Origin of the sequence: Sporosarcina sp. resist, from assembly GCF_014302295.1 — a bacterium.
GTDB lineage: Bacteria > Bacillota > Bacilli > Bacillales_A > Planococcaceae > Sporosarcina > Sporosarcina psychrophila.
Map to the genome: position 1 here is coordinate 4,064,376 of NZ_CP060287.1, position 461,373 is coordinate 4,525,748.

Below are 461,373 nucleotides of genomic sequence, written 5' to 3' on the forward strand. Positions count from 1 at the left end.
GAACGGACAAGCCACCTACAGGACTGTATGCATTATCGTGACGTCGAATGACTTCATCATTGAGAATATGAGAATCTTTTACGTTTTCATAAAGCGATTTACCAGTAATCGTCATCCGGTTTGGACTGACGGCTCCTTCGATTTCACAGAGCTCTTTAATAATTGCACTGACACCGCCAGCAAGATGAACATCATGCATTGTGTAGTCAGAAGATGGACTAATTTTGGATAAATAAGGAATACGTTCAGCAACTTTGTTGATATCACGAACATCGTATTCGATTTCTGCTTCGTGTGCGATTGCCAGTGTATGGAGGACTGTGTTTGTAGAACCGCCCATTGCCATATCAAGTGCAAATGCATCATCGATTGTTTCTTTCGTTATAATGTCACGCGGTTTAACATCTTCTTTCACCATGCGAACAAGATGTTCCGCTGCTTCTTTAATGAGTCTATGTCTTTCATCCGAAGTGGCAACGATCGTTCCGTTACCCGGAACTGTCACTCCCAGCATTTCCATTAACGAGTTCATGGAATTCGCTGTGAACATTCCTGAACAAGATCCGCATGTAGGACATGCACTCTGTTCAATGTCTAGCAGCTCTTCAGCTGTCATCGTACCTTGTTTGTAAGCTCCAACACCCTCGAATACCGAAACGAGTGATAAAGGCTTACCAGTCGATGATACACCGCCTTCCATCGGTCCGCCTGAGACGAATACGGATGGGACGTTCGTTCGAACTGCTGCCATCAACATGCCTGGCGTAATTTTGTCGCAGTTTGGAATGTAGAATACGCCGTCGAACCAGTGAGCGTTGATAACCGTTTCTGCAGAGTCTGCGATGAGTTCACGGCTTGGTAATGAATAACGCATACCAATATGTCCCATTGCAATCCCATCATCAACACCGATTGTGTTGAACTCGAACGGGATACCGCCTGCTTCACGAATCGCCTCTTTGACGACTTCCGCGAATTTATTCAAATGCATATGACCTGGAATAATATCAATATATGAGTTACATACACCGATGAAAGGTTTGTGCATATCTTTCATTCTAACGCCCGTTGCGTACAGCAGACTTCTATGCGGTGCACGGTCTACACCTTTTTTAATCATGTCACTTCTCATTGGTTTTTCCATTGTACTCACCCCTAATCAAATCACTTACATGTTTACATCTGTTTATCTAGTTGTCTAGGTTATGTAGTTTGTGAATTGAATCACGAACTGAATTGGATTGATGTCATCATATCTTGGATACCCACTGGAGTCAACAGTGTTTTTAAAATTGTTAGCCAATTATGAATAGTAGATTTAAATGTATCCGCTTACACGTCAGTTATACAGCGATATATCACATATAGCACATTTAAAAAACTTTTAAATTTATTTTTCATGAATTCAATTTTCAATGATTTTTTCCGATATGAGTACTTTTCTAAAAGCTTAAAAAGCACAATCGCCTGCTCAGCACGATGGGGTTGTTCATTAGTGAGAGAGTCCGGGTCGGAGTGAAGATTGTAGATCGCTTGACGCTTTGGGGATGCCTCTCGCCATGCCCTCGCTGGTGTGTTCATTATCGAGGGTGTGTGATTCGGAGTGTATATGCCGAGATTATAATGTGATTATATTTTGATAGTGATTTAATTCAAGAAAGACGCACTAGAGATTACAGGTCTCATTCCGATAACGAAATGCTCTTTCTCACATAGTCCATCCAGCGAAGGCGCGACTTCGTGGTAGCCGGAGCGATAAGATGGAAAGCGGTCTTCTTTCTGGCTTATCGCGGGAGGCATCCACAAAGCGCAGAAGCGGTATTAGCAGGATTTCTGATTCGTTCCCTAAATTGCGACTGTTGATAAATGCATTACCATTTTTGAAGCAAACTGTATTTCTAGATGTCATACCGATACCGAAATGCACTTTCTACATAGTCCATCCAGCGAAGGCGCGACTTCGTGGTAGCCGGAGCGATAAGACCGAAAGTGGTCTCCTTTCTGACTTATCGCGGGAGGCATCCACAAAGCGCAGAAGCGATATTAGCAGGATTTCTGATTCGTTCCAGATATTGCGACTGTTGTTAAATGCATTCGCATGTTTGAAGCAATCCGTATTTCTAGATGTCATACCGATACCGAAATGCACTTTCTACATAGACCATCCAGCGAAGGCGCGACTTCGTGGTAGCCGAAGCGATAAGACGGAAAGCGGTTTTCTTTCTGGCTTATCGCTTCGGCTACCACAAAGCGCAGAAGCGATATTAGCGGTATCCCCCATTTTCACCATATATTGAGACTTTTTCAACGGCCCAGGGGCTAGCGGCTGGAGTCTAGACAATAAAAAACCACTCCAGAGGCGTTTACTGGAGTGGTTACTTATAAGGACGACAGTCACCTACGTGAGTCAAATCCCTATTGGAATGATGTACATACCTGTTTCTTTATCGTTTTTCACAACAACATCAACCCCGTAAATTTCTTTTACAGTTTGAACGGTGATAACTTCACTAGGTGTACCTTTGGCAACGATTTTTCCATCTTTCATCGCAATAATGATGTCACTATAACGTATCGCCTGATTAATATCGTGTAAAACCATGACGATTGACATACCATGTGTGCGATTTAAACCCTTGATCAGTTCCAACAATTCATATTGGTAATAAATATCAAGATAAGTCGTCGGTTCATCTAATAGCAGGAAGGGTGTTTTTTGCGCTAGCGCCATCGCAATCCAAACGCGCTGCATTTGACCTCCAGACAATTCGTCAATTGGTACTGTTCGCTTATCTGTCAGATTGGTACACGCGAGCGCCCACTCAATTGCCTGTTGGTCGTCATCTGTCGCTGAAGTGAACAAACTCTTATATGGAATCCGGCCATAACCCGTTAGTTTTTCGACGGTCATATCGGATGGGGCATTATTTTGCTGATGCACAACGGCTAATTTTTTCGCCAGTTCCTTCGGTTTAAAATCAGAGAGTGCTTTGCCCTCTAATAGAACTTGTCCACTTTGCGGATGATTATTATTGGCCATCACGCTAAGTAGTGTCGATTTCCCACAACCATTTGGCCCGATAATCGTCGTCACTTTCCCACTATCAATCGTACTGTTGACGCCATGCAACGTATTTACTTTTTTATCGTAGGAGAAAGTAATAGCCTTAATGTCCATAAATACGATCACTCTTTCTCAGCAAGAATATGAGGAAAGGTCCCCCGATGACAGCCATAATGATAGATGCCGGGATTTCATTGGGTGCTATAATCGTTCGGCCTAACGTATCCGCCGTTAAGATCAGCAAGGCCCCTGCCAGTGCTGAAAACGGAATTAGCACTTTGTGGTCCGTTCCCACCAATGACCGTCCAATATGAGGTATAAGCAAGCCAACAAAAGCAAATAGACCTGCAACTGCAGTTGCAACTGAAGCAAGCAGAACAGCCACTAACGAAATCACTAATCTCGCTAGATTTACATTAACCCCTAAATTTTTCGCAGTCTTATCATCTAACGCCAAGTAATTGCACCACGAATAAACGACAAACGACAACACGAGGCCAATCGTTCCATATAAAATAAGTACATCGACATCACTCCACTTTTTCATCGTAAGCGTTGAGGTCATCACTTGACTCATCGATTGTGTAAGTGCACTTCCGCTAAAACCAAGTCCTTGGCTCAGCCCTGTGAATAAGGCATTCACCGCTATTCCGATTAAAATCATGCGCAGTGGATCAAGCCCGGATCTCCAGGACAGTGAGTACACGAGGAAAAATGCCAAAGCTCCGCCCAAGAAAGCAAAAAGAGGAACGAAAAAGTACAGTGTCGGAAAAAAAGCGACTACAACTATGGACATAAACCCGGCACCCGCAGAAACACCAATTATTCCTGGGTCTGCTAATGGGTTACGCATTACTGCTTGCAATAGTACACCCGCCACGGATAAAGCTGCTCCTGCAAATAGAGCGATTAGAATTCGTGGAAGCCGTAAATCCTTAATGATAGCAACCTGATCATTTGTCCCCGTTATTAGTCCATGAATCAGTTCGTACGGCGTGACTTTAATACTTCCCATTAGTGCAGATTGAATGCTAACTAGTATGAGTAGAATAATGACGCTGATAAAACTGAGCGCCTTTTTATTTTTCCGTAACATTATTATCCCTGCCTTTAGTTTGGATACAACATTTTTTGCAGTTCGCCCAATGCTTCGACTGCTGCTAAACTGCCTGTTGTTCCAAATAGAAGTTCGTCTAAATCATAGACACGGTCATTTTTAACAGCTTCGAAATGTTGCCAAACGTCATTCGATTTGAACTCATCGTCAAACATTTGAATGACCTGTTCTGGCATACCATGTGAAGCTCTTAAAATGATATCCGGTTTTGCTTGCTGTAAGTATTCTGTATTAGAAGAAAGAAACTCTACTTTTTCTCCTGTAATGACATTTTTACCGCCGCTTCGCTTAACGAGGTCTCCGATATAGGAATGTTCTGTTGCAACTAGATAACTCCCTGGAATACCAAGTAATATGAGCACAGTAGGCTGGGCTTTACCTTCTGATAGTTTATCAATTTCGGCAACTTTCTCTTCGAATTGATCGACAATCGCTTTCGCTTGTTTTTCGCGATCATACTTCTCACCTAAATGTAAGATTTCGCTGTGCATTGCGTCTATGCTTTCCAAATTTACATAAGTCATATCGATGTCACGTTCGTCAAACATCTCTTGCAAATCATATTTCAACGTTGTCACAGATAATATTTCTGTCGGTTTCAGTGACAAAAGCATTTCCATGTCTGGGCTCATCGGATTCCCGACCTCTTGTACATCGGTGTAGCGTTTTGGCAAGTCTTTGTAACTTGATGGTATCCCGACTAAATCGATTTCTAGGGCATCCATAATTTCCGTCAACGCAACCGTTGTAGCAACGATCCGCTCACCCGCTGGTTCGATATTTTCTTCATTGGATGAAGTGCCTTTTTGGGACAAACAACCAGCTAGAACTACAGTAGCTAGAAGTATATAGAAAAGATTACGTGCTTTTCGCATGTTCATTAACAACTCCTTGTAGCTTATGTAAAAAAGGGTCTCGCTTTCGTTCTCAAGACCCGACTACCATGTACCTCTTACTTTTCAGTCCGTGTGCGCTGTCTCATAGCAAAGACAATAACTCCACCAAGAATAAGTATCGAGAAAATGACGATATACCATATAGATTTCGAATTCGACTCAGATATTGAATCTGCTTCAACTTCAGCCTCGTTTGCTTCATTCGTTACTTCAGATGACTCTTCTTCTTTTTCTGCCGCTGCTTGATCTTCGGCAACGATTTCTTCTTCACTCGCCACAGACTCAGCTTCTTCTTTCGATTGCTCAGTCTCAACAGTCGCTTTTTCTTCTGCTGTTGTAGCTGACTTTTCACTCGCAACTTCTTTAGATTCTACTGGTTTCGCTTCGTTTTTTTCTTCAGTTTTCGTTTCTACTTTTGTTACAGCCTGTTTGTTTTCAACTGGTTTAGGTGTTGCAGTCGCCTTTTCCGTTACTGAAGGTTTGGGCGTTGGTTTCGATGTTGGTTGTACTGGTTTAGGTGTTGGTTTAGACGCTGGAGGTGTTGCGGGCTGCCCGGCGACAGGCGCTAAAGGGATATTGGAACTGTTAAATTTGAAGCGGATATCGTATTTGTTGTCATATGTAAAACCGGGTATGCCCGTTACAATGACATGAATTTTGGCATTTACCAATTGCTCAATGTCTGTCACTTCAAATTTCACAACGCGTTTATCATTTGCCGTATCATTACTTACTACTTGTACATCGGCAAATCCACCGCCTGCTTGCACTTTAAAGTATTGCCACCAAGAACTGTTTTTCAATGTAACAACGGCATACGTTTTACCGTTTTGAACGATTACTTTCGCCGGACTAACCATATAGTCAGCTGTCGTCGATTGCTCATTACCTGTATCTTTTAACACTGTAAACGGAACCGTGTACTCGCCATCGGCATATTTGGAAGCCGCAGCTGCTTTGTCAGGTGCAAGTGTGGGAAGTATCGTAAATAAAGCGAATAATACTGTCATCATAAATACGGATTTTTTTTTCAAATCATTATCTCCTTTACCGAAAACATTTTAATCAGTACAACGCCGGCTGTCACAAATGGTGCAGTGACGCCGGCATTGATTGATTGTATAAAATTATTTTTGAAGTGTTTCGAGTAAGTAATAAACCATTTTAGAAGCATGTGCGCGTGTCGCGTTTGCTTTTGGTTCGAATAGTTGTTTACCTTTTACTTCTTTACCGCCAATGATACCAAGACCAGCTGCCAAGTCGACAGATGTTTTTGCATATGCAGTAATGTCTTTCGCATCTGCAAACGCAACATCATTTTTCACGCCTTCTAGTACACTTGCATCTTTGTATTCAATTGCACGGATAATCATAGTAGCCATTTGTTGACGTGTGATTGCTTCATTCGGACGGAATTTTCCATCAGTTACGCTGATGATACCTGCACGGCTTGCCGCTTCAGCTTCGTAAACGATCCAGTCCATGTTTTTTGTTACGTCAGAGAATGTTCCTTTATAATCTTGTTTCGGAAGTTCAAGTGCACGTGACAATAGGATTGCAAATTGCGCTCTTGTAATTTGATCATTTGGAGCAAACGTTGTTGCCGTTTTGCCTTTAACGATTTGTTTTGATGCAAGTGACTCGATGTAAGGTTTTGCCCATGTTTTGTCGATATCTTTAAATGTTACGGGTACTACTTCAACAGGCGTTTCTACTTCTTCACCAGGTACTTCTTCTATTACAACTGGTTTAATAGTTGCTTTGTCAAAAGCAAGACGTACAGAATAGTTCCCTGTGTGGTTCGCTGCTGCTACAAATACTGTGAATTTAGCATTGATAATTGTTGATAAATCAGCTACTTCAAATTCAACAACTCTTGTGTTTGCTTCTACATCTGTTTTTACAACAGTTGTATCTACGAATTTACCAGCTTGTTCTACTTGGAAAGCTGTAATTTGTTCATTGTTCGTAAGTGTCATTGTAACAAGGTTTTTACCGTCTTTCACAGAAAGTGCTGCTGGTGTTTCAAGGTATCTAGTCATTGATGAATCTTTATCTTCTTCTTCATGCAATGCTTTGTAATCGATTGTATATGCACCGTCTTTAATTACTTCTGGTGCTGGTGTTACGGGTACTTCGGGAGTTTCCGGTTTTTCAGGAGTTACTTCCGGTACTTCTGGTACTACCGGAGTTTTGCTGTCATCGAATTTCAAACGGATATCATAGCTGTGGTCATACTCTCCTAAGCCTGGTACACCCGTTACGATAATATGGATTTTAGCATTCAATTCTTTACTAAGATCTTGAACTTCAAATTTAACAAGTCTAGTATCCGCTGCCTTATCTTCACTGATTACTTCTGCATCTGCGAAGTTTGTTTCTTTAAATGTACCTGGTTGTTTTGTTTGGACTTTCAGTGACTGCCACCACTTACTGCTTAATAATGTTACGTATGCGTAAGTTTTACCGTCTTCAACAACAATTTTCGCAGGACTTTTCACATATTGTGCTGTTGCTGATTTATCATCATTTTCAACTTGCAATATATCAAGTGGTAGTTCAAATTCTTGTTTCGCCGGTGTAGTTACTTCAGCTGCTTCGAATTGGCTAGCAGGTAGTACAGTAAATAGAACGAGTAGTGCTGAAAATAACATCATTAGTTGCTTTTTCATTCGTTAATCCCCTTTTAATGGTTTATTTTTTTACTTTCTTCGCGGAACTGAACTTGCGCACAAAAATAATCGCAATGATAGCGATTATTGCGAGCAATACATAAATAAGTGCTGTACTACTTGTTGGCTCATCTTTCTTTTCAATCGTGTCAACAGATTTTGATTCGGCAACAGGTGTATTAACAACAACCGCAGGAGCGTCTGTCAATTCCATCGTTTCTACATCTAGATTCAAACGGACCGAGTACTTGTGATCATACGACGGCTCCATCTCTTCAATGACAACATGCATTTGTAACAGCAACGGCTCTGTACTATCTCCGTCTACTTTAAATGCAATGACGCGCTTATCATTCTCAAGATCTTCACTGACCATATTCACGTCAGCAAATGATTCACCATTTGCCGATTTTATGAATTTAATCCATTTAGCATGGTTCACTGTGAATTGTAAATACTGCCCGTCTTTATCAATCGTCAGCGTTGCCGGTTTTTCAAAATAATCATTTGCAATCGATACGGAATCATTCTCAGCTTGCAACATTTCGTAGTCGACAACATATGTACCATCCGAGAGTTCGGCTGCGTGAGCATTAGGTGTATAAGAACCAAAAACAACACTAAAAAAAATGAGAAATGAAAGTGGTATGGCTAATCGATGTTTCAAAACACAATACCTCCTCCCTCCACACGGGAAGAATCCATAGTGAGAACAATTATCATCTATTACTCTTCCTATAATAGCTTATAGATTTGTGTTGTCAAACAACTTGCAAAGGCTTTCACAAACTGTTCACATGTGTGGTGACAGTCATCACAACAATCCTGACACAATTCAAAGAAAAACCCCCTCATTGTCAACTATGTGACATTAAGGGGGTTACTGATTTCTAAGGTTCGTTATGGTGTCACCGCATCCACTCTCTTCGCTTGGACTACAAGTCTATATTTGTTCGAGTTCGCAGGATAGCACGTAATTAGCGAGAGCAGCGCGACACCTTTTTTTCGGTCAAGGACATTCACTTCATTCGGCTTGACCACTTTCACATCAAACACTTCGAATTCCATGGATTCTTCAACTGTTTCATAAATGAAGCGAGTACCAACTTCAACTTCATGAAGACGATTAAAGAACGCACCAAACACATGGGCTTGGTGACCTGCGATAGCATAACTGCCATCTAACTCACCTGGCTTATCCATATCCGCTACAGCACCCAACGCTCTACTTAGGCTAACTGGATCGGCTCCATACAGCACTGGAGACTCAAGATTGATGACGGGAATGGACAATACCCCTTCAATTCTACTGGATTCTTGTTTTTCCCCACCAGAAGGTCCTTGTTCATCAGTTGGTATAGTCCTATCAAAATCGGCTTCCGCTTTGACCGAATCGAAAGCATCTAAAAGGTGGTTTTGCTGCTGTTTGCTAGTCATATTTCCCGCAATCAACCACACCAGCAAAAAAATGCTCGTCATAATCATAATGTTTCCTAGCCATTTCATTGTTTTTTTCATCTACGCATCCGCTCCCTTGCTCTTGAAATCACTTGGATTAATGAGCAAATCGACGGATACCCAGTCCAGTTGCAAGAAGAAACAAGGCTAGTAAAGAAAGGATTATACTATCGAAAAACCCTCCCGTTTTCGGCAATACTTGTCCCATTCCATTGCTGGATGGAGGATTTTGTTTCATGCCAATTGTATCCATTGCAATAGCTTCTGACATTGCATTAGAATCAGTTGCGGCCCATACTATACCATCAGTTTCCTCCTCTGATGCTGAACTGGCACTGTCTTCACTGTGTGTTATTCCGACTGTATCGTCACTTACGCCTTCCGCATTTTCATTCAGTGGAATTCCCTCGGTCACAGTACTCGGCGTTTGCTCCTCTATATTTACATTGGGTGACACACCACCTGCGTCAGAGCCTGGTTTTAAACCGGTCACATCTTCAGTCTTTGGTGGTGAAACTGTTTCTTCATTTGGGGTTGCGACGTCTCCACCTTCATCTGGCGTTAAGCCAGTTGCATCATCTATAGGTGGAGTGAGTTCAGTATCTCCTTCGGTTAAACCGGGCTGCATAGTTTCAATTGTTAGGATATCGACGTTGATATTTCCAATTGTATCGTTCCCAACAATTAATGAAACACCGCTATGTTTAGTAGATGTCATATTTCCATCTGTGTTCCTGTCTAGCGTAAGAACATCAACTGAAGTTTTATCTAATAACCCATCATCTAAATCGGCTTGTAGCAAACCGGATGACAATGATGTAGTTTTCTCAGCGTTTTTATAGTGACTATCCAAAACGCCTGCATGTACTTCTCCGAGTACTGGCAGATCTTCTGCATTCAACTCTACTAATCCACCATCATACGATGAGGTTTCATCGCCTGACTGTGCATCTGGAAGAAGAACATCCAACTCGACTTCGTTTGTGATCGGCGTCGATAAGTCGATCGATGCGAGTGAGCTTTTGCTTGCAGCAGAGTTCTCATCTTGCATGCTGCTTTGCTCCACGACGGAGACATTCAGATCGTCGATTAGTCCACCAAGTGAATCGTCATCTGCTTTGACAGATGCTAAAGCCTTTGATTGTTGACTACTTTCCTCATTCATGGATTTATCCACAGAGAGGACATCAACTGAAGTTTCATCCAATAACCCATCATCTAAATCGGCTTGGATCAAACCAGATGACAATGATGTACTTTCCCCAGCGTTTTTATAGTGACTATCCAAAACGCCTGCATGTACTTCTCCGAGTACTGGCAGATCTTCTGCATTCAACTCCACTAATCCACCATCATACGATGAGGTTTCATCGCCTGACTGTGCATCTGAAAGAAGAACATCTAACTCGACTTCGTTTGTGATCGGTGTCGATAAGTTGACCGATGCGAGCGAGCTTTTGCTTTCCGCCGAGTTCTCGTCTTGCATACTGCTCTGTTCCACGACGGAGACATCCAGATCGTCGATTACCCCATTAGGATTGGTCAATTCTACAGTTGCAAGGGCAGATTTCTGTTGATTATCCTCTCCTACATCGCTGGTATTCGCAGAGACTGGACTTTTTGCTGGAATCTGTGCTTTCAGGTCTCCTAAAATTGGAACATTATCTGCTTGAATATCCACAATTGTTGCCTTATCTTCCTTGTCATTCAGTAGGTTAATATCCAAATTCAACGAGTTATCTTCTCCTGGTTCATCCGCATTCACAAATGAGGGGGAGAAGCTCAGTGTCAAGCACATCCCTAAAGTGACCCCAGTATACTTCATCCAATTGTTTTTCATTATTATTCCTCTCCTTTTTTATTATGTTTGTTTCACATTTAAAAAAGGAGTTTGTTGCGGCGGTAGCCCTGGAGGAGCATGTGTCCATTGAATCATCGCATGGTCATCTGATGGCATCCATTGCCTACCATTTGAAATAAGTAATAAAAATACATCAACTACTACCCCAAAACCTAAATCATTGTGTCCACTTATTTGTAATGGAGAAGTTGCTATTGAGGACATGGACGATGTTATGGTAGCTACCGAAAGATCTTTCCATTTTTGTCGGGGCTCGGTTGGCAGAGTAGACTTTTGATCCACCTCTTTTTGGAAGTTAACAGAGTCACCACCCGTATAATTTGTTAGTTGAGGCGCTACTATTTTCATAGAAACGAGATTTAAAGGATCTTTTGAAATAGGAAGAGCACTAACTATTTCCGATTCATCAGGAAGTCTATTCGGTCTATCACTAAGGCCTGTCTGTTCTTCCATTACAGGGTCCTCCTGTTTAATCAAATCAGTTGTTTCTTCCACTAGAATTATACGTGTTGCGTTTATTTGTCTTTGGTAGGATTTATCGCTCTCCATACTCATTGTTCCGCTATCATTTTGTGGTTCTTTACTTACCGTCTCGTTAGTCTCTACAACTGCATCTATTGGAGTACTGTCCGGATTTTTTTCTGTTTCATCTGCAACTGGTTTTACCTGAATTGGTAGAACCGAAGAAACCGTCTCCTTAACCGTATCTCCAACTTCCTTTACAACCGGGGTAACAACAGGGACAGTCGGCAATTCAGCTACAACAGAATCCACTGTCAGATTGACCGTTTTCAGCACTTCAGTCGTTGTTTGCTTCCCTAATTCTTTTACTCCTTCAACAACTGGAGTGACCACAGGCATTTCCGGTAATTCATTTACGATAGAATCTACAGTATTCGTTACTTCAGTTGACGTAGTTCTAATCGTTTCAGTTACTGCTTCAGTCGTTTTTTCCACAACAGGTAAAGTGTTGCCAACCGTGTTTTCTAGTAAACTTTTTGTATTTTTTAGTAGTGAAATTTCAGCTTCACTTTTCGCTGGCTCAGACAAACTCTTAACAGTCTGTTCTGCAAAAACAACTGTGTCTTTAACCGTTTCTCCAGCGCCATGCACCGACTCCTCTACTACCATTCCAATTGACTCTGTTGTGGTTTTTAACTCTGCACCGACATTCTTCAAAGTACCAGCCAATAAGCCATCAGACTTTTCTATCGGCATTTTTTCACCATGAACAAAAGTTGGTGATACGAGAAAGAATGTTATACAAGTCACACAAACAATAAATATTCTCTTCACTCAATTCACCACCTTTCCAGAAACGACTTAGAGTTTTTTAATAATTCATTTATATACAGATACCCTTTGTTAAATCTATCAAACTACTTAAATGACAATAATAAATTCAGATTAATTTCGTAATAAGTGAAACCTTTCTGGAATATACTCGTAAATGGTAGTATACTTACAACTTAGTAGGTTTTTTACCAATAATTTGATGGGGGTTTTATTTCAATGAAGAAGATTATTACATGGGCATTGGCGTTCGTTTTCGCACTATCGTTCGCATTGCCACACGGATCAGCGGCTGCACAATCATCCGCAATGAAGTTAGTAGTAGATGGCGTCGAGGTTACTAGCTACGAGCAACCCTTTATGTCACACGATCAAGTTTTAATTCCGGTGGAAGATTTGTTTAAGGAAGCTGGCTATAAAGTTGCTAAGGACAAATCAGGTAAAGTTAACGTAACAAACACGTACTTGACTGTTGATTTCAATGCAGCTGCAAGTTCGATTGAAGTAGACGGCAAGAAAGCGGACACTGAATTCCCTCTTACTTTGCAAAACGCAGGAAACTATGTTTCTGGTGAGTTTTTAGCAACTTTAGAAGGTTTTGAAGTTGAAGTTTCTGAAGATCAAAAAACGGTTACCGTTACGACAAACCGTGTACAAGACGTCGCTGCATTCTTAGCAAAATCAGCTGCAGCTGACTTGAAAAGTGTTTCTTCAGCATTAACAATGGACATGAAAATGGAGTCATCTCTTGAAGAAAATGAAGCAATCAGCATGCTTATGGATATCAAGATGGACCAAATCAACGAGCCACTATCATTCTATACAATTACTAAAGCATCAACAGACTTTGCAGGAGAAGCAATTGAAGATGTTTCTTCTATGTACCTCACAAAAGATGGTTATTTCCAACAAATCGGTGATGTATGGGTCAAGCATGACGATGAACTAACAAAAGGTTTACTTGATCTTTCAACACAAACAGATCTACTTGCACAATTAGAAGAGCTACAAAAGAAATTCACTAAAGGCGTTAACATCTTTGAATACGATGATGTATATGTAATGACACAAACTATTTCTAACGAAGAATTCGCTTCTATGATGGAAGAAGTAACTTCTTTACTTCTAGGATCAGGCTTAACTGAACCAGTTGTATCAGAAGATGTAAAAGCTACTCCTGTAACTGAAGAAACGAAAGTTATCGAAGAAGTAGCTGTAGAAGCTACTGAAGAAGCAGTTGTTAAAGAAACTGTTACTGATGAAGCAGTTGTCGTTGAAGAAGAGGCTACTGAGGGAGAAATTACTGAAGAAGTAATTGGTCTTGAGGGTCTAGATTTCAACATCGAGGAATTCTATGTTGTTTCTACAATCGATAAAAAGACATTGTTCCCACTTGATACATCTGCAGTTGCAAATATTACAATGACGGTGGATGAGGATACAATCTCTATCAAATTACTTCTTGAAGGAACATTCAGCAACTTTAACGCAGTAAAAGAAATCAAAGTTCCTGCTGACGTTATCAAAAAAGCAATCAGCATGGAAGAGTATATGAAACAGTTAGAGTTAGAGTTTGAAAAAGCTGAGGCTTTGAAGAAGTAAGATTTGAAAAAGCGGAACGAGCTCGTAATGAGCTTGTTCCGCTTTTTTGTGCGTTTTCTAGTGTTAATTAACTTCTTTTGCTACTTTAACTTCAACGCCAACTTTTTGGACAATTCCTTGAATGTCTTTTATGTTAGCTGTTTCCGAACCTTTTGTTATTACTTTTATAGCTTTTGTTAAATCAAGCGTAGTTGCCGATTCACCAACGCCTTGTGCAATCGTGATTTTCACTTTTTTATTGAATCCAGATACTGTTTCTGCTTTCAATTCACCTTCAGCAAGATTTAAAGCAGTTGTACCAACAGTAATAGCAAAGTCGTCACCAACATTAAATACACCACTAACAGCATCTGTTAAATTAACATTCTCGCTGTATGTCAATTCAATTGATTTATTATCAAGAACTTTTGCACTTAATAGTACTGGTGCAACATTATCTTCAACACCTACTGTTTTTGTGTAAGTTTTTAATGTTTTACCAGATGTAGACTGGATGTTTGCTACTGTAAACACAGCCGCTTGATCAGTATTCTCAACAGATCCAGCTGGTAAAGTAATTGTTGCTACTTTTTGAGCGCTATCTAATGTAATCGTTGTTCCTGCCGCTAGTGGTTTACCAGCCAAAGAATAATTAGCAAGGTCTGTTGCTGAGTTTGCAACTGCTCCACCTTTAACAGCTTCAGGGAATGTTACTGTAATAACATTTTCAACTGCATTTGCAGAAGTTAATTCAAATGTAGTTGCAGTTTCTGCTTGGCCAAAATCAATTGTGTAGTTGAATGCATCTGATTTGTTAGCAGTTTCCGCTTGGTCAGTAACTAATTCTTTCGCAAATGATAATGCAAATTTGCCAGACACTGGAGCTGGAGTTTTAGCAGTATAAACTACTTTTGTATCTCCTGCTTTTACTGTTGTAGTGAATCCGCCAAGGAAGTCCGATACAGCTACGCCATTTTCGCTAACGATTGTTGGTAATGCAGGTGTTCCTGCAGCTAATCCTTCGCTGAAGTTAACTTCAACTGAAGTAACTTTTCCATCATTGTCTTTGATTACTTTATAACCAGTAGCTACTGGTTTCACAGAGTCTTTTGTAAGCGTTATATTCTGTGTAGTAGCTGTAATTTTATTACCTAATTTATCTTTGTTTGCATCTGTCAATACAACAGTCAACGTTCTGCTTGCTTTATTAGTAAAAACATTATTAGCTGTTACTGGAATCAAGAACTGAGTATCTTTTGAACCTTCTACTACAGTCACTGCTCCTGTTTCAACGTTATTCAATGCTTCATCTTTAACTGTTCCACTTACTAAAGCGTCTTTAACAGAATTAACATCCATTGATTTGCTAAAAGTAACAAGGATTTGTTTTTCACCTTTTGCTGAAAGTGTAGCCGCTGGAGCAGCTGCATCAACACCTACAGTGAAGTTAGCAGAAGTCGAAACTGTTTTGTTACCAGCCAAGTCTTCAATGTTTACTAGTTCAATTGTATGTGTTTTTCCAGCTTCAAGTGCAAGTCCTGAAACAGAAATTGTAGACGCATCAGTAAATACTGGAGTTACATATGTTCCGTTCACTTTAACAAGTCCAGTAGCTTTGATTGGCTCTGAAGTTTTCAAAGTAAGGCTTGTTGCAACATTGCCGCCTGTTTTAGCTTCAACACTAGCAATTGTCGGAGCTACTTCATCTTTATAAGTAATTGTGGAAACATATTTGTCTGTTTTTACTTTTGCATCAGCTTTTGTTTTGATCGGTTCAACAACAACTGTTGCTTTTGAAACATTAATTGCTTCTTTAGCAGTCAATGAAAGTACTTTTCCATCTTCTGATAGAGATTGAGCAGTTAATGTCGTTCCTTGAATAGTTACTTTGTCTGCAATGTCACTAGCATCTACAGCTGTGCTGAATTTAACTTCAACTTGTGTAGCGTTCAATGCATTAACTTCAGTAACAAAGCGATCGTCTGCTGCGAAGTCGAATGTCATAGCGATAGTTTTCTCTGCTTTCACTTCACCTTTAGTAAGTGTCACAGCATATTCACCAGCAGTTTTACCAGCAACTACTGTTGCTACTACGTCTTTTTCAGTTACAAGTGAAGTAACATATGTTTGAACTGCTGCTAGTTTGTTAGCATCAGTTGCATAATTACCGCGAGCAACAGTGACTGCGCCAGCTTTAACTTGTTCAGCTGCTGCATCTACTGCAACTTTATCAACATCTACTACAGGTGCTTTAACTTCAGAGAAGTCTGTTTTAATAGTTTTGTGTAAGAACGTAGCAAACTGTCCACGAGTTGTTGTGGCTTTAGGGTTGAAAGCAGGTGCAGCTGGGTTCGTGATATCGAAGAAATCAAGAACGTCGATTGCTGTACGAGCTTCAGCTTTTGCTTTTGCTAGATCAGTAACGTCTTTTTTGAAGTCTTGATCTTTAACATATTTTACGAGTTCTATGTCTTCAACTGTATCAAAAGCACGAACGATAACAACAGCCATGTTTTCACGAGTGATGTTGTCGCCTGCTAATAGATTACCGTTACTCCCGTTAAATACGCCATTTTCTTTTACGACTGCAGCATATTGTAATAGCTCATCATTTGATGTTGGTTTCAAGTCTTTGAAACGCATGTTAGTTTTATAGTCTGTCGGTACTTTATAACCTTCAGATACAAGCCATTTACCCATCAATTTCACAACGTCAGAACGAGTCAACGTTTTGTTTGGCAAGAATGAACCGTCTGGATAACCAGTGATGACACCCGCATCAGATAGAGCGTCGATTGCTGGTTCGTGTGTGTTCCCTTTTGTATCTTTGAAATCTTTCGCACTTGCTACCGGTGCTACTGCCGATGCTACTAGAGCAGCTGTTGCAGCTCCTACTATAAATTTCTTGTACTTCGATGATTGTTTACTAGTCATAAAAAATTCCTCCTCTTAAATACTATAGAATTGCATTGTAAAAATACCAATTCTTAGTGGTACTGCTTATGTACCTTTTTGTTGCACCCTTATCGTAGCATGTAGTTTGAAGTCTATCATGGTCCAATTTATGGGTATAGTTGTTTGCTAGATTGGAAGGCACAAACAGATTAAGCAGTACTGGAACAACGTAAATAGGATGAATTAAACAGCAACCGACATCGCCTAGGACGAGGAGCGCTTCATTCACCTATAGTATTCTATACCCGTTAACCGGACGCTTAAAACAGTCTACCATACTTCTATCTCCCAACCCGTCGAGTGCCATTGTTAAAAATATGGCTCTATAATAGAAGGAACTCATTACAAATCGTAAAAATCATACAAATGCACCACAGAAAAAAACACCATTTGAACTATCAAAATGGTGTCTTTCCTATTTCCCGACTACTTATATCTCAAATTGTACCCCGATGCCTTGATCATTCGCTTTTCGATAGACGCCTTTCGCAACGGCCAAATCGAAATATGCCGCACCTACCGATTTGAAGAAAGTAATCTCTTCATCGTTCGTGCGAGCATCTAACTTTCCGATAACAACATCCATTAGCTCCCCGTGAATCTTTTCGAATCCCCAGTCAGTCTCATTAGCAGCGTGAATCAATTCCCCAGCTTCTTCTGTTACACCTTCCAGATCATCAACGACAATTTTACTGGCACGTTGAATGAATTCGAAATCTACCTCCCTCATATGTGGTAAATACGATCCAACCCCATTAACATGTGTCCCTGGCTTAACGTCGTTTCCGTTGAAAACTGGTGTAGTAGACCGAGTGCTGCAACAAATGATATCTGCACGACGAACCGCGTCAGCTACTTCCCTTACAATAGTAATTTGAATTGCATCGTTAATTCCATATGCTTGAAGTCTTTCTCCAAACTTCACCGCTTTTTCTTCTGTCGGATTAACAAGGAGAATCTCTTTGATATCGCGAACTGCTAGAACACCAAGAACTTGTTCAAATGCCATTCCACCCGTCCCTATAACTGTTAGAACAGTTGAATTCAACTTTGACAATTTCGCTGTCGCCAATCCGCTAAGTGCACCCGTGCGCAATCTCGTCAAATACGATGCATTCATTAATGCAAGATGCTCACCATTTTGTGCATCCGTAACGAGTACGACGCCTTGAGTTGTCGGCTTTCCAACTGCTGGATTATTCGGAAAAATTGTAACCGTTTTCACAGTAACTACTTCTTCTACTAGATCAGCACTTGGCATGTACAATGAAGATGCGTTATGCTCTGGAAATTCAACGACTGTCCGTGGCGGATTCTTTATCTTCCCTTCGACCTTAGAACGTAAAACCTTTTCGATGTCTACTAATGCTTCTTTCATTCCATAAATAGATTGAATCTCATTTTCATTCAATAAAAGCATGTTAATACCACCTTTTTTAATTTATGCGTCCAACTCTTGACCTTTACGATCTTTTACAGCCCAAACCGCTAACAATGAAACGACTGCAGTAAAGATAATATACAGTGCGACTGGCACATATGAGTTGTTGAACTTTAGTAAAAGTGCCGTTGCAACAAGTGGTGCTGTTCCTCCTGCTAATGCCGCACCAATCTGATAACCGAGTGAGATACCCGTATAACGGACTTCTGCAGAGAAAATTTCTGATAACATTGTGCCAAGAACTGCGGTAATCGGTGCCCAAATGACGCCCAGTCCAATTACTGTTGCAATCACTAGAAGTGTTACCGAACCTTGTTTCACTAACCAGAAGTATGGGAACGCATACAATGCCATAGCGATTGTGCCGAATACATACAATGGTTTTCTACCTACACGGTCAGACAAAGCGCCCATAATCGGTATTAAGATCGTTGTAACAATTGTTCCGACCATAACCGCACCTAATGTTGCTGTCCGAGTGAACCCAAGATTTGTCGTTGCATAAGATACAACAAATGTACTGAAAATATAAAATGGTGCTGTTTCAACAACTTTAGCACCAATTGCGATGAGTACTTCACGCCAGTGATATTTTAACGTATGGAATAGCGGTACTTTCGGAATTTCCCCTTTTTCCTGTACTGCCTTAAACGACGGTGTTTCGTCAATTCCTTTACGAATCCATAACCCAAACACGACAAGCAACGCACTCAAGATGAATGGAACGCGCCATCCCCATGTCATAAATGAATCTTCAGGAAGAAGTGTCATAATCGAAAGTGCAATTGTTCCAAGTAACATCCCAATTGTAATTCCCATTTGTGGTACACTGCCATAAAGTCCACGTTTTTCTTTTGGTGCATATTCGACAGCGAGCAGTAATGCTCCACCCCATTCTCCGCCGATTCCTAACCCTTGAATCAAGCGTAGTGTAATCAGTAGAATCGGTGCCCAAATACCGATTGCTTGGTATGTTGGCAATAGCCCCATTCCGAATGTTGCAACACCCATCAGCGAAAGTGTTAGGACAAGTGTTTTCTTTCTTCCTATCCGGTCACCAATATGACTAAAAATAATTCCCCCGAACGGACGGATGAAGAATGCGAGTGCAAACGATGCATACGCTAGTATTAGGCCGACTGACGGGTCTTCGGTAACAAAAAATACTTGATTAAAAACAAGTGCCGCTACCGTTCCGTATAAAAAGTAATCGAACCATTCAATAGAGCTCCCTATAAGACTCGCAAGCAAGACGCGATTCATCTTTCTTTTATCCATACCAAACTCCCCTTTGTTTGTTAACTAAATTGAAGTGACACTTCAATTTAGATTAATTCTATCATATTGATAATAAAATTTTCTGTCAACATTTTTTTAAGGAGTGATTAAATGCAAGATAGTAACTTGGGTATTAAAATAAAGGAAATTCGAACAAAAAGACGTATGACATTGAAAGTCCTAGCTGAAATGACCGGGTTTTCCATTAGCTTTTTATCTCAACTGGAACGCGGGAAATCGTCAGCAACACTGGAGTCCCTTAAAAAGATTTCCATTGCTCTTAAAGTGAATCCAAGTTACTTTTTCATCGACCCAAACGAAGAAAAAGAAGTAGTTCATCGGAATTCAACCGTTCCAATGCGGACGAAAGAACTTAATATTTATTACAAAGATTTGAGCGGTGAGATGAATCAACCAGCATTTACACCACTCCTTGTTGTCATGAAACCTAATCAAAATGAAGGTGATCCCATCACCCACGAAGGACAGGAGTTTTTATATGTTCTCGAGGGACAATTGACTGTACAAATCGGAGAAAAACTACATACACTCGATGCCTTCGACTCCATAATGGTCGATTCCCGAGACCTACATTATTGGTATAATTATACTGATAACGATGTGCGTTTTTTATGTATTTCGTATGATGAAAAATAACACAAATAACCTCTAACCAGCAATTGGTCGGAGGTTATTTATCTTTTCTCATGTCATTTCCAACATGAAAATGTATTCCACTAACTTTCATGCTCGTGTTGGGATTGAGTAGGTGACTGTCTTCAAGTCTTACCCCAATCAGTTTTAAATGTTGCCAACTGAATTTCTGCATCAATAATTCTACGTTCTTTATCATTGAGCCAATGCATTGCTTCTTTCGTAAACTCTTTCGATTGTTCGAGTGAAGCTTTCATCGTTTCCGCGGAAGGCCCACCGTAGATCGTTCGTATAGCTACGAAATGTTGCGGACGTAATGTTTTATAGAAATCCTCTTCAGTGATTAGTAAATCTTTATTCAAAACAAGCTGTGCCTGGTCATTCGCCAGTTTCCATGTAAGGCTCATTAACGATTCCTCGCCTGCCACTACCAATGCTTTCACACAATTACTGACGATTAGATGGGATTGTCTGAAGGTTATCTGCTCCGAACGAACCAATGTATCAGCCAGTTCTGTCACGTTCGCAAAACTGCTTTCCGCCCGTTCAAGTAACTTTTTCTTATTTACTTTCATTGTTAGGACGACACTGCCGAACAATTGGTAGATTCCAATCAGCCGATCAATCGCTTTCCACAAAAAAGGCTGCATATCGTCTTCCGTGTCCACAATATCCCCAAACGGTGTGTTGTGCACCATCGTCAACACTGTATTCGTATCACCCACAACTGCTGACAATAAAGAACGCATATGTTCAATCGACACCGGGTTTCGTTTTTGAGGCATGATCGAACTTATTTGGACATATGGATCAGCCAATGTGAAAACATTAAACTCCTGCGTCGCCCATGTTAGAAAGTCTTGAACAGTACGCCCTAAATTTAACGCGGACAACTGGACTGCACTCGCCGACTCCGTAATGTAATCCGCGCCGGCCACCGCATCCCATGAATTCTCGATAATATCGTCAAACGCCAGCAAATCTCGCATTCGTTCACGGCTGATTGCAAAACCCGTAGTCGTTAGGGCAGCCGCTCCCATACTGCTTCGATTTACAGTTCCAAACGCCGACTGAACGCGCTTGAAATCTCTGCCGAGTTGGTCAATAACTGCCTTTAAATAATGGGCGAGCGTAGTCGGTTGCGCTTGTTGCGTATGGGTATAACCAATCATCACTGTATCGACATGCTCTTCACAAAATGCAATCAGTGCATCTTTTAACGCTAACATCTCACTCATTAGCTCAAGTAGCTTTTTACGAAGCGTCATCCGATAAATAGCGATTCCCATATCATTCCGGCTTCGCGCAATATGCAAATTCCCCGCAATCTCCCCTGCATCCTCAATCAAATCATGCTCAATGCGGAAAAAGAGATCTTCAAACAGCGGATTGTAATGGTCCGTACTGTAATAAGCCACATCGAGTGTCTGGATTGCTTTTCCAATCGTCACTGCATCTTCCTGACTGACAATACCTTGCTCTTCCAACATTTTTAAATGTGCAGTATGAATCTGAATCATCGAATGTAAAAAGTACTTCTTCGCTTCATCATAAGCAGGTTGCAAAACCATTTTCCGATACGTTTTAGACGGAAACTCTTCTCCTTCGACTTCATTGATGCGATCTTTGAAGCTCCTAATCATTAGGTAATCCACCCTTTCATTCGGAATTAAGTAATTAAATCGCCGAACCAGCAGTTCCTTTAGACAACTTTTCAGAAATCGTCAACACAATGAGGATTAAAATGATTTGCAACACACCATAAGCGCAGGCTGTTCCAAATTTAAAGGCATACATCTTTTGGAAAATCGCTACCGATAATGGCATCGTTGACGTACTATAAATGAGGATCGACGCTACAAACTCCCCGATACTTTGAACAAATGCAAGAAGTGTTCCTGCTAAAATTCCCGTCAATGTCAATGGTAAAACAATTTTTCGGAACGTCATCCACCAACCAGCGCCAAGACTCCTCGAAGCCTCTTCTATCGATTGGTCCATCTGCATTAACGACGCTGATGTCGAGCGGAAAACGAGTGGCAAGTGGCGGATGAAATAAGCGAGTGGCAATATCCAAAACGTCCCTATCAACACTTGATTGAAAGCGAAAATATTTTCTTCACTGAATGCTGCAATCAAATTCACTGCTACAACAGTACCTGGAAGCGCCCACGGAACCATGATTAAAATATCAAGCAATGTCTTCCCTTTGAAATTAAGCCTTACCATCGCATACGCCGCTGCGACACCGAACACGATGTTACCAAGCGTTGCCACAAAGCCCATTTGCAACGAGTTCCAAATTGGTCGCCATGTCCTTTCATCCGTGAATAATGCTTTATAATGGTCAAACGTATATTCAGGTGGCAACACTTGAGTCGTCCACGTGCCATCCACAGATAACGATATGAGAATGAGCGTCAAAATCGGCAATAACAAGATGAGAACGCCAACAAAAGATAGAATGACGGAAACCACTTTCATCGCCTTCGACTTCACTTCCGAACGATGGACACTAATTCCTTTGCTTAAGTTTTGGTAATTACGCCTATTTTGGTACCATCTCATGATGATTAAAAATGAAATTGATACAAATGATAATATTGTCGATTGTGTTGCGGCCATATCCAAGTTGCCATTCGTTCTCGATAAATAGATTTGCATCGTCATCGTCCGCTCCACTCCAAAAATGAGCGGTGCTGTGTATGACGCCATCGAAATCATGAACACGAGAAGCGCCGCGGCCACAATGGAAGGCGTCAGCATTGGTAAAATGATTTTTCGCCATATCCGAATTCTGCTCGCACCTAGGTTTGTCGCCGCTTCTTCGAGTGACGGATCGAGTCCCTTAATCGCCGCCGTCGCGGTCAAATAGAAGTACGTATACATCGTAAACGTATGGACTACAATAACGCCCCATACCCCTTTTAGCTTGAAAGGCACTTGCTCTAAGTTGAATAAATGCTGGATACCACGTGGAATAATCCCACTTTCTCCATATAAAAACGTAAACGACAGCACACCAACTAACGGCGGCAACGCCATTGGCACTAAAACAAGAATGGACAACACACGCCGCCCTGGAAAGTCATACCGCTCCAGTAAAAAAGCCATCAACACGCCGACAATCGCACACGTAATAACACTAATTACTGAAATGTACACACTCGTCCAGAGTGCTTCCAGATTGGATGTACTCTCCAAACTGAAAAACTTTTTATAATTGTTCAGCCCTGTCTCACTGCCAAAGCTTTGGATGAACGTTTGGTAAAATGGAAAAATAACATATCCAAACAAAATGAGGAACAATGGTGATATAAGGACATAGATAAATGAAGGAGACCGCGTAATACGTGCCCACAAACTATCTTGCGACGAGTAGATTGTCTGTTTTTTCATAAGTCTAGCCCCCTATTCCCCAAGAAAGTAAAGGCTTCGAGACGGGATACTTAACTGGATGGAATCCCCGATTTGCAACAGTTTTCCGCCTGTATTAATAATCATTACTTTGAGCGTAATACCAGGAATCTTCACGATATAATTGACACTTAGACCGGTAAATTCAACAAATGTAATTTCTCCAGTCAGTGTGTTTTCCCCATCTCCTTGAAGAATTGATTCTGGACGGATTGACACATGGATTGTTTCCCCTTTATTCATCGGAGCAAGTGGAGAACTGTTTTCAAGAAGTCCCGTCAGCGTGACACCTTGTTCATTTTTCACAACAACTTTTTCACTGTCGATCGACATGATAGTCATTTCTAGCGTATTCGATTCGCCAATGAACGATGAAACGAATCGATTCACTGGACGATTGTAAATTTCCTGCGGCGTACCAATCTGTTGTACATAGCCGTTTTCCATCACCATAATGCGATCAGACATCGCCATCGCTTCCGTCTGATCATGTGTAACATAGACCGTCGTCACACCAAGTTCCGCTTGCAGCCTTTTTATTTCAATACGCGTTTCTTCGCGCAACTTGGCATCCAAGTTCGATAACGGTTCATCCAACAGTAAAATATCCGGTTTAATGACGAGCGCCCGAGCTAATGCGACACGTTGCTGCTGACCGCCAGAAAGCTCATTGATTTTTCGCCCACCGTATTGTTCAAGCCGCACAAGGCCCCTCACTTCATCTACCTTTGCTTTTATATCCTCTTTCGAAAACTTCCTCACTTCTAAGCCAAACGCAATGTTTTCATTCACCGTCATATGCGGGAAAAGTGCATAGTTTTGGAACACCATGCCGATGTCTCGCTTATTTGGCTGCAACCTTGTTACATCACGTTCATCAAAAAAAATCTTCCCATCCGTTGGGTAATAAAATCCTGCAATCATACGAAGCGTCGTCGTCTTTCCGCATCCGCTCGGACCAAGAAATGTGAAAAATTCTCCAGGTTGAATATCGATATTCAACTCTTTCACACCGTGAACTTTTCCGAACGTTTTCGTTATATCTTGTAATCGAACACCCTTCATCCCGTCACCCCTTTCGCTCAAATCTATATAGGTTGAAATAAAAAAGTTCATTGAATCCGCTACGGCGCTTGGGGATGCCTCCCGCCCTAAGCCAGATGAGATATCCTTTAACCTATATGAAATATCCTCTTAGCATTAACTGTATAATTTCTGCAAAGAACGCAGAAATTATACAAACCGAACTCTTCGTTGTTCGGTTGGCTACCCCTTAGAAGGCGCCTTCGCTCAGTTTATATAGATGTTCATTTGTTCAACAATATAGTCACTATGTAATGGAAAGACCTCGAGAGTGATAACCCGAGGTCTTACTGAAAAGCACAGCCCGCCTGCCTAGATGCGACAGGAGCCTAGTCATTATTCCATGTAGAAAAAGTGTACTTATCTTTCAACTATAATTACTTCCCTTTACCCTTGATATTCGAATCCCAATGCTCCATCCATTCCGCTTCTTTGTCAGCCATCACTTCCCAATCGATATCAAGTGCCTTCAAGTCAAGGTCTTGATACCAATCCGGCATATCTTCTTTGGCAATATCCGAGCGTGTCGGAATCTGATAAAGTTCTTCTGCAAGTTCCGCACGTACTTCTGGATCAAAGAGGAATTCGTAGAATAATTTCGCATTCGCTTCATTTTTCGCATCGTTGACAATACCGACCGCATCTACCAGAATCGGCGCACCACTTTTCGGATAAATATAGTCAAACGGTTGGTTGTTCAATTTACTTTGCAGCAAGATGTCTTGCAAATTCCACAACGACACCGTTCCTTCTTGACGCACCAGCTTCAAATAGAGATTCGTCGGATCTTGCGCATAATCTTTCGTGTTTGCATCTAAGCCTTTAAGCCATTCATAGCCTTTTTCAGGATCATCCGCACCTTGACGATAAATCATTGATGAGTAAATTGTACGCATCGTACCAGACGCTAGAACGCCGCGGATAACAATTTTATCTTTCCATTCCGGCTTCAACAAATCATCCCAATCTTGCGGACCCGTTTCCGGTGTTAATACATCGCTATTGATCATAATGACTTCCGGCAATAGCATTTCTCCGTACCATCTGCCTTCAGCATCTTTATAGTCGGCCGCAATCGCCTCGTCAAATGACGGCTTGAACGGCATAAGCAGATCTTCATCCGCCGCCACCATCATTGCGGATTGTGTACCGCCCCACCAGAAGTCCGCTTGAGGATTCGCTTTCTCACCGCGGACACGCTCCAGTATTTGTTGTGCCCCCATCGTCAAATTATCAACTTGAATGTCAGGGTATTTTTCATTGAACATTCCAACGACCTTCTCAACAACACTTTCATCACGCCCTGTGTAAATAACGAGCTTGCCTGAAGCGCCTTCTTCTTTCACTACGTCATCGTCCTTTTTGGTGTCGCCTTCCCCTTTATCATTACCACACGCTGCGGCAACAAGGAGAAACAGGACAAGCAACATACTAAAGATTCCTTTTTTCTTCAATAAAATGACCCCCCTTTTAGTTATATAAACGATTGCAAGGTAGCGAGGAATTAACTACCACTCTGTTACTATATGGTTCCCCAACTAGAGATGTTTCATTTAGTGTAAAATGGAAATTCATTCAAGTCAAATTTATCGGTATTTTCTAAATACGTTTTATGACCGTAACTATTTTCATTAAACAAAAAAGAACCCCTTCAAGCACTTTAATGCTTGAAAAGGTCGCTTCATTATTTCATGTTCATCCAAATGGATAGGCGTGTACGGTATTCCCCATTCGTCCCGTAGTCGTCACTGCTTGTGACAATGAATTTAAAATCGCATCCTCTGTAACATCTGATGCACCTGAAAAAAAGTCATTCATAATCGGATGATCTTCTCTTAGCTCAATCCTTGTTTCAACAGTATCCGTAGTGAAATGCGGTACTTTATGAGCCGTTGAAAAAGCGATGACAATGTCACCACTGCCATTGCTAAAATGACTACCCGTTCTCCCAAGTCCTATACCACATCTTTTCGCCAGCCGCTTTAACTGCCTGCTGCCCAGCGGTGCATCTGTAGCCAAGACAATCATGATAGATCCATCAGCTGGTTTGGGATATGTAGGCACGTTCTGATTGTCACTCAGTTTATATCTGTCCATTTGAAAATCTTCTTTTCTCCCAAAATTACTAAGGACTAAGCAACCAATTGTATAAGTCTCTCCACTTGTGCCATCTTTGATGATTCGTGATGAAGAGCCGATTCCACCTTTATAGCCGAAACAAATCATGCCTTTTCCAGCTCCAACCGCCCCTTCTAGGGAAGCCTCAGTGGAAGCTTCTTTAATAGAAGCAATCGCGTGACTTGGTTGAATCGGTAGCTCGCGAATCGAGTTTAGCCTGCTGTCATTACATTCCCCGACAACCAAATTTATAGTTCCAGTTGTATCTCCAATCTCAGGGTTTTGTTCTAACATATACTGCAAGGCCCCTTGTGTAACCGCTGGAACACCAAACGTATTGGTTAGCATAATCGGTGACTCTATCAGCCCTAATTCATCAACTTGGACGAGTCCTGTCGTCTTTCCGAAACCATTCAACACGTAACTCGCGCCCACTACTTTATTCATGAACAAATTGTCCCCATGTGGTAATATAGCAGTCACGCCAGTAGCGGCGTATTCAGCCCCCTGCAATGGATTATCCAGTGTGACATGCCCAACTTTCACACCCTCTACATCCGTAATACAATTCTTTATCCCGACCGGAAGACGACCAATCGTAATACCTCTATCTCTAATTTTTTTCGGCTGTTGTAGCTTCAATTTTAATCACTCCAGGTAATAATGGTTTTTAGATGAATGACTAGTTCAAGATACTGAACTCGCAATCATGATTGAACTTCTAATCAATTGATAACACTCCAACACATCATCAGTGACAAATGAAATCGTAAGGGGTCCTGTCCTTTTCACGAAGGGTACTATCTCAACTGCATCAGCCAGACCGGTATGCAAAAACTCCATTTTCACTGTATAAGGTGCTTCCATAGTAAATGGTTTAATCTCGTCGCGGTGGAGCAACGCTTTTTTCGTGCCTTCTTTTATGAGTTCCCTTGCCCTAACCGGATGGACGTTCAGAGCCGTAGTTCGATTAATCGTTTGTTTTACGATTGCCTGATGAATATCTGGAATGCACTCCTCGGCTTCGATTGCTACTAAATTACAGCCTGATACAAACACAACTGGCACATCAAAATGACCGGCAACCAGGGCATTTAGACCAAATTCCCCAAGCTCTACTCCATTTACTTCAATAGTCCTGACTACCCGACCATTAAATGTATGATTTAATATACCATCTGTACCCATTCGAGTGTGATACCCGACAAAAAGAACCGCGTCGAAATCCGCACTAATCCCTTCCATCATCGCCAGTTTTTTCGGTCCCCCTAGAATAAGTTCTGCTTTCGTATGTAATTTCTCATGATAGATATTACGCATTGTTCCGTGGGAGTCATTGACAACAACTTTTTCTGCTCCCGCCTCCAATGCGCCAAGTACGCAAGCATTAACCTCTTCAGTCATCAACATCCGTGCATAGTCATGCTCTCTACCATCCCGGGCTGTATGTTCACCATGAACGACCCCTGAGACACCTTCTATATCAGCTGAAATATAAACGCGCATAGTTGCTCCTTTCACAAAGTGATTTTTCATTCTATATATTGAATTAAAGAACTCCATCGATTCCGCTACGGCGCTAGGGGATGCCTCCCGCCCTAAGCCAAGCAGCTTCGCCGCCAATCTTAGGGCTTCGGCTACCCCTTGTTAGGCGCCTTCACTCTGTTAAAACACATAGTCCTAGTTACTGACAACATACGATTTGTGGTAGCAACTGGGACTGGCCCAATGTACTATCTAAAAAAAACTCCTTGTAATTAGGTTTGTCGGATTATAACTCTCCCAACGCCCCATCTTAAAAGGAGACACTCACAATCAATACTACTTAAGTATGTTGGACAGACTTAACCAGTTCCATAAGCTTTGCATTAAACTTCAAAGTCATTTCCCCAGCAGACCCGTCCTTAATATTCTTCCCGTCTACATTAACAATCGGCATGACTTCATTAGTTGTACTTGTAATGAAAACCTCATCCGCCTGCATCAATTCTTCAGTCGTGAATTGTTTTTCAACAAATGGAACACCAAGACCATTTGCAAGTTCTTTTACCGCCATCCGTGTAATTCCAGCTAAAATATGTTTTGAAAGCGGTGTTGTATAGATTGTCTTGTCGCTTACTATATACACATTAGAACTCGTTCCTTCTGTCACGAAACCATCTTTCACAAGAATTGCTTCATAACAACCAGCGTCTTGGGCGGTTTGTTTAGCCAGTATATTCGGCAGAAGATTTAATGATTTAATATAACAGTTTGCCCATCGTTCATCTTCATGGAATATCGCCTTCATTCCTTTTTCTCTGACGGTATCACTTGTTGGTTTCATTGGCCTAATTGTCATTGAAACAGAGACAGGCACGTCTGGGAATAAGTGCTTTCTCGTTGCAACGCCTCTTGTAATTTGAATATAAACATCACAATCTGCCAAGCCTGATTTCTCAACCGCTTCGTGGATAAGCTGTCGAATCTCTTCTATAGATTGATCACCTTGCAGCCTAATTGCTTGTGCACTTTTAAATAGCCGCTCAATATGTTCTTCTAACATGAAGAATTTACCGCCGTAAACTCTAATCACCTCATAAACACCATCGCCAAATTGATGACCTCGTTCGTCGATAGGAATAACAAGTTGCTCAACTGAAATAAATTCACCATTAAAATAACCAATTGTCATATAATAATCCTCCTCAATATAGGCATCGCTATTAATCCGGTAAATCAATTGATACCACAGAATTTGTTTATCTAAATCTGAACTCGCCTCTAAAATTCGTTACTTGCTACTTCATTGTGCTGTTTCAAAAATGTTTCGCCTTTATCCGATAATTTCGTCCCGCCCCTGCCTTGACGCGCATTGACTAAACCTATCTCCTGCAGTATTTCTAATCGAAGCCGAAGTTGTTGATCGGAAAACGTAATACCAGCATCTCGTAATTTCAGTTTTACTTTTGCACGACCAAAGGATTCGAAGTCCCCCTTAGCTTCTTTGTAGACAGCTAAGATTGCTAAACTCTCTTCTAAAAAACCATGTTCTTCAATTTTATCGATAATCGACCTCATTGTTTCTACAGCCAAGGAGTTATACTTTTCCTTCCTATCCTCGACTTTTGAACGCTTATCAGCCTGTTGAACCAATACTTTCTTATACTGAAGTTCGTTTTCATCATTCCACTTTTCTGCCAATGCCAATTGCGATTTATAGAATCTATTCATTAATGAAATCTGTCCCATTTCAGATTTCACGAATTTAGCTGTCTCCAGCACAGTTTTGAAATCCAGTGTCCTTGGGGCAATATCAATCACATTTTCAAATTCCCTCGGAACAAGTTCCTTCTCTCCAGGAGTAACAATCCAATTGATATTGGAAGGCATTAAATTCATAGGATCATAAGCAATATAGTCGTGCTCAAAATAGATACTTTTAAGGGAACGAGCTGTTTCTACAGCATGTTCCATAGTGTCGTTTATGACTAGAATTTGTTGTCCGTTTAGCAGTTTGTACAGGTCTTTCGTTGCTGCTATATTTACTTCGCGCTTGGCAATAATAATTGGACATGATTCCGGTATGAACGGACGAGTTATTCCCTTTAATATCTCTTTAGACAGGATAACAATATCCTGTTCCGCAATGACATCCATTGTAAGCTCTTGGAGCGTGATTGCAGATAACTCAATTTCATCTCCAAATATCTCCACTAATTGATTGACCACGATGTCTAAATAAGCTTTTTGAATTGAAATAACATGAAGTTTTCGCATCTAATTAACCCCGTAATTCTTCTGCAAAATGACAAGCCACAAAATGACCTTTGCCTAATTCCCGGAACTCGGGTACTTGATCTTTGCATAATTGTTGGGCAAAAGGACAACGAGTGTGGAATGTGCATCCAGAAGGCGGATCGGCCGGACTCGGTATATCCCCTTTTAATATAATTCGATCTCTTCTTAAAGTAGGATCCGGTATTGGAACTGCACTTAGTAAAGCTTTCGTGTAAGGATGAAGTGGACCTCCGAACAATCCATCCCGATCAGCCAATTCGACAAGCCTCCCTAAATACATAACCCCAACCCGATCCGAAATATGTTCTACTACACTTAAATCATGCGCGATAAATACATATGTCAAATTATATTGTTCCTGTAAATCTTTTAATAAGTTTAGAATTTGTGATTGAATGGAAACGTCAAGTGCCGAAACCGGTTCATCTGCAATGATAAGCTTTGGATTCACTGCCAGTGCTCGTGCAATACCGATTCGTTGGCGCTGCCCACCACTAAACTCATGGGGATAGCGATTCGCATGGTATCTATTCAACCCGACAACTTCCAATAATTCAATAACACGGTCTGCCCTTTTCGATTTTTCGATATTATGAACGATCAGTGGTTCTTCGATGATTTCTTTTACAGTAAGCCGAGGATTGAGTGACGCATAGGGATCTTGGAAAACCATTTGGAATTCTTTTCGTAGCGGGCGAATTTCATCATCCGTTAAATCGGTGATGTCTTGCCCCTCAAAAATAATTCGTCCTTCCGTCGCATCCAATAACTTCATTAATACTCTGCCGGTAGTGGACTTTCCACAGCCACTTTCTCCAACGATGCTTAATGTCTCTCCCTTTTTCACAGTAAATGAAACACCATCTACCGCTTTTACAAACTCTTTCTTTTTACTGAACAGCTTTTTCTTTATCGGAAAATACTTTTTTATGTTGTGTACTTCCAGCAAGTTCTGACTCATCTTGATGCACCTCCTCGTGTAACCAGCATCTGACAGAATGCTTCACTAATACTTCTTTAAATTCAGGTTCTTTTTCCCAGCATATATCCATTGCATGTGGACATCTCGGGGCAAACTTACAACCTTCCGGCATCCTCGATGGTATCGGAACATTACCCGGAATAGATTGCAATCGTTCTACCCTTTCCCCTATCTTAGGAATAGAAGCCAGTAATCCCTGCGTATAAGGGTGTTTCGGATTAGCAAAGATTGATAGGACATCGCTTTCTTCTACTGCACGCCCCCCGTACATGACCACAACACGATCACACATTTCTGCAACTACACCTAAATCATGCGTAATAAGTAAAATGGCAGTATCTGTTGTTTTCGTCAAGTTACGCATTAAATCTAATATCTGCGCTTGTATTGTCACATCCAGTGCCGTTGTCGGTTCATCAGCTATCAAGACTTTCGGGTTACAAGCCATGGCCATCGCAATCATGACACGTTGACGCATGCCACCTGACAACTGATGCGGAAACTCATGGACAATTTTGTCTGGGCGTGAAATTCCAACTGCTGTTAGCATTTCAATTGATCTAACTCTCGCCTGCTTTTTCGTCATCTTTAAATGAAGGATAATAGCTTCTTCCAATTGACGCCCAATTTTAAATACGGGATTCAATGAAGTCATTGGTTCTTGAAATATCATCGCAATTTCATTGCCGCGGATTTTTCGCATTTCATTTTCGCTGATTTTGACAAGATCTCTGCCTTCATAAAGAATTTCTCCACCTGCAATATGCCCGGGTGTGTCTTTCAACAACCTCATAATTGAGAGTGAGGTAACACTCTTCCCGCTTCCCGATTCTCCAACTATGCCAAGTGTTTCACCTTTTGAAACTTCAAAAGAGACTCCGTCCACTGCTTTTACAACACCGGAATCACTTGTGAAATGTGTTTGTAGGTTATTTACTTTCAGTACAGTTTGATCCACTAGAATGCCTCCTTTCTACCAAGTATCAGTCCTTAATTTTCGGATCAAGCGCATCACGTAAGCCATCACCTAGAAGGTTAAATGCAAGTACAGTGATGAAGATTGCGAGTCCCGGAAAGACTGTCACATGTGGTGCAATATTTAAATAATCCCTTCCGCCGCTTAACATGGCACCCCACTCAGGTGAAGGCGGCTGTGCGCCTAGCCCAAGGAAACTTAAGCTTGCTGCTGTTAAGATTGCCGAACCGATTCGCATCGTGAAATAGACAATAATACTAGATAATGTTCCTGGAAAGACATGCTTCCAAATAATTCGACGTGGTCTTGCACCAATTGATTTTGTAGCCTCAACATAGAGGGTTGACTTAACAGCTAGCGTCGAGCTACGTACAATTCGGGCAAATACCGGAACACTGAAAATCGCGACCGCTATGACGACGTTGCTAAGCCCAGGTCCCAGAATTGCAATAATACCGATAGCTAACAAGATTCCAGGGAATGCGAGTAATACATCACACATGCGCATGATAATCATGTCGATTTTTCTACCGTAATAGCCTGCAATAAGCCCTAAAAATGTTCCCCCAATTGCTCCTAAGAAAACGGAAGTTAATCCGACGTATAAAGAAATTTGTGTACCTGCGATAATTCTGCTGAAAATGTCCCTACCATAAGCATCGGTTCCCGCCCAGTGTTGAGCTGAAGGACCAGAAAGTACATTGTCATAATCTGGTTCTGCTATATCGTAAGGCACAAAAAATGGGCCGACAAGTGCAAGTGCAATCAGAAATAGCACAAAAAAGAATGATACAAACGCAAGTTTTTGTTTTTTGAACTTCCTCCAAAACTCAGAGAATGGTGTATTCGATGTAATATTTTCCAAGGTTCGTTGCATATATTCTTCTTTTTTAGACAGTTTTACTTCAACCACTTTGGTCCCCTCCTTACTCATACCGGATCTGTGGATTCAAGATGCCATACAACAGATCAACAATTAGATTAATTACGATGAATTCTAAAGCAAAGATCATCATTTCTGCTTGAATAACCGGGTAGTCACGGTAAGCAACTGAGTCGATTAGTAGTTTTCCTAACCCCGGCCAGCTGAATACAGTTTCAATAACAACTGATCCTCCGAGCAGGAATCCGAATTGCAAACCTGTCATTGTAACAACGGGAATCATTGCGTTTCTTAATCCATGTCCCCACGTAACATTACGTTCGCTTAATCCTTTTGATCTGCCTGTACGGATATAATCTTCTTTCAGCACATCCATCAAAGATGATCGTGTAAAACGTGCGACTACAGCTGCTACACCGGTTCCAAGAGTGAATGCAGGAAGGATATAACTCTTCCATGACTCCATTCCTCCAGTAGGTAGCCAGCCAAGCGTTACGGCGAAAAGTTGGATAAGCATGAGTCCTAGCCAGAATGACGGCAACGATAACCCTGAAACAGCTCCAAACATTCCTAAATAATCCTGCCATTTATTCCTTTTTGTTGCCGAAATTACACCAATCACTAAACCAACAATGACCGCCCACACCATACTCCAGACGGTTAACCAAAATGTCGGCATGAATCGTTCGCCTATCTCATCGCTCACCGGCCGATTTGTTTTTAGTGAATTCCCCATGTCTCCTTTAAAAAGGTTTTTCATATAAGTGACATACTGTTCTACAATCGGCTTATCCAAGCCTAGTTCCTTCCTCACCATCTCCACATCTGCCAGTGTTGCATCTTCGCCGGCAACTAGACGGGCTGGATCCCCAGGAATCATATGTACGAATAGAAAAATTAGAATGGATACTATCAACAGGATCGGGATAATTTCGAGTAGTCTTTTAATGATGAATCGAAACAATTGAACCACTCCTTTGGTATAAAGATAGAGCGCTATATATTAATTATATATAGCGCCCTTTTATCAATTCATTACTCGATTTCGATATCTGATACGCTCAATGAACCATCCGGTAAAAGATAGATTCCTTTTAGATAGTTCTTCTTACCAGCCAATGTATTGTCAGCAGATAAGAAGACCCAAGGTGCATCATCCCAAACTAATTTCTGTGCATCTTCATAAGCTTTTGCTCGTTTATCCAAATCTGCTGTTTGCAGACCATCTAGAATTAGCTGATCTACTTCAGGATTGTCGTAATAAGAAACGTTATATGACATAGGCGGGAATGCATCTTTGCCCCCAACAAGTGGACGAATACCCCAGTCAGCATCGCCAGTAGATGGTGACCATCCACCATAGTACAATTCAAGCTCAGCATCATCTGGGTTTTGAACAGACCAAATTTTGTCCGATATTGTGCCTGATTCCATAGGTACAACTTCAACATCTATACCGACTTGTGCCATTTGCTGTTGTAAGAATTCCATTGCCTTAATCGCGCCAGAGCTGTTGCCGCCCCATAGTTTCGCTTTAAAGCCCTTTTCAACGCCAGCTTCTTTTAGTAGGTCCTGCGCTTTTTCAAGGTCAAATGCATAAGGCTCTTGTTTTGAGTAAAACTGAACGTCAGGTGCAATAATGGAATCCAATACAGTTCCTTGATCGTTCATTACAACTTTGACGAAAGCTTCTTTATTAATTGCATAGTTAAGTGCTTGTCTAACTTTAACGTCATCATATGGTGCTTTTAATGTGTTCATAGACATGTAACGAACTACAATAGAAGGCTTACTTTCAACTTCTATACCGTTTTTCCCGTTAATTCCCTCTACTTGTTCAGTAGGAACTGGATAAATGAAGTCCGCTTCACCTGTTTGCAACATCGCAATTCTTGATCCATTTTCCGATACCGGTTTAAATGTGATGGAATCTACTTTCGGGAATCCTGCATTCCAATATTCTTCGTTCTTTTCAATTTTTAAACCTTCACTCGGTTTCCATTCAACAAATTTAAATGCCCCAGTTCCAACTGGATTTCTTGCAACTTCTTTCCCAAACTCTTCTAAAGCTTTCGGGCTGTGCATTAATCCAGCTGGGTGAGCGAACGTGTTGATCATCGCGCCGAAAGGTTCTGATAGTGTAAATTTCACTTCATATTCATTAATAACTTCTGTTTTTTCAATTAAAGCGTAGAGGCTGTGTCTCTTCAATCCGCTATTTGGATCTGATAATCTATCAAAGTTCACTTTTACCGCTTCTGCATTAAAAGGCGTTCCATCATGGAATTTCACATTTTCACGTAATTTGAATGTGAATTCAGTTGCCTCAGCATTTGCCGAATACTCTTCAGCCAAAAGTGGAATCACATTCATATCTTTATCAAACCCTACAAGTCCTTCAAGCATTGCTTTTTGAGCTGAGCCAGATAGCGTGTCATTTGTGTCATGTGGGTCCATGCCTGTAAAGTTATCCGCTACAGCAATGACGATATCCTTACCTTCTTTTTCAGCTTTTCCAGCAGGCTTTCCATCCTCTTTACTAGCATCTTTACTGCCCTCTTTTGAATCACTGCTACAGCCGGCTAAAACGAGTAGCATCATTAAGGCCAGTAAAGAAATTAAACCATACGCTTTTTTCATCTTCTTCTCCCCTTTACTAACTTTTTTTATGATAAAATGCATTACGCATTTTTCAATGAAAAGATTGGACTTAATTGTCCGACGACTTCCTGTCTCGCATTCTTCAACTTCGGATAGTGATAATCATGTAATAGTTTAATCTGTTTTTCATTGAGTAAATCGAGCTGTTTTAGCACTTCCACCGCAACAGGCGAAGTTGCTCGACCATTACCATCCTCAATTTTAATGGCAATTCCAAGACCTGTTTCAAGATCTCCTATACAGTAAACTCCTTCAGCCCCGGCTTTTCCAAACATTCTTCCATCTTCAATCCTCATAAAATCTGAACAAAAGCGGTTAGTGCCTCCGACCATTTCTGGTGCTGCCATCATAGCTGCAGTCACTTGCTCAATTGCATTTTTTCTTTTTTCAGGAAATGATATTGGTTTTGCCATCTTTGCAAAACTTAATGCGAGGTTTTTTAGTGGAATGCCATGGACAGGAACTCCGCAACCATCAATACCAATTTCTATCTCATTTAAGGGTGTTTCAGAGATATCACTTATCACTTCCATAATTCTTTTCTGAACTGGATGATCCGTTTTATAGTAATCTTCCAAACTCTCACCCATATGTATGGCTGTAGTTAACATGCCGCTATGTTTCCCAGAACAGTTGTTATATTCGGGCGTGATTTCCTTACCCGCTATAATTAATGCTTCATACGCTTCTGTCCAGCGTGGAGGATGCGTGCCGCATTTCAAATCGTCCGTTCCAAGCCCTAGTCTAGATAAAATGGTTTTTACCCGGTCGGTATGCTGATTTTCTCCATTATGTGATGCACAAGCTAATGACAGATCTGCCTGATTGAATTGATAATGGTCAGCTGCTCCTGTTTCAACAATCGGAATCGCTTGTAAAGGTTTCATTGACGAGCGAGCAAACGTTACCCTATTAGGATTTCCTTTGGAATAGAGAAGTTTACCTTCACTATTCACTACTGCAATATGTCCCCAATGCTCACTTTCAACATTATCTCCTCTTATTACATCTACTAAATGTTCAGCATTCATAGTTGCACCTCTTATTATCTGTATTTTCTAACTATATTATCTCATGTTACACCTTATTACAACCCTTTATTTAGAATATGCTCCCTATTCTAAAAACTAATCATGGGTTAATGCGTTGATATATGCGTGAATAGGTAAAATATAATACCTAAAGTGGTAAATTTGGACAATCCTTTGATAACAGATACAATGAGCGGACTTGCAATAACAAGTAGCAACGAGTCTGCAGGTAAAATCATGGACGCGTGAAGACCTGTAATTTTAGAGTGCATCGGGTCCAGCATCATATAGAGCTTATATATTGAACATATGAGTAGCTATATAAACTGAGTGTAGGCGATTTAGAAGGGGTAGCGGGGCGGCAGTTTAGGATCCTCTAGCGGATTTTAAGGGAATCTTTTTTCAATCTATATAGTAAGCCAAAGAATTTCCCCACTTTATTCCCTACTATTTTTCGACAATAAAGCGCATCATTCTACATTGTGGATAAAGTTACTAACACTAAACCGACTGATTTTTCTATATTAATTAACAATTCCAACAGGTTACTCACATGATATCCACTGCTTTTGTTAATAAGTTTTGATTATTCTTTACTTTCGAGAAACTGACAGTCGTCAATACAATTACGACACAATGAAAGTACTCCGAAGAACGCAAACTACCTGATGCCAATAGACATTCGGCATCAGGTAGTTGAAGTGTTCTATTTAAACTTCATTATGGATCATCGCTTCAAATCGAGAAGTCTTCTGGAATGAAAACACGAAGTTGATTCGGTTTGATATATACATCTTCACCTGCTTTCACATTTAGCTCCCGGTATTTCTCTTTCGTCAATTCTGCTTCGAGAAATTGATCATTATCTTGTCGTTTAAGTTCCACTTGCACAGTGCGCCCCACGACATGTATATGGATAATTTTCGCTTTAACTGCTTCCGCATCTGTACTTTCTCGTTCAATCGTCACATCATGTGGCCTAACATAACCAATAGCCAACTTATTTTCAGCTCTTTCAAGATCTACCGAATCCAAATCGACCTGCACATTGAGTAGCTTGCCATTTTGCAAGCGCCCATGAAAAATATTCACATTTCCTAGAAAATCATACACAAATGGACTGTTTGGATGATCATAAACTTCTTCCGGGCTACCTATCTGTTCGATCTTCCCTTCATTCATAACAACAATCCGGTCCGCCACGTCAAGAGCCTCTTCCTGATCATGCGTCACAAATATACTCGTAATATGAAAATCATCATGCAATCTTCGCAACCAACGTCGCAGTTCTTTCCGCACTTTTGCATCGAGCGCACCAAATGGTTCATCAAGTAACAGTACTTTTGGTTCCACTGCAAGCGCCCGGGCTAGTGCAACACGCTGCCTTTGTCCCCCCGATAGTTGAGATGGATAACGAGTAGCAAATGCTTCTAACTTTACAAGTCCTAGTAATTCATTTACTTTCGCAGCAATTTCTTTTTTAGTTGGTCGTTCTTTTTTGGATCGTACTTTCAATCCATATGCAACATTATCAAAAACCGTCATATGTTTAAACAGGGCATAATGCTGAAAAACGAAGCCAACCTTTCGTTCTGTCGTGCGAATATGGGTCATGTCTTCCTCACCGAATAAGACAACCCCATGATCCGCTTCTTCAAGTCCTGCAATTATGCGTAGTAGCGACGTTTTGCCCGATCCAGATGGTCCAAGCAACGCCACGAGCTCTCCTGTTTTAATGTCGAGGTTAATATCTTTCAGTGCATCAAACGAACCAAACCTCTTCGACACTTCTTTTATTTGAATACTCATGTGGTAACCTCCTGTTCTATCCTTGCTGACTTGTTTTCCATTCAATGAAGTTTTTCAAAACTAGCGTAATAATCGCTAAAATGGACATAAGAGATGCAACAGCGAACGCTGCGGAAAATTGATATTCATTGTACAAAATTTCAATATGTAACGGCATCGTGTTTGTAAGACCGCGAATATGCCCCGAAACAATCGAGACAGCGCCAAATTCGCCGACTGCACGCGCATTACAAAGAATGACACCGTATAATAATCCCCACTTAATATTCGGCAGCGTGACATGCAAGAATGTTTTAAATCCACCCGCTCCAAGTGTTAAGGAGGCTTCTTCTTCCGCCGTTCCTTGCGCCTGCATAAGCGGGATCAACTCACGTGCAACAAACGGAAATGTCACAAACAATGTGGCAAGCACAATGCCCGGGACAGCGAAAAGAATTTTAATATCATTTGCAAATAAAAATTCACCGAACAACCCGTGGGCACTGAATAATAAAACAAACACGAGACCTGCAATAACTGGTGAAATTGCAAACGGCAAGTCAATCAAGGTAATTAAAAGACTCTTCCCTTTAAATTCAAACTTAGTAATTGCCCATGCAGCTGCAATTCCAAAAATCGCGTTTAGTGGCACCGTAAGTATGGCGACAAGTAATGTTAGTTTGATTGCCGATAGTGCGTCCGGGTCTGTAATTGCAGCTACATAGACGCCTGCTCCCTTTTCAAAAGCTTTTATAAAGATTGCAACAAGCGGTAATACTAGAAAAAGCAATAGAAATCCGAGTGCAATCGCAATTAGCGGAATACGAACCCAAGGCTGCTCTTCTGTAGTCCGCTTGCTCCCATTCTTACTAACCAACTGCACCTGACTCTGTTTTGCCATGGAATTCCCTCCTAATTATGAACAAATTTCCGATTAGTCCACCATTGCAATCCGTTAATAAATAACAATATAATAAATGAGAAAATGAGCATGACTGCCCCAATTGCTGTAGCAGCAGCATAATCGTATTGTTCAAGTTTTGTCATAATAATGAGCGGTGTTATCTCGGTCTTCATCGGCATATTACCCGCAATGAAGACCACCGAGCCATACTCGCCAATCGCACGGGCAAATGCTAACGCAAAACCTGTCATTGCTGCTGGCAAAATTTCTGGAACAATCACTCTAACAAACGTTTGAAAGCGATTCGCACCTAAAATAGCAGACGCCTCTTCCATTTCCCGTTCAAGATTTTGAAGAACCGGCTGCACCATTCGGACGACGAATGGCAAGCCGATAAATGTTAATGCAATCGTAATACCGAGAGGCGTAAACGCAACTTTAAACGATAAAAACTGACCAATCCAACCCTTTTCCGTATACAGTGTTGTTAATGCGATACCTGCAACAGCTGTTGGGAGTGCAAATGGTAAATCTACCAATCCATCAATTATTCGCTTGCCAGGGAACGAATAGCGAACGAGTACCCAGGCAATCAATACACCAAATAGCAGATTAATGCAGGCTGCTGCAAATGCGGTACCAAAACTTATTTTGTACGATGCAATGACGCGCGGTTCCGTTACCGTTGCCCAAAAATCTGACCACCCCATTGATGAGGTATTAATGAATATCATGGAGAGCGGAAGTAAAACGAGCAAGCTGAGATACAGCATCGTGAATCCGAGCGATAGCCCAAATCCCGGCAATATACTATGTTTCTTTAATCTCCATTTCTTCGCCATTGCTTCACCTTCACTTCTGTAGTTAACTGTTTTTAACGCCTCTAATCCTAGATATCAATTGGATTTTTTTCTTAGACACCACTACGGTAGGTAAATTTCATCGAAGGTGCCGCCGTCATTAAAGTGTTTTTCCTGGGCTTCTTTCCAACCACCGAAATCATCGTCAATTGTAACGAAGTTAATGTCAGGGAATTGATCTGCATATTTTTTTAATACCTCTGGGTCACGGGGACGATAGTAGTTTTTCGCTGCAATTTCCTGTCCAGTTTCTGTATACAGGTATTCCAGATAGGCCTGTGCGACTTCTTCTGTGCCTTTCTTCTTGACGATTTTATCCACAACTGCAACTGGCGGCTCTGCTAAAATACTGAGTGATGGGACGATAATTTCAAATTCACCTTTTCCAAGTTCATTTAACGTTAAGAAGGCTTCATTCTCCCAAGCAAGCAATACATCCCCAATACCCCGTTCAACAAAAGTTGTCGTTGAACCGCGAGCCCCAGAATCTAGTACTTCAACGTTTTTATAAAGATCGCCAACAAATTCTTTCACTTTCGTTTCATCCCCATTAAATTTCTTATTCGCATAAGCCCAAGCCGCCAAGTAATTCCAACGAGCACCGCCTGATGTTTTCGGATTTGGTGTTATAACGGAAACACCTTTTTTCGTTAAGTCATCCCAATCTTTAATGCCTTGTGGATTGCCTTTTCGAACTAGGAAAACGATCGTTGACGTGTATGGTGTTGAGTTATTTTCCAATCTAGTTTGCCAGTTTTCTGCTAGCAGGTCACGGGCGGCGGCGACTTCGTCAATATCGTAAGCAAGGGCCAGTGTGACAACGTCTGCTTCTAGACCGTCAATTACTGCTCGACCTTGTTTTCCTGATCCACCATGCGACTGCTGAATAGTCACTTCCTGTCCGGTTTCATCTTTCCAATGTGCAGCAAATTCTTTATTAAACTCCTCGTATAACTCACGCGTTGGATCGTAGGATACATTTAACAGCTCGACTGAATTCTTCTTTTCAGCAGAGGCAGTTTGATCCCCACTTTTTTCAGTACCACCACATCCTGTTAAAATCCCAACCGTTGCAGTGATGCCCACTAAAAACTTGATTATTGTCGTATTTTTCTTCATCCTATTAACCTCCACTTCTATTTTCAATTCTTTATAAGAACCCTTTTTGATTGGTTTATGATTGTATCTTCATTTGTCTTCATTGCTCAAGTTGTTGACTTTTTAAAGAAAACCGTCTCTTTTCCAGCCGATCAATGTGCTTAATTTGCGAGTCATGAATAACTATTTCCACCGATCCGCATTTGATTTCTTTCACTGACAGTACAATACACTCAATCCATTGCTCATCGATTTGTTTTTCTACCATGTGAGGCCTCCTATTTTCATTTTTAATATCTCAGCTAATGTAGTCGATTATTATAATAAAAGGCTCCAAGAAGCCTATATTCACAAGAATAATAGATTTCAAGGAGCCTTCAATCGTCTGATCAGCAGCCTTTTATATGCAGTTTTCATATCTGAGTAAACGAATTAGCCTTTTTATGGAGAGGGACGTTTAGGACATTTAAGAAGCGAAACATAACTATACTGCACAATAAAAACCTCCCATTATATTTCTTTCGTCCACATACATTCCTTACGTGGCTGACACTGTCTATGATTTTAAACAAACAAAAAGGCTCTCAACATTAAATTCGGTTGAGAGCCTTCGGTTTTCCGATCAGCTACTATCTTTTTACTATGAAAGACCAAGGGAGAGGTTCCTATACAGACTCTTTCTCTGGTTTTATTAAATTCATTTCAACGACTGGATAACTTGCTCCGAACACTAATCAGCAACGGTACCTCTTCAATAACCAAGTAACTCTATATGTTTTGTTAGATTAATAAGATTATAGCGTATCCTTTCTAATCTGTCTAGACGCATTTTTAAAATAAAGGAGTGAATTACAATTAACCCGTATAATTACAACTAATTACCTATATTTGTTAACATAAAGAATCCTCTCAACAACGCTCGGCGCTTGGGATGCCTTCGCTCAGTTTGTATAGCGAATCATTTGTTTAACATATGTTACTTAGCCAAAGTAAACCCGTAAGTGACTACTTATTTTGTGATAAAACACTAGATACCCTATGTACAGGTGCTTTTGAATCGCTTTGGACTAAACGACTACTCTACAATTATCGGGATGTTTGACTGCTTACTCCTTCTTTATAGCATTTCTTTTCGAATGGAAGACAGTGTCACTTTCTATCTGTTAGCATAAAACTCTCCTTCACACATGACTGTGGATAAAGTTATTAACATCACTCAGACCGAATTATCTGTATTTATTAACATTTCAAACAAGTTACTCACAGGATATCCACCGCTTTTGTTGATAAGTTTGATTATTCTATACTTATTATTTAATTCAACTACACCTTGCTAGTTTCTCCCAATCTATCTATCATAGAGATAGAAACTAGAATAAAGGGGCATACTTAAGATTGAAGAAATTTATACTGTTTTTCCTACTATTACTTGTAGCATTTCCAACTTTCACAGAAGCAACTGAAGCATCAACTGTCAAATCGATAAAAATTACCGAAACCACTCCTGTTTTCGATGACTACCAGAAGGTCGCTGTATTCCTAAAAGGTACTTCACACACCGTGGTAAATGAATCGAACCTTTTTTATCATACGTTCATTGGAAACGATCAAGTTAAACTCTCGAAAAAGAAAGCTGTAATTATTAAGGATCCACCGAATAACTGGAAAGCTGCACATCCAGTTCGAGCCAAGACTTCAAAGCCTGTACAAATCTTGGATCGCCCAGCAGTTAAAGCGAATAGCATTGGACACATCCAACCGAATATGACGATTAATGTACAAAGATTAAAGGGTAATTATTATCCCGTCTTAATAGGTGGTAAAACGGGGTATATACATAAGAACGAGCTGCTCATCGAACCTGGTATCCCTGTCTTGATGTATCACGATCTTGTGCGTAGTAAAACCGACCAAAATGCATCAACATTAGAAATTGCTAAGTTTAAAGAGCAGATGGACTATTTGAAGGCAAACAACTGGACGACAATCACTCCACAACAGTTAGAATCTTGGGTTGCTAAAAAGGGAACACTTCCAAAGAAGTCAGTTCTAATCACATTCGATGACGGCTACAAATCGACAATTGACTTAGCCTATCCTATTTTGAAAAATCACGGATTCCAAGCTACTTCTTTCCTGATTACAAGTCGTATCGATCGAATCAGCACGGTTTCAGAACAAGATATCATTCAGACACAGGATGTCTATTCCTATCAAAACCACACACATTTATTCCATATGTTTAATTCATTTACCAACCTAAGCCTGTTACAATATGAATCGGAACTAGCAATCTTTGAGGACATCCAAACAGCAAATGAAACCATCGAACAAATTATTGGCGGGGACTATCAAGTTATGGCCCACGCATACCCGTATGGAAAACGCAGTTTGGCGGCAATTTACGCCTTACAATCCGCCGGGATAACGAGTGCGTATACAATTGATGAGGGCAATGTCTTCCAGGGAGATTCCCTCTTCGATCTAAAACGTCAGCGCATTCACTCCAACATGAACTTAAAGCAATTTGCGGATAAATTGCAAGGAAGATAAAAATTCTCTGCTAGATGACAGCCATCAAGGACACTGTTCTTATAATAAAAAACCATGAACGCTCTCCCAACTCGCGGAGAGCGTTCATGGTTTATTTCATATATTCTGGAAGTTTACTTATACGCCAACCCGATTTCCTCACGTATTCGTACGTAATTTTAAACGTATCAAATGTGCCTGTATAACCGACGGGTACACTCACTTCAAATACGCTTTTATTCTTTTTAGCTTTCACCACTTTTGCTGTCGCCTCACTCCATTGAAGAAGCGATCCACCGTCTACCTCTACCTGCGCCAACCTCCTTTGTTGTTTAATAAAATTTTGGTCCTTCATAAACTGTTTGGCAACTTTTTTTGTCACTGACTTCTCTAGTTCGACCCTCATTTCCTTCTTCGTATCCAAGTGGCTAGCCATATAGCGGTATGTCTGACCTTTATAGTTGAACCTCTTATATTCACCTTCTATATAATTCCCACCTGCTTCCACAAGACTCGCCGTCGCTGCCCAGTTTGCAGCTATTTCCACCGCCTTTACTGAATGAACTTCGCTTTCTTTTACCTCGGCAATTCCTGATTGTTGGCACGCAGTACATAACAACAGCAATAGCGACACGCTAAATAGCCACAGCTTTTTCAATTCCATGCCACCTCTCATATATTTATAACTTTCAAGTCGTATGTATATTGAACAAATAAAAGTCTATATAATATTAGGTGGGAGGCATTCCCTAGCACCGTAGCGAATTCAACCTACATATGTTGAACAAATGAATACGGCGCATTCGCTTTACAAGGGCTTTTAGGAGGCCATTGAAAAAGTCCCAATACTTAGAACTAATTAGAATTCCCGCCAATACCGCTTGGACGCTTTGTGGATGCCTCCCGCGATAAGCCAGAAAGAAGATCGCTTTCAGTCTTATCGCTCCGGCTACCACGAAGTCGCGCCTTCGCTGAATGGTCTATGTGAGGAAGAGCATTTCATTATCTGTGAAAAAATCTGCAACCTGGAGTGCGTCTTTCCTAAATATAGTTAGTATCACATAATAATCACCTTACAATCTCGCCATATACATCTCAAATTCACATTTCTCTCGATAATGAACACTCTAGCGCAGGCGCGACAAAGGGGTCGCCGAAGCTGTAAGACTGGATGCGAAGCGCTAATTCAGGCTTATGGCAAAAGGCATCCCAAAGCGCCAAGCGTTCTACAATCCACAACGAATTACAATTCTCTCCTTATTAAGCGCTATCGTAGATTCAATGGGATTCTTTAATTCAGCATATATATAGCTGTAAGTCCTACCAATTATGTATATGCGAGTAAAGGGAGTGATACGTATTGAATTTAAGAAAAGCGCTGGAGTCTAGACAATGAAAAAACGCAATACGCTTTGAAGTCTGCGCATTGCTTTTTACTTTTCAGTGTTGTTAAATCACATGAAAGTTTCTCCACTGTCGTAATTAAATTGCCAAATAATCCCGAACTTGTCCGTTAATTGGCCGTAGGATTTGCTCCAGGGTGTCTCTTGGAGTTCCATAACTACTTCGCCGCCTTCTTTCAGTTTACTAAATGCAGATGTAATCTCTTCTAAATCCTTACTAACGATTGCGAGGCTAATGTTGTTGCCTTCAATAAATGGCATTCCAGGAAATACATCTGAAAACATAACATTGCTTCCGCTAATATTCAGACGGGAGTGCATAACAAGATCTTTCGCTTCTTCTGGAAGTGGATATTCCGGATTAGGCGGCATTTCTCCGAATGTCATTATTTTCGGGTTTTCTATTCCAAATACCTCTGCATAGAAATTCACCACTTCACGACAATTCCCATTAAAATTAAGATAAACATCAACAGCCATTACCATCACTCCTTCGATTTTTAACTAATCTTTATTGTTAAGTGTCTTGTCCCAATAGTGTAACACTTCTTTTGTTTCGGTGTCATGCGAGGTACTTTCACGCGGTCAAATCGTAAACCGCTCCGACAACTTGATTACCGAATAGTGTCACTATATATGTTTATCAAATGAATACGGCGTATGCGCTTTACAAGGGCTTTTGGGCGGCCGCTGAAAAAATCCCGATACTTGGAACGAATTAGGATTCCCACTAATACCGCTTCGACGCTTTGTGGATGCCTCCCGCGATAAGCCAGAAAGAAGATCGCTTTCAGTCTTATCGCTCCGGCTACCACGAAGTCGCGCCTTCGCTGGATGGTCTTATTTGAAAAAGCGCATTTCATTATCTGTGATGGAATCTGCAACCTAGAGTGCGGATTTCTTGAATATAATTTTATATGTTGAATCCGGTATATATACTGAGCGAAGGCACCTTAACAGGGGTAGCCAACCGAACAACGAAGAGTTCGGTTTGTATAATTTCTGCGTTCTTTGCAGAAATTATACAGTTAATGCCAAGAGGTTATTCCAGATAGGTTAAAGAATACCTCACCTGGCTTATGGCGAGAGGCATCCCCTAGCGCCGTAGCGGTTCAATGGAATTCTTTATTTCAATTTATATAGTATCAACTAGTTGATTGTAGTGAAGAGCGGCGACTCCAGCGGGAACAGCGCGAGCTGAAGACCCCGCTGGAAGAGCCGTTACGAAGAACGGCTTTTGCGAGCAAAAGCGCTAGCGTTGGGAGCACGGGGCAAGAATGCCTTAATTTCTGCCAAGAACGCAGAAATACGGCAAATCGAACCCTTTACTGTTCGATTGGCTGAAGCCGTGCCCGCGGAAAGCGTCCGCTCGGAACGGAAATCAACGGGATTGAAGGAAATCGTACTTTTTCAGTGCCCTCCGAATTATAACTCTCTCCTTATTAAGCGCTACAGTAGATTCAATGGGATTCTTTAATTCAACATATATGGTTTTTTCTTTTTTTAATAAAGAAGTGTCACTTTCAATAAGACATCACATGAATTAGGTCCATAATCTTTACTAAAAGTATGAAAGGAACGCATTATACAACTTGCAAGAGTGCCCGAAATTGCATCTTCGGGCACTTACACACTACATAGAATGTCATCTATTTTTTCTTCCAAAACTACTGCATTTTTCACTTGAATAGTTAGCCGAAAATAGTCCAGTGAAAATCAAGGTCATCAAGCCCTTCTCACCAGAATTTTATGCAAATAAATGGTTAATCAACAGACCGGAATGAAACATTAAAAAGCAGCATCCCCGAACCTATAACTAGTTCGGAGATGCTACTTTTTATCCGTTCATCATTCACAGTTTGCCTACCATCCACCCATTCAACACATCAACAATTAAAGAACCTTCTAAAAGAAAAAGGTAGATCGAAAAAGCAATTCCAAAAATGACAATATAGGCGAGGACGCAGTACAGCGGATCAATCCCCTCTTCTGCTTTGGTCAGTAATTTTATCAGAATATACAGCGGTATGATAAAAAATGCAAATAGGAGTGCAAACGATAGAAGAAAGTTACTGTAGGTGTACGCTTTTAATAGGAGCAAAATAAAGGATATCAATACGAGGAATGTGGATGGAATAAGATGCGTTCCGTAAATGCCAGCGATACTTTTGAATGAGTGTTCAGAACCGAGAAACTTAATCGTTAGGAACAATGATGCGATAATAATTGCTGTGCTGATAAACACAAATAATAAAGAACTACCAATCACTGAGGTAAATGACAGTTCGTGCGAAGCTTCAAGAAATGACGATGCAACACGTTTCATGGAGGTAAATAAAAATAAGCCAATAATAAATGCCATGGTTACTATATTTATTATGCCATTCAAAAACTCCTTTTCACCTTGTTTAAGCGCCAGAGAAGGTTGCCTCAAATAGTTCAAGAAATAGTTCCAGTACATTTTAGATGCATTTTTAACCTTTTCGATGTATTCATTTGATTGTTGGTTATATCTTGCAGATGACCGATTTCTTGTTTGCTCCCCTTCAATCAGAATGTCGCCCAAAACCACGCCACAAACCGCACAGAATTTACCTTCACTTTGTTCATGTCCGCAATTTATGCAGTGCAATCCATGCCCTCCCATTCTTAGTCATTAATAAAATTCACTTTTCACTAATTACCACACAGCAACTTGATTATTCTACTCTATTCCTTCAACCCGTACTTATATTCTTAAAAACCTATTTTTAATGCAATTACCGAAATAACTTAAAGGGATTCGCCTAATCAGGACAGATAGAATGCATATTACTCAAATATTCATGTTTATTCTGTTTGTTTTAGATTAGACATAATAACTATTTCACACCAAAATTCATCAGAAATCCAAAAAAATGTTTCGACAAAATCTGCGTTTTTAACATCTGTGGATAAAGTTGCTAACGTTATACCCACCATTCCCTATGTATCCGTAGCCATTACAAACATATTAACCACAGCTTATCCACCGTCAACTGTGGATAAAGGAACAGTTGTTCTTAATCCGAATCTTTGGTAGATTAAGAGTACAACCTTGTTACATATCATCTTATGCATACACATTTCAATATAGTACACATAATCTATAATCTATACGATTGGAGGTGGAACCCCAGATGAGTAAATTACCTGATGACTTGTTGATTGAATCCTATTTCAAGGCAAAAGACATCAAACTATGCCCTCACTTTATTCAATTGTTAGAAGCGGAAATTCGTCGACGCTCTTTACACTATGAAGTTCAACTTTCTTCTTGATTTTACAATTTTTTTAAAATGAATTTCATATTCCAAGAAAAAAAGCACCAGGTTTCACCCAACTTTATATTTCTTAAAGTCGACGAAAACCCGGTGCTTATTTAATTAACCGATACCTCTAAGTATACACCTTGTTTCATCGGTTTATTTTGCATATTTTTATAAAGCGGATGAATCACAAGTACATATCTACTTCCCGCTATCAATGGTTTATTCGGAACAACCGTAATTGTAGTTGCATTCACAGCCTTTATAGAAGCCCCGATCTCTTGTCCTCCCAATTGGATAAGTTGAACCGTTTTTTTATCGATGTTTTTCCAATTCATTGTTGTATTCATTTCAACCGTAAACTTCTTGCTGACGGGGACATTCACAAGTTCAGGAAGCTGTTTGTATCCCATCAGCTTTTTAAGTAACTGATCATGATGGGACACTTCGAGCTCAGCCTCTTTTTTGGTTATGACATCCGGCTTAATACCCACTTTATCCACTGATTGTCCGCCCGGCGAATAAAATCTTGCAGTCGTCATTTTCAACACACTGCCATCATCAAATCCATACATCGCTTGCATCGTACCTTTACCGTAGCTCGTTTGACCGTATAAAGTAGCCGTCTTTTGCTCTTTCACTGTTGCAGAGACCATTTCCGAAGCACTCGCACTGTATTCATTAATCAAAACATGCGTTGGTCCGTTAAACTTTCTTGGTTGAATAGTCGACGGATAAGTCATCGGCTTACTGTTCTTTTCCCTTAATTGAAACGCGTTGACTGTATTTGGAAAGAATCCCGCAATGTCCTGTGCAGCCGTTATGTAACCGCCGCCGTTGTTACGCAAATCAACAATCCATCCATCTGCTCCGTTTAAAGATTGAATTGCTTTGTTCATTTCTTTCGAGGATTCCATCGCAAAACTGTTCAGTCGAATATAGGCAATATTGCCGCCAAGCATTTCATATTCAACATTCGGCAGCGTAATCTCTTCCCGCGTAATTTTTTTGGTGATAGGGTCTCGTTGGCCAATCCGGTTAATCGTTACCGTAACCACTGTTTTTTCTTCTCCGCTAATTAACGATATCGCAGTCTGAATTGACTTCCCTACGATGCTTTTCCCATTTACATGTGTAATCACATCACCCGGTTGTATTTCCGCTCTCGCTGCAGGCCCTTCCGGAATAACCGAAATGACTTTAACACCTTTCAAATCCTCTTCTAGCACAACACCAATTCCAACTATCCGCTGCTCAATCCCATTTACGAATCCTTGGTACTCCTTCGCACTCATATAGACGGAATGGGGATCGAGATGCTTTGTAATCTCCTTAACTGTGCCCTTAGACAACACCGATTCCGGCACGTCATCGACATAGAAATCACGCACCAATTGCCGGATTTCATCAAGCGGTTCTACTGACGCGGAAGTTACCTGTGGAAGTAATACGAATAGCATGGCAAATAACAACACAAATGATTTCAGGCTTATCTTCACGCTGATTAATCCCTCCTATTAATTTCAACTTTCTTCTATTATACGCTTTTCATTGATGGGCTCCAAGTTAGATTAAAAGTATTCGGATAACTATACGAGTAATGTTCGAATTGAATCATATATGTTGAAATAAAGATACCATTCAAATCCTCTACGGCGCTAGGGGATACCTCCCGCCATAAACCCAGCAGCTTCGGTTATCCCTTATAAGGCGCCTTCGCTTGGGTTATACAGGTAATCATTTGTTCAACATATTTAGCAACACAAATAAACCCATAGAAAATTCCATGAGTTTATACTAATTCTGTGTAAAATCTACAACGATCTCCCCGCACAATCGAAATACAAAATTCTACTGGTTGCCCATTCGTATCATATGCTGTTCTTTCCAAAAGCAAAGCAGGTTTTCCAACGTCCGTCTCGAGAAGGTCACTTTCCTCTTCCCTTATTAAAACGGGTTCAAAGGTTTCTTTCGCACGGACAACTATCACGCCATAACGTTCATCCAACAAATCGTACAATGATGAGGTTCCGACTTCATACAAAACAGCCATATCTTGAATAACTGATTTCGGCATAAATGATGATTCAAGAATAATCGGTTCTCCATCCGCACAGCGTAGCCTTTTCATTTCAATTACATTTTCACCCGCTGGAAGCTGCAATCCCGCTCTCACAGTTGCAGAAGGGGCAACTTCCTTTACTTCAAGTACACGGTCAGTAGGATGCAGTCCCTTTTCACGTAAAACACGGCTAAAGCTATAAAATCCAGTTAATGATTGTTCAAATTTAGGTCTAGAAACAAAGGTGCCTTTTCCTTGTATCCGATAAAGTACGCCCTCCTGGACCAATTCTTCAATCGCTTTCTTCGCTGTATTCCGACTCACATGAAATATGTCCATCAAGATATTTTCCGAATCAATTTTATCGCCTGGCTTCCATTCCCCTGCTCGGATGCGTGTATCTAATCTTTGTTTCATTTGATGATATAATGGAATGATACTTCCTTGATCTAATGGTTTCATCACACTTCATCCTTTTTCATAGTTCTTACTCTTCAATCTACCATCATTTCAACAAGACTCGCAACAATTGAACACGCCATTATGCTAATCAGGAATAGAACCCTTACAAATTGTCCATTTCATGCCTGTGAAGGGTTGAAATATAGATTTTCTTCAAATCCGCTCCGGCGCTCGGGGATGCCTCCCGTCCTAAATATGACCACTGTGCTATCTGGCACCCAGTTACTGGTATCAAATGGCGCCTTCGCTCAGTTTATTATTGGTATTCATTTAACTTCTTCCACTTGAAATGAACCATCCGATTCACCTTTCAAACGGAAAATTTGCGAGGACATCCATGTTAAAAATAGAATCGATACACTGATTCCGAAAAACGGAAGCAACCCCGGAATAATCAGGAATCCTCGGTAAAACACATAAAGCCCCATAACAGATCCAATCACTTGAATCGGGTAGGAAATACTTAGTAACAGCGATGCAGAGAAATATCGTAAAAGTGGCAGTTCGTAGTTAGCAAACACTTGAAAAATATTCATCACCATCACAGCATAAAGAATCGAAATCATGACCATCAACGTTATCATCAACAATCCAAAGGTCCCATTAATCGTCAGCACAATACGCAAATTAAGAACGAGAAAATAGCCAATGACAATCAAAATAATACCAATCTTATTCGAATTAATGAACTCAGCTTTATACGTCGCCCAATAATTGCTTGTTAGCGATCGTAAACTGTCTTGACCTTGTAACCTTTTTCGCATGACAACGAATAACCCTACAGTAGCCGGTGATATGCCCAAAACTACTAGGCCAAGTAGTGTCAACCCAATCCACATGAGTTGCAACACCGCGAGCATTGTTACAACTTCCACGAACCAATAAAGTTTACCTTTCCATCCGTTTGCGCTCATGTAATGACCTCCATTAAAAGGTAAAACTCATATGAAGGTAACTCTTCATATGAGTTTTGATTTTTATTTTATTGTTCTTTTTGCATACGCTCGTATGCCTCTTGAGCAACTTCAAGATACGATTGTAATCCCATCTTATTAAGTGTTTTCTTGTATTCATCCCACTTGCTAAAGTCCTGTTTCCCCGTAATAAAGGCAGCAGTCATTTCATCCACATATGTTTGAACATCTGTCATAACTGCACTGACTTTATCATTCTCTTCTAGTGTATAGTTGAGTCCAGGAATAATATCTTCATCTTTTATGCGATAGGGTTTTGTTTGCGCAGCATTTGCAGCAGTAGCTTCTTTTCCTTCTGCTCCTTGGAAGTATTGCTGTCTAACGATTCCAGGATAATAGCCCCCTGGCCAAGTCAAGTATTCGCTAATCGCTTGGTCCATATTTAGGCCATTCGGATTGTCCGTGATTTCAGGTAGATACTTGAAGTTTCCTTCTGCATCTTCCTCATACGTCACACCCTCGAAGCCCATGAAGAACATTTTATTGCCTTCTTCCCCATAGAAGTGATCCATCCAGCGAACCATTGCTTCTGGATTTTTTGCTTTATCCGTCAAAACGAACATGCCAAGATTTCCAAGTCCAGTGGAAACTGTGTTATAAGCACGTTCCCCCGTAGGACCTTCAAGAACCGGTACACCAACATAACCGTCGAGTTTTAGTAATTCTTTCGGGTCAACCTCACTCAACATACCATAATTCCCTTTAGATGCTTCTGCAGAAAACGTCTGTGGTTCAGTCGTAAACACATCCTGGTTAACTAAACCTTCCTTATATAGCTTGTTCAAGAATGTTAGCATTTCCTTGTATTCATCTGTGGCGGGCACAAAACGGAACTCCTCCGTACCTTCTTTAAAGTCGAGGTTGATGTTCATAGACCCTTGTTTGTTCAAGCCATAGGTTCCGCGTAAATAGCTAGTGAATTCAGCAACGCCATAGCCGCTCCCCCATCCAAGCTCATCCGCTTTACCATTACCATTCGGATCTTGTTCTTTGAACGCTTTCAATACTACATACAATTCATCCGGTGTTTCAGGTGCTTTGAGTTCCAATTTTTCAAGCCAATCTTTATTTATCCACGGTGTACCTGCACGTAAAGCTTCGAATTCCGGGTCATAAATTGCAGGGAAACCATAAATATTTCCATCCGCCATCGTAACACCTTGTTTCACCGAAGGGTACTTATCAAGTAGCTGTTTGAAATTCGGTGCGTATTCATCTATATAGTCATTTAACGATATAAATACACCTTGTTCTCCGTATTTGATCAAATCTGTTTTGGATAAAGCTGAAGCGAAGTAAAAATCGGGATAATCCCCAGCTGCAAGCATCAAATTGCGTTTCTCTGCTAATCCCTCAATTTGTACGGTTGTCCAATTCACTTCAACATTCGACATTTTCTCATACTCTTCCCAAAGCATAAGGCTGTCCCAGTCTTGTGAAGAGAAGAATTTCGCTGCAAATCCATCGACTTGAATCTTTTCTTCAACAATTGGCATACCCGTTGCGTTTACATTACCAGCATTTTCGCCTTTTTCAGCAGGTTCATCGTCTTTTGAACAAGCCCCCAAAATCCCCGCTGTTAACAATAAAGTTACTGCTACGCTTGAAAAATACCTTCTCTTCAAACCATTCTCCCCCTTATTAGCCTTTTAGTGAACCTATCATAACGCCTTTCACGAAGTACCTTTGTAAAAATGGATACAGCATGAGCATCGGTAAGTTGGCAACAATCAGTACTGCATATTTTAGCCCTTCAACACTGAGTTGTTGCGCTAAAAAGCTTTCCGACGTTGCTTGAATCATGTCATCAGTCTGACCTTGAATCAGAATTTGCCTAAGTATCAATTGCAGTGGAAACTTATTTTCATCCTGTAAATAAATCAATGCCTGGAAGTATGAATTCCAATGGCCGACTGAATAGAATAGCACCATGACGGCAATAACCGGAAATGATAATGGCAACACAATACTCCAAAGAATTCTGAAATTCCCACTGCCATCCATTTTGGCTGACTCTTCCAACTCTTGAGGAATAGCCTGGAAAAACGTTCTCATAATAATGATATTCCAAACCGCAACGGCATTCGGAATAATCATGACCCAAAAAGTATCTAGCATTCCAAGATCACGAATAAGTAGATATGTCGGGATAAGTCCCCCACTGAAAAATATCGTAAAGATGATAAACGCCATAATAACACCACGTCCCTTTAAATCTCTTCGTGACAATGGATACGCTGCTAAAATAGTCATAATGACATTCAAAATCGTTCCAAATACTGTATACTTCAACGTGTTGACAAACCCATTAATTATAGCCTGGTTTTTGAAGACCTTTTCATATGCCTCTAGCGTAAATTCCTTCGGCCATAACCACATCTCACCCGATATCACATATTGTGGGTTACTTAGAGATGCACTGACCACGAAAACTAATGGATAGATGACAAGTAAGGCAACAATGGTAAGGAACACATAGTTAAATATAGTAAACCTACGATCTGTTTTCGTCTCTCTCACTGCACCCACCCCCTACCATAGACTTGTCTCATTCACTTTTTTCGCAATCTGATTGACCATTATCAGCATACAGAAGTTAATGAGCGAGTTGAATAGTCCTACTGCTGCAGAGAAGCTATATTGCGCTTCCAATATTCCGCTTCGATACACAAATGTCGAGATGACATCTGATGTCACCATATTCAAGTCATTTTGCATAAGGTATACTTTTTCAAATCCAACAGCCATAACAGACCCTGCATTCAAAATGAAGAGAATGACGATTGTAGGCATGATCGCAGGAATATTAATGTTAATAATCCGTTGGAACCTTGATGCACCATCAATCATTGCTGCTTCATGTTGAGAAGGATCTACTGCAGCTAATGCCGCAATGTAAATAATTGAACTCCAACCCATCGTTTGCCAGACGTCTGACAATACATACAAACTTTTAAACCAAGCTGGCTCCGTTATAAAATCGATTGGTGTCCCACCGAAAATTCGAACCACCTGATTGACTAGCCCCTCTGTTTTCAAGAACAGTAGCATCATTCCCACAACAACGACTGTTGAAAGGAAATGCGGTGCGTAGATAACTGTCTGTACGAATTTTTTATAACGTAAACTTTTCACTTCATTTAATAGGAGCGCCAATATAATCGGAACTGGGAATGATACCAATAAAGTGAAAATACCAATTCCGACTGTATTTTTAATAAGTCTCCAGAAATAGTAACTATCAAAGAATCGCTCAAAGTGCTTAAATCCTACCCAAGGGCTGCCCGTAACCCCTTTATTCGCAATGAAATCTTTAAATGCAATTTGCAAACCGTAGAGCGGGAAGTAATGGAACACAAGAAAGTATAGAATGACTGGTGTTAGTAATACATAAAGTTCCCAGTTTTTCCGGATTTCCTTTTTCCATCCAATTCCCTTTTTTCTTTTCCTCGCGTTCTCGGGACCCTGATTATTTTGAGGACTTTTAAACATCCTCTTTCCCTCACTTAAGCCATTCTTCTCTGCAGACCCTACCCTCTCACTAATATTCGTCATGATCAGACCCCTTTTCCTCCAAACACATTCAGCTGTGTACGATGCTAGATTCTTGTGAAACCCTGACGACTTTACCACCTGCACGAATTGACTCTGTTGCTGCACATCCAACCGCTACACTCATTCTTCCAGCGAAAGGCGTAGTAAGAGGCTCTTTACCATGAAGGATTAAATCAATAAAGTCTTGCGTTATTTTCGGATCTGCCCCACCATGGCTACCTTCTTCTTGTTTCAAATCGTATGTGACATCACTTAGCTCTTTCCATGTGTTTGTTTTACGCGTTTTCAAGTGTATTTTTCCGTTAACATCATCATTCTCTATACGTCCTTCTGTTCCAATGAATGTGTAGTTACGATTATAATCTGGTGTGAAGTGACATTGAAGATACGATGCCTTAATGCCGCCCTCAAGTTCCATAATAAGCATGTTATTGTCTTCCACATCGATTTCTTCTCGGAATGCACATTGCGTAAATGTATGTGCTACATACTCAGGGCACGTATTCTTTAACTCACACTCGGGACATGTTAAGTCGTTCGGCATATCCCCTCCGTAGTAATCAAGGCTCCCAAATGCAGAAACCTTTGTCGTATACTTGCCTGAAATCCAATGGATAACGTCAAGGTCATGTGAACCTTTCTGTAACAGAAGTGACGTTGTATTTTCTGATTTCCCGTGCCAATCGTGGTAGTAGAAATAACCGCCAAAGCCGACGAAGTGACGAACCCAAATTGCTTTTAATTCCCCAATTGCACCTGAGTCAATTAATTCCTTCATTGTCTGGTACATGCTCATATAACGCATATTGAAACCGACCATCAAGTGCTTGCCTGATTTCTCCCACGCTTCAATAATTCGGTCACATCCCTCGACCGTAATAGCAAGTGGTTTTTCAGAATAGACATGTTTACCTGCTTCAAGAGCCGCGATAACATGTTCTTCATGCAAATAATCCGGCGACAATACGGCAACCGCATCGATATCATTACGCTTTAACAGTTCTTTATAGTCATTTGTTTGATATAACGGTGTCTCATATTTCTCTTGGAACTTGGCAATGCGTTCATTAGAAATATCTGCAATTGCAACAACTTCAGATTCCCCTTCCGACTTATGCCAGTAGTGTGCAAGTCCACCGCGTAAACCCGCTCCTATAATTCCCATTCTTACTTTCTTCATGTCCCCACCCCATCTATATCCAAATTTTTTCACTTTGGGTACTTATCCCCCGATTTTAGGAAAACGTTTTCCTTATGTACCTAATGAAATTAATTACCTGTTTTCATGTCGATTGACGTACTACTAATTTAAATGGTAATAACGTTTTTAAATCAATGTTCGGATGGTCTTCAATTTGGTTAATTAGCGTTTTTGCCGCGATTACACCCATTTCATATTGTGGAATCGATATTGTTGTCAATGAAGGATGGACATATTGAGCCATTTCATTATTATCGATCCCAATAAACCCGATATCATCAGGTATAGTAAGTCCAAGTTCATGTGCTGCCCGCATCGACGCAATCGCCAACAAATCCCCCGCGCATAATAGAGCAGTTGGACGATTAGTTGATGGTTGACTCAATAAATCCATCGCCGACTTATAACTTTGCTCCAAACACCAACCTGTATTAATCACCCAACTTTTATCAATAGTCAATCCGAATTCATTCATCGCTTTTTTAAAGCCCTTGAAACGTTTTTCGCTAGCCATATCGGCTCCTATCTCACCGCCCATGAATCCAATACGCTGATGCCCTTTTGACACTAGATGTTCTACAGCCTTCCACGCTGCATCCTCCCGATCATAATCTACAGTTGAAATCGCATGATCACTGTAGTTAAAATCAACACCCACAACAGGAAGTAAATCTTTAATCTCAAGAAGAACTTTTTCATCCACTTTATCAATTAGTAATATCCCTTCAACTTCCTTTTCACGAATCATCTGATGGAAAAGTGCCTCATCTTCCAAATCCTCATTACTTAGCAGCAGCAACGTGTATCCAGCGCTATTCAATGTTTCGCTGATACCAGAATAGATTTTAGAAAAATACGGATTTGTTTCTGCAAGGCGTGGACTAGCTAGCCACGCAATTCTCTTCGTTCTTTTTTTCTGTTGCCTAGAAGATGCAACAAGATGCCGCGCATACTCATTTGGCGTATATCCTAACTCTTTTACTGCCTGCCAAACTTTTTTCTTTGTTTCAGGATTCACATTTCGAGAAGAATCATTTTTAATCACACGGGAAACAGTTGTAACTGAAACACCCACATACTCTGCAATATCTTTTAATCTCACCATTTTATTTACCTCTTTCTTTTGCAACCGTTTTCTTTTACATTATTGTACTACAAATTTCCATGTAGTTTAGTACAATAGTAAACTCACAGCAGTTCGTGGATGGGTTGTAGGTACAACTTTAGGTAAAAAATATGTGAGGTACTTCCCTATAGTTGGAAAATTGTTATTACAAATAATATATAGTCTATTTTTACGGGTGTCAACATGTTTTTTAAATAGTCTATTAAATAAGATTACTAACTCTAAGTTACATCACAATACAACTGTGTTACGCATCCCCTTATATTAATTGATGGTCCCTGGCATATAAAAGTTGGGACTTCAATTCGATACTGACCGTATATCTCCCGTCTCCTCATTATTAGTAAACCGTAGTATGCAAAAGTATCTTATATTCCCTATCAGCACTTTCCCACTCGATTTTCATCTTTTGCAAGCTTAAGCTCCGTCAAAAGTTTCGATTACATCAATAAACGGACAAGCAACTAATGCTCACCCTATCGATAAATCTCTTCACTTATTACCCCTCAGTATTTAAAAAGCCTTCCCCTGATTTTCTTCCAAGACGTCCGGCCCTTTCATCTGATTCTCTCCTTTTAAACGCCTTTTAGTTATCTAACTATTCCGTCTTTAAATCATTCTAGCAATCAGAAAATTAATTTGCAAGTCTTTTTTGAACACCGTTAAAATTTTAAACACGAGTTCAAACGTCAATTTTGATATTCTATGTTCAAAAGTTCTTCTTTAGAGCAATTAAACAAAACTCGTTCAAATATTATGTTTCATTTACTTTCAGGTCAACCACAATTTTTTGCTCGTTAGATATCGTGAACTATGTTTCCTTCAATACCAAAGACATATTATCTTGGTCCAATATAATTAAAAAACACCCAAGACGCATTAATAAATGCAGTTCGGATGTTTCATTGTAAAACAATCAACTTTCAGTGAATTAACGATTGAATCTTGTCGTTCTTTAGCGCATTAAAACCTTTTATGATGTCTTTTATCTTAAACTGTAAGTAATAACTTCTGTCTTTAAAAGCAAATGAATTTGTTGTTTTTCGGATTACTTTATATTTAACTTTTCACAACTTCCAAAGTGTTCAATTTACCTATTGGTTTATCAAACACTACTTAGACAACTTAGAACTAGCCCACACTTATCTACCATGTAATTGTCATGTATCTCCTGTATAGTTGAATGCACAACAACCCAATAAATGGAGGTACCAATATGCAAAAGTGGATACCACGAACAGCCATCCTGCTTCTCGCAATCATTATAACGGGATGCAGCCCCGACAAAGATCAGAATCCCAGTGGCAAAACTGATCCAGTAGAAAATCCGACACCTACTAACGAAACCGTCTCCGAAAGCCCTTGGAATGGAGAATGGTTTTTCCTAAGTGACAACATACTTGGCACGCTGCACATTACGGAGAACGATGAATCTGAATTCGACTACAAAATAAGCGGCTTACAGCCAACTACTGAAGACTCTTCTCCGAAGTCACTTACCTTTGAAGGGAACGGAACAATTGATGGCCATCAAGCCGAAGCTACTTGCGAGGCTACCGCAAACTGCAAAATGATCATCAAGATGGACGGCTCAGCGCTCCAGCTCACCATCAATGAAGAAATTACTGACGGATCTCAGTTAATACTCAGCGGTGAATACAAAAAATCTACTTCAATAGAAGAAACGCCTATGTTTCGTATGAAAAATGACCAATTCCTAATCTACGGCGTTCTACAAGGCGACAAACCGTCGGCAGTGAAAGCAAAGCTTGGCAATCCAGAATCTGAAGGCCCTGATGAAATGATACAAAATTACTGGATTCAACAATACCCTGAGAAAGAATTACTCGTCACGTATTACGACGATTGGGTAGAAACAATTTCTTTCACAACAACAAAAGAGGCTCTTGAGGCGGAAATTGCAGAGCACTTTGAAGGCGACCGATACCGCAATAAAGACGGTACCGAATATTTACTAGTCCCGCAAAATCAAGATCTTTTACTATATCGTCCAAACGAAGAGGACCCCTCCACAATCAATGTTCTCGTTACAGTAGCTGACGAAAACTTTTATTATAGTTTGGAGCACGGTGAAATTTCCGTGGTGGAGTAAACAACAAAAAAGTCAGCCAACTTTGAGAGTTGGCTGACTTTTTTTCATTTCAATTGATTGGATTTATTCCCTAAATTCGAGATCCACGATGACAATTGTTTTTTCAATTAAGATACTAATTTCCTTCTTCGCCAAGACTTCGATACATACTAAATCTACCTAGATGCAATGGTATTCATTCTTATTGAATACAACAAAGTTTTCAAATTCAATTCTAATTCGTGTGATTGCGAGGCATTATTATTGAATCTTTTCTTGTTTTTTCAAAATATGTCCCATGAAGTTCAACATCGTCATTGCAGCTACACGAGTAGTTGCACCTGTCGGATCATATTGAGGCGCTACTTCAACAAGATCGAAGCAGATAACATTGCCTTTCTCTGCAATCCCTATCAAAATATCATTTAAGAAGTCATATGAGAATCCACCGGGTGATGGAGATCCAGTACCGGTAGCTAGCGAGATATCAAAACAGTCAATATCAATTGTTACATAATATTTATCTGCCACCGGTATTCTGTCTAACACCCCTTCAACACCAAGCTTAATCGCTTCTTTTGCAGAAATCAACTGGCTATTATATGCTTTGGCTGCATCATAATCCTCTTTCCGGCTACTCCCTAGTCCACGGAGCCCAATTTGCACCATTTCATCAATATGTTCCATTTCAGACATTCTTCTCATTGGACTACCATTACCAAGTGTTTGTCCACCTGGAGCATCGGACCAATCCAGATGTGCATCTAATTGGATGACAGTTACTTTTCCCTCGTTTTTTAATCCCCTTGCAATCGGAATTGAAATTGAGTGATCTCCACCCATAATTGCAGGAATTGCACCCTTTTCACGAATTTTACTAACCGCATACTCAATAGCGTCGAACGATCTCGGAATATCTCCGTGGACAACGTCTGCATCTCCAACGTCAACTATTTTTACGGGTGCTCCCAAGAAAACTTCATCTCTTTCCGGATCGTAAAAACCAGCATCTCCGCGTGAATAATGTGTGGATACTTCACGAATTCTTCTTGGACCGAAACGGCATCCCGTCATGAATCCTACACCCGTATCGTACGGAACACCTAAAACTGCGATGTCAGCGTCAAGATTTTCTAAGTTATCACAGATTGGATACTTAGCAAAAGAACAGATTCCTGTAATCGGCATATTAACTCTTTCCATAGTAAATCCCCCATTTAAATGAATTTTGACTGCTATCTTTCATATTTCCACTTCAGCCTTCTGACCGGTAAGGTATAATTCATCCTTAGCCGGTGAAAGTGTATATTAGGGCTAAAACAAATATAGCACGCTAAATCCCCTATTAGTTATCAGACTATTTTATCAAACGATAAAATATATTTATGTATTCATTCATTTGAAAACAATCTGTCAGTCGTTTTATTTTCAGGTAGAATATATAGAAGATATGAATAGGAGATGAAAGTATGAATATCCGGAACTTAGAAGCATTCGTCTACATTGTTCATTTTGATAACTTCAATAAAGCTGCGGAGGCACTGTTTTTATCCCAGCCTACTATTTCAGCACGCATTCGTTCCCTTGAGAATGAAATGAATACAAAACTCTTTTTCAGAGAAGGCAGGAAGTCCATACTAACGGATAGCGGAAAAAAACTATTCCCTTATGCTGAAAAAATGCTTAGTTATTATCAAGAAGCGACCTATAAAATGAAACAAGATATGTATATTCCCGATCAAATACGGATTGGATGTGCCAATTCAGTTTCAAGTTATCTCATACCGGAAATTTTGCCCGAACTCAAAAAAAAGTTCCCACTATTAAGGGTGAAAATTATTTCTCATCATTCCGAAGAAATTATGAACAAATTAGTAAATAATGAAATTGATTTTGGGCTTATCAGAACGATTACTCATCCAAAAATTCATACAAAAACAATACTCAGCAATCCTGTAGGGCTTTTCGCAGCTGCAAACCACAACCTGGCCAACAAGAAAAAATCCGTTTCTTTAGAAGAATTAACAAGCGAGGATATAATTTTTTACGATCATAATTCAACTGAATGGCTCTATATAAATCGATTAATGGAGTCCATGAACCTCCAACTAAATACAATTATAGAAGTCGACAATATGGAATCCGCTAAAAGGTTAGTAAAGAAAGGCATGGGTATTTGCTTTTTACCGCAACATGCAGTGTATGAGGAAGTTGAAAGCAATCAGTTGGTGAACATTCCATTAACAAAACCTTTAAATATCAATACAGAAATTGCAATAGCTTATTCAAAAGACGAGCCCGTTACAGAAATTATCAATTTTTGTTCATCTTTCGTTTTTCATCAATTTCAGAGTAACCCACTTTTTTAATTTAGATTAAATCATTCATAAATTTAATCTATCAGTTAATAAAACAGTCTGATAATTCGCAACCTCCCCCACATGTTATAGTTTTTATAACAAAATTTTAGTCATTCAGAAATATCTTACTAGTGATGCTTGAATAGGAGTATTACTTTATTCCAGAGGGGGAGGATTTCAATGATTTTTCAAGATGGGGGCCTTGAACTAAATTTAATCACTTCGACAGCACTTGGTGCATTATTATTGGTTCTTGGAATGTTAGGGAGAAAGAAAATCAGTTTTTTTGAAAAGTACTGTATTCCAGCCCCGGTAATCGGCGGATTTGGGTTCGCATTACTCACATGGGTATTATTTGAAGTCAATTTACCTTCTATTTCATTGGATAATACAATTGGCGATTTACTCATGTTCGTATTTTTTGTCACAATCGGCCTTGGAGGAAGTTTTGACTTAATTAGAAAAGGTGGGAAAATACTTTTCATTTATCTCCTCATTTGTTGGGGATTGGCTATCTTTCAAAATGGATTTGGTGTAGCACTCGCTACCTTACTTGGCATTGATCCTTTGTTAGGCATTGTTGCTGGTGCCGTTGCATTAGAGGGTGGTCACGGAATGGCAGCCGCAATGGCTCCGTTCATTCAAGATGCTGGAGCTGAAAGCGCTCTCACTGTCGGTATGGCTGCCGCAACATATGGTTTAGTTGCGGGAAGTTTGATTGGTGGACCGGTTGGTAACTGGTTAATTAAGAGAAATAACTTAAAAATTGAAACTGACGCCGGATGGAGTAAGTTGGTTGAAACTGGAGATAACAATTCTAAGGACGAAATCACTGCCAAAAGCATTATTACAATCGTTGCCGCAATCCTAATCATTTTAGCAATTGGAACCAATACAGCTAAATGGATAACAGATGCAACAGGATTTACTGTTCCAGGCCATGTATTCAGCTTATTTGTAGGATTGGTTTTCCGATCAATTAATGAAAAGAAACAATACTTTGCCATTAGCCAGAAAACAATCGATGTCATTTCAATCATTGCCCTAGAATTATTCTTGACGATGGCCATGATGAAATTAAAAATATGGGAACTGTATGACTTAGCCGTTCCTCTAATTATCATTCTAGTAGCTCAAACCATTGCAATAGTCCTGATTGCAGTATTTATTGTCTTTAAATTTACAGGAAAAAACTACGATGCTGCACTGCTTGCAAGTGGATTTATCGGCCATGGTTTAGGAGCAACCGCAAATGGACTAGCTGTAATGGACGCAGTTGCGAGTAAATACGGACTTGTATCCAGAAAAGCATTTTTCATCATTCCAGTAGCCGGATCAATGTTAATCGATTTGGTAGGGGTACCTTGTATCGTTATATTCACTAATTTCTTCGCACACTAACGGTATTTAATAGGGCTAGTTGCATTTATTGAGAATACATTTTTCCGATAAAATAGGTGAGGACTGATAAAGATGACAACTGTAAATATACGAGTAGAAAGAGATTTCCTAGGTGAAAAAGAGGTGGTGAATGATTGTTACTACGGGATTCAAACGCTAAGGGCCATTGAGAATTTCCCGATTACTGGCTATCGTATCGATAAAGAATTGATAGTAGCCATGGCTATCGTCAAGAAAGCAGCCGCAATCGCCAATCGAGAGATAGACCGCCTTCCTTCTCATTTGGAGAAAGCGATTGTACAGGCTGCTGATGAAATAATCGAAGGACACTGGCACAATGAGTTCATCGTCGATCCGATACAGGGAGGCGCAGGGACTTCTATCAATATGAATGCCAATGAAGTCATTGCCAATCGCGCCTTGGAGATACTCGGCAGACAAAAAGGTGATTATGATTTTTTAAGCCCAAACACACATGTCAATATGGCTCAGTCAACAAATGATGCATTCCCTACCGCTATTCATATTGCTACACTTGCCCTTTCAGAAAAGTTACTGGTAACCATGGAAAGCATGTATAATGCGTTTAAATTAAAATCAATTGAATTTGATCATGTCATTAAAATGGGACGCACTCATCTACAAGACGCGGTTCCAATCCGGTTAGGACAAGAATTCGAAGCCTATAGCCGTGTAATCCTACGAGATATTAAACGTATTTCCCAATCGCGTCAGCATCTGTACGAAGTAAATATGGGTGCTACTGCAGTTGGGACCGGACTCAATGCTGAGCCGAAATATATCCTATCCGTCGTTAAACACTTAGAGGAAATCAGTGGCTTTCCTTTACTCGCAGCTGAGAATTTAGTAGATGCGACACAAAATACGGATGTATACACCGAAGTGTCCGCTTCTCTAAAAGTATGTATGATGAACATGTCTAAAATAGCGAATGATATAAGATTAATGGCATCCGGTCCACGTGCAGGGTTAAATGAATTGAATTTACCATCCCGACAACCCGGATCTTCAATGATGCCAGGGAAAGTAAACCCAGTAATGGCTGAAGTCATTAACCAAATTGCCTTTCAGGTAATCGGAAATGATAACACCATATGTCTTGCATCCGAAGCTGGCCAACTGGAACTGAATGTCATGGAACCCGTACTCGTTTTCAACTTACTGCAGTCCATTAACATCATGAATAATGGATTTCAGGTATTTACCGATTATTGTGTTTCAGGAATCAAGGCAAACGAAACACAAATGAAAGACTATGTTGAAAAGAGTGTGGGCGTTATTACAGCCATTAATCCACACATCGGGTATGAAACGGCTGCAAAAATAGCACGTGAAGCGATTATAGATAATAAGTCGGTTCGTGAACTTTGTAAACAATACGGGATTTTATCTGAAGATGAACTAAACCTAATTTTAGATCCTTACGAAATGACCAACCCTGGAATTTCTGGAGGACTGTTGAGTAAATAAAGATACTTTGAATAAAAAAATAAGACAATCACAGTGAGTTGCCTTTTTCTACAGGCCATTATTGGTTCGCTTTGGACAAAGTGCCCGCTACACGATTATTGAGAAATCAAGCGCTAAAATAAGTGACGAAGTCACTTATTTTAGCGTTCTTTTCGGTAATCGTGTTACCGTTAGCTGTCCTTCGCTTCCCTATAATGGACATAAAAGAAGAGCGCTTGCTTTTAATATGAAGGAATAGATTCTTCTCTATCCATTTTCAAAGCGCCCGAAGATACAATTTCGGGCGCTCCCCCTTTTTTCTATGGTTTGTCCATTACAATTTAACTGAAGACATATCGAAGCAACTTGCCCGACTATCGGGTGTCCCATATATCGGAGCGGATATTGTGGAAACATCATTCGTCGCTATCTATGATGTATTGCTTACATTGAAGATGCAGTAATTTTCAAAAACAAACGCCGGTGCCTGTGCATGAAATTAGTTTCCGCCATCTTTCTAATGATGTCTAATCGCCTGATCTGAGGATATAACTTTCCCCCCCATTAGAATGCACCAATACTTGGTATACAAATAAGGAGCTGTTTGTCACACAGCCCCTTGTTTATCATTTCAAATGTTATATTAACGATATCCAGCTAATGATGGTAAGAATGATGAAAACCATGGGAAATAGGTTACCAGCATAAGAACAACAAAAATAGCTCCATAAAACTTTAAAAGATGTGGCATAACTTTTTCCAATTTCCTATCGGCCACTTTAATACCGGCAAAAAGAATATTCCCTACTGGCGGGGTAATCGTTCCAATACATAGATTAAACGTAAGCATAATTCCAAAATGTAAAGGTGTCATTCCTAATGCTAAACAAACAGGAAGTAAAATAGGTGTGAAAATTAAAATCGCAGGCGTAAGATCCAAAAATGTACCTACAAATAGTAATAAAAGATTTATCGCCAACAAGATAATGATAGGATTATCAGAAATCCCCAATATGACATCAGCCATCATGTTAGGTATTCCAGTAAACGACATGACCCAGCCCATAATATTAGAAGCACCGATTAAGAACATAATAATCGCTGACAACTTCGCGCTTTCAACTAGAATTGTATATAATTCTTTAATTTTTAATGTTTTATAAAATATAGTGGATAAAAGCAAGGTGTAGACTACTGCGAATGCAGCACTTTCTGTAGCAGTGAATATACCACCAACAATCCCACCAATAACAATAATAATCAAAAACAGGCTTGGTATTGCATCTAGTGTAACTCTAATAAATTCCTTAAATGATATTGGTTTTGTATCGATATATCCTTTCTTTTTTGTATAAAAATAGGCCACAACCATACAACTTAGTCCCCATAATATACCTGGAAGTATGCCTCCAAGAAAAAGAGCTGCAACTGAAGTTCCACCGCTCACCAACGCGTAGGTTATTAAAGCAGTACTGGGTGGAATTAACAGTCCAGTAGGTGCGGTTGCGATGTTAATTGCCGCTGTAAAATCCTCATCATAGCCCTTCTCTTTTTGAATGGGACTCATAATTGTTCCCATTGCAGATACAGCTGCTGTTCCCGAGCCAGATACTGATCCAAATAGCATATTAGCTACTACATTGGTATGAGCTAATGAGCCCGGAATCCTCCCTGTCATTGCAGTTGCTAGATTGATTAAACGAAGGGCAATGCCTCCCTTATTCATTATATTTCCCGCCAGAATAAAGAATGGTATTGCTAATAGTGTAAAGATATTAATCCCCTGAAACATTTTTAATGCAGAGGAAGGAACCGCTGCCGAAAAACCCAACGATTGCGTAATAGCTAATATTGATGCAACAATCAATGTGATGCCAATTGGAATACCTAATAGTAGTAAAACAACAATCGTCACAAGGATCAATAAAGCTGCTGATACCGCTACGCTCATTGTAATTCCTCCTTTTCGCGATCGTTAAATTTCTGGATAGATTGAATGATATTTAATAAATTGTAGATTATTATCAAAATACCACTGAGTGGAAGAATTGCATAAACAAAGTCCATAGTAATATTTAAAGTAGGTGAAGTCTGCAGTGCACCTACTCCGACAAAATCTTTTCCTCCAACTAAAAAGACAATTACTGCAATCGCTATAATTAGCAATTCAGTGAAAATTGATAAGATAAGCCCACCTGCTCCTTTAAACTTATCTGAAAGTAGGGACAGTCTCATATGATCTTTTTGACCAAAAACGAGTGCAGCGCCTAACAAGGAAACCCAAACAAATGAATAACTCAGCATATCTTCTGACATTGTACTCGGAGCTTTGAAGACGTACCGCGTAATTACCTGGTACGTCGCAAGTACAGTCATAAAAGCTAATAATAGTGCACATATCGCTGCTAGAGCTTTATCCATAACACTTCTTATTTTCTCCATTATCATCCACTCCTTTCATTTAGTTCTGGATTTTTTGGACTATGTCATACAGGGTTTGCAATTCCGGGTTTCCATTCAATAATTCTTCTTTTACCGGCTTTTGTAGTTCTTCAAATGGTTCTTTATCCACTGTAATAAACTCTACTCCCATCTGTGTTGCCTCCTCGATCGCTTCTGAAATGAGATTGTCCCATTCCCCATTTGCAACCTCGGTACTCAATTTGAAAGCATTTTGAAAAACTTCTTCTTCTTCATCCGTCAATGAATCCATAAATATTGTACTTGCCACAAACATATCTGTAAAAATCTGATGTTCTGTCCGAGAATAGTATTTTGCAACCTCTCCATGTTTCATATTAACAAGTGCCATCTCAGGATTGGTTCCAGCATCAATTACCTTATTTTGTAATGCAGTATAGACTTCACCGTATGCCAAAACAACTGCTGCTGCATCAAAGCCTTGTACCATCTTTACGTTCGCCTCACTTGACTGCACACGAACCTTCAAGCCTTTCAGGTCTTTCGGTGTTTCAATTTTCTTCGATGAATAGAAATTATTAACACCATTAGCAAACCAAGTGACTCCCTGAATTCCCTTATCAGCTGTAGACTCGTAAATCTTATCTATAAATTCTTCTTCGTCCATAACTTTGCGAAAACTTGTTTCATCTTTAAATAAATAAGGTAAACTGAAAATCTTATATTCATCAGCAAATGCTTCTAAATTGCTTCCACTTGTAACAACCATGTCCAAGGATCCCATCTGTAGTAATTCAAGCGCCTCTGAATTTCCACCAATTACACCATTGGTAAAGATTTTTATTTCAATTCTGTCGCCCAGTTTTTCCTCTACATACTCTTTAAATGCATTCAAACCTAGAACGATGGAATGGTTTTCCGGCTGAACTGTAGCTATGCTGATAATTCGTTTTCTGCCTATTTCTTCACCACTAACCGAAGAAGAACATCCAGCTACTACTAGCATCAAAAACAAGCATAGAATGACAGCTGTAAATTTTTTAATCTTTTTCATATAATCATCCTCCTATACAATATTTCGTTACCTCTCACTATTCTTCCTTTACAACAAGAGAGCTTAATAGATTAAATAAGAAGTAGTTGCTAAATGTTTCATCTCAGCCACACATTGTAAGCGCTTACTTTATATGACGGTTTATTATTCTGTGTAGACATTTTTGTGATTTAAGTGCTTTCACAAGTTACAAACCATATAGAAACCTCTTGGTACATAGAGTTGTTCTTTTCGCCATCAAACGGGAACAACTTATGATATCAAGAGGTTTTTTATTAATATTTCTTTGTGAATGATTTACCTAGTTATACTAGCAATTCGCCATCTTTCATAATGAAGCGATCGTCAATCTCGCAGGTCACGGTCTTAATTACCAAATCCAAATGCAATGGGGAGTTTACATGACCACCAAAGTTCAAATTCTTTCCAATACCAATATGGATATTTCCAAAAGAACCTTCATCCGGCGCCATATGCCCACAGAGGAAATTCTCTTTATTTAATCCGAGACCGAGTTCTGCAATATTATAAACTGTCGGATCATTGAAATCAGCTAAGAGTTTACGTAATATATCTGCTTCACGCCCACCCAATATTTCTGTAATAAACCCGTCCTTCACAATACATTTGACTGGCTCATCAATTAAGTTTAATAAAGGATGTGGAATACTTCCGTCAAATACTAATACACCATTAGCTGTCCCTTCAACCGGTCCCAACGCAACTTCTGCATTCGGAGGAAATGAAGCAGCTCCAGGCACAATTGCCGTTCCATGATCCAAAACAGGCTCACGTCCTTCTATACTACAAACCATATTGGTTCCACCAGGTGCAGTAAGTGTAAACGTTTTCCCTTTATAAAAAGGAGCCACACGATTAACTACCCTTGTAACCTCGTCAAAATCCGCCGTTAATCCTCCTGACTCAAACATATGAAGGGCATAATCCTGAAGTCCAATCCAGCGTAATCGTCCATTTTTACTTGCATCTAAACGGGCTTTTGAATGATATAGAGACATCGTGGTTGCACCAAACGCAACATCGCAATTATTTAATGCTGCTGTGACAGCTTCCGTAGGTTCAGCACCGTGCCCTTCCCTTGGCGTCATTACAATCATAGTTGTTTCAAAAAACATTTTAGCATATTTATATACGAACTCACCGATTTCTTTTTTATTATCATCAGTGATGACAAGTACCTTTTCTCCTTCTTTTAAATGTGTAATACTAGTAAACAATTGTCTGATACCCAATGGCACTTCTTTTAGCATTTCTTTCATAGCTCTTTTCTCCTTTTTGTGTCAATTTTTAATTTACGACTTCATCATTTTACTTCAACAACAATTTCAACTTCTACAGGTGTTCCTCCTGGAAGTGAAGCTGTTCCCATAGAAACCCTACTGTGTTTCCCCGCTTCACCAAATACTTCATTCACCAAAGCAGACACTGCATCCATAACTTCCGGCTGCTCAATGAAATCTGCTGTACTTGCCACATAACCTTTTATATTGACAATTTTCTTAATACCATCAAGGCTTCCCATCATATTCCTTACTGTTGCTAAACAGTTTACAAAGGCAATCTTAGCTGCGTCTTGGGCCTCTTCAATAGCAATTGTGTCACCAACAATTCCTTGATACTTCAAAATGCCATCCACCTTCGCAGCATTTCCTGATACAAAAATCAAATTACCGGTTCTAACTCCCGCCTCAAATAATCGCTTACTTTGTTTGACTTGTTCAGGAAGTTTATATCCTTCGTTCTCTAATCTTTCTTCATAACCCATAATTATTTCTCCCTTCCACCCAATAACAATAAGAATACTCCGAGTAATTTTCTTTTGAACCAATCTGCTTTCTGCTGTGATATTGCATTATTTCGAGCGCTGTACAGCATCGTAAGCCTCGTATTATACTAAGATATTCTTTTATTAATTCATCCGCGGGTTTCAACATTATCGTATCTTCCCTTCTTCATTTATAATACTACGAATTATCACATAACTACCAATACTTATTTCTACCTGAATACATAGCTTTTATCTATAGTTGTTGGTATAGTTTTAGAAATCATTCGAAAGTAAAGACAATAAAACTGACTTTGTCTTTCGTAAATGACAATTCATTTTTTCATCAATTTCAGAAGATGGAAAAATCGCAATAAACAGTTGATCTCTACCTAGCGAGGAATAAAACATTTTAGGCTTAAAAACATGAGGAGGACAGATAGACATGAACTTTAATAATCTTTACTATTTTAAGATAATGGCAGAATTCCAGCATTATACACAAGCGGCCAAATTCCTTTGCATTACGCAGCCTAGTTTAAGTCGTGCCATGTCAATACTGGAAGAAGATTTAGGGGTTGCGCTGTTTGAAAAAGAGGGCCGCAATGTTCGTCTGACAAAGTATGGTAGATTGTTAAGCTCTTATGTTTCAAAGGGATTTCATGAAATTGAACTCGGTTATGATTTGCTACATCAATTTAAGAAAAAGGATTCTGGGATCATCGATTTTAGTTTCTTATTTGTACTGGGATATCATTTTGTACCTATACTAATTAAAAACTTTCTTGCCGATATAAATCACAAAAATATCACAATAAATTTCCATCAATGCGATACCGCGACCAGTATAAAAAAGATAAAAGACGGTTCCGTGGATCTTGGATTTTGCACCTATATGCCTAATGAACCCGATATAAATTTCACACCCGTTCTCAAGCAAAATTTGGTTTGTATCACATCTTTAAATCATCCATTGGCAAATCAAACTTCATTATCTATGGAAGAATTATTGCCTTACCCAATTATCAGTTATACTGAGTCAGCGGGAGAAATTCAAAGTTTCATCAATCGACTTTTTTCCGGTTGTTCTAAAAAACCTAATCATTTTTGTACTATGGCGGAAGAAATCACTATGGCTGGATTAGTTTCTACTAATCATAATAATTGTATTGCAATCGTACCCGATCTGGATGTTCTTGATAGTTTCTCCATTAAAAAGATTCCTATTGATCACCCTAATGCATTTAGAAATATTTATCTCGCTACTTCTAAAATTCATCCCACGTTACCATGCATAGAGGTTTTTTTCAATTTCATTCTTCAGTACGCAAATTTCTTAAATGAAAAACATGAAGATCTTTCACTCTGAAGGAAATTTAATGGGTAACGGTAAACCCATTCATTTGAATTTGGTATGAACATAAATAAACGTCAACTAATGCCCATCTAAACTTGCAGGCATTAGTTGACGTTTACTATTAGTATAATTACTTCTTTTCGTAATCCTTCAAAATTTTATTTCTCACATAGCTAAGATGCTTATACATTTGTGTAAAGGATTCAAAAGGATCTCTTCTTTTTAATGCTTCATAGATTGCGATATGATGCTCAATTGTAATTTCCGGTTCCCGATAGCTAATTAAGCTATCCGTTTTTTCATGTGTTACAAGCAGGGAATCAATCATTCCCTCAACCACAGGATTATCTGCACTTTGTGCAATAATCCTGTGGAACTCTTTATCTAAACGACCATAATCACCGTCCGCATTCTCTTGTATGGAATCAATGGTCTCCCTTAACCTTTCAAGTTGGTCATCCGTTATTTTTTCAGCTGCAATCGTGACCAAACCCAATTCCAAGGCCATACGCGCTTCGATGATGGCAGGTACATTATTAATAGATAATGCAAGCATAACATTGAATGGATTACTGCCGACCTTGTTATTTATAAATGTACCTCCACGTGGTCTCCTCGTAATGATCTCCAATGTCTCCAATGAACTCAGTGCTTCGCGTAATACAGGTCGGCTTACATCAAACTGCTTCATTAATGACATTTCTGCCGGCAACTTATCCCCCGGTTTCAATTGTCCACTCATCAACAGGTGTACAATTTGTTCTAGCACCTGTTGTGACAATGTACTTCTACGGATAGTATCCATTTTATATTCCTGCATACCACCCCTCCTCTCAAAACTATCCTATTCTTTCTTCATGTTTTTATTATTACCACATTGGACTAAACTTCTCAATTCGGGAACCATGTTCTCATTATAGCCAAATGGTTTTGACTGGATTATTTCAGCGCATTCAGAAATTGCAGCATGCGAATCGACAAATAAATAATCCGCCTCATTAATAATTGTATCAGGAAATCCCTGCATTAATGACTTAAAGGAACCTGAAGCTGCGAAATGCTTTCCAGTTAAATCAATCTGCCCGTCAAAGGGGATTACAAGCTCCACAGAAGTCGTTGTTGTAATAATCAATTGAGCCTCTTTCAAAATTGTTTCGGGTTCAGCAACTTCAAATTGGACGGATGGAAATTCACCCTTGGCTTCCTCTAAAAAAGAATCTAGTCATTCCTTACTACGATTATACACTAAGCGCGCTGTATCGGCCGAACTACACAAGCGGTCTGCAAATGGCTAAACCCCTGATCGCATGTGCCAATGACGCCAATTGTATCAGTTTAATCGGAGTCCAAGTATTTCATACCTAAACCACTTACAGCGTCGGTTCGCATTGCTGTAATCGCTCTGGTATCCATAAGAACAAGTGGTTTCATCGTTTCTCTGTCACTTAATAGAAAAATCCCCCTCAATCTAGCTTCATTATCAGAGGTGATCTCAATTAGTTTTGTCCCATTATAGTTCTCATAAAATGAAGGCATTTACAAAGCCGAATTTTTACCTTCATTTATAAATAATCGCTCTGGGAGCAATGAACGTTTTTCCCCTTCCTGTAAGTAATACGCTTAGATTGTTTCAATAATGCCGCTCACCGAAATGATTCTCCTAATTTCTTGGTCATTAATGTAATGCACGTTATCCCTTCTCATCATTACTCGGGACCATACATCCACTTCAGCAAAAAATCAAACGACTAAAAAAAGGCATGTAAAAATGAGGAGTTAGCTTTTCATCGCATAACTCCTCTGCTTGGATCTTATTTAATAAATACAGTTTTAATAGAAGTGAAAAATTCAATTGCAGCTCTACCCTGTTCCCGGGAATGAGAACTGGATTGCTTCATACCACCGAACGGAGCTTGTAATTCAACGCCCGCACTTTCTGCATTGATCCGCACTAAGCCAGCATCCATTTCGTTAATGAAGGACAACATATTCCCTATGTTTGTTGTAAAAATAGAAGCACTTAGTCCATATTCCGAGTCATTTGCCAGTTCCAGAGCTTCCTCCAGTGTATCCACTTTCAAGAGTGCAAGAACGGGACCGAAGATTTCTTCTCTGACAATCGTTAAATCGGGCGAAGTACTTTCAAAAACGGTAGGTTCCACGTAATATCCTTTATTTTCAAGTACTCGATTTCCACCGAATAACAATGTCGCCCCTTCTTCTTTTCCTTTTTCAATATAGGAAAGAACGGTATTCAACTGGCCTTCGCTGGCACAAGGTCCCATCCACGTACCTGATTCAAGACCGTCTCCGACAGTAATTTCCGCCACTTTTTCAAGCAACTTTTCTTTAAATCTATTGTATACCTCTTTTTGAACGATAACACGGCTTGTCGCTGTACATTTTTGGCCAGTAGATTTTAGTCCACCACTGATTGTAGCATCGACTGCCAAATCCAAATCCGCATCACTTGCAACGATAACTGGGTTTTTTCCACCCATTTCAAGTTGATATTTAATTCCCCTTGTAACGGCGCTATGGGCCAGTTGTTTACCGACTGTGTTCGACCCTGTAAACGTAATGGCATCAATTTCACGATGATTTACCATCTCTGTACCAATTTTAGCACCTGAGCCTGTCACCATGTTGATAACACCCGCCGGAAAACCTGCATCGTGCAGGCAGTTAATCACTTTAGCACATGTAATGGCCGTTTCACTTGCTGGTTTAATAACAACTGTATTCCCATAAATAAGTGCTGGGGCCATTTTCCAGAGTGGAATAGCGACCGGGAAATTCCACGGCGTAATAACTCCAACAACCCCTACAGGAACGCGTGTTGTAAACAAAAGTGCTTCGCTATCTGTTGAAGGGATGACGTCCCCGATCGACCGCATTCCCTCGCCAGCATAATAACGTAGGATAGCTACACCACGTGCAGTTTCTCCCTTCGCCTCAGCAAATGTTTTCCCCATTTCTCGGGTCATTGTAGCCGCAATGTCATCGATACGCTCCTCTAATATAGAAGCAGCTTTCAATAAATAATCTCCGCGAACACTTCCTGCTAGTTTACGCCAAGCTTTTTGCGCTATTCGAGCAGAGGTTGCCGCATCATTAAAATCATTGCTTGAGGATAGTTGATACGAACCGACCACTTCACCTTTTATTGCAGGATTTTTACTGACCTCCGTCTGACCTGTATCGGAAGCCACCCATTCGCCGTTAATATAATTTAAGAATGTCGTAGTTTTAGATTCAGTTGTTGTATTCATAATTACCTCCTAGTTTATAGCCTTGGCATGAGTAGGGTATTTCGCCAATGCATTATTAATAATCGATTTTAACTCCTCATAATGCCCCTCTTCCACAGGGGCGATAGGCGCTCGGACATTTGTAGTGACAGGAAGGCCTACGATTTGCATCCCCGCTTTAATAAGTGAAACAGCATACCCTTTTTTCTGTTTCCGAATACGATGAATTGGAAAGATTACTTCTTCATACAATTCATGAACTACTTCGTCATTTCCTTTTAGCAGTGCATCATAATACTTCGCGGAAATGTGAGGGATATAGTTGGAAATAGCCGATGAATAAGAAGTGAATCCAAGGTTTACATACGACGCCATCGTCACTTCTGCTAACGGCATTCCATTGATCCACTCCAGGCGGTCACCAATCAAATGAGTGAGCTCAACATTTAGCTCCATATCACCTAATCCATCTTTATAGCCTACGAGCTGTGGTATTTCACATAGTTTTTGCAAGGTTTTAGGTTCTAAAACACAGTTATCACGTTGATAAACAATTGCATTCAAATTTGTACTTTCTATGATCTTACTCAAGTAATTATAGATTCCGTCTTGAGAAGGATCTATCAAATACGGAGGTAAGATCAGGTAACCTTCAGCCCCAAGTTCTTTAGATATTTGAGCTTGTTCAAGAGCATAAGTAATGTTCCCACCAACACCCGTATAGAGTGGTACTTTCCCCTTAGTCTTTTCTGCTGCAACTTCAACCATTGCTCTATATTCTTCATTGCTTATTGCATGTAATTCCCCTGCACCACACGCGACAAAAACCGATTTCAACCCATTATCAATTAAAAACTCAATGTTTTCACCTAACGCATGTAAATCCAATTTACCTTCTGCATCCATTGGAGCAACTGGGAACCCTAAAATTCCTTTTGGTGCTCTCCTACTAAATGTACTCATGTTAATTCCACCCCTCAAAATTGTATTTATTCTATATGTCATATTGTAAGACAATAATAATTATCTGTCAACTCTTTTAAAAATACGCTTGAAAAAAAGCTCCACATTCAAATTGTTATACCAAACGTATAAGTAGAATTCGGACTGAATTATGTAGTTTTACTATCATTAGTGATGCAGTGATTTTGGGCTAAGGTTGTTTCATGTACATCTGGCTGAGAATAGAATCCTGTTTCCTGTAATCCACCAATCTATAAATGCATTCCCAATGTATCGCGTGAATCATGCTCAGCAACACATTGTCGCATTGTAAAACATAAAATAAAGTGTGATTATGGAATTGATAACACCATATGTCTAGCATACGAAGCTGGCCAACTGGAACTGAATGTCATGGAACCTTTACTCGTTTTTAACCTACCGTAGTCCAATAACATCATGAATAATGGATTCCAGATATTTACCGGTTATTATGTTTTAGGAATAAAAGCAAATGAAACACTATGTTTAAAAGAGTGGGGGAGTTATTACAGCCATTACTTCTCATATTGGCTATGAAGCTGCTGCAAAATAGTACGTGAAGCTATTGTAGAGAATAAATTTATCTGTGAACTTTGTAATCAGTACGGGATTTTATCTGAAGATGAACTAAACCTAATCTTAGATCTTTATTAAATGACCAACCCAGGAATTTCTGGAGGACTGTTATTGAAATAAATAAACAATCCCCCACTTTTCTAGACTGTGGGGGATTGTTTATTATCAATTATAACTACATTTTTTTTCAGAACTATATCTAATTTAAACGTGTGTCAGCGGACTGCTATCCCAAATAAGTGAAATCGCAACTGCCTATTCTGTCTGGCGAAATTTCGGATAACCAATTAAAATGGCAATAACACCACAAATTCCGATTAAGACAGGATAAAAAGAATAAGGGATAATACTAACCGGTGATATTGCTGCTAGTCCAGCAGCCGCAAGCATTTGCCCTCCATAAGGCAAAATCCCCTGCCAGCTACTTGCGAACATATCAAGTAAACTAGCTGACTTCCTTGGGTCGATTTCATATTCATCCGCGATACTTTTTGCTAATGGCCCAGTAATAATAATCGATATCGTATTATTCGCGGTGGCGATATTAGCCATACTAACTAAACCAGCAATCCCAAACTCAGCCCCTTTTTTCGATTTAATTTTGCTCGTAATGACATATAAAAGATAATCAATACCGCCGTTATATTTGATAATCTCAACGACGCCACCGATTAAGATTGCAATGATTGCTAAATCCTCCATACTAATAATCCCTTCAGCAACTAGTTGTAAAAAACCACCGAAACTGTAAGACCCATCAATCATCCCGATAATTCCAGCAAATAGCGTTCCACCAAGCAAAACAACCAGCACATGTGCACCTAATAACGCCGCTACAAATACCGCGATATAAGGGAGTATTTTAAACAACTCATACTGATAGTCCCCACTCAAATCAGCTACATTACCTCGTGTGATTATACCTAGAATAAGCGCTGTAGCAATTGCCCCAGGCAAAACAATCAAGAAGTTTACTTTAAACTTGTCTTTCATTTTTATATTTTGTGTCCTAACCGCCGCAATTGTCGTGTCTGAAATCATCGACAAGTTATCACCAAACATTGCACCCCCGATTACCGTCGCCATCGCCATTGCAAGCGGGATACCCGTTTGACTCGCAATCCCTATTCCAATCGGAGCCAATGCAACAACGGTCCCCATTGACGTTCCCATTGAAATCGAAATAAAGCAGCCAATAACGAACAATCCAACCATCAACAAATTCATTGGTAATAGGGATAAGCCAAGGTTAACAGTGGATTCGACCGCTCCCATTCCGCTAGCAACTGCAGAAAATGCACCCGCTAAAATAAAGATGAAAGCCATTAATATAATATTCGGATGGCCAGCGCCCTTAGTAAATGTCTCCACTTTACTGGACAACTTTTCTTTTCTATTCATCATCAAAGCGATAGCGGCTGCGATTAGTATCGCTACATTCAATGGCATATTTGAAAAGTCTTTTGTAAAAATTCCTGTGCCTATAAATAGCAACACAAAAACAAGTAATGGAAAAAGTGCAAAGGGATTTCCCTTTTTCACTTTAAGTTTTGTCATAAATATTCCTCCTAGTAGTCTGTCGAAATCCCAGAACTTACTGAAAACATAGTATTTCTATATGAATTACAATAACTAATCGTATCCTGCTTTCTTACTGGTGTCAACAGGGCTATTTACAGTTATCAGAATTAACGTATAAATTAGTTTACATAGCTAGTTAAAGTGTGATAGGTTAGATGACAAACGTGAGAGGATGATTAAAATGGCAGTAGTGGAAAGCTTTTTATTGGATCACACGATAGTAAAAGCCCCTTATGTACGCTTGGCGGGTACGGAACAACACGAGAAAGGCAGTACTCTTCAAAAATATGACTTACGATTTTTACAACCCAACCAGGACGCAATGCCAACTTCAGCTGTTCATACGCTAGAACATTTACTTGCGACGTATTTACGCGACGAACTGACAGGGATTGTCGACGTATCACCAATGGGGTGTAGAACAGGATTTTACATGATTATTTGGAATGAACATGAGCCTAAAGAAGTTGCCGCCGCTTTAACAATAGTTCTCGAAAAAGTAGTAACAACCGAACACATTCCCGCCGTTTCTGCACTCGAATGTGGCAATTATAAAGATCATTCGCTATTTGCAGCACAAGAGTATGCAAAGTTAGTCCTTGAAGCGGGACTAAGTGACGATCCGTTCCGCGATTAAGCATATTAAATTACGTACAATTATGATTGTCATTCTATAATTTAGCACCTGAAAATAACAGTAGAGGTTGCCCCAACGTTGAATTTGGGGCAACCTCTTTTTTGTTTGCAATCTTGATTTCTTGTACTATATGAGTTGTAGGCTAATGTTCTGCCAACTAATTTGGTGAGCAGTGAGTTTGTTGGAGATTCCTATGATTTAGTTGGATACTTCACAGATTTCCTCCTAGGTACATGTCTGGTCTTTATTTTAATCAGTATGCAAATTCCAGTGTATTTTCTAGCTATTCTGGTGTGCAGGTATCTAAAAGCTCTTATAACCCCTTGAAGTAAGTTGCCACATTTTCTGTTACAAATGAATGTCCGATTAAGAGAGGATCCTTTTTTAACTGCAATTGAAATTGGTTGAAATTCTTAATCAAGTAGTCTCTTTGCTTCTCATCGACTATGAATTTAACGCCGTATCGGTAGAGATCTCCTTGTTCCTCATCAAATACAATTGTCCCATAAAGCGTCATTTCCTCGTCAATTATTGTTGTTTGAAACTTCAATACAATGTCCGATCTTGTAGGAAGTTTAATGTTGGATACGAAACGTAATCCACCCGGTCCTATGTTTTCAACTAACACTTTTGTATTTCCTAATTGTACCTTCTTTCCATTTAATTCTGCCACCGTCATAAATGCTTCGAGCGGATATTGGAAATCAATTCTAAAATATTTTCTTTTTTCTTTTATAGGCACAGATTCAATTTCAGAATTCGATTTTCCGGCTAATAACTTTAGAATGTTTTCTTCTGAAACAGGTCTGCTAAATAAATACCCCTGAATCCAATCGCATTGTAAATTAGATACAAACTCTCGCTGTTCTATCGTTTCGACACCTTCCGCTACGACTTCTATTGAGAGTCTATGTGCTAATTGAATAATTGAGGTTACTATTTCGGCGCTATCCTTATCAGATGGAATGTCCTTTATTAAACTCCTATCTATTTTCAATATATCCGGTTTTATGTCTCTTAAACTTTTAAAGGATGCATAGCCTGTCCCAAAATCGTCAAGTGAGATTTGTATACCCAACCCACGCAACTTCTCTATTTTCCCTAATACTTTTTCTTCCTGCTCCATCATCGTACTTTCCGTGATTTCAATGTTAAGCCATTTTGGATCAAGTTCATTTTCTTGTAAGATGCTAGAAATCATAGCGACTAAACCTGTTTGTAAAAACTGCACAAGTGACAAATTGACTGATGCCTGAATAAAGTACCCAGCATTATGCCATAAACGCACATTTTTGCAAACTGTCCGCAATACCCATTCACCAATTGGAGTGATCAATCCCGACTCCTCAGCCAGCGGAATAAATTCATCCGGTGAAACAATTCCCCAAACTGGATGATTCCAACGTAGTAGCGCTTCTACACTAACAATTTGATTCGTCCCCGTATGAACAATCGGTTGGTAATAGACAAGAAATTGATTGTCATGCAACGCTTGCTTGAGCTCATTTCTTAAAGAAAAAACCTTATATGTAGCGACATTGGCCGTTGGTGAATAAATTTGATAATTATTATTTCCCGCTTTTTCTGCAAGGTACAATGCTAAGCCTGTATTTTTCATGAGTGAAGCAGTATCATCTCCCGATTCAGGATAAATACTAATACCAATACTCGTCGTAATGAAAAGATTATACCCTTTAATGTCAAATGATTGTTCAAAAACTTGCAATGCATCCTTCGCGATTTGTTCAATTGAATGAATGTCTTGAAGGTTTGTAGTTAAAATTGCGAATTCATCTCCACTTATTCTGGCCATCATTTTTATATTTTTATTAAGTGTATTTTTTAACTTCCTCGCAATTTCAATTAATAACAGATCACCGACCTCATGACCTAATGAATCATTTAAAAACTTAAATCCGTCTAGATTAAGGAACAAAACGGCGAACTTTCTCTTATCAATATTCGCTAGTCTTATTTCAAGATCCACTCCATTTTCAAATGCTCGTCGATTTGGTAACTCAGTTAAATAGTCATGGTAAGCCATATATTGAATTTCGCGCTGTTGCTTTTTTAATTCAGAAATGTCATGTAAGTTACAAATAACCCCATTCACACTTGGGGCATGGAGTAGATTCGTATAGATAACTTCAAAGTCACGCCATTCTCCATTTTTATGCTTTAATCGCAGCTCTACTGTGAACGGAGTATTAGGCCGCTTGAGAATCTCTTTGAATTTACTCTTCTTCAGTTGATGGTCATCTGGATGTATCAGGTCAAAAAAGTTTGTCCCAGTAATCTCCTCCACTTTATACCCAAGAACAGCCTCAATTGCTGGGCTTTCAAAGACAATTGTTCCTTTTGAATCGAGGATGCCAATAATTTCATGAGAATAATGAATTAATGATTGAAGTTTTTCGCGCATTTCTTGAATATCCTGCTTCAATTCTTGTGCAACAGTAATATTACTTGTTAATCCATAAAGACCTAAGACTTCGTTATTCTCCATTTGAATAGGTGTCAGCGTTACATCAATATGACTGACTCCACCATGTTCATTAATGACTCGATATTTTACATATTGAGCTTCTCCGTTTAAAACTCTGGCGAAGTAGCCTTTTACCCTTTCTAAATCTTCTTCATAAACAAAGTTACTATACTTTTCCCCTATGCATTCTTCTACTTTAGTTCCAGTTATCAGTTCACTCCCTCCACGTATACTGACGATGACCCCTTTTCGATCAACAACGAAGAGAAGTATATCAGGTGAATTTTCAAATATTTGCGGATAAGAGTTTTTTTCCTCGTTCAGATAAGCCATTAATCTTTTCCTTTTATTAATTCTTGTTAGCAATTATACTCCCCCTTTATAAAAAACGATTAGATAATACCGCGGTAATCGTTTCAGAGTCGAACTGGTGACTGTTCATTTCACCGATCAACTTATTGAATAAAAATACAAAAAAAAGACCAGACATTCACCAAGTGTCTAATCTTCATTCTATTATTATACAAGCGTAGTGTATTTTCTGAAAATTGTCACGTGAAGCGGACTGATACTACATCCTAGCAAATGCTCCTTTTTAGGGATTTACCTTTAAATTCTACTAACCAGAACATTATTTCACACTCCCAAGAACAGCACCTTTTACAATACTAAACGACCTTCTAGTTCTTCAGTTATACACGGGCATTCTGTAAAAATAAATCTAACTTCTACCAGTGGCAAAGACTTGATTCAATTTCATTTTACTCTTATGAGATTACAGATTTCCTCTAAATCATTCATTAACCTTGTAGTTCCTTTACTAAGTCGGGTGGCACTTGACCCGTTACGCCGGCCACTAGATTTTCTGCAGCTTTCATAGCCATATCAAATCTTGTCTTTTGCGTTGCAGATCCAATGTGCGGAAGTACCACGACATTGTCCATCTTCAAAATCGGGTTATCTACAGCCACAGGTTCTTTTTCAAATACATCCAGACCTGCACCACGAATTACCCCACTTTGTAATGCAGCAATCAATGCATTTTCATTAACAGTTTGACCTCTTGAACAGTTAATGAAAATAGCGCTGGACTTCATTATGTTAAATTGCTTTTCTCCCATTAAATGATAGGTAGATTCCCTTAACGGAACCAGTAGTAATACAAAATCAGATCTTTCCAGTAAAGATTCCATATCACTATAAGTAATTCCATACTTGTCTTCTAATTCTGGCTTTCTTTTGGTGTTGTAATACAATACATCCATCTCAAAACCCAATGCAGCCCGTCGAGCAACCTTTTCACCGATTCGTCCCATGCCAATAATACCTAAAGTAGAATGATGTACATCCTTTCCAAATGATTCTTCACTATCCAACACCCGGTCCCACTTACCTTCTTTCACATAGTTATTAAACTCAACCACCCTTCTCGAAGTTGCCAAAATCAGCCCAAAAACTAAATCAGCAACAGCTTCATCTAGAACGAAAGGGGTATTCGTCCCCCATACATCTCTTTCCTTCATGGCTTCAATGTCAAACGCATCATAACCAACAGCTATATTGCTAACAACCTTTAAACTTGGAGCGCTATTTAAAAATTCTTTTGTTATTATACCTTTTGGAGTCATAAGTCCTTCAACATCAGCAACTTCCTTTAAAAGAACATCATTCGGTATCGGCGTTTCTTCATTCCATATTTTATAATCGCAATATTGAGCAATATAATCTTCCACTTCTTGTGGAATTCGTTTTGAAATAAACACCTTCGGCTTCATTTACTTCCTCCTTTATAGCAAATAGCGAGTTTTGTAATAAATTCACTTTTACCATTCCGCAATACTACCATCGACATGACGCCAAACCGGATTCTTCCAATTATGCCCTACTTGGGACTGTTTCCTTACAAAGTCCTCATCTATTTCAATTCCTAATCCAGGCAGTTGCGGAATAGCAACATATCCATCTTTATAATCAAAGACAGACTTATCCTTTACATAGTCCAACAAGTCACTACCTTGGTTATAATGAATTCCCAGACTTTGTTCTTGAATAAAAGCATTATGTGAGGTGGCATCTACATGTAAACAAGCAGCGAGAGCAATAGGCCCTAATGGACAGTGAGGTGCAAGCGCAACATCATATGCTTCCGCCATAGTCGCTATCTTTTTACATTCTGTTATCCCCCCAGCATGTGATAAATCGGGTTGAATAATATCTACGTAGCCATCGGATAAAACAGACTTGAAATCCCAACGTGAAAACATACGCTCACCAGTGGCTATCGGAATAGTAGTATGGTTAGCTATTTCCCTCAGAGCTTCATTGTTTTGTGAAAGCACGGGCTCCTCGATGAACATTGGTCGAAATTGCTCCAATTCCTTAGCTAAAATCTTTGCCATCGGCTTATGTACTCTACCGTGGAAGTCTATACCAATTCCAACATACTGTCCGACAGATTCACGGACTGCGGCAATCCTTTCTAATGCTTGGTCAATCTTTTCATACGAATCAATATATTGCAGTTCTTCGGTAGCATTCATTTTAAGCGCTGTAAATCCTGCATCTACAACTTCTTTCGCAGCTTGCCCTACATCCGAAGGTCGATCCCCGCCAATCCAAGAATAAACCTTCATTGAATCACGACAAGCCCCGCCTAACAACTGATACACAGGAGCATTAAAATACTTTCCTTTGATATCCCAAAGTGCTTGGTCTATTCCTGAAATTGCACTCATCAGAATTGGGCCTCCCCGATAAAAACCTGAGCGATACAACATACTCCAATGATCTTCAATTCGTAATGGATCCTTGCCGATCAAATACTCCATTAATTCCTCTACACAAGCTTTAACGGTATGCGCTCTTCCTTCAATTACTGGTTCTCCCCAACCAACTATACCTTGATCAGTTTCAATCTTCAGAAATAACCAGCGCGGGGGAACTTGAAATAGTTCATAACTACGAATTTTCAACCCATACCCTCCTTAGGATTTCTTATAGAATTTCTTCGTAAACACCGGTGAAAACAGGGTAATGACCCCAATTATTAATAATATAACCGTGATAGGCCTAGTATAAAAGATACTTAAGTCCCCTGAAGACATTACTAAAGCACGACGGAAATTACTTTCCATCATTGGTCCTAAAATTAGACCCAAAATGATAGGTGACAACGGAATATCAATTTTCTTCAAAAAATATCCGATAACTCCAGCAGCAAACATCACAATTACGTCAAAATAATTATTACCTAATGAGTACGAACCTACGACACAAAGTACTAAGATAATAGGTGTTAAAATAGACTTTGGAATATATAAGACTTTGGTAAATACCCTTATTAACAACAATCCAAAAATTAAAATCAACACATTTGCTATTAACATGCCGACAAACAAAGTATAGACAATCGGTCCATTTGTTTCAAATAACATAGGCCCTGGCTGTAGCCCCTGAACCATCAATGCCCCAAGTAGTACAGCGGTGACGGCATCACCGGGAATTCCCAACGTTAAAAGTGGAATCATTGCTCCCCCAGTTACACTATTACCAGCAGCTTCTGGCGCTGCGATACCTCTTAAATCCCCGTGTCCAAACTCCTCTTTATTCTTTGCAAAACGTTTCGCTTCGTTATAAGCTACAAAAGCTGCAATGTCTGCACCTGCACCTGGAATTATTCCAGTAGCAGTTCCAATTCCTGCGGATCGAAGAATGGTACCAATGATAGTTTTAAACTCGCTCCATTTTAATTTCACTTTTTCAACTGTAATTTTCACTTGGTTGACTGAAAACAAATCTTCCATTGATTTAAATGCTTCGGAAGTGGCGAATAAACCAATCATTATCGGAATAAAGTTAATTCCACTTGTCAGTTCCGTCAATCCGAAAGTAAATCTTGGAAACCCGCCAATCGGATCTAATCCAATTGTTGAAATGAGTAAACCTAATACTCCAGCCATCAACCCTTTAACGAGAGATGATCCTGCAACACTAGAAATGATTGATAAACCAAAGAAAGCAAGTGCAAATGTTTCAGGTGCACTGAATTTCAAGGCGAAACTCGCTAATTGTGGCGCTACCAGTATGAGAACTATGACGCTGAGGAATCCTCCAGTAGCAGCTGAAATGGTAGAGACAGTTAAAGCTTTATTTGCTAAACCCCTTTTAGCCAAAGGATGACCGTCTATAACAGTAGCAGCGGATGCTGGGGTCCCAGGTGTGTTAATTAATATTGCAGTTATAGAACCGCCATAAACAGATCCGAAGTATACTCCGATTAGCAGTAAGATTCCGCTTACAGCCTCCATTCCAAACGTCAAAGGAAGCATTAATGCAACGCCCATTGTTGACGTTAACCCTGGCAATGCTCCAATTGATATTCCAAGTGCAGTCCCTAATACTAAAATAAGTAGCACATGCCATTGCAATACATTAGCCAATCCTTCTGCTAATAAACTCATTTATTTCACCCCGTTTTATAGAAATAACGACCCCATTGGAATCGATACCTTCAGTAGTTTCACAAAAACAATAAAAATAAATAGTACTGTCCCAATTGGAACACTAATTAATATGATCTTACTCCGCACTTTTGAGAATAGTAAAAGGCTAAAAACTAATAGCAATGTCGAAATATAGAAACCTATAATCGGCATTACGATAATATAGAGTAAAATGATACCCATGGACGCAATTGCATAACGAGTAGTATGTTCCTTTTCCACTTTCCCACTTTTATCAAGAACACCTTGAATGAATAATATTAATCCAAAAAGAATTAATAGCCCGCAATAAATCCTAGGCATAAATGCAGGACCAGTATCACTCACACTCAATTCAGGAAAATTAAATGTAAGTGCGTAAAAGAAACTACCTAAAATTAAAACACCTAATCCACAAATCATATTTGGAATTCTCATCGGATTCACCCCTTAGTAAAGGCTGATTGCCATACAAAATGACTTTTATGTCCCCATCCTCTTGTATGGTAAGCAGTCAACATTTTATAATTAAAGGCCAGAAAAAAACTTTATTTCCCACCCAAGCCTAACTCAGGAATCAATTTCCCAAAGTACTCATAGTTTTCGTCCATATGCTTCTGGAATTCACTAGATCCTTTCACCTGAATTCCTAAACCGTTAGCAGCCATAAACTTCTTGAAATTCTCTTCTTCAGTAGCCTTAGTAAAGGCTTCTTCAAGAATAGCTACAATTTCATCTGGTGTATCTTTAGGAACTGTTAACCCTCTCCACGTACCAATTGTTTCAATTTCCAATCCAGCTTCCGTAAATGTTGGGACATCCGGGATAATATCAGATCTAGTATCAGACATAACCGCAAGAGTTTTTAGATTTCCCGCCTCAAGTTGTGTTTTCACTTCTGCTGGACTCACAGTCACCGCATCGATATGTCCACCTACTAGAGCTGTTACAGCAGGTGCTGCACCTTCAAAAGGTACATGATTAAGCTCAATTACCGCATTTTCAGCTAAGCTTTCTGCAGCTAAATGCCAAGTAGACCCTGAGCCCGCATTTCCAACCTTAAGTTTTCCTGGATTCGCTTTCGCAAAAGCAATAAATTCTTCTAATGTGTTATACGGTGCATCAACAGGCACTGTCAATGCTGCAGGATCTAAATTCACTAATACGACCGGTTTTACTTGCTTATAATTAAGCGGTGAAATACCTAGGTGTTCAAGCATAGTCAATTCGGCAATTACCATGGTTACTGTATAACCATCTGGTTTAGCGTTTGCTCCTTCTGTCATTCCTAACGAACCACTACCGCCCGGTTTGTTTACTACCCCAATTGACTGACCTAAATATTTTTCTGCATCAGCCGCCAAAGCCCTTGCTGCCAAATCAGTTCCGCCACCTGCGGATGTTGGAGATATAAGCGTTATCGATTTAGTAGGAAAATCATTTCCACCATTTGATTTGCTAGTATTTTCATTACTGTCTTTGTTGCATCCTGCCAATGCCAAAAACAGAATTAGCATGAATACAGTTCCAAGATACTTCAATGAATTTTTCATTTGTATGCCTCCCTTATAATTGGTTATTATAGAATTTCATTTCATTACCTATAAAATAATTTAATTGGTTTTAGATAAGTATTTATTTGCTACTTCTTGCGCTCCGAAGACTAAAGAATGTTCTACTTGTTGATTGTTAGCTTCTATTATTCGCCAATCGTTTTTCAAGTGTTTCAGTAAGTGTGTGAATACTTTTTTTAATGGATCAGCACCCCCAACGACAATCCATTCCATTTCTCCAATATCAGCTATAGAGTGTAAAAGGGTCTGAATGTCATCGTAGATAACTGCTCCCACAAAATAGTTTGCTCTTTGATTAGCATCGAGTTTTGAAAATAACTGAAGTAAACGAATATGATAGAAGCTTCTTGTTAATCCATACTGTTTTGCAGCCGCATATCCTTTTTCAAGCATTTCCTCGTTTATATCCTCTATGAGTTGTTGGTCAAGAGAATCCGAGAGTATCGTTTCTTTTTGCATAGCTAAAAGCGTTTCTCCACCCAATGTAGATAAACATGAAGTGAGCGTCTGATTTTCATCCACTACCACATATTTTGTATGAGAGCCGGGTAAAACCATAATACCTTTTCCTTTTACATTTAGTTGCTTCAACAGCCCAAATGCTTCCACTTCTTCTCCCCGCATAACATCAAATTGATTTATAAAATCTACGGTATCCAAGTTTTCATTCACGTGATTTTTCATACCTGGAATAAAGATACAGGGGATATTAAAGAATTCTTCCAATTTAATAATCCTAGAATGCTCTACGAAGTCATTTATACTAGCTGGAGTTGTCACATGTGGTATTTCGTATATACCAAGATTTGATGTAATCATTCCAGAAGCTACGATGTACTTAATCTCAGATGGAGACAACTGATTTCTCTCAAGTAATTGTTTGATTCCTTCATTTAATTGTTTTTTCAAATTCTCATTATTTCCTTCAATAGCTGTATTCCTAACACCAATACTAACTTTTTGAAGATCTTTAATTTCACCTGTTTTCTTAACTATTAATCTTATTCTAGAATTGGTCGTTCCAGAATCAATCAAAATAACATTCATATCCTCCACCGCTTCTCTTCTTAATCATCTGATGATTATATTTTATTTACTATTTCTACGAAGCGAGCTGCTCGTCTTTCTATTTCTTCAAATTTCCCTTTTTCAATAAGTTTGTCATCGACTAACGAACTGCCAATCCCTAATGAATGTACTCCTGCTCTTAAGTATTCTTCTGCATTTTCTAGCGAAATTCCGCCTACAACCATAGTCTGGATAAATGGCAACGGACCTTTTAAATCGGAAATATATGTCGGTCCTAGTGATCTAATTGGAAATATCTTCACCATCTTCGCTCCATATTCATAAGCTGTTAACGCTTCAGTGGGCGTCAATACCCCTGGAATAATTGGAACGTTGTAACGATTGGCCATTTCAATTGTGCTTCGTTTTAGAGTAGGAGTTAAGATGAAACTAGCGCCCGATAGAATTGATAGTCTGGCCGTCTCAGGATCTAATACCGTGCCCGCTCCTATTAACATGCTTGGATAGAGCGCTTTCATTCTTTCAATCCCATTAAGTGCGCCAGGTGTATTCATCGTTACTTCTACTACACGAATTCCACCATCATATAGGCTTTTAACAGTACTTTCGAGTTTATCCGAAGAATTGCTGCGTATAATAGCTACTAATTTTTCTTTATGTATTTCTTGTAAGGTTTCATTCAAAATATACCCTCCTCATTATTCCTCTATAAGGAACACCGTTCCTTATAGAGGTTATTTTTTAGTCGTTCCTTATTAAGGAACGACGTTTCAATTCCGATCTTCATTTGTATTATAAAAGATAATATGAAAGTTTGTCAATTCAAATTTAAATAATAATTGTGATTAGTTTTTCCCCAAGTGTTTGGATATCTCTCTTGACACTCTTAATACTTCAGAAGCTATCATCTCTAGTTTCTCATCATCTACTCTCATAATAGGTCCAGCGACGCTTATACCCGCAACCACATCACCTTTATAGTTAAATATGGGTGCAGCTGCACACTTAATCCCTAACTCATGTTCTTCATCATCAAAAGAGTATCCCCTATTTCTTATCTCCTTTAAGTGCTCTAGCATTGTATTCTTTTCAATAATTGTTTTATCAGTGAACTTACGAAGTCCCTTTTCTTCAATAATTTGAAGAATTTTATCTTCTGGTAGGAAAGCCAGTATCGCTTTACCCACTCCGGTACAATGCATTGGAGCTCGCTTTCCAATATTAGAGAACATTCGTATAGTTTCAGAGCTCTCAATTTTATCTATATAAACAATTTCGTCATTCTCCATAATAACCAGATGCGCCGTTTCACCGGTTAATTCTGCTAGATGATACAAATAATTAGATGCTAACTTTCTAATATCGAGATTATCAGAAACAGTTTGACTTAGTTCTATCAATTTAAGTCCTAATGAATATTTCTGATTTTCTTCATCCTGCTTAACGTATCCCTTTTTTTGAAGCGACATAAGTAAGCGATGAGCCGTACTTTTAGAAACATCTAATTTTAGAGATAGTTCTGTTACGCCTAATCCTTTTGAATTCTCTTGTAAGATATCTAAAATTAATAAAGCACGATCAACTGACTGAACAGTAATAACACTTGATTTCATAAAAATCCTCCTAACGCGATTTTGTTCCTTATTGCGGAATATCGTTCCTACTATAATTGATTATACACCTTTTGAAAAGGATATCGCAGTTAAGATAGTGTTTAACGTATGCAATTGTATTATATTTCTCACAAATCAACCCATTAATTTGACGCTGTAATGCAATTCTAACGCAACAGTTCTACACCCATTCCGCAAATTAGAAAAGCTCGTCGTGATTGAATTCATCCCCTACATCCACTCCGTAATATGCGCTCTAGGCGCTAATATTTACGTCATTAAACCATTCAATGAACAGTCATAAAAAGTTGATGCATTAGACTAGATGATTGAAAAAAGAAAGTCGATTTGTTGCGCTCTTAACGCAGATGGAAGATAAGTTCTTGGAACATGCACTGCATAATGTACCTGTTTAATTAATCAGGATTCGTTGGACACTTCAGGAGTTTCATTGGAGACCTCCCCATTGGTTGGACGCTTTCATGGGTTCGTTGTAAACTTCTTGGGATTGGTTGGACGCTTTCTCGGCTTAGTCGGACTCTTTTTCGGTGGTTAGATCAGACTGCAACAGTTACTTCAACAGGCAACTAACCACTGACATGAACTTATAACCTTTAAGGGCTAAATAGTCGCAGACATGTTTAAAATCTGCCTCCATTTGACAAAGAGATAAACCATCCCTATGACTAAATGAGTATATAAAAAATAAATAATAGATAATTCGTCTGATTTACATTCTATTTTTATACAACTTTGGCATATTTTAATAGTAGCGTGGCATAGCTAGCTGCTATGCCAATACTCAGATTGATATTAAGCTGAAATTGCGGTAAAATTGGTATTATAAGAATCCTTTCTACTGGTTATTTTTATTGATTTAACCTCGGCAGAAAAGGATTTTTTTTACTTATTCATTAATAATCCAGCTACTAATTGAGGCAAGGAAATATATAATTCTTACAAGGATATTGGAAGGGGGACTTAAATATGACGGAACCATACTATATTACTGAGTCTAAAAGAATGTGCAAAGCGTCCGGAATGGATCCGAATGAGGTATCGAGGCCAAAGAACTTTTTGAGCGAAGTGGAGTTTGCCGAGAAAAGAAAATCATATAGTGAAATCTTGTCAGTTGTGAGTTTTTTCTCGAATAAGCTACTGAACTCCTTAAAAGGCACGCCGATACTCGTTGTTGTTTCGGATGCAAACGGTTATCTTCTTGAAATTGAAGGAGATGAAACTATAAAGTCTACCATCGAACAATTTGGGATCAGACTAAGCAGCCTGTTCACCCAGGAAGATACAGGCACGAGTGTCGTCAGTCTTTCATTGCAACAAAAACACCCGATCAGTCTAATTGGCGAACAACATTATCATACGTTTCTTCATAACATTGCGTGTTATGGGGCTGCATTTCACTATACTGATGACAATAACCTACTTGGTAGTGTGTCCATCATGATGCCCATCGCATTTCAAAACCCGCTTTTTCTTACGATGTTAACCCAGGCGGTTGATTCGATTGAAAGGGAACTTTTATTAAGAAAACAAAATAAAAAACTTAATATTATGAATCAAATCATGTTAAGCAGAACAAGAAATGGGATTGTTGTTACAGATGAGTTCGGAATCACTACTGAGTTTAATGATTTTGCCCAAAAAATATCGAATAACAGCAGAGAATCGGTTATTGGAAGAAACATTTATGAATCGTCAATAACGGGAGACTATTTTAAAGCAGTATTGGAACAGGGAAAAATAATCGAAAACGAAGAAATCAAATTTAAAGATAACACGGGTAACCAAGTTGTCTGCCTGTTCGATGCCCAGCCCATTTATGAAGATGATAAAATGATTGGTGCCTTCGGCCAGTTCAGGGATATTTCAGACCGTTACCGACTGCAGGAAAAATTTAACTACTTAGCCTATCATGATGATTTAACAAACCTACCAAACAGACGATATATTAATAAGGAACTAGCAATCATCATACAGGGACTAAAAGCAGGTCAAAATCGGACGATGGCTCTTTTGTACATGGATCTGGACCGCTTTAAAGTCATTAACGATAACTTTGGTCATTCATATGGGGATGAACTCATTACCAAGGTAAGCGAGCGTTTATGTGGTTGTCTTGGGGAACAGGATGTACTTGCCCGAATGGGTGGGGATGAATTTATCTTCCTGCTTACAGATTTCAGTAGTCCTGATTATCCGACGAAAAAGGCCGAAGAGATACTCAATCTGTTTCATGAACCTTTTCAAGTCGGCAAGAAAGAGTTGCATACGACAGCGAGTATCGGAGTTGCGATTTATCCCGCCTATCCCGTTTCAATGGAGAGGTTCATGGTATACGCAGATAATGCGATGTATCAGGCAAAATCACGGGGTAAAAATCGTTATGTCGTACATACCTCTGAATTACTAGAAGATATGATGGACGAATATAGTCTCGAGATTGATTTAAGGAAAGCACTTGATAATAATGAATTTGTACTTCATTATCAGCCGCAAATTCATAACCAGACCGGTAAATTGATTGGGTTTGAAGCGTTAATTCGCTGGCAGCATCCAAGGCTAGGTCTGCTCCCTCCCGGGAAATTTATCAAACTGGCTGAAGAAAATGGATTGATCACCCAAATTGGAGAGTGGGTCATCAATGAGGCATGTTCCCAAAACAAAAAATGGCAGGATGCTGGAATGGTACCTGTAAAAGTTTCAGTTAACCTATCTACACAGCAATTTCTTACTAGAAATCTCATTACATTCGTGGAGGAAGTTCTGGAACGTACAGCACTCGACCCGCACTATTTCGTAGTCGAGATCACCGAATATATGGCGATGGAGTACGAATACTCTATTCTCGTATTGAATAAGCTGAAATCGCTCGGCATCGGCATTAGTATTGATGATTTTGGAACGGGCTATAGCTCGCTGAACTATCTTAAAAACTTCCCGATTGATTATATTAAGATCGACAAATCCTTCATTAGTGAATTAATGAACGATCCGAATGATGCCATTATTGTAAACGCCATTATCACGTTAGCACACAACCTTCATAAGGAAGTGATTGCAGAAGGTGTTGAAACAAAGGAACAGCTCGACTTCCTGACAAATCACCAATGTGATATAGCGCAAGGCTATTTCTTCAGCAAGCCACTTCCAATTAAGGAGATTGAGGAAATTTATTTAGTACAATAAGGATAATAGGGGGAGCAAACAGCATGACAACGACTGCATCCGTATTAGTAGCAAATTTCAAATATTGGGGTATTAATCACATTTTCGGCATTCCGGGAAAGGCAATTTCCCCCATATTATTCGAGATATTAGCACATGATCTGGAATTTGTATTAAGTAAACACGAAGCAGCTGCTGGGTTCGAAGCTTCCGGCTATGCCTTAATGAATCAGAAGATCGGGGTTGCAGTTGGTACGTCTGGACCTGGTGGGACCAACCTACTAACAGCTGCTGGTCAGGCGAAAGCCTCCAATCTCCCTCTATTAATTATCACAGGGCACCCTTCACTGAAAGATACTGGAAAAGCAATGGGACAAGACTCCAGCATATTCGGTACTGATCTTGTGGATATGTTCAAATCTGTCACCAAGTTCAGTGCACGGGTAGAACGCGGTGATATGCTACAGCCGTTCCTGCAGCATGCCCTTGAAAAAGCATTATCAGGTGTAAAAGGACCTGTGCACCTGTCCATTCCGTTTGATATTTTATTGCAAGAGATCGAACCATTCCAATTGGAATTTCCAGTTTTCAATGAAATGATTTCACTCAAAACCGATGATGTAATCGAAACACTGAATGCGGCCAAGCGTCCCCTCCTATTTCTGGGAAAAGGCGTTCATTCCAGCAAAGCCTACGAAGAAGTGCAGCATCTTGCTGAGCATTGGAACATTCCTGTCATTACCACACCAGGTGGAAAAGGTACATTTCCATCCAATCATAAGCTCTCTTTAGGAGCATTCGGTTTGGGCGGTACCGTGGAAGCAGCAGAATACTTTAATGAGCAGGTTGACCTACTTATTATCATCGGATCAAGATTAAGTGACATGTCGATCGCTGGCTTATCCGAAGCGATGTATCCGGAGCATATCATCCACTTTGATTATGACCCAACCTTTATCGGGAAATCAATTCAAGTACCAACTACTCCTGTGCTTGGCGACATAAAATCTAATCTAACAGCGATTTTAAAGGATATACCGGAAACAAACAGCGAAGCATTTTTATCACCAATTGAATTGAGCCCACTTCAGGATAATCAGCCAGGTGAGCGCATGTCCGCAGTTCAAGTATTACGGGCGATGCGAAATACGCTTCCAGATGACGCGATTATTTTTGGAGATGATGGAAGCCATTCATTCTACGGCATTAAATACTTTGATATTTACAAACCAGGGACTTTCTTCTTTGATGATATATTCGGTGCAATGGGCAACGGAATCGGCTATTCCATCGGTGCAAAACTATCAGCCCCCGAAAAAACAATTATTTGTTTAGTTGGTGACGGATGTATGTTCATGCACGGTACGGAACTTTCGACAGCGTACAATTATAACTCCCCTGTCCTGTTCATAGTTTTGAATAATGGACGATTAGACATGGTGGAAAAAGGAATGCAAAAAATGATTGGCACGTCCATCGGTGGTATTTATGAAACTCCACTCGATGTAGCTAAATTTGCCGAATCAATGGGATTAACAGCAACTACATGCCATACCCCTTATGATTTAACCGACGCTATAAAAGAAGCGTTACATATGATTAAAGAAACCAACAAACCGATTGTAATTGAAGCATTAGTTCTTGAAAATGAAATTCCACCAACAATGGGGAGGCAATAATATGGAAAATAACAAGCGGTATGAGTACGGTTTACATGCAATGGAGGAATTATTCTCGCAAGAAGTACGGACGGGCATGGAAGGCATAAAAAAAATCTCACCTGACTTTTGGGAGATGATTGTGTCCTTCGGCTTTGGTGATCTTTACTCTAGAAAAATTCTTACCCTTAAAGAACGGGAATTCATAACACTCACTTCACTCATCACACAGGGAGCTTTTGAGCAATTTAAAGTTCACCTGCAAGCAGCCTTAAACGTCGGCCTCACAAAAGATGAAATTATCGAAATCATCATCCAGTGTGCCGGATATGTCGGTTTCCCTAAAGCCGTTCAAGCAATGGGAATCGCCGGAGAGATTTTCGCTAAGAATGAGTAGGGATTATTGGCGCCTGAAGGATTGATAGGCTTGATATGGAGGCATATAGTTCACACATTTAAATAAACATGGAAAAGACCAGTCATTTGTAAATATGTTTGGTTTTTTCTATTTTTGTGGGGTTGGTTGGAGAGTTTATGTGGTTGGTTGGACAGTTCCATAGATTCGTTGGAGGCTTCCCCGTTGGTTGGATGCTTTCATGAATTGGTTGGATGCTTTCATGAATTGGTTGCAGACTTCTTGGGGTTCGTTGGACACTTTCTACGCTTGGTTGCACACTTCAATAGTTTCGTTGGAGGCTTCCCCGTTGGTTGGACGCTTTCATGAATTGGTTGCAGACTTCTTAGGGTTCGTTAGACACTTCCCTGTTGGTTGGACACTTTCATGAATTGGTTGTAGTCTTCTTGGGATTCGTTGGACGCTTTCTACGCTTGGTTGCACAATTCCATAGTTTTGTTGGACACTTCCCTGTTGGTTGGACGCTTTCATAAATTGGTTGTAGACTTCTTGGGGTTCGTTGGACACTTTCTGCGCTTGGTTGCACACTTCCATAGGTTTGTTGGAGGCTTCCCTGTTGGTTGGACACTTTCATGAATTGGTTGTAGTCTTCTTGAGGTTTGTTGGAGGCTTCCCTCATTTCCTTGGAAAACCATTCATTGGTTGAGTACCACTTTTTCGGGATAGGAAGTTTCTTTTTCCGTGAAAATAAGACGTATATGCAACTTTATCCCTGCCTTTGTTTTGTTGAATTTAGTCCATTGGTGATTGGTTAAATTATGTGCAATGTACTCAATTTAATACTTTTTAGCGGCATCGTGATTTTGCATAGTTCGTTCTAATGAATTTATTCGATTATATCAAGAAACAACCTTTATTTTTGCATACAGATAAACAATAGTTTTAGAGCGCTTGATACTTCATCAAGCGCTCTTTTTCATGTTATTTTGATAGGTCTTCAGCATCTGAGAAAGAATCGTGAAGTGGTTGCATTTCTTTAGTATCGTTTGGTACTTCATGTTTTGCCCAGTAGGAAGCGAGAATAGTTCCGGTTATTACTTGCCATGCGGAAGCGAATGCACTTGGTAATGCAGCTAGTGGCGTGAAATATGCAGCAGCTAAAGCTACACCAAGACCGGAGTTCTGCATTCCTACTTCAATCGATATTGCACGTTGGTCTTGACGAGATAGTCTTAAAGCTTTCGCTGCATAGTATCCTAATAAAAGTCCAAATCCATTATGTACTAAGACTGCTACGAACACTAATATCCCTGCAGTTGCAATATTTTCTTTATTGTTTGCAACAATTGCAGAGACAATAATTGTAATCGCAACAATAGAGATTAAAGGTAAAACAGATTCACTTTTACTGGTAACACTAGGTAGGAATTTATTAACTAATAAACCCAATATAATTGGAATAATAATCACCTGTACAATAGATATAAACATAGACATTGGATCGACTGGCAACCATTGCCCTGCAAAAATTAACAACAGAAATGGTGTCATAATTGGAGCAAGTAATGTAGAGACAGTTGTCATTGTGATGGATAGAGGAACATTTCCTTTAGCTAAATATACCATTACGTTAGAAGAAGTACCCCCAGGAACACTTCCAAGTAAAACCAAACCAGCGGCAAGTTCAGCCGGTAATTTTAATGAATAAGCGATAATAAATGCAATAGTTGGCATAATAGAAAATTGTGCAACCACTCCTATTAGAACAGGGATTGGATTCGTAAAAACTAATTTAAAGTCGGATGCTTTCAACGTAAGTCCCATGCCGAACATTACGACCCCAAGTAAGATAGTGATATACGCACCAAATGAAGAGAACAAACTTGGAACCATAAAAGCTAGGACAGAAAACACTATTACTATAAGGGCAAAATGTTTACCAGCTAAACTACTAATTTTGTTAAGTGCTTTCATTTCAAACCTCCTTTTTAGAGCCTATTCTTATATTCTCCAAACGGTATTTGAACACCGCCTGTCGCTACATAATGTACTATATCAATATCTTTAGTCCAAACACCAGCAACCAGTCCATAATCAGTGGCATTTGCTAATTCAATTGCTTCTTCCACATTACCAAATGTACCACACTATGCACAGGTCCAAATATTTTTCCCTGTACAATTGACTTACTATGGTTAGATACTTCCCCGAACGAGTGAAAGATACCGTGCTTGACAAAAAGACAAAAATATCACTTATGCGAAAAAAATATATATAAAAAAACAGACATTCACCAATTTGTCTGTTTTTCATTGTATTATTATAAAATTGTAGTGTATATCTAAAATAGTATCTCACAGGTTTGAAATTATCATTTTCAACTTAGAGCATCCACCCAAATCTTGTACCCTTCCCCATTTAAGTGGATTCCATCTATTGTAAATTTCTCATCCAATTGCCCGTTCTTGTCCACGAAACTAGAATGTAAATCAATGTATTCGATTCCGTTTTCTTCAGCAATCCTTTGTAATACTTCATTAAATTGTTTTACTTTTTTATTAGATACTTCATTACCAAACAGCTCGTTATTTACTGGAAGTATGGATTGTATAATGAGTTTACTGCTTTCACCTTCGAAAGACTTCACAATCGCAGTTATGTGTTTTTCGAAATTCTTACTACCTTTGGAGTATCGAATATCGTTAACTCCAATCATAAGGTATGCCTCTTTAGGGTTCCGATTAACCACTTCCTGTATTCGATTCAATACTCCTTTTGACACGTCGTTTCTAATTCCTCTATTTAGTACAACCTCGTTAGGGAAGTATTCCTGAAACTCTCCATAATCTGTAATGCTGTCCCCAATGAATATTTTACTTACATTTTTAGCATCGGACTGATCGAAGATACTTTTTTTCGTGAAGTAATAATCTGAAGTTCCTTTTCCGGAAGGTGCCGGTTGCATTTGTTTTTTAATGAATTCAATGCCGCCTATTTTAGACACTCCAACACTTCCCACTCCAATCAAAATGATATTTAAAAGTAATGATATAACCAATAAAGACTTAATCTTTTTCAAATTTGACACTCCCTATTCTTAAATCTATTCCTTATGTATGGTGCTTACTACAATATATCTATACCCAGATTTCCAACAAATAATGTTTTATTTCATCTCATATTTTAGGTTCAATTCCTTATGTAGTCAGGCAGACATCCATAAACCTAATTTTGATTGTATTATCATAAAATCACAGTGTATATTCTTAATTTTTTCACGCATAGGGACTTGAATTTAGGTTTGACACTTTCTCGGATTTGTTGGAGACTTCTATTAGTTTGTTGGATACTTCCCTGTTGGTTGGACGCTTTCCTCAATTGTTTTAGACTTCTTGGGATTGGTTGGACACTCTCCGGGCTTTGTTGGACACTTCAATTGGTTCGTTGGAGACTTCTCAGTTGGTTGGACACTTTCCCGAATTGGTTGCAGACTTCTTGGGATTGATTGCACACTTCTCGAGATTGGTTGGACGCTTTCTGGGCTTGGTTGCACACTTCGAGAGTTTCGTTGGACACCTCCCCGTTTGTTGTTCGCTTCATCGGATTTGTTGTAGACTTCCCGAGATTGGTTGCACACATTCCGGGCTTTGTTGCACACTACAATTGCACAAAAAAACACAAAGGAAAAAATAGTTAATTTCTTGTTTAATATAGTGCTATAATTAGCTAGTTATTTTATTTTCATGGGAGATGTACAGATGAATCATTCATTACCTTCTCAATCGTCCCGTTCCAAAAGGACGATTGTTTATATTTTGATATTTTTGTTGATTGCCATTGTGGGATTGGCCTACTTGAAATGGGTGCCGTATTATAGCAAAAGCATCTTGGCCATTAATTCTCATTCAATCGGGGATTCCATTTTGGGGGATCCGGCTAAGTCAGGATCTTTCTCTTGGGAAGGCGCTTGGTCCTATGCTTTGATCTATTTCAATTCCGTTTGGAAAGCAGCTGTTCTGGGTATTCTATTGGGATCTTTGGTACAGGTATTATTGCCGGCAAACTGGTTACTCAGAGTGCTTGGAAAAACTTCTTTTGGTAGCACGGCAATTGGGGGCCTATCTTCACTTCCAGGCATGATGTGTACCTGTTGTGCTGCACCAGTTGCTGTCGGATTGCGCAAGAAAAATGTCTCTGTAGGGGCTAGTCTTGCTTTTTGGCTTGGCAACCCGACCTTGAACCCTGCCACGCTGATTTTCATGACATTTGTTTTGTCTTGGGAATTTACTTTACTCCGACTGGTGTTCGGTGTGATTTTAACTTTCGGCGTCAGCTATCTGGCCAATCGTTTCGTGCCGGAAGTAAAACAAGTCGATATCGATAAAATCATGAAAGAAGCGGATGTCGAGGAGACAGGATCCTTCATTTCCAGATGGATGAAAAGCTTAGGAAGAATGACTTTGTATATTCTTCCAGCCTATATCCTATCCGTTCTATTGATGGGGGCAATTCGCGTTTGGTTATTCCCGCATGTGAGCGAAGCGTCTGCTAATACCATTTTCACAATTATTATTTTTGCAATCGCAGGTATGTTATTTGTGATTCCGACAGCTGCGGAAATTCCTATCATCCAAACGTTCATGTCCTTTGGGCTCGGTGGTGGTCCGGCTGCAGCACTCCTAATCACATTACCCTCTATCAGTCTGCCATCTCTGTTGTTAGTTGCAAAATCGTTCCCTACAAGAGTCTTGTTTTTTGTAGCAGGATCCGTCGTATTGCTAGGTATACTATGCGGTTTGATTGGTATGTATATTTTATAAGAGATAGTTACTGAATATACCTGAGCAGGAGATGAAATATGTCTCTTGCTCAGGTATTTTTTCATCTGAATACAAGACACACTGGTAAACAATTCATATATACAAATTAACGTACAAAAAAATCAGACAGTCGCCAATTTGTCTGATTTTCATTGTATTATAAAATTGGAGTGTATTTTCAAAATAGGTACCTGTAATTTGTTTACTTCACAAGTTTATGTTCTTGGATAAAACCTTTTAAAATATCGCTTAAATTCGGACTACCCACTTCGTCTAAATCGTAGTGTACACGTGTGCAAGGTTTATTAATCGAAATAATGCGAGTTAAATCCATCGGTGTTCCAATGATCACGGCATCACAGTCAGCATTATTGATGGTTTCTTCAAGATCTTTCAATTGTTGTTCGCCGTATCCCATCGCTGGAAGGACGTTTTGAATATGTTGATATTTGTTGAACGTTTCTGCTATTGTGCCAACTGCAAATGGACGTGCGTCAATGATTTCCTTCGCACCTAATCGTTCAGCTGCAACTGTTCCCGCACCAATTTTCATCTCTCCGTGTGTCAACGTTGGGCCATCTTCAACGACTAATACACGTTTACCAACAATAATCTCCGGCTGATCGACCGTAATCTTTGATTCAGCTTTAATAATGCTACTTTTAGGACTTACAAGTTTAATATTATTTTCCACGATTTGAATGGATTCTGCTGTTGCGCTATCAATTTTATTAATAATGGCAACATCGGCTGTTCTTAAACTAACTTCGCCAGGATAGTATTTCAACTCATGACCTGGGCGATGTGGATCCAAGACAGTAACGGCTAAATCAGGCTTAAAGAACGAGAAATCATTATTTCCCCCGTCCCATAAAATAACGTCACAACCAGCTGGATCATTTTCAGCTGCTGCTAAAATATCTGCATAATCTACGCCAGCATAAACAATATTCCCACGTTCCACATGTGGTTCATACTCTTCCATTTCTTCGATCGTACAATTATGTTTCTTTAAGTCCTCCACTGTTGCAAAGCGCTGAACACGCTGTGCATTTAAATCGCCATAAGGCATAGGATGTCTAACTGCAATTACTTTTAAATCATGCTCAAGTAACGTTTCAATAATTTTTCGTGACGTTTGACTTTTCCCGGTTCCAGTTCGTACAGCGCAAACAGAAATGACAGGTTTATTACTTTTTAACTGCGTGCCTTTTGGTCCTAGCAGTGTGAAGTTAGCACCCGCTGCATTCACAATCGCACCTATGCCCATTACATATTCATAACTTACGTCACTATATGCAAACACGCATTCGTCAACTTCCAACTCTTCAATTAACGATGGCAATTGGTCTTCTGAATAAATAGAAATACCTTCTGGATATAGTTCACCAGCTAATTCACTAGGATATTTACGTCCATCGATATCAGGAATTTGTGTTGCCGTAAAAGCAACAACACGATATTCTTCGTTATTACGATAAAACGTATTGAAATTGTGGAAATCCCTTCCTGCAGCGCCTATAATAATTATATTTTTTCTGTTCATAGCATTCACTCCTATAATTACAATGATTTATCTATAATTATATACCTTTATGAATTTTTATACAAACATAATTTTCAAAACTAGTATATTAAGTTTTGTGGGTGGTACTTATGGAATTCAATTTTCCCTCCTATGGCTAAACGATTCACTTAACGATTCCATCGATTAACTCCTCTGCGCTTTGGGGATGCCCCCCCGCCATAAGCCTAACTGCCGCGCTGTCAGTCTAAAACTTAATGCCTGTTCATCAAAAAATACAAACAATTCACACGGTTTAATAAAAATACAAGAAAGTCAGACAGACACTCATAAACCTTATTTTGATTGTATTATTATAAAATCGTATAGAATTGACAGTCTAGCGCTAGCAATACGCATTTCTTACGCTATCTCAGATAGCAAAGATTCGGACACTAAGCTACATAAGGGTCTGAAATCAATAGAAATTTCCCACACATTAATAAAAAGTCTGAGTGAAAATCAGAACTTTTCTCGGGGGCCATATCGAACGTATTCAGCTAGATTCTTTAAATCTGAAATAACCGTCACATCACTATAACCAATTTTAAAGGTGCAGTTGAATCATAAAAATTTAAATTTCTTTACCAAAAATGTACCCTAAACATCATTTTTCTTCTATATAAAAAATATAGGGGATACATGCAATGATTACATACCTAACTTAGTACGCATATTTCACAAACAAAAATGATTTAGACGCCGCAACTAGGCAACATGTGTTGACGCACTGGAACGCTAGGAACCAAACTGAGCGGGCTTTTTGCCGCTACTCCGTAAAATACGGTGCTACACACTTGAAACACGAAACAATTGAAAAGACCATTAAGAAATATAACGCAATCGTTCGACGTGCAATTCGCAAGTTAGAAAAGCTTGAAATTATCGAACGCATTCACTACATTCGTCCCGTAATGAGCGGTTTAGGCGCTAATATTTACGTCAATAATCTACTAATGACCAGTCGAAATTGAACAGTCCGAAAATAGCTGAGAAGCCCACTGACAGTAAGCCTCAACCCGCGGATTCGCAGACCGAAGCCTTTCTTCCTAATGCTATAAGTTCTAAAGATTTTAAGAGAACCTCTCCTCCGGAAGTGTTACCTACAACATTTTTCGGGAAGATGAAATCTTTTCTTTCTTCAACAATCTGAGATAGCAAATTTACGCGTAATTTTCACGGCGTCTACCGTCACCAGTCTATGCAAATGCTCAAGTTTAGTATTCATGAGGATAAGGAGAGCTATTCGAAACACTAGCACTACAAGCACTACGTATTTCAGTCCAAACAACGAAATACAAAAAGACCAGACATTCGCCGATTTGTCTGATCTTCCTTCTATTTTTATATAATTGTAGTGTAGTGAATAGGTACCTGAAATTAATAAAATAGAAGTTGAAACAATTAGCCATAGTGTAAGGGCCTTTTGAATAAACTTCTATCCTGGATTATTATTATTTTAATCGTTCTACTACATCATCTAGTAATAAGTTTGCCGCTTTAATACCACCTGCTGTGTTCCAAATTGTTTCATTTACTTCAAATACTTGATTTGTTTTTGAGACATTTAAGCTTTTAAATACTGGATTTTCCAACCATTGGTTAGCCTTTTCATATACATCTGCTTCCGTAACCCAGTAAAACAGTATATCTCCATCCATCGTTTCCATTGCCTCTTCGGAAACAGTTTCCATAAAATTATCTACATCCTGAGATTCTGGGCGACCCACACCCATTTGTTCAAGTAGTACCCCACTAAATGTGTCCTTCTGGTATATGCGGACATCTTTAGCAGAGAATCTTACGACGGATACTTTAATTTCTTCCTTATCACCTAATGTTTCTTTTGCCACAGCAACACGATCATCGAATGCTTTCATGACCAGCTCACCTTCAGCTTTTTTATTTAATGTGTCTGCATACAATTCAAAGTTGATCTTCCACTGCCCTGATAAATCTTCAGAAAACACAGTTGGTGCAATTTTGCTTAATTGTTCGTATGCTTCTTCATGCCTTACTTTATTGCCAATAATTAAGTCTGGATCTAATTCAAGGATGGCTTCAAAATTAGGCTCGTTTTCAAAACCAAGCTCCTGGACACCAGTCATCTCGTCTTTAATATGATCATACCAAGGCTCTCCAGTCCATGATCTCACTGCACCAACTGGTTTAATTCCTAATGCGAGTAATGCTTCTGTTCCTTCATTCGTTAAGATTACAACACGTTGCGGTGTCCCCTTTACTTCTGTAACACCCATTGCATGCTGAATTTCTCGAACTTTTTCAACTTCTTCAGCTTCTACAGTTTCTACATCAGCACTTACCGCTGAAGTATCCTTGGCACTATCCGTATTATTCTCCTTATCTCCACAGCCACTAAGTACGAGCATGATTATGGCTAAAATCGAGAATATAAAAATCCTCTTTTCAAATTTACTCTTTATTTCTTTTAACAAACTGATAACCTCCCTAGAAATATGATTGATAATGATAATCAATCTCATTTATAATACTATCAATTTGCCCTTTACTTATCTATAGACAATTTTGCCTTATGGATATGGACAAGTTTGTCCTCACAAGTAACGCTCCTGAAAATACTTCACACATTCATTTATAATATATCTCCTACCAGATGGCCCCCACGGATCCCAAGCAAAACTCTCTGGTATGTAAATATGGTTTTTCTTAACGGCTTGTAATTCCAGCCATAATGGATTTTCAAATAAATCATCTAGTGACTCTTGCTCACTCCAAAGAATAATTATTCTTTCGGGATTAAGTTCAACCATTTCATCTACTGAATAATTTCTACAACTCGAATAGTTTAACCTGTCATCACATTGGAATCCCAAACCTTCATAAATTAAATCACTTATGGGATGGCCCGTCACACCATGGATCAGTATACGATCCTTCAAGATGCGCATAATTGTCCATTTACCATTTCTCGTAATTTTCTTTAATTTATCTTTGGCCATCTGCTCCACTTTACCAATATCCTTTATAACATTTTCCGCTAGTACTTCTCTCCCCACTACTTTCGCAATAAACCTTTGATAATCTTTCCAGTTAAGAAATCTATCAAAATGGATAATTTTCGTATCTGTATGGATAAGAACTTCATTATTATTATCGTTATTATTCCTATCATTTAGTTTCAGAAGAAAATGAGGTTCCATAGTCAATCCATCTTGTAAATCTAATGGAATCTCAGCATTTAATCTTTTTGTCCCCTGCAATTGATTTTCTAAGTATATGGGAAATCCAGTTTCAGTTGGACATTCAGTTGGAAAACAAGGAGCTGCTACAGGTTTAATCCCAAGAGCGAGTAAGTGATCTTGTAGAAAAAGATCACTAAAAATGGCGATTTTTGGTTCATACTTCTTGCGGTAAATAGTAGGTGATATGCCTTCCGTATTTTTAAATAAACGACTAAAATATAACTCGTCTGCAATTCCAACAGTGCGTGCAACATCTTTAATCGAATAACTAGACGTTTTTAGCATATCTTTTGCTTGTGCTACTCGTAAGTTCCGTAAGTATCCACTTGGCGTTAATCCAGTTTCACGTTTAAAAGCACGGCAAAAGGAACTCTGTGTCATAAATGCTAAACGAGCAAGATCACTTATCGTTAACTGTTCTTCAGAATGCTTAATCATATAATCAATTGTGAGCTGAATTGGGGAATTTTTATTCTTTTCTTGTACTGCTTTGTTTTTAGAAATCACATACAGCAATTCGTAAAGCAATGCCTGTTTCCTTAACCATGATATGTATGGGTCATCACTAACTTTTTCACTAATTTTTTCTAACAAAGATATCACTCTTGCTTGCGCGATAATTTGTAAGCTTATCATGTTAAATGAGCTGCTTTCATCTAGGTTAGATGCAGGTATATTCCTATACTTCAAATAATAAAAGTGGATTTCATTCATTATCGTAGCGCCAATTTCTATTATTGCGTTAGAATCCAGAAAAATGCTAGTACCAGGTTCAATATGATGTTTTACCCCGTTAATGCTGACTACCGCGCTACCGTGAGTAATATAAAATAATCCATTCGTTTGTACAGTTATCTTCTTTAATGCAAATCCAATTTTAAATGTATGTTTCTTGCATGACACAAAAGATAATGCATGATCATATGTTGTTTTCAAAACCCAGCTCCCCCTTATCTCCGCTGTGTAAGTGATTCATTTTAAAAAGACTATCAGTCAATAATCGATTAGAAATACCTTTTTTCGGAACTTCCACTTTACTAGTTTACCTATTGCATACATCATCATTATCCCATAAACTATCATTTACCGTCTAAGCGCATGAGCACTATGCAGGAATCCATAAGGAACCATTTATTCGATTAGCTCATTAAGATGTCACATGGATGTTTCTATGATTGTCTTTCTTCAAGCAACAAAAAACGTTTATACCAAACCGGTTGTATATACATCACTGAAATTAGCGCTTTCACCGCCAAGTATGATTCTTATTATCCAGCGTTCAATACTTTCCTTTTCCTATATCCGTTTTCAAAACTGCTTTTGTTCAACGAGTTAAAAATGTGAAATTTTAACTCGGCGAATTTTCACAACGTTTTAATAGCAACATTGTCATTGATTTCCGGGTAGATAGTCATCTTGTTACTACGGGTTATTATTTTGAAAAAAAGTTTTGATTTCCCTTTTCCGTAAAAAAGACAATAAAAATAACACGCTTCATTCAATAACTGAATGGAACGTGTTTTGTTGGCTAGTTATGTTGAACAAATGAATACGGCGTTTGCGCTTTACAAGGGCTTTTGGGAGGCCACTGAAAAAGCCCTTGTACTTGGAAGGGTTTAGGGTTCCCATTAATCCCGCTTCGACGCTTTGTGGATGCCTCCCCCCCGAATTAAGAAGCCACTGAAAGTGTTGTATTTGTATTCCCAGAAAGCAAAACTATAATTAAACTCCAGAATTAATAATCTTCATTAGTCAACCTAACCGATATAAACACTTTCACATGTTCCAGCTACTGGTTCATAAAAACAATGTTCTTTAAACTGACCAGTAAAAGGTTGACCGTACCAAGTTGGAGGGCATGGACCAGACGGATTAAAATACCAAAGGGCATATTTCCCTGGGTGGTCTCTCCAGTAATCCAATGTCTGTCTTGCTAATCTCTTTTCAACAGGTCTCGCTCTTTCATAAAATAAATTACCTTTTTGAACAGCCTCAAAAGAATAATTTCCTCCTTGCACATGAAAAATGACATCATCAATTGATCTTAAATCTGTAAAGTCCAAGCAATCTGCCACGAGACGATTAACAATTACATTGCCAACGTATAGCATTCCTTGTTTACCTTCACCTTCAGCTTCCGCTCTCATCATCCTTGCCAGTAAGTCGATGTCTGAATCTCGGTATTTCACTCTTGGCATTTTTTCACCCCAAAATATAGTATGAATAAAAGCATACAATGATGTCAGTGTTTATAAATTAAGAATGGTTAAATTGACCAACATTATAAATATGGAATTTCAGTGAATTGCCGAAATAGTATCATGCACAGCATACCTACAGTTAATAGCGAAAGGTTCCTGAGCATAGTTGATTTATGTCAATGTAATAGTACAAAAAAACTCAAAAAAAAGGCAACCAAATATTGTTATGGTTGCCTTTCACTTTATGCATGGGTGCCTAAATTTCCATATAATTATCGAGAACCTTTTGTATATCCAATTCTTCAAAAGTGGAAATTTGCGGTTTAGCTAAAAGTAACAAATCATTTATTATTTCTTCGATCTTTTCGATCTCCAACATAACTACATCAAAGTTTTTAGTTGGTGCCTCCTGTTTGCCTAATTGCGTGTACCCTTTAATAGTTGTTAATGAATTTCGTATTTCATGGGCAATACTTGCCGAAAGTTGTCCAACAACATAATGTTGGTCTGTACTTTGTATCATATCTTTAATCTTTGTTCTCTCCGATAAATCCCTAATTTCCATGATGTTATTCATTTGTTTTCATCCCCTTTATAATGTTTATCACACATTCTAAAAAGGAGATTGTTGTGGCGGTTTCCCGGGAGGAGCATGTGCCCATTTAACCATTGCAACCTCATTCAAATGTATCCACGTTCCCCCGCCTGAAGATTTTAGCGTGAATACATCAACGATTCCATAAAAACTTAAATCACTTTGTCCGCCCATTTCTAAAGTTAAGGAGGCTGTAGGCGAAGGTGCTCCTATAATGATAGGTGGCGGTAGACTCCCCTCCTCTTGGCTTGATTTAGTTGAATGATTAGGATTATCAACATCTTTCTTTTCTAACACGTCAGTTTTAGAATTAATAATTGGTTCAATCAAACCATTCCCCTGTTCATGCACTTTTACTTTCTTACCAATCGACTGCTCATTCACATAATTTTCCACTAAAATAGAATCTACTTCTAGGTAAACCTCGTCATTCATACTACTTTCACTCTTATTATCCAAGCCGATGTCACTATGTTTCTCTAGTTCACTAGTACCAACTTGTTTACTCAATACATCTGTCTCAATTTCAGGCGCTAAAGGCGTAATAGGTTCCTGTTTCGGCACTTGCCTAACATCACGACTACACTCTTTTAACTTAGTGAAGATATTTACATTCCCACTACTGATTTTTTTATCTTCCTCAAAGATTTCAAGAGGAAGTTCTATAACTTTAGGAACGGTATCCACTGTTTCAACAGGTTCAATAACCTCATCTTCAGAAACATCGATTGTAGATTTCAGAGTTTCATTAACAAATTCCCCTGTGGTTTCTACGATCGTTTGAACAGAAGAAGTTGTTTTCTCAACTGTTTCATTTATATCCTTAACGACCGGGGTGACGACAGGAACAGTTGGTAATCCATATACGACCGAATTCACTGTGTCATTGACCACATTTGTTACTTCAGAGGTTGTTTTCCCCACAGTATCGGTAACTGTCTTATTTAGTAAATCCCCTGTATTCTTCATTTCAGAAGTAACAGAATTTTCTTCTGTTTTTTGCATACCATTCACTGTTTCTTGAAGAACTGTATCAATAGACTCCGTTTTATCTTTCAATACATTATCTACCTTCTTTACGTTGCCAAACAAAATGATTCGTGATTTTCCAACATCCTCACTAATGGAAGCATTCAGATTTTCGCCATGAACAATAGTAGGTACGATTAGGAATAAACTAAAGCAAGTCACACATAAAAGGAATATCTTCCTCAATTGATTCACCCCCATTCTTGTTAATTATTAGAAGTATTATAACATTCACCCATTTTTAGTGCTAGGTATTAATTCAATTTGAATACGAGGGTGGGTTATCTCAATGATGGAAGTGAAAATTACTGCGCAGTGTCCACTAGCGATGCGCAGCAGTAAATAGATGTGAAGTAACGACAAACAAATCAAACGCCTGAATAAACATACAAAAAAACCAAACAGTCGTAACTTGTCTGGTCTTCCTTCTATTACTATGCAATTGAAGTAAATTAGTAGAGTAGTTTTTACCTGAATTAAGACACCAGTTTTAAAAATAAGTCTGAAGTATTTTCAAAACTGGCAGCTTTCATATGTTATTTAAACAAGTCTGGATAAATTTCTTTTGCTAATAGTTCCATTCCATCGATCGTGTTATAACCATAGCCAAACATATAATTGTAATCCACTACATAAATCTGCTTATTTTTGATGGCCTTCATACTTGATAATTTCGGATTAGCATAGATCCCTTCTTTCACTTTTTCAAGGTCTGCGTCATCCCATTCCGGTAAGATTAATACATCTGGATCAGCCTCAATAAGCGTTTCAATACTTACATCAGCAGTCTCCTTCTTGAATATGTTATCTAGCTTGACCATATTAAAGGCATCGTTGAAGAATGTTTCATCGCCTGCTGGATAGACATAAATCTCATTTGGGTCATTTGTATGCAAATAAGCAAAAGTTTTATGGTCTTGAATACTTTCTAATTTTGATGTTATCGATGTTTGTTTGTCTTTAAGCTCTTTTATAAAACTGTCCGCTTTGTCTTGGACACTAAAAATATTACCGATGTTTTCAATATCTTTATAAATAGAATCATATGTCCCGCCTGTAACAGATGACTCTATTACGTACGTTTTAATATCCATATCATTGAGTGTATCTACTGTACCTACACCCCAATCCGCATTATCAAATAAGCCGCCTCGACCAAAAACTAAATCTGGATTGGTTCCTAATGTCACTTCTTTGCCGACATATTCATCACTTAGAATAGTTAATTTCGAGTATTCTTCCTCTACTGATTTGTCAGGAGCTCCGAAGTTTGCACCTACCCCAACGATTTTATCGCCTAAGCCTAAATGCAATAATAATTCCGCTGCTGGACGCGTATTAGCCATGATTCTTTCAGGTGCAGCATCAAATACTTGGTCTTTCTTATCCCAAGTTGTTCCGCCTTCCGCTTTCGTATAGTTTTGAATCGTTAACGGGTAATGCCCTTTCGCTTCGGCTTCCTTTGAAGTACCCTTACTCGAATCTCCACAAGCCGTTAATGTTAGAAGTGCAGCTAAACCGATACCAAGCAATAATTTTCTTTTCATGGTGCTCCTCCTATATGCCATATGCAAAACCTAATCCATTTGTAACAGGATTGGTATATGTTTGACATTTAATTTGATATAATGCTTCAACTGTAGTTGGCGTTAAAACCTCTTCTGGTGTTCCATGCGCATAGATTTCTCCATCTTTTATGGCATACAAGTAGTCGCAGTAATGTGCTGCCATTTCTAAATCATGGAGAGCTGCTAATACACCAATGTTCAAATTTTTAACACATGATAAAATTTCAAGCTGATAGCGTATATCTAAGTGGTTTGTCGGTTCATCTAAAACCATGATTTTTGGCTGTTGCGCAATGGTTCTCGCTAAGATAACCCTTTGCTTTTCTCCACCAGACAACGATAAGAAACCACGCTGTTTGTAATCGAGTAAATTTGTTGTTTTCAAAGCTTCCTCCACAATCACATAATCTTCTTGTTTGTCTGACTCCAACATTCTTTTATGTGGTGTTCTGCCTAACATCACCATTTGCTGAACGGACAAATCAAAACTCATTTCATTAAATTGCCCCACTACACCTAATCGCTGTGAAATTTTTTTCTCTGAACTTTTCAGTACATCAACATCATCTAAAAAAACCATTCCTTTTTGAGGAACAAGACTCTTATAGATAGCCTTTAACAGCGTTGATTTTCCACAACCATTTGGTCCAATCAGCCCTACAAATTGTTGTTTTTTCACAAGGATTGAAATGTTTTTCACAATCTCTTTTTTCCCGATAGTAATATCTATTCCCTTTGCAATCAATTCCATTTTCTACCCTCCAAAGTTGTAGCCTCTTTTTACAATCATGTAGATAAATAATGGAGATCCAATAACAGAGGTAATGATTCCGATGGGCAATTCAACATTATGTATTAACGTTCGTGACAAAATATCGGCCCAAATCATGAAAAGTCCTCCTAAAAGCAGCGTTCCAAGCATTAAACGCTTATGATCTGCTCCGAAAATCCCCCTAGTGATATGCGGAATAATTAAACCAACAAAGCCAATCATTCCTGAATAGGCGACCATTGTTCCCGTAACAAGAGCAGTGATGATCATATAAAGTTTTCGGAATGCACTTAAGTTAATGCCTAGTGTAATAGCAGATTCGTCACCTAGAAGCATCGTGTTTAACACGCGATGTTGGAAAAGAAATAGGGCTGATCCAAGCAGAACAACAATGGCTAAAATCGGTGTTTTATCCCAACTTGCTGAAGCTAGACTTCCCATTGACCAAAAAGTAACGGTCTTAATCCCTTCTGCATTATTGGCAAAATAGATAATTAAGCTAGCAAAGGAGCTACACAATGCACCGATTACAACTCCAGATAAAACGAGTTTCACAGATGTTGCTTTACCGCCGATGCTCGATAAAATAAGTACTGCCATTGACGTTATCATCGCACCAACAAAGGCTCCGAATGCCACGCCAAACTGCGACAAAAATGCGCTACTGCCAAATCCAACGAGAATGGCAAAAGTTGCACCTAATGATGCGCCCGATGAAATACCAAGTATGTATGGGTCAGCAAGTGGATTTTGCACGACTGCTTGCATAACCGTTCCACATAAAGCAAGCCCTATGCCGATAAGCAGTGCGAAAATAACACGTGGCATCCTCACCTGTAAAATAATATTTAAATATGATTCACTTTGTACATGATCGAGTGATCCAAGCCTTCCATTTGTTAATGCATGCAATAATATGTCCATAGCCTGCGTGAAAGGAATATTAACTTGTCCAATTGATACTGAAAAGACAGCCGATAGCAAAATGATGCCTACGAGAAGAAAAATAAATACATAATAACTTTTGCCCATCCCTATCTTGCTTAGATCCTTTTTCTTCAATATTTCACCTCCGTTACAATCACCCGCTTAACTGATAACGATTATCATTATCAACTGCTTCTGTATTGTAGAACATATTCTGAAGAAAAACAACAACAATTTTATTGAATAACTTGTTAATCTGATTGTTTCGTTGGAGACTCGCCTGTTGGTTGGACGCTTGTTGGGATTGGTTGGAGGCTTTTTGGGGTTGGTTGAAGACTTCGATTGGTTCGTTGGAGGCTTCCCCATTTGTTGGACACTTTCTGGGCTTGGTTGGACACTTCGTTTGGTTCGTTGGAGGCTTCCCCATTCGTTGGACACTTTACAGGATTCGTTGCAGACTTTTCGGGGTTGGTTGGACACTTTCTGGGCTTGGTTGGACACTTCGGTTGGTTCGTTGGAGGCTTTCTCGTTCGTTGGACACTTTCCTGAATTGGTTGCACACTTTCTGGGCTATGTTGGACACTTCGATTGGTTCGTTGGAGACTTCCACGTTCGTTGGACACTTTCCTGAATTGGTTGCACACTTCAATTGGTTCGTTTGAGACTTCCACGTTCGTTGCACACTTTCTGGGCTTGGTTAGACACTTCGATTGGTTCGTTGGAGACTTCCACGTTCGTTGGACACTTTCCTGGATTGGTTGCAGACTCTTCGGGATTTGTTGGACTCTTTCCATGATTTGTTGATGGCCTAGTTGAAGGGTAACTGACGCATGACTGCATTCCGTCAACTCAAGGCTCCGAATAAAAAATAAAAGAGGAATGCAACCATTTGTAGATGGTTACATTCCTCTTTTACTTTATAGAAATTATGTGCCTGTGCATCAAGAGAAGATAAGAAATCACTTAATACTGCTGGATATAAACATTGAGGCATCTTGATTCATAAAAATACGATTTCCATGATAAAATGTCTTAATTTCAATTGATTTAAATCCAACTTCGGATAATCTATTTTTCAATTCTTCATGCGAAAAACCGTTATGAACTTTCGGATGATATATTTCATCGTTTTTGTCAAAATCAATAATAATTAGCTTGCCATCATTATTTAAAATGTTGAACAATCCTTGTAGAATTTTTTTAGTATCCGGAATATGAAGAAGGACTAGTGACATTAAAACGATGTCTGCCTTAAGTTCAGTAGTTTCTTGCGTGAAATCTGAATAAAGAACTTTTGAGTTGAGGATTCCTTTGTGAGAAATTTTAGCTTTCGCAACCTCCAACATTTGTTTTGATGAATCTACCAGTAAAATAGAATCCACTAAATCTGATAATTCTAAACTAACTAGACCAGTACCACTCCCATAGTCTATTAAAGATTTCGATTTACTATTTCGTAATTCTGGTCTTACTTCCTTAACTAGTATTTTAGCTAATTCAATTCTTTCCTCTGTGTCGTATCTTTTTGCCATCTGTTCAAAAACGTTATTTTCCATATTCCGCTCCCCTATTTAGGACATAATTTAAGCTACATATTCGTCATTATAACAAACATCAAAATCTAAAGGGACAATTCCCCCTTTCAATGCTCTGAATCATGTTGAAGTAAATACCTAGTCCATACCTTATATATTAGATTAAATAAATTCACTTCCTACTAACTAAAGAATCCTCTATTGTGAAAAACACTTTATTCCATATCGTTTGAGGTTTTAGATTTTGGGGAATGCAATTGAATGTAGCGTTTTGATGGTTTGTGAAAAAATAGGGAGGAATTTATTATGGGCAAGAAAAAAGTAGCTGTCATTACAGGTTCAGGTCAAGGTATAGGGAAAGCGTTAGCTGAACGTTTAGCGAATGAAGAATTTTCAATTGTGTTAAGCGATGTTAACGAACAAATTCTAACTGAAACCGAAAAAGAATTTAAAAATAATGGATTTGAAGTTACATCGTTCGTTGGTAACGTAGCCAATCCCGACGATCAAGAAGCACTTGTTCAACATGCGGTTAATACGTTCGGCAGCGTTGATGTATTTATTAACAATGCAGGTGTAGAAGGACAAGTCGCACCGCTTACTCATGTTGATCCGAAAGCGGTTGATTTTACGCTTGACGTTAACGTTAAAGGGACGATTTATGGCATTAAAGCGGCAGCCAATCAGATGAAGAAACAAGGGACTGGCGGTAAAATCATTAACGCTTGTTCGATTGCTGGTCAAGAAGGATTCGAAATGTTAGGTGTTTATTCGGCAAGTAAATTTGCGGTTAAAGGGTTGACGCAAGTTGCCGCAAAAGAACTTGCGAAAGATAAAATCACCGTCAATTCATATTGCCCCGGGATTGTTGGAACAGGTATGTGGGACAGACTAGATGAAAAAATGATGGAACACATGGGAACGAAAAAAGGAGAAGCATTTGCGAAATTCACTGAAGGAATTGCACTTGGTCGTTCACAAACTCCTGAAGATGTAGCTCATCTTGTATCCTTCTTGGCTTCACCAAACTCTGATTACATCACTGGGCAAAACATCTTATCAGATGGTGGTATGGTGTTCAATTAATTCACTATCTCAAGAGATATCCTATAAAAATGAAGATATCCCCATTTTTTAAAAGCCTAATTTCTCATTTAACATCGAGAAATCAGGCTTTTTTGATCCTCAAAATAGTGTAAGGTTCCCCATATTTGTGTGGATGCCTGTGCAAAAAAACAACAAATAAATCACTTAATTTATAAAAAAACAATAGAGATTAGATTATCAGACACCTGAAACTTTCAGAACAGGTACCTGAAATTAATTTCAACATCTTACATGCTTGCGTTTAAAACCAAGCTTTCCTCTATCGACTTCTTTTTGAATGCTTTCATAAGCATTTAGGAAACTGTTTTTTTTCTTGTCCCGCTTGATTTCTACTATTCCAATCGCCTTTGCGGTCTCGATTGCCTTTTCATGGAGCGGCAAATAGGAAATCCCCACGGTGTATATAAAATTATTCATTGCGGATTTCGTTCGTTCTGGTGAATCATGAATCGTATTTTTTACCATGTCAAGCATATCGGAAATTTTGGCTTCTGAAAATTCAACGTCCAGTCGGTTCCCTAACAGCCAACAGTAACAACTCCAGCCCGCCGACATTCTCAGCTCTTCACCACTTGCGATCCATTTATCGGCAACTTCTTGTGCAATATCTGACTCTGATAAAGTTACAGCCACTACATAATCAGACAGCATATAAAAATACGCCGCATCGATCCAACGATCATAATCCGCTTCCGTCATAGCATTTGGTTCTGCAATAATACCTGCAAAGTACATTGCATCATAGTTCCCTGTGGCATACAGCTCTTCAGCTAAAGGTTGATTTATTTTTATTTTCTTTACAATTGGTTTCATAGCACCTGTAGCTGCGCCAAAAAGCGGCTCATGCGCACCATTTGACATGTACATTTTTTTCATTCGTTCCTTGCCAAGGGCTTCAAGCTCCTGCATAACCAACTCTACATTCATCATTTAACACTTCCTTCTTTCTGGAGTTTACCCATCACATATATCACCATTATCTTATAACCACCCGCAGTTTGACAGCAAAACACAAATCTATCATTCCCCTCAAATCGTTCAGCAATGTGTTTTGCAACATACTTTTCATCCTTATCGCCAGCTGTAGATTCCATACGCTACATTCAATGGTACCGCATTAATTATACTAAGCTGCGCTGTCAGGGGGTGCAACATGCGCCATCGACTCAGCAACGATAATTTCCGCATCGTCAATTGCCACTTTTATATATGAGATTTTTTCGGGATGACTGTTACTAGAGGATATATTAAGCCTAACAAAATGAATTACTACAAAATGAAATATTCCACAGCTTGTCTGAATATAATTTAGTCGGGGGTGTTGTTTTGGATTATTTGAATCAAGTTAAACGTGGCAGTATTTGGCGCCTCCATCCGAATGGTAAACAGATAAATTCCAAATAGTTTTATACAATTTGTATGATAACTAGAACTAATTAATAATATGGTAGTTATATAATGGTTTGGAAAATAATGAAGAAAGGGGGAAACTAATTAATATAATCGAAATGCTGCAAATAACAAAAAATAAAATATACAGTTCAAAACGAGGGATAATAGGATGATTAGATATGGAGAATTAGACTCTTTAAGAGGAGTAGCAGCACTTATTGTACTAATTGGACATTATTTGATGATATTTCCTGCCTATGAGAGTTACAGGTATGAACTAAATAGTCCTTTCATAGTCTATTTGGTTAAGGAAACCCCTCTTCGCATGTTCTTCAGTAGCGGCAATGAATCTGTCATTTTATTTTTTGTATTGAGTGGCTTTGTTTTGTATGTATCAATAAATAATTCCAAGTTCCATTATCCCACATATATAATTAAACGAATTTGTAGAATTTATATACCGTATCTCGTAGCCATCATAATTGCTATTTTAGCTAAAATGCTTATAAGTCATAATAACCTACCATTTATTAGTAACTGGTTTAGTAAATCCTGGACAGTATCAGATTCGCCAGCCATATTAGTACGCCATCTTTTTTTTATCGGGCAGTACAATACAGACATCTATAACAACGTTATATGGTCTCTTGTTCATGAAATGAGAATCTCAATAGTATTTCCATTCTTAATACTCCCTTTTATCGGGAAAAATCTCAAAAAATCCTTAGTATATTTAATTGCATTATGTTTTTCTTCTGTTTTGGGATTATATTTGCTTGGCTCAGGTGTAAAACTAACTAGTATTTTTTTAAGTTTTCACTACGTAACTATCTTTTTAATAGGCGCTTTACTAGCAAAATATCGCCATATACTCATTACGTTTACTTTGAAAATTAAAAAACCAATGAAATTTATACTTCTATCATTAGCGATTACTTGTTTTATGTATGAAGGATTGATTGGTGAAATAATTTTTTTAAATAACTATATATTTAGAAACTATGTAGTTTCTTTCGGCGTCTGTATCTTATTTATAATGAGTGTTTCTTCGGAAACTTTTGGTTCATTATTGAAGCATAGAATACTCATACTTCTCGGAAAAATTTCATATAGTCTTTATTTGTATCATCTAATCTCCTTATACTCATTCATCTATCTCTTTTATGATAAATTATCTATCACCGTAATTTTGATGCTTTCTTTTATATGTTCTTTCCTATTGTCTTCATTGTCTTATCTATTTGTAGAAAAACCATGCATAAGTCTTGGGCGGTATTTAACTAAGAGAGCTAAGAAAGTGGATTTAGCAATACCAGCGGATCATCCACTAACAAGATAGATAAATGTGAAGGAGTGTAAATTCTCCTACTAACTCAAAAAAGAGGTAATAATGATGAATGAAAAAGTAGAGATAAAAGATTTAGTTCTTATTTTAAAGAAACGATTTTTAATCATAATGCTTATTGCAATTTGTACAGCTGGTCTCATTATTGCTTCGACTCTATTTCTAATGAAACCTGCTTATCAATACTCTACTCAGGTTCTGGCAGGATCTTTAAGTATGGATAGTAAGGAAACCTCGATAAATAAAGTGCAAGAAAACAGACAGCTCGCACTTTCATATATGGATGCTATTAAAAGCCCTCAAATCATGATGGGCGTGAAAAAAGAGTTAAAGCTAACTCGTTCAAATTATGAGTTACTAAAGCAAGTTTCCGTTACCAATAGAGATAGTTCACAAATCATTACTATTTCCGTCAAAGATTCTAACCCAGAGTTAGCTAAAGCCATTGCACTGTCTGTCGCAAATCAGTCCATAACTAAGTTTAAAGACTTTGCAAACGTAAACCAAATCACTATTCTAATCGATCCTAATGTCATTGAAGAATCTGAGCTTCTTTTTCCAAAACCTAAATTCGTTATAGCCATTTCAATCGTGTTAGGTTTTTTTACCGGAATAGCATTGGCGCTTATTCGGGAACATTTTGATGATACAGCCTTTAGTGATCGTGAACTTGACCGACTTGGTCTTCCTTTGTTAGGCAGAGTGAACTTAAACACTCATAGAAATAAAAAAACACGCAAAACACGTTTTAACACCTTAAACTCAGCGAAACGCGGTGAATACTTTGACTATTAAATTTAAGAGGAAACATTCATTTAAGCCGAAGAATATCAAAATTAAAGAGCAGTTTTATACCATATGTAACAATATTGAATCTAACCTCACCAAGGTCAATCCAACATTATTAATGGTCACTTCACTTACACAAACAAAAAGCATAGTGAATGCTACAGCCTATTTAGCCCTTGCATTTTCGGAACAAGGAAAACGCGTGTTAGTAGTAGATGGTAATCTTCGTGAACCTTCGCTGCATAATTTGTTTATGATTGATAACTCATCTGGTCTAACATCCTTACTTTTAGGTGAACAGCTCCAGCATAGTGATAATACGATATTGATAACTGACTATCTATTCTGTTTACCAACAGGTGAAGTCCTTTATGAGCCATCGACCTTGTTATCCAAAGAGACCCTTCCTATCCTCGCTAAGGAGTGGAAACAGCATTTTGATATCATCCTATTGCATACATCCAATAGTCAAAACACGCCTGATGCACAAATCGCGGCAAAATATTGTGATGGTATTGTTTTAGTGATTAAAGAAGGTAAAGACAAGTTAGAAAAGATTGTAAGTGTAAAAAAACAATTTGAACGTGCAAAATATGGAATAACCGGTACGGTACTAATTAATTAAAAAGGAAGCGAACCATTGAGTTCAAAGTTTAAGGTTAATATACAAGAAGAATTACTAACAAGACCACAATCGATCTCAGCCTATTACGCTTTTAAACGTTCTATGGATGTTATCACATCATTATTTTTGTTACTTCTCCTATCCCCCATTTTGGCTATATTTTGTATTCTAATCCCTATTTTCTCAACCGGTAATCCCTTCTTTTTTCAACAACGCCTGGGTCAAAACGGAAAAACATTTACAGTAGTAAAATTACGATCTATGTGTTTAGATGCCGAAAAAAATGGCCCTCAGTGGGCAAACAAAGAAGATCCTAGAGTTACAAAAGTCGGCGTTTTTATACGAAGAACCCGCATTGACGAAATACCTCAACTTCTTATGGTTTTAAAAGGGGATATGTCACTGATTGGTCCTAGACCGGAAAGAGAATATTTTTATAAAAAAATTGATAAGTTCCTCCCTACCTTTAAAAACCGCTTACTTGAAAAACCTGGATTAACCGGGTGGGCACAAGTGAATGGCGGATACGATTTAACCCCTGAAGAGAAGTTGACTCTCGATTTATATTATAGTCAGCATAAATCATTTGCTATGGATATCAAGATTTTGTTACTAACATTGTTAATTGTTTTTACTGGAAATGGTGCTAGATAGAAGACGAAATGGAGGATTTGGAAAATGCCGAGAGTACTTGTAACGGGTGGCTTTGGATTTATCGGATCACATATTGTAGATACATTAATTCATAATAATTATGAAGTAGCCGTTTATGATAACCTATCCACTGGATCTATTAAGAATGTCCATTCAGAAGCCGGAGTTTTTATAGGGAATATTGAAGATAAGGGGTCGCTAGAAAAGGCATTAGTGACGTTCAAGCCCGACTATGTGATTCACCAAGCCGCGCAGGTTAGTATACAAAACTCCATTTCGGATATTTCGAATGATGCACTAATCAACATCATGGGTACAATAAACCTCATCCAACTTTCCCAGAAGTATGCCGTAAAAAAGATCGTATTTGCCTCTTCTGCCGCTGTATATGGACATTCTAATGTGCTGCCTATTCCAGTCTCACACCCTATTCAACCCTTATCTCCTTATGGTGTTTCAAAAAAAACAGCTGAAGATTATTTAATACTCGCAAAGGAATTATTCAATTTAGACTATGTAATACTTCGCTATAGTAATGTGTACGGGCCACGGCAAACAGCAGGTGGTGAAGGCGGGGTCATTTCAATTTTCACTAATCAAGTAATAAACAAGCAGCAGCCCATTATTTATGGCGACGGTTTACAAACTAGAGACTTTATCTATGTAGAGGATGTTGCAAGTGCCAATCTTCAAGCCATTAGATTACAAGGAAGTGGCATCTTCAATATTTCAATAACAACTAGTTCAAATATCAATCAACTATACGCCATTATTCAATCGTTAAGTCAAAATGATATCTATCCTATTTACAAAACACCTAAAAGTGGAGATATCAAAGAAAGCTTGCTTTGTAATAAAGAGAGTATCCAAAAGTTAGATTGGAAACCTGTATATTCGCTACCAGAAGGTCTTGCGAATACATACGAATATTATCTTAAGCAAAATCAGCCTACTAGTGCCTCGTTTGAAGAACCTTCAACAACAATGCAATCTACGAATGTATTGCTTCAAATCGAGTGAAAAACAAGTGAATAAGAAAAATTCGATAATTAGAAATATAATTCATTTATTCTACAGTACGATTCTAGCCAATATCTTAAATGCTACCACGCTCATACTATTGGCCAACTTTTTTAACTCAAAGAACTATGGAATATTTAGTGTGGCTCTTGCGCTTGCTATGATCATGAACTATTTTACAGACCTTGGAGTAAGTAACACGTTCCTTCGAGAAGGATCGAAGAAGGAAAGCCTGAGCAATACATTTTCTTCCTATATAAAGATCCGGGTTGTCTGTTTACTTTTAGCAATTATTGTTTTTTCGGTTGGTATTCATACCTTTTATCAAGAACTACAGATTCTTTATATGATGTATAGCTTACTGATTCCCATGGTTATTGGCCTAATGATGCAAGGTATAGGAATCACTTATTTTCAATTAACTGAAAGAATGCAGTTTATCGCATCCATTAAAATCTTTTCGGCGATTTTATTAATCGTTTCAATCACTTTGTGTATGGTCTTAAAAGTAGATGTCCGTTTGACAGCCTTTTTATACGGTTTCTCTTATTTTATAGCCGGCCTTTACAGCCTGTATTTACTTCAAAAAAATGTAAAAGTAAAATGGAAGTCTCCTTTTCAAAACCAGTTGGTAGCTAATCTTAGTCCGTTCTTAATAAGTGGTTTATTTATTATGTTGACTCCCCAATTAGGTCCATTAGTTTTAGAAAAGACACTCCCCTTAACGCTTGTAGGTCTCTTTGCGGTAGCTTACCGGATTCCTTCTGCTCTATACCAAGTACCAGGGGTTATTGCAGGTGCATTTTTCCCTTTGCTATTTAAGACTTATAATCAAGGAAAGCTAGAGGAACATACACGATTAACTATTTTACAAATGAAGATTATGTCCTATATTGGGATATGTATGACCATATCCTTATTCTATTTGGCTGGATTCTTGGTCACTATTTTGTTCGGGGATGAATGGGCTTCTGCTGTTCAACCTTTAAAAATATTGTCCTTCATTATCGTCTTGCAAGGATTTAACATTGCCATCGCAGACGGCCTTACGACTCGGGGATTGCAGAACCGTCGTACTATTGTACAGTTTATCACCATTACTATCGGTGTTATGTCCCTCTATTATCTGAGCGTTTCCTATGCAGTAGTCGGTGCAGCCTTTGCAGTTTTAGCCATGGAAATTGTATCATTCGTTGGGTATATCCTGACACATCCAACAAGAAATATGATTTTAACCAAAGTTATACTTCCATATGGTTCCTACTTTTCTATAAGTTTTATCCTTTTACACTACTTATTATCCAAGTACCCTTTTATGGCTATATTAACTACTTTCATCTCTGTGTCTGCGATGATTTATCTATTTGATAAGTCGACTCGAGCTTTAATCAAGGGCTTTATAAAAAAGAAAAAGCAACAGGAAATATCCCATGTAACAAACGGGAGACAACGAGAGGATGAAAATAATGCACATTAACAAAAACACCTCTACCTGGCCAGTCTTCCTTTTGTTACTTTTTATTACACTCGGTAAATATAATTTGTCTATCGGTTTTTCATTGAAAATATATATGGTTTTTCTGGTCTTTTTCCTGTGCATTTATTTCAGATTTTTTCACTTTAGTCCCCTCTATCATTATGAAGTTTTACTGTTGTTATTTTATTTTATCTATTGCCTAAGTGGTGCTTTTTCACAGTATCCAGAAGAAAGCATTCGGGTCATTCTAGGCGTAATTCTCATCCTTGGCTGTTATTTCATCATGAGATTTATCCTGGAACAAACCTCGATTCCTATAATTGAAACTTCTATTGCCACTGTTGGCATTGTTTTTAACGCCATTAGCCTGTTATTGTACTTAATTGGGTTGCAGGTGACAGGAGGATCACCAAAAGGTGTTGAGATTATCTCTTATGGATTATTAGTAGACCGAGATTATCCAAGACTTATTGGATTACTTGACGATCCAAATATTTTCATTTTTTTCAATACATTGTTCTTCTCTTATTATCTAACGCATTTAAAGGGATTCAAACACTCAATCGGGTTTACCTTATGTGTAATTACTTCCCTTCTTACTTTTTCAAGAGGTGGGATTGTCGCTCTCATACTAGTTGTCATTTTGTATATGATTTTAGTGAATTTTTCTAAAAAGATAAAAATGATGACCGTTTCTTTGTTAGGCCTAGCGTTTCTCTATGCTGCAGGGTCTTTCATTCAAGTAGATTTTAATCAGATTTTTACCAGTCGCATCACTGATTTTTCTACTGACGGAGGAAGTGGCCGATTTGAATTATGGAGTCAAGCCTTAAACTATTTTATGGCACATCCTCTTTTTGGAATTGGTGCTTTCAACTTTTCTGATTACTACGCATTTGATCATAATGTGAAACTATATGTTCATAATACGTATCTAGAGATCTTGGTGGAATCAGGAATTATTGGATTTCTTTTTTACTGCTCTTTTCTGGTGATGCTAGTTATCGCCTTCTTTAGGACTAAGCTACATAAACAAAGCCCCTACATCGTACTTACACTCTTCGCTTTTTCACTACAGATGGTGTCCCTGTCCCTCATAATTAATGAAGCATTTTTTATTTTTCTAGCACTGGCTTTCAAATATATTTCTGTATTTGATAAAAAAGGAGCTGAATTTTATGATGAACGCCCAAGAGGATAATATTCCGTTGGTCTCCATTATTACTCCCTCTTATAACAGCTTGACTTTTATAAGAGAGACCATTGAATCCGTTCAGGCCCAATCATATCCCCATTGGGAAATGATCATTGTTGACGATAAGTCGAAGGATGACTCAGTCCATGTAATTAAACAATATGTAAAAAACGATCAACGGATTAAACTAATTTCCTTAACCCAAAATAGTGGTGCAGCTAGGGCTAGAAATGCAGCCATTAAAATGGCCACAGGAAATTATTTAGCGTTTCTTGATAGCGATGATCTATGGTTACCTACTAAATTAGAAGAACAAATTGCTTTTATGCAAAAGGGGAATCTTTCTTTTTCCTTTACTTCCTATTCGTTGATTAATGAAGACGGTAATCATATGGATATAGAAGTTAAAGCACCAAAAGTAGTGGATTATAAGTATCTGATTGGAAATACAATTATTGGATGTCTTACTGTGATGTTAGATAGACAACAAATTAAACAGATAGAAATGCCAGATATCCAGCCAGAGGATACCGCCTTATGGTTGTTGTTACTTCGGCAAGGGCATAAAGCATATGGCTTACAAAAGGTTTTATCAAGATATCGTATTGTTTGTAACTCCGCCTCAAGGAATAAATTCAAAGCTGCCTATCGATATTGGAAACTCTTACGAAGCCAAGAAAAGTTAAACCTTGTAAAATCCAACTTTTACTTTGGTAAATATGCCTATCATGCATACAATAAAAACAAAGTGTCTTTACCAAATGGGGGTAAATAAAGAATGTACACTGTTCTACTACTAACTGATAAACTCATAACAGGTGGTGCCGAGATGTATTTTTGTAAATTGGAAAACCACCTCAAGGATGAAAACATGACGTTTTACTCAGCAGCCGCAGCTGGAGAGATGTACAATCAAATTCATAATAAAAGTAACTTTATTCCTTTAAGCTTAAAAAATCACCTTGGTAATCTAAAGACACTGAGAAAACAAGTAATTCAAAAGGCCATTGATGTCATTCATGCAAATAGTTTAAGAATGTTGCTCTATTCCATCGCAATAAAGAAAATTACCAACAGAGAAATCAAGTTGGTCTATACCAAACATAATGTGACAATGCTTGAAAAAAAGATTCCCTTCCTTTTTAAAAAAGTGTTGAATCGGCATGTTGATCAAATTATCTCGGTTAGCAATTTTGAAACGGAGAACTTACAACAACTTGGAGTAAGGAAAGAACTTATTCTGACCATTTATAATGGAGTCGATTTGGATCAATTTCCTTTTCAACCACAGCAAGCTCAGAAAACATTCAATATCGGAATCTTAGCTCGTTTATCAAAAGAAAAAAACCATAAACTATTCTTAACTATTGCCAATGAATTAAGGAATATGGACCACTTTACGTTTCACATTGCGGGTGATGGACCTGAGAGGGAATTTGTCGAAAAAGAGATAAAAAAGTTAAAGTTAAGCCATAAAATAAATGTTTTAGGTCAGGCTTCCAATCCATATGAATTTATTTGCAATATGGACTTGCTACTCCTAACATCCTTCAGAGAAGTTTTTCCAATGGTTGTCCTTGAAGCAATGGCTACAGGAACGCCGATAGTGTCTATAGATGTTGGTGGCATTAAAGAAGCAATTATAGATCATGAAACAGGGATTCTCATTTCACATCATTCAGAAAAAGAATTTGCAGAAAAAATCATGATGCTCCACGATAATGAGGATTTAAGACAAGACTTGGGAAGCACAGCAAGACAAAAAGTAGAAGAATCTTTTTCTCTTTCTACTATGATTCATTCTACGTTGAAAACCTATCAAATTTAAAAAACAAACGATACATTCGTTTGTTTTTTTATACCTATGCATCTTTTTTTAAAAAGCATATTCTATAACACCCCACTAGAAAAGGAGTGTTTTAAAATGATGGACTCTGAAGACTGCCAGAATAGAGATGTTGTTAATATTGATTGTTTTGGAGCTGATCCAAATTTAGCAGACAATTCCCCAGCCATTCAAGAAGCCATTAATAATTGTATAGCTAATAATCACTCAAAAGTTGTCATCACAGGGAAGAAACAATATATCCTTTCCTCCCCCATTGTCATTAAGTCAAATGTAAGTCTCGAAATTGATTCTACAGTTACATTACTTGTCAAAGGTGATTTCCAAGTGTTTGAGCTTCAAAAAGATGCTTCAATCTCGGGTGGAACGATTGAAATCATGGATAATAGCTTTAATTCAACTGTTATCTTCCTTTCTGGTGCCCAACAAATAGAGATTCATAATCACACTTCTATTTCCGATATAAATATTATAAACCGTACAACAACATACCAGGGTATAGCCATTCAACTATACTGTAAAAATGCATGGGATTTCATCAGCTTCTTTAAAGCAAACTCCATACAAATCACAAACTTTCATACGGCCCTCTATTTTAAAACAGAAAAACTTCAAAATATAAATACCCCGTGTTGGATTAATGCGAACTCCTTCCACTCTATTTATATAGATGGTTGTCAGTATGGTATAGAGATTGACGGAAATAGTGATTTACCATATGAAATTTCTGGTAACACCTTTACCGATATCCAAGTTCAATGCCGGAAACAAACAAAAAAGGTAATCCGCTGCTCGGGTGCCTATAATGTATTTGAAGGATTGATTTGGGATACCAACCGTATGGATGATCCTCCACTTGTCATTGAATTTTCCTCCATTTCTCATCATAATTACCTATTCTCGAATCAAGTTTCCACATCCATTCTAGATCTTGGTCAATACAATCGTTACACGTCACCTCATGAAGAATCCCTTCCTGTATATCCCCCTCTTGCATTAGGGAAAGCACATCTGGTTGGGAACCAAGATGATATATTAGTAAATGCACACGTCCGATATACTGTACGTCAACTTTTGGGTAAAGCCCCCTATGGAGGAACTATAAATAATTGTTTTAACTTACTAGATGAGCAAAGCGTGAATTACTTGGAGGTGCCTAGTTCCCAGCCAGTTGTCATCGAATTAGACTTTTCAAAACAGCCTATTAAAATGCTGAATTGCTTTGGTATTTATTTTGGATGGAATGAAAGTCCGAGCCATGTGTTAATTGAATACCAACAAAGTTTAAATGGACCATGGATAGTGGCTAAAAATGTCCCATTTAATGTCGGAAACACTGTTATTTCGGAGGTAAGAGCAGCTACGTTGTATAAAGTTAAGTTAACACTAAGCGGTTACACGCAAGAGCACAAACGATTTCGTATTAATCGGATATTTGCTAAATCATCATTACAACATGGTGCCTCTTGGTTGCCAACTACAGGCGGTACATTATATGGAGATTTAGAACTACAAAAAGGGCAATCCGTGAAGTTAGTTTCTCCGAACGGAACTAAATGGAAAGTGAGTATTAATGACCAAGGACAAATTATCACTTCAAAGCTATGAAACAATATAATCTTGACAGAACAAATGCTGTGAAAGCACCCCTAAAAAGAGAATGTTAATTTACAGACACTAAGTAGGTTAACTATTTTAAGCCTTACTTACCGCCTTATTAAGCTCCACATAATTGAGTAGGACACTTGATTTACTATATTGGCTTGTCCACTGTCAGCGATTTTGCTCATTGCTTACAGTTAACTGCCTAATCATAGCGTAATCTTCACTTTGTTTTCATTGATAAATTTACCCATCAACTCAAGGACTCCGTCTTTCAATTCGGGTCGGTCCAAAGCAAAATCTAATGTAGTTTCGATGAACCCAAGTTTATCCCCTACATCGAATCTTTTGCCTTCAAACTTAAAGGCATAAACATCCTGCATAGTATTTAACTGCTCGATAGCATCAGTCAATTGGATTTCTCCACCCTTGCCAATCTTTTTTTCATCCAAAAATTGAAATATTTCCGGAGTCAGGATGTAACGTCCGATTATTGCCAAATTTGATGGGGCTTCATTCCTTGAAGGTTTTTCAATAAAACTTCTTACCTTTATCAGGTTGGATTCGATGGAAACAGGATCAATTACACCATATTTGTGTATGTCTTCTTCGTTAACTTCCTGTATACCTAATACACTCGAACCTGTTTTTTCAAATTGATTAATTAATTGTTTCAAAGCTGGGGTATCACTTTTGATAATGTCATCCCCTAAAAGAACACCAAATGGTTCATCACCAATAAATTTCCGGGCACACCAAATTGCATGGCCTAGCCCCAATGGTTCCTTTTGTCGTATATAATGAATTTCTATAGAAGATGACGCTATTACTTTATAAAGCAAGTCAAACTTTTCTTTCTTCACTAAATTTGCCTCTAATTCAAACGCATGATCAAAGTGATCTTCAATCGCTCTTTTACCTTTACCAGTTACAATAATAATGTCCTCTATTCCAGAGGCGATTGCTTCCTCAACAATGTACTGAATAGTAGGCTTATCTATTATAGGAAGCATCTCTTTCGGCATGGCCTTCGTAGCAGGAAGAAACCTAGTTCCTAAACCTGCCGCAGGTATAATGACCTTTTTTACAGTTTTCATATTCCCCTCCCATTTTCCAGTAAAATTAATGGTATGTCACATTCGACTTTATTTTTCTTATTACAATTTTTTGCTCAGCCTAATAACGATTATTTCCCCTCCATCAATCGCTGCTTTCAAGTATTCCTTATTTTACGGATGAATCCGCGCAACCGTTACCAACACTCTATGCGAAGTTGTACGGTATGAGAACAGATTAACTGCCGTAATTGAACCAAAGCCATTATATTGAACGAATTTTATTCCCTTCTCCGACATACGTTCACATTTTTCCAAATTGGCATTACTATATATGTTGAACAAATGAATACGGCCTATGCGCTTTACAAGAGCTTTTGGGAGGCCGCTGAAAAGTTCTAATACTCTGAATTAAATAGAACTCCTAGCAATACGGCTTCGACGCTTTGTGGATGCCTCCCGCGATAAGCCAGAAAGAAGACCGCTTTCAGTCTTATCGCTCCGGCTACCACGAAGTCGCGCCTTCGCTAGATGGTCTATGTGTGAAAGCGTATTTCATTATCTGTGATGAAATCTGCAAACTGGAGTACATCTTTCTTGAATATAAGTAGTATCAACTAGTAACCACCTTATAATCTTGGCATATACATCTCAAAATTACATTTCTCTCGATAATGAACACACTAGCGCAGGCGCGACAAAAGCATCGCCGAAACGCCAAGCGTTCTACAATCCACATTCCGAATTAAAACTCTCTCCTGAGTGAGCGCAACAATAGATTCAATGGGATTCTTTAATTCAACATATATAGTATTTAAGTTTTAAAGAAAAAATAGACATTAAAAAGGTCTATTCCAGATATGAATTCTGAATGCAGAAATGGCATTTTCACCTTTGCGCTTTTTCGCAACGGTTGCAAATTCATTTCCAGATCAAGTACAAAAACAGACCTTGCCACTTTTAAAAAAGTGGCAAACCCACAAAACCCCCTTCGCCAGGTGGCGTCTTCCAACGGGGGTTGGAAGAACAAAAGAGGGTGAAAACAATCTCTCGTATCAACTCCTTAAATTCCTTCCGCTTTGCTTCAGTCAGACATTTATCGTTGACACTTCCCGTTTATCTTTCCATCTGCCAAAATAAATAAAGAGCAGCCAAAGCCACTCTTTTCTCCGCTTATCGTTGACACTTACCAATATCTTTTTCTGTTTTACACCATTTCATTAATCTTGAAATACTTCACAGAAGTGGAATTCTAGTAATAAAGCAATGATATTACACCTGAGTTAACAACTCAGCACAAAGCTCCACACAAACACCTTGCGAACGATACTTATTAAGTAATTCAACTGGATTAACTTCAATATCATTTTCCTTTAAAATCTGTGTAAACTGTTGATACGTTAAATCAGGTTTAATCATTGCCTTTTTACTTGGAAACAATGATTGAAGATTTTCATTTATGACATCTTGCTTCTCTACAAGTATTTTTACTGAAGATGTAAAGGTCAAAACCGTTTCAATAAAATTGATATTTTCATCATTAATCTTATTTTTAGTTAACCAATCAGTCACTGTCTCAGTTTCCATTTTTTACCCCTTACAAAAATAGCCCATCTGCTCCACGAATAGCCCATGCTACAACAATTGAGATATTCTCAGCTATACCTTTGCTTATTTCCGTATTTTTCTTAAGCCATATTGGCAGTTGAGCTCGAACATCATTTGCTGCATTTTCACCAGCGTTTGCAAATTTATATAAACAGTTACCAATCTTTTTACTATTATTTTCAAATGTTTTTGCAGTTGCACTATCAACAATATTGAAAGATTTAGCCGCATCAATTACTTTATCTCCACCGTCTTTGAGTAACTGAGCCACCTTAACTACAACTTTTGACTTAACCCCGTAAAGTTCGATTGATGGTTGTTCAATCTCAGGAGCTATTTCGACTTTCAAATTCCCCTCATATTTGCTAACTTCTACAGCTGTATCGTTATTATTGCTAGCTTTGGCATATGTCCCTTTTATTTGTATCACCGTTCACACACAATTACATCTTTATCACGGTCACTTTTTTTATTCTCGTCCAGGCACCTGAAATTCAGGCTATAACTGAAAAAACCTCAAAATAATTACACTCTATTTTCGAACCGAAATTAGAATTCAACCGCCATTTAATGGTTAAAGTGGGGTCAAATCGTCATTATGAAACATCCCGACTTTCTTCCATATGATTAAGTCAATTTAACATAATAGGTACCCAGGAAATTCAGAATGCAGTTGGTAATTGGTACCTTTCATGAGTACCTAGAACTCCCACCACTTTAGCGCTGGGAGTTGTTCAACCATGCTTTCATATAGTCAATAAATTTTTGAGCGGCTGGAGAAATAGTGTTGAAGGATGGGGCTGCGATACCGATGGAGCGATAATGTTCTCCTTCTAAGCTCAAAATGCGAACATTATGCGGAACACGGTACAAAACCATTTCAGGAAGAATACTAATTCCCATCCCGTTTTGAACCATCGAAATGATTGCTTGATCATCCGCAAGTTCAAATTTAATATGAGGGGTTACATTGTTTTCTTGAAAAATCCGCTTTAAATCATTATCGCTCCCTTTCTTCGACATAATCAGCATCTCTTCTTTAATGTCTGTAAAACTGACCTCCTGTTGGTTTGCGAGGCGATGCTCGTCAGGAAGAATGCACAGCATACGGTCTTTTTTTAAGAAAATCACTTCAAATGACTTCGAAGTCGGTAATGAGACAAACCCAAAATCAACCGCACCCGTTGCGATCCAATGCTCAAGCGTATCGTAATCCCCCTCTAACAACTTGATTTCGATAGCAGGTAGATCTGCATTAAAACTTTTCAGGATTTCTGGTAGCCATTGAACGGAAACACTCGAAAAAGTTCCAATGCGGACGGTGCCAATTTCAAGACCCTTAATATTCGCTATTTCTTGCATCATTTGTTCATTCCACTTTAACATTTCATGGATATGCCTTAATACGCGTTCTCCATTACTAGTCAACTTGATCCCCGCACGTCCTCTAATCAAGATTGTAAATCCCCATTCGGATTCAAGGCTGGCAATTGCATGACTCACGGCAGATTGCGTTAACCCATGAATCTCTGCTGCTTGTTTGAGACTCCCTGATTCTACAACAGTGCTAAATATTTCAAACTTGACCAGTGACAACTTCCCCACTCCCTTCACATGAATTTTATTCATCTAATAACTTAAAAACATTCATTTTTATTATCTAAACTTAACATGTATACTAAAAAACAATCAATAACTTTCGTTGAATTTTGGCACAATGAATGGAACTGGAGGGTGTAAGATGGATAATCCAATAAGTAGGGGCACACAAATAAAAGCGGACTTGATGATGGTCATGGTGACAATGTTATGGGGTGCATCCTATTTGTTTATGAAGATGGGCCTCCATTCGATTCAAGAGTATAACCTAATTGCATTACGTTTTGGGATTGCTTTTCTTGTAGCTGCACTCGTATTTTATCGACGCCTTCTGAAAATTGATGGTAAAACGATCACATATGGATTTTTACTCGGATCGCTGTTATTCTTGTGCACTTCCGCTGTAGTGATCGGTTTAAAAACGACTTCAGTTTCAAATGCCGGATTTTTATTTAGTCTCGCGGTTATCTTTGTTCCTTTGTTAGTAGCACTCTTTTCTCAAAAGAAACCTAAAAAAAGAGTGATGATGAGCTTGTGTATCTCGATTACAGGAATCGGTCTTTTAACGTTAAACCAGGCATTCCACATCCATGCTGGCGATTTCTTGTGCATCTTAGGTGCCTTATTTTATGCCCTTCACATCATCGTTACAGGGAAAGCAACAAAAAATGTGGATGCCATCTCCATTGGGATCATACAGCTTGGGGTTGCAGGTGCATGGGGACTTCTCTTTTCACTCTTATTTGAAAAACCACAACTTCCAAGCAACATCGAGTCATGGAGTGCGATTTTGGCATTAAGCATTCTGTGCAGTGCAGTTGGATTTATTGGCCAAGCTGTAGCCCAAAAACATACAACACCTACACGTACTGGTCTGATTTTTTCATTAGAGCCTGTATTTGCAGCATTCTTTGCTTTTATTTTCGTAGGTGAAATCCTTACAAATAAAGGATATGTAGGGGCTGTCCTGGTTTTACTCGGGGTACTTGCCGCGGAGATCAATTTAAAGAAATTATTGGGGAGAAGAAGTTTCTTATATACAATTAGTCGCTCTAGGGAGAGCGGATTATAGGTGCCAGGTATCTAGACAAGATAGAATTCAATGGATACCTCACTGTTTGTTGGACACTTTAATGCTTTCGTTGGAGACTTGACTTAGTTGGTTGGACAACTTCAGGCTTTGGTTGGACACTTCGAAATGTTTGTTGGAAACCTCTCCGTTTGTTGGACACTTTCAGGCTTTCGTTGGACACTGGACCTAGTTGGTTGTACACTTTCAGGCTTTTGTTGGACACTTCGAAGTGTTTGTTGGAAACCTCACTGTTTGTTAGACACTTTAAGGATTTCGTTGAACACTTACCCTAGTTGGTTGTACACTTTCAGGCTTTTGTTGGACACTTGGCCTAGTTGGTTGGACAACTTTAAAAATCGGTACCTGCAACAAACAACAACGAATAATTCACCCAATTGTATAAAAACACAAAGAAGATTAGATATTATAGTAAATACCTAATCCACGCCTTATAAATATATAATTGTATTGAATTGCCAGAATAGGTACCTGAAATTCAAAGACATTGGTTTCGGACGGCCATTTTTCGTGAAACATAGCGGTTAACTTATATTATACGCTGGCACTCATTATAATCGTCACATGCTAACGAGCATTCATGAGACATTCTCCAAATAATAGTCGGTTCAACAGCTATCATTTCTTATTCATTAAAAATCGCAATGCTTGACTTATACTCGTTGGAACGATTGACAAATGATTTTCATGCGGTGATGTATGAAATTGTACCGATTGTAAGGGTAATGATTCTAAATGGCAAAATAAGGACCGTGCATTTTCATACATCCGATGTTTTGCCTCTTGCTCCACTGCAATGAAAATCGCACATTCTACTTGTGAGATCTGCAAAGCTTCTTGTAATACTTGCTCTTGATTCCACCAAAGAGACGGACTACAGATATAATAATGTGAGAATAATTGAGGTTCTCGAACGAGCGTCTGAACAAGAAGTAATCCACCTAAAGAATGCCCAAATATAAGTTGCTGTTCATCATTCATATCAAGCATTTGTCGAACGATTTCTTTCACTTCTTTTAATATTTCTAAAAAATGCTCTGCTCCTCCAGAAATAGGCCAAGGCGCTCCAGGGGGATATTCCGGTAAGTTGACAACTTCACTTTTTGGTGTGAAGTCATATACCCGTTGAGGAGGAAAGATATCTTCTTGCTCATATCCAATCGATACAATCACCGACAGAGACACACCTGTACTTTCAGTATGTAGCGACTGCAATGCCACAACATTTTCAAAGAGAACACCATAAGCGTTACCGTCCAAAACGTAGAGGACTGGGTATCCTTCTTCTGGTGCCCGTTCCTTTGGAATTGCGATTGTAATTCGATATGCATTTTCCCACAAAGGGTGACGTATTGTTTTCACTACATGTGTATAACTCATAACATATCTCCATTCTTTATACTGTATTTTTTCGCCTATTCCTTATTAATAAATAAATGAAATACGGCACCCCTATAATTGAAATGACAATCCCGACTGGTAGTTCCGCAGGTGCGAATATCGCCTTCCTAATCCAATCTCCTGTTAAAACAAGAATTACACCGACAATTCCACTCACCGGAATAAATGGATTGAAGGTCTGCTTAGTTACATCAAGGTTTTTTTCCTAATTCACTGGACGAAATTTGAGTAAATAAGTAAGGAATCATACCTTTTTTCTTAATAAGTATAAGAAATATGGTGCTCCTATAATAGCAACGATAATTCCAGCTGGAATAGTTGCCTGACTGTAAATGATTCTACCAATTGTATCAGCAAAAACTAATATTGCCGCACCGATAAGGGGTGACAAAAATAAAAAGTTTTGATGTTTTGAACCGACCAATTGTTTTGCAATATGAGGTGCAATTAATCCGATAAAACTAATACTTCCTACAACGGAAACGGCTGAGGCTGCTAATGCTACGGCGATAATTAGTAATAGTATGCGATCTCGCTTAATCGAAACACCTAATCCTTTTGCCACAGTTTCATTCAAAGCTAGTAGATTCATCGATTTTTGTTTCGAATATAAAATAGGTACCGCTATTATAAGCCACGGAAGAAGTGCCAAAATGAATGGCCAATCTGCTCCCCAAACATTTCCAGATAGCCACTTTGCAACAAATTGTACGTCCTCTTGTTTTGCACCCGAGATTAAAATGATCATTAAACCTGATAAGGCTGATGCAAATCCTACACCCATCAAAACTAGTTTTATTGGTTGAATTCCATTTCGTTTATCCACTGCAAAAATAAATATAAACATAGCTACAATTAGTGCGCCTACAAAGCCAACTACCGGTAATATATAGGAATAATATTCTAATTTAGCATCGACAAATAAATAAAATACTGTAATGGCAACACCTGCCCCAGCGTTTATTCCAATAATCCCTGGATCAGCTAAATCGTTTCTCGTCAATGTTTGTAAAATCGCACCAGATAAAGCTAGTGACATTCCGGCTAAAACAAGAACAAATACACGAGGCATACGAACTGAAAATAAGATGAATTCCTCTTTAAATGTACCTTCTCCTAAAATTGTCGGAATAAGTTTACTAAATCCGATCGAAGAGGGGCCTAAGCCAATACCTGCAATTATGCTTAGTAGTAGTAAAACGATCATTAAACAATACATAAACAGCTTGTTATTTTTTTTATACAAAGAAAGTACGACCACCTTTCTTTACTATATATATGAAGAAAGGTAAACCAACTAATGCTACTAATGCAGCTACAGGTATTTCAAATGGAGCAATAATTTTCCGACTAATAAAGTCTGTGAAAATCATAAATGTTCCTCCGACAATAATGGACATCGGTATGATGAATCGGTAATCTGCACCAACGATTTTACGAACGATATGGGGAATAAATAGGCCGATGAAAGATAAACTCCCTATTAATGCAACGGCTGCACCAGCTAATATAATGACAATTAACATTAAAAGCGATTTGATTACTTTTGTTTTTTGTCCAAGCCCTATTGCTAATTCTTCATTTAAACTAAGTAACGTTAATTGTTTACTATATATAATAGCGATAACTAGTCCAACAATAATGAAAGGAACGATGATCAAAGTAGGCCATGTTGTACCGATTAAACCACCAGCAGTCCACATGCTAATGTTTTTAGAGACATTAAAAACGATGCCAATTCCGTCTGAAATTGCTTGTAGAAACAGAGAAACGGCCGCCCCTGCTAAAACAAGTTTTAGAGGAGATAGACCGTTTTTGGAAGAAACACCTATACCAAAGACAATTAACATCCCAATTGCTGCACCGATAAAACAACTTAGCATAAGCATTAAAAACGGGAGGCCAGGTATAAAAGCTAAAACCAATGCAAGAGCTAGATTAGCACCCGAAGTTAACCCGAGTAACCCCGGATCGGCAAGCGGATTTCTCGTCATTCCTTGCATGATTGCACCAGCAACTGCTAATGCTGCACCTACAAAAAATGCTGCGATGACGCGTGGTATACGTATTTCTCTGAGAATTTCATAATAGGAGCCGCCGCTTTTTGCGATTATTGCTTCATACAAATCTTGAAAACTTGTATTTGCTGCCCCAAAGCCTAATGCCACTAAAATTATTAGTATCAATACAATTAATGATAGGAGCATTTTACTTATAACGGAATAAGATGCTTTCATCAAATACCCCTTTCTTAGTTACCTAAAAAAGATTTTTTAAAGAAGTCTAATTGGTAATCTAACGAATAGGCGTCATTATAGTAGAATGCGGGACCTTCAGCATAAAAGACATTGCCATTTTTTACTGCCGGGATATTGTTATACCAGTTTGAGTCAAGAAATGTAGTATCTTGACCTTCTCTAACCACGTTTAGTACTAAGAAATCACCAATATAGTCACCAAATACTTCTTCTGAAATTGTAAAATAACCTGGGTCAAGTACCACATCTTCTACAGATTGGGGCATTTTCAAGCCCATCGCTTGGTATATAATTTCCGTTCCACGTCCCCAGTTATCTCCGAATAAAGAGATTTGCTTATCATAGTTTCCTGCTACAGTAACCGTTACATCTTCACCATATTTTTCTTTTATTTCTTCACCTACTGCTTGAGAACGTACTTTAAAATCTTCTACCCAAGCAGTTGCTTCAGCTTCTTTATTAACAACTTTAGCAACTTCAATATGTTGTTCTAGATAGCCTACAGCACCGTATGTAAATAACACTGTTGGCGCAATTTCTTGTAACTTGGCAGCATCTTCCACATCTACTGAACCAATAATTAAATCTGGGTCAAGTTCGATAATTTTTTCATAATCATCACTTGCTATAACTTCAGCATTTGCTAACCCTTCAGCAAAGTTTGGATTATCTTTTAACCAAGAATCTGCGCCGACAATATTAACACCTAATTGGATTAAATCTCCCGCGTATAATGATAAAACGACTACACGTTGAGGATTAGCGGGCACTTCAATTGGACCTGATTCTGATTGATAAGTGATTGTATCAGATGTTGTTTTAGACGTTTCTGTATCGTCATTTTTTGTTGTTTCTTCCTTAGTTGAATCCTCATTTCCACATGCTGCTAATACAAGCATTAAAGCTGCTACTATAAATATAAGCCGTTTTTTCATCGTTATTCTCCTTTTATAAGATCATATGTAATACACATTGGTTTGTTTGAACGAGGGTCTTTACAAATTACAGCATCAATATCGAAGACTTTATGTAAAACTTCTGGTGTCATCACTTCTTCTGGCGTTCCAGATTTTATTAAAGATCCATTTTCAAGAGCAATCATAAAATGTGAAAATCTTGCCGCATGATTTAAATCATGTAACACCATAACAATTGTTCGATTTTCTTGTACATTTAACTTTTGTAACAGTTTTAACACTTCGAGTTGGTGTGCCATGTCTAAATATGTTGTAGGCTCATCTAAAAAAATTATGTCTGTATTTTGTGCCAGAGCCATCGCAATCCAAACGCGTTGTTTTTGTCCTCCTGAAAGTTCATCTACTAAGTCATCTTTAAATTCATAAACGTTTGTAGATTTCATTGCCCACTCAATTATTTTCTTATCTTCTTTTTTCAAGTTTCCAAAACCTGATTGATATGGAAAACGTCCATAAGAGACCAATTCTTCAACTAAGAGTCCAACTGCACTATCTTGCGTTTGTGGTAGTATTGATAGTTCTTTTGCCATTTCTTTTGTATTCCGCTTCTGTATATCAGCTCCATCAAGCAAAACTTGTCCTTTTTGATAAGGAATAATTCTTGTCATTGCTTTTAATAATGTAGATTTTCCACATCCATTTGACCCTATAATTGTGGTAATCTTCCCATCAGGAATCTCAATTGTTAAGCCGTTAACAATTACTTTTTTGTCGTAACCAACTTCAACGTTACTAACCTTCATTCTCATTTACTATTATTACCTCCTAAACGAAAATGATAATCGTTATCAACTAGAGCCTGCGTTTAAATTATGACCTTTTTCAAATTATTTGTCAAGGACAACTTTGGAAGACAAAATTTTAGTATTTTTCCCGCTGATTTCTCAGCAATAAGTAGGCATAACCACCAAAATAACTATGTATATTTGTACAAAATCACTTGTTTTTCTTCATTAAATGATCCTCCAATCCATATAAACATCAAGCTATTTAAACAATAGTCGTGTGACGTAAAACCCGGACTAAAATTCCGTTTGCTTCCTGAAAGAATACTTCCCATGTACATTTGCCGTCAGGATCATACTCTTCTTTTCATATCACATATCAATAAGTTGAAAAACAGCCTCGCATCTTCTGCCTCAATTGGAAGATAACCAATCTTATTGACAATCAAAAGCGATTCTTACGCTCTTTTGGGAAAAAAATCGGTACCTGTGCAACAAACAACGACTAACAATTCACATAATTGTATAAAAACGCCAAGGAGATTAGATATTGAAGTAAATATCTAATCACCGCCTTATAAATATGTAACTGTAGTTAATTGTCCGAATAACCCCATGCTTAGGTACCTGACATTCAAACTGATTAGTTTCGCGCGCAGCTACCTGACACTCAGTGTTTTATAGTCGGAATAGCTAAGTTCTTTTCATTTTTTAAAGAAATATGCAGTTCACGATTGCGATTGATAGAGGCAAAAAAAACATCCTTTAGCTCATTAACTCCTTGATTGTCTAATTCTTGTTGTAGCCATGCTTCATCTAAATTAACATCTCTTAACACGTCTGTGTAAAGTGTTCCTTCTACGATAACAGGAAAGGAAATCGTAGACGTTGGTTTTATGATATTCATATCTTCTAGCGTCACCGAATTCTTTTGTTGTTTTTTTAATACACTTAATGCCCCGTTTGCTTCAATAATTGCTGTTTCTACTTCGTTAATATCAAATACATCTTTTTCTCTAAGCATTTGAAGGATATTATCAATAGAATAACGAATTTTCTTTAAGTTTTCATTTACAAATTTTCCATTTTGAAGAACAACGGTTGGTTCAAATGTTAGTAATCTGCCTATTTTACGATTAGATATTTTCCATCTCGTAACAATCCTTTGAAAAACGCCAATCGCAATGATAGCAAAAGCAGTCGGTAAATGTTTAATATCAGGTTCAGCAATATCAGCTCCAACAAGTGCCCCTAATATTATGACGATTAAAAAGTCAAATACCGGCAATTCACCAATGGCACGTTTCCCCATAAATAGTGTGGTAAACAATAACAACGGTATAATAGTCACTATTCTTCCTAATATAAGGAGCATATCCTTCATAAATTCCAACATCTTGACACCACTTTCCCAGGTTTCTCTAGTTCAGATAATTAAAAATCACGATCACTATCACTCTTTCCAATTCAGCTATTGAATATAACCTCATTCCCCAATTTTTACCGAAAGTTAACCTCTATTAGAATTGAAAATAGGTACCTGAAATTTCATCAACTATTCTATTTAAAAAAGTAACTCTGATTTAACTCCAGAGTTACTTTTAGGATTGGTTGAATATTTTTCGAGATTGGTTGGACACTTTCTAAGGGCTTTGCAATGATCATTGATCCCAAGGCAAAGTCTTAAGGTCCAATAAATAGTTTATTCTAAAGTATAGTCAACTACGCCCCCCTTCCGTCCCGCCTAGTGGTGTAAGCGAGAACTGCAAAACTAGTGAAATGCATTGAATGGTGATTAAGTATATATAACCTGATGTTGGACGGGCTATAGGCATCTTACCAGCGAAGCGAAAGGTATTTCCAAAACATCATTAAATAGAATCTACTAATATTAACTCCTGTGGATACCTTTCTTCTTTACATTCGCTGTTGATAATAAACCAGGCACTCATCTATAATTAAGGGAGTGGCTCAGTCATCCACATATTTCCTATACATTATCTGCACCTAATTAGGAGGGCTCCGAATGGAAATCAACAAAATCACATTGATGGATGCTTATCTGATTGAAACGCTTCGTAGCAATGGGGTATCTAATGATGAATTGCTTAATCAGATTGGGCTACAAGATATCAGCCCATGGGAAAAAGTGAAACCCAACTTTGATTTCACAGGACTTCTCAATCTATATGAACAGGATCCAAAGGCCTTCGCCTCTATACTATTTGATGGCTATACCGTGAAGTTTATTACGATGAATGGGCTGCAAAACTTGTTGGAAATGAAGTTCGATAAAATCAAAGAACGGGACTTTCAACTTACAGATAAAGGCGTTTCATACCTAAATATTGATGAAGACATTTATCCTGTCCTGAAACAAATGCTGTCGAAGAATTGGATTATTCATGAACTGTCTGAACATGATAGCAGCCATTCGATGAAGGAAATTCATATTTTGCTAGCGTGAAAGAATATACATTATAAAGGTCCAATCCAGATACGAATTCTGGATTGGACCTTTTATTATGATCATTGTTCGTGAAGGGCTGTACCTGCATCAAACAATGACTCATATTTATTCAACTAAATAAATTTACAAGATAGCCAGACATCCATAAAGCTGATTTTGTTTGTATTATTATAAAACCGCAGTATATATTCTGAACTTACCAATGAATATGTATCTGAATTTATCAAATTTAGAATGGTCCCCATCCAATGAGTACGCCTACAACTAGCATAACTACTGCTATTGCACACCAAATTAAAAAGAGGGGAAACATCCACTTCGCCCATTTAATCCATGACACTCCCGCCACAGCTAGGCTGGCCATTAATGTTCCAGATGTAGGGAAAATACTGTTTGTAAAACCATCTCCAAATTGGAATGCTTGTACGGCAACCTGTCGAGTGACACCAACCATATCTGCCAATGGCGATAAAATAGGCATCGCAATCATTGCTTGGCCGCTACCTGAAGGAACTAGGAAATTAAGAGCAGCATTGGCCACGAACATGCCAAGTGCAGCTAAAACAGGTGGTAGCGTTTCCAATGGTATGGCAAGCACATTTACAGCTGTATCTAAAATTTGTGCATTCTCCATTATAATGAGGATTGCCCTTGCTACGCCAATAATCAACGCACCATACACTAGCTTTTGACATCCTTCCAAAAATACATGCGCAATTTTATTATAGTTCATGCCCCCAATTATTCCCGAAACAAGCCCGATAATAATAAAGAACGCCGCCATATGATCGATGCTCCATTTAAATTGAATGGTTGCGAAGACGAAGAATAGTAATGCCAAGCCTACAAAACTTAAAATAAGTTTGTGGCGGACAGTAAAGGGAGCTATCAACTCACCTTTAGAATCATCGGAATATTCCAGTATTCCAATCAGGCTTTTTGATGGATCGTCCAAAATTTTCTTTGCATATCTCCATGTATAAAAAATGGTTATGCCAACAATAACGATAAATGTGATGATACGAAGCGTCATTCCTGAAAATAAAGGAAGGCCAGCAATAGATTGGGCAATTCCAACCGTATAGGGATTTAAAAACCCCACATTGAAACCTGCAAATGTAGCCCCAAAAGTAATGGCGACTGCAACAATTGCATCAAGCCGAAGCGCTCTCGCGATAATAATACCGATTGCCACAAATGGAATGACCGAATTGGCAACTGCTCCAACTGCTCCTCCTAGTGCAAACAAAAGGGAAATAATAGCGATGAGCCAAAATTCTTTGCCTTGTGTTTTATTGACCGCCCTTAAAATCCCCCCCTTAATTGCTCCGGAACGTTCAATTACCTCAAATGCTCCTCCCGCAAACAGAACAAGAAAAATAAGGCTGCCGGATTGAACCATTCCAGATTGCAATGCTAGAAAAATATCCATTAATCCAGCGGAATTGTTTTCTACTTCGCTATAGGTGTTCGGAATTACCCTCTCAATGCCATTCACTTCTTCACGATCAAATGATCCCGCTGGTGTAATGTAAGTTGCGATAACAGCAAGCAACAACACTAAAAAAAGAATAACGTAAGTGTCAGGCATTTCCCACTTTCTTTTTACTTTCTTATTGTCAGTAGTTCTTGAGTCCGTCATATTATCCCTCCATTTGTGTAGTGCTGTACTAACTAGTAATCAAGTAACTTAAACGTTGCGTGAACAAACATATTCATCCCGTCAGATAAAGCGCTTTCATCAATATTAAAACGAGGATGATGATGTGGATAATCAGTGGCTAAACCGCTATTACCCGATCCTGTAAAGAAGAATGTGCCTGGTGCCTTCTTCAGAAAAGCAGAGAAATCCTCACCGCCCATATTCGGTTTCATCTGTGTTAGCGCTTGGGTTCCCCATAATTCAAGCACAGTCTCTTCGATTACACGGGATACTTTCTCATCGTTTATGACTGGATCAACCCCATCATTATAGGTAAGAAGATAGGAGGCACCATGCGCTTCAGTTATTCCTTTTATTATTCGTTCCATCAATTCACGGATAATTATGCGATGTTCAGTGCTGAAAATACGAACTGTTCCACCCATTTCAACAGAATCTGGAATGATATTCATGGCTGAACCACTTGCGAACTTGGTGATAGAAAGGACTACGCTGTCCAATGGATCCATATTTCGAGAGACAATATGCTGCAAGTTGCTAACGACTTGAGCCCCAATGACAATCGCATCGACGGTTTGATGTGGAAGACCGGCGTGTCCTCCCCGACCGGTAATCGTGATTGAAAATGTATCTGGTGATGCCATCACTGGGCCAGACGCAACCCCAATTTGTCCTGTCTCGAGGGGGGACCAAAGATGAGTTCCAATAACCATGTCGACCCCATCCATCACACCCTCACGTACCATTTCTTGAGCACCACCCGGAGCTAGTTCTTCGCCATGCTGAAATAAGAATCGGACTTCACCTTTAATTTGATCCTGCAGAGAGGATAGAATTTTAGCTGTTCCTAGTAGGATAGCTGTATGGCCATCATGACCACAAGCATGCATGACACCAGCATTTTTGGACGAAAACGGCAGTGAATTTTCTTCTTGGATTGGCAAGGCATCGATATCCGCTCGAATTGCTAAAACTTTACCACGCCGAGCCCCAATTAGACGTGCCATTACACTAGTTTTTGTAGGACGTGAAATTTCTAGATTACCGCAGGACTGCAGGGTTTCATAAATAAACTGGGATGTTTTTTCCTCCTGAAAGGACAACTCAGGATATTCATGAAGATATCTCCTCCAACTAATTACTTCATCCTGAACTTCATCAATCAGATGACTGAATTTAGTATTTTTCAATTAATAACCTCCTACTATCCATTTAATTTATAATTTCGGACTATTAACGGTTGTAGCCATTATTATATATTAAGTTTGGTAGTTCAGTCTAGCGTTAATTTTCTAACTTCAATAAAAGTAAAAAAAGACAAGATAAAAGGCATCTTGTCATAACATGATTTTATAAATTTTTCTCGGTCTTCCTCTTGGGTGTAGAGTTTCTTCAGCGACTATTTGGGCCAATCCTTTTGCCTCTAACTCTGTCAAAATTCTGCGTGCGCTGCGCGGCAAAATATTCATATATTGGGCAAGATCATGGGCGCTAATTTCCGATTTCCCGATTTTCCTTAAGATAGATTCTAGTTTACTTAAAGTGACGACGCTAAGTGAGGTTTGCTGGCTTAATAATTGTAATTTTTCCGGGGCAATCCCATAGATAATCTGTTCAGGTTGTCCTAATGGGCCAGTAATCGTTTTGCCGTCAAAAACGACCATCCATGATCCCTTGTCATGATCATTTGCATGTAGTAAAGCAATCCCAGCATTGATCTCTGCTTCATAGGCAGTTTGTCCAATTCCAATCCCACAAGTGACAGCATCATCCCCGGTTAGCTGAAGAACTGTCGGATCTGGAATTACTGTGAAATCTTTAGTAATTTCATCTAACGGTCCGCGCGTTGTAAATATTATATAACGACCTGGTCCGGCAGATTTAAGTGAACCATTTATTTTTTTAGTATATACGAGTAGCTTTTCTGTCATTTTGATTTCGATTTTATGGATTTCATCTGTTGAAAAAGTATCCTTTGTTAAGCTGGAAAAGGAGTCAAACTCAATCATTTGTACTGCGATTTGAGAATCCTTAAAGTGCATAGTTTCATATGTCTGGCGAATAAGTGCCAACGTAGACACGATTGCGGATTGTGCCGGAAGGACCCGAAATGCAGGCACGCCAAGCTTTATCAGTTCATGTTGAGCATTTTTCAGACAAGTGACAGCAGCCAGTGTCTTTCCTTCTTTCCATAAATCATAGTGATACTTCACCACTTCATCCGTAGGAATCTCTTCTTCATAGTGTTTTAAATATACGGGTTGAAAATCTATCTCAGATTCTAAGAAAACTCGTTCTAGCACAGAAGGTTCGAACGTATCGAAGCTTAGTTGGTTGAATGCGATCTTTTGTTGATATGCGATATGCAACAAAGTTTTATACAAGCTAGATCCAGAAGAAGGGACATAAAACATCGGCTGTGAGGATCCAGACCATTTCTTGGCATAGCCATAAGGAATTTGCCCAGAAAAAAGCCACATATCGACATCCCACATATTCGCAGTCAGTTTTTCTGGAATTTCCTCATCATGCCAGTAGGTAATAGAGATACAACTGAATTCAGGGTACTGAGAAATGACAGATTCCATAATTTCAAGGGAATCCTCCGCACCAAACAAGCCTATTCGAATTTTCTTCAAAGTTCTGAACCACCTTTCTAGATGAGTGAGGAGAACTTGCTTTTTTCACTATGTTCATACAATAAGTATGAATATATCTTATAGTAACCGATGAATTGCATAGTAATTACATACTCAGGAAGCTAGTTAGGCACCTTTTTCCAAACAAAAAAGAAGTAACTGTCAAACCGTCCCTGTGGTAAGGTTTGACAGTTACTTCTTATTTAAAGCGGAGGATCAGCCATTATTTTACCGAACCTTTAGCCACTTTTTTATATTATTCATCTCTTACTCTATTATATGTTGAGTATTTAAAGAAATCAATTTCCAAATGCCTGTCATCAATAAAGGTCCTTGGTGCTGAAGTATAGTGTCTGTGCAACAAAAAACAACTAATTCCCCCAATTGTATAAAAAACATATAGAGATTACATTATCAGCTACCTATCTAATCACCCGGTCATAAATATGTAATCGTAGTGAGTAGTCGGAATGGTTTCGCGCAGGTATCCGAAATTCACCCTACACTACTTAAACTCCGTCTCCACTTCCGTCCATCCCTACGATGCGTTGGTGGTATGTGGTGGTAATAGACGAATGGGAGATTCATGTCCTTGACGCTTTCTATATAAGTCCAATTCACATAGGTAAGATCACCTCTTCTAGATAGCCCATTTCCAAGTTCTTCATCAACGATCGTAATCGTCCCACTATCCCTCTTTCTCAGATTATCAATCAATTCCTGTGTGTCTTTATTGTTACCCAATATAATAAAAGCTCTCTTCATCCATATAACCCCACTTCCCATTTTAATAAACACCATATTCAAGTGCAGCAAGTTAGTCTTATGTTGAATTACTCGGACATATTTCAGAAACTAATGCACGCGCTTCTTATAAGTCTATAGTATCATAAATTCAGAATAAATAAATAGTTATTGCTTATATTTGCCTACTAATTGTGTGGGTGCAATAAACAATAGTGTACAATTCACATAATTGCACGAAGATTAGAGGGGTTTGGCTTGTTTATCATTCAAAATCCTTAACGTTGTAAATTTACACTTTCTTATCGTTCCCCATTGGTAAACTGATTGGTAAGTCTAGCGGCAATCGCTGGTAAAAAACATGGCAGAAGTGGTTCGTTCTTATGGTCGTAATCATTACCATCGTGAAGAAAAAGTAAATTTCATCACGTTATATCCTTTTTCGAATGGTTTGTCTATATAGAGTATGAAAGCATCGTTCGTCTAAGCAAAAGACGTCATGGATCCATAAAGAGTTCTTTTTTTGTAGCGAATGCTACCTGTGTACCAAAAAACAATTCGCGAAATTGTATAAACAAGCAAAAAAAGATTAGATATTATAGTAAATACCTAATCCACGCCTTATAAATATGTAATTGTAGCGAGTAGTCAAAATGTCGCCACAGTACCTGAAATTAATATGCTCCCTTACTTATACCTACTTAATAATTCTTCTGGAATATGACAATAATCATTTGGACATCTAGCTAACCTATCTTGATGTTCCTCTGCACTTCTCACATAGTTTGTAAGAGGTAATACTTCAACAACTATGAGGTCATAATCATTACTCTTACTAAGAAACGCCTTCGCCTCATTTAAGTGTTCGGGCTTTTCACTATATACGCCTGTTCTGTATTTCTCGCCAACATCCTGTCCTTGTTTATTCAAACTGTATGGATCAATGATTTCAAATAAATACCCCATTAATTCCCTGATCGTTACAACTGTCGGATCAAACCCTGTTTTTACACATTCAGCGTACCCATCATAATCACCCTCAAGTGTATGACTTGTTCCATTAGCTCTTCCTGCTTCTGTAAACGTAACTCCGGGTAACGTTTTTATAAAAGCTTGTACTCCCCATAAGCATCCACCTGCAAAATACACTACTTCCATATTGACTCTCCTCTCCTTAAAATCAAAATGTACTTTTTGATTTTCTTCAAGCTTAGCTTATCTGGAACTATTTCATGTATCTAACATATCCCATTCATCACCAAGTGACCACCTAATTGCAGAAAGTTTACCGTTCAGCATTTTAATCAATGAAGGCGGTTCACCAGTTTTCGAAATGGGGACCTTTTTTCATATGTGAAAAGAGGAAATAACTGGATGAAAAAATGGATGAGTCTCATACAGGAACTCAGTTTTCCGATATTCGTATCAATCTATCTTTTGCACCAGCTTGAAACTAAACTTGTTGCGATACATAATGTTTTACTAACATTGAAAATGAAATGAATTTTAAAAAACATTCACAGGTATATGCGCAACAAAAAAGATAAGACATGCGCACATGTCTTATCTTCATAAATTACTTACTAGTTGCCGTTACAAGCGTTTGAGGACGGGCACCTTTTAATGGATTCGTCTTCTCAAATGTATAGGCAACATTCAAGACGAGATCCTCCCTGAATGCTGGTCCCATAATTTGCATCCCAGCTGGCATTCCTCCAACCAATCCACATGGAATTGTTAGTGCTGGAAGGCCCGTCAAGTTGCCGGGACCTGTGAATCTAATAATATTTTCTATCAGATCAACATTATTACCGTTAATCGCAACTGTGTCATCGCCAATATTCGGTACGATCAATGGCAATGTCGGTGAGATAAGCACATCCACTTTTTCAAACGCTTTTTGGAAGTCGAGCTTAATCATCCTTCTGATTTGTTGGGCTTGTAAATAGTCAACTGCCGAAGGGATTTCACCAAGTTCAAATAGATACCTGATATCCTCTCCAAAGTCATTCGGGCGTTTTTGCAAGTTCTTATGATGGATCGTACTTGCTTCAGATAACGAAGTGATCAATTCCGCATACTCAGCATATTTCAATGAAGGGATGGATACGACCTCCACTTTGGCCCCTTGGTCGACCAATGCCTGGATACCTTCACGCACCAATTTCTCCACATTCGAATCGACATCCTTGAAGAAATAATCCTCATTGACACCGATAACCAAATCCTTGACATCCCCCGTTAACTTTTCTGTGTATTTCATCGTCGGGACATTTACGGAAGTCGGATCTTTGCTATCATACCCCGCGAGCACTTCGAGCATTGCCGCCGCATCCGTCACTGTCTTCGTCATCGGACCAATATGATCCAAAGACCAGGCAAGCGGCCAACATCCATATTTACTCACCAATCCATGAGTCGGTTTCAGTCCGACAATACCACAAGCCGATGATGGAATTCGAATTGAACCGGCAGTATCTGTCCCTAACGTCCCAATACTCATATTGGAGGCGATTGCCACTCCCGAGCCTCCGCTCGATCCCCCTGGAATCCTATCCAAATCCCATGGATTACGCGCCGGACCGAAGTGGGGGTTATTATTGGTGATGCCCCAAGCATATTCGTGCATATTAAGCTTACCGGTAAAAATGACACCGGACTCTCTAAGGTTTTCGATGACAGTCGCATCGTAATCCGAAACGAAATCACTGTGGATTTTCGATGCCATCGTCGTCACTTCATCTTTGAAGTAAATATTATCTTTAATACCCATCGGAATCCCGTGAAGCTTGCCGCGGTAATTTCCGTTAGCAATCTCGCTCTCTGCTTTTTTAGCAGACTCTTTCGCACTTTCGTATGTAATGGTGATATATGCATTGTTCTTGTCATTTAGCGCATCAGCTTGATTCAATACTGCGTCTGTCAGTTCAACCGGAGAAACTTCCTTTTTCTCAATAAGTGGTGCCAATTCTTCTATTGAAAGAGAGATGAGATCTTTACTCAACTTGGTCACCTCCTGTAATATTGCGTAATGAAATGTCATAGCTTTCTAGTGGCAGATCTGTTAGTTGTTCTTTCAGTTTTTCAATCGCTTCCCACCGTGACTCCACCACTTTGTAGTCACCTTCTGGTATTTCCAACCCTTTTGCAGCAAATAGTTCCCGAATTGACACTGTCATTAATAAATCACTCCAATTAGTATTTTATTAAAACTATTACAATCGGTACAAAATTAAACGCAAAAATTAGAACGAATACCTACAGTTCAACAACGAACAAAAAGATCTTCAACTAGAAAACTATCACCACCAACATATAATCAAAATTTCACATAGCAAATATAGTGTACATTAAACCAATTCAGATATCAAATTATTCAAATTATTAACTGTATTAGCACTATGATTCTCGGATAGAAATGAAAACATTAAAAAACTCAGCCATTGACCTACTCATATGGCTGAGACTCATTTTCCGTATCCTATAATTGTATTTTTCTTCGGTTAACTCTGGCTAAAGCTACCTTTCTATTCGATGCTACATTTGAGTATATTATAAAAAGCTAAAATCAAAAGTTAAATCATAAATTGCATTCAAATTATCCTCCGTTGGAAATTAAAGGCCTCCAAGATACTCCCGATTCTGTTGTCTCCTCGAGCACATGGAAAAGACTCTGGATTTTCAACACGAACGAAAAGCATCATCCAGGGGTCCAACGAGAAAATGTTCAACAGAAATGTAGTAGCCATTTATGGTTATGAAAACGGGCCGCGTAACCTGCAAGGCAGTTCTGTGGAGATATCATGTTGGCATATGTGAATCAACAAGGATTAATGGCAGTCGGTAAAGTTATGGATGTAAAGGTTGAACCTGGGGTGGGCATTTTCTTCGACGACGAGACGGGACAACAACTTCCCGATGAATACCATATTGAAGTGGAATGGAGCGTTAAAGACTCCCCCTGTCACCAATGGAGAAGCTAAAAAATCGGTTACAATTTACCTGTGCGTACTGTGTTCGGGAAGCTGCATAATGGTAAAATGGCACAAAAAATTGTGGTTGAATTGAATATACGTTGAGGTAAACCGGTGAAAGAAAAGGGACTCTAAGTATAGAGTTCTTTTCCATTCCTAAAAAATCGGTACCCACTAGCGTTGCATAGCTGTAAAAATACTTACAAACAATGTCCCCTTTCCTTCCCTATCACTCTATATAGAGGGTGAAAGGAGGTGATTACATGGCTGCAACAATCGAATTTCAACACGCGGCGGGCCGCGTTTTCTTCGACGGTGGTTTGACAGAGGACGGAAAGATCATCCGTAAATCGAAGACGTACCGCTATATCAAAGAAAATGCACCAGCTGAGGACTTGTACAAAGCGCTGGAGCAACTTGGTCGGCTCTCAACTTTGTTGTTCATCGGAGCGGATATCGTCGAAACATCGAGTTTGATTGACTAACCAATAAAGTAATGGGAAAAGGAGGGATAAAAAATGGCTAAAACACTACAATTGAACTTCAACACAGCAAGCGGGAAAAGGGTGAGTTTGACGGTGGATGAACCCCGCGCAGATTTGACGCCGCAAAGCATCGAAGCGGCGATGCAGGAGATCATCGCTGCGAATGTATTCGAAGTAAACGGCGCTCCACTCGCAACAGTTGTTAGCGCTCGGGTTATAGAGCGCAATGTAACAGAACTTGTAAACGGCTAACAAGCAGCAACGACCGGTTCACCAGTTTTCGGACTGGGGACCGGTTTTTTTATGTATTTAGAGAGGAGGAAACGAGATGGAACAATGGATGAGTCTCATACAGGAAGTCGGTTTCCCGATATTCGTATCATTCTATCTTTTGCACCGGCTCGAAACAAAACTCGTTGCGATTCATGATGTGTTGGTTTCATTAAAAATGCAGTGATCTTTAATCATCTCCCATCAATGGAAATTTCAGTAGGACTACTCGCTCGCGTTGCGTTGCTGGGTACTAGTTGAACTTAATTTGGAGAAAGGAGGGAGTTAATGTTTATTAAACCATGCGAGGGTCGTGTCACGTCTCCTTTCGGTTACCGCATCCATCCGATTACGCATTTGCGAACGATGCATTGGGGTGTGGATTACGGAAATACTTCTTCAAACAATACGATCGTTGCAGCAGCTGCTGGGAAAGTTACTTTTTCTAAGTCTACAAATGGTTATGGCAACACGGTTATGATTGTCCATGCAATCGGTGGAAAGACGTTTGAAACCGTGTATGCACATCTACATTCTATCGGTGTGAAAGTCGGGCAAATTGTCGAACAGGGCGAACGTATCGGCGTGAAAGGTACGACTGGAAAAAGTACAGGGATCCATCTTCATTTCGAGGTCCACATTGGTCGTTGGAACAACAAGTTTACGAATGCGGTTGATCCGTTATATTATGTTGTCGATCATGAAGTAAAAGAAATACAAAGCTTGCTCGTCAAAATTGGTTACAAGATTGCTGTGGATGGACTAAACGGGCCTGCTACAAAGTCCGCGGTTCAGTCGTTTCAAAAGGCTTTTGGACTTGTTGTAGACGGAATTCCAGGGAAGTTGACGACAGCTGCACTTGCTAAAGTGGCGAAAGATAATGTGGTCATTGGTGCCGAGGTATAATAAGTATGAAAAAGCCCAATTGCTCATTTTTATGAGCAATTGGGCTTTTTCGAGTGAGTCTAGGACTAGTTTGTTGGACTCTTTGAGGTTTTCGTTGGACTCTTGGCCGAGTTCGTTGGACAGCTCTAGGCTTTCGTTGGACACTTCGAAGAGTTTATTGGAAACCTCCCTGTTTGTTGGACACTTTCCTGAGTTGGTTGGAGACTTTGCGAAGTTGGTTGGACAGTTTCCGGGCTTTGTTGGAGACTTCCTTGTATGTTCTGAATACCTTCACGTACAACGTACCTAAAAAACTATTCAAGTATCTTTACTACTCCGTTTGGTCCTACTCTAATATACGCGTTTTCGAAAAGAACAAAGCCCTTTCATATAGAACTTTAAATTTGTACGAACTTCTTAGAAATTGTACTACGTAGTATCCGCCAACGCGGTAGTATGCTCCATTCCCTCTCACTGGATTTTTTCATTTAATGCGCTTGCCATCTTCTAAAAAAATCATAAAAACTTTTTTCACAACATTGTCCCCTAAATCTCAATTCCCTTCTATATAAAGAATAAAGGGGATATTCTTTATGACAACTTACCTAACGGAATACGCACACTTCACAAACAAACACGATTTAGACGCAGCAACAAGGCAACACGTACTCACGAACTGGAACGACATGAACCAAACAGAGCGGGCTGTTCTTGATATGATCCGTCGCTACTCCGTTAAATACGGTGCTGCACATTTGAAACACGAAACAATCGAAAAGGCTATCAAGAAATCCAACGCAACTGTACGACGCGCCATTCGCAAATTAGAAAAGCTTGAAATTATCGAACGTATTCACTATATCCGCCCAGTCATGAGCGGTCTAGGCGCTAACATTTATGTCATTAAACCTACTAATGACCAGTCGAAATTGAACACCCCAGAGAATGACGAAAAGCCTTCTAGCAGTAAGGTTGAACCCGCTAATCTACAAACCGAAGCTTCTCTTTCTAAAGCGATAAAACCTAAAGACCTTAAAAGAACGTCTCCTTCGGAAATTGTGCCTACTACACTTTTCGGTAAAATGAAATCTCTTCTTTCTTCAACAATCGGAGAAAGTAAATTAGCACGTAATTTTTACGGCGTCTACCGGAAACAGTCCCTGCAAATGCTGAAATTTAGTATTCACGAAGACAAAGGAGAACTGTTCGAGCAATTAGCCATGCATGCCCTTCGTATTGCGGTTCAAACAACCAAACAGAAAAAAGTCCGGAATCTGCCCGGCTATTATTCAGGTGTTTTGCGCGAACTCATCGGCAAGGCTTTATTCAGCGAGGCTTTTATGGATTATGACGTGCCAGTTGAGGGATTTTTCTGCCGATGAAATAAAGTACTAGATTCGCGTTTCCAACAGACCGATTAGCAGCATAAAATAGTCCCATATCCTTTGCAAAATGCGAAGTTTGACGAGGGTTAGATGAGACGGTAACAAGCACATTTGCTGACGAGCAACTGGCGACTAACTGTCTCCTAACATCTAACAAGAACTTAAAGAAAAATACTAGTCGCAAACGAGTTTTCTCTACGTGGCTGTCAATTTCACTAACAAAATCATAGTCCTTCGGAAATCTGAGGAGGTTGGTTAGAACAGGATGCGGATAGTTGGCATCTACGGGCTTTTGTTGGACACTTTACGGCTTTCGTTAGACACTCGGCCATGTTAGTTGGACAACCCAAAGCTTTCGTTGGACACTTCGAAGAGTTGGTTGGAAACCTCCCTCTTGGTTGGACACTTTGCGGCTTTCGTTAGACACTCGGCCATGTTAGTTGGACAACCCCGAGCTTTTGTTGGATCCACGGGTTATGACCGTTCAATCCATTGTTAATAAAATAAAAGAGAATAGATACATACCTATTCTCCAGTTCATAAGTATGCAATTGTAATGAATTGACTAACTAACAGCACGCATAACTACCTAAATGATGGATCCTCACCAATCACCATACAATTCTATCATCGAAACCATTTTCCCTATCATATAACTCCTTTTCCTGATGCCTCAAGTTGCTTACGCTCATCAGCGTGTGGAGGCGTTGATATTGCTTTAGTATGGTGTTTTTCGAGACTTTTACGGTAACGGAAATCCCTGCCATAAACGTTATCACTGATTGGCCTTTCGCCACTTCGTGAACGCTGATGTGATGATTAAAAATAAAGACACAATCCGGACTTTTTGATGATTTTGTCGGAAATACACCAATTTTATTAGGTTCGATAATGAACGGCGGTTTCTTTGAATAATTCAACAAAACCGTAGCAACATCTGTACGTCCTTGCCAAGTTGAAGAATAATTAATGCACGCCTTATTGAGTAGTTCCAGCGGTGTTAACACAGAGTAATAAATACCATGTGTTGTAATAATTTTACTTTTATTTCCCCCCATGAAAAATGCTTTAACTGCCAATACTGTTCGATTAATTAAAAAAGAATCACACATCCGCAAATCAACATCCTCCTTTTAACCCGTTATAAATGTATGATAACATTTACCCATAAATATTCAAGCTGTTTTATCCGAATATGATGAATATTGTAATTTCTGTGCGTCAAATGTCATTTTTCGCTACCTATTCATCACGTATGGTGCGCCAAACGTCATGAACGCCCATTGGATTCCCTATTTCAAATGCACTACGATGTAGTCACCCGGGAATACAAAGCACCGTGCACGGTCTGGAAGGCCGCACAAATGATGACTTTTGAAGATGTTTTGGAGCAGTATGAACCGATGATTTCTGCATCTATTCGCAAATTGAATATTCACCGCAACCATGACAGTTTCAGGCAGGCAGGAAGAGTCGCATTATGGCAAGCATGGAGCCGCTTTGACGAAGCGAAAGGGAGTTTCATGCCATTTGCTTATCGAAGCATACGAGGTGGCATGCTCGATGAATTAAAAAAGGAAAACGTATTTGAAAAGAATATCACGTTGATGGAAGACGAGTCCTTGGCGTATATAATGGTGCCGGAAATCGCTGACCAGCATGAAGCGCTAAATAGACTTGCGGATGCACTAGACGTGTTATCCCCCGCCGAGCGGGAACTTGTGCAATGGCTATTCATCGAAGGGTATACGCTTACAGAATGTGCTGAACGAATTGGAATTACGGTTGAAGGGGTTAGGAAACGAAGATACCGATCACTGGCGAAATTGAGACGTGTATTGACCTAGAAAAGCGGAAGGCGCCGTTTAGTCCCGAAAAGCGCTGGAAGGCTTGACGAGAAAGGCGGACTTTGCCTTTTCGGCAAGACTGAAGCGACTCGAGGGGCTGCTGTTTCATTTGGAAAACGGCTTCCCAATTTATCCGGGATTGAAGTGTTAATACTTCAATCCCGGATATGAAATTAGTACAGATAACTCGACTCCATACATTTTGCAGTAATGATTGAATATCGTTACAGTGCTGCTAGGACTTGAAGTGCAACACCGAACCCAGAAATAAGTTCGATTACATCGCCAACACAACAGCAGGTGGTGGGAAATTGGATTGAAAATAAAAAAAACTCCAGCCATATTTCGGCCAGAGGACTCCTTTGGTCCACAGACATTGCTTTTCAACTAGAACGTCTCATCCAATTTCTGAATCTCTGAGTGAGAAATTAAGTATACATTGCCAAAAATGTCGATTTTGTCTCCCTTTATACGTAGAGCGCAATCCTTGTTAGACGCATAAATATTCATTTCTTCCGATAAGGGAGATAGTTCGCTTTGAACCAGCGCCATGTTATTTTCAAGATCAAAATGAGACAGGACGGAAAAATTGTCAAGACCGATTCCGTCGTAAACAGAGCTCATTTCAACTTCATCTCCAAAGTTTTTCGAGCATAACCATTTAGCGGACATGTTGATTGCTCCAGCGCTTGCTCCCATCACAACAGCGTTGCTTTTTTTAATCGAATCCGATAATTCATAGTCCGTCAAAAAACGATTTTGATTAAGAATATTCCCACCCAATAAGAAAATCACTGAAGCATTTTGAATTATCGTTTGGGCATCTTCCTTCTGTACGCGATAATTGATTAAATGATATTCATCAAACATAATGTCAGCCTGGTCAAGCCACGAGCGTTCTGTAGCACCATCATCTTCAAAAATAGATGGATTCGAGCTAATCATAGCAAGCGATTTTCTATCAGTTATATCCTCCTGTAACACCCTACCCAGATTCTTTGGGAAGAAATTGCTAAACCAACCTAAATAATAGTGAGTTTTCATAAGTACCCCCGTAGCAAAGTATAAATAACATTAATTTACTGCGTTACCCATTTTGATTGCAGAGAATTACAAAGAATATAGTTCTAGTATTTTCTCTATAGCTAAGTTATTCGAGTTACTCATATCAACAAAATAGGGTAACTGCCATTCTTGAGTTTTCATCGCTTGTTTACTTGTTGGACTATCCCAGCTAGGATAGATTCTTATTGCCATTTTCCCCATTGTTGAACTGGACCTAAGAATGTTCTGCTTGAAAAGAATTTCTTTCGGAAAAATAAACTGCCCGAATTCATTTTCATTTTTAAAGGTAGTAATCACTAACAAATCCGGTGCTTTTGCATATGAATAGGCTTGATTTTTATTTTTTTCATCTTTTTCCCAAAATGCAACAAACTGCCCTACTTTGGCAGGCGTACTATTCGCAACTCTGAATCGAACTGTTCTAGAAGATAATTCAAATGTACCCGCACCATACTTAAAATTTTGTTTTTCTTCTTGTATCGACTTTACAGTTAAGTGATTGGGCTCATAAATGATTTTACTTACATAGGTTAATGCTGTATAAAAGTTGTTCATTTCTTCACTCCTAAAACCTTTACCTAAATGGCGGTCCGTTTGTTGAATACAGTTCTTATTGAAAATCAGTTAAATTAGTACAACAAGTATATCAATAATGTATGTTTTTCACATTAATCATCTAGAAAATATGAGGCCGTAATCATTGAGCACTGAAACTATTTTTTCAGGAGTTTGTAGTAGTACTGCTAGGGCTTGAAGTGCAACACCGAACCCAGAAAAAAAGTTCGATTACATCGCCAACACAACAACAGGTGGTGGGAAATTTGGATTGAAAATAAAAAAACTCCAGCCATGTTTCGGCCAGAGGACTCCTTTGGTGCACAGGCATCGCTTTTCAACCTAATGAAACAGCAAGAGTACCGATTATCTTCTCCAAGTTTTCTTTACCAAGTAATTCGACAGTCCTCGCATTCTCTCTAAAATCCGTAGCAAGAGCAGCAGACGCGATGTTAATTAAACCTGTGCATGTAGGCGTTTCGACGTCTAACATCAGCCCCAATGATTCCAGCAATACGAGACCTTCGGGAACGTCTTCTGTTATAAATCTTGAATCCGCTACAAATGGACCTTCTGGTGAACTGTTTTTAGCATATGTTAAAAATGCTTCTTTCGCATCAATTGTTTGATTTTCAAAGTTACGGAATTTGCAGGCTTCCACGTAAGACAATCGTTCCAATCCTACTTTCTCCAGCACATCCATTTTTTCTTTATCGAGGCTTTCTACCATATTCCAGACGTGGGGTGTGAACACTTCTTTGTACATCCAATAGTCGCCTTCAGTATATTCAATTCGAGGAATACTCATAATTCCTCCGATCGTATGGACAATTAAATTGGGGTTGTGGAGAGCAGCTTCGATGACTGATTCGAGGTAAACAAAATGATAGTGTAGCGTATTTAACTTTTCCTGAATAACTGCTTTATCTTTTTCCGTATAGATCGCAATCGGATTTCTAACATTTTTAAACAATATCTTCACTTTACCAGGTTCAATAATTCTACAGTCAATTGGTGAGCTTTGTGCTTCAACAATTGTAAAGCGCTTTTTCTTTTCATGTTTCAAGAAATAAGCTGTCGATAAATAGCCCGGCTCCAGCAACACGATTTGGTCTTCATTCATGAAAGGTAATATACGTTTAATAACTTGTTCATGGTAATTCGTTTGTACATAAATGATAATTATTTCAGCATTTTTGATTGCCGCCTCAACATCCGTCGTCACTACATCTAGAGATACGGTATTTTCTTCCTTGCCATCCACAATGGTGATTTGACCTTTATTATTCGTTAGGTAATCAAAATTTTCGTTATGCAAACTCTTTGAAGTCTTTAACAAAGTGACTAGATGACCCTTACGTTTTAAATCAGCAGCGATTGTTGTTCCACCATGTCCTGCTCCTACAACTGTGATTCTCATAAAAATCCCTCCAGTAATTTGATCAATTCTATGCAACTCTTCAAATGTTTATCTTCCAGAAGTTTCCTCCTTGACTATTACTATACCACTGTTTTTATTATTTTTCATTTATTCCAAAAATAAGAAGACGTGTGAAAGTTAAAAATCGGTACCTAAAATTAATTCATCATTGACAGAACAAACTGAATAGTGTTATGCTTAAATTCCAATAAAATGCACTCTGATGCTGTCAAAGGTTATCAGAAAAAGGCGATCATTCTTCATGAATGATCGCCTTTCGCAATTTCTATTTGAAATTTGGTACCAGTTCAACAAACAACAACTAGCAATTCATGCGGTTGTATAAAAATTCATATAATATTAGATATTGTAGTAAATACCTAATCAACGTCTTATAAATATGTAATTGTAGTGAATTATTGAAATATAGGTGGCAAACCAAATCAACCACGGGTACCTGAGATTAAAGGCAGTGGAAAATTGGATTTCAAAAAACTCCAGCCATGTTTCGGCCAGAGCACTCCTTTTATTTACTTTTTAAATTGTCTGACTAGCGTCTGAATTATGCGGTGCACAGGCATCGCTTTTTCGCTTTTTAATCTTAAGAATTTCAAACAATCGTTCCGCAATTTAGTTTATTGCCCTCAATTTCACAATGAATAACCGCTATTCGGTGACATGTTGTACATCTTCTACTATCGTTTCTTTACTTTCTACTATCTTGAAAAACTCTTCATTGTTCGATCTGTATCTTGAGTCATTTGCTGTCGCAAGTGTAGCTATACCCCCAGCAATTACCGCTAGTACTACACCGATTGGGCTGATGTAATACATCGGGAAATTAAGTAATATGCCCAAGGTGCAATATATTAATCCTACAGCCATTGATGATATAGCGCCAACGCTATTGTATTTCTTCCAATATAGGGACATCAATATCGGAATTGCCACCATGCCTGTAAATGTAGATAGGAATAGAAGTGAGTGTTGGATATTTCCTATAAACATAATGCCTAAGGCCAATGTTGAAATGGCGAGTAAGAAAAGGAAGAGTCGTGAAATACGGATCATATACCTATCACCCTTATTTTTCGCCCAATATCGACTCACAATATCGTTTACAATAATTGATACTGCTGAATTCCAGACAGCAACCATTGTACTAATTCCCACCATCAGGAGAGTTACAAGTAGGAAACCTTGCAGAAACGGATTCGCATATTCGTTAATCAGAAGAGGTAGGGCTTGCTCCGGATAAGCGAGATTTGGGAATACGACTTTTGAAAGCATAGTTGCAAGTACAACTATTCCATAAAGAGCGACAATGAAGAAAGTGTTTAGCAACATTGCTTTATAAGCTACGCTTTCACTCTTAGCTGAGAAAATCCGTTGCCCATACCAGGGCGCAGCGATATAAAGGAAGGTAATTTGCAGGCCCCAGGTCATTGCAGTTGCAAAATTAACATCAGTGTCCCACACAGGAGCCAAAGAGAGCAATTTAGGCTCAAATACTTGTGATAAGTTGCCGAATCCTCCAGCTGCATTATAACCAATAAACAAAATTGCTGGTATGCCTATTAGAATGAGAATGAAAGCAACAACATCAATTCCAATTGCAGTCATAAGTCCACCCGTAACACTCAGCAATAAACAAATTACGACAAGAACTACGGAGAATATTATAGGATTTACACCTAATAGTACGCTTCCGATTACAGTAAGACCAGCTAAATAGGAAGCTGGCGCTAACCAAGTATAAAACAATGTAATTATCGCACTTAGAAAACGAATAACTTCGCTTCCTTTTTCATTCTTAAAACGCTTATCAAAATACTGCGGTATAGTTGAAATGTTCAGTCTCCTGTATTTCTTAGATACAGTAAAAGCATAAACTAGAAATACTACGATGAATATTAAAGATGTATACCACAACCCAACTGTTCCAAATAGGAAAGCTACCGAAGCACCCCCTATTAACGTAGCCGTGTTAAACTCTGCTGCTACTAATGTTGCGGTAAGTGCAAAAAGCCCCGTGTTCCTGCCTGCTAGATTATAATCTTGGTAGCTTTTCATTTTCCGTAGAGTACCGAGAGAGACCATAATGAGGACACCCAATAACAGGAAAACCATTATATATTTCACAACCATTACTCTCACCCCTATTATTTTGTATAAAAAAAGCTAGTAAAAAGAAATTTCACTAGCTTTTAAGGCTGTAGTTACAAGTCTTTTATTAATTTCAATCCAAACTAACCCATATACTTTTGACTTCAGTGTAATTCTCTAATGCATATGATCCCATTTCTCTACCGAAGCCTGAATTTTTAAATCCACCGAAAGGAGATGCCGGGTCAGTAGCATTGTAGCAATTAATCCAAACAGATCCGGATTTCAGCTTATTTGCGATGTTATGTGCTTTCGTAATATTTTCTGTCCAAATCCCCGCTCCTAGCCCAAATGCAGAATCATTGGCACGCTCGACAGCTTCGCGTTCTGTATCGAATTTTGAGATGACTAACACTGGTCCGAATATTTCTTCCCTAGAAACTCTCATATCATCTTCGACGTCTGCGAAAATTGTTGGTTCTACAAAACATCCTTGCTCTGAAGCTCCTCCCCCACAAACGAGCTTAGCCCCTTCCGACTTTCCAACTTCAATGTAATCCATTACCCGGTCCTTTTGTTCTTGCGAAACAAGGGATCCCATAGTAACGCCAGATTGCAATCCACTTCCAAGCTTTACTTCCTTCGTAAGATTGACTAGTTTTTCCACAAACTCATCATAAATGCTTGAGTGAACATAAGCTCTTGATCCAGCACTACATACTTCGCCTTGATTGTACATAATTCCAGCAAATACACCTTTCGCAGCCTTTTCTACATTGGCATCTTCCAATATAATGTTCGGTGATTTTCCGCCAAGTTCAAGAGTAACTCGCTTCATCGTATTGGCTGCTTCCTTCATAATAATCTTCCCTACTACTGTAGAACCTGTGAATGCGATTTTATTAACCAATGGGTGCTTCACAAGAGCAGTTCCTGTCGTTTCACCATGTCCATTTACAATGTTTATCACACCTTTAGGAAATCCAGCTTCTTGAACTAATTTCGCCAAGTAAAGTGCTGACAATGGAGTCTGCTCTGCTGGTTTTAAGATTACTGTGCAACCCGTGGAAAGGGCAGGTGCGAGTTTCCAAGCAGCCATCATGAAAGGGAAATTCCAAGGGATGATTTGTCCAACAACGCCAACAGGTTCATGGCGAGTATAATTCAAGTAATTACCATTAACTGGGATGTGTTGACCAACCAACTTACTCGCCCATCCACTGAAGTATTTAAATTGTCCGATGGCATTTGGGAGATCATTTTCCAAGACTTCTGAAACTGGTTTACCATTATCCAAACTATCAATTTCTGCAATATATTGTTGATGTTCTTCAATAAGGTTAGCAAGTTTATAAAGTAAGTCACCACGTTCAAGTGGTGTCATCGTTGACCATGGACCATTTTCAAACGCCTCTCTTGCTGCATGAACAGCATCTTCTATATCTTCATCCGAAGCTTCATGTACTTCCGTCAACACTTCATTATTTGCAGGATTCAGCGTTGGAAATGTTTTGTTATTCGAAGACGAAACAAATTCCCCATTTATAAATAGCTTTTTTTCTTCTTTCAGAAAATCCGATACGACTTGAGAAATCTGTATAGTTTGTACTGAATTCAAGTGAATCTCCCCTTTTTAATTTTTTCAGTTCGCACTGCCTACTGCTACTTTTTCTTTATCTGAATTTAGTTGTTCGTTTGAGCGATTAGTTCCAATTGCTTTCGTCAAAATGTCCTTAATATCTTTTCTTGTAGCACGACGTGGGTTTGCTCCCATATATAGCTCATCGTTGAATGCAATATCCGTTAGAATCTCGATGCTATCCTCACTTACCCCAATCTCACTCAGGTTTGACGGAATTCCGACTTCATTCGTTAATTCCTTCACTCTCTTCACGCCAGCTTTTGCTGCATCTTCGACAGATATTCCCCATGTGTTTACTCGTAGTGCCTGAGCGATATCTGCGAACTTCTTAGGGTTTGCAATCCAGTTGTATTCTAGGACATAAGGAAGCAGGATAGCGTTTACGATTCCGTGAGGTGCATCATATTGTGCTCCGATGGCATGAGAAATCCCGTGAACAAGACCAAGTCCACCATTTGACATTCCAATTCCAGTCGTCGTGCTTGCCTGAATCATCCGATTCATCGCTGAAATGTTAGTTGTATCAGAGGAAGCTTCTAAAATTGCCTCACCAATGACTCTCACTGCATGAAGGTTTAGAGCATCCGTCACGATGGAACCATTCCGAGAAACATATCCTTCAATTGCATGTGTTAAAGCATCCATACCAGTTGATGAAACAAGTGAACCTGGCATACCGATTAGCAGTTCACCGTCGAGAATCGCTGCTTTAGGGAACAGAGCTTCTCCAAATACAAGCTTTTTCGTTTTTAAGTCGCTATTATCCACAGTGATAACACTTGCATGTCCACCTTCACTACCTGTCCCTACTGTCGTAGCCACTGCGAATACTGGTAACGGCTCATTTGAGTAAAGATCGAAGCCGAAATAGTCGTCAATGGACCCACCGTTTGTAAATAGAACTGCCAAAGCTTTAGCTGTGTCAATAACACTTCCGCCGCCTACTGCAATAATGTTTTGAATGCCATCATCTTTATGCTTTTCATAGATTGCGTTTGTCGCAGTTACACTAGGGTTTGGTTTTACGTCATTAAATGTCATCGATTTTTCTTGAATACCTGGAAGACTATCGATAACTTTTCTAAGTATGCCAGCTCCCTCAATCCCTTTATCGGTTACAAATAGAACCTTCCCTTCCCAACCATATTTAGCGATTGCATCTTTCAAAAATTTAAGACTCCCTGATCCCGTATAAAGTGTTGTTTTTGCCATAAACTCCATATTGTTAAATTCACTCATTGTAATGCAGCTCCTTTTCCATTGTTTTATTATTTTCTTGGTAAATATCTACTAACTGAAGATATAACTCTACGGATTTCTCTAAATCATCGATTGAAATTGATTCATCCGGTTGATGTGCCAAAGTTGGGTCACCAGCTCCACAAATCAAAATCGGACCATCAAAATGCTTTCTAAATACAGAACCATCTGTGTAGTACTTTGCACTTCGATTTTGTTTGCTCTTTAGATTCGTCCGTCGGAGCTTTTTGATGAGAGCGTTTTCATTTTCGTTAGTTAATGGTTCAAGATTCTGAAGAACCGCGTAATCTGATTCGAATCCAACATTTGCATCTGATAGGCTAGCTATAATCGCTTCAATCTTATTAAGGATTATCTGGTTTTGTGAAGCTGTGACGGTACGAAAATCTAAATTTAGTGTGCAATAATCCGGAACTACGTTCGTAGCAACACCCCCATTGATGACATTTATACTGGAACTCATCATTCCCAATAAATCATCAACATCATCTAATTTTAATTTTTGAAGTTCGTTCAGAATATACATCATTGAATCAATCGCATTAATGCCTTCCTCGGGCATTGAGCCGTGTGCAGTCTTCCCGTAAGTCCTAATTTCAAGCCACAAGGCACCTTTATGAGCTTCGTATAAGTCCAAAGAACTCGGTTCAGCTATCAATATAGCTCCAGGATTTTCGATTAACCCCCTTTCAACTGCTGTTCGGGCTCCAAGACAATCAACTTCTTCTCCAATTGTTCCAACGAAAATAACATCTTGTTCTAAAGGGAACTGGCTTTCTTTCAAAATCAACATCGTTTCGAGAAGAGCAGCCACTCCGCCTTTCATATCCGTTGTTCCCCTACCATAGATTCGTCCATCCTTTATTTCTGCACCGAACGGATTGACTGTCCAAGGCTGTTCACCGATTGGTACTGTATCTAAGTGTCCACTAAAATATAATTTTTTTAGTGTTGAATCTTTACCTCTTAAAATTACAACAATATTTGAGCGATTTTCATCGACCTGATGCAACTGACATTCCAAACCTTGGTCTGAAATGAAATCGTAAATTAATTCGGCTAGCTCCTGCTCATCACCTGGAGGATTAACGGTATTAACCTTCACCATCCTCTGCAAAAGCTCAACCATTCTATTGCTATTCAATGTGAGTACACCTCCAGAAAGTTCAGATAAAAGGGATTCTTTAGTCTATTTATCTGTTAAAGAAACTATATATCATATATAATTAGACTTGTATACAAATAAATACGAATTTTCTTGTACTTTTGAACAAAGAGGTGAAAGAAATGCTATTCAAAAAACTAATGGAGTTAAATTTACTCGAGGAATCGGAAGTATTGACGACCTGTCCTTTTAGGTCTCAAATGAGAAATGTTACCTTTATTGACTCGCCTGATGGAAGCCATTGGATAAAAGAAGGAGACTTTATTTTAACAACCGGTTATTTCGCTTCGGGAACGGATGATTGGGAAGTAAGATTTCACGAATTTATAAAGGGATTGATTGATAGGGAGGCGTTCGGCCTGGGGGTTAAAATTGGTAGGCATATTCCTTACTTACCGAAGGAAATCCAACAGTATGCGTGCGAAAATGACTTTCCAATTATTAAATTGAACAATAAACCAGCCTGGTCCAATTTTTTATTGGAAATTACCCATGCACTATCGGAAGCAAAAGATGATGAGATCTATCAATTGAATAATATTTACGAGAAGTTCCATAACCATCTGAAGAATAAAGGAGATATGCTGCAATTAGCGAAGGTACTCTATAGCATCATCAAAATGCCATTAACCATTTATTTCAAAAAAATGAACTTGAGAATCGATTATCCTGAACAACCAAATCATAACATTAACTTGGATTATTTGATCAGCACCGCTTTTAATGGAATCAGCAATCAAATTCAAAGAGTAAAATACGAGCAGACTTTATTTTTAATTAAATGGATTAATGAAAAAAATACACTTGAAGGTGGTATATTTGTTTGGTCAGGCACAGACGAGCTTACTCCGAAGATTAAAATTGCGGTTGAACAGGCCGCGATCATTGCAAACTTAGAAGTGGAGCACCAAAATATAATTAACGCCATCGAACAAAGGCATCTAAACGATTTTATTCTTGAACTGGTCAATAACTCATTTGAGTCTGAATACTATGTGCAAAAAAAGATGAAAAGCTTCGATCTGAAAGTCGCAAATGATTATCGTCTACTATTGATTCACATTGAGCACGATAACCAAATCTTTAAGGAAAATTTGATCCATAAGGTTAAATTTATGAAAAAATTTGAGTTAAACCAAATTTTAGTAGGTCAAAATTATGACAGCAATTTTATTATTCTTATACCAGAGGATTTTTTCGAATCTACCACAAATGAACTGTTTAGTTTCATAGACACCAACTATTCAACTATAAAAATGAAATGCGGGACTAGTCGTCCATATTCCATTTTGGAACTTTCCAAAGCCCACAGGGAAGCCAAAATATCATTGATGATTTCAAAAGAAAATCAAGTTAGTGAAGAGAAAATTATTTCTACAAACTTTGAATGTTTGAACCTTGAAAGAATCATCTTTTCAGAAGAAGCCATTGAAGAAGCTAGAGAAATCTATAGTGAAACCTTGCAAAAAATTATTGCATATGACAATAAAAACAAATCTGAACTGCTTAATACATTATATAGTTATTTGGAATATGATCTTAATGTAGAGAAAACGGGAAAAAGGTTATTTATCCATAAGAACACGGTTAGGTATCGACTGAAGTTAATTTCAACACTTCTAAGTGCCAATTTGGATTCACTTAATACAATTATTCTTCTCAGAATCGCATTTACCTACTTCCATTTTGTAGGTGATTACAGAAGTAAGTCTTTAACATTAAATTCAAACAAATCAACTGGTAACCCGACAAAATGATTAAGATTATGAAAAACAAAAAACCATTTTGACAATGAAAGCACACTTTAATGTTTTTGGGACTATGTTCTAAGACTTTAAGCTGAAGAATGCGATTTATAATCGTATTCTTCTGAGATTAATAATCTTTGCCGTCATCGTGAATCTTTTTGATTAAAGGTGTCGATTGAATTTGGACATACTTAGACAAAAGAGATCGTCGTGTTTCTAAACACTCATATGTTTCTCCCGATTTTCCTAACGCTATCGTAAGCCCCACTCCGTATTGGAATGAAGGCTAAATGAATAATTCATAATTATAATATACATTGGAAAATTAAATGGAAACGGTTTCGTTTAGGAGACTCCCTTTTTTACCGACCATTATACTAAACTGTCAAAATGGTATTTGAACTGCGCGGTTCACCGTTTCCTTTTCACCTTCAATCGACTCTTTGGACATTTGCACTAGCTTGAGATAGGTGCCGACAATCGGTTCACCATGATTCAACTTATGTTTTTCGGTCAAGCCATTGGCTGTCTCTGTTTTTTCATAACTAATTGTGTGCCCACTAGCGTTGCATAGCAGTAAAATAATGATTTTTATGTCACTAGCTAATAAAAAGAAGTTCAAATAATGCAAAAAAAGGGGTTCCTACTGTAAAATAAAACTGACGACTAATCAGTTATCTACTCTACAGAAAGGAGCTTCCTTATGAAAAGTGTAGACGAAAACTTAGTCTTTCGTCAATATTTATCTCTATTGCCAGTTAACATTTTGGCTTGTCCATTGATGAATTATGATGCGAAAAAACTAGCTGACTTTTCCCTTGTGAAAATCTTGATGATGGCCAACTTATGTAAGTGGGAAAGTCTTCGCGAAATCGAAGAAGGCATTCGGTCAAAAAATCTTTTTTGTTTTTATAGATGGTAAAATATATATTTTTTTACTATTTATGAATGCTATGCAATGCTAGTGGGTACCTGAAATTTAATCAAGGCTTTAAAAAATCGCCTGATGATATACTATGTTTTACAAAACACTCTTCATTGCTTCATTGATCATTTCATCAAAACTGTTAAATTCATCCACTATATTCCCACTCGGCTTGTCGAGTTCAAGGAATACATAATTGTCTATATCTAGGCAATACCAAGAAATACTTGAATCTCCAAAAAACAAATAATTACTATCCCATTCATTATCTCGCCAAATTTCATTCGCTCCAATAAAACCATTATTTTCATCATCAGGTTTCGCATTGTAGATAACTAATCCATTAAATTCTAGCCCATTTACTTTTTTTAGCAAATTTCCGTATTCACTTATCCATAGATTTTCACTTATATTTCTTGAAATCCACTCTTTTATAGTTTGAATATTTTCATCGCTTACAGGTAACATAATTGACTTTCCATCTAGTTTTTTGATTCTTTCAATATCAGCCAGTAATTCTAAAATCATGTTCTCAATTTCCTGGCGAACCTTTTCAATGAATACCAGCTTGGTGTACATTTGGAAATTTTGCCGGATGAATATTCCACCGCTCATGTTCTCCACCAAAGGAATTTTCAATTACATGATGAGCATCATACTTATCTCCTTTTCTTCTAATAATTTTGTAGGGAACTGATTTAGTTGTCAGTATCTATTCTACAGAAGGAGAATTTTATTGTATAATCATATAGATTACTATACTTATAAAGGTTTTAATTACTTTTATTTACTGCCATGCAAGGCTATTGGGCACCTGACACTAACTTATATAGGTGATTGTAATGAGTAAAAAGCGGTCCTCCACAGATTAGATCGTGGAAGGCCGCTTTTTATTATATACACAGTCACCATTAATTGTTGCTTACACATGATTCACTTAACCGTATAGAAATAAACTGAAAGGTCTATTTACCATTACGAAACTTTACGCATTGATCTCATAATTAAGGTTACAATGAACACAAGTATAATTGCTCCAATGAAAGCAGGGATGATGTAGAAATCAGAAATTTTAGGTCCCCAACTTCCAAGAAGCATACCACCAATCCATGCACCGATAATACCTGCGATAATATTACCAATAATTCCACCTGGGATATCTTTTCCCAAAATCATACCTGCAAGCCAACCGATAATCCCGCCAATTATTAAAAACCAAATGAAACTCATACTGTCCATCTCCTATTTTTTAGTTTAATATTTCGCTATAGTCTTCTTTAACCTTTATTACATCCCTTCAAACATTAATGAGGAAAAATCAACCTTGCTTTCTGCTAACAGTTCCTACTGCCAAGCCTGTAGTGGACCAGCGTTTACCCATGCCTATCACACAGAAAAACCTTGAAAGACACTTTGCCAATCAAGGTTTTTAAGCAATCACATTATATTTTAGGAATATCAACCATTTCGCCTGGGGATTTACTAATAAGTATATCAAGAAGGTTTGGGTTATTTTTTTTCAACTTATACTTTTGAATTTTTGTTAAACCAGGGTCAAAGGAAATATTCTGCGATTTAAATTCTAATTTTATAAGTTTGTTATAAATCTTATTCAAGAAATCTTTCCATTTCTCTAATGAAGAACTTGAAACTTCATCTGAATTATCTAACAAACGATAGCCGTCTGCATAATGAAACATTAGTAAACCCGTCCCTAAATCACAAGCCTCATTTTCTAAAATAACTGTTGGTACATCAAATCCACTATTCCAATTATAATTTGCTACAAAAAAATGGAGTATTAGTGGGTTATCTACCTTGCTTAACTGACTGATTAAATTATTTTTATCCGTATTATATAGCAACTCTTCAAGAAAATTAATATCTTTCTTATCCATGATATTTTTCCTCCCACTATGCTTTTAGAAATCTAATTTTCCAATTGCTTTAGCTTTCTTTCCCAGAGTACTATTGTTGCGCCTTGACTAGGATAAAACGGTAATCCTTTCTCCTGTAATTTCTTTAGATTTTGTTGTAAATCATACACTTGTTTTTGTAGACTATCAAAACTTTGATCAATATCCATTCTATTTAATACTTTTTCTACCACTTGGTTATAAACAGAATGATATCCTCTATGCCTAGACAATGTGCTTATATCATTATTAGGTATTCTTAGAAAAATCCCATTTGGGACGTCATCAAAATTCATTCCAATTTTTTTAATAACAGGATTCTTTGCCATTTCAGAAATAATAACATGCTGTGCTTGATAACCACTCCATTTAGTTGAACGTTTAAGTCCCATCTCTTCCATCATATTTTTCCCTAACTTAGTAGAGTCTCCTCCAGTTACGACACCAGGCTCTACTAATTGGTACAACGAACAATTCACGCAATTGAATAAAAGACCAAAGAAGATTAGATATTATAGTAAATACCTAATCCACACCTTATAAACGCGTAATTGTAGTTAATCGTCGGAATAGTATCATATGTACCTGAAATTAATTCAACTCTCCAACAAAACTAAATCATCCTTCGTAATTTCTTTTTCGAGCGCAAGCCTATTTTGTTTATTGCTCGCCACAGCCATTCGATAATCGACTTTACGCGTCATTTCTTTCGCTATTTTTTTAGCAAGACCGGCATTTCCGAAATGACTATCTCTACGCGCATAAATCTCTTCATAGTGACGAACTAATGCACGCTTTGCTTCATCTGTTATGCCGTACCCTTTACGATAAAGGTCGGTAATCTCCATTAATTCCTTTGGTGTATAATCTTCAAAATGGAGCGTTAGTCCGAAACGTCGACGGAGTCCGGGGTTGCTGTCTAAGAAACGATTCATTTCTTTTTCGTACCCTGCGGCAATTAAGAGGAACTCGCCTTGTCGATCGGACATTTTTTTCAGCAACACGTCCACTGCTTTTTTCCCGAAGTCATTCTCTCCACCACTCGCAAGTGTGTACGCTTCATCAATAAACAACGCACTACCCATCGCTCGTTCAATCAGCCCGGCTGTCAGCTTCTCCGTTTCACCAATATGACTACCGACTAAATCGCTGCGATCTACTTCAATCAGATCGCCTCGTTCTAATAATCCAAGCGCTTGATAAATACCAGCGAGCACACGACCGACCTCGGTTTTACCTGTCCCTGGTTTACCAATCAACAGCGTGTGGTTCATCAATTTCTCTGTAGAATGATTTTCTCGTTTGTAGTATCTCATTAATTCAATCATTTTATCTATTTCAGCCTTTACAGAACCAAGGCCGATAAACTGATGGAGTTCTGCACGTTTATGGGCGAGTAGTACTTCATCGATTGGAACTTCGTACGTCTTCACTCCACGCTCTTGTACCGCTTGTACAACGTCTTGTTCTTCAAACGTCGTCAATACCTTCTCCGTCCACTCTTCACGCGGAAGTTTCGCAATTCTCATCGACTGAGCAAGCCCGATTTGATCGTATAGTATACGTGCCATTCGAGCGTTACTAAATGTTTCATCGCGCATACGATAACGTTCCACGAACTCCTCATAAACTGCTTGTTTGGCAGCAGGAGTAAGCACATGGCTTCCTTCACACTGGCTAAGGAAGATTTGAAGCAACTCATCTGGTGTATAGTCTTGAAAGTGAATCTTTTCAGTAAAACGATCTTTCAATCCTGGATTAGACGCTAGGAAACGGCTCATTTCTTCGGTATAGCCTGCCGCGATGACAATGAATTCACCGCGAGAATTTTCCATTGCAGGAAGCAACGTTTCAATTACTTTTTTACCGAAATCATTACTAGAATTGCCCCCTGCTGCAAGCGTATACGCTTCGTCTATAAAGAGGACGCCACCCATAGCTTCCTTAATAATTACTTTCGTTCGTTCCTCTGATTCACCAACATGCGTTCCAACGAGATCTTCCCGCTTCACTTCAGTTACGTGGCCTGTCTTTAATAAACCTAGTTCCTTAAAAATCTTCCCTATAAGCCGAGCGACTGTCGTTTTACCAGTACCCGGATTACCTTGAAAGACCATATGAGGCGCTACCATCGGATTAGCTTTCATTCCACGCTCTAATTTGAATTGATTAATGTCGCTTACGTTTTTAAACTCCTGGATTTTGTCTTTCACATCTTCCAGTCCAATAAACCCGTTCAAACCATTCATGAAAACATCCACCTGACCAGTAGGTGATGAATCTACAGTAGAGGAATGTCCAGCACTGCCGCCTAATTTACTAGTGATTGGTGGAACCTGCAAGTCCGTATTGGTGAGCACAGGAACACTGTCATCAAAGCGGACTAAATCTCCTGCTTGGTTGCTCTCTAAAGAACAGTCGTTAAGAACCGGAACCGAACGCTCGAGTCTCAGCCCAGCCTTCTTTCCATTCATCACTTGCACCCCAGTGAATACAGCATCCGAACAATCTTGCAAGATGATTTGATCATCACGATGACCATGTACTCGAGTGACCGTCACTTCAGTACGCTCCACCTGACTCAAGACGATTCCTGACGATTTACCGTCATAGATTTCACACTCCGTTATAAAGACTTCTGCAGATTCCGTTGCTCTTATTTGTGGCCTTTTATGATTGAACAAAATGGACCGTTCTAATGAAATAACTACTTCAGGACCTGCAAGTATGCCGTTCTTATCGCCACTCGATATTTTACAATCGGTAATTTCTGCTTTAGCCGCAGCACTGAGTAAAACGTTGGTTCCCTTATGACCGAAGATGATGCAATTGGCTGCCGTCAACTCGGATTCTTTCACAGTTATCCCTGCACTATCCCCACTCTTTACTTCGGTCGCCGACAGAATTACTTCCGATTGTTCAGAAGCAAAAATCTGTACACCACTATGATGGCTAATAAGAGAATCCGAAATAGTCACTTGACTACTTGTCACGTAAATTCCTTTATTGTTTCCACTCTCAATTTCACAACCCAGAATCGTGAACACGCTTTGAGTAAACACAGAGAGTTGCGTCATCTGATTGTACTTCACTTCAGATTCGGTGAGTGTACACGTGGAATTTCCGGACACAATTCCTCTAGACTCACCGGAAAGGATCTGTGTTTTTGTAATCGCGAGTTTGCTTTGTTCGTTACAGGAAATTTGGTCTCCTTTTTGGTTTTTAAACTGCGAGTCGGATAGCTCAACTGATGAACCACTGACGTTCATTCCTTCAGCCTCACCATTTTCAAACGTACTTGTCTCGACTTCGATATGGGATCCATTCGTAAATGCTACATGCTCTAAACTTTGGTTTTTAAAGATACAATTTTTCAGGACACCCTTAGATTGATCACAATAGATTCCTTGGACATGTCCAAAATAGAAATTCGTACTTTCTACGTCCATAGAACTGTCTTGTTCCAAAAGAAGTTGAACCCCGCGATTTCCGATGAATGAACTTTTGGTGATTGTTGCTCGACTCGTTTCATACAAGCAAAGACCTTCTTCTTGCCCACTTAAAATTCCGGAATTCGTTACCGCGACTTCTCCTCCCCCGCGTACACTAATTTGTGCAGACTTGATCGTGTCTTCTACTATGCATTCGAACAAAGCCAAACGCCCTAGTACCTCAATCCCTTGTATGTTTTTTTGAAAGATCGAATGCTCTGCGGATACTTTTGCAGCTGCATCCACTCGCATTGCAACTCCTTGAATCCCAGAGAAAAGACAGTGGTGAAGCGTTACATCTCCTGATTCGATATGTAAACCATAGTCCACTGGACCAGTGCCTCCTCCAATACTGATCGATTCGATACGCACTTCTTCCGTTGTCGCGATACGAACACTTCCTGTTAGACGAACTGAGCTCGCTTCACCTTCTGAACCTCGAAGAACGAGCAGCTTATCGATGGTTACATGTTCATCATAAAAACCTTCACCAACTTCCACTGTATCTCCTGGTAGAGCTGCCTCTACTGCAACCTGAATGCTTTTGTAGTTGGATCCTTCACGCTGAGACACTTGAATAATTGCCACGTATCTTCCCACTTTCTATTAGTTAAGTCAATTGATTTCTATACTTTTTATTTTTCTACACACAATTATACGCGGGAGTTCTATCATCAGTTAAGTATACTAGTAAGCCTAGGAACAGAGTAAAGAACTGCTTGTGAACAAGAGTAGATAGCAAAATTTTAAGGTACCCTTTAAAATCGGTATTTGCGCAAGAAACAACGACGAATAATTCACACAATTGAATAAAAATGCAAAAAAAATAGATATTCTAGTAAATACCTAATCGAAGACTTATAAATATGTAATTGTAGTCAATTGTCAAAATAGTATTTTTGCACAGGTACCTGACACTACATCGCCAACACAACAAAAGGTGATGGAAAATTGAATCGAAAATAAAAAACTCCAGCCATGTTTCGGCCAGAGGACTCCTTTTATTCACTCCTCGAATTATCTGACTAGCGTCTGAATTGTGCGGTGAACAGGCATCGTTTTTTAACTTCAACACCATAAACAATCAAAGAAAATTAGCTTTATTCCAAGCATGTCGAGAAGAGCAAACTGCTGGGACAACGCTGTAATGGAGAGTATCTTTTCACACTACAAGACCGAATTTGAGCTTCATTATCCCATGAATAATTATGCACAAGCCAAAATTGATTTACTCAACTTCCGCAACTACTTTTACGAGGAGAGATGTCAAAAACGTTTTGGTTATAAGACACCAAAAGCCTTCTTGGAAGCGCACTTGATGTCTGAAAACTAGTATTTAACCGTGTCCGAAAAAAGGGGGTCAAACCATAGGTACCTGAAATTTTAAATTCAGACCAATGAAGGGTACCTGTGCTTGACATAAAGACAAACATTTCTTTTAACTGTATGAATACGCATAGGAGTCAGACAGACAACCATAAACCTGATTTTGATTGTATTATTATAAATTAATAGTGTATATTCTGACCTCCGGGCTCATCGGCCTAAAAATAAAATTGACTTATAAGTCTACTACACACCCCCCTCACAAAATAACCCATTATATATACACTATCGAATCACTAAAATGTAAAAACACACCACAAAAGATTAAAATTCACCTATTTTTTTCGACGAGTTGTGAGATGAAAGTAGTTAGACTATTTGATTTATTATCTAATAAAAATAAAATGCGAGGGATCTATATGACCAAAAACAGTTTTAAACTCGATTTACCAGAAGGGTTATCAGGAGAATATAAAATTCACGACGTCTTACATTCTCCCGGAATCAGTGACGCAAAAGTATTGACCGTAATTCATGATATGTCAGCGGATGGTTTAGGCCATGTTGTGAGGGTGTATATGTCGAGACAGGAGAACGATGAATTTATTTTCGACTTTGAACTTGAGGCATTTGTATTTCCAAGTCATCAGTCTGCGGTTTTATTTGCAAATCGACTGCCGAGCCTAACCGCACTAGAGCTGTTAATGGTTCAAAACAGATATGATTTTGAATTGATGACAGGTTATTCTCATATTTTCCAGTAAAGGTTGGTTTAGTTAGGTACATGACGGTAAATTTGAATAACAGTGATAGGGTGATCACTCAGTAAAGGTGTCACCACAAATTGCAGAAGAAACAGGAGTATTCATAAACTTTGTTCCCTTAGCTTAACTAGGCACTCCTCGAAATGAGCACGCATTCAATTCCAACTAGGAACTCCACTTTTTATCCAAGTATTCCAACACCTCTTATGGTACACTTTTCATATGAAAAAACTTCTCATTTTGATCATCCTACTTAGCATTCTATTCGTTTCTTCTGGACAAAGCCCTGAGCAGCAATCGCTCATACCTACGTTGGAAAAATGGTTGCCCGGAGAGCCATTCAAATCATCACTTTCTAAACTGCACGTGCCGTATTGGGGCATAATAGTTTCGATCGATGAACGAGGTTATTATCCTTTTGTTGAATTTCTTGTCAGAAAAAGTGCTCATTTCTTCACTTTTGGATTTATTGCCTCCATCATCTATTTAATTTTACCTAAACACATGTTCCGCATATTGACCGCCACATGGATAACACTTTTACTGGCCGCTGGGGATGAATATCACCAATCGCTGACAAGCGGACGGACGCCAACACTTCAAGATGTCATTCTCGATATCGCAGGAGCCATTACATTTCTCATTATTTTACGGTTTATTTTATTACTGAAACGCCCAAAAAAAGCAAGAAAGCGCTAGGATTTGCACAGCGAGTTCTTGCTTTTTTCATCGATAACTCTAATATGCATCAAAACTACTTGGGCATTGATTAAAATTTCACGGTAGCATCATCTGAACAAAAACACAAGCAGTTGTACTTTCTTGAACATATTAAGAAGTCACAATGTTTTTCGGTTCTTCTTAATCCTTAAGATAATGCCCCTGCCGATATTTTACAAAGGCATTTTTTCAGTATCTGTTTCATTACATCCATTTTATCTGAAACTTAGATCCACCATACATATACTGTAGCAATAACTGATCATCCTCATTGATTCGTCCAATCACATTAACCTTTTCATCGGCTGGGAGATCTCGTTTTGCAATTTGAATCTCTCCCTGATAGCGTTCATACTTTTCGTTATCTACGGTAATCGTACCATGTGGCCTTTCTACCGTATTGAATGCTTTAACGGGACGGGTGCCAATTAGCCCGTATTCTCTTGATTCCATCGATCGGATGCAATCCCGTGCAGCGTCTAAACGATTTGTCTGTACGGCTCCCACTATTTCAAGCAGAGATTTGTCGTGGATTGCCTGTTCAGCTCGCAATAAAAAAATCCCTTGTTTATAAGAAGCAAATTGCTCTAGCAATTGTTCAGTCAGTGTAAGATCACCGACCAAGACCTTGTCCACACAGCTATTTTCAATTAAGTCCAGAAAGGCGGAAAATGGTGAGATACTTCGATGGTCTTCCAATGTCGGCAATCTTTCATACAGCGGTCCGCGCAATGATCCATCTCCTGGAATGAAGGCCATCACTGTGACCCCTTCCTGTTTCAGCCACTCATTCACCTTGCGAAATTCATCACGATCGAGTCCTGTTTCGGGTCGCGGATAAAAGTTATGCCACGCCTCAATAGATTCCGTGTGTAACCCTGCCTGTTTCATTTTTTCCAGACTATCCTCGGTCAGCGTGCTTGCATTCAGTGCAATTTTCATTTTCTTAGACAACCTGACAATTGTGGCTTCTGAAATACCATAGTCCACCCGTAAACCCGTTAGCCCCCACTCGAGGAGACCTTCTGCATTTTCCCATGTGAAACCAAGATGTCCAAGTGACTTTGGCGAAATATCTGCCATTAACTCCATATTATATTGTTTCGCTGCTGCCCCTAGCTTTTGAAGACGTTCTTTATAAAGCTGCGGATCCTCCTCGGGGATATGAAGCGATGTGAAAATAGAAGTAAAACCGATTTCTCTTACCTTTTTAAGATAAAATTCAAATTCCTCATTCAAATCATTTCCTAGATAAACGGAAATTCCAAGCATGCAATCAGCTCCTTTGTAAGTTTAAGAAAAGCGCAAGACGCCGCATTAGACGTGCCTTGAGCTAGATCTTTCATTTCATCAAAAAAAGGAGGCAAGCCCCCCTTTTTTAAATACCGTCCGCCATTTCTTCCTTGAATCCAAACAAGTACGTGAATAGGAATCCGAATATATAAGCAATTAATAGACCTAAGAAATAAAACAAGAACTTATTGTCTGCAATAAGTGGTATTAACGAAATACCAGATACGCCGATACCAGATGCAGCTACTTTCATGACTGCCTGGAAGGCGCCGCCGACTGCTGCACCCATACAAGCAGTAAGGAATGGGCGGCCTAGGGGAAGCGTGACCCCGTAAAGTAGTGGTTCTCCGATTCCTAGGAAGCCTACTGGTAGCGCCCCTTTAATTATATTACGCAATCTTTTGTTTTTAGTTTTCACAAATATTGCGATGGCTGCACCAACTTGACCTGCACCTGCCATTGCCAATATTGGTAATAAAGCCGTGTAGCCAACAGAATTGATCAACTCTAGATGAATGGGCGTCAAACCATGATGAAGTCCGACCATAACTAGCGGCAGGAAGAAACCTGCAAGAACCGCACCTGCAACAACACCACCGACATCCAAGATGACATTGATTCCGGAAGTAATACCATCAGATAGAACACCAGCAACTGGTACTACTGCATAGAGTGAAAAGAAACCTACTGTTAATACTGTAATTAAAGGAGTAACTATAATATCAATCGAATCATGCATAACAGATCGAACACGCTTTTCAACCCAAGTCATTAACCAAGCCGCAAAGATGACTCCAAATAATCCACCTCGACCTACCACTAATGCCTCACCGTAAATTGTAATATCTGCAAGCGCAGGATTGAACAAAAATGCTCCAGCAATTGCACCAAGTACTGGTGTGCCCCCAAACTCCTTAGCTGTATTCCAACCCACCAAAATCGCAAGATACATAAAAATGCCGCTTCCAAGTAGAAGAAGAATTTGCATCCATGTTACCGTCGGATCCACACCCGCGTTTTTCGCGAAGTTTGCGCCTCCGTTAATTAGACCTGATGCAACAAGACCTGGGATTAGTGGAATGAAGATACTACCAATTCGGCGAAGTAGCATTTTTATTGGTGTTTTATTCTTCTCCTTCAGATTGGCTTGATTTCTTGCTGCTTTTTCGCTAAAGGTTAAATCATTTTCATCTAGGGCTGCCTCTTCCCCAATTGACAGCCCCGTGACTTTGCTCATTTCTGCAGCAACTTTATTGACCGTCCCCGGCCCCACTACGATTTGCAAAGTATCATCTTCAATAACACCCATTACGCCATCGACTTTTTTCAACGTGTCAATATTCGCCTTACTATCATCTTTTAATACTAAGCGCAAACGAGTCATACAGTGGGATAACCGCTGGATATTTTCCTTACCGCCGATATTTGCAAAAATATCTTTGGCCATACGCTCTTCCTTTTTCATTCCAATCCCCCCATTTCACTATTTATATAGACTTTCGGACAAAGCCGCCTGTTTGTTCCAATTTTTCAACCGCTTCTTCATAAGTACTTTGCAGTAAAATCATGACTATAGCGGTTTTCACCTGTTGCTGGGCTTTTTCGTAATAGTTCTCAGCGGTCTCATAGTCAACTTGAGTGGCTTCCATAATGATTCTTTTGGAGCGCTCTGTTAACTTTTCATTAGTAGATTGGACATCGACCATAAGATTTTCATATACTTTCCCAATTCCAATCATGGATGCCGTAGAAATCATATTTAGCACTAACTTTTGGGCTGTTCCCGCTTTTAATCTCGTTGACCCTGTTAAAATTTCAGGACCAGTCTCTACTTCAATTACCATTTCGGCATGCTTGCTTATTTCAGCGCCTTTATTACATGAAATTGCTACCGTTTTAGCTCCTTTTTCACGTGCGTAATCTAAAGCACCTATTACATATGGAGTTCTACCGCTCGCGGCTATCCCAATGACAGTATCCTTATCGCAAACTGAAGCAGATTCCATATCTAGTGCCCCCATATTTACACTGTCTTCGGCACCCTCAACCGCAGTTGTAAACGCTTCCATTCCTCCAGCAATGAAACCTCGAACCATTTCAGGAGAAACCCCAAACGTCGGGACACATTCAACAGCGTCAAGAATCCCCAATCTTCCGCTCGTTCCCGCTCCAGCATATATGAGTCGGCCTCCTGTTTGGAACGATTGGACAACAGATTCAACAACTTTTTCAATATGATCTAGCTCGTTTTTGATGGTAGTAGGAACTGAACTATCCTCTCGATTCATCGCTTCTAGAATTCCCCTTACAGACATTTCATCAAGTTGCATCGTCTTGCTATTTCTCTTTTCTGTAGCTAATTTTTCAAGCATTCTATCGCCCCTCTTAAACTAATACTTTATAATCCAATTGTACCCACAAGAAACTATATGTCAAGATTATTCGAATTATTACTGAATCTTAATTTCATAAGAGAATAAAAAAAGGAAACCCTTATTCGGTTCCCTCATCTCCGTAATTTCTCCATCTCACTTCTTGCTTCCTGATATTGTTTGATTACCTTTTCTCCGACATGATGAAAAATGCTCATATATAAGGTATCAATGACCGTCAGCTGCGTCATTCTGGAAGGTATGCTTCCAATTCTAAAATCCTGTTCCACATTCGGGGTACAAAGTCTGATATCCGCTGTTCTGTATAAGGGTGACTTATCCAGATTCGTAATTGCGATTACAATTGCCCCTTTCTTTTGAGCGAACTGGGCAAGTTCCAATACATCCCTCGTCTTTCCCGATGTACTGATGGCAACAAAAATATCATTTTTAGTTAAATAAGGAATAACCGTAAGCATGTAATGAAAATCCAAAGAGGTAATAGATTGATACCCTAGCCTTGTAAATTTATAGTGTGCATCAAGTGCTGCAGTAGATGATCCGCCAACACCAAAGAAAACAATTTTTTTCGCGTCTTTTATGGCATCTACTGCTTTCAATAACTCCTTCTTATCCATTGAGTCCGTGCAAGATTCAATTGCGAGTTTATTTACCTGTATAACCTTTTGAAATGAGTCGTAGGGGGTATCCTTCTTCTGTAATATCGAAAAATCCGTCAAATTCATTTCTGTTAACGTTAAATCCTTAACAAGCGCAAGTTTAAATGACTTGAAGCTACCCATTCCAATCGATTTGCAAAAGCGGATCACACTTGCCTCGCTTACACCTATCTTTTTTGACAGCTCTTTTGTCGTCATATTGGGAATTAACTCCGAATGCAAAATTATGTATTCACCCACTTTTTTTTCAGCAGCAGATAAAATAGCCAAGCTTTGTTTAATTTTATCGATTAATGATTTCATTTCCACACCTCCAACACCTTTAGTATATACGACACCAGGATTGTTGAACACTTCGCGGGATTGGTTGGAGGCTTTCCGGTTTGCCGCCCGCTTCCTTCAGATTCCGAACGCACCAAAAAGCGACCTCTTTTCAAAAAGAGGTCGCTCGATTACTTATTTATATAACAGATACTTCTCACGAACGTGAGTAAATTTGTCTAGACCAGCCTGCCATGCTTTTTTCATTTCCTCGACAGACTTGCCTGCTACAATATCGGCACGGATGGAGCCATTACCGACAAGTTTATCAAAGAAGGTAATTCCATCGCTACCCGGCGCTGTAAACTCAAAATCGTTTGGATACATATCATGAATGGTTTTCACAATATATAACCCCGTTTCAAACGGCTTATACACGTTTCGATTCGTGATATGGATTTGAATTCCATGGCTCAACTTATTCGCTTGCTTTGAGAATGTCGGCGTAAACGAAGCCGCTCTGAAGGTGACCCCAGGCAATTTGTAAGAATTCAACTTCGCCGCCAAATTCGTGCTGTTGATGAACGGAGCACCGATTAGTTCAAACGGCTTAGTCGTTCCTCTTCCTTCTGAAATATTCGTTCCTTCAATTAATGCTGCACCTGGGTAGACAAGAGCCGAATCCAAGGTTGGCATATTTGGTGATGGTAAGACGAATTCCAAAGGCGTTTCATCATAATACATACTGCGCTTCCAGCCTTCCATTTTCACGACCGTTAAATTGGCTCCAATCTTGAATTCTTTATTGAAAAGTTGTGCTAATTCCCCAACCGTCATCCCATGGCGCACAGGAATCGGGTACTCGCCCACAAACGAGGAGTACTTATTCTCGAGAACAGGACCTTCTACTTTTGTTCCGCTAATCGGATTCGGACGGTCAAGAATGATAATCGGAATATTGTTCTCCTTTGCCGCTTCCATCGCTAGAGCCATTGTATAAATATACGTGTAAAATCGTGCCCCTACATCCTGAATATCGAATATCAGCACATCGACATTTTTCAGCATTTCAGGTGTTGGCTTTTTCGTGGCCCCATAAAGGCTATATACGGGAACCCCTGTTTTTTCATCAATATATTTTTCAACATATTGCCCGGCCTGCGCATCCCCACGAACACCATGCTCAGGACCATAAAGAGCTGTAAGTTGCACATTAGGATTAGTGTGAAGCAAATCTACGATACTCGTAACGCTTTTATCTACTCCCGTTGGATTGGTGATCAAACCGACTCGCTTCCCCTTGATCAATTCAATGCGATCCTGCAATAAAACCTCCACACCCAAGCGAAACTTCTTGTCCTTCTTATCTTTATCATTCTTGGCAGAAACTGCAGAAAAAGTGGATAGTACTAGAACGAGCGCAAGTATCCCTGTAAGCCATTTCTTCATAAAAACGCCTCCCTCTTCCATGTAATATATAAACAACCGAAACTTTTTCCATCAAAAAACCTAGATTAGTACCCTAAACCATGTCCAAACTTGTATAGAACGTCACCATCTTGATCGTAAATGGTAACTGGAAGCTTACCTGTCGGGTTATTTAGCCCAAAAATCGTGTTAACTGAGGCTTCATAGCTTGCTGGTCTGAATCCATACTGGACAAGATAAGCATCTACTTTCGGGTAGGACATAATATCATACGGATTTCGGATTCCGATACCAATGACTGGTACATCGGTTTGTTCGATCAGTTGATTTGCCAGCCTCATTAAATTATTACTTGGCTCTCTCCCGCTCACTGTGGAGGTATTGGTTCCTAAAATGATATAATCTGCCGTTTTTGCTTGCGTCAATTGTGATTCTGTAAGGAGTGTTTCAGTAGTTAAAACCGTTACATTTTCATGATGCTTTTGAACCTCCCCGGCAAGGAGATCAGCACTTGAACCAACCACAACAATCTTATCTTTTGTTCCCGCTTTAAGTGGAAGAGCAGCATTGTTTTTTACAAGTGCAATTGATTTAGCCGCTGCTTCGCTTTCTACTGCTTTATGTTCAGATGAGCCTACTACTTGTATGGCATTAGCAATTTTCTCATCTAAACTTTTTTCAACCTCAGCCTTCACGATTCCTCTATTTAACTTCAGCGTTAGAATCCGTTCGACGGACTGTTCGATTCTTTTAGTTGAAATTTCTCCCTTGTTAACCGCATCATAAAGGCCATTGGCGACTGCCTCAAGACCTACAGGCATTAAAACTATATCTGTTCCTGCTTTTACAGAGCGGATGGCTGCATCAACTGCACCAAAATGCTCAACAATCGCCCCCATATTCATCGCATCTGTAACAATAACTCCCTTAAAGCTCATTTGCTCACGCATCAAACCTGTTAATACTTTTTGTGAAAGCGTAGCTGGAAGGGCAATTTCTTTTCCATCTTTTTTCGAAATGACTTTTGTATCATCAATTTTCGGGAAGGTCACATGTGCCGTCATAACTGCATCAATACCAGCATTCATTGCCTGCTGGAACGGATATAATTCTACCTTTTTCAGACGATTGATATCGTGTGGTACTTCTGGAAGGCCTAAATGGGAATCAACTGCCGTATCACCGTGACCCGGAAAATGCTTGGCAGTTGCAGCTGTTCCACTTTCCTGAAGTCCTTTAATATAGGCATTTCCCAATTTCCCCACTAACTCAGGCTCCTCCCCAAAGGAACGAACTCCGATGACAGGATTATCAGGATTATTGTTTACATCCAGTGAAGGTCCAAAATTCATATTAATACCAAGGGCGTTAAGCTCTTCACCAATGGCCATACCAACCTTTTTTGCCATCTCTTCAGATCGCGTCGCTCCTAGCGCCATGTTCCCAGGAAAATCCGTACCAGTCTGAAGACGTGTTACAATCCCACCTTCTTGATCAATTGAAATCAGAAGTCCGTATTTTTCTGATGCTTCCTGGTAAGCACTGACTAGCTTCGTCGTTTGCTCAGCAGTCACTGTATTTTCGCGAAATAATATCACGCCGCCCAAATGGTAATCTTTAACTAGCTGGGCAATTTCAGCATTCATTTCCGTAACATTTTTACCCTTCCAGGTTCTAAAATCAGGCATCAGCATTTGTCCGATTTTTTCTTTCATCGTCATCTGCTTGATCGCCTGTCCGATAAGTTCATAGCGAACACCTTTTTCTTTTTCAACAATAATCTGACCTTGATTTCCTTTGTATTGAATGGAGATCCGGTCAATGAATTTGCCATTGCTTACAGAGATAAACGTTTTTCCATTGTGACCAGATAGACTAACTTCTCCGCCTTGATTAACAGAGGCCACATTTTTGTTAGAAGACTCCCAGGTTACATTCTCTGATGCTAGGGTAAAGTGGCCATCCTCATAGACATATAGACCATTTAAATCAAGTTTGTTATTCTTCACATCTCTTTTGACTTGCGGTACGTTGAGGTCGATCACTAAATCCTTGATTCCCGAAGCAGCCGATGCCCCCGCGAGAGGAATCCCCGTTAACACTAAAGCAAATGCAATAATTGAGATGATACATTTCTTGACTAATTTACTCATACTTTGCCTCCCTTTTCATTTAGGAGATGCCGCCCGGTGTCAGCAACTGGCACCGAAAACTCCCCCGCCCAGTTTATATAGGCATTCATTTGCTTAACATATATACAATATTAATGGTCACGCAGCTGCCATTCATTATTAGTGAAAGTAAGCTTGCTCTTTGAATTGAGCAACGGATCTAGAATATACAAGCCACGGCCATTCACCGAAGAATCGGTACGATAGACGAAGCGTAGTTTCGAAGCTTCCTTTGGGATGGTGAGCTTTTGATCAACCCAGCCATTGCTTGTACCAGTGAATGAGGCGATCTTTTCCCATACGCCATCAGTATATATTTCTACAAAGCCAAAATCAGACTCATTCTCAAGCATATGCCATGTACGAAAAGTAAGTTTGGCGTCCTTTTCTAATGCAAGATCAGCTTCCATTACACGGTTCATATTGTCTCCGTAGCCTGCAAACCATGCTGAATTCTTACCAGGAATGGAGACCGGAATCGCATCCGCTACCTGTCTAACGAACAGTCTCCGCGTTTGATTTGTCGATACAGTCGTTCGACTAGGATGCACGCGATTGGTCAGTAAAATCGCAACCGTTTTGTTGTTCGGGCTAACCACAATCGATGTTCCCGTATAACCAGTATGGCCAAAGGAGTATGTCCCCTCTGAAAGTGCATCCATATACCATCCCTGTCCTAGCTCCCAGCCAAGACCATGGTCATTCCCAGGGAACGCTGCATTCTCATTTTGAAGTAAGAGTTGGACCGTTTCAGGCTTAAGCATTGTTTTTCCGCCATATTTTCCGTTATTCAGGAAAACGTGGGCAAGCATGGCAAGATCCTTCGCAGTTGAGAACACACCTGCATGTCCCGCAACACCATCCAGTGACCAGGCATTCTCATCATGAACCTCTCCCCAAACAAGGCCCCTGTCTGGTATTGACTGAAATTCGGTTGCTGCAATTCGATTTTTTAAGAAAGCTGGAGGATTATACATCGTATCTTTCATCCCCATTGGTCCAGTGATGTGCGTCTTGACAAACTCATCTTGACGAGTCCCTGACAATCGCTCGATTAGCACACCTAATGTGATCATGTTTAAATCGCTGTAAGTGTAAGTCGTACCAGGGGCATTGGCTAACGGTTGGCTTAACACCGACTGCAGCCGCTCATCTCTCGAATTCCCCTTTGAATATAAAGGAATCCACGCAACAAACCCCGAGGTGTGTGTCAACAATTGGCGAATCGTTACGTTTTCCTTCCCATTTGCAGCAAATTCCGGAATATGTTTAGCAACTGGGTCATCTAGTTCGAATAAACCTTTTTCAAAAAGCATCATCACGGACGTAGCAGTGAAGATCTTACTGATGGACGCTAAATCAAAGATTGTGTCCGTCTGCATTGGGATTGGACTTTCCATTTCTGTACGCGAGTCATCTGTGTACTGAGCTGAAAAACCGTAAGCATCATGCTTCACAATTTTCCCGCCTCTCGCCACGATGGCAACAGCGCCGGGCATTACTTTTTCCGTGATGGCCTGATTCATAATCTGATCAATTTGTTGGAGTGGAGTTTCCACCATACCTGCTCCTCGTGCCGAGCCGGGGTGAAGTGTGTTAGAAATCGGGATGATGGTTGAATTCCATGTGAATACTGGATGCGGTTTCTGGGATGAAGTAGCGTGCTTCTCTTGCTTTTCAATCGATGGTAAATGAGGTGAATCACCGCTGGCAAAAACAGGCGATGCTCCCAACAAAATCGTACAAACAGTGGTGATCATAAACGTTTTTTTCATATCTTCCTCCTTTAACAAACAAATTTTAGGTCGTCCATCTAATAAATAAAAGTAGTTAGGTGGAAACGCTTACAACCTATAGTTAAAGCATATCTAAAATGATGTCCAGTCGTCTAGACCACTAAAGCCTTATAACCAACTTTTCCCATGACGATTGTAGGATGTCATTAGCATCGTTTTTTGAAATTTCTAAATAAGTATGCGTATTATTTTCAAATTGCAAGTTTATTAAATCGTCAGGCCACTACCATTGTAAATCGTTATTACACTCTCTTTCTTTACAACCTCCTCCCTATACCCCCACTACTTCGTATAAGGTTGGTTGGACACTCCATCGCGTTTGTTGGACGCTTCGATAGTTTGGTTGCACGCTTTCCGGTTGGTTGGACACTTCACGGAATTGGTTGGAGGCTTCGCCGATTTGGTTGGACACTCCACAGCGTTTGTTGGACGCTTCGATAGTTTGGTTAGACACTTTCTAGTTTGTTGGACACTTCACGGAATTGGTTGGACGCTTCACCGATTTGGTTGGACACTTCGATAGTTTGGTTGCACGCTTTCCAGTTTGTTGGACATTTCACGAAATTGGTTGGAGGCTTCGCCGCGTTCGTTGGACACTTCGATAGTTTGGTTTGACACTCCCCCGATTCCTCGGACACCTCAACAATCACATCCAATTTCCCAACTAACCAACTAGTACCATTTCCGTTAAGTACTAGAAGTCCAGCTTAACTCTATAATTAGTTCATATATTGAGTTATCATTCTAAATAGGATTATGCTATAGTTTCTTTGTGTATTAAAATCCATATTATTGCCATATAAGTTTAACTATTGGAGGGAATTACATCAAAATGAGCAATTTACGAAGAAAGATATATGCGGCTACTGTTTCTGTGGCAGTTGTCTTGGGAGTGATTGTTACTGCAGTACCTGTCACTACTGATGCGGCTGGTACTTCATTTACAGATGTAAAACCGACTCTTGATCATTATGATCCGATTATGAATCTTGCTGGGCGTGGAATTGTCAAAGGCTATTCAGATGGTACATATCGTCCGGACAATGAGCTTACGCGTGGTCAAACTTCGAAAATCCTTGCGCTCGCATTGAAGCTGGATACGAGAAACGTCAGAAATCCGGGCTTTAAAGACCTCTACAACAAGAATGGCTTCTATAAATATGTAGCAGCACTTGAAAATGCAGGACTCATTTCAGGATTCGAAGACAACACTTTCAAACCTAATGCATCCATGACGCGTGCCCATATGGCGAAAGCAATCGATCTCGGATTCAAACTCGAAGGTAAATCTACCGTAAATCCATTCAGAGATGTAAGTAATTCTGCGTGGTACGTGGATCATGTCAAGGCACTCGTCACTAACAAGGTGACGAAAGGAAAGACGCCAACAACTTTCGATCCGAATGCTAGCATCACACGTGCCCAAATGGCGTCATTCGTTGTACGTACCGAGAATATCAAAGTCGCATCTAATCCAATCGAAAAGGCGCGTGCTGAAATTAGAAAAGTCGTTACGCAAAATGGTGTCATTGAAGTAGGCGTTAAAAAAGTTGCTGAATCAAGGTTTAATAGCAGGACAAATACAGTAACGATGACTGCCTATGATATTGACGAAGGGCTAAAAGGTATTACGGGAATCGGTGTTTTCTCTAGTAAATTACGAGCGCTCGGCGTGAAAAAAATTAGCATAGGTAATGCTAAAGCTGTCGACCTCTCGCGACCCACTGCAAAAGATACGTTGAAAGAAGACTTCTTGGCCCTCTTGAAACCAAGTACTAAACCTTCAACGGACAGCGATGTATCTGCAGAGGACGTCCAAGTTACACTTTACGCTGACAAAAACGACATTCAATTCCGAGAAACTTTTAACGTTAACTTCCATGTGTTTGTACCAAGTACTAATTGACAGTCTCCCTATCCAATCCGGATGGGGGGCTTTTTCTTTATTAATGAAAAGAAGTGCAGACCGATTGAGGTCTACACTTCTTTTTGTTGTTCATCTCAATGAATCGGCGCTTTAAACTGTCCGCCGTGTGCTTCTTGCGTGTTCATGATTGTTAAAAATGCATTTGCATCGACTTCATGTACGATTTGTTTTAATTTACTTATTTCTAGACGCGTGACAACTACATAAATGACATCTTTGTCACTATTGTTATAGCCGCCGCTTCCCTTAAGGTTCGTAATGCTTCTACCGAGACGTTCATTAATGGCAATACCGAGTTCCTCGTATTCATCCGACACGATAATCACCGCTTTTGTTTCATCCAAACCTTGGATAACGGCATCGATTGTTTTTGAAGCGATATAATACGTCAAAATCGAATACATGGCTTGCTCCCAGCCGAGTACAAAGCCTGCCCAGCCGAAAATGAAGATATTGAAAAACATCACAAATTCGCCGACAGAGAACGGAATCTTTTTAGTCAATAAAATACCAAGTATCTCAGTCCCATCTAAAGCACCGCCATTACGAATGACAAGCCCAACGCCCGCTCCTAACAGTAGCCCTCCGAAGACAGTCGCAAGAAGCGGATCCGTCACAAAAGGGTCAACCGCCTTAAGTGGAATTTCCACAAGCGCAAGTACAACGATTGCAAAAGAGGAAGATATGAAAAAGTTCTTCCCGATATACTTATAGCCAAAGAAAAGGAATGGCAAGTTGATCAGCAGTATGAGTAAACCGAATGGGATACCCGTTAAAAAAGTTAGAATTAGTGAAATCCCGATGATTCCACCATCTATAATAGAGTTTGGAACAAGAAATAGTTCAATTGCTACGGCCGCCATAGTCGCCCCTATCATAATGAATAGATAACGGAATATAAAATGTGTACGTGTTTCTTTTTTGTGCTGTTTTTTCATAAGTGAAATACAGTCCTTCAACATTAAATTATTTTGTAATACTATTATCCCTCTTTCTGCATTCCATGTAAATAATAAAAGATCAGCTCGGAGCAAAATAATAATTTGCACGATTTCTTTGCTTTTGTCACCGCTTATTCGGCAGTTTTCAATTTGACTGGGTGACTGTCACCGACAATAAGATATAAGCGCATACGTATAGAAGAGGATGAAGTTTTATTGAATGAACTGCCTAGCAAACTGCCCAAAACAACTTTAGAGTAAATCACGAAACAATAAGGTATGCTAAAGGAATAATTTCCTGATTTATTGCACATTTAAAAATCCACATGAAGTGGCTCTAGTACTACAGTTACTATAAATTTGCATGATAACCCAAATTTAAATAGAAGGAATGATTGTATGTTGAATTTGAAACTGGAACCAAAAGTCCTTGACGTATTAAAAGATAAAATACAAATGATCCCCACAGATGAAGGCGCCATCTACTTGGTCGGACCAATCCAACTCCCTGTCAATCTGCATGGAGAAACAGTTGTTTTTCAATGGTATTGCTGGCTTAGCCGTTGCCAAGTAACGGACAATTACTTAGAAATTATCGAACAGTTGTCATCTGCGAATTTGGCGGAGTACCAACAGTCAAGCGTGCTCGTCTACGGAGATTTCGAACATGCGGATGATGCGCTAATTCGCATGCATTCAATTTGCCATACTGGCGATATATTTGGTAGTAAAAGATGCGATTGCGGCTATCAGCTCAAGCAATCGATGCAGAATATTGCGGACCATGGGACGGGTGCGCTGTTTTATTTAGCGAATCATGAAGGGCGCGGCATCGGTTTATTCAGCAAAGCGATGGCCTATGTGCTGCAGGAAAATGGCTATGATACAGTGGAAGCAAACGAAAGCCTTGGATTTGTCGACGACTCCAGAAATTATGATGATGCGATTCAGGTACTCAAGACGCTACGGACAAAACCTGTTAAGCTCATGACAAATAATCCAAAGAAACTGGATGCACTGAAAAATGCTGGGCTCCCTGTATCCGGAAGAGAACCTTTATGGGGCGATAAATCAGAGTTCAATGAAAGTTATTTGCAGACAAAGATTGATCGTTCAGGCCATTTAGATGAAAAAGGAACTCAGCCAAATGACTAACCATGAATTTTACATGAATTTAGCCCTAAGCAATGCGCGCGCGATGAAAGGACAGACAGATCCAAATCCACTCGTCGGTTCGGTTATTGTCAATGACAATCGAGTGGTTGGCATCGGGACCCATTTAAAGGCTGGAGAACCGCATGCTGAAATACACGCCATTCGGATGGCTGGTGATAGGGCAAAAGGCGGCACGATTTATGTGACCCTTGAGCCATGCTCACATTACGGGCGAACGGGTCCTTGTGCACTGGCCATTGTTGAAGCCGGGATTAACAAAGTTGTTATCGCCACGCTTGACCCGAATCCTGTCGTTGCCGGTAACGGTGTCAAGATTTTGGAAGATGCCGGAATCGAGGTCATCGTTGGCGTAATGGAAGAGGAATCTCGTCAGATGAATGAAGTATTTAACAAGTTCATCGTCGAACAAAAGCCTTTCATGACGATGAAAGCAGGAAGCACATTGGACGGAAAAATCGCAACACACACTGCCGACAGTAAGTGGATTACATCCGCCGAAGCTAGGCATGACGGGCATATACTGCGCAATGAAAATATGGCTATTTTAGTTGGCGTCAATACAGTAATTGAGGATGATCCCGAATTAACTACACGGATCCCTAATGGAAGGAATCCGATTCGCGTCATTTTAGATTCCACATTGCGAATTCCACTGGATTCAAAGATCGTAACCGACGGACAGGCACCCACTTGGATTTTTACTGCACAAGAGGTTGACCAACTAGCTAAACAGAAGCTAGAAGAACAAGGAATTTTAATCTTCCCAACTTCCGGAGTGAAACAGGTGAACCCAAATGACGTCGTCCGCATTCTCGGTGAAAAGCTTATCTCCTCTGTCTTAATTGAAGGAGGCGGCTCCATTCACGCTGCTTTCCTTGAAAATCGACTCGTCGACAAAGTTGAAATTTACATCGCACCCAAATTAGTCGGTGGCACTCATGCACCAACATTTCTTGAAGGTACAGGCGTGGAATTAATGCGTGATGCTGTAGACTTAGCAGATCTCCAGATTACCCCCGTCGGCAAAGATTTCAAGTTCACTGGCTATCCACGGTATACCGCAAATGAATAGAGGTTATGGAAAATGAAATTCGGTTTTGACATAGATGATACGTTGATTAATTTAAGGGAACATGCTTTTCAACTTTACAACACGAAGTTGAATCGGACAGTGGCGGTAGATCTCTTCCACGCACTGGATAAGGTTGAAATTCATGAGCTTTTTGACATGACTGCTGAACAAGGCAGTCAAATGTGGAATCGTTCATTGGAAGAAATCTATTTCACATCCTGTCCTCCCTATCCAGATGCAGTGGAAACCTTACAAAGGCTGGATAAAGAAGGTCATGAAATTTATTATATTACGGCGAGACCCGACGTTCATGGCAAGCGTACAATCGAGTGGATGATTGAAAATGGGTTTCCTGTTAACAAAGACAGGTTTTATTACGGCATGAAAGATGAAGACAAAGTCAACATCATCAAGGATTTAAACCTAGACTATTATTTCGATGACAAGCCTGCGGTTCTTGAGACGTTGAGGAATCAACCCCTTAAATTGTTCGCCAAAAGCCAGTCGTATAATCGACATCTGGATCTCCCACGAATAACCGACTGGTCTGAGCTGTACGAGTTGTTGATTGGTGAGAAGAAATAGGGATCGTTTTAGGTGTTAGACATAGAGAAATCCAGCCATTTATGAACTTGGCTGGATTTTTTTTGTTGTTCAATTGGTGCCGCCGTTTCCGGTTCAGTTGTTAGCTCAGGTTTCGTTTCTATATTCGATTCAGATGGCAACACTGTTGGTGTCCCCCAATTCCCCCAATCGTGGAGAGTCGGATGAAGTGTATGATTGGTTGACGGGATATATGATCGGTAGCGCGGCGGTTTTGATCGCTTGGCAGGGTATATGATCGACAGACGGGCGGTTTTGATCGGTGAGTGGGATATATAATCGGCAGCCCGCCAGTTATGATCGCTTGGCAGGATATATGATCGGTAGCAGGGCGGTTATGATTGGTGAGAAGAAATAGGGATAGTTTTAGGTGATAAACATACAGAAATCCAGCCAATCACGTACTTGGCTGGATTTTTGTCGTCCAATAAAGCTTGATTGCCTCTGATTTGCAGGGATTCATTGTCACTAACCCGCGCCTGCAAGTTATTCTGAAGTCGGCTCCGTTATTGGCGCTGTTTCCGGTTCAGATGCTGGCTCGGGTTTCGGTTCTGTATCCGATTCAGATGGCAACACTGGTTGTGTCTCCAATTCAGGTTCTGGCGTTGGCTCCGGTTTCACTTCTGCCCCCGGCTCTGGAGCTGGTTCCGGTTTTACTCCTGGTTTTGGTGTTGGATTGATTGGAGCCGCTGGGTTTTCCAAGTCTTCGATGGCTTGCTTATGTTCTGCATCCAACTCGGCAATAATCGCCTCTTTTTCTTTAGTGAGGTCGATTTCTATATTCGCTTTTAAATTAGCTGCAAATTCCTGCAATTCACTAGTACGGATTTGTTTTTGTTCTTCGGTGAATTTCGCCAATTCGTCTTCGGCACTTTGCTTAGCTTCTTGCAAAGCTATTTTCAACTCGCCCATAAGTTTGTCTTTTTCTACAGTAATTGCCCCGGATATTTCTTGTTCAGATGCTGTCCTCTTGGCTCCAAACCAATTTATTAATGAACTTCCGGCATCCTCGCCAGCAAATGCATTATTCATGCCGCTTCCTAGACCTATCGTTAACAGGAGAGCCCCGAGTAAGAGGCCTATCTTTTTAAAACTGAAGTTACTTTTATACCTTTTGAATTTATTCGACATAGTTGCACCTCCATTTAAAACAATAAGGACCTCACTGGATGAGGTCCTTATTGAGCATTAGTACTTATTTATTAATGCCATCTACCAAATCTTGCATTGCCTTTTCAGCTTCAAGTTGAAGTCCTTTTGCTGTGAAAGTAATAAGTTTTTCCTGTTCTTTAACTAAATCATTTTTCATTTTAGTGATTTTAGTGCGGAGGTCATTGATTTTCGCGTCGATTAAACCTTTAATTTCAGTAACGGTTAAACCCGTTTCCTTATCTAATTTAGTTTGAAGATCTGCTTTCGCCGCATTAATTGTATCTTCCAAGTCTTTAACAGCTTGATTAGTTACGGCTTTTACGTCCGTTTTAACTTTTTCATTCGCGGCATTTCCCGCAGCTCCTGTGTATTCCCCTAAATCATTTTTCGCATATTGAAGGGCGTCATCACCAGCTTGATTAATTAAACCGTTAGCAAAATTTGATAAGCTATCAAATTGACCAGACAAATAAGTGTTGATATGTGCTTGTTCTTCTTTTATTGCATCAATATGTTCTCGGCTTAGTTTCTCAGTATTTTTGTTTGCTACACCTGCTTGGGCTACGCCCTTTGCATTAATACTGTTTGTAGCATCTGTTTTCAGGCCATTATATTCAACCGCCAATCCGTCAACTTTACCGCCAGCGTATGCTGCAACTTGTCCTGCTACATTTGTGGATGCCTTCCCAAATTGCCCGTCATACCAATTTTTGAGGTTTGTGCCTGCATCTGTTGCACCGAACGCTACTCCTGCACCTGTTACGAGTCCAAATACCATTGTTCCTGCGATTACTTTACCTTTTACTGTTTTGAACATTTAATTATCCCCTTTTATCATATTGGTTTGTATGAGTGCTTATTCGCTAAATACGTCTTCTACCATCTTTTCGAATTCCTGATCAATTTGTGCTTCAATGTTCTGCTTGTCCACGTAATCATTGAAGTTTACGTTTTCAAGTTTATTAACCGTAGCGTTCAGACTATTTATCGTGTCAACCTGATACTTTTCGATGCCGGACTCCGCTTCTTTCACCTTATCGTCGCGGAAACTTGCCAATGCATAATCAATGCTTTTTTTTGAATCTCTCACAAAAACATTGACTTCTTTCAAGACCAATATCATACCGGTTGCAGTAGCTGCACCCAACTTTTCGCTTTCTTTATGGAATGCATTCTTATACCATTCGGAAAGGTTCTGTCCTGGATTGCCACTTGCATAAATGGTTCCTGCGCCCATTAAGAGAGTAAACACCAGAACAAACACCAGATTTTTTTTCATCGTTGACACCTCTTTAGTAGATTTCATACTTTTTTATGGAAATCTCCTCCAATGCTTTTTTCGGCTTGTTACCTTTTTTGTAACTACTTTTAGTATAGGAGTATTCCTGTCGGGCATCCTCACTCTAAAGAGTACTTTTCTGGTATCGTTTGTCTACTTCGGTTTTCTACTTTAGTGTAGTGTCGGTATACTTTTGTACCAGGTCGCTTCTACTTCGATGATTGGTTCTATTTTATAGAAGTAACTTTGGATATTGATTAATCGATGGGCAGTTGTAATAGATGTAGGTTCTTATCGATGTGAGAAGAAATAGCGACAGTATTCAGTGCTAAGCATGCAAAAATCCAACCAATCACGTACTTGGCTGGATTTTTTCCATACTTTTTTGAATAACGAAGTCTTGTAGGTTCTCATTTCACTTCGGTATCGCATAAACAATATACCGTTGCGGTGCATTGCCGATATACCGAAATGGATAGCATGTGGATAAAGTCAGCATTTCTTCCGGTGCTGTAGAACGGATGACTGTTGTATCATTTGCATCTACAATTTCCGTATCCACAACGGCATATGTAAAGGTACCATGCTGCATTTCCATAATGATTGTATCGCCATTTTGCAATTTGTCCAATCCAGTAAACACGGTGTCCCTGTGTCCCGATAACAGAATTTGATCTTTTTGCCCGGGATAAACGGTGCCTGTGTAGTGACCAACGCCTTGCTTCAAAGCATCGTCATCCGTCCCTTCCACAATGGGAAGCTCTTTTTGGATAATGGGAATTTGCAGGATGCCGATTGTTTGACCGTTCTGAAAAGACAGTTCGGTATGGGATGACTCAGGCTGGAATGACTTCATTTTTTGTTGTTCCAACTCTTCCTTTGCCTGAGCTAGTGCGACTTTTTCCGACTGCTGTGCGGACTTAAGCTGCAGACTGGCGTATCCAATGAAAAATAGTCCACTCGCCAGCAAAATCACAGCCATTTTTTTCAGCAAATTGCATCACCTCCAGCTAATAAAGGATGTGTTGATTCATCTCATATTCACTTCAGTTTTGACGAAAAACAGAAAAGCTACCAAGGCACGATACGCCATGCACAGGCAGCTTCTCAAAAGTTTCTCTTTAACCAATTAGCCATTTGAGTCATTTACGTGTCTATTGAGCTATTTTCATCCTTCTGTAATGCCTGATGATCATCAACACAATTCCACCTGCCACAAGTACAGAACCAACTAACATCAAATTAAATATATTTGTTGACGTGGCAGGCAAGTTGAACCCGGCTGTTGTTGGAACGCCGCTGTCGATCTGTCCTGGTATTGTGACTTGAACCGCCGGGCTATCGCTTCCTCCCTCCGCAGGGTTATCACTTCCTCCCTCCGCAGGGTTATCACTTCCTTCCTCCGCAGGGTTATCACTTCCTCCCTCCGCAGGGTTATCACTTCCTTCCTCCGCAGGGTTATCGCTTCCTCCATTCGCAGGGTTATCACTTCCTCCCTCCGCAGGGTTATCGCTTCCTCCCTCCGTAGGGTTATCGCTTCCTTCGCCCCCTGGGTTATCGCCTCCTCCATTCCCCGGGTTATCTCTTCCTTCCGCCGTAAAAGTGAAAACAAATGCCGCCCCAAGGCCTTGAAAATCATTTCCAAGGTGCTCCGGAAAACGAATAGTGATGTCCAGATTCTCCCCGCTGCCGCGTGTAAGTTTTCTTGCGGGCAGAGATTTAAATGCAGCCAATTTGCCCTGATACAATTCCTTGTCGTCGGCTTTTATTTCCAGCAGTAGCTCATTGAACAGCTTTTTTTCTCCACTGTTTTCTAACTGCATTTGGTAGGCAAAATCTTTGCTACCTAAGTTTTTGACTGTAATGGTCCGAGGTGCCCAGTCCCCAGGCTTCATATTGCTGATATCAAATAACGTATCATTTGGTGAAATGCTGATGTCTATATCAGCATTGCCCATGTTGTCTTCACCATCTGCTAATACGCTCGTCATAGGAAAGAAACAGATTCCGCTAATCAATAGAAGAACCGGAAAAAGTCGAAACAGTTTGCTCATGATAATGCCTCCTTACATATCTTAGCGATTGATTCAGGAAGAACTTTCTCCGCCATCTTCCCCCACTATATTCACCTTTTTTTTCGGAGCCAATTCGATTTCTCCAAGTGCTCTCCAAATCGTAAACCCCGAGTAGATAAGCAGCAGGAATCCGGGTATTAATAGCAAAAGCGCACCGTTCTTCGACTGGGTAAAGTTAATGAAGTACCCTACGTAAGGCACTGTAAAACCGGTGTACTCTGCTACCACATTGTCAGACAGAACTGGATTCATGTCCTCTGCATTGTTGTTGTCGCCTTTTGTCCGGTAAAGTACGGAGTCTCCACTTTTGACCACCTCAGTAATCCTGTGTGTGATCAAAATATTTTCTGCTTCCTGGAATGTGATGACGTCGCCTTTTTTAAAATTGGTTTTATCTTCAGCCGGTTTCACAGCAATGATCGAGCCTGTTAGGATTCCCGGCTCCATGGATCCCGACAGAACAGTTTTTAGTTGGTAACCGAAAAGTTGTGGCTCGCCGCCTGAGATTTTCGTGAAGACCACTACGGAAGCGACACTAATCAGCAGAACCATCAATATGCCTGAGACGATGCTACTTATCCTCTTCATTCGTTTCTTCTTTTTCATTAATTTCTTCTCTCTCATTTGTATCACCTTCTACTTTCTTTGTATTATTTTCTGGTTCTACGACAGCGTTCACTTCAGCTTCATTCTTTGTTTTAGAGCTGTCTTCTGGAGCCTTACTTTCTACAGAATCCTTTTCATCCGGTTTCTTTTCAGTAGATTCATCAACAGATCCATCCTTGATGTCCGGCTGTTTTTGACCATCATCTTCAGGCTTCTGCTGCTCGTTCTCTTTGTTAGCATCCGAATCTGCTTTATCATCTTCACCTTCTATGACCTTATCCTTTTCAATTTCTTCCTTAGATTCATCATCTATATTCTTGCAGTCGGCCTTTATTTTCTCGCTTGATACAGCATCCTGTTCGTTTTCTCCAACAGACTTACCATCTTCGCGCTTGCAATCGACATCGCTTGGTACAGCATCCTGCTCTTCTTTTTCCTTAGTCTTATCATCTTTGTCTAGGCAGTCGACTTCGGTTTCCTCACCCGATACCGTGTCCTTATCGTTTTCTTCCTTAGGCTTATTATCTATGTTCTCACGGTCGATCTTGATTTCCTCACCCGTTACAGCATCCTCTTCAATTTCCTCACCGCATTGATTCATAAGTACAACCGGGACTTCCCATCCGGCAGTGATCATCTGGGAGACTTCCGACTGGCTACTGAGATATGCGGATGTGTCAGACGAAATATAACTAATGCTAAAGATGACTAAATAACATATGAGTGCCAATTTTAAAGTCAGAAATGGACCTTGATGCTTTTTCCTACGTTTGCGCCTTCGGCTGGTTTTCAACCTGATCCCGCCTTTCGATTTTTTACCACTGGATTTTTCTTACGTATATTCCTCAAAACATAAAATAGTGTTATATGTTGAGAAATATATATAAGGAAGAGCATTGGTTGATTGATGAAATAAAAGGAAGGAGGAGAAGTGCTCTCCTCCCGGGATATATGTTATTTCTTTTCCCCTTTTGTCTGCTGTGCATCAAATGTCCATTTAAGCTCTAAAGAATCACCTTGGAATTCGTTTTGATCTTTGTCGTTCTCGACAAATTCGAATTGTACGGACAGCGTGTCAGAATTGCCGGCTTTTAAACCGCCTTTTTCTTCAAGGTATGGGACAAAGACTTTATTTGCAACGGCATCTGGTGTCATACCTTGTAACTCAGCAAGAGTTGTTTGGTAAACCACGTTGTCCAGTCCAGTCCACGGTCCCGTGATTGATTTATCGTGGTTCCACATGAAGTTAACTCGGATATGACTTCCAAAGTTTTCTACATTATCACCATTTTTGTCTGTTACTGTATACTCTGTCTTAAGTAATACCTTGGATATGTCGAGTGTGCCGTCATTTTTCAATGTAAAATCACGATTCATCCAGTCGCCAGGCTTAATGTTTTTTACATCGATAATTGTTTCAGGTTTTAGCGATAAATCCAGTGTACCGGCAGCGAATGTATTCGTGCTTGTTTCCACGTCGTTGAAATAAGCATATGTTCCCCCGCCGATCATACTTACAGCCAATGCTCCAGTTGCGATACCCATTGCAAGCTTTTGTTTAATACCCATTTTTAATTTCCTCCAATTAGTTTGTATTTTTTCGCTTTTATTGAATGCTTGTTCTTTTGTTCTTCCCTGCGACTTGGAAGAAATTATTTTCTTCTTCGATCTAAGGTATGAGTTCATTTTCACCTGATAAAGTAGCCTTGATTGCATGCACCATTTTCATAGTTTGGCAGCTGTTGTGATCGTTGACACCCCTTTAGTAGGTGTCATACTTTTTCATGGAAATCTCCTCCAATGCTTATTTCGGCTCGTTACCATTTTTGTAACTACTTTTAGTATAGGAGTATTCCAGTCGGGCATCCTCACTCTAAAGAGTAATTTTCTGATATCGATTGTCTACTTCGATTTTCTACTTTAGTGTAGGGTCGGTGCACTTTTGTACCAGTTCACTTCTACTTCTGTTAATGAATAGCTAACTCGGAAGTAATAGCTCTATCTTATAGAAGTAACCTTTAATATTGATTTACTGATAGGTAACAAGTAACTGAAAAGTCTTAATTCGCTAAAATACAAGTTAATAACAAAAAAAAAGAACCTCTTCAACCGCAGGAGATGACGTCATATTCAATGTAATTTGGTTATACTGAACTATATAAAAGAATATAATTTACGGAAACTGTGAAATACATCCTCTATATGGGCACCTTGGATGTATGGAGTTATTGGTGCAACCGACCTAATTACACTTGGACATTATGTTCAAGTTGATTGGGTTTTTATTATGAAATGAGAGGGTGTGACAAAAATCAGAAAGATTCTAGCTGATATATTAGGAGGATACACTCAGAAAGCTTCTGCTTTGGATTTGGTACAAGCATGCGCTACTAATAAACCAATCGAAACGAATGATACCTATCTAGATACATTGAAGCACGGTATATCGCTGTACCACCTAATGGATAATTCAAGCCCTCAAATTATAATGAATGAAATAATGGCAGCTATCATCAAGCTTACACATAGTGGAGAAGCATTCTTTTGGTTGACCGACGTAAATCATCAAAATAGCTACCTAACATCTTCTACGAGTAATCCCCACATTGAAACTAGCCTAAGAAAACAATGGAATACTATACGCCTGGAGAAAGAACTGTTTGTCAGTAAGATTAACGAGGATTGGTACGGTATGAAAGTAATTAGAACCTCCACTACTACCGGTGTGATTGGAGTTAAGATTTCCGGTTCAAGTGAGTCTAGAGAAACATTGCTCTTTAATCGCCCATTTGAGTTTTTAGCCGAACTTAGTGAAATAATGCTCGAAAGAATTCATACAGATTCAATGAAGGAGCAAATGATTGTAATTAAGGAGCAGAATCGTATCTCCAATGAAATTCACGACAGTGTTTCACAAAGATTGGTCGGTATTGTATATTCTCTGCACAGTTTACAAACAAAAAGTAAAGGCATGACAAGTACTGAGTTGAATGATGAATATCAATTTCTCTCACAATCTGCCAACACTACATTAAAGGAACTACGGTCGACGATATACGGTCTCAACTCGACGAAGAATGGCGAAAAATCTTTTCAAGTTTGGCTGCAAAACTATTTTGACGAGTATTCACGGTTAAGTGATATACGAATTGATTATCAGATAACGGGTGATGAAGCTTTACTATCAAGCGAACTAAAACAAGCACTCTATAGAATTATTTGTGAAGCTTGCGGAAATGCCGTTCGCCATGGCCAGTGCACGGCTATTGAACTCAGATTATCTATACTGGACGAGAAAACTGTATTGGAAATTCATGATAATGGAATCGGAATTAATTCGCACATATCCGAAGGCCAGCATGAAAAAGGTATCGGTCTCTTCAATATGAGACGTCTTGTAAGTACTTTTGCAGGAACGTTTTTGATAAGTGGATTACACGGGATAGGGACAGAAATACAAATCGAAATTCCAACCGCAAAAATACTTGAGAAGGTCCAGGTGATTGGCTAATGCAAATTGTTATTGTCGACGATCATCCATTAGTAAGAAAAGGATTAACATCTATCCTTACTATAGATGGAGCAATTGAAATCCTAGGTGAAGCAGCAAATAGAAATGACGCGCTAACTCTATTCCATGACACTACACCTGATTTGGCGATAGTGGATCTTCGCTTGGGAAATGAATCTGGTTTGGAATTAATTTCGGAAGCGAAACAACAAGGAATAACCTGTAAATTCGTCGTGCTAACTTCATCGACGGAAGAGCACGACTTTAAACAGGCAAAAGAAATAGGTGTCGATGGCTATATATTAAAAGAGGCATTACCTGAAGAACTGATCCATGCCCTCGGAGTTATCGGCAGAGGTAGAAAGTATTATGATCCAGGGGTGTTTGATTTGGTGATAAAATCGAAGGAAAGCCCTTTTGAAAATGATAGGCATATCGAACAGCTAACACCGAAGGAAAAGGAGATATTACTCGAACTCGGGATGGGCCATTCAAATAAACAAATTTCACAGGCTTTATATATTACAGAGTTTACTGTAAAAAAACATGTCAGTCAGGTATTAGCAAAGTTAGATCTTGCCGATCGAACAAACGCGGCATTGTATGCCAATGCTAAGGGCTTGGTGGCGTATAGTGTGAATTGAATGTTTGTTTAGTGCTAAAAACTCCCACAATTAGTAACCTCGTGGGAGTTTTTCTATTGAATAGAGTGGTGGAAAGATACGATCAGTTGAAATACTATATGCTCGGTTGGACGACAGTTTATGATCGGGTCGCGGGATATATGATCGGCAGGCCGGCAGTTATGATTGGATGGCCGGATATATGATCGGCTGCGTGGCGGTTATGATTGGGTGACGGGTTATATGATCGGCAACCCCGCGATTATGATTGGGTCGCGGGATATATGATCGGCAACCCGGCGGTTATGACTGGGTGGCGGGATATATGATTGGTCGGCCGACGGATTCGAATGGTCATTCGCACTTCGGGTATTCTGAATGTTGTCATGCGGAATAATTCTCCTATATAAAGCTCTTTGTCCTACTAAAATTCAACAAAAAAACAAAACCAGTCCCTTTAAAGCGAACTGGTTTTGCATAGGGCTATCTTATTGTTAAATCTCACTTTGCGTTTTGCGAGATTTTTTTCGTCTAAAGAACATCCAAGCTCCAAGTAGAATTATTCCAAAACCGGTCGCCATTGAACCGATTGGGAATGCTTCACCCGTTTGAGGTAATTTTTTACTTGGAGTCACTAAATCGGGATTACTTAGGTTACTCGGATTACTTGGATTACTTGGATTGCTTGGATTGCTCGGATTACTTGGATTGCTTGGATTGCTCGGGTTACTTGGATTGCTTGGGTTACCCGGTACGCCCGGATTCTCTTGTTCAACCGGTTCGCTTGGTTCAACTGGATTGCCTGGTTCACTTGGTTTGCCTGGTTCGCTCGGTTTGCCTGGTTCGCTCGGTTTGCCTGGTTCGCTCGGTTTGCCTGGGTCGACCGGTGGATAATACGGATTATATTTATTTGTTTTAATTACCTGTACCGTAACTGTCTGACCTTTAATAATTTCAAATTTTACTGGTGTAGTATCTAGAATATAATTAGTTGGAGCTTTTGTCTCGATGAACTGGTAGTTCCCTGGTTTTAAATTATCTACAACTAGTTTACCATCTTTATCCGTCGTTAAATCTTCTTTCAGCGTGATGCCTTTTGCATCTAGCAGTTTAAAGACTGCACCTGCAAGTTTTCCATTCCCATTATGTTCGGGACGCTTCGTAAGTTCAACTGAACCTGTTGTTAATTCGTTAAAGGCTTCTACTGTTTCTATAGCAGTTGGTCCTAGGATAATTGTAAATTTGATTGGAGTTGCATTCAGATCATAACCAAATAGTGTTTTCGTTTCTACAAACTGATAGTTACCTGGTTTTAATTCGTCTACAACAATTTTACCAGTTTCATCCGTTACCAATCCTACTTGAATCGCGTTACCTTTTTCATCTTGCAACTCAAATTCAACATCTGCTAAAATTGCACCATTATTGTCTTTATCGTATTTCGTTAATTCAACAGAGCCTTTAATGATCGTATTCGGAATTTCCAATCCACGCGTTTCAGTTTGACCTTTGTCAATTGTGAAATTAATTGGTGTATCGTCTAATTCATAGCCAAAAGGCGCCTTTGTCTCCACGAACTGATACTTGCCTGGTTTTAATTCATTTACAACCAATTTCCCATCAGCATTCGTTGGTAGGTTTTCTTGGAGCATTTCACCTTTTTCGTCTAGCAATTTAAACTCTGCACCTGCTAGAGTGACTGCATTGTTATCACTGTTCACTTTAACGAGTTCAACAGAGCCACGCGTCAAATTATTGTCTGTTGAAATCTGGAGCACTTCAGATTGACCTTTGTCAATCGTAAACTCAACTGGAGTTGGGTCTAAGTCGTAGCCAAAAGGTGCTTTTGTTTCGACAAACTGATACTTGCCAGGTTTCAAGTTGTCTACAACGATTTTACCTACTTCATTCGTTAGTAAGCCTTCTTCTAGTACTTTACCTTCTATATCTAGCAATTTAAATTCTGCACCTGACAATGTGTTTGTCGGATCTTCATTGTCGACCTTCGTTAACTCTACAGAGCCCGTCGTCAATTCATTTTCTGCTTTGACTGTCTCCACTTTGACATCAGCTGTCGTTTTACTTTTTTCAATTGTAAACAAAATTGGTGTTTCATCTAACACATAACCGAATGGTGCTTTCGTTTCTACGAATTGGTAGCTACCCGGTTTCAAGTCAGTAACAAGTAACTTGCCAATTTTGTCAGTTTTCAATGCCGATTGAAGTACTTTCCCATCAGTATCTTGCAGTGCAAATTCTGCACCTTCTATTACCAATTCAGCATTATCTTTATCGACTTTCGATAATTCAACTGAACCAGTTACCAATTTATTTGGTGCTTCGACTGATGTTGTAATTGAAGTTGCTCCAATTTCAATATTGAAGACAATCGGTTTTGGATTGAGTTGATAGTACGCAGGTGCTTTCGTTTCTACGAACTGATAAGCTCCTGGTTTTAAGTTAGGGACAGTGATTTTACCGTCTTGATCCGTTGAAATTCCGCCTTGAATTTTCTTACCTGTTGCATCTTGTAATTCAAAGATTGCGCCTTCCAATGTTGTTTCGGAATTGTCCTCGTCAATTTTTGTGAGGACTACGGATCCTAAAATCATTACATTCGTTGCCGTCAATTCAAGAATCGTATTTTGAGACTGTACAATCTTGAATGGAACTGGTGTCTGATCTAGCTTATAACCGAATGGCGCTTTCGTTTCAACAAACTGATAGCTGCCTGGATTTAAACCATTTTTAATGATTTTTCCGTCGCTATCTGTTGTCAAACCTTGTTCAAGCACTTTTCCAGTTGCATCTTGCAACTCAAATACTGCATTTTCAAGCGTGATTTCCGTATTTTCTTTGTCGACCTTCTTAAGTTCGACTGCCCCTTTAATAATCTTGTTCGTTACCGGTCCAACTTTCAGAACTTCAAGTTGGTTTTCTCCGATTGTAAATTGGATTGGCGTATCATCTACTAGATAACCTGCTGGAGCGATAATCTCGACGAATTGATACTCTCCTGCTTCAAGATTTTCCACATGAATTATCCCATCATCATTCGTCGTCTTAAGTCCAACTGTTTTATACTGATCACCATCTTTTCGTTCCAGCATAAAGTTGGCTCCCTTTAACTTCTTATTAAGGTCTTCGCTATCTACCTTCTCTAATTGCACAGCTCGCACAATTTTTTTGTTCGTAACAGTTTTATGGTTTCCTACTTTTTCTACATTTCCATCGACATATGCCTTATCAATTGTAATTGGTATCTCTTCTCCATTTTTAAGATATCCTTCAGGAGCCTCAGTCTCTACTAAGAGGTAATCACCCCAGAGTAATCTGTCGAAAGTGATGACTCCATTTGCATCAGTAGCTCCTGTTTTGATAGCTATTCCACTATCTTTGTCTTTCAATGTGAATTTAGCGCCTTCAAGTAGTTCGCCAGTTACAGCATCTGTTTTCGTTAGTTGTAGGCGTCCTAATTCACCTGAACCATCTCCCATACCCGAAGTTTTTCTCACTTCGATTGTGCTGGTCGTTTCCTCATTTTCAGAAGTAATATGCTCACCAGTAAATGAAACTTTATTTGTAATACTTGCTGGTGCTTTTAGAATAAATGATTGATATTCCAATATATACGGTTCACTAATTTCATTTACAAATGAAAGTTCGAATGCATAAGGATCATGACTTTCATTGAAATCGATCGTATAGTCTGTGCCCTTTGTTAATAATACACCTTTAGTCACTGCGCCAGCTGGATCTGTTTTTGCAGTATATAACCGTATTGAATCCTCTAAAACTGCTTGGTCAGCGCCTGGCATATCGGTAACTTTCGCATTCGAAACTTTCGATTGGGCAAAGTTAATGTTGACTTTCCAATCAATGATTTTCCCATTTTGCAAACCGGATTTAGCTGTGTATTTTCCACCGTGCGGAATTGAAACGGATGCTGTAAGATCTGTTTCTTTATCTGAGCCTTTCTTAACGGTTGCTGTGTTATCGTATTTTGCTTCGATGAAATTTAAATCTTTCAAGCTTGTTTTGTACGTTATCATGTACGGCTTTGATATTTCGTTTTTAAACTCAACTACAAAGCCTTGTTTTCCATCTTTTTCGATCCAACTAGTTGAATAATCCAATCCCTGAATTAATTCTTTAACTTCTGTTCCATTCGCCCCACCTGTGAGAGTCATTTCATGAACTTCTAATGATTCCTTTAAAACCTTTTGATTCCCAAGAATGAAGTCCTCCACAGAAGCATTCGAAAGAGTTTTAAGGTTATAGTTCACACCCACATTCCAAGTGATTTCTTGCGTCACGGCATTGTATGAACCATTTTTAAAACCGTTGGACTGTGTATAACCGTCTGGAGTAAATTTAGACTCCGCTTCTTTTGTTTGCTCTTTGCCATCTTTGTCTTTCCAATGAAGCGTTACTTTGTTTTGTAAATAATTCTTACTTTTATCTGCTCGCTGTTCATAATCAAAAGCTGTTGTATATTTGATGGTATGTGGTTTCGTTATCGTGTTTTTAAACTCAATGACAAACTCATCTTGTTCGTTTTTTGTGAGTTCATAATCTGTACCGCTTGTTAATGTTCCTACATCGCTCGTAATAATAATGCTCTCCGGATCCAATGTAAGGCCTTTATTTGTAAAGATATCCGTTAATTTCACATTATTCATTTCATGACTGTCGTGATTGAAAGTAATTGCCCAATCAATTGTTTTGTCTTTGTAATTGGGTGTTCCATGAGATTTAAACAAGATTTGTTGGTTAATATCCCTGTCTGCACCTTTCGACAGGTCACCAGTAGTGACCGTATTGGTGATTTTATCCCCTTCAAACACACGGTCAGTTGCTTTTGTTTTATAGATAATTTTATAAGCGGAATTGATATCTTCATTGAACTGAAGCTCAAATCCATTTTTATTGTCTTCAGATTTTGGAGTAACAGTGTAATTTGTAAACTCTTCGACTACACCTTCGCCGCCGCTATCATTGATTGCAACTTTCTGTACGTTAAAAGAATCAGCTATAAGCTCCTGGCTACCATTGAATAAGTCTTTCAATAATGCGTCCGCTATAGCAATATTCTTTTCATTATAATTATATTTAATTTCCCATGTGATTGTTTGAGTCTTAACATCATAGTGACTTGACCGTTTTTCTAACGGCTGGCCTCGCTTAACACTAACAGTTGCAGCTGCTTCTCCAACATCACTGCCATCCGATAACAACGTTGCTGTGTTTGAAAAAACTGCTTGATCTTGATCTGTAATCGTTGTCGTATACACGGCTCGATATGCAGTGCTAATGTCTCCATTAAAATCAATTATAAAATCTTTACCATCTGCTGTTGTTCCGACCGTATACTTACTCGGATCCATTTCCTCTCCAAGACTTATGGAACCATTCAATTGAACCTTGAGATGGTACAGCTTTAAAGAATCTGCTTGAAATGCTTGACCGGCCTGTATTGGGTCGCTAAGGATTGCATTATTAATTTTTTTCAGATTTTTATTAAAATCGACTGTCCATTCAATTGTTTCAGAATTATAGATTTTGTTAGGTAACCCACTTTTCTCAACAGCAGGCCCACCCGGTTCAAAGGTTAGAGGGATCGTTATTGAAGCTCCACCTTCTATAGGCGTGATTGTTATCGTTCCTTCTTCAGTAACGATAATGTCTTCACTTAATTCTGTCCAAACTTGAATAGTGCCACTGATATTTGAATATTTTTCGATGAAGTCCGTGAACGTTACAGTGACTACCCCATCGAGTGTAATACTGAAATACCCCACTGTTTCACCGTTAGATTTCATTTCTTCATTATTAACAATGTTATAAACTTCTAGTTCTTTTGGGAGATTGAATGTAAATGTAGATCCGGCTTTATAGCCATGACCATCTTCAAGTGTCCATGTATAATCGACCGAGATTAGTGAGTCGAATCCTGGGTTATCAATTGGATTCCCATCCTTATCTTCATATGCTAATTTGAAACCGGTTAAAATATTATCTACTATTTCCGTTGCCGCTTTGCTTTCTTCTACTACTGGTAGTTTTTCCAAGTCCTCACATTCCAATAGTTCATCGGTTTCATCGCATTCTATTGGCTTCTCACATTCTGGGGATTCGGCAATTTCTTCACATCCCAATTCATATTCTGTTACTTCATTTTCCGGCACTTCATTTTCTGGTAGTTCTGGAGATTCGTTTTCGGCACCTTCTTCATCTTCACCAGGAGTTACTTCTGGTTCTGTTACTGGTTCATCTGGTTCTATCTCTGGTTCTATTCCCCCAACATCTTCCTGGGCAGCTTCAACTTGAACTATCTGATTATCCTCATTCAGTTCAGTTTCACTGAATTCGTTTGCACTTGCGGAAGCCAATGGTCCCAAAATAGCTTGCCCAATCAGCAGTAACATCAAGGCAAATATATTTAACTTCTTCACGCTATCCCCCCTATCTGTTTGTTATTCGACTTGTCCGCCCAATAATAGGCATTTCGAAATTTCATACCCAATTCCCCTTTTCATAATAAATATATTTAAATCAATTTCTATAAATATTAATTTATGATTTTTGAAACTACTACTTCTTTAGTGCCGCCTGAACAATCAATCGGTTCGGCGGGTTAACTGCTCCAAGCGGTGTGCAAGTGACCAGTGTGAGAAATGGTCCTTCTTGATCATCGAGGACGGACACATCCGATTGATGGACGATAAATGAGTCGACTATGACAAATTCATATGTACCTTCTTGTGTGGTCACTTGAATTTCGTCGTTCATCCTTAATTCATTCATACGATTGAATTGTTTCCCTTTCGCTACAGCTCTGTGGCCAGCTAAACCAATGTTGTTGACGCCGAATTCTTTCTTAGGCTCTATCATGCCGATGCCCTTGCTGAGCGTTTCGGGGCTCGTCCCGTCAAAGATAATCATTTCAAGGTCAATTTTGTTAATATTAATAATTCCGCGAGCTCCTTCCAATAATTTGGATTTCTCGCCAGTTGGTTCATTGTATTTCTGCACCGCGAGTGTATCTTCATATTGATTGGAGGCATGCTCAATTTGTTCCGTATTGCCTAATTGTTCAAAACTCCTTACCAGCTGCTGCTGACCACGATCATAGTGCTGTTTTTCAAGTTGCGGATAAAATACAACCGCTAAGCCAATGACCATCAATAGAACGCCTATAATTCTCCGCAATCCTATTCGCTCCTTTAGTGGACATGAAAAGTGAACGTACGCTAAGACTTTTCCCAGCCCCTTGGCAAACGTTTCATAATTTATCATATGGAATCCCTCTTATAGAACGCTTTACAACCTCTTACACTTCTCTTAAACATTCAATAGCCAACGTCTTTTCGTAGTGACTACGCCTGAATTTGAAGATTGCTGTTTGGTCTTCTCGGGACGTTGTACAGTTTCGTAACATTAATTATTGAAGTGCTAACAACACTTTATCAATCTCACACTCAGGCATTATGGTATACTATTATTAATCACAGTTAATAAACTAAAGTCCTAATTCAGTAATTGGATTAAGAGAGTTAAAAGCAATATTCATAGTTAAAATGGCGCACTTTAATTTGGAGGGATTCCATTGAGAAAAATATTTATTTTTTTCACATTCTTATTCATCACACTGTCATTCGCTAGTTACTCAATCACTGTAAAAGCTGCTAGCAATGAAAATCCTGGACTTAAAACGACTGTAGTAGCGGACTCATACAACTCAATTCGTTCCTCTCTGTTAAAAAATGAACGTACTGGGCAATTTGATAGCGCAGAAGTTTCATATACTCTAGTTGACGCCCTTATTCAAAAAGTAGTACGTGAAAATCCTGAAATTCTTTATTTTGATTCGGCAATGTCTTGGTCCAATGGTGACATTGAGTTTTCGTACTCACTCCCTGTTAGCACAATAAAAAAGAACAAAGCTGCTCTTTCAAAAGAGGTTGACAAGGCGCTTGCCCAAATTATCAAGCCCGGCTTCACAAATTTCGATAAAGTAAAAGCCATTCATGATTATTTAGTATTGAATGTTGCTTATGATCACAAGAACTTTCAAAATAACACCATCCCTTCTGATTCCAATACAGCTTATGGTGCACTTATAAAAGGTGTGGCCGTTTGTGATGGATATACGAAAGCTGCTCAACTCCTACTTGATCGTCTTGGTATTGAAAATTACTATGTTGACGGATATGGTAATGGCGGTCAGCATTCATGGAACTTAGTCAATCTAAACGGTCAGTATTACTTCATGGACATTACCTGGGACGACCCCGTTCCGAATGTAAAAGGTGCTATTAGTTATAAATACTTCCTAGCCTCTGCCGATCAACTGCGAAAAGACCATAAATGGAACGAAGCGGATTGGCCAATTGCCAAGAGTAAAACGTACAGTTTCTTGAACGACTTTAGCTCGATGATCGAATTCAAAGGACACTATTACTACAGCAGTATTTCGGACAAGGATACATTGTATCGAGTTAAGAAAGACGGAAAATCTAAGCAAAAAGTTAACAATGTAAGGGCTCCTTATTTCGTCATTATCGATGACTGGATTTATTTCAGTAATTATTCGAAAGGCGGCTTCTTGTATAAGATGAAAACAAATGGATCCAAACCTCAACAACTAAATTCCATCCATTCAGTCAATCTAGTCGCAGTGAACAACCAGCTTCACTATACTGATTCCAAAACTAAAAAAGTTCTTAAATTGACGATAAAATAAAAAACTCCTAATCGGTTTTAGCCGATTAGGAGTTTTTTTATGGTATCTTTTTAGTTTGAATAGAATGCTCACTCGCTCTGGCATAGCATTGAAGATATAGATTTGTTATATATTCCAAAACTATGATAATCTTGAGTTAATAGAATGATGTGTTTCCTACACTGAAAGGAGGTAATTTCATCATACGGGCGATTATAGTTGACGATGAACCATTGGCTTTGAAACATATGGAAATCAAGCTAAGTGAATTGGGCACTGTCGAAGTTGTTAAGACCTTTTTAAATGTAGGTAATTTCTTAAAAGAAATGAAACATCTTAATTTTCAAGTGGCATTTTTGGATATTGAAATGCCCGGTTTTAGCGGATTGGATTTAGCTGAACTAATTCAAGAGCAATTCAAAGATGTTTACATCGTTTTCGTTACAGCCCATCGGGATTATGCTGTTCAAGCATTTGAATTGAATTCAATTGATTATTTATTAAAGCCAATTATGAAAGAACGTCTTGAAAAAACTGTAACCCGCATACAAGAACAACTGCGAGTAAATGATAACTCATCTTCCACTGAACAGGATATCTCCTCAAAACTAAGAGTTGTCTGTTTTGATGAGTTTGCTGTCTTCAGTCATAATGAACCAGTAAAATGGAAAACGGCAAAAGTAAAAGAACTTTTTGCTTTCCTCGTCACGAATATTAACACTTATGTAAATAGAGACTTCCTTATCGATTTACTTTGGCCAGACACCGAATATCAAAAGGCTAAGATTCTACTCCATACGTCTATTTCACATTTGCGAAAAACGTTAGATTCTATGGGTTATTCGGGTTCTTTAACTTTTTCCAATCAAAACTATACTTTAGAACTTTATGACTTTCAATGCGATGCAATTGAATTAGAACAGACAATAGCTATGTATACTTCTGTAAATCATAATACTATACAGCTATTCGAGCATGTCGTTCAGCAATACAGCGGTGATTATATGGGTAAAAACGGATATAAATGGGCTGCAGTCAAAAATCAAAATATTCGCCAAGAACTGTTGTGGCTTCTGCAAAAAATGATTGATTACTATACCGACAATGAAAAATTGGATAAAAAACAGCACTATTTACAAATTCTACTCACCTATAATCCTTACTCGGAACATGCTTTACAGCAACTTATGCGCTACTACATTACCGTTAGTAACCGCGGTGATGCCGTTAATGTCTATCATGAGTTCAAAAACCAGTTACAGGAGGATCTCGGTATTTCGCCAGGTCGTGCAACAACAGAACTCTACGAATCGATTCTAGTTACAAATTAGTTAAGGAGAAAACGCCGCTGTCGTACCATGGACAGCGGCGTTTTCTCCTTACTATTCTTCTTTTGGTACGATAAATCTAACGGTGGTCCCCACATCGGGTAGACTTGTTATGTCAATTCCACTTCCGTATTGCTGTTTAAGTCGTTTATCGGTATTAAGCAAGCCGATTCCCCGATGTCCTTCTATCTGATGGGTCAGTAAATTTTTCAATTTCCCTTCTGGTATTCCTACCCCATCGTCTAGAATTGTAATTTCGACTAATTCCGGCTGTTCTATAACCTGGATTCGAACAGTTCCACCTTCTGGACGTTTTAATACGCCATGTTGAATGGCGTTTTCTACGATTGTTTGAATTGAAAGTGGAGGAATTCCAATAGCTGGTATCTTTTCTACCTCCCATTCTACATTCAATCGTTCTCCAAACCGTTCTTGTTCGATGAAAAGATACGAACGCACAAGTTCCAACTCATTTTCTAATTGGATCACTGGATTTAGATTATGGCTGGCAAAGCTAGCATGCAAATAATCGCCGAATTTATCCAATAACTCCACCATTTTAGGTGGGTTGACTTCACTAAGTGCCGCAATCGTATTTAATGTATTAAACAAGAAATGAGGCTGGATTTGCGCCTGCAGCCAGGCTGCTTCCATTCGAACTCGTTCGCCAATAGACGTTTTCAAATCGATTAAAGCCTTTACGCGTGACACCAATTCAATTTTTTCTACGGGTTTAGTAACATAATCACTTGCTCCGCATTGAAAACCAGTTTGAATATCCTCTAATTGGCTACGAGCTGTCAATAATAAAATAGGAAGTTCTGAAATCGTGAACCGTTCCCGTATTTTCTGCGCTAGCTGATACCCAGACATGCTTGGCATCATTACGTCCGATATAACAAGATCCCACTTTCCTTTATCCAATAAAACCAATGCTTCTTTCCCACTCGTACATGTAATGATTTCCAACTGTTCAGCTACTAAAATTCGCTCGACAATCGCCAAGTTAAGAGGATCATCATCCACAACTAATAGACGTGGAAATCCTATAGTCGTAATCTGCTCTGTCCTCTTATTCCCGTTAGTCACGTCCACTACAGTTAGTCGTACAAGAGGGTCACTCGTTTGATTTGCTGAAATTGGTAGTGTAAAAGTAAATGTAGAACCTTTCCCTACAGACGATTTGACGGATAATAATCCTCCATGCAGTTTGACTAACTGTTCGCAAATACTTAGTCCAAGTCCGATTCCACCAGCAATCGCTGTCATATCAGAATCCGCCTGCTCATATGGTAGAAAAATGGACTTCATCGTTTCTTCATCCATACCAATTCCATTATCCTGTACATGAATAATCGCCATTTCTTTTTGGGATTCCGCAGACACTACGACTTCTCCCTCATTCATATACTTGACCGCATTATGAACTAAATTGAATAGAATTTGAAATAGGCGATTCTCATCAGCTTCTATCTTCGGAAATGTTTCGGGAATCGTTTGTACAAATACAATACTTTTCCCTTCTTTCATAAAACCAAGCGTATCAAATACACTAGATACGACGGATGCAAGGTCTGTTTCTTTAACTTGCAATCGGATTCCATTTTCTTTTAGTTTAGTAATATCAAGTAGATCATTCAGAATCATCGACATACGCCGACCGACTGTCATCAGTATTCGTAGGTTTTGTTTACTTTCTTCAGTCAAATCATCCTTTTCATTGTCATAAATTGCTTGTGACATATTAATGATTCCATGAAGTGGATTTCTTAATTCGTGTGATGTATTGGCAAGGAATTCGTCTTTTCTTTCAATTTCTTTCTGCAACCTTCCAGCCAGATTCTTAGTTTCTTCTGTAGCGAGGAAAAAACGTTTAAACCAGAATACCGCAAAAAATATGACACCCAATATAATGTCAATCGGATAGTAGGGTAATGAAACAGATAGCTTATTTTTTATGTCTCCCCAAATAGCGCTGGAAGCAATGCTGATTGTAGCAAGAAGCAGATAGATAATCCCCGCTTCACTTACTGCTACTTTCTTCAATATTACAAGTGGAATAATCATCGGGATAAGAAGCATAATAACTGAGAAAAACGGATTAATTACAATCTTGAAATCTATCAGTACGCTTACAATAAATAATAAATATACGAGGTTTAAAACCCTATATAGGTTAAATACTCGAGCTTTACTATTTGAATGTCTCGTCATTATTGGCCTGCAAAATTGCCACAGAAAAAATGCGCTACTCGCATATGAAAGATAAAGGATTTTCGCCCACATCCCCGAGCTAATGGATGGAAATAAGTAAAGTAATACTTTATCATCATCCGCAAGAACTGAAACTGTCGCACAAAAAAATACAATGGAGAGAAAAACCAATTCTCTCTTTCTGACAAATACAAGAAAGATGACTAATACATAAATGCCATGAAGAAACAGTATTGTTGCCGACATAAATTGCATCAAAGATGACATCATTTGATCTTTTTTCATGGAAGCAGAGTTCCCGAATTTAATCGATTTCACGATTCCACCTGAATGGCCAACGTTATAATTAGAGACTTGAATAATCAGGTCTATCTCTTTAAGATTGCCATCTATGGATACTTCGAATGGGCGATAGTCCTGAATAGCTGATTCGACAGTTTCAGCCACACGTCCCATTTCTGCCACTCTTTCACCATTGATAAAAACTGTTGCACTGGATTTAATTTCTTTAAAATCCAAGGTGTACAGCTTGGATTTTCCATCCAGCAAAATCCGAAGGCGATAGGTTCCATATCCATACGGTAAATTTCTATCGTCAGATATTGTTTCTACCCAATCTCCAGGAACTCTAATCCATTGTTGCTTAGCGCCGGAGAATTGCTTCGTCAAGCTCTCCGGCGCTATTAATTGATTGCCGAAAAAAGCCCATTCGCCGTTCAGCGTGATTGCTTTATCATCTGGCAACTCAACACCCCGAAGATCAAGGATCCCCCCTTCTGCGTGAGGATAATCTAACGTCATATAATGATTGAGCCAAAGTAACCTAAAACTCGTAAGTAAAAGTAAAAATAAACCAATCGTGATAATCATTATTTTCTTATTCATGATGGTTAGATTCGCTGTTTGATAAGCTAAATCCTTCTTACAGTCATACCTCTCTCGTTTCCGATGTGTGAAGAACACGATTACAAGGGCAAGATATAGCAGTGTGTAAGTAATAGTATAGTGACTCCCTCCATTTGGACGCAACGGGATATTTCATTTGCCAACACTTTGGAGTGCGTTCAATCATCAGTGATAATCAAGTTCTTTATAGCAGATAGACCTTTTTTGCAGTGGGTCGGCTAGCAAGAATGATATGTTATATGACCGGTTGAGCGGGAGATATGATCGGTTGGACGAGATATATGATCGGGCAACATGGGATATAATCGGTTGGACGAGATATATGATCGGTCAATATGGGATATGATCGGTTGGACGGGAGATATGATCGGTCAATATGGGATATGATCGGTTGGACGGGAGATATGATCGGTCAACATGGGATATGATCGGTTGGACGAGATATATGATCGGTCAACATGGGATATGATCGGTTGGACGAGATATATGATCGCTCAATATGGGATATGATCGGTTGGACGGGAGATATGATCGGTCAACATGGGATATGATCGGTTGGACGAGATATATGATCGGTCAATATGGGATATGATCGGTTGGACGGGATATATGATCGCTCAATATGGGATATGATCGGTTGGAAGGGAGATATGATCGTTCAACATGGGATATGATCGGTTGGACGAGATATATGATCGTTCCCCATGGAATATGATCGGTTGGGCGGGTTATATGATCGTTCAAAATGGGATATGATCGGTTGGGCGGGTTATACGATCGCTCTACCTGGGATATGATCGGTTGGACGGGATATGATCGGTTGGACGGGATATACGATCGCTCTACATGGGATATGATCGGTTGGCAGTGTTATATGATCGGGCGACAGTCTTATATACTCTGACAGCCTCTACCTTTGAAAACCACCATTCAAAACAGCTCAGATTCAGTAACTGAATCCGAGCTGTTTCATTTTTATATCACGTATGATTAGCTATTATCCACTCAATCCCACTCAACAATAGGTTCTTTCGTTACACAGTCAATATGCACATTTGTTTTGATGGTGCCGCCAAACGTATGATTCGAGCCAAATGCCACATGTATCGTATGATAGGCTTTTTCGTCTTCCAGTATAATGCCCGTCAATCGGGCAGCGTAGTTCGTGCCAATACCAAATTCGCAAAGCAGTCGTCCGTCACCTTCGCCCAGTATTTCTAGCAACTTTTCACCATTTTTGCCGCTTGCAGTAGTTAACCTACCTTTTTCAATCGATAGGATGACTGGTTCTTCTAGTAATCCTATCGTAGAAATCGTGCCATTTATTTCGATTGTCCCTTCGGCTGCTCCTTCAATTGGTGCAATATAAGCTTCCCCTGATGGAAGGTTGCCAGAAGCCCCTTTTTCCCGGAATACTCCCGTACTTGGAACACCATTCCTTCCGTCGATCGGGATGACCAATTCATATTGACCTCCCGTGCGAATTGTTACTTTGTTCGCAGCTGTTAGTTTGGCAGTCATTTCATTTGTTTCTTGTTCCACTACGCTGTAATCGGCAGCCATCGCACCATTCAGGAACATATCTTCCGTAATGCCTGGCATTGTAATGACACTAATTCCTTTTGCATTTGCGTTTTTTCGTGCGACAGTATGTGTCAGTGAATGTTTCGTCAAACAAAACACTAGTTCATAATTCAACATTTCTTTCGCAGCCGCTTCCGGTGGTTCTTCGCCCGACTTTGTTCTGTCTTCCATGACAAGCGAACTCACTTGCCATCCGTCTTTCTCCAGTGCATCACTGAACTTCTTGCCTAGTTTTTCGGTGCTGACATCCGTAAGAACGAGAATATTGACGGTTTTATCGACCGAGAAGTTATTGACCATTAACGTTGCGACCGTTTGTTGAAAGTCTTTCAATTTTTCTCCACCCTTTCGTTTTAAATTATTCACAACATCTCAGCTAGCGAAGAAAACACTATATTACGCGCAACAAGTACTGGTTTTGTAGTATACTCAACCATAATTTTCTTCATTTCGTCCGTATATCCCATGCAATCTAACACTATCGCAGTGACAGGCAACTTGTCCATTTCCTTTGCAACATTAATTAAATTTTCACTTTTAAAGTCATATGGAGAACTCGCTAAAACGGAACAAGTAAAACCTGCATCGTCCCACTTTTCCGTAATGCTTTGTGATTGCTCAAGTAATGGGACGACGATACCTAATTCCCCCTCTTTAAATAAGCCTTTAACGACATGGCTCAATAAATAGTCCGGATAAACGATAGGTATAGCAGAATCAAAAAGGTCAAATTTCCCCGTACAAGCAAGTAAAATCGTGTCAATGTCCTCCGTCTGACATTCATCTATTAGCCGTTGCAATGCGCTAACCACGAATTGTTTTCCTAGCGTTACACTCGAGCCATCACGTAGCCGTGAAACTAATGTTTTTTTACGATCCACAGGCGCAAGTGCTTCAATTTCTGATGTTGATAAATCATCCAGTATACCTTTTTCTATTAATCGTAAATTCTTCGGCAAGTATTTAGTGATGGCTGGAATCATATCGCCCCTTGGACTTTGCCCAATTGTAAGGATACAAAGAGTTTTCTTCATTCAACAAATTCCTTTACGTACACACTTTTACCATCAATATAAGTTGAGAGTACATTTGCTTGGGCTTGGAATGGCTGATGAGACCAAATGACAAAATCTGCATGCTTTCCGATTTCGAGTGAACCTACTTTATCATCTACGCCCATAAGTCGAGCTGCTTCATACGTAATACTTTTTAAAGCTACCATTTCATCCAATCCGAATTTAACTGCTTCCGCAGCACAATAAATAAGGTATTGAATCGGAATAAATGGATGATCCGTCATGATTGCAAATGGTATTCCCGCATCATGAAACATTTTCGGTGCCATTGGCGTGGAATTTCTCGTTTCATATTTACTTGCTGGCAACATGAATGGGCCAAGCGTAACACTCGCTCCGCTATTCTTAACCGCATCCAACATCATATGCCCTTCCGTACAATGTTCAAGCGATAGCAACACATCGAATTCTTTTGCAATTCGGATAGCAGTCGCGATATCATCAGCGCGATGGCAGTGTAGGCGTAACGGCATATCGTGTTCCAATACCTGTATAAAGGGCATTAGCTCACTTTCATCTTCCCTTACCACTTCCCGTTGCTCTTGCGTCAATTTTTGTGCATCGTGAAAACCTTGACGTATAATATCTGCAACAGCCATTCGCGTCATCGGTTTTTTTTGATATTGATTGCCAAAAACATTTTTAGGATTTTCCCCAAGCGCTCCTTTTAAGCCACTGCGTTCTACAAGAATACGTTTTTCCAAACTTCCTCCACCAGTTTTCATGATACTCCATGTACCCGCGATTGGATTCGCACTGCCTGCACCTGTCTGAATCGTCGTTACTCCTCCTTCAACCGCTAAGTCAAATGAAAAGTGGCGAATATCAATCCCATCTACTGCTGCCATCGAAGGCGTCCAAGGATCTGAGTATTCATTGGCATCATTTATCTGCTCACTAATCTCTCCCCATATCCCGACATGCGTATGCGCATCGATTAGACCTGGCGTTATCACCTTTCCAGAACAATCGATTAATTGAGCTCCGCTTGGAATAGGAACTTCAGTGCCTATATGTGTGATTAAACCGCCTTGTATCCAAAATTCACCGTTTTGAATGACTGTATTCGATTTGTCCATTGTATAAAGTGTGGCATTTTTCAATACAGTAACCATTAAAATCCTCCTTTACGATAAACTTCTTGTCCTTTAATGAAGGTATGCAGGACATTTGCAGTTAAATTTAACGGATGCTGATCCCAGATAACGATATCGGCAAATAGTCCGGGTGCAATAGAGCCTGTTAAATGATCGATTTCCAGTAGTTTAGCTGCATTTTTCGTTAAGGCTAACAATGCATCTTCAGATGAAACCCCTTCGCGAAAAGCAAGCGATGCTTCGAGTTTTAAATGTGTAACAGAATTGACCGGGTGATCGGTCGCAAAGCCGAAATTTACGCCCGAATCTTGAAGCGTTTTGTAGAGCGTCGGTTTCAGATTCTTCAGCTCCAATCGTTCAATCGCTTGAAAACTGGGTCCTCCGATACTACTGTTGGAATGCGTCAATACTTCTTTATCGACTAGTCCGCATTCTGTCGCGTGAACTAATGTGATTGGCACATCCACTTCTTTTGATATTCGGATTGCGGTTTCGATATCATCCGCTCGATGGCATCTTACAAATACTTTTCTGTTGTCCAATTCCCCTGAGCTTTTTAACCGCTTCAGTGTAGTCCTAATCCTCTGAGCAATACCCATTCGCGTTAAAGGCATCTTTGTTTGTTCCATAAAGGACTTTTTAGGAATATCTCCCATCGAAAAAGAAAAACCTACTTCATTATCAATCAGCATCTCTTCAACGGTGGAACCATTCATATGAATGATAGCCGTTTTTGCACCTATCACACTGTTAGGCGCGGACAGGATATGTGCAGTTGTGACTCCTGATGCAACTGCATCTTTAAATGAAGGATCAAACGGATAAATGCCATCCGTCACAGATAGTTGTGTCGGATCTTCTTGTTGGGGCTCATAGGAATCATTGCCTTCCCAACGGACACCTGTTTCGCGTAATCCAATTTGAGAGCAAGTGTCAATCAATCCGGGTGTAATGTATAGATTAGTAGCATCTATCGTCTTAGAAATCGAACTTTCATCTAAGCTAGCCAATAATTCATCCGTGAAAAAGATGTCTTGTTTACTAAATGCTCCACTGTCAGAATCTAGTACCCATCCATTTTTTATAACAGTTGTCATATGACTCCTCCTCATATATACGCTGAAAAAAGCAGAGACTCAGACCCTCTACTTTTTTCAGCAATACCTATTTTACTACTTACTTTTTAATCCAAACATTTGCTCCGTTCGGGTGAACGATTTGGATAGAGTTATCCGCAGACACTTCATATCCTTGAACTTTTTTACTGATGCCCGCTGTTGCTTCCTGAACATCAATTTCGATACGCGGAACGTCTTTCAAGATAATTTTCAATGCTTCTTGATAAATTGCTGCGCGTTCATCTTGATCGGCCGTTTCAGATAATGCACGATCTAACAGTTTATCAACTTCAGGGTTGTCATAGCCTTTCCCGTTTCCTAAAGCACTAAGTTGATCTGTATGGAACAACTGATAAAGGAAGAAGTACGGGTCTGGATACCATGACCAGCCGCCAATGGACATCGGTGCATTCCCTTTAGATACCGTGTCACTGTAAGTTCCCCACTCTACGACTTTAATTTCTACATCGATGTTGAGGTTTTCTTTCATTTGATTTTGGAAGATTGTTGCGTATGGAACACGCGCTGCCCCAACGTAAATTTCTGTTTTAAAGCCGTCTGGATAGCCTGCTTCAGCAAGCAACTCTTTCGCTTTTTCCGGTTCATAAGTTGGGACTAGTTTTTCCAGTTCTTCATCGTAGCCCCAAGATCCAGTAGGAAGTGGCAGATAAGAACGGACAGCACCGCCCCATTGGTTAACACCAGATACTAGTTCGTCAACATTTGTTGCTTTATAAATCGCTTCACGAACTTTAACGTCCGCAGTTGGCCCAACTTTATTATTCAAGTCAAGATACGTAATAGATAGCGCTTGGATAGTTAGTAATTCAAAGTTCTCGTCTTTGTTAATCAATTCCCTATTTTGTCCTTTAACATCCAAAGCGACATCGATATCGCCTGAACGCAATGCGTTTGTCATCATATTAGGGTCCGCAATAACTTTCATCCGTACACCATCTAAATGTGGTTTACCGCCCCAATACTTGTCATTTCTTACTAAGTCAATTTGCTGATCCTTTTTCCAATCTTTAATGGCAAACGGACCAGTACCCACTAAGTGCGCACCGAACTCATCGCCCCATCCTTCAACTTCTTCTTTTGGCACAATTGAGTTACCAGCATCAGTCAATACAGCTAGCAAAGCAGCATTAGGAGTTTCAAGATGGACTTGTACTTCAAATTCACCTGATACATCTACTTTTGTAACGCCGTTAAGTCTGTTCATGACAGATTCATTTACTGATCTTTCCAAGCTATATTTTACATCTTCGGCAGTCATTTGACGGCCGTCTTGGTATTCACCAGGTTGGAAGAAGACGTCGTCCCTTAGTTGGAACGTGTAGACAAGCAAGTCGTCAGAGATTTGCCAATCTGTTGCGAGCGATGGAGTGATCTCGCTCAAGTCTTTACTATAAACTACGAGTGTATCTGCAACCGAACGCATAACTTGTGATTCGTATACGCCTGTATATTTAACCGGGTCAAGTGTTTGTGGATTTGCTGAGAGGCCAATTTGCAAAGTCCCTCCATCTTGAGGTTCCCCACTATTTTCTCCCCCTTTGTCTCCGTCCTTACTATCAGAACTTGGCGTGGATGACTTTCCTGAACAAGCAGCTAATACGAGTAACAGCGAAATACCAACTAAAAACATTTTCGCCCTTTTATATCCCAATATAATCCCCCCACTTCCATTTTGATTCACACTGTGAACCACTGATTCAACAGTGTTAAATTAGTTACTAACTTAACACGATTTATCATCAAATGTAAAGTATTATTTTAAAAGATTCTAATATCTTATAACGTGAATAATTATTCAAAAAGTCACTTCATTATAAGGCTCACAGGTAATTAAGAATTCTAAAGATTTACCATTTACTTTTTATTCAGAGGGTGGTACGCTATCCTAAATTCACATTGTGAACCAGTGTTTCAGAATAATAGAATGAGAGGTGGAAGTGAATGGGTAAGTACTTTCTTCGAAGACTGATTGATTTATTACCTACTGTTTTTGTTGTAGCTATTATCGTCTTCATCATTACACGTCTAATACCCGGAAATCCCGCAGCCGTTATGCTAGGCCCTACCGCCAGCGTAGAAGATATAGAAAAGCTGACGGAGCAATTGGGATTAAATGAACCCTTATATCAACAATTCTTCAGTTATATAACTGGTTTGCTACAAGGGGATTTTGGAACTTCATTAAGTTATAACCAGCCGGTAACGGAATTGATCATGGAGCGCTTTCCAAATACGCTTGTACTGGCAGTAGCCGCATTAATCATTGCACTGGTTATTGGTATCCCGGCAGGAATGATTTCTGCATCCCGTCATAACTCCATTTTGGATTATGTGGTAATGCTAATTTCATTAATCGGCGTTTCAATGCCTATTTTTTGGCTCGGTGTTATGTTAGTTCTTTATTTCAGCGTAGGTTTAGGCTGGTTTCCTGCAACAGGAATGGGAACCTTAAGTGAAGGGCTCATTCCTTATCTCAAGCATCTTGCATTACCAGCTATCACACTTGCTACCATTCCAATGGCGACTTTCGCCAGGATTACACGATCTAGTATGTTAGAGGTTTTATCACAAGAATACATTAAAACGGCACGCGCAAAAGGGGTCAGCGAGTTTTGGGTTATATCAAAACATGCTTTTAAAAACTCTCTTACACCAATCTTGACGGTGTTAGGCATGCAAATTTCAATGCTACTTGGAGGAGCAGTTTTAACAGAAACAATCTTTAGCTGGCCGGGGATGGGACGATTGATTGTCGATGCCATCGATAAAAGGGACTTTGTCGTTGTACAAGGAACTGTATTATTCATCGCTATCATCTTTGTTGTCGTCAACTTGCTAGTAGATATGCTCTATAAAGTTGTCAATCCGCGAGTCAATTATCTCTCGAAAAAAGGGGGCGGTGGAAAATGACACTGACTCAGCCTACTAATTCGCGTCCAACTATAAAGGATAATGCAAATATAAAAGAAGCGAGTTTTCTTAAAAAGCTGTTCAAAAATAAATTAGCCGCCTTTGGATTAGGTGTCACTGTTTTAATGGTCATCGTAGCTGTATTTGCGCCTTTAATCGCAACGCACGCACCAAATAGTATGGATCTTGCAAATACACTTGCGAGTGCTGGAACTGAAGGTCATCTTTTAGGCACTGATAACTATGGCCGTGACCTTTTCAGTCGAATTATCTATGGAGCTCGAATCTCCCTTATCGTCGGAGTTTCGGCTGTACTGCTTGGGGCCATTTTAGGTACCTTGCTTGGCCTGTTAGCTGGTTATTTCGGTGGAAAACTTGACTCGATTATTATGCGTACGATGGATGGACTTTTCGCATTTCCTTTTATTCTTTTGGCAATTACGTTAATGACGGTACTTGGTCAAGGTCTGGTAAACGTTATTATCGCAATCGGAGTTGCTAATATTCCAGGATTTGCACGGATTGTACGTGGACAAGTCTTAAGTGTTAAGGAAGAGGAATTTATAGAAGTAACGAATTCATTGGGAGCCACACATCCAAGAATTATTTTCTATCACATTTTGCCGAACTGTTTAGCGCCGCTGATTGTATATGGAACGATGAGCATTGCTGGCGCAATCATTTCAGAAGCTGCCCTTAGTTTCCTAGGTCTCGGCGTCCAGCCACCTACTGCTTCTTGGGGAAGCATCTTGAAAGACGGGAAAGACTTTCTGGTCTTGAATCCTCAAATGGCTACGTTCTCAGGACTTGCTATATTAATAACGGTGTTAGGTATTAACTTATTCGGTGATGGTCTGCGTGACGCACTAGATCCGAAAATGAAAGTTTGACGATTGGAGGGATGAATATGTCGGAAACTTTACTTCGCATAGAGGACTTAGACGTTCAATTCAGATCTTCCTCCTCTGTAGTGAAAGCCGTAAATGGTGTAAATATCACGTTAAATAAAAAAGAAACACTTGGTATCGTCGGTGAGTCCGGATCGGGTAAAAGCGTAACAGCTACCGCTTTAATGCGGCTAATCCCCTCCCCCCCAGGTAAAATATCCGGCGGGACCATCAATTTCGATGGCAAAGACTTGCTGAAGCTCTCTGAAAAAGAAATGAAAGCGATACGAGGCAATGACATCGCAATGATTTTCCAAGATCCAATGACGAGCTTGAATCCAGTGTTCAAAGTTGGCAATCAAATCATCGAAGCGATTCGAAACCATAAAGTGATATCCAAAAAAGATGCTAAAAAAGAAGCGATTGAAATGTTAAAAGTGGTCGGCATTCCGGAACCTCAAAAGCGAATTAACATGTATCCGCACGAGTTTTCGGGGGGCATGAGGCAGCGGGTTATGATTGCGATTGCATTGTCATGTAATCCAAAGTTATTGATTGCAGATGAACCTACAACTGCACTGGACGTTACGGTACAAGCGCAAATTCTAGATTTGATGAAAAAACTGCAACAAACAAACGATACATCTATCATCATGATCACGCATGACCTCGGTGTTGTCTGGGAAATGTGCGACAAATTGATTGTCATGTACGCCGGTTCAACTGTTGAATCCGGAACGGTAGAAACAATCTTTAATAACCCTCTCCATCCATATACATGGGGGTTACTAGAGTCACAAATTACAAAAGACGTAATTCACGGTGAGAAATTGCCTGCCATCCCGGGAAGTCCTCCTGACATGAGAAAACCTATGCCGGGTTGTCCTTTCTATGAGCGCTGTCCGTTCGGCCAAGAGATTTGTTTAACAACAAAACCTGAGCCAATTGAAGTAGAAGAGAATCATATTGTATCCTGCCATTTCCAAACGACAACGACTCGTTTAGAAAGAAAGGAGCGAATGTACGTTGACTGAATCGATTATAAAAGTACGTGATTTAAAAAAACACTTTCCTATTCATAGTGCCATTCCTTTTGTGAAATCGCATCAAAGTGTCAAAGCTGTTGATGGCGTGAACTTCGATGTTTATAAAGGCGAAACACTCGGTATTGTGGGTGAATCAGGTTGCGGCAAGTCGACATTAGCACGCCTAATCAATCAGCTTGTTCACCCTTCTGCTGGTTCTGTAGAGTTTAAAGGTAAAGATTTAGCAACTTTATCCGCTAAAGATGTTCGTGCAGCAAGGAAATCGATACAAATGGTATTTCAAAATCCTGATGCTTCACTAGATCCACGGAAGACGATTGAGTTTTTAATTGCTGAACCTTTAGTTATTCATAATATTGGTACGAAAGAAAGCCGTAAACAACGGGTGCACGAACTATTAGAAACAGTTGGGCTAAGTAGCTACCATGCCCGCCGTTATCCGCATGAATTTTCTGGTGGTCAAAAGCAGCGTATCAATATTGCACGTGCTCTTGCGCTAAATCCTGATGTCATTATTTGCGATGAACCGGTATCGGCGCTGGATGTATCTGTACAAGCACAGGTCATCAATCTACTTAAGAGTCTACAAAAGGAATTTAACTTGACCTATATTTTCATTTCACATGACTTAAACGTCGTTCGTTATATGTGTGACCGCATTGCAGTTATGTATTTAGGGAAAGTCGTTGAAACAGGTACCTTCCAACAGCTTTATGAAGATCCGAAACATCCTTATACAAAGGCCCTTCTTTCTGCAATTCCAAAAGAAAATCCGTTCGAACAAAAGGAACGTGTCATTCTGACAGGTGACGTACCAAGTCCGGTTAATCCACCTTCAGGCTGTGCTTTTCATGAACGCTGTCAATATGTGATGGATATTTGTAAAACCGACGCACCTGTATTGCAGACAATCGAACCAGAAAACCAAGTCGCTTGTCATCTTTATTAAAAACTAGGAGGAAATGAATATGTCACTCAAACACGTAATGGAAGTTCTTGAATTAATGGATAGTAAGTTTGTAACAGGAGAAAGCATCAAAAGTTATTTGGAAGGTATCTCTTCCAACGGGGACATTTCTGTAGAAACAGTTTTCGGTGAAAAAGGATCCACTGATTTCATCAAGATTACACTTGCAGGCGAAAATGGAAAATCCAAAGGCGGTACTTCCCCTACTCTCGGTATTATCGGACGTTTAGGCGGTATCGGTGCACGCCCGGAAATGAAGGGCTTCGTTTCTGATGGAGATGGCGCGCTGGCATGTATTTCTACTGCTGCTAAACTTCTTGATATGTCTGGAAAAGGTGATGACCTGAAAGGCGATATCGTGTTAACAACACATATTTGCCCAGATGCTCCGACAACTCCTCATGAGCCGGTTGCTTTTATGGGTTCGCCTGTTGATATCCTTGCGATGAACCAACATGAAGTTACGGCTGAAATGGATGCTATTATTTCCATTGACACGACAAAGGGAAATATGATCACGAACCATAAAGGATTTGCAATTACACCTACAGTAAAAGCTGGTTACATACTAAAAGTCAGTGATGATCTTTTACACATCTACACACAATCTGCAGGAATCCTGCCTGTCACACTTCCTATTACAACACAGGATATTACGCCTTATGGCAATGGACTTTACCATGTAAACAGTATTTTACAACCCGCTGTTGCAACGAATGCACCGGTTGTCGGAGTTGCAATTACGACAGAAACGGCTGTAGCTGGCTGTGCAACTGGTGCTTCCCACCCTACTGATGTTGAACAAGTTGTTCGCTTTTCAATCGAAGTGGCAAAATCATTTGGTGAAGGTAAATGTGACTTCTACGATGAGACTGAATTTGAATTGATTGAAAAACTATACGGCACAATGAATCACCTACAAACAAAAGGAAGTAAGGTGGAAGCAGTATGACTGATACAATAGCACTCAAGCAATTATTAATCGATGAAGTTGAAAAAAGAAAAGACGAACTAATTGAGCTATGCAGTTCCCTTATCCAAATTCCAAGTGAAAATCCACCGGGAGATTCTACGGAAATTAGCCAATTTATCACAGATTACTTAAAACAATATGATTTAGAACCTGAGTGGCATGAGGCAAGCGACAAAATGTTCAACCTAATCTCATCGTATGGCAACAAAGAAGGTAAAAATCTCATTTATTGCGGGCATACGGATGTTGTTCCAGCAGGCGATTTAACGAAATGGGATTTCAATCCATTCTCTGGTGAGGTTGTAGATGGCTGGATGCTCGGACGCGGTGCGAGTGACATGAAAGCTGGACTAGCGGGACTCATTTTTGTTTACGGTCTAATGAAACGGATGGACATTCAGCTGCCTGGACAATTAACATTAGCGATAGTTCCCGATGAAGAAACGGGTGGCGAATTCGGAGTGCCTTGGTTACTCGAAAACAAGCTGATTCAAGGCGACGGTGCACTCATCGCTGAACCTTCTTCTCCGTACAACCCGACGATCGGTCAAAAAGGCTCTTACTGGTTTGAGCTCGAGGTGTTCGGTACACCAGGACACGGTAGTCTTTCACCGATTGCTGGAAATAACGCAATCACTGACGCCATTAAAGCCATCGATAAAATTCAAGATTTATGGGATCTAAACATTACCATCCCGGATGAAATTAAACCGTTAATCAAAGTATCCCAACGCTATATGCGCGAAGTTGAAAAAGACAGACTGAAATTTCAGCCTGTGCTGGAAAAAATCACAGTTAACATCGGAACAATTCAAGGTGGAACAAAATCAAATATTATTCCAGAAAGTTGTAAAGTGCAAGTAGACTGCCGCCTACCATTCGGAATTACTCATGACGAAGTTTCTCTGTATCTAAAAGATGCTTTAGATCGTTTAGGCATCCGTTACTCCATTCGATTGTTCGGATTTAAAAGTCATGCTAACTACACTTCTGCAGAAGATCCAGTTTGCCGCGCAATTGTGGACAATATTACGTTCGTTACTGATCATGAAGCTTATGGCGTTATGCAGTGGGCAAGCAGTGATGCAAGACATTTTAGAGATTATAATATTCCAGTCTTACAATACGGGCCTGCCTATCTTCCAAGTATCCATGGCTACAATGAAAAAGTACAAGTAGAAGATATAATCCGCTGCGCAAAAGTGTATGCTGCGGCTGTAATTGATTTCCTATACGAAAAATAGTAGGATGATAGTATGATATCCAATATCTATAATTGCTCGTATAAAAGGAGTATATTAATGTTAAAGACAGTGAATCTAGCTTTAGAGGTATTGAGAATGTTTTCCAAAAGCAAGCCTGTTTGGGGTGGCCGGGAATTAGCACATGAAATGGAACTGAATCACACCAATATCTATCGAATTCTCGAGACATTGGAACGGAACGGTTTCGTCAGTAAAGACCCGATTACTAAACAATACTCATTAGGTTCAGTTGTTTGGGAATTGGGAACGGTTTTTTATGAGGGACTAAATATTAGTACTCTTATTAACCCTATTCTAGAGAAACTAAGCGAGAAAACAGGAGAATCTGTTTTTCTGACGGTCCTGGATAAGGGAGAAGCTGTCACACTGATGGTAATCGAACCAAAAAACAAGGTAAAGTTCTCTGTTTCAGCTGGCAGCCGTGCTCCACTTTATGTGGGAGCTTCTTACCGATCAATATTGGCATATATGTCTGAGGAATCCAGAGAAAAAGTGATTACTGGTGAATTAGTGAAATACACCGGGAAAACGATGACAGATTCTGCTGATTTGCGTAATGAGTTGTCTTTAATTCGTAAAAATGGCTGGGCCGAAAGCCAAGGTGAATATACACCGGACGTTGTCGCACTTGCAGTTCCGCTACTAGTCGATAGCATAATTATCGGCTCCATCACGGTAGCAGGCCCTTCATATAGAATAGAAGAAGAACAAAAAAACATTGCCCTTCCATTGTTGCATGAGACTCGGGATGAGGTTGTGGAAGTAATTACGCGATATAAGTTAAAATTGAATACATGAAGTGACGAGACAACACCCCGCGACTAAAAATCATCGAGGGGTGTTTTTTTTGAATATAGCCGATTCTAAGCCAATTATGTTGGAACATTGCCGCTTTGAAAGTGTGTGCCTTGATAGTTCCCCTGTAGCTTCTCTATCCAATCACGTTAAATAGTCAGTTAAATTAGTTATCCGTAATAAATCAAGGAAATATCTCCAAGCATTGCTACCTTTCTTTCAATCCCGAGTCAATTCTGTTACATACCGTTCCCAACTACTGATACGTTGTACACTAGATATACGTCAATTTTCTTGAGGAGTTTGATTATGAATAAGAAACGTTTATCCTGGGTGGATGTCACCAAAGGATTTTTAATGATTCTTGTCGTCATTGGTCATTATCCTGGACAGCTCGATTTCCCACTGGCGAAGTATATCTATTGGTTTCACATGCCAGCATTCTTTATTTTAAGTGGTTTGTTTTTTAAGCCTGTTGTAGAAAAGGGCTTAATGAAACTTTCGATTCAAAAACGTTTTATGCAATTGATTGTCCCCTATTTGTTTTTCCTCGTCAGTATTACGCTGATTCGTTACGGGATAGAAATTGGTTCAGGCAATATGGATCTATCATGGTATGTAAATGATTTGTGGACACTTGCTGTCGGCGGACGTTTTGCACGTGGTGCATATGGTGTATTCTGGTTTGTAACTACGCTATTCTTTACGTATTTGTTCTTCTTATGGATGACAAAATACTTTAGTCGTACGAAACAAATTATTATTTTGGCTATCTTTTATAGTATTGCCCATTTTGAAAGTTTGTTTGCGATGCGCGTCATTGGTGGTTCACCAGATACTGCGTCTCAAACAATCCCAATGATTTGGAACATTGATGTTGCACTCATGGCAGTCGTCTATTTTTCACTCGGTTATTATATGAAGAGTATTTGGATGAACGTTTCGAAAAGATGGTTAACCGCGGGATTGATCGGTAGTGTGACAGCAGTTTTACTTGATAACTTTAATGTAATTGACTATCATTTGAGCATGAAATTTTTGCGTTATGAACATTTCGTTTTAGATTTGATCATCCCACTTTCATTCACACTTGTATTGGTGGGCGTATTCCAGCTCATCGCTACTCAACTGTCACTCAATTGGCTGCAAAGGATCGAGAAGCACTCCCTAACGATTATGTACTTGCACATCTTTACAGATATTTTGTTAAATGATTACTTCACATATGGCATTATTGGATTCACAGCATTTGGATTGGTCATTCCAATCGTAGTTTCAATTATCATTCAAAAATTGATACCACATGGAAAGCTACTCCTTGGTGGATTTTCTCAAAAAAGGCCACTACCCATTCAGCAGTAACACACTAAAATCCGTACTATATAAGTTGAAATAAAGAATCCTACCAACAACGCTCGGCGCCAGTAGACGCTTTGTTGGAGAATATATAGGATCATTAGTTCAACTTATATAGATAGTCGACATTTAACAAATAGAATGTTCTTCCAACATCGCTTGTCGCTAGATTTGTTCGTTACACCGGCAAGACGATTAACAGGTATATCTCTAGGCAATCGTGCATATACTACTAATCACAGAGAGGCGGCACTCCTCTGTCCCGCACGGGGGCACTTTCGACGGAAGGTGAAAAAGAATACCAAGCATAATCTGACTGGAGATTGTCCAGTAGTGCCGCGTAATACATAGCATAGAACGGAAAAACCAGCCATTTTCACTGGAATATTTCCGGCCTGCTTTCGGCGAAATAATCACGACACTTTTTTACCGAGGGGCAAGAGCAGCTAGAAGTGACGGAGTCACTTCTAGCTGCTCTTTTTCGTTAATCCTGTTGCGACTAATCGCCTGCTGCGTTCCTACACTATTCAAGTGAAAAATGCAGTTGCTTTGAAAGAAATGAATAGATAACTATCTATAGAGATGGTAAGTGCCCGAAGATGTAATTTCGGGCACTCTAGCACGACGTATATTGTATTCTTTGCTAACTTTTCAAAGATTATGTGATCCTCTATAAGAAAGTGACACTTCCTTAAAATAAAAACAGGGATACTATATTCTATAAAAATACATTGGAACATCCAGCGAAGGCGCGTCTTCGTGGTAGCCCGAGCGATAAGACTGAAAGCGGTCTTCTTTCTGGCTTATCGCGGGAGGCATCCACAAAGCGCCAAAGCGTGTAGAGTAGGGATTTCTGAATCTATCCATCATAATAGGACTTTTATTCATCTCCACCGCAATTATAGATAACGTAATGTGATTTCGACATAGACCATCCAGCGCCGAAGCGTGTAGAGTGAGGAATTCTTAGTCCAGTCCATGGCAGGATTCATTTGCACCCTATGTAATTGAACCAGATAGTTACTAAGGAAACGTTACCACAAGATTCCCTTTGATATTCACACCCTCACTCAATTCCTCATTAAACAAATTTGGTGTATCATTCTTGTCCTGTGGTTTATTGCCTCGTAGCTATTCTTGACCGATAAAACCTTAAAAGTAAAAAAGAGTAGCAGGTTACAAAATAATTCGAAATCACTTCACACTCTCCAACAAAAGAGGCCCAGCAACTTTCACTCTAACCAAGATTGCTTCCCCTGGAATATAAGCCAATGGAAAGTCTTCCAACTGGATAATATCGATTTGATCAGGATCTGCGCCTGCCGTAATAGCCGCTTGGATTGCTTCTTGTTTTGCTTCTTCAATCACTTCATGGTGATCGCGATTTTCGAGCAAATAAATTTTTTCACATGTACCGCTAATGTCGCCAAGTGCTGCACCAATTGCATTTGCCACTCCCGCGTGTTCGGGTCGGATAATACGACTCGCACCTTTTAATGTGGCAGGCATCAAGGCTGCACCACCACCAACCAGCACGACTGACACGTCATCCCCGCTTGTTTTCATGCGATCAATTGCTTTTTCTACCATTTCAACAATTTGTGGGTAAATTTCTTGTGTAGGAATGGAAAGAAGTTTTTCTTCTTGCGCATTCTCCATCTGCATCATGCCTACTCCTACAGCAACATCCGTCACAGTTAGTGTTTCACCACCGAAGATGAGTGCTTTCTCGGGCAATTGATAACCCACACTTTCAGGACCAATTTTCCATGCACTGTCTTCTAAAGTTACTTGAGTACCGCCCCCTAAACCAAGTGAGTAGATATCAGGCATGCGATAATTGGTACGGACACCACCCACTTCAACGGCAAGAGAGGTTTGTCTCGGGAATCCATTTGCTAATACACCGATATCGGTCGTCGTACCACCAATATCCACGACAATTGCATTGCGCTCTTTCGATAAAAATGAAGCTCCTCGAATTGAATTGGTTGGCCCACATGCGATGGTGAAAATCGGGTACTTTTGAGCAAAGACATTAGTCATCAGTGTACCGTCATTTTGACCGAAATAAATTTTTGCATGAATGCTTTCATTAACCAATGCCTGCTCAAAGCCTTCTGCTACATTCTTTATAACATTCTTAAGTGCAGCATTCAAAATGGTTGCATTTTCCCTTTCAATTAAACCAATCGTACCGATTTCACTTGAAAGGGAAATCGGAATATGTGGTAACTCCTGTTGGAAAAAAGCTGCGACTTCATTTTCCTGATCGGCTAGAACCGGAGAAAATACACCTGTAATAGCAATCGAATCTACTGAGTCTCTAAACAACTCGACAGTCTCTATTAATTCATCTCGCACAATACCTGTAATTGGGGAACCGTTAAATTCGTAACCTCCGTGAATCAAAGCGGTTTTAGCCTGTAATTTATCGACTAAATCTTCTGGCCAGTCGACAAGTGGAGGAACCGTTGTTCCAGAAGGAAGACAAATGCGAATGATTCCAATTCTATTTAATGATTTCCTCTCCACGATTGCATTTGTGCAATGCGTCGTTCCTAGTGTTGCTATTTTAATATCTCTGACATTGACCGCCGAACTAGCTAGTAGTTCTTTAATTGTCGTTTGAATCCCTGAAAAAACATTCTTTGTGGTGGGCGTTTTTGTACTGCAGATTACTTCATTTTTTGCATTCAACAGAACTCCGTCTGTATTGGTACCGCCAACGTCAATTCCTAACCGTATCATGAAGGCACAAACTCCTTTATCAGTATTTCTAATGGCGTATAGTCATATGGATACTTGAAATAACGCGGGCCTGCTGTCTCAATGCCAATTGGCGTCCGCCATCTCTCGTTCGCCGGGAAAGCTACAATGATAACGCGAGCTCCATATCTCAAACCTTCTGTTGTAATAGGCATGCCCGTTTCTTCATCTAAAACAGCAATTAAATCTGGTGTCATAGCAATCGGTTTGTTATTTATTTCAGCAAGAAGATGTTCATTTTGGAAGGATAGCACGCAAGAATCAAGATTATTTTCTTCGCAGCCTTCAAAAACAGCTTTCCCTCTCGTAAATCCACCCTCGATTCCCCTCTTGATTTCAACTGCTTTTCCTCTAAATAATTGATGTCCGTCTAATAACGTAAGCATTTGTTCGATCGGATGCACTGCTCCATTTCGTGGCTGTTTCAGTATCTCGCCTATTTTTTTAGCAAGTGTCAATGTACCAGGAATGACGCTTTTTTTCGCTTGTGTACCCGTCACTCCATAATCAGCTACAATTGACGATCCTCCCATCGAGATCGTAATACTACGGGCAATTTTTTCACTCCAGTGGCCATCTGCAGGTTCAATCGTGACCGTGTTTCCTTTTTCATCTGCAATCGTGACCAATTCAGGTTTTAACCCATCAAGATGAAAAGTAACCATTTGAGCTTCTGGAAAAGCACGTCCCATTGCATCGCCGTCTAAAATCGGGATCCCTTTCATCGCTGCTACAGCCACCGGAATCAATGAGTTTACCCCACCAATTTCGATTGGCATAACGATATCTATTTTTTTCCCACTTGCTTTTTCATACGCAACCAAAGGTGCCATTAACATTTCGAATGAAGGAATTTTTTCGACGAGCACACTGGGGGACCCCATCCCGCTAATAGGAACAATCCAATGATCTTCTTTCAGCTCATCCATCGTAATTACTTGAACCGGCCCATATTTACGAATCGCATGAAGAGCCATTAATTTCCCTATATAGGGATCCCCGCCCCCACCTGTCCCAAGAACGGATGCTCCGATTGCAATGTGCTCGATATCTTCTTCATTTAACCACTTCATACTGATTCTCCTTCGTAAATTGACGTTTAATAACAAAACAAAAAATTCCCTGTGTAACAAAAGCGATGATGAAACTATCTAAAGATGGAATTGTTGTCAGTTTGAAAAGTTCCAGTCCAATTGGATTCTCCAGTGTCATCCAGCTCACTAAAGTCCCCGTCCCCCAAGCGATCAACGGATATGCTTTGTACTTTGCAGAGGATTCAAATGACAGCATTTTTGCCCCGCCTATATAGTAAATGGCCGTATACACACCGCCTATTGGTGCGATAAACATTGTGATAATACTCAGGAAGTTAATGAAGTTTCCATAAATCCCGAAAACGGCCATAAGCGTCCCAATTGTACCTGCCGCAAAAGTTAATTTCACTTTACTAGTCTTCGTAAAAATAACAGCTAAACCGAGTCCAGAAGAATAAGCATTACTCGTATTAGTTGTCCACTGCGCCAAAATCAATACGAGAATACCCGGAATCCCAAGACCGACAGTCAGCATAATCGTCGTCAAATTATCTTCATTCATGACACGGGATAGAATCATCGCAATGACCAACATAAAACTATTGCCAATAAAGAAACCAAAGAAAGAAGCTAGAACTGCATCTTTTTTTGTTCGAGCCCAGCGTGAAATGTCCGGTGAAATTACCGCACCTACAACAAAGATACTAATCACCAGTGAGATTGCCATTCCTATCGAGAATGTATTTTCTACAGGCGCCCCGATACTAGCAGTGCCAAATTTAGTAATCGCCATTCCAACCGCGAGAATCACTAATATGATTAATAGTGGTACAGACCAAGAACTGAGCTTCTCTATTGCACGGTATCCGAACATCGCCGTCAACATCATCAGCAATCCACCTATTCCAGCTAGAAGCGGAATGGGTAATTGAATTCCGATTGCCTCGGAGATAGCAACAGTTGCGTTTTCGGCAAAAAAACCAGCTTGTACACCAAACCACCCCATTAACGAGATAGCAAGAAAGGCCGAAACAATTTTCGCGCCTGAACTTCCGAAGGCGGAACGAGAAATCATAGACGTTGATAAGCCAGTAGCCGCCCCAACGTATGCACAAAATGCAGCTAGAACACCCAATATCAGGGATCCGATTACCACAGACAGCAAGGCGTCATTAAAAGCCATTCCTGCCCCGAGTTGTGCGCCAAATAGCATAGCAGATAAATCAATTCCAACAGCAATCCAGATTAGACTGATGGAAAACCATTTCTTACGTTCATGCATCGGTACAACTTCTCGAGCATAATCATTTTGCATCTTCAATCCCCCTCAAAATTAGAGTTGTTAGATGGAAAGCATGTTGGAGTTGCTCAGACAAAGTATTTTCATCGTACATAGTCATTTCCCAAAAGATGCCGTCCATTAGTAAAAGGAATTGTTTTGTTACATTGACACTTTGTTGATCGGAAATCGATGGGTAAAAATGCTTTAAAGAAGTGTTTAGCGATTGTATGAGCCAGTTATCAAACTGCTCCATATGATTTTTCAGAAACTGCTTTATCTCTGGCGGAGGAGAAGTGATCAATGAAATATAAGCCGCCGTTTCTTCTTCTTTTTCTTTATGGAATGAGACAGTGCCATGCAGCAAACTACAGAAAATCTCTTCTATTGGGGAGTTTTCTACTTCATCCATAATTTTTTTCATCTGACTAAAGTGTTCTTCTAATAACTTCTGGAATGCTGCAATAAATAGAGCTTCTTTGTTTTGGTAAAAAAAGTAGATGGAAGCAGGCTTAATGCCAACTTCTGTAGCAATTTTTTGCATCGTTGCGCCTTGATAACCGTAACGTGAATAATGATAAATAGCCGCTTTCAATAATTTTTCTCTCATTGTGTATCCCCACCTAATAAGTATTAGGTTAATAATACAACGTTACTTTTTAATAATCAACAACATTCTGACTTATCATTTAATGAAAATTATTAGCCTTTGAAATTTTGGAAAAGTTTTTTTATTATTTGAGATAGCAATTTTCGAGCGCTTTTATGGATTATAATGTGCCTGTTCTGGGGGGTCTATCGACAGAAAACAATTTGTGCGGGCGTGGATGCTAAGAATGACGTAAAATAAATCATTCGATTCCACAATAATACTAAGGAGTTAGGATGAGGTCCGTAAATCTGATTGCCACTGTATTTTTCGAATAGTTTCACGTAGTGTGGCACCTGAAATTCTTTATACTACAAAAATTCTTTTACAACGTTGCTGATCAAACCAGCTTCAGCTTTGCCTGTTAGTTCAGACATTTCAAGACTCATCAACTTGCCCATATCTTGCTTAACTGAAAAATACGGCAATCGCCGCGTAACCCGCATCCTGTGGGCCTCCGAGCCGACTAGACATTATTCTAAATCAAAAAAACGTATACTTTCTTAGCTATGAACAGCAAAACCAGCCATTTATAATCTTGGCTGGTTTTAGTTTAGATTTTATGTCATTGCACCAGAAAGTTATTCCGGAAACGTTATTACAAGATTTCCTTCGATATTTACAACCTCAATCAGTTCCTCGTTAAACAAATACGGTGTATCATTTTTGTCCTGTGGTGTTATTGCCTCGTAGCTATTCTTGACAGACAAAACTTGAAATGTAACTGGAATATAGCGACCTTTGTTTAATGTTTTCATGTTCCCCATCAAAAATACTTCTTTGCTGGAAACAGCAAAACTCAGATGTCCCACTTCTTTATTCAAATTACCCGATACTAATTTCACGTCCTGCAATAAAGAAATTGTGCATAAAATGAAATCATTGATGATTTCAGCAGGTAACTTCTCAAAGCCATTTTTCAAAAACAGCGCGTTAAAACCATTCCTTATTTCTTTAAACGAGAAGATATCCTCAATTTTTTTAGCTTTGACCCCATTACCCAAATTTGCGATAACCTGTTTGCAGTCTCCTAGGTACTCCCCTACATATCCCGAGCTCTTCTCCCTTAGCGCGATGAAATCAGCAAGCCCATTAACACTATCAATTCCATGCGCATCGTCTCGAACCAACATCATGAAACTATAGAAGTCCTTTTCATCAAAACTTCTTTCAACAAATTTGTTGTAGTAGTGTGCAAATAACTGTTGTTCTTTCTTATCCATGACGCTTCCACCCTTTTCACTATTCTTTTACGTATCTTTACTATAATCATAACATGCTTAGGAACATACTTTCTACAATGGGGTTGTAAATGTACACTCGAAATACGTCTTCTTGCTTTTTAACTAGCACAAAAAACCAGCCCTCACAATCCAGGCTGGTCCTCATTTAACATTACGCAATACTAACAAGCTTACTAGTTGCTAATAATTCCTGCTCCACTTTAACTTGTTCCTTGATAAACTGTATAGCTATTTGATTGAACTCTTTATGCTTCTCAATATTACAGACATGGCCGCATTGCTCAATAATATGCAATCTAGCGCTTTTATCCTTTATCGTATCTTCTTCAACCGGGCCAAGAAACATATAGTCTTGATCACCCATGATGTACATCTTGGGAATTTCATGTTTTTCACAATCAATTCGCGGATAAATTTCACAAACCTTGGCAGCAAATCGATACCATTTAATAAACCCTTTTTGACGAATTTTCTTTGCTTCCAGGATGAAAACGTCCCTTGATTTCTTATGGTGTGCTTTAGGCATAAGAATCCGTGCAAATGTTTTATACAACCACATATAGGGGACCACACTTTTAAGCAAATTTCCTGTTCTCAGAATCACTTTCGCAACACTTGTTAACCGGATAATTGCACCGCCTAAAATCATGCTTTTAATTCTACTGGGTGCGTAAATATGCATCGCATGTAAGACAACAGAACCCAAACTAATGCCGGCAAAGTGAGCCTTTTCAATAGAAAGGGAATCCAATACCTTTACAACATCTTTAGCTAAAATTTCAGGTGTATATGTCAGCATTTCAGGTTCATAATTAGCAGAACCGCCATGATCTCTTAAGTCAATGAAGAGCAGGTTGAAATGCTTTTTAAACTCTTTTATTTGTTTATACCATATATTCGAATTCCCACCCAAGCCATGAAGAAATACGACCCACTCATGCTGAGGACCTAAGTTATGCGTTTCATAATGTAACAAATGAAATTAACCCTCTTCCCTTTAGAGCAATCCACAAAAAACCTACATTTTATCGAAATTTGTCGGTTTTTGTTATCTTATGAATACTATTGTAATTCATCCGTTTACAAAAGTCTTGTGCTAGCCTGAAAGAATCGCCTTGAATTTTCCCACTGTACTTTTTGTTGTCACAAAAGAGAATTATCTCCTTGTGCACGCTATCCCTGGAGTATTTATCCATTATTAGCTAAATGTTTATCCTCAATCAAATCCGCTTATATAGGACGTTCATATTCCACCGGTAATCAATCACATTCGCCGCGTGAACGATCATATATTCCGCCAATCGATCAGTAATACCACACGAACAATCATATAACCCGCCACCCGATCATTACCCTTCATGAACGATCATATCCTCTGCCAACCAATCATAACGCCACACAAACGATCATATAATCCGCCAACCGATCAGTAACACCACACGCTCGATCATATATCCTGCCAACCGATCATAACCCCGCATGAACGATCATATCCTCTGCCAACCAATCATAACGCCACACAAACGATCATATATCCTGCCAACCAATCAGTAACGCCGCACGAACAATCATATATTCCGCCAACCAATCATAACGCCACACAAACAATCATATATCCTGCCAACCAATCAGTATCGCCAGACAAACGATCATATATCCTACCAACCAATCAGCAACACCACACGAACGATCATTTATCCCGCCAACCGATCATTACTACCTCACGCACGATCATATACCCTGCCAACCGATCAGTAACACCACACGCACGATCATATCTCCTACCAACCAATCAGTAACGCCGCACGAACGATCATATATTCCGCCAACCGATCATTACTACCACACGCACGATCATATTTCCCGCCAACCGATCATAACCCCCGCATAACCAAACACATACATCCCCCAGCCCAATCATTTCCTATATACAAAAAAAGATCAGACATTTACTTACATGTCTGATCCTCATTTTATTAAGTTGTAGATCACTAAAACTTACACCTGTTATAGAGCCGCTATTACATGCCCGGGCTTCTCCAACAATCTAAAGATATTGTTTTTATATTCTTCAACCCCTGGCTGGTCGAAAGGATTTAGGCCCTGCAAGTAAGCACTCATTGCACATGAAAGTTGGAAGAAATATATGAGATAACCAACATGATAGGCATCTTGCTTAGCCACTTCAAGACGTAGTAAAGGTACACCTCCATCTCGGTGCGCTTCCATTGCCCCGTGCATCATTACTTCATTTATTTCATTTAATGTTTTATCCGATAGATAATTCAAGCCGTCCAAATTCTCTTTAGATGAAGGTATCGCACAATCCTCCGCTTCTTCTGCGAAATGGACAAACGTTTCAAAGAGCATCCGTTGACCATCTTGTATATATTGACCGAGGGAATGTAAGTCGGTAGGATATGCGACTGCAGCAGGGAAAATACCGTTTCCGCCCTTCCCTTCACTTTCACCAAAGAGCTGCTTCCACCACTCATGGAAAGTTTCAAAGGATGGGGAAAAGCTCGCTAAAATTTCGACATTGTAGCCTTCAGATAACAGTAGTGTTCGTAATGCAGCATACTGATAAGCTATATTCGAATCTATATTTGCGTTCGAAAGATCATGAATGGCTTTTTTTGCTCCTGCAAGGAGTTGTTCAATATCGACACCAGCTACTGCAAGAGGGATTAAACCAACTGGCGTGAGAACGGAATAACGGCCCCCAATATCATTTGGTATGATGAAAGACGTAAATCCTGAACGGACAGCCATTTCCCTCAAGGCACCTTCTGATTTATCGGTAATCGCAACAATTCGTTCGCTTGCGGATGAACCATAACGGTTTTCCATATATTCAAGCATAATCCGGAAAGCAATTGCAGGTTCCGTCGTTGTTCCAGATTTCGAAATAACAATAATGGCAACTTCTTTACTCCCCATATAGCTTAATAATTGTTTCATATAAGCACCGCTCAAGTTTTGGCCAGCAAAGAGTACTTCAGGATCATCCGACTTTTTTTCGAAATACGGTGATAGCGCGTCTTGAATCGCTTTCGCTCCTAAATAAGAACCTCCAATACCTATGACAACAACCAAATCTGCATTTTCACGAAGTTTTTTCGCCGCCTTCAGAGCATCCTCTAATTCATGTGACGAAATCTCATTCGGGTAATTCTTCCACCCCAAATAATCAGCACCTTCAGAAGTACCTTTATTCATTTCTTGATGAATCGTTTTCACCTGTGTACCAAATACTTCCTCAAGCTTACTTATAGATACATGTGATTGATTTAGTGTTAACGGAATTACCAATTCGACATTCTCCCCTTCTAGGTGGTTTTATCAATTTAAGTCATAAATTACTATTCATCTAACATGTCCGACTTCTTTCTACGGGTTCAATAACAGTCTATCACTTTCAACTCCCACTCATCTTTTATCAAGATAGGGCAGTAACTCATTTCCTATTAGGTGAGCCTCTTCAGCTATCTCAATTAAAAATAGATCATCAAAGCTCTTCTTCTCTATTATGCCCAAGAAGCATCTTAACTTCAATTCTAAATTTCCGTGGGTGATTAACAGTGGAAGATATATTATATGAAGGAATTTCCTTCAGTAACACTTAGTTATCGTAATGCAACTACCCCACTTACACAACATCAGTAATACGTAACGAATTACTGTTATTTTAACCACTGTTAATGAACTATGATTTAATCACCTTGGAATACAATGTATCGTGCACGGTTTAGTGGCTCCCGTTATAGCTGAATGAATAAATTATTAGTCAAACGTGCACTTAAAAGTCTGTTCACTTGTTGTATAGGAGAGGATTTACACTCGCAGAATATGTGCAGTAATTCGGTATAAAAGTAGCTGGTAAGAAGAAACATCGGGAGCGGATACTTATGAATTTGAAGTCCGAATTAGTGTAACAACAACCAAGCCTAGCCAGACACTATAGTAAAAAACAGCTCCTATCCATCTGGACTGAAGCTGTTTCGTTACTTTTATAGTTACTTTTCACACGCGATTAAATCTTTATCGCGGTCGCTTTTTTTGTTCGCATCATAGATTGCCTGAGATACAAATGGCTTGTACTTCGTTTCCCCGCCTACATTTTTAATAGATGCAGATCTTGCTACGCCGCCTTTATACACTTTGTTTAACTCTGTGCAATTTTTATATGTCACGACTTTCGGGCTAGCCGCCTCAACATTTACCGAACTGAATGAGAAGCCTATCGCAATAGTAAATGCCAGCAAGACAGTAAATACTTTCTTCATAACAAAAACCTCCTTTTCAATTAACCCTCTTGGGTATGAACCTGTTTATAGGCATGAAAAAACGCCTTCCTTTATCCCAATCATTCATAGCGATCAGGCTGAAGGCATCCCTCTTGAACTATATAATTACCTTAACAGACTTTGAGTTTATTGAATACCCTGAAAAAACTGGTTGGGGCTGATATATGATCGGTTAGCCTGAGGATATGATCGGTTGCGCGGAGTTATGATCGGGTCGCGTGGGATATGATCGGTTGCCGTGGAGATATGATCGGTTGCGTCATGATATGATCGGTTAGCGCGGGATTTGATCGACTGCGTCATGATATGATCGGGTCGCGTGGGATTTGATCGGCTACGTCGAGATTTGATCGGTTCATCGGGGGATATGATCGGCTTCGCGGAGATATGATCGGGCTGCGTCGAGATATGATCGGGTCGCGCGGGATATGATCAGCTGCGTCGAGATATGATCGGGTCGCGTGGGATTTGATCGGCTGCGTCGAGATATGATCGGGTCGCGTGGGATTTGATCGGCTGTGTCGAGTTATGATCGGTTAGCGCGGGATTTGATCGGCTGCGTGGAGTTATGATCGGCTGCGTCGAGATATGATCGGTTAGCGTGGCATTTGATCGGTTGCGCGGAGATATGATTGGTCTGCACGCGGATATGATCGGCTCCAGCTAGTATATAAATGACCTGCCTATGAAAATGACAAATCCTAGAGATTTCAATTTAGCAGAAGCAAATAGACCCAGTCATTGTATTAATGACTGGGTCCCCTTAATACTTTGAAATTTTCTATTTTGCTTCCAATTTAACTTGGCGGTAGCCGGTTTCGTATCAACTACTCACTCTGCCGTTGTATCTTCACTTGCCGAAGCATAGATGCTATTCGCTAACATACGGTAATAGTATTTCGTGTGGGCTCTAAATGCTAAGTCGTTCGCAAATAGCGTCACTGTTGAATCTTCCAACTGCTGCGTAAAGGCGAATGTTTGCCCCTGCGCTCCTTCATGTCCAGGCCACCATCCCGAAACGAAGAAATCATCCGTATTTTTGACTGTTGCCAATACTTCAGCATCCACAGGCACTTCAGTTATCCATGAACCCCTCGTTGTATATAGAAGCTCATCTGCCTTATAACCAGAAGTTAATTGGTGATTGACATTTACTGTCGCTTTCACAAGTCCTTCATGTCCACCTTGAGTCGTTACATAATCGAATCCTTCTAGTAACTTTGCATCTTTAACAGCTTTTAGCACACTGTTACCAATACCTACGAACGTTTTACCTGATAAATCTTTCGGCAAAGTACTGTCAGAGATAATGACTTCTGCATTTTTCTCATCAACTAGCTTAAAGCCAAGCTCTTTCAACGAAAATGTCAATTGGCTAGAACCACTTCCTGCTACCTTGGGCTCCGAAATCCACTTTATTTCAAACGCATTGTATGCTGGTAAAGGATTCGCTTCAAAGGTATAATCCTCGACGTAGGAGAGTAAATCACTTGTATTAACTACGAAATCGCCTTTACGGAATCCGAATTTTTCCTCTTGCACCAAGCCGACTTGTTTTCCTTCTGCAAGGAGTTTGTTCACAAGTTTGATTGTGTCATTATTAGTGTTTTTTAGTACTTGTCTAGTAGCCGTTTTCTTGACTTCGCTTGCTGGAACTTCTATTGCACTAACCTTTGTTGTATGTCCTTCGAATCCTTCTTCATCTCCAAAACGTACTTCAACGACGTCAAAACCTCTAAGCGCTGGGAAATTAACAACAACGGGATCGTACATTGCTTCCCAATCAGAAACGTCATCGCCTTTATAAAGCATCGCATTCGCCAAGCCGCGCTTTGCTTGTTTCATTGGAACAACATAAGTTCCTTTCGGATAAGTAGTTGCTTCAATCATAATGTCTTTAGTCGTTTGTTCAACTGTTAAACCGTTGCGGATTAAATACGTTACCATATTATAAACTTCTAGCACGTTCTTCTGATTTCTTGCATCAGCCGGTAATACATAGTAATCCGGGAAGAAGTTTTCATTATTCCCGCGAACCCGACCGATTGACTCTCCAGCTGCATTCGTTAACAATGGATCAACGAGACGATTGTCTTGTCCTTTAATTCCACGACTAAAGATTTCAAGCTGGTTTAAATATAACTCGTCTTTGTTCTCAAGGACATAGTTTGTAGCTCCAAAGCCAGTACCTACCATAGCGCGTAAAGAGTCCTGACTTAAAGTTGGCACCTCGACAGTATGTCCAAGAGTTCCATGAAGCATTGAAAAGATAGGTGTATAGGAAGGACCCATGTCATCCCAACCATCTTTATAGCCCTCTGAAGCTAGGAAATAAGAAGTTAAATTAGAATTACCAATTCCTGCTTTCCCCATTTCATGTGCCTGTTCAGTCATGCTTTTAATAAGTAGATCATATTCAAAGTTCGGGTTATGCGGCGGTGTAGCCGGTTCAATTAAGAATCCATTTACATAGCCATGCCCTTCTACCATTGTAAGCGGTGTCCACTTCGCAATTTCCTGATTCAATTGAATCGTTTCGACCTGTGTTTGGTAAGCATTGTCACGGTTCAAATCAAATCCAAGTGCATTAGCGCGCGTATTCAGGACACGTCCGTCCGGGTTGTGTGAAAAGTTAAAGATAAAAATAATATTGTCTAATACTTTGTCCATATCCAAAATGACTTCTTCAGAATCACCATTTTTATCCTTTGATGTGAATTTAACTTGTGATTCCATCGCGAATTTCTTTAGCAGCTCTGTTTGGAAGTCGATACCTTCCACTTCATCTGGATGGATATTATTGAACCAGACTGGAACTTGATAGTCACCCATCGTACCGTCTTTAATCTTCTTCATTAGCTCTTCCGGATTTTCAAGCGCAGTCGGTAATGTTTGATTGAGATACTTATCCACTGCTTCTTTATCTTTTGCAAGTACTACAAGGTGAAAGTCGCGGCCCTCAACAGATTTACCTGGGCTTTGATACTCTAAATAGCGATCGTTTAATTTATTTGACTCGGCAAAAATACTATCAATAGATGGCTTAATAGCTTCCCAGTCGAGATATTGGTCATATACATTTAACTTTACAGTCGTTGATGCATTTAAATCATTTGCAGCATCAACCAAAGCAAGTTCATAGTCTCCAATTAGCTCTTTGTAGATGACACGGATTGACCGTGTTGATAGATTGTCTGTATTAAAAGGTAGTCCAAACTCTAGTTCAGCGGCAATCTTAGTTGTTCCGCCGACATAGTGTGGTTGTTTTTTAACAATGATGAATGGATCCCCAGAATATGATTCCGCTTTCGCATCCCACATCTTCCACTCCGATAGACTTTTCCCTCCAAATTGAAATTCCAGTTTGGTTAGGTCTACTTTCTTTCCAAAATCAACTTCCAACTCTACATCGCGAATCTCCGTAAGTGAGAATAGGGATTTGCTAACCTCTAGTTGGGTCGCTTGGCTAACTTGGACAGTATCAACTGTCTGGGCAGCTAACGTTGATGCTGGCAATGCCATCGTAATTGCCATATAGATGGATAAAAATGCTACTAAAAACCGTTTCACTACTTAACTCCCCCTTTTCATATTGTTTGTAGATTGTCAGACTACAGATTTAATATAACAAATCTACAAATTGTTTGACAGTGAATTTACTTCGAATTCAAAACTAATTTGAATAGTTCGCCTATTATTATGGTGAGATATTACTTTAATATTGCGATTAGGTTTGAAGGTCCAAAGTTTGTCCGATATTCTACTGTTTATATAGCTCCTTGGAAGCAACTAAGTGCTTTCAAACTTTGAATGGATTTGCGCTAATTTCCGGCTTGCCTTCCTCGCACAACTATCGACAATTCTCAGTAGTAGGATTGTACGGGCGGCATTCGGTATCATCTATGGTTGGTCTGCAGTGGGATATGATCGGTTAGCACGGACATATGATCGGGTCGCGTGGGATATGATCGGTTAGCGCGGACATATGATCGGTCTCCCCGGGATATGATCGGTTAGCACGGAGATATGATTGGGCTGTGCGGGATATGATCGGTTAGCACGATATATGCTTGGGCCACGCGGGATATGATCGGTTAGCGTGATATATGCTTGGGCTGCACGGGATATGATCGGTTGACGCGGAGATATGATTGGGCTGTGCGGGATATAAGATTAGTTCAAGATAGAAAAACCTCCCGACTAGTCGGAAGGCACTTTTACGGTCATATTCATGAAAAATAAATACGTTACGGAACGATATTTCCAGCAGCTTTATAAATGTCGTACCATTCTTTCCTTGTTAACGTAATATCTGTGCTCTTACATGCGTCTTTTAATCGCTGAGGATTCGTTGTTCCGAGTACGACTTGGATGTTAGCTGGATGGCGGCTAATCCAGGCGGTTGCGATGGCCGTGTTTGTTACGTCATAGTTGGCAGCAATTTCGTCAATCACTTTATTCAACTCTAAAAAATTCTCTAAGTCGCCAAGGAATGGACCAGCAAAGAACCCATTTTGAAATGGTGACCATGCTTGTAGCGTGATATCATGCAAACGACTGTATTCTAGTATACTGCTATCACGATTGATAGCTTGATCTATATTCATATTTAACGCAATTCCCGCGTCAATCATCGCTGTGTGTGCAATACTAAACTGAATTTGGTTTACTACTAATTTATGTGGTGTATATTTTTGCAACAATTCGATCTGTGCTGGGTTATGGTTCGACACCCCGAAATGTTTTACTTTTCCGCTGCTATGCAATTTCTCAAATGCCTCGGCAACTTCAGCAGGCTCCATTAATGGATCAGGACGATGAAGGAGTAGCAGGTCCAAGTAATCCGTGTTTAAACGCTTTAAAATACCGTCAACTGAGTCGAGGATATGTTCTTTGGAAAAATCAAAGTAGTTTTCTTGACCTTTGATGCCACATTTACTCTGCAAAATCATTTTATCACGAATACTAGGGCTCATTTGAATCGCCTCGGCAAATAATTCTTCGCACCGACCCTGACCATAAATATCTGCATGATCAAAGAAGTTAATCCCTTCATCAAGTGCAGTGCGGATTAACTGCTCTATTTCCGTTAAAGAAAGCTGTGTCAAACGCATATTCCCCATAATAATGTTGGATGCGTTGAGTTCGGTATGTTTAATTTGCGTATATTTCATGGAAAAAAGCCCCCCCTTAAATGTAGTCACACTATTTAGAATACCTCACAATCTAGGTAAAAGAACAATTTCATGCTTAGGTTGGAGGCTTTTCGAGAATGGTTGGAGACTTGCAGCGATTCGTTGGACACTTCGAAGATTTTGTTGGACACACCTTCGTTGATTGGACGCTTTTCAAAATTGGTTGGAGGCTTACCGCGATTGGTTAGACACTTCGAGGGTTTTGTTGGACGCTCCTTCGTTGGTTGGACACTTTTCAAAATTGGTTGGAGGCTTGCGGCGATTCGTTGGACACTTCAAGGGCTCTACACTCATCTCCGTATAGGTCCGCCCCGCATAGTTTCTTTACTTATTCTTCATTATATAAGCTACCTCTCTTATTAAAATTAAAGCTTTTAAAACGGAACTTGCAATACAAGATAACGAGTTGCTCCGGCAACACAAAAATCATCGTATAGAATAAAACAAAGCATATGACTGTTATGAAGGCATCCTCGATATCAGCCAATAGGAATGCACTGGAAAATTCAATCCCCTTGAGGCACTTGAATCGAATGTGTTTTTAAATAATCCTTTTTAAAGCCGGAATAGTTTGAGGTCCAAATGTTATGTACAAAATATAAAAAGGGCAGCGCGGCTACTGGCAATAGAAATAACAAGAACCAATATGGGCTTTCCATGATTCCTAGGATTGTGCCGCCTATGATACCAAACAGAATATAAATCATAGAAATAAAACAAAGACTTGCGTAGACAAGAAAAAAACAGGTATTCATATAAACTAATCCATACATTTTCATCTTTTTACTTCTTCCTTGAACGAGTTGACTAAACTTCCAATTCGCCTTTATTTCCGAAGCAGATTGCTTCAATACTTGCCATATGTTCCTTATTATTTTCTTCACGTTTTCTAGACCTACCTCCCTACATACTTTAAACATAATAGGCGCTACAACTTCGTGAAAAGCTGTAGCATTTTAGTTATTTTTCCAATTCGAATTTAGCGTTTTCAATTTTCACAGTTTTGTTTTCTTCAGTCATCAATTGAAGTAGTTCTTTCCCCTCTGGTGTAACCGGAACAGTAAATGGAATCGCATGGTTTGGCTGAATAACACCAGCAAATGATTCGGATAGGTCTACTTTTTCACTCTTGAATACATATTTTATAGTATCCTCCGTTTCAACGCCCAACGTGTATTCTAACGTAATATTTTTGATTCCCTTTTCCAATCGGTTAATTCCTAAAAATAACATGACACTCTCGCCTGCACTCTTTTCTACAAAGTCAATTGCATGAATACTAAAGTCTTCCGCAACCCCAATATCGGGATTGGCTTCTACAAGTCCGGACAATTGTTGATACATCTCTTCTTCCAACGTGACGCCATTTTCCTCGTCCGCTTTCAATACTTGCATCGAAAGTGCTTGTTGCTCTATCTCTTTTTTCACGTTTTCTTCCTCTCCCGTCTGCGGTTTTTGGTCATTGTCGCCATTACACCCCACTAATAGTATTGCGGCGAATAAAATTCTAAGTAGCTTCTTCATTTCGAGACTCTCCAATCATGATTAAAAATTACTGTCGACTATGTATAAGTTTACTATAATGGAATGATTCAACTTTTTAGTTACGCTGTTCAAATTAGGACTTTCATTGAACAGCCCTAGTTTTTCGGTATCCAAAACTACATCTTTTTCCACGCATGTATTATTCATAGATGTCGGAATAAGAATCCTATCCTTCATTTGCACGTGTTGTTTTTCAACGCCAGTAAGTATACGTGGATAGATGACGCCATTCCATGTGTCGTTAGGAGCCGCGTGCATATAGAGCGTGTAATTATTCCCCAAAGTTTTAGAGCATTCAACTACATTCTCTGTACCGAAATAAAATACGCTTTTCTTTTTTCCGTCAGTAAGAATTTCCACAGTCAAATTCGTTCTGGACATAATCCAGAGCGCATTGGCGAACCCTTCCTCTAACTTAACTTCACCGTCGACGAGGTTAACAAGCCCACGAAGATGAAGTTTCTTATACGTTTTCTCCCATTCCTTTTCTATTTCCTATTTTGTTAACGCTATAAATGGATTGGAAAAACCGATGATTGACTTTGTATTCAGCGTTTGCAACATAACGAAAATATCATTTTCCGTAAACTCTGGAATCATATCTTCACTTCTTTCTATTACTTTTTTTAGATCCGTCTTGTCTTTCTTTCAGTGGTAAACTAAACTCCGGATAAACCTGCTTTACAAGACCCTTGTTTTTGACAATATAAAAGTAACGATGCAGATATACAGAAAAATATGCAGTTATAATTGATAATAGTGAAATTAAAAAAATGAAAATCATCATTTTTGCGGATTCACTATAGACAAACGTTAATATAAGTTGGCCGATTACATATCCTAATCCTGCGAATGATAACCATCTAACATTAATACTCTCCATCTGTTGCATTTTATGATATGTTCCTGTGTACAGCGCCTTTATATTCAACCAGTTCATCGTTACCAGTAAGCCGATAAAGAGAAGAAATCCAATAATAAAAGGTCCTTTCCCTTCTGCTCCTAAGTGAAGATACAATAACTTTTGTATTGCTAAAAAATAGACATATGTATTAACAACCCCATATACACCAAAAAAGAGATAATAGGACTTCTCAAATTTGTATGGGGCGAATAAATAAAGTAATGCCCAAATTTGTAGGATTGCTACCGGCAAAATTGCCGCCATAAAATAAATAAACGAAAATGGTACTCCTAAAATTGGAATTACACCAATTACATATAATAATATTAAGAAAAAACAAATAATATTAGATCTGTTTTCCTTAGGCGTTTGGAATTTTAAATAAGATAATGTAATTGTATCGATTCTATTTTCCCCGATTTTGATACTCTCCTATCCGTCATACCAAGATGAAACTTTATTAATGATGCCTGTTGTTCTCTTTTTTATTGCATCGCCAATTAAATTATAAATACGAACAACTAAAAGCGTTGCAATCATAAGTAGCATTGCAACGCTTTCATTAATTTACTGAATCAAATTTAAAGTTATCCATCTTCACGACTTGGTTATCTTGTTCAAGTGTGTCGATGAGTGCTTCTTGTTCAGGCGTTATGCTTAGAGAGAATGGAACTGCATGATTCGATTGAATGATACCTGTTTCCTGCTCGGAAAGGTCCACTTCAACGCCCTCCCACACAAATGCACCATTATCATGACCTAATGTATAGTCGAACTTGATGTTTTTCATAGGTTCATCCAAACGATTGATGGCTAAGAAAAGCAATGAAGCGTTTTCTGTTCCACTGTCCACGATATCAATAATATTAATACTGAAATCATTGGCGAGTCCCATGTCTGCATTTTCCATAATCATTCGATTTAACTCTTTATAGACTTCGCTATTTTCAATCGTTACCCCGGCTTCTTCGTCTGCTTTCAATAATTGTAATGAAAGTGTCTGTTGTTCAACTGTTTTATCCACTTTTTCTTCAGCCCCTTTTTCCCTATTATTATCCTTTGAGGCACATCCTGCCAATAGTAAAACTACTATCAAAAAAAATATGGTTTTTTTCATGCGAATCCTCCTAATCAAATTGCAAATAGTAACGCATCGCCTGTTCATCATTGCACCCCTACAGACATCTCCACATTGGTTTGCCCTGCATTCGTTTCTTTGAACTCTATGAATATAGACGTTTTTCGACTCATTTCATGCTCTTCAATATAGTTGAGAAGCTCCCAAAACGTTACCTGTGATTGGGCATCAAAGTCATCTGTTAGTCGAGTCATAATCATGCGGTCGTTCAGGAAATAACTGCTGAAATTAATTTCCTCTTCTGCTTCAATTGGAATAAACAGTTCGGCAGTGGGATTGTTCATAATGGAAAAGAACTTCTTTCCTACAGCTTAGTCTTCAGAGTTCATATAACCCCTTTTATCGAAATTAAAGCTTTTGAAACGGAACTTGCAATACAAGATGACGAGCTGCTCGGGCAACACAAAAATCATCGTATAGAATACCGCGAAGCATAAGACTGTTATGACAGCCTCTTCGATATCGGCCAAATTGAGCGTTCTCACAGTAAACTGAATGATAAACACAAGTCCAGTACCTCCAATAATAACGGCTGGAATATACGTTTTCGTTTCGAATTTCGCTAGGAGTCCATCTCATTTCGATCCCTTTCGATACTTCCCTCTTTTCAATAAAATAGAAAATCGGATGACAGTAGCAACGAATAGCACACCTCCAAACTCAAAAAACCTTGAAAGACTTAAAGCCAGTCAAGGTTTTTTTGACCCAATCTTCTAAATAAGTATTATAAAACCCCTACACTCATCTCCGTATAGGTCTGCCCCGCGCGGCTTTTTTTGTACTCAACAAAAATAGGTGTTTTTTGAGTTTTTTCATGTGTGTTCATATACTCCATGAGCTCCCAATACTTCACCTGTGCTTCCACTTCAAAATCGCCTTTGATTCGTGTCGTGAGCATATGGTCAACTAGGAAATAGCTGTGGAAATTAACTTCTGCTTCCTTCGGTATTGTAAAATGCTTCCCTTTAATTGGAAGGAATAATTCAGCTGTCATGACTTCATCGGTCGGATTGCTGATGATTGAAAAGAACATCGGTCCCGTAATTTGATAACCATACTCGTCTAGAATCGAGACAAAATCCGTTAAAGCAAGATCAATTTCTTCGGGTAGAAAGTTATATAGTTTGGACGCGACATTGCGGTATGCAATCTGATGGTTTTCTGCAATCATCATGCATCGCCCTGCCCTTTTATCGGCACATAGAGATCGATGATGATATCCCCGTATACATCCAGTAAAACGCAATAATAGGTAGTCTCCAATTCAATTTGTTGCGTGTTGGCGTATGCCTTTACTTCCTCATGGGCAGCCGCGAAATCCATTTTTTCATCAGCCTGCCGCAGGACCAATGCACTTCCGATGCTTAGGTTTTCTTGGAAAGTAAAGTCAGAGTCTTCTACTAAAACGACTGGACTGCTGATTGGCAAGTAGTAGGTGAATTTTCCAGACGTTTCATCCCCTAGGTTTTGAACAAATGAGAAAAATACCGGACCGTTTTTGTAGACATCTTTATTGAGCGTGAACTCTTCTAGCATGAAGATGGCTTCTTGCCAGTTCTCTTTTTTTTGTTCTGTTTCATATGTTAGTACGTTATTGAAAGTCAGTGAACGTTTTTCGATTCCCATTTACAAACACCCTTTCTAACATCACTTTTCGTTATATAAGTTTCCTTGTTCATTAAAATTAAAGCTTTTAAAACGGAACTTGCAATACAAGATGACGAGCTGCTCGGGCAGGATGAATAGCATGACGTAGAACAGTAAAATGCCTATCGCAATGACAACCATGATATTGATATCTGTGATTGCAGATGTCCTAGCAATGTACTGGATCACAAAGACCAATCCAATTCCGCCAAGAACAGCGGCTGGTATGTACGATTTTGTTTCAAACCGTGTTCTAAGCTCATCTTTTTTCGACCCTTTGCGATAATGTCCATTGCGCAGTAAAATAGCGAAACGAACGAATGTTGCGATAAAAACCAGTAACCCAATCAGGAGTGTTATATAGGTGAAATTCAGAAGTGATTCTGGTGCAACCGACGAGCCTTCCCCTTTCTTTCCGATGAAAAATAATGCACAGATAAAAAGAGAAACGGAAAATAGGTTTTGGGCCACTAAGATGGACAGTAAATACTGGACCTTGCCACTTCTTTTATAGACTGCTGGAATTGCATAAATAAGAGACAGCACAATAAGTCCCGCCGTTATCCAGAAATGAACCTTCAATATTTCATCTTTGTATGGATATGCTGTCACATCTCCTGCAACAAAGTATTCCAGTGAAAATAGTAATGCCTGGAGGAATACGCATAGAACCAGGACACCCGCCAAAGCAGAGGGGCGCTGCCTACCTGATTCAAGAGGTCCTCTTAGAACTTCGAAATCTTCTACTGTTCGTTTGGAGGACATCAAATGCACCCTTTCTTCGCTCAATGGAACCACCCTTTAATATGGTCCATTGCTGATTTATCGTCATCTCCAAATTTAACATTCAATAAGGAGTTCACTGCTATTCCTGCCACTACACCGACTGCGGTACCTACACCCGGTATCGGGATTAGCGCTGTACCGGCTGCAGTGAATCCGACTTGTACTGCGCCGCCGATCGCTAAATCGATTGCCGTGTCAACTGTTGCCCTACCTGCAGCTGCACCGTCGTCTAGTCCTTCGTCTTTCGCTGTAGAATAGTTACTATAATAACTAAGACCTGCTCCTAAAGGTGCGAGTGATTTAGCAGCTCCTTTTACAATGCCGCTATTCGCAATACCTTTAAAATCAACGACATCCGTAAAGGACTTACCTGCGCCTTTAATAGTCGCTGTTCCTATTGTTTTTGCCTGTTGTTTAATGGTTGCTTGGTCATTCCAGTAAGCCAAAGTTGGATGCTTTTTCAGTACACTCTCTCCAGTACCTGACCAGCCGCTCTGTCCCGGTTTCTGTGACGCAAACTTCAGCATCGCCTGATTGGTAGCTTGAATGCCATAATGCTTCGGAGACCATTTTTTATTCCCTTTAGGAAGTCCTGCCATGAGTTCTTTAAGTGCTCTTGCATCGGGATTGACCTTTAAACGGTCTAATGCGGTTTGGGTTGCATTGATGCGATATGAATAGTTGCCTGTTTGCAGATTTAAGTGTCTTGAAGTACTCAAACCATCGTCTTTACCTGCAACATACATGCCAAAACTAGAGAGCCCTCCAGTAATCGTACTGTTCGCTTTTTTTGCCAAACCGACAGCTTCTTTCAACATCATTACATAGCCATTGGCAGAAGTAGTTGATACCTCTCCCGTTTCATCCTCTGAACCGTCTTCGACAACGCCATTCATAACGTCAACTCGGTGTTGCAGTTCTGTTTTGAGCGGTTGGTTTTCCGATTGCTCCGCCCACTGTTCAGGTTGAAAATCTATATCGGTCAGGCCATTGCTCATCATACCTTCTATTTCAAGCAACCACAGTTCCATTGTCAGCAAATCCGCTTCAATCTGCGTTAATGCGGCTGTCTGCGTTGCATCGAATTCATGGAGATCAGTGACCGTTTTTTCCTGCTTCGTTTGTGCACGTTTCACGCCTTCGTGCACTTCGCTGTCATTCAAGTGCGGAAGAGCGACAATGTCACTGACTTCATCCATGATAGCATTCGCTTCGTCCGTCAAAGTGAGCGTTAATTGGTCAATTGTTGTCAGTCCTTGTTTAACGTCCGCTTCGAGAAAACTTTCTTGGATGTAACCGTTCGAAGCCGATTCCAGCGTGTCGAGAGCGGATTTCATTTGGCTTAGAACGCTGTCATAAGAAGATTTAAAGGTCGTGAAAAACTGTAAGAAAGGCATATGACAATCGTTATAAAATGCTCGGATAGCGTTTCCGCCTTGCCCCTTTAGGGAATCATCCAGCGCAACAAGCCCTCCAACAGCAGTTTCAATTGCTTTCATCTCACCTTCCAATCGGCTGAGCATAGTAATATTGTTCTGCAAACCTTCTTCAAATGGGCTGACGTCCAGTACCTTCATTGTGACACCTGCTTCGGTCCTGCTAGTGTGCATTGCATGACAGATGCTACTTTTTCATCCGATTCACTCATAAACTTGACTGAATTGGTAGTCGTTACACTATTCGCAAGAAGCACCGTTTGATAACTCGTTAGTAACGTTTCTAGCTTAGTAGAAAGCTCCGTCAATTTCGTCACGACATCCAGTGTATTTCCTGTAATTGGTGGTTCCGCTTTCGGATTAAGCAATGTGGTTGCATTGCTCATGTCACTGATTTTACTTTCAACATCTGCATACACAATTTTCACTTCGGTAGTCATCTAGTTTTTGCCTCCTCTGCTTCTGCCTTTGCTTCCGCCTCAAGACGCGCAATGGTCTGTTCGATAGAAACGATTTCAGCGTTAAGCGAATTAATCTTGTCAGCAATTGCAGTAAACACGTTCGTGAACTGGGCTCCGGTTATTTCCAGGAAAGGTGTATGGATTCCCGCTTCACGAATATCTTGAAAAGCAGTGGCCAGCGTACCGTGCCATGTACTCGTAGATAATTCTGGTTCCAGACACTTTTTTTCTTCCGATTGAAATTCCGATTGTTTTATCCCTATGTCTGATTGGCATTTGGTGAGACGCCTCACTTCTTCCTGTTTTTTCCGTAATAGTTCATTGTAATAGGCCAGCAAGTCTTTTCCTCCTATCCTGTTGTTTTATCACTCCGTAGATTTGTTGACTAGCTTTGGCAAGAAAAACGTAAACAAGGTAACGAGTCCAACCACAATAATGGCCAATAAAATCAGTGTCCGCGGCATATTAGTAGCAGTATTCTCTTCTATAATCTTGACAGCGTCGGTTTTCTTTCCACTCTTTTCAGCACTTGTAAAGAGACCGAGTTCGGCTGTTTTTGCTGCGACAGTACTTTTCTCTCCACGTTCCTTAGTCTGGAAAAGATAGGATCCATTGCTTCTCTTCGGTAATTGCCTTCTACCATCAAAGTAAATATCAAACTGTTTAACAGGAATTGTGTTTTTCATTTCAACCTTTTTACTGTCATGCAAATAATCGGTGTTTTTCTTGAACTTTAGTTTTTCATAAACAACTGGTTCCAAATCGAGATTGGGTTCATCATCCGGAGCTGCTTGAACGATACTATGACCCGCCGTCCAAGCGATTAACAGGATTATCAGTAGCAGCCAAGTCGATTTAGTTGTCATGAGCTTGTTCTGCCGTAGACGTGTCATTTGTTTTGTATTTATTGATCAAATAAGAAATCATGATCATCGCAATCGCAATGATTCCTGTAAGTACCGCTCCCCATATGAAGTTCGTTTCAGGTTCATATTTTATGGACATATAAACAGTCGATAAAATATCTGGAACGTTTATTTCAGGTACTGCAAGAATCAGCAGCGGCGTAATGTATAGACACATCAGTACGACACTCGCAATCCATCCTGCGGTTTGCCCGAATTCAAGTGCTGCACGAATAACCGCCGCACTAGCCAATAGGAGAAGGATGGTGAATACTGTCCATTCAACTGCACGTTGGTCATTCAGCACATACATGTTTATGCTGTAGAGACTGATAATAAGACCTACGAGTAAAGACAGCATGCAAGTCAATCCTAAGCGGAAGCCAATTGGGCCTTCTTTAATTTGATAACTAAAGAAACCAATTAACAGGCTACTAATAAGCAAAATGAGTAGTAGAATAACAGGCGGTACTTTCCTCACTTCATCCGCAAATGCGGCCTCTCCTTTTACCTGGAGTGGATTGACAAAATGATTGAACACATAGCCATTCTCTTGCCCGTCAACATAGGTGTTACCAAGAAAGTCTTGAATATCCGTATCAAATGCTGACATTGCATCCACATTCGTTTCCCACTTATCGCTGAATGCGGTAGACGTTTCTTTCATATTATCCGCTTTTGCAGTTAGATCACTCGCGTAATTGACAAGACCTTTTTGCCTCTCTGACAATGAATCCATCATGCCGCTGAGCGAAACAAGTTGACTACTCACATTTCTTTGACTAGCAGCAACTTCGCCTTCACTTGTTGCCGCAACAGGTTCGCCTGCAGTATTTTGAATCTGGCTAAGTAAAACGTTTGCTTGCTCATCAATCATACTCAAATCATTCAATAGCGCAGCATGCTGCTCTTGCACTGTTTCTTTGTAACCGGACATGATTGCAGCAAACGTTGTACTCAACTCACTCATACCGAGCTCAGTTTCAGGGATACCGTCCCCTACAGAAGTCCAGCCTTCGAGTTCAATTTCATTCATCTCGACAACGTTTTTCAATAATGCGGTTAAGATTTCATCTTTTAGAACGCCATCTTTATGCGTGCTTTGCCCCTGTTCGTCGAGGGTAAATCCAAATTGTTCGAGCGTTGCATAATAGCTCAACAATGTTTTAGTTTCCGTGCTAGCAGCACCCTTCGCAAACAAGTCTGCTAATCTATTCCGTTGATCCCCCGACAATCCATCGTGCTTAAGAAGGGATGCTTCTTTTTGCTTGATTTGATAAATCATCTGCGCTGTATCTGCAGGGGCTGAATTCAAAATTTGTTGAACCGATTCATATTCTTTGTTCAATACATCATAATCACCAACCAGATCCTTGTAGTCGGTGGATGCTTTTACATAATCATCCGTTCCTTCTTTCTTTGTACCGCTCCAAAGTGCTTCCTTTTCTGACATGACTGTGTTCATCGATGATAGCTCGCCTTCAAGCTGTTCCAATTCACTTATGAATGTGGAATCGGGAGTCGCTTCGGCAACACTCGCTTTCATCGCGGTCAATGCTGCTAAAATCGCAGTCACTTTATTTTGCTCTTCTTCGAGCCCTGGCAATGCAGCTGCGAGCTTAGCACCGGCTTTGCGGTCCATTTCTTCTTTGATTGCGTTCATTTGTTGCTGATCAGCTGTTGGATTAGTTGTGCCACCTACAGCCGATCCGTCTTTTCCAGCCGCAATTCCTTTTTCTAAATTACCTAAAATCGAGTTATTATAGCGGTCAATTGCAGTTCCTTGGACGACAAGAAGGTCCACTAGTTGTCGATCGACTTCGTTTTTACGCAAATCGGACAGTGCATTGAATTTCTCCTTATTCGCGTCAATTTTTTCATTCACTTTGACAATTTCACCGTTTAACTTTTCGTTATTTTCTTCAAGCATCTGGACCGATTCGTTGAACTGGCTCGCTTGAGTTGCCGCAGCAGCATGAATCTTAGCTAGACTGTCATCTTGGACTTGTTGAAGAATATTTTTTTGCTGTTGTTGAAATTCTTTATACTGCTGTACATATGTGATGAAACCGTTCATTTGCTGTCCGAATGAGTCGGCATTTTCAATTCGGGCATTATGACCATTATTTGCATCACTGATTACGGAGCGCAGTCCTTCCATTTGTTTTTTCTGGCTCTTCATCTCTTCCGCTAGCTTCTCGGACCCTGGTTTATAATAGTCGGACATCGCAGTAAGGAATTCTGTTTCCTTGCCCAGAATAGTTGTGAACTCTTTTTTAATATGATCCATTTCTTGTGCAACATAACTCCAATAGAGTGTCGAAACCTTTTCGTTTACACGGTTTGTGGCCGTTTCAATTTCATGGAGTACTTTTTCTTTTTCTGAACCCGCTTTTTGGCGTTGTACTTCATAGGAGAATTCCGCTTGCTCAGGATTCTGCTGATCATATGACATGATGCTTTCCGAGAAGTCTGAAGGAATATACACAATCGCTTCATGCTGATTCGATTTTAACCCGTTAACAGCGGTACCACGGCTCATGACTTTCCATTCATACTTTGAATCTTCGGCTAGAATGGAAACAACCTCTTCTCCCATATCGACGGTTTCATCATCCTTGGACATACCTTGGTCTTCATTGACAATCGCTATAATTCGTTTATTGGAACTATCCGCGTTAAACAGATTCACACCTAGTAGTTGAAAAAACAAAATGGGAACAGCTAGTATCAGTACAATTCCCGCACCAATTTTCAGTAAACTCTTATTCTTTTTCATTGCAGAATCTTCCTCTCAATCTCACTTAACGGAATTTGTATTTTACTAGCATTGCCATTCAAAATATAATGTGCAAATCCTAACGGAAGATCCATTTCTTTGCGTTCGTACGCAACGGTATATAATGTCTGCTCCGATTTTTTCATGAAGATAAGCGCTTGGCGAACCAGCTTCAATTCATTCGTGAATGCGTCGTAGCCTTTCGTGATTTCCGCATTATTTCCTGAGATAATTACATTAAACCCTAAGTGGGAATACTTTTTCATCAGCTTCGATAAGCGATCTTGTATGCCAATATCTGCTACTTGTAAAAACCGTGTATAGCCATCGATGATGAAATAAGAAGGGACAAGTTCAGCTGCCCTATTTCCTGACTGGACGGTTTCCAGATACGCATTTTCGGCCTGAATGTAGAATTGTTCAGCTTGCGTTAGCCACTCCATGAGACGTTCTTTCGTTTCCAAGTAGTCGACTTTCGGGTCTCCAGAAAACATGGATAAGCCCCGGTCAAATGAGTCAAATATCGCGATGAAGCCAACGTCTTGCTCCATCAGCGTATGAAGGATCCACTTCAATGTATTTGTTTTTCCTCGCTGTACTTGTCCAACTAGCAGACAATGGCGATTTTTCCTGAAGTCGATCTTTATCGGCCGTACTGTTTCTTCATCCAATCCGATTGCAACAAGTCCATTTTCCTGTTCCCCTGATACATAAGAAGGGAAAATGGTTGACGTCAATTCGAACGGCAACATCGGAATCGGTTGAGGAAGTTCCTGCCCACGGTATTTCTCCTTCAGTTCTCGGGCAATCATTTTAATCGCTTCCAGGACTTCGAAATCATTTGTCCCCGGCGCCGGAAGGAAAACTTGCGCGAAATGTGGATCCTCTTTTTTGATAATGGCCCTGCCAGGGAACGGCTCCAACTCAAATGGGACACGTCCAATGACTGTAAATGATTCTGTCGCATCCATTAAATAATGAACAACTTTCGTTTTCAAATTATTCATGAGTGATTGTCTAACTGACTGCACGCGCGTCGCAGCGATAAACAGATAAATACCAAGCGACTGTCCGTCACGCCCGAATTGAATCAGTTGCATTTCGAGCTCTTCCATCTCTTCACGGATGATATCGTAATTATCGACAACCATGTAGATTAGCGGCAAACGATGCGCAGACAATTCGTTGTACATATTAATATTGCTGACTTCCGCTTGTTGGAATGCCAATTTCCTTTTCGTAATCTCATCTTTCATCAACTTAACGAGTTTTTCCCGCTTCAACTCTTCATCCAGCGTGAAATAGTCAGCTGTATGCGGTAGTTGCCGGAGTGGTAGTAGCGATCCATTGCCGAAGTCCAAAATATAAAAGTTCGCTTCGCTCGGCGGTAGATGATCAGCTATTCCAAGAACTGTCGTCAGCAGTGTATACGACTTTCCATACCCTGATGATCCGAAAACACCCAGATTGCCATCCTTCGTCCAATCATAACCAATTGGTGTTTGACTTTGTTTTTCTGGCTCATCAATCATCCCGAGCGGAAAGCCAACTTGTATTGCAGAACGATCTTCCATCGTTTCGATTCGCATTGCCAGCGGCGGTAACCACGGACTCGCTAACTTCCGGATGGACATATCCGCTTGTGTTTGTGCAATTTTTGCTGTTACGGCTTCCATTTCCGTTAGACCGCTTCTTTTTTTGCTGATATTTGTTTCGATACCGGAAAGAGAATGCAGACCAAGGTCCGTGACAATCGCAATGTCATCTTCGCCCTCCAATGTTTCCTCCATATACGGCGCGCCGCTCCAAGCAGATTGAAACAATTCATAGACTTCATTGTTCCCCACTTGTAAATAGCCTCGACCGGTTACAGTAATTGTGGCAGCATCGCCATTTTTCAAAATCTCTTTACTATCCGATGCATCCTGTACTTTCAATGCGACACGGAAACGGGCATTACTCCAAATCTGTTCGTCGATGATACCGCCCGGTTTTTGTGTTGCCAAAATAAGATGGACCCCCAGGCTTCGGCCAATTCTGGCGGTACTAACTAGCTCGCGAATGAATTCAGGTTCTTCACTTTTCAACTCTGCGAATTCATCTGAAATCAGGAACAGATGCGGCAAGGGTTCAGCTGCATTTCCTTCCTTATAGAGCGTCGTGTAATCATCGATATGTGTGACGACGTATTGGTCGAATAAACGCTGCCGCCTTTTCAGTTCACTATTAATAGAAGTAAGTGCACGCATACTGAAGTTTTTACTGCCTTCAATGTTTGTGATGGTGCCTAATAGATGAGGAATATTTCTAAACGGTTGCGCCATTCCTCCACCCTTATAGTCAATCAATAGAAAAGCGACTTCATGGGGATGGAAATTGACGGCAAGCGATAGAATATACGTTTGAAGAAATTCACTTTTCCCTGAACCCGTCGTCCCTGCCAGCAAACCATGAGGACCATGCGCTTTTTCGTGTAGATTCAAATGAACAAGTTCCTCTTTTCCTTTGAAACCGATTGGAACGGCAAGTGACTTCGAAGATTCGTTCGTCAGCCAATTGCTTCCAATCGGAACATCTTTAACATCCTTCACCCCGAACATTTCAAGGAAACTGACCGAACTCGGTATCGAATTCTTCATACCAATCTGATGATTGAGCGACTTCAGCATTCGAGCAAAGCGTTCATTCGTTTTCTCATCATAGGCATCCAGTTGAAATGGCGTATTAACTGCTTTTCCAGCATTGATGAGGATATCGCCTTCCCAGTCATTTACGTAACGGACAAGCGTATGAACATTTTCAGTCATACGCTCTTGTGCCGACTCAGCAAATATGACAGAAATGCCGAGATCCTCATTACTTTTCCCTTCCAAGTACTCTAGAATGACATGCTCCGCAATTAACGGGTAATTGGAAACGATGAATACGAGATGTGGTGTGAATCTCACTTTCCCTTTCATGTCATCCATATCGCGTTCGCGAATTATTTCATAGAGTGACGACAGCAACTGATCGCGCGTCTCTTCATTATGAATCAATCCTTTTGCATGCATATTTGGAAGTGTGAAATGTGGCAACCATTTCATCCATTCAATGTCTGCGTAGTCCTTGTTGTTAAAGATGTAGATGAAACGTGTATCATGGTAACTATGAGAAAATGCGAGCTGCCCAACGATCTGGCGTAATTCACGCTTGATAATCGATGCTTTTCCGATAAGTCCTAAAATTCCTTGCGATATACGGGCAGTGATTGGGGCACCTGGAATTTCCTTATAGACCGTTTCCATACGCTGTGCTTGTTCCAACAAATCATCGACTTCTCTATTCGCCAAATCCCCCGATGACAACTTAATGTCATAACTAGCGGGCACATTGCCGGTACCAAGTCTAAATTCCATAAAATCATGACTTTCCAATGTCTTTTCCCAAATTCTACCCGACAACTGATTCGTCAATTGCTTCATCTGTTCAAACGGTGGAAAATGATAGTCCAATACTTCTTTTTGCTTTTTGGATAATTCATATAGTTCTTGACGCATATTTTGCAAGTAGATTGTGTAGACACGGCGTCTTTTCGCTTCATTTACCTTACGTCTTTTTCGATCTTTAAAAAATTGCACAGTTGAAGTGACCAAGGTCATGAGGAACATCGAAATGGAAATGATGATGAAAATCCCACGGGGTATCAAAATGGCAACAAGCCCCATGACGATGAGCATAACTAGCGGCGGTGCAATAATAAGCAAAAGACCGCGCCCTGAATCATCACTTTCCTGCGTTGGAAAGGATAGTGACACTTTGTCTTCAGGCAAGTCGTAGATCATTCTGGGTGTCCGTCTGTAATCGGGATACATCGTAACGAGTTCAGACTGTGGTACGTCAATTTCTGACAGTCGGGTTTCGTACTGGGCAGCAGTAACGACTTCTAAAATGTCTTGTTCGATTAATTTCATTTCCATGAACGCCCACTGAACTACATCTCCGATTTGAAGGGGCTCATTCATGTCAACTCGTTTGCCATTCACATAGAGCGGGCAACTGTAATTTTTCTTAATAATCCAGCCAGCCAATGTCTTATTCAATGAAAAATGACCGGATTCTACATTTGAAAAAGTAACTTCTTCCCGATTGAATGTTGCAGTTTCAAGTCGACTATCAAACGAAACTTCATTTTCATAGTCGAGATAGTACGTTTTTGTAGAAGCGGGAGCAGTTAAGACATATAAATGAAGAATTAGTTCTTTTTGTTCAATCGACAAACTCCCTTTGTCCGATATTCGACCGACGTGATCGACTCCATCATGAACCGTAAAACCATCCTTTTCCTTCGCTACTGTGAAATGGCCCGATGTAAATGGGTACGACAGGATTGTGATATCATTTTCGATAGCTGGCCCGATAGTTAGCGAAGTAAAAGAATTTTCATCCACATCGATACGTTGATAATGTTCCCCGTAAAACACCCATAGTTGTTTCATCATGTACACCTTCTTTTTTTAGTTCCTAGTTTTCGCTTACAAATTTCATTCCTTATCTACTGTTTCAACTTTGTCTACCTTCTCTTGCTTTTCAACTTTGTTTGCTTTATCTTGTTTCTCTACTTCGGCTGCCTTTTTTTGTTTCTCTACTTTGTCTAGCTTTTCTTGCTCCACTACTTTAGCTGCCTTTTCTTGCTTCTCTATTTCTGCTTCGGCTTCTGCTTTTTCTGCCTCGTCTTCTTCATTCTGCTCCATCAATTTTTCATACTCTTCCACTTCTCTATCTACTTCTTCTAACAGATATTGTTTCTCTTCGCCTGTAAGCGTATGATCAGCTTGGAGTTCTTCACGTCTTTTAAGTAATCCAAAAGTGATGAGTTCACCATCTTCCATTGACCTAGCCAAATCAACCGCATTCGCGGCTTCCCCCCGGCCAAGATAAATCCAATACTTCAAGTAGTCCGAATCTGTTTGCAATGTGATATTCGACAGCACATTTCTTTTTTGTTCTTCATCCAATTTTTCGTTTGTCACGAACGAATGAGCCAGTTCATACAGCATCACATAAGGCATCGACTTTATGCTGTACGGGCTTAGTACGGTGACAACCTGACTATAATTTCGCTGCAAAAAGTATTCATGGCTATCAATGTACGCTTCGTTTTTCGGCTTTTCGTGTATGAAATAAATAAATGCAAATAGTAGTGCTGGAATAAGTAGCACGCTAAGACCGATAGATAACCATTTAGTCATTTTCCACTTTTTACGCGGTAATTTCACAAAGCTTTGTTCTTTGATATCCAAATTTTCAAGTTGTTGCTCAATATAATCGAGTAGCGCTCGGCTATTCTGAATGGACATCACTTTCGCACTTGTCTCATTAAGCTCCAGGACCTCGTTATACTTTAAATATTCTTCATATGTGAATGAGCCATCTACTGCCGCAGCTACTGCCGCCCTCGTTTCCAGCCAGACGCGCTCTGCATCATTTCTAAATGGCGGCAAACTCTCCATCACCCCGTAATAGATGAAAACAGGGGCCATGCCTTTGCTATACACTATATTTTCGGGACAAACGATCAGATTTAGACGGGGATACGGATGAGCATCAACCTTTTCTACAAGCTGATGCGCAAACATCCATCTTGACTTAGCATCTTCCGATTGAATTTCATCAAACTGCTTCAACGAACTTGGAATGTCTGCTTGTATGATTAACTCGTCATCTGTTATGACAATTTCTTTTCTGATTTCAGGATTGATTTCTTTTAAAAAGACAATCTCAGTACTTCTTTTAAATCCGAAACGTTCTTTTTGAAAGATGAATGTTCTTTTGTTCTCTTCTTCATTGATCTCTACACCTATCAAATCTTTTAAATATGTATGTACATGAGTCGGCATCTTTTTTTCTCCTTCAAATGATTTCAATACGGTCACCTGTCCTAATCCCACAATGTGCCAGTGTCAAATGCCCTGGAAATAGCTTGTCTTTATTAACTACCCGTATCCAGTGACCTTCACGCGGATTTATTGAAATAGAATTTGCCTGCCAAGCAATGTCTATCATTTTTTTCATAGTATAGTAATCGGATAATCTAAGATCGATTATATCGCCCTCGTAATTTGAAAGATCTACAGTAATTTCGATATACATAATTTCCACCTCAATGAAGGAAAAGCGCCTTCCTTTTAGGGAATGACGCTCCACTATTTTCAACTTCTGAATCTGAACAATTAGCCGCGAATTTGACCAGCGATTTGCTGATCCGCGTCTTGCAAAGCTTGTCCTGCACGGCTTAACTGTACGCCGACTTCACTTAATAATTCACGCATTTCGTTAAAACTTGGCTTAAGGCGCTCATATTGCTCCGCAAACGCTGCACTAGAAGCCCCTTCCCACATGGATTGCAATTCACCAATCATTCCGTCCAAACGGCCGATTTGTGAAGCAACCTCCCCTGATTCGTGATTGTAGCGTGATGCCATTGCATCCAGTTCTGCTGGTGTTACGCGAATAATTCCTGACATTCCAAACATCTCCTTTTCCTTGAATTTTAGTGCATGTATAAAATAACTGTATGGATAACGACAATTTCTCATCGCAATACAGAAACTTCTGAATTTAGACTCGCGGTTTTTTGCGGCATCACCTCCTTTCCGTTTCGATGAGCAATTATGGTGCAAGAATCATCGATGTAGTCTCTACTGTTTCCCTAATCCGATAAGTGATTGTGATTGGTTGAGTCGCAAGGTCATTGTAAATCGTGTTATATTCCCGGGTCGCGCCCGTCACATAGTATTTTTGGAAGTTGCAGATATTTACTTGTTCAATCGCGCGTTCATTGACTTCAGCTATTATTTTTTCAACAATCGTGCCTTTTGCATGCTGTAATTCCGCATCAACCAACCGATTCAATCGAAGCGCCAATTCTTCCATTTCGCCCAGCAGACCATTCACATATACACCACTGGGCTGCATGTCTTCGTTTGGTAAAAAACAATAATCCATATTGATTTGTCCCAATTTCAACTCCCCCTCCATTAGCGAAGCTCAAACATCACCGTAAGTTGCTGATCTTCAGAAAAAAGTTGAATAATTGCATCCTTCATTTGACTGAATAACAGCTTCCCTTTTTCTATATCGGCTGCGTAGAAACTTTGAATTCCATCCATCACATTTGTAATTTGTGACGGCATGGGCGGAATGTGTTCTTGAACAGAAATACCGATCATCTCGCGATCACCACCGCCAAGCAAATAACTGTATGAATGAGGATTCGTTTCCATATAGCCTATTTGAGTTAGTAAGTCTTTTCGTCTGGACTCGTAAGGTTGTTCAAACTTCTCGATATAAGCACGTTGTATACGCTGGATGACATGGCTCTTTTCTTCGTAGTTATCCAATCCCATCCAATACAACCGGGTCGCAGAAGATACATTCACCTCGATAATGGAAGCTCCCCCTCCTGCGGAATAAATGAGGTCATTCCCTACATAGCGCCGATTCGGTTGGGAAAGCCCGTTGATAAGAGCCTCTAATGCATGCGCATCGAATGATCCTAATACATCTGCTAGAAGGTCCTTCCCTGATTCCCATAAAAGATGAAAGTCAGATACGATACCATCCAATTGTTGAATCGCATACTTAATTCCCTTGAAGCTATCATTGAACCCTTTTATTGTCGTGATATCAAATGTCGAAATTGCAAGCAACACATTCGACACCTTCTCCGCACGCTCCTGTATGCTTCTCAAATAATCGGAAATCCGTTGTCCCTCTTCCCCCGACATTGCATCGGCAATCACTATAAGCGTCGGAAGCTGCTTGATCAACGTTAGCAGCCGTTCTTGAATAACAGGAATTTGGTTAACAATTCCCTTGAAAGCCGCATGCCGATTCTTTGCCGCCTTGAATGGATTGGAGATTGTAAATTTCGCGATTTTTTTCAGGCTTAAAGCCCCTTCACTTTCGGGATCTCCAGTCAGCAAGACATTAACATTTTGAAGGAAGTTATTATCGATGCCCGTTGCAAAGTAGAATAACCCATCCATCCCCGCCTCCTCATAGTAAGGTGCCGCTGTCGCTACGTACTTTTGCAGTGATTGCAACTGCTTATCCGGAATTCTACTGATTACATCGTGAAGTCCTGTTATGTTAGGGTCCGTATCGACTACTTGTTCATTTCCAAAACGTATAAATCCTCTGGTAAGATGTAAGGGATAGAGCGCATCTTCTTCAGACGTAATATGCTCGATGTGTTTGCCCTTTGATTTGTAGTAGTTTAATGCGAAAGTACGGAGTTGATTTGGCTCGAGTTTGTAAAGTTCAGAAACCTTCTGGATTTGTTGTCCGAACTTTTTTCGAATTCCATTAAAAAAGTCCGCGTCATTTGCAGCAAGTTGATAGACGGTCGGCGCTGCATCATTTAATGCATAGACTCCGTCAAAATCTGCCCCCAATAAATGCAGCATTTGAATGTGGTTACCACCTAGTGAATGCCCAATGCCAATTTTTCTAAGTTCAGGAATTCTCATATCGTTTCCACTCGTATTTCCCGTTTTAATTACTTTATTTATTTCTTCACTTGCCCATTTCTCGAAATCCTTCGCATCTTGTAATTGATCATTTACTTCCCCAGTGAAAATACCTAACCCATTGTATATCCAGTCGAGCGGTTGCCCGTCTCCCTCTCCACCACTCTCTGCGTGCTCAGAGCCACGAGGTATCATATAACTTTGATTTATGCCCTTCTCTGAATCGTAGAAATGAATGACCGTCCCATCGAAACCGCTATCTCTTCCCTCTCTTTTGAAATCATTGGATTTATATAAAGTAATCGCGCTTGGTGGTTCTGCACCTGTTTCTTCAATATAAATGCGTCGTATATCCTCAATTGAAATTGAAGTGAATTTCCCATCATCTATAGTTCCATATTCTAATTTTGCAATTCGCGCTTTAAGAATAGCGGAGTCGAGTACGTCTAGTTGTTCGTCATTTAATTTATTCATCTGGTCCTCCCCTCTAGCAAGACTTGGATAGTGAATACACGATCAGCTTTTATCCTCAAATTTTACTGATTTGACCAGTTCCCAAAAATGTTCTTCAATACTTTTTGTATCTGCATTACAATTTGTGGTCCAATCACTACAATGGTGATTGAATAATATCCCCAATGCTTTATCACTGTTTTTATCTTTGATGAAGCCTATATGTGAATAGACAGGGATTTTTTCTTCTCCTTCTTCTCCAACCTCAGAAGTTCTTTTGCCAAAGTAATAAATATTATTCTCATCTTCACTTTTACTATATTCACCCTCAAATTTAGAGAAGTCAGACAAATGTTCTAAGCCCATCTCTTCAGAATCAGGTCGGTCCTCAAATTGACCGTAAACGCCATAGGATAAATTTTCTTCGTTATCTAGCCACGCATATAAAAATCGTTCCCAGTGCTTTTCTCTTTTCTCATAGAAGACAGAATCCAATGTTGCATCTGTCGGAATCCACATCGTATATGCCTCTGTCCACGGCTTAAAGGCATAATGCCCATCAGCAACTTCGTCAGTTGAAATGAGGAAAGAACGTGTATATTCATCTTGTGCTGCAATTGTATCTGGAAGTTCCGTCGTTGTTTCCTCATTATCGCCCGATTTCTCCATACCTGTGCAACCCCCCATCAAAATCGCTAAAACTATCAAGATTGTCATTTGTAATCGTTTCAACTCGTAGTCTCCTTCCAATTGAACCCTTCGTCTCTTAGTCGGTGGCATGTGTTTTTCATGATGGAATTCAATCTTGCTGGAATACGGCTTCGTATAAGTAATCTTATAACTTCGGAGTACGCCGCTTAGATTATCCAGCCAATTTTACTAAGTCTTTATCGCTAGCCTTCGAATATGTTACTCGATTGATTTTCACTGACTCTTTAACTTGCTAAAAATTCATTTTAATTAATTCCCATAGGTTTCCATTATATTAATAAATAACACTTGGATAACCTGCTGTCAAAGAACACCAGTTTTCAGCGAATTAGACTCAGCCCTTTAAGCCCACTTAACTATTTAAAATCTATTTTCCGGAGTAATAATTGGTTGATATCAATCTAGTTAAGTAGTTATTATTTAATAGATAATCAAGATTTCTACACCTAATCTATTACTTTAGATTCATTTTAAGTTTTTGAAAATTAAAATAATATCTCGATATAAAGATGCTTGAAATGAAGGGATGTATTTGATTTGGAAATTGACTGAGGTTTTTTATTCTTGGGGCATAGCGGAATTGAGTATATCTAGATGTTCGTCATTCGATTTATTCATCTTGTCCCCCCTCTAGCAAGACTTGGATAATTAATTTATGATCTACTTTAATCCTCAAATTTTACTGATTTGACCAGTTTCCAAAAATGATCTTCAATACTTTTTGTATCTGCATTACAATTTGTGGTCCAATCACTGCAATGGTGATCAAATAATATCCCCAATGCTTTATCACTGTTTTTATGTTTAATGAAGCCTATATGTGAATAGACAGGAATTTTTTCTTCTCCTTCTTCTCCAACCTCAGAAATTCTTTTACCATAGTAATAAATATTATTCTTATCTTCTTTTTTACTATATTCCCCCTCAAACTTAGAGAAGTCAGACAAGTGTTCTAATCCTATCTCTTCAGAATCTGGTCGGTCTTCAAACTGAGCAAATAAGCCGTAGGAAAGATTTTCTTCGTTATCTAGCCATGCATATGAAAATCGTTCCCAGTGTTTTTCTCGCTTTTCATAAAACCCTTTGGATAGTTTAGCATCCACAGGTATCCACATCGTGTAAGCTTCTGTCCAAGTCTTAAAAGCATAATGCCCTGCTGACACTTCGTCAGTTGAAACGAGGAAAGTACGTGTAAACTCATCTTGTGCTGCAATTTTATCTGGAAGGTCCGTTGTTGTTTCTTCATTATCGCCCGATTTCTCCATGCCTGTGCAGCCCACTATCAAAATCGTAAAAACTATCAAGATTGTCATTTGTAATCGTTTCAACTCGTAGTCTCCTTTCAATTGAAACCTTCGTTTCTAAGTTGGTTTCTATGTATTTTTCATCATGGGAATAAATCCCGCCGTAACACTATATTCAATAGACATTCTACGAACTACGGCGTACACTGTTGGAATTATTTATCTAATTATTCGTCATTTGATTTATTCATCTTGTCCTCCCCTCTAGCAAGACTTGGATAATTAATTTATGATCTACTTTAATCCTCAAATTTTACTGATTTGACCAGTTTCCAAAAATGATCCTTAATTCGTTGTGTATCTGCATCACAATTTGTTGTCCAATCACTGCATCTATGATCAAATAAAATCCCCAACGCTTTATCACTGTTTTTATGTTTAATGAAGCCTATATTTGAATAGACAGAAATTTTTTCCTCCCCTTCTTCACCAACCTCGGAGATCATTTCACCATAATAATAGACATTGTTTTCATCGTCGCTTTTACTATATTCACCTTCGAAACCTGAAAAACGCGTCAAGTGTTTCAATCCATACTCCTCAGAGTCTGGGCGATCTTCAAATTGCCCAAATATGCCGTAGGAAATATTTTTTTGTTGTTCTTCCCATGAATACGAAAATCGTTCCCAGTGTTTTTCTCTTTTCTCATAAAAAGTTTCTGATAGCGTCCCGTCCACAGGTATCCACATGGTATATGCTTCCGTCCATGGCTTAAAAGCATAATGCCCTTCCGCAACTTCGTCAGTTGAAACGAGGAAAGAGCGTGTGTATTCATCTTGTGCTGCAATTGTATCTGGAAGCACCGTTGTTGTTTCCTCATTATCGCTCGATTTCTCCATGCCTGTGCAGCCCACTATCAAAACCGAAAAAACTATCAAGATTGTCATTTGTAATCGTTTCAATTCGTAGTCTCCTTCCAATGGAACCCTTCGTTTTTTAGTAGGTTTGTATGAGGTTTTCATCATGGAATTTAATCTTGCCAGAACTAAAAAATCCAAAATACAAGGGAGTACTCAGCTTAGATTAACCAGTCAATTCGACTAAATCTTTATCGCTATATAAAGTTAATCTTCAATCAGAGGGAGGGTTCTTCATCCACCGAATATGAGACTTGAGGGATTTTCTCTACCTCCTCATTCTTTCAAAATTTCATTTGGATTCATACTTTCCAGCGTATTATCCTTTGTTCCTATACCTCTTCTTTTATCAATCAAGTTATCATTCAAAATAATTGTATATGCACCTCTAGGTATACCTTCCAGCTCATTAATATCTGAAACGATTTTATCAAAGACCGCCTGATCGGGTTCCGTGTCAGATTCTTTCATAAATAATTCTATGAGAATCAACATTTGATCGGGCTTGAAATCAGCTTTACTCAAATTCTTTTTTATTTCTTCTTTACTAATTTCCGGGTTTTCTAAATACATATCATATATCCCTTGAAATTCGTTACCGAGCTTGCTTGTTCTGTACACTGAACTTGAGAATCCAGAACCTCCGACTTTTTCTATTGCCTCTATTGGTACTCCGACAACAGGGTATTTTTGAAGTATACTTTCCAAGTATTCATCTAGCGTTGCAAATTCTTGTTCATAAATCATTGCATATAATGCGCCTTGGATCGCATTTTCAACTTGCCCTTCTTCGGACCAGACTTCATCAGTTTCCACGGTTTCACTATCCACATCTATTGGTATAATTGCATACGTATAAAAATGGGGTTCACCTACCGACTCCACAAATATGGTTGCACCATCGACTGCCCCGATGATGTTATGGACAATCACTTCTGTTTTATAGGTGCTTAAGAAATACTTTTGGACCGCTTCTTCGATTTCTTCCCGGTGTTCTTCAGCCAGTCTTCCTGTTTCTGGTCTGCTGTCGCGCAATTTATAACCTTCACCGGTGTAGTCCTGTACACGTACGAAGTTCTCTATTTCGTACGCATTTCTCTTGTTTTCAGTCGACGGTTTCTTAACCTCAATTTTTTCATTGTTGGTTAAATTATCCATACCTGTACATCCTCCTACTAGTAATGAGGAGCTCAATGTTAGTGCCAGTATGTTTTTATAGCCAATATTCAATGAATACACCTCAAATGTCTATAGTAGATTGTTGTCCCTCTTCTATATAAAAAGCGCTATCAATGATTTACATGAATTTTCCATAATACTAATAGATACCACTAAGATAACCAACTGTCAAAGAAAGACAATATACAATGATATAAGCTTAGATCATTTAACCCACACGAAATATGCCGTTCCATTTAAACAAGTAACAATTGTCTGCTATTAGTTAATAACATTCTAGTAAACTGTTACTAATACAGTAAGATACCTTACGGACTGCCCCGTAACCATTACTTTAAGTTCATTCTCCCTATTTTTAAGAATCGGAAAATACCTTGATATGAAGGGATTTATGTGGTTAGTAGATAATTGGATTTCTGTTTGTTGGACACTTTACTGATTTGATTGGACACTCCAACCTTTGCTGGACGCTTCCGCGGATTCATTGGATACTAACCCAAGAATGGTTAGATTCTTACGGTGTCACCTAACCAAATTCGACATTATCACATCTTCGAACCCTAATAAAAACAGCTTCAATCCAGATATAAAGTCTGAATTGAAGCTGTTTTTATTTTAGCGCCCTCGCGTAATACAGAGTTTATTTCCAGTCCCCTTTCACCGTATTATTTCAGAAATCTTCTGTGTGATTTCAAGGAATTTATCTACATCTGTAGACGTATGGCAATGAATTGGAGAGACTCGAACAATGGCATCCAAATTCACTGCATCCAGAATTCTTTTGGAGTAGTGGCTGCTCGACTCCCTTGCGTAGACCAAAATATTTTGTTCTCCATATAATTGGACAGCCTCCTCGCAAGATATATTATCGAAGGTCAATGCCAAAATAAGATCTTGTCTAATTCCATTCGCTTCTTCGAAATGTACTGTAACATTCGAAATATCCTTTATACCTGGCCTTTCATTCGATCCGTTAATCAGCCGGTTTAAGATAGCCTGCTCTTGCAAATGGATTCGATTCATCCCTTCCGTAATTAATGTTCTACGATCGTCAGACGAGTTGAAATAACTGCCTATTTCGCAAATATAATCAATTACTTTAGAGAAACTTGCAAATTGTGCAGGTGTCGGACTACCAATATTCCAGTTATCATCATCTGTCGCAAGTAATCTATGATGCGGAAGCGAAGCAATGCGATTAGAAAGATACGCATATCCTACACCGCGATTGCCGAACATTTTATATGGAGCAATATTTAGAGCATCAATTTTCCATTTATCAACATCAATTGGACCATGGGGGGCTCCCTGTACGGCATCTACCACTATAATAGTATCAGGATTTTTCAGACGTATCGCATCCGCATAGCCTTTAATATCATGCATGGCTCCTGTAATATTGGAGGTTAAAATAACGGATACAAGAACTGTTTCTTCGTCAATCAGCTTCAGAATATTTTCCAAAGGAATGCTGCCTGACTTTGGATCAGCCTTAGCAACCCGCAACTCATGTTTGTACTGCTCTGCTGAAAACTGACATGCGTCATAAGATGAAGGATGTTCAATGTCTGTTGTTACAATGTTACCACTAGACTTATCCATTGCAATGGTCGTAATTATTTCAAACATCAACTTGGATGCAGTGAGGGACGTTGCAATCGAACCATCCTTGGCATTCAGAATAAGTCGGATATCTTCCGTTCCTTTTTCAATTACTTTCCGAATGTCCATTGCTATATCATGCGTACGCTCAGGACAGTCCGGCAACGAGGATAACTGTGTTTGTGCGTCAACAGCAGATTTTAATCTTAACGATCCCCCTGCATTTTCAAAAAATAGCCGATCATTCCCGTAAGCATCCTCATTTACGTATAAGAAACTGTCAGATATCAACTTTTGTAATTGTTGTGGAAAAAAATTAGTATTGCGTTCTAACATAACAGCACGACCTCCCAGTGATATATTAAAAGACTTCTTGTTCATCCGTCTTTATTTTATTATTTTTCGCATTGAATATTTCTTCATCCAAATCGTCGTTCTTCTTGGCAACGATTGTTGTACCTGTCAAATCACCGGCAATGTTCAATGTTGTATGTCCCATATCAATTACTGGCCAAATTGCTGCTAAAATTGGAATAATCAATAGTGGCATCCCTAATGCTTCCAAAAGGACAATAGACATGACAATTCCCGCACCACGCACTCCTGCGGCACCTATTGACAAGACCAATCCTAATAAAACGAATTGTACTATTAAACCAAATGTAATTTCTATTCCATATAGATTTGCGGCAAATACAGAAATGATCCCAATTGCAACCGCAAAACCATCCATATTCGCCGTTGCACCAAACGGAATTGTGAATCCAGCAGTTTTTTCAGAAATTCCCAAGTTCCTTTTTGTAACTTGGAGTGAAACCGGAATGGTAGCAGAACTTGTAGATGTCGTAAATGCAAAGAGCATCGATGGATATATGTTTTTATAGAATTGAATCGGATTTAAACCGGTTGTAAATTTTAACATGATCGGATAGACAACTAGCAATACAACCATCAATGCAATATAGTCTGCAACTACAAATTTCACAACAGCAGATAACATTTCTGACCCGAATGTCCCTACCAGATTTGCAAGCAGTGCAAGTATTCCATAAGGCGCTAATTGAATAATATATCCCGTTAATTTCAGCATGAGGTTCGCACCTTCATTAACAAACTTTGTAATAGTCGGAACCTTTTCTTCACCAAGGGTAAGCATGACAAGTCCAATGATCACTGTAAATACAATGATTTGGAGCATCTCCATATTCGCCAATGATTGGAATATATTATTAGGCACCCACGATAGAAAGTGTTCTACGAAATCGAACTCCACCGTTTCAACCTTTTCTCCATGATTTAATAATGATTGTAATCCTTTACCTGGTTTTAGTATAAGCGCAACAATTACCCCAATCGTTGTTGCAATGATACTCGTAATGATCAAATAGACTAAAAAAGAACCGCCGACTTTACCAACTGATTTTGCATCTTTCATACTTAATATCCCAGCCAGAACCGACGTGATAACCAGCGGTATAATTAACATTTGGAGCAAGCGAATAAATAACGTCCCCAAAGGTGCTATGTATTTTGCATTCTCCCCTAAAATAAATCCAAGGATTATTCCAAGTATCCCCCCGATTGCGATTTGCGTGTACAATGGTAATTTAAGCCACCGTTTCATTTCAATTCCCCCTTTTTGAAATATTGTGAAAGCCCTTTCATAGTTTTAAGTGTAACAAGCAAGATATATATAGTAAAATTAAATATATAACTATTAATTATCGATAAATTAGATATATAGGGGGCATTATATGAATCTTAGTCAAGTCGAAACTTTCTTGTCTATTGTCAGACTGGGTAGTCTTTCGAAAGCGGCGAATCATCTTTATGTTTCTCAATCAACAATAAGCCAGCGTTTGAATAACATTGAAAAAGAATACAGTGTCATATTATTGGAACGTGAAAAAGGTGTAAAAAGCGTTTCACTGACAAATGAAGGTGAACGATTTTATCAAATTGCATTGAAGTATGAATCCTTATTATTGGAAGCGAAAAATTTGAAATCGATGAGCACGGAAGCTACCATCACAATTGGGGCTGTCGATAGTGTGCATAATTATATATTGAATACCATATATCCATTGATTTCTCAGCAAAACTCCCATATCCGTATTGCTATTCACACACATCAATCCAATGAAATTTATTCCTTGATTGATCGTAGAGAAATCGATATAGGCTTTTCTTTACAAGATCGTATTCTGCGTAACGTAAAGGTAAGTCTATTGTTTGAAGAACAAATGGTATTGATTCGAAGTAAGGAAAATGACTTTATCGATCGCATTATTCCCAATAATGAACTTATCCCGGAAAATCAGCTTTATATTAATTGGGGAATCGATTATCATATTTGGCATGAGAAACATTGGGGGCCACCTACTAATACATATATTCAAATCGACACTGCAAAAATGCTACTGGAGTTCCTATCTAAAGGGGATTATTGGGCGGTTGTTCCTGTTTCAATTGCCAGGAATTTTCATAAACAAGGGTGGATTGATGTCTGCTTACTCGAAGATCCTCCGCCATTTAGGAATTGCTACCAGGTTGAAAGAGAAGGTCTAAACATCCATGCACAACAGGTCAGTGAATTCATTTTTCAATCAAAAACAAGGATTGAGCAAATAGTAAGACCTTGGGAAAATCAAATTGGTTACTAACTATTGTCCGATTACATAACTAGGACTGTTTGAAATTGGTTTCAATCTACCGAAAGATTATTTTATTTTTGTCGAGACTAAAGGAAACAGGAATCAGATATTGACTAACATGATTTTTCATGGGATGAATAACTAGGTTATGTGGAACACCTGGCGGGATTTTTCTCTTTGGAGTTTTTGGTGTGGATTGATGGCGTCGGGTTGGGAATGGTTGGAGGCTTTCCTGAGTTTGTTGGACACTCCTTCGTTGGTTGGGCGCTTTCCGTGAATGATCGAACACTTTCGGCGATTCGTTGGAGACCCCACCAATTTTATTACTCACATTAACTTGTCTCTATCATCAAAACACAAAAAGCCCTTTGATTGCTAAAAGGGCTTTTCTGTTTGCTATGAATGACTAACTTTTCTTTGGTTACCGAAACACCTGTAGGCTCAATATAGCGCACCTACACTTCGTTTATTCCAGGTATTCATCTGTCCGACCTATACAAATTAGCGTTGTTCCCTAGCGCCTAACCTCTTCAGACGTCACAACATATGCATTCTCACTCTCAACGCCAGTGGCGGATACGGAAGTAATTCCATAGGTGTATTGTTTGTTGCGGTTTGCTGTCTTATCTAAAAATACGGTATTTCCTTTTGTATTATAGACAACATCTACTATGCTATGAGAATTTTCATAGGATCCCACTTCGTTTCCTTCAAAACGGTAGATCACATATTTTCTTGGTTGTGTAGTCGTTTGATCCTGGATGACTAACTTCATTCCGGCTATATCCTTGTTAGCTTGTACCCATGTTGGTTCTGCTGGAATTGCTGCGTTGCTCCAAGAAGCTGCTGGAGTTAAAGCAGTATAATTATAAAGTTGTTGCTTCAGGATTGTTGCATAACCAAGCTGATTTTTTTGGATGCTCTTTAAAGAAAAGTGCATTTGACCCGTAGCTATTTGGTTTGCTCTGTTGGCAAATACTTGGTTGGGTAACTCCATTTTGTTCTTCCATGCTTTATCGGCGTCAACGCCAACTTTATAATCAGCTAGACCAATATATAGATTAACAGGATGTTTGTCGGCATATGTTTCTACTTCATTACTCCACCAATCCAATAGAGTTGAATACTTAGCTACTGACAGTGTTTTAGACCAGTAGATTTGTGGCGTAATATAATCTATACTGCCGTCTTTAATCCATTGTCTTGTATCCGCATATAAGTCATCATAATTTGTTACACCAGCTCGCGTACTGCTGCCAGTAGGATCCATTGATTGATTGCGCCACACTCCAAATGGAGAAATCCCAAATTGCACATGCGGTTTAGTCGTTTTAATAGATGAATAGACCTTTTTGACGAGTTGGTTAACATTATCTCGACGCCAATCGGCTATTTTTTTGAAAGATGATCCATATTTCTTAAATGCAGCTTGATCGGGAAATGTTTCATTTTTAATTTTATAAGGATAAAAATAATCATCCATATGAACAGCATCAATATCATATTTAGCTACTAATTCTTTGACTGTAGCTATTAAATAATTTTGTACTTCAGGAAGTCCAGGATTCAAATAATATTGCTTACCATATTTAACTACCCATCCAGGATTTGTACGGGCTACATTACTAGGCGCAAGGCTTGCCAATGTTTGGCCAGGCATTGTAACTCGGTAAGGGTTGACCCATGCATGTAGCTCCATACCACGCTTGTGCGCTTCATTTATCATTATTAATAAAGGATCGTAACCAGGGCTTTTCCCTTGTCTCCCCCCTGTTATATAGGATGACCATGGCGCCAATTTAGAAGGATACAACGCATCATTTGTTGGTTTTACTTGATAAATAACTGCATTGAATTTATTAGCTTTCAAGTGATCCAATGTTTTCTGTACCCAAGCAGTATATTGAGCTGCATTCATGCCTGGTTTCATATCCACATTTTGAACGGTTGCAATCCAAGCCGCACGCATCTCATTCTTAGGGGGCGTCACGCTTGCTCCTTTAACCTGTAATGGCAGGAGTGAAATAAGTAAAACGAGTGTTATAGCCGCTGATAATGTAGCTTTAAATAGATGTTTTTTCATTATAAATAACTTCCTTCCTTACCCTATGTAATGGTTTTTCTAGTATCTCGAGTAGTTGTCCATCTTTTTGACTTCTTTATTTCCATTTCCCCCTGTATCCTTATCCTATTCTAATTGTATCCAATTATAGGTAAATATGAAAGGAGTAATTCCCCCAATTAAAGTATCCACAAGAACTTCCGTATTTTATTTACTCAATGAAAGGAGCTGACGAGATGGAACAATGAATGAGTTTTATATAAGAAATCGGTTTCCCGATATGCGTATCATTCTTTCTTTTGCACCGACTCGAAAAAAATTTAGTTTATTCGACGTTCAAGAGAAATTAGTTAAAGTATAGAATGAACAGCAAAAGAAATAGCCCCTTAATCCATTAATGGATTGAAGGACTATTTTCTTCGAGGCTATTCACCAGTGTCAGAATTGACTAAGGGTACCGGTGCTTGACACAATGACCTTCTTTTCTAGTTATTACTTTTGTATTTTCACATATCGGCTGTAAACATATGCTGTCTTGCCTTTGTATGAAATCTTATACCAGCCTTTTTCTTCTCCTAAAATAGTTAGCTCTGTATTCTTAGATACGGTGCCATAAGATTTCCCGCCGTTTGCTGGATGAGAACGAACATTCAAGTAGAATGCGGTAACATTTCCTTTAGGTGTTGCTGGTTTTGTGACTACGGGTTTAGCTTTATCTGGTGCGGGTTTACTCGGGCTAACTGGTTTAACTTTATCCGGTGTCGGTTTGCTCGGACTAACCGGCTTATCTTTTCCTTCATCTTCGACAGGGGCAGGGGTTTTTAATACTTTTGATAGCTCCTGATAAAATTCTCCTGTCGTTTTCACTTTGGAAAAATGACTATCACTTACTTTGGCTTTTAAAGAAAGGGCTTTAATCTCCTCTTTCGTTACATTATCATTTGCATTGATAGATGCGATGTTTGTGAATTTCCCGTCTTCCGTAGTAGGGATTTCCAAAATGCCTTTATTTACAAGATCAACGACCGCTGAATATGACGGTGATTTTGTATCTACTCCGATAACTTTCCAGTTGCTTTGAAGAATCGGTGTGTACTCACCTTTCATCTCTTCTTTTAAATATTTAATCGCCAAATTACGGATTGTGCCTCCAGTTTCACCATATGCGCTTTCATTTTTGGAGGACCAAAGCATATTGAATTTTCGTGCTTCAAATGGCTGTCCCTTTGAAAGAAGGAAGTCCATCCTGTACGCATTCATGCCAAGTGTTAGATTGTCTTCCATGTTAATTGGTGTTTCATCTAATCTGCGAAGATTTTTGATTCTGTTACCTGCTTGCTCTGTTAAATCGATATCGTATTTGACGTTGCCAAAAAAGTCGTTTGTACTATATTTTGATGCACGACGCGTTTTATCAAAACTAATCGTTACATCTCCTGATCGAGTACTGTTAAAGTAGCCGGCAGCCCATTCCATATAGTCTTTCAAATCTTTTCCGGTTACTTCATATACCGATATTTCTCCACCGGCAAACTGATAATTGTATGCAATATCCTTTTTCTTAATAGGACCGATATCCAAGAAAGCCTTATCGTTATCAATTTGATGCGCCACTACATCCGCATTACTGTAATGAAGCATGACTTCATGGAAAAAGTCCGACAAAGGTGTTTCTTGAATTTGTACAGCTGGAATTCCGGTGATTTCATTTTTCGGAACAAGGTTCATTCCTTTCAGCTGCCCCACAACAATATTCGCATCCGCACGAGCGAACTCATGAAACGATTCCAATTGTTTTTCCAACTTACTGTCCGATTCAACAAGCGTTCCGTCAACTGATTTAACTGGAATTGCTTTTGCATCTTTATCTTTCAGAATATATTTTGTACCCTCGCGATTGAAAGTCAAATCTATTTGGGAAATATGTGTACCGTATTTATTGGGTTCTGTAATTAAAACACCATTTACCACTTCTTTTTCAATCAGTACATGATTGTGGCCCCCAAAAATGGCAGCTAACTCAGGTACTGCGTTTGCAACATCGCGCACGCCCGTTCCAGGAATCCCATTTTCATTTTCTAGACCCATATGCATTATGCCAATCATGACATCTACTTTTCCTTCTAACTCTTTAACTACCTTTTTTGTCTCTTCAACTGGATTTTTAACAACCAAACCATCCAGATGATTAGTACCTTTTTCAAATTCAACGATTAATGGAGTGACCATACCGATAATCGCAATTTTAACGCCTTCTTTTTCGATAATCGTATAAGCCGGTAAAAATCGATCGCCATTATCTTTATAAACATTTCCCGCCAATTTCGGACCTTTGTACTGGCTGGATACCTTATCCAACGTATCCAATCCAAAATTAAACTCATGATTACCATAAGACCATGCATCATAATCCATTTCATTTAAAGCCTTCATTAAAGGAGACTCTGGTTGATCATTGAACAGTTCTGCTGAATTATCCTGAATCATATCACCATTATCCAGAAGAATTGTATTTGGATTCTGTTCACGTACATTTTTAATAATTGTAAACAATTGCGTTAAACTTCCGCTTGGGTTTGATCCGTCCACTGCATAATCCCAAGGCATGAAACGACCATGAATATCTGAGGTTGCAAGCAGTGTAATATTAATCTCTTTTTCTTCCGCACTAGCAGTTATTGGCATAGAGAAAGTCCCTGCTCCAAGAACTAATACGATTGCTAAAATAATTGATATAGACGTTTTAAATTTAACCATTCCATTATTTCCCCCTATTATTTTCGGAATCTTAAGAATACCTCTCCGAGTATAGCATTTACACCATTTTCTAACAAGTTGTCCTTCAATTAAAGTGAGTTTTCCGAATGAGGTGGAGCGCAGCATACTTGAAATTTGATCACTCCTATAATACTTAGGACGAGTACATCCGAAGGACAATATTAAATTGGAACTAGTATAAGTAGCCAGACAAATAGCACAATAGTTCAGGGTTCCTTTTATTTTAGGGTTCAACTCGTCTCTGGTACTTAAAGAAATCAGAGAACTTTGACCAATTAAGAGGCTTATCCGTATCCTACATCCGATTCACGAACGGGCTTCATCAACCTCAAGTTCTATGCTTTTGCTTCCAATATGCGCAACTCTAATTCTTCTGTAAGCTCCTCTTTCCGTTCTTGTGTCCACTCCATAAATTGTGCCATGTAGTCAATCACCGAAAGTTTCCAAGTCTCTACCCAATTAATATCGAAGAAGATTGTTCCAGTCCTTCGCATAAAGTAATCGACTGGTGTTAAGATCATTTCATGTTTTATGGCATAATGAAGTGTCAGTGTGATTGAGAGCGGTAACCCTGTTTCCTTTAATACTTCGTTCGCAAGGTTAACAATAACGTCTGTGTTTGTCCCATATAAGGCAGCTATATTTGTCGCATCTTCAATCGAAATACCAAGTGATGTAATTTCTCTTGCTTTGGAAGTAATAAAGTTTGGTAATTTTTTGGGATTATTAAATTCCCCTCCTGATAACTTCAAGTCTTTAGTGATTGAACTACCACTTTGCACTCCTACATTTCGCAGTTCCTTGCAGAGTAAATTAGTTACTGTTTCAGCCATTTTCCGATAGCCTGTTAATTTCCCACCTGCAATCGTGATAAGTCCGGTTTCTGAGATCCATACCTCATCTTTCCGAGAAATTTCTGAAGGACCCTTTCCTGCCTCATGAATTAAGGGCCTTACACCCGACCAAGTCGATTCGATATCATCCAAACCAACGCTTGCCGCTGGAAACATAAACTCGATACATTTCAATAAATACTCCTTATCTTTGACTGTAACTTGAGGATGCTGCAATTCATCTTCGAATACAGTATCTGTCGTTCCTACATAGGCTTTTCCGCTTCTTGGAATCGCAAAAACCATTCGTCCATCTGGTGTATCGAAATAAATCGGCTGTCGAAGTGGGAATTTTGCTCCGTCAATAACAATATGGACACCTTTTGTATGAAGAAGGCTTTTACCATCAATCTTTCGATCCATGCCAATTATTTTTTCAACCCAAGGACCGGAAGCATTAACAATTTTCTTCCCATTTACCCTAAACCTATTCCCTGTCAACATATCCTTAATATAAACACCTGATAGACGGGCATCAGAGGTATATAAGAATTCTTCCATTTTCGTATAACTTAGTAGGTCTGCACCTTTTTCTACCGCCTTCTTCGCAACTTCAATTGTCAACCGGGCATCGTCTGTACGATATTCAACATAATATCCTCCACCCAAAAGGCCCTCTTTTTTTAGTAAAGGTTCTTTTTTTAGTGTTTCATCCCGAGATAACATTTTCCGCTTTTCTCTACGTTTAACACCAGCTAGAAAGTCATACACTTGAAGTCCGATAGAAGTAGAATACTTTCCAAAAGTTCCTTTTTTATAAATAGGAAGAAGCATCCATTCCGGGTGAGTGACATGTGGGGCATTTTCATAAACAATTGCTCTTTCTTTTCCTACATCCGCTACCATTTTCACTTCAAATTGTTTTAAGTACCGAAGACCTCCATGGATCAATTTAGTTGACCGACTCGATGTCCCCGCTGCGAAATCTTGCATTTCCACAAGAAGCGTCTTCAGCCCACGTGTTGTGCAATCCAGGGCTATTCCAGTTCCAGTAATACCTCCCCCGATGATTATGACATCATACTCATCTCCCTCAATCCCTGACAACACTCTATTTCTATCCATATAAGAAAATTTTTTCATTTTATAATCTCCTTTACAAAATAAGGCCATCACAATATCCCTCACTCTATGGGAGGGCATCGTAATGGCCTTTCTCTTCTTCTCTGACCTTTATTCGATTTATTACTCTATTTAGTATGTTATAATTATTAGGTAAAAACTCCAATGATTGAAAGAAGGAAATCCTCTATGCGCTTAGTTGATATGGTTGAATCGCAAATAATTGCATCTGTGCAAAATGAAGAAGATTTACAACGGTCACTTACAAGTAATGCTAATATTGTTTTCTTACTCACTGGAAATTTAATGACGATAGCTGACTATATCAAACAACTTAAAGAGGCAGGTAAATATGTCTTCATCCATCTAGATTTTATAGATGGAATTTCGAATTCTAAAAATGCCCTCAGTTATGTTGCTGAATTTTGGAAACCTACGGGTATTATCACAACAAAGAGCCACATTGTTAAAATGTCAAATGAAGTTGGACTAATGACGATACAGCGTATATTTTTATTAGACAGAAGCGCAATCCAAAAAGGTATTGAGATGGTGAAATCTTGTCGCCCTGACGCTGTAGAAATCATGCCTGGTATCATGCCAAAAATCATTGATGAGCTCTCCTCAGAACTGAATTATCCAATTATTGCAGGTGGACTAATAACTCAAATATCTGAAGTCCATGATGCACTACAGGCTGGCGCTCTCGCCGTTTCTTCTGGAGATCCTGAAATGTGGAATTTCGACTTATAACGTACTAATATCTTTTACACTCTCAAGTACAAAATCAGGTTGGTAGTCAGTCTTCCTTAACATTTCAGGTGTTGTGATGCCTGTCATGACAAGTACGGATTGAATACCGGCTTCTTTAGCCATTTTAATATCCGTTTCCAGTCTGTCTCCGACCATGTAACAATCACTCGCTTGCATGTCTAAAACGTTATTCAAAACGTATTCCGCCATCATCGAAGATGGCTTTCCGGTAATTGTTGTTATGGGTTCACCGGTGGCCCCCTCAATTGCTCCAATCATAGCCCCACAATCTGGAATTTCCCCACCTTGTACTGGGCATGTCCGATCAGGATTAGTCGCAATAATTTTTGCTCCATTTCGCCATGCTTGAAAAGCGATATTTAACTTATCATAAGTGAACTCACGGTCCCATCCGAGAACAACATAGGATGCTTTTTCAGGTACATCTGCCAATTTTATTTTTTCATCTGAAAGCTCTTTGAATAAAGGCTCTTCTCCAATTACATATACAGTATCCCCTTCATCCATTGCTGACTTCAGATAATGTGCAGTGATGTAATTCGAATTGATCACTTCATCAATCTTTACCTCAATACCAAGCTTATTTAACTTTTCAACGTAATCATTTCTACTTGCAATTGATTTATTCGTAAGAAACACGACCTTATCGCCGCGTTCCTTCAATTCTTTTATTGCTTCTGCAACACCACTAATGATTCCATCATCCACATATATTGTTCCATCAAGATCAAATATGAATCCTTTCAAGACACTTCACTCCCATAAATTCATAGCTTTTGTTTTCTACCTATTCCAGTAGCAATTGCCTGCAGTACAAGAACGAGTACTACTAAAATAATCGACATTGCAGCCGCAGAGTAATATTCTCCACGTAAAATATTTTGGAAAATCGCCAAACTCATTGGCGCCCATTCTGGTGGAGCTAACAAAATAGATACACTTGCTTCTTTTATGACTGTAATGAATACCAAAACCGATCCTGCTGCGATTCCCGGAAGCATAAGTGGTCCGATAATCGTAATGGCTGCAGTAAGTGGAGTTGCACCAAGATTAATAGCAGCTTCTTCAATGTCTTGCTTTATAGCGCGCATCGCCCCCATTGTCGAACGAACCATGTAAGGGAGCCGACGAATTGTATATGCAATGATGAGGAGAAACGCTGTACCCGTCAATTGTAACGGTGCAGTATTAAATGTTTGGATCATTGCAATCCCAAACGCAATTCCAGGAACAACGAGTGGAATAGATGCCATGAAATCGAGTTTCGCAGAGTTTTGTCTTACAACAAAGTAAGAAACAAAAGTAGCAATAATTACACTCAGAACGAGCGCTCCAGTGGCAAGCATAATACTATTTTGAATATTCCCCATTGAGGTAGAGAAAATAGTCTTATAATGATCTAATGTATAACCGTTCGGTAATAGATTTTTTCCCCAGGTCGTTGCAACTGATTGTAATGCAATTGAAAGCATTGCTAGAAGCGGCACTAATACGATAAAGAAAGAATAGCCTGATAGAATTCTAGTCAATAATTTGTTTTCAATCAATTTCTGCTGTTTTGGCTTTCCGGAAACAGAACCATAATTCTTTCCTTTTGTAAACAAGTGTTGAAGCCAAAAGAAGAATGCGGCAACAATCACCATGACAACAGTCAAAATTGCAGCACCACCCCAGTTAAAGAAACCGGAAATTTCACGATACGCCTCAACGACAAGCAAGTTCAATTCCTTAGGAGCAAGAACGATTGGTGTTCCAAAATCCGAGAAGCTAACAGTGAAAATTAGGAGTGCACTAGAAATGACACCTGGTAGTGCAAGTGGAAATGTCACGAATGCAAATGTAAACCAACTTTTGGCACCCAAGTTCTGTGATGCTTCCTCCAAACTTACATCACTTACTTTAAATGCAGCAACAAGTGGCCATAAAGCATAAGGGAAGAAGAAGAATACTTGTACTAAAACAACACCCGTCATCGAGTACGGGTTTACAAACATTCCCTCCCCGCCTAGTGCGTTGTAAATCTGTGTTACCCATCCTGCGCGTCCAAACATAATGATAAACGCATATGAAGATATGAATGTTGGTACGATTAGCGGTACCATACATAGTGCGGAAATCGTTTTTTTGAAAGGCATCTTCGTTCTAGCAATCCCATATGCAAGCGGGATACATACCAAAATGACAATAATGGTAACAGTGAATCCTAAAAGTAGACTATTTTTCAATGCAGACAAATAGCCCGCATTCGTAAATATCTTTTTATAGTTTTCTAAAGACATACCTTTCAATTTTTCTATTGTTGAACTGAATATAGCTGGATCCGTTAATGAGCCTAGCAGATTGATGGGTTGGCCAGTAAAACTGACTAGAAATACTGAAAACAAGGGAAGGAGCATAAACAGACCGAAAAACGCATAAATCAATATCTTAATGAGCGTTAATCCACTGAATCTGTCTTTGAATTTCTTCATATCAACAGCACCCTTCCATGTTCCACCGTCAGTTTAACCTTCCTTCCTTCTTTAAAAATGCTTACACCGGAAGTGTATGTTGTATCAACGATAAGTTGATAACCGCCGACTTGTACATCATAGCGAACCACTGAGCCCAAGTATGTGGACATAACAACTGTTCCTTCAATAACATTTGTTTTCGTTTCATCGATGACACTATCAGCAGCTTCGACTTTCACGTGTTCAGGACGTATGATTGCATCTACTTCTTTTTTTGATGTCTTGTTAGCTGACTTAATTAAGAAACCTTCGCCTTTTACAATTGTTAATCCGTTTTCTTCGCCTAAGACTGTCCCCTTTAGTATGTTAGACGTCCCAACAAAGTTTGCTATAAATGGAGATGCAGGATTACTGTATAAGTCTGTCGGCGTACCGATTTGAACTATATTTCCTTTATCCATAACTGCAATACGATCAGCCATACTCATGGCTTCTTCCTGATCATGAGTAACGAAAATAGCAGTTATCCCTAAATCCTGTTGAATTGTTCTTATCGTATTTCTCATTGAATGCCTAAGTGCCTGGTCCAAGTTCGAAAGTGGTTCATCCATCAGAAGTACTGCCGGTTCCATGACAAGTGCCCGAGCAAGAGCGACCCGTTGCTGCTGCCCACCCGACAGTTCACTAGTCATCCGTTCCGCATGATTATCCAATTCCACATATTTAAGTATTTTCATTACTTTCTCTATTGTCTCTTTCGGATGTTTTCCAAATCTCTTGTTCAAAAGTCGTGCATAGATACCCATTTGCTTAATGGGGTTACTAGAATTTAATTGTTTGATATCCAGGCTGTAGGCAACATTGTCGAATACATTCATATGAGGGAATAATGCATAGCTTTGAAATACCATTCCACAATTTCGTTTGTTTGCCGGAATATTTTCCACTTCGCGATCGCCTATGTAAATGCTTCCAGAGGTGGGATCCTCAAAACCGGCTATGCAACGCATAGTCGTCGTCTTTCCACACCCAGAAGGGCCGAGGAGGGCAAAAAACTCGCCTTCCTCTATATCTAGGTTAATATCATTCAGTGCAGTAAAGTCACCAAATGTTTTTATGAGATTGCTTATTCTTACTGAGCCCATCACTACACCCCCTTATTTATTGAAATTTAGCTTGCCATTCGCTTCGTACACGGTCATAGTTTGCGTTAACCCAATCGATATCGAGCTCAACCGCATGCTCTTTAATGTTATCAAGTGTTAGTGGTGTTTTCGATTCCACTTCAGGGTTTATCGGAATATGGTACCAGTTTGCCATTATTTGTTGAGCGTCTTTAGATAGAAGGAAATCGATGAATCTCTTTCCGCCTTCTTCGTTTGGACCACCTTCAATGATGGATACTGGGTTTACGAGAACTGGCGTTTTATCAGGCACTACGAAGTCCACACTTTCACCTTTGGCTTTTTGTTCATATGCCATGAAGTCAAAACCGACAGCAATATGCGCTTCACCCATAGATACTGATTTTGTAGGCGTTGACCCTGAATCTGGCATAGAGTTTGCTTGTTTAACAAGTTTCTCAAAATAAGCCCATGCTTCGTCTTCTCCATTGCGCATCATTTGATCCATGACCATTAATGTTGCTGTTCCGGAAGCTGCCGGGTTAGGGAACTGAATTTTCCCTTCCCATTTAGGATCAAGCAAATCTTCCCACGTTTTCGGGGCTTCTTCTTCTGTAACGAGCTCCGTATTGTATGCGAAACCTAATACAAAGATTTCGACTCCGACGTAGTTGCCATCTCCATGTTTCATTTTAATACCATTTTCAACTATGTCCCAATCTGCTGCAAAATCAGGAATATACTTACCAAGAATCCCTTTTTCTACTGCTGCTTCAAAAGGAAGGATCCCCCCACCGCCATACCAAACGTCAGCTTTCGGATTATCTTTCTCTGCTAACATCTGATTGACAAGGACGTTTGTACCGGCATAATGGACATCCACTTTTTCATCATGCGTTTCCTGATACTTTTGAGCAAGCTCTTTCGTAAAGTCTGGAGTCTCAGGTGAATAAAGTGTAATTCGACTACCTTTACCGCTTCCACCATCTGAAGATCCACCCGCACAACCACCTAGTACACTTGCCGCTAATAGAATACTAGCAGCCATTAAGCCAGCTCTTTTCATGATTATCCCCCTATAGTAATATTTTGTAATCTAGGCGACAAAAAAGATGAATGCTAAATGAAACCCCTATCCATGTAAGGGCTTTCATTTAGGCATTCATCTCATAGTCTCTGCCTAGTTATGTAACTATACCCAGTATACAATGTATTCAGAATAATACAACCCCTAATTAATAGAAATGATTATTAATTGAAGAAGGCCTGTGCTTGTAACAAAGCTAAAATGTGTGAGCACCTGTCCACTCTGAATTACAATGCAAAAAAGCCAACCGTTTTTTCTATGATAAAAACGTTTATTATGGAAAATCTTTGTAAGTGGGAATCTCTTAGACAAATTGAAATTGGTATTCGCTCTGTGAAAATTTCCTGAATGAGATTAATTTAAAGTCCATTAGTCATTCGCAAATCAGTCGGCGGCTTATTGAATTAGATACAAGAGATTTAGTAGAATTACTTGGTCGTTTCGCCAGTAATTATTGGTTATTACAGAGGAATGCTATAGGTCACTGCAAGAGTTCCAGCGAAAAAAGAAGAAGAGTAAAGGTTGACAGAAAGTACCGGTTCCCATAACGAAGCCCATACGATATGGAGAGAATTTCGTCATTGTTAGCCCAATAACCAAAGAACATTTTTTAAATATGCAAGAGAATGACCAAAAATAAATTATTACAAAAAAGGGAACTGAGTCATTTACACAGACTCAATTCCTTTTTTAATTTTTAGTCTAACCACAAATGTAAAAGTATCGGATTTTTTATTTATTATGGTTTCTACACAACGCTAGTAAGTACCCGACACTAAGCCCCCTCACGGAAGACATAATTGTTTACAGCTCGAACTTTCCGTTTTATGCGTTAAATCGAAAACAACTAATCTTTTACTTGGCACAAATCCTCACCTTACTTCCTTATTCCAACCGAAATGAATCTACTACAAACTCCAACTCACGTATCATATTTGACACAATATCCACGTCCTCTTGGTTTAAAGGGTCATGCATTTCTTCATTTGCCTCACCAGCAATCGCCAACGTGTAGGTTTTATTACTATCATTGGTTAAGTATATTTCATCGCTATTTTCCCAGTAACTTTCCTCTAAAACTTCATCATAAATAATGATGCTAAATACGTATTGTTCAATTTCTTTCGAGTGATTTAAATAATAAAAATCGATTGTTTCCTCCGAATCATTTTCCCAGGTTCCATAACTAATCTCTACCGAATCGTTCCAAATGACTGGATAATCAAATGAGATCCCGTAGTCTTCATCTGTATAAGTTGTCAATTCTGCGTTACTCTCTACCTCAGTAAAAGAATGTACGACCGATTCGAAAACGACCGAAATGCCTGCATACCCGAATATCAACAAAAGCGTTAACCAAAAGCCTTTCCAACTACTATCACCACGTTTTCGTACTTTCTCAAGAAGCTCGTCACCTGAAAAGCGCTTTTCTAATTTGTTAATTTCCTTTTGTGCAAACTTTTTATATTCAAAATTACCCCAAATACCAAGTACCGCCGCAATACCGATGTTGATATATAAGTCAAACTGAGCGGTGGAAGCTCCTACTAAATAGTGTACTACGTCAGCTATGAGCAAAAACAGCAGTATCACTAGTACATGCTTATACATTTTCCGATAACCGAGCCAGAAAAGCGTAGCAAAGAAAGCGGCCCAGTTCCATGATCGTCGTTCGTTTTTCGCCCATTTCCCAAAGTAATACGACTCTTTATACTCGCCAACAAAAGCTTTCAACAAGTCCGGTGCTTCTGTCTCACTAGGTGTTTCCACATTACTGTCCAAAAGGTTATTTCCACAAGCCTCACAAAATTGATCTTTTTCAAAAATCGTACCCCCACAATGAGTGCAATGCATACACAATCCCCTATCCCACTGGCAAATCAATTTCATCAACTTGCTCTATATTTAGTCGTACAATCTGTTGAAGTCCCGCGTTTATTAAAGTAAATATAAAAATCCATGCGATGCTAATCAGCAAAATATATAAAAAATTAAAATTCTGCAAATAGTAGAGCGGCATATCCCAAATGGAATGCAAAATAACAGGCACTGAAAATAATTTAATGAATTTTGCATTCAATAGATGATGTTGGTTAAATAGATTTCCTTTCTTCACATACACAAGCTCTGCACCTGCTATAGCGGTCCTTCACATGTATTTTTAAGACAGCGGAAAAAACATCCCGTAAATTCACATCAATGGCACCTTGTTCTCCAACCAGTGCATTTATTTTTTCAGTAGCTTGCAAAAAAGTTCCTGTTACATGTTCTGGAACGCTTTTGGCTATTGGCTCCACCATCGCTGATGAATCTTCACCCTTTTGATTTGTATAACTACTTTTTTCTGGTTGCCTATCAAGTCGAGCACCACAAAAAGAGCAGAACTCCGCCTGCAAACGAGCTTTTTCCCCGCAGTTAAAACAAAACAAATAAAAACTCCCCCATTAATGTTTCCAGTTTAAGAGTCTATAATAATATGTATTCTTAAATTAGCGGTTCGCAGTTTTTCCAACTTTCCATATTTCCGATTTATTGTATTATACTATATTAACAGTAAATATTTTCTATTTATATAGCACTATTATATCATTCGGATTAATAAAAGAATAGGTCTGATATTAATTGTATGGATGCCTGTGTAACAAAAAACAATCCACGACTCACACAATTATATAAAACTTAAAGAAGTTTAGATGATTAGTTATTTCTTTACTCCTCAACTTATAAATATATAATCGGAGTGGATTGACTAAATAGTGTCATGTACAAGTACTTGAAATTTTAGTTCGTTGGACACTTTCGGTGGGTCGTTGGAGGCTTCTCTGAGTTGGTTGGACACTTCGAGGGTTTCGTTGGACACTCCCTTGTTGGTTGGACGCTTTCAGTGGTTCGTTGGGGGCTTTTCTTAGTTTGTTGGAGACTACGAGGGTTTTGTCGGACACTCCTTTGTTCGTTGGACACTTTGAGGCGATTCCCCAAAGACCCCAGATTTTAATTACCCGACTCTACTAGTACTCATTCAAACACGGAAAGAAAAATACGCCCTCCACCTGATCATTTACTGTGATCAAGCAGAAGGCGTATTCAATCAATATTGCAGAATTATTATCTTAGTCTTACATCAATTTCTTTATTGAAGTTAGCATAGTTACCTTGCGCATTTTGAACGGGTGACACAGTATCCCGTACAAGTTTGACTCTTAAACTCGTGACATAATTGGAATTTAAATTGGCTGTAACCGAGTTGATTGCATTCGATGAGTAAGTTCTAGAATCTACGACGTCAAGGACTATATCTCTTCCTCCATCATATACGCCATTATTATTAGTATCTAAATAAATCACATCACTAATGCCACTATTTATTGAAATATCATTCGCTACAGAAGCTTTGATACTGACAACAAATGTATCGACATTTGAATTGGGACTGTAAACGGATGCAATGGAATTGATTGGCAGAAGGTAACCATTGAGTGTAATATCAAAATCATATGCATCTAAAGAGCTAGATTGAACTGTTTCACTGAAACCAAGTACAAGTGAAGCACCATTATTAGATATGGCTGCATAATTGAATTCCGGTTGGTTTTGGTTACCGCTAACAAATGTAACTTCGCCCGCTCCAGCGGATGCAATGGTGTTTCCTGCATTGTCTCGAATATTGTTGACCGTAAATAGCGCTTTTTTAGTTGTTGTGATACTTGCAGATGGGACACGGACTGTTACGGCAACAGATGTAGCTTTATCTGCCGACCCAGTGATAACAGTTGTGACATAAGATCCTACCGGTAATGCTCTACCGTCCCACGTATAGTTATTGATGTCTTGAATCGTTGCTAGGTTCACTCCACTATCAGCGTCAATTGCTGTATAAGTAGCCGTTTGTTCAACACCAGGAACTTGTCCATTTGCTGGTGGATAGTTAGTAACAGCAACAACTACGGGACGCGTACTATCCGATGAGATGGTATTTTGAACAATAAACGTTTGTGTTGCAATCGCATTTGGATTTGGTGTGCCCGCTTTATCAACGACTGTGTTTGCTGGTAGACGTAATTGATAGGTTCCGTTTGGCAATGCCTGAGTAATTGTTAATGTATTGTTAGTAATCACTGCATTCGCCGCATTGTAATGGTTTAGGTAAATTTGAGTTGCGGCTCCTGTATTTTGATCAATGACTGTAACTGCATTTGTTCCGCCTATTGCAATATCCTCTGTAAAGTTCGCAACAATTTTGCCATCTTTATAGTCAACAGTTGTAAATGCTGGCGCAATAGTATCTTTATCGAGAGTAACGTTAGTTGAATAAAGGGCGGTGCTATTACCGACTGTATCTTTCACATCAGCGTCGACAAATAGAATGGCATTGTACGCGCCATTAAAGAATAATCCTGAACCCGTTAAGACAACCGTTTTTTCATTACTACCAGCCGAAGCTACGAGATTTGTCACCGTGCCATTTGATTGGACGAGACGTGCTTTTCCTGCAAATGAAGCAATATTCATATTTTTATCATATGTGATTTCTACTCTATTTTCTCCAATAACCTTTGTATTCAACACAGTTGGAGCAACTGTGTCAGCAGAAATTGTAACTGTCGTTTCCACTGGATTTGGAGCTATCACGTTATTCTTATAATCCTTTACATTGGTCAATTTTACTGTTGCTGCCGTACCTGCTGCAACTTGTTTGCTAGAAGTAACATCTAAACGATTTGGATTCGTTGGGTTGTTCGCAACAGTCGCTGCTGCACCATTGACATACGCTATGACTCCTGCTGCATTAACAGGTTCATCGAATAGTAGGGCAAACGAGTTCGTAGATGTTTTTCCGGCAGCTGATCCTGAAACGAGTTTCGGCGCAACTTTATCATTGGCTTTGACAATCGCTGTATACTCCTCGAACTTTTCACCTGATACGGATTTAATAGCATCAGTTAACTTAAAGGCATACTCGCCGTCAAAAATCCAATTTGCGGTAATCGTTAATGTTTTACCATCTTCGGACAATGAGCCTTTAAGTTGTCCAGGGTTCACAGTCGCGCCCGTCACCATCGTAAATGTCATATTTTGAACTTCATTCGAAGCGTTTAGTACGGTTGTTTTCGTAACAGGTGTTGCGAATTTAACTTCAACTTGTTTAGCGTTAATCGCGGTTACTTCAGTAACAAAACGATCGTCAGCAGCAAAGCTAAATGTCACAGTAATTGTTTTTTCTACTTTTGCTTCACCCTTAGTAAGCGTTACTACATAATTGCCAGCTGTTGTGCTTGCCGCCACTTTTGCTACTACGCCTTTTTCCGTAATGAGTGAATTAACATAGGTTTGAACCGCTGTAAGTTTGTTGGCATCAGTTGCCTCATTGCCACGCGAGACTGTGACTACACCAGCTTTCAATTGACCCGCTGCTGCTTCTACTGCTACCTTGTCTACATCTACTTTCGGCGTTGTGAGTGCTTCACTTCTGAAGACAAATGAAGCCATTTGTCCGCGCGTCACAAGTGCGTTCGGCGAGAATTTTGTAGGTGTTGTCCCAGTTGTAATTTCTTTGGCATACAATGTCCGGACATAGTCAATATGCCATTGCTTATCATTAATATCGCTAAATGGAAGTTTTCCAGATTTCATTTCTTCAAATTCAAAGCCGAGTACAATAATTTTTGCCATTTGTGCCCTTGACAGACTATCCCCAGGTCGGAATGTGTTATCTTCAAAACCCGAAATGACTCCCGCTTCAACAAGTGCAGCAATATATCCGTAGTATGGGCTCGTTTTGCTAACGTCTTTGAACCCTGGATTTTGGACCTCTTTCGTATCTAAGTCTAATGCAAGAGCCAATAGTTTGGCAGCATCCTGACGAGTAATGCTTTGACCTGGTTTGAATGTACCGTCTGGATATCCACTAATCATGCCTCTTGCAGTAAAGTCCATGACCGCTTCATAAAAATGATGACTTGGGATGTCCTTCACATCTGTAAATGTTGGATTGGCCGCCTGCGTATTTACGGGTGCAACCGCAACAAAAGCCCCTGCTGCAACTGTTGTTGCCAACGTAGCTTTGAATATTTTTTCATAACTAGATTTCCTCATTTTTAAACCCCCATATAATGTAGTAGTACTCTCTGTATGCCATTCGCTTTTGCCTATTCTTTATAGTAGTTAGGCTTTTCATCAATTGCGAGATAAATATGTACAAATTATTCTTACTAATAGTATAATTTAATTGGGAAATTTGTGCAACTTAGTGCCGGGTACTAGTTACTCAATTTATCAGAAGGTTACCTGCGTATAAAAACAAATACTTAGGATAATATTTTGTTCTAAAATAATTTCGTTGGACACTTTCGGTGGTTCGTTGGAGGCTTCTCTGGTTTTGTTGGGCACTCCTTTGTTGGTTGGACACTTCCCGGGAATGGTTGGACACTTTCGGCGGTTCGTTAGAGGCTTCACTGATTTCGTTGGACACTTCGAGGCAATTCCCGAAGCCCCCACTGATTCTAATTGCTCAAGTCTACTAGTACCCACACAATCATAGACAGAAAAAGACGCCTTCCGCATGATCATTTACGCTGATCAGCTGGAAGGCGTCTTCAATCGAAATTACAGGGTTCTTATCTTAGTCTTACATCAATTTCTTTATTGAAGTCCGAAATTCGGGGTACAGTTTATGCTTCAACCAGCCTTTATCCATCCATATAAATCATTCTATGGCGGGTTTGCTGAATTACGTTGGACATCATGATTTTCATTTATTCATAGTTCTTAACTAATCTTGCCTCATGATGCAATTTGCATATCAGCTAGACCAACCTGTTTCCATATCAATTCCGCCCATTCGGGGTGATCAATAAACGGATTGCGGTTTCCTTGCCATTCTTGGATGACATTGTTGCGATTCCGTTCAAATTCATCGACTGGATCTTGTTTATGCCATTCTAGTAGGACTGAAAGTTTACCATGGTATGGTGCACTTCCGTTATTGAGTTTTTCATTTAATTCGAGGTCTACACGATCGCCTTTTTCATAGCGAGTTGCCATATAGAAGAGAATTCTTGCTACGTCGCCTTTTACGCGATCTGGTGGCTCAAATGAACTTGCAGTTTTATAACATCCGTTACATCCTTTAACTGCACTTCCGCCGTTATCATAATCTAAGTTTCCTCTAGAGCTATTGACTTGTACATCTGTCGGACGTAAATGATGGATATCTGTTCCTGGCCCTAGACTTGTACCAAAGTTTCCATGTGATTTTGCCCAGGTATGTTCGCGGTTCCAATCGCCAACCAATCCGCCGTTGCGATTTTTAGCGCGGGACTCTCCCGAGTAAAACAGTATGACATTGTTGACGTTATTTGGATCCTCATCTGTTTCACGGAGTGCTTCCCATGCTTGAGCGTAGGAGAGTTGGGTATGGTCATCGATGATCTCGTGAAGTGCAGTTTTTAACGCTTGTCCGTTCTTACCAATCGCGTCTTTGTAATACGTATCTAGTGGTGACTCTTCTCCAGAATCCGCTTTAACCGTAACTGTAAAGCTAGCAGTCGTCGTTTTTTCTCCATCAGTTGCAGTAACACCTACAATATGGCTTCCTACTTCAAGTTTCAACGTTAATGTAGCTCCTTCAATTGTCCCTTTTGTTGAAGTAAATGTTAGTTCATCTTTATCGGGGTCAGAGAAGTAATCTGTTAACAAGAAGGTTAACGTTTCTCCAGTTGCAACAGTTGAATTAGGAATTGCTGTTTTTACAATTGGCGCTTTGTTTTCAGTAGGTAAAGAAGGAACCTCATTTTCGAGGTTCCCTTCTTTGTCTATGAACTGAATGTTAGCTGCAGATGCTCCATTAGTGTATTCAATTACAACATTTTCAGGAAGTTCACGAATTTGTTTTACGTTAGTTCCATCAATAATTATTTTTTGAATAGTTGTTCCTTTGAAATCAATTATTGCATCAGCATTTAATGGTTTGATTGTTATTGTTTTGTCAGCGAATCCTTCACCGTGGAATTCTGCATAATCTCCTGTGAATAAAACGCCATCTGTAATCGTTGTGTTTTCACCTAGTGTAAGTGAGATACTCGGTTTCGTAATTGTTAATTTCTTCGTAGTAAGATTTTTGAAATCATATAGTTTTTCAGGTGTGATTGGTGTTACATCTACTTCTTCGTCTTCACCTTCACCTTTTAGATCGATTTGAACCATTACTGGATCATGGTCACTTGCGCGGCCAGCCATATCCGTGAAGTCTGCGTTAATATGAAGAATATCGATTACTGTATTTTTCACTAGATTGTTAGTAACTAAAATATGATCTAGCACTTGTGAGTTACCTTGGTATAGATATGTGTAACGATCAGAAGTTTCAACTTTATTGATCATATTTGTCATTATGCTACCCTCATGAATTTTAAGAGTCTTAGAGAATTGATAATCATTAAAGTCGCCTAATGATACAACATTCGCTTTAGGATTATCCGTTTTAATATCTTTCACAAAGTTGTTTACGATAGTTGCAATTTTATGGCGTTGGATTTCGCTATCGTATTTTGGTGGTTGGATAGATCCGAATAATGGCGTATCCCCCGTTTTTGAATTCCAGTGGTTCGCAATAACAACAACACTTTCCCCTTGGAAATCAAATTGTGCTGCTAATGGTTTACGACTACTGTTAAACGCACTATTTGTTGGATCGATACGACCTGGATTATGTGTTAACTTACCGTCTTCATACCCTACAGTAGTTGTAGCAGTTCCTGGTGTAGCACCTTCTGTTAAAGTAACACGGTCCGGATTGTAGAGGAATCCAACGCGAATATTTGCATTTGGTGCGCCGCCGTCTTTGTTGTTTTCAGGGTCGATGTTGGCATACTTATATTTAACACCCCCAGCGTTTTCAATTTCAGCAATCAATCTTTCATAGCTTTGATTTGCCTTTGAATCCCCTGAACTTTCACCATTATTATCTTGAACTTCCGTTACGCCAATAATGTCCGGGTTTTGCATACCTGTAGCAAATGCACGTGCTAATTTCTGTGCTTTAGCGTTCGGAGAAGATGTTGTGTTATTCGAGAAATTTTCCAAGTTATACGAAGCAATCGTTAACTTGTCATCCGCTTTTACAATCGCCGTTTTTTCTGGTGTTGCAGCACCTTTTGTATGGGCACTCTTCATTTTAGCAAAATCAACATAGATCTTATAGTTTTGGAATGAATAGCCTACTACCCCTGTGATAGGACCTTTGAATTTATCGCCAGTTGCTACTTCGAAATCACGACCAGGTCCATTTGGCTCCAAACGGAATTGGACACGATTTGGATTTTGTTTTCCTTCTTCATATAGCACTCCGCCATGAAGTGAGTTTGTTGGTGCACTTTCAAGAACAGTTACAAGATCCCCATGTTCTTGTGGTGCTACTGCTTTCACATCAACAACTTCTACGCGCATACCTTCTATGCTCTCCCAGAAATCAATGGCATCTACTTTAGGGTTGAAAACTGATAAATTATCGCTATCAATCGCAGTAGTGGCCATTGTTTTTTCGTCGATGACGATTGGTTTTGGTAATGTTACACTACTTTCGAGTACTTTAACTTTTCCACCTTGATCATCTCGAACATTGATTTGCGTAGTTTTCAAGTCAGTTGTATTCGCATCAGAATAACCATCATAAGCATATTCACTTACTTTACCGGTAACTGATACTAGATTACCAACATTGATCGACGACGATTTAGTACCGCTGTAAAGTAAAATCGCTTCTGACGTATTTGGATTGTCATCTGCTAACGCATCAGGCGTTTGAATGTGATAATAGTATGCACCATTCAATGTGAAAGCATAGGTGACTACGCCTTCAATTCCCTCCACTGTTTGATTATTGAAGGAAGTTGTATGACCTTCTCCTTGGATATCGTGAATTTGAAGGCTGTCTGTAATTTTATATTCAAACGTCTTCACTTCACTAAAATCACCATTATTTGCTTTTACAACTGCTTTTAGTGTTGTATCTTTAGTAATTTCAATCGGATTTCCATATTTTTGACCATCAATTGTTGGATCTTTACCATCTAACGTGTAATAAATTTCCGCATTTGCTGTAGTCGTTGATAATTCTACTGTTTTCTTTCCAACAAATGTTCCACTTCCTGGGTTCGCGAAGACTGGTTGGATAATTGAGCTGTCTGCGACAATGTCTTGTTGTGAGCGTGGAATAATTTGATAGGCGCCGCTAAATTCTTGAACAATACCTGTGATTGACTCGTATGTTGTACCAGCTACTAATCCTAAGTTGCTATTTTCATCGCGAACAATAAATTCTGTTCCAGCCGTATCCGTACCTTTATAGTTTTGAGAAGCTCCAGATATCGTTACTTTATTTACTGTTACTAGTTTCGATTCGCTCGCTTCGTTCAGTTGTGCACCTGCAAGTACTTCTGGACTAGGTACTGCTTTAGATACTGGTTCACCTACAAGTGTTCCCGTTAATTGTAATAAACCATTATATTCCTCTAATGCACCATCAACTGTAATTTCATCACCCAGTTGAACATTCAGAGATGCTGGACGAACTGCAATTGCTGCCGTTCCATCTTGGATATGAATCGTATTTCTTAATTTTGCTGTTACGATACCTTTTACTGTTACTTTACCAGTTCCTTGAGCACGTGCATCTGCGATTGACATCCCTTCAACAGGTGTTTCTGGATCTGTTGAATCTGCTGCCGCAACTGCCGTCGTCGCATCACTTGTTATCGATGAACCATTATCACCATTAACGATAACTTTAATAAATTTACCTACTTGTCCCTCAACTAATGTCAGTGTCTTATTTGTAGCTCCATCAATAGTTGCGTAGACACCATCTATTGTATCAGCCGCTTGCCATTGGTAAGTTACATTTGTCGCCCCTTCATTTACTGAGGCCGTTAACGTATCACCAATTTTTGCAGTTCCAGTAATTGTTGCTGTCGTCACTTCAACTGGTTCTGTTGGATCAGTCGGTGATGAACTGTCCATTACGTGCATTCCTAAATTGGAAGAATCATTGATTGGTAATGTTGTCCATTCTACTGATGGATTGAACGCATCATCAATTTTTGTATCGCCAGTTGTAATATTGCTGTTGCGTACAAAGGTAACATCCTTACCGAAATCGGCGGATGAACCAATCTGCCCAATTGAATCGATAACAGTTCCCGCTTTCTTCAGAACAACCGGATCGTTTCCATTAAAATTAATCACACTTGAGTTTACAAGATTTCCTTTACTCGCTATATCCGCATTTGCCTGATTGTTGTATAAAACATACGTGCTCCCATCTTCCAACGTACCTGTCATTTCCAATTTTTGACCAGCTGGAGCTACCCCATTCGTATAAAGCTCAAGCGAGTATGCACTTAAATCGATTGCAGCACCAGTTCCATTGTAAATTTCAATAGCCTTGTTAAAGCTGCTTCCCTCAATATATTCAGAGATAATTAGGTCAGTTGCATTCGTAGCAGCACTTACAGTAGCAGGTATTGCCGGCACTACTAGGCCTGCTACTAGACTTGCCGCTAACATAGTATTCACAGGTTTCTTCCAATTCCTATTACTCATCTAAACAATTCTCCTTTATAAATACAGTTTTTGAGTAAAGCAAATGTGACATTGAAAGCGCAAAGCCTTGCCTACTAGCAGAAGGCTTTGCACAAAATCTTAAAGAATTGTTTCTCCATCGACAGTAATACCATCAAAGTCGAAGTTTTTTCCATCAAGCCCTGAAACATCCAAATTTCCTTCAACGGTAATGTTCGCAAATGAAACATCTCCTGTTGGAGTACCTGTAAGAATCAAGTTTCCTTTGACAACTGCATTTTTAAGAGAAGCTAAGTCTGTAATGGATACTTTCACGTCACCTTTGTAAACTTTTGGTGCATTAACTGTGCCAGAGAAATTTTCGCTTTCAATATCGCCACCAGGAATTTCAGTACCTGGTTCTTCCACAACACCTGCTACGTCTACAATACGACCTTCAATTTTAGTTGGAATTATGTTTTTTTGTGATACTAAATGTTCTCTTAAGTTCTCCCAATCGGAAAGTCCAAGATCAGTTACACGACCTGCTTCATAAGCTCTTTTTAGAACATCATAGCCGTCTCCACCTTTTGCAGTGAATGCGTTTGTTGCTACTGTATATGACTTAGCTTCTTCGATTTCAGTGTAAGTACCCTCTTCATTTTCATAAGCAATTGAAACTACACGTTGTCCAGCGGGTTTTGAAGAATCGAATTCTACTTTCGCCCCAGCTATGTGTAAAAATCCACCGCTTTCTTTCGGATAATCTTTAAAACTAATTTCGAATGTAGCTTTTAATTCGGAACCTGTGAGATCCATTGTTGCTAATGTGTTACCAAATGGAAGTACTGTGATTACTTCACCCACCGTGATTGGTCCCGCTCCTATAGAGGCTCTAATTCCTCCACCATTTTGGAATGCCATAATTACTTTTTTATCTTTTACATATCCTTGCGCTTTCGCAAGCATGCCATCTGTAATTAAGTTCCCTAGAATCGTCTCACTAGCTCGTACACTTGTGCCCGGTACATAACCTACATCCGATGTTCTTGGACTTAATAGGGCATTCACAAGTGTGACTCCAATTTCCTCGTTATTAACAGTAGCGATTTTATCCTTATAAGGTTTTAAGAGCTTAACTGCCTCTGCATCATCAGGAATTACATATAAAACATTTCCTTTTTCATCTTTTTTATCTTTACCCTCAGCATCTTTTTGCGTTTTATTGATTTCAATTAATTTTCCTGCATGACCAACAACGACACCATTTTTATCAAATTCAACGTCTAAAGTCCCAAGGTAATCTGAATATTGATACGCTTGTACAATAATTGTTTTATCTTTCGTTTTCCCATTTCCATCTTTGTCTACAACTACCGGCTTGTCTAATTGAGTATGACTATGTCCACCCACAATTACGTCAATTCCAGCTACATGTGCAGCTAGTTCTTGGTCATTGTCCATAGCGGCATTATCATCAAAACCAATATGTGTAAGTGCAACGATTTTGTTCACGCCCATTGCTTCAAATTCAGCAACCATTTTTTTCGCATCTGCAATATAGTTTGAGAATGTAATTTTCCCTGGGCTTGCAATGTCCGCCGTTTCAGCAGTTGTAAGTCCAAAGATACCGACTTTTTCTCCATTTATTTCTTTTACAATTCCCGTATATATATTACTTTTTTTAGGAGTTGTCGAAATTTTTGTATTGAACAATCCATCAAACAATGGATCTTTCGAAAAATCTACGTTCGATGATACAAATGGGAAGTCTGCTGCTTTAATGAAGTCGACCAATGCTTTGTGACCTTCCGCTGATGAACCAAGGTCAAACTCATGGTTACCAAATGTCATAGCATCGACCTTCATTAAATTCATAAATTTCAAGTCTGCTTGGCCTAGGAATTCATTGAAATATAAAGTACCTGAGAAAACATCTCCTGCATTTAGTAACAATGCATCCGGTTTAACTGTGCGTACTTCTTTTACTGCTGTAACAAGCTTTGGTGCTTTGTCGGTATTCGCATGTATATCATTTACGTGCATTAAAGAAAGATTAAACGCTTTTCCATCATCGATGATTGGTGGATTCGGATTTGGGTTTGGATTCGGGCTAGGGTCCCTATCTGAGCCTGTGTTTCCACTACTAGTACCACCGCTATTGGATCCATCAAAATTCACAATAACATCTTTTAACGTTATTCCCTCTGGTAGGTCAAAACTAGCAACTTTTGTTCTATCTCCTAATGTAATTGTCGTACCTTTAAGTTTAACAATGACTTTTTGGATTTCCCCAATTGTTAAGAGCTTCAAGTCAATCTTGTATTCGACGATAACATTTTTGATAGTGGCTGTTCCATCAATCGACAATGCATTAGGCGTGTTCACTGATAGGTTGTCCACTGACGCGTCAAGTGTTACCTTCGTTGCACCTTTTTCGACAGTCACTTTTGGCAATGTAATTCCCTTATCGGCTTTTAAGTGGACGTTCGATAAAAGAGTGAAGCCTTGGGCTGTTGAATTCCCTTTTACTTCAATTAGTACTTTTTTACTCTTCGACACTTCAACTGTTTGGATGATAGAGTCCGTAAAAACAAAACTTGGTTCTTTCATTTCTACAGCAGCTGTTGAAAACACTTTATTGACTTGGCTTACTGAGGTTTTATCGGTAAGATTTATTCCCCCTAAAACCGTCATTCCATTCGCTTTGAAACTGTTTTCTACCTCTGTCCCTATCTCCAAATTGCCTGCAATCGTTATGTTTTTCAATGAAACATAATCACCATTAACACGTACTGTTCCTGCAAATTTAAATCCTTGTCCATCTAGTACAACATTGTTTGTTTCATTGCCATTCGCTGTAAGTTCAATTGAAGCAATTTCAATGAGTACGCCGTCTTTAACTGTATAGTCTAAGACTGCTCCTGAAAGAGCTGCCGAATTGGAAGCATTTAAAACTTTCTTCATGTCCGCGGACATTGCATATGTTCCAGTCGATAGCTTAACGGACTCACTTGTTACGCTAACCAGTTTTCCCGTATTTTTGACTGTGGAGTCATTTTGATCAACAAGGGAAGCCGTTTCACTTCGAACGATTAAAGAAGCCATTTGCCCTCTTGTAACGAAAGCATTCGGTTCAAATGTAGTTGGTGTGGTTCCAGTTGTAATTTCATTGGTGATCAAAGCTTGGACATAATCTGCAAACCAGTGTTCAGCTTTCACATCTTTAAATGGGCTATTCGTAAGCTTGGCCTCTTCTAGATTAAATCCGATACTTATCATCTTGGCTATGTGGGCACGTGTCAGTGACCCACCAGGCTTAAATGTCTTATCGTTATACCCTTTTACTATGCCTGCTTCAACAAGGGCAGCAATTGATCCATAATGCGGATCAGTCACTTTCACATCTTTGAATCCCGGGTTTTTCACGTTTTTTGTGTCTAATCCAAGTGTTTGCGCTAAAACGCTTGCAATTTGTCCCCGAGTTACTGACTGATTAGGTTTAAAAGTACCATCGGCAAAACCTTTTACTATACCTCTAGAAGCCAGACTTCTAACACTGTCATAGAAATGATGACTTTCAATATCCTTTACATCAGAAAACGTGGGAATTTTCACCTCATCGGCTTGTGTATATACTGGTGCAGCTACTGCAATTGTTCCCGTTGCTACCGCTACAGCTAATGACGCCCCGAATACTTTTTGATATGGATTGGTATGCTTCTTCATTTACTGACCTCCTTTAATCGTATGTAATTTGAGGATTAAGTTAATCCTTAAATTAATAGTATCATGCTGAATTCCTTTAAATGTAAAGTGATTATTAATATTGGAGTGTATTGTTATTTCATTGTAAAAAGTGTTAAATTTATATTGGAATTTTAATGAGATCACTTCGTGGCTGTCCATTTTATCTATTTTCATGAATCCACTCCTATTCATAAATTTCTTCCAAAATGACATGAGGTCAATAGTTTATCTCTATCTCACATATGTCCACTTCAAGCATACAATTCTAATAGTATTATGTTAATTTAAATATTCAGACAAAATAATGGGTTTTCGACCTAATAATAAGTTTTAGTAGTTCACATCCTATTAACTTACATAATATTTTAGGTGATTATGTAATAAGGTGTAGAAAACTTTTTCTATATTTTAAGCGAGTAGAGAATCATAAATAGTATTTTAACCATCGCAGAAACAACACTAGTAAACGACAATTAGGTGATTCAAAACTTGCAATGTGAAAAGATCACAATAAGTACCTCCCCTGGTGATTGTGTGCGTGCCCGTGCAACAGAAAACAACCAATATTTCACACAATTATATAAAAATTCAGAGCGATTTAGATGATTAGCCACTTCTCTACTCATCGATCAATATATGTAATTGTAGTTAATTACTCTATATCATCTTGTGCAGGTACCGGAAATTTAAATCGTGGGATCGGCTTGTTTCCTTCAACAGGCGTAACGATACAATATCCAACCGTTTAGCAGGTACTCGCTTCCCCTTTTCCTTCACCACTAAAAACTCCAACTGCTCCACAGTTATTTCATAGTTCTTCAACTATTTTTCTCTTCCAATAGAAATAGCCCTACCTCCGTTGGCGGAAGTGGGACCTTCATGTTTGTATTCAGAATTATTATATATAGTTGATACAGCAGTTACAAAGGCAATGAAGTACCTAGACAATAAATTAACTATTTCGTTACAAATAACTTCAACATAATGCGAAACCATTACAATCTAACAGTTTCATAATTACTCTTTAGTCGCCTTTCAATAGGCAATACTAGAAGTATTGAATAAAAGGAAACCCCCTCGACCGATTGCTCGATCGAAGGACTAGTTTCTTTAGTGTTAAACTTAACTGATAGAATTGTGCGCGAGTTTATCGAGTGACTGGCACAGGGATATTTCTTCTGGGCTACGAATCGTGCGATCCTTGTATAATAGACTCGTTTCCTTCACCATTCTCAACGACACAATGTCCACTCATTTAGCAGGGCACTCGCTTTCTTTCTTTCTTTCTTTCTTTCTTTCTTTCTTTCTTTCTTCCCTCACTGTCAAAAATCCCAACTGCTCCACATTTGCTTTTGGTTCATAGTTCTTCATCTATTTTTCTCCTCCAATTAAATAAATCCTGCCTCCGCCATGGGAAGTAGATCATTATGATTATATATGGTTAAAAAATAAAAACAGCTCCATCCAGATTTCAAATCTGGATGGAGCTGTTTTTTCGTTAATACCCCGGTACCAATAGCCCACATCACTAAAAGTTCATAAACTGGTATCCTTTTCACCACTTTTCTTTTATATAGAGGATGAAAGCCAACATTTTGGCGAACATGTTGATCAAGACATTTTGTCTTATGGATCTTCTAACGCATATATTGACGATCAGGAGGAAAAGATTCAACTTCTATCCCGTTATTTTGATATTTACCAATTTAGGAACACGAACAGCTGTGTATAGTAAGTAATAGACGATGAGTGCGATTACGTATGCTTACTTTTGATTCATCTTGGATGTACACTAAGACGTATCCTACTTATTCATCGTTTAGGACTCGGACCATTCGTTCACTTCCCTTTAAATCTTTATTGCAGTCAGTTTCAGTTTATTGGCCTCATGTTCTGTTACTAAATCTCCTTAGTTGACACGAGTTCGTGGACGCGCCAATCATCATGAATTTTTTTCACCAGTACAATCGTTGTAAATTTTTTATTTTTGGAGACTTCTGGATAATGGATGACAAACTCCTCCGTTGTTGTAACCTTCCATGTTTCTGCACCAGCTTCTTCCACCTTTTCCACCACGGAACTTATCAACTGTTCAGTAATCCCCTTGGACTCGAGATAGTCAATATAGTCCCTCGATTCTTTTTTCCGAGGTCCATCATTAGTAATCAGGTGTTCCACATATGAAAAATCGCGGGCATTGATTGCCTCAACACTCCGATTGACATAATGAAACATGAATGACTCTAGCTCCTCTCTTAAAAGACTCTCTTTTTCCGCTTGTACTGTGTCAACGCCCGGCTGATGCAGCGTTCCCGAACCATGAAGAGTGGTTGTCACATCAACGTTCGACCATGTGCTTATTGAATTTTGCACAAACCATTTCTGCTTGCCTTCATCGTAAATGAGTTCTACTTCACAAACATGAACGGCCTCACTGAGAGAAGGTGTGTCGGAAAGCGAATGCTCATCATCCATGAATCGAAACTCCGCATGTATGGAAATGCCTTGATCCGAATCATCCAGTACATTCACCGAGTTTTCATCGATATTCAATTCTTCGAATTCCCCTGTAACATACCTGTTATTGTTAATTAGCGGAGCAAGGATATTCTTTTGTAAGAGGTCATTTAATGACTCCGTTGTCGTTGAATAAACGTCTGTACTCCTTTTCGCTTTCGACTCGATATACTCTTCCCCGAATTGCTTTAACGTGTCCATTACTTTTTTCAATTCCGCTTGTGAAAGAATATCCGCCCTCATCACCTGATATTCACTTTCAATCGTCGTTTCATTTGTAGACACTTCTCCCCATGGATATTGCACGACGACTTTCGCCTTTTGCGAGCCGTCAAATAAAATCGGACCAATCTCCACCGTTTCTCCATATTCGTCAATAGGGATTTTTTCATCATTAATTACAACGTAGATATCTTTCATGATAGTTGATGAATAGTTAGCTATTTCAAATACGGCATTGCCGAGCGGTAAATCTACATTAATCGATGAAGGTATGTCTTTTGCATTGATTAATGCCAGTTCGCTTTTAGCCGTCCCTTTTCCATACTTCCCTTTAAAGGTTGTTTTCACTTCGTAAACGCCTGGTGTTAGCGGGCCGTATGTAACTGAATCTTTTTTTCTTTTTTCTTCTCTCATTTCAATCTCGTTGAACGTAAATACAAGACTTTCTATTGGGCCATCATAGAAAGCATATTGATCGACTGCTTCCATTTTGTATTTTTTGAATAGGCCTAGTAATTTGCCGTGTTGCCGAACAGAGGTTAGTAATTGTACAGGTTTTCCCCCCTCCTCTTTTACGAGTTTCACCATTGCATTCGCTTCTTGCTCGCTAATCGCACTGCCGTCTTCATGGACAACAAGAGTCTGAAGTCCCTTAGCATTCTCATTCGATATAGCTTCTGCAAACCTTTTGGACGTGCTTTCCCGTGAATAATGGGTATTTGCCCAAACAATGAAACCAATTAGAAGGACGGTAATTACTGCGATGATTCTATACACCGCTTTTCGTTTTTTAGATAAAGGCTGTTTAGGTACAACAGTTTCTTTGTGATGCCTTGTACCGCAATTTGTGCAAACAACGTCTTCGCTTTTCAATTGTTGTCCACACTCTTGACAAAATCGACTCATTTATACACTCTCACTTTCTACTTTACCAGTGGCAATCTCTAAAATAAGTTCATTATTATCCGGGTGTATTCTTCTAACGATTCCTGAACCAGATGGTTGATAATTCTCCATCCTTTGTAGTCATAATGCTTAGTGTATTATCCCCAAGAGAGAATTCCTGATAATCTTCTTGATCCCTTCCGTCATAACCGCTGTTGATTGGCTTGCCTAAAAGTTGTTTTAACTCGACCGGATCATTAGTTACCGAGCTGCCCTCTAGAGCGATAGTTGTAATTTCCCGTGTATCCTCATCATAGAAGTAAGCAAAGCCAGCGGGAAATGAATAGTACATCCCACCCTCATAATAACTATTCTCAATATAACTCGGAAAAACGATTCTTCGAAGAATTCCACGTCCAGCCGAGCCCTTCATCCGGATCACCCATACCATTGAAATATGAATACGATTGCAAATAGCGATCACCGATGATTTTGACGGTATTATTTGAAACAGCAAGTCCCGAGTATTCGTCAAACACGATTTCTTTCATTTCCCCATCTGCATAGATCCACATAATCAAATAGCTTACTGGAGAAGCTTCGATTTGTGCCAAACTGACAATCGTTTGATTACCCATTTTGTATTCCTTGAATGGAAATTGTTGTTGACTGATGATAATCTGTTTTTCACAAATGGAAAGGTTATCTTGCAAGATACCATTTCCCCATCGATATCAGCTAAAAAGAAAGCATAATTTCCCATGTATTGCCGATCTCCTTCCGCACCAAAGGAGGAGGTTAATGCTACTTCCTCAATCGTTGCGTCCAACGCTACCACATATAGATCTGCAATAATTTTGCCGTTTTGGATCGTCGCCGTATGGATTGCTCTGGATTTTAACTGATCAATCGGGACAGATTTTTCCCCTTTTTCAACTACCTTACTCTTTCCGTCCGCATAAGCTTCATCCTTCGAGACAACTTTCACAACCTTAACGAAAGGGTAGATTCCCAACTTCTTTTCCTGTTTCATTCTGAAGATTTCATTGCCATCTTCATGTGATATAATTTTTGTTAGGCCAGTCTTGTACACTGATTCTGCATTTTCATTCAACATAGTAGAAAACCCAATTAAATCTCGGTCTTTTACATAGCGCAAAAATGCTTTTCTATTTGACGGGTCACTCTTGGAGCTATCCAACTCCTTATAAAAAAGCATCCACTTCATCGTTAATGAGAGCGTTATATATTCGCTGAACGGATTGATCCAGAGAGGTTATGTATTTAGCATAATAATGCCCGCTTAAAGCAACCGCAATAAGGAGAAGGGCTAAAGAGAGAAGCACTTTTTTTAATGAATTTGATGGTTTTTCTTTTTTCTTTACAGCAACATACGTGGTTCCACATTTCGAACAAAAATGCTGCTCTTACTGTAATTCGGAACCACATTCGGAACATATCTTTTCCAAGTAAATCCTCCTGACGATGATAAATAAAAGAGAAGGCACTTATTTCTATCTCTATACGTTGTTGAACATATAGAGACAAAAGTGGCCTTCCCTTATTCTTTAATATAAAATATAATTCTTGTTATTTATCGGCTTGCTAATCTTTTCTTCAAGAAACCACCAATTGCGAAGCAGATTGCCGCCATCACAAATGTACTCAAGAAAGAAGGTAGGATTGAGGAATAGATGGCAATGTTCGTTCCTTCTTGATCGGCAAATACTTCAAACTTAAGTCTACTTGCAACACTCAACACCGTCATGACAAGTGCATAGAATCCACCGAATAAAAGAATTTGCTGTATTTGTGACTGATGCGTTTTGAACAAACGGAAACCCGCAAAGATTAGCAATACTGCCGGCAAAAGGAAACTGAGTTTGACGAGTGTCGGAAGCGTTCCATCCGTCAATACCAACGTATTTAACATATCTTCGAGTTCATAATCCTCGGCAATTGAATTTTGAATGCCCTTGGCGCTACTGAATAGATTAATCGAGATGGAATGGACTCCATCCCACATTCCCATCTTAAATGCCAGCGGATTAAAATGAGCCAAGTTCATAATCCAAATGGATGCATGAGTTAATGCTAATGGTAATACTACTGCAATAATTGGGGCAGTTCCAACACCTACTATTTCACTCACATCCATTGAGGAAAACCCAATTATTGAAATGACAGCCAGAATGACGATGAAAAGGAGCATTGAATATACCGTATATTGTACATACTGCGATTTCTCGTGTAAAAACACAAAAATATTCTTTCCATAATACGTAAAATAGGCTGAAACCCCTGTAACTATCAGTGCTAAGAATAGTCCGGTTAGTAATGCATCAATAAATGAAAATTTCAATACAGCTTGAATCGACAGAATTTCTCCGAATACCCCTTTTGAATCTGTTCCAAATTTCACTTTCGAGATCAAGGCACTAATCACTATAAATAGGGTATAAATACCAGAGAAAATAATAAGTGGTTCACCCAATGACGATTTCGATTTCCTTGCCAAATATCCTAGAACGACCCCTACGATGAGCAGAACCGCAATGGGAACAATCAAACCTGCAAGCATCAGATTTTCCTGATGGAAAGTAACTTTCGTCGATTCGCTGAACGCATTGGCATCCAAGTCAAACGTCGTATTTATATTATGAAGTAGTGTGACAAACGTTGTGATGCCGTAAATTGTAGGTAGCGATAATGACATGCCTGATTCCGATTTAATTTGTTCCTCAACAAAACTTAAACTCCGCAACTCTTTTGCCGATACCACTTCACCTTCTGTCTCTTCAATGAAGTCTAGAAACATTTGTTCAGCGTAATTCATGATAGTCCCAGCACTCACAAGTACGAGGACAATCGCTAGAACCGCTGCAATCAAAGCATTCTTCATATTGTTTTTTGATAAAAAACTACTCGAATTGAACGTCGGTAAATCGACCTTCTTCGATGGAATTTGAATCGCCTGGATGACACTTTGCGTAGTTTGCAAACTGAAACCTGATAGATTCCCTCCGCAATGGAGGCAATACTGTGCGGAAGAAGCAACTTTCCCGCCACAACTTGCACAAAACTCTATTTTCGACCTATTTGCTTTGCCGTTTATTTTTGTTTCAAGAACGGCCCCGTCTGCCGTACAATAATTACTGTAAATGGGATGATTTGTCCCGCATTCATTACAAAACAATCCATTTCCCCCTATCCTTGAATAACAGTCCCGCAGCACGGACAAAATGCCGCCGATTCCGGAATGTCCTCATTGCATTGCAAACAAATTTTCGTCTCTTCTTTTACTTTTATTTCAATATTGACCGCATTTCCACAGGAGCCGCAAAACTTATCATTTGGCTGAGCGGGATTTTTACAATTCGAGCACAGATGTGATTGACTTGCATCAAGCTGGAGTTGTTCAAGATTTTTGGCTAACTCATATATCTCTTTATCAACCTGCTCGATTTGCGATGAAATTCGCGTGAAATCTTCATCGTGTACTAGTCCGAACCGCACTTTTTTATGTATGCTGTTGCCAATTTCCACGATGCTTTCCAATCGTTTTTGTCGCAACTGATCGATTGCCTGACGGAGCTGGCTCGCTTCTTGCACTGTCTGCATCTTTTGTTTACCTTGTTGCAGCGTATCTTGGATTTTGTTCAATCCGCCACCGATTTTTGTTTGTATTGTACTCAACAAAAATTCCCCCTCGTTTAATATTTATCTCGATTCGTGTCTTTGATGTGTATTTCCACAATTTCGAATTGACCGAAAGAGTTCTCAATCAGATCATATTCTTTATTTCGATCATAGTTTGTCGTTTGACTGAGGTGATTCTCAAATAAGAACGTTTCACGGACCTGCAACTTTATAAGGTTGCCTTCCACTTTTCCACCTGTTACTTCATTCGTCATGAATTCATACAAGTAGTACGTACCATCCGCTTCCGCAATGAACTTTTTCAACTCACCATACGCTTTCCCAGACGGTTGTAAATAGGATGTAATATAATCGAAACTTCGGTTATTGAGTGCGTCTTCATAGGCATGTCGGAAAATGACATAGGTTTCGGAAGCTTGGCGGATCAACTCTTTGTCTTCATCCGCTTTTTCTAACTGTTCTATTTCTGCATGCTCTTTTGCTTGCGCCTCTTGTTCCGCTTTTATCAACGAAGGAAAAGCGAAAGTAATTGAATCACCGGGTTTACCGCTAACCTTTTCGGACTCCTCCGTTTTATCACCTTCGATTGTCCGAACAGCATGGAACATAGCCCCTTTTCCAAAAATTGGCTCAATTGTTCCGATGTCCTGAATCGACTTATCAGTAGTTTTCCCATTCACATACAGGATACTGTCTACTGATTCCCCTTCAAATTCGATGGAATAGGAGGTACTCAGTAAACAAATCGATGCTGATTCTAAAAATATATCTCGGTCGATTTTTGCAGTGCCTTCCGACTCAAAGAATGTATTTTTCCCATTCAGTGTTACAGTGTACTCATCCGGTAATACTTTATTAATCGTAATCGATTTGCCGTCAATCGGAAATTCCTCACCGGCAATGGTCAATATCGTATTATTAAGATCCGTATCAATCACCAATGACTGTGACACCGGCTCAATCAAAGCCCTCGGATAAAAATAAAGCCACTTATCGTGCTTAATACGAAATACTTCGATTCCATGATTATCCAGCACAATTTCCGTCAATTCTGATTTTTTCACCCGTTCAACCGCATCAGACAGCTCCTCGTAGAATTCGGGCAAGAAATCATTATTTAAATTCTTCGTAAAGCTTCCTTCTACATACAGGACCCCCTCAGGAATAGTCAATTCCGCAAATAGGGCCTTACCGTTTTCATCAATGATTGCATTGTAAATATTTTTCAACTGTTTTGTACTGTCGGTTACATGAGATAAAATAAAATGAGTGCCAATCGACAACACACATAACACCGCAATGATCGAAAGTAGAACTTTCGCTTTCAACGGCATAGGTTTTCGCTGTTTTGTCTGGTATTCTGTTGATTGAACTGAAGTCGAATCTGGTATAGGTGTCCCGCATGTTGAACAAAAAACAAGCTCCGGAGAAAGTTCTTCTCCACACTTCTTACAAAACTTTTGACCCACTTAGTTTCCCCCTTCCTTTATAGTAAGTAACGTTATACTTTCCTTATTCATTATAGTTAAAATTACTCGGTTTGTGAAGTTGTTTATAAGAATATTTACCTATTTAATAAATGGACAATAGTCACCCACGGCCAATATGCCATGTATTCGTATGACTACTATATATGTTGAACTAATGATTTCTCCAACGAAGGCGCCGCATAGGGGTAGCCGAAGCAATAAGACTGACAGCGGTTTTCTGTCTGGCTTATTGCGGGAGGCATCCCCAAGCGCCGAACGTTGTTGAAAGGTTTCTTTAAGTCAACATATATACTTCAAAAAATGTAGTTTTGAGAAAAATTAAGTCAGTAGTAATATTTAACTACTTCACAAATATGCCGAAGTAGAAGGGAAATGGCGGATTCTTCTCTAGATTTGATGGAGACCTCACCGGATTGGTTGGACACTTTACTGATTATGTTGGATGCTTACCCGAAAACAGTTCAATTCCGAAAGGTGACAGTCACCCAGGCTACTCTGAAAATACTCCGATAATTCCTCTTTTGGAACCTCTTCCAAAAACAGCACCCTCCAACTTCCAAAGCCGAGTGGAGCTGTTTCTATTTTCACTGTTCACATGCAATCAAATCTATTTCTCGGTCACTTTTTTGCGTCGAAAGCACTTGGGATGCAAACGATTTGTACTTCGTTTTACCACCTACGTTTTTGATGGAGTCGGAAAGAACCGACAGGGGAAAGGAATTGTTTGCTGCACTGCGCAAGGTCACTAGGGTTGCAACATAGTAGAACGAATAATTCATACAGTTAAATTTACATATAAAAAAAGGTCAGACATTCACGTAAATGTCTGACCTTCATTTTATTATCATGAAATAGTAGCAAACTTTCCGAATCAAATCGTGCACTGGTACCTGAAGTTTCGATCAAAGGACTATTTTCCATTCAACACCTATCCCCCATCAACAGAAGTAAATTGTCTTAATAATGCAGTGCATCCGAACTAATTACTCAAATGACTTAATCAAATCAACATTATGTTTTTCGACTGCGGAGAGTATTCCTTTGTAAGACGAGTTTGGATAGTACCAGGCTTGATTATTAAAGTAGTTTTGCAGATCTGCCGAATCAAAAACAAATCCATGGCGGGCGTAAATTTCGTTTCTAGCTATACGTAAATTACTCTTTGAAAGTCCATTAAGATCCGAATCTGATAGGGTATAGTAATCACTAGATGGAATTATATAATAGTTATACATGCCACCTACTGGAACTTCCCGTATTACTTCCTTTATAACGACCTTTTGGGATGCTTGCTGTTCTTTGTTCTTTTCATCAGTTTGTTTTTTCTCTTCATCCTTCTTTTTCTGGGCTGCCGCTAGTTGTAGTAGTTGTTTACTATCCTCTGCTTTTACGAACTCCAATGTTTTCTTAGTCTGTGCGCCTGAAAGTATCAACTTTACTTCGTCCTCCACTTTTTCGTTCCCAACCATTGTGATTGTCCTCAACTGGTATACACCTGGTAAGAAGGGACCGTATTCATTCGTGTCACCCGCTTTTTCTATATATCCTAGTTCTTGATCATTTAAAAAGATTATCGTTTTATCTCCCGCAGCCGATGCCACAATGGTATATCCACTCGGATCAATGACATAACGTGTTACCAGTCCATACACTTTCCCCTTCTTATACATAGTAAATAGTGTATTCGTTAAGGAATCATTAGAAATAGATTGTTTAATTTCTTGGAATGCAGATGGATTCTGATCTAGTAAATCAAACAATGCAATTAAACTGTCATGGGTTATTTTTATTCGAGGATCACTAGGAACAATAAGCTCTTTGAGAGTACGTTCATCCTTTTGGCTAAGTGCTGTTAAAAATCTATCTATTACAGCTTCTTCGCCATGCTTTTGCTTTAATCCTTGATATCCGGCAACAGCCAGCAATAACAGAATGGCTACACTTGCAAAGATGCCAATTTTCTTTTTCTGTCCTCGATTCGGCTTTCTTTTCGGGGCATCAGTAATTGTTAATGAGCTCCCGCAATTCAAACAAAATGAAGTATCTATAGCGTGGTTTTCCCCGCATTCTTTGCACTTATTCATAGACTTCCCCCGTCATAATTAAAATATTTTCAAAAATTAGCTCCGTTAATAAAAATTACTTAGGTAATGACCGACAAGGAAAATAAATTCTTTATTAACATATACCTTCATCACATCTTCACTGAATGAGCTGTTTTATCTAATCAATCAAATCCGTGTAGTTGACTACCACTATGTACCAACACATGTCCCTAATTATACCATAAAGTAATCATTATGCATCACTAAGTTCGAACCTTTTCCAGATACATTAAACTTTAAAATCGAACATAGTAGCCTTTCCTTTAACCGAGTGTAAACAATCTGCAGAAACCGACCAGCGACTAGTTGTGTGAGTCGCGCTAAAAATTGGCACCCAAAAATTATAGTGTTCATTTTGTTCAACCGACAATCCGCTGTAGCAATACGCTCCACTGAGTTGTGTGAATGCCTAGCACCCCGATAATACGCTCGATAAATATTGACGAAAGACGATGTCTTGGCACACAGCCATGCAAAAAACTACTGCATATAAAAATTCACAATTTCATAACACCTTTCTTTTGCTAAAGCCCCTTGCGTCTCGATGTATAGAACGGACTCAAATGATCCGCGCGTAAATTCTGCGCTATTCTTACTTGCCGTACTGTCACGATATGTGATCCACTTACGCTGCTCGATACGCAAATTATCCATCTCCGTTGCGGTTAATTGTATTTTAGCTGATAGTGCCCGCTTCCCGAAATTCACATCCATTCATCATAGGCGGATTTCCAGGCATGTTCGTAGAGCCTGGCGTATTATTGCGTTTGCCGCAGTTCCTCATAGTCGAGCAGGGTTTGGATACATTCGAGTGGCATCCCCTTATTGGCAAGATGGGATGCGAATGTATGCCTTAGCGTATGTGGTGTCAGTCGGATTCCAAGCTGTTCCGCATACGATTTAAACCAGCACTGGATGGTTAATTTACCGGCTTTTGTATTCGCAATCCGACCCCACAAATACAGCAGGTATGTCATCCTACCTGCTGTCAAGATAGGCTTTCAAGTGATTCTCGCACTCATATAGCGCGTTTTTGCAAGATCCTCCTTATCAATGAATTTCGGCATGGGCTGATTGTCATTGAAATATACTTCCAACATATATTGCTAAACTTTAATTTTATTTACCGTTAGTAGTTCGATTTGTTCTACTTGCTGTTTGTACATGGTCACACTTATCTTCTATTGAAAGTAAAATAAGCCCTACCTCCATTTAGGAAGTAAGGCTCTTATGATTTTAATTAGGTTGATAATATATACTTGAAAAGCTGTTAATATAGCAGCTACTTAGGCGTTCCATTAGTAATACTAGAAGAGTTAAAAATTTTGTAAGAGTGATTGTGTGAGTGACTGTACAGCTAAAGAGTAGTTAACCATCCATACAAAAACAGAAATAGCCCCTCAATCGATTGCTCGATCAAGGGGCTATTTTCTTTGGTGTCATACTCAGCCGTCAGAATTGTCTCTGAGTTGTGTGAGTGACTGGCACCGGGATGTTTAGGATCGACCTGGAACCTAGTATACTAACTTATTTAATTACAACTGGAGCAGCTAATTCCCAAGCTGATGAAACTCCATTATAAGTTAATACTAATGTTGTAGCCACGCCATTAACAGTACCAGCTAATGTAATAGTGTCGCCAGTTGCTGGTGTAGCAACTGGTGTTGCTATAGTTGCTGTATTTCCAACAATAGTCACCGCAGCTGATGTTTCAGCTGGAGTAAGAGCAATTGCTACTGTTGCTGTTGCATTTAAAGCAGTTAAATCAACATTTGCCGCTGCTACAACTGGAGTGAATGTAAACACTAGACCAGCTGCATTTGCAGTTACTGCCGATTTCAATGCTGCTGTTGCTGAATCTAAATCTTTTGCAGCTTTATTAATCTCAGCTGTTGTTGCAGAGCCTGCAAGTAAAGCCCGTGCTTCATTAACAGCGTCTTGCAACTTGCTTGTAGTTGTTGCTGTATGTTCGTCAGCAACTATTAAAGCGTCAGCATCATTAGCTTTAACTAAAAGCTGTCCTTTAGTAACGTCCGCAACTACAACAGGTGTTAATTTAACAGTATATTTTTTAGTAACTGTTACTGCATCAGCACCAGTACCTTTAGTGAAAGTAGCTGTTAAAACTGCATTTTCATCTGCTGTAATTGTTCCAACTACACCAGTACTAACAGGTAGAAGTGCGCTGTTTGATGCCCAAGCAATAGCAGTTCCATTAGCATGAGTCGTTGGTAATGTGATTGTAGTACCTTGTTGAGCTGTAGCAGGAATCACTACAGAAGAAACAGCCGCTGTTACATCAGTTTGATTTTGCACAACCGGCGGAGCAGTTACACCATCTTTAATGATAGAAACAGTTATTTTGTCTCCATCTTTCTTAAGTGTAACTTGAGAAACGAAGCCTGCTGCGAATTCGTCTTGAATATGTTTCTCAAATGCAACTTGAGTAAGCGCATTTCCATTTGCAGCTGTGAAAGTTGCTCCTTTGTAGCTAACAAAGTCTTTTCCAGCAAATTGAATTTTTTGATCTGTAGTGTTGATTCCTGTTACTAAACCAGTATAGAAATCACCAACATCTACAGTAGATGTAATTTTAACTTCAGCTGTGTGGCTTCCAAGGTTGATTGGACGGTTGTTAGTATTTGCTGCTGGAACCGCTGTTCCGTTTGCTACCACACGAACTTTAGATGATTTGTTTTCAGAGCTAACTGTAATTGTCGGTACAGCTTCAGTAGTTTTACTTGTTGTATAGCTACGGTTTGGTGATACAACATTAGTACCGTTTACAATAATATCGTTAGCGCCATCATTGAATACTGTAAATGTAGCTTCGATGTTATTGTAACCAGATGGTAGATTCATTGCTTTACCGCTTTGGTTTGCAGCAGTAAATTTGAATGTAGCTGTTTCAAGACCTGTAATTTCTTTAATAGTTTTTGTTGTGCTAACAGCATTGTTATAAGCTTTTACAGTACCTTCTGTAAGTTTCGATTCTGCAAAGTAAGAAATTGAAGAGACTTTGAATGGTTCGCCGTCGTCAAATTTACCTTCTTTAGCATTAGAAGTGTTGATGTCAATCCAAGCGATTGGAGTTGCATAGTCTTTTACTGTATCGCTACCAATTGTGAATGTAGCTTCACCCTTAGCGTCTGTTTTCACAGTGTAAGACTTTGTTCTTGCGTCAGGAACTTTAATTCCATCTTCATCAACGAAATATGCTTCTGTATTCGTATTGAAGTTGCGATCAAGATCCTCATTGAATGCAAGGTTGATGATTTCATTCGCAGCAACTTTACCGTCTTTAGTTTTCAAAACGACTTTGTATTCGCGACCGTTATCAACGTTAACCGCTGCTTCTTCGCCACCATCACGAGTAACATCGATTACGTAATCTGATTGAGTTGCCCCAAACACAACTTTTTCAGCTACTTGTGCTTGAAGTTTAGTTGCTTCAAACGTTTTCACGTCTACATTGTTAACAACTTGGTTTAAGAATACAACCGGTGTAACTGTTGTGTTGTGTCCAGATACAGTGAATGTTGCTTCACCTTTGCTATCTGTTACAACTTCAGCAGTAACTGGTGTAGTTCCATTTGCCAATTGCATTGGGTTTGTACCGTTTACAGTCGCTTTAGACATTTTGTCAATATTGACACCTACGTTTTCAACGAATGTTACATGCATTTTTTGGTTAGCAACTGGAGTTCCAGTTTTAGGGTTTTTGTACGTAACTTTGTATACTTTATTTGCTCCGTTTGCTACATTGTTACCTTGTTTGTCATCTTGTGCAGTAACTGCAAGGATTGCGTCAACTCCCCAGTATACAGTAGCTAGACTACGAACAGATGGTGCGCCAGTTGGGTATGCAACTACGTCATCTTGTTCACCAGAAACGTATTGCGTGTAAGAATAAGTAGCAACTCCGTTAGCATCCGTTGTTACTTCTTCAATGTGATCTTTGTTCAATTTAGAACCAGCTGATACGTTGAATGTTACAGGAACGCCTGCTTCTTTAACACCGATATCAGCTTTAAGTGTTACTTCTTTACCAACTACACCTTGTACTGATGCTGTGTTAATAGTGATCTTAGTTGGAATAACACCTGAGATTCCTTTGAATTTACCAAGTGTAGAAGCACCTGATTTAAGCGTGTACTCTTTGTCTCCTGTTTGAACAGCAGTTGTAAGAACTACAACTTTGCTATCTGTTTGTTTAACAGCAGCGTTAGAGATTGCTAGACCTTCGATTGTGTAATCGCTAGCGTTAACATCTTTAGCGTCTTCTTTGAAAGCTACTTCAACAGTAGTAGCGTTAACAGCCTTAACTGATACAACGCCTTCTGCTGCTTCGCCAGCTACTTTAGAGAAGTCTGCGTTAATTGTTTTGTGTAGGAATGTAGCAAAGTGTCCACGAGTTGTGTTGCCTTTTGGATTGAAGCTAGCAACTGTTGGGTTCGTGATGTCGAAGAAATCAAGAACGTCAATAGCAGCACGTGCTTCAGATTTTGCAGATGTAAGATCTTTTACATCACGCTTGAAATCTTGTCCAGCTACGTATGTAGCCAAGTCGATTTTTTCAACAGTATCAAATGCGCGAACAAGAACTAGTGCCATGTTTTCACGAGTGATGTTATCAACTGCTAGAAGTTTACCGTTAGATCCGATGAATACGCCTGCATCTTTAACAACTGCAGCATAGTCAAGAAGTTCTGCGTTAGATTTTGTTGACAAGTCAGTGAAGCGTGGGTTAGTTCTTGCATCTGCAGGAATTGCGTGTCCTTCAGTTACAAGCCATTTACCCATCATTTTAACAACGTCAGAACGAGTCAACGTTTTGTTTGGTAGGAATGTACCGTCTGAATAGCCTTTGATAACACCTGAATCAGAAAGAGCGTTGATCGCTTCTTCGTGCGTGTTACCTTTCGTATCTTTAAAATCTGCCGCGCTTGCTACTGGTGCTACTGCGGATGCTACTAGTGCTGCTGATGCAGCCCCTACTAAAAATTTGCTGTACTTAGATGGTTGGTTAGCCATTGAATAATTTCCTCCTCTTAGATAGAAAATAAATTTGTGTCAACTACTTCCACGGCAAAATGAAAGATAGAAGTCATTACAGATTAAAGTATAGATAATTACGACAAGGATGTCAATTACAAGTTAGTAATATAGTAAATCCCTTTGGAAACATTACTAGATTCCTGAGCCGCTTCTACCATTCTATCGCATATCTGATATATATCAAGTATTTTACGACTTTTGGTTTAAAGTTACAGAACGATTTCAATTGTTAGTGTCTAGTTACTGCTGATTATGTATTTGGAATTCCTTGCGCGATCTCCAGTCTTTTCGCCTTACCTATGCGTGTTTAAGTGGGAATTATAGAGTTTTCTTGGTCAACATAAACATCGAATTCTTTTATTTTCATCTGTTTTGAATTTATGGCGGAAAATGGTTTTCTTTCCAAATTGGGAGGATTGTTATTCATTACTTCGGGTTCCAGCTGCTACCACAATTCGAAGATCGTGAGTTATGTCAGTAACTGGCACCCGGGGGCTTGCTTATCGAGGCCTTTCGCTTTTCGGTATTGGCTAGTTCTAGCGCCTAGCCCCTCGAATCGCTTCAGTTTTGAATCAATGGCAAAAAGCACCATTGATTTCAAAACATCCAGCGCTTGTTGGGGCTGAGCAGGTGCTTCCACCTTTCGGGTATATCTAGGCTTCAGGCGTCAGATGCTCGGGTCATAAAGTCAGCCCTACTCTGCGGCAAAGTGCGCCGCGGCGTTGTTCTGTCTTATGCCTGCCGCATCTAGGCGGCGCCTTTCGCTTTTTAACACAAAAAAACTCGAACAGATGGGAACTGTTCGAGTCTTTTTGTGTGGTCAACCAACCAAATTTCGATCTGCATGGCGTTTGTTATATATTTTATAGAGGAAATTATCCTTACACTTTAGTATTCTAGCACCACTTTTACCGGAATACAAGAGTGTCAACCTTATTTTTGTGTGAAAACTTCAAATAAGAATTTTGGCAGATTCATTTGCCTTTTAAGTCGACTTGGTTCTTTTAGTAGACGATACAACCACTCCGCACCCATTTTTTGAAATGCGGCGGGTGCTCGCTTAACGTTACCTGCAAGGACGTCGAATGAACCACCAACGCCTTGATACAACGTTGGGTATAGGTTGTCCCGATGTTGTTCAATCCATTGCTCTTGTTTTGGAGAACCCATCGCAACGAATAGGATATCGGGCTTTGCCTTATTGATAGTTTCTAAGACTTTACTAGTGTCTGATTCATAGCCATCCTGTGTTCCTGCCACATTGAGATCTGGATAGGTTTGTTTTAGTTGTTGAGCCGCCTTATTAGCAACACCTGGTTTCGCACCGTACAGGAAAACTGTACGTCCAGTACGTGCTGCTTCCCTAACGATGCGGTCCATCATGTCAATTCCAGTAATGCGTGACGAGATACTGCCCTTTTTTAATTTAGACGCAATGATAACGCCAATGCCGTCCGGGATTTGGAACTCGGCTCTGTTAAGAAGCGCTTTTAGTCCCGGGTCTTCTTTTGCTTTCATAAGCTTTTCCGGATTGATGGCTACGACGAGAGATTTCTTCTTGTCTTCGATGTTGCGGAAGACTTTCGGTATTAACTCGTCGTAGTTTTCGGTGTTGACTTGAACGCCAAGAATGGTCTCTTTCATATAGAAGTAAGTCCTTTGTTCTTGCCATCGCCGAGCTTAAAGAAACGGAATCCGGCTTGTTCCCACTTGTCTCGGTTGAGTGCGTTTTTCGTATCAAGTACGAGTGGCTTGGTGTCGCCAGTGTTCACTGTTTCCGGATTAAGGTTTTTAAATTCCGTATGATCCGTCGTCAGGATAATTAGGTCGACGTCTTGAAGCGCTTCGCCTAGTGATGCGCGTTGGGTCGGGTGTTGAAGTTCTTTGATATGTGGATCAAATGACGTTACTTGTAGATTCAAGTTTTGTAGTTCTTTAATAACTTCCGTCGAAGGGCTTTCTCGTAGATCGTCAACGTCGGCTTTGAATGCAAGACCGAGTACTGCAACGTTACCGCCCTGAATGCCATGCTGTTCGAGAAGTGCTTTTGCTTTTTGCGCTGTGAATTTCGGCATGCCATTGTTCGTTAGCCGTGATTTCTTAATGATGTCCGAGTTTTCCGGGCTTAATTCGACCAAGAACCATGGATCGACTGCGATACAATGTCCGCCTACACCAGGTCCTGGTGTATGGATGTTAACGCGCGGGTGGAAGTTGGCAAAACGGATAGCTTCCCATATGTCGACGTCAATTGTTTCAGCGATTTTTGCGAGTTCATTGGCAAATGCGATGTTAACGTCACGGTAGGTGTTTTCCATTACTTTGACGAGTTCCGCTGTTGTTGCGTCAGTTAGGTGGATTTCCCCTTGGACGAATGTTTGGTAGAGCTCTTTTGTCATTTCAGCGGATTCAGGCGTAATGCCGCCGACGATACGGTCGTTGTTAATGAGTTCTTCGAAGATCTTGCCTGGAATGACGCGCTCTGGTGAGTGTGAAACGAATAGATCGACGCCTAGTTCTAGGTTTGACTTGCGAAGCTCAGGCAACATGACGTTTTCTACTGTTTTTGGTGGCACAGTTGATTCGAGAATGACCAGTGCCCCTTTTTTTAGGTAAGGAACGATTGATGCTGTTGCTTTACGGATGTACTCCAAGTTTGCTGTGTTGTCCGGGTTGATTGGTGATGGGACTGCCACGATGTAGACGTCTGCTTCAACAGGTTGTGTTGAAACCGTGAATAAACCTTTGTCGATTGCATCTTCCAGACGCTCTTGAAGTCCGTTCTCTTCTATATGAAGTTGTTTGTTTGCGATCATGTTCACTGCTTTTTCGTTAACGTCCATGCCGTGTACGCGGACGCCACTGTTGGCGAACATTACTGCTGTTGGTAGGCCTATGTAGCCTAGTCCAATGACACATATATTTTTATTCATAGTGGATTTCATAGTAATTTTCCTCTTTTCTAGGAGTTCTTGATGGCGATTCAATGTGGAGATAGCTGCTGCCACAATTTGAATGTGCTAAATGGTGTCAGTAACTGGCACCGGACAGCTCGTTGATTATAACACATTCGGTGTTTAGGTTGCTAGGCGCTACGTACATCAACTGGCGCTTTTGACGGTGATTGGGACGTATGTGCCTTGTTTAACCGTTCGGCCGTTGGTGTTTTTTAAGCCCGGGTGGATGATGAGTTCATAGGAAGCGCCGGGTTGCAGGTTTTTGTTAGGAACAATTTCAATTGTGTTGTTGGCCTTTTGGTTGATGGTGATTGGGACGGCTACGCTGCCTACTTTAACTAGTTCTATATTATTGGACGTCTGTGCGTTGTTAAAGTTCATTGGCTGGGTAAATTGGATAGTCATTTTTTTAGTCGTTGGTACATTGTCGAGATTGTCGATTTTTTTGTAGTGCTTGTTGCTGAATGACTCGTTGAGGAGCCGCTGATGGATGTCTAACAGTTCTTTGTTCGATTCGGTTTTGATAGAAGGTTGAATACCCTTTTTATGGACAAGCGTTCCTCCCGGTCCTTTGAAGTGCCCGATTGTCAGTTTGAGTGCACTACCGTCATTGAATTCGAAGAAGGATTGGACACTGCCCTTCCCTTTCGTCGTTTCGCCTACGATTGTAGCGGCTTGCTGATCGATGAGGGACGCTGCGACGATTTCAGATGCAGATGCAGAATAGCGATTGACGAGCACATAGGATTGTTTCGGGAATTTCGTTTTGGTTGGTATCGGTTTAATCATTTTGTTGCCTTCGCGTGTAGATAGGTAGTAAGCGTTGGTAACGCCTTGGTAAAAGCCGAGAAGCTGTTCGGCGCTGTCGACGTAGCCACCGCCGTTATAGCGCAGGTCGACGATGAGTCCGGTTGCTCCATTTTTTTTGAGTTTCGTCCAGTGTGCTTCCACTTGCTTGCCCAGGTCGGCGGAAAACGTGGCGATTTTTATGTAACCGATGTTGCCGTAGAGCATGGATGATGTGATTGGGTGCTCTGGTGCTGCTGGTGATTTAGTCGATGTTGTTGCAGCTACGTTTGGGATTGACGATGGTTGGTGTTCATCCACAGCAACGGCTGATAGATAGGTACGGTATTCCTTAGCGGACATGTAGCGCGAGTATTCGTCGAGTGAGTTGACGATTTCGTCTAAGTTTTTCATAGTGTTGAGGTTTTTAGGGACGTCACCATAGTAGTAGGTCTCGACGAAGAATTTGACGTCGTCGAGTGTACTTGCTTGGGCGATTGGTGTAAATAGGAACAGGGTTATGATGGCGATGAATGCTGTTTGGATTTTTTTCAATTTGGTGAGTCCCCTTTCACGGGTATGTTCTTTTATATTATAACCTATACCCAGTTTTGAAGTTTGTAAGATGGGTGGATTTGGTATTTTGTTGTTTAGTTTGGTGGAAATGTTGTTTGGTTATGTGTGTTTTTATTTTTGCGTATAGAGTTGGACCCAGTACGGTTTTCCTTTGGCGTCGGTTGCATAACCAGTTCCGACGTGTGTGAAGTTGTTGTTTGCGATATTGGCGCGGTGAGTTGGCGAGATCATCCATTCTTTGACGACGGATTCGGGTGCGATGTAGCCTCTTGCGATATTTTCACCGTATGCGGTCCATTTGTAGTTGAATTTTTTCAGCATTTCATCAACAGTGCCATATGTTGGTGACTTGTGGTCGAAGTAGTTATTTTTCGCCATGTCTTGTGCTTTGGCTTTAGCGATTGCAGAGAGGTCAGCGTCGAGAATGAGTTCTTTTACGCCTAGCTGTTTGCGCTGTTTATTGACAAGTTCAACGGTTTTGAGGGCGTTGTCTTGATCGTCTATTACTGGCGGTATTGGATCGGGCTTGGATTTGTCCATATACATGCTGCGGGCTTTGTCATAGTAGATGACGCCTTTTTCACGCTCAATTTCGAATTTGGTGGTGCGATCGATGAAGGCCGCCATATGTGCACGGGTGACGATATCGTTTGGCTTGTACATACCGCCTGGCGGTGTGGTTGTGATGCCGAGTTCGGCGAGTGTCGTGATATAGCCGTAGTTTTGGTTGAGCTTAATGACATCTTGGAATTTGATAAGGTCATTGTCGTCGACGATTATTTTATAGCCCAGTGTCAGTATTTTGGCCATTTGCGCACGTGTGAGTGGCTCGTTCGGGTGGAATTTGTCCCCGGCCGTGAAGATGCCACGTTCGGTGAGTGCGCGGATGTGGTCGTATGCGCCATGGGCTGGGCTGACGTCTTGGAAACTCGGTTTGAATGCAGCTGTCGGTTTGGCGTTGATGGCGAGCGCGACGACTTTTGCGGCTTGGGCCCGAGTGACAGGTTCGTTGAGGCGGTAAGTTCCGTCCGGGTAGCCGTTGATGAGGCCGCGAGTGGAGATTGTGTCAATTGCTTTGTGTGCCCAGTGTGCGGTTGGCACGTCAGTAAATGTGGCAGCTTGTGCAGCTGGTTGGTATGCGATAAGTAGAGTTGCTGAGAGTAGTAGGGTTGGGATGTGTTTTTTCATGGTAGTGCCTCCTTTTTCTATGATTATACTATGTTTTGCGGGGGTATTGAGAGGTTTGTTGTTTGGTTGAAAAAGTTTAAAGCCCCTTGCTGGTGGCGAGGGGCTTGTTTTTATTGATTTCTTAGTAATCGATTGATGGATTTTTGTTGTCGCAGGATAGAACAAACGTTCTTTTTGTGTTATGATAGAGTTGGTAATTGCATATGAAGTGTGGGCGGTTGGTCACTTCCATGAGAATGGAGGTGATGCCAATGTCGACTTACGAATCGATAAATTTGCTAATTCAGCTTTGCACTGTAATGTTAGCAGCCTTTACAATTGTAGTCACATTGATCATTTTCTTCGTAAAAAAGAAATAACCGTCCCCCGCTGATAAGGTATGACGGTTATTTCTGTCTAAAACCGGATCAACCGCTCTTCTTGCGGTTTGCAGTTGCTAGGCCGAGTGTTAGCGCACTCGGTCTTTTTTTATGTTATGCGTTTCTAAAGACATTATACCTTTATTCGGTGATTGTTTCAAGAATGGTACTTTTTATTGATTACAATAACGGTGGATTTGGAACTATGTGGCGTTCTTTGTTGCGCCAGTTGGTTATCCAGGTTTCGAGTCGGTCCATGGCGATTTCGAGTTGGTCGAATGCGTAGGCGTAGGAAATTCGGATGTGACCTTCCCCGAATGCTGTGAAGGCGGTGCCTGGTACGACGGCGATTCGGGCTTCATCGAGCAACGTGTGGGCGAATTGTTCGGATGTTAGGTTGAACTCTTTAATAGAAGGAAAGATGTAGAATGCGCCACCCGGTTTGACTGTCGGAAGGCCCATGTTGGTGAGCCGGGTGTAGATGTAGTCGCGGCGTAGGATATAGTCCGGGTTCATTGCCGAAGGCGTGTGTTGGCATTCGGTTAGTGCGCAGATAGCTGCGTGTTGGGATGGGACGCCTGCGCAGATGGTGTTATAGGCGTGCACTTTGACGGCTTGTTGCATCCATTTTTCGGCGGCGAGCAGGAAACCGATGCGCCAGCCTGTCATGGAATGGGATTTGGACAGGCCGTGGATGAGGAATAGTTTGTCTTTTAGTTCGGGGTACTCAGCGAATGAGCGATGTTCCTCTTGGTAGGTGTTTTCGCTGTAGATTTCGTCTGAGATGATGAAGATGTCGTGTTTGGCGAGTGTTGCGGCGAGTTCGTCCATCGTTTCGCGTGGGATGGTGACGCCGGTTGGATTGGATGGATAGTTGAAGACGATTGCTTTTGTTTTGGGTGAGATGAGTTGTTCGAGTTGGGTTGGGTCTGGGATGAAGTTGGTTGTTGTTGTGTCGAGATAGATGGGTGTGGCGCCGGCGAGTGTGATGAGCGGTTCGTAGCCGGTGTAGATGGGTGCGGGTACGATGACCTCGTCTCCATTATCGAGAATCGTGCGGAATACAGTGTCCATTGCTTGGCTGGCGCCGGTTGTGATGATGATTTCGGTTTGTGGGTTGTAGGTGAAGCTGTATTTATTGGTGAAGAAGGTGGATACGACTTGCCGGAGTTCGAGGAGACCGGCGTTGTGTGAGTAGGTAGTTTTGTTGTCGTCGATTGCTTTGTGGGCGGCTTTTTTGATGGGTTCGGGTGTTGGGAAGTCTGGTTGGCCGATGGTTAGGTTGATGGCATCGGGGTAATTTATGAGCTGGTTTGAGATTTTGCGGATGCCGGATGGTTCTATTTGTTGGACGCGCGGGTTGATGGTGAGTGACATGGTGGTTCCCCCTTTTTGATTGGTGGGTAGTAGTATATGCGGGATATGGGGGGAAGATTTTTGGGGTGTGGTTTGGTGTTGAGGGGGTGTTGTTTAGTTGGTTGGGAATGTTGTGATGTTTCGGCGGGATGTTGTTTAGTTGGATCGGAGTGTTGTGATGTTTGTTTGATTCGTTGTGAACTCTTGGATTTGATTGGCCAAGACTTTTTTCAACCGTCTTTTTGCCCGCTAAAGACTTCCCTTTCTTCTGCTTTTCAAGTTATTTCTTGGTTCTGGTTCTTGAAGTCTTCTGTAGCATACTGTATATTGAGAATAGATCTAGTAAAGAATAAAAAGGACCGCTTGACGTGTCGAGCGTCAAACGGTCAGCAATAGCTAGGTTCCCTATAAGGGGATCAGCCCATCTGGAGTAGTAACCCATCTGAGCCTCTAACTCAAGGATGGGTTATTTTTTATTTTTATGGTCAAATGAGAGTATTAACACGATTAATGTTGCAAAAGCTACTGCGAACATTAGCGCCTCGAATACTGACATTGGCACCCCCCCTTTCATACGGGAGTGGGCTGACCACCCTTGAGTTACCTATTCTATTGTTCTTTCATTGTACCATACGTATGTTCTTGAATCGCTATTGTATTTTATCTTTTATTGGACTTCCCTTTCGGCATTTGGAGGACGTTTCTTAGTTTTTCGAGAGCGTTGTTTAGTTTTCGTTTGATGTTGTCTTGTTGGACGGGAATGTTGTTTAGTTTGGCGGGGGGCGTTGTTTACTTTCTTGGTTACGTTGTGGAGTTTTGGGTTTGATTTGTATATAAAGGTAGCCGCCCGGTGGAGAGGGCGGCTTTTTTTTGTTGTTATTTATGCATGGGAAATTTGTAGTCCCAGGTGTAGATGGTTGCTGGTGGTGTGCCTTTTCGGTTGAGTCGCAGCTGACGGAATATGATGCTGGCGGCGGATTTTGAGTTTAATTTGAGAAATTGGCGGAGCTGTTTGTTTGTGAGTGTTGGGCTGATGAGCAGGTACCAGTCGGCGATGGCTTGTTCGAGTGCACCTTTGTTGGGTTTTCCGCAAGGGTTGCAAATCCATGTGCGGCCTTGGGTTCTTGGCATGATGGCGTTACAGTCGGGACAAAGGACACCTTTTTTTAACTCGATTGGTGAGATGTTGTGTTTTTCGCTAGCGGGAATTCGTTTCCATTTGACTTGGTTTGTGTAAAGTTGGTTGGCAATTGTTGCGCGTTGGCGCGGCGTGAGTTCGTCTGGAATGTCCGGGAGTCCTCGGATATATCTGGGTAGCTGTTTCGCGAATTTGAGCGGTGTGGATAAGGGCATTTTGGGGATTTCCGTCCGCTGATTTGCCATTACTAGGATTGGTTCTACGGGTAATTCGATTTGTTTTTGGTTGAGCCATTTTTCGACGGCGTACGTAGCGCGGTCTAGCTGATGAATGATGCAGTCGAATTTTTCGATTGCGCCGTCGCCAGAGATTTTGGTAGTTTTTCCGGATGCTTCGTCGAACAGGACGGTGCCAGCGTAATTTTTGATTTCCAATAGGATTGCGCGTTTTGGGGTTAGGATTAGAGTGTCTAGCTGGACGCGGAAATTGGGGTTGATGTCCACGGTTATGTTTTTCATGATGGCGGAACCTTTGGGGAAGTCGATTTCATTGAGAATACGGTCGACTTTAAGTTCGCCGGAATAGCCGGATTTCGTCTGGTATAGTTTGTTGCTGATTGTTTTGTACTGCTGGTGATTGTCAGGTAGCCGGGCGAGCAATCGTTTCAGGGGTATGAGATCGTCCGGCGGTTGGCGTTTTGTGTAGATAGGGATTCACTCCTTTCGGTGGTCTGAATATTCTTTGTTCAGTGGTAGAATAGCAGGTTTTGGGTGAGGTGGCAAGGGGCTTGGCGGGAGTGTTTGTTTGGTTTAGTTGTTATGTTGCTTACTTTTTGGGATGTGTTGTTTAGTTTGTTTGATACGTTGTGAACTTCTTTATTTTATTCGGGACTGCCCTTTTCTAATTAGCTTTTGACTTCTACTTTTAGAGTTGAAGGGCATAAAGGAAGCCATCCGGTGGTCCGGATGGCTGATTGGGTGGTGATTGTTTATTCAAAAGAAAGGTCTCTTAATCTAGAATGTAAACGGCGGGTTTAGTAGACTAGACAACGTTTTTATCAATCTGCTCAACTTTGTGTGCACGACGTTTTTTCCATAGATCTTCTGCGGCGCCGGATCCTAGTATAACGCCGGCAATGATGAGGGCTAGGCCGATGAGATGGCGATAGGTGATGATTTCGCCAAGGAATAGTGCTGAGCCGATTAGGGAGAACATGGTGTTGAAGTTGATGAAGATGGCGGCTTTGGCTGGGCCGACTTTTCCGACTGCGTAGTTGTAGAGCATGTGTCCGACAGCTGTGCCGATGATGGCGCTTGCTGCGAAACCGAGCCAAAACATGGGTGGTACGGTGGCAAATGCTTTGATTTCACCGGGTTCTTGAATCAGGCTAATGATGAGTAGTACCGCGCTGCCGACTACCATCATATAAGCGGTCATGATACGTGGATCCAGTGTTTTTGCTGCTTTTGCGATGACTAGGAATGATAATACTTGAGCGGCGATTGAAATGAAAATGAAGCTATCACCGAGCGCGAGACCGCCAATTCCTCCGCCTGCTAAAACGACGGAGCTGACGCCGCCTAGGCCGACTAAGAAACCAAGCCATTGCACTTTAGACGGGTAATTCCGCATGATAAGTGCGACGGAGATCGCCGTTAGGACGGGGCCTGTTCCGAGTATCAGTCCCGCGTTTGTGCCGGTCGTGCGAACAAGTCCCATGTTCAGGAAATAATGATGGAGGACAACATTGAGCATCGCGCCTCCTATGATGTATTTCCATTCATTTTTTGTCGGCAGACGAAGCATTTTGAACGCCGCCAGGATGATGAATACCGTGATGCCTGCGAGCAGGATACGGAATGTTGTCATGGTAACTGGTCCGACATATATGAGCAGATATTTGAGGAGTGGCAGGTTAAATCCCCAGATAAGCATTGCGGTAGTGAGGAGTGCGTAGATTCTCCACATGGGGCCGTCCCCTCCTTTGGTTGGTGATTTGGTGATGATTGGTTGCTGGAAATACTGCAGGGCAAGATGGCAACTTTTCACTAGAAGTAAACAACGTTTATTGGGTACTTAGCAACGTTTTTTCTTATGTGTCAGGTTTGATGATGCTTAAGTATACACCTTTTAAAGCGTGGTAGTAGCCGCCTAAGTAATTCTTATGCGGGTTCGATGAAATATTTTACCAGACGGCGATTGCTCCGTCGGTTCGGGATTCGGTGCCGCCTGATAGGACGCCGGTTTTAGGATTTCGCCAGATGATTTGGCCACGACCAAATGAGCCTGAGTCGAGGGTTGGCTGGATTTGGTGACCAAGTCTTGTCAGTGCTTGGGCGAGATGGTTCGGGAAGCCCGGTTCGACGTGGACTAGATTGTCTTTTATCCACTGCCAGCGCGGTGCGTCGAGAGCTGCTTGTGGATTTAATGTGTAATCGATTGTGTTGATGGCTACTTGGAAATGGCCTTGCGGTTGCATGTATCCGCCCATGACACCAAATGGCCCGATGGCTTGTCCGTTTTTTGTTAGGAAGCCTGGGATGATGGTGTGAAATGTTCGTTTGCCCGGTTTTAGTGCATTTGGGTGATTCGGGTCTAGCGAGAAGTCGGCGCCACGGTTTTGGAGTGCGATTCCTGTGCCGGGAATGACGATACCGGAGCCGAAGCCCATGTAATTCGACTGGATGAAGGATACCATGTTGCCTTCCCCATCTGCCGTTGCCAGGTAAACTGTGCCGCCTTTTGGAAGTTCATACGGTTCTGGACATGTTGCGGTTGCTGTGATTTTGGCGGCGCGTTGTTGTGCGTACGTTTTGGATAGAAGGTGTTCGGGTTTAATTGGCATATCAGTTGGTTCGGTGATGAATGCTTGTCCGTCTGTGAATGCGAGCTTCATAGACTCAATTTGTTCGTGAAGTGATTGTGTGTCGTGCGGAACTGGGCTGTTCATTTCCGTGAGGATGTTGAGTGCCATGAGTGCGATCATGCCTTGGCCATTTGGCGGAATTTCGTGAACGTCGTAGCCGCGGTAGTTTGTTGAGACGGGTTCGACCCATTCTGGCTGGTAGTTTGCCAGATCGGATTTTGTGAGAAAGCCGCCGTGTTGTTGCATGAAAGTGTCGATTTTGTCGGCTAGTTCTCCCGTGTAGAAGGATTCTGCATTCGACTCCCCAATGGATTGTAGGGTGGCGGCGTGATCTGGTGATTTCCAAAGTTCACCGATTTCTGGTGCTCTGCCGTCGGGCGCGAATGTGGTGAACCATGCGTCGAATTCTTCTGTTGTGAATGAAGTGCTGTATTTTTTATAGGCAGCGTTCCAGTATTTACCGAGAATCGGTGTGAGCGGATAGCCTTCTTCGGCATAGCGGATGGCTGGTTCGAGTGATTCTTTCAATGGTAGATTGCCAAATTTGCGTGCGAGTTCCGCCCATGCTGCGGGTACGCCCGGGACGGTGATTGGCGTCAAGCCATAGACTGGCATTTTGTCGTGGCCTTGCGCTTTTACGGCGTCGATTGTGAGAGATTGCGGTGCCGGGCCGGAAGCGTTGAGGCCGTGCAATTTGTTGTTGACCCAAACGAGTGCGAATGCGTCGCCGCCGATACCGTTTGATGTTGGTTCGACGACGGTAAGTGCGGCAGCTGTTGCGATTGCCGCATCGATTGCGTTGCCTCCCCTGCGCATAATTTCAATGCCTGCTTGTGCAGCGAGTGGCTGTGAGGTTGCAACCATGCCGTTTTTCGCGAAGGCGGTATGGCGTATGGATGGATTTGGGTTGTAAAGGTAGTCCATTGGTGGTTCCCCCTTTGATGTTGGATAGTTCTGTGAGTTTATTATACTGGAGATGGAGGTGTTTAGGGAGGCGAAGTTTCTTTTGGGTGTGGGGTGTGGGGTGTAGGATGTGGGGATATGATTGGTTGGATGGGAGATATGATCGGTTGACTTGGGATATGCTCGGTTGTTTGGGAGATATGATTGGTTGGATGGGATTTGCTCGGTCGTATGGGAGATATGATTGCTTGGCCGGGGATATGATCGGTTGCTTGGGAGATATGATTGCTTGGCTGGGGATATGCTCGGTTGCAGGGGAGATATGATTGCTTGGCTGGGGATATGCTCGGTTGTATGGGAGATATGATTGCTTGGCTGGGGATATGCTCGGTTGGCTTGGGATATGCTTGGTTGCAGGGGAGATAGGATTGCTTGGCTGGGGATATGCTCGGTTGCTTGGGAGATAGGATTGCATGGCCGGGGATATGCTTGGTTTGGCGCTAGTTATGATTGGTTACTAGTTTAAATGTTGTTTTCATTGGACGGATTACTAGTTTTATTCGTAGAAAAGCGCTTCAAAGTTCATGAAGCGCCGACTCATGCTTATTTGTATTTTCATTCATGATATAAAAACTACCTTTCCCCTTTCCTTCGTGTGATAGTCCGGATCGGGCAAGGAATCTCGTTGTTACTTGTCTGTCATTTAGCAACATGAAACTCCTGAATTCCCTGTTGGTTATTCGGTTGCCCATGAGACATCTCCAATCTGCAAGCGCCGCAATATGATATTCAGGTCCAGTATGATTACACGTCGGACATGCCCATTTTCTAGGCTTCCACTTCATTCCTCTAGTGTTGCATGCCGGACAAATGACTCCGGGTAAAATATCAATTGGGGATATATTCATCAATTTGGTTAACGGGAAAGGATCATATTCTTGATGGTTATTTCTTAATTCAAATGCTAATTTCTGTATAGTATCTTTGCTTATGATTTCTTTATCGACGGATAAGGAATACAAATAAGTCGGAGTTTCATTGGTGAATGTGATTTTAGTTTCGGGAACGTTTTCGAAGATTAACTCATTGGTGAATGCGAAAGTAACAAGTCCGCTAATCGGGATATCGATCTTCCTTTGCTTGAGCCATTCATTAAGAAATAATTGCTTGCGATTGAGCTCAGCGATGGGGTTGCTCAACACTTTTCGTTCACCTGTCGGGGATTCTTGGATGAACTGTGTGGGGTTTGATTTCACGATAATTTTCCCAGCAATGTTTTTCACTTCGATAATAAGAATGAAAGCTGGCGTAATAAGTACCGAATCCATCTGAAAATAAACGCCGTTCTGTTTCAAGCAGACGTCGTGCAAGATAGCGTGTGGATAATGGGGTTTGAATTCTAGTAGATGCTTGTCAAAGTGTTGCTCCCCACCATAGCCTGCTTTTCGTATTCGAAAGTCCTCTCTGACTCTAAGCATTTCGGCATGTGACGGCTGTAATCGGGGCATTAATGCACTTAATCCAATTAGTATTTTCGGCATTGATCTTTGTTTATAAATCAATTTTTTATCACCTCTTAAAAATGATATCAGAATTTTTGGTGGTTTTATATACTTTTCGCCAAAGCCGAATTATGTATTTGTTAAACAGTGGCATGATTGATATTTGATAGGGTTTTTGGGTATATATTTGAGATTTGAGCACTTGCTCTTTTTGGTGGGCGGTGTATTGATTTACCGTTGGCTGGTCGGGTGCTGGATATGATTGGTTGGGCTTAGGATATGCTCGGTTCTGTGGGGTTTATGATTGGTTGCTCAGGGTTATGCCCGGTTCAATTGGAGATATGATCGGTAGCATAGGTATATGCTTGGTTGAACAGGTTATATGATTGGTTCAACATCATATATGATCGGTTTCCCGCTTTGGTGGGAGCATTGATTTTAGATCTATGCATTTGACTTAAATCTGCTTTTGGCCGAGGCCAAAAGCTTCCTTTCTAATTATTTTTGGATTGCTCGCGCCGGGATATGCTCGGTTCTGCGGGAGATATGATTGCTTGCCTGGGGATATGCTTGGTTACGCGGGAGATATGATTGCTTGGCTTTGGATATGCTCGGTTGCGCGGGAGATATGATCGATTGCCTGAGGATATGCTCGGTTGCACGGGAGATATGATCGATTGCCTGAGGATATGCTCGGTTGCGCGGGAGATATGATCGATTGCCCGAGGATATGCTCGGTTGCGCGAGAGATATGATCGTTTGCATGAGGATATGCTCGGTGCTGTGGGAGATATGATCGTTTACCTGGCGATATGCTTGGTTACGCGAGAGATATGATCGATTGCCTTGGGATATGCTCGGTTCTGCGGGAGATATGATCGTTTGCCCGAGGATATGCTTGGTTACGTGCGAGATATGATCGCTTGCCTGAGGATATGCTCGGTTGAATGGGAGATATGATCACTTGCCCGAGGATATGCTCGGTTCTGCGGGAGATATGATCGATTGCCTAAGGATATGCTCGGTTACGTGAGAGATATGATCGCTTGCCTTGGGATATGCTCGGTTACGCGAGAGATATGATCGATTGCCTGAGGATATGCTCGGTTACGCGAGAGATATGATCGATTGCCTCAGGATATGCTCGGTTGCGTGAGAAATATGATCGCTTCCCATTTTCCCGCACATAAAAACCGCCTGCAAGAGGCGGTTTTTTGGTTATAATGTGGTGTCGCTCAGGAAGTTTTGGATGATGTGGTGCTCGGGTTCGTATGTTTTGATGGTATAGCCTTCTTTTTGTAGCCATTCGATGATTTCTGGTAGGGCTTTTGCTGTTTGACTGCGGTCGTGTAGCAGGACGATGATGTTACGGTCGCCGGATTTATTGGCTTTATCGACACCGTCACGGACGTTTTTAATGATTTTGTCAGCTTCTTTGTCGGTGTATTTCCAGTCATTGGAGTCGACGTCCCAGTCCCACATTTTGTAGTTGTATTGGTTGAGCTCTTTTTTCATGGCCGGTGTGACGTGCGGTTTGCTACCGTATGGAACACGGAGTAGTTTAGCATCGATGCCGGTCATTTTGTTGATGAGTTTGGTTCCTTCGGTCATTTCATCGATGAATGATTTGGTGGATTTATATACTTTGTCTTTGTCGTGTGTCATGCTGTGCGTGCCGATGTAGTTACCATCGCCAGCCACTGTTTTAACGATGTCCTCGTTTTTTTTCATGTGTTTTCCTAGGAAGAAGAATGTACCGTGGACGTTATATTTTTTCAGTGTTGCGTTGTTGATTGTTGTGAATTTATTGGGGCCGTCATCAAAGGTCAAGTAGATTGTTGTTTCGGATTTCGCTCCGGGCTTTTCTGGCTTAACTGGTGGTTTGGCCGGCTGTTTTTCATCCAACAATTGTTTAACATGTTTTTCGTAATCTGCATGGCTCATATGCTCGTAGTCATCACGATAAATACGCAACGTTTTCATTTTTTGGATGTATTCTACTTTGAATCCCGTCACTTTTGCGATGTATTTTGCGCTAATGAAAAGCGTGCCGTTGACGTCGACGATTGGAGTCCAACTGAGTTCCACACCGTCTTTCGATGTCAATTTTGTTGAAGCATCATAGCTGATAACGGTGCCTCTTTTTCGAAGATAAGTGATGCCTTCTTCTTTTTCTACTGGGATGTAGAGTACTTTTGTGATTTCGCTAAGTGGGATCTTCATATCGTTATCGATGACCTGGACGTCTTTAAAGTCCAATAATCGATCATGAAGTCCTATGTAATGTGTCGGCTTTTTCACCTCTGCCTCGCCTACAATTGTGCCGTAAACTAAACTTATAACTAATGCTGTACAGATGGCCCACACATTTTTCCTCACTTTAATTTCCCCCTTTCCATTCATTTAATTTCCTGTTCTTACCTTAACAAAAATCTGCCGCCAGTCAGAGCCGCCTTAGTAGATTATGCGAGTTTATTTTAAAAATGCTTTTTCACGCAATATTGATAAATGGCTGCTGTTGCTACACAATCTCCGATGGCATCATGCGCATCGTGTTCGAGCTGTAGAAATTCGGTCAATGTGGTTAGTTTATGGTTGGGGGCTTCGGTGATCTTTTTTCTAGCTAGTTTGACGGTATCGATGACGATATACTCGGGAATGCTTATGCCATCGATGTTGTCGAGTGCATAAAGGAAACCCATATCAAACGATGCATTGTGAGCAATGATTGGTAAATCTCCGATGAATTCGAGTAGTTCTTCAATTTTTTGATTGATACTCGGTGCCAATTCAACTGTTTCGTTTGAAATGCCTGTAAGTCGTGTAACTGTCTCTGGGATATGACGGAAGGGGTTGATGAACGTATTAAACATGTCTTTCACTTCATGATTTACATACCTAATGGCACCAATTTGAATGATTTTATCAGCGCCTGCACGCAAACCCGTCGTTTCAAAATCGAGTACGATGTAATCATCCACTAATTGGGAGGATGATTTATATTTCTTATCTTTTGCGGCTCTTCTTGCTCCCCAATTTTGTTGCTTCGGTTTCCTTTCAAGTAATTCGATCGCTTCTGTATTCCAGCTTGTCATGGGTGCACTTCCTTTTTTTCGGTTATTGTCCTTTGTTTAGTAGTAATTCTCCTTATACTATTTAATACCCTTTTTTATAGCGCTTAATCTTCAAATAAAATGGATAAAAAAAGCAGCCTACTTCGGACCATTAAGGACAAGTGATTGTACATGAGGTAAATTAAAATCATATCTTGTTTATAATGTTGTACATTTGACTACGATTTAAAAGTGTGTATAATACAAGATAATTACATACTTTGAATGTTTTCTAGGGTTCCGCAACTGTCAGTGTTGGTCTGGTCCGAGAGAAAACTCACAGCTATGCTGTGTCACGGAAGGATAAAAGCCTGGGAGGAACTGTTTTTTAACAGTTATCTCTTGGGCTTTTTTTGTTTTTGATGGGCACGAATATAAACGGAGGTGTTAGTTAAATGAATACAGATTGGGTTAAAGTAATAATCGCTGCTTTTTTCGAAGTTTTTTGGGTTATTGGATTAAAACATGCAAATGACTTTTGGACTTGGACTGGAACAATTATTGCTATTATCGTTAGTTTTTATTTAATGATTATGGCTGGAAAAAAACTACCTGTTGGAACTGTCTATGCGGTTTTTGTTGGACTAGGTACAGCCGGAACAGTTTTTTCCGACATCATATTTTTTGATGAACCATTTAAATTAGCAAAAGTGCTTTTAATTTTGGTTTTATTAGGTGGAGTCGTTGGTTTGAAATTAGTGACTCAAGATAGCGATAAAGAAGGAGCTGAATCTTAATGGCGTGGGTTTCTTTGATTGTTGCAGGTTTATTTGAAATGTTTGGTGTTGTAATGATAAGTAAATTGCATAAAGACCGTAATTGGCAATCGGTGCTATTTCTAACTCTCGCGTTTGGAGCAAGCTTTGTGTTTCTTGCTTATTCAATGAAAACACTTCCTATGGGTACGGCTTATGCAATTTGGACAGGAATTGGTGCGTCTGGTGGAGCAATTTTAGGTATGCTTTTATATGGTGAATCAAAAGATTGGAGAAGACTTATTTTTATAGGCATGGTCTTAGGTGCTGCAATAGGTCTAAAACTCGTCTCATGATAGAGTTTTTAGATTGTAATAGGAAGAAGTTAATTTGTTTTTTATTAAGTGAAATAAAAGCTGAACTAAAAAAATCTTTAGTCCAGCTTTTATTTTTAATCTATCTACCTAATCGGGGAGCATATCAAACTCAATGAGCTCCTTTTTTTAATTAATAGCTGATAGCAACAAAGTTACCTGCGCGGTTCGCTGTGGAAGTATTGATCACAACGAAACTACCTGGACCAGTCGCTGTGAATTCAAGTACTCCATTGTTGTATTTCGCTTTTATTGTGTTAGTTGAATGTAGATCTCGTACCGCTATTTTGTTGTTCTTGATCACTTTAGACGCGTCTATCGGGAGAACGATTTCGATTTTTTCATTGAATTGATTCAACGCAAATCGATTATCGCCAGTACCGCCCTCAAGATTAACGATAAAGTTTTCTGAAATTGCATCTGCTATAGAAGATGCATTTGCTTCGCTTAACGTGATTGTAGCATCACCGCCTGCTTGTTGCATAAGTTTCTCGACTGCTTTTTTCGAGAAGAAGAATGACGTTTCGCCTCTAGTGACGACTAAGCCTTTCTTAGCATTAACGATTGTATTTAGGATTGTTGAGTTGAATTCGATTGCAATTTCCTCTCCATTTTCAGGTAGTGCAATGAAGATTTCTTTTGCCTGTTTATCGTTCACATAAGCTGCAATTTCTGCTTCAGAAACAATATATTTCTGAGCTCCTGGTGACTCAGGTACCTCAGGCGCTTCCGGTACTTCTGGTACTTCTGGTACTGAAACCATATCGACTTTGACGAAAATGGTTGCAACGTCACTGCCGTAAGAAGCTGTAATTGTTGTTTCACCAGCGCCGACTGCAATGATTTGGCCTTGCTGAACATCGATGACCGTTGAATCGAACCCGCTATATGCAGCAATTTCTGTCACGTCTGTCGATGTCGCCTCACCATTTTTCGTTTCAATCGATTGAACTGAAATGCGAGAAGATTCCCCGACTACCAATTCAAGTGCTGCTGGGTTTGTGATCAATTCTGTTGTGATTATTACGTCTTGTTCGACAATCGCTGTGACTGTCGTTGTGAAGTTCGGGTGTGAAACTGTAATGACCGTTTCTCCTGATCCGACTGCTGTGACTAACCCTTTACTTAATGTGACGACTTTAGAATTCGCAGATTTAAATTTAGAATCTGCTGTCACGTTTTTCTCATTGACAGAGCCGTCAGCTTTTGTTGTTTTTTCTATTACAGTTAATTGTTCAGTTGCGCCTGCTTTAAGTGTGACGCTGTTTTTATCGACTGAATAGGTGATTACGTCTTGCTCGACAATCGCTGTGACTGTCGTTGTAAAGTCCGAGTGTGTGACAGAGATGGCCGTTTCGCCTGGTCCGACTGCTGTGACTAACCCTTTACTTAATGTGACGACTTTAGAATTCACAGATTTAAATTTAGAATCTGCTGTCACGTTTTTCTCTGTGACAGAGCCGTCAGCTTTTGTTGTTTTTTCTATTACTGTTAATTGTTCAGTTGCGCCTGCTTTAAGTGCGACGCTGTTTTTATCGACTGAATAGGTGATTACGTCGCCTTTCACGTTCAGGTAGACAAGGATTGGATCCTGATCTGGGATTGTGACAAGTACTTGTGTTTGACCTCCTGTAATCGCTGTGACTAGACCTTTTTGAACTTTTGCAATTTTATTGTTGACGACTTTGAACGAAGTTGTTGCTGTGACGTCTTTTTTGCTCGTTTGTCCTTTCGGAGTCAGCGTTGTTTCTGTCACTTTCAACTGTAATTGGTCGCCGACATTCATTTTCACATTTGTTTTATTCACTTTGTACGTAATGATATCCTGAGGAAGTTTCACTACCTCAACGTAAACGTAGATGACTTCCTCGTTTGGAATCATAACACGGACTTGTGTTTGGCCTTCTGCAAGTGCTGTTACGAGTCCTTTTTTGACTGTAGCAACTTTATTGTTGACTGCATTGTAGCTGCCATTTCCTGTGACGTCTTTTTCAGTGACTGTGCCATCCGCTTTTGTCGTCGTTTGGGTGACGTAAAATTGTTCAGATTGGCCAACACCGATTGTTAGGTTCTTTTTACTAACTGAATAAGTAACCTGATCTTGCGGTGCTGCTGTCACTTCAAGGTAAACGTACATATCTTCTTGTCCTGGAACCATGACGCGTGCTTGCGTTTTACCTGCCGCAAGTGCTGTGATGAGACCTTTCTCGAATTTTGCAATATCGCTGTTGACGACATCATAATTCACTGTTCCTGTTACGTCTTTTTCAACGACTGAACCATCAGCCTTTGTCGTTTTTTGTGTGACGAAGAGTTGTTCTTGTTGACCAACGCCTATTGTAAGATTCGTTTTGTTTACAGAATACGTAACTTGGTCTTGACCATCTTTCGCTGCCACTTCGACTGCGATTGTTGCTGTGAATTCTTTGTAGCTTACTGTGATTGCTGTTTTACCTGCGGCGACTGCTGTTACTGCACCATTTTTAACTGTTACAATTTTTTCATCAGCAGACACGAATGTTGCTTCTGCTGTGACATTTTTGTCTTCTTTTGTTCCGTCCGCTTTTGTTGTTGTTTCAGTTACTGTTAGGTTTTCTGTACCGCCTACTTGCAGTGCTAGTTCTTCTTTATCCACAGAATACTTGACGCCGGTTCCATCATCGACTAGTACTTTTTCTGCGGCATTGCCTGCAGCGTCAACATATTTCACTTTGACACTGTTATCTTTTGTTAACGTACCAACGTCGATTGTAAATGATCCGTCTTGTGCTAATTTAACAGGACCGGACGATTTCACCGTGTCGTTTTCCATCACTTCGTAACTTGCTTTGAGTTTCGTATTTACGTCATAACCTAAATCATAGTTTACAAGTTCAGCTTGGTAGTCAATATACTTGTCAATGATTTTACCTGTTGCTGTTGTGCCTTTAAGTGCTCCTTCAATTGTACCTGCTTCAGACTTCACGACGACCGGGCCAACGTAGCCACTAAGAATTGCCGGTTCCCCTGAAACTGTTTGTCCAGTGAAGTCAATTGTGTAGAGTCCATCAGGAATTGTTGTTTGAGCTGCACCTTCAGTCCAAGGTTTGTAATTTCCTGCCACGTTAAGCGTGTAAGAACCGGCTGCGAGCGAAGTACCTGCATGTAAGTAGCCGATATAGCCGTCACCATATTCTCCGCCTTCAGGATCCATGATATCCCATAGTTCGATGTAATTTGTTGTGACATCGCCTGTCAGTTTAAATGACAGAACAGCCGAGTCTTTTATACCGTCATTGTTGAATGAAAGATCTGTTTCCGTGATTGCGAAGTTTTCAAATGCAGATGCCGGTGCTCCGCCAAATTCCGCTGCGAATGGTAATGAAACTTCAGTGCCTTCACCGTTAATGTGAATATAGCCCAGAATTTCGGAACCTGGTGGTGCGTTTGCTTTTTTCGAAGCCGTTAATGTAACTGTTAACAATTGCTCACCATTCAATGTGAATGCTGATTTGTCGACGGTCACTTTTGCATCTTCGAATGATTTCGTAACATCGACGGTTACATTATAATTTCCTCCGTTACCTTTCATATCTTTTACAAGAATGTCTTTTGTAACGGAAATGTTTTTTTCTTTGATTGATTGAGGACCGAAAGTGACTGTCCCTTTAATATTGTCGACAATTTCACCGCTTGTATCCAACACTGCCTCATCCATTGCATATGCAAGGATAGTCGGATGTGCTGCTGCATAAGCTTGCACACGTCCTGCACCTTGAGACATGACATCGTATTTGGTCGTATCTAAAATTTTTGCACTGTTGGATAGCGCGACTTTCACGTCAAAAGCACTCCAACCTGGATTTGCTTGCTTAACAAGTGCTGCAATTCCTGCAATATGCGGTGTTGCCATTGATGTACCTGTTTTACGTGTGAAAGCTTCTTCATAACTTGCAGCTGGAAAATCTGCTTTGTACATTGGAATTGTTGACATGATATTCGTTCCAGGCGCACTAACATCTGGTTTGATATCAAAGTTTGGAGTCGACGGTCCACGTGAACTGGAATCGTTGACATTGTCTCCAATTGTCATTGTTTTATTGAAATTACTGAACGTTACAGTTCCTTGACCGCCTTTAAGAGCTGCACGAATTGCATCTCCGTCTGTTTGTGACAAATCATAAGCTGGGATGAATTCAAATGCATCTCCTAAGAATGTTCCAGAAGCGTTCGGTGCATTTGAACCGCCTGCAAAGTTATGGATAAGAATTGCAATTGCGCCTGCTTCTTTTGCGACGGCAATTTTGTCGACGAATGCGATATCTCCTCGTGAGACAAGTGCTACTTTCCCGTTAGCGTCGAGTCCGTTATAGTCAGCTTTAGTACCCATTCCAGGCACTGCTAGGACTTCATATTCACCCGACAATTGTGTTGTTAAATCTGCTCCAAATGTAGTTCCCATTAAGTTGATGGTTTTAGATAATTGGTAGTCTCCGACTGTTACATGTACGTTGCTGTCAAAATTTGCTTCAGGATTCGTTGTGTTGCCAACTGCAATTCCAAGACGTGCTGTCGACGGTGTACCCATCGTTCCACGTTTCGGACCCGAGTTTCCTGTTGCGATTACGGAAATCGTTCCGGCCATCATCGCATTATTGATGGCAAATGAACCTCCGTCAGTTTCAGAATTTGCTCCCCCACCAAGGGAAAGATTGATAACATCCATCTTTTGTTTAACTGACTCTTCAATTGCCGCGATGATTCCCGAAGTAGATCCGCTACCGTAAGCTCCCAGAACGCGGTATGCGTAAAGATCTACTTTCGGTGCAATCCCTTTAACTCCGTACGGATTCGCCCCGATTGCAGCAATTGTTCCTGCCACGTGCGTACCATGTGATGTATAGAAAGCGCTTCCAGTTGCGCTAAATTCAGGCGTTCCTGCTGGTCGTTCAACAGGTGACGTTTCCGATGCATCATTATCTGCACGGGTTCTTGTATAAGTAGCAGAATTTGGAATGAAGTTCTTTCCGCCTTTATAAATACCAGCAAAGTCAGGGTGATCTTTATCAATTCCTGTATCAAGTACAGCGACTTTAATCCCTTGTCCTTCAATTCCTTCAGCCCAAAGCCTTTCAATTCCTAGGAATGAAATGCTGGTGTTCATATTTGCATCTACCGTTCCAGATGAAACTGGAGCTTCAAATGCATGCACTTCAGTATCCGGTTCAATTAATGTAACACCTTTAATAGCCAGTAACTTTTCAAGATCTCCTGCTTGTACAGTCGCAGAAAAACCATTTAGTACAGTATCGTACGCGAATTTCTCAGTAAAATTAATGTTCTTCACTTGCATCTCTTTTTTCATAGCTGTCTGTTGCGTTTTCACTTTCTTTTTCACTGCCGTTGCTTCTGCAGAAGTGAATGTTTTCCCCGCTAACTCTTTAATCCCCTGTTCAAGTGCAACTGGCTTTTCGGATAAATGAACAATAACTGCGACTTGTCCATTTCCAGTTAACCCTTGTAAGTCTTTGTGTAACTTGGAACCACCATCCAACAGATTTAATTGTTCGGCGATAGCTGCTTTCTGTTGCATAATGCTTTCGCTGTGATTATTCGGCTTGAATGGTTTTGCCTTTTCTGCATTTGCCGATGCTGTGAATGGCGTTAGTAGTGAAAGCACCATTGCAAGAGCTAAAAATGCACTGAAAAATTTAGTAAAATTATTCCTCTTCAAATCCCATCTCCCCTTTACCCATTTATTCGCACTTAACAAAATAGTGCGACATAAAGAATCTATCATAATAAAAATAGATTTAATATGATACAAAACGTGTATTTCGGGGAAAATCATGCGTTATTGAAAAAATCGTTCAAAGGGACTTCGTAAGAATCAAAGAATAGTAGTCCATACGATTTATGGATAATAGTGGAAACAATTCAATGGTCCTAGCACTCTAATTTCTGCTTTTCTGAAACGACGGGCGACAGATCATAAAATTTTCAATGAAAATCAATAAATTTAACGCACTACAAAGTGGGATAACGATCATATATCACGACCAACCGACTATTTAACTTGTAAACCGATCATATCTTTTGCAAGAACAATCATATATCTACACGACCAATCATAATCGCTGCATGACCAATCATATCTCCTAGCCAACCAATCATATGTACAACTTCCCCCTGTCAGCCTCCGAACCACAAACAGACAGCCACCCAACTAAAATTGGGTGGCTGTCTGCATTTATATGACATTAGACGATTGGGGGAAATCGATCATTCGGTCTTGAATAGTCACCATCAAGAAGGACCAGGATTTTTCCTTCATTGAAGTAATCGTTGTAGCGGTTCGCTTCTTCTTCAGGGATACCCATGCCGATAAGTGCTCCGGCTAGTCCGCCAACTCCCGCTCCGGCAGCTGCGCCAGTAATGCCTGCTACAATTGGGCCAGCTGCGATGATTGGGCCAATTCCTGGTATTGCGAGTGCACCGATTCCCGCGAGCACGCCGCCAAGTCCTCCTAGAATTCCGCCAGTTGCTGCCCCTGTGGCTGCACCATCTGCTGCATATGTTCCTGTTTCTTCTGCAATAACATCCGCATTTGCTGTATGTTTACTCATAACAGATATGTCATCTGACACATATCCTTGTCTTTTTAAATCTTCAATTGCCGCGATTGCTTCAGTTTCTGTATCATAATAGCCAACTACATGTCGTGTTACCATCTCATAACGCCTCCTAGTATTTTTCAATAAGCTATTTGGCTAGCTAGTATTGAAAATACCCTTTCTAGTTCTTCTAAAACCTTTCAATTGCTACATTCCTATTACAGTTTCGTAACGAAAGAATAGTAGAGCATCAAAAAACCCCGAAGATTCGGGGTTCTGATGTCATCTTATAAGTATATATTTCACGTAATTTTTCCACCCGAATGCTCTCCATTGTTTTTTTGAAGGCAACTCTGTAGGCAATGACATGAATACCGTAGGTGAATATCCATACGTAGCAAGTTCAGGTTCATAAACAACTACATCTCCAAGATTGAGACCTTGCGACACGACCGCTCGAGTTTCCCATGTGAACGGTGTCGCAATGGCCACTTGTTTAGCACGACCTTCATTATCAATTATCCATGCATACGCCGTTTCTTTGTACAAGTCATGAAGCCACTTTTCTTTCACTGAAGTGACATCCAGCGCTTCATTGACAATAACGATTGCATTGACATTTGTTCCAAATGGCACCGATTGATCAGTAGCATCCGTCAAAATTCGTACTTCATAATAAGCAAGTGGATTCTTCACTTTGGTTTTGTCGAGTTCTTTGTAGGCTTGGAGCCATTCGTTGTCGATTGCAGGTGCCTCGGAAACAGAAAGAACCGTTCCTTCTACCGCATTTTCGATGCTATCCCCTTGGATTAAGACCTGATCACCATTTCGGATTTTTTGCCACTCGTCATTTTTTGCATATGTGACAATCACTTTTTGTGAGCTGAAAATATCAACTGACAGCGTGGAACCGGTACGCGTTACTTTAGAAACTATACCGTCAACAGGGCTAATTAGAGCAGGTCTTCCTGGATTTTGTGATAATTGCGCCTCAACAACTGTTTGTTGGCGTTCAATTTCTGCAAGATCCTGTTCAGCCGCTGCGATTGCCTGTGCAAATGATCCGTCCTGCTTCACATCTACCTGGACATCAACATTCAGTCCTACTTCCACTTTTTTGTCGGTTGTATTTTCCGACACGTTATCTTTGCGATTCACATTCGAAGAACTATCCGATTGAGCTTCCTCCCGCTCAGACTCAAGACCTGATATCATGCTTCGAACAGATGATGTCTGTTGTTGAAGAGCCTCGCGTTCGGCTTCCCAAACAGCGCGCTGTCCTTCTGCACGTTCTGTTTGTAGAATAGCAATTTCTTCCCCCACTGTAACGGGATCGCCTTCTTTAACTAGCCACGAATCTACCGTATCGTCATTACCGACGTATACTGTATAGGTTTCTTCGGGAGCAACAAAGCCTTCTTTAGCGAGCTCCTCTCGGTGATCACTGCTTGTCATACGTTCATAGCGTTCGACATATACTGATTTGGTGATGACGCTTTTATCGGAAAATAGCAGATAAAAATTCACTGCTAGAAATGCACTGATTGCGACAGCGATAGCAATATTCGTCACTTTATTCACTACCAACACCCCCTTCTACAAAGGAATGGTACAAGCTTTCTAGTGGAATAAATCCAATAGCCGCAACTATAAGTGCCATTGCTACGTGGATTCCTATAAGTATCCAGATAAACCCTTTGCGTTCGGTATGACCCGTATACGCACCGATAAACCGTGATTGAAGTGCAATGATAAGTGCAGTTGTCACTGTCAATTGATTGAGGAATAGAATGATATACCAGGAATCGAGAAATGTTATCGCAAGTGGACCAAATGATAGGAATGAAACACTTGTTGTTGCTCCCTTCATCGTAAAGACAAGAAGCAAAACTGCTTTCTCGAGTAATAGAATACCCGTCACAAGTAGTTGTAAAGGTAATAACTTTTTAAACGGAATTGCCGTCAATCGACTTAATATGTATGCAAAACCAAAGAAATGAAACGCCATATACATAAGGGCCCACATGAGTGCACCAAGTACTGATACATATCGTGCAATTGTATAGTCTGTTGTGGTCATTGTGGAAAGGAGTGCTGTGATTGACTCTGTATTCATTCCCCATATATCACGAACGGCGAATAAAAGAACACCGAAAAAAGCTATGAATAACACACGTTTTTTGAAGCCGCGCATTGAAGAATTTTCAAGTTGGTTTGCCAACTGATGTGGATTCGTCAAGAAATGCCAAAACTTAAAGTCAAAAAACATTACGGTAATCCCTTTCTGCTCACTATTGCTGAATTTGATGAAGTCACCTTAACAAAGAAGATTAAACTACAATTCCTCCCCGTCGACCTAAGCCCACGGCGGATAGTACAAATTTTGAAACGAGATAATCTCTCAAAAGCTTAGGGTCGACAGGCATAAGATGAAGATGCATCGTGACGGATTTTGCCACAGAGTAGCTTTGACTTATGACCCGAACTCCTAAGCACGGATACTGGACGTGCTCAAGCGCAATCCAAAATCCAAGCGAATTTACGCCGAGACGTAATTGATCTACTATGATTACTTTAGCAAAAATTGAGAGATTTGCAATGTTTGGATGCTAGTAAGCAATGTTTTTTTACTATTATCCTTCTTTAATGGGTTGCAGAAACATATAAAACATGTTTAAGAAGCGCACTTTTTGTCCATTCTTCTAAGAAAAGCAGAAGCGCCTGGTAGACGTGACGGGCATAAGTCGATCCAGCGACGTAGCGCTCTTTGCTACATAGCTGGATTGCTTATGACCCGAGCGGCTGGCGCCTGGAGTCTAGACAATAAGAAAAGCGGAAGGCGCCTGGTAGACCCGACAAGCGCTGGAGGGTCTGAAGATAAAGGCGCAATTTGCCTTTAACTTCAGGACTGAAGCGACTCGCGGGGCTAGGCGCTGGAGCTAGAGCTAGAGCTAGACACTATTCTAAGTCAAAAAATTATACTTTCTACTAAAACTGAATGATTTATTGGGGAATAAATACCGGCTTATTTCCCGGGAAATCGACAAAGGGGCGGATAGCTATGAATAAAGAGGGAATTTCTGCATTCACATGGCAAGACATTCTTTTTGGTTTGACAGGTTCCACCATTTTCATTGTGGCTCTTTACTTCATTACAGGTTGAACTATATAAGGTGCCAGGGCAATAAAAAAACACCTACCGTTAACCGCTAACGACAGGTGTTTGTTAAGTTTCACTTTTCAATTTTGCTGCAGTCCTTCCGTCAGTTCATTGAACATTTGTATGTTGTCTGTTTCGAGTGCATAATCAATCATGCGCAACCTGTTATCGGCTTCCAGTTGTTCAATGATACCCACCGCTTCTAATGTTACGACTTCTAGCGTCTCTACTTCCATTTCCAGCCCCATCGTTCCTTCAAGAATAGTGGTCAAATGGATATGAAGATCTGAAATAAGGAGCAATTGGTAGAGCGGTAATCGAATAAATCGGTTCCCCCGTTGGAAAACGAATACTTCGCCGAGGTTTTCGACTTGCAAACTCTTGGTATTAATGACAATTTCTTTTCCCTCTGACGGGATGAATTGAAATACGTCCCCCCCTTTAAGAATGGAAAAGTATTGATAAGCAAACACTAGTCTGAGTTGAAAATCTTCTTGACTCGTGTAAAATGGTGTCATTCGTTGAACTGATAGCATCTTTCTCCCCTCCAATATAGAATATTCTGATTGTTATTAGTTTATCACAACTGTGGCTAGTTTGTGAACAGTTTATTATTATAGTATGCTATTCATCTATATATGTTGCCGCAACACATAATTATCGTTTGGCCTTTCCATTACAAATGACATCTTTCTTGGCTCGAATTGAAATTTCAATGATGATAACCATTCATATACGCCACAGTTTACATCTCCGGGAGAATCCCTCTTTCTCACGAACACAATATTGTTACGCCTAAAGTCGAGCAGCACAAACTGAAATTCCATCGTTCCAAATGCCACCGAGCGAAAATATAATTTACGTTCCACAGATTCGTAGATGATATGATTAATGATGGGAGAAATCGTGCATGATAATGGAGTAATACTTTCTTGAAACTCTTTATTATGATGAAACTGAGACTCCAAATCAGGTACGTATAGAACAATCTTCTCCAATTCCTCACTCCTTCTTCGGCTTTTTAACGAATATGCTCTTTACTTTTATAGATAAACAAACAAAAGAACAAGATATGGAATAACTTCATTTCCGCTCACTGGAGAAAAGCGGTATAATAGAAGGAATGCTTTTCTTAGGGAGTGGTCCGATGAATATGACTGTCGAACGTGTATCCTACTTGCACGAAAATGAAATAAATGAATTTATGAATACAATTAAACATGCCCTACGGCCAGATATAGAACGCAATGCACTCGAAATCAGACGTGCTGTGGCTCTTGTCAGAAATGGTGCCACCAATTCCTATAGGTATGCGCCATCTGAAGGCGCAGTAATAGCTACTCTCCTTGGCGTAGACTCAGAAAACGTGCGCCTTTCTTTCAACAAAGTAGATGCGAATTGTACATGCGGATACGCTGGCTGGTGTTCGCACCGAATTGCAGTCGTATTTCATCTTTATTCACAACACAATTCTTTGAGCGAATGGCTACACGAATGGCGCAGAACTGAATCACAACAGATGGCACTGTCCATTTCAGAACGTACCCCAGATGCATGGATCGACGTCCTGACACGCTTAACTCAGCCGCTTCGTGCAATTGAAGTTGCGGAAAATCCGGGTGTATTCATCCACGAATCTTCTATAATTGATCAAAAAGCTACTCCGCTTATTCCGTTTGAATATGAATGGAAACCTCTTTTTGAACTTTATTATCGATTACATGTACTGGATGCTGGATGGACGTATGTAAAAGGCCATCTCGGCGGTGAACCAACTTCCTTTTTCTACGGGAAGTGGTATGTGCAAAACTGGTTGACGGAACAGCTCGGAAAGCTGAATGATAGCGTCAATGCAATCGGTGCAAAACCGAAACTGTTTGAAGCAGATGCTTTTCATGAACGGGTGAAAAGTCTCGTTCGAACATTCGCCCTAGGAAATTCCGGGCTCTTCCATGAGCGATTCCAAGTCTATCGTCTTTTTTGGCAGCAACTATTTCCTTTTCGAGCTGCCCGAGACACTGAACTAACGATTCTCACGAATGAAGAATCAGAGGAAGCTCGAATTTTCATCGCCTTTTTCCACTTGATTCAAGGAGAACATGATGAGTTAGCGAAACTCGTTACACATGTAACAGCTACTAATGTTGCTACATGGCTACCGCTTGCAAAACTAGCGGAAAATAATGATGAAACCAAGGCCCTATCTATAATTATGCACGCTTTGTTGCCCTTCATCGGCGATTACGTAAGTGATTCTGTTTCACTTTCATCTCGTCCTGCTTTCGTGCGGGACATCGATGGTTTATTCGAAGCGGCAGATTTCTCGGAAGAATTACGTGAAAGCATGTTTGCTCAATATGGTGAACCCGGCATCGATGTTTACGCTGACTTTTTGGTTGAACGTGAACGATTCGGCGAATGGGCGGCTCTCATGCATAGATACGGCGTTTCATATGACGGCGCAGAAGCGGGTGGCTTAAAGGTCGCACTGGCTTCGGATCCATCAGCCGTCTTGCCCCTACTCCATACATTTGCTATGGGTTTCATCAAAGAAAAGAACCGTCACAGTTATCGACGCGCCGTCAAATTGTTTAAACAAATGAAAACTGGTTCGAAGAAAAGCGGAAAAGCTGACTTTTGGAATCAATATATCGATACAGTGCGTGAAAAAAACCGCAGACTACGCGCATTGATGGAAGAAATGGAGAAAGGGAATTTGAACTTATGACAGGAACATTCACATTGAACCGCCTTTTTCGTCTGAGCATCCGTTTGATGGAAGACGAACTATATTCCATTGCCGCTGAAGATGGCAGAGGGTTGCCAGTCGCCCCAGATGATCTTGTTTCCTTCCTATTCTTCAACAATGAGCGTGCACTTTACGGGCTTCTTGCAAATATGGATGATGAAGTTGCTTATTTACAAGCAGACCAACTGCTTCAAGTTTTTTCTGTTATGCACCCCTATGTTACATTCGTTGGACTGACGAATGCAGACGATACTCAGCTTTCTTCAATTCGTGAGGCAACTAGCGCCTGGACCGACCCTAATCTATGGAATTATGCAGAAGTAGACGGTAACACTATTCGTTTTGACGGTAGCAAAGCGGGCATATCAGAAGGGGCTGCGGCCGTTATCAGCCAAGCAGTCAGCAGCAAACTTGCTGCATCTGCTATCAATCCCGATCTACTAGCTTCCCTGCTACCCCATTTACGGATGTACGGCTGGCCGGGCGAATCCGTTTCCACAATCCCAATCAGTGTTGCCTTCCGCTTAACTGAACCAGAAGCCGAGACAGATACGGAATGGCTTCTTGAAACGGTTATTATCGGCGAACGCGGTGCGCACTGGACACCTGCCGCCCGGAAAGTGAATGCACCTGCGGCTGATGCGCTTCCTGCTAAATGGAAACCATTCGCAGATGAAGTTGTGAAAAAGCAATCCGAAATGACATCATTCCTTGGCTCTGTAGAGCTTGCTTCAAGCGGAAGCTTTTTGTCCACACCGATGTCTGATCCGGAAGTACGGACATTCATTAAAGAAGACCTTCCGCTACTTCAATCGTTCGGCTATCCTGTCATCCTGCCTGCATGGTTGAAATCGGTGACAGAATCAAAATTGCGTATTCGAACGAACGCGGGCATACAATCGTATAAATCGGCTACAGGCTTGGACGAAGTGCTATCTTTCGATTGGAATTTCTCTCTTGCTGGTAATCCAATTGATCAGGATTCATTCCGTAAGCTTGTCGATGAAAACCGTGAATACATCCGCTCTGGTGATGAATGGTTCCATATCGATCCCCTTTGGCTCAGAAAAATTCGTGATTTAATGGATCGTGCGGATGCTGGGGAGTGGACTGTTAAAGACCTGCTGTTCCAAGACGTACCGGAAGAGATTGTTCCTCTTGAAGAGGACGAAGATATCGATGACCCACTTTTTGCTTTCACTATGCACCAGTCGCTTCGAGGCTATATGGAAATGCTAGCCGATAAAAAGGGGCTTCCAGCAGCCGGTATTTCAAAGGATTTACTTGCTGAACTTCGACCATACCAAGAAGACGGCTATAACTGGCTTACCTTTATGCGTGATAATAGTTTTGGTGCATGTCTTGCCGACGATATGGGACTGGGTAAGACAGTTCAGCTTATCACCTATTTACTGAATATCCATGCAAGACCTGATACAGATTCACCGTCACTCATCGTTTGTCCGACGAGTGTTCTCGGCAACTGGCAGAAAGAGATTGAACGGTTTGCACCAACGCTTTCTGTCCATACACACTATGGCCCATTACGTGCAAAAGACGAAAGCTTTAAAGAACTAATGGCTCAACTGAAGCCCGACGTCGTTCTCACAACATACGGTACTGCTTCACAGGATGGCGAGATGCTAGCAGAAACGGAATTTGCCAGCATTACACTGGATGAAGCACAAAACATAAAGAACATGCAGACAAAACAGTCCCGTGTCATCCGAAAACTTCGCGGCAAGCATCATATCGCACTAACCGGTACACCGATTGAAAACCGTTTATCAGAGCTGTGGGCGATTTTCGACTTTATTCACAAAGGATACTTCGGCAGTTTCCGCAAGTTCACGGATAACTTCATCATCCCGATTGAACGTGATGATTCTGAAGCGGATAAGCGGAAGCTACGAGCAAAAATCCGTCCGTTCCTTCTACGCAGAACGAAGAGTGATCCCGATTTACAGCTGAATCTTCCACAAAAACTTGAGCAAAATGAATATTGTCCTTTAACGACTGAACAGGCTGCCTTATATGAAAGTTTCCTTGAAGAAACGAAATTCAAGTTGCAGACACTTACCGGTTTTGAAAAGAAAGGCCTTATTTTAAAAATGCTTAGCCGATTAAAACAGCTCTGTAACCATCCGGCCTTATTCTTGAAAGAGCCGCACGCTCCAGCAACACAATTACTATCTAGATCCAATAAGCTAGACTTAATTGTGTCAATGGCAGCTGAAATCGCTGCTAATAAGGAACAATGCCTTATCTTCACGCAATACATTGGCATGGGGCAACTTATTCGTCAATGCTTATCTGAACTTCATGGAATCGATGTACCATTCTTGACAGGCAGTATGCCGAAAGGTCAGCGTGACCGGCTTGTCGAGGCTTTCCAAGAAGGCGAATTCCCTATTTTCATCTTATCGTTAAAAGCAGGTGGAACTGGACTGAACTTGACTGGTGCAAACCACGTATTACATGCAGATAGATGGTGGAATCCAGCCGTCGAAAATCAAGCTACCGACCGTGCATATCGCATAGGCCAGACAAAATTTGTACATGTCCATAAGTTCGTAACGATTGGAACTATTGAAGAAAAAATCGACAAGATGCTTGTCGAGAAAGCCGCATTGTCCGCGGATCTCATCCAATCAAGTCAATGGCTGTCTGATTTGTCCGAAACGGAACTGGACGATCTATTATCGTTTGACAACTAAAATTATGCTATGTAAGAAGACTCCTGAGCCACCAGTGGCACTGGGGTCTTTTTACTTACCGTTGTCGAATCCTCTTACACACGTTCCGCAAGTGGAATAATATGTACAGTTCCGAATTTTTTCTTCCTTTCTAGGTCTTCAATTCGATTCAGGCGATTGTTCTGATTGGCTACAATGCTGATTAATTGTTCAATTTGCATTTCCATCCGTTTCATGTCCTTTTTAATTGTAGTCATGTTCCACACTCCTTTCTCTTCATAATCCGCTTGTGTGGATCCCATTGACGGAAACAGCCTCCGTCCTCGGGATCCCCATTAGCGTTTTTCGACGTAAGATATCCGACCCCATCGGATATTAGCGTTACATTCCCTTATTTACCGCGAACAGACGCCACTGAGCATCTGTTCGCGATACTTTACTCTCACTCTGACCGAACATGGGCAGAACCCCTTCTGTTGACATGTACGGTTATTTCTTTTCCTCACATATAGCCTATTAGCGCCTACAGAATACAGGTCATTCAGCCTAGGCGGATTGAACCCCATCCCCCTTAGTTGTCAAGGCCAGCAGGATGCTGATCATGCAGTCGTTGTCGCAATACGCGGCGACTTTAGACTACCTTCCTCTTGGGCTGCGTTCCACTAACAAGAGCTTTGCTTACTACCTATCCATTTTCAGTTGTCGGTACCGCCCCGGTTTGTCGTCCGGCTAGTCTATCCCCTCCTTTTCACGACCATTCCCCGGCTTTTTATGTATCATTGTGCCTGGTCAAAAAATCGGTAATCCTTCTGTTTCACGGCTGGGGAGATTGAAATGCTCAGCATCACTTTTCTCCTCCACCGGAAGTGTCATTCTACCTACCTGTTCACTATACAAGTTGTCATTGGTGCGTTTTTTCGTTAAAATGAACCGGATATCCTCAGCAATCACCTCTGTTACATAGACTCTACTCTTGTCTTCGCGTTCGTAGGACCTAGACTGAATGCGCCCGCCTACCCCGATTAGAGATCCTTTACCGCAATGTTTAGCAGTATTCTCCGCCGCCTTTCCCCACAGCGTACAAAGTACGAAATCTGTCTCCACTTCTCCTTTTTGGTTTTTAAAATTGCGGTTCACAGCAAGTACAAAACTTGTTTGTACCCTTCCTTCTGATACTCTTCTCAGAATTGGATCTTTTGTGATACGTCCAACCAGTGCAACTTGATTCAATCGATTACCTCCTCTCTCGTTTATTAATTTCATCTTACTTGGTTTAGTATAATTTGTGCAATATTCGATATCCCAATTTTCAGTCTATTATTCGCTATAAAAACCCTATTTGCTTAACTACGAAGTTACATTTATCTACATAAACGGCATAACCTTATGCCAGACTTGAATTTATCCGATTCGTCAATAATTTAAGTTTGCCATGTTTTAAGTTTGTCGATGAAATTTGTGCCTATGGTATAATAAAAGGAAAAAGATTGAGGTGGATACCGATGAAAACATTCAAAATGTTGTCTGTCGGAATATTACACGAAGAGCGTATGCTGGATTTCCCTCTCATAGACGGAATTATAATCAATCAGGAGAACAGTCACCGTATGTGGATATTGGAGATGTTCATTGATAAGGAACATCAACCCATTTTTGAAAAGTGGATGGCTGATGAAGAATTACTTGAAGTGAAAGTCGTTATTTCTTATCCTGAAAATGAACCTGCGGCTTTTCGCGTTGCTGTCAAAGGGGTTAAGTTGATTGGGGATAATGTCTCTGTGTTAATGAAAGGCCGCTTGAAAAGAGCACGTGCACAGTATGCAGAACAGTTGCTGGAAGAATTGATTGGTGAGGGAATGGGCGGCGCCGAATTGCTACAGCGGTTCGAATCCGATATGCGCTCTCGACCACGTTTAAAAAAGGATCAAGAAAAAGAGAATGAATGACTTCGTGCTGCCTGGAATACGGGCAGTTTTTTTGTTGAGAAAAACTGTAAGACACACTGCGCTTTTGTATACGGCTAGACTCCGGGCGCCAAACGCTCGGGTCATAAGGCAGCCCGACTGTACGGCAAAAGACGCCGCTTGGGCCTGTGGGATGCAGGTCATGCAGTCGTTGCGACACGACGTCGCGAACTTAGACTGCCTTCCTTTTACCTGCCTTATGCCTGTCGCGTCTGGGCGGCGCCCTGCGCTTTTGCATAAAAAAACCGCCTCTAGTGTTACGAGGCGGTTCCCGCACGGCTTGCGGTTAACGATTGTTTCCATTCGTTTTGTTCCGATCTAGATTTTTGTCGCTAGTTGTACCAGTTGGTGTATTCGTGTTCGTTTCTCCATCATTAATAACGCCTTCATTCGGAGTCGCGTTGTTATCATTTTCGATGACATCGTTTCGTACTCCATTGTTGTTATTAATGACTCCGTTATCCACACCGGTGCCGTTCTCGTTCTCGAGACCATCCATATTCGGTCCTGTTTGCTCATCGTTCACTTCCGGTGTTATGTCCTTCGTTCGATCCTCCACTTTTTCCATTGGAGTTTCGTTGTTATTCGGAACTGCATCGTTGTTTGCACAAGCTGTAAGGACTAGTCCCGACATAAGAACAAGTGGTATCGCTTTTTTGAACATGAAAAGATTCCCTCCTCTCCACAAGCCGTCTATCACACAAACCTGTATGATACTTCGTAGCTTTGCCCGAAATGAGGGAACTATCCATGTTTCTTTTTTAAGCTTCTAAATATTTTTTTAGCAATGTGTCAATGTATACCGCTTCGGCTTTACAGTGATACTCGTAATGAGTATCAAGCTTTTCCTGCATGCTTTCGATCTCCACAATCTGTTCTTCAGATGGCGGCTCACTGAGGATGCGGGCGATGATTTCATTGATACGCTGCGCGAGGTCTTCATGGAATTCCGGATCAATTTTCATGTCTTCTGGAATTTTTGAATACCAGAGTGCTTTTACGGTAATATATTCACGCCAGCTGGCGATATAATCATCGATACTGAATTTTTCACCGGACCACTCGATATCGCTCATGTATTGTTCGAATGTCTGTGTGATGGACCTAGTAATGCTACTTTTTAAATTTGGAGAAAGATCTTTAAACATACTGATTTGTTACCTCCCACTTTAGAAGTGCATTGTAACCGCACCGTAATGACCATTGTAACCAAATTTCAAGGTGTTCGCAAATTTAGTTCCCATTTTTTGAAACTATAGGACCTAATGCAAACGTAATTTCTGTTTCGCATGCGATTTCTCCGTTAACCGTTGCGATTGCTTTACCTTTACCAATCGTACCGCGAAGTCGTGTGATTTCCACTTCGAGTTTTAACGTATCACCTGGCGTTACTTGCCGTTTGAAGCGACAATTGTCAATCCCGGCAAAAAAGGCAAGACGTCCTTTATTTTCTTCTTTTTGCAATAAAGCGACGGCACCAACTTGTGCGAGCGCTTCCACAATAAGAACGCCTGGCATAACCGGATAACCTGGGAAATGTCCATTGAAGAAATCTTCATTGATTGTCACATTTTTTATGCCTACTGCTCGTTTTCCTTCTTCGACCTCAAGAATCCGGTCTACCATAAGAAACGGGTAACGATGCGGCAAAATCGCTTGTATCTGTTCTGCTGTTAGCATAGTCATCCTCCTGACATTTCAGTACTTTTCTATTCAAAACGAAAGAGTCTTTTACGACTCTTTCCCATTAATGATATCCATAATGTGAATCCAAGTTTCTTTCTTAAAGACATCACTCGAATCCCCATCACCGATACTGCTGTATCCTACCAAGGCACCAAGATAGGCTGCACCGGCTAGAAGCAAGAGAACAAGTATCACACGAAGCCAAATTGGAAGGATGCGAATTTGGACCCAAAATTGCTTTTTCGGTGGAGTTTCCTCCACCGGCTTATTTTGTCTTCCGCGTTCTTTACGAGTAGACCGAATTAAAGGCGGTGCACTCTCCTTTTTCCTTGAATCATTCGAATTCAAGTTGTTTCTTTTTTCATCTGTCATATTCAGTACTCCCTAATTGTCCGGTCATCAGATAGCTACCGGATACAGGTAGACTACCCTTTTCGTCTGTCTCATACACTTCAGAGCCGAACGATACTATTTTTATCAAGAACTTATCGGATGCCGTTAATCAGACCGAGCATTTGATCTGCAAGCGTCACTGCCCGCGCATTAAATTGATAATTACGTTGCACACTAATGAGATCCGTCATCTCTTTCTGTGAGTTAACGTTCGATGCTTCGAGTGCCTGACCTTCCAATCCAATTACGTTTCGCGCAGCACCTTGTAGTTCAGTTAGAACTTGCTGTTGCGTGACACCAAGATCCGCCAAGTTTTCAGGCAATGCAAAATTTGTTCCCGATAAACGCTGCATCAAATTTGGGCGTTCCATCACTGTCACAGCCAGTTCAATTGTTTGCGTCGTTCCGTCTGCATTTGTCAGTTGCAAATTCCCACCCGGGTTAACTGTATAATTTGTAACATTATCGGAAAATGTAATTGGTAATCCTGCACTGTTTGCAACCGGATATCCTTCACCATTTACAAGCATCACTTGCCCGTTCGCAACTGGAGAAATGTAAAAATTCCCTTGACGTGTATAGACAGTTTGTTCCCCGCCTCCGTCAGGCATTAGGACATTGAAATACTGTTTTGGTGTAGTCAGTGCAAAGTCGAGTTCGCGGCCCGTCATTTGCAATGAACCCGCTTTCCAGTTCATCTGTGATTGACCAAGTACAGCACCTGATCCGTAGCGGATGCCGGTAGGTGATTGACGCGGCGCAGTATCTGCTTTGTCATTGTTGAATTGTTGGTATAACATCTCTTGAAATTTAGCATCGCTTGCTTTATAACCATTCGTTGAAATGTTCGCAAGGTTATTTCCGATTATATCCATTTGACTTTGCAATTGACTCAACGTATTTGTTGCTGTCGTCATTGTGCGTATCATGCATCCCGCTCCCTTTCAAATCGCATGTCATTAGTTGACACGTCCCACTTCCGTTACTGCCTTTTCCATGCTGCGGTCATAGGCTTGAAGAATTTTTTGATTGGCCTCGAATGCACGGTATGCAGTAAGCATGTCCGTCATCGTTCGTGCTGCATCAACATTGGAACCTTCGAGATAACCTTGCTGCATCGAATAGGTAACGCCTGCCGTGCCGTTTGCGGCTGCAAGGTTTTCGCCGCCTTCTGTCACGAACATGCCATCTCCTTGTTTCAGAAGCATGTCAGGGCGCTGTGAAAATGAAATACCAAGTGTTGCGACAGCCGTGTCGCCGTCCATAATTATGCCTTCATCCGTTACACGAAAATCATCGTTTTGCAAGGCAATCCGTTGCCCGTTATTATCAAGAACATAGGCGCCACCTGCACTTGTCAAAAAACCGCTTGGATCAAGTGTGAAACTACCGTTCTTTGTATATTGCTCACTTCCACCTTCATTTTCAAGTCTGAAGAAGATGGCACCCTGAGTTCCTGTTTCTGCATCAATCGGTAAGCGACCGTCAATCAGAGCGATATCGGTCGTCAGCTCAGTTTCGCGCAATTGTCCCTGCGTGAATAATGGCAACGTCTCCTGCATGTAAACACCCGTTGAAACTGAACCTACCGGAGATAAGCCCTTCATTTGAAAGCCGTTTTCTGTTGGGATTTTTGCCGTGTTAATACTCGACATATACATTTCAGGAAACGAACGAATCACCGATTGCTCCGCCTTGAAGCCTGGCGTGTTGGCATTCGCCATATTATTCGCCAGCATTTCTGTTCTGCGTTGTTGTGCAATCATCCCTGATCCAACTGTGTAAAATCCACGGAACATATGTCCACCTCCTCTTACTTCAAAATTAGAGTTGTTAACAATTTCTAACGGTTAGATATTTTATCCATATTCTCCAATAAAATGCCTGTCCCAATTGCAACGCAATCGAGCGGATTATCTGAAATGAATACAGGTACTTTCAATTCATCAGCGAGTAATTGGTCGATGCCGTGCAATAATGCTCCGCCCCCAGTAAGAAATACGCCACGATCGATAATGTCAGCAGACAATTCAGGTGGTGTTTTTTCCAAGACATTTTTCGCTGCATGAACAATCATATAAATTGATTCTTTTAGAGCTACAGCGATTTCATCTGAATGGATTGTCACAGTGCGGGGAAGTCCCGAAACCATGTCACGTCCCCTTATGTCTATCTGTTCTTTTCGACTGCCTGGGAAAACCGTACCAACATTGAATTTGATATTTTCTGCAGTTCGTTCTCCGATAAGCAACTTATAATGTTGTTTAATATATTGTGTAATATCGTTGTCAAAAGTATCTCCAGCTACAGTGATCGAGCGTGATGTAACGATATCTCCCATTGATAAAACAGCGACATCCGTTGTACCTCCACCAATATCGACAACCATGTTGCCGCTCGGTTGGAAAATATCCATTCCAGCTCCAATTGCTGCAACTTTTGGTTCTTCTTCAAGATAAATTTTCTTACCGCCCGATTTTTCAGCGGCTTGCCGAATGGCTTTCTGTTCAACACTCGTAATGTTTGTAGGACAACAGATAAGAATTCTAGGTTTTGATAAAAATCCTTTAACGTCCAATTTATTAATGAAGTGGCTAAGCATAGCTTCAGTTACATCAAAATCAGCGATAACCCCGTCTTTCATAGGTCTAATCGCAATAATATTGGCAGGCGTCCTACCAACCATTTGTCTTGCTTCTTCTCCGACTGCCAGTACTTTATTCGTGTTTTTATCAATTGCCACGACTGAGGGTTCGTTTAGAACAATCCCTTTTCCTTTAACGTGTATTAAGACGTTGGCCGTACCGAGGTCAATTCCAATATCTTTTGCAAACATTGTTTCTGTTTCCCCTTCCACCTGCATCATCGGATATTCCCGTGTATGTATACGCTTCTAACTAACAATTTTACCATAGTTAACTGGCAATGAATATACTTTAGTACTATTTGATTGAAAGATTAAAGGAAAAGTGGAAGCGCCTGATCAGCTCCGACAGGCACTGAAAGGCTTTAAGAAAAAAGCGGTCTTTGCCTTTATCTTAAAGTCTGAAGTGACCCGAGGAGCTAGGCGCTGAAGTCTAGACAATCGAAAAGTGGAAGGCGCCGTTCAGACGCGAAAGACATATCACGAGAGAGTTTAGCGGCAGGAGCCTAGACAATAGGAAAGGCGGATCGCAATGAGTCTGCGATCCGCCTTTCATCCTAACTGCTTCCTACTTTTTTCGTTTCGTTCATCCATTTAACTCTCGTCGCCTCGCCGCCCCGTAAATGTCTGACAGACTTATGATAGGCAAGTATTTTTGCGACTTCTTCAGACAGTGCCACATCGACGTTAGGCAAACGTTCCGTCAAATCTTTGTGGACCGTGCTTTTCGAATAGCCTGTCGCTTTTGCTAACGCCCGTACGGTAAGTCCAGTTTCCAGCAACATTTTTCCGAGGCGCACGCATCGCCTCCGTATTTGCTCGTGCACGCCCTCTTCCTTTCGTGTCAGGTCCGATTCTTCCTTTATCTTATGCAATTAATGGGCTTGATATGCGGGCGGTCCTTGAGAGGTGGTAGATTAGTTGGCGTGCGGATATTATTGGTTCGGCAGCGGTTATGATCGGATGGCGTGGGATATGATTGATTCGGCGGTGGTTACGATCGGACAGCGTGAGATATGATCGATTCGGCGACGGTTATGATCGGCATGCGCGGGATATGATCGATTCGGCGACGGTTATGATCGGGTGGCGCGGGATATGATCGATTCGGCGGTGGTTATGATCGGGTGGCGCGGGATATGATCGTTTCGGCGACGGTTATGATCGGGTAGTGCGGGATATGATCGATTCGCCGACGGTTATGATCGATTCGGCGGTGGTTATGATCGGGTAGCGTGGGATATGATCGATTCGGCGGTGGTTATGATCGGGTGGCGCGGGATATGATCGATTCGGCGGTGGTTATGATCGGGTGGCGCGGGATACGATCGATTCGGCGGTGGTTATGATCGGGTAGCGCGGGATATGATCGCTTCGGCGAAGGTTATGATCGGGCAGCGCGGGATATGATCGATTCGCCGACGGTTATGATCGGGTAGCTTGGGCTATGATCGATTCGGCGGTGGTTATGATCGGGTCGCGTGGGATATGATCGATTCGGCGACGGTTATGATCGGACAGCGTGAGATATGATCGATTCGGCGGTGGTTATGATCGGACAGCGTGAGATATGATCGATTCGCCGACGGTTATGATCGGGTGGCGCGGGATATAATCGATTCGGCGACGGTTATGATCGGCAAGCGCGGGATATGATCGATTCGGCGACGGTTATGATCGATTCGGCGGCGGATATGACCGCTTCAGCGCTAGTTATGTCTGATTTCATCAAAAAAAAGCCACTCCGGATTGATTCGGGAATGGCTGGGAACGTGCTGTTTTAAAATGCAAGATATGAGCGCGGATTGACGACTACTCCATCTTTTTGGACTTCGAAATTAATGTGAATACCGACTGTACTATTCCAATCGTTTTCTGCAGCGGTGCCGAGCGCTTGGCCCTGATCCACCTCTTCACCTTTTTTAACGAGAATACCTGAGACGGATCGATAGATTGTTTTCAACCCATCTGCATGAGAAAGTATGATTTCATCACCTTTAAATGGGTCTAGCACGACATCCTCCACGGTGCCGCTTAGTGAAGCGACGACTTCGAATGGCTTGCCTTGTACTGAAATGGTTACGCCAGTGTTCATCACATATTGCTGATCGAATACGAGCATAGCACTTTCACGCATGGCTTCCTCTGCATCTACATCATAATAATCTTGCAGAATGGCCACATCATCAATGAGCGCTTCAGGAAATGGATATTTAGGCATTTCCTTTACAGCGTTCGTCTCGACCGTCAATCCGTCTTTAGGGTCCTTCCCTGCAACGTCCGCAAATCCTGGGGCATCATCTTTCATGAATGCATTATAACCCCAGATCATGCCGACGAAGACGATTGCGATACCCGAATAGACTACAGGCCAAAACCAGCTTTTTGTCTTTGCACTTTTGTTCTTCTGAGAAGGGGCTTTCGGTTTTTCTTCTCGCATTGTCATCACCTCACTCGCTATTATTTGCAAGTGAAGGAGTTTTTAAACATTGGGAATCAAGTAATGTGAATTTTTTTATTTGCGTGCCTGTGTAATAGTGTAAAAGAATTTTCTCGGCTGCCCATCCTTTCTGAGCATATGCTTCTGCTCCATATTGACTCATCCCAACGCCGTGGCCATATCCTGTCGTTGTTACATGCACTATTTTATTTGTCACATCAAATGCGATATCAAAGTCCGTTGATGCTAGTCCCAATAATTCACGCACTTCCCTACCACTCGCTTGGAATTCAGAAGTTACGACTTTTTGGACACGGCCCGTTGGATTGCGTACAAGTTGTAACGACCTGAAACTATCGGCATTCCACTTGCCCCCGATTGTTTTATTCCATTTAGCAAGCGGTATTTCGGCTGTTCGTTCTACCTTTGCCTCAACGTCCCCCTCCCCGGGACTTTCCACACTTTGTAGATAGGGAATATCATTGCCGCTAAAGTTTTGTGCTGTCTCAGTCTTCCCATTAGATGTGGAAAAAAACATTGCCGATATCATTTTGTCTTGATAAACAATGGTATCTCCCGCAGTCGCTTCCACCGCTGCACGCACTTTCTTTTCATTGCGCTTAAATTCTTTTCCCCATCGCTCTTTCCGTTTCTCCTCTGACGAATAAACTTGTGCGGAAACGTCAGGAGCAATTGCCTTTTTGCCGTTATCTGTTGTCTGGAGTGCATATGTACGGGCCGCAATCGCTTGAGCTTTTAGCGCCTCTTCCTGGAACGTTGCAGGCATTTCAGCTGCGACGACCCCCACTACATATTCCTCAAGCGAGATTGGCTTGTCCGCACCGGCAATCATGATGTCTACAGGGCAAAGTTCCACTTTCTGTTCTCCGGGCTCAGTGACTTTTTCGGGCGTCTGCCTCAATAATAGAGGGATGAAAAATAGAAGTATAATGAATAACGCTGTTAGTAGTTTGTCCATGATTAATTATATGAATCATATTGGGTTTTATTCCTGCTTTTTTGGGCATACTAGCGAAAGTGCAGGACTCCGTCTAGATGCGACAAGCATAAGATGGGTAAAAAGGAAGGCAGTCTAAGTTCGCGACGTCGTGTCGCAATGCCTGCATCCTGCAGACCCAAGCGACGTTCTTTGTCCGGGAAGGATGCAGTTCAATCCTTTCTAGCTGGGTTGACTTATGCCTCGAGCGTAGTCTAGAGGTGAGCGAAAGTGCAGAGTATCATTACAAACGTAGGCAGTCTACGTGCAGAACATCCTGCCCGTATAATTACATAAAATGAAATGCGAAAAAGGCCGCAGTCAATGCTCTACAGCCTTTTCCAAATACGTATTGAATTTGATTAAACGAGTTGTGCTGATTTTTCCGTTTGCATTTCCGGTGAAACACGGACGATATCCGCTCCAAGTGCAGCAAGTTTACCATGGAAATTCACATATCCGCGGTCAAGATGCTCCAGTTCAGTAACACGAGTAACGCCTTCTGCTACAAGTCCTCCAAGAATAAGGGCTGCAGCTGCACGAAGATCCGTAGCCGCCACTTCAGCGCCTTGAAGTTCAGATGGTCCTGTAATAATAACCGATCTGCCTTCGATTTTAATAGAAGCATTCATGCGGCGGAATTCTTCAACGTGCATGAAACGATTTTCAAAAACTGTTTCAGTTATGATACCAGTACCCGTCGACGTTAGCATAAGCGCCATCATTTGGGACTGCATATCTGTTGGGAAACCTGGATGTGGCATTGTTTTCAAATCTACGGATTTCAAAGGCAGTTGTGCAGTAACGCGAACTCCTTCATCTAATTCCGTAATTACGACGCCCATTTCGCCCATTTTCGAAATAAGTGCAGCATTATGCTCAGGTACGGCATTTTCAATGATGACATCGCCACCTGTAATTGCAGCTGCTACCATGAATGTACCTGTTTCGATACGATCAGGTATAATATGATGAATTGTGCCATGTAATTTATTGACGCCTTCGATTCGGATATTATCCGTACCAGCTCCAACAACTTTACCGCCCATTTCATTAATAAAGTTGGCAAGGTCTACAATTTCAGGTTCCTTCGCCGCGTTTTCAATGATTGTCGTTCCTTTAGCCAATGCCGCTGCAGTCATGATATTTTCAGTTGCACCGACACTTGGGAAATCGAGATAAATTTTAGCGCCTTTCAAACCGTTTTCCGCTTTCGCTTCAACGTGCCCGTGGCCAAATGTAATTTCTGCTCCCATCGCTTCAAAGCCTTTTAAATGTTGGTCAATTGGTCGAGATCCAATTGCACAACCACCAGGCATTGCAACGCGTGCAAAGCCATTACGCGCAAGTAGTGGGCCCATGACAAGAATAGATGCACGCATTTTCCGTACATATTCGAACTGTGCTTCACTTGAAAGCGTACCCGAAGAATCGATAATGACTTCATTTAATTCAGGTGTATAATCCACATTCGCATTTAAACTTTTCAGTACTTGATTTATTGTCCCAACGTCTGATAGATTTGGGACGTCACGTATTACGTTTACACCCTCTGATGCAAGAAGTGCAGCCGCAAGTATCGGTAATACTGCGTTTTTAGCGCCCTCGACTCGAACGTTTCCTTTAAGTACACGTCCACCGTTGATAATTATTTTATCCAAAACAAGTCCCTCCGACTCCTAAGTTGTAGCCAAACATGTTGTAGTTATATATTATTTTCGCAAAAAATTCATCATCAAAACATATACTATTCTACAGTGCCCTTGCTTATTAAACAAGTAACGTCTGGTCTATTTTTCGGTCTAAGCGCCAAGTAGTTTATACTATGTGCACTTTTGCCGTTTTGTGTCATAATAGCTCTCCGCTTGTCACTTAAGTTCCCCGTATTAAGTAATAACAAACCTTACATTAACACAAAGTGATGAATTTCATGTCATCGCCCCGAATACGAATTTCTTTATCAAGTCATAGTAGTATTCTTACGGAGACATCTACGGCTTTTTCGTATACGCGGCGACTACATGTATCTTATCAACTCATCGTATAAAAAGTACATATATTGAATCGAAATTGAAACTTTAGCCAAACATAAATGGAAGTCTTCCTGACCAATAGGATAGCTCTAAAAAGAAATTCGATACTGCCCAACCCATTAAAATACTGAGTAAAATGAACAATAATTGTGCTTGGAAGACACGGTTCTTTTTAATAATTTTTTCTGGCATGATTGCCTGTAGTGCATAAAATGAGATGGCTATAAAAAAAGTATGCGATACGATGGCCAAAAGTGGTTGAAATGCAATTATGTCGCCCATTTGAAGCCCTCCCTTGTTCATTAAGCTAGAATTGAAGATTTGGTATGACTACATTGAAAAGGCGAACAGAAGAATTTTTTCCCCTGTCCGCCCACATCAACAACTCATTTTTTTCTTGTTTCGTAGACATTGATACGATTGAGGGCACGTTCTAAATCCAGTGCCGCTAATTCGTGTTCTCTGCCTTCTTTTTTTGCCTGAAGTGTCTCTTCTGCTAGTTTCGCCGCTTTTTTAGCACGGTCGATATCAATAGAAGAAGCCAGTTCTGCACTTTGTGCTAAAACAGTGACAACATCCGGACGGACTTCGATGAAACCGCCATGAACGGCAATTTGTTCCGTCGAATCATCCTTCTGCAGGCGAAGCCCACCGATTTGAAGCGGTGCGACCATCGCGATGTGGCCGGGAAGGATCCCGATTTCACCTGTTTCGGTAACTGCGATGATCATGTTCGCTTCAGTTTCAACAACAGGGCCGTCGGGAGTGACGATATTGACTTTAATTGTCTTCATTTTTTTCCCTCCTGGTCCCTTCTAATCAAGTACGCCTCGGTGTATTTACACCCAGTTTTTTATCGAGTAAGCCCAATAAAAATCTGTGACATCCGCCTGAGGCTATAATTCAATTCAGAAGGGGTTAGAATCCTGCTGAATTGAATTAAACTTCAACACCCATACCTTTAGCTTTAGCAATTACGTCTTCAATCGTTCCAACAAGTCGGAATGCGTCTTCTGGAAGGTGATCGTACTTACCTGCAAGAATTTCGCTGAAGCCTTTAATTGTTTCGGAAACCTGTACGTAAGATCCTTTTTGTCCTGTGAACTGCTCAGCAACGTGGAAGTTTTGTGACAGGAAGTTTTGAACACGACGTGCGCGTCCAACTAACTGCTTATCTTCTTCTCCAAGTTCATCCATACCTAGTATTGCGATGATATCTTGAAGTTCACGGTAACGCTGAAGCGTTTGTTGAACTTGACGTGCAATGTTGTAATGCTCTTCGCCAACGATTTCCGGGCTTAATGCACGTGAAGTCGAAGCAAGTGGGTCAACCGCAGGGTAAATACCCATTTCAGAAAGTTTACGCTCAAGGTTCGTCGTTGCGTCAAGGTGAGCAAACGTCGTAGCAGGAGCCGGGTCAGTATAGTCATCCGCTGGTACATAAATTGCTTGGATAGACGTAACAGAACCTAAGTTTGTCGATGTAATACGTTCTTGAAGCATACCCATTTCCGTTGCCAGTGTCGGTTGGTAACCAACTGCTGATGGCATACGGCCAAGTAGTGCTGAAACTTCAGAACCCGCTTGTGTGAAGCGGAAAATATTATCGATGAACAGAAGCACGTTCGCGCCTTGTACGTCACGGAAATGTTCTGCCATTGTAAGACCAGTTAATGCAACACGCATACGTGCACCAGGTGGCTCATTCATTTGACCGAATACCATTGCCGTTTTCTTAATAACGCCGGAATCTGTCATTTCGTAGAACAAGTCATTACCTTCACGAGTACGTTCTCCAACGCCTGCGAATACGGAAATACCACCGTGTTCTTGAGCGATGTTATTGATCAATTCTTGTATTAGAACTGTTTTACCTACACCAGCACCACCGAAGAGGCCGATTTTACCGCCTTTAATGTATGGAGCAAGCATGTCAACAACTTTAATACCTGTTTCAAGAATTTCAACTTCAGTTGAAAGTTCTTCGAATACTGGAGCTAAACGGTGAATCGGGTCGCGGCGTTCTGAAGCCGGGATTTCCTCACCAAGGTCAATAATCTCTCCAAGTACGTTAAATACGCGTCCTAGTGTAATGTCACCAACTGGGACAGTAATCGAAGAACCCATATCATCAACTACAGTACCACGTTGTAGACCATCTGTTGAAGACATCGCAATAGTACGTACAGAATCATCCCCGAGGTGTAGCGCGACTTCAAGTGTCAACGTTTCAGGCTCAGCGTTTGGACGTTCAATTTGGACCTTCAATGCGTTATAAATAGATGGAAGTTGTCCGTCTTCAAACTTAACGTCAACAACCGGACCCATTACTTGAAGAACATGTCCTTTATTCATACTTTTTCCCTCCTGTCTTACTCTTTGCCGTACAGTGCCCACTCTTATTCAAGAGCTGCGACGCCGCCAACGATCTCCGTAATTTGTTGCGTGATCGCAGCTTGTCGTGCACGGTTGAATGAAAGTGTTAAAGAATCTATCAAATCAGCTGCATTATCAGTAGCAGTTTTCATCGCTGTCATACTGGAAGCATGTTCACTCGCTTTTCCGTCAATTACAGCTCCATAAATAAGGCTTTCCGCGTATTGCGGCAGAAGCACTTCAAGAATTGCTTCGCCTGAAGGCTCAAACTCATATGAAGTAGTAGCGGCAGTCGATGTGATGTCAGTGAGCGGAAGCAATTTCTTTTCCGTCACTTCACTTGCGATGGCGGAAACGAAGTGGTTGTAATACAAGTACACTTCGTCATACTCGCCTTCTGTGAACATGCCAACAGCACGCTTCGCGATATCTTTTATTTCGTCGAAAGAAGGATGGTCAGATAGACCGATCTTACTTTCAGCTATGTTGAAACCTAGTCTTTCGAAATAGTCGTGGCCTTTTTGTCCGATTGAAATGATACTCACTTCTTCTTTCGAAGTGTGGCGTGTTTCAATCGCACGTTTTGCGATACGTAGGATGTTAGCATTGTAACCCCCTACAAGTCCACGGTCAGATGTAATCACGATATAACCTGTCTTTTTAACAGGTCTAGATATCATCATCGGGTGACTCAAGTCACTTGTTCCAGCTGCGATTGAACCTACAACTTCTTGAATTTTTTCCATGTATGGGATGAACGCTTTCGCATTCAGCTCGGCACGGCTTAATTTAGAAGCAGAGACCATTTGCATTGCTTTCGTAATCTGACTTGTCTTTTTCGTCGATTTAATACGGTTTTCTATGTCGCGTAAAGATGCCATTGGCAATTCTCACCACCTTTTGTTTTTTTTGGTCATTTTGACGAAGAACGTCAAATTTGATTCCAACTAGAATTATTCAGAACGTGCGAAAATCTTCTTGAATGCGTTGAGTGCTGTTGCCATCAATTCATCAGCTGGAAGGTCTTTCGTCGTACGAATATGATCTAAAACGTCAGTGTGGTTAGTTTCAAGCCAGCTTAAAAGTTCGCTTTCGAAACGAAGAATATCTTTGACAGCGATATCGTCAAGGAATCCACGTGTCAATGCGTAAAGAACCATAACTTGTTGCTCAACTTTAAACGGTTTATTCAAGTCTTGCTTCAAGATTTCAACTGTACGCGCTCCGCGATCCAGTTTCGCTTGAGTTGCAGAATCAAGGTTTGATCCGAATTGTGAGAACGCTTCAAGCTCACGGTATGCCGCAAGGTCAAGACGTAGTGTACCCGCAACTTTTTTCATTGCTTTGATTTGCGCTGATCCACCAACACGGGAAACTGAAAGACCGGCGTTAATCGCTGGACGTACACCCGAGAAGAATAGGTCAGATTGAAGGAAAATTTGTCCATCAGTGATAGAAATTACGTTCGTTGGAATATAAGCAGAGATATCTCCAGCTTGTGTTTCAACGAATGGTAATGCCGTGATAGAACCTGCACCAAGTGTGTCATTCAACTTCGCTGCGCGTTCAAGTAAACGAGAGTGAAGATAGAAAACATCACCAGGATAAGCTTCACGGCCTGGAGGACGACGAAGTAGTAAAGAAAGTTCACGGTATGCCGCTGCTTGTTTAGATAGATCATCATAAACGATTAGAACGTGCTTACCATCGAACATGAATTCTTCAGCCATTGTTATTCCTGTGTATGGTGCAAGGTATAGTAATGGTGATGGTTGTGAAGCAGACGCCGTAACAACGATGGTGTAATCAAGTGCGCCGTTTTTACGAAGTGTTTCAACAACACCACGAACTGTTGATTCCTTTTGTCCAATTGCTACATAAATACAAATCATATCTTGGTCAGCTTGGTTCAGAATTGTATCGATTGCAACTGTCGTTTTACCTGTTTGACGGTCACCGATGATCAATTCACGCTGTCCGCGGCCGATTGGTACAAGTGCATCAATCGCTTTAATACCCGTTTGTAGTGGTTCATGAACGGATTTACGCGCCATAACCCCTTGTGCTGGGCTTTCGATTGGACGTGTTTTTGTCGTATTGATCGGACCTAATCCATCAACTGGTTGCCCAAGTGGATTTACAACGCGTCCGATTAATTCTTTTCCAACTGGAACTTCCATAATACGGCCTGTTCGACGTACTTCATCGCCTTCTTTGATGTCTGTGTAAGGCCCTAGGATAACGATACCAACGTTGTTCGCTTCCAAGTTTTGAGCCAGACCCATGACGCCAGTTGAGAACTCTAAAAGTTCCCCAGCCATGACGTTGTCGAGGCCATGAGCACGTGCGATACCGTCACCAATTGCGATAACTGTACCGACTTCGCTCACTTTCATCTCAGATTGATAATTTTCAATCTGCTGTTTTATGAGAACACTGATTTCCTCAGCTTTGATGCTCATGCATGTCACCCCTCAAATTTCAGATTTATGAACCGATAAGATCCCGTTCCAGTCGCTCAAGCTTCGCGCTTACGCTGCTGTCGTAGATAATGTTACCAATTTGAAGACGGATGCCTCCAAGTAAGCTCGGATCGATGATGTTTTCAATTCGCAATGCTGTTTTACCAATCTTTTTGGCGAATGCAGTAGAGATAGCTTGGCTTTCATCAACTGTAAGCAGACGTGTAGAATACACTTTCGCGTCAGCGATGCCTGCTGCATCATTCGCATAAGAGATAAACTCGTTAACAAGGTTTACAACCTCGTCTATGCGTTTTTTATCGAGCATTAGGAACAAAGTATTCAAAATGAGCTGATTCGCGCCTTTGAATGAATCTGCCATAAGCTCTTTCTTTTTTGCTGATTTTAATCTCGGTGATTGAAGTAATTGACCGAGCTCTGGATTTGTTTGGAAAACTTTTTTCAATTCAAGAAGATCTTCTTGAATTGCGCCAGTTTGTCCGTTTGTTTGTGCTAGTTCAAACAATGCTTGTGCATAGCGTTTTGCTACAACCGATTGGCTCATCGCCCTTCGCCTGCCTTCGCAATCGTTTCTTCAATCAATGCACGATTATCTTCCTCGGAAATTTCTTTACCGAGCACTTTAGATGCTGCAAGGATAGAAAGAGATACAAATTCTCCGCGAACTGCCGCGATCGCTTTGTCTTTTTCAGATGCAATTTCAAGAGTTGCTTCTTCTTTCATACGACCCACTTCTGAACGAGCAGCTGTGATGATTTCTGTACGTTGAGTTTCGCCTTGCTTACGGGCATTTTCAACAATCGCCTGAGCGTTATTACGCGCTTCATTCAAAAGGTTACGCTGTTCTTCAAGAATCTTTTGTGATTCTGCACGGCTCTTTTCAGCCGATTCGATTTCATTTGCAATCAACTCAGCACGTTGATCCATGACACCCATAAGTGGGCCCCAAGCAAACTTCTTCAGAAGAAGCATGAGAATCGTGAAAAACGAAAGTGTGACAATTATATCACCAAGGTTTATTCTGTCGTTCAGTTTTGCTAAGAATCCTGGATCGGCTACATCTGCTGCCAATAGGACGAAGGTATCCAAAAACACGATTGTTTCACTCCCTTCAAGAGCTTATAATTCATCGAATATAGTTAGTTGTTCATTATTTCGTAAGTTGTGTTACACATTTTTCTCCATAAAGGAATGGCGAAGGACTTTGTAGTGCGCTCTTCGCCATTTTGTTACTGTTGGTAATTATTATTTGTTCATAACGATGAACGCTACTACTACTGCGATAATAGGAATCGCCTCAACTAGTGCAACACCGATGAACATTGTTGATTGAAGAACGCCACGTGCTTCTGGTTGACGAGCGATCCCTTCAACTGTTTTTGAAACGATAAGACCGTTACCGATACCTGCACCAAGTGCACCAAGACCGATTGCGATTGCAGCTGCTAATAAACCCATAGTATAATTTCCTCCTAATATTTTCGAGTTTTTTTGTTTGTTCACCCGTTAAACGGGCAGTATATGTTTAATGGTCTGTTTTGACTTTATGCGCCATATAGACCATCGATAACATAACAAAGATGAATGCCTGGATTGCTCCGATAAAGATCGAGAACCCTTGCCAAGCGAGTGCTGGAACCAGGGCGCCGACAAAGCCGTAGACACTTCCTGCTCCAAGTGTTGCAAGAAGACCAAGTAGGACCTCACCTGCATAGATGTTACCGTAAAGACGCAGACCAAGTGTCAGCGTGTTTGCAAACTCCTCAATTACTTTCAATGGGGCCATAAATGGCATTGGTTTTAAATAACCTTTCCCATATTCTTTGAGGCCCAATAATTTGATACCGTAGTAATGCGATAAAACAACGACCATTGCAGCAAGTGTCAATGTAACTGTTGGATCTGCCGTTGGTGATTTCCACCACAGCACGTGATTCACTTGAATAGAGAATGGAAGTCCGATTACGTTGGCTACGAAAACAAACATTAATAGCGTTATTCCAAGTACATGGAAGCGCCCGCCTGTTTTCCAGTCCATATTGTTCTTAATAATACCTTTTACGAAATCCATGATCCATTCCATAAAGTTCTGCATACCCGTAGGTTTCAGTTGCATTTTACGTGTTGCAATGAATGCGATAAGGAATACAATCAGGCACGTGATGAAAAGCATAAGGACGTTTGACAAGTTAAATGTCAATCCGAGCCACACTCTCGTCGGATTTTCGTGGGTCACGTTTCGTTCACCTCCCTTTCACAATCGGTTTAAGCATTTTCTGAGAAACAGAAAAGTTCGATGTTAGCTCATTTCTTCGAAAAAGCAAAAATCGATGTAAGCTCTTTTCTTCGAAAAAGCTTTAATGGTTTTTTGTACGGAATATAATCCCATCAGCCAATAGCAGGATGTAAGGAATCATAAGCCCGATAACCGAACTAACCAGGTTAAAATGTTCCGGCAGCGAAATCGCGACTGCCGCCGCAGCCACACCGGATGCGAAACGCATCAGCGTTCCAAGTGATGCTCTTTTCTTACCCTCCGTAAAAATCTTGTCGAATCTCTCCATTCTACGGACAAGAATCCAAAAATTATACAATCCGAACAGAGATCCGAGAATTAATCCTGCGAAAATCGGCTTCAAATCAGTTAATGCCCACCCTAGAACGAACAATGCGAGCAAAAAAAAGAGAGCCTTCTTTTGCTTTCTATGAATTTCTTGCAATGTGTGCATGTAGGTGATTCTCCTGATTCGTATTTCCAAATTGTATGGAGCCTTGCAACTTCGATTGAGATAAGGCTTAGTAGCAAGCAAATCACAAGAAAAAGCGGGGTGGTCCCGTTTCGCTGTCCAGCCAGTTATTTGTCCAGTCTAAGCAGGCCGCTTACACTATTCTTGGCAAGACTCTGAAAAGGATGGAACCTGTAAGTTGTGCGAGTATTGTCGAATGGAAGGCAATTCGGCAGATGCTGCGTTTAATCAAATGCATGATGCTATTTAAGCCTCTGCACATCCGTCAAAAAACGATAGGATGCTAACACAGCCTTAACATTCACATTATGTCGCCGTTTCATATATGAAAACCCTATCATTCTTACCCTTTGTAAGCATACAATAGGCATATTTTGATGTCAATTGATTACAGTGAAATTTTTCACAAAGACTTCACATTGTCAAACATTCGACAAAATTGGAAGGTTGTTCGATGAATATTAATGGTTTTGGGTTTTCCATTAGGACTTTCCCTATTTTTTTGAAATTCCATGACCCTATTCCAAAAAAATACGACCGGATTTATCCGGTCGTCGTGCTACTTGTTATTCTATAGAAGATAAGTACTCTTTCAACGCTTCAACGATTCGTTCAGAAGCGTGTCCGTCACCATATGGATTGGACGCTTTTGCCATTCTGCTGTATTCTGCTTCATTGGTTAAAAGTTCATCCGTCAATGTGAAGATTGTTTCTTCATCCGTACCGGCCAGTTTTAATGTCCCCGCTTTTATACCTTCCGGGCGTTCGGTTGTATCGCGCAAGACGATAACCGGTTTGCCAAGTGAAGGCGCTTCTTCTTGGATACCACCTGAGTCCGTCAAGATAATGTGTGATCGTGCTGCAAAATTGTGGAAGTCAACAACTTCAAGCGGTTCGATCAGATGAATGCGGTTGTTGCCTCCAAGAAGTTCATCAGCTACTTCGCGCACTGCCGGATTCATGTGAACAGGATAGATAACTTGGATATCATCATGTTTCACAAGTAACCGGTTTATAGCACGGAACATGTTGCGCATTGGTTCACCAAGGTTTTCACGACGATGTGCAGTTAGTAATATAAGCCTGTCCGTTCCGATTTTATCGAGAACAGGGTGTGAGTACTCTTCACGCACTGTCGTTTGAAGCGCATCAATCGCAGTATTTCCGGTGATATAGATGCGTTCTTTCGATTTTCCTTCGGCTATCAAATTGTTAGCCGATTGTTCTGTCGGTGAAAAATGAAGATCAGCAATGACACCTGTTAGCTGCCTATTCATTTCTTCCGGGTACGGTGAATATTTATCCCACGTACGAAGCCCTGCTTCAACATGTCCAACCGAAACTCGGTTGTAAAACGCTGCAAGTCCACCGATGAAAGTTGTCGACGTATCTCCGTGGACCAGTACGATATCGGGTTGCGCTTCTTTCATGATACGGTCAAGCCCTTCGAGTCCGCGTGTTGCAACATCAACAAGTGTTTGCCGATCTTTCATGATATTAAGATCAAAATCTGGTGTGATACCGAATGTGTGAAGCACTTGGTCCAGCATTTCACGATGTTGCGCTGTAACCGTCACAATCGATTCGATGTCGTCCGAATGCTTTTGCAATTCCAACACAAGCGGAGCCATTTTAATAGCTTCCGGCCTTGTACCGAAAATCGTCATCACTTTCCATTTCTTTGTCAATATCTTCACGCCTTCCAAATCATTTTGTTCCGAATAGACGGTCGCCAGCATCACCAAGTCCTGGTACGATGTAACCTTTTTCATCCAATTTCTCATCCATCGCAGCGATATAAATATCCACATCAGGATGTGCATCTGTCAATGCTTTCACACCTTCTGGAGCAGCAATTAGACACATGAACTTAATGTTTTTCGCACCGCGGCTCTTCAACGATTCGACCGCTGCAATTGCAGATCCGCCCGTTGCAAGCATCGGATCGACGAGAATGAAGTCACGTTCCGATACATCGGAAGGTAGTTTTACGTAATATTCGATGGGTTGCAACGTTTCAGGGTCACGGTACAGGCCGATATGTCCTACTTTTGCTGCTGGAATTAATTTTAGAATTCCATCTACCATACCAATACCTGCACGTAAGATTGGAACGATTCCAAGTTTCTTGCCTGCAAGTACGCTCGATTTAGCTTTACAGACCGGCGTTTGAACTTCCACTTCCTTAAGTGGAAGTTCGCGCGTGATTTCGTAAGCCATAAGTGTCGCTACTTCATCGACAAGCTCACGAAATTCTTTCGTTCCTGTCTCGATATCACGTATGTACGTAAGTTTATGTTGGATAAGTGGATGGTCAAAAACATGTATTTTCGGCATTAATATTCGCCCCTTTATTAGAATGTCCTGTTCATTATAACAGATATATTCCAGTTCAGGTACGCTAGACATCTGACTACTTAATGTCTAACTATTCGGCAAGCAATCGCTGAATTTCTTGCAAAGGCATTGGCTTATAATAGTAGAAACCCTGCCCCACTTTACAGCCTAGATTACGTAAAATTTCAATATGTCTTTCCTCTTCGATTCCTTCTGCAACTGTTGTCAAATTAAGGTTTTCAGCCAGTTGAATGATTGTTCTGACGACTGCGAGCGTGCCCGGTTCATCAAGCTCACTAATGAAACTTCGATCAATCTTCAATTCGCAAAGAGGTAATTGAGGCAAATAGCTGAGCGAAGAATAGCCGACACCAAAATCATCGACGGATATTTCAAAGCCTGCCGCATTTAGTGCATGAAAAATCGATTTCGCCTTTTGTATGTCAACGAGTCCGATACTCTCCGTCATTTCCAACATAATATACTCGGGTGAAAGGTCATGGTTATCAGCTAGCCTTATTAACTTCTCGACGAAAGTCCGGTCAAAGAAATGGTGGACAGAAATATTGACGGCCACCTGATACATCTTTTCACCTGTCTTTTGACGTTTCCGCAGCCATTCCATTACTTTTGATAATATAATTATTTCCAGTTCAATGATTTTACCCATATTTTCAGCGGCTGGGATGAAAAGATTCGGCGGAACTGGGCCTAGCACCGGTGAAAACCAGCGAGCAAGCGCTTCGAAGCCAATGATTGCTCCATCTTTCAAATCGACTTTGGGCTGAAGGTAGACATCGATTTCCTGTGCAATGAGTGCTTTCGATAATTCATTGACAATCTTCATTTCTTTGATTGTTTCTTCGTTTTGAAGATCCCTGTAAAATGACATCGCATTGCCAGGCTTCTTTTTCGCGTCTGACATAGCTATATCCGCCCGGCGCAGCAGTTCCTCTTCACTTTTTTTGTCACCTTCGGAAAATGAAATTCCGATTTTCAGTGTGATAAACAGTTCCTGTCCCGCAACAATGAACGGTTCCGTAACAATCGTACCTAATTCGAAAAGGTAGTTCCCTTCACCGCTTTCACCCGTTATAACGAGTGATGCACTTGAAAAACGCCCGATAAAGTTCGAGTTTCTTTTCCCTGCTTTTTCGATTCGTTTGCCCAGCTGGATAAACAATTCATCGGCTGCATTTCTTCCATATAGGTCAACTATTTTTGCGTATTCACCTGGTTCTATGACCGCAACAAAATGGCCTTGACCATCTAAGAGATTATGTTTAAGTTGGTTCAAAAACGCATGACGGTTCGGCAATCCTGTTTGCGGGTCAGTAAAAGCAAGCCTGCGATACTCTGCCTGCTGTGTATAATGCTTTCTTGTCATTTGGACAATCGGGACCATCTTTTTGAGAAACTGAATTTGAGTTTCTGTTGGATTTCCGTTTTTCTTCACGAACACCGTTACGAGTCCGTCCATTTCATCTTCACTGTCAAATGTCGGAACCGACCAGTTCGAATGGAAATCAATTACCGGTTTTTCTCCTTGTAGAACTTTCTCTTGATTATTTTCCATGACTATCACATCTTCTGATATATAACTGGTTTCAAGTGCCTCATTATCCAATATTTCTCCAAGCAATTGATCAGGTACTGAATCCGCTGCTCCGATGTACCACCCATCATTTTGCTCTTTGAAAAGAATTGAACATACAGACCCTTTCGGAAAGAAAGATTCGACAACGGTTCCTATCTTTTGTAATAAATCAGAGAGTTCTGCACCCGCATTTATACCTGAAAAAATCTCCTCTTGTAATCGAAGTAGGGATTCGTCTTTTTTCCGTTCCGTCACATCTAAAATGAAAGAAGAGGTAAATAAAACTTCCCCTTTTTCGTCGACGAGCGGCTGGATGACAAGCTCATTCCAAAATGGAGTACCGTCTTTTTTATAATGAAGGATCTCGGCATTCGCAGGCATTCCCTTGCGAAGTTTCTTATTAATTTCCTCAATAAGCTCCATGTCGGTTTCTTCGCCTTGCATGAATCGCAAATTTTGCCCAATTACTTCTTCGGACGGGTAGCCCGTAATTTCTGTAAATGCTTCATTGATAAAAACAACTGGATCGTCTGAAACAGATGGATCCGTCAAAATGAAACCTGTTCGAAAACGACTTCCAAAACGTTGAAGCCAATTAAACAATATTGCTTTTTCAGCTTTTTCAGTCTGTGTTTTTCTAGGATTACCCATCATTCAACCCCCCTCCCAATAAAAGAAAAATAAGCCGCCATCCATATTGATAGCGGCTTATTTCTTTAGATATTATGCATATAGCGGAAATTTGTCCGTCAATGCGGTAACACGTTGCTGAGCTTCTTTTTTCACAGCTTCGTCTTCATGATTTTTCAGAACCTTCGCCATGATCGATGCGATTTCTCGCATTTCTTCTTCCTTGAAACCACGTGTTGTAACAGCTGGTGTTCCAAGTCGTACTCCCGAAGTAACAAACGGGCTTTCAGTGTCATATGGAATCGTGTTTTTGTTCGTAGTGATGCCGACTTCATCTAGTGCGTGCTCTGCAATTTTACCCGTGATTTCAAGTGAACGCAGGTTAAGCAAAACCAAATGGTTATCTGTTCCGCCGGATACGATGTCTACACCTTCAGCTATTAGCGCTTCAGCTAATGCTTTCGCATTACTCTTCACTTGTTGGATATACGTTTTGAATTCTGGTTTCTGTGCTTCGCCAAATGCCACTGCTTTTGCAGCAATAACGTGCATCAATGGTCCACCTTGAACTCCTGGGAAGATTGACTTGTCAAGTTTACGACCAAATTCCTCTGTAGAAAGAATAAGTCCACCACGAGGTCCGCGTAATGTTTTATGCGTTGTCGAAGTGACGAAGTGTGCATGCGGAACTGGGTTTTGATGTTCGCCGACTGCTACAAGCCCTGCGATATGCGCCATGTCGACGAATAGGTACGCGCCCACTTCATCCGCAATTTCACGGAACTTAGCAAAATCAATTTCACGTGGATAGGCACTCGCACCCGCTACGATCATTTTCGGCTTATGCTCAAGCGCTTTTTGACGGACATCTTCGTAGTCAATTAGCTCATCTTCCTTGCTCACTCCGTAATCAACAAAGTTATACAATTTACCTGAGAAGTTAACTGGGCTTCCGTGTGTCAAGTGACCGCCGTGCGAAAGATTCATGCCAAGAACTGTATCTCCAGGCTCAAGTACTGCAAAATAAACAGCCATATTTGCTTGTGCACCAGAGTGCGGCTGAACGTTTGCATATTCCGCGCCGAAGATTTCTTTCACTCGGTCACGTGCAATATTTTCAACGACGTCGACATGTTCGCAACCGCCGTAATAGCGTTTGCCAGGGTAGCCCTCAGCGTATTTGTTCGTTAAATAAGAACCTTGTGCTTCCATAACCGCTTCTGTTACGAAGTTTTCAGATGCAATTAGTTCAATATTTGACTGTTGACGCTTTTTCTCCGCCATAATCGCTTCGTATACTGCCTCATCTTCACGTTGTACGTTGCCCAATTTGTTCAATTCCATATTCTCATTCCCCTTCATCATCTATTTTTTTGTCCAGTCTACAGCGGCCAGACGCTCGGAGGCCCACACGAAGTGGGTCATGCAGCGGAGAGGGATTGAACTGCATCCCTCTTTGTTGCCACAGGAAGTGGCGATATTAGGCTGCGTTCCTTTTCCGTTTTGCGCCTGTCGCGTCTATGCGGACCGCTTCCGCTATTCTAAATATGTTGCTCTAATTCCACCTATTAACTTCGGTCTGGTTGTTGCGACCGTGACAACTGCATTGCCGATTTGCCCAATTGATGTGCGTAAAGGGACAGCAACCCGTTTCAAATGCATGCCGATTAATGTTTGTCCAATATCGATGCCTGCACTTGCGCGAATTTCCTCTACAACTACAGGGTCATTCATATGCTGATAGGCGTAGGCCGACATTGAACCACCCGCATCTATCATTGGAATGACTGAAACTGGCTCTAGCATGAACTTTTCAGCCGCGTGACGTTCAATTGTCAGCGCCCTGTTAATATGTTCACATCCTTGGAATGCAAGAAATAGTTTATGTTTTTTGGCAAAGTCTTTTAAGGGGTCGTATAGCGCTTTTCCAATTTCAAGCGCCCCTCCAGTGCCGATTCGTTTACCGGCAATTTCAGAGGTCGAGCAGCCGATGACGAAAATTGTGCCCGGTATAAGGTCTGTCTGTTCAGCCATTTCCGCTAAAAGTTGCTCGAGTTGAAGCTTCCATAAATTCAAAGCGTCCACTTTATACCACCTGCCTTCTTATGGTGTCTAGCTCCAGCGCCTAGCCCCTCGGGTCGCTTCAGTCTTGCCGAAAAGGCAAAGGACGCCTTTGTCGTCAAGACTTCCAGCGCTTTTCGGGGCTAATCAGGCGCTTGGGCCCACACGAAGTGGGCCATGCAGTCGTTGCGACACGATGTCGCGAACTTAGACTGCCTTCCTTTAAATTTAGTTAGTGTCTAGCTGCAGACGCCAGACGCTAGGGTCATAAGCCAGCCCGGCTACGTGGCAAAAAGCGCCACTTCGTCGGTCCGTCTTATGCCTGTCGCGTCTAAACGGCGCCTTCCGCTTTTCGTTAGTTTTCCAGTTCCATGAGCTTGCCGATGCGGCGTTCATGGCGTCCGCCTTCGAATTGCGTGTTTAACCAAGCTGCAACTACTTCCCTTGCATGACCTGGTCCGATGACACGTTCTCCCATCGCAAGGATGTTTGAGTCGTTATGCTGCCTTGTGGCTTTCGCACTGAAGACGTCATGAACAAGCGCACAGCGGATACCTTTTACTTTATTTGCTGCAATAGACATGCCAATCCCTGTTCCACAAATAAGAATGCCTCGGTCGAAATCTCCCGATGCTACTCCATTTGCGACAGGTGTCGCATAGTCCGGAAAGTCAACTGCCTCATTCGAATCCGGACCAAGATCTACAAATTCCAATCCTAACTCTGCTAATAACTTGATAATTTCCTGACGAAGATTGTTTCCGCCATGGTCTGAAGAAATCGCGATTTTCACAGGATCCCTCTTTTCATAATATACTCACAACTCATTCTATCATTTTTCGGCAAAAAAAACACAGCCCTAATGAAAATTGGGCTGTAAATCGAATTTTCTTATTGTCTAGCTCCTTAACCTACAGGATTCAGTGGGGAGGGATTGAACTTCATCCCCCATAATGCGACTGGACGTCGCGACCTTAGACTGCCATCCTTTCCGCCTTATGCCTGTCGCGTCTTAACGGCTGCTTCCGCTTTTCGTTATGTCGAACTGGCTAATGACATTATATAGATCTTCGGATTGGCTCTTCAGTTCACTCGCCATCGCATCTGCCTGTTCAATTGATTGAACTTGTTCCTCTGTTGCCGCTCCGACTTCAAGCGCACCAGCGGATGTTTGTTCCGCAATTGCTGCGACTTCCTGTGATTGGCGTGCGGTTGTCTCTATATTTGTCAGCTGAAGTTCGACAAATTTCGTGATTTCTACGACGGAATCTGCCATGCCGTTCACTTTAGACGCCATTGCTTCGACATTTTCACTCGTTTCATTGGCACGGTCTGCTTCGGTCGCCGCCGTCTTCACTTGTTCTTCCATTTCCTTCACAACTTTTGTAACATCGGTTTGAATAGTTACTACAAGATTAGAAATCCCCTGTACTGCTTTGGCGCTTTCATCGGCGAGTACACGCACTTCTTCTGCAACTACCGCAAATCCTTTACCATGTTCACCTGCACGCGCCGCCTCGATGGATGCGTTCAGCGCCAATAAATTTGTCTGTGCCGCAATGTTACCGACAAGCTGGACGATTTCACCGATTTTTTGTGCATTATGATCCAGTTGCCTAATTGTGCCAAGTGATAGTTCACTTTGTGAAGACATATTTCGGATGCCATCGACAAGCATACGGAATACCTCTGTCGTTCGTACAAGTTCCTCAAGCATCTCTTTTGAGCGTTCAGATGAATCTTCAGCCCTGTTGCTCACTTCAACAGCCAATAACCGAACATCTTCAATCGCTTCCGCTGTTTCTTGGATGGCGATCGCCGATTCCTCTGCGCCCGAGGCTATTTCCTTGATCGTAGATGCTACTGCATCCGCCTGTCTCGCAGCGGCTCCGGTTTCAGCAGATAAGCTATCAACTGTAGTGGCCGTCTTTTCATAATTCGTCTCAATTTGCCCTACTATCGTACGCAAATTAAGGACCATATGCTGAAACGCTTCCGCCACTGAGCGGATTTCATCAGACGAGTTCGGCAGTACAATATCCGTTCCGATTTCACCATCTGCGACTTTGTTAGCCGCTTTCTCAAGATTTTGTAATGGTTTCGTTAAAATCGTACTGAAGAGTGCCGCTAACACGCCCGACCAAAATATTCCCATTCCATATGTCATCACTGCAAACCAGAACGGTTCAAATTTCGGAAAAAATTGTGGTTGTACGACATTAATAAATAAGGCACTCGTTGTGTAAGTGACAATCGCAAGTATTGTTATAAATAGAATAAGCTTTCTCTTTAATCCAAACTTTTTTCCCCTTTTTTCTCTCATCACGATTCCTCCATCAATTTCTGTTCAAGCACATCGATAATTCCCGACAACTCATTGAACACATGCCGATATGTATCGATATCGCCTCCGTACGGGTCATACACATCGCCAGTTGAATCCGGTTTCACAAATCCTTTTAGTGTAAATGTTTTGTATTTTACTTCTGGGTGAGAGTAAATGAGATTTGCTTTGTGCCCTTCTGTCATTGTTAAAACAACATCAGCCCACTTCAAATCCTCACTTGAAACAGCTCTTGAAACGGGCGTGTAAAGCATGTCCGCTTCTTCGATAAGCGTTTTCGCGTTCAGAGAAATCGGCCAGCCATCTTGTGCGTGAACACCCGCTGAACGAACTGACACATTCTCAATCCCTCTGGAACGAAGAATTGCCTCTGCCATCGGGCTTCTACACGTGTTTCCGGTGCAAATCAAATATATATTCATTATTTTCACCCTCTCTCTTAAGAATAGCCGAGTTTTGCGAATAAAGAAACATCAAATTTCAACGAAAACATGACAATACTCCTATTATTATTAAAGCGAATCCTGCAATTAGTCTTAGTGCTTTCCCACTTTTAAGGCCAAGACGTCCTTTTAATAAGAGCGCTGCACAGGAAAAAATAAAAGTAAACGCTCCCGATGCCACGATAAATAGAACTTTATCCATTTGGAGCATACCAAATGAAACACTAACTGAAAAAGCGTCGATACTTACGGCGAATGCAATGATAAAAGGAGAAACTTGTTTCGATGAAGAGCTCGGTGTATCACTTTGTAACAACATATGTATACCTATCAACCCAAGCATTACGCCTGATAATATACTGCTCCACACTGTAAATATATGTGCGGATAACTCCCCAGTAACGAATCCAAGAAACGGGAAAGCCATATTAAGAAATGACGTCCAAAGCGCTAACGTAAGTTTCCCTTTATTTACTTGCAGGAATGAATAAATGACTAAAACATCTAAGGTCGTAATGCCAGCCGCAAATAATTCCGCCAAAATAAAACCTCCCCGAATACCGCATCGGTTCATCTTATGCGGCATTTGAGGAGGTCATTCGTATTAGCTTCAGTTCATAAAGTGTTTTCCTTCGGCCGCTTTCATTAATCTGTTCATGACAGCGGCGCCAACTCCAGCCAAGTCCGTTTCAACAGCTAGAATAAGATCCGCTTCCGTCAAATCACACTTACGGAGCGCTCCGTATAAATTTGTCGCCATTGCTTCATTGTTACCTGCCACACCAATTGCAAAGTACCAATCAGCGCCTGAAACGCCCAATTCATCTGGCCCAATCAGCGCGACCTTCTTGCCTTCAGCATGAAGCTTATCAATAGCTGCATAAATTTTATCCACGTCGTAATTAATGACATAAAGAGGAGCTTCCGGTGCATAGTGCAAATACTTCATACCGGGGGAACGTGGTGCTTGTTCACCAGGCGACTTTGTTTCAGAATTTACAGGACCAACGATGCTCTCAATCATTTCTTGCGTTGTCCCCCCTGGCCGTAAAATAGTGGGCGGAATGGTCGTCATATCCAATACGGTTGACTCCACACCAACACCAGTTTGTCCCCCGTCAAGAATGAGTGGAATGAGCCCATCAAGATCTTTATGTACATGAGCCGCTTCAGTTGGGCTCGGTTTACCGCTTCGATTTGCACTCGGTGCTGCAAGCGGTTCACCGAGTGCGCGTAGAAGTCCTAATGCAACAGGGTGATCCGGCATTCGTACGCCCACGGTCTCAACGCCGGGTGTTACGTTCGGGGCGATGACGCCTGGTATTTTGTGAAAGACAAGCGTCAATGGACCAGGCCAAAACGTATCCATCAGCTTTTCTGCATCTGCGGAAATATCCGTCGCATAGTTGAAGACTTGTTCTTTATTACCAATATGTACGATGAGTGGGTTGTCGGAAGGTCTGCCTTTTGCTTCGAATATTTTTTGTACCGCTAACTCATCAGTTGCAAGTGCGCCTAAACCGTATACTGTCTCCGTAGGAAATGCGACGACACCGCCACTTTTTAAAATATCCACAGCCTGTTTATAGTTTCTTTCGTTATTCATAAAGTTATCCACTGAAACAACTTTTGTTTCCATGAGCTAATCCCCCACTTATACACATTTTAATCACTTTATCCACAAACTTTGTTGGTAACTTTATGCGAATAGCCCTTTTATCCACTCCCAGACGAAAAAAGTGACTTTTTCCTCTTCTTCCTCTTTCTTATCCGGGAAACAGATTTTCGGGAACATTGCACACCACCAGTTATCCCCACGTCCACTACCAATTGTCAAAATATAGGCATCATATGTTGCTTGCGGGCTAATAAATAGACCTGACCGCTTCGGTGGAAATAATGCTTCTTTTCGTTCAAGTGAAATAGTAGCACCGTTTGACATGGCGTTAGCAATTTCAAGGATTTCGCTTTCGAGCGCCGCCAAGTTATCCCCAAGCTCTCGTTTCGAATATGACTTATTAACTGCATTTTCGATTAGCGGCTGAATTTCACGTTGAATCCCTATTTTAATCTGCTGATCTGCGGGCGTATCTGAATGGGCAAGCAATCTGAAACGGATAGCATCATCCTCTTCCGTCGCCGTTAAGAATACCGCTATGAAGGCCTGAATAATGATAAGCAGGATAATAAATTCAATATAAGGCACCAATTTTTGAACTATAGTTTTCTTTCTGATAATCTCGTAGTCTGTTAACATCTTTATCCCCTCCTACTCTGCATTGTTGCCAGAGTAAGGGGGATTTATTCACGAGTCTCGCAAAATATCATTCGATCTTTGCCGTTAATATCTTTTACTATTTCAACTAAAGCCTCCGGAAATGCCTCTGTGAATAACTTATGCACATCTGGTCCCTGAAGGTAACCGATTTCGACTGCGACGAGGGAGGGCTTGTTCATAAGTGGCGGCAATGTTTCAGCAAGTTTTCGATAAAAGTAAAGTCCATCTTCATCCGCAAATAATGCATTATGCGGTTCGTGATCGAGGACTGTACCTGACATTAAAGTCGCTTCATCATGTGCGATATAGGGCGGGTTGGATAACACGACATCCCATTTGTCCTTCGCAATCGGTGCAGTAAGATCGCCTTGCAGGAAAGTCACGTCGGCGTCATTTGCTTTTGCGTTATGCTTCGCGATTGCAAGCGCACCTTCACTGATGTCCGTTGCAGTAACGAGAGCTTCGGACCATTCTTTTTTGAATGAAACTGCGATTGCACCGCTACCTGTTCCGATATCTGCAACGGTAATTTTTTTAGTGGCGAAGAGTTTCTGGCTTCGTTCAAGCGCGCCGTAAACGAGCTCTTCTGTTTCTGGACGCGGGATAAGAACATTTTCATCCACTTTGAAGGTGTAGCCGTAGAAACCTTCTTCACCAATTACGTATTGTACGGGTCTTCCTTCGAGCAGTTCGTCGGTTTTATCCCAAAAGTCCTTGTGTTGTTCGCCTGTAAGTTGTTCCTGTACATCTGCAAATAAAGAAGCCCTAGACTTTTGTGTGACAAATTCCATAAGGAGCTGTGCAGCATGTGGTTCAATGCCTTGTTGTTCCAATAAAGAAGAAGCCCGCTGAAGAGCTTCATAGATTTTTTCAGTCATTACGATCCAAACTTTCTAGCCGATATGCCTGTTCTTCCATAATAAGTGCGTCGATAACTTCATCGAGTTTACCTTCAATAATCTGATCAAGTTTCTGGATCGTCAGGCCGATACGGTGATCAGTTACCCGATTTTGTGGGAAGTTGTATGTGCGAATCCGCTCAGAACGGTCGCCTGTACCGACTGCTGATTTCCTTTTTTCATCGTACTCATCTTGGATTTCACGTGTGAATTTATCAGAAACGCGTGCCCGTAATACTTTCATCGCTTTTTCTTTATTTTTGATTTGCGATTTCTCATCTTGAATCGACACAGTGATGCCTGTTGGAAGATGCGTCAACCGAACGGCGGACATTGTTGTGTTGACCGACTGACCTCCAGGACCGGATGATGCAAATGTATCCGTCCGAATGTCTTTTTCATGAATAACAATTTCAACTTCTTCTGCTTCAGGAAGGCATGCGACAGTTGCTGTCGATGTATGTGTACGCCCACCGGATTCAGTTTCCGGGACCCGCTGTACACGGTGCGCTCCGTTTTCATATTTCAATTTTGAATAAGCACCCGTTCCATTAATCAAGAAAATAATTTCTTTAAAGCCACCGAGTTCTGTCGGAGACGAATCCAACACTTCGACTTTCCAATGGTTCATTTCCGCGAAACGGCTGTACATGCGGAATAAGCTACCGGCAAATAATGCCGCTTCATCGCCACCTGCTGCGCCCCGGATTTCCATAATAACGTTCTTGTTATCATTCGGATCTTTTGGCACGAGCAATAACTTTAACTTCCCTTCGAATGATTCGATTTGGTCTTCCAGTTCGGAAACTTCCATTTTGACAAGTTCTTTCATTTCATCGTCGAGAGATTCGTTCAACATTTCTTTGGCGCTTTTAAGTTCAGCTTTTGCATGTTTATAGTCACGATAGACTTCAACTTTTTCCTGTAAGCCGGATTGTTCTATCGAGTACTCCCGGAGTTTCGTCATGTCACTTACTACCGCGGGATCACTGAGCATTTCATTCAAATGATCATATCGGTCTTCTACTGCTTGTAACCTTTCAAACATTGTGGACACCTCATTTTCAGGACTGTTTTGTACGTTTATTGTACGGGAAATCTCTTGGTAAATACAATTATTTCACTGATGCTGACGTTGTGCGTGAAGTTCGCAACGTTTTGGTGAAAGTAGACAACGTCGTAGCGGAAGTAAGAAACGTTTCGCACGAAGTTGGCAACGTTCTTACGGAACTTAACAACGTTTCGATAGGTTCGCAACGTTTCGGTGAATGTAGACAACATTTCGGCGAATGTATGCAACGCTTCGCACGAAGTTCGCAACGTTCTTACGGAAGTTAACAACGTTTTGGTGAATGTAGACAACGTCGACGCTGAAGTAAGCTACGCTTCGTTCGATGTTCGCAACATTCTTGCGGAAGTTAACAACGTTTCGCGAAGTTCGTAACGTTACAGAAAGACTAGACAACACTCCAAAGAAACATGGCAACATCAACACCCGAACCCTTTCACACTAAAAAACCCGCCCTCTTCTGCCGGACGGGCTTGATTGCTGTTATCCTTTTACAGTTGCTGTAGCTGTTACGCCTTTTGGTACTTCGTGGTGCTTGCGACATCTTGGTTCGTACGCTTCTGAAGCGCCGACTAGAATAATGGGATCATCATAGCCCGCAGGCGTGCCGTTAATGAGGCGCTGCGTTCGGCTAGAGGGCGAGCCACACACTGTGCAGACAGCCTGTAATTTGGTAACGTGTTCAGCCACAGCCATTAGACGTGGCATCGGCCCGAATGGTTCGCCTCGGAAATCCTGGTCAAGTCCAGCAACGATTACTCGGAATCCACGATTGGCCAATTCCATCACGACGTCGACGATACCTTCGTCGAAGAATTGAGCTTCATCGATTGCGATTACGTCATAATCTTCGGTGACAAACTGCTCAATATGGTTTGAGCTAGCAATCGGATTCGCGATAACAGTTGTCCCATTATGGCTGACGACGGCTTCTTCGCTAAAACGATCATCGATTTCCGGTTTGAATACCGCAATTTTTTGTTTAGCGAACTGCGATCTTCTTATTCGTCGAATCAATTCCTCGGATTTCCCTGAAAACATACTACCGCAAATGACCTCAATCCAACCGCCTTGCATTGTTACGTACATGGTGAATCTCCTTCCAGTTGCCTCTATATAATTATTTATTTTCATATCATTAGATTATCTATCATACCCTAAAATCAGTTGCATTTAACGTCTTTTATTTCAGACCTAAATGTGTTAGTCACATTTTTCTCCAAAAAGAAATACCCGCCCGGCGCATGTGCACCTGACGGGTATTGTGAAAATCTTACTCTTGGCCTTCTTCTTCGCGGCCTTCTTCTTTGAGACCATATTTTTTGTTGAAGCGGTCGACACGTCCGTCCGCTTGAGCAAATTTCTGGCGTCCAGTGTAGAATGGGTGGCATTCCGAACAAACTTCAATTCGGATGTCCTCTCTTACAGAACCTGTTTCAAATGTGTTACCACATGAACAAGTAACAGTTGCTACTTTATAAGCTGGGTGAATTGCTGCTTTCATCAATCTCTCTCCTTTCGCCCTGAACCATCTGGAACAGAGTTGTATTATAAGACTGATGCCTTACACGGTCCGTATTCGTCAACCGTATATGCACGCAGATATTATTTAAGTTACCTAAAATATTATAACAAGTTTTTTTTGTAGATGCAACTATTTTATTTGCTACGACATATGCTGTACTAAAGAATTCCACTAAATTCGCTACGGCGCTCGGGGATGCCTCCCGCCCTAAGTCAAGCAGCTTCGCCGCCAATCTTAGGGCTTCGGCTCCCCCTTGTAAGGCGCCTTCGCTTAGTTTACTTAGGCAAAGCAGTCACCATGGGCTTTTGATTATAGCAACCCTTTACCATTACGGTGGGCTTTCATTTCGTCATTTAATTTATCGAAGAACTCTTCATTTGTTTTTGTGAGACGCAATTTCTTCATGAAACGTTCTGTAAAGTCATGCGAATCGGAAAATGTTTTACGAATCGCCCATAGCTTTTCAAGCTGGTCAGCTGGAATAAGCAATTCTTCTTTCCGTGTACCTGAGCGGCGTATGTCGAGCGCTGGGAAGATCCGTCGTTCCGCAAGATTGCGGTCAAGATGCAATTCCATATTGCCTGTCCCTTTGAATTCTTCATAGATGACTTCATCCATGCGTGAACCTGTGTCGATCAAAGCCGTCGCAAGAATGGTCAAGCTACCGCCTTCTTCAAGATTACGTGCTGCCCCGAAAAATCGTTTTGGACGATGGAATGCAGCTGGATCGATACCACCTGACAGTGTGCGTCCACTTGATGGAATAACAAGGTTATACGCGCGCGCAAGCCGTGTGATGGAATCCATAAGAATGATAACATCCCGCTTATGCTCTACAAGTCGCATCGCCCGTTCTAATACAAGTTCCGCCACTTTGACGTGATTTTCTGGTAACTCATCGAATGTTGAGCTGACGACATCGGCCTTAACGGAGCGTTCGATATCAGTCACTTCTTCTGGTCTTTCATCAATCAGAAGAACAATCAGTTCCGCGTCAGGATGATTCAGTGTAATTGAATTCGCAATTTCCTTCAATAACAATGTTTTCCCTGCTTTTGGCGGAGCTGCAATGAGTCCACGCTGACCGAAACCAACCGGTGAGATAAGATCCATAATACGTGTCGATAGCTTTAATGGATCCGTTTCAAGTTTGATATGACGGTCTGGATAAAGAGGAGTTAGAGCCGGGAAATGCACGCGTTCACGTGCTACTTCTGGATCTTCTCCATTGACAGCTTCCACTTGTAGAAGACCGTAATAGCGTTCTGATTCTTTTGGTGGCCGAACTTTCCCACTTACTTTATCACCGTTTCGAAGATCGAAACGTCGGATTTGTGAAGCGGATATATAAATATCTTCCGAACTTGGTGAGTAGTTGATTGGACGAAGGAAGCCGTAGCCCTCGGATTGAATAATTTCAAGAACACCTTCCATGAAGAAGAAGCCTTCCTGTTCCGCCCTCGATTTCAATATAGCAAAAATAAGTTCCCTTTTCGTCAACTTGCTGTAATAAGCAATTTTATATTCTTTTGCATGGGCATATAACTCTTTTAAGATCATATTCTCCAACGCTGATATTGTTAGCACTGTCATCTTTTGGCACCACTCTTTAGGTTAATGGGTTGAATTTTTGAGGTTAATCTAGGAAGGTATATCATAATGAATATATCCTGAAGATCCACTTCAGACGAGGACCTTCTGGATATATACAGGTACTTCCTATACAAGCGAAGATGCCCGGTTTATGACCGGGCGATGAGCTATATCAGTCTTGCATGACAAGCAGAGGTTTTTTCTCCATGCTGTGACGGCCTTCAACAAAACGAATTGTGCCGGATTTCGAACGCATGACTAATGAATGTGTTTCACAGTAACCGCCTTTAAATTGCACGCCACGAAGAAGTTCTCCATCTGTTACGCCAGTTGCAGCGAATATGGCGTCGTCCCCTTTGACAAGGTCGTCCATGTAAAGCACTTTGTCGACGTCGATTCCCATCTTGATACAACGTTCACGTTCTGCATCATTTGACGGAACCAGTCTACCCTGAATTTCGCCGCCAAGGCATTTCAATCCAACTGCAGCAATAACACCTTCTGGTGCTCCGCCAAGTCCAAATAAAATGTCTACTCCGGTTTCATCAAAAGCAGTATTGATGGCTGCTGCAACATCACCATCATTGATAAGCTTAATGCGTGCGCCTGAAGCCCGAATTTCTTCGATGATAGCAGCGTGACGTTCCCTGTTAAGGACAGTTGCAACAATGTCACCAATATTTTTATTTTTAGCCTTAGCAACAGCCATAAGGTTTTCAGTTACGGATGCATCGATATCGATTTTACCAACCGCTTCAGGGCCAACAGCGATTTTGTTCATATACATATCTGGTGCATTCAGAAGATTGCCTTTATCCGCAATAGCAAGAACTGCAAGTGCATTCCAGCCGCCTGCTGCGACAATATTTGTTCCTTCAAGCGGGTCAACAGCTACGTCCACTTCAGGACCAATTCCAGTCCCTAGCTTTTCACCAATATAAAGCATCGGTGCTTCGTCCATTTCCCCTTCACCAATTACGACAATCCCTTGCATCGGAATAGTATCGAATACTGTACGCATTGCTGTTGTTGCAGCGTCATCCGCCTCATTTTTCAAGCCGCGTCCCATCCAGCGTGAAGCTGATACTGCTGCTGCTTCTGTAACACGAACTAATTCCATCGATAAACTGCGTTCCATTTGTGTGCCTCCTGGTATACGGTTAAATCCCGTAAGTTTTGCCACTCTGACTAATTATAGCATAATTTTTTCTGGTGCTGGGTCGTTCATTCGCCCACGATTGCTTCTTTCGAAATCGATACTTTGCGGATATCCGCTCCAATTCCCTGAAGTTTTTCGATAAGGGAACTATACCCGCGCTCGATGTGCTGAATTTCTTGTACTTCCGTCACTCCGTCGGCAATGAGTCCCGCAATAACGAGCGCGGCCCCTGCGCGAAGGTCGGATGCGCGTACTGTTGCCGCCTGAAGCGGCGTCGGTCCAGCTAGAATCGCCGACCGTCCTTCAACTCGCGCATCAGCATTCATTCTTGTGAGCTCGTCGATATGCTTAAATCTAGCCGAGTAAACTGTATCCGTAATGACGGAAGGTCCAGCTGCTTGCGATAGTAACACAGAAAATGGCTGTTGGAGATCCGTTGGAAAACCTGGATATACAAGTGTTTTCACATCGACGGCTTGCAGATTTCTCGACTTTGGAATGAAGATTTGTTCTTCTCCTTCAACAATATCCACACCCATTTCACGAAGCTTCGCCGTGAGCGCCTCAACATGGAACGGTATGACATTGTCAATTGTAACGCCATCGCCCGCTGCTGCGGCCATAATCATAAAAGTACCTGCCTCAATTCGATCAGGTATAATTGTATGTTTTGTGCCGTGAAGTTTTTCCACGCCATCTATACGAATGACATTCGTTCCTGCGCCCTTAATTTTCGCACCCATATTGGACAACAGTGTAGCGACGTCAATGATTTCAGGTTCCTTCGCTGCATTCTCAATTGTCGTACGACCCTTTGCGAGAACTGCTGCGAGCATGATATTAATTGTTGCACCAACACTGATGACGTCCAAATAGATTTTTGCACCGCGTAATTCTTCCGCACGCAAATAGATGGCACCGTGTTCGTTGGTTACTTTCGCGCCGAGCGCTTCGAAACCTTTGATATGCTGATCTATTGGTCGTGGCCCCAGATGACAACCACCTGGCAAGCCGATGACCGCGTGCTTGAATCTTCCAAGCATCGCGCCCATCATATAGTAGGATGCACGAAGCTTCTTCACGTTACCGTTCGGAAGTGGCATCGACATCATTTCTGTTGGATCAATCGTCATCGTTCCTTTATTAAATTCAACTTTCCCACCGATATCTTCCAGTAGCGCCTGAAGGGTAACGACATCCGAAATTTCTGGCAGTCCTTCGATTGTAACTAGGGAATCAGCCAGAATAGAAGCAGGGATAAGTGCAACTGCACTGTTTTTAGCGCCACTCACTTTAATTGAACCTCGTAATGGTTTGCCGCCTGTTATTTTATAAACGTCCATATGACTCTCCTTTGATGCCTTACTTGTTCTTTCTTGTTTCCCAGTCCGCAAGAAATGCTTCGATTCCTTTATCCGTAAGTGGGTGCTTGAATAGCTGCGTCAACACGTTGAAAGGTGTCGTTGCAATATCTGCACCACTAAGCGCTGCGTCTGTAATATGCTGTGGGCTGCGAATGGATGCAGCAATAATTTCTGTTTTGATATTGTGGATTGAGAAGATATCTGCAATTGTAGAGACCAACGCCATGCCATCTTGTCCAATGTCATCGAGTCTGCCGAGGAATGGGGAAACATATGTCGCTCCTGCACGTGCTGCAAGAAGTGCCTGATTTGCACTGAAGATAAGTGTTACGTTTGTTTTGATGCCTTCCTGTGAAAAGACCGCACAAGCTTTCAATCCTTCAGGTGTCATTGGCAATTTCACCGTAATATTTGGAGCAATTTCCGCCAATACTCGTCCTTCTTTGATCATGCCTTCAGCATCAAGTGCGATGACTTCTGCACTGACTGAACCAGGGACAAGTGCTGCAATTTCTCGCAACCTATCATGAAAAGGTACATCTTCTTTCGCAACAAGTGAAGGATTTGTTGTAACTCCTGATAGTATGCCCCAAGTATGCGCTTCTTTGATTTCTTCAAAATTAGCTGTATCAATGAAAAACTTCATGAATAAAATCCCCCTTATAATGAATGAATACTCTATAGTAAAAACTTTATGAAGAGCTCCGAAAAACTCTTAAAAGAAGGAGAATACATCACCATTGATGTTTCTCCTCTTTCTGTTAACTAAATATAATTAAGCTTTTTGTGAACTACCGAATTCGCGCATTTTACCAATAACCGTTACTTTGATGGCATCGCGCATTGGCGTCAAGAATTTACGTGGATCATAGGCTTCAGCGTCTGCCGCAAGTGTTTCGCGTACAGCTTTTGTTCCTTGTATTTGGTTTTCTGTATTGACGTTAATTTTAGCCGTTCCGAATGAAATAGATTTTTGGATATCTTTTATCGGAATACCTGTTCCGCCATGAAGGACAAGCGGTAGGTCAGATTGACTTGAGATTTCTTCCATTTCCTTGAAACCAAGGTTTGGCTCGCCTTTATATGGTCCGTGGACTGATCCTAATGCAGGTGCAAGACAGTCGATTCCTGTTTTGTCCACAAGCTCTTTACATTCTGCAGGGTTCGCATAAATGACGCCTTCAGCAATAATATCGTCTTCCTGGCCTCCAACGACCCCAAGTTCTGCTTCTACAGAAACTCCCCGTTCATGCGCATAATCAACTACACTTTTCGTAATTTCAATATTTTCTGCAAGTGGTTTTGATGAAGCGTCGATCATAACGGAAGTGAAACCTGCTTCAATCGCTTCTTTACATTTTTCGAAGCTTGAACCGTGATCCAAATGAATTGCAACAGGAACTGTAATTTTATAATCGTGCATAAGACCTTTCACCATGTGGACTACCGTTGTGAAACCTCCCATATAACGTGCTGCACCTTCGGATACCCCAAGGATAACAGGAGATTGTTCTTCTTGTGCCGCTAGTAAAATCGCTTGCGTATATTCAAGGTTGTTTATATTAAACTGACCTATTGCGTACCCTTCTTTTTTCCCTTTGATCATCATTTCTTTCATGGAGACAAGTGCCATGCGAATTCCTCCTTAGGATCTTGAAAAGAATAGTGTGATTATTGTATACCACCAATATCATAACAAAAACAGCCAGTGTTTACCACTGCCTGCTTTGTCAGTTTTCAAACATTGCGTTCACCGCATCACGGACTTCATAAATATCAAACGGCTTAGTAAAATATTTCATAGCCCCAGTTTTCAATGCATCTTCTGTTAATTCAATTTCACCGTACGCAGTCATCATGATGACTGGTATCTCTGGCCAGCCAATTTTTAATCTTTTTAAAACCTCTAATCCATCTATGCCTGGCATTTTCATATCAAGCAGGACACAGCCTGGTACTTCTTGTTCCACCGCTTGGAGCGCTTCTAATCCATTTGCTGCGAGGGTTGTTTTAAACCCTTCCCGGCGGAATACTTCATCCAACAAAAGTCGTATCCCCTTTTGATCATCCACAATTAAAAGACTTTTCAATCTCCATTCCCTCTTTCTGCAATCCCATGTTGTTATACCTACTTATTTGACAAATGTCACAGATACCCTTCTTTTTTTGACAAAACTTTGTCCTTTGCTTTCCATGCTCCTTTTCCTATAATTAGGTGGAGGTGGTAATTTTGAAAATGTTGACGACACAAATCAGCGGACTTCTTCAGCGTATCGCCGGAAATGGTGAAGAGTCTATTGAAGAAACAGCCCGTCTTCTCGCACAGGCAACAATTGGGGAAGGTCGTGTTATTATTGCGGGATTCGGTGAAATGGAGGCAGTTACTGCAACCGCCTTTCACAGTATCGAACCACTTAGCGGTGCCGTTCGTTATGAGTTCGGGATGGACATTACAGCAGCCGACCGGATTTGGCTATTAACTCGGGCTGCGACGGATAGGCCTGCATTGGAACTTGCACAGCAACTTGCTGGACGATTCATTCCTTTTGCCGCGCTCGCCGCTGAAAAACCGGGCAGCAGCAATGAACTTGCAGAATTATCCTATACATATATATCGACCGGGCTTACGCGCGGTTTATTACCAGGTGACGACGGCGAACGGATTGTTCAGCCGCATGCGCTCAGTGCGTTGTTTGTTTATGAAGCTGTGAAGATTGCCTATGATGAAATGATTTTAGACAAGGATTAAAAACAAGTAAAAGCTGCACATAAGCGGGAATTCCCCGTTTATGTGCAGCTTTTTTAGTTGGTGATTGGTGGATATGATTGGTCGAGCGACGGATATGCTCGGTTGGCCAATACATATGATCGGGTAGATGCCGGATATGCTCGGGTACCTGATATATATGGTCGGGTAGACGGCAGTTATGCTCGGTTGACCAGCATATATGATCGGGTAGACGGCGGATATGCTCGGTTGACCAATACATATGATTGGATAGACGATGGATATGCTCGGTTCATGATATATACGATCAGTTAGATGCCCGATATGCTTGGTTGAGCGGCATATATAATCGGTCGCGCGCTCTATATACGGCTAGTCCAACAGGTTGCAACCGAAACGTTATTCTTTTCCAGCGATTATCGCTCCTAAGAACTCGCGGAATAGCGGTTGTGGGCGTGTTGGGCGTGATGCGAATTCTGGGTGGAACGAGACACCGACAAAGAATGGGTGACCTTCTAATTCTATGATTTCCACGAGTTGTTCATTCGGGCTTATACCAGAAATCCTCATACCTGCAGCTTCGAATTGCTCGCGGTATTCATTATTAAATTCATAGCGATTACGGTGACGTTCGTAAATCAACTCTTCGCCGTAAGCAGCACGCGCTTTCGTTCCTTCTTTTAATTTACATGGGTAAGCGCCAAGTCTGAAGTAACTTTCTGGATTACCATTACTTTCAGGAGGACTCTCAATAATTTGATTTTCCGTATCTTTATCAAATTCAACTGAATGAGCGTTTTCAATTCCCATAACATTGCGTGCGTATTCGACTGCAGCTAATTGCATGCCTAAGCCGATTCCGAAAAACGGAATGCCATTTATACGGGCATAAGTAATTGCTTCAATTTTACCATCGATACCGCGTTTTCCAAAACCAGCTGGAACGAGGATTCCGTCGACATCCGATAATAATTCAGCTGCACTCTGTGCTGTTACATCTTCCGAATTGATCCATTTTATTTCAATTTCTGTGTCGAAACCGTAACCTGCGTGGCGAAGTGCTTCAACCGCTGAAATATATGCATCCTGCATTTCAACATACTTCCCGACAAGTCCGATACGAACTTTTTTCGAAAGGGATTTCACAAGTGTTACTAGTTCTTTTATTTCTGTCATATCAGGTTGTTTCGTCTCAAGTTCAAGGAAATCTACTACGATTTGATCCATATTCTGTTCATGCAATCTAAGTGGTACTTCGTATAGCGTTTCCGCGTCAAGTGCTTCGATGACTTCTTCTGGTTTGATATTACAGAACAAAGCAATCTTATCTTTCATTTCTTGCGGTACTGGATATTCGCTTCGTACAACAATCATATTTGGCTGAATTCCGAGACTCCGAAGTTCCTTAACACTATGCTGTGTAGGTTTTGTCTTCATTTCACCGGCTGCATGCAAGTAAGGAATAAGGGTGTTATGAATATACATAACGTCACTTTTCCCAAGATCCGTTTTCATCTGACGAAGTGCTTCTAGATAAGGAAGGGATTCGATATCGCCGACACTGCCACCAATTTCTGTAATGACGACGTCTGCGTTCGTTTCTTTTCCAGCACGTTTGATCAGGCTTTTGATTTCATTTGTAATATGAGGGATGACTTGGACAGTTGCTCCATTGTATTCACCGCGACGTTCTTTTTGTAGGACAGATGAATATACTTTCCCCATCGTAACATTCGAATACTTGTTCAATTTGATGTCAATAAAACGTTCATAATGACCTAGGTCTAGATCCGTTTCTGCTCCATCTTCTGTAACGAAGACCTCACCATGCTGTAAAGGACTCATCATTCTTGGGTCAAGGTTAATGTATGGATCGAATTTTTGGATTGTCACCTGAAGTCCTCGAGATTTTAATAGTCGTCCAAGTGATGCTGCGTTGATACCTTTACCTAGTGATGAGACAACGCCACCGGTTACGAAAATATACTTTGTCATGTTTTACTCCTCCATTCGTCTGGTTCGTTCTAGTTAAATCAAATTCGCCTTGACGTAATTGCGTACAGATCAAGTAAGGAAGTTAGCGTAAATGCGTCGTTTCCTTGCGACAACAGCTAACCAACCTGCATCACGCAGGCCGTGAGTCTACTCAATTCATTCCCATCAAAATCTGTGACATCCGCCGGAGGCTTTAACATTATTCAGCAGGGGTTTGGAGTTCTGCGGAATAATGTTAAAACAATAAAAAGCGCCCCGTCTGTAGACAGTATCTACAGGAGGAGCGCATATACACTGATTCATGTCCATTTAAGGAGCCCAGTCAAAATGTTATAGTGTCGGACGTGTGAAGTCAAGTAATTATTCCTTGATTTCATCCTCGTCTTCATCTTCCTCTTCTTCGTCTTCTTCATCAAGCTCAAGCTCTGCATCATCAGGGATGATTTCAAGCTCGTCGTCTGGATCAATAAGATCTACTTCGATCTCGACAACGTCTTCTTCTTCCTCGTCGTCGTCATCGTCGTCTTCATCGTCATCGATTAGTTCATCGAATTCTTCATCGAACAACTCATCCTCGTCATCCTCGTCTTCAATGATGTCGTCGTCTTCAAGCAACGCTTTTTTCTTTTTCTTCTTGCGTACTTTTACGACTGGAGCTGTTTCTACTTCGATTTGATCAACCGGATACCATTCGCGCAATCCCCAACGGTTGTCGTTGATAGCAAGGAATCTCCCGTCAATGTTCATGTCTGTATAGAATTGTTGTAATTTTGTTCTCATAACTCGTTCAGTTATGCCATTCAGTTTACGGATTGCGTCCATCAGCTGAAGCAATGTTAGCGGTTCTTTTCTTTCCGCCAAAACCGCATATGCGATATCAATCATCGATTCTTCTATCAGTTGTTCTTTCGTCATTTCACGGATGTTCAATTAACGCACGTCCTTTCTATAAACACAAACATACTTATCATTATAAACAATACAGTCCAAAATATGCTACATTCTTTTATTCTTTTTGGAGTGTCGAAGTTCTGTCACACAAATAAACCCCAAATAAGCCCCTGAAAGTAAAAAAGGGATAGCACCTAATCCTTTATCATATAGCAGAAAAAAGAGGGTGGCAAGGGTGGCTATGATCAATATATGTATATATAGTTTCACGCCCGCACCCCTTCCAGTCATTCTCTCTATTATACGTGAAAATTACAAGCAATATCCATATAAAAGAAAAGTACATACCAAACACTTTCCAGGGGAATAATGGACATAGTGATTTCATTCAATACCGCTATGGCGCTTAGGGATGCCTCTCGCCCGATTTACATAGATGGGGCAATCCCCCGGCAGCATGGAGTAAAACGCATTATGACAGCGGACGGTACTACACACTAAAAAAGGAAAATCCGTGCTAAACCGAAGTTTGCACGGATTCGATGCCTACAGGAAGTCGGTTATGCAGTTGCGCTTTTAGACTGCCATCCCTAATTGTCCAGCTCCAGCGCCCAGACGCCTTCCGCATTTCGTATTACATATTCCGTCTATACTGCCCGCCTACTTCATATAACGCGTTGGTAATTTGCCCTAAGCTTGCTACTCTTACCGTTTCCATTAGTTCTTGGAAGATGTTGCCGCCTGAAACAGCTACTTCTTTCAACTTCTTCAAGGCTTCTTCGGTTTGATCGGCATGCAAGCTTTTGAATGCACGTAAGTTGAGGATTTGTGTTTCTTTCTCGTCTTGTGTGGCACGCGCGATTTCCATGTTATCGACGTCATCAGACGACGGTGGATTCGGGTTCAAGTATGTGTTAACGCCAATAATTGGCAACTCACCTGAATGCTTTTTCATTTCATAATGCATCGATTCTTCTTGGATTTTACCGCGTTGGTATTGTGTTTCCATCGAACCGAGCACGCCGCCGCGGTCATTTAAGCTTTCAAATTCGCGCAAGACCATTTCTTCAACGAGATCCGTTAATTCATCGACAATAAATGCGCCTTGAAGTGGATTTTCATTTTTCGATAGGCCGTGCTCATTTGTAATAATCATTTGGATAGCCATCGCACGACGAACTGATTCTTCCGTTGGCGTTGTAATGGCTTCGTCATACGCGTTCGTATGGAGCGAGTTACAGTTATCCTGCAATGCCATAAGCGCCTGCAGCGTTGTGCGGATATCATTAAAATCAATTTCCTGCGCGTGCAAGCTGCGGCCTGATGTTTGGACATGGTACTTCAATTTTTGGCTACGTTCGTTGGCGCCGTATTTCTGACGCATTGCGACTGCCCAAATGCGGCGAGCAACGCGTCCGATAACCGTATATTCCGGATCAAGGCCATTCGAGAAGAAGAACGATAAATTCGGAGCGAAATCATCGATATTCATACCGCGGCTCAAATAATATTCTACATATGTGAAGCCATTTGATAGTGTGAATGCCAATTGTGAAATCGGGTTTGCGCCTGCTTCTGCAATATGGTAGCCAGAAATCGACACCGAGTAGTAATTACGTACTTTTTCATCGATGAAGTACTGCTGGATATCCCCCATCATGCGAAGCGCGAATTCTGTTGAGAAGATACATGTATTCTGTCCTTGGTCTTCTTTCAGAATATCTGCTTGCACTGTTCCACGAACTGCTTGAAGCGTTCCTTCTTTGACTTCAATGAATTCTTCAACAGTTAGTGCCCGCCCAAGTTTTTCCTCGTTGATGCGCACTTGTTGATCGATTGCTGTATTCATAAACATGGCAAGAATAATCGGTGCTGGACCGTTAATCGTCATGGAAACAGACGTTGCCGGTGCACACAGATCGAAACCTTCGTACAGTTTCTTCATATCTTCTAACGTACAAATACTGACGCCAGACTCCCCGACTTTCCCGTAAATATCTGGACGTTCATCCGGGTCTTCTCCGTATAATGTCACAGAGTCGAACGCCGTTGACAGTCGTTTCGCATCGTCATCTTTCGATAAATAGTGGAAACGACGATTCGTCCGTTCCGGTGTTCCTTCTCCGGCAAATTGACGTTTTGGATCTTCGCCTTCACGTTTGAATGGGAATACGCCAGCTGTATATGGATAGGACCCCGGGACGTTTTCTTTATAAACCCAGCGAAGAATTTCACCGTAATCTTTGAATTTCGGCAACGCGACTTTCGGGATTTTTAATCCTGAAAGACTTGTGGTTGTCAAAGCAGTGCGCAGTTCTTTACCGCGAACTTTTGTGATGAATTCATCGCCCGCGTAGGCTTCTTTCAATTTATCCCAGTTTGCGAGGATACGTTTTGACTCTGACGTCAATTCTTCTTTAATGCCTTCCGCAAGTGATTGCAGTGAAGTCACGAGCGCATCGTCTGGCGCTTGTTCGTTGACCGTTTGAATGGCTCCTTCGAGCTGGAATAATTTGCGTGCAAGCGTTTCCTGCACTTCAGATTTTTTATGGTACCCACGGACCGTATCAGAGATTTCACGTAAATATTGCTGACGGTCGTTCGGGATGATGACGTTTTGTTTTTGTGTTTTGACGAATTGTCCGTAAGATGTTTCCCAGTCGAGGCCGCATTTGTCGTTCAATACGGAAACGAGTGCTGCAAAGAGTGAATTCGTCCCTTTGTCGTTGAATTGGCTTGCGATTGTGCCGTACACTGGCATTGTATCGAGATCTTTATCCCACAGAAGATGACTGCGTTGATACTGTTTTTGCACTTGGCGCAATGCATCTTCAGAGCCTTTACGTTCGAATTTATTGATGACAATTAGGTCTGCGAAATCAATCATGTCAATCTTTTCAAGTTGTGTCGGCGCACCGAATTCGCTTGTCATGACATACATCGAAGCATCGGAAACTTCCGTAATTTCAGCATCCCCTTGCCCGATTCCACTTGTTTCAACAACGATTAGGTCGAAACCGACTGTTTTTACAATGTCTAACACATCCCGAATCGCTCCAGAAAGCTCTGTACGGGAACCACGTGTTGCGAGACTTCGCATGAATACGCGCTTATTGAAGATGGCATTCATACGAATACGGTCGCCAAGTAAAGCCCCACCTGTTTTCTGTTTCGTTGGGTCAATCGATAGGATTGCGACTCTTTTTTCCGGTAGTTCGTGGAGGAATCTGCGAATTAATTCGTCAGTAAGCGAACTTTTCCCCGCTCCACCTGTTCCAGTAATCCCAAGAACCGGTGTATTTTTAGAAAGTGTACGTGCTTTTTCAACAACTGCAACTGCTTGCGCATCATTCTGACCGTACATTTCTTCCACGTACGTAATGACATTCGCGAGGATTTCGGGTTGGTCGACAGTTATTTTTTCAAGGTTTTCCATTTCATTGTCAGTCGCTGTGAGGTAATCACATTGCTCCAACATCCGATTAATCATCCCTTGAAGACCCATTTTGCGCCCATCTTCAGGAGAGAAAATCCATGTAATACCGTAGTCATGCAGTTCTTTGATTTCCTTCGGGATGATAACTCCGCCACCACCTGCGTAAATGCGAATATGCGGTGCCCCTTTTTCCTGAAGAAGGTCATACATATATTTAAAGTACTCAACATGCCCGCCTTGGTACGAAGACATCGCAATTGCTTGAACGTCTTCCTGAATGGCTGCGTTGACAACTTCCTCGACTGAACGATTATGCCCCAAGTGAATTACTTCTGCGCCGCTCGCTTGCATAATACGACGCATGATATTGATGGATGCGTCATGCCCGTCGAAAAGACTCGACGCTGTAACGAACCGGATATGGTGTTTCGGTTTATAAATCTCAACTGTTGCCATATGTGGAACACCCCTTTTGCATTAATGAACGTTTTACCCAATTAACCCTTTAAAAAGTTGGTCAGTTTGAACACGTATATAGGTTTCTATCGTATAACTTCTATGCAATGCCCATCTGCGAAATGCCCACATCTGTCCTTGTACGACGATATGATGTGCCGCGATGCCGACTTCTTCTTCTGAAATGCGTAGTTCCCCCGACTTTGCACACATTTCTAAAAGATTCTCGAACAAAGCGACCATTTCCATTTCTTTTTTCAGAACATATTGCAGTGCATCTTTCGGGAGTGATTTTGATTCTTGGTACATGACCAGAAATTCGTCCGACATATCGTCAATCAAATGATAATACTGATTAATGGCCACTCGCAGTCCATCCACTGTCCCTTCTTGGGTAGGCAGGGCAGAAAGGCGGTCATGCACTTCGTTATAAATACTGTCACAAACGAGGTAGAGTACATCTTCCTTGGTGCGAATATATTCATAAAGCGTTCCGATGCTAAATCCCGCTTCTTTCGCGATTTCTCGGGTTGTCGCGCGGTGGAATCCCTTCTCTTTAAAAAGTTTCACCGCACCACGAATCATCTGTTCACGCCGTTTTTCAATCAGACTTTCATCTTTGACAGACGATTTCACTTCTCGTTTATTCACTTTCCTACACCTCCCCGCTTATTTCGTCAGCATTCGGGAGATAACGAGACGCTGAATTTCTTGCGTTCCTTCGTAGATCTGCGTAATTTTCGCATCACGCATATAACGCTCAACAGGATAATCTTTTGTATACCCGTAACCGCCGAAAACCTGAACAGCGTCTGTTGTAACTTTCATAGCTGTATCTCCAGCCATTAGTTTTGCCATTGCAGATGCTTGACCATATGGTAAATTATTCGACTCGAGCCATGCAGCTTGGTATGTTAACAATCTTGAAGCTTCCGTTGCTGTCGCCATATCTGCCAATTTAAAGCCGATGCCTTGGTTTGCAGCGATAGGTTTACCGAATTGAACGCGCTCTTTCGCATAGTCAACAGCTGCGTCAAGTGCCCCTTGTGCAATCCCGACTGCTTGTGCAGCAATTCCGTTACGGCCGCCGTCAAGTGTTTTCATAGCGATGATGAAGCCTTGCCCTTCTTCACCAAGAAGATTTTCTTTTGGTACACGACAGTTGTCGAACATGATTTCAGTTGTAGGCGATGAACGAATGCCGAGTTTACGCTCTTTTTTCCCAACTGAGAAACCAGGGAAATCTTTTTCTACGATAAATGCGCTTGTTCCTTTATGTTTTGAATCTGGATCAGTAACTGCGAAGACGATGTAGATGTCCGCAATGCCGCCGTTTGTAATGAAAATCTTAGAACCATTTATTACGTAGTCGTCGCCGTCACGTTTCGCCGTTGTGCGCATGCCGCCTGCATCAGAACCAGAACTTGGCTCCGTTAGACCGTATGCCCCCATTTTCGTACCTTCTGCCATTGGACGAAGGTATTGTTGTTTTTGTTCTTCCGTTCCGTAATTAAATACCGGCCATCCCGCTAGAGATGTGTGCGCAGAAAGTGTGACGCCTGTTGACGCACAAACGCGTGACAGTTCTTCTACAGCGATACAATATGCGAGAAAGTCACTGCCGATGCCGCCATACTCTTCAGGCCAAGGAATACCTGTTAGGCCAAGGTCCGCCATTTTCTTGAAGATATCCATGTCGAAACGTTCTTCTTCATCACGTTCTGCTGCTGTTGGTGCGACTTCATTTTCCGCAAAGTCGCGGACCATTTTACGGATCATTTCGTGTTCTTCGGATAATTTAAAGTTCATTGGGTTTCCCACCTTATTTGGTATTTGGTTTTAATTAAAGGATTGGAATTCATTGTATAATTCCTGTAAAGGGCACAGGAATTATACAAACCGAACTCTTCGTTGTTCGGTTTGCAATTACGATTGGAAAGTTGCAGTTAGAATCCCATAGTTGCAATTACACGTAGATAGTTACAATTAAAACTTCATAGTTGCAATTACACTAAGAACGCGTACATCACTTCATCAGATGTTTCGAAATAACAATACGTTGAATTTCACTTGTGCCTTCGTAGATTTCAGTTACTTTTGCGTCACGGAAATAGCGCTCGACTGGGTAATCTTCTGTATAGCCATAACCGCCGAATACTTGAACTGCTTCAATTGATCCTTCGACTGCCGCTTTTGAAGCAAATAACTTAGCCATCGAGGCTTCTTTTCCACACGGGAGTCCTTCTGCACGCAGTTGTGCAGCGCGGTAGACGAGTAGTTTTGCTGCTTCGACTGCAGTTGCCATATCCGCAAGTTTAAATCCTACGCCTTGCTGAGCAGCAATCGGCTTGCCGAACTGAACACGATCTTTCGCATAACCTGTTGCCGCTTCAAGTGCTGCTTCTGCGATACCGAGTGCTTGCGCCGCGATGCCGATACGACCGACATCAAGATTTGCCATTGCAATTTTGAAGCCGCCGCCTTCTTCACCAAGTAAGTTTTCTAGTGGAACTTTCATTTGATCAAACGACAGCTCTACTGTTCTCGAACCGTGAAGTCCCATTTTCCGTTCATCTTTTCCAATGACTAGGCCAGGTGTATCTTTATCGACGATGAATGCTGAGATGCCGTAAGTCCCTTTAGATGGATCTGTCGATGCAAAGACGATGTAGACATCTGCTTCCCCACCGTTGGTAATAAACATTTTAGAACCGTTAAGCACATAATGATCGTCTTTTTTGACTGCACGTGTTTTAAGAGATCCTGCGTCAGAACCAGATGATGCTTCTGTCAGGCAGAAAGCACCAAGGTATTCGCCGCTTGCCAATTTTGGGAGGTAACGGTTTTTCTGTTCGTCGTTACCGAAATACATAATCGGGTTTGTTCCAACCGATGTATGAACGGAAAGAATGACACCGACAACGGCGCTTACTTTCGACAGTTCATGGATGGCGCTAATATATGAGATGAAATCCATACCTGCCCCACCATATTCTTCTGGGACAGTAATGCCCATCAAGCCGAGTCCGCCCATTTTCTTTAAAATTTCACGTGGGAATTCCCCAGCTTCCATACGTGGAATGAACGGTTCGATTTCAGTCTTCGCAAAACTTTGTACCATGTCGCGCATCATCTGCTGTTCTTCGGTGAATGTTAAATCCATTATGATTTCCCCTTTAAATGTAAGCATTAGTTATTCGTAAACGTAAAATCCTCGGCCTGACTTCTTCCCTAACCATCCTGCTTTTACATATTTTCTTAGAAGGGGACATGGGCGATATTTCGAATCGCCAAATCCTTCGTGTAGCGTTTCCATGATATATAGACATGTATCGAGTCCAATAAAGTCTGCGAGCTGAAGCGGACCCATTGGGTGATTCATGCCGAGTTTCATGACTTCGTCAATCGCTTGTTCTGTTGCAACGCCTTCATAGAGTGTGTAAATTGCTTCGTTAATCATCGGCATAAGAATTCGGTTTGCGACGAATCCTGGAAAGTCATTTACTTCTACCGGTGTTTTAGACAATTTCACTGTCATGTCTTCCACCGCTTTGTACACGTCGTCAGCAGTTGCTAGACCACGGATGATTTCAACGAGTTTCATAAAAGGAACCGGATTCATGAAGTGCATGCCGATCACTTGTTCAGGACGTTTTGTTGCCGCCGCGATTTCCGTGATTGGAAGTGAAGATGTATTGGATGCAAGAATTGCATGTTGCGGAGCGATTTCGTCCAACTTCGCGAATATGGACTTTTTGATATCCATATTTTCAACTGCTGCTTCGATGACAATGTCAACGTCCGATGCATCTTGCAGATCGAGTGATTTCGTTATGCGACCAAGGACTGCGGATTTTTCATCTTCTGTCATGCGACCTTTTTCGACATTGCGAGACAGATTCTTTGTAATAACTGCAAGCCCTTTAGCATATGATTCTTCTTTTATATCATTCAGTTTTACGTCGAAGCCGGCTTGTGCACAGACTTGAGCAATTCCTCCGCCCATTTGTCCTGCACCGATCACCATTATTTTTTTAATATCCATTGATTAACGCCTCCACATTATTCCGATTTTGCTACTTCGATCATAATTGCGTCGCCTTGGCCTCCGCCTGAACAAATTGCTGCAATACCGATACCGCCACCTTGGCGTTTCAGTTCATGCGCAAGTGTCAAGATAATACGCGCTCCGCTTGCGCCAATCGGGTGACCGAGTGCAACTGCACCGCCATTGACGTTCACTTTTTCAGGATCCAGTTCAGCAATTTGTGAACTTGCGAGAGCAACAGCTGCAAATGCTTCGTTTATTTCAAAGAGTTTTATATCTTCTAGTTTCTTACCCGTCTTTTTAAGTAATGCATTAATGACAAGCCCAGGTGTTTGCGGGAAGTTTGCAGGTTCTATAGCCACTTCTGCATGACCAATAATGACTGCTAATGGTGTTTTTCCTTCTTTTAGCGCACGCTCTTCATTCATCAACACAAGTGCACATGCTCCGTCATTAACGCCTGGTGCGTTTCCTGCCGTAATTGTGCCGTCCTTGCCGAATGCCGGTCGCAATTTCGCCAGTGATTCGAGCGATGTGTTGCGGCGAGGTGCTTCATCCGTATCGACTAAAATCGGATCACCTTTACGCTGCGGGATTTCGACTGGAACGATTTCTTGTGCGAACAATCCTGCGTCAATCGCTTGCAATGCACGTTCATGACTACGGAGTGACCATGCGTCCTGTGCAACGCGCGTCAGTGCAAATTCTTCAGCTGTCGAGTTACCGTATGTGCCCATATGGACGCGGTCGGGTGAGAATGAACAAGAAAGTCCATCGTAGATCATACCGTCGATCAGTTCTGCATCACCCATTTTCAACCCAAATCGTGCTTTTGGTACGTAGTAAGGGGCATTGGACATAGACTCCATACCGCCCGCAACAATGACTTCTTCATCGCCAAGACGGATCAACTGGTCGCCAAGAGTTACGCTGCGCATGCCTGATGCACATACTTTGTTGATGGTCTCCGTTTTCACCGACCAAGGAAGTCCACCTTTCGTCGCTGCTTGCCTAGAAGGAATTTGACCTTGGCCTGCTTGCAATACCGTTCCGATGATGACTTCACCGACTTCATCTGCTTTCACGCCCGCACGATTTAATGCATCTTTGATAGCAATCCCCCCAAGATCGCTTGCCGTCAGTGACTTTAACGCTCCGCCTAATTTTGCGAATGGTGTTCTTGCCCCATTTACTATGACCGTTCTTCCCATATCTATCGCCCCTTTGATGATTGTTGGTAACGCTTTCATTCTCATTTGAATCGAGCGACTGAACGCTCGCTCGATAAGAGTTTAAGAAAAAAGGAGTGTTTCCACTCCTTTTGATTTCACAAATCATAGTTCACTATTCTATTAATTGTACGACAATACTGATTGTTCCGCAATGGCTTATTGCAAAATAGACTCTACTTCAGCCTCTTCAGCTGGCTGCCAATCCTCACCGAAAATCGAACGTTCTAGTAGTTCGGCGATATCATATGTGCCGACAGACTCTTCTACTTCTTTCGCTTTCGTGCCGTCTGACAACATCGTCAAGCAGTATGGACAGCCGGATGATATGATTCCCGGGCTGACTTCAAGTGCTTGTTCTGTACGAGCGACGTTGATACGGTGGCCAGTGTCTTCTTCCATCCACATAAGTCCTCCGCCCGCTCCACAGCACATGCCGTCTTCACGATTACGTTTCATTTCGACGAGATTTACGCCAGGAATTGCTTTAAGAATTTCACGTGGCGGATCATAAACGTCGTTGTATCTACCTAGATAACATGAATCATGGAACGTAATTGTTTCGTCGATTGCATGCTCCGGTTTCAACTTCCCTTGGACAACAAGTTCGTAAAGCATTTCCGTATGATGAACTACTTCTGCTTTAAATCCGAAGTCAGGGTATTCATTTTTGAAAATATTGTAGGCATGCGGGTCAATGGTAACAAGTTTTGTGACGCCCGCTTTTTCGAATTCTTCAATATTGGCGGTAGCCAACTCTTGGAATAAAAACTCATTCCCTAAACGACGCGGCGTATCTCCAGAGTTCTTCTCTTTATTGCCAAGAATGGCGAACTTGATGCCCGCTTCATTCATCAGATGGACAAATGATAAGGCGATTTTTTGCGAACGGTTGTCGAATGACCCCATTGAACCCACCCAGAACAGGTAGTCAAATTCTTCGCCCGCTTTTTTCAATTCTTTGACCGTTGGAATATGAAGATCTGGACGTGCATCTCTCCAGTTTTCTTTCTCTTTACGGTTAAGCCCCCATGGATTCCCTTGACGTTCGATGTTTGTCATCGCGCGCTGTGCATCCGGATCCATTTTCCCTTCTGTCATAACAAGATAACGGCGAAGGTCGATGATTTTGTCAACGTGTTCATTCATAACCGGACATTGGTCTTCACAGTTACGACATGTTGTACAAGCCCAGATTTCCTCTTCCGTGATGATATCGCCGATGAGGGACGGGTTGTAAATGTCATCCATTGTAGCGCCTTCAAGTCCAGCTGCAAATGCAATCTGGTTGCCTTTTGTTTTATTGAACGCGAGTGTTGGTACCCACGGTTTCTGCTTTGTCACAAGTGCGCCTGTATTTGTCAGGTTATCACGTAGTTTCGTTATGAGATCCATCGGAGACAGCATTTTACCTGTTCCAGATGCTGGACACATATTCGTACAACGTCCACATTCAACACAAGCGTATAAATCGATCATTTGGAGCTGCGTGAAGTCAGTTATTTTACCTACTCCAAGCGGCGGCATCTCTTCTCCTTCTTCTACATCTTCCAATGCTTCGAAGTCGATTGGCTTTAAACGGCCTGCATGATCAAGACGGTGGAAATAAACGTTAGCAGGTCCTGCGATCAAGTGCGCATGTTTCGATTGTGGCACATAGACGAGGAACGTCAGTAAGATTAGGAGATGGATCCACCAAGCAATGAAGAATATGAAGGCCGCCCCAGTTTCCGGCATGAAACTGAATACTGTAGCAATCGTCGATGCGATTGGTTCCATCCATGTCGTTTCATGTCCTTGCCAAATCATGTTCATACCGTTTGCAAGTAATGTTGAAAGCATGAGTCCCCCGATGAAAATAAGGACAAGTCCGGATTTCCACCCACGTTTTAAACGCACAAGCTTCTCAACATAACGGCGGTGGAATGCCCACACTACCGCGACAAGTATTGTCACAGCAACGATTTCCTGGAAGATTGTAAAGACAGGATATACTGAACCAAATGGTAAGTGTGATCCCGGTTTTAACCCTTTCCAGACAAGATCGATAGCTCCAAACTGTACGAGTAAAAACCCGTAGAAAAACATAACGTGGATAGCTCCACTCTTTTTATCTTTTAATAATTTCTTTTGTCCGAAGACGTAAATCCATATTTTGCGGAGACGTTCCGAAATGTTATTATCAAACTCTTCTTTTCTCCCCAGTTTGATAAATTGAATGCGTGTTTTGATTAGATATGTGAACAACGCAAGCGCGTAGGCCACGACCGCGAGAAACAAAATCCAGTTGGCAATGATCAATGGATGCATTTATTATCTCCCCTTCCCTTGTTGTTTGAATAGTACAGATAGTGTAGTCGAAAATAAGTATCGTGTCGATGTCTATTTTCTAGTTTAATTATGAATGAGCGTTCAGTCAACTAAAAGTTTTGATAGTTTTGAGATATTGGTGAAATTAGTGGGAGGGTTGGTGGTGGATATGATCAGTAGGACGGTTATATGATCGGTGGCTGGCGGATTTGATCGGCAAGACAATTATATGATCGGTTAGCCAGCAGATATGATCGGCGAGACGGTTATATGATCGGGTGGCTGGTGGATATGATCGGCAGGACGATTATATGATCGGTGGCTGGTGGATATGATCGGCAGGACGATTATATGATCGGTTAGCTAGCAGATTTGATCGGCGCGAAGGTTATATGATCGGCGGCCAGCAGATTTGATCGACAAGACAATTATATGATCGGTTAGCCTGCAGATTTGATCGGCGCGACGATTATATGATCGGGTGCCAGCAGATTTGATCAGCGCGACGGTTATATGATCGGCCAGCCAGCAGATTTGATCGGCAGGAGGTTTATATAATCGGTCTCACTTTTTAAAGTTAGAAAAAACCTGCAAAGACAATGCAGGTTTTAAGTAATCATCATTAGTTTATTCAAATGGACACCGAAAAGTGCTTTAGCTTCCTCGATATTCATTTCAGGAATGGCTAGGAGAACCACTGTCGACGGTCCCGCTGATTTCATCGAATCCAGCGCGGTTTCGACGCGCGCTTCCTTAATTCCAGTCAGCAAACGGACCTCTTGTAAAATCCCGCTTGAGCCAACTGGCCAGATTTGATGGACGATTCCACTTTTCATTGCCTCGTGAATAAGCTGGACGGACGCAATTTCATCTACGCGATTTCGTACTTCATCTCCAACGAGCGGTGTACCGTAAGTAAACCATACACTCTTTTTCGGAGCTGGTGCTTCCATCTTTTTGCCGATGATTGTTACTGCCATCGCTGACTGAACAAGTTCCATATTGGTTTCTGAACTGCCATTGATAGGCGGAACCTCAAGCCCCGACTCGTGGAATAAATCCGTCACACCTGCCACGTAACTTTCCCAACTCGCGCTGCCACTAAAATTGTGAATGAGGATCGAAACAGGTTCTGCATGCGTCGCCCATTGTTCAAGCAATGCAACGCGGGCCGCAAAATACGCTGTGATGCGATCCGGAACATTAACAATATCCTGCAACTTTTCACCGATACCGCCTGAATTATCCGTTGTCACGATGAAACCGTTGCCGATATCAATGGCATTTCTCATCGAAGTGCCCCCATGCGACCATCCACCACATGCTGAAGTGCCGGCATGACAACTGCCGCAACAATTGCGTTAACGATTGTCGCGAGCAAGAGAAATGGAACTGCCCCCAAGAAAAATGCCGGTGAAATTAGAAAATAAAACGGCAGTGGTGCGATTAAACCATTTGCCACTATGAAAAAAATCCACTTCGTTAGATTGCGTCCCGCTTTGTGTAGGCGTGCAAAGACGATAACGATGACGAACATTTCAAGTGCAACGAGCACATGAAATGGACCTAACATAAACCCCGAATTCATAGCTGAGGCCATGTGCCCAAGCATCCCGACTACCCCCGAAAATACCGGCGGGAGAAAGGCCACGGAAATGAGTGCCGGTACAGTATCAAGTGCCAATGAACCAATGCCGGATGGGATTTTGATTAATCCACCGATAACACAAAGGGCTACAAAAAAAGCCGCCAATGTGAGCCGTTTCAATTGCATTGATTAATCCTCCTTCTTCTTATCCGTTCTGAACACTTTAGCACTTCTTACGTATTCATTATCCGGTACGTTAACCCGAGAATTGGCAATGCGCGCTGCAACGAAAAGATAATCGGAAAGCCTGTTCAAATAACGTTGTACTACTGCCGGTACATCTTCTTCTGCTTTTAAAAGTGTAACCGTCTGGCGTTCTGCGCGTCTCGCAACAGTTCGTGCAATATGAAGTGTTGCAGCAGCAGGCGATCCACCTGGTAAGATGAATTTCTCTAATGGCGGTGCTTCTTCCATTAGCACATCAATGCGTTGCTCAAGAACTTCAACAGGTTCCTCAGACAATTTGTAATGACGTTCTTTCATAACGTTTGCAAGGTCGCCCCCACCATCAAATAATTCGTTTTGAATGGCTTCCAAATCTGTCAGCATATCCGCAAAAATTGCAGGATCGAGTTCCGTCATTGCTTTACCGACAAATGAATTCAATTCATCCATCGTGCCATATGCTTCAACACGCAGGCTGTCTTTGTCGACGCGGCCCCCTATTAAACTTGTTTTCCCTTTATCCCCTGTGCGTGTGTAAATTTTCATTGTTGTTCTCCCCTTTTCTTTAAAGTTTTTGCCAAGCCATACCAAATTCTTGTCGCTTCATCCGCTTCCGCCAATAATTGCTGATAAAGCCGGCCGCAAGCATCGCGTAATTTTCGCTGGTCTGCATCGATAGGAACGATTCCCCGTCCAATATCGGTTAATATAAAAACTGTCTGACGGTCCTTGGCGATGCAACTCATTACATATTCAATGGCCGCTTGTTCCGATAAATTCGTTTCCGCAAGCCACTTCTCGACTCCAGCTATGACAGTCGTCTGAATGGTTTCCCTATCCACTATGAAACTATCTCCCAGACAATTTCCTTCTACCCAGTGTACGTTTTCTTGCCCTTGCTCGGTCAGCCATTTTCTTACGTATTCTCGTTTGCCGTTATGGGCACCGCCGATATAGACGTGCATGACTCCCCCTCCTCGAATGCTTTGTCGCTTTCCCATTCAAATCGGTAACCCGTTCCGTGCGGGATGTCCCACGACCAAAAACCTTTATCTTCAGATGAAAACTTCGTCAAGACTACGCGAATAGGTCCCCCATGTGTCACGACAACCGCCTTGTTCGGCAATTGTTTCACTGCAGCCACTACACGCCTTTCTAGATCTGTTAAACTTTCACCATTTAATGGTGCGAATTCATATGGATCATCAATCCATTTGCGATAGTCCTTATTCTTTTCAAGTTCCGCATATGTTTTCCCTTCAAACTCACCAAAATTACATTCGCGCCAACTGGCAGCTGTTTCAATAGACGCATCTGGGAAATAGCGAACGGCACTTTGTTTTGCACGACGAAGATCACTGCTGTAAACGTGTATCGGGGCTTCGGGTAGACGCCAATTCAAATTAGCCGAATCTAAAATCGGTTCATCTGTCCAGCCAATATATTTCCGTTCTTTATTGCCCAAAGTAGGAAGATGTCGGATTAGATAAAGCACAAAACGGCTAGCCATAACAATACCTCCATTCCTTCAATGAATGCACCACATAGGTCGCCGGTGACGCCTCCAAAATGCTTCAATGACCAGTTACGAAACGTGAAGAATGCGATTCCAATTACAACCGCTATCACAATTGGAATTAGTGCACTTGCCAACATAAATCCTAGCGCGAATAAAGTCACTACACTACTTACTAGCGTCCCGCTAATTAGTATACTTATTGAAATCTTTTCTTTGAAAAAGTGTGCGATTCCTTTATCTTTTGCAAGACGTACAGTGGAGAAATATAGGTTCATAGAGGCTCTTGCTAGGAAAGGAATCGCTATAAACAGCGCAATATTCCCTGAACCACGCATCAGTATTTCATTGAACACAGCGATTTTCACGATGATCAATAAAACAAGCGCCATCGTTCCAAATGCACCAAGTCGCGGGTCCTCTAGAATTTCGAGTCGTTTTTCGCGATCTTTGTATGAAAAGAATGCATCGCCCGTATCCGCCCAGCCATCCAGGTGCAAACCGCCGGTCAGTATGATAGCCGTCAATACGATAAAAACCGATGCAAGAAATGTTCCAACATGTAAATAATTCACTAGAAGTTCCGACACTCCGTACATCGCGAGCCCAATTGCCGCTCCAACGAAAGGTAGAGCCACATACATTGCTGTCACTTCTCTTCGGCCGAGTGGCAATTCTTTTCGAACGGGGATTGCCGTGAAAAATTGCATGGCTAGCAGCAATCCGTTCATTCCATCTCACCAGGTTGTGACAAAATTTCTTTGATTAGCGGCCAGTTGAGATGCGCTTTAACATGTTTTGCCCATGCATCATAGACGTCGATTCCCGCAGGTGCTTTCATTACCGGTCGATCCATATCTTCCTCTTCTATGCCATGATCGATTTTATAAGGAATAACACCTGCCACTGGAACTCCAGTGTAGGATTCTATAAATTCAATCCCTTCTTGGAATAAAGAAACGTCACCATGGAATTTATTGATAATAATAGCTTTGACACGTTTTCGATGCTCAGTTGGTAATAGTTGTAGCGTCCCGACGATTGATGCGATAGCACCTCCGCGATCAATATCTGCCACCAAAACAGCAGGTACATCCGCAATTTCCGCCACGCGCATATTCACAATTTCCCTGTCGTTGAGATTCACTTCTGCAGGACTGCCCGCACCTTCAATAATGACCGTTTCGTACGTTTCTGCCAGCTTGGTAAGCGACGTGTTAATGGCCTCAATTCCACGCGTGAAGAACTGTTCGCGATACGCCATTCCAACAATTGGACCAAATTTCTCTCCGAAAAAAAGCACTTCCGATTTCATGTCCGCAACTGGTTTCAGCAAAATTGGATTCATATAAATCGACGGCTTCGTTCTAGCAGCTTGCGCTTGAATGAATTGTGCACGGCTCATTTCTTCGCCATTTTCCGTTATCGCTGAAAAACGAGACATGTTTTGCGATTTGAAGGGTGTTACCCGCACGCCTTCGTCCGATAAAATGCGGCACAACGCTGTACAAATCATCGTTTTTCCAGAGTCTGATGCTGTTCCTAAAACAATTAGCCCATTCATTGCGTCACCTCCTGCCGATCATTTTTCCATATGAGTGGGATTCCGTAATCCATTTCAATTGCTGTATCTGCTTTTGAGACAAGCGCTTGGTGAATGCGGCCAATCCATTTACTGTAGATTTCCGTTTCAGCGTATTCTGATGGCAGTTCGTCTAGGACTTCATTCGAAACAATAACGAGATGGGCGGCTTGCGACACTAGTGTGTCAATCGTTGTGTACAACTGTGTTTCCTTGCGCTCCATACAACCCGATTGTCCAATACAAGGTTTTCCTGACTCCCAACCTGTGTATAACTCATTTGCTAACCATGTCGTCAGGCAATCCCATAACACGTAATCCCCCGGTTGAATGGAGAGCAATACCTTTTCCAGCTCGACTGGTTGTTCAAGAGTTGTCCAACTATGAGTGGAACGATCCGATTTGTGATGTTCAATACGCGCCTGCATTTCTGAGTCCGTTACGACGCCGGAGGCAATGTAAACTAGCCGGGCCGCATTTTTCTGCGCTTCATGAACAAGCAGCTTTTCTGCATAGGAGCTTTTCCCGCTTCTAACGCCGCCACTTATGAACGTCAGTTTTCCGCGAACCATTGCAACAGCTCCTCCTTCAAGATGTTCATGGACGCATCGTTTTTCATGCCAATCCGCAACCAACTGCCATCCATGCCGCGGAAATTTTGTGAATGGCGAAGGACGATTCCACGTGTGAGCATATCTTTATACAACTTATTCGAATCACGGCCAGAACTAAGTGTGAATGAAATAAAATTCGTCACTGAATTCGTAACGTTGCACGCATTATCTGTTAAAAACCGTGTCATTTTTTCCCGTTCACGATTACTATACTGAATTGCCTGTTCGCGATATTGCTCTTCCTGTAAGCACACCGCTCCGATTTGTGCGGCTAGACCATTCACATTCCAATGCGGCGCGAGTGCTTTTATCCCCCTAATTACCGACGGATTTGCCGCGATATACCCGAGTCGTATTCCCGGAATGGCGTACATTTTCGTCATAGAGCGAACGACGATGACATGCGGATTATTCTTTAATTCTGCGATGAAAGACAGGGATTCATCAACGAAATCGATAAAAGCCTCGTCTAATACGACCTCACAACCTACTTCAGCTCCGCGCCTAATAATTACGTTCAAATCCGTGCGTTCAGGCATGATTCCAGTTGGGTTGTTTGGTGTGCAAAGGTACAGAACTGATGCTGAGGTCATCGCCTCAAGGATAGCTTCCAGCGGCAATTTAAATCCATCGTTTTCCGATGCAATAACGCGAATGATCTCCACATCCTTCGCCAAGAGAGTCGCTTCGTATTCGGAAAATGTCGGGTGCACGACAATCGCTCGCTTTGCGCGATAACGCTCTGCCAAAAGTGCCAGCAGTTCTGCCGCCCCGTTCCCTGCGAATAAATAATCGGTCGAAATGCCATGGTAATCAGCCGCCGCTGACAGAAACGGCTCCCCTTCTGGATTTGGATAAGCCGTAAGCAAATCTCGTAAACTTGGCCACATCTTGGTAATTGAATCAGGAGGCCCAGCCGGATTGACATTTTCACTGAAATCCAATAACCGTATTGGCTGTTCAATGCCCAGTGTTGCGTAAAGGTTGTGCGGATTTGCGCCATGTTCAGGCAACTGCATATAAAGCCACTCCAATCACCGTCATTACTAGCCAGTAAATAAACACTATGATATGCATCTGTGTAATGGTTTGTTTAATATGTATTGCGGTTAGCGGGGTGTTGCCTGGACCAAGCTCAGGTCGCTTCGATACGATTCCGCGGTATGTACTTGTTCCGCCAAGCGTAACGCCAAGTTGCCAAGCCGTCGCTGCCTCCAAAAATCCGCTGTTTGGACTTGGATGTTTCCTTGCGTCTTTACTCCAGCCAGCAAAGCGTTTCCAAAAGGACAACTGACTTTTATTCGGCGCATATAAAATGATTAGAAAACCCGTCACACGTGCTGGTATGAAATTCAAAATGTCGTCCGCGCGTGCAGAAAATTTACCGAACTTCTCATATCGTTCGTCTTTATAACCAATCATCGAATCTAGTGTATTCACTGCTTTGTACATCCAAAGACCGGGTGCTCCCAGAAGGAATGCCCAAAATAATGGCGATGTAATGCCGTCCGCAATATTTTCTGACACAGTTTCAACTGTTCCACGTACGATGCCACTTTCTTTTAGTTTATCGGTATCGCGACCGACAATCCATGACAACTTCGTTCGTGCTGCAGGTAAATCCTGTGCAGCAAGCGGACGGTAAACGTCAAGTGCAGCGTCACGCAAACTTTTTTGTGCCAGCCCGACGGCGATCAGAATTGATTCCACGCCAATACCTACATAGATATTGAATTGATAGGCAAAACCTACTAAAGCAAAAACAATACCTAACACAATCCCGACTGTGATGAAGAGTGTAGACGCCCCTTTTAATGTGCGGAACCGACCTTTATTCATAACACTAGTCAATTTGGCAATGAACGTCCCAATTAAGCGGACTGGATGCGGCCATTTCGGTGGATCCCCAATAATTCTGTCGAGCAGAAAACCAATTGCGATGGCAATAAAATGTGCAGGAATCAAGTTGTCCACCCTTTCGCCTTTTTGTAGGCACGGATTGCCCGTACAGTGCAGTCATAAACTCCGTGGCCAATCAGTTTTCCAAGCGGCGTAATCGGACCTGCATACGGCAGGAATTCTCCTTGTTGTGTTGCCGCGACTAGCAGGCTGTCCGTCGATGTACCTGTCGCAATTGTGCCTGTGAGCGGATCTGTTATGGATTCCATTTGAAGCGCTTTCGTTTTCGCTTCTGTTGCCGTTATCATTGCTTGGATAAATGCTTCATCAGGTAGCTGGGCATTGACGATAACCCATGTATTGATTGTACCGACACGAGGTTTCTGATCACGCGTGAGTGCTTGCGAGACATCGACAGCATTACCAACGCCAGCTGTTACCGCAATCAGAATCGTTCCGAAATCCCCTGTGTATTCCTCGACTTCGGCATGCTCCGTCATGACCGCGGTCATCATACCGACCGTATCCGTCAGATGAAAACCTTGCTGTTCAAGATAGGAAGTATTTTCAGCTTTGACGTCGTCTACATTGTAATCAGCATCCACATGACGATTGACAAACGACCGATACCAGCCTGTTCCAGCATTATGAACGGCGGAGGAAATGGTTTTCAACGGATATTTTGTTCGTAATGCAACAAAGTCCGATGCTATCGAAAAGTCCTCTTTTACAACGGCGAAAGGCTTAATTTCCTCTTTGGTATCCGGCAGCAGTGTAATTTGAGGTTTTGGCAATTCAGGATGGGGCTGTGTTTTTATTCGCGCACCGTAAACAGATTCGATTGCCTCTTCCATCACTACGTCTTGTGGCACACCTATTCTGGCAATCCGCCCTTTATCCATCAAGAGAAGTCGGTCGCAATATAAAGAAGCCAAATTGATATCGTGAAACACCGAAATAACTGTGAGTCCTTTGTCAATTGCCTGTTGACGAATCGTATCGAGTAATTGTTGTTGGTGAGCGATGTCCAAGTGATTCGTTGGCTCATCGAGTAATAAAATAGGCGCCTCCTGTGCGAGTGCCTGTGCGACGAAAACACGTTGCTGTTCACCGCCGGATAGGAGTTCTATCGAGTTTTCAGCATAACGTGTGATGGACATACTGGTTATGGCATCGGTCACGGCGCGCTCGTCTTCATCTGACCATGAGGAAAATAGTCCTGATTGGTGCGGATAGCGACCGAGTTCAACCGTTTCTCGAACAGTGTGGGAAAATGCATGTGCATGGAGTTGTGGCAAGACGGCTACTTTTTTGGCAAATTCTTTTTGTGAATAAGTAGAAGCGTCTTGCCCGTCAATTGTGACGGAACCCGTTTCCTTCGGGAGAATGCCTGAAATAATTTTCAAAAGTGTGGATTTACCACTGCCATTGGGTCCAAGTATGCCGAGTACTTCGCCTTTATTGACAGTGAATGTCACAGCTTTCACGATGGATTCTTTGCCATAACCACCGGAAATATTTTCGACTTTTAACATTTCACATGCCTCCTTTCCTCCGTTGTTTATAGAAGATAAATGCAAATACGGGTGCACCGATAAACGCTGTGATGACACCGACCGGAAGTTCTGTCGGCGAAATGATTGTCCGTGCAATTAAGTCGCAAATAATGAGCAACGTTGCACCGTTCATGAACGATAATGTCAGGAGATGGCGATGATCAGATCCCCAAAGAAGCCGCGTCATATGCGGAACGACCAGACCAACAAAGCCAATTGTGCCGGACACCGCGACTGCCGAACCTGTCAGGATGGATCCACCAATCAAAATGGCAAACTTACGGCGTTTGACGTTGACACCTAAATGATGCGCTCGTTCTTCTCCAAATAACATCGCATTTAATTCGCGGCGATTCAGCCACAGCATGAATGAACCTACGACGACGAATGGCAAAATCATCGTAATATAATTCCATCCTCGCATCGAAACACTGCCGAGTAGCCAACCAATAATTTGGCGCAACTCTTCCCCTGTGAGCGCTATCATAAGTGATAGCACAGAACCGAGGAACGAACCGAAAATGATTCCGGTCAAAATAATTGTTTCCATTCTCATCGCTCGGTCAACGAGGCGTGCAAATCCAAGAACGAGGAACATTGTTAATGCAGCACCAACCATACTGAATATAGGAAGCGTATAAGTGCCTAAAAACGGGATAGAAATACCAAAAAAGAGCGTCATAACAGCACCGACCGAGGCGCCGGATGACACTCCGAGGGTGTATGGATCAGCGAGCGGATTTTTTAGCAACCCCTGGAAAGCAGCGCCCGAAATCGCGAGCGAAGCGCCGACAAGTCCCGCAAGCACGACACGCGGCATACGAATCTTCCACAAAATATTGGTAGCTGTTGCATCCGCCTCCGCATTCCATAACGTACTAATCGGTATTTTCACAGACCCGATTGACACACCGAGCCACACCGCCACAAGAAGTGCGGCGGCGGAAACGATGTAGGCAACGCTGGATTTACTCACCGAAAGCCTCAGGGTAGATGGCTTTTGCTATTTCTTCAAGCCCTTCAGCAAGACGGGGGCCTGTACGGCTAGTGATATTCTCTTTAACTTGAACAACAGCTTTTTCTTTAATTGCCGTAATCGTATCGAAACCTGGGCGTGCATAAACGTCTGCAACTGCCGTTTCGATATCATACAACACGATAATTACATCTGGATTACGGTTAATAATTTCTTCCGGAGCTATCATAAACCAGTCTTCCTGATCAGCAGCAATATTTTCAGCACCAATCATTTCTAGCATTTGATCCATAAATGTATTTTTTCCTGGTGTGTAAATGTTTGGCTCAGGTGATGTTTCAACGAAAACTGTTTTTTTATTGTCGACTGTTGCTATTTTCGCCAATACTTCTTCTACTTTTGCTTTCATATCCGTAATGATTTTTTCTGCTTCTACTGTTTTACCAGTCGCTTGACCGATTGTTTCAATCGTTGTGTACGTTTCTTCGAAACTCGCTGCATTTTTCACAACAAAGACTGGGATTCCTGCATCGCGAATTTGTTGCAGTCCTTCTTTGCCTTTTCCAAGTCCTGATTCATGTGCAAAAACAATTTCAGGGTTCATGGAAACGATTTTTTCGACGTTGAAATCCTGGCCGCCGATTTTCTCTTTTTTAAGTGCTTCTGCTGGATAATCATCGTAGTCATTGACGCCGACAATCGCATCCGCAAGACCTAGTTCAAACAATATTTCCGTGTTGCTTGGCACCATAGAAACGATTGTTGCCGGTGCAGTTTCCAGGGTAATTTCATTGCCAACCGAGTCCGTTAGCGTAAGCGGGAAGTCAGCTTTGACCACTTCCGCTTCCGGTGTTCCATCTACTTTCGGCTTATCTGGTGTAGCAGCTGTTCCACATGCTGCGAGCAAGAATACTGCCAAAAATGCCGTTAATCCTAATTGCCAAATCTTTTTCATGTTGTTTTCCTCCTGTTTGTTCCAAATAAAAATCCCCCGTAATTGCTACGGAGGAATAAGCTGAGTAAAAATCTGGACGCACAGTGACGTCGATTTTCACTAATCCTATCCTCGTAGGGTACGTGTGATCCATAAAGGCAGGTCTCCTGGCTCGTGTTCAAGGCTTGCCGCGTCTTCCCGGAACTTTTTCCAGTGACACATTGCGACTAACTCACACTTACAGTGGCGGGACCGCGCCGGCATTGAACCGACTTCCCTTTTAACCCCGTTTTTAATGCGGGGCACCTTTATGTTTGGTATGTATTTTGTACAACTTTCAGTATACTACAAATTTTTATTGTGTCGATAGTGAGGGAGATTTGTAGATTTAGATATGTTGAATTAAAGAATCCCGTTGAATCTGTTGTGTCGCTCGATGATGAGAGAGTATTAATTCGGAATGTGGATTGTAGATCGCTTGGCGCTAGAGTGTACATTAATCGGAAGAGTTGTAGTTCGGCGTGTGGATTACAGATCGCTTGGCGCTTTGGGGATGCCTCTCGCCATGAGTTTGGACTGAGATTATAATGTGAGTACTATTTTATACTAATTTCATTGAAGAAAGACATACTACGAGCTACAGGTCTTTTCCCCGACAATGCAATGTGCATTCTATTATATAGACAATCCAGCGAAGGCACGCCTTCGTGGTAGCCGGAGCGATAAGACTGAAAGCGGTCTTCTTTCTGGCTTATCGCGGGAGGCATCCACAAAGCGTCGAAGCGATATTAGCAGGATTTCTAATTCATTCCAGGTAGTTGGACTTATTCAGCGGCCTTCCAAAAGCCCTTGTAAAAGAGCATGCATCGTATTCATTTGTTCAACATATATAGAGAGAATATCTGCATGTGAAAAACGCCATACTTGAGAGATAACAATCTCTCAAGTATGGCGTTCAATTTTATTACATCTTTTCTGGAGCAGAAACACCAATAAGTTTCAATGCATTTGCAATTGTTGTGCGTGTGATTGTAATTAGTGCCAGACGTGCTTCCGATAATTCGCGGTTGTCTGGATCTAATACTTTTTCTGCGTTATAGAAGCTATGGAATGTAGCCGCTAGTTCTTGGATATATGTTGCAACGCGGTGTGGTGAACGAATTCTCGCTGCATCACTGATTACTTGCGGGAAGTCACCGATTTTCTTCAGTAATTCCAACTCTTTTTCAGCTTGCAGTAAAGAAACATTATCCACAGATACAGCCATGCCATTTTCATCAGCTTGGCGCAAGATTGATGAAATCCGTGCATGCGCATATTGTGCGTAGTACACAGGGTTTTCATTCGACTGAGAAATCGCTAGATCTAGGTCGAAGTCCATCTGCGAGTCACCTGAACGCATTGCGAAGAAGTAACGGACTGCGTCCAGACCAACTTCCTCAACTAGCTCACGCAAGGTTACAGCTTTCCCCGTACGTTTACTCATCTTGAACTTTTCACCGTCTTTATATAACTGAACCATTTGTACGACACTGACTTCGAGCGTGTCATTGCCGTAACCAAGCGCTTCGATTGCCGCTTTCATCCGTGGAATATAACCATGGTGATCTGCGCCCCAAATATTGATAAGTTTATCGAATCCGCGGAACAATTTATCCTCATGGTACGCGATATCCGGCGTTAAATACGTGTAAGTACCGTCGTTTTTGATTAACACACGATCTTTGTCATCACCGAAAGTTGTTGAACGGAACCATGTTGCGCCATCTTCTTCAAAGACATGGCCATTGGCACGTAATTTATCAAGAGCAACATCGATTTTGCCGTTTTCATACAATGAAGTTTCAGAGAACCAGACATCAAACGACACACGGAAATTCGCAAGGTCTGTTTTTAGCTTTTCTAATTCATGCTCCAGGCCATATTGGCGGAAGAATGCATAACGCTCTTCATCTGGCGTGTTGACGTATTTGTCGCCATATTCAGCTGCCAGCATTTTACCGATATTAATAATGTCCGGTCCTTGGTAGCCGTCTTCAGGCATTTCTTTATCCAACCCGAGTGCTTGGAAATAACGTGCTTCAACAGAATTAGCAAGGTTGTGCACTTGATTTCCTGCATCGTTAATGTAGTATTCACGTGCCACATCGTAGCCAGCGAAATCGAGAACGTTGGATAGAGAATCACCAAGAGAAGCTCCGCGTGCATGTCCAAGGTGAAGGTCACCTGTCGGATTAGCAGAAACAAATTCAACTTGGACTTTTTGTTTATTGCCAAAGTTTGAACGGCCGTAGTTCTCGCCTTGTTCAAGAACGGTCTTGACGATGCCGCCTAAGTAATCCGTTTTTAATTTTATATTGATGAAACCAGGACCTGCAATTTCAATCGATTCGATCGAAGTGCCATCCGTATTTAGTTTTTCAAGAATCGCTTCCGCAATTGCACGCGGCGGCTTTTTCGCTAACTTTGTCAGTTGCATAGCAATGTTCGTTGCATAATCGCCGTTGTCTTTGTTATTAGGCGTTTCAAGCATAATGTCCGGTATTGCCGTTTCTTCTGCCAAACCCGCATCAATTACAGCTTGACGGAGTGCCACTTTTACCTCTTGTTGAATCTGTTCTACCGCGTTCATATTGTTCCCTCCGTGTATGTAATAGTCAGTTCGTATGTTCCAAGAAGCGATCCTTCTGCATGCAAATCGTAATGCACATTGAAGCGTCCTCCGGAATTGTCTTCTTGCTCCTTGAAATCGAGCTTGTCCGTTTTGACAAGTAAGTCAAACGTCGCCGGTCCACTGCCGTACGTTCCTGGACGTTCACCAGCTGCAACAAATGGCAATCGCATCGTAACTGCACCGCGACGCATAATAAGTGCATCTGTAGAATCCAATTTAACAATTGTTTGAATCGACTTTCCACTTTGTTGTTCTTCATATTTCAAATAAGATTTGCCTGCTTTTTCAATCAGCAAACCTTTTGCATTCAATTCATGCTTCTCCTCGTCTTGGCCTGGATGGCGAATTGACGAATGGAGCTTAATCGTTACATATCGCCCTTTTTCCCGCGATTCCATATACTCACTGTCCTTTTCATGAAAACATCTTCTTATTATATCCTTTTTACGGTCTACATTTCAATCTATCCGAGCAATGCATGTTTTTACGCATGTTCCGTTTAATCTGTTTCCATGCGTCCCATACTAGATGCAAAGATATGGACGGGACGGGATCGTATGCAACGGACAGTATATGTGAAACAGAAAAAAAGACGCTCGGCATTACGAAGGCTGTTGCTGCTATCCGTCACGATGATAATGGCGGTGCTGACCATCTTCCTATCGCTCAGGCTCTATGCTCAAATTACAGGCGCACCTTCTTTAAGCGTGCCAAAAGCTTCTGTCTTTCTTGATAAAGATGGCAAGCAAATTGGCGACCGGTTTTCCGCAGAACGACGGTACTGGGTAGACCTCGATGACATGTCACCGTTTCTAATCGATGCAGTCGTTGCGACAGAAGACAAGAATTTTTATAGCCACAACGGTTTTGATTATAGACGGATTGCAGGCGCTCTTTTGAAAGATGCGAAATCCGGGCGCAAAGTCGAAGGAGCCAGCACAATTACCATGCAATATGCGAAAAACTTGTATTTGACGTTTGAAAAGACATGGAAACGGAAAATCACTGAAGCACTTTATGCTTACCGAATGGAAATATTTTACGAAAAAGATGTCATCTTAGAAGGTTATTTGAATACTGTTTACTTCGGACATGGCATGTATGGTGTCGAGGCGGCAAGTAAGTTTTATTTCGGAAAGTCAGCAAAAGATCTGACGTTAGAGGAATCCGCCGTTATTACTGCCATCGCGAAAGGTCCTTCGGTTTATTCGCCTATTGAAAATCCCGAGAAATCGAGGGAACGAACATTGCTGGTATTGTCACTTATGGAGGCGCAAGGGTACATTACTGCGCGCCAAGAAGAACGGGCGACGAACGAACAAATTACGTTAAAAAACCGCGAATGGGCTGACTCTAAGCGCGTTGCCCCTTATTTTCTGGATGAAGTTTGGCGCGAGGCTGAAAAAGTACTTGTGGCGAAAGGACGCTATCCGGCTGAAGGTGGTTGGACAATCCGGACAACGCTGGATCCACTTCACCAACAAGCCGCCGAAGAAACGATCGCTAAATGGATGCCGGATAGCGGTTTACAAGTTGGGTTCATGTCGATAGAAACAGGAACGGGTGCAATCACATCGCTCATAGGTGGGATAAATTATACCGAAAGTCCGTTCAACCGGGCGACCCAAGCAAAGCGTCAGCCCGGCTCGGCGATGAAACCTATTTTGTATGCAGCTGCACTCGAAGATGGGTTCAGTCCACTGACATTTTTATCGACGGAAAAAACCATTTTCACTTATGATGAAGGCCGTTCAACGTATGAACCAAACAATGTGAACGGTAAATTTGCTGGCCACCCTATCTCGCTTGCGCAGGCACTGGCTATTTCTGATAATATTTACGCAGTGAAAACGCTTGAAGATATCGGTTATAAGAAATTCAGCAAAATGGCTGAACGTCTTGGCGTTGACGGTGAATTCGAAGAATCTCCTGCAACCGCACTTGGCACTTCACTTGTCACACTTTCTGACATGACAAATGCCTATAACCGAGTTGCGTCAGGCGGTATCGAAACAGTCCCAACGACGATTCTATCCATATCAGATGCAGACGGAAAAACGGTCTATGAACATCCGAAGAAGAGCAAGAAACATGTCATCAGCGAACAGGATGCATTTGTTCTCACTCATCTGATGACTGGTATGTTCGATCCAGTGTTCAACGATTATTCTACTGCCACTGGTTTATCTATGCGCTCAAAACAGACGCGGCCCTATGCAGCAAAATCTGGAACGACGATTTCGGATCAATACTTAATTGGCTACACCCCTTCACTAACGGCGGGGATTTGGACCGGATATGATGTCGGAAAGCAACTGACCGACACGACGGATAAAGCGGCATCGAAAAAAATATGGATCGACTTCATGGAGACCGTAAATCGCGGTCTTCCACCCGAACCGTTCATCCCTCCGAATGGAGTCAATGGCGTCATTATTGACGTTGACACAGGTGGTATCGCTGTAAATGAATGCGAGAAACAACGGCTTGTTTATGTAAAAGAAAAGGATATGCCACAAAAGCTATGTACGGATAAAGTGCTACGAGAACAGCGCACAGTAGGCGAAACTGACGGGAAGAAGTTTGAACTATTTCCGTTTTCGTTTTTTGAGTGATTTTGGTGTTGAGGATATGATTGGTTGGTGTGGGATATGATCGGGTGGCGCTGGGTTATGATCGGTTTGCGCGGGATATGATCGGACGGCACTGGTTATGATCGGTTTGCGCGGAATATGATCGGGTGGCGCTGGGTTATGATCGGTTTGCGCGGGATATGATCGGGCGGCACTGGTTATGATCGGTTCGCGCGGAATATGATCGGGCGGCACTAGTTATGATCGGTTTGCGCGGGATATGATCGGGCAGCGCTGGTTATGATCGGTTCGCGCGGAATATGATCGGGCGGCACTGGTTATGATCGGTTCGCGCGGAATATGATCGGGCGGCGCTCCCGAATTCATCAAAATCAAAAAAGCTTTCCTCTCCCGAATTAAATCGGGGAAGGAAAGCTTTTTTACCGTTCAAGGCGTCCTGCTAAATGGTGTATCGCGCTTGGGTTTGTTTGATACGTTATTCATCAGGGAGTGCACGATTCCGGTTGTCCTAGCTTACAATTGCAAGCTGTGATTTCAGTGTACTGCCTTTCAAGCTGACATTCAACCTCGGATTGAGAAGTATGCGGAATTTGTCACTTTTTGTTCACAACTCCGGCGAATCCACACTCAAATCAACATGCAGTTTTGGTTCGCTTCTGTCCCACATTTCCTTGTTATGAGTAGCAAGGAATTCAGCTAAAATCTGCTTTGATTTATCATCCATATGCTCAACAATGATATTCCGTTTCATCGATTTATCCATCCGATTAACGTGATCGGCAAGCACTTTATACCCTCGGCGTTTTTCACGATTAACGACCATTTCACACGCTGTAACGCCCGCATAATATGGCCCTTGTTCGCGGAAATCGATTGTTACCCAGACAAGCCAATATGGTTTGCCACCTTCTGAATCTTCGCGGTTCAGCGTAAATTTGACACCGCGTTCTGTATCGCTTCTAGCATGCATCGCACCTATCTCAATACGCGCAACGCCTTCATTGACATCGATAATGACAGGTGACACGTTTTCAAGTGACAACGAACCAATCCCGTACCCGCCATGACCGTCAGTCGGATCGTCCTTTATAATTGTGAAACCCAATTTCTGTTTCGGTTTATTTTCATTTGTCATTTATTCGTCCCCTCCAAATCTGATACTATGTATACTATACCCAATATATACAGAGAGGGGGAAATGTAATGCCAATCGTAACTGTGAAAATGTTGGAAGGTCGTACAGATGAACAAAAACGTGCGCTATGCGAAAGAGTGACAGAAGCTGTCGCTGAAACAACAGGTGCACCTGCTCAAAATGTTTCTGTCATCATTGAAGAAATGTCGAAAAGCCATTATTCCATCGCTGGAAAACGTCCTAGCGATCAATAATTAATTTCCAAAAAGGCTGCCTCATAACGGAAAGTTTCCGACATGGGGCAGCCTTTTTTATTACTGTCCAGACTCCAAGCGTCAGCCCCTCGAGTCGCTTCTGTCCTAAAGATAAAGACAAAGAGCGTCTTTATTTTAGGCCATTCAGTAGGGAGGGATTGAACTGCATCCCTCCTACTTGTCGGGGCTTAACGACGCTTTCCGCTTTTCTTTACTGAACCGCATACGTTTGAATTTCACTTATGAAGTCAAATGCAGCTGTCATCTCCTCCGCAGAGAAGTTCAGTTTATTTTTCACGATAAGGACTTTAGCGATTTGCTCGTCCTTGTCAAGATGATCAAAGTACAGCAATGTCGAAACGAGTTCGAGGAAACGGGAGCTCTTGACGTTCATGCTGTCGATGCAGGTCCCTAGCATTGCGTGGGCAGCGTCTGCCATTTCGAGGAAACCCGCCCCCTCGCCTGTCACTTGATAGCTATATTGGACGTACGATCCTTTGTCCATACACTGCTCCGCCAGAAATCCCATTTCGCATAGTTCCTCAATACGCAACGTTAATTCTTCCGAGTAGGGTCCGTACATGTGAAGCTCATATTTTTCAGCGAATGGGAAATTCATCTTTTTCGCAATATAAATCATTTTTTGTAACTTTTTTCGTCCAGTGACTTCATTCGCCATTGAGATGAATTGCACAATTTTAGCGTGTTCTGATAACACCTTCCCTCACACCTACCCTTTCAGCATATCTAAAATTCGGCCATACAGCGGATTTTGTTCTTTTCCTGCTTCCAAAACATCTTCCGGGAAATAGATTTTATGGTCTGTTCGTCTTTTACCTGAAATCGCATCTACGACATCCGATGAACGCGATAATTCGCTTAAGTCCCCATTTCGCATTTGTAAGTATATCGGTAAGCGTTCGTTTTCTTCACCTGGACCGTAAAAGTCGTAAGGTAAATCTGACGACGAATCTGTAACCAGGTAATAAGCCGGATCAATTCCTGCTTCCTTGAATAACTGCTCGAGTTCACCGATTTTCCGGTATTCTGTTGCCGGATCAAATTCTGCGTACTGGAACAATCTTCTATTGATAAACCGATAGCAAAGGTCCGACAAGATTGCGTCGTCTTCCTTCATCCACATTTGGAAATAGGTTAATAAAATACTTTCATCAAGCGCAATATAGTCTTCAAGCAGAAATGTCTTATCAAAAAAAGAGCGGAAGTGGACAGGTTCTTGTTTAAAGATATACCCGCTTTCATGTAATTGCTTTGCACGATGTAAAATTTTGATCAAAATAACTTCAGCGCTACGTGACACTGGATGGAAATAGACTTGCCAGTACATCTGGTAACGGCTCATTATATAATCTTCCACTGCGTGCATACCGCTATATTTGATAACCGCCTGTTCTTCTGTAGGCCGCATGACACGAAGAATACGTTCCATATCGAAATGACCGTACGACACCCCTGTAAAATAAGCGTCACGCTGTAGATAATCCATCCGATCGGCATCAATTTGACTTGAAATCAGACTGACAACAAGCTTATCCGGATAGGTTTTCCCAATTATATCAGCCACTTTTTGTGGGAAATCAGGTGCCACACGACGAAGCACTGCATTTACTTCTGTGTCCCCTAACAAAATCGCTTGCGTAAATTGTTCATGATCGAGATCGAACACTTTTTCAAAGGCGTGCGAAAACGGGCCATGTCCTAGATCATGCAACAACGCCGCACACATCGTTACTAGACGTTCCTCATTGTTCCATTCAGGCCTGCCGCTGAAACCGTCGTCAATGATGCGTCTGACGATTTCATAGACACCGAGCGAATGGTGAAACCTACTATGCTCCGCCCCATGAAATACGAGATACGTCGTGCCTAGTTGTTTGATCCGGCGAAGGCGCTGAAATTCACTTGTGCCAATAACGTCCCAAATCACTTTATCGCGCACGTGAATATATCGATGCACAGGATCTTTGAAAACTTTTTCTTCGACCAGTTTTTCATCTTTGTATTCCATAGTGCACCTCCGTCAACTCATTCCCTTTAGTATAATCGTAAAAATGGTTCGTAGGAAGATGGAAAAAGGTTCATTTGAGTGAAAAAAAGATAGAATGCTTTTTTCATTATGAATAAAGTAACGAAATCCTGTCCACACTGACCGTAGAAAGAGACTATGAACATATGACTGGAGGCACGGAGATGGTGAAAGTTAGACAGGATGCTTGGATTGAAGAAAACGATACTTTATTAGCCGACACAGTACTACGACATGTTCGCGAAGGTAGTACACAACTTAGCGCTTTCGAAGAAGTTGGGGACGCGCTCAACAGAACGGCAGCAGCTTGCGGGTTCAGATGGAACGCAGTTGTAAGACGTGATTATGAAAAAGAGCTTTCGGACGCGAAGAAAGAACGCAAACAAGCAATACGTGTACTTGGAAAAGACTTTAAACGACGGGGACAACAATTATATAGCCCTTCGCAAGGACTAGAGGAAGAACAAAAGATTTCCGTTCCGTTATCAGCACTCTCACTCGATACGGTTATCGCATTTCTTGTCCGCATGCATCACACAGGCGTGGGAGATAACGAGTCACTTCGCTGGAGGCAAACTGCTAAAATCGCGAATGAAAAGTCGGAGCAACTCCAAAAAGAAATCGAAAAACTGCAACAGGAAAATAAAACCCTGCGCGCCGATTACGAACAATTTGTTCAAATTATGAACCGCGCACGCCGTCTCGTCACGCTAGATGATGATGCTGATCGCACAGCACCGGTTTTCAAAATGGAGCAAAATGGAAACCTAGTTTCAAAAGAACCGCCTATCAATCATCATTGATAGGCGGTTTTTCTTTGTTTTTGCTGGGGTGTTGTTTAGTTTTAGGAAGATGTTGTTTACTTTCGACGGAACGTTGTTTAGTTTGGCGAAAACGTTGTCTACTCGCCAAAATAACGCTTTCTCCCACTACTAAACCGATTGTTCATCCGCGCGCCAGCATTTTTTGATTGCGTTCGAAGACTCGGTTCAAATAAAAGGTGTATAACTCCATTTCCTCCGGTTTCAAGCCGCCTATCTCCACATGATCCGCAAGCTCGCGCAACATAAGCTGGATACGAATAACAACATCGTTCACCGTGAGCGGCATGTCCAGAAGTTCTGACAGGGATGCCATCACTTCCGGTTTAATGACCGGATAAGTGAACTTCGTTTCTTCTCCCTGCAAGCCCGTTTCGTAAAAATCACGGATTAGCTCAGCACGTTCCGCCCCACTTCCTTCAACGCAAAGGTAGACTTGGACTGCGATACCTTGACGCAATCTACGCTGTGAAATACCGGCAAATTTGCGGCCATCAATACTCAAATCATACGAGCCCGGACAATATGATCCTACAATTTCATAGGCTTCAATACGGTCTCCTGCTTCCGGAAAAAGCATACGAACAAATGCGAGCATTACTTCATAACCTGCTGGAATATCGATTGAAGAGTCGAGTTCAGATAGAACAATTGATATGTTTAATACACCTTCGTCAAGCACTACTGCAAGTCCACCTGAATTGCGGACAATCGCGTTATAACCAGCATTTTCAAGTGTCGAAACTGCTTCTGTAACATGCGGTAGCCGATGATCCTGGATACCGAGCACGACCGTTTGATTGTGTACCCATGTACGAACTGTCGGGACGCTTATCTGCTGGCCGACGAGATGACAAAGCGTATCGTCGGCGGCGAATGATTCTAGTGCGGAACGCGTACGTGTTGTCATGGATTCATCCACAAAACGCCATGTGGGAATAGTTAAAAAAGACTCATATGATATCATTCCAATTTCTCCTGCTCATAGACTTTGTGCCGCGGTTAACAAGGCAAGCTTGTAGACATCTGCAGCGGAACAACCGCGTGACAAATCATTTACGGGAGCATTCAATCCTTGAAGAATGGGGCCAATTGCTTCGTAGCCGCCAAGACGCTCCGCTATTTTATAACCAATATTACCCGCTTCAAGTGATGGGAAAACGAAGACGTTCGCGTTACCTTTAATGACTGATTCAGGTGCCTTTTTCGCAGCAATTTCCGGAACATAGGCCGCATCAAATTGGAACTCACCGTCGAGTAGCAAATCAGGTGCAAGCGATTGAGCGATTTTCACCGCGTTCGCAACTTTTTCTGTTTCTTCCGTTACGGCAGATCCTTTTGTAGAGAAACTCAGCATCGCAACACGTGGATCCACACCGAATGCCTGCGCTGTTTTGGCGCTTTCAATCGCGATTTCAGCCAGTTCTTGCGCTGTTGGTGCAACCGTAATCGCACAATCTGCAAAGACGAGCCGTTCATCGCCTTTCATCATAATAAAGGCCCCGCTAGTCCTTGAGATACCTGGTTTTGTTTTAATAATTTGAAGCGCCGGTCGTACGGTGTCTGCAGTTGAATGCGCTGCCCCACTCACCAATCCGTCCGCACGCCCTGTATAAACGAGCATCGTTCCAAAATAATTTACATCTGTCAATTGTTTACGTGCTTGCTCCAATGTCGCTTTGCCACCCCGACGTTCCACGAACTTTCCGGCTAGTTCTTCAAAGTAAGAAACACTCTCGGGATCAATGATATCTACTTCCGAAATATCAATTCCTGCTTCAGTTGCGACTTCTTGCACTTCGGTTTCATTGCCAAGAAGAACTGGCTTCACAAGCCCTTCCCCTTGCAAGCGTGAAGCCGCTTCTAGTACGCGGATATCCGTTCCTTCCGGTAGGATAATCGTCTTTCTTTTGCCACTCAAACTTTCTTTAATTCCTTTAAATAAATCAGCCATTAGAAATCCACCTTTCGCATACTCTCATGCTCTAAGCATACACCAATGATGCGGGTGGTAAAAGCGTTTCACTTCATGTCAAATTCGTGACAACAGCGCTAGCAAAGGACGTTTTACAGCCTTCTATGCTACACTCATTTAAGAAGTTAATTCATAATGAAGGAGTTTGATTTCATATGATCGAAGCAGCAAAAACACTTGATGGTTGGTACGTTTTACATGATTTACGCTCGATGGACTGGGCATCTTGGAAATTAGTTTCAAAAGAAGAACGCCAAGCAGCAGTAGAGGAATTTCTTGTTTACCTTGAAAAACTTCAAAAAACAGATGACGATAAAACAGGAGCACATGCTTTCTATACAGTAATTGGCCAAAAAGCTGATTTCATGCTTATGACTTTGCGTCCGACAATGGACGAACTGCAAGAGCTTGAAACGGAATTCAATAAACTCGCAATCGCTGATTTCACGATTCCAGCGTATTCGTACCTGTCAGTCGTTGAACTATCGAACTACCTTGCAGGCGAGTCCACTGATGATCCTTATCAAAACCCATATGTACGCGGACGTCTGTACCCTGAACTTCAACGCAGCCAATACATCTGCTTCTACCCGATGGACAAGAAGCGCGATGGCGATGTCAACTGGTACATGCTCGATATGGATAAACGCAAAGAATTGATGCGCGCACACGGTTTGATTGGCCGCAGCTACGCTGGAAAAGTGAAACAAATCATTTCCGGTTCTGTCGGTTTCGACGACTACGAATGGGGCGTTACACTGTTCGCGGACGACGTTCTTCAGTTCAAAAAGTTGATTTATGAAATGCGTTTTGACGAAGTAAGCGCACGCTACGCTGAATTCGGCTCATTCTTTGTGGGTACGATTTTAGAAGGCGACAAAAAAGCAGCATTTTTCAACATCTAAATCGTAGGTTATATCGCCTGACTGTGACTTTGCAGTTAGGCTTTTTTGTATTTGGTAGGCATGTTTCATTCCAGCTGCGCATATGATTCCCCAAGGGGGTTGTGCCGTGGCAGTAATAAAGTACACGGATGCTGAACTGGATCTACTTGCACGGTTAATGCGCGCTGAAGCAGAAGGCGATGGCCAATTAGGCATGCTTTTAGTCGGTAATGTCGGAGTGAATCGCGTACGTTCCGGATGTCTCGATTTCAATGATATACGAAGTTTGCAAGATATGGTTTTCCAAAGTCCAGGAGGCTTCGAGGCTACGACGAAACCGTATTTTTATCAGCGTGCTCGCGAACTGGATCGAAATCTAGCAAGGCGCGTTGTCAACGGCGAACGTTTCACTCCGGGAGAACGATCATTATGGTTTTTCATGCCAACAGGAGATTGCCCGGCACAGTGGTATAACCAATGGAACACAGGTAGATTCAAGTCGCACTGTTTCTTTTCCCCAACGGTTCAAGACTGCCCTAACCTGTAACTCAAAAGAAGAAAGGATGAAGAAATGGTCCAATACTATTGGAATCCGCCCTATCAAAATCAGCATGTCACACCACCGCAAGTAACGCTTCCAGCTGGAGGTAGGCCACCCGGACCACCCGGACGTGAACAGTCATACATCGAAAATATTTTACGATTAAACAGAGGCGAACCTGGAACTTTCCATTTTTCATTCGAACATGCACTGGACTCTGGTAAAAATACGAAAACCGTACGTGGTACCGTAGAGGCTGCTGGACGTGACCATGTTATCTTAAGTGATTCGACAACAGGACATCGTTTTCTATTTCCAATGATTTATTTTGATTATGCTGAATTTGATAATGAAGTGAAGTATTTTCCACAACAGCCCTGAATTTAAAAAATCTTCCGCGAGCCTCGTATAGGGCCTCGCGGAAGATTTTTTTAGTTTGAAAATTTAATAGCTGCAACAATCAGCATGATCCAGCCTGCGATGAATGCAACGCCACCGATTGGTGTGATAGCACCGAGTATGCCGATTCCCGTGAGGCTCAGTACATACAGACTACCAGAGAAAATGATGATACCCGCGAGGATCAAATAACCTGCCCAGCTTAGCTGTGTGACTGGTCCAAAAAGCGATGGACTCATAAGAATTCCGATTGCAAGCAAAGCGAGTGCGTGAAACATTTGATACTGTACAGCGGTTTCCCAAATTGCTAAATAATGTTCGGATAGTTTCTCTTTTAAAGCGTGAGCGCCGAATGCACCAAAGGCGACGGCGATGGCTGCGTTAACAGCCCCTGCAATAATGAAAAATGGCATATAAGCTCCTACTTTCTTATTATGATTTCAATATATCAGCATTTGCGAATTGTCTATCAAAAATCAAATAGCGAGCCGCCGTTTGCATCCTCTTCTTCAAGCAGTTTACCTTCCAACGATGTGATTGACTGCACAGCGCTAGTGGTTGTAAGCATTTTAGGAACAATTTTCTCTTCACGCTTACTTTGCCCACCGAGTGCAACTTCGCAAAGTGATCTGACGGCGGAAAACGCTTCCCGCATCGTACTTTCATCATTGGCGCGCCTCGCAACACTTAGTTGCCGCTCCATTTCAGAGATAATCCGGTCGTATGGTATCACTGTTTAGTGTCCCCTTTCTTCTGTTCAAATTGCAAACAGTCCATGCCAGACGATCTCCTCACGACGACCGATGGCATTTCTCGCGTTTTAAAACCATATGCTTTGCAGCCACGTGGATTTCGCTGATCCCATGTTATGAAGAAATGTTGGCATTGAAAACAATTCACTGCCACAATGCTCCACCTCTTTTCTCTCTCAACTTTAGCACTATCACCGTTCTACTTACAGCACGCCGCCTATTCGGCACCAGTCAATCGGCGTCTCATTCCACGATTCAAGCAACTGATTGGTCTTCGAATACGGACGGCTACCGATGAAACCGCGACTCGCGCTTAACGGGCTTGGATGAACCGATTCGATGATTGCGTGTCGCGATACATCAATGAGTTTCTTCTTTTCTTGCGCAGGACGGCCCCATAAGACGAAGACGATTGGATTTTCTCGCTCCGACAAACGCCGGATTACTTCATCCGTAAACGTCTCCCACCCTTGTTTGCGATGCGAATGCGCTTGTCCATCCCTTACAGTAAGTACGGTATTTAACATGAGTACGCCTTGTTGCGCCCACCCCGTCAATGTCCCGCCCTCTGGCAACGGACAATCGATATCAGTTGCGAGTTCCTTGAACATATTGCGAAGACTAGGCGGTATTTTGACGCCAGGTTTCACGGAAAAGCTTAATCCATGTGCTTGTCCAGGTCCATGATACGGATCTTGTCCTAATATAACGACCTTTACCTCATTAAAAGGAGTCAACTTAAATGCAGTCCACAAATCATCCATCTGTGGATGAATCATTTCTTCCTCATATTCCTTCTTCAGGAATTCACGCAGCTTACTATAGTAGGGTTTCTCGAATTCATCATCCAAGACTTCATCCCAATCGTTACCGAAAAGTTCCTTATGCACAACCCATCACTGCTCCTTGAATTCAATCGTCACATCGTACCCCGCAAATGAAAACATTTCTTTTAGTGTTTTCTCGGCATTCTGCTGCGCCGTTAGCAAGACACCTTGTCCTGTGGCTTCTTCCAATATAAGCACTTTTGCTTCAGCGGCAAGTTCATAGGCCTCTTCAATATTCGCTTTTTCTCGGAAGACTCCTTCGTAGGAATACACTTCAACCTTATCAAAATAAATTTCTGCTCCTCCTAAAAAGGTAGCAGGCGGCAAAGTAAGTTTTGCTGCTTTTTTCTTTTCATCGACAACGACATCTTTTTCCGTAAGGCCGGACATGTCGACACCAGCTTTCACTGATCCCGGAATAACAACCAACAACTGCCGTTTCGTTCCTGGTAAATTGAGTCCGATGCTTTGTCCAAACAATGTATTATCTTGTCGTTCAATGATAACCTTGGTATAAGCTTCAGCAGTTGCGAGTTCGTTCAAGTCTTGGATTTGTTCAAGGAATGCGCCTTTTTGTTCTGTAAATGTGCTCCCTTGTTTTAAAATGAAGAATGTTGCAAACGGCAAAGCGACAATCAACAGTAAAATTAGAAGGGCAATTGCGATGAACGACTTTTTCCATACCGAAAAAAACACTTTCCCGACACGCCAAAATCCGTGCGGACGGTCTTCTACTTCTTCTACCGTCACTGCAGTTTGTTCTTTGGAAGCTTTTAATTCTTTCATTAGTTGTTCGATTTTCTTGTCATCCGCCACTTCATCCCTCTTTTCCTCTTTTTCCGACACTATCATATACGTTAACATTATAGGAAAGTTCCCTTTCAAACAACTAGAAAGACATGGTACGATTGTATGGGAGGGATGCGACATGGCTGATATGCAATTACGCGACAAAATGAAAAAAGTTTCTGAAGCCGCGAAACATGGTAATCGCGTGCCAGAACGTTCTAAAAACGCTGGACTCGTCGTTTTCCTTATTTTTATAGGGTGTGGAATTATCGTCATGTTTGCTCTTGCAATCGGGCTTATGATAAGCAAACACTTTATCGGTGCTGCTGTGATTTGTAGTATTGCGGCACTGCTCACATACTCCGTTTTCAAAATGATGAAAGCTGATAACATCGGACAATTGTAATTTCCGATTTTTTTGATAAGATTAAGTTAGAATTTATCCAAAAAAGGAGACAGACCAATTATGACGCTTAAAAAGACTTTAACAATCGCAGGATCCGATACATCAGGCGGCGCAGGGATTGCTGCGGACTTAAAAACATTCCAAGAGCACGGTACATATGGAATGACGGCAATTACGGTCATCGTGACAATGGATCCAGACAATAATTGGTCACACGGCGTTTACTCATTGCCAGTCAACGTTTTGAAATCGCAAATCAAAACTGCACTTTCAACAGGAATCGATGCCATTAAAACTGGCATGCTTAGCACAGAAGAAATCATCAAAATTGCAGGAAACGCGATTTCAGAATCAGGCCTCAGTCATGTAGTCATCGACCCAGTTATGGTTTGTAAGGGTGAAGACGAAGTGTTGAATCCTGGAACAGTAGACGCAATGGTTGAGTTCCTTCTTCCAAAAGCAGAAATTGTAACACCGAACTTGTTCGAAGCAGGACAACTTGCTGGCACAAAAACACCGAAAACGATTGAAGATATGAAAGCAGTTGCAGAAAAAATCCATTCACTAGGCGCTCGCAATGTTGTCATCAAAGGCGGCAAACAGCTTGACCACGATAAAGCCGTGGATCTGTTCTTTGACGGCCAAACGTTCACTCTTCTTGAAGCGGAAAAAACAGCGACAACTTACAATCACGGCGCAGGCTGTACGTTTGCCGCAGCAATCACAGCAAACCTAGCAAATGGTCTAGATGTAAAGGAATCTGTATTTGAGGCCAAAAAATTTGTCACAGCAGCCATTGCAAACGGCTGGAAACTGAACGAATACGTCGGACCTGTTATGCACGGAGCGAAAAATCGTTTCGGCGCACCTGAAATCACAACGACTGAAATTTAATAACGTTATTTCAATTAAAAGGCCAAGAGCTGTTTTCTCTTGGCCTTTTTTTGTTCTGTTCGTTGGACGCTTTCTGTAGATGGTTGGACACCTCGAGGAGTTTGTTGGACACTTCACCAATTTCGTTGGAAGCTTCACGATTCGTTGGACACTTTACGCGAATGGTTGGACACTTCTACAAATCTGTTGGACACCTCGAGGAGTTTATTAGACACTTCACGAACTTCGTTGGAAGCTTTACGATTTGTTGGACTCTTTCCACGAATGGTTGAACACTTCTACAAATCTGTTGGACACCTCGAGGAGTTTGTTAGACACTTCACGAATTTCGTTGGAAGCTTTACGATTTGTTGGACACTTCCCGTGAATGGTTGGACACTTCTACAAATCTGTTGGACATCTTGAGGAGTTTGTTAGACACTTCATGAACTTCGTTGGAAGCTTTACGGTTTGTTGGACTCTTTACGAGAATGGTTGGACACTTCTTCAATTTCGTCGGAAACTCCTCGATTCGTCGAACACTCTCTACGTCAAGACCCATGAATCGCATTCAACAGCCCCTTTCTATATACTAAAGAGAAGAACGTTTACAGTTTTAAGGAGGGCTATTCATGGAATTAGTAAAACCAGATCATTTACAGGAACTCATAACTTCTTTTGTTAATAAAGATGTGTACATCCATCTTGAAACAACGAACGGCTCATATGCTACCCACTTCAATGAAAGTGTATTCAACGCTGGAGCATTCATTCGCAATATCGTTATCAAATTCGAACTCGGTAAAGTGGCTGGCGATTCGCCTCACCGCATCGGATTAAAACTGCCATCTGGCTGGATTTATGCGCAAGGCATCACTCATTATAAACTCGACGAACACGGGCGTTTGCTTATGGCGGGACTCGATGCAGAAGGAAAACTTGCAGTCGCACTTGAAATCAGCGAAACACCATTCACATATTAATTAAGGAGGCAATTTTTTAATGATTAAAAAAGAACGTCATGTACTTGTCGTATTCCCCCACCCAGACGATGAAGCATTCGGTGTATCCGGTACCATTTCTTCTTACAGAGATATCGGCGTGCCTGTTACGTACGCTTGCTTAACATTAGGTGAAATGGGACGTAACCTTGGCAATCCACCATTTGCAAATCGCGAAACATTGCCTCAAATTCGCAAAGAAGAATTGAAAAAAGCGTGTGAAGCAATGGGACTCGATGATTTACGTATGATGGGATTCCGTGATAAAACAATCGAATTCGAAGATGATGAAAAAATGGTTAAACTAATTGCAGATTTAATTGAAGAAACGAATCCTTCACTCGTCATCACATTCTATCCCGGACTTGCCGTTCATCCCGATCACGACGCTACTGCGCGTGCAGTTGTGCGTGCAGTCCGAAGAATGCCAGAAACAGAACGTCCTACACTTCATACACTCGCCTTTGCGAATAATACCGTTGAAGTCCTCGGCGAGCCCGATGTCATTCACGATATTTCAGCAAATGCAGATAAAAAAATCGCAACACTCAAAGCTCATGCATCCCAAACCGTTTGGATGATGAAAGACATGGAGATAAAATGGAAAGCGCAGGACCCAGATGCACTTAAATGGCTTAACTTTGAGCGTTTTTATACCTATCAGTGGGATAAAGACTTCGAATAAGAGGATTATAAATGCTTCTCTTCAGGAATATTCATATAGAAAGAGACTACGAAATCACCTTGATTTTATAGTCTCTTTTTTCATGTATTTTTATTAACTAATCAAACTATTTATACCGTAGAACAAAATTCGTTACTATATGATAGCTACAAGGTTTTCCGAAATCAATAGACTGAAAAGTTATAATAGTATATACTTTATTCATTAAGATATAAAACAATATAATGTGTATAATTATTCACCATATACATGTTATACTGTTACAAAAAGGGGAATATAAAATGAAAAAATTTGCTTTATCCACATGGTTCTATTTTCTAGTTCCATCAATTCTCGGTATTCTTTTGTTCATGATCCCGATGAAGTATGCCGGGGACTGGAAAATACCAATTGCCATATTTGCCGATTTACTATCAGGGGCGATTGCTCCGGTTATGCCATGGGTCGCTACAATTACTCTAATTATCGCGGCACTTGGTTCGGTTGTATTTTTGGCTATTCGAGGGGACAAAGCCAAGCCATCCTTTATAACAAATTTATTCAAAGTATCGCTCTTTTGGACAATCGTCCGAATTATAGGTGCTACTTTAGCGGTACTTACCTTGCTTCAAGTTGGCCCAGAAGCTATTTGGAATGAAAATACTGGGGGACTTCTGCTAAGTGAAACCGGTCTCGTTACATTCCTGTTTACAATCTTTTTATTCGCAGGAATTCTCTTACCACTTCTTCTAAATTTCGGTTTACTTGAGTTTTTTGGAACAATGATGGTAAAAGTCATGCGCCCTCTTTTCAAAATACCGGGTCGTTCTTCCATCGATGCACTGACATCATGGATTGGGGATGGAACAATTGGTGTTTTGCTAACAAGTAAACAATATGAAGAAGGTTTTTATACGAAGAAAGAAGCAGCCATTATTGGAACGACTTTCTCTGTTGTATCGATTACATTTTCTATCGTTATCATTGAAGAAGTTGGACTTGGCGCTTACTTCTTACCATTTTACGGTACGGTCGTTTTAACTGGTCTGATCCTTGCATTTATTATGCCGCGGATTTATCCTCTTTCAAAAAAGAAAGAAGAATACATAGACGGTAGACCATTTACTGGCGATGAAGAAAAATTACCAGAAGGATACAGTGCTTTTTCACATGGACTTGAAAACGCATTAACAAAAGCGAATAACAGTCGTTCAATGGTTAAAACTTTTTCAGAGGGCCTAAAAAACGTCCTCGATATGTGGATTGGTGTTATTCCAGTCGTTATGGCTTTCGGAACAATTGCATTAATTCTTGCAGAGTATACAAGTGTCTTCACGATTTTAGGGAAACCGTTCGAACCGATTCTGTCCATACTAGGTATCCCTGAGGCGGCAGAGGCGGCGCAACTTATGGTCGTCGGATTCACGGACATGTTCCTGCCTGTAATTCTTGCGAATGGGCTGATTACATCTGAGTTGACATTGTTTGTTGTTGCCACTGTTTCAGTAACACAACTCATTTTCATGGCGGAAGTTGGGGGACTTCTGCTAGGCTCAAAAATTCCGGTAAACTTTTTCGAACTTGTTGCCATTTTCCTTTTGCGCACAATCATTTCATTACCGATTATCGCAGGAGTGGCACATCTTTTATTTTAATGAAACATGAAGACCTTGCAGATTAGTGCAAGGTCTTTTTTGTGGGTGGTTATGATTGGTTCTACGTGGGATATGATCGGTTGGTGTGGGATGTGATCGGTTAGCATGGGATATGATCGGTTCGCGTAGCTTATGATCGGTCGACGTGGGATATGATCGGTTAGCGTAGCTTATGATCGGTCGACGTGAGATATGATCGGTTCGCGTGGGGTATGATCGGTTAGCGTAGCTTATGATCGGTTGGCGTAGCTTATGATCAGTCGACGTGAGTTATGATCGGTTCACGTGGGATATGATCAGTTCGAAGTAGGTTATGATCGGTTCGCGTAGCTTATGATTGGTTCGACGTAGCTTATGATCGGTCGACGTAGGATATGATCGGTTAGCATGGGATTTGATCGATTGGCATAGGAAATGATCGGTTCGATAAGGAAGTGCCATCTTTCATTCCAAAATAAAAGCCGCGGAAAATTTCCCGCGGCTTTTACTTTACACATTCAATTTAATTTTCAGTTTCGACAACATGTCCACTGTCATTTTATCCAAATCATAGTTCGCTTTGAAGCCCCATTCATTTATAGCAGCTGTTGGATCAATCGAATCTGGCCAGCTATCAGCAATCGCCTGGCGTACTGGATCTACATCGTATGCCATTTCAAAAGTAGGAATCTGTTTTTTTATAGAAGCCGCGATTTCAGACGGTTCAAAACTCATAGCCGTTACATTAAATGCATTGCGGTGAATCAGCTTCGTCGGATCGGCTTCCATTAAATCAACAATCGCCTGTAACGCATCCGGCATATACATCATATCCATGCGTGTTCCTTCTGCAATATAAGAAGTGTATTTCCCTTCTTCAAGTGCTTTGTAGTAAATATCGACCGCGTAATCCGTCGTTCCCCCGCCAGGTTGCGCTACATATGAGATGAGCCCTGGGAAACGAACGCCGCGCGTATCCATTCCAAATTTGTGGAAATAGTAATCGCATAGTAATTCACCTGCAACTTTATTGACACCATACATTGTCGTCGGTCGTTGCAATGTGTCTTGTGGTGTATCTTTTTTCGGTGTTGAAGGACCAAATGCACCAATTGAACTTGGTGTGAAAAACTGCATATCCAGTTCGCGTGATACTTCAAGTGCGTTCATAAGACCGCCCATATTAAGATTCCATGCAAATAATGGCTCATCTTCCGCTTTAGCAGATAATAATGCAGCCATGTGCATCATCGTATCTGCACCGAAATCCTTTGCAAGCGCATGCATATTGTTCGCATCTGTCACGTCAAGTATTTCAAATGGGCCATCTGTTGCTGCATCCGTGCGACGTATATCTGTCGCCAAGACATTCTCTGTACCATATTCTGAACGTAGCTTTGTAATTAATTCTGAACCGATTTGACCTAAAGCACCCGTCACCATGATTTTTTTCATTATTAATTATTCCCCGCTTTCAAACGTTTGTATTTATGGAGAGTACACTAAAATTATATTTTTATAACTTCATTGATTCTATAGCTTTAATTCATTATAAAACGTTCTCCTAGAAAAGACAACATTGTTTTAAACCTCTACAAATTACTACCAAACTTCTCCATTATAATTAAAGTAAAATATAAGATTCACGGTGGTGAGATAAATAAATTCAACATGTAACGATATATGTTACTTCATAAAAGTTGAATTTTAAATTTAGCGAATGAAAAAAGCCCCAAGTTAAGGGCTTTTTGTTTGTATAAGTATGTGCTTGTTCGTTGATATTACTCTATTTTCATTAACAGCGAACCGTTTTCTTTTTCTTCGGTTCACCGCGTGTTAGTACTTTCTCAATATAATCTGTTGCAAGCGGAACTTTACACGCAGTATTTCCGACATCGACATGTACTTTCCCAACTGCTTCTGCAACTTTTTTTGCTTCATCACGGATTTCAGGTACATAGGCTCCTACGCAAATGACGAACTGATTCATATTATAGCGCACTCGGTTAGGCGCTTCATGAATGGTGTTACGGATTTCTTGTAAAAATGAACTTATTTCTTTCAAGTCCAGCTCATCCGCTCCTGCGTACGTAATATAATTCGAATAAGTACTCCAACCGGCAACCGCCGTCATTTCACGGTCAGACCTAATCCATTCCCTTGCAAGTTTAAGCGCATTTGGACTCTCCGCTGCAACCCATCCCACTGCATATTCTGCATTCATATACCAATTCGCCGCGTCTACCCACCGCTGAAGAACATCCTCTGTCATCAGTTTTGGATCCACTGCAAGCGCTGCGAGATACATCGCATCCGAATTTCCAGTGTCATAAAGTCGAAGCGCTAGCTCATGATCTTTCTTAATATACTTTAAGATTTTCTTCAAATCGCCTACACGAACACCGAAAAACGGTTCGGATGCTCCATGATTCAAGAATGTTGTCTTCGTTTGTTCATTGCCGAATTCTTCAAGCTGCTTCATAACTTCTTCAAACGTCATCAGGGTTCCCCCTTTTTCTTTTCATTTTCTCCTATTTGTCTTGAAGGATGCAAGTTTAGGTCCAGTCGATTGATTAAGTGATTGCTTGCCATGACTCCACAGTGATCCTTCTAACCCCTAAAAAATCCCGGACAGCATACAAGCCATCCGGGATTCCTCATTTATTATGAAATTACATTCAGTTCTTTACCAACTTTTTCGTAAATAACGAGTGCTTCGTCAATCATTTCTTTGGTATGCGCTGCAGTTGGCATGTTGCGGACGCGACCTTTTCCTTTAGCGACTGTTGGGAAGACGATTGATTTAGCATAGACGCCTTCTTCCGCAAGCCGTTTAGAAAATTGTTGTGTCAGCTTCTCTTCGCCGATGATGCATGGTGTGATTGGTGTTTCAGAAGCACCGATATTGAAACCTAATTTCTTAAGTCCCGCTTTTAAGTAATTACCGTTTTCCCACAGTTTATCATGCAGCTCTGTGGATTCCGATATCTTGTCCAATGCGCCCATAATCGCAGCGACATCCCCTGCAGGAAGTGCCGTCGAGAATAAGAATGGACGTGAACGAACTTTCAGCCAGTCAATCAATTCCTGCGTTCCTGCAACATAGCCGCCGACAACACCGATTGCTTTCGATAGGGTACCCATTTGGAGGTCAATCTCTTTTTCAAGACCGAAATGTTTGACGGTCCCTTTTCCTTTACCAGTAACGCCTGAACCGTGCGCGTCATCGACATAAGTGATCAAGTCGAATTCCTTCGCGATTTTCACAACTTCAGGAAGGTTGGCGATATTGCCGTCCATCGAGAACACGCCATCCGTAATGTACATCACTTTTTCATACAGGCCGGATTCCGTTGCTTCTTTTGCTTTTGCACGGAGGTCGTCCATATCTTGGTGATTAACACGAATGACTTTCGCACCGGAAAGGCGGCAGCCGTCGATAATAGATGCGTGATTTAATTCATCCGAAAGAATCGCGTCTTTTTTAGTCATGACAGCGGAAATTGCCGCCATATTACAGTTGAAGCCCGATTGATAAGAAATTGCAGCTTCCGTTCCTTTGAACTCAGCAAGCTTCTTTTCCAACTGAACGTGGATATCGAGCGTACCATTGATTGTACGGACTGCACCTGCACCGACACCGTATTTTTCAGTTGCGGCAATCGCCAATTTTTTCAAATCTTCGTCTGTTGCAAGTCCCAGATAGTTATTTGAAGACAAGTTAATAAGATCTTTTCCTTTAATTTTAATGATTGGGCCGTTTGGTCCTTCAATAGGGTCAATTTCGTTGTAAAGTCCTTGATCACGAAGTTCTTTTAGATTCTCCTGTAAAAATGCAGTGAGTTTTTTTGACAATGTAATCTTCCTTTCAAACAAATGATACCCCCATTTTAGCATACGACCGGCCCAATCGTAGTATAAAGCGCATACTTGTTAAGTTAGTTCCGAAAGAATTTTCGATTTTTTTTCAAAAACGGATGGCATAATCGCAGTATCCATCGTAGCTTTCATGCTATTTTCCGCTTGTGCATAGGCCTGCATATAGCCAGCCGCGTCAAGCATTTTCTCCGTGTAGGCTTCGTGAATTACACTGATTTCCTTTTCCGCCTCTGCATCTTCCTCACACATATGCACGAGGTCCAGCAATTCATCCCCCGGATATTCCACATCGTAAACATGTGGATTCGTTGCGTCAAGAAGACATACCGACAGTTCAGGGAAAATAACTAAATCGACTCCCGCTGGATCCAGCCCACACCAGCCATATTGAACGTCAAATCCACGCTTTTCCGCTTCGGAGCCAAGCGCTTTCATAAGTGTCGATTTCCCGGTTCCCGGAAGGCCTTTAATAAGAATTCTCCGTTCCAAACGCTTCGTAATGGATGGGATGAAATCTTGCGCTCCTCCAGATGTCAATGAACCGATTAGCCTGTGCGAGACAGCCGCTTCCTTATTCAGCTTGATTGTTCCAAATAATTCTTCTTTTAATGATGCTATTTTGTTTTCATGAACCTCCCACATCATCCTTCTGATATTCACTTTCTCCCAATCGTCATGAATATCTTTTGCTTCCGCTAGCGATTGCAATGCTTTGCCTAGTGCAATTCCAGACTCAGCTAATTTCTCCACAATTATTCCATTTTGCCCAACCAACTTGACTTCATCATAGACATCGTAAAAACTGATCACTTTGTGCTTTCCACCGATATCCGCTGGTTCGAGTGCAACTGGATGTGACGCTTGTAGAATAAGCAAGTTCGGTCCTTTAACATAAATTGCATCTGTTTTGTCGGGTTGCACAGGATCCATGAATCGATCGACGTCATAGCCACGCTTTAAGTAATGCGTAGTAGCTTCATTCAACACGTTTGAGATGGCGTTTGTCGGTGGACATTTTAGAAAAAACGTTTGTGAAGCCGATGCAATTAGTTTGTCATATTTATGGGAGATACCAGCACCTGTATAGGCTGTCCCCATATATTGGGTTATCGTTCCATACATACCGATCATCCTTTCTGTACATACGATTAACGTATGCTCAGACAATAAAAAAAAGCACGGCTCGAAGCACATGCTTAAAAATAATTAATGAGTTTCTATTTAAAATAAAGCGTCTTCTTCCTCTTCGCCGATAACTTTCAACAAGAACTTGCGGCATTGTGGCAATGTATAATGAGCAATTTGCCCCAAGAATAAAGCAATTAACACTGTCCCAATTCCAATTGGACCGCCGAATAACCAGCCTATAAGTGCGACAATGACTTCAAGTGTAGTACGAACTTTTTTTACGCTGGCTCCCGTTTTTTTAACAAAGACGAGCATAAGACTATCCCGCGGACCCGCTCCGATATTTGGTGAAATATAGATTCCAACGCCATACCCCATAACAATTACACCCACTGAGAACATCAGTATTTGCGCACCCATCGAAGTGATATCTGGTAGCAGCCAGTTGAATAAATCGATAAAGAGTCCAATTAAAATCATATTCAGCCATGTGCCAATCTGCGGCCATTCTTTCAAAACAGCAGCAGTTGAAATGATAATAATGAATCCTGAAATAATCCCCCATGTTCCAATCGTCAAGCCGAAGTTTTTGTACAATCCGACATGCAATACATCCCACGGGGCGATTCCAAGTTTTTGACCTTTAATCGTCATTGAAATGCCTAGCGACAGAACCATCATACCCACCAAAAAGAATGTCCATCTCCATATTAATATCTTTCTCATATAAGTCCTTCTCCCTAATGATAGTGTAAGTAGCTAGCAATAATAAAAGACACCCACGTAGCTAACGTGAATGTCTTACTTGTAATCTATTCATTGTAACATGGCTTCTATCCTATATACAGACCGTCAACTTTTCACTATGTCGATAAAAAGTGCTTCAGTCACCCTAGCCAACTCTCCGGGAATCAGTTTCATTTGTAATCCTGGTTTACCCGCACTAACAATCATCGAGTCGAGACTTTCGGCTGATTTGTCAATGAATGTCGGGTATTTCTTTTTCATCCCGACAGCTGAACAGCCTCCGCGCACATAGCCCGTTTCTTTCGTCAGCTCTTTCAACGGTAGCATATCAAGCTTTTTCACTTCAGCAGCTCTTGCCGCTTTTTTCAAATCAAGTTCGTCCGCTACTGGCACTAAAAAAATGAATAGTTCACGCGGTCCTGCAATCGTGACGAGCGTCTTATAAACGACATCCACTGCTTGTCCTGTTTTTTCAGCGACGGAAATCCCATCCACCAAACCATCGTTTACGTCATATTCCATTAGTTCGTAGATTACATTTTCCCCATCCAAAATCCGCACTGCATTGGTTTTTACTTGCTTACCTTGCTTTGCCATTCGTTCATCTCACCTTTCCAACAACAAAAGGTCGCCATTTACTAGGCGACCTTCCGTATCCGTTCATGCAATTTTATAAAAGCTCGGCCGATCGATTTCAAATCCCTTCTGTTTCATTAAAACTTGAAAAGAATAAGATGAAATCGCCTTTTCGTACCGTCTTTGCGTAATGAGTATTTCGCGCTCGAGATCGGAGGGAAGTTCTTTGGATGCCATTTTTGCAGTATCGGCTTCTTCACGTGCTGAGGTAATGTCAATTTCGGATTGAGCCCTGTTGTGCAATATGATCTGCGCTTCTGTCCGCATAATTTTTGCTGATGCAGTTGCTGCAAGATTATAATCCGCCGTTGTCGGTTCCGGTTCTGATATTGCTTCAGCCCGCACATCTTTCCAACTAGCAATCGTCTCTTCAAGCGTCGTTCCAATCGGCAGCGCAATCTGCTTCATTTGTCCTGCGCCAAGCTGCCGAGGTTCAGGCCTCTTCGATTGATCGATTTCAGGTTCTTTCTTACCTATCAACAAAGCCTCTAGATTTTCAACCGTTTTCTGATTCTGCCCATTGTATTGCACATTACGATTATAAGCACTTTCAGCATTCCTGCGCCTGCTTGCATCATATCGTTGTATAGGATCGCTTGCTATAGCTTGGGTCATAACGGCATTCATCTTACTTCACCTCCACACTGTCGTATTTGCATAAATCTATTAACTCAAGTATACCCAATTCATTTTGAAGAATAAACCCTACGAAAGCGCTATAAAGGAATCACTTATCGAATAGTTTCTTTAGCGCATCTGCCATCGCCGTATTCTCCAACTCTTCCGGTGCTCCTTGTTTTTTCATGTACTTCTGAACATCGCGTTTATCGGCTTTCTTACCGCCTGAGTTTTCTTTACGCTTCTCAAATGCCGATAACTTCTCACGGTGACCACATTTACAAACAAAAATTCGTCCGTCGCCTTCCCCGCGCATCTCCAATTTCTTTTTACAAACTGGGCATCTGGCATTCGTCAGCATTGAGACGTTTTTACGATGACCGCACTCACGGTCCTGACAAACTAGCATTTTGCCACGTTTGCCGTTCACTTCTAACAGTAGTTTACCGCAATCTGGACACGCTTTCCCCGTGACATTATCATGTTTATATTTTTTATCATCTGTTTTAATTTCAGTAACGGTTTGCCTCGAAAAGCCAATCATATTTTTCATGAATTCTTCCTTTTTCATCTGGCCATTCGCAATTTTTGTTAGCCCTTGTTCCCATTCAGCTGTTAGTGCCGGTGATTTCAAATCTTCCGGAACGAGCTCAAGCAACTGGCGTCCTTTAGATGTCGTGTAAATATCATTGCCTTTTTTCTCCATAACAAACGAGTTGAATAGCCGCTCAATGACATCTGCACGTGTTGCAACTGTTCCGAGTCCGCCTGTTTCACCAATTGTTTTGATAAGTTCTTTTGATTCACCCTGCATGAACTGCGAAGGATTTTCCATCGCTGCAAGCAAAGTTCCTTCATTGAATCGAGCAGGCGGTTTTGTTTGACCGTTCGTCATAACGATGGCTTGAATTTTCACTTCTTCACCTTTTGTAAATGGTGGAAGTGTATCCGTGTCTAGCTCTTCTTCCTCTGTCGAATAAAATTTTTTCCAGCCTTCATCCGTAACAGTACGCCCTTTTGCTTTGAATGTCTCCCCGCCAACTGCGAGTTCAGCGGTTACTTGGTCATAACGGAACGGACCGAAGAAGACAGCTAAAAAACGTTTGACGATTAAATCATATAAACGTTGTTCCTTATCAGATAAGTTTTGAAGAATTGGCGTTTCCTCGGTAGGAATGATGGCATGATGATCTGATACACGTTTGTCATCAATGACGCCTTTCTGCGGTTTAACAGTGCCAGCACGCAGAAGTGAGTTGGTCGCTTTACGGTATGGACCAATATCCACAGCTTTAATGCGCTCTTTCAAAGTGCTTTCCATATCTGATGTCAGATGTTTCGAATCGGTACGCGGATACGTCACCGCTTTATGGCGCTCATATAAATTTTGCAATGTCGACAGCGTTTCTTTCGCTGACCACGACCAACGACGGTGCGCTTCTTTCTGGAGCTCTGTTAAATCAAATAAATGCGGTGCTGGCTGTGACTTCGGTGTCGTTTTTACTTCTATCACTTTTCCAGCATGAACCCCGTCAATTTTCTCGAGTAACTTTTCAACCTGTTCTTTATCGAACGACTGCGTTTGACCCGCTTTATCGTGCCATGTAAACTTCGCGGTTTCCGTCAATGCTTGCATACCGTAGAATGATCTCGGCTTAAAATCACGGATTTGATGCTCACGTTCTGCAATCATAGCAAGTGTCGGAGTTTGAACACGTCCCGTTGAAAGTTGGGCATTGTATTTAACGGTCAGCGCACGCGTTGCATTAATGCCGACAACCCAGTCTGCTTCCGCACGGGCTACTGCTGCCTGATATAAGTTTTCATAAGCGCGGCCGTCTTTCAAGTTGTTGAAACCATCTTTAATCGCTTTATCGGTGACCGATGAAATCCACAACCGTTTAACAGGCTTGCGAACTTTCGCTTGTTCTAGAATCCAGCGTGCAACAAGTTCCCCTTCACGCCCCGCATCCGTCGCGATGATAATATCTTTCACATCGTTGCGCAGAAGCTGTGCTTTAACTGCATTAAACTGTTTCATCGTCTGGCGGATGGGTACCAGTTTGAACGGTGCAGGAATAATCGGTAAATGTTCAAGTTTCCATTCCTTGAATTCATTGCCATAGCCTTCTGGATCCGCATGTGTCACTAGATGGCCCAGCGCCCACGTCACGATATAATTGGTTCCTTCAAGAAATCCATTTCCTTTTTTATTGCAGCCGAGTACCCGCGCGATATCGCGAGCTACGGATGGCTTTTCAGCTAATACAAGTGATTTAGACATAGGTAAATCCCCCTTCTTCATACATCGATTATACGGGAGAACGCGATTGGATGCATGTCGGGCGAATGAATACAGCCCTTGGCGTAAAAAATCCCCCTAACCGGAAAATCCGATTAAGGGAATTGCATCAATTTCATATTTTACGATTGGTGTTCAATCTATCAAAAGCAATGGCTATCTGCCTGTTACAGATCTTAGTCAGCCACTTGGTACTCCATTCATTTCGCAGAAAGTGGTGCATCTCCCGGAATAACCGGCTTTACCTGCTTTTCTTCCCTCGTAAATAAATCTTCTACTTTTTCATAGGATATCGACGTTTCACCGTTCACTCCATCCAGACGCTCTTTCACCCGTTCAATTGTTTTCACAGGTGATGTGAGCGCGATAATTGCATCACCCGCGAAGGCCTGTGGTTCAATTCTTGGTGTGAAGAATTCAATTGTGCCGTCAGCACGTAAAATGTAAAGCAAAATCAATTTGTCATCCCGCTCACGTAAATATTGTGTGTAACTATATTGTTTTGTAATTACCGTTTTACGAATACCATGCCCAGCGTTCATCCGCTCTTCCAAATCATAGATTGAAATGGCAGGTGAGAACAACGACTGTCCCCCCGTTATCGTGAATTCTTTAGCTTCGTTTCCGACGTGGAATACCGACTGATACAAGTTATTACTTCCGAGATGTGGTGCAAAGTCTGAACAAATATGTGCATTGTACGTATCAGTTTTCGTCATTGCGAGGATATACCGATATGGCGTCAAGTCGAGATGATAGTCGATTTGCTCCGATAGGATATCCCCAACGTAACTATTGAGTCCAAGCTTTCGGGCATGTGATAGACCCGCCCAAGACTGATCGATGAGCAGCACATCATTGCCGGTTTCTTTCACCGATTGGGCAAGCTCTGCGGCGAATCGGGTGCCCCCAACGAGAAGTACACCTGATTCGTCCGTTGTTGTTAGATTCAGCTTCTTAGCCAAGAAGCCAATCGAAAACCCATGTAAGACCACTGTGGAGAAAACCAGTGCGAATGTTAGCGCCGTCAATAGTTCTGCGTCCTTGTAGCCATTGTCGAGTAGAATCGTCGCGAAATAGCCTGAAACAGTTAGAGCCACAATTCCCCTTGGTGCAATCCACCCTATTAGAATCTTTTCACGGATGTTTAACTCCGTATTAATTGTTGCAAGCCAAATCGATAACGGCCTGACGATAACTAGCATCGCCAAGACATACAAGATAATATTCAGATTAAAAATTTCGATGAGAATTTGCGGATTAAGTGACGCCGTCAACATGACAAATATACCCGAAATAAGAAGGACGGAAATATTCTCTTTGAATTGCCGTATGTCATGCATCGACGTCATGCGCATATTCGCCATCGTCATCCCCATTGCTGTTACCGCAAGCAATCCCGTCTCATGCATGATTTCATCCGCGAAAACAAATGTGAATAAGACGACCGCAAAGAGTACCGGCGCTTTCAGAAATTCTGGAATACCGCCGCGCTCGAATGCACTTCCAATGACCCGGGCAGCCCCCCAGCCAAGGAGTACCGCAAAAATAGATGCTGCAAAGAACAACAGCAACGCATTCAATGTCACTTGGCTATTCAAAAATTTGATGAACTCAAAAGCGAATACCGCAAGCAATGCACCAAACGGATCAACAACAATCGATTCCCATTTCAAGATTGCGGCTGGGCGCGGTTTCAGCTTCGCCTGCCTCAATAGCGGCAAGATAACGGTAGGTCCCGTAACAATGAACAGACCACCGATTACAAAGGCAACTGCCCAAGAAAGTCCCGCTAAATAGTGTGCTGCAAGCGCCCCAGCAATCCATGCAATGAATGCCCCAACGGTTACAATACGAGCTATCGGCTTACTAAAGCCTTTAATTTCTTTAAAATCAAGATTCAAACTGCCTTCAAACAAAATAATTGCCACGGCAAACGTAATAATTGGACCAAATAGATCTCCCATACTCTCTTTCGGGTTAATAAGACCGAAAATGGGGCCGACAAGAAGTCCTGCAACAGACATGACAACAATTGCCGGCATCCGAAATTTCCAAGCTGTCCATTGCGATAAAATCCCGATTAAGACGACAAGCATTAACTCGAATAATAGTGAATCGAACAATGGAATCACTCCGTTCCCCAAATGGAAATAATGTTAGTTTACCATACTGGCAGTTTCAGTCTACTAGAAATAGACATATCCCAATCGGTCAATACATAAGGTTATAGGGATGAATTGAACAATCTAGCAAGAAAGGGTGATTCCAATAGACGGACAACAAAAGAAAACAGTCGCCATCCATATTTCCAGGTCGGACGGAAAAGGGACATACCCCGCACGCAGAGCAGCCATGATTACAAACGCCTTGGCTGACGAAATAGATATCGTATACTTATGCGGAGTGGATTCTCCGCCAGTGCCCGAGGGATTTAAAGCAATTTCAACCCCAAGCAATGCGCTATTTTTACAAGCACTCGCGTCGATTAAACCTGATCTACTTCTCCGCGATAGCGGCTCTACTATTCAAGAGGAGATTGAAAAAATTACTGAACTCGTCCCCTCCATCATCCATTTCGATGATTTCGGCGACGGTGGTAAATGTGCTGACCTCGTATTCCAGACATTGTATGTCGAATCGAATGATAGTGCGCCAGATCATTACGTACTTGGACGAGAGAGTTTCATTGCTGACGAACAGATGGCTTCAGTTAAGCACATTGGACTTCGCAAAGCCCAGCTTGGACCTCTTCCCCATTTAGTGATTTCATTTGGCGAAGAGGATGAAGGAAACTTGACCTATCGGGCGTTGCGTCATATCATGCAACTTCAAATCCCACTCAAAGTGACCGTTCTCATCGGTGAACAGTATGCCCATGATACGAGCACGATTCGCATGATGGCACTCGAAAGGCGGAATACAACCGTATTGGTGCCTCCATACAACTACGCCGAAATCTACGCGGCAGCAGATATTATTTTATGCGCTTCTGGCTACATGCCTTATGAAGTCGCAGTAATGGGTATCCCTTGCGTCGTGCTCGCACAGAACGATTTCGAAGTGGGGCTTGCTTTTCCGAAAGAACAGCACGGTTTCATTCATCTTGGTCTCGGTCGAAAAGTAAAACAATCGAGTTTGTTGAACGCCATCATGGAACCCCTCTTGCACGAACCGCTACGCAAAAAAGCGATTGCACGACAAACCGCACTCGGGCTCGGGGACGGAAAAGATGCTGTATGCGAAGCGATACGCTATTACCTCGAGTATCCGAAGCGCAATACTAGTGGCGGCGCAGGAAAAAAAACGTCCGATATGCTACACTGAGGAAAAGCGCAAGCGCCTTGGTAGACCCGAAAAGCGCTGGAGGGCCTTAAGATAAAGGCGCTCTTTGCCTTTAACTTAAGGACTGAAGCGACAGAGGAAGGCAGCTTAGGATCGCGACATCCTGTCGCAAAAGCTGCATGACCCACGTCCTGTGGGCCCAGGGGCTAGGCGCTGGAGTCTAGACACTAGGTTAAAAAACTTATACTTTCTAACTTTTAAAAAAGCTGAGGTGTTTTTCTGATGAACAAACGTCAAGTAGAAACAGCAATCATGGAACTAAAAATGGACTATATCAGTTTGCAAGGTGATATCGAGAAGCTAGAATCGACCGGTAATGACAGCTTCGTCAAGAAAGCGGAACTGCGTCTTGCAACGTTGGAAGAAAGTCTCGCGGAACTGAACAAGCAACTTGCTGAATTTGAATGAACAAAAAGGCTATCCGGGACAAAGGATAGCCTTTTTGTTATGCATTTTTCCACATCTGTTGATTAACCATCTATTTGCATAAAATACTGGTGAGTAGGGCTTGGAAGAATCCATTTTCACTGGATCATTTCCGGTTCGCTTTCGGCGAACTAATCACGACATATTTACCGTGAGTCATGTGTGGCTAGAAGTGACTCCGTCATTTCTAGCCACACTTTTTTCGGTAACCCTGTTGCGAATAGTTGCCTATCGTGTACCTACAATGTTCAAGTGGAAAATGCAGTTATGTTTGAAAGAAGCGAATAGATAACTTTCTATAGGGATTGTAAATGCCCGAAGATACAATTTCGGGCACTCTTGCACGTTAACAATGCGTTCCTTGCTTACTATTAGCAAAGAGTATGCATGTAATCATGTGTTATTTTATAGAAAGTAACACTTCTTTACTAGTAAAAAAGAGCAAACCCTAAAGAATATTTCAGCCGCCAAAATTGCATCTTTGGCGGCTTTTATCCAGGTAGATGCCCCTCTATTCTTTCGTCCAAAAAAGCTTTAGCACTTCGTGTACTGATCCATTTGGTGCGCAACGGATGAAGGAACACCATACGATTAACGACAAAAATATGTAGGGATGCGACAAAGTCGCATCCCTACATATCCAGACATCTCGGTAATCGTATAGAAGTCATCCAATCCAAAGCAATCCAAAATCGACTATACACGTAGCGACCAGTTAGTGTTCATGTTATTCACTGGTTACTTTTTGGTATTCAACAAGTGTGGCATTTTTCCATTCGACTATAACTGCTGGCAAACCGACTATATATCCTATCTAACCAACTATATCAACTCAAAAACCAGCCATAAAATTATTGCCAACCTCAATAAGTCGTCATTTTCAACAATTTCTGTAAACCATAAATACCTCGTTGGAAGAAAGTGAAACCATCTTGAAATTCTTCTACGTCAAGCGTGTACAGCGCATCCTCATTGTTCCATAGTCTACTAAAGTAAGTATCTATCTCTTTAGTTAACTCACTGTCATTCGGAGCAATGACCCGCAGATTGGCTTCTAGATTATAATTATCGAGCGTGCGTTCAGTTAAATTAGCAGAGCCGTTCGCAATGTAGGTTTCCTCAGCTGTCTGAACAACCACGAGTTTTGTATGGTATTGACCAATAACCGTATTGTACCAGCGAACATCAATTTTCCCATCCGTTTCTTCCAGCATCTCCTGTACAACCGGCCTGTTCGGCAATCCAGACTTTTCTTTGCCGAAGGAGTTTTCATTCGGGTCCAAAATCATTTTCACATCGACGCCGCGGTTCGCAGCATCGATAAGTGCATTGACAAGATCACGTTTTGCAATGAAGAACATCCCAATTCGAATGGTATCCCCTTCTTGCGCTTTCGCAATATCGCCAAGAAGTCCATTCAGGATTTTCTTCTCCGTCAAATATTGGACGGCATAGTTTCCCCCGTTTTGTTCCGGCACTTCTACGCGTGGTAATTTTCCACCATTCGTATAGTTGACGACCGCTTCTTCCGCCTCTAAAATATCGTTCAGTACACTGCCTTTCACCTTCAATGCCACATTACCGTGAAAACCGCTAGCGTTATGCGGATTTCCTGATGATACCAGTGCTTCTTTATCTGTTACAACGGTCTTGCGGTGGTTCGCCTTGACATTCAGTAACGTAATGTAAGAAGCCAACGTCATTTTAGGTGCTTCGCTTGACATAGCGTTTGCAATCCAGCTCGTTTTCTCAATATCCAACCAGCGGAATATCGTCCTGTATAAACCAGAATAAACTGGAATTGAATCGCGGAGCGGATCCAAATCAGTGTAGATGACTTCGATTCCCGCATCTTCCATCTTTGTGAACCATTTTGTTTCATAAGAACCGTATCCTGTATTCAACGGATCTGTAATAAAAATAATCGGCATATCAGGATGTTGCTGTTTTTTCTCCACCAGTTTCTTTGTCATTGTTTGTGCGATTTTCGGGAATTCTATGTCTTCATCGTAATAATGATCGAATAGGAAATAATCGAGCACGATAAATTGCTCAGCCCGGTCGATCATCGCGTAGACTTCATCGAAAATCGCCAGCTCATGCACCATGTTGTCCCCGTCTTTGTTTTGTGCATAGGTCAAGTCCGTAAACATATCAACTTCGTCCGTCCAGTGCAAATCACCTTCGTATGAAATGCCTTCGGGGAGTTTTTTATATGTATTCCACAAAACAACACCTATATAAAAAAGAGCATACACTGACAGCACTATCACAATAATTCGCTTGCGTCTGCTCCAGCCTTTCTTTTTGTTCTTTTTCAACACACAACCATCCCCATTCAAACATATCAATCTATTTATCTAATTTCCCTCTATCACTTTTTTACAAACAAAAAAACACAGCCTCCTTTGGCTGCGCTCTTATGCAGTGACGTATTCGTGCACTGCTGTATCTGCAATCATCAGTTCTTTCAAATACTTTTTCGCGCGGAATAACCGTGATTTAACCGTACCAATTGAGACCTTCATTACTTCTGCAATCTCAATCAAAGAATATTGATGTACATAGAAATACTCAATTGTTTTTCTGTAAATAACATCAAGTTCACCAATTTTTTGCTGAACAATTGATTGAATGTCATTTTGCTCTAGCAATTCCGCAGGTGTCAAACTATCACTCGGAACAAGATCAAGAATCGGCACATCGAGCGTTTCCGGCTGGTTCATCACATGCTTGCTTCTTCTGACATCTTTGCGGTAACGATCTCGGAATGTGTTCATACAGATTGTTGTAAGCCATGCTTTCATATGGTCGACACTATCCATCCGATCGTTGTAGCGAACGACTTTCACCCATACATCTTGCATAAGATCTTCTGCTTCCTCTTTATTACGTGTTAATTTAAGACATAAATGATATATGTAACGGCCATATTCTTCATACAACCCATTTAGATTTTTGTTCATAACATAACGCCCCCGTCTTCTACCTGTTGTTCTTATTATCGGCAATCGGGACCTTTCAAACCATCGTATTCTCTTTCAGTATACTTACAAACGTGTAAGCTTGAAAAGCGAAAGGCGCCTTCTAGACGCGACAGGCATAAGTCGACCCAGCGACGTGGCGCTCTTTGCCACACAGCTGGGTTGCTCATGACTCAAGCGGCTGGCGCCTGGAGCTAGACATTGAAAAGCGCAAGGCATCTTTCGAAGGAATGCATCCTGTGAACCACCATGTATCGAACGCCGGACACTAGACAAAAAATATCCCCGTAACCGTTTTACTCGATTACAGGGATATGCATGTTAATCAGTTTATACCTTCACTGATTGTAATTGTCATACGGATAATCCGGTTGCGTTCCATCTCCTCGATTTCAAAACGCAGATGATCGTATGTAAAGCGTTCGCCTTCTTCTGGAACGTGACCAAGCTCTTGCAGTACAAATCCTCCAAGCGTCTCATGATCCATTGGCAATTCAATATCGAGTAACTCCATCGCATCCACGATTTCAAGCCTGCCATGACAGATTAACCTAGTATCCGTCTTTTCATAGACAAGTTCTTCTTCGTCATCATCTGTCTCATCCTCAATGTCCTGGCCAATCATTTCTTCGATAATATCTTCATGCGTTATCATACCTAGCGTTCCACCGTATTCATCCAGAACGATTGCCATATGTTTCTTTTTCGACAGCATCATTTTGAATACTTTTTCAACGCTAGCAGACTGCACTACGTAAAACGTATTGCGGTCAATTAAATCACCAAGAGTCTGTTCAGGATCAATCGACCATTTGATTAACATTTTCGAATAAAATACACCTAAAATCGTATCCATACTTTCTTCGTAGACAGGATAACGCGTGTAAGAATGCTCCAAAATTGTGTCGCGAACTTCTTCATACGTCGCTTCAATCGGTAATCCGATGATATCCATACGATGAGTTTCAAGGACGTCGGACACATCTTTTTCCGCAAAATCGAGTACTTCCTTCAACCGATTCGATTCGTCCATCTCAAACGTTCCTTCTATAGAAGCAATGTCAACCATCGAACGGAGATCATCTTTTGTGAGCGTAGCTTTCGTTACCGCTCCTTTCGAGATGATCCTGATGAAAAGATTTGTGAATAGGCCTAGTAAAGCCGTCAATGGTGTTAATAATTTCACCAGCAGTGTAATCGACGGTGTGACCATATAAGCCACTCGCTCAGAAAATGTCGCTGCAATCGTTTTTGGCAATACTTCGCCGAAAACAATGATAATAACTGTCAGAATTCCTGTCCAAACGCCAACGCTTAGCCCCTTGTCGATTGCTATCATTGTAACTAAAGTCGGCATCATAATATTCGCGACATTGTTTCCAATAAGAATTGCTGTAATCATACGGTCCGGTTTCGAAATCAGTTTCTGCAGCTTAATTGCATGCACGTCTCCCTGATCTGCGCGAAACTGGACCTTTCTCCTATTTACTGCTGTAAGTGCTGTTTCACTTCCTGACAAGTAAAAAGACAGGAATAAAAATAATCCAAGTGCTATAAACAAAAGCGATTCCTCCCGGAAATAATTTCATATTTATATATTCAGCCAATTAATAACTTTCAAACAGCATACCATATTATTCATATTTGCGTTCGTCTTTCTTACTCACTATCTACATCATCTGCTATACTATTTCTACTAATTGGGCGTACCGCGCATGAATTTTTAAAGACATGAAAACGCGATAACAACAGTATTCATTTAATTAACCCGCGACATCATAACGTTTAAGCTATATTGTAGGAAGTCGTATGAAATCGCGTGATTGGGGGACTATGCTGGGGGGCATTTGGGGGAACTAATAAAACGTGGGCAGGCGCACGACTCACAACATTAAAACAGCCACCTTCTCAATCGAGTTGGTGGCTGTTCCTATTGTCTCTTAAATTATATGCATAAGTGCTGTTCAAATTTTTCTTTAGATTTACACGCTGAACAATAAACATTTATTTGTACCAAGTCATTGAAATTAACATCTACCAATTCGAGCATACCATCAACGCAATGGAAACAAGGAATGGTTTTAATCGTTTCTTTTAAATACTCGATTAGTTCTTCACGAGAAAAATCCATGATACCCCCTCCTATTATCCTAATTCTATAAAGAGTCAAGAAGTCCTTTTATAGTATGACAATTAATGACAAACAAATAGCCCTCCCGAGACAGGAAAGGACTTCTATGCGTTATTCCTCACATCGAACTCCGATTATATCTTTAACTAATATGCGATCCTTTCCAAAAGGGCCATAGATTGTAATACACATTGAATCCACATCGATTTCTTTCATTACTCCGCTGTGTAAAATGATTTCGCCATTCCCCCATGACTTTACAAATGTTAGACATTTCCTTTTATAAGCCACTTCCATCTCCTCTTTTATAGCCTCTAAATCAAAATCGTTTAGTTCTGGACGTTCTTCGTTATTATCTTCTTTCAACCATTTTCTAAGCTCTACAAGATGTTCTGACAGCATCATAGTTGTCCATTTCTTTGCTCCTCTATCCCGAATGTTTTCTAACATCTCATTTCACGCTCACAATATTATTCATGTTGATTTTTATGTCTTCGTATCCTATTTGCATCGTAAGAACACCTTTCTGACCGTCGGCATCCTTGACTATACCTACAAACTTTTCATGTTGCTTACGCTGATATGTAGTGATTTCAACTTCATTTTTAAATTCTAATGCGTCGCTTATTTTCTCGCCAATTTCAAGAAAATCATATTCGGTTAGTTTTGGACCTGCTACGCTTTTCTTTGTATCTTTCGGTTTTGGAATTGCCGCCATTTTCATCATCCTTTCTGTACCAGTCTCTTAATTCCGCTCGATGCTCTCGAAACATCAGCGATATGGCCAACTTTTCAGCGCTCTGATCAATCATGTTGTAGTAGCTCCCCTTATGCCCTGATTTTCTACCATTGCGAAGTACTCATTTATCAATTCTTCAGTCCTGTTGCGCAGCCGTATGTTCATGTAGCGTCTTATGTCTTCGTAGCCATTATGGATAAATGCATATTCGGTGAACGAACCGTCTTTCCCCTTTTTAATCAACTTCAAATTTCTGTTTCTTGCATAAGTATTTGTATCTTTCAATTCTCCTCGTACAGTCTTTAATGTATTTTCAACGATATTGATATAAGGTCCTTTTAATTTGAATGAACTTGTTTCAATCACTTCTCGGTCTCTCTCCAAGATACTTATAATTATTGGTAGGTAAATCATGTTCTCGAAATACGGCAATGCCTCGGACGGTATTAACGACATTAGATCACCCTACTTTCTTTCGCGATTAAGGGATAAAGTGCGAGAATGTTATCAATCGTAAAAGTCCGATTGGATTTACGTAGAAAACAGTATGCACGGAATGACACCTCGCCCACCTGTAGTACGTTGATCCGCCTCTTGCTGACCGTTCCATCCTTCGCCGTGTACATCATATCTAAGGACTCGTTATACTCAACTGACTTGGTTAATTGATTACGCACACTCGTTCCCTCCTTGATCCCAGTATAGAGAATGAACGTTCGTATTGCAAGAAAATAAAAAAGCATCCATTACAAGATGCTTTCAAACGATGTAAATTTATGATTTCCTGAACAAAAAAAGAAGTCCTGTCAGTTTAAATATTTTGCAAGGACACAATCTACAATAGATTTTTTAATCAGCATAAGTACAATACCAGTCCCCTTTAGCAGCATAGTACTTTCTGTTTCACCGTCAATTTCAAATTGCATTCCACCAAACAGTTTTTTGGAAGTATACTCAAATACTTCACGGCGTTGCCACTTATAGAATGTCATTAAAGATGTTGCAGAAACATAACCGTATTCATCAATAGTGTACTGCAATAGTTCAACTTCCAGTTCTTTAATGTCCATATATATTAAACCCTTTCCAGTTCTGAAGATGTACGGTAATCTCATGTATAACTGGCGCAATCCTATACAATTAATAATAATGTAACAAGTAAACGCTTGTAAATCCAGTTGTAGATTATGGAATTAAATATTAAACAGTTCTGCAAGGACCACATATACTAGGTTTTTATGTATAAATAAAAAACGACCTACCCACAATTTAACTGTGAAATAGGTCGCTTTTTCTCTGACTTTTTATCTGTTCTACTAATAATTCTGCACCCTTAGGACTTAATATAATGCCACCTTGATATTCAATATTATCTGGGAGAATATCGCCTGTAACTAGACAGGCTCGATTCGGAGAATACTTGTGAAGAATGATGAGATCATCTTCAACAAAGATTTCAATAGGAGTACCGACATCGATTTTCATGGTTTTTCGCAGTTCTTTTGGGATTACCAATCTTCCGAGGTTGTCTAACTTTCTTGTAATACCAACACTTTTCATTTGTCTCCCTCCAATTTAAATAACACATCAAGGCATTATTACCTTTTATACATAAAACTTCCATATACTACATAGTTTACAGTTAGAATACTCATATTACAAGTGAATTGAAAAGGCAATTATTTTTTTCTTGTTTAAATTGTTCGAGATACGTGCACAATACATATACAACAGATGACTGTTTGTTGGTAAACAAAAAAGCGGCCCTTTCACAAACTAATCTGTGGAGGAGCCGCTTTTACTTTCTGTTCACTCTAACCTTTCACCAGCCGCGACGTCTCTCACCGCATGGATTCCCTTGAATTGTTTGCCCCATCACATTCTGTGTTGTTTCTGTGAAATAGTGGCGTGGAATTTCAACTGTATGCACCCGATTAACATTGACAATCGGATGGATAAAAGGAACTTCACGCGGTACAAATCTATCGTGACAACGATACTGCGTCGGACATACTATTGGTTGTACTTGATTACCACCACAATTACCATGTTGCATCTGATTACCCTGTTGCCAATTACCTTGTTGCATCATACTATCTCCTCCTCCTTCTAGTAGATGTGAAAAGGAGGTGGACAAACGGGCGTTAGACTATACTTTCTACTAATTAATCGTTTCATAAATACGGTTTCATGGTTCTTAAAACTTATAAGATACTCAAATAAAATATGACCTTTCCTTAGTAGAATTCGTGATATTTTTAATTCCCATTGCTCACCTAAGATGTTCTTAAATCCTAATTATAATTAAGTTTGAATTGAATATGGCACAAAGCAAATTAGTGGGATACATTTATATTTTTTCTCTTAATGATTTCTGAGACGGTTACAAATTCGTATCCCTGTTTTTGGAGTTCAGGTAAAATTTCTAAAAGCGCTTTAACAGTTTGTGTTCGATTGCCACCTGCATCATGAAATAATATAACATCACCTGGTTTTGTACCCTTCAGTACTTTATTCACTATTTTTTTGACTCCAGGTCTTTTCCAATCCCTAGTATCCTGGTGCCAAGACCACAATACCACTTTATAACCATTTTCAACTGCGATATTTACCAAGCTCTCATCATAACTTCCACCTACCGGACGAAATAGCACCGGATAAGTACCGGTAATACCGTGAATGACATCATTAGTCTTTATTAACTCTCGTTCTAATTCTTTGGCTGTGTATTTGTAAGAATGAGTAAACGTATGATTCGCAATTTCATGGCCTTCGTCATTTTCTCTCAGTATAAGAGTCGGATATTTTTCAGCATGTTCTCCTAAAACAAAAAATGTGGCTTTAGCATCGAAAGTTGCCAAAATGTCTAAAATCTGCGCTGTGTAAATCGGGTGTGGTCCATCGTCAAATGTTAGGGCAATAACTTTTTCTTCTGTTTGTACGTCCCAAGTAATAAGATCTCTGTCTTCATAATATTGTCTTCCTTTATCAGTAGCAGAAGCGTGAAAATTAACATATAAAGTTGAAATACTCAAAACAAAGACTATGAGAGCAATTAACCCTGTTTGCTTCACTTCATTCCTCCTTAGACCTTATTTTTGTATATTACTTCACCTTAATATTTGTCAAATGCAATGATTTATACTTATGTAGAATTTCCATTTTTTTAAAAAAATTTCTACTAACAAAAAAAGCGACCTACCCAGAATCTGTGGACGGGTCGATTTACACTTTAAGTGCAACATGGCCATTACTAGAACGCTGTCACATCAACGTTTAGGAAATGGCCAAGAGCATCTTATATAATTCTTATTGGTCCTAAATCAAAATCCCAAGCACTTGGGAATCTGTGACTTGGGCGCTTTTACTTATTTACCGTAACAGTATACTTAACGGCTAATCCCAGCACATCCGCATCTGTGAGCGTATTATTCCCAAGCTTGTCAGTCCATGATGCATGAGCACCCGATTTAACAGCAGCGGCTACGATGATTTGACGATGTGCTCTGCTTACCAAAGATGTTTCTGTTTCCTTTTTTAACGCCGGGCTTGAAAATTTCAATTCCTCATCCTCCTTTGGTGGTACAGGTGTCCCCGCTACTTTTAATTTCAACTTGAAGTACACAGCTAGACCATCCGCAATAGCCTCACCTTGCGCTTTCAGTTTTGCATCACTTCTTAATGCGCCGATGTCTGTTGTCGAGTCCATGAAGCCACCTTCTGTTAAGATAGCGGGCATGCTTGATTCTCTCAACATGTGAAGGTTATCGGTTTTTACTCCTCTATTACGTAGACCCATTGCAAATACAATGCGCGGCTGAATAATTGCCGCGATATCTTTCGATGCTTTACTTGCAGTAATTTCCTGTACAAGTGTTTCGACACCGCCGTGACTACCCCACTTACCATCGAAAGCATTGTGGTGAATAGAAACGAGCGCATCAGCTTTCCATGCGTTTGCCTTATTGGTACGCGTTGTAAGGGATACATCTGTGTTTCCGGTCGAGTCATCCAGTCTGAGGATCTGTACGTCCTGGTATTTGTTCAGTTTAGCTGCACAAGCCAATAACACTTTGTTATTGAGTGACCATTCCCGCTCTCCATCTGGTGTGCGTTTGCCAGCAGTATTGATACCGTGTCCGGCGTCTAGTGCGATTTTAACCACGTAATCAACCTCCTTGTCATATTTAGTTAGCTCATATTGCTCAATCAATTCATTAAGTTTTGCAGGGTAATTAACATCCGTTGCATAACCAGCCGCTTTAACTGCAGCTGTCGCCTTTTTATAATCTGTTTGATTTAATACTGCCGCGTAACGGTTGTGAGCTTCCCAACCTGTTCCATTGACATATTTGTAGACCAAGTCGATTACGCATCCCTCAATGGTTGGATACTTTTGGAAATCAGCGTCTATATAGTAGACAGTGCCGTCGGTATTATGCTCTGCAGTCTGCTTGGTGTATATATCACCGGACCATCCAGAACCCGATTTAATGCCGAAAAGGTTGTTTGCGTTCATAGCAAGTTCACTTGTGCCGGATGCTGATTCAAGAATGCCCTGGGCAATAATCAAAGAAGGAAGGACTCTGTGAGCCCTCCCGTGTTTAATTGCATATATAGATAAGTCAACTATGAACGACATTAACCTTCATCCTTCGTATAGCCTTCATTTTTATTTCCTAACTCAAAAAGTCCGGTTGCTGATAATCCCGCTAGTCCTCCTGCCCACAATCGCAAGACTAAATCCAAATCTGTAAACGGTGATGCTGCAAAGCCAATAAAAATACCCACCACGAATGCGATGAGCGGAATGTAATTCTTTTTAATTGGTGCAGATACCTTAATCAGTTGAACCACTGCTAAGATAATCGGGGCTAAGATTGTCGCGAAAATTAATACGTCTGTCATTTGTCATCATTCCTTTCGATTCCGTCTATTCTTTTGTGTGCTTGTTTAGCGCTTTCCTCCACGCGAATAACACGGTCTGAAACCTCCGCAACTGCTCGCTCATTGGATTTCATGTCAAGTCTAATTGTATCGACTCCTACGCTGATATTATCTAACTTGGTACGCACTACCGCGTCCTCTGCCGCCGATGACCGCACGTCTCTGTCGCGGTTTCTGCTAAACGTAAAATAGCCGAATAGTAGCCCGGCGATTGCGCTAATTACTCCAATTTCCAATGACATTCAATCACTCCTGTTTTATTATTTTTGGGTAAAGAAAAAGAACGCCCCGATGGACGGTCTTAAATTTATAACTTCCTAATTTTTCTAAAACGTTTACCTTTCAGGTGAAATCTTCAAGACTATAATATCCTGCATCGGTAGCTCTTCTTCTTTCGCAATTACTTGTTGCAAAGCTTGGACTAACTCAACCTCTTTATTGTAGTGTTCATCGAGAGTAATAGTTGCCCCAAAATCATATCCCGGTTGTTTAAAATTTACATATTTAACCCTGTATCGAAACACTCAATTCTCCCCCTCCCTACATCCATTATTCGACATATATGGGAGAAGTCCTTCAATCAATCTACAGACTACCTATCATTCACCATTCCCTTCATGCCTCAACCTGCCCCGCCAAATACTCCGCAACCGGAACCTGATATTGCTCAGGCAACTTATCAATTTCTCTTGCTGCAGCTTTAACAAGTAAACCGTATACTGGCACCATGTATGGAAATACCATCATTCGCCACCCCCTTTCAGTTCATCTATTTCAACTTGCTGTAAAATTACTTGTTCCTGTAGCCCTGCGATTGCTTCCGTTAACATTAATATAG

Annotated in this window: 400 protein-coding genes, 5 pseudogenes and 3 riboswitches (2 of these 408 running past the window's edge); of the genes and pseudogenes, 85 read left to right on the forward strand and 320 right to left on the reverse strand. The window is 40.7% G+C overall.

Annotated elements, in window-relative coordinates; translation table 11 throughout:
• The 10 genes from ilvD to H7992_RS19695 all read right to left on the reverse strand — a co-directional run.
• Positions 1 to 1,132: the 5' portion of a dihydroxy-acid dehydratase gene (ilvD, locus tag H7992_RS19650; RefSeq protein ID WP_187047976.1), read on the reverse strand. 536 nt of this gene lie to the left of the window's left edge; the window shows 1,132 of its 1,668 coding nt (coding positions 1–1,132); its start codon is at positions 1,130 to 1,132; its stop codon lies off the left edge, out of view.
• Between the two features lie 1,275 nt (positions 1,133 to 2,407).
• On the reverse strand, positions 2,408 to 3,178 hold the full coding sequence (locus H7992_RS19655) for an ABC transporter ATP-binding protein (RefSeq protein WP_067212347.1): 771 nt from the start codon (positions 3,176 to 3,178) through the stop codon (positions 2,408 to 2,410).
• Positions 3,168 to 4,160, reverse strand: coding sequence for a FecCD family ABC transporter permease (locus H7992_RS19660; protein WP_067212349.1), 993 nt, complete (start codon positions 4,158 to 4,160; stop codon positions 3,168 to 3,170). Before H7992_RS19660 ends, H7992_RS19655 begins: the two co-directional genes overlap by 11 nt.
• Before the next feature lie 14 nt (positions 4,161 to 4,174).
• Complete coding sequence (isdE, locus tag H7992_RS19665) at positions 4,175 to 5,062, reverse strand: heme ABC transporter substrate-binding protein IsdE (protein WP_187045688.1); 888 nt, start codon at positions 5,060 to 5,062, stop codon at positions 4,175 to 4,177.
• Between the two features lie 71 nt (positions 5,063 to 5,133).
• The gene (locus H7992_RS19670; RefSeq protein ID WP_187045689.1) at positions 5,134 to 6,111 is read right to left on the reverse strand and encodes an NEAT domain-containing protein; all 978 of its coding nucleotides are present in this window, start codon (positions 6,109 to 6,111) and stop codon (positions 5,134 to 5,136) included.
• Between the two features lie 93 nt (positions 6,112 to 6,204).
• A complete protein-coding gene (locus tag H7992_RS19675; RefSeq protein ID WP_187045690.1) occupies positions 6,205 to 7,749 on the reverse strand; it encodes an NEAT domain-containing protein in 1,545 nt (514 codons plus the stop codon).
• 22 nt (positions 7,750 to 7,771) lie between these two features.
• A complete protein-coding gene (locus tag H7992_RS19680; RefSeq protein WP_187045691.1) occupies positions 7,772 to 8,416 on the reverse strand; it encodes an NEAT domain-containing protein in 645 nt (214 codons plus the stop codon).
• A 233-nt stretch (positions 8,417 to 8,649) separates the two neighbouring features.
• Positions 8,650 to 9,267, reverse strand: coding sequence for a class D sortase (locus H7992_RS19685; protein WP_187045692.1), 618 nt, complete (start codon positions 9,265 to 9,267; stop codon positions 8,650 to 8,652).
• Between the two features lie 37 nt (positions 9,268 to 9,304).
• Entirely contained in the window at positions 9,305 to 11,047 is a 1,743-nt protein-coding gene (locus H7992_RS19690) for a hypothetical protein (RefSeq protein WP_187045693.1), read from the reverse strand.
• Positions 11,048 to 11,068: 21 nt separating this feature from the next.
• Entirely contained in the window at positions 11,069 to 12,364 is a 1,296-nt protein-coding gene (locus tag H7992_RS19695) for a hypothetical protein (RefSeq protein WP_187045694.1), read from the reverse strand.
• 216 nt (positions 12,365 to 12,580) lie between these two features.
• On the opposite strand from H7992_RS19695, the gene H7992_RS19700 reads away from it, so the two are divergent.
• Positions 12,581 to 13,963, forward strand: a complete 1,383-nt coding sequence (locus H7992_RS19700) for a DUF6612 family protein (protein ID WP_187045695.1) — start codon at positions 12,581 to 12,583, stop codon at positions 13,961 to 13,963.
• Positions 13,964 to 14,026: 63 nt separating this feature from the next.
• Here H7992_RS19700 and H7992_RS19705 read toward each other — a convergent pair whose 3' ends face one another.
• The 3 genes from H7992_RS19705 to H7992_RS19715 all read right to left on the reverse strand — a co-directional run bounded on the left by H7992_RS19705 (position 14,027) and on the right by H7992_RS19715 (position 19,616).
• Positions 14,027 to 16,876, reverse strand: a complete 2,850-nt coding sequence (locus H7992_RS19705; protein ID WP_187045696.1) for an S-layer homology domain-containing protein — start codon at positions 16,874 to 16,876, stop codon at positions 14,027 to 14,029.
• A gap of 451 nt (positions 16,877 to 17,327) precedes the next feature.
• Entirely contained in the window at positions 17,328 to 18,317 is a 990-nt protein-coding gene (locus H7992_RS19710; protein WP_187045697.1) for an ornithine cyclodeaminase family protein, read from the reverse strand.
• A gap of 21 nt (positions 18,318 to 18,338) precedes the next feature.
• Positions 18,339 to 19,616 carry an MFS transporter gene (locus H7992_RS19715; RefSeq protein ID WP_187045698.1) on the reverse strand — a complete coding sequence of 426 codons (1,278 nt, stop codon included), beginning with the start codon at positions 19,614 to 19,616 and terminating at the stop codon, positions 18,339 to 18,341.
• 111 nt (positions 19,617 to 19,727) lie between these two features.
• Between H7992_RS19715 and H7992_RS19720 the strand changes: the two genes are divergently transcribed.
• The gene (locus H7992_RS19720; RefSeq protein ID WP_187045699.1) at positions 19,728 to 20,273 is read left to right on the forward strand and encodes a helix-turn-helix domain-containing protein; all 546 of its coding nucleotides are present in this window, start codon (positions 19,728 to 19,730) and stop codon (positions 20,271 to 20,273) included.
• A gap of 122 nt (positions 20,274 to 20,395) precedes the next feature.
• Here the strand turns inward: H7992_RS19720 and argH are convergent, their stop codons facing one another.
• The 19 genes from argH to H7992_RS19815 form a co-directional block, all read right to left on the reverse strand.
• Positions 20,396 to 21,913 carry an argininosuccinate lyase gene (gene argH, locus H7992_RS19725; protein WP_187045700.1) on the reverse strand — a complete coding sequence of 506 codons (1,518 nt, stop codon included), beginning with the start codon at positions 21,911 to 21,913 and terminating at the stop codon, positions 20,396 to 20,398.
• 34 nt (positions 21,914 to 21,947) lie between these two features.
• A complete protein-coding gene (locus H7992_RS19730) occupies positions 21,948 to 23,669 on the reverse strand; it encodes an ABC transporter permease (protein WP_187045701.1) in 1,722 nt (573 codons plus the stop codon).
• A 12-nt stretch (positions 23,670 to 23,681) separates the two neighbouring features.
• Positions 23,682 to 24,752, reverse strand: a complete 1,071-nt coding sequence (locus H7992_RS19735; RefSeq protein WP_187045702.1) for an ABC transporter ATP-binding protein — start codon at positions 24,750 to 24,752, stop codon at positions 23,682 to 23,684.
• Between the two features lie 395 nt (positions 24,753 to 25,147).
• The gene (locus H7992_RS19740; protein ID WP_156476180.1) at positions 25,148 to 26,200 is read right to left on the reverse strand and encodes an extracellular solute-binding protein; all 1,053 of its coding nucleotides are present in this window, start codon (positions 26,198 to 26,200) and stop codon (positions 25,148 to 25,150) included.
• Positions 26,201 to 26,465: 265 nt separating this feature from the next.
• Complete coding sequence (locus tag H7992_RS19745; protein WP_187045703.1) at positions 26,466 to 27,530, reverse strand: DmpA family aminopeptidase; 1,065 nt, start codon at positions 27,528 to 27,530, stop codon at positions 26,466 to 26,468.
• A gap of 45 nt (positions 27,531 to 27,575) precedes the next feature.
• Positions 27,576 to 28,394, reverse strand: a complete 819-nt coding sequence (locus H7992_RS19750) for a M55 family metallopeptidase (protein ID WP_187045704.1) — start codon at positions 28,392 to 28,394, stop codon at positions 27,576 to 27,578.
• A gap of 319 nt (positions 28,395 to 28,713) precedes the next feature.
• A complete protein-coding gene (gene dat / locus H7992_RS19755; protein WP_187045705.1) occupies positions 28,714 to 29,562 on the reverse strand; it encodes a D-amino-acid transaminase in 849 nt (282 codons plus the stop codon).
• A gap of 89 nt (positions 29,563 to 29,651) precedes the next feature.
• Positions 29,652 to 30,647: a winged-helix domain-containing protein gene (locus H7992_RS19760; RefSeq protein WP_187045706.1), complete on the reverse strand. Its 996-nt coding sequence runs from the start codon at positions 30,645 to 30,647 to the stop codon at positions 29,652 to 29,654.
• 4 nt (positions 30,648 to 30,651) lie between these two features.
• Positions 30,652 to 31,629, reverse strand: a complete 978-nt coding sequence (locus H7992_RS19765; protein WP_187045707.1) for an ABC transporter ATP-binding protein — start codon at positions 31,627 to 31,629, stop codon at positions 30,652 to 30,654.
• Positions 31,559 to 32,608, reverse strand: a complete 1,050-nt coding sequence (locus H7992_RS19770) for an ABC transporter ATP-binding protein (protein ID WP_187045708.1) — start codon at positions 32,606 to 32,608, stop codon at positions 31,559 to 31,561. The genes H7992_RS19765 and H7992_RS19770 overlap by 71 nt, the downstream gene beginning before the upstream one ends.
• A 25-nt stretch (positions 32,609 to 32,633) precedes the next feature.
• Entirely contained in the window at positions 32,634 to 33,503 is an 870-nt protein-coding gene (locus H7992_RS19775; protein ID WP_187047977.1) for an ABC transporter permease subunit, read from the reverse strand.
• Positions 33,504 to 33,552: 49 nt separating this feature from the next.
• The gene (gene gsiC / locus H7992_RS19780; RefSeq protein ID WP_187045709.1) at positions 33,553 to 34,473 is read right to left on the reverse strand and encodes a glutathione ABC transporter permease GsiC; all 921 of its coding nucleotides are present in this window, start codon (positions 34,471 to 34,473) and stop codon (positions 33,553 to 33,555) included.
• A 71-nt stretch (positions 34,474 to 34,544) separates the two neighbouring features.
• Positions 34,545 to 36,149 carry a glutathione ABC transporter substrate-binding protein gene (locus H7992_RS19785; RefSeq protein WP_187045710.1) on the reverse strand — a complete coding sequence of 535 codons (1,605 nt, stop codon included), beginning with the start codon at positions 36,147 to 36,149 and terminating at the stop codon, positions 34,545 to 34,547.
• Between the two features lie 41 nt (positions 36,150 to 36,190).
• On the reverse strand, positions 36,191 to 37,201 hold the full coding sequence (locus H7992_RS19790) for an asparaginase (RefSeq protein WP_187045711.1): 1,011 nt from the start codon (positions 37,199 to 37,201) through the stop codon (positions 36,191 to 36,193).
• Between the two features lie 735 nt (positions 37,202 to 37,936).
• Positions 37,937 to 39,010 (reverse strand): sulfate/molybdate ABC transporter ATP-binding protein, encoded by a 1,074-nt coding sequence (locus H7992_RS19795; protein ID WP_187045712.1) that lies wholly within the window; start codon positions 39,008 to 39,010, stop codon positions 37,937 to 37,939.
• A gap of 16 nt (positions 39,011 to 39,026) precedes the next feature.
• Positions 39,027 to 39,890, reverse strand: a complete 864-nt coding sequence (cysW, locus tag H7992_RS19800) for a sulfate ABC transporter permease subunit CysW (protein ID WP_187045713.1) — start codon at positions 39,888 to 39,890, stop codon at positions 39,027 to 39,029.
• 11 nt (positions 39,891 to 39,901) lie between these two features.
• Positions 39,902 to 40,735: a sulfate ABC transporter permease subunit CysT gene (cysT, locus tag H7992_RS19805; protein ID WP_187045714.1), complete on the reverse strand. Its 834-nt coding sequence runs from the start codon at positions 40,733 to 40,735 to the stop codon at positions 39,902 to 39,904.
• Positions 40,736 to 40,816: 81 nt separating this feature from the next.
• Positions 40,817 to 41,872, reverse strand: a complete 1,056-nt coding sequence (locus tag H7992_RS19810) for a sulfate ABC transporter substrate-binding protein (protein ID WP_067212406.1) — start codon at positions 41,870 to 41,872, stop codon at positions 40,817 to 40,819.
• 79 nt (positions 41,873 to 41,951) lie between these two features.
• Entirely contained in the window at positions 41,952 to 42,119 is a 168-nt protein-coding gene (locus H7992_RS19815) for a YezD family protein (RefSeq protein WP_082786694.1), read from the reverse strand.
• Between the two features lie 1,127 nt (positions 42,120 to 43,246).
• On the opposite strand from H7992_RS19815, the gene H7992_RS19820 reads away from it, so the two are divergent.
• The gene (locus H7992_RS19820; protein WP_187045715.1) at positions 43,247 to 44,404 is read left to right on the forward strand and encodes a polysaccharide deacetylase family protein; all 1,158 of its coding nucleotides are present in this window, start codon (positions 43,247 to 43,249) and stop codon (positions 44,402 to 44,404) included.
• Positions 44,405 to 44,495: 91 nt separating this feature from the next.
• Here H7992_RS19820 and H7992_RS19825 read toward each other — a convergent pair whose 3' ends face one another.
• The 3 genes from H7992_RS19825 to H7992_RS19835 form a co-directional block, all read right to left on the reverse strand.
• The gene (locus tag H7992_RS19825; protein WP_187045716.1) at positions 44,496 to 45,041 is read right to left on the reverse strand and encodes a DL-endopeptidase inhibitor IseA family protein; all 546 of its coding nucleotides are present in this window, start codon (positions 45,039 to 45,041) and stop codon (positions 44,496 to 44,498) included.
• A 796-nt stretch (positions 45,042 to 45,837) separates the two neighbouring features.
• On the reverse strand, positions 45,838 to 46,266 hold the full coding sequence (locus H7992_RS19830) for a VOC family protein (RefSeq protein ID WP_187045717.1): 429 nt from the start codon (positions 46,264 to 46,266) through the stop codon (positions 45,838 to 45,840).
• A gap of 1,372 nt (positions 46,267 to 47,638) precedes the next feature.
• Positions 47,639 to 48,418: a DUF6574 domain-containing protein gene (locus tag H7992_RS19835; RefSeq protein WP_187045718.1), complete on the reverse strand. Its 780-nt coding sequence runs from the start codon at positions 48,416 to 48,418 to the stop codon at positions 47,639 to 47,641.
• 526 nt (positions 48,419 to 48,944) lie between these two features.
• On the opposite strand from H7992_RS19835, the gene H7992_RS19840 reads away from it, so the two are divergent.
• Positions 48,945 to 49,085: a sporulation histidine kinase inhibitor Sda gene (locus H7992_RS19840; RefSeq protein WP_067212419.1), complete on the forward strand. Its 141-nt coding sequence runs from the start codon at positions 48,945 to 48,947 to the stop codon at positions 49,083 to 49,085.
• A gap of 101 nt (positions 49,086 to 49,186) precedes the next feature.
• On the opposite strand, the gene H7992_RS19845 is transcribed toward H7992_RS19840, so the two are convergent.
• From H7992_RS19845 to H7992_RS19880, 8 genes are all read right to left on the reverse strand, one after another.
• Positions 49,187 to 50,572 carry a S41 family peptidase gene (locus H7992_RS19845; protein ID WP_255428490.1) on the reverse strand — a complete coding sequence of 462 codons (1,386 nt, stop codon included), beginning with the start codon at positions 50,570 to 50,572 and terminating at the stop codon, positions 49,187 to 49,189.
• 293 nt (positions 50,573 to 50,865) lie between these two features.
• Complete coding sequence (locus tag H7992_RS19850; protein ID WP_187045719.1) at positions 50,866 to 51,597, reverse strand: GntR family transcriptional regulator; 732 nt, start codon at positions 51,595 to 51,597, stop codon at positions 50,866 to 50,868.
• A gap of 266 nt (positions 51,598 to 51,863) precedes the next feature.
• On the reverse strand, positions 51,864 to 52,511 hold the full coding sequence (locus tag H7992_RS19855; protein ID WP_187045720.1) for a YesL family protein: 648 nt from the start codon (positions 52,509 to 52,511) through the stop codon (positions 51,864 to 51,866).
• Between the two features lie 68 nt (positions 52,512 to 52,579).
• Positions 52,580 to 54,196: an extracellular solute-binding protein gene (locus tag H7992_RS19860; protein WP_187045721.1), complete on the reverse strand. Its 1,617-nt coding sequence runs from the start codon at positions 54,194 to 54,196 to the stop codon at positions 52,580 to 52,582.
• 16 nt (positions 54,197 to 54,212) lie between these two features.
• On the reverse strand, positions 54,213 to 55,091 hold the full coding sequence (locus tag H7992_RS19865) for a carbohydrate ABC transporter permease (RefSeq protein WP_187045722.1): 879 nt from the start codon (positions 55,089 to 55,091) through the stop codon (positions 54,213 to 54,215).
• Between the two features lie 12 nt (positions 55,092 to 55,103).
• A complete protein-coding gene (locus H7992_RS19870) occupies positions 55,104 to 56,063 on the reverse strand; it encodes an ABC transporter permease (RefSeq protein WP_187047979.1) in 960 nt (319 codons plus the stop codon).
• Positions 56,064 to 56,154: 91 nt separating this feature from the next.
• Entirely contained in the window at positions 56,155 to 57,306 is a 1,152-nt protein-coding gene (locus tag H7992_RS19875) for a Gfo/Idh/MocA family protein (protein ID WP_187045723.1), read from the reverse strand.
• A 103-nt stretch (positions 57,307 to 57,409) separates the two neighbouring features.
• Positions 57,410 to 58,432, reverse strand: a complete 1,023-nt coding sequence (locus H7992_RS19880; RefSeq protein WP_187045724.1) for a LacI family DNA-binding transcriptional regulator — start codon at positions 58,430 to 58,432, stop codon at positions 57,410 to 57,412.
• A 1,237-nt stretch (positions 58,433 to 59,669) separates the two neighbouring features.
• Between H7992_RS19880 and H7992_RS19885 the strand changes: the two genes are divergently transcribed.
• Positions 59,670 to 60,566 carry a hypothetical protein gene (locus tag H7992_RS19885; RefSeq protein WP_187045725.1) on the forward strand — a complete coding sequence of 299 codons (897 nt, stop codon included), beginning with the start codon at positions 59,670 to 59,672 and terminating at the stop codon, positions 60,564 to 60,566.
• A gap of 240 nt (positions 60,567 to 60,806) precedes the next feature.
• Here the strand turns inward: H7992_RS19885 and H7992_RS19890 are convergent, their stop codons facing one another.
• A complete protein-coding gene (locus tag H7992_RS19890; RefSeq protein ID WP_187045726.1) occupies positions 60,807 to 61,748 on the reverse strand; it encodes an agmatinase in 942 nt (313 codons plus the stop codon).
• Positions 61,749 to 62,014: 266 nt separating this feature from the next.
• Here H7992_RS19890 and H7992_RS19895 point away from each other — a divergent pair, with 266 nt between their 5' ends.
• From H7992_RS19895 to aspA (H7992_RS19905), 3 genes are all read left to right on the forward strand, one after another.
• Entirely contained in the window at positions 62,015 to 62,914 is a 900-nt protein-coding gene (locus H7992_RS19895; protein WP_187045727.1) for a LysR family transcriptional regulator, read from the forward strand.
• A 171-nt stretch (positions 62,915 to 63,085) separates the two neighbouring features.
• Positions 63,086 to 64,306 carry a sodium/glutamate symporter gene (gene gltS, locus H7992_RS19900; RefSeq protein WP_187045728.1) on the forward strand — a complete coding sequence of 407 codons (1,221 nt, stop codon included), beginning with the start codon at positions 63,086 to 63,088 and terminating at the stop codon, positions 64,304 to 64,306.
• A 72-nt stretch (positions 64,307 to 64,378) separates the two neighbouring features.
• Complete coding sequence (gene aspA / locus H7992_RS19905) at positions 64,379 to 65,797, forward strand: aspartate ammonia-lyase (protein ID WP_187045729.1); 1,419 nt, start codon at positions 64,379 to 64,381, stop codon at positions 65,795 to 65,797.
• Positions 65,798 to 66,419: 622 nt separating this feature from the next.
• On the opposite strand, the gene H7992_RS19910 is transcribed toward aspA (H7992_RS19905), so the two are convergent.
• The 5 genes from H7992_RS19910 to H7992_RS19930 all read right to left on the reverse strand — a co-directional run bounded on the left by H7992_RS19910 (position 66,420) and on the right by H7992_RS19930 (position 71,037).
• Positions 66,420 to 67,727 (reverse strand): TRAP transporter large permease, encoded by a 1,308-nt coding sequence (locus H7992_RS19910; protein WP_187045730.1) that lies wholly within the window; start codon positions 67,725 to 67,727, stop codon positions 66,420 to 66,422.
• Positions 67,724 to 68,218 carry a TRAP transporter small permease gene (locus tag H7992_RS19915; protein ID WP_187045731.1) on the reverse strand — a complete coding sequence of 165 codons (495 nt, stop codon included), beginning with the start codon at positions 68,216 to 68,218 and terminating at the stop codon, positions 67,724 to 67,726. Before H7992_RS19915 ends, H7992_RS19910 begins: the two co-directional genes overlap by 4 nt.
• Positions 68,219 to 68,237: 19 nt before the next feature.
• Positions 68,238 to 69,251, reverse strand: a complete 1,014-nt coding sequence (locus H7992_RS19920) for a TRAP transporter substrate-binding protein (RefSeq protein ID WP_187045732.1) — start codon at positions 69,249 to 69,251, stop codon at positions 68,238 to 68,240.
• 305 nt (positions 69,252 to 69,556) lie between these two features.
• The gene (locus H7992_RS19925) at positions 69,557 to 70,531 is read right to left on the reverse strand and encodes an aminopeptidase (RefSeq protein WP_187045733.1); all 975 of its coding nucleotides are present in this window, start codon (positions 70,529 to 70,531) and stop codon (positions 69,557 to 69,559) included.
• A 44-nt stretch (positions 70,532 to 70,575) separates the two neighbouring features.
• Positions 70,576 to 71,037 carry a RidA family protein gene (locus H7992_RS19930; RefSeq protein ID WP_187045734.1) on the reverse strand — a complete coding sequence of 154 codons (462 nt, stop codon included), beginning with the start codon at positions 71,035 to 71,037 and terminating at the stop codon, positions 70,576 to 70,578.
• A 445-nt stretch (positions 71,038 to 71,482) separates the two neighbouring features.
• Between H7992_RS19930 and H7992_RS19935 the strand changes: the two genes are divergently transcribed.
• Complete coding sequence (locus H7992_RS19935) at positions 71,483 to 72,406, forward strand: LysR family transcriptional regulator (RefSeq protein WP_187045735.1); 924 nt, start codon at positions 71,483 to 71,485, stop codon at positions 72,404 to 72,406.
• Positions 72,407 to 72,524: 118 nt separating this feature from the next.
• On the opposite strand, the gene H7992_RS19940 is transcribed toward H7992_RS19935, so the two are convergent.
• The 5 genes from H7992_RS19940 to kdgD form a co-directional block, all read right to left on the reverse strand.
• Entirely contained in the window at positions 72,525 to 73,214 is a 690-nt protein-coding gene (locus H7992_RS19940; protein WP_187045736.1) for a FadR/GntR family transcriptional regulator, read from the reverse strand.
• Between the two features lie 24 nt (positions 73,215 to 73,238).
• Positions 73,239 to 73,526 (reverse strand): hypothetical protein, encoded by a 288-nt coding sequence (locus H7992_RS19945; protein ID WP_187045737.1) that lies wholly within the window; start codon positions 73,524 to 73,526, stop codon positions 73,239 to 73,241.
• Between the two features lie 203 nt (positions 73,527 to 73,729).
• A complete protein-coding gene (locus tag H7992_RS25145) occupies positions 73,730 to 73,930 on the reverse strand; it encodes a hypothetical protein (protein ID WP_187045738.1) in 201 nt (66 codons plus the stop codon).
• 275 nt (positions 73,931 to 74,205) lie between these two features.
• Complete coding sequence (gene gucD / locus H7992_RS19955; RefSeq protein ID WP_187045739.1) at positions 74,206 to 75,666, reverse strand: alpha-ketoglutaric semialdehyde dehydrogenase GucD; 1,461 nt, start codon at positions 75,664 to 75,666, stop codon at positions 74,206 to 74,208.
• Positions 75,667 to 75,675: 9 nt separating this feature from the next.
• Complete coding sequence (gene kdgD, locus H7992_RS19960; protein ID WP_187045740.1) at positions 75,676 to 76,608, reverse strand: 5-dehydro-4-deoxyglucarate dehydratase; 933 nt, start codon at positions 76,606 to 76,608, stop codon at positions 75,676 to 75,678.
• Positions 76,609 to 76,944: 336 nt separating this feature from the next.
• Here kdgD and aspA (H7992_RS24875) point away from each other — a divergent pair.
• Positions 76,945 to 77,283 (forward strand): annotated as a pseudogene (gene aspA, locus H7992_RS24875) (aspartate ammonia-lyase); the annotation flags it as partial.
• Positions 77,284 to 77,460: 177 nt separating this feature from the next.
• On the opposite strand, the gene H7992_RS19965 reads toward aspA (H7992_RS24875), so the two are convergent.
• Entirely contained in the window at positions 77,461 to 78,762 is a 1,302-nt protein-coding gene (locus H7992_RS19965) for a Na+/H+ antiporter NhaC family protein (protein ID WP_187045741.1), read from the reverse strand.
• 205 nt (positions 78,763 to 78,967) lie between these two features.
• On the opposite strand from H7992_RS19965, the gene H7992_RS19970 reads away from it, so the two are divergent.
• The gene (locus tag H7992_RS19970) at positions 78,968 to 79,423 is read left to right on the forward strand and encodes an S-ribosylhomocysteine lyase (RefSeq protein ID WP_187045742.1); all 456 of its coding nucleotides are present in this window, start codon (positions 78,968 to 78,970) and stop codon (positions 79,421 to 79,423) included.
• 313 nt (positions 79,424 to 79,736) lie between these two features.
• Here the strand turns inward: H7992_RS19970 and H7992_RS19975 are convergent, their stop codons facing one another.
• The 9 genes from H7992_RS19975 to H7992_RS20015 all read right to left on the reverse strand — a co-directional run bounded on the left by H7992_RS19975 (position 79,737) and on the right by H7992_RS20015 (position 90,605).
• Positions 79,737 to 82,274 carry an EAL domain-containing protein gene (locus tag H7992_RS19975; protein ID WP_187045743.1) on the reverse strand — a complete coding sequence of 846 codons (2,538 nt, stop codon included), beginning with the start codon at positions 82,272 to 82,274 and terminating at the stop codon, positions 79,737 to 79,739.
• 434 nt (positions 82,275 to 82,708) lie between these two features.
• Positions 82,709 to 83,683 (reverse strand): 2-hydroxyacid dehydrogenase, encoded by a 975-nt coding sequence (locus tag H7992_RS19980; protein ID WP_187045744.1) that lies wholly within the window; start codon positions 83,681 to 83,683, stop codon positions 82,709 to 82,711.
• A 48-nt stretch (positions 83,684 to 83,731) separates the two neighbouring features.
• Complete coding sequence (dgoD, locus tag H7992_RS19985; RefSeq protein WP_187045745.1) at positions 83,732 to 84,880, reverse strand: galactonate dehydratase; 1,149 nt, start codon at positions 84,878 to 84,880, stop codon at positions 83,732 to 83,734.
• Positions 84,881 to 84,892: 12 nt separating this feature from the next.
• On the reverse strand, positions 84,893 to 86,368 hold the full coding sequence (locus H7992_RS19990; RefSeq protein ID WP_187045746.1) for a tripartite tricarboxylate transporter permease: 1,476 nt from the start codon (positions 86,366 to 86,368) through the stop codon (positions 84,893 to 84,895).
• A gap of 15 nt (positions 86,369 to 86,383) precedes the next feature.
• A complete protein-coding gene (locus H7992_RS19995; RefSeq protein WP_187045747.1) occupies positions 86,384 to 86,827 on the reverse strand; it encodes a tripartite tricarboxylate transporter TctB family protein in 444 nt (147 codons plus the stop codon).
• Between the two features lie 110 nt (positions 86,828 to 86,937).
• On the reverse strand, positions 86,938 to 87,942 hold the full coding sequence (locus tag H7992_RS20000; protein WP_187045748.1) for a tripartite tricarboxylate transporter substrate binding protein: 1,005 nt from the start codon (positions 87,940 to 87,942) through the stop codon (positions 86,938 to 86,940).
• Positions 87,943 to 88,002: 60 nt separating this feature from the next.
• On the reverse strand, positions 88,003 to 89,010 hold the full coding sequence (locus H7992_RS20005) for a 2-dehydro-3-deoxygalactonokinase (protein WP_255428717.1): 1,008 nt from the start codon (positions 89,008 to 89,010) through the stop codon (positions 88,003 to 88,005).
• Between the two features lie 35 nt (positions 89,011 to 89,045).
• Positions 89,046 to 89,675, reverse strand: coding sequence for a bifunctional 4-hydroxy-2-oxoglutarate aldolase/2-dehydro-3-deoxy-phosphogluconate aldolase (locus H7992_RS20010; protein ID WP_255428493.1), 630 nt, complete (start codon positions 89,673 to 89,675; stop codon positions 89,046 to 89,048).
• A gap of 162 nt (positions 89,676 to 89,837) precedes the next feature.
• Positions 89,838 to 90,605, reverse strand: coding sequence for an IclR family transcriptional regulator (locus tag H7992_RS20015; RefSeq protein ID WP_187045750.1), 768 nt, complete (start codon positions 90,603 to 90,605; stop codon positions 89,838 to 89,840).
• Positions 90,606 to 91,592: 987 nt separating this feature from the next.
• On the opposite strand from H7992_RS20015, the gene H7992_RS20020 reads away from it, so the two are divergent.
• The 3 genes from H7992_RS20020 to H7992_RS20030 are packed head-to-tail and all read left to right on the forward strand — an operon-like array spanning position 91,593 to position 95,843.
• Positions 91,593 to 93,809: an EAL domain-containing protein gene (locus H7992_RS20020; protein WP_187045751.1), complete on the forward strand. Its 2,217-nt coding sequence runs from the start codon at positions 91,593 to 91,595 to the stop codon at positions 93,807 to 93,809.
• A 23-nt stretch (positions 93,810 to 93,832) separates the two neighbouring features.
• On the forward strand, positions 93,833 to 95,467 hold the full coding sequence (locus H7992_RS20025; protein WP_187045752.1) for a thiamine pyrophosphate-binding protein: 1,635 nt from the start codon (positions 93,833 to 93,835) through the stop codon (positions 95,465 to 95,467).
• Position 95,468: 1 nt separating this feature from the next.
• Complete coding sequence (locus tag H7992_RS20030; protein ID WP_187045753.1) at positions 95,469 to 95,843, forward strand: carboxymuconolactone decarboxylase family protein; 375 nt, start codon at positions 95,469 to 95,471, stop codon at positions 95,841 to 95,843.
• A 662-nt stretch (positions 95,844 to 96,505) separates the two neighbouring features.
• On the opposite strand, the pseudogene H7992_RS25150 reads toward H7992_RS20030, so the two are convergent.
• The 4 genes and pseudogenes from H7992_RS25150 to H7992_RS20045 form a co-directional block, all read right to left on the reverse strand.
• Positions 96,506 to 96,657, reverse strand: a pseudogene (locus H7992_RS25150) (IS4 family transposase); the annotation flags it as partial.
• A gap of 125 nt (positions 96,658 to 96,782) precedes the next feature.
• On the reverse strand, positions 96,783 to 97,775 hold the full coding sequence (locus tag H7992_RS20035; RefSeq protein ID WP_187045754.1) for a bile acid:sodium symporter family protein: 993 nt from the start codon (positions 97,773 to 97,775) through the stop codon (positions 96,783 to 96,785).
• A 14-nt stretch (positions 97,776 to 97,789) separates the two neighbouring features.
• A complete protein-coding gene (locus H7992_RS25155; protein WP_354312148.1) occupies positions 97,790 to 97,930 on the reverse strand; it encodes an aldehyde dehydrogenase family protein in 141 nt (46 codons plus the stop codon).
• Between the two features lie 248 nt (positions 97,931 to 98,178).
• Entirely contained in the window at positions 98,179 to 98,889 is a 711-nt protein-coding gene (locus H7992_RS20045; RefSeq protein WP_255428494.1) for a GDSL-type esterase/lipase family protein, read from the reverse strand.
• A gap of 670 nt (positions 98,890 to 99,559) precedes the next feature.
• Between H7992_RS20045 and H7992_RS20050 the strand changes: the two genes are divergently transcribed.
• Entirely contained in the window at positions 99,560 to 100,621 is a 1,062-nt protein-coding gene (locus H7992_RS20050; protein ID WP_187045756.1) for a permease, read from the forward strand.
• 202 nt (positions 100,622 to 100,823) lie between these two features.
• Here the strand turns inward: H7992_RS20050 and H7992_RS20055 are convergent, their stop codons facing one another.
• Positions 100,824 to 102,167, reverse strand: a complete 1,344-nt coding sequence (locus H7992_RS20055) for a cyclic 2,3-diphosphoglycerate synthase (RefSeq protein WP_187045757.1) — start codon at positions 102,165 to 102,167, stop codon at positions 100,824 to 100,826.
• A gap of 815 nt (positions 102,168 to 102,982) precedes the next feature.
• Between H7992_RS20055 and H7992_RS20060 the strand changes: the two genes are divergently transcribed.
• A complete protein-coding gene (locus tag H7992_RS20060; protein ID WP_187045758.1) occupies positions 102,983 to 103,159 on the forward strand; it encodes a hypothetical protein in 177 nt (58 codons plus the stop codon).
• 480 nt (positions 103,160 to 103,639) lie between these two features.
• On the opposite strand, the gene H7992_RS20065 is transcribed toward H7992_RS20060, so the two are convergent.
• From H7992_RS20065 to H7992_RS20100, 8 genes are all read right to left on the reverse strand, one after another.
• Entirely contained in the window at positions 103,640 to 104,641 is a 1,002-nt protein-coding gene (locus tag H7992_RS20065) for an ABC transporter substrate-binding protein (RefSeq protein WP_255428495.1), read from the reverse strand.
• A gap of 120 nt (positions 104,642 to 104,761) precedes the next feature.
• Positions 104,762 to 106,345: a helix-turn-helix domain-containing protein gene (locus tag H7992_RS20070; protein WP_187045759.1), complete on the reverse strand. Its 1,584-nt coding sequence runs from the start codon at positions 106,343 to 106,345 to the stop codon at positions 104,762 to 104,764.
• A gap of 821 nt (positions 106,346 to 107,166) precedes the next feature.
• Positions 107,167 to 107,607, reverse strand: a complete 441-nt coding sequence (locus H7992_RS20075; protein WP_067212729.1) for a cell wall hydrolase — start codon at positions 107,605 to 107,607, stop codon at positions 107,167 to 107,169.
• 259 nt (positions 107,608 to 107,866) lie between these two features.
• Positions 107,867 to 108,187: a histidine kinase dimerization/phospho-acceptor domain-containing protein gene (locus H7992_RS20080; protein WP_187045760.1), complete on the reverse strand. Its 321-nt coding sequence runs from the start codon at positions 108,185 to 108,187 to the stop codon at positions 107,867 to 107,869.
• A 36-nt stretch (positions 108,188 to 108,223) separates the two neighbouring features.
• Positions 108,224 to 109,420: a hypothetical protein gene (locus H7992_RS20085; RefSeq protein WP_187045761.1), complete on the reverse strand. Its 1,197-nt coding sequence runs from the start codon at positions 109,418 to 109,420 to the stop codon at positions 108,224 to 108,226.
• Positions 109,421 to 109,770: 350 nt separating this feature from the next.
• Positions 109,771 to 110,781 carry an ABC transporter substrate-binding protein gene (locus H7992_RS20090; RefSeq protein ID WP_187045762.1) on the reverse strand — a complete coding sequence of 337 codons (1,011 nt, stop codon included), beginning with the start codon at positions 110,779 to 110,781 and terminating at the stop codon, positions 109,771 to 109,773.
• Between the two features lie 10 nt (positions 110,782 to 110,791).
• The gene (locus H7992_RS20095; protein WP_067212740.1) at positions 110,792 to 111,553 is read right to left on the reverse strand and encodes an ABC transporter ATP-binding protein; all 762 of its coding nucleotides are present in this window, start codon (positions 111,551 to 111,553) and stop codon (positions 110,792 to 110,794) included.
• Positions 111,554 to 111,556: 3 nt separating this feature from the next.
• A complete protein-coding gene (locus tag H7992_RS20100) occupies positions 111,557 to 112,606 on the reverse strand; it encodes a FecCD family ABC transporter permease (RefSeq protein WP_187047982.1) in 1,050 nt (349 codons plus the stop codon).
• 220 nt (positions 112,607 to 112,826) lie between these two features.
• On the opposite strand from H7992_RS20100, the gene H7992_RS20105 reads away from it, so the two are divergent.
• On the forward strand, positions 112,827 to 113,132 hold the full coding sequence (locus H7992_RS20105) for a hypothetical protein (protein ID WP_187045763.1): 306 nt from the start codon (positions 112,827 to 112,829) through the stop codon (positions 113,130 to 113,132).
• A 328-nt stretch (positions 113,133 to 113,460) separates the two neighbouring features.
• Here the strand turns inward: H7992_RS20105 and H7992_RS20110 are convergent, their stop codons facing one another.
• Positions 113,461 to 114,057, reverse strand: coding sequence for a class I SAM-dependent DNA methyltransferase (locus H7992_RS20110; RefSeq protein ID WP_187045764.1), 597 nt, complete (start codon positions 114,055 to 114,057; stop codon positions 113,461 to 113,463).
• A 285-nt stretch (positions 114,058 to 114,342) separates the two neighbouring features.
• Here H7992_RS20110 and H7992_RS20115 point away from each other — a divergent pair, with 285 nt between their 5' ends.
• Entirely contained in the window at positions 114,343 to 115,122 is a 780-nt protein-coding gene (locus H7992_RS20115; protein WP_187045765.1) for an acetoin reductase, read from the forward strand.
• A 240-nt stretch (positions 115,123 to 115,362) separates the two neighbouring features.
• On the opposite strand, the gene H7992_RS20120 is transcribed toward H7992_RS20115, so the two are convergent.
• Positions 115,363 to 116,070: a DNA alkylation repair protein gene (locus H7992_RS20120; RefSeq protein ID WP_187047983.1), complete on the reverse strand. Its 708-nt coding sequence runs from the start codon at positions 116,068 to 116,070 to the stop codon at positions 115,363 to 115,365.
• Between the two features lie 634 nt (positions 116,071 to 116,704).
• On the opposite strand from H7992_RS20120, the gene H7992_RS20125 reads away from it, so the two are divergent.
• The 10 genes from H7992_RS20125 to H7992_RS20170 all read left to right on the forward strand — a co-directional run bounded on the left by H7992_RS20125 (position 116,705) and on the right by H7992_RS20170 (position 127,094).
• Positions 116,705 to 117,874, forward strand: coding sequence for an acyltransferase family protein (locus H7992_RS20125; RefSeq protein ID WP_187045766.1), 1,170 nt, complete (start codon positions 116,705 to 116,707; stop codon positions 117,872 to 117,874).
• A 51-nt stretch (positions 117,875 to 117,925) separates the two neighbouring features.
• Entirely contained in the window at positions 117,926 to 118,675 is a 750-nt protein-coding gene (locus H7992_RS20130) for a YveK family protein (RefSeq protein ID WP_255428496.1), read from the forward strand.
• Positions 118,656 to 119,294, forward strand: coding sequence for a CpsD/CapB family tyrosine-protein kinase (locus tag H7992_RS20135; RefSeq protein WP_255428497.1), 639 nt, complete (start codon positions 118,656 to 118,658; stop codon positions 119,292 to 119,294). The genes H7992_RS20130 and H7992_RS20135 overlap by 20 nt, the downstream gene beginning before the upstream one ends.
• A 102-nt stretch (positions 119,295 to 119,396) precedes the next feature.
• Complete coding sequence (locus H7992_RS20140) at positions 119,397 to 119,948, forward strand: sugar transferase (RefSeq protein ID WP_187047985.1); 552 nt, start codon at positions 119,397 to 119,399, stop codon at positions 119,946 to 119,948.
• Between the two features lie 24 nt (positions 119,949 to 119,972).
• The gene (locus tag H7992_RS20145) at positions 119,973 to 120,968 is read left to right on the forward strand and encodes an NAD-dependent epimerase/dehydratase family protein (protein WP_187045768.1); all 996 of its coding nucleotides are present in this window, start codon (positions 119,973 to 119,975) and stop codon (positions 120,966 to 120,968) included.
• Between the two features lie 7 nt (positions 120,969 to 120,975).
• A complete protein-coding gene (locus tag H7992_RS20150) occupies positions 120,976 to 122,445 on the forward strand; it encodes an oligosaccharide flippase family protein (protein WP_255428498.1) in 1,470 nt (489 codons plus the stop codon).
• The gene (locus tag H7992_RS20155) at positions 122,435 to 123,646 is read left to right on the forward strand and encodes an O-antigen ligase family protein (protein WP_370570010.1); all 1,212 of its coding nucleotides are present in this window, start codon (positions 122,435 to 122,437) and stop codon (positions 123,644 to 123,646) included. Before H7992_RS20150 ends, H7992_RS20155 begins: the two co-directional genes overlap by 11 nt.
• Entirely contained in the window at positions 123,624 to 124,415 is a 792-nt protein-coding gene (locus H7992_RS20160; protein WP_187045770.1) for a glycosyltransferase family 2 protein, read from the forward strand. Before H7992_RS20155 ends, H7992_RS20160 begins: the two co-directional genes overlap by 23 nt.
• Before the next feature lie 3 nt (positions 124,416 to 124,418).
• Positions 124,419 to 125,468: a glycosyltransferase family 4 protein gene (locus H7992_RS20165; RefSeq protein WP_187045771.1), complete on the forward strand. Its 1,050-nt coding sequence runs from the start codon at positions 124,419 to 124,421 to the stop codon at positions 125,466 to 125,468.
• A 96-nt stretch (positions 125,469 to 125,564) separates the two neighbouring features.
• Positions 125,565 to 127,094 (forward strand): hypothetical protein, encoded by a 1,530-nt coding sequence (locus H7992_RS20170; protein ID WP_187045772.1) that lies wholly within the window; start codon positions 125,565 to 125,567, stop codon positions 127,092 to 127,094.
• A gap of 203 nt (positions 127,095 to 127,297) precedes the next feature.
• Here H7992_RS20170 and galU read toward each other — a convergent pair whose 3' ends face one another.
• The 5 genes from galU to H7992_RS20195 all read right to left on the reverse strand — a co-directional run bounded on the left by galU (position 127,298) and on the right by H7992_RS20195 (position 131,347).
• On the reverse strand, positions 127,298 to 128,185 hold the full coding sequence (gene galU, locus H7992_RS20175; RefSeq protein WP_187045773.1) for a UTP--glucose-1-phosphate uridylyltransferase GalU: 888 nt from the start codon (positions 128,183 to 128,185) through the stop codon (positions 127,298 to 127,300).
• A 132-nt stretch (positions 128,186 to 128,317) separates the two neighbouring features.
• Positions 128,318 to 128,443 carry a DUF1643 domain-containing protein gene (locus tag H7992_RS25160; protein ID WP_370570011.1) on the reverse strand — a complete coding sequence of 42 codons (126 nt, stop codon included), beginning with the start codon at positions 128,441 to 128,443 and terminating at the stop codon, positions 128,318 to 128,320.
• 972 nt (positions 128,444 to 129,415) lie between these two features.
• A complete protein-coding gene (locus H7992_RS20185; RefSeq protein WP_187045775.1) occupies positions 129,416 to 129,730 on the reverse strand; it encodes a hypothetical protein in 315 nt (104 codons plus the stop codon).
• A gap of 10 nt (positions 129,731 to 129,740) precedes the next feature.
• Positions 129,741 to 130,181 carry a hypothetical protein gene (locus H7992_RS20190; protein ID WP_187045776.1) on the reverse strand — a complete coding sequence of 147 codons (441 nt, stop codon included), beginning with the start codon at positions 130,179 to 130,181 and terminating at the stop codon, positions 129,741 to 129,743.
• Between the two features lie 287 nt (positions 130,182 to 130,468).
• On the reverse strand, positions 130,469 to 131,347 hold the full coding sequence (locus H7992_RS20195) for a LysR family transcriptional regulator (protein WP_187045777.1): 879 nt from the start codon (positions 131,345 to 131,347) through the stop codon (positions 130,469 to 130,471).
• 145 nt (positions 131,348 to 131,492) lie between these two features.
• Here H7992_RS20195 and H7992_RS20200 point away from each other — a divergent pair, with 145 nt between their 5' ends.
• Entirely contained in the window at positions 131,493 to 132,422 is a 930-nt protein-coding gene (locus tag H7992_RS20200) for a DMT family transporter (RefSeq protein WP_187045778.1), read from the forward strand.
• A gap of 636 nt (positions 132,423 to 133,058) precedes the next feature.
• Here H7992_RS20200 and H7992_RS20205 read toward each other — a convergent pair.
• From H7992_RS20205 to H7992_RS20235, 7 genes and pseudogenes are all read right to left on the reverse strand, one after another.
• The gene (locus H7992_RS20205) at positions 133,059 to 133,820 is read right to left on the reverse strand and encodes an alpha/beta hydrolase (protein ID WP_187045779.1); all 762 of its coding nucleotides are present in this window, start codon (positions 133,818 to 133,820) and stop codon (positions 133,059 to 133,061) included.
• A 16-nt stretch (positions 133,821 to 133,836) separates the two neighbouring features.
• A pseudogene (locus H7992_RS20210) lies at positions 133,837 to 134,007 on the reverse strand (iron chelate uptake ABC transporter family permease subunit); the annotation flags it as partial.
• A 78-nt stretch (positions 134,008 to 134,085) separates the two neighbouring features.
• Entirely contained in the window at positions 134,086 to 135,060 is a 975-nt protein-coding gene (locus H7992_RS20215) for a FecCD family ABC transporter permease (RefSeq protein ID WP_187047987.1), read from the reverse strand.
• Positions 135,061 to 135,079: 19 nt separating this feature from the next.
• On the reverse strand, positions 135,080 to 136,078 hold the full coding sequence (locus H7992_RS20220) for a FecCD family ABC transporter permease (protein WP_067212786.1): 999 nt from the start codon (positions 136,076 to 136,078) through the stop codon (positions 135,080 to 135,082).
• Between the two features lie 14 nt (positions 136,079 to 136,092).
• Positions 136,093 to 137,034, reverse strand: coding sequence for an ABC transporter substrate-binding protein (locus H7992_RS20225; RefSeq protein WP_187045780.1), 942 nt, complete (start codon positions 137,032 to 137,034; stop codon positions 136,093 to 136,095).
• A gap of 2 nt (positions 137,035 to 137,036) precedes the next feature.
• Positions 137,037 to 137,825: an ABC transporter ATP-binding protein gene (locus H7992_RS20230; RefSeq protein WP_067212792.1), complete on the reverse strand. Its 789-nt coding sequence runs from the start codon at positions 137,823 to 137,825 to the stop codon at positions 137,037 to 137,039.
• A 646-nt stretch (positions 137,826 to 138,471) separates the two neighbouring features.
• The gene (locus H7992_RS20235; RefSeq protein WP_187045781.1) at positions 138,472 to 139,197 is read right to left on the reverse strand and encodes a DUF421 domain-containing protein; all 726 of its coding nucleotides are present in this window, start codon (positions 139,195 to 139,197) and stop codon (positions 138,472 to 138,474) included.
• A 630-nt stretch (positions 139,198 to 139,827) separates the two neighbouring features.
• On the opposite strand from H7992_RS20235, the gene H7992_RS20240 reads away from it, so the two are divergent.
• Entirely contained in the window at positions 139,828 to 140,268 is a 441-nt protein-coding gene (locus tag H7992_RS20240; protein WP_187045782.1) for a hypothetical protein, read from the forward strand.
• 232 nt (positions 140,269 to 140,500) lie between these two features.
• On the opposite strand, the gene H7992_RS20245 is transcribed toward H7992_RS20240, so the two are convergent.
• From H7992_RS20245 to H7992_RS20265, 5 genes are all read right to left on the reverse strand, one after another.
• Complete coding sequence (locus H7992_RS20245) at positions 140,501 to 141,913, reverse strand: YfcC family protein (protein WP_255428499.1); 1,413 nt, start codon at positions 141,911 to 141,913, stop codon at positions 140,501 to 140,503.
• 32 nt (positions 141,914 to 141,945) lie between these two features.
• Positions 141,946 to 143,124, reverse strand: a complete 1,179-nt coding sequence (locus H7992_RS20250; RefSeq protein ID WP_187045783.1) for a M20 family metallopeptidase — start codon at positions 143,122 to 143,124, stop codon at positions 141,946 to 141,948.
• A 147-nt stretch (positions 143,125 to 143,271) separates the two neighbouring features.
• The gene (locus H7992_RS20255) at positions 143,272 to 144,573 is read right to left on the reverse strand and encodes a helix-turn-helix domain-containing protein (RefSeq protein ID WP_255428500.1); all 1,302 of its coding nucleotides are present in this window, start codon (positions 144,571 to 144,573) and stop codon (positions 143,272 to 143,274) included.
• A gap of 495 nt (positions 144,574 to 145,068) precedes the next feature.
• A complete protein-coding gene (locus tag H7992_RS20260; RefSeq protein ID WP_187045784.1) occupies positions 145,069 to 145,338 on the reverse strand; it encodes a hypothetical protein in 270 nt (89 codons plus the stop codon).
• Between the two features lie 666 nt (positions 145,339 to 146,004).
• Entirely contained in the window at positions 146,005 to 146,475 is a 471-nt protein-coding gene (locus H7992_RS20265) for a peptide-methionine (S)-S-oxide reductase (protein ID WP_187045785.1), read from the reverse strand.
• Between the two features lie 228 nt (positions 146,476 to 146,703).
• Between H7992_RS20265 and H7992_RS20270 the strand changes: the two genes are divergently transcribed.
• On the forward strand, positions 146,704 to 146,820 hold the full coding sequence (locus H7992_RS20270; protein WP_370570012.1) for a YvrJ family protein: 117 nt from the start codon (positions 146,704 to 146,706) through the stop codon (positions 146,818 to 146,820).
• A gap of 73 nt (positions 146,821 to 146,893) precedes the next feature.
• On the opposite strand, the gene H7992_RS20275 is transcribed toward H7992_RS20270, so the two are convergent.
• Positions 146,894 to 148,321, reverse strand: a complete 1,428-nt coding sequence (locus H7992_RS20275; protein WP_187045787.1) for an amidase — start codon at positions 148,319 to 148,321, stop codon at positions 146,894 to 146,896.
• The gene (locus tag H7992_RS20280) at positions 148,314 to 148,496 is read right to left on the reverse strand and encodes a hypothetical protein (RefSeq protein WP_187045788.1); all 183 of its coding nucleotides are present in this window, start codon (positions 148,494 to 148,496) and stop codon (positions 148,314 to 148,316) included. The genes H7992_RS20275 and H7992_RS20280 overlap by 8 nt, the downstream gene beginning before the upstream one ends.
• 624 nt (positions 148,497 to 149,120) lie before the next feature.
• Here H7992_RS20280 and H7992_RS20285 point away from each other — a divergent pair.
• From H7992_RS20285 to H7992_RS20310, 6 genes are all read left to right on the forward strand, one after another.
• Complete coding sequence (locus H7992_RS20285) at positions 149,121 to 149,300, forward strand: hypothetical protein (protein WP_187045789.1); 180 nt, start codon at positions 149,121 to 149,123, stop codon at positions 149,298 to 149,300.
• Positions 149,301 to 149,554: 254 nt separating this feature from the next.
• Positions 149,555 to 149,776 carry a DUF1659 domain-containing protein gene (locus H7992_RS20290; RefSeq protein WP_187045790.1) on the forward strand — a complete coding sequence of 74 codons (222 nt, stop codon included), beginning with the start codon at positions 149,555 to 149,557 and terminating at the stop codon, positions 149,774 to 149,776.
• 33 nt (positions 149,777 to 149,809) lie between these two features.
• Positions 149,810 to 150,028, forward strand: coding sequence for a DUF2922 domain-containing protein (locus H7992_RS20295; protein WP_187045791.1), 219 nt, complete (start codon positions 149,810 to 149,812; stop codon positions 150,026 to 150,028).
• A gap of 76 nt (positions 150,029 to 150,104) precedes the next feature.
• A complete protein-coding gene (locus H7992_RS20300) occupies positions 150,105 to 150,233 on the forward strand; it encodes a YvrJ family protein (RefSeq protein WP_082786727.1) in 129 nt (42 codons plus the stop codon).
• A 101-nt stretch (positions 150,234 to 150,334) separates the two neighbouring features.
• Positions 150,335 to 150,952, forward strand: coding sequence for a peptidoglycan DD-metalloendopeptidase family protein (locus tag H7992_RS20305; RefSeq protein ID WP_187045792.1), 618 nt, complete (start codon positions 150,335 to 150,337; stop codon positions 150,950 to 150,952).
• Positions 150,953 to 151,524: 572 nt separating this feature from the next.
• Complete coding sequence (locus H7992_RS20310; RefSeq protein WP_187045793.1) at positions 151,525 to 152,313, forward strand: helix-turn-helix domain-containing protein; 789 nt, start codon at positions 151,525 to 151,527, stop codon at positions 152,311 to 152,313.
• Between the two features lie 614 nt (positions 152,314 to 152,927).
• Here H7992_RS20310 and H7992_RS20315 read toward each other — a convergent pair.
• Positions 152,928 to 153,428, reverse strand: coding sequence for a competence protein ComK (locus H7992_RS20315; protein ID WP_255428718.1), 501 nt, complete (start codon positions 153,426 to 153,428; stop codon positions 152,928 to 152,930).
• 252 nt (positions 153,429 to 153,680) lie between these two features.
• Here H7992_RS20315 and H7992_RS20320 point away from each other — a divergent pair, with 252 nt between their 5' ends.
• The gene (locus H7992_RS20320) at positions 153,681 to 154,163 is read left to right on the forward strand and encodes a sigma-70 family RNA polymerase sigma factor (protein WP_187045795.1); all 483 of its coding nucleotides are present in this window, start codon (positions 153,681 to 153,683) and stop codon (positions 154,161 to 154,163) included.
• Between the two features lie 387 nt (positions 154,164 to 154,550).
• On the opposite strand, the gene H7992_RS20325 is transcribed toward H7992_RS20320, so the two are convergent.
• The 7 genes from H7992_RS20325 to H7992_RS20355 form a co-directional block, all read right to left on the reverse strand.
• Positions 154,551 to 155,207 carry a Type 1 glutamine amidotransferase-like domain-containing protein gene (locus H7992_RS20325; protein WP_187045796.1) on the reverse strand — a complete coding sequence of 219 codons (657 nt, stop codon included), beginning with the start codon at positions 155,205 to 155,207 and terminating at the stop codon, positions 154,551 to 154,553.
• 66 nt (positions 155,208 to 155,273) lie between these two features.
• On the reverse strand, positions 155,274 to 155,783 hold the full coding sequence (locus H7992_RS20330; RefSeq protein WP_187045797.1) for a MepB family protein: 510 nt from the start codon (positions 155,781 to 155,783) through the stop codon (positions 155,274 to 155,276).
• A gap of 337 nt (positions 155,784 to 156,120) precedes the next feature.
• Positions 156,121 to 157,203 carry an NAD/NADP-dependent octopine/nopaline dehydrogenase family protein gene (locus tag H7992_RS20335; protein WP_187045798.1) on the reverse strand — a complete coding sequence of 361 codons (1,083 nt, stop codon included), beginning with the start codon at positions 157,201 to 157,203 and terminating at the stop codon, positions 156,121 to 156,123.
• Positions 157,204 to 157,869: 666 nt separating this feature from the next.
• The gene (locus H7992_RS20340) at positions 157,870 to 159,351 is read right to left on the reverse strand and encodes a sodium:solute symporter family protein (protein WP_187045799.1); all 1,482 of its coding nucleotides are present in this window, start codon (positions 159,349 to 159,351) and stop codon (positions 157,870 to 157,872) included.
• A gap of 91 nt (positions 159,352 to 159,442) precedes the next feature.
• Positions 159,443 to 160,927 (reverse strand): aldehyde dehydrogenase family protein, encoded by a 1,485-nt coding sequence (locus H7992_RS20345; RefSeq protein ID WP_187045800.1) that lies wholly within the window; start codon positions 160,925 to 160,927, stop codon positions 159,443 to 159,445.
• Positions 160,928 to 160,951: 24 nt separating this feature from the next.
• A complete protein-coding gene (locus tag H7992_RS20350) occupies positions 160,952 to 162,190 on the reverse strand; it encodes an iron-containing alcohol dehydrogenase (RefSeq protein ID WP_187045801.1) in 1,239 nt (412 codons plus the stop codon).
• Positions 162,183 to 163,355: a M20 family metallopeptidase gene (locus H7992_RS20355; protein WP_255428501.1), complete on the reverse strand. Its 1,173-nt coding sequence runs from the start codon at positions 163,353 to 163,355 to the stop codon at positions 162,183 to 162,185. The genes H7992_RS20350 and H7992_RS20355 overlap by 8 nt, the downstream gene beginning before the upstream one ends.
• A gap of 143 nt (positions 163,356 to 163,498) precedes the next feature.
• Here H7992_RS20355 and H7992_RS20360 point away from each other — a divergent pair, with 143 nt between their 5' ends.
• Positions 163,499 to 165,133, forward strand: coding sequence for a PucR family transcriptional regulator (locus H7992_RS20360; protein WP_187045802.1), 1,635 nt, complete (start codon positions 163,499 to 163,501; stop codon positions 165,131 to 165,133).
• Positions 165,134 to 165,509: 376 nt separating this feature from the next.
• Here H7992_RS20360 and H7992_RS20365 read toward each other — a convergent pair whose 3' ends face one another.
• Complete coding sequence (locus H7992_RS20365; protein ID WP_187045803.1) at positions 165,510 to 165,755, reverse strand: hypothetical protein; 246 nt, start codon at positions 165,753 to 165,755, stop codon at positions 165,510 to 165,512.
• 72 nt (positions 165,756 to 165,827) lie between these two features.
• On the opposite strand from H7992_RS20365, the gene H7992_RS20370 reads away from it, so the two are divergent.
• Positions 165,828 to 166,046, forward strand: a complete 219-nt coding sequence (locus H7992_RS20370; protein WP_187045804.1) for a DUF4372 domain-containing protein — start codon at positions 165,828 to 165,830, stop codon at positions 166,044 to 166,046.
• A 99-nt stretch (positions 166,047 to 166,145) separates the two neighbouring features.
• Here the strand turns inward: H7992_RS20370 and H7992_RS20375 are convergent, their stop codons facing one another.
• From H7992_RS20375 to H7992_RS20395, 6 genes and pseudogenes are all read right to left on the reverse strand, one after another.
• Positions 166,146 to 166,664, reverse strand: a complete 519-nt coding sequence (locus H7992_RS20375) for a YrhA family protein (protein WP_255428502.1) — start codon at positions 166,662 to 166,664, stop codon at positions 166,146 to 166,148.
• Positions 166,603 to 166,734: pseudogene (locus tag H7992_RS25165) on the reverse strand (HNH endonuclease); the annotation flags it as partial. The pseudogene H7992_RS25165 and the gene H7992_RS20375, both read right to left, overlap by 62 nt.
• A 290-nt stretch (positions 166,735 to 167,024) precedes the next feature.
• Positions 167,025 to 167,279: a GlsB/YeaQ/YmgE family stress response membrane protein gene (locus tag H7992_RS20380; protein WP_187045805.1), complete on the reverse strand. Its 255-nt coding sequence runs from the start codon at positions 167,277 to 167,279 to the stop codon at positions 167,025 to 167,027.
• Positions 167,280 to 167,491: 212 nt separating this feature from the next.
• Positions 167,492 to 167,947 (reverse strand): DUF4274 domain-containing protein, encoded by a 456-nt coding sequence (locus tag H7992_RS20385; RefSeq protein ID WP_187045806.1) that lies wholly within the window; start codon positions 167,945 to 167,947, stop codon positions 167,492 to 167,494.
• 32 nt (positions 167,948 to 167,979) lie between these two features.
• Positions 167,980 to 168,432 carry an AHH domain-containing protein gene (locus H7992_RS20390; protein WP_255428503.1) on the reverse strand — a complete coding sequence of 151 codons (453 nt, stop codon included), beginning with the start codon at positions 168,430 to 168,432 and terminating at the stop codon, positions 167,980 to 167,982.
• 129 nt (positions 168,433 to 168,561) lie between these two features.
• Positions 168,562 to 172,044 carry a right-handed parallel beta-helix repeat-containing protein gene (locus H7992_RS20395; RefSeq protein ID WP_187045807.1) on the reverse strand — a complete coding sequence of 1,161 codons (3,483 nt, stop codon included), beginning with the start codon at positions 172,042 to 172,044 and terminating at the stop codon, positions 168,562 to 168,564.
• Positions 172,045 to 172,567: 523 nt separating this feature from the next.
• Between H7992_RS20395 and H7992_RS20400 the strand changes: the two genes are divergently transcribed.
• The 3 genes from H7992_RS20400 to H7992_RS20410 all read left to right on the forward strand — a co-directional run bounded on the left by H7992_RS20400 (position 172,568) and on the right by H7992_RS20410 (position 174,245).
• Positions 172,568 to 172,789 (forward strand): integrase core domain-containing protein, encoded by a 222-nt coding sequence (locus H7992_RS20400; RefSeq protein ID WP_187045808.1) that lies wholly within the window; start codon positions 172,568 to 172,570, stop codon positions 172,787 to 172,789.
• 412 nt (positions 172,790 to 173,201) lie between these two features.
• A complete protein-coding gene (locus H7992_RS20405; RefSeq protein WP_187045809.1) occupies positions 173,202 to 173,546 on the forward strand; it encodes a hypothetical protein in 345 nt (114 codons plus the stop codon).
• Positions 173,547 to 173,768: 222 nt separating this feature from the next.
• Entirely contained in the window at positions 173,769 to 174,245 is a 477-nt protein-coding gene (locus H7992_RS20410) for a VanZ family protein (RefSeq protein ID WP_187045810.1), read from the forward strand.
• Positions 174,246 to 174,470: 225 nt separating this feature from the next.
• Here H7992_RS20410 and H7992_RS20415 read toward each other — a convergent pair whose 3' ends face one another.
• The 7 genes from H7992_RS20415 to H7992_RS20445 form a co-directional block, all read right to left on the reverse strand.
• A complete protein-coding gene (locus tag H7992_RS20415) occupies positions 174,471 to 175,538 on the reverse strand; it encodes a DUF871 domain-containing protein (protein WP_187045811.1) in 1,068 nt (355 codons plus the stop codon).
• A 106-nt stretch (positions 175,539 to 175,644) separates the two neighbouring features.
• On the reverse strand, positions 175,645 to 177,024 hold the full coding sequence (locus tag H7992_RS20420) for a PTS transporter subunit EIIC (protein WP_187045812.1): 1,380 nt from the start codon (positions 177,022 to 177,024) through the stop codon (positions 175,645 to 175,647).
• Between the two features lie 22 nt (positions 177,025 to 177,046).
• Positions 177,047 to 177,931, reverse strand: coding sequence for an N-acetylmuramic acid 6-phosphate etherase (gene murQ / locus H7992_RS20425; protein WP_187045813.1), 885 nt, complete (start codon positions 177,929 to 177,931; stop codon positions 177,047 to 177,049).
• A 134-nt stretch (positions 177,932 to 178,065) separates the two neighbouring features.
• Positions 178,066 to 178,914 carry a MurR/RpiR family transcriptional regulator gene (locus tag H7992_RS20430; protein ID WP_187045814.1) on the reverse strand — a complete coding sequence of 283 codons (849 nt, stop codon included), beginning with the start codon at positions 178,912 to 178,914 and terminating at the stop codon, positions 178,066 to 178,068.
• A 153-nt stretch (positions 178,915 to 179,067) separates the two neighbouring features.
• On the reverse strand, positions 179,068 to 180,321 hold the full coding sequence (locus tag H7992_RS20435; RefSeq protein ID WP_187045815.1) for an exo-beta-N-acetylmuramidase NamZ family protein: 1,254 nt from the start codon (positions 180,319 to 180,321) through the stop codon (positions 179,068 to 179,070).
• A 65-nt stretch (positions 180,322 to 180,386) separates the two neighbouring features.
• Positions 180,387 to 182,453 carry a glycoside hydrolase family 3 protein gene (locus tag H7992_RS20440; protein ID WP_187045816.1) on the reverse strand — a complete coding sequence of 689 codons (2,067 nt, stop codon included), beginning with the start codon at positions 182,451 to 182,453 and terminating at the stop codon, positions 180,387 to 180,389.
• Between the two features lie 110 nt (positions 182,454 to 182,563).
• Positions 182,564 to 184,246 (reverse strand): serine hydrolase domain-containing protein, encoded by a 1,683-nt coding sequence (locus tag H7992_RS20445; protein ID WP_187045817.1) that lies wholly within the window; start codon positions 184,244 to 184,246, stop codon positions 182,564 to 182,566.
• A gap of 853 nt (positions 184,247 to 185,099) precedes the next feature.
• Here H7992_RS20445 and H7992_RS20450 point away from each other — a divergent pair.
• Complete coding sequence (locus tag H7992_RS20450; protein ID WP_187045818.1) at positions 185,100 to 186,173, forward strand: S-layer homology domain-containing protein; 1,074 nt, start codon at positions 185,100 to 185,102, stop codon at positions 186,171 to 186,173.
• Between the two features lie 95 nt (positions 186,174 to 186,268).
• Here the strand turns inward: H7992_RS20450 and H7992_RS20455 are convergent, their stop codons facing one another.
• Positions 186,269 to 187,132, reverse strand: coding sequence for a YitT family protein (locus H7992_RS20455; protein WP_187045819.1), 864 nt, complete (start codon positions 187,130 to 187,132; stop codon positions 186,269 to 186,271).
• A gap of 402 nt (positions 187,133 to 187,534) precedes the next feature.
• On the opposite strand from H7992_RS20455, the gene H7992_RS20460 reads away from it, so the two are divergent.
• Genes H7992_RS20460 through H7992_RS20470 form a run of 3 tightly spaced genes read left to right on the forward strand, consistent with a single transcriptional unit; the run spans position 187,535 to position 189,968 of the window.
• Complete coding sequence (locus tag H7992_RS20460; RefSeq protein ID WP_187045820.1) at positions 187,535 to 188,290, forward strand: GTP cyclohydrolase II; 756 nt, start codon at positions 187,535 to 187,537, stop codon at positions 188,288 to 188,290.
• Positions 188,283 to 189,383, forward strand: coding sequence for a bifunctional diaminohydroxyphosphoribosylaminopyrimidine deaminase/5-amino-6-(5-phosphoribosylamino)uracil reductase RibD (gene ribD, locus H7992_RS20465; protein WP_187045821.1), 1,101 nt, complete (start codon positions 188,283 to 188,285; stop codon positions 189,381 to 189,383). The genes H7992_RS20460 and ribD overlap by 8 nt, the downstream gene beginning before the upstream one ends.
• Before the next feature lie 12 nt (positions 189,384 to 189,395).
• On the forward strand, positions 189,396 to 189,968 hold the full coding sequence (locus tag H7992_RS20470) for a 5' nucleotidase, NT5C type (RefSeq protein WP_187045822.1): 573 nt from the start codon (positions 189,396 to 189,398) through the stop codon (positions 189,966 to 189,968).
• 8 nt (positions 189,969 to 189,976) lie between these two features.
• Here H7992_RS20470 and H7992_RS24890 read toward each other — a convergent pair whose 3' ends face one another.
• From H7992_RS24890 to H7992_RS20510, 10 genes and pseudogenes are all read right to left on the reverse strand, one after another.
• Complete coding sequence (locus tag H7992_RS24890) at positions 189,977 to 190,111, reverse strand: hypothetical protein (protein WP_255428504.1); 135 nt, start codon at positions 190,109 to 190,111, stop codon at positions 189,977 to 189,979.
• Between the two features lie 361 nt (positions 190,112 to 190,472).
• Positions 190,473 to 191,117, reverse strand: coding sequence for a hypothetical protein (locus H7992_RS20475; RefSeq protein WP_187045823.1), 645 nt, complete (start codon positions 191,115 to 191,117; stop codon positions 190,473 to 190,475).
• A 64-nt stretch (positions 191,118 to 191,181) separates the two neighbouring features.
• Complete coding sequence (locus tag H7992_RS20480; RefSeq protein ID WP_187045824.1) at positions 191,182 to 191,955, reverse strand: hypothetical protein; 774 nt, start codon at positions 191,953 to 191,955, stop codon at positions 191,182 to 191,184.
• Positions 191,956 to 191,994: 39 nt separating this feature from the next.
• The gene (locus H7992_RS20485) at positions 191,995 to 192,417 is read right to left on the reverse strand and encodes a hypothetical protein (protein WP_187045825.1); all 423 of its coding nucleotides are present in this window, start codon (positions 192,415 to 192,417) and stop codon (positions 191,995 to 191,997) included.
• A 415-nt stretch (positions 192,418 to 192,832) separates the two neighbouring features.
• On the reverse strand, positions 192,833 to 193,411 hold the full coding sequence (locus H7992_RS20490) for a class D sortase (protein ID WP_255428505.1): 579 nt from the start codon (positions 193,409 to 193,411) through the stop codon (positions 192,833 to 192,835).
• Between the two features lie 160 nt (positions 193,412 to 193,571).
• Complete coding sequence (locus H7992_RS20495) at positions 193,572 to 194,471, reverse strand: hypothetical protein (RefSeq protein WP_187045826.1); 900 nt, start codon at positions 194,469 to 194,471, stop codon at positions 193,572 to 193,574.
• 33 nt (positions 194,472 to 194,504) lie between these two features.
• A complete protein-coding gene (gene sipW / locus H7992_RS20500; protein ID WP_255428506.1) occupies positions 194,505 to 195,116 on the reverse strand; it encodes a signal peptidase I SipW in 612 nt (203 codons plus the stop codon).
• Positions 195,064 to 195,735: a midas domain-containing protein gene (locus tag H7992_RS20505; RefSeq protein ID WP_255428507.1), complete on the reverse strand. Its 672-nt coding sequence runs from the start codon at positions 195,733 to 195,735 to the stop codon at positions 195,064 to 195,066. The genes sipW and H7992_RS20505 overlap by 53 nt, the downstream gene beginning before the upstream one ends.
• 27 nt (positions 195,736 to 195,762) lie before the next feature.
• A pseudogene (locus H7992_RS25170) lies at positions 195,763 to 195,891 on the reverse strand (hypothetical protein); the annotation flags it as partial.
• Positions 195,892 to 196,052: 161 nt separating this feature from the next.
• On the reverse strand, positions 196,053 to 196,667 hold the full coding sequence (locus tag H7992_RS20510) for a CalY family protein (protein ID WP_187045828.1): 615 nt from the start codon (positions 196,665 to 196,667) through the stop codon (positions 196,053 to 196,055).
• Positions 196,668 to 197,266: 599 nt separating this feature from the next.
• A riboswitch (cyclic di-GMP riboswitch) is annotated at positions 197,267 to 197,348 on the forward strand.
• A gap of 52 nt (positions 197,349 to 197,400) precedes the next feature.
• Between H7992_RS20510 and H7992_RS20515 the strand changes: the two genes are divergently transcribed.
• Genes H7992_RS20515 through H7992_RS24895 form a run of 3 tightly spaced genes read left to right on the forward strand, consistent with a single transcriptional unit; the run spans position 197,401 to position 199,438 of the window.
• Positions 197,401 to 198,609, forward strand: coding sequence for a sensor histidine kinase (locus H7992_RS20515; protein ID WP_187045829.1), 1,209 nt, complete (start codon positions 197,401 to 197,403; stop codon positions 198,607 to 198,609).
• Positions 198,609 to 199,253, forward strand: a complete 645-nt coding sequence (locus H7992_RS20520) for a response regulator (RefSeq protein ID WP_187045830.1) — start codon at positions 198,609 to 198,611, stop codon at positions 199,251 to 199,253. Before H7992_RS20515 ends, H7992_RS20520 begins: the two co-directional genes overlap by 1 nt.
• Before the next feature lie 56 nt (positions 199,254 to 199,309).
• Positions 199,310 to 199,438, forward strand: a complete 129-nt coding sequence (locus tag H7992_RS24895) for a hypothetical protein (protein ID WP_255428508.1) — start codon at positions 199,310 to 199,312, stop codon at positions 199,436 to 199,438.
• A gap of 288 nt (positions 199,439 to 199,726) precedes the next feature.
• On the opposite strand, the gene H7992_RS20525 is transcribed toward H7992_RS24895, so the two are convergent.
• Positions 199,727 to 205,687 carry a SpaA isopeptide-forming pilin-related protein gene (locus H7992_RS20525; RefSeq protein WP_187045831.1) on the reverse strand — a complete coding sequence of 1,987 codons (5,961 nt, stop codon included), beginning with the start codon at positions 205,685 to 205,687 and terminating at the stop codon, positions 199,727 to 199,729.
• 139 nt (positions 205,688 to 205,826) lie between these two features.
• Positions 205,827 to 206,444 (reverse strand): class D sortase, encoded by a 618-nt coding sequence (locus tag H7992_RS20530; protein ID WP_255428509.1) that lies wholly within the window; start codon positions 206,442 to 206,444, stop codon positions 205,827 to 205,829.
• Positions 206,445 to 206,841: 397 nt separating this feature from the next.
• On the opposite strand from H7992_RS20530, the gene H7992_RS20535 reads away from it, so the two are divergent.
• Together H7992_RS20535 and H7992_RS20540 are read left to right on the forward strand one after the other, a co-directional pair.
• Positions 206,842 to 207,978 carry a DUF5050 domain-containing protein gene (locus H7992_RS20535; RefSeq protein ID WP_187045832.1) on the forward strand — a complete coding sequence of 379 codons (1,137 nt, stop codon included), beginning with the start codon at positions 206,842 to 206,844 and terminating at the stop codon, positions 207,976 to 207,978.
• Positions 207,979 to 208,127: 149 nt separating this feature from the next.
• The gene (locus H7992_RS20540) at positions 208,128 to 209,288 is read left to right on the forward strand and encodes a response regulator (protein WP_187045833.1); all 1,161 of its coding nucleotides are present in this window, start codon (positions 208,128 to 208,130) and stop codon (positions 209,286 to 209,288) included.
• A gap of 51 nt (positions 209,289 to 209,339) precedes the next feature.
• Here H7992_RS20540 and H7992_RS20545 read toward each other — a convergent pair whose 3' ends face one another.
• The 6 genes from H7992_RS20545 to H7992_RS20570 form a co-directional block, all read right to left on the reverse strand.
• A complete protein-coding gene (locus H7992_RS20545) occupies positions 209,340 to 212,384 on the reverse strand; it encodes a hybrid sensor histidine kinase/response regulator (RefSeq protein WP_187045834.1) in 3,045 nt (1,014 codons plus the stop codon).
• Positions 212,385 to 213,410: 1,026 nt separating this feature from the next.
• Positions 213,411 to 214,322 carry an aminopeptidase gene (locus H7992_RS20550; protein WP_255428510.1) on the reverse strand — a complete coding sequence of 304 codons (912 nt, stop codon included), beginning with the start codon at positions 214,320 to 214,322 and terminating at the stop codon, positions 213,411 to 213,413.
• A gap of 29 nt (positions 214,323 to 214,351) precedes the next feature.
• A complete protein-coding gene (locus H7992_RS20555) occupies positions 214,352 to 215,023 on the reverse strand; it encodes an AroM family protein (RefSeq protein WP_187045835.1) in 672 nt (223 codons plus the stop codon).
• Positions 215,020 to 216,180: an amidohydrolase family protein gene (locus tag H7992_RS20560; RefSeq protein WP_187045836.1), complete on the reverse strand. Its 1,161-nt coding sequence runs from the start codon at positions 216,178 to 216,180 to the stop codon at positions 215,020 to 215,022. Before H7992_RS20560 ends, H7992_RS20555 begins: the two co-directional genes overlap by 4 nt.
• Positions 216,180 to 217,259: an amidohydrolase family protein gene (locus H7992_RS20565; protein ID WP_187045837.1), complete on the reverse strand. Its 1,080-nt coding sequence runs from the start codon at positions 217,257 to 217,259 to the stop codon at positions 216,180 to 216,182. The genes H7992_RS20560 and H7992_RS20565 overlap by 1 nt, the downstream gene beginning before the upstream one ends.
• Before the next feature lie 79 nt (positions 217,260 to 217,338).
• Positions 217,339 to 218,931 (reverse strand): ABC transporter substrate-binding protein, encoded by a 1,593-nt coding sequence (locus tag H7992_RS20570; protein WP_187047997.1) that lies wholly within the window; start codon positions 218,929 to 218,931, stop codon positions 217,339 to 217,341.
• 311 nt (positions 218,932 to 219,242) lie between these two features.
• Here H7992_RS20570 and H7992_RS20575 point away from each other — a divergent pair, with 311 nt between their 5' ends.
• The 8 genes from H7992_RS20575 to H7992_RS20610 all read left to right on the forward strand — a co-directional run bounded on the left by H7992_RS20575 (position 219,243) and on the right by H7992_RS20610 (position 227,506).
• On the forward strand, positions 219,243 to 220,211 hold the full coding sequence (locus tag H7992_RS20575; RefSeq protein ID WP_187045838.1) for an ABC transporter permease: 969 nt from the start codon (positions 219,243 to 219,245) through the stop codon (positions 220,209 to 220,211).
• On the forward strand, positions 220,208 to 221,101 hold the full coding sequence (locus H7992_RS20580; protein WP_187045839.1) for an ABC transporter permease: 894 nt from the start codon (positions 220,208 to 220,210) through the stop codon (positions 221,099 to 221,101). Before H7992_RS20575 ends, H7992_RS20580 begins: the two co-directional genes overlap by 4 nt.
• Before the next feature lie 17 nt (positions 221,102 to 221,118).
• A complete protein-coding gene (locus H7992_RS20585) occupies positions 221,119 to 222,132 on the forward strand; it encodes an ABC transporter ATP-binding protein (protein WP_187045840.1) in 1,014 nt (337 codons plus the stop codon).
• Positions 222,125 to 223,093 (forward strand): ABC transporter ATP-binding protein, encoded by a 969-nt coding sequence (locus H7992_RS20590; protein ID WP_187045841.1) that lies wholly within the window; start codon positions 222,125 to 222,127, stop codon positions 223,091 to 223,093. Before H7992_RS20585 ends, H7992_RS20590 begins: the two co-directional genes overlap by 8 nt.
• A 19-nt stretch (positions 223,094 to 223,112) precedes the next feature.
• A complete protein-coding gene (locus H7992_RS20595) occupies positions 223,113 to 224,063 on the forward strand; it encodes a DUF1177 domain-containing protein (protein WP_187045842.1) in 951 nt (316 codons plus the stop codon).
• Complete coding sequence (locus tag H7992_RS20600; protein ID WP_187045843.1) at positions 224,060 to 225,328, forward strand: M20 family metallopeptidase; 1,269 nt, start codon at positions 224,060 to 224,062, stop codon at positions 225,326 to 225,328. The genes H7992_RS20595 and H7992_RS20600 overlap by 4 nt, the downstream gene beginning before the upstream one ends.
• 57 nt (positions 225,329 to 225,385) lie before the next feature.
• A complete protein-coding gene (locus H7992_RS20605; protein ID WP_187045844.1) occupies positions 225,386 to 226,147 on the forward strand; it encodes an IclR family transcriptional regulator in 762 nt (253 codons plus the stop codon).
• 306 nt (positions 226,148 to 226,453) lie between these two features.
• A complete protein-coding gene (locus H7992_RS20610) occupies positions 226,454 to 227,506 on the forward strand; it encodes an acyltransferase family protein (RefSeq protein ID WP_187045845.1) in 1,053 nt (350 codons plus the stop codon).
• Between the two features lie 1,188 nt (positions 227,507 to 228,694).
• On the opposite strand, the gene H7992_RS20615 is transcribed toward H7992_RS20610, so the two are convergent.
• The 10 genes from H7992_RS20615 to H7992_RS20660 all read right to left on the reverse strand — a co-directional run bounded on the left by H7992_RS20615 (position 228,695) and on the right by H7992_RS20660 (position 242,352).
• Complete coding sequence (locus tag H7992_RS20615; protein ID WP_187045846.1) at positions 228,695 to 230,251, reverse strand: hydantoinase/oxoprolinase family protein; 1,557 nt, start codon at positions 230,249 to 230,251, stop codon at positions 228,695 to 228,697.
• Entirely contained in the window at positions 230,248 to 231,342 is a 1,095-nt protein-coding gene (locus tag H7992_RS20620) for an S-methyl thiohydantoin desulfurase family protein (RefSeq protein ID WP_187045847.1), read from the reverse strand. The genes H7992_RS20615 and H7992_RS20620 overlap by 4 nt, the downstream gene beginning before the upstream one ends.
• Positions 231,326 to 232,618, reverse strand: coding sequence for a cytosine permease (locus tag H7992_RS20625; protein ID WP_187045848.1), 1,293 nt, complete (start codon positions 232,616 to 232,618; stop codon positions 231,326 to 231,328). The genes H7992_RS20620 and H7992_RS20625 overlap by 17 nt, the downstream gene beginning before the upstream one ends.
• Entirely contained in the window at positions 232,608 to 233,192 is a 585-nt protein-coding gene (locus H7992_RS20630) for a TetR/AcrR family transcriptional regulator (protein WP_187045849.1), read from the reverse strand. Before H7992_RS20630 ends, H7992_RS20625 begins: the two co-directional genes overlap by 11 nt.
• Positions 233,193 to 233,542: 350 nt before the next feature.
• Positions 233,543 to 233,677, reverse strand: coding sequence for a GatB/YqeY domain-containing protein (locus H7992_RS20635; RefSeq protein ID WP_187045850.1), 135 nt, complete (start codon positions 233,675 to 233,677; stop codon positions 233,543 to 233,545).
• Between the two features lie 135 nt (positions 233,678 to 233,812).
• Positions 233,813 to 234,454, reverse strand: coding sequence for a hypothetical protein (locus H7992_RS20640; RefSeq protein WP_067212584.1), 642 nt, complete (start codon positions 234,452 to 234,454; stop codon positions 233,813 to 233,815).
• A 172-nt stretch (positions 234,455 to 234,626) separates the two neighbouring features.
• Positions 234,627 to 235,451 (reverse strand): alpha/beta fold hydrolase, encoded by an 825-nt coding sequence (locus H7992_RS20645; protein WP_187045851.1) that lies wholly within the window; start codon positions 235,449 to 235,451, stop codon positions 234,627 to 234,629.
• A gap of 1,031 nt (positions 235,452 to 236,482) precedes the next feature.
• Entirely contained in the window at positions 236,483 to 237,787 is a 1,305-nt protein-coding gene (locus H7992_RS20650; RefSeq protein WP_187045852.1) for a glucose-6-phosphate isomerase, read from the reverse strand.
• A gap of 704 nt (positions 237,788 to 238,491) precedes the next feature.
• Positions 238,492 to 238,761, reverse strand: coding sequence for an excalibur calcium-binding domain-containing protein (locus H7992_RS20655; RefSeq protein WP_187045853.1), 270 nt, complete (start codon positions 238,759 to 238,761; stop codon positions 238,492 to 238,494).
• Positions 238,762 to 239,613: 852 nt separating this feature from the next.
• Positions 239,614 to 242,352, reverse strand: coding sequence for a M14 family metallopeptidase (locus H7992_RS20660; protein WP_255428511.1), 2,739 nt, complete (start codon positions 242,350 to 242,352; stop codon positions 239,614 to 239,616).
• A gap of 223 nt (positions 242,353 to 242,575) precedes the next feature.
• Between H7992_RS20660 and H7992_RS20665 the strand changes: the two genes are divergently transcribed.
• Positions 242,576 to 242,758, forward strand: a complete 183-nt coding sequence (locus tag H7992_RS20665; protein WP_187045854.1) for a hypothetical protein — start codon at positions 242,576 to 242,578, stop codon at positions 242,756 to 242,758.
• 271 nt (positions 242,759 to 243,029) lie between these two features.
• Here H7992_RS20665 and H7992_RS20670 read toward each other — a convergent pair whose 3' ends face one another.
• From H7992_RS20670 to H7992_RS20795, 26 genes are all read right to left on the reverse strand, one after another.
• Positions 243,030 to 243,956, reverse strand: a complete 927-nt coding sequence (locus tag H7992_RS20670) for an aldo/keto reductase (RefSeq protein WP_187045855.1) — start codon at positions 243,954 to 243,956, stop codon at positions 243,030 to 243,032.
• A gap of 981 nt (positions 243,957 to 244,937) precedes the next feature.
• Positions 244,938 to 245,501 (reverse strand): hypothetical protein, encoded by a 564-nt coding sequence (locus tag H7992_RS20675; RefSeq protein WP_187045856.1) that lies wholly within the window; start codon positions 245,499 to 245,501, stop codon positions 244,938 to 244,940.
• Between the two features lie 21 nt (positions 245,502 to 245,522).
• The gene (locus tag H7992_RS20680; protein ID WP_187045857.1) at positions 245,523 to 245,903 is read right to left on the reverse strand and encodes a hypothetical protein; all 381 of its coding nucleotides are present in this window, start codon (positions 245,901 to 245,903) and stop codon (positions 245,523 to 245,525) included.
• Positions 245,904 to 246,126: 223 nt separating this feature from the next.
• Positions 246,127 to 246,678 carry a hypothetical protein gene (locus H7992_RS20685; RefSeq protein WP_187045858.1) on the reverse strand — a complete coding sequence of 184 codons (552 nt, stop codon included), beginning with the start codon at positions 246,676 to 246,678 and terminating at the stop codon, positions 246,127 to 246,129.
• Positions 246,679 to 246,988: 310 nt separating this feature from the next.
• Positions 246,989 to 247,543: a membrane lipoprotein lipid attachment site-containing protein gene (locus H7992_RS20690; RefSeq protein WP_187045859.1), complete on the reverse strand. Its 555-nt coding sequence runs from the start codon at positions 247,541 to 247,543 to the stop codon at positions 246,989 to 246,991.
• 47 nt (positions 247,544 to 247,590) lie between these two features.
• On the reverse strand, positions 247,591 to 247,848 hold the full coding sequence (locus H7992_RS20695; protein ID WP_187045860.1) for a hypothetical protein: 258 nt from the start codon (positions 247,846 to 247,848) through the stop codon (positions 247,591 to 247,593).
• A gap of 440 nt (positions 247,849 to 248,288) precedes the next feature.
• The gene (locus tag H7992_RS20700; protein ID WP_255428512.1) at positions 248,289 to 248,738 is read right to left on the reverse strand and encodes a DUF5085 family protein; all 450 of its coding nucleotides are present in this window, start codon (positions 248,736 to 248,738) and stop codon (positions 248,289 to 248,291) included.
• Positions 248,735 to 249,190 (reverse strand): DUF5085 family protein, encoded by a 456-nt coding sequence (locus tag H7992_RS20705; RefSeq protein ID WP_187045861.1) that lies wholly within the window; start codon positions 249,188 to 249,190, stop codon positions 248,735 to 248,737. The genes H7992_RS20700 and H7992_RS20705 overlap by 4 nt, the downstream gene beginning before the upstream one ends.
• Positions 249,191 to 249,211: 21 nt before the next feature.
• On the reverse strand, positions 249,212 to 250,000 hold the full coding sequence (locus H7992_RS20710; RefSeq protein WP_231885716.1) for a hypothetical protein: 789 nt from the start codon (positions 249,998 to 250,000) through the stop codon (positions 249,212 to 249,214).
• On the reverse strand, positions 249,997 to 251,574 hold the full coding sequence (locus H7992_RS20715) for a ribonuclease YeeF family protein (RefSeq protein WP_187045862.1): 1,578 nt from the start codon (positions 251,572 to 251,574) through the stop codon (positions 249,997 to 249,999). The genes H7992_RS20710 and H7992_RS20715 overlap by 4 nt, the downstream gene beginning before the upstream one ends.
• Positions 251,571 to 251,873, reverse strand: a complete 303-nt coding sequence (locus H7992_RS20720; protein WP_187045863.1) for a YwqI/YxiC family protein — start codon at positions 251,871 to 251,873, stop codon at positions 251,571 to 251,573. Before H7992_RS20720 ends, H7992_RS20715 begins: the two co-directional genes overlap by 4 nt.
• Entirely contained in the window at positions 251,870 to 252,232 is a 363-nt protein-coding gene (locus tag H7992_RS20725) for a YwqH-like family protein (protein WP_187045864.1), read from the reverse strand. The genes H7992_RS20720 and H7992_RS20725 overlap by 4 nt, the downstream gene beginning before the upstream one ends.
• Before the next feature lie 27 nt (positions 252,233 to 252,259).
• Positions 252,260 to 252,760 carry a type VII secretion protein EssA gene (gene essA, locus H7992_RS20730; RefSeq protein ID WP_187045865.1) on the reverse strand — a complete coding sequence of 167 codons (501 nt, stop codon included), beginning with the start codon at positions 252,758 to 252,760 and terminating at the stop codon, positions 252,260 to 252,262.
• Entirely contained in the window at positions 252,750 to 255,578 is a 2,829-nt protein-coding gene (gene esaA / locus H7992_RS20735; protein WP_187045866.1) for a type VII secretion protein EsaA, read from the reverse strand. Before esaA ends, essA begins: the two co-directional genes overlap by 11 nt.
• Complete coding sequence (gene essC, locus H7992_RS20740; RefSeq protein WP_187048000.1) at positions 255,575 to 260,056, reverse strand: type VII secretion protein EssC; 4,482 nt, start codon at positions 260,054 to 260,056, stop codon at positions 255,575 to 255,577. Before essC ends, esaA begins: the two co-directional genes overlap by 4 nt.
• A gap of 45 nt (positions 260,057 to 260,101) precedes the next feature.
• Complete coding sequence (gene essB, locus H7992_RS20745) at positions 260,102 to 261,457, reverse strand: type VII secretion protein EssB (protein WP_187045867.1); 1,356 nt, start codon at positions 261,455 to 261,457, stop codon at positions 260,102 to 260,104.
• A 13-nt stretch (positions 261,458 to 261,470) separates the two neighbouring features.
• On the reverse strand, positions 261,471 to 261,710 hold the full coding sequence (locus tag H7992_RS20750; protein WP_067212643.1) for an ESX secretion system protein YukD: 240 nt from the start codon (positions 261,708 to 261,710) through the stop codon (positions 261,471 to 261,473).
• A gap of 80 nt (positions 261,711 to 261,790) precedes the next feature.
• Positions 261,791 to 262,084, reverse strand: coding sequence for a WXG100 family type VII secretion target (locus H7992_RS20755; protein WP_067212644.1), 294 nt, complete (start codon positions 262,082 to 262,084; stop codon positions 261,791 to 261,793).
• Between the two features lie 145 nt (positions 262,085 to 262,229).
• Positions 262,230 to 262,580: a hypothetical protein gene (locus H7992_RS20760; protein ID WP_187045868.1), complete on the reverse strand. Its 351-nt coding sequence runs from the start codon at positions 262,578 to 262,580 to the stop codon at positions 262,230 to 262,232.
• 17 nt (positions 262,581 to 262,597) lie between these two features.
• Complete coding sequence (locus tag H7992_RS20765) at positions 262,598 to 264,565, reverse strand: DUF6792 domain-containing protein (RefSeq protein WP_187045869.1); 1,968 nt, start codon at positions 264,563 to 264,565, stop codon at positions 262,598 to 262,600.
• A gap of 42 nt (positions 264,566 to 264,607) precedes the next feature.
• Positions 264,608 to 265,276, reverse strand: a complete 669-nt coding sequence (locus H7992_RS20770; RefSeq protein ID WP_187045870.1) for a hypothetical protein — start codon at positions 265,274 to 265,276, stop codon at positions 264,608 to 264,610.
• Positions 265,277 to 265,920: 644 nt separating this feature from the next.
• Positions 265,921 to 266,583: a hypothetical protein gene (locus H7992_RS20775; RefSeq protein WP_187045871.1), complete on the reverse strand. Its 663-nt coding sequence runs from the start codon at positions 266,581 to 266,583 to the stop codon at positions 265,921 to 265,923.
• Positions 266,584 to 266,798: 215 nt separating this feature from the next.
• Positions 266,799 to 267,461 carry a hypothetical protein gene (locus tag H7992_RS20780; protein ID WP_187045872.1) on the reverse strand — a complete coding sequence of 221 codons (663 nt, stop codon included), beginning with the start codon at positions 267,459 to 267,461 and terminating at the stop codon, positions 266,799 to 266,801.
• 231 nt (positions 267,462 to 267,692) lie between these two features.
• Positions 267,693 to 268,574 (reverse strand): DUF1672 family protein, encoded by an 882-nt coding sequence (locus H7992_RS20785; protein ID WP_187045873.1) that lies wholly within the window; start codon positions 268,572 to 268,574, stop codon positions 267,693 to 267,695.
• Between the two features lie 678 nt (positions 268,575 to 269,252).
• Positions 269,253 to 270,533 (reverse strand): aminotransferase class V-fold PLP-dependent enzyme, encoded by a 1,281-nt coding sequence (locus tag H7992_RS20790; protein ID WP_187045874.1) that lies wholly within the window; start codon positions 270,531 to 270,533, stop codon positions 269,253 to 269,255.
• Between the two features lie 25 nt (positions 270,534 to 270,558).
• Entirely contained in the window at positions 270,559 to 271,821 is a 1,263-nt protein-coding gene (locus tag H7992_RS20795; protein WP_187045875.1) for a dicarboxylate/amino acid:cation symporter, read from the reverse strand.
• A 130-nt stretch (positions 271,822 to 271,951) separates the two neighbouring features.
• Here H7992_RS20795 and H7992_RS20800 point away from each other — a divergent pair, with 130 nt between their 5' ends.
• Positions 271,952 to 272,860 carry a LysR family transcriptional regulator gene (locus tag H7992_RS20800; protein ID WP_187045876.1) on the forward strand — a complete coding sequence of 303 codons (909 nt, stop codon included), beginning with the start codon at positions 271,952 to 271,954 and terminating at the stop codon, positions 272,858 to 272,860.
• A gap of 505 nt (positions 272,861 to 273,365) precedes the next feature.
• Here the strand turns inward: H7992_RS20800 and H7992_RS20805 are convergent.
• Complete coding sequence (locus H7992_RS20805; protein WP_187045877.1) at positions 273,366 to 274,934, reverse strand: glycoside hydrolase family 10-like protein; 1,569 nt, start codon at positions 274,932 to 274,934, stop codon at positions 273,366 to 273,368.
• 245 nt (positions 274,935 to 275,179) lie between these two features.
• Between H7992_RS20805 and H7992_RS24990 the strand changes: the two genes are divergently transcribed.
• Entirely contained in the window at positions 275,180 to 275,263 is an 84-nt protein-coding gene (locus tag H7992_RS24990) for a YvrJ family protein (RefSeq protein WP_187048001.1), read from the forward strand.
• Between the two features lie 142 nt (positions 275,264 to 275,405).
• On the opposite strand, the gene H7992_RS20815 is transcribed toward H7992_RS24990, so the two are convergent.
• Together H7992_RS20815 and H7992_RS20820 are read right to left on the reverse strand one after the other, a co-directional pair.
• A complete protein-coding gene (locus H7992_RS20815) occupies positions 275,406 to 277,670 on the reverse strand; it encodes a 5'-nucleotidase C-terminal domain-containing protein (protein ID WP_187045878.1) in 2,265 nt (754 codons plus the stop codon).
• 356 nt (positions 277,671 to 278,026) lie between these two features.
• Positions 278,027 to 279,667, reverse strand: coding sequence for a glycerol-3-phosphate dehydrogenase/oxidase (locus tag H7992_RS20820; protein ID WP_222617993.1), 1,641 nt, complete (start codon positions 279,665 to 279,667; stop codon positions 278,027 to 278,029).
• A 168-nt stretch (positions 279,668 to 279,835) separates the two neighbouring features.
• On the opposite strand from H7992_RS20820, the gene H7992_RS20825 reads away from it, so the two are divergent.
• Positions 279,836 to 280,399: a glycerol-3-phosphate responsive antiterminator gene (locus H7992_RS20825; RefSeq protein WP_187045879.1), complete on the forward strand. Its 564-nt coding sequence runs from the start codon at positions 279,836 to 279,838 to the stop codon at positions 280,397 to 280,399.
• Here the strand turns inward: H7992_RS20825 and H7992_RS20830 are convergent.
• The 24 genes from H7992_RS20830 to H7992_RS20945 all read right to left on the reverse strand — a co-directional run bounded on the left by H7992_RS20830 (position 280,394) and on the right by H7992_RS20945 (position 321,834).
• The gene (locus tag H7992_RS20830) at positions 280,394 to 281,167 is read right to left on the reverse strand and encodes an HAD-IIA family hydrolase (RefSeq protein WP_187045880.1); all 774 of its coding nucleotides are present in this window, start codon (positions 281,165 to 281,167) and stop codon (positions 280,394 to 280,396) included. The two genes, H7992_RS20825 and H7992_RS20830, sit on opposite strands and share 6 nt — an antisense overlap.
• A 20-nt stretch (positions 281,168 to 281,187) precedes the next feature.
• Complete coding sequence (locus H7992_RS20835; RefSeq protein ID WP_187045881.1) at positions 281,188 to 282,891, reverse strand: ABC transporter permease; 1,704 nt, start codon at positions 282,889 to 282,891, stop codon at positions 281,188 to 281,190.
• Positions 282,888 to 284,018: an ABC transporter ATP-binding protein gene (locus H7992_RS20840; RefSeq protein WP_187045882.1), complete on the reverse strand. Its 1,131-nt coding sequence runs from the start codon at positions 284,016 to 284,018 to the stop codon at positions 282,888 to 282,890. The genes H7992_RS20835 and H7992_RS20840 overlap by 4 nt, the downstream gene beginning before the upstream one ends.
• A 16-nt stretch (positions 284,019 to 284,034) precedes the next feature.
• Entirely contained in the window at positions 284,035 to 285,063 is a 1,029-nt protein-coding gene (locus tag H7992_RS20845) for an ABC transporter substrate-binding protein (protein WP_187045883.1), read from the reverse strand.
• 906 nt (positions 285,064 to 285,969) lie between these two features.
• On the reverse strand, positions 285,970 to 286,866 hold the full coding sequence (locus H7992_RS20850; RefSeq protein WP_187045884.1) for a DUF2628 domain-containing protein: 897 nt from the start codon (positions 286,864 to 286,866) through the stop codon (positions 285,970 to 285,972).
• A 311-nt stretch (positions 286,867 to 287,177) separates the two neighbouring features.
• Entirely contained in the window at positions 287,178 to 287,513 is a 336-nt protein-coding gene (locus H7992_RS24900; RefSeq protein WP_255428513.1) for a hypothetical protein, read from the reverse strand.
• Positions 287,514 to 288,189: 676 nt separating this feature from the next.
• A complete protein-coding gene (locus H7992_RS20860; protein ID WP_187045885.1) occupies positions 288,190 to 291,177 on the reverse strand; it encodes an S-layer homology domain-containing protein in 2,988 nt (995 codons plus the stop codon).
• A gap of 687 nt (positions 291,178 to 291,864) precedes the next feature.
• Entirely contained in the window at positions 291,865 to 296,682 is a 4,818-nt protein-coding gene (locus tag H7992_RS20865; RefSeq protein ID WP_187045886.1) for an endonuclease, read from the reverse strand.
• A 99-nt stretch (positions 296,683 to 296,781) separates the two neighbouring features.
• Positions 296,782 to 300,369: an S-layer homology domain-containing protein gene (locus tag H7992_RS25175; protein WP_187045887.1), complete on the reverse strand. Its 3,588-nt coding sequence runs from the start codon at positions 300,367 to 300,369 to the stop codon at positions 296,782 to 296,784.
• Positions 300,370 to 302,289: 1,920 nt separating this feature from the next.
• The gene (locus tag H7992_RS20875; RefSeq protein ID WP_187045888.1) at positions 302,290 to 304,035 is read right to left on the reverse strand and encodes a TcaA NTF2-like domain-containing protein; all 1,746 of its coding nucleotides are present in this window, start codon (positions 304,033 to 304,035) and stop codon (positions 302,290 to 302,292) included.
• A 73-nt stretch (positions 304,036 to 304,108) separates the two neighbouring features.
• Entirely contained in the window at positions 304,109 to 304,366 is a 258-nt protein-coding gene (locus H7992_RS20880; protein WP_187045889.1) for a hypothetical protein, read from the reverse strand.
• Positions 304,367 to 304,388: 22 nt separating this feature from the next.
• Positions 304,389 to 304,652, reverse strand: coding sequence for a hypothetical protein (locus H7992_RS20885; protein ID WP_187045890.1), 264 nt, complete (start codon positions 304,650 to 304,652; stop codon positions 304,389 to 304,391).
• A complete protein-coding gene (locus H7992_RS20890; protein ID WP_187045891.1) occupies positions 304,601 to 305,233 on the reverse strand; it encodes a hypothetical protein in 633 nt (210 codons plus the stop codon). Before H7992_RS20890 ends, H7992_RS20885 begins: the two co-directional genes overlap by 52 nt.
• A 375-nt stretch (positions 305,234 to 305,608) precedes the next feature.
• The gene (locus H7992_RS20895; protein WP_187045892.1) at positions 305,609 to 307,210 is read right to left on the reverse strand and encodes a zinc ribbon domain-containing protein; all 1,602 of its coding nucleotides are present in this window, start codon (positions 307,208 to 307,210) and stop codon (positions 305,609 to 305,611) included.
• 11 nt (positions 307,211 to 307,221) lie between these two features.
• A complete protein-coding gene (locus tag H7992_RS20900; RefSeq protein ID WP_187045893.1) occupies positions 307,222 to 307,710 on the reverse strand; it encodes a zinc ribbon domain-containing protein in 489 nt (162 codons plus the stop codon).
• A 17-nt stretch (positions 307,711 to 307,727) separates the two neighbouring features.
• Positions 307,728 to 309,143, reverse strand: coding sequence for a TcaA NTF2-like domain-containing protein (locus tag H7992_RS20905; RefSeq protein WP_187045894.1), 1,416 nt, complete (start codon positions 309,141 to 309,143; stop codon positions 307,728 to 307,730).
• A 1,004-nt stretch (positions 309,144 to 310,147) separates the two neighbouring features.
• Positions 310,148 to 311,248, reverse strand: a complete 1,101-nt coding sequence (locus H7992_RS20910; RefSeq protein WP_187045895.1) for a YARHG domain-containing protein — start codon at positions 311,246 to 311,248, stop codon at positions 310,148 to 310,150.
• Positions 311,249 to 311,749: 501 nt separating this feature from the next.
• Complete coding sequence (locus tag H7992_RS20915) at positions 311,750 to 311,977, reverse strand: lysozyme inhibitor LprI family protein (protein ID WP_187045896.1); 228 nt, start codon at positions 311,975 to 311,977, stop codon at positions 311,750 to 311,752.
• 50 nt (positions 311,978 to 312,027) lie between these two features.
• On the reverse strand, positions 312,028 to 312,246 hold the full coding sequence (locus tag H7992_RS20920) for a tyrosine-type recombinase/integrase (RefSeq protein ID WP_187045897.1): 219 nt from the start codon (positions 312,244 to 312,246) through the stop codon (positions 312,028 to 312,030).
• 550 nt (positions 312,247 to 312,796) lie between these two features.
• A complete protein-coding gene (locus H7992_RS20925; protein WP_187045898.1) occupies positions 312,797 to 316,303 on the reverse strand; it encodes an S-layer homology domain-containing protein in 3,507 nt (1,168 codons plus the stop codon).
• Between the two features lie 957 nt (positions 316,304 to 317,260).
• Positions 317,261 to 317,971 (reverse strand): WecB/TagA/CpsF family glycosyltransferase, encoded by a 711-nt coding sequence (locus H7992_RS20930; protein WP_187045899.1) that lies wholly within the window; start codon positions 317,969 to 317,971, stop codon positions 317,261 to 317,263.
• A complete protein-coding gene (locus tag H7992_RS20935) occupies positions 317,968 to 319,260 on the reverse strand; it encodes a nucleotide sugar dehydrogenase (protein WP_187048003.1) in 1,293 nt (430 codons plus the stop codon). Before H7992_RS20935 ends, H7992_RS20930 begins: the two co-directional genes overlap by 4 nt.
• Positions 319,261 to 319,428: 168 nt before the next feature.
• On the reverse strand, positions 319,429 to 320,625 hold the full coding sequence (locus H7992_RS20940) for a S41 family peptidase (RefSeq protein ID WP_187045900.1): 1,197 nt from the start codon (positions 320,623 to 320,625) through the stop codon (positions 319,429 to 319,431).
• Between the two features lie 132 nt (positions 320,626 to 320,757).
• The gene (locus H7992_RS20945) at positions 320,758 to 321,834 is read right to left on the reverse strand and encodes a CAP and S-layer homology domain-containing protein (RefSeq protein WP_187045901.1); all 1,077 of its coding nucleotides are present in this window, start codon (positions 321,832 to 321,834) and stop codon (positions 320,758 to 320,760) included.
• A gap of 251 nt (positions 321,835 to 322,085) precedes the next feature.
• On the opposite strand from H7992_RS20945, the gene H7992_RS24535 reads away from it, so the two are divergent.
• The gene (locus tag H7992_RS24535) at positions 322,086 to 322,193 is read left to right on the forward strand and encodes a putative holin-like toxin (protein WP_222617994.1); all 108 of its coding nucleotides are present in this window, start codon (positions 322,086 to 322,088) and stop codon (positions 322,191 to 322,193) included.
• Between the two features lie 180 nt (positions 322,194 to 322,373).
• On the opposite strand, the gene H7992_RS20950 is transcribed toward H7992_RS24535, so the two are convergent.
• The 8 genes from H7992_RS20950 to H7992_RS20980 form a co-directional block, all read right to left on the reverse strand.
• Positions 322,374 to 323,570, reverse strand: coding sequence for an aminotransferase class I/II-fold pyridoxal phosphate-dependent enzyme (locus H7992_RS20950; protein WP_187045902.1), 1,197 nt, complete (start codon positions 323,568 to 323,570; stop codon positions 322,374 to 322,376).
• 445 nt (positions 323,571 to 324,015) lie between these two features.
• Positions 324,016 to 324,105 carry a putative holin-like toxin gene (locus H7992_RS24540; protein ID WP_222617995.1) on the reverse strand — a complete coding sequence of 30 codons (90 nt, stop codon included), beginning with the start codon at positions 324,103 to 324,105 and terminating at the stop codon, positions 324,016 to 324,018.
• A 320-nt stretch (positions 324,106 to 324,425) separates the two neighbouring features.
• Positions 324,426 to 325,346: a nuclease-related domain-containing protein gene (locus H7992_RS20955; RefSeq protein WP_187045903.1), complete on the reverse strand. Its 921-nt coding sequence runs from the start codon at positions 325,344 to 325,346 to the stop codon at positions 324,426 to 324,428.
• Positions 325,347 to 325,728: 382 nt separating this feature from the next.
• Positions 325,729 to 326,655 carry a DMT family transporter gene (locus H7992_RS20960; RefSeq protein WP_187045904.1) on the reverse strand — a complete coding sequence of 309 codons (927 nt, stop codon included), beginning with the start codon at positions 326,653 to 326,655 and terminating at the stop codon, positions 325,729 to 325,731.
• 217 nt (positions 326,656 to 326,872) lie between these two features.
• On the reverse strand, positions 326,873 to 328,477 hold the full coding sequence (locus H7992_RS20965; RefSeq protein WP_187045905.1) for a gamma-glutamyltransferase family protein: 1,605 nt from the start codon (positions 328,475 to 328,477) through the stop codon (positions 326,873 to 326,875).
• A 554-nt stretch (positions 328,478 to 329,031) separates the two neighbouring features.
• Positions 329,032 to 330,018, reverse strand: a complete 987-nt coding sequence (locus H7992_RS20970; RefSeq protein WP_187045906.1) for a nuclease-related domain-containing protein — start codon at positions 330,016 to 330,018, stop codon at positions 329,032 to 329,034.
• A 1,158-nt stretch (positions 330,019 to 331,176) separates the two neighbouring features.
• A complete protein-coding gene (locus tag H7992_RS20975) occupies positions 331,177 to 332,337 on the reverse strand; it encodes a polysaccharide deacetylase family protein (protein WP_187045907.1) in 1,161 nt (386 codons plus the stop codon).
• A gap of 98 nt (positions 332,338 to 332,435) precedes the next feature.
• Positions 332,436 to 333,053: a 3'-5' exonuclease gene (locus tag H7992_RS20980; protein WP_187045908.1), complete on the reverse strand. Its 618-nt coding sequence runs from the start codon at positions 333,051 to 333,053 to the stop codon at positions 332,436 to 332,438.
• Positions 333,054 to 333,292: 239 nt separating this feature from the next.
• A riboswitch (guanidine-I (ykkC/yxkD leader) is annotated at positions 333,293 to 333,391 on the forward strand.
• Positions 333,392 to 333,466: 75 nt separating this feature from the next.
• On the opposite strand from H7992_RS20980, the gene H7992_RS20985 reads away from it, so the two are divergent.
• Both H7992_RS20985 and H7992_RS20990 read left to right on the forward strand, forming a co-directional pair.
• A complete protein-coding gene (locus H7992_RS20985) occupies positions 333,467 to 333,808 on the forward strand; it encodes a DMT family transporter (RefSeq protein ID WP_187045909.1) in 342 nt (113 codons plus the stop codon).
• Positions 333,808 to 334,122: a DMT family transporter gene (locus H7992_RS20990; RefSeq protein WP_067213040.1), complete on the forward strand. Its 315-nt coding sequence runs from the start codon at positions 333,808 to 333,810 to the stop codon at positions 334,120 to 334,122. Before H7992_RS20985 ends, H7992_RS20990 begins: the two co-directional genes overlap by 1 nt.
• 151 nt (positions 334,123 to 334,273) lie before the next feature.
• On the opposite strand, the gene H7992_RS20995 is transcribed toward H7992_RS20990, so the two are convergent.
• The 6 genes from H7992_RS20995 to H7992_RS21020 all read right to left on the reverse strand — a co-directional run bounded on the left by H7992_RS20995 (position 334,274) and on the right by H7992_RS21020 (position 344,891).
• Complete coding sequence (locus H7992_RS20995; RefSeq protein WP_187045910.1) at positions 334,274 to 339,853, reverse strand: S8 family serine peptidase; 5,580 nt, start codon at positions 339,851 to 339,853, stop codon at positions 334,274 to 334,276.
• A 526-nt stretch (positions 339,854 to 340,379) separates the two neighbouring features.
• Positions 340,380 to 340,850 carry a general stress protein gene (locus H7992_RS21000; protein WP_067213042.1) on the reverse strand — a complete coding sequence of 157 codons (471 nt, stop codon included), beginning with the start codon at positions 340,848 to 340,850 and terminating at the stop codon, positions 340,380 to 340,382.
• A 165-nt stretch (positions 340,851 to 341,015) separates the two neighbouring features.
• Entirely contained in the window at positions 341,016 to 342,314 is a 1,299-nt protein-coding gene (locus tag H7992_RS21005; RefSeq protein ID WP_067213045.1) for an efflux RND transporter periplasmic adaptor subunit, read from the reverse strand.
• Positions 342,307 to 343,002: a hypothetical protein gene (locus tag H7992_RS21010; protein ID WP_067213048.1), complete on the reverse strand. Its 696-nt coding sequence runs from the start codon at positions 343,000 to 343,002 to the stop codon at positions 342,307 to 342,309. The genes H7992_RS21005 and H7992_RS21010 overlap by 8 nt, the downstream gene beginning before the upstream one ends.
• 971 nt (positions 343,003 to 343,973) lie before the next feature.
• Positions 343,974 to 344,429: a transcriptional regulator gene (locus H7992_RS21015; RefSeq protein WP_067213053.1), complete on the reverse strand. Its 456-nt coding sequence runs from the start codon at positions 344,427 to 344,429 to the stop codon at positions 343,974 to 343,976.
• A gap of 96 nt (positions 344,430 to 344,525) precedes the next feature.
• On the reverse strand, positions 344,526 to 344,891 hold the full coding sequence (locus H7992_RS21020) for a hypothetical protein (protein WP_067213056.1): 366 nt from the start codon (positions 344,889 to 344,891) through the stop codon (positions 344,526 to 344,528).
• Between the two features lie 149 nt (positions 344,892 to 345,040).
• On the opposite strand from H7992_RS21020, the gene H7992_RS21025 reads away from it, so the two are divergent.
• Both H7992_RS21025 and H7992_RS21030 read left to right on the forward strand, forming a co-directional pair.
• Complete coding sequence (locus H7992_RS21025; protein WP_187045911.1) at positions 345,041 to 346,621, forward strand: SWIM zinc finger family protein; 1,581 nt, start codon at positions 345,041 to 345,043, stop codon at positions 346,619 to 346,621.
• Positions 346,618 to 349,359, forward strand: coding sequence for a DEAD/DEAH box helicase (locus H7992_RS21030; protein ID WP_255428514.1), 2,742 nt, complete (start codon positions 346,618 to 346,620; stop codon positions 349,357 to 349,359). Before H7992_RS21025 ends, H7992_RS21030 begins: the two co-directional genes overlap by 4 nt.
• Before the next feature lie 74 nt (positions 349,360 to 349,433).
• Here H7992_RS21030 and H7992_RS21035 read toward each other — a convergent pair whose 3' ends face one another.
• Both H7992_RS21035 and H7992_RS21040 read right to left on the reverse strand, forming a co-directional pair.
• Positions 349,434 to 349,595 (reverse strand): hypothetical protein, encoded by a 162-nt coding sequence (locus H7992_RS21035; RefSeq protein WP_156476111.1) that lies wholly within the window; start codon positions 349,593 to 349,595, stop codon positions 349,434 to 349,436.
• A 532-nt stretch (positions 349,596 to 350,127) separates the two neighbouring features.
• The gene (locus H7992_RS21040; RefSeq protein ID WP_187045912.1) at positions 350,128 to 350,568 is read right to left on the reverse strand and encodes a single-stranded DNA-binding protein; all 441 of its coding nucleotides are present in this window, start codon (positions 350,566 to 350,568) and stop codon (positions 350,128 to 350,130) included.
• A gap of 272 nt (positions 350,569 to 350,840) precedes the next feature.
• Between H7992_RS21040 and H7992_RS21045 the strand changes: the two genes are divergently transcribed.
• Positions 350,841 to 351,284 carry a YwpF family protein gene (locus H7992_RS21045; RefSeq protein ID WP_067213070.1) on the forward strand — a complete coding sequence of 148 codons (444 nt, stop codon included), beginning with the start codon at positions 350,841 to 350,843 and terminating at the stop codon, positions 351,282 to 351,284.
• A 304-nt stretch (positions 351,285 to 351,588) separates the two neighbouring features.
• On the opposite strand, the gene H7992_RS21050 is transcribed toward H7992_RS21045, so the two are convergent.
• The 34 genes from H7992_RS21050 to prfA form a co-directional block, all read right to left on the reverse strand.
• Entirely contained in the window at positions 351,589 to 351,966 is a 378-nt protein-coding gene (locus tag H7992_RS21050; RefSeq protein WP_067213073.1) for a hypothetical protein, read from the reverse strand.
• A 97-nt stretch (positions 351,967 to 352,063) separates the two neighbouring features.
• Positions 352,064 to 352,450, reverse strand: coding sequence for a hypothetical protein (locus tag H7992_RS21055; protein ID WP_187045913.1), 387 nt, complete (start codon positions 352,448 to 352,450; stop codon positions 352,064 to 352,066).
• A gap of 85 nt (positions 352,451 to 352,535) precedes the next feature.
• Positions 352,536 to 352,982, reverse strand: coding sequence for a 3-hydroxyacyl-ACP dehydratase FabZ (gene fabZ, locus H7992_RS21060; protein WP_067213080.1), 447 nt, complete (start codon positions 352,980 to 352,982; stop codon positions 352,536 to 352,538).
• Positions 352,983 to 353,033: 51 nt separating this feature from the next.
• Entirely contained in the window at positions 353,034 to 353,360 is a 327-nt protein-coding gene (locus tag H7992_RS21065) for a DNA-directed RNA polymerase subunit beta (RefSeq protein ID WP_082786736.1), read from the reverse strand.
• Positions 353,361 to 353,473: 113 nt separating this feature from the next.
• Entirely contained in the window at positions 353,474 to 354,310 is an 837-nt protein-coding gene (locus H7992_RS21070) for a flagellar hook-basal body protein (RefSeq protein WP_187045914.1), read from the reverse strand.
• A gap of 30 nt (positions 354,311 to 354,340) precedes the next feature.
• Complete coding sequence (locus H7992_RS21075; RefSeq protein WP_187045915.1) at positions 354,341 to 355,180, reverse strand: flagellar hook-basal body protein; 840 nt, start codon at positions 355,178 to 355,180, stop codon at positions 354,341 to 354,343.
• Between the two features lie 44 nt (positions 355,181 to 355,224).
• Positions 355,225 to 356,217, reverse strand: a complete 993-nt coding sequence (locus H7992_RS21080; RefSeq protein ID WP_067214073.1) for a rod shape-determining protein — start codon at positions 356,215 to 356,217, stop codon at positions 355,225 to 355,227.
• Between the two features lie 365 nt (positions 356,218 to 356,582).
• Positions 356,583 to 356,852, reverse strand: coding sequence for a sporulation transcriptional regulator SpoIIID (locus H7992_RS21085; protein WP_067213089.1), 270 nt, complete (start codon positions 356,850 to 356,852; stop codon positions 356,583 to 356,585).
• A gap of 953 nt (positions 356,853 to 357,805) precedes the next feature.
• Entirely contained in the window at positions 357,806 to 358,465 is a 660-nt protein-coding gene (locus H7992_RS21090; RefSeq protein ID WP_067213098.1) for a M23 family metallopeptidase, read from the reverse strand.
• A 10-nt stretch (positions 358,466 to 358,475) separates the two neighbouring features.
• Positions 358,476 to 359,444, reverse strand: coding sequence for a stage II sporulation protein D (gene spoIID / locus H7992_RS21095; protein WP_067213100.1), 969 nt, complete (start codon positions 359,442 to 359,444; stop codon positions 358,476 to 358,478).
• Positions 359,445 to 359,824: 380 nt separating this feature from the next.
• Positions 359,825 to 361,123: a UDP-N-acetylglucosamine 1-carboxyvinyltransferase gene (gene murA, locus H7992_RS21100; protein ID WP_067213102.1), complete on the reverse strand. Its 1,299-nt coding sequence runs from the start codon at positions 361,121 to 361,123 to the stop codon at positions 359,825 to 359,827.
• A gap of 417 nt (positions 361,124 to 361,540) precedes the next feature.
• Positions 361,541 to 361,777, reverse strand: a complete 237-nt coding sequence (locus tag H7992_RS21105; protein WP_067213105.1) for a DUF1146 family protein — start codon at positions 361,775 to 361,777, stop codon at positions 361,541 to 361,543.
• A 104-nt stretch (positions 361,778 to 361,881) separates the two neighbouring features.
• Positions 361,882 to 362,289: a F0F1 ATP synthase subunit epsilon gene (locus tag H7992_RS21110; protein ID WP_067213107.1), complete on the reverse strand. Its 408-nt coding sequence runs from the start codon at positions 362,287 to 362,289 to the stop codon at positions 361,882 to 361,884.
• A gap of 145 nt (positions 362,290 to 362,434) precedes the next feature.
• Positions 362,435 to 363,850 (reverse strand): F0F1 ATP synthase subunit beta, encoded by a 1,416-nt coding sequence (atpD, locus tag H7992_RS21115; protein ID WP_067213110.1) that lies wholly within the window; start codon positions 363,848 to 363,850, stop codon positions 362,435 to 362,437.
• Positions 363,851 to 363,894: 44 nt separating this feature from the next.
• Positions 363,895 to 364,752, reverse strand: a complete 858-nt coding sequence (gene atpG / locus H7992_RS21120) for an ATP synthase F1 subunit gamma (protein WP_067213113.1) — start codon at positions 364,750 to 364,752, stop codon at positions 363,895 to 363,897.
• Positions 364,753 to 364,824: 72 nt separating this feature from the next.
• Positions 364,825 to 366,333, reverse strand: coding sequence for a F0F1 ATP synthase subunit alpha (atpA, locus tag H7992_RS21125; protein WP_067213115.1), 1,509 nt, complete (start codon positions 366,331 to 366,333; stop codon positions 364,825 to 364,827).
• 25 nt (positions 366,334 to 366,358) lie between these two features.
• Positions 366,359 to 366,898, reverse strand: coding sequence for a F0F1 ATP synthase subunit delta (locus H7992_RS21130; protein ID WP_067213118.1), 540 nt, complete (start codon positions 366,896 to 366,898; stop codon positions 366,359 to 366,361).
• Complete coding sequence (atpF, locus tag H7992_RS21135) at positions 366,895 to 367,449, reverse strand: F0F1 ATP synthase subunit B (RefSeq protein ID WP_082786737.1); 555 nt, start codon at positions 367,447 to 367,449, stop codon at positions 366,895 to 366,897. The genes H7992_RS21130 and atpF overlap by 4 nt, the downstream gene beginning before the upstream one ends.
• 150 nt (positions 367,450 to 367,599) lie before the next feature.
• The gene (gene atpE / locus H7992_RS21140) at positions 367,600 to 367,812 is read right to left on the reverse strand and encodes a F0F1 ATP synthase subunit C (RefSeq protein ID WP_067213121.1); all 213 of its coding nucleotides are present in this window, start codon (positions 367,810 to 367,812) and stop codon (positions 367,600 to 367,602) included.
• A 67-nt stretch (positions 367,813 to 367,879) separates the two neighbouring features.
• Positions 367,880 to 368,590 carry a F0F1 ATP synthase subunit A gene (gene atpB, locus H7992_RS21145; RefSeq protein ID WP_067213124.1) on the reverse strand — a complete coding sequence of 237 codons (711 nt, stop codon included), beginning with the start codon at positions 368,588 to 368,590 and terminating at the stop codon, positions 367,880 to 367,882.
• 121 nt (positions 368,591 to 368,711) lie between these two features.
• The gene (locus H7992_RS21150; protein WP_187045916.1) at positions 368,712 to 369,083 is read right to left on the reverse strand and encodes an ATP synthase subunit I; all 372 of its coding nucleotides are present in this window, start codon (positions 369,081 to 369,083) and stop codon (positions 368,712 to 368,714) included.
• A gap of 584 nt (positions 369,084 to 369,667) precedes the next feature.
• A complete protein-coding gene (gene wecB / locus H7992_RS21155) occupies positions 369,668 to 370,789 on the reverse strand; it encodes a non-hydrolyzing UDP-N-acetylglucosamine 2-epimerase (RefSeq protein WP_187048005.1) in 1,122 nt (373 codons plus the stop codon).
• Between the two features lie 19 nt (positions 370,790 to 370,808).
• The gene (gene upp, locus H7992_RS21160; RefSeq protein ID WP_067213129.1) at positions 370,809 to 371,438 is read right to left on the reverse strand and encodes a uracil phosphoribosyltransferase; all 630 of its coding nucleotides are present in this window, start codon (positions 371,436 to 371,438) and stop codon (positions 370,809 to 370,811) included.
• Positions 371,439 to 371,529: 91 nt separating this feature from the next.
• Positions 371,530 to 373,689: a putative bifunctional diguanylate cyclase/phosphodiesterase gene (locus H7992_RS21165; RefSeq protein ID WP_187045917.1), complete on the reverse strand. Its 2,160-nt coding sequence runs from the start codon at positions 373,687 to 373,689 to the stop codon at positions 371,530 to 371,532.
• A 69-nt stretch (positions 373,690 to 373,758) separates the two neighbouring features.
• On the reverse strand, positions 373,759 to 375,009 hold the full coding sequence (gene glyA / locus H7992_RS21170) for a serine hydroxymethyltransferase (protein WP_304627092.1): 1,251 nt from the start codon (positions 375,007 to 375,009) through the stop codon (positions 373,759 to 373,761).
• A 192-nt stretch (positions 375,010 to 375,201) separates the two neighbouring features.
• Positions 375,202 to 375,699, reverse strand: a complete 498-nt coding sequence (locus H7992_RS21175; protein WP_255428720.1) for a TIGR01440 family protein — start codon at positions 375,697 to 375,699, stop codon at positions 375,202 to 375,204.
• A 382-nt stretch (positions 375,700 to 376,081) separates the two neighbouring features.
• Positions 376,082 to 376,519: a ribose 5-phosphate isomerase B gene (rpiB, locus tag H7992_RS21180; RefSeq protein WP_067213140.1), complete on the reverse strand. Its 438-nt coding sequence runs from the start codon at positions 376,517 to 376,519 to the stop codon at positions 376,082 to 376,084.
• Between the two features lie 219 nt (positions 376,520 to 376,738).
• Positions 376,739 to 378,049 carry a methyl-accepting chemotaxis protein gene (locus tag H7992_RS21185; RefSeq protein WP_187045918.1) on the reverse strand — a complete coding sequence of 437 codons (1,311 nt, stop codon included), beginning with the start codon at positions 378,047 to 378,049 and terminating at the stop codon, positions 376,739 to 376,741.
• Complete coding sequence (locus H7992_RS21190; protein ID WP_187045919.1) at positions 378,049 to 378,492, reverse strand: low molecular weight protein arginine phosphatase; 444 nt, start codon at positions 378,490 to 378,492, stop codon at positions 378,049 to 378,051. The genes H7992_RS21185 and H7992_RS21190 overlap by 1 nt, the downstream gene beginning before the upstream one ends.
• Positions 378,493 to 378,550: 58 nt before the next feature.
• A complete protein-coding gene (locus tag H7992_RS21195; protein WP_187045920.1) occupies positions 378,551 to 379,054 on the reverse strand; it encodes a manganese efflux pump MntP in 504 nt (167 codons plus the stop codon).
• A gap of 69 nt (positions 379,055 to 379,123) precedes the next feature.
• Positions 379,124 to 380,152, reverse strand: a complete 1,029-nt coding sequence (locus H7992_RS21200) for an L-threonylcarbamoyladenylate synthase (RefSeq protein ID WP_187045921.1) — start codon at positions 380,150 to 380,152, stop codon at positions 379,124 to 379,126.
• 60 nt (positions 380,153 to 380,212) lie between these two features.
• A complete protein-coding gene (locus tag H7992_RS21205) occupies positions 380,213 to 380,770 on the reverse strand; it encodes a stage II sporulation protein R (protein ID WP_187045922.1) in 558 nt (185 codons plus the stop codon).
• A 44-nt stretch (positions 380,771 to 380,814) separates the two neighbouring features.
• Positions 380,815 to 381,669, reverse strand: coding sequence for a peptide chain release factor N(5)-glutamine methyltransferase (gene prmC / locus H7992_RS21210; protein WP_187045923.1), 855 nt, complete (start codon positions 381,667 to 381,669; stop codon positions 380,815 to 380,817).
• Positions 381,662 to 382,738 carry a peptide chain release factor 1 gene (gene prfA / locus H7992_RS21215; RefSeq protein ID WP_067213157.1) on the reverse strand — a complete coding sequence of 359 codons (1,077 nt, stop codon included), beginning with the start codon at positions 382,736 to 382,738 and terminating at the stop codon, positions 381,662 to 381,664. Before prfA ends, prmC begins: the two co-directional genes overlap by 8 nt.
• A 38-nt stretch (positions 382,739 to 382,776) precedes the next feature.
• On the opposite strand from prfA, the gene H7992_RS21220 reads away from it, so the two are divergent.
• Positions 382,777 to 383,028, forward strand: a complete 252-nt coding sequence (locus tag H7992_RS21220; RefSeq protein WP_187045924.1) for a hypothetical protein — start codon at positions 382,777 to 382,779, stop codon at positions 383,026 to 383,028.
• A gap of 214 nt (positions 383,029 to 383,242) precedes the next feature.
• Here the strand turns inward: H7992_RS21220 and H7992_RS21225 are convergent, their stop codons facing one another.
• The 8 genes from H7992_RS21225 to H7992_RS21260 form a co-directional block, all read right to left on the reverse strand.
• Positions 383,243 to 383,848 (reverse strand): thymidine kinase, encoded by a 606-nt coding sequence (locus H7992_RS21225; RefSeq protein WP_187045925.1) that lies wholly within the window; start codon positions 383,846 to 383,848, stop codon positions 383,243 to 383,245.
• A 184-nt stretch (positions 383,849 to 384,032) separates the two neighbouring features.
• Positions 384,033 to 384,263, reverse strand: a complete 231-nt coding sequence (gene rpmE / locus H7992_RS21230; protein ID WP_187045926.1) for a 50S ribosomal protein L31 — start codon at positions 384,261 to 384,263, stop codon at positions 384,033 to 384,035.
• A 330-nt stretch (positions 384,264 to 384,593) separates the two neighbouring features.
• Complete coding sequence (gene rho / locus H7992_RS21235) at positions 384,594 to 385,877, reverse strand: transcription termination factor Rho (protein ID WP_187045927.1); 1,284 nt, start codon at positions 385,875 to 385,877, stop codon at positions 384,594 to 384,596.
• A 172-nt stretch (positions 385,878 to 386,049) separates the two neighbouring features.
• The gene (glpX, locus tag H7992_RS21240) at positions 386,050 to 387,015 is read right to left on the reverse strand and encodes a class II fructose-bisphosphatase (RefSeq protein WP_067213167.1); all 966 of its coding nucleotides are present in this window, start codon (positions 387,013 to 387,015) and stop codon (positions 386,050 to 386,052) included.
• Between the two features lie 86 nt (positions 387,016 to 387,101).
• Entirely contained in the window at positions 387,102 to 388,379 is a 1,278-nt protein-coding gene (locus H7992_RS21245; RefSeq protein WP_067213170.1) for a UDP-N-acetylglucosamine 1-carboxyvinyltransferase, read from the reverse strand.
• A gap of 19 nt (positions 388,380 to 388,398) precedes the next feature.
• Positions 388,399 to 389,046, reverse strand: a complete 648-nt coding sequence (gene fsa, locus H7992_RS21250; protein ID WP_067213173.1) for a fructose-6-phosphate aldolase — start codon at positions 389,044 to 389,046, stop codon at positions 388,399 to 388,401.
• 129 nt (positions 389,047 to 389,175) lie between these two features.
• Complete coding sequence (locus H7992_RS21255; protein ID WP_067213174.1) at positions 389,176 to 390,033, reverse strand: class II fructose-bisphosphate aldolase; 858 nt, start codon at positions 390,031 to 390,033, stop codon at positions 389,176 to 389,178.
• A 97-nt stretch (positions 390,034 to 390,130) separates the two neighbouring features.
• Complete coding sequence (locus tag H7992_RS21260; protein ID WP_187045928.1) at positions 390,131 to 390,490, reverse strand: response regulator; 360 nt, start codon at positions 390,488 to 390,490, stop codon at positions 390,131 to 390,133.
• A gap of 146 nt (positions 390,491 to 390,636) precedes the next feature.
• On the opposite strand from H7992_RS21260, the gene H7992_RS21265 reads away from it, so the two are divergent.
• Positions 390,637 to 391,149 (forward strand): DUF2529 family protein, encoded by a 513-nt coding sequence (locus H7992_RS21265; RefSeq protein ID WP_370570013.1) that lies wholly within the window; start codon positions 390,637 to 390,639, stop codon positions 391,147 to 391,149.
• Between the two features lie 378 nt (positions 391,150 to 391,527).
• Here H7992_RS21265 and H7992_RS21270 read toward each other — a convergent pair whose 3' ends face one another.
• The 24 genes from H7992_RS21270 to H7992_RS21385 all read right to left on the reverse strand — a co-directional run bounded on the left by H7992_RS21270 (position 391,528) and on the right by H7992_RS21385 (position 419,455).
• A complete protein-coding gene (locus H7992_RS21270; protein ID WP_067213177.1) occupies positions 391,528 to 393,123 on the reverse strand; it encodes a CTP synthase in 1,596 nt (531 codons plus the stop codon).
• A 360-nt stretch (positions 393,124 to 393,483) separates the two neighbouring features.
• Positions 393,484 to 394,053, reverse strand: a complete 570-nt coding sequence (gene rpoE, locus H7992_RS21275; protein WP_187045929.1) for a DNA-directed RNA polymerase subunit delta — start codon at positions 394,051 to 394,053, stop codon at positions 393,484 to 393,486.
• A gap of 595 nt (positions 394,054 to 394,648) precedes the next feature.
• Positions 394,649 to 397,906, reverse strand: a complete 3,258-nt coding sequence (gene icmF, locus H7992_RS21280; RefSeq protein ID WP_187045930.1) for a fused isobutyryl-CoA mutase/GTPase IcmF — start codon at positions 397,904 to 397,906, stop codon at positions 394,649 to 394,651.
• A gap of 33 nt (positions 397,907 to 397,939) precedes the next feature.
• Complete coding sequence (locus tag H7992_RS21285) at positions 397,940 to 398,491, reverse strand: TetR/AcrR family transcriptional regulator (protein ID WP_082786850.1); 552 nt, start codon at positions 398,489 to 398,491, stop codon at positions 397,940 to 397,942.
• A gap of 84 nt (positions 398,492 to 398,575) precedes the next feature.
• The gene (locus H7992_RS21290) at positions 398,576 to 399,715 is read right to left on the reverse strand and encodes an acyl-CoA dehydrogenase (protein ID WP_067213186.1); all 1,140 of its coding nucleotides are present in this window, start codon (positions 399,713 to 399,715) and stop codon (positions 398,576 to 398,578) included.
• A gap of 217 nt (positions 399,716 to 399,932) precedes the next feature.
• The gene (locus H7992_RS21295; RefSeq protein ID WP_187045931.1) at positions 399,933 to 401,069 is read right to left on the reverse strand and encodes an acyl-CoA dehydrogenase; all 1,137 of its coding nucleotides are present in this window, start codon (positions 401,067 to 401,069) and stop codon (positions 399,933 to 399,935) included.
• 30 nt (positions 401,070 to 401,099) lie between these two features.
• Positions 401,100 to 401,951: a 3-hydroxybutyryl-CoA dehydrogenase gene (locus H7992_RS21300; RefSeq protein ID WP_187045932.1), complete on the reverse strand. Its 852-nt coding sequence runs from the start codon at positions 401,949 to 401,951 to the stop codon at positions 401,100 to 401,102.
• 17 nt (positions 401,952 to 401,968) lie between these two features.
• Positions 401,969 to 403,165, reverse strand: a complete 1,197-nt coding sequence (locus H7992_RS21305; protein ID WP_187045933.1) for an acetyl-CoA C-acetyltransferase — start codon at positions 403,163 to 403,165, stop codon at positions 401,969 to 401,971.
• Between the two features lie 177 nt (positions 403,166 to 403,342).
• Positions 403,343 to 405,493 (reverse strand): (Fe-S)-binding protein, encoded by a 2,151-nt coding sequence (locus tag H7992_RS21310; protein WP_187045934.1) that lies wholly within the window; start codon positions 405,491 to 405,493, stop codon positions 403,343 to 403,345.
• A 608-nt stretch (positions 405,494 to 406,101) separates the two neighbouring features.
• On the reverse strand, positions 406,102 to 406,785 hold the full coding sequence (locus H7992_RS21315) for a hypothetical protein (RefSeq protein ID WP_187045935.1): 684 nt from the start codon (positions 406,783 to 406,785) through the stop codon (positions 406,102 to 406,104).
• On the reverse strand, positions 406,782 to 407,267 hold the full coding sequence (locus tag H7992_RS21320; RefSeq protein WP_187045936.1) for an ECF transporter S component: 486 nt from the start codon (positions 407,265 to 407,267) through the stop codon (positions 406,782 to 406,784). The genes H7992_RS21315 and H7992_RS21320 overlap by 4 nt, the downstream gene beginning before the upstream one ends.
• Positions 407,268 to 407,270: 3 nt before the next feature.
• Positions 407,271 to 407,852, reverse strand: coding sequence for a cob(I)yrinic acid a,c-diamide adenosyltransferase (locus tag H7992_RS21325; protein WP_187045937.1), 582 nt, complete (start codon positions 407,850 to 407,852; stop codon positions 407,271 to 407,273).
• Positions 407,849 to 408,271: a bifunctional adenosylcobinamide kinase/adenosylcobinamide-phosphate guanylyltransferase gene (locus H7992_RS21330; protein WP_187045938.1), complete on the reverse strand. Its 423-nt coding sequence runs from the start codon at positions 408,269 to 408,271 to the stop codon at positions 407,849 to 407,851. The genes H7992_RS21325 and H7992_RS21330 overlap by 4 nt, the downstream gene beginning before the upstream one ends.
• Entirely contained in the window at positions 408,223 to 408,816 is a 594-nt protein-coding gene (locus tag H7992_RS21335; protein WP_187045939.1) for a histidine phosphatase family protein, read from the reverse strand. Before H7992_RS21335 ends, H7992_RS21330 begins: the two co-directional genes overlap by 49 nt.
• Positions 408,789 to 409,553 carry an adenosylcobinamide-GDP ribazoletransferase gene (gene cobS / locus H7992_RS21340; protein ID WP_187045940.1) on the reverse strand — a complete coding sequence of 255 codons (765 nt, stop codon included), beginning with the start codon at positions 409,551 to 409,553 and terminating at the stop codon, positions 408,789 to 408,791. The genes H7992_RS21335 and cobS overlap by 28 nt, the downstream gene beginning before the upstream one ends.
• A complete protein-coding gene (locus H7992_RS21345; RefSeq protein ID WP_187045941.1) occupies positions 409,550 to 410,386 on the reverse strand; it encodes a cobyric acid synthase in 837 nt (278 codons plus the stop codon). Before H7992_RS21345 ends, cobS begins: the two co-directional genes overlap by 4 nt.
• On the reverse strand, positions 410,383 to 410,976 hold the full coding sequence (locus H7992_RS21350) for a bifunctional adenosylcobinamide kinase/adenosylcobinamide-phosphate guanylyltransferase (RefSeq protein ID WP_187045942.1): 594 nt from the start codon (positions 410,974 to 410,976) through the stop codon (positions 410,383 to 410,385). The genes H7992_RS21345 and H7992_RS21350 overlap by 4 nt, the downstream gene beginning before the upstream one ends.
• Entirely contained in the window at positions 410,958 to 412,037 is a 1,080-nt protein-coding gene (locus H7992_RS21355; protein ID WP_187045943.1) for a pyridoxal phosphate-dependent aminotransferase, read from the reverse strand. Before H7992_RS21355 ends, H7992_RS21350 begins: the two co-directional genes overlap by 19 nt.
• Positions 412,024 to 412,980, reverse strand: coding sequence for an adenosylcobinamide-phosphate synthase CbiB (cbiB, locus tag H7992_RS21360; RefSeq protein WP_187048008.1), 957 nt, complete (start codon positions 412,978 to 412,980; stop codon positions 412,024 to 412,026). The genes H7992_RS21355 and cbiB overlap by 14 nt, the downstream gene beginning before the upstream one ends.
• The gene (locus H7992_RS21365) at positions 412,980 to 414,452 is read right to left on the reverse strand and encodes an adenosylcobinamide amidohydrolase (protein WP_187045944.1); all 1,473 of its coding nucleotides are present in this window, start codon (positions 414,450 to 414,452) and stop codon (positions 412,980 to 412,982) included. Before H7992_RS21365 ends, cbiB begins: the two co-directional genes overlap by 1 nt.
• 1 nt (position 414,453) lies before the next feature.
• Complete coding sequence (locus tag H7992_RS21370; protein WP_187045945.1) at positions 414,454 to 415,449, reverse strand: FecCD family ABC transporter permease; 996 nt, start codon at positions 415,447 to 415,449, stop codon at positions 414,454 to 414,456.
• Entirely contained in the window at positions 415,442 to 416,404 is a 963-nt protein-coding gene (locus H7992_RS21375; protein WP_187045946.1) for an ABC transporter substrate-binding protein, read from the reverse strand. Before H7992_RS21375 ends, H7992_RS21370 begins: the two co-directional genes overlap by 8 nt.
• Positions 416,405 to 416,522: 118 nt before the next feature.
• A riboswitch (cobalamin riboswitch) is annotated at positions 416,523 to 416,708 on the reverse strand.
• Positions 416,709 to 417,347: 639 nt separating this feature from the next.
• Positions 417,348 to 419,015 carry an arginine--tRNA ligase gene (argS, locus tag H7992_RS21380; RefSeq protein ID WP_067213227.1) on the reverse strand — a complete coding sequence of 556 codons (1,668 nt, stop codon included), beginning with the start codon at positions 419,013 to 419,015 and terminating at the stop codon, positions 417,348 to 417,350.
• Complete coding sequence (locus H7992_RS21385) at positions 419,012 to 419,455, reverse strand: YwiB family protein (RefSeq protein WP_187045947.1); 444 nt, start codon at positions 419,453 to 419,455, stop codon at positions 419,012 to 419,014. Before H7992_RS21385 ends, argS begins: the two co-directional genes overlap by 4 nt.
• Before the next feature lie 159 nt (positions 419,456 to 419,614).
• Between H7992_RS21385 and H7992_RS21390 the strand changes: the two genes are divergently transcribed.
• On the forward strand, positions 419,615 to 421,672 hold the full coding sequence (locus H7992_RS21390) for a transglycosylase domain-containing protein (RefSeq protein WP_187045948.1): 2,058 nt from the start codon (positions 419,615 to 419,617) through the stop codon (positions 421,670 to 421,672).
• 583 nt (positions 421,673 to 422,255) lie between these two features.
• On the opposite strand, the gene H7992_RS21395 is transcribed toward H7992_RS21390, so the two are convergent.
• The gene (locus H7992_RS21395) at positions 422,256 to 422,786 is read right to left on the reverse strand and encodes a YwhD family protein (protein ID WP_187045949.1); all 531 of its coding nucleotides are present in this window, start codon (positions 422,784 to 422,786) and stop codon (positions 422,256 to 422,258) included.
• 68 nt (positions 422,787 to 422,854) lie between these two features.
• Here H7992_RS21395 and H7992_RS21400 point away from each other — a divergent pair, with 68 nt between their 5' ends.
• Positions 422,855 to 423,040, forward strand: a complete 186-nt coding sequence (locus H7992_RS21400) for a 2-hydroxymuconate tautomerase (protein ID WP_187045950.1) — start codon at positions 422,855 to 422,857, stop codon at positions 423,038 to 423,040.
• Between the two features lie 211 nt (positions 423,041 to 423,251).
• Here H7992_RS21400 and H7992_RS21405 read toward each other — a convergent pair whose 3' ends face one another.
• Together H7992_RS21405 and H7992_RS21410 are read right to left on the reverse strand one after the other, a co-directional pair.
• Positions 423,252 to 423,758 carry a YwgA family protein gene (locus H7992_RS21405; protein ID WP_187045951.1) on the reverse strand — a complete coding sequence of 169 codons (507 nt, stop codon included), beginning with the start codon at positions 423,756 to 423,758 and terminating at the stop codon, positions 423,252 to 423,254.
• A 12-nt stretch (positions 423,759 to 423,770) separates the two neighbouring features.
• A complete protein-coding gene (locus H7992_RS21410; RefSeq protein ID WP_067213241.1) occupies positions 423,771 to 425,069 on the reverse strand; it encodes an HD domain-containing protein in 1,299 nt (432 codons plus the stop codon).
• Positions 425,070 to 425,251: 182 nt separating this feature from the next.
• On the opposite strand from H7992_RS21410, the gene H7992_RS21415 reads away from it, so the two are divergent.
• Positions 425,252 to 425,890 carry an RsfA family transcriptional regulator gene (locus H7992_RS21415; RefSeq protein ID WP_067213244.1) on the forward strand — a complete coding sequence of 213 codons (639 nt, stop codon included), beginning with the start codon at positions 425,252 to 425,254 and terminating at the stop codon, positions 425,888 to 425,890.
• A 142-nt stretch (positions 425,891 to 426,032) separates the two neighbouring features.
• Here the strand turns inward: H7992_RS21415 and H7992_RS21420 are convergent, their stop codons facing one another.
• Entirely contained in the window at positions 426,033 to 426,875 is an 843-nt protein-coding gene (locus tag H7992_RS21420; RefSeq protein WP_187045952.1) for an octanoyl-[GcvH]:protein N-octanoyltransferase, read from the reverse strand.
• Between the two features lie 15 nt (positions 426,876 to 426,890).
• Positions 426,891 to 427,862, reverse strand: coding sequence for a phosphate acetyltransferase (gene pta, locus H7992_RS21425; protein WP_067213250.1), 972 nt, complete (start codon positions 427,860 to 427,862; stop codon positions 426,891 to 426,893).
• 176 nt (positions 427,863 to 428,038) lie between these two features.
• Between pta and hemQ the strand changes: the two genes are divergently transcribed.
• The 3 genes from hemQ (at position 428,039) to gerQ (ending at position 429,689) form a co-directional block, all read left to right on the forward strand.
• On the forward strand, positions 428,039 to 428,788 hold the full coding sequence (gene hemQ, locus H7992_RS21430; RefSeq protein WP_067213253.1) for a hydrogen peroxide-dependent heme synthase: 750 nt from the start codon (positions 428,039 to 428,041) through the stop codon (positions 428,786 to 428,788).
• Positions 428,789 to 428,894: 106 nt separating this feature from the next.
• Complete coding sequence (locus H7992_RS21435; protein WP_067213257.1) at positions 428,895 to 429,314, forward strand: cell wall hydrolase; 420 nt, start codon at positions 428,895 to 428,897, stop codon at positions 429,312 to 429,314.
• Positions 429,315 to 429,338: 24 nt separating this feature from the next.
• Positions 429,339 to 429,689, forward strand: a complete 351-nt coding sequence (gene gerQ / locus H7992_RS21440; protein ID WP_067213261.1) for a spore coat protein GerQ — start codon at positions 429,339 to 429,341, stop codon at positions 429,687 to 429,689.
• 50 nt (positions 429,690 to 429,739) lie between these two features.
• Here the strand turns inward: gerQ and H7992_RS21445 are convergent, their stop codons facing one another.
• The 5 genes from H7992_RS21445 to H7992_RS21460 are packed head-to-tail and all read right to left on the reverse strand — an operon-like array spanning position 429,740 to position 432,150.
• Positions 429,740 to 430,120: a DUF423 domain-containing protein gene (locus H7992_RS21445; RefSeq protein ID WP_067213264.1), complete on the reverse strand. Its 381-nt coding sequence runs from the start codon at positions 430,118 to 430,120 to the stop codon at positions 429,740 to 429,742.
• Between the two features lie 56 nt (positions 430,121 to 430,176).
• A complete protein-coding gene (locus tag H7992_RS21450) occupies positions 430,177 to 430,440 on the reverse strand; it encodes a YwdI family protein (RefSeq protein WP_187045953.1) in 264 nt (87 codons plus the stop codon).
• Positions 430,437 to 430,613 (reverse strand): uracil-DNA glycosylase, encoded by a 177-nt coding sequence (locus tag H7992_RS24915; RefSeq protein ID WP_067213269.1) that lies wholly within the window; start codon positions 430,611 to 430,613, stop codon positions 430,437 to 430,439. The genes H7992_RS21450 and H7992_RS24915 overlap by 4 nt, the downstream gene beginning before the upstream one ends.
• A gap of 49 nt (positions 430,614 to 430,662) precedes the next feature.
• Positions 430,663 to 431,349 carry a uracil-DNA glycosylase gene (locus H7992_RS21455; RefSeq protein WP_067213271.1) on the reverse strand — a complete coding sequence of 229 codons (687 nt, stop codon included), beginning with the start codon at positions 431,347 to 431,349 and terminating at the stop codon, positions 430,663 to 430,665.
• Between the two features lie 6 nt (positions 431,350 to 431,355).
• The gene (locus H7992_RS21460) at positions 431,356 to 432,150 is read right to left on the reverse strand and encodes a DUF4230 domain-containing protein (protein ID WP_255428515.1); all 795 of its coding nucleotides are present in this window, start codon (positions 432,148 to 432,150) and stop codon (positions 431,356 to 431,358) included.
• 64 nt (positions 432,151 to 432,214) lie between these two features.
• On the opposite strand from H7992_RS21460, the gene H7992_RS21465 reads away from it, so the two are divergent.
• The 5 genes from H7992_RS21465 (at position 432,215) to H7992_RS21485 (ending at position 436,674) form a co-directional block, all read left to right on the forward strand.
• Positions 432,215 to 432,481 (forward strand): hypothetical protein, encoded by a 267-nt coding sequence (locus H7992_RS21465; RefSeq protein ID WP_067213274.1) that lies wholly within the window; start codon positions 432,215 to 432,217, stop codon positions 432,479 to 432,481.
• A gap of 60 nt (positions 432,482 to 432,541) precedes the next feature.
• Complete coding sequence (gene thiD, locus H7992_RS21470) at positions 432,542 to 433,375, forward strand: bifunctional hydroxymethylpyrimidine kinase/phosphomethylpyrimidine kinase (protein WP_067213275.1); 834 nt, start codon at positions 432,542 to 432,544, stop codon at positions 433,373 to 433,375.
• 611 nt (positions 433,376 to 433,986) lie between these two features.
• Entirely contained in the window at positions 433,987 to 434,337 is a 351-nt protein-coding gene (locus H7992_RS21475) for a YojF family protein (protein ID WP_067213278.1), read from the forward strand.
• Between the two features lie 19 nt (positions 434,338 to 434,356).
• On the forward strand, positions 434,357 to 435,040 hold the full coding sequence (bshB2, locus tag H7992_RS21480) for a bacillithiol biosynthesis deacetylase BshB2 (RefSeq protein WP_067213280.1): 684 nt from the start codon (positions 434,357 to 434,359) through the stop codon (positions 435,038 to 435,040).
• Positions 435,041 to 435,321: 281 nt separating this feature from the next.
• Positions 435,322 to 436,674: a YjiH family protein gene (locus H7992_RS21485; RefSeq protein WP_187045954.1), complete on the forward strand. Its 1,353-nt coding sequence runs from the start codon at positions 435,322 to 435,324 to the stop codon at positions 436,672 to 436,674.
• A gap of 489 nt (positions 436,675 to 437,163) precedes the next feature.
• On the opposite strand, the gene H7992_RS21490 is transcribed toward H7992_RS21485, so the two are convergent.
• The 9 genes from H7992_RS21490 to H7992_RS21530 all read right to left on the reverse strand — a co-directional run bounded on the left by H7992_RS21490 (position 437,164) and on the right by H7992_RS21530 (position 448,089).
• Positions 437,164 to 438,108: an L-threonine 3-dehydrogenase gene (locus H7992_RS21490; protein ID WP_187045955.1), complete on the reverse strand. Its 945-nt coding sequence runs from the start codon at positions 438,106 to 438,108 to the stop codon at positions 437,164 to 437,166.
• A 340-nt stretch (positions 438,109 to 438,448) separates the two neighbouring features.
• Positions 438,449 to 439,153, reverse strand: a complete 705-nt coding sequence (locus tag H7992_RS21495; RefSeq protein ID WP_187045956.1) for a DNA alkylation repair protein — start codon at positions 439,151 to 439,153, stop codon at positions 438,449 to 438,451.
• Between the two features lie 164 nt (positions 439,154 to 439,317).
• Entirely contained in the window at positions 439,318 to 440,550 is a 1,233-nt protein-coding gene (locus H7992_RS21500) for a glycine C-acetyltransferase (protein ID WP_156476113.1), read from the reverse strand.
• Positions 440,551 to 440,586: 36 nt separating this feature from the next.
• Complete coding sequence (locus tag H7992_RS21505; protein ID WP_067213289.1) at positions 440,587 to 441,654, reverse strand: hypothetical protein; 1,068 nt, start codon at positions 441,652 to 441,654, stop codon at positions 440,587 to 440,589.
• 99 nt (positions 441,655 to 441,753) lie between these two features.
• Positions 441,754 to 442,386, reverse strand: coding sequence for a YczE/YyaS/YitT family protein (locus H7992_RS21510; RefSeq protein WP_067213292.1), 633 nt, complete (start codon positions 442,384 to 442,386; stop codon positions 441,754 to 441,756).
• Between the two features lie 126 nt (positions 442,387 to 442,512).
• Positions 442,513 to 443,004 (reverse strand): Cys-tRNA(Pro) deacylase, encoded by a 492-nt coding sequence (gene ybaK, locus H7992_RS21515; RefSeq protein WP_067213293.1) that lies wholly within the window; start codon positions 443,002 to 443,004, stop codon positions 442,513 to 442,515.
• A 63-nt stretch (positions 443,005 to 443,067) separates the two neighbouring features.
• Positions 443,068 to 443,670 (reverse strand): hypothetical protein, encoded by a 603-nt coding sequence (locus H7992_RS21520; protein ID WP_067213296.1) that lies wholly within the window; start codon positions 443,668 to 443,670, stop codon positions 443,068 to 443,070.
• A 100-nt stretch (positions 443,671 to 443,770) separates the two neighbouring features.
• Entirely contained in the window at positions 443,771 to 445,945 is a 2,175-nt protein-coding gene (locus H7992_RS21525; RefSeq protein WP_187045957.1) for a DNA topoisomerase III, read from the reverse strand.
• Positions 445,946 to 446,163: 218 nt separating this feature from the next.
• Positions 446,164 to 448,089 (reverse strand): cation:proton antiporter, encoded by a 1,926-nt coding sequence (locus H7992_RS21530; protein ID WP_255428516.1) that lies wholly within the window; start codon positions 448,087 to 448,089, stop codon positions 446,164 to 446,166.
• Between the two features lie 136 nt (positions 448,090 to 448,225).
• Here H7992_RS21530 and H7992_RS21535 point away from each other — a divergent pair, with 136 nt between their 5' ends.
• Together H7992_RS21535 and H7992_RS21540 are read left to right on the forward strand one after the other, a co-directional pair.
• On the forward strand, positions 448,226 to 449,290 hold the full coding sequence (locus tag H7992_RS21535; protein WP_067213300.1) for a PseG/SpsG family protein: 1,065 nt from the start codon (positions 448,226 to 448,228) through the stop codon (positions 449,288 to 449,290).
• Between the two features lie 240 nt (positions 449,291 to 449,530).
• On the forward strand, positions 449,531 to 449,716 hold the full coding sequence (locus H7992_RS21540; protein WP_067213302.1) for an SE1832 family protein: 186 nt from the start codon (positions 449,531 to 449,533) through the stop codon (positions 449,714 to 449,716).
• An 881-nt stretch (positions 449,717 to 450,597) separates the two neighbouring features.
• Here the strand turns inward: H7992_RS21540 and H7992_RS21545 are convergent.
• The 17 genes from H7992_RS21545 to H7992_RS21620 form a co-directional block, all read right to left on the reverse strand.
• Complete coding sequence (locus H7992_RS21545; protein ID WP_187045958.1) at positions 450,598 to 452,055, reverse strand: phospholipase D family protein; 1,458 nt, start codon at positions 452,053 to 452,055, stop codon at positions 450,598 to 450,600.
• A gap of 99 nt (positions 452,056 to 452,154) precedes the next feature.
• Entirely contained in the window at positions 452,155 to 452,700 is a 546-nt protein-coding gene (locus H7992_RS21550; protein ID WP_067213306.1) for an RNA polymerase sigma factor, read from the reverse strand.
• A gap of 343 nt (positions 452,701 to 453,043) precedes the next feature.
• Positions 453,044 to 454,279, reverse strand: a complete 1,236-nt coding sequence (locus tag H7992_RS21555; RefSeq protein WP_187045959.1) for a hemolysin family protein — start codon at positions 454,277 to 454,279, stop codon at positions 453,044 to 453,046.
• Positions 454,280 to 454,663: 384 nt separating this feature from the next.
• Positions 454,664 to 454,849 (reverse strand): hypothetical protein, encoded by a 186-nt coding sequence (locus H7992_RS21560; protein ID WP_187045960.1) that lies wholly within the window; start codon positions 454,847 to 454,849, stop codon positions 454,664 to 454,666.
• 111 nt (positions 454,850 to 454,960) lie between these two features.
• Positions 454,961 to 455,299, reverse strand: coding sequence for a YolD-like family protein (locus H7992_RS21565; RefSeq protein WP_187045961.1), 339 nt, complete (start codon positions 455,297 to 455,299; stop codon positions 454,961 to 454,963).
• 1 nt (position 455,300) lies between these two features.
• Entirely contained in the window at positions 455,301 to 455,567 is a 267-nt protein-coding gene (locus tag H7992_RS21570; RefSeq protein WP_187045962.1) for a YolD-like family protein, read from the reverse strand.
• A gap of 90 nt (positions 455,568 to 455,657) precedes the next feature.
• A complete protein-coding gene (locus H7992_RS21575) occupies positions 455,658 to 456,044 on the reverse strand; it encodes a YhjD family protein (RefSeq protein ID WP_187045963.1) in 387 nt (128 codons plus the stop codon).
• Between the two features lie 350 nt (positions 456,045 to 456,394).
• The gene (locus H7992_RS21580; protein ID WP_187045964.1) at positions 456,395 to 456,658 is read right to left on the reverse strand and encodes a hypothetical protein; all 264 of its coding nucleotides are present in this window, start codon (positions 456,656 to 456,658) and stop codon (positions 456,395 to 456,397) included.
• A gap of 199 nt (positions 456,659 to 456,857) precedes the next feature.
• On the reverse strand, positions 456,858 to 457,148 hold the full coding sequence (locus tag H7992_RS21585; RefSeq protein WP_187045965.1) for an AbrB/MazE/SpoVT family DNA-binding domain-containing protein: 291 nt from the start codon (positions 457,146 to 457,148) through the stop codon (positions 456,858 to 456,860).
• 262 nt (positions 457,149 to 457,410) lie between these two features.
• Positions 457,411 to 457,680, reverse strand: coding sequence for a spore coat protein D (locus H7992_RS21590; protein ID WP_255428517.1), 270 nt, complete (start codon positions 457,678 to 457,680; stop codon positions 457,411 to 457,413).
• A 244-nt stretch (positions 457,681 to 457,924) separates the two neighbouring features.
• Positions 457,925 to 458,662, reverse strand: coding sequence for a polysaccharide deacetylase family protein (locus H7992_RS21595; protein ID WP_187045966.1), 738 nt, complete (start codon positions 458,660 to 458,662; stop codon positions 457,925 to 457,927).
• Between the two features lie 290 nt (positions 458,663 to 458,952).
• On the reverse strand, positions 458,953 to 460,230 hold the full coding sequence (locus H7992_RS21600; protein WP_187045967.1) for an N-acetylmuramoyl-L-alanine amidase: 1,278 nt from the start codon (positions 460,228 to 460,230) through the stop codon (positions 458,953 to 458,955).
• Positions 460,230 to 460,496 (reverse strand): holin, encoded by a 267-nt coding sequence (locus H7992_RS21605; RefSeq protein WP_187045968.1) that lies wholly within the window; start codon positions 460,494 to 460,496, stop codon positions 460,230 to 460,232. Before H7992_RS21605 ends, H7992_RS21600 begins: the two co-directional genes overlap by 1 nt.
• The gene (locus tag H7992_RS21610; protein WP_187045969.1) at positions 460,493 to 460,777 is read right to left on the reverse strand and encodes a hypothetical protein; all 285 of its coding nucleotides are present in this window, start codon (positions 460,775 to 460,777) and stop codon (positions 460,493 to 460,495) included. Before H7992_RS21610 ends, H7992_RS21605 begins: the two co-directional genes overlap by 4 nt.
• Positions 460,778 to 460,870: 93 nt before the next feature.
• Positions 460,871 to 461,059, reverse strand: a complete 189-nt coding sequence (locus H7992_RS21615) for a hypothetical protein (RefSeq protein ID WP_187045970.1) — start codon at positions 461,057 to 461,059, stop codon at positions 460,871 to 460,873.
• A 91-nt stretch (positions 461,060 to 461,150) separates the two neighbouring features.
• Positions 461,151 to 461,282 (reverse strand): CD1375 family protein, encoded by a 132-nt coding sequence (locus tag H7992_RS24920; RefSeq protein WP_370569916.1) that lies wholly within the window; start codon positions 461,280 to 461,282, stop codon positions 461,151 to 461,153.
• Positions 461,279 to 461,373, reverse strand: partial view of a hypothetical protein gene (locus tag H7992_RS21620; protein WP_187045971.1) — the 3' portion only. The gene runs 91 nt beyond the window's last position; the window shows 95 of its 186 coding nt (coding positions 92–186); its start codon lies off the right edge, out of view; it ends in the stop codon at positions 461,279 to 461,281. The genes H7992_RS24920 and H7992_RS21620 overlap by 4 nt, the downstream gene beginning before the upstream one ends.

Bases quoted from the DNA above. Each gene is read 5' to 3' on its own strand.
- H7992_RS19655 (WP_067212347.1), bottom strand. From the start codon at position 3,178: ATGGACATTAAGGCTATTACTTTCTCCTACGATAAAAAAGTAAATACG.
- H7992_RS19660 (WP_067212349.1), bottom strand. From the start codon at position 4,160: ATGTTACGGAAAAATAAAAAGGCGCTCAGTTTTATCAGCGTCATTATT.
- isdE (WP_187045688.1), bottom strand. From the start codon at position 5,062: ATGAACATGCGAAAAGCACGTAATCTTTTCTATATACTTCTAGCTACT.
- H7992_RS19675 (WP_187045690.1), bottom strand. From the start codon at position 7,749: ATGAAAAAGCAACTAATGATGTTATTTTCAGCACTACTCGTTCTATTT.
- H7992_RS19685 (WP_187045692.1), bottom strand. From the start codon at position 9,267: ATGAAAAAAACAATGAAATGGCTAGGAAACATTATGATTATGACGAGC.
- H7992_RS19690 (WP_187045693.1), bottom strand. From the start codon at position 11,047: ATGAAAAACAATTGGATGAAGTATACTGGGGTCACTTTAGGGATGTGC.
- H7992_RS19700 (WP_187045695.1), top strand. From the start codon at position 12,581: ATGAAGAAGATTATTACATGGGCATTGGCGTTCGTTTTCGCACTATCG.
- H7992_RS19705 (WP_187045696.1), bottom strand. From the start codon at position 16,876: ATGACTAGTAAACAATCATCGAAGTACAAGAAATTTATAGTAGGAGCT.
- H7992_RS19710 (WP_187045697.1), bottom strand. From the start codon at position 18,317: ATGCTTTTATTGAATGAAAATGAGATTCAATCTATTTATGGAATGAAA.
- H7992_RS19715 (WP_187045698.1), bottom strand. From the start codon at position 19,616: ATGGATAAAAGAAAGATGAATCGCGTCTTGCTTGCGAGTCTTATAGGG.
- H7992_RS19720 (WP_187045699.1), top strand. From the start codon at position 19,728: ATGCAAGATAGTAACTTGGGTATTAAAATAAAGGAAATTCGAACAAAA.
- argH (WP_187045700.1), bottom strand. From the start codon at position 21,913: ATGATTAGGAGCTTCAAAGATCGCATCAATGAAGTCGAAGGAGAAGAG.
- H7992_RS19730 (WP_187045701.1), bottom strand. From the start codon at position 23,669: ATGAAAAAACAGACAATCTACTCGTCGCAAGATAGTTTGTGGGCACGT.
- H7992_RS19735 (WP_187045702.1), bottom strand. From the start codon at position 24,752: ATGAAGGGTGTTCGATTACAAGATATAACGAAAACGTTCGGAAAAGTT.
- H7992_RS19740 (WP_156476180.1), bottom strand. From the start codon at position 26,200: ATGTTGCTTGTCCTGTTTCTCCTTGTTGCCGCAGCGTGTGGTAATGAT.
- H7992_RS19750 (WP_187045704.1), bottom strand. From the start codon at position 28,394: ATGCGCGTTTATATTTCAGCTGATATAGAAGGTGTCTCAGGGGTCGTT.
- dat (WP_187045705.1), bottom strand. From the start codon at position 29,562: ATGACAATTGGTTATTTTAATGGTGAATTTATTTCAGTTGAGCAACTT.
- H7992_RS19760 (WP_187045706.1), bottom strand. From the start codon at position 30,647: ATGCGAAAACTTCATGTTATTTCAATTCAAAAAGCTTATTTAGACATC.
- H7992_RS19765 (WP_187045707.1), bottom strand. From the start codon at position 31,629: ATGAGTCAGAACTTGCTGGAAGTACACAACATAAAAAAGTATTTTCCG.
- H7992_RS19775 (WP_187047977.1), bottom strand. From the start codon at position 33,503: ATGCAACGAACCTTGGAAAATATTACATCGAATACACCATTCTCTGAG.
- H7992_RS19785 (WP_187045710.1), bottom strand. From the start codon at position 36,149: ATGAAAAAAGCGTATGGTTTAATTTCTTTACTGGCCTTAATGATGCTA.
- H7992_RS19790 (WP_187045711.1), bottom strand. From the start codon at position 37,201: ATGAATGCTGAACATTTAGTAGATGTAATAAGAGGAGATAATGTTGAA.
- H7992_RS19795 (WP_187045712.1), bottom strand. From the start codon at position 39,010: ATGAGTATTCAAATAAAAGAAGTGTCGAAGAGGTTTGGTTCGTTTGAT.
- cysW (WP_187045713.1), bottom strand. From the start codon at position 39,890: ATGGCAAAACAGAGTCAGGTGCAGTTGGTTAGTAAGAATGGGAGCAAG.
- cysT (WP_187045714.1), bottom strand. From the start codon at position 40,735: ATGGCGAAGAAATGGAGATTAAAGAAACATAGTATATTGCCGGGATTT.
- H7992_RS19810 (WP_067212406.1), bottom strand. From the start codon at position 41,872: ATGAAGAAAAATACGACAATAATCAAGTTTTTAGTGGGCATCACTGCA.
- H7992_RS19815 (WP_082786694.1), bottom strand. From the start codon at position 42,119: ATGGTAGAAAAACAAATCGATGAGCAATGGATTGAGTGTATTGTACTG.
- H7992_RS19830 (WP_187045717.1), bottom strand. From the start codon at position 46,266: ATGGCTGTTGATGTTTATCTTAATTTTAATGGGAATTGTCGTGAAGTG.
- H7992_RS19840 (WP_067212419.1), top strand. From the start codon at position 48,945: ATGAGTAAATTACCTGATGACTTGTTGATTGAATCCTATTTCAAGGCA.
- H7992_RS19850 (WP_187045719.1), bottom strand. From the start codon at position 51,597: ATGAAACCATTAGATCAAGGAAGTATCATTCCATTATATCATCAAATG.
- H7992_RS19855 (WP_187045720.1), bottom strand. From the start codon at position 52,511: ATGAGCGCAAACGGATGGAAAGGTAAACTTTATTGGTTCGTGGAAGTT.
- H7992_RS19870 (WP_187047979.1), bottom strand. From the start codon at position 56,063: ATGTTTAAAAGTCCTCAAAATAATCAGGGTCCCGAGAACGCGAGGAAA.
- H7992_RS19875 (WP_187045723.1), bottom strand. From the start codon at position 57,306: ATGAAGAAAGTAAGAATGGGAATTATAGGAGCGGGTTTACGCGGTGGA.
- H7992_RS19880 (WP_187045724.1), bottom strand. From the start codon at position 58,432: ATGGTGAGATTAAAAGATATTGCAGAGTATGTGGGTGTTTCAGTTACA.
- H7992_RS19885 (WP_187045725.1), top strand. From the start codon at position 59,670: ATGCAAAAGTGGATACCACGAACAGCCATCCTGCTTCTCGCAATCATT.
- H7992_RS19890 (WP_187045726.1), bottom strand. From the start codon at position 61,748: ATGGAAAGAGTTAATATGCCGATTACAGGAATCTGTTCTTTTGCTAAG.
- H7992_RS19895 (WP_187045727.1), top strand. From the start codon at position 62,015: ATGAATATCCGGAACTTAGAAGCATTCGTCTACATTGTTCATTTTGAT.
- gltS (WP_187045728.1), top strand. From the start codon at position 63,086: ATGATTTTTCAAGATGGGGGCCTTGAACTAAATTTAATCACTTCGACA.
- aspA (WP_187045729.1), top strand. From the start codon at position 64,379: ATGACAACTGTAAATATACGAGTAGAAAGAGATTTCCTAGGTGAAAAA.
- H7992_RS19910 (WP_187045730.1), bottom strand. From the start codon at position 67,727: ATGAGCGTAGCGGTATCAGCAGCTTTATTGATCCTTGTGACGATTGTT.
- H7992_RS19915 (WP_187045731.1), bottom strand. From the start codon at position 68,218: ATGGAGAAAATAAGAAGTGTTATGGATAAAGCTCTAGCAGCGATATGT.
- H7992_RS19920 (WP_187045732.1), bottom strand. From the start codon at position 69,251: ATGAAAAAGATTAAAAAATTTACAGCTGTCATTCTATGCTTGTTTTTG.
- H7992_RS19925 (WP_187045733.1), bottom strand. From the start codon at position 70,531: ATGAAAGAAATGCTAAAAGAAGTGCCATTGGGTATCAGACAATTGTTT.
- H7992_RS19930 (WP_187045734.1), bottom strand. From the start codon at position 71,037: ATGGGTTATGAAGAAAGATTAGAGAACGAAGGATATAAACTTCCTGAA.
- H7992_RS19935 (WP_187045735.1), top strand. From the start codon at position 71,483: ATGAACTTTAATAATCTTTACTATTTTAAGATAATGGCAGAATTCCAG.
- H7992_RS19940 (WP_187045736.1), bottom strand. From the start codon at position 73,214: ATGCAGGAATATAAAATGGATACTATCCGTAGAAGTACATTGTCACAA.
- H7992_RS25145 (WP_187045738.1), bottom strand. From the start codon at position 73,930: ATGCCTTCATTTTATGAGAACTATAATGGGACAAAACTAATTGAGATC.
- gucD (WP_187045739.1), bottom strand. From the start codon at position 75,666: ATGAATACAACAACTGAATCTAAAACTACGACATTCTTAAATTATATT.
- kdgD (WP_187045740.1), bottom strand. From the start codon at position 76,608: ATGAGTACATTTAGTAGGAGAGCACCAAAAGGAATTTTAGGGTTCCCA.
- H7992_RS19965 (WP_187045741.1), bottom strand. From the start codon at position 78,762: ATGACAAAACTTAAAGTGAAAAAGGGAAATCCCTTTGCACTTTTTCCA.
- H7992_RS19970 (WP_187045742.1), top strand. From the start codon at position 78,968: ATGGCAGTAGTGGAAAGCTTTTTATTGGATCACACGATAGTAAAAGCC.
- H7992_RS19980 (WP_187045744.1), bottom strand. From the start codon at position 83,683: ATGAAGCCGAAGGTGTTTATTTCAAAACGAATTCCACAAGAAGTGGAA.
- H7992_RS19990 (WP_187045746.1), bottom strand. From the start codon at position 86,368: ATGAGTTTATTAGCAGAAGGATTGGCTAATGTATTGCAATGGCATGTG.
- H7992_RS19995 (WP_187045747.1), bottom strand. From the start codon at position 86,827: ATGAGAATTCCAAATATGATTTGTGGATTAGGTGTTTTAATTTTAGGT.
- H7992_RS20000 (WP_187045748.1), bottom strand. From the start codon at position 87,942: ATGAAAAATTCATTGAAGTATCTTGGAACTGTATTCATGCTAATTCTG.
- H7992_RS20005 (WP_255428717.1), bottom strand. From the start codon at position 89,010: ATGAATGTTATTTTGATTGATTCTGGAACGACCAATTCTAGAATAAGA.
- H7992_RS20015 (WP_187045750.1), bottom strand. From the start codon at position 90,605: ATGAAATCAAGTGTTATTACTGTTCAGTCAGTTGATCGTGCTTTATTA.
- H7992_RS20020 (WP_187045751.1), top strand. From the start codon at position 91,593: ATGACGGAACCATACTATATTACTGAGTCTAAAAGAATGTGCAAAGCG.
- H7992_RS20025 (WP_187045752.1), top strand. From the start codon at position 93,833: ATGACAACGACTGCATCCGTATTAGTAGCAAATTTCAAATATTGGGGT.
- H7992_RS20030 (WP_187045753.1), top strand. From the start codon at position 95,469: ATGGAAAATAACAAGCGGTATGAGTACGGTTTACATGCAATGGAGGAA.
- H7992_RS20035 (WP_187045754.1), bottom strand. From the start codon at position 97,775: ATGAAAGCACTTAACAAAATTAGTAGTTTAGCTGGTAAACATTTTGCC.
- H7992_RS20050 (WP_187045756.1), top strand. From the start codon at position 99,560: ATGAATCATTCATTACCTTCTCAATCGTCCCGTTCCAAAAGGACGATT.
- H7992_RS20055 (WP_187045757.1), bottom strand. From the start codon at position 102,167: ATGAACAGAAAAAATATAATTATTATAGGCGCTGCAGGAAGGGATTTC.
- H7992_RS20075 (WP_067212729.1), bottom strand. From the start codon at position 107,607: ATGCCAAGAGTGAAATACCGAGATTCAGACATCGACTTACTGGCAAGG.
- H7992_RS20080 (WP_187045760.1), bottom strand. From the start codon at position 108,187: ATGAATAACATCATGGAAATTAGGGATTTATCGGAGAGAACAAAGATT.
- H7992_RS20090 (WP_187045762.1), bottom strand. From the start codon at position 110,781: ATGAAAAGAAAATTATTGCTTGGTATCGGTTTAGCTGCACTTCTAACA.
- H7992_RS20095 (WP_067212740.1), bottom strand. From the start codon at position 111,553: ATGGAATTGATTGCAAAGGGAATAGATATTACTATCGGGAAAAAAGAG.
- H7992_RS20100 (WP_187047982.1), bottom strand. From the start codon at position 112,606: ATGGGCAAAAGTTATTATGTATTTATTTTTCTTCTCGTAGGCATCATT.
- H7992_RS20110 (WP_187045764.1), bottom strand. From the start codon at position 114,057: ATGGAAAATAACGTTTTTGAACAGATGGCAAAAAGATACGACACAGAG.
- H7992_RS20115 (WP_187045765.1), top strand. From the start codon at position 114,343: ATGGGCAAGAAAAAAGTAGCTGTCATTACAGGTTCAGGTCAAGGTATA.
- H7992_RS20120 (WP_187047983.1), bottom strand. From the start codon at position 116,070: ATGAATGTAGAGTTGGTTATGCAGGAGCTTGAAGCCCTTGGCAAGGAA.
- H7992_RS20125 (WP_187045766.1), top strand. From the start codon at position 116,705: ATGATTAGATATGGAGAATTAGACTCTTTAAGAGGAGTAGCAGCACTT.
- H7992_RS20130 (WP_255428496.1), top strand. From the start codon at position 117,926: ATGATGAATGAAAAAGTAGAGATAAAAGATTTAGTTCTTATTTTAAAG.
- H7992_RS20140 (WP_187047985.1), top strand. From the start codon at position 119,397: ATGGATGTTATCACATCATTATTTTTGTTACTTCTCCTATCCCCCATT.
- H7992_RS20145 (WP_187045768.1), top strand. From the start codon at position 119,973: ATGCCGAGAGTACTTGTAACGGGTGGCTTTGGATTTATCGGATCACAT.
- H7992_RS20155 (WP_370570010.1), top strand. From the start codon at position 122,435: ATGCACATTAACAAAAACACCTCTACCTGGCCAGTCTTCCTTTTGTTA.
- H7992_RS20160 (WP_187045770.1), top strand. From the start codon at position 123,624: ATGATGAACGCCCAAGAGGATAATATTCCGTTGGTCTCCATTATTACT.
- H7992_RS20165 (WP_187045771.1), top strand. From the start codon at position 124,419: ATGTACACTGTTCTACTACTAACTGATAAACTCATAACAGGTGGTGCC.
- H7992_RS20170 (WP_187045772.1), top strand. From the start codon at position 125,565: ATGATGGACTCTGAAGACTGCCAGAATAGAGATGTTGTTAATATTGAT.
- galU (WP_187045773.1), bottom strand. From the start codon at position 128,185: ATGAAAACTGTAAAAAAGGTCATTATACCTGCGGCAGGTTTAGGAACT.
- H7992_RS25160 (WP_370570011.1), bottom strand. From the start codon at position 128,443: ATGTCGGAGAAGGGAATAAAATTCGTTCAATATAATGGCTTTGGTTCA.
- H7992_RS20185 (WP_187045775.1), bottom strand. From the start codon at position 129,730: ATGGAAACTGAGACAGTGACTGATTGGTTAACTAAAAATAAGATTAAT.
- H7992_RS20200 (WP_187045778.1), top strand. From the start codon at position 131,493: ATGGATAATCCAATAAGTAGGGGCACACAAATAAAAGCGGACTTGATG.
- H7992_RS20205 (WP_187045779.1), bottom strand. From the start codon at position 133,820: ATGAGTTATACACATGTAGTGAAAACAATACGTCACCCTTTGTGGGAA.
- H7992_RS20215 (WP_187047987.1), bottom strand. From the start codon at position 135,060: ATGTATTGTTTAATGATCGTTTTACTACTACTAAGCATAATTGCAGGT.
- H7992_RS20220 (WP_067212786.1), bottom strand. From the start codon at position 136,078: ATGAAAGCATCTTATTCCGTTATAAGTAAAATGCTCCTATCATTAATT.
- H7992_RS20225 (WP_187045780.1), bottom strand. From the start codon at position 137,034: ATGAAAAAACGGCTTATATTTATAGTAGCAGCTTTAATGCTTGTATTA.
- H7992_RS20230 (WP_067212792.1), bottom strand. From the start codon at position 137,825: ATGAGAATGAAGGTTAGTAACGTTGAAGTTGGTTACGACAAAAAAGTA.
- H7992_RS20235 (WP_187045781.1), bottom strand. From the start codon at position 139,197: ATGTTGGAATTTATGAAGGATATGCTCCTTATATTAGGAAGAATAGTG.
- H7992_RS20240 (WP_187045782.1), top strand. From the start codon at position 139,828: ATGGAAATCAACAAAATCACATTGATGGATGCTTATCTGATTGAAACG.
- H7992_RS20245 (WP_255428499.1), bottom strand. From the start codon at position 141,913: ATGACGGACTCAAGAACTACTGACAATAAGAAAGTAAAAAGAAAGTGG.
- H7992_RS20260 (WP_187045784.1), bottom strand. From the start codon at position 145,338: ATGAAGAGAGCTTTTATTATATTGGGTAACAATAAAGACACACAGGAA.
- H7992_RS20265 (WP_187045785.1), bottom strand. From the start codon at position 146,475: ATGGAAGTAGTGTATTTTGCAGGTGGATGCTTATGGGGAGTACAAGCT.
- H7992_RS20270 (WP_370570012.1), top strand. From the start codon at position 146,704: ATGAGTCTCATACAGGAACTCAGTTTTCCGATATTCGTATCAATCTAT.
- H7992_RS20280 (WP_187045788.1), bottom strand. From the start codon at position 148,496: ATGACAGTGTCAATTCGGGAACTATTTGCTGCAAAAGGGTTGGAAATA.
- H7992_RS20285 (WP_187045789.1), top strand. From the start codon at position 149,121: ATGTTGGCATATGTGAATCAACAAGGATTAATGGCAGTCGGTAAAGTT.
- H7992_RS20290 (WP_187045790.1), top strand. From the start codon at position 149,555: ATGGCTGCAACAATCGAATTTCAACACGCGGCGGGCCGCGTTTTCTTC.
- H7992_RS20295 (WP_187045791.1), top strand. From the start codon at position 149,810: ATGGCTAAAACACTACAATTGAACTTCAACACAGCAAGCGGGAAAAGG.
- H7992_RS20300 (WP_082786727.1), top strand. From the start codon at position 150,105: ATGGAACAATGGATGAGTCTCATACAGGAAGTCGGTTTCCCGATATTC.
- H7992_RS20305 (WP_187045792.1), top strand. From the start codon at position 150,335: ATGTTTATTAAACCATGCGAGGGTCGTGTCACGTCTCCTTTCGGTTAC.
- H7992_RS20310 (WP_187045793.1), top strand. From the start codon at position 151,525: ATGACAACTTACCTAACGGAATACGCACACTTCACAAACAAACACGAT.
- H7992_RS20315 (WP_255428718.1), bottom strand. From the start codon at position 153,428: ATGTGTGATTCTTTTTTAATTAATCGAACAGTATTGGCAGTTAAAGCA.
- H7992_RS20320 (WP_187045795.1), top strand. From the start codon at position 153,681: ATGATGACTTTTGAAGATGTTTTGGAGCAGTATGAACCGATGATTTCT.
- H7992_RS20325 (WP_187045796.1), bottom strand. From the start codon at position 155,207: ATGAAAACTCACTATTATTTAGGTTGGTTTAGCAATTTCTTCCCAAAG.
- H7992_RS20330 (WP_187045797.1), bottom strand. From the start codon at position 155,783: ATGAACAACTTTTATACAGCATTAACCTATGTAAGTAAAATCATTTAT.
- H7992_RS20335 (WP_187045798.1), bottom strand. From the start codon at position 157,203: ATGAGAATCACAGTTGTAGGAGCAGGACATGGTGGAACAACAATCGCT.
- H7992_RS20340 (WP_187045799.1), bottom strand. From the start codon at position 159,351: ATGGTTGTGAAATATATAATGGTTTTCCTGTTATTGGGTGTCCTCATT.
- H7992_RS20350 (WP_187045801.1), bottom strand. From the start codon at position 162,190: ATGAGTGAATTTAACAATATGGAGTTTATGGCAAAAACAACACTTTAT.
- H7992_RS20360 (WP_187045802.1), top strand. From the start codon at position 163,499: ATGCTATTCAAAAAACTAATGGAGTTAAATTTACTCGAGGAATCGGAA.
- H7992_RS20370 (WP_187045804.1), top strand. From the start codon at position 165,828: ATGAAAAGTGTAGACGAAAACTTAGTCTTTCGTCAATATTTATCTCTA.
- H7992_RS20375 (WP_255428502.1), bottom strand. From the start codon at position 166,664: ATGAGCGGTGGAATATTCATCCGGCAAAATTTCCAAATGTACACCAAG.
- H7992_RS20380 (WP_187045805.1), bottom strand. From the start codon at position 167,279: ATGAGTTTCATTTGGTTTTTAATAATTGGCGGGATTATCGGTTGGCTT.
- H7992_RS20385 (WP_187045806.1), bottom strand. From the start codon at position 167,947: ATGGATAAGAAAGATATTAATTTTCTTGAAGAGTTGCTATATAATACG.
- H7992_RS20400 (WP_187045808.1), top strand. From the start codon at position 172,568: ATGTCGAGAAGAGCAAACTGCTGGGACAACGCTGTAATGGAGAGTATC.
- H7992_RS20405 (WP_187045809.1), top strand. From the start codon at position 173,202: ATGACCAAAAACAGTTTTAAACTCGATTTACCAGAAGGGTTATCAGGA.
- H7992_RS20410 (WP_187045810.1), top strand. From the start codon at position 173,769: ATGAAAAAACTTCTCATTTTGATCATCCTACTTAGCATTCTATTCGTT.
- H7992_RS20415 (WP_187045811.1), bottom strand. From the start codon at position 175,538: ATGCTTGGAATTTCCGTTTATCTAGGAAATGATTTGAATGAGGAATTT.
- H7992_RS20420 (WP_187045812.1), bottom strand. From the start codon at position 177,024: ATGAAAAAGGAAGAGCGTATGGCCAAAGATATTTTTGCAAATATCGGC.
- murQ (WP_187045813.1), bottom strand. From the start codon at position 177,931: ATGCTTGAAAAATTAGCTACAGAAAAGAGAAATAGCAAGACGATGCAA.
- H7992_RS20430 (WP_187045814.1), bottom strand. From the start codon at position 178,914: ATGAAATCATTAATCGATAAAATTAAACAAAGCTTGGCTATTTTATCT.
- H7992_RS20435 (WP_187045815.1), bottom strand. From the start codon at position 180,321: ATGAAGAAATGGCTTACAGGGATACTTGCGCTCGTTCTAGTACTATCC.
- H7992_RS20440 (WP_187045816.1), bottom strand. From the start codon at position 182,453: ATGAGTAAATTAGTCAAGAAATGTATCATCTCAATTATTGCATTTGCT.
- H7992_RS20445 (WP_187045817.1), bottom strand. From the start codon at position 184,246: ATGAAAAAAACGTTTATGATCACCACTGTTTGTACGATTTTGTTGGGA.
- H7992_RS20450 (WP_187045818.1), top strand. From the start codon at position 185,100: ATGAGCAATTTACGAAGAAAGATATATGCGGCTACTGTTTCTGTGGCA.
- H7992_RS20455 (WP_187045819.1), bottom strand. From the start codon at position 187,132: ATGAAAAAACAGCACAAAAAAGAAACACGTACACATTTTATATTCCGT.
- H7992_RS20460 (WP_187045820.1), top strand. From the start codon at position 187,535: ATGTTGAATTTGAAACTGGAACCAAAAGTCCTTGACGTATTAAAAGAT.
- ribD (WP_187045821.1), top strand. From the start codon at position 188,283: ATGACTAACCATGAATTTTACATGAATTTAGCCCTAAGCAATGCGCGC.
- H7992_RS20470 (WP_187045822.1), top strand. From the start codon at position 189,396: ATGAAATTCGGTTTTGACATAGATGATACGTTGATTAATTTAAGGGAA.
- H7992_RS20475 (WP_187045823.1), bottom strand. From the start codon at position 191,117: ATGTCGAATAAATTCAAAAGGTATAAAAGTAACTTCAGTTTTAAAAAG.
- H7992_RS20480 (WP_187045824.1), bottom strand. From the start codon at position 191,955: ATGTTCAAAACAGTAAAAGGTAAAGTAATCGCAGGAACAATGGTATTT.
- H7992_RS20485 (WP_187045825.1), bottom strand. From the start codon at position 192,417: ATGAAAAAAAATCTGGTGTTTGTTCTGGTGTTTACTCTCTTAATGGGC.
- H7992_RS20495 (WP_187045826.1), bottom strand. From the start codon at position 194,471: ATGAGCAAACTGTTTCGACTTTTTCCGGTTCTTCTATTGATTAGCGGA.
- sipW (WP_255428506.1), bottom strand. From the start codon at position 195,116: ATGAGAGAGAAGAAATTAATGAAAAAGAAGAAACGAATGAAGAGGATA.
- H7992_RS20505 (WP_255428507.1), bottom strand. From the start codon at position 195,735: ATGATCACTGCCGGATGGGAAGTCCCGGTTGTACTTATGAATCAATGC.
- H7992_RS20510 (WP_187045828.1), bottom strand. From the start codon at position 196,667: ATGGGTATTAAACAAAAGCTTGCAATGGGTATCGCAACTGGAGCATTG.
- H7992_RS20520 (WP_187045830.1), top strand. From the start codon at position 198,609: ATGCAAATTGTTATTGTCGACGATCATCCATTAGTAAGAAAAGGATTA.
- H7992_RS20545 (WP_187045834.1), bottom strand. From the start codon at position 212,384: ATGAATAAGAAAATAATGATTATCACGATTGGTTTATTTTTACTTTTA.
- H7992_RS20555 (WP_187045835.1), bottom strand. From the start codon at position 215,023: ATGAAGAAAACTCTTTGTATCCTTACAATTGGGCAAAGTCCAAGGGGC.
- H7992_RS20560 (WP_187045836.1), bottom strand. From the start codon at position 216,180: ATGGTTACTGTATTGAAAAATGCCACACTTTATACAATGGACAAATCG.
- H7992_RS20565 (WP_187045837.1), bottom strand. From the start codon at position 217,259: ATGACAACTGTTATAAAAAATGGATGGGTACTAGATTCTGACAGTGGA.
- H7992_RS20570 (WP_187047997.1), bottom strand. From the start codon at position 218,931: ATGTTTTTAGTTGGTATTTCGCTGTTACTCGTATTAGCTGCTTGTTCA.
- H7992_RS20575 (WP_187045838.1), top strand. From the start codon at position 219,243: ATGGGTAAGTACTTTCTTCGAAGACTGATTGATTTATTACCTACTGTT.
- H7992_RS20580 (WP_187045839.1), top strand. From the start codon at position 220,208: ATGACACTGACTCAGCCTACTAATTCGCGTCCAACTATAAAGGATAAT.
- H7992_RS20585 (WP_187045840.1), top strand. From the start codon at position 221,119: ATGTCGGAAACTTTACTTCGCATAGAGGACTTAGACGTTCAATTCAGA.
- H7992_RS20595 (WP_187045842.1), top strand. From the start codon at position 223,113: ATGTCACTCAAACACGTAATGGAAGTTCTTGAATTAATGGATAGTAAG.
- H7992_RS20600 (WP_187045843.1), top strand. From the start codon at position 224,060: ATGACTGATACAATAGCACTCAAGCAATTATTAATCGATGAAGTTGAA.
- H7992_RS20605 (WP_187045844.1), top strand. From the start codon at position 225,386: ATGTTAAAGACAGTGAATCTAGCTTTAGAGGTATTGAGAATGTTTTCC.
- H7992_RS20610 (WP_187045845.1), top strand. From the start codon at position 226,454: ATGAATAAGAAACGTTTATCCTGGGTGGATGTCACCAAAGGATTTTTA.
- H7992_RS20615 (WP_187045846.1), bottom strand. From the start codon at position 230,251: ATGATACGGTTAGGAATTGACGTTGGCGGTACCAATACAGACGGAGTT.
- H7992_RS20620 (WP_187045847.1), bottom strand. From the start codon at position 231,342: ATGAAGTGGTTAAATGAAGAAGATATCGAGCACATTGCAATCGGAGCA.
- H7992_RS20625 (WP_187045848.1), bottom strand. From the start codon at position 232,618: ATGCAAAATGATTATGCTCGAGAAGTTGTACCGATGCATGAACGTAAG.
- H7992_RS20630 (WP_187045849.1), bottom strand. From the start codon at position 233,192: ATGAGAGAAAAATTATTGAAAGCGGCTATTTATCATTATTCACGTTAC.
- H7992_RS20635 (WP_187045850.1), bottom strand. From the start codon at position 233,677: ATGCGGGTTACGCGGCGATTGCCGTATTTTTCAGTTAAGCAAGATATG.
- H7992_RS20640 (WP_067212584.1), bottom strand. From the start codon at position 234,454: ATGGATAAGAAAGAACAACAGTTATTTGCACACTACTACAACAAATTT.
- H7992_RS20655 (WP_187045853.1), bottom strand. From the start codon at position 238,761: ATGAAGAAAGTATTTACTGTCTTGCTGGCATTTACTATTGCGATAGGC.
- H7992_RS20670 (WP_187045855.1), bottom strand. From the start codon at position 243,956: ATGAAATATACGCAAATTAAACATACCGAACTCAACGCATCCAACATT.
- H7992_RS20675 (WP_187045856.1), bottom strand. From the start codon at position 245,501: ATGAAGAAGCTACTTAGAATTTTATTCGCCGCAATACTATTAGTGGGG.
- H7992_RS20680 (WP_187045857.1), bottom strand. From the start codon at position 245,903: ATGTCCAGAACGAATTTGACTGTGGAAATTCTTACTGACGGAAAAAAG.
- H7992_RS20690 (WP_187045859.1), bottom strand. From the start codon at position 247,543: ATGAAAAAAACCATATTTTTTTTGATAGTAGTTTTACTATTGGCAGGA.
- H7992_RS20695 (WP_187045860.1), bottom strand. From the start codon at position 247,848: ATGAACAATCCCACTGCCGAACTGTTTATTCCAATTGAAGCAGAAGAG.
- H7992_RS20700 (WP_255428512.1), bottom strand. From the start codon at position 248,738: ATGATGATTGCAGAAAACCATCAGATTGCATACCGCAATGTCGCGTCC.
- H7992_RS20705 (WP_187045861.1), bottom strand. From the start codon at position 249,190: ATGGGAATCGAAAAACGTTCACTGACTTTCAATAACGTACTAACATAT.
- H7992_RS20715 (WP_187045862.1), bottom strand. From the start codon at position 251,574: ATGAAGGTACTGGACGTCAGCCCATTTGAAGAAGGTTTGCAGAACAAT.
- H7992_RS20720 (WP_187045863.1), bottom strand. From the start codon at position 251,873: ATGACTACCGAAGTGAAAATTGTGTATGCAGATGTTGAAAGTAAAATC.
- essA (WP_187045865.1), bottom strand. From the start codon at position 252,760: ATGACAACTAAATCGACTTGGCTGCTACTGATAATCCTGTTAATCGCT.
- esaA (WP_187045866.1), bottom strand. From the start codon at position 255,578: ATGAAAAAGAATAAGAGTTTACTGAAAATTGGTGCGGGAATTGTACTG.
- essC (WP_187048000.1), bottom strand. From the start codon at position 260,056: ATGAAACAACTATGGGTGTTTTACGGGGAACATTATCAACGTATCGAT.
- essB (WP_187045867.1), bottom strand. From the start codon at position 261,457: ATGCCGACTCATGTACATACATATTTAAAAGATTTGATAGGTGTAGAG.
- H7992_RS20750 (WP_067212643.1), bottom strand. From the start codon at position 261,710: ATGTATATCGAAATTACTGTAGATCTTTCAAATTACGAGGGCGATATA.
- H7992_RS20755 (WP_067212644.1), bottom strand. From the start codon at position 262,084: ATGTCAGGAATTATTCGCGTAACACCAGCAGAACTGGATGCAATGGCA.
- H7992_RS20765 (WP_187045869.1), bottom strand. From the start codon at position 264,565: ATGAATAAATTAAATGACGAACAACTAGACGTACTCGACTCCGCTATT.
- H7992_RS20785 (WP_187045873.1), bottom strand. From the start codon at position 268,574: ATGGATAATTTAACCAACAATGAAAAAATTGAGGTTAAGAAACCGTCG.
- H7992_RS20790 (WP_187045874.1), bottom strand. From the start codon at position 270,533: ATGTTAGAACGCAATACTAATTTTTTTCCACAACAATTACAAAAGTTG.
- H7992_RS20795 (WP_187045875.1), bottom strand. From the start codon at position 271,821: ATGAAACGGTGGCTTAAATTACCATTGTACACGCAAATCGCAATCGGG.
- H7992_RS20800 (WP_187045876.1), top strand. From the start codon at position 271,952: ATGAATCTTAGTCAAGTCGAAACTTTCTTGTCTATTGTCAGACTGGGT.
- H7992_RS20805 (WP_187045877.1), bottom strand. From the start codon at position 274,934: ATGAAAAAACATCTATTTAAAGCTACATTATCAGCGGCTATAACACTC.
- H7992_RS20815 (WP_187045878.1), bottom strand. From the start codon at position 277,670: ATGGTTAAATTTAAAACGTCTATATCAATTATTTTAGCAATCGTATTA.
- H7992_RS20820 (WP_222617993.1), bottom strand. From the start codon at position 279,667: ATGAAAAAATTTTCTTATATGGATAGAAATAGAGTGTTGTCAGGGATT.
- H7992_RS20825 (WP_187045879.1), top strand. From the start codon at position 279,836: ATGCGCTTAGTTGATATGGTTGAATCGCAAATAATTGCATCTGTGCAA.
- H7992_RS20835 (WP_187045881.1), bottom strand. From the start codon at position 282,891: ATGAAGAAATTCAAAGACAGATTCAGTGGATTAACGCTCATTAAGATA.
- H7992_RS20840 (WP_187045882.1), bottom strand. From the start codon at position 284,018: ATGGGCTCAGTAAGAATAAGCAATCTCATAAAAACATTTGGTGACTTT.
- H7992_RS20845 (WP_187045883.1), bottom strand. From the start codon at position 285,063: ATGAAAAGAGCTGGCTTAATGGCTGCTAGTATTCTATTAGCGGCAAGT.
- H7992_RS20860 (WP_187045885.1), bottom strand. From the start codon at position 291,177: ATGAGGAAATCTAGTTATGAAAAAATATTCAAAGCTACGTTGGCAACA.
- H7992_RS20865 (WP_187045886.1), bottom strand. From the start codon at position 296,682: ATGAGTAATAGGAATTGGAAGAAACCTGTGAATACTATGTTAGCGGCA.
- H7992_RS25175 (WP_187045887.1), bottom strand. From the start codon at position 300,369: ATGAAGAAGCATACCAATCCATATCAAAAAGTATTCGGGGCGTCATTA.
- H7992_RS20875 (WP_187045888.1), bottom strand. From the start codon at position 304,035: ATGAGTCGATTTTGTCAAGAGTGTGGACAACAATTGAAAAGCGAAGAC.
- H7992_RS20880 (WP_187045889.1), bottom strand. From the start codon at position 304,366: ATGTACTATTCATTTCCCGCTGGCTTTGCTTACTTCTATGATGAGGAT.
- H7992_RS20885 (WP_187045890.1), bottom strand. From the start codon at position 304,652: ATGGGTAATCAAACGATTGTCAGTTTGGCACAAATCGAAGCTTCTCCA.
- H7992_RS20890 (WP_187045891.1), bottom strand. From the start codon at position 305,233: ATGCTTTTTTATAAGGAGTTGGATAGCTCCAAGAGTGACCCGTCAAAT.
- H7992_RS20910 (WP_187045895.1), bottom strand. From the start codon at position 311,248: ATGAATAAGTGCAAAGAATGCGGGGAAAACCACGCTATAGATACTTCA.
- H7992_RS20920 (WP_187045897.1), bottom strand. From the start codon at position 312,246: ATGACATACCTGCTGTATTTGTGGGGTCGGATTGCGAATACAAAAGCC.
- H7992_RS20925 (WP_187045898.1), bottom strand. From the start codon at position 316,303: ATGGCTAACCAACCATCTAAGTACAGCAAATTTTTAGTAGGGGCTGCA.
- H7992_RS20930 (WP_187045899.1), bottom strand. From the start codon at position 317,971: ATGAAAGAGACCATTCTTGGCGTTCAAGTCAACACCGAAAACTACGAC.
- H7992_RS20935 (WP_187048003.1), bottom strand. From the start codon at position 319,260: ATGAATAAAAATATATGTGTCATTGGACTAGGCTACATAGGCCTACCA.
- H7992_RS20945 (WP_187045901.1), bottom strand. From the start codon at position 321,834: ATGAAAAAACACATCCCAACCCTACTACTCTCAGCAACTCTACTTATC.
- H7992_RS24535 (WP_222617994.1), top strand. From the start codon at position 322,086: ATGTCGACTTACGAATCGATAAATTTGCTAATTCAGCTTTGCACTGTA.
- H7992_RS20950 (WP_187045902.1), bottom strand. From the start codon at position 323,570: ATGTCACTCACCATCAACCCGCGCGTCCAACAAATAGAACCATCCGGC.
- H7992_RS24540 (WP_222617995.1), bottom strand. From the start codon at position 324,105: ATGTCAGTATTCGAGGCGCTAATGTTCGCAGTAGCTTTTGCAACATTA.
- H7992_RS20960 (WP_187045904.1), bottom strand. From the start codon at position 326,655: ATGTGGAGAATCTACGCACTCCTCACTACCGCAATGCTTATCTGGGGA.
- H7992_RS20965 (WP_187045905.1), bottom strand. From the start codon at position 328,477: ATGGACTACCTTTACAACCCAAATCCATCCATACGCCATACCGCCTTC.
- H7992_RS20980 (WP_187045908.1), bottom strand. From the start codon at position 333,053: ATGACAAGCTGGAATACAGAAGCGATCGAATTACTTGAAAGGAAACCG.
- H7992_RS20985 (WP_187045909.1), top strand. From the start codon at position 333,467: ATGAATACAGATTGGGTTAAAGTAATAATCGCTGCTTTTTTCGAAGTT.
- H7992_RS20990 (WP_067213040.1), top strand. From the start codon at position 333,808: ATGGCGTGGGTTTCTTTGATTGTTGCAGGTTTATTTGAAATGTTTGGT.
- H7992_RS21000 (WP_067213042.1), bottom strand. From the start codon at position 340,850: ATGGTAACACGACATGTAGTTGGCTATTATGATACAGAAACTGAAGCA.
- H7992_RS21010 (WP_067213048.1), bottom strand. From the start codon at position 343,002: ATGTTTTTTGACTTTAAGTTTTGGCATTTCTTGACGAATCCACATCAG.
- H7992_RS21015 (WP_067213053.1), bottom strand. From the start codon at position 344,429: ATGCTATCAGTTCAACGAATGACACCATTTTACACGAGTCAAGAAGAT.
- H7992_RS21025 (WP_187045911.1), top strand. From the start codon at position 345,041: ATGAATATGACTGTCGAACGTGTATCCTACTTGCACGAAAATGAAATA.
- H7992_RS21030 (WP_255428514.1), top strand. From the start codon at position 346,618: ATGACAGGAACATTCACATTGAACCGCCTTTTTCGTCTGAGCATCCGT.
- H7992_RS21035 (WP_156476111.1), bottom strand. From the start codon at position 349,595: ATGACTACAATTAAAAAGGACATGAAACGGATGGAAATGCAAATTGAA.
- H7992_RS21045 (WP_067213070.1), top strand. From the start codon at position 350,841: ATGAAAACATTCAAAATGTTGTCTGTCGGAATATTACACGAAGAGCGT.
- H7992_RS21050 (WP_067213073.1), bottom strand. From the start codon at position 351,966: ATGTTCAAAAAAGCGATACCACTTGTTCTTATGTCGGGACTAGTCCTT.
- H7992_RS21055 (WP_187045913.1), bottom strand. From the start codon at position 352,450: ATGTTTAAAGATCTTTCTCCAAATTTAAAAAGTAGCATTACTAGGTCC.
- fabZ (WP_067213080.1), bottom strand. From the start codon at position 352,982: ATGCTAACAGCAGAACAGATACAAGCGATTTTGCCGCATCGTTACCCG.
- H7992_RS21065 (WP_082786736.1), bottom strand. From the start codon at position 353,360: ATGACAGATGAAAAAAGAAACAACTTGAATTCGAATGATTCAAGGAAA.
- H7992_RS21070 (WP_187045914.1), bottom strand. From the start codon at position 354,310: ATGATACGCACAATGACGACAGCAACAAATACGTTGAGTCAATTGCAA.
- H7992_RS21075 (WP_187045915.1), bottom strand. From the start codon at position 355,180: ATGTTCCGTGGATTTTACACAGTTGGATCAGGGATGATTGCACAACAA.
- H7992_RS21080 (WP_067214073.1), bottom strand. From the start codon at position 356,217: ATGTTTGCAAAAGATATTGGAATTGACCTCGGTACGGCCAACGTCTTA.
- H7992_RS21090 (WP_067213098.1), bottom strand. From the start codon at position 358,465: ATGCGAGAAGAAAAACCGAAAGCCCCTTCTCAGAAGAACAAAAGTGCA.
- spoIID (WP_067213100.1), bottom strand. From the start codon at position 359,444: ATGGACAAACTACTAACAGCGTTATTCATTATACTTCTATTTTTCATC.
- H7992_RS21105 (WP_067213105.1), bottom strand. From the start codon at position 361,777: ATGGGCGACATAATTGCATTTCAACCACTTTTGGCCATCGTATCGCAT.
- H7992_RS21110 (WP_067213107.1), bottom strand. From the start codon at position 362,289: ATGAAGACAATTAAAGTCAATATCGTCACTCCCGACGGCCCTGTTGTT.
- atpD (WP_067213110.1), bottom strand. From the start codon at position 363,850: ATGAATAAAGGACATGTTCTTCAAGTAATGGGTCCGGTTGTTGACGTT.
- atpG (WP_067213113.1), bottom strand. From the start codon at position 364,752: ATGGCATCTTTACGCGACATAGAAAACCGTATTAAATCGACGAAAAAG.
- atpA (WP_067213115.1), bottom strand. From the start codon at position 366,333: ATGAGCATCAAAGCTGAGGAAATCAGTGTTCTCATAAAACAGCAGATT.
- H7992_RS21130 (WP_067213118.1), bottom strand. From the start codon at position 366,898: ATGAGCCAATCGGTTGTAGCAAAACGCTATGCACAAGCATTGTTTGAA.
- atpE (WP_067213121.1), bottom strand. From the start codon at position 367,812: ATGGGTTTATTAGCAGCTGCAATCGCAATCGGTCTTGGTGCACTTGGT.
- H7992_RS21150 (WP_187045916.1), bottom strand. From the start codon at position 369,083: ATGCACACATTGCAAGAAATTCATAGAAAGCAAAAGAAGGCTCTCTTT.
- upp (WP_067213129.1), bottom strand. From the start codon at position 371,438: ATGCCGAAAATACATGTTTTTGACCATCCACTTATCCAACATAAACTT.
- H7992_RS21165 (WP_187045917.1), bottom strand. From the start codon at position 373,689: ATGATGGGTAATCCTAGAAAAACACAGACTGAAAAAGCTGAAAAAGCA.
- glyA (WP_304627092.1), bottom strand. From the start codon at position 375,009: ATGGAATTGAACAAATTGGGCAACGTACAACGTGAAGATGAGGCAGTA.
- H7992_RS21175 (WP_255428720.1), bottom strand. From the start codon at position 375,699: ATGGCTGAACAGACAGACCTTATACCGGGCACAATTTTCGTCATCGGC.
- H7992_RS21185 (WP_187045918.1), bottom strand. From the start codon at position 378,049: ATGAGAGAAAAAAGGGGAAAAAAGTTTGGATTAAAGAGAAAGCTTATT.
- H7992_RS21190 (WP_187045919.1), bottom strand. From the start codon at position 378,492: ATGAATATATATTTGATTTGCACCGGAAACACGTGTAGAAGCCCGATG.
- H7992_RS21200 (WP_187045921.1), bottom strand. From the start codon at position 380,152: ATGGAAACAAAAGTTGTTTCAGTGGATAACTTTATGAATAACGAAAGA.
- H7992_RS21205 (WP_187045922.1), bottom strand. From the start codon at position 380,770: ATGTTAACAGACTACGAGATTATCAGAAAGAAAACTATAGTTCAAAAA.
- prmC (WP_187045923.1), bottom strand. From the start codon at position 381,669: ATGACTGAAAAAATCTATGAAGCTCTTCAGCGGGCTTCTTCTTTATTG.
- prfA (WP_067213157.1), bottom strand. From the start codon at position 382,738: ATGTTTGAAAGGTTACAAGCAGTAGAAGACCGATATGATCATTTGAAT.
- H7992_RS21225 (WP_187045925.1), bottom strand. From the start codon at position 383,848: ATGTACGTAACAATGCAAGGCGGTTGGATTGAGGTCATTTGCGGTAGT.
- rpmE (WP_187045926.1), bottom strand. From the start codon at position 384,263: ATGAAAGCAGCAATTCACCCAGCTTATAAAGTAGCAACTGTTACTTGT.
- rho (WP_187045927.1), bottom strand. From the start codon at position 385,877: ATGACAGTGCTAACAATATCAGCGTTGGAGAATATGATCTTAAAAGAG.
- glpX (WP_067213167.1), bottom strand. From the start codon at position 387,015: ATGGAACGCAGTTTATCGATGGAATTAGTTCGTGTTACAGAAGCAGCA.
- H7992_RS21245 (WP_067213170.1), bottom strand. From the start codon at position 388,379: ATGGACGTTTATAAAATAACAGGCGGCAAACCATTACGAGGTTCAATT.
- fsa (WP_067213173.1), bottom strand. From the start codon at position 389,046: ATGAAGTTTTTCATTGATACAGCTAATTTTGAAGAAATCAAAGAAGCG.
- H7992_RS21255 (WP_067213174.1), bottom strand. From the start codon at position 390,033: ATGGCACTTGTCTCCATGAAAGAAATGATGATCAAAGGGAAAAAAGAA.
- H7992_RS21265 (WP_370570013.1), top strand. From the start codon at position 390,637: ATGTTGACGACACAAATCAGCGGACTTCTTCAGCGTATCGCCGGAAAT.
- H7992_RS21270 (WP_067213177.1), bottom strand. From the start codon at position 393,123: ATGACAAAGTATATTTTCGTAACCGGTGGCGTTGTCTCATCACTAGGT.
- icmF (WP_187045930.1), bottom strand. From the start codon at position 397,906: ATGGCAACAGTTGAGATTTATAAACCGAAACACCATATCCGGTTCGTT.
- H7992_RS21285 (WP_082786850.1), bottom strand. From the start codon at position 398,491: ATGATTCGTGGTGCGGTGAAACTTTTTAAAGAGAAGGGATTCCACCGC.
- H7992_RS21290 (WP_067213186.1), bottom strand. From the start codon at position 399,715: ATGAACTTTAAATTATCCGAAGAACACGAAATGATCCGTAAAATGGTC.
- H7992_RS21295 (WP_187045931.1), bottom strand. From the start codon at position 401,069: ATGGATTTAACATTCACCGAAGAACAGCAGATGATGCGCGACATGGTA.
- H7992_RS21300 (WP_187045932.1), bottom strand. From the start codon at position 401,951: ATGGATATTAAAAAAATAATGGTGATCGGTGCAGGACAAATGGGCGGA.
- H7992_RS21305 (WP_187045933.1), bottom strand. From the start codon at position 403,165: ATGGGAAGAACGGTCATAGTAAATGGGGCAAGAACACCATTCGCAAAA.
- H7992_RS21310 (WP_187045934.1), bottom strand. From the start codon at position 405,493: ATGCATCCATTGATCATTGCCAACTGGATTTTGTTTCTCGCGGTCGTG.
- H7992_RS21315 (WP_187045935.1), bottom strand. From the start codon at position 406,785: ATGAGAAATGCCATTGATATCGGCAACGGTTTCATCGTGACAACGGAT.
- H7992_RS21320 (WP_187045936.1), bottom strand. From the start codon at position 407,267: ATGCAATTGAAACGGCTCACATTGGCGGCTTTTTTTGTAGCCCTTTGT.
- H7992_RS21325 (WP_187045937.1), bottom strand. From the start codon at position 407,852: ATGAAAATTTACACACGCACAGGGGATAAAGGGAAAACAAGTTTAATA.
- H7992_RS21330 (WP_187045938.1), bottom strand. From the start codon at position 408,271: ATGCACGTCTATATCGGCGGTGCCCATAACGGCAAACGAGAATACGTA.
- H7992_RS21335 (WP_187045939.1), bottom strand. From the start codon at position 408,816: ATGGCTAGCCGTTTTGTGCTTTATCTAATCCGACATCTTCCTACTTTG.
- cobS (WP_187045940.1), bottom strand. From the start codon at position 409,553: ATGAACGGATTGCTGCTAGCCATGCAATTTTTCACGGCAATCCCCGTT.
- H7992_RS21345 (WP_187045941.1), bottom strand. From the start codon at position 410,386: ATGAATGGGCTAATTGTTTTAGGAACAGCATCAGACTCTGGAAAAACG.
- H7992_RS21350 (WP_187045942.1), bottom strand. From the start codon at position 410,976: ATGGTTCGCGGAAAACTGACGTTCATAAGTGGCGGCGTTAGAAGCGGG.
- H7992_RS21355 (WP_187045943.1), bottom strand. From the start codon at position 412,037: ATGCAGTTGCCTGAACATGGCGCAAATCCGCACAACCTTTACGCAACA.
- H7992_RS21365 (WP_187045944.1), bottom strand. From the start codon at position 414,452: ATGTTAAAAGTCGAAAATATTTCCGGTGGTTATGGCAAAGAATCCATC.
- H7992_RS21375 (WP_187045946.1), bottom strand. From the start codon at position 416,404: ATGAAAAAGATTTGGCAATTAGGATTAACGGCATTTTTGGCAGTATTC.
- argS (WP_067213227.1), bottom strand. From the start codon at position 419,015: ATGAACGCGGTAGAACAGATTCAACAAGAGGTAAAAGTGGCACTCCGT.
- H7992_RS21385 (WP_187045947.1), bottom strand. From the start codon at position 419,455: ATGGAATCGCGGGAAAAAGGGCGATATGTAACGATTAAGCTCCATTCG.
- H7992_RS21390 (WP_187045948.1), top strand. From the start codon at position 419,615: ATGCAACGGACAGTATATGTGAAACAGAAAAAAAGACGCTCGGCATTA.
- H7992_RS21395 (WP_187045949.1), bottom strand. From the start codon at position 422,786: ATGACAAATGAAAATAAACCGAAACAGAAATTGGGTTTCACAATTATA.
- H7992_RS21400 (WP_187045950.1), top strand. From the start codon at position 422,855: ATGCCAATCGTAACTGTGAAAATGTTGGAAGGTCGTACAGATGAACAA.
- H7992_RS21410 (WP_067213241.1), bottom strand. From the start codon at position 425,069: ATGGAATACAAAGATGAAAAACTGGTCGAAGAAAAAGTTTTCAAAGAT.
- H7992_RS21415 (WP_067213244.1), top strand. From the start codon at position 425,252: ATGGTGAAAGTTAGACAGGATGCTTGGATTGAAGAAAACGATACTTTA.
- H7992_RS21420 (WP_187045952.1), bottom strand. From the start codon at position 426,875: ATGATATCATATGAGTCTTTTTTAACTATTCCCACATGGCGTTTTGTG.
- pta (WP_067213250.1), bottom strand. From the start codon at position 427,862: ATGGCTGATTTATTTAAAGGAATTAAAGAAAGTTTGAGTGGCAAAAGA.
- hemQ (WP_067213253.1), top strand. From the start codon at position 428,039: ATGATCGAAGCAGCAAAAACACTTGATGGTTGGTACGTTTTACATGAT.
- gerQ (WP_067213261.1), top strand. From the start codon at position 429,339: ATGGTCCAATACTATTGGAATCCGCCCTATCAAAATCAGCATGTCACA.
- H7992_RS21445 (WP_067213264.1), bottom strand. From the start codon at position 430,120: ATGCCATTTTTCATTATTGCAGGGGCTGTTAACGCAGCCATCGCCGTC.
- H7992_RS21460 (WP_255428515.1), bottom strand. From the start codon at position 432,150: ATGTTAACGTATATGATAGTGTCGGAAAAAGAGGAAAAGAGGGATGAA.
- H7992_RS21465 (WP_067213274.1), top strand. From the start codon at position 432,215: ATGGCTGATATGCAATTACGCGACAAAATGAAAAAAGTTTCTGAAGCC.
- thiD (WP_067213275.1), top strand. From the start codon at position 432,542: ATGACGCTTAAAAAGACTTTAACAATCGCAGGATCCGATACATCAGGC.
- H7992_RS21475 (WP_067213278.1), top strand. From the start codon at position 433,987: ATGGAATTAGTAAAACCAGATCATTTACAGGAACTCATAACTTCTTTT.
- bshB2 (WP_067213280.1), top strand. From the start codon at position 434,357: ATGATTAAAAAAGAACGTCATGTACTTGTCGTATTCCCCCACCCAGAC.
- H7992_RS21485 (WP_187045954.1), top strand. From the start codon at position 435,322: ATGAAAAAATTTGCTTTATCCACATGGTTCTATTTTCTAGTTCCATCA.
- H7992_RS21490 (WP_187045955.1), bottom strand. From the start codon at position 438,108: ATGAAAAAAATCATGGTGACGGGTGCTTTAGGTCAAATCGGTTCAGAA.
- H7992_RS21495 (WP_187045956.1), bottom strand. From the start codon at position 439,153: ATGACGTTTGAAGAAGTTATGAAGCAGCTTGAAGAATTCGGCAATGAA.
- H7992_RS21500 (WP_156476113.1), bottom strand. From the start codon at position 440,550: ATGCTAAAATGGGGGTATCATTTGTTTGAAAGGAAGATTACATTGTCA.
- H7992_RS21505 (WP_067213289.1), bottom strand. From the start codon at position 441,654: ATGTATGGAACGATAACCCAATATATGGGGACAGCCTATACAGGTGCT.
- H7992_RS21510 (WP_067213292.1), bottom strand. From the start codon at position 442,386: ATGAGAAAGATATTAATATGGAGATGGACATTCTTTTTGGTGGGTATG.
- ybaK (WP_067213293.1), bottom strand. From the start codon at position 443,004: ATGGCAAAGCAAGGTAAGCAAGTAAAAACCAATGCAGTGCGGATTTTG.
- H7992_RS21520 (WP_067213296.1), bottom strand. From the start codon at position 443,670: ATGAATGCCGTTATGACCCAAGCTATAGCAAGCGATCCTATACAACGA.
- H7992_RS21525 (WP_187045957.1), bottom strand. From the start codon at position 445,945: ATGTCTAAATCACTTGTATTAGCTGAAAAGCCATCCGTAGCTCGCGAT.
- H7992_RS21540 (WP_067213302.1), top strand. From the start codon at position 449,531: ATGAACAAACGTCAAGTAGAAACAGCAATCATGGAACTAAAAATGGAC.
- H7992_RS21550 (WP_067213306.1), bottom strand. From the start codon at position 452,700: ATGAACAAAAATCTAAATGGGTTGTATGAAGAATATGGCCGTTACATA.
- H7992_RS21560 (WP_187045960.1), bottom strand. From the start codon at position 454,849: ATGGATTTTTCTCGTGAAGAACTAATCGAGTATTTAAAAGAAACGATT.
- H7992_RS21565 (WP_187045961.1), bottom strand. From the start codon at position 455,299: ATGTTAGAAAACATTCGGGATAGAGGAGCAAAGAAATGGACAACTATG.
- H7992_RS21570 (WP_187045962.1), bottom strand. From the start codon at position 455,567: ATGGCGGCAATTCCAAAACCGAAAGATACAAAGAAAAGCGTAGCAGGT.
- H7992_RS21575 (WP_187045963.1), bottom strand. From the start codon at position 456,044: ATGTCGTTAATACCGTCCGAGGCATTGCCGTATTTCGAGAACATGATT.
- H7992_RS21580 (WP_187045964.1), bottom strand. From the start codon at position 456,658: ATGGACATTAAAGAACTGGAAGTTGAACTATTGCAGTACACTATTGAT.
- H7992_RS21585 (WP_187045965.1), bottom strand. From the start codon at position 457,148: ATGAAAAGTGTTGGTATTACAAGAAAGTTAGACAACCTCGGAAGATTG.
- H7992_RS21590 (WP_255428517.1), bottom strand. From the start codon at position 457,680: ATGATGCAACAAGGTAATTGGCAACAGGGTAATCAGATGCAACATGGT.
- H7992_RS21600 (WP_187045967.1), bottom strand. From the start codon at position 460,230: ATGTCGTTCATAGTTGACTTATCTATATATGCAATTAAACACGGGAGG.
- H7992_RS21605 (WP_187045968.1), bottom strand. From the start codon at position 460,496: ATGACAGACGTATTAATTTTCGCGACAATCTTAGCCCCGATTATCTTA.
- H7992_RS21610 (WP_187045969.1), bottom strand. From the start codon at position 460,777: ATGTCATTGGAAATTGGAGTAATTAGCGCAATCGCCGGGCTACTATTC.
- H7992_RS24920 (WP_370569916.1), bottom strand. From the start codon at position 461,282: ATGATGGTATTTCCATACATGGTGCCAGTATACGGTTTACTTGTTAAA.